Source organism: Bradyrhizobium algeriense, assembly GCF_036924595.1.
GTDB classification, from domain to species: domain Bacteria; phylum Pseudomonadota; class Alphaproteobacteria; order Rhizobiales; family Xanthobacteraceae; genus Bradyrhizobium; species Bradyrhizobium algeriense.
This window is the reverse complement of sequence record NZ_JAZHRV010000001.1, coordinates 1082134-1543506: the sequence shown is the minus strand read 5'-3', so window position 1 is coordinate 1543506 and position 461373 is coordinate 1082134. Positions and strand designations below refer to the sequence as shown.

417 protein-coding genes, 1 tRNA gene, 1 other RNA gene and 40 pseudogenes (2 of these 459 cut by a window edge) are annotated in these 461373 nt (G+C 60.8%); 191 read left to right on the top strand and 268 right to left on the bottom strand.

All coding sequences use genetic code 11. The features are described 5' to 3' along the window. The 4 genes from V1286_RS07460 to V1286_RS07445 all read right to left on the bottom strand — a co-directional run. On the bottom strand, positions 1-813 hold the 5' portion of the coding sequence (locus V1286_RS07460) for a TRAP transporter large permease (protein ID WP_334478601.1). Its footprint begins 594 nt before the window's first position; only the first 813 of its 1407 coding nucleotides appear in the window; it begins with the start codon at positions 811-813; its stop codon lies off the left edge, out of view. Positions 814-817: 4 nt separating this feature from the next. Next, positions 818-1396, bottom strand: coding sequence for a TRAP transporter small permease (locus V1286_RS07455; protein ID WP_334478599.1), 579 nt, complete (start codon positions 1394-1396; stop codon positions 818-820). Positions 1397-1477: 81 nt separating this feature from the next. Further along, positions 1478-2452 (bottom strand): sialic acid TRAP transporter substrate-binding protein SiaP, encoded by a 975-nt coding sequence (locus tag V1286_RS07450; protein WP_334478598.1) that lies wholly within the window; start codon positions 2450-2452, stop codon positions 1478-1480. 92 nt (positions 2453-2544) lie between these two features. Then, positions 2545-3282: a FadR/GntR family transcriptional regulator gene (locus tag V1286_RS07445; RefSeq protein ID WP_334478596.1), complete on the bottom strand. Its 738-nt coding sequence runs from the start codon at positions 3280-3282 to the stop codon at positions 2545-2547. A 121-nt stretch (positions 3283-3403) separates the two neighbouring features. Between V1286_RS07445 and V1286_RS07440 the strand changes: the two genes are divergently transcribed. Further along, the gene (locus tag V1286_RS07440) at positions 3404-4924 is read left to right on the top strand and encodes a mannitol dehydrogenase family protein (protein WP_334478594.1); all 1521 of its coding nucleotides are present in this window, start codon (positions 3404-3406) and stop codon (positions 4922-4924) included. 48 nt (positions 4925-4972) lie between these two features. Here the strand turns inward: V1286_RS07440 and V1286_RS07435 are convergent, their stop codons facing one another. Then, positions 4973-5824 carry an alpha/beta hydrolase gene (locus tag V1286_RS07435; protein ID WP_334478592.1) on the bottom strand — a complete coding sequence of 284 codons (852 nt, stop codon included), beginning with the start codon at positions 5822-5824 and terminating at the stop codon, positions 4973-4975. A gap of 149 nt (positions 5825-5973) precedes the next feature. On the opposite strand from V1286_RS07435, the gene kynU reads away from it, so the two are divergent. From kynU to V1286_RS07420, 3 genes are all read left to right on the top strand, one after another. After that, entirely contained in the window at positions 5974-7167 is a 1194-nt protein-coding gene (kynU, locus tag V1286_RS07430) for a kynureninase (RefSeq protein ID WP_334478590.1), read from the top strand. Then, positions 7164-8003: a tryptophan 2,3-dioxygenase gene (gene kynA / locus V1286_RS07425; protein ID WP_334478588.1), complete on the top strand. Its 840-nt coding sequence runs from the start codon at positions 7164-7166 to the stop codon at positions 8001-8003. Before kynU ends, kynA begins: the two co-directional genes overlap by 4 nt. Positions 8004-8144: 141 nt before the next feature. Next, positions 8145-8582 (top strand): VOC family protein, encoded by a 438-nt coding sequence (locus V1286_RS07420; RefSeq protein WP_334478586.1) that lies wholly within the window; start codon positions 8145-8147, stop codon positions 8580-8582. A 191-nt stretch (positions 8583-8773) separates the two neighbouring features. On the opposite strand, the gene V1286_RS07415 is transcribed toward V1286_RS07420, so the two are convergent. The 4 genes from V1286_RS07415 to V1286_RS07400 all read right to left on the bottom strand — a co-directional run bounded on the left by V1286_RS07415 (position 8774) and on the right by V1286_RS07400 (position 13172). Beyond that, positions 8774-9247 (bottom strand): RidA family protein, encoded by a 474-nt coding sequence (locus V1286_RS07415; protein ID WP_417021114.1) that lies wholly within the window; start codon positions 9245-9247, stop codon positions 8774-8776. Between the two features lie 31 nt (positions 9248-9278). After that, entirely contained in the window at positions 9279-10970 is a 1692-nt protein-coding gene (locus V1286_RS07410; RefSeq protein WP_334478584.1) for a benzoate-CoA ligase family protein, read from the bottom strand. Between the two features lie 177 nt (positions 10971-11147). Further along, the gene (locus tag V1286_RS07405) at positions 11148-12638 is read right to left on the bottom strand and encodes a flavin-containing monooxygenase (protein ID WP_334478582.1); all 1491 of its coding nucleotides are present in this window, start codon (positions 12636-12638) and stop codon (positions 11148-11150) included. 84 nt (positions 12639-12722) lie between these two features. Then, on the bottom strand, positions 12723-13172 hold the full coding sequence (locus V1286_RS07400; protein WP_247517930.1) for a cupin domain-containing protein: 450 nt from the start codon (positions 13170-13172) through the stop codon (positions 12723-12725). Between the two features lie 298 nt (positions 13173-13470). On the opposite strand from V1286_RS07400, the gene V1286_RS07395 reads away from it, so the two are divergent. Next, positions 13471-14490, top strand: a complete 1020-nt coding sequence (locus tag V1286_RS07395) for an AraC family transcriptional regulator (RefSeq protein ID WP_334478577.1) — start codon at positions 13471-13473, stop codon at positions 14488-14490. A gap of 33 nt (positions 14491-14523) precedes the next feature. Here V1286_RS07395 and V1286_RS07390 read toward each other — a convergent pair whose 3' ends face one another. Beyond that, the gene (locus V1286_RS07390; protein ID WP_334478575.1) at positions 14524-15018 is read right to left on the bottom strand and encodes a MarR family winged helix-turn-helix transcriptional regulator; all 495 of its coding nucleotides are present in this window, start codon (positions 15016-15018) and stop codon (positions 14524-14526) included. A gap of 211 nt (positions 15019-15229) precedes the next feature. On the opposite strand from V1286_RS07390, the gene V1286_RS07385 reads away from it, so the two are divergent. Both V1286_RS07385 and V1286_RS07380 read left to right on the top strand, forming a co-directional pair. After that, a complete protein-coding gene (locus V1286_RS07385; protein WP_334478573.1) occupies positions 15230-16402 on the top strand; it encodes an ABC transporter substrate-binding protein in 1173 nt (390 codons plus the stop codon). Between the two features lie 19 nt (positions 16403-16421). Then, positions 16422-16877, top strand: a complete 456-nt coding sequence (locus V1286_RS07380; RefSeq protein ID WP_334478571.1) for a cupin domain-containing protein — start codon at positions 16422-16424, stop codon at positions 16875-16877. 90 nt (positions 16878-16967) lie between these two features. On the opposite strand, the gene V1286_RS07375 is transcribed toward V1286_RS07380, so the two are convergent. The 9 genes from V1286_RS07375 to V1286_RS07335 all read right to left on the bottom strand — a co-directional run bounded on the left by V1286_RS07375 (position 16968) and on the right by V1286_RS07335 (position 29010). Next, entirely contained in the window at positions 16968-18218 is a 1251-nt protein-coding gene (locus V1286_RS07375) for a flavin-dependent oxidoreductase (RefSeq protein WP_108513368.1), read from the bottom strand. Positions 18219-18403: 185 nt separating this feature from the next. Next, the gene (locus tag V1286_RS07370; protein ID WP_334478569.1) at positions 18404-20752 is read right to left on the bottom strand and encodes a bifunctional salicylyl-CoA 5-hydroxylase/oxidoreductase; all 2349 of its coding nucleotides are present in this window, start codon (positions 20750-20752) and stop codon (positions 18404-18406) included. Positions 20753-20932: 180 nt separating this feature from the next. Continuing rightward, the gene (locus V1286_RS07365) at positions 20933-21769 is read right to left on the bottom strand and encodes an enoyl-CoA hydratase family protein (RefSeq protein ID WP_334478568.1); all 837 of its coding nucleotides are present in this window, start codon (positions 21767-21769) and stop codon (positions 20933-20935) included. 41 nt (positions 21770-21810) lie between these two features. Continuing rightward, positions 21811-22572, bottom strand: a complete 762-nt coding sequence (locus V1286_RS07360; RefSeq protein WP_334478567.1) for an SDR family NAD(P)-dependent oxidoreductase — start codon at positions 22570-22572, stop codon at positions 21811-21813. An 893-nt stretch (positions 22573-23465) separates the two neighbouring features. Continuing rightward, positions 23466-24899 carry a 1-acyl-sn-glycerol-3-phosphate acyltransferase gene (locus tag V1286_RS07355; RefSeq protein ID WP_334478566.1) on the bottom strand — a complete coding sequence of 478 codons (1434 nt, stop codon included), beginning with the start codon at positions 24897-24899 and terminating at the stop codon, positions 23466-23468. A 376-nt stretch (positions 24900-25275) separates the two neighbouring features. Further along, on the bottom strand, positions 25276-25461 hold the full coding sequence (locus tag V1286_RS07350; RefSeq protein ID WP_334478564.1) for a hypothetical protein: 186 nt from the start codon (positions 25459-25461) through the stop codon (positions 25276-25278). A 172-nt stretch (positions 25462-25633) separates the two neighbouring features. Next, positions 25634-26521, bottom strand: coding sequence for a universal stress protein (locus tag V1286_RS07345; RefSeq protein WP_334478563.1), 888 nt, complete (start codon positions 26519-26521; stop codon positions 25634-25636). Positions 26522-26809: 288 nt separating this feature from the next. Next, on the bottom strand, positions 26810-27742 hold the full coding sequence (locus V1286_RS07340; protein ID WP_334478561.1) for an alpha/beta hydrolase: 933 nt from the start codon (positions 27740-27742) through the stop codon (positions 26810-26812). Between the two features lie 80 nt (positions 27743-27822). Then, on the bottom strand, positions 27823-29010 hold the full coding sequence (locus V1286_RS07335) for a CaiB/BaiF CoA transferase family protein (protein WP_334478560.1): 1188 nt from the start codon (positions 29008-29010) through the stop codon (positions 27823-27825). Between the two features lie 109 nt (positions 29011-29119). Between V1286_RS07335 and V1286_RS07330 the strand changes: the two genes are divergently transcribed. Together V1286_RS07330 and V1286_RS07325 are read left to right on the top strand one after the other, a co-directional pair. Then, entirely contained in the window at positions 29120-30049 is a 930-nt protein-coding gene (locus V1286_RS07330) for a dihydrodipicolinate synthase family protein (protein ID WP_334478559.1), read from the top strand. Positions 30050-30133: 84 nt separating this feature from the next. Then, positions 30134-30325, top strand: a complete 192-nt coding sequence (locus tag V1286_RS07325) for a hypothetical protein (protein WP_334478558.1) — start codon at positions 30134-30136, stop codon at positions 30323-30325. A 25-nt stretch (positions 30326-30350) separates the two neighbouring features. On the opposite strand, the gene V1286_RS07320 is transcribed toward V1286_RS07325, so the two are convergent. The 10 genes from V1286_RS07320 to V1286_RS07275 all read right to left on the bottom strand — a co-directional run bounded on the left by V1286_RS07320 (position 30351) and on the right by V1286_RS07275 (position 42852). Continuing rightward, positions 30351-31013 (bottom strand): endonuclease/exonuclease/phosphatase family protein, encoded by a 663-nt coding sequence (locus V1286_RS07320; RefSeq protein WP_334478556.1) that lies wholly within the window; start codon positions 31011-31013, stop codon positions 30351-30353. A 17-nt stretch (positions 31014-31030) separates the two neighbouring features. Further along, complete coding sequence (locus tag V1286_RS07315) at positions 31031-33028, bottom strand: VTT domain-containing protein (RefSeq protein ID WP_334478555.1); 1998 nt, start codon at positions 33026-33028, stop codon at positions 31031-31033. A 234-nt stretch (positions 33029-33262) separates the two neighbouring features. Next, complete coding sequence (locus tag V1286_RS07310; protein WP_334478554.1) at positions 33263-33517, bottom strand: hypothetical protein; 255 nt, start codon at positions 33515-33517, stop codon at positions 33263-33265. A 12-nt stretch (positions 33518-33529) separates the two neighbouring features. After that, on the bottom strand, positions 33530-33799 hold the full coding sequence (locus V1286_RS07305) for a hypothetical protein (protein ID WP_334478552.1): 270 nt from the start codon (positions 33797-33799) through the stop codon (positions 33530-33532). 53 nt (positions 33800-33852) lie between these two features. Further along, the gene (locus V1286_RS07300) at positions 33853-35415 is read right to left on the bottom strand and encodes a GNAT family N-acetyltransferase (RefSeq protein WP_334478551.1); all 1563 of its coding nucleotides are present in this window, start codon (positions 35413-35415) and stop codon (positions 33853-33855) included. A gap of 45 nt (positions 35416-35460) precedes the next feature. Beyond that, positions 35461-36825, bottom strand: coding sequence for an HlyD family type I secretion periplasmic adaptor subunit (locus V1286_RS07295; RefSeq protein WP_334478549.1), 1365 nt, complete (start codon positions 36823-36825; stop codon positions 35461-35463). 41 nt (positions 36826-36866) lie between these two features. Beyond that, entirely contained in the window at positions 36867-39035 is a 2169-nt protein-coding gene (locus V1286_RS07290) for a type I secretion system permease/ATPase (protein ID WP_334478548.1), read from the bottom strand. A gap of 48 nt (positions 39036-39083) precedes the next feature. Next, the gene (locus V1286_RS07285) at positions 39084-40862 is read right to left on the bottom strand and encodes a hypothetical protein (RefSeq protein WP_334478547.1); all 1779 of its coding nucleotides are present in this window, start codon (positions 40860-40862) and stop codon (positions 39084-39086) included. Positions 40863-41154: 292 nt separating this feature from the next. Then, a complete protein-coding gene (locus V1286_RS07280) occupies positions 41155-41964 on the bottom strand; it encodes a hypothetical protein (protein ID WP_334478545.1) in 810 nt (269 codons plus the stop codon). Between the two features lie 300 nt (positions 41965-42264). After that, a complete protein-coding gene (locus tag V1286_RS07275) occupies positions 42265-42852 on the bottom strand; it encodes a hypothetical protein (RefSeq protein WP_334478543.1) in 588 nt (195 codons plus the stop codon). Between the two features lie 373 nt (positions 42853-43225). Between V1286_RS07275 and V1286_RS07270 the strand changes: the two genes are divergently transcribed. Next, positions 43226-44104 (top strand): response regulator transcription factor, encoded by an 879-nt coding sequence (locus V1286_RS07270; RefSeq protein WP_334478542.1) that lies wholly within the window; start codon positions 43226-43228, stop codon positions 44102-44104. Between the two features lie 445 nt (positions 44105-44549). Continuing rightward, positions 44550-45746 (top strand): acetyl-CoA C-acyltransferase, encoded by a 1197-nt coding sequence (locus tag V1286_RS07265; protein WP_334478540.1) that lies wholly within the window; start codon positions 44550-44552, stop codon positions 45744-45746. A gap of 27 nt (positions 45747-45773) precedes the next feature. On the opposite strand, the gene V1286_RS07260 is transcribed toward V1286_RS07265, so the two are convergent. Then, positions 45774-48245, bottom strand: a complete 2472-nt coding sequence (locus V1286_RS07260) for an MHYT domain-containing protein (protein ID WP_334478538.1) — start codon at positions 48243-48245, stop codon at positions 45774-45776. A 125-nt stretch (positions 48246-48370) separates the two neighbouring features. Further along, a complete protein-coding gene (locus V1286_RS07255; RefSeq protein WP_108513385.1) occupies positions 48371-49276 on the bottom strand; it encodes an RNA polymerase factor sigma-32 in 906 nt (301 codons plus the stop codon). 431 nt (positions 49277-49707) lie between these two features. Between V1286_RS07255 and V1286_RS07250 the strand changes: the two genes are divergently transcribed. Then, entirely contained in the window at positions 49708-50001 is a 294-nt protein-coding gene (locus V1286_RS07250; RefSeq protein WP_334478536.1) for a hypothetical protein, read from the top strand. Between the two features lie 24 nt (positions 50002-50025). Here the strand turns inward: V1286_RS07250 and V1286_RS07245 are convergent, their stop codons facing one another. Then, entirely contained in the window at positions 50026-51390 is a 1365-nt protein-coding gene (locus tag V1286_RS07245) for a sensor histidine kinase (protein WP_334478534.1), read from the bottom strand. A 90-nt stretch (positions 51391-51480) separates the two neighbouring features. Continuing rightward, positions 51481-52158: a response regulator transcription factor gene (locus V1286_RS07240; protein WP_334478532.1), complete on the bottom strand. Its 678-nt coding sequence runs from the start codon at positions 52156-52158 to the stop codon at positions 51481-51483. A 454-nt stretch (positions 52159-52612) separates the two neighbouring features. On the opposite strand from V1286_RS07240, the gene V1286_RS07235 reads away from it, so the two are divergent. From V1286_RS07235 to V1286_RS07215, 5 genes are all read left to right on the top strand, one after another. Continuing rightward, complete coding sequence (locus V1286_RS07235) at positions 52613-52837, top strand: hypothetical protein (protein ID WP_334478529.1); 225 nt, start codon at positions 52613-52615, stop codon at positions 52835-52837. Between the two features lie 264 nt (positions 52838-53101). Continuing rightward, a complete protein-coding gene (locus tag V1286_RS07230) occupies positions 53102-53464 on the top strand; it encodes a hypothetical protein (protein WP_334478527.1) in 363 nt (120 codons plus the stop codon). 118 nt (positions 53465-53582) lie between these two features. After that, positions 53583-54332: a hypothetical protein gene (locus tag V1286_RS07225; protein ID WP_334478526.1), complete on the top strand. Its 750-nt coding sequence runs from the start codon at positions 53583-53585 to the stop codon at positions 54330-54332. Positions 54333-54359: 27 nt separating this feature from the next. Further along, the gene (locus tag V1286_RS07220; protein WP_334478525.1) at positions 54360-55538 is read left to right on the top strand and encodes an efflux RND transporter periplasmic adaptor subunit; all 1179 of its coding nucleotides are present in this window, start codon (positions 54360-54362) and stop codon (positions 55536-55538) included. Further along, positions 55535-58645, top strand: a complete 3111-nt coding sequence (locus V1286_RS07215; RefSeq protein WP_334478524.1) for an efflux RND transporter permease subunit — start codon at positions 55535-55537, stop codon at positions 58643-58645. The genes V1286_RS07220 and V1286_RS07215 overlap by 4 nt, the downstream gene beginning before the upstream one ends. Positions 58646-58710: 65 nt before the next feature. On the opposite strand, the gene V1286_RS07210 is transcribed toward V1286_RS07215, so the two are convergent. The 8 genes from V1286_RS07210 to urtA form a co-directional block, all read right to left on the bottom strand. Then, the gene (locus tag V1286_RS07210; RefSeq protein WP_334478522.1) at positions 58711-59751 is read right to left on the bottom strand and encodes an aliphatic amidase; all 1041 of its coding nucleotides are present in this window, start codon (positions 59749-59751) and stop codon (positions 58711-58713) included. 42 nt (positions 59752-59793) lie between these two features. Further along, positions 59794-60141: an FmdB family zinc ribbon protein gene (locus tag V1286_RS07205; protein ID WP_334478520.1), complete on the bottom strand. Its 348-nt coding sequence runs from the start codon at positions 60139-60141 to the stop codon at positions 59794-59796. Positions 60142-60234: 93 nt separating this feature from the next. Continuing rightward, positions 60235-61464, bottom strand: a complete 1230-nt coding sequence (gene fmdA, locus V1286_RS07200; RefSeq protein ID WP_334389051.1) for a formamidase — start codon at positions 61462-61464, stop codon at positions 60235-60237. A 36-nt stretch (positions 61465-61500) separates the two neighbouring features. Next, positions 61501-62190, bottom strand: a complete 690-nt coding sequence (gene urtE / locus V1286_RS07195; RefSeq protein WP_334478519.1) for an urea ABC transporter ATP-binding subunit UrtE — start codon at positions 62188-62190, stop codon at positions 61501-61503. A 68-nt stretch (positions 62191-62258) separates the two neighbouring features. Then, entirely contained in the window at positions 62259-63014 is a 756-nt protein-coding gene (gene urtD / locus V1286_RS07190; RefSeq protein WP_334478518.1) for an urea ABC transporter ATP-binding protein UrtD, read from the bottom strand. Positions 63015-63024: 10 nt separating this feature from the next. Then, a complete protein-coding gene (gene urtC, locus V1286_RS07185) occupies positions 63025-64170 on the bottom strand; it encodes an urea ABC transporter permease subunit UrtC (RefSeq protein WP_334478517.1) in 1146 nt (381 codons plus the stop codon). A 16-nt stretch (positions 64171-64186) separates the two neighbouring features. Then, positions 64187-65113, bottom strand: a complete 927-nt coding sequence (gene urtB / locus V1286_RS07180) for an urea ABC transporter permease subunit UrtB (protein ID WP_334478515.1) — start codon at positions 65111-65113, stop codon at positions 64187-64189. Between the two features lie 134 nt (positions 65114-65247). Next, on the bottom strand, positions 65248-66507 hold the full coding sequence (urtA, locus tag V1286_RS07175; protein WP_334478513.1) for an urea ABC transporter substrate-binding protein: 1260 nt from the start codon (positions 66505-66507) through the stop codon (positions 65248-65250). A 174-nt stretch (positions 66508-66681) separates the two neighbouring features. On the opposite strand from urtA, the gene V1286_RS07170 reads away from it, so the two are divergent. From V1286_RS07170 to V1286_RS07150, 5 genes are all read left to right on the top strand, one after another. Beyond that, positions 66682-70053: a hybrid sensor histidine kinase/response regulator gene (locus tag V1286_RS07170; RefSeq protein ID WP_334478511.1), complete on the top strand. Its 3372-nt coding sequence runs from the start codon at positions 66682-66684 to the stop codon at positions 70051-70053. Next, complete coding sequence (locus V1286_RS07165) at positions 70043-70972, top strand: response regulator (RefSeq protein ID WP_334478509.1); 930 nt, start codon at positions 70043-70045, stop codon at positions 70970-70972. Before V1286_RS07170 ends, V1286_RS07165 begins: the two co-directional genes overlap by 11 nt. 167 nt (positions 70973-71139) lie before the next feature. After that, a complete protein-coding gene (locus V1286_RS07160; RefSeq protein WP_334478508.1) occupies positions 71140-72009 on the top strand; it encodes an AAC(3) family N-acetyltransferase in 870 nt (289 codons plus the stop codon). Between the two features lie 196 nt (positions 72010-72205). Continuing rightward, positions 72206-72937, top strand: coding sequence for a GntR family transcriptional regulator (locus V1286_RS07155; RefSeq protein ID WP_334478507.1), 732 nt, complete (start codon positions 72206-72208; stop codon positions 72935-72937). Between the two features lie 190 nt (positions 72938-73127). Then, the gene (locus V1286_RS07150) at positions 73128-73583 is read left to right on the top strand and encodes a hypothetical protein (RefSeq protein WP_108513495.1); all 456 of its coding nucleotides are present in this window, start codon (positions 73128-73130) and stop codon (positions 73581-73583) included. A 61-nt stretch (positions 73584-73644) separates the two neighbouring features. On the opposite strand, the pseudogene V1286_RS07145 reads toward V1286_RS07150, so the two are convergent. Continuing rightward, positions 73645-74082, bottom strand: a pseudogene (locus V1286_RS07145) (hypothetical protein). Between the two features lie 258 nt (positions 74083-74340). On the opposite strand from V1286_RS07145, the gene V1286_RS07140 reads away from it, so the two are divergent. Beyond that, on the top strand, positions 74341-74499 hold the full coding sequence (locus tag V1286_RS07140) for a hypothetical protein (RefSeq protein WP_417021113.1): 159 nt from the start codon (positions 74341-74343) through the stop codon (positions 74497-74499). A 19-nt stretch (positions 74500-74518) separates the two neighbouring features. On the opposite strand, the gene V1286_RS07135 is transcribed toward V1286_RS07140, so the two are convergent. From V1286_RS07135 to V1286_RS07125, 3 genes are all read right to left on the bottom strand, one after another. Beyond that, positions 74519-74893: a response regulator transcription factor gene (locus V1286_RS07135; RefSeq protein WP_334478504.1), complete on the bottom strand. Its 375-nt coding sequence runs from the start codon at positions 74891-74893 to the stop codon at positions 74519-74521. 182 nt (positions 74894-75075) lie between these two features. After that, positions 75076-75714 (bottom strand): response regulator transcription factor, encoded by a 639-nt coding sequence (locus tag V1286_RS07130; RefSeq protein WP_334478502.1) that lies wholly within the window; start codon positions 75712-75714, stop codon positions 75076-75078. Positions 75715-75723: 9 nt separating this feature from the next. Beyond that, positions 75724-77568 (bottom strand): sensor histidine kinase, encoded by a 1845-nt coding sequence (locus V1286_RS07125; protein ID WP_334478500.1) that lies wholly within the window; start codon positions 77566-77568, stop codon positions 75724-75726. A gap of 289 nt (positions 77569-77857) precedes the next feature. Between V1286_RS07125 and V1286_RS07120 the strand changes: the two genes are divergently transcribed. Then, the gene (locus V1286_RS07120) at positions 77858-78529 is read left to right on the top strand and encodes a helix-turn-helix domain-containing protein (RefSeq protein ID WP_334489556.1); all 672 of its coding nucleotides are present in this window, start codon (positions 77858-77860) and stop codon (positions 78527-78529) included. A gap of 7 nt (positions 78530-78536) precedes the next feature. Here V1286_RS07120 and V1286_RS07115 read toward each other — a convergent pair whose 3' ends face one another. Further along, on the bottom strand, positions 78537-79415 hold the full coding sequence (locus V1286_RS07115) for an alpha/beta fold hydrolase (protein ID WP_334478499.1): 879 nt from the start codon (positions 79413-79415) through the stop codon (positions 78537-78539). 371 nt (positions 79416-79786) lie between these two features. Between V1286_RS07115 and V1286_RS07110 the strand changes: the two genes are divergently transcribed. The 5 genes from V1286_RS07110 (at position 79787) to V1286_RS07090 (ending at position 82910) form a co-directional block, all read left to right on the top strand. Further along, positions 79787-80434: a CoA transferase subunit A gene (locus tag V1286_RS07110; RefSeq protein WP_108513497.1), complete on the top strand. Its 648-nt coding sequence runs from the start codon at positions 79787-79789 to the stop codon at positions 80432-80434. 3 nt (positions 80435-80437) lie between these two features. Next, the gene (locus V1286_RS07105; protein WP_334478497.1) at positions 80438-81088 is read left to right on the top strand and encodes a 3-oxoacid CoA-transferase subunit B; all 651 of its coding nucleotides are present in this window, start codon (positions 80438-80440) and stop codon (positions 81086-81088) included. 29 nt (positions 81089-81117) lie between these two features. Next, complete coding sequence (locus V1286_RS07100) at positions 81118-81576, top strand: MaoC family dehydratase (RefSeq protein ID WP_334478496.1); 459 nt, start codon at positions 81118-81120, stop codon at positions 81574-81576. Between the two features lie 48 nt (positions 81577-81624). Then, positions 81625-81915: a hypothetical protein gene (locus V1286_RS07095; protein WP_334478494.1), complete on the top strand. Its 291-nt coding sequence runs from the start codon at positions 81625-81627 to the stop codon at positions 81913-81915. A gap of 233 nt (positions 81916-82148) precedes the next feature. After that, on the top strand, positions 82149-82910 hold the full coding sequence (locus tag V1286_RS07090; protein WP_334478493.1) for an outer membrane protein: 762 nt from the start codon (positions 82149-82151) through the stop codon (positions 82908-82910). Between the two features lie 305 nt (positions 82911-83215). Here V1286_RS07090 and V1286_RS07085 read toward each other — a convergent pair whose 3' ends face one another. The 11 genes and pseudogenes from V1286_RS07085 to V1286_RS07030 all read right to left on the bottom strand — a co-directional run bounded on the left by V1286_RS07085 (position 83216) and on the right by V1286_RS07030 (position 93320). Continuing rightward, positions 83216-83662: a hypothetical protein gene (locus tag V1286_RS07085; RefSeq protein WP_334478492.1), complete on the bottom strand. Its 447-nt coding sequence runs from the start codon at positions 83660-83662 to the stop codon at positions 83216-83218. Between the two features lie 138 nt (positions 83663-83800). Further along, positions 83801-83992: a hypothetical protein gene (locus V1286_RS07080; RefSeq protein ID WP_334490254.1), complete on the bottom strand. Its 192-nt coding sequence runs from the start codon at positions 83990-83992 to the stop codon at positions 83801-83803. A 2-nt stretch (positions 83993-83994) separates the two neighbouring features. Continuing rightward, positions 83995-84144: pseudogene (locus V1286_RS07075) on the bottom strand (two pore domain potassium channel family protein); the annotation flags it as partial. 14 nt (positions 84145-84158) lie between these two features. Beyond that, entirely contained in the window at positions 84159-84950 is a 792-nt protein-coding gene (gene fabI, locus V1286_RS07070; protein WP_334478490.1) for an enoyl-ACP reductase FabI, read from the bottom strand. After that, a complete protein-coding gene (locus V1286_RS07065) occupies positions 84947-86164 on the bottom strand; it encodes an acetate/propionate family kinase (RefSeq protein WP_334478489.1) in 1218 nt (405 codons plus the stop codon). Before V1286_RS07065 ends, fabI begins: the two co-directional genes overlap by 4 nt. Before the next feature lie 5 nt (positions 86165-86169). Beyond that, the gene (locus V1286_RS07060) at positions 86170-87141 is read right to left on the bottom strand and encodes a phosphate acetyltransferase (protein ID WP_334478487.1); all 972 of its coding nucleotides are present in this window, start codon (positions 87139-87141) and stop codon (positions 86170-86172) included. A gap of 306 nt (positions 87142-87447) precedes the next feature. Beyond that, positions 87448-87740, bottom strand: a pseudogene (locus V1286_RS07055) (DUF3141 domain-containing protein); the annotation flags it as partial. Positions 87741-87858: 118 nt separating this feature from the next. Further along, entirely contained in the window at positions 87859-88356 is a 498-nt protein-coding gene (locus V1286_RS38855) for a hypothetical protein (protein WP_417021112.1), read from the bottom strand. Positions 88357-88656: 300 nt separating this feature from the next. Further along, positions 88657-88953, bottom strand: coding sequence for an HU family DNA-binding protein (locus tag V1286_RS07045; RefSeq protein WP_334478485.1), 297 nt, complete (start codon positions 88951-88953; stop codon positions 88657-88659). A 1704-nt stretch (positions 88954-90657) separates the two neighbouring features. Beyond that, the gene (locus tag V1286_RS07035) at positions 90658-92322 is read right to left on the bottom strand and encodes a DHA2 family efflux MFS transporter permease subunit (protein ID WP_334478482.1); all 1665 of its coding nucleotides are present in this window, start codon (positions 92320-92322) and stop codon (positions 90658-90660) included. After that, positions 92319-93320: an HlyD family secretion protein gene (locus V1286_RS07030; protein WP_417021241.1), complete on the bottom strand. Its 1002-nt coding sequence runs from the start codon at positions 93318-93320 to the stop codon at positions 92319-92321. Before V1286_RS07030 ends, V1286_RS07035 begins: the two co-directional genes overlap by 4 nt. Before the next feature lie 494 nt (positions 93321-93814). Between V1286_RS07030 and V1286_RS07025 the strand changes: the two genes are divergently transcribed. After that, on the top strand, positions 93815-94066 hold the full coding sequence (locus tag V1286_RS07025) for a hypothetical protein (protein WP_334478479.1): 252 nt from the start codon (positions 93815-93817) through the stop codon (positions 94064-94066). 223 nt (positions 94067-94289) lie between these two features. On the opposite strand, the gene V1286_RS07020 is transcribed toward V1286_RS07025, so the two are convergent. Continuing rightward, complete coding sequence (locus tag V1286_RS07020; protein WP_108518767.1) at positions 94290-94469, bottom strand: hypothetical protein; 180 nt, start codon at positions 94467-94469, stop codon at positions 94290-94292. A gap of 389 nt (positions 94470-94858) precedes the next feature. Here V1286_RS07020 and V1286_RS07015 point away from each other — a divergent pair, with 389 nt between their 5' ends. Continuing rightward, the gene (locus V1286_RS07015) at positions 94859-95509 is read left to right on the top strand and encodes a phosphoribosyltransferase (RefSeq protein ID WP_334478477.1); all 651 of its coding nucleotides are present in this window, start codon (positions 94859-94861) and stop codon (positions 95507-95509) included. 81 nt (positions 95510-95590) lie between these two features. On the opposite strand, the gene V1286_RS07010 is transcribed toward V1286_RS07015, so the two are convergent. Further along, positions 95591-97072 (bottom strand): trypsin-like peptidase domain-containing protein, encoded by a 1482-nt coding sequence (locus V1286_RS07010; RefSeq protein WP_334478475.1) that lies wholly within the window; start codon positions 97070-97072, stop codon positions 95591-95593. Positions 97073-98346: 1274 nt separating this feature from the next. Here V1286_RS07010 and V1286_RS07000 point away from each other — a divergent pair. From V1286_RS07000 to V1286_RS06990, 3 genes are all read left to right on the top strand, one after another. Beyond that, positions 98347-98535 (top strand): hypothetical protein, encoded by a 189-nt coding sequence (locus tag V1286_RS07000; protein WP_334478473.1) that lies wholly within the window; start codon positions 98347-98349, stop codon positions 98533-98535. Positions 98536-98736: 201 nt separating this feature from the next. After that, a complete protein-coding gene (locus V1286_RS06995) occupies positions 98737-99183 on the top strand; it encodes a hypothetical protein (protein WP_334478471.1) in 447 nt (148 codons plus the stop codon). A 78-nt stretch (positions 99184-99261) separates the two neighbouring features. Next, positions 99262-100185, top strand: coding sequence for a complex I NDUFA9 subunit family protein (locus V1286_RS06990; protein ID WP_334478469.1), 924 nt, complete (start codon positions 99262-99264; stop codon positions 100183-100185). A 30-nt stretch (positions 100186-100215) separates the two neighbouring features. On the opposite strand, the gene V1286_RS06985 is transcribed toward V1286_RS06990, so the two are convergent. Further along, entirely contained in the window at positions 100216-100449 is a 234-nt protein-coding gene (locus tag V1286_RS06985) for a hypothetical protein (protein WP_334478467.1), read from the bottom strand. 19 nt (positions 100450-100468) lie between these two features. Then, a complete protein-coding gene (locus V1286_RS06980; RefSeq protein ID WP_334478466.1) occupies positions 100469-100969 on the bottom strand; it encodes a hypothetical protein in 501 nt (166 codons plus the stop codon). A 393-nt stretch (positions 100970-101362) separates the two neighbouring features. Between V1286_RS06980 and V1286_RS06970 the strand changes: the two are divergent. Both V1286_RS06970 and V1286_RS06965 read left to right on the top strand, forming a co-directional pair. Next, positions 101363-101574 (top strand): annotated as a pseudogene (locus V1286_RS06970) (NADH-quinone oxidoreductase subunit D); the annotation flags it as partial. 140 nt (positions 101575-101714) lie between these two features. Next, the gene (locus V1286_RS06965; protein WP_334478465.1) at positions 101715-102059 is read left to right on the top strand and encodes an antibiotic biosynthesis monooxygenase family protein; all 345 of its coding nucleotides are present in this window, start codon (positions 101715-101717) and stop codon (positions 102057-102059) included. A 987-nt stretch (positions 102060-103046) separates the two neighbouring features. On the opposite strand, the gene V1286_RS06960 is transcribed toward V1286_RS06965, so the two are convergent. The 4 genes from V1286_RS06960 to V1286_RS06945 form a co-directional block, all read right to left on the bottom strand. Then, complete coding sequence (locus tag V1286_RS06960) at positions 103047-103313, bottom strand: hypothetical protein (RefSeq protein ID WP_334478463.1); 267 nt, start codon at positions 103311-103313, stop codon at positions 103047-103049. Continuing rightward, positions 103310-103489 (bottom strand): hypothetical protein, encoded by a 180-nt coding sequence (locus tag V1286_RS06955; protein WP_334478462.1) that lies wholly within the window; start codon positions 103487-103489, stop codon positions 103310-103312. Before V1286_RS06955 ends, V1286_RS06960 begins: the two co-directional genes overlap by 4 nt. Before the next feature lie 10 nt (positions 103490-103499). Further along, a complete protein-coding gene (locus V1286_RS06950; RefSeq protein ID WP_334478461.1) occupies positions 103500-104705 on the bottom strand; it encodes an FAD-dependent monooxygenase in 1206 nt (401 codons plus the stop codon). A 123-nt stretch (positions 104706-104828) separates the two neighbouring features. Continuing rightward, complete coding sequence (locus tag V1286_RS06945; RefSeq protein ID WP_334478459.1) at positions 104829-105821, bottom strand: Bug family tripartite tricarboxylate transporter substrate binding protein; 993 nt, start codon at positions 105819-105821, stop codon at positions 104829-104831. A gap of 75 nt (positions 105822-105896) precedes the next feature. Here V1286_RS06945 and V1286_RS06940 point away from each other — a divergent pair, with 75 nt between their 5' ends. The 6 genes from V1286_RS06940 (at position 105897) to V1286_RS06915 (ending at position 113000) form a co-directional block, all read left to right on the top strand. Beyond that, the gene (locus V1286_RS06940; RefSeq protein WP_334478458.1) at positions 105897-106025 is read left to right on the top strand and encodes a hypothetical protein; all 129 of its coding nucleotides are present in this window, start codon (positions 105897-105899) and stop codon (positions 106023-106025) included. After that, entirely contained in the window at positions 106022-106786 is a 765-nt protein-coding gene (locus tag V1286_RS06935) for an IclR family transcriptional regulator (RefSeq protein WP_334478456.1), read from the top strand. Before V1286_RS06940 ends, V1286_RS06935 begins: the two co-directional genes overlap by 4 nt. Before the next feature lie 115 nt (positions 106787-106901). Further along, a complete protein-coding gene (locus tag V1286_RS06930; protein ID WP_334478454.1) occupies positions 106902-108503 on the top strand; it encodes an FAD-dependent monooxygenase in 1602 nt (533 codons plus the stop codon). A gap of 74 nt (positions 108504-108577) precedes the next feature. Then, complete coding sequence (locus V1286_RS06925) at positions 108578-110311, top strand: thiamine pyrophosphate-requiring protein (RefSeq protein WP_334478453.1); 1734 nt, start codon at positions 108578-108580, stop codon at positions 110309-110311. Positions 110312-110344: 33 nt separating this feature from the next. Then, positions 110345-111316, top strand: a complete 972-nt coding sequence (locus V1286_RS06920) for a Bug family tripartite tricarboxylate transporter substrate binding protein (protein WP_334478452.1) — start codon at positions 110345-110347, stop codon at positions 111314-111316. A 25-nt stretch (positions 111317-111341) separates the two neighbouring features. After that, positions 111342-113000: an FAD-dependent oxidoreductase gene (locus tag V1286_RS06915; RefSeq protein WP_334478451.1), complete on the top strand. Its 1659-nt coding sequence runs from the start codon at positions 111342-111344 to the stop codon at positions 112998-113000. 628 nt (positions 113001-113628) lie between these two features. Here the strand turns inward: V1286_RS06915 and V1286_RS06910 are convergent. After that, complete coding sequence (locus tag V1286_RS06910) at positions 113629-113814, bottom strand: hypothetical protein (RefSeq protein WP_334478450.1); 186 nt, start codon at positions 113812-113814, stop codon at positions 113629-113631. A 157-nt stretch (positions 113815-113971) separates the two neighbouring features. Further along, positions 113972-114199, bottom strand: coding sequence for a hypothetical protein (locus V1286_RS06905; RefSeq protein WP_334478449.1), 228 nt, complete (start codon positions 114197-114199; stop codon positions 113972-113974). A 207-nt stretch (positions 114200-114406) separates the two neighbouring features. Between V1286_RS06905 and V1286_RS06900 the strand changes: the two genes are divergently transcribed. Then, complete coding sequence (locus V1286_RS06900; RefSeq protein WP_417021111.1) at positions 114407-115153, top strand: DNA polymerase IV; 747 nt, start codon at positions 114407-114409, stop codon at positions 115151-115153. Positions 115154-115336: 183 nt separating this feature from the next. Here the strand turns inward: V1286_RS06900 and V1286_RS06895 are convergent, their stop codons facing one another. Next, positions 115337-118441 (bottom strand): DEAD/DEAH box helicase, encoded by a 3105-nt coding sequence (locus tag V1286_RS06895; protein WP_334489554.1) that lies wholly within the window; start codon positions 118439-118441, stop codon positions 115337-115339. 776 nt (positions 118442-119217) lie between these two features. Here V1286_RS06895 and V1286_RS06890 point away from each other — a divergent pair. Next, positions 119218-119871, top strand: a complete 654-nt coding sequence (locus tag V1286_RS06890; RefSeq protein WP_334478448.1) for a glycerophosphodiester phosphodiesterase — start codon at positions 119218-119220, stop codon at positions 119869-119871. Positions 119872-120002: 131 nt separating this feature from the next. Here the strand turns inward: V1286_RS06890 and V1286_RS06885 are convergent, their stop codons facing one another. From V1286_RS06885 to V1286_RS06845, 10 genes and pseudogenes are all read right to left on the bottom strand, one after another. After that, a complete protein-coding gene (locus tag V1286_RS06885) occupies positions 120003-120317 on the bottom strand; it encodes a GYD domain-containing protein (protein WP_334419665.1) in 315 nt (104 codons plus the stop codon). Between the two features lie 35 nt (positions 120318-120352). Then, a complete protein-coding gene (locus V1286_RS06880; RefSeq protein ID WP_334478447.1) occupies positions 120353-121240 on the bottom strand; it encodes a CheR family methyltransferase in 888 nt (295 codons plus the stop codon). A gap of 452 nt (positions 121241-121692) precedes the next feature. Beyond that, positions 121693-122109, bottom strand: coding sequence for a non-homologous end-joining DNA ligase LigD (gene ligD / locus V1286_RS38850; RefSeq protein ID WP_417021110.1), 417 nt, complete (start codon positions 122107-122109; stop codon positions 121693-121695). Then, a pseudogene (gene ligD / locus V1286_RS06875) lies at positions 122039-122541 on the bottom strand (non-homologous end-joining DNA ligase LigD). The gene ligD (V1286_RS38850) and the pseudogene ligD (V1286_RS06875) overlap by 71 nt, the downstream one beginning before the upstream one ends. A gap of 61 nt (positions 122542-122602) precedes the next feature. Continuing rightward, complete coding sequence (locus tag V1286_RS06870) at positions 122603-123019, bottom strand: ATP dependent DNA ligase (RefSeq protein WP_334478445.1); 417 nt, start codon at positions 123017-123019, stop codon at positions 122603-122605. A gap of 6 nt (positions 123020-123025) precedes the next feature. Further along, positions 123026-123109: pseudogene (locus V1286_RS06865) on the bottom strand (hypothetical protein); the annotation flags it as partial. 91 nt (positions 123110-123200) lie between these two features. Further along, positions 123201-123512: pseudogene (locus V1286_RS06860) on the bottom strand (ATP-dependent DNA ligase); the annotation flags it as partial. Between the two features lie 10 nt (positions 123513-123522). After that, a pseudogene (locus V1286_RS06855) lies at positions 123523-123903 on the bottom strand (DNA polymerase ligase N-terminal domain-containing protein); the annotation flags it as partial. A gap of 379 nt (positions 123904-124282) precedes the next feature. Beyond that, positions 124283-125104 (bottom strand): phosphosulfolactate synthase, encoded by an 822-nt coding sequence (locus tag V1286_RS06850; RefSeq protein ID WP_334478443.1) that lies wholly within the window; start codon positions 125102-125104, stop codon positions 124283-124285. A gap of 28 nt (positions 125105-125132) precedes the next feature. Next, positions 125133-126512, bottom strand: a complete 1380-nt coding sequence (locus tag V1286_RS06845; RefSeq protein ID WP_334478441.1) for an MmgE/PrpD family protein — start codon at positions 126510-126512, stop codon at positions 125133-125135. 40 nt (positions 126513-126552) lie between these two features. Between V1286_RS06845 and V1286_RS06840 the strand changes: the two genes are divergently transcribed. The 4 genes from V1286_RS06840 to V1286_RS06825 are packed head-to-tail and all read left to right on the top strand — an operon-like array spanning position 126553 to position 128533. After that, positions 126553-126780 (top strand): hypothetical protein, encoded by a 228-nt coding sequence (locus V1286_RS06840; protein WP_334478440.1) that lies wholly within the window; start codon positions 126553-126555, stop codon positions 126778-126780. Positions 126781-126803: 23 nt separating this feature from the next. Beyond that, a complete protein-coding gene (locus V1286_RS06835) occupies positions 126804-127127 on the top strand; it encodes a rhodanese-like domain-containing protein (protein WP_334478438.1) in 324 nt (107 codons plus the stop codon). Between the two features lie 36 nt (positions 127128-127163). Continuing rightward, on the top strand, positions 127164-127727 hold the full coding sequence (locus V1286_RS06830; RefSeq protein WP_334478436.1) for a uracil-DNA glycosylase: 564 nt from the start codon (positions 127164-127166) through the stop codon (positions 127725-127727). 26 nt (positions 127728-127753) lie between these two features. Continuing rightward, a complete protein-coding gene (locus V1286_RS06825; protein WP_334489553.1) occupies positions 127754-128533 on the top strand; it encodes a succinate dehydrogenase iron-sulfur subunit in 780 nt (259 codons plus the stop codon). 144 nt (positions 128534-128677) lie between these two features. Here the strand turns inward: V1286_RS06825 and V1286_RS06820 are convergent, their stop codons facing one another. Next, positions 128678-129085: a hypothetical protein gene (locus tag V1286_RS06820; protein ID WP_334478435.1), complete on the bottom strand. Its 408-nt coding sequence runs from the start codon at positions 129083-129085 to the stop codon at positions 128678-128680. Positions 129086-129266: 181 nt separating this feature from the next. Here V1286_RS06820 and greA point away from each other — a divergent pair, with 181 nt between their 5' ends. Together greA and V1286_RS06810 are read left to right on the top strand one after the other, a co-directional pair. After that, entirely contained in the window at positions 129267-129767 is a 501-nt protein-coding gene (greA, locus tag V1286_RS06815; RefSeq protein ID WP_334478434.1) for a transcription elongation factor GreA, read from the top strand. 199 nt (positions 129768-129966) lie between these two features. Then, the gene (locus tag V1286_RS06810; protein WP_334478433.1) at positions 129967-131046 is read left to right on the top strand and encodes a branched-chain amino acid ABC transporter substrate-binding protein; all 1080 of its coding nucleotides are present in this window, start codon (positions 129967-129969) and stop codon (positions 131044-131046) included. Positions 131047-131068: 22 nt separating this feature from the next. Here the strand turns inward: V1286_RS06810 and V1286_RS06805 are convergent, their stop codons facing one another. Then, the gene (locus V1286_RS06805; protein ID WP_334478432.1) at positions 131069-131176 is read right to left on the bottom strand and encodes a zinc-binding dehydrogenase; all 108 of its coding nucleotides are present in this window, start codon (positions 131174-131176) and stop codon (positions 131069-131071) included. A 155-nt stretch (positions 131177-131331) separates the two neighbouring features. Here V1286_RS06805 and V1286_RS06800 point away from each other — a divergent pair, with 155 nt between their 5' ends. Both V1286_RS06800 and V1286_RS06795 read left to right on the top strand, forming a co-directional pair. Then, the gene (locus V1286_RS06800) at positions 131332-133710 is read left to right on the top strand and encodes a phosphoketolase family protein (RefSeq protein ID WP_334478430.1); all 2379 of its coding nucleotides are present in this window, start codon (positions 131332-131334) and stop codon (positions 133708-133710) included. Positions 133711-133719: 9 nt separating this feature from the next. Beyond that, positions 133720-134925, top strand: coding sequence for an acetate/propionate family kinase (locus tag V1286_RS06795; protein WP_334478429.1), 1206 nt, complete (start codon positions 133720-133722; stop codon positions 134923-134925). Positions 134926-134957: 32 nt separating this feature from the next. Here the strand turns inward: V1286_RS06795 and V1286_RS06790 are convergent, their stop codons facing one another. The 5 genes and pseudogenes from V1286_RS06790 to V1286_RS06770 all read right to left on the bottom strand — a co-directional run bounded on the left by V1286_RS06790 (position 134958) and on the right by V1286_RS06770 (position 137079). Continuing rightward, positions 134958-135365: a hypothetical protein gene (locus V1286_RS06790; protein WP_334478427.1), complete on the bottom strand. Its 408-nt coding sequence runs from the start codon at positions 135363-135365 to the stop codon at positions 134958-134960. 54 nt (positions 135366-135419) lie between these two features. After that, positions 135420-135719, bottom strand: coding sequence for a hypothetical protein (locus V1286_RS06785; protein ID WP_334478426.1), 300 nt, complete (start codon positions 135717-135719; stop codon positions 135420-135422). 240 nt (positions 135720-135959) lie between these two features. After that, complete coding sequence (locus V1286_RS06780; RefSeq protein WP_334478425.1) at positions 135960-136199, bottom strand: hypothetical protein; 240 nt, start codon at positions 136197-136199, stop codon at positions 135960-135962. Positions 136200-136275: 76 nt separating this feature from the next. After that, positions 136276-136823, bottom strand: a pseudogene (locus tag V1286_RS06775) (NuoB/complex I 20 kDa subunit family protein). 91 nt (positions 136824-136914) lie between these two features. Continuing rightward, a complete protein-coding gene (locus V1286_RS06770) occupies positions 136915-137079 on the bottom strand; it encodes a peptide ABC transporter permease (protein WP_334478424.1) in 165 nt (54 codons plus the stop codon). Positions 137080-137276: 197 nt separating this feature from the next. On the opposite strand from V1286_RS06770, the pseudogene V1286_RS06765 reads away from it, so the two are divergent. Further along, positions 137277-137723: pseudogene (locus V1286_RS06765) on the top strand (NADH-quinone oxidoreductase subunit D); the annotation flags it as partial. Between the two features lie 171 nt (positions 137724-137894). Here the strand turns inward: V1286_RS06765 and V1286_RS06760 are convergent. Both V1286_RS06760 and V1286_RS06755 read right to left on the bottom strand, forming a co-directional pair. Beyond that, positions 137895-138173, bottom strand: a complete 279-nt coding sequence (locus V1286_RS06760) for a hypothetical protein (protein ID WP_334478423.1) — start codon at positions 138171-138173, stop codon at positions 137895-137897. Positions 138174-139152: 979 nt separating this feature from the next. Next, positions 139153-139413, bottom strand: a complete 261-nt coding sequence (locus V1286_RS06755; protein ID WP_334478422.1) for a hypothetical protein — start codon at positions 139411-139413, stop codon at positions 139153-139155. 81 nt (positions 139414-139494) lie between these two features. On the opposite strand from V1286_RS06755, the gene V1286_RS06750 reads away from it, so the two are divergent. Then, complete coding sequence (locus tag V1286_RS06750; protein WP_334478421.1) at positions 139495-141585, top strand: MASE1 domain-containing protein; 2091 nt, start codon at positions 139495-139497, stop codon at positions 141583-141585. Between the two features lie 25 nt (positions 141586-141610). On the opposite strand, the gene V1286_RS06745 is transcribed toward V1286_RS06750, so the two are convergent. From V1286_RS06745 to V1286_RS06695, 11 genes are all read right to left on the bottom strand, one after another. Further along, positions 141611-141991, bottom strand: coding sequence for a response regulator (locus V1286_RS06745; RefSeq protein WP_334478419.1), 381 nt, complete (start codon positions 141989-141991; stop codon positions 141611-141613). Positions 141992-142208: 217 nt separating this feature from the next. Next, positions 142209-142442, bottom strand: coding sequence for a hypothetical protein (locus V1286_RS06740; RefSeq protein WP_334478418.1), 234 nt, complete (start codon positions 142440-142442; stop codon positions 142209-142211). Positions 142443-142692: 250 nt separating this feature from the next. Beyond that, positions 142693-143001 (bottom strand): hypothetical protein, encoded by a 309-nt coding sequence (locus V1286_RS06735; protein WP_334478416.1) that lies wholly within the window; start codon positions 142999-143001, stop codon positions 142693-142695. Between the two features lie 295 nt (positions 143002-143296). Then, positions 143297-145120, bottom strand: a complete 1824-nt coding sequence (locus V1286_RS06730; RefSeq protein WP_334478415.1) for a sensor histidine kinase — start codon at positions 145118-145120, stop codon at positions 143297-143299. Between the two features lie 112 nt (positions 145121-145232). Next, complete coding sequence (locus V1286_RS06725) at positions 145233-145586, bottom strand: response regulator transcription factor (protein ID WP_334478413.1); 354 nt, start codon at positions 145584-145586, stop codon at positions 145233-145235. A gap of 171 nt (positions 145587-145757) precedes the next feature. Continuing rightward, positions 145758-146114 (bottom strand): HdeA/HdeB family chaperone, encoded by a 357-nt coding sequence (locus V1286_RS06720; RefSeq protein ID WP_334489551.1) that lies wholly within the window; start codon positions 146112-146114, stop codon positions 145758-145760. A gap of 318 nt (positions 146115-146432) precedes the next feature. Further along, positions 146433-147938: a DUF1254 domain-containing protein gene (locus V1286_RS06715; protein WP_334489549.1), complete on the bottom strand. Its 1506-nt coding sequence runs from the start codon at positions 147936-147938 to the stop codon at positions 146433-146435. A 141-nt stretch (positions 147939-148079) separates the two neighbouring features. Beyond that, a complete protein-coding gene (locus V1286_RS06710; protein WP_334478411.1) occupies positions 148080-149510 on the bottom strand; it encodes a DUF1254 domain-containing protein in 1431 nt (476 codons plus the stop codon). Positions 149511-149566: 56 nt separating this feature from the next. Further along, positions 149567-151006, bottom strand: coding sequence for a DUF1254 domain-containing protein (locus tag V1286_RS06705; protein ID WP_334478410.1), 1440 nt, complete (start codon positions 151004-151006; stop codon positions 149567-149569). A gap of 152 nt (positions 151007-151158) precedes the next feature. Next, positions 151159-152589: a DUF1254 domain-containing protein gene (locus V1286_RS06700; RefSeq protein WP_334478408.1), complete on the bottom strand. Its 1431-nt coding sequence runs from the start codon at positions 152587-152589 to the stop codon at positions 151159-151161. A 116-nt stretch (positions 152590-152705) separates the two neighbouring features. Then, positions 152706-153386, bottom strand: coding sequence for a hypothetical protein (locus tag V1286_RS06695; RefSeq protein WP_334478406.1), 681 nt, complete (start codon positions 153384-153386; stop codon positions 152706-152708). A 227-nt stretch (positions 153387-153613) separates the two neighbouring features. On the opposite strand from V1286_RS06695, the gene V1286_RS06690 reads away from it, so the two are divergent. The 4 genes from V1286_RS06690 to V1286_RS06675 all read left to right on the top strand — a co-directional run bounded on the left by V1286_RS06690 (position 153614) and on the right by V1286_RS06675 (position 157432). After that, positions 153614-154723, top strand: coding sequence for an HlyD family secretion protein (locus V1286_RS06690; protein ID WP_334478404.1), 1110 nt, complete (start codon positions 153614-153616; stop codon positions 154721-154723). A gap of 228 nt (positions 154724-154951) precedes the next feature. Further along, positions 154952-155599, top strand: coding sequence for a response regulator transcription factor (locus tag V1286_RS06685; RefSeq protein ID WP_334478403.1), 648 nt, complete (start codon positions 154952-154954; stop codon positions 155597-155599). 151 nt (positions 155600-155750) lie between these two features. Beyond that, the gene (locus V1286_RS06680; protein WP_334478401.1) at positions 155751-156242 is read left to right on the top strand and encodes a helix-turn-helix domain-containing protein; all 492 of its coding nucleotides are present in this window, start codon (positions 155751-155753) and stop codon (positions 156240-156242) included. A gap of 209 nt (positions 156243-156451) precedes the next feature. Next, a complete protein-coding gene (locus tag V1286_RS06675) occupies positions 156452-157432 on the top strand; it encodes a SphA family protein (protein ID WP_334489547.1) in 981 nt (326 codons plus the stop codon). A 15-nt stretch (positions 157433-157447) separates the two neighbouring features. Here the strand turns inward: V1286_RS06675 and V1286_RS06670 are convergent, their stop codons facing one another. Together V1286_RS06670 and V1286_RS06665 are read right to left on the bottom strand one after the other, a co-directional pair. Beyond that, on the bottom strand, positions 157448-158776 hold the full coding sequence (locus tag V1286_RS06670; RefSeq protein ID WP_334478400.1) for a TAXI family TRAP transporter solute-binding subunit: 1329 nt from the start codon (positions 158774-158776) through the stop codon (positions 157448-157450). 4 nt (positions 158777-158780) lie between these two features. Beyond that, positions 158781-158909, bottom strand: a complete 129-nt coding sequence (locus V1286_RS06665; RefSeq protein WP_334478399.1) for a hypothetical protein — start codon at positions 158907-158909, stop codon at positions 158781-158783. Between the two features lie 297 nt (positions 158910-159206). Here V1286_RS06665 and V1286_RS06660 point away from each other — a divergent pair, with 297 nt between their 5' ends. Next, complete coding sequence (locus tag V1286_RS06660; RefSeq protein WP_334478397.1) at positions 159207-159641, top strand: DUF2721 domain-containing protein; 435 nt, start codon at positions 159207-159209, stop codon at positions 159639-159641. A gap of 101 nt (positions 159642-159742) precedes the next feature. On the opposite strand, the pseudogene V1286_RS06655 reads toward V1286_RS06660, so the two are convergent. Beyond that, positions 159743-160623 (bottom strand): annotated as a pseudogene (locus tag V1286_RS06655) (ABC transporter substrate-binding protein); the annotation flags it as partial. A 267-nt stretch (positions 160624-160890) separates the two neighbouring features. Further along, positions 160891-162399, bottom strand: coding sequence for an AMP-binding protein (locus V1286_RS06650; RefSeq protein WP_334478396.1), 1509 nt, complete (start codon positions 162397-162399; stop codon positions 160891-160893). Here V1286_RS06650 and V1286_RS06645 point away from each other — a divergent pair. Then, a complete protein-coding gene (locus V1286_RS06645; RefSeq protein WP_334478394.1) occupies positions 162282-162851 on the top strand; it encodes a thioesterase family protein in 570 nt (189 codons plus the stop codon). The two genes, V1286_RS06650 and V1286_RS06645, sit on opposite strands and share 118 nt — an antisense overlap. Positions 162852-164361: 1510 nt before the next feature. Continuing rightward, on the top strand, positions 164362-164862 hold the full coding sequence (locus V1286_RS06640) for an outer membrane protein (RefSeq protein WP_334478393.1): 501 nt from the start codon (positions 164362-164364) through the stop codon (positions 164860-164862). A gap of 504 nt (positions 164863-165366) precedes the next feature. Here the strand turns inward: V1286_RS06640 and V1286_RS06635 are convergent. Next, the gene (locus tag V1286_RS06635; protein ID WP_334478392.1) at positions 165367-166431 is read right to left on the bottom strand and encodes a helix-turn-helix transcriptional regulator; all 1065 of its coding nucleotides are present in this window, start codon (positions 166429-166431) and stop codon (positions 165367-165369) included. 733 nt (positions 166432-167164) lie between these two features. Next, a complete protein-coding gene (locus V1286_RS06630) occupies positions 167165-167656 on the bottom strand; it encodes an SRPBCC family protein (protein WP_334478391.1) in 492 nt (163 codons plus the stop codon). A 250-nt stretch (positions 167657-167906) separates the two neighbouring features. Between V1286_RS06630 and V1286_RS06625 the strand changes: the two genes are divergently transcribed. The 4 genes from V1286_RS06625 to V1286_RS06610 all read left to right on the top strand — a co-directional run bounded on the left by V1286_RS06625 (position 167907) and on the right by V1286_RS06610 (position 170876). After that, a complete protein-coding gene (locus tag V1286_RS06625) occupies positions 167907-168605 on the top strand; it encodes a winged helix-turn-helix transcriptional regulator (RefSeq protein WP_334478390.1) in 699 nt (232 codons plus the stop codon). A gap of 149 nt (positions 168606-168754) precedes the next feature. Further along, positions 168755-169177 (top strand): GFA family protein, encoded by a 423-nt coding sequence (locus V1286_RS06620; RefSeq protein ID WP_334478388.1) that lies wholly within the window; start codon positions 168755-168757, stop codon positions 169175-169177. A 779-nt stretch (positions 169178-169956) separates the two neighbouring features. Further along, on the top strand, positions 169957-170148 hold the full coding sequence (locus V1286_RS06615; RefSeq protein WP_334478387.1) for a hypothetical protein: 192 nt from the start codon (positions 169957-169959) through the stop codon (positions 170146-170148). Between the two features lie 407 nt (positions 170149-170555). Beyond that, a complete protein-coding gene (locus tag V1286_RS06610; RefSeq protein ID WP_334478385.1) occupies positions 170556-170876 on the top strand; it encodes a hypothetical protein in 321 nt (106 codons plus the stop codon). A 123-nt stretch (positions 170877-170999) separates the two neighbouring features. On the opposite strand, the pseudogene V1286_RS38845 reads toward V1286_RS06610, so the two are convergent. From V1286_RS38845 to V1286_RS06585, 7 genes and pseudogenes are all read right to left on the bottom strand, one after another. Then, positions 171000-171103, bottom strand: a pseudogene (locus V1286_RS38845) (helix-turn-helix transcriptional regulator); the annotation flags it as partial. Positions 171104-171359: 256 nt separating this feature from the next. Further along, positions 171360-171878 carry an SRPBCC family protein gene (locus tag V1286_RS06605; protein ID WP_334478384.1) on the bottom strand — a complete coding sequence of 173 codons (519 nt, stop codon included), beginning with the start codon at positions 171876-171878 and terminating at the stop codon, positions 171360-171362. Between the two features lie 452 nt (positions 171879-172330). Continuing rightward, a complete protein-coding gene (locus tag V1286_RS06600; RefSeq protein WP_334478383.1) occupies positions 172331-172843 on the bottom strand; it encodes a DUF3455 domain-containing protein in 513 nt (170 codons plus the stop codon). A gap of 157 nt (positions 172844-173000) precedes the next feature. Then, the gene (locus V1286_RS38840; RefSeq protein ID WP_417021109.1) at positions 173001-173273 is read right to left on the bottom strand and encodes a DUF6894 family protein; all 273 of its coding nucleotides are present in this window, start codon (positions 173271-173273) and stop codon (positions 173001-173003) included. Positions 173274-173698: 425 nt separating this feature from the next. After that, a complete protein-coding gene (locus tag V1286_RS06595; RefSeq protein WP_334478381.1) occupies positions 173699-174592 on the bottom strand; it encodes an outer membrane protein in 894 nt (297 codons plus the stop codon). Between the two features lie 437 nt (positions 174593-175029). Further along, entirely contained in the window at positions 175030-178269 is a 3240-nt protein-coding gene (locus tag V1286_RS06590; RefSeq protein WP_334478380.1) for an autotransporter outer membrane beta-barrel domain-containing protein, read from the bottom strand. 654 nt (positions 178270-178923) lie between these two features. Continuing rightward, the gene (locus V1286_RS06585; protein WP_334478379.1) at positions 178924-179913 is read right to left on the bottom strand and encodes a helix-turn-helix transcriptional regulator; all 990 of its coding nucleotides are present in this window, start codon (positions 179911-179913) and stop codon (positions 178924-178926) included. A 256-nt stretch (positions 179914-180169) separates the two neighbouring features. Between V1286_RS06585 and V1286_RS06580 the strand changes: the two genes are divergently transcribed. Continuing rightward, positions 180170-180562, top strand: coding sequence for a VOC family protein (locus V1286_RS06580; protein ID WP_334478378.1), 393 nt, complete (start codon positions 180170-180172; stop codon positions 180560-180562). Positions 180563-180717: 155 nt separating this feature from the next. Here V1286_RS06580 and paaI read toward each other — a convergent pair whose 3' ends face one another. Together paaI and V1286_RS06570 are read right to left on the bottom strand one after the other, a co-directional pair. After that, a complete protein-coding gene (gene paaI / locus V1286_RS06575; RefSeq protein WP_334478377.1) occupies positions 180718-181170 on the bottom strand; it encodes a hydroxyphenylacetyl-CoA thioesterase PaaI in 453 nt (150 codons plus the stop codon). A 279-nt stretch (positions 181171-181449) separates the two neighbouring features. Beyond that, positions 181450-182325: a hypothetical protein gene (locus V1286_RS06570; protein WP_334478375.1), complete on the bottom strand. Its 876-nt coding sequence runs from the start codon at positions 182323-182325 to the stop codon at positions 181450-181452. A gap of 360 nt (positions 182326-182685) precedes the next feature. Here V1286_RS06570 and V1286_RS06565 point away from each other — a divergent pair, with 360 nt between their 5' ends. From V1286_RS06565 to V1286_RS06555, 3 genes are all read left to right on the top strand, one after another. Beyond that, on the top strand, positions 182686-183012 hold the full coding sequence (locus V1286_RS06565; RefSeq protein ID WP_334478374.1) for a DUF1330 domain-containing protein: 327 nt from the start codon (positions 182686-182688) through the stop codon (positions 183010-183012). A gap of 98 nt (positions 183013-183110) precedes the next feature. Next, positions 183111-183488, top strand: a complete 378-nt coding sequence (locus V1286_RS06560) for a hypothetical protein (protein WP_334478372.1) — start codon at positions 183111-183113, stop codon at positions 183486-183488. A gap of 77 nt (positions 183489-183565) precedes the next feature. Then, entirely contained in the window at positions 183566-184207 is a 642-nt protein-coding gene (locus V1286_RS06555; protein WP_334478371.1) for a hypothetical protein, read from the top strand. A 436-nt stretch (positions 184208-184643) separates the two neighbouring features. On the opposite strand, the pseudogene V1286_RS06550 reads toward V1286_RS06555, so the two are convergent. From V1286_RS06550 to V1286_RS06525, 6 genes and pseudogenes are all read right to left on the bottom strand, one after another. Then, positions 184644-185163, bottom strand: a pseudogene (locus V1286_RS06550) (glycosyl transferase family 2); the annotation flags it as partial. A 42-nt stretch (positions 185164-185205) separates the two neighbouring features. Next, a pseudogene (locus tag V1286_RS06545) lies at positions 185206-185355 on the bottom strand (hypothetical protein); the annotation flags it as partial. After that, complete coding sequence (locus V1286_RS06540; protein WP_334478370.1) at positions 185349-186077, bottom strand: ABC transporter substrate-binding protein; 729 nt, start codon at positions 186075-186077, stop codon at positions 185349-185351. The pseudogene V1286_RS06545 and the gene V1286_RS06540, both read right to left, overlap by 7 nt. A 177-nt stretch (positions 186078-186254) precedes the next feature. Beyond that, positions 186255-187178 (bottom strand): Bug family tripartite tricarboxylate transporter substrate binding protein, encoded by a 924-nt coding sequence (locus tag V1286_RS06535; protein ID WP_334478369.1) that lies wholly within the window; start codon positions 187176-187178, stop codon positions 186255-186257. Between the two features lie 87 nt (positions 187179-187265). Then, on the bottom strand, positions 187266-187583 hold the full coding sequence (locus tag V1286_RS06530; RefSeq protein WP_334478366.1) for an AtuA-related protein: 318 nt from the start codon (positions 187581-187583) through the stop codon (positions 187266-187268). Positions 187584-187586: 3 nt separating this feature from the next. Further along, on the bottom strand, positions 187587-188909 hold the full coding sequence (locus V1286_RS06525) for an acyclic terpene utilization AtuA family protein (protein ID WP_334478365.1): 1323 nt from the start codon (positions 188907-188909) through the stop codon (positions 187587-187589). Positions 188910-189230: 321 nt separating this feature from the next. On the opposite strand from V1286_RS06525, the gene V1286_RS06520 reads away from it, so the two are divergent. Next, on the top strand, positions 189231-190139 hold the full coding sequence (locus V1286_RS06520; RefSeq protein ID WP_334478364.1) for a LysR family transcriptional regulator: 909 nt from the start codon (positions 189231-189233) through the stop codon (positions 190137-190139). Between the two features lie 973 nt (positions 190140-191112). Here the strand turns inward: V1286_RS06520 and V1286_RS06515 are convergent. The 12 genes from V1286_RS06515 to V1286_RS06460 all read right to left on the bottom strand — a co-directional run bounded on the left by V1286_RS06515 (position 191113) and on the right by V1286_RS06460 (position 204402). Further along, positions 191113-192309 carry a CaiB/BaiF CoA transferase family protein gene (locus tag V1286_RS06515; protein ID WP_334478363.1) on the bottom strand — a complete coding sequence of 399 codons (1197 nt, stop codon included), beginning with the start codon at positions 192307-192309 and terminating at the stop codon, positions 191113-191115. Between the two features lie 36 nt (positions 192310-192345). Next, on the bottom strand, positions 192346-193500 hold the full coding sequence (locus V1286_RS06510) for an acyl-CoA dehydrogenase family protein (RefSeq protein ID WP_334478362.1): 1155 nt from the start codon (positions 193498-193500) through the stop codon (positions 192346-192348). 22 nt (positions 193501-193522) lie between these two features. Then, positions 193523-195022, bottom strand: a complete 1500-nt coding sequence (locus V1286_RS06505; RefSeq protein WP_334478360.1) for a tripartite tricarboxylate transporter permease — start codon at positions 195020-195022, stop codon at positions 193523-193525. 12 nt (positions 195023-195034) lie between these two features. Further along, positions 195035-195502, bottom strand: a complete 468-nt coding sequence (locus V1286_RS06500) for a tripartite tricarboxylate transporter TctB family protein (protein WP_334478359.1) — start codon at positions 195500-195502, stop codon at positions 195035-195037. After that, a complete protein-coding gene (locus V1286_RS06495; protein WP_334478358.1) occupies positions 195499-196314 on the bottom strand; it encodes a carboxymuconolactone decarboxylase family protein in 816 nt (271 codons plus the stop codon). The genes V1286_RS06500 and V1286_RS06495 overlap by 4 nt, the downstream gene beginning before the upstream one ends. Positions 196315-196327: 13 nt before the next feature. Beyond that, positions 196328-197101 carry an SDR family NAD(P)-dependent oxidoreductase gene (locus V1286_RS06490; protein ID WP_334478357.1) on the bottom strand — a complete coding sequence of 258 codons (774 nt, stop codon included), beginning with the start codon at positions 197099-197101 and terminating at the stop codon, positions 196328-196330. 12 nt (positions 197102-197113) lie between these two features. Next, on the bottom strand, positions 197114-198145 hold the full coding sequence (locus V1286_RS06485) for an acyl-CoA dehydrogenase family protein (protein WP_334478356.1): 1032 nt from the start codon (positions 198143-198145) through the stop codon (positions 197114-197116). Between the two features lie 22 nt (positions 198146-198167). After that, positions 198168-198947 carry an SDR family NAD(P)-dependent oxidoreductase gene (locus V1286_RS06480; RefSeq protein WP_334478354.1) on the bottom strand — a complete coding sequence of 260 codons (780 nt, stop codon included), beginning with the start codon at positions 198945-198947 and terminating at the stop codon, positions 198168-198170. Next, a complete protein-coding gene (locus V1286_RS06475; protein ID WP_334478353.1) occupies positions 198944-200155 on the bottom strand; it encodes an acyl-CoA dehydrogenase in 1212 nt (403 codons plus the stop codon). Before V1286_RS06475 ends, V1286_RS06480 begins: the two co-directional genes overlap by 4 nt. Before the next feature lie 56 nt (positions 200156-200211). Continuing rightward, on the bottom strand, positions 200212-201429 hold the full coding sequence (locus V1286_RS06470; protein WP_334478351.1) for an ABC transporter substrate-binding protein: 1218 nt from the start codon (positions 201427-201429) through the stop codon (positions 200212-200214). Positions 201430-201497: 68 nt separating this feature from the next. Further along, positions 201498-203630 (bottom strand): acetate--CoA ligase family protein, encoded by a 2133-nt coding sequence (locus V1286_RS06465; RefSeq protein ID WP_334478350.1) that lies wholly within the window; start codon positions 203628-203630, stop codon positions 201498-201500. 1 nt (position 203631) lies between these two features. Beyond that, positions 203632-204402 carry an enoyl-CoA hydratase/isomerase family protein gene (locus V1286_RS06460; protein WP_334478348.1) on the bottom strand — a complete coding sequence of 257 codons (771 nt, stop codon included), beginning with the start codon at positions 204400-204402 and terminating at the stop codon, positions 203632-203634. A 176-nt stretch (positions 204403-204578) separates the two neighbouring features. Between V1286_RS06460 and V1286_RS06455 the strand changes: the two genes are divergently transcribed. Next, positions 204579-205559, top strand: coding sequence for a Bug family tripartite tricarboxylate transporter substrate binding protein (locus tag V1286_RS06455; protein WP_334478346.1), 981 nt, complete (start codon positions 204579-204581; stop codon positions 205557-205559). A 21-nt stretch (positions 205560-205580) separates the two neighbouring features. On the opposite strand, the gene V1286_RS06450 is transcribed toward V1286_RS06455, so the two are convergent. Then, positions 205581-206255 carry a TetR/AcrR family transcriptional regulator gene (locus V1286_RS06450; protein ID WP_334478344.1) on the bottom strand — a complete coding sequence of 225 codons (675 nt, stop codon included), beginning with the start codon at positions 206253-206255 and terminating at the stop codon, positions 205581-205583. A gap of 105 nt (positions 206256-206360) precedes the next feature. On the opposite strand from V1286_RS06450, the gene V1286_RS06445 reads away from it, so the two are divergent. Further along, positions 206361-207245 carry an SMP-30/gluconolactonase/LRE family protein gene (locus V1286_RS06445; protein WP_334478342.1) on the top strand — a complete coding sequence of 295 codons (885 nt, stop codon included), beginning with the start codon at positions 206361-206363 and terminating at the stop codon, positions 207243-207245. A gap of 11 nt (positions 207246-207256) precedes the next feature. Here the strand turns inward: V1286_RS06445 and V1286_RS06440 are convergent, their stop codons facing one another. Continuing rightward, entirely contained in the window at positions 207257-208174 is a 918-nt protein-coding gene (locus V1286_RS06440; protein WP_334478340.1) for a LysR family transcriptional regulator, read from the bottom strand. Between the two features lie 119 nt (positions 208175-208293). On the opposite strand from V1286_RS06440, the gene V1286_RS06435 reads away from it, so the two are divergent. The 3 genes from V1286_RS06435 to V1286_RS06425 all read left to right on the top strand — a co-directional run bounded on the left by V1286_RS06435 (position 208294) and on the right by V1286_RS06425 (position 210297). Beyond that, positions 208294-209385, top strand: a complete 1092-nt coding sequence (locus V1286_RS06435) for an LLM class flavin-dependent oxidoreductase (RefSeq protein ID WP_334478338.1) — start codon at positions 208294-208296, stop codon at positions 209383-209385. A 97-nt stretch (positions 209386-209482) separates the two neighbouring features. After that, positions 209483-209932: a flavin reductase family protein gene (locus tag V1286_RS06430; protein ID WP_334478337.1), complete on the top strand. Its 450-nt coding sequence runs from the start codon at positions 209483-209485 to the stop codon at positions 209930-209932. Positions 209933-209997: 65 nt separating this feature from the next. Then, entirely contained in the window at positions 209998-210297 is a 300-nt protein-coding gene (locus V1286_RS06425) for a hypothetical protein (RefSeq protein ID WP_334478336.1), read from the top strand. A 497-nt stretch (positions 210298-210794) separates the two neighbouring features. Here V1286_RS06425 and V1286_RS06420 read toward each other — a convergent pair whose 3' ends face one another. Continuing rightward, positions 210795-211601 carry an enoyl-CoA hydratase/isomerase family protein gene (locus tag V1286_RS06420; protein ID WP_334478334.1) on the bottom strand — a complete coding sequence of 269 codons (807 nt, stop codon included), beginning with the start codon at positions 211599-211601 and terminating at the stop codon, positions 210795-210797. Between the two features lie 30 nt (positions 211602-211631). Then, a pseudogene (locus V1286_RS06415) lies at positions 211632-212027 on the bottom strand (AMP-binding enzyme); the annotation flags it as partial. Positions 212028-212207: 180 nt separating this feature from the next. On the opposite strand from V1286_RS06415, the gene V1286_RS06410 reads away from it, so the two are divergent. Then, positions 212208-213179 (top strand): Bug family tripartite tricarboxylate transporter substrate binding protein, encoded by a 972-nt coding sequence (locus V1286_RS06410; protein WP_334478332.1) that lies wholly within the window; start codon positions 212208-212210, stop codon positions 213177-213179. 352 nt (positions 213180-213531) lie between these two features. Here V1286_RS06410 and maiA read toward each other — a convergent pair whose 3' ends face one another. The 8 genes from maiA to V1286_RS06370 all read right to left on the bottom strand — a co-directional run bounded on the left by maiA (position 213532) and on the right by V1286_RS06370 (position 222343). Further along, positions 213532-214167 (bottom strand): maleylacetoacetate isomerase, encoded by a 636-nt coding sequence (gene maiA, locus V1286_RS06405; RefSeq protein ID WP_334478330.1) that lies wholly within the window; start codon positions 214165-214167, stop codon positions 213532-213534. Then, complete coding sequence (gene fahA / locus V1286_RS06400) at positions 214164-215474, bottom strand: fumarylacetoacetase (RefSeq protein ID WP_334478328.1); 1311 nt, start codon at positions 215472-215474, stop codon at positions 214164-214166. Before fahA ends, maiA begins: the two co-directional genes overlap by 4 nt. Continuing rightward, positions 215474-216835 carry a homogentisate 1,2-dioxygenase gene (gene hmgA, locus V1286_RS06395; RefSeq protein WP_334478326.1) on the bottom strand — a complete coding sequence of 454 codons (1362 nt, stop codon included), beginning with the start codon at positions 216833-216835 and terminating at the stop codon, positions 215474-215476. The genes fahA and hmgA overlap by 1 nt, the downstream gene beginning before the upstream one ends. 61 nt (positions 216836-216896) lie before the next feature. Then, positions 216897-217067: a hypothetical protein gene (locus V1286_RS06390; RefSeq protein WP_334478324.1), complete on the bottom strand. Its 171-nt coding sequence runs from the start codon at positions 217065-217067 to the stop codon at positions 216897-216899. Between the two features lie 85 nt (positions 217068-217152). Further along, positions 217153-218844 (bottom strand): thiamine pyrophosphate-dependent enzyme, encoded by a 1692-nt coding sequence (locus tag V1286_RS06385; RefSeq protein ID WP_334478323.1) that lies wholly within the window; start codon positions 218842-218844, stop codon positions 217153-217155. 247 nt (positions 218845-219091) lie between these two features. After that, the gene (locus V1286_RS06380; protein ID WP_334478321.1) at positions 219092-220513 is read right to left on the bottom strand and encodes an FAD-binding oxidoreductase; all 1422 of its coding nucleotides are present in this window, start codon (positions 220511-220513) and stop codon (positions 219092-219094) included. A 172-nt stretch (positions 220514-220685) separates the two neighbouring features. Further along, positions 220686-222128: an aldehyde dehydrogenase family protein gene (locus V1286_RS06375; RefSeq protein ID WP_334478320.1), complete on the bottom strand. Its 1443-nt coding sequence runs from the start codon at positions 222126-222128 to the stop codon at positions 220686-220688. Beyond that, a complete protein-coding gene (locus V1286_RS06370; protein WP_334478318.1) occupies positions 222125-222343 on the bottom strand; it encodes a hypothetical protein in 219 nt (72 codons plus the stop codon). Before V1286_RS06370 ends, V1286_RS06375 begins: the two co-directional genes overlap by 4 nt. Positions 222344-222568: 225 nt before the next feature. Between V1286_RS06370 and V1286_RS06365 the strand changes: the two genes are divergently transcribed. Both V1286_RS06365 and V1286_RS06360 read left to right on the top strand, forming a co-directional pair. Then, complete coding sequence (locus V1286_RS06365; RefSeq protein ID WP_334478317.1) at positions 222569-223396, top strand: IclR family transcriptional regulator; 828 nt, start codon at positions 222569-222571, stop codon at positions 223394-223396. A gap of 278 nt (positions 223397-223674) precedes the next feature. Next, positions 223675-224868 (top strand): FAD-dependent monooxygenase, encoded by a 1194-nt coding sequence (locus V1286_RS06360; RefSeq protein ID WP_334478315.1) that lies wholly within the window; start codon positions 223675-223677, stop codon positions 224866-224868. A gap of 25 nt (positions 224869-224893) precedes the next feature. Here V1286_RS06360 and V1286_RS06355 read toward each other — a convergent pair whose 3' ends face one another. Then, entirely contained in the window at positions 224894-225070 is a 177-nt protein-coding gene (locus V1286_RS06355) for a hypothetical protein (RefSeq protein WP_334478313.1), read from the bottom strand. A gap of 22 nt (positions 225071-225092) precedes the next feature. Between V1286_RS06355 and V1286_RS06350 the strand changes: the two genes are divergently transcribed. Beyond that, positions 225093-226196, top strand: coding sequence for a LysR family transcriptional regulator (locus V1286_RS06350; protein ID WP_334478311.1), 1104 nt, complete (start codon positions 225093-225095; stop codon positions 226194-226196). Here V1286_RS06350 and V1286_RS06345 read toward each other — a convergent pair. The 6 genes and pseudogenes from V1286_RS06345 to V1286_RS06320 form a co-directional block, all read right to left on the bottom strand. After that, entirely contained in the window at positions 226169-226411 is a 243-nt protein-coding gene (locus V1286_RS06345) for a DUF2274 domain-containing protein (RefSeq protein WP_334478309.1), read from the bottom strand. The genes V1286_RS06350 and V1286_RS06345 overlap by 28 nt on opposite strands. A 5-nt stretch (positions 226412-226416) precedes the next feature. Next, positions 226417-226896: pseudogene (locus V1286_RS06340) on the bottom strand (TraB/TrbI/VirB10 family type IV secretion system protein); the annotation flags it as partial. Positions 226897-227051: 155 nt separating this feature from the next. Then, positions 227052-231385, bottom strand: a pseudogene (locus V1286_RS06335) (strawberry notch-like NTP hydrolase domain-containing protein). A 184-nt stretch (positions 231386-231569) separates the two neighbouring features. After that, a complete protein-coding gene (locus tag V1286_RS06330) occupies positions 231570-233684 on the bottom strand; it encodes a ParB/RepB/Spo0J family partition protein (protein WP_334478307.1) in 2115 nt (704 codons plus the stop codon). 134 nt (positions 233685-233818) lie between these two features. After that, on the bottom strand, positions 233819-234769 hold the full coding sequence (locus tag V1286_RS06325; RefSeq protein ID WP_334478305.1) for an ArdC family protein: 951 nt from the start codon (positions 234767-234769) through the stop codon (positions 233819-233821). A 1363-nt stretch (positions 234770-236132) separates the two neighbouring features. Further along, entirely contained in the window at positions 236133-237053 is a 921-nt protein-coding gene (locus V1286_RS06320; RefSeq protein ID WP_334478303.1) for a LysR family transcriptional regulator, read from the bottom strand. A gap of 126 nt (positions 237054-237179) precedes the next feature. Here V1286_RS06320 and V1286_RS06315 point away from each other — a divergent pair, with 126 nt between their 5' ends. From V1286_RS06315 to V1286_RS06305, 3 genes and pseudogenes are all read left to right on the top strand, one after another. Further along, entirely contained in the window at positions 237180-238142 is a 963-nt protein-coding gene (locus tag V1286_RS06315; RefSeq protein WP_334478301.1) for a tripartite tricarboxylate transporter substrate-binding protein, read from the top strand. Positions 238143-238180: 38 nt separating this feature from the next. Further along, the gene (locus V1286_RS06310; RefSeq protein ID WP_334478299.1) at positions 238181-239341 is read left to right on the top strand and encodes a mandelate racemase/muconate lactonizing enzyme family protein; all 1161 of its coding nucleotides are present in this window, start codon (positions 238181-238183) and stop codon (positions 239339-239341) included. 225 nt (positions 239342-239566) lie between these two features. Next, positions 239567-239725 (top strand): annotated as a pseudogene (locus V1286_RS06305) (transposase); the annotation flags it as partial. Between the two features lie 62 nt (positions 239726-239787). On the opposite strand, the gene V1286_RS06300 reads toward V1286_RS06305, so the two are convergent. Together V1286_RS06300 and V1286_RS06295 are read right to left on the bottom strand one after the other, a co-directional pair. Further along, entirely contained in the window at positions 239788-240312 is a 525-nt protein-coding gene (locus V1286_RS06300) for a thermonuclease family protein (RefSeq protein WP_334478297.1), read from the bottom strand. Positions 240313-240330: 18 nt separating this feature from the next. Beyond that, positions 240331-240825 carry a hypothetical protein gene (locus tag V1286_RS06295; protein WP_334478295.1) on the bottom strand — a complete coding sequence of 165 codons (495 nt, stop codon included), beginning with the start codon at positions 240823-240825 and terminating at the stop codon, positions 240331-240333. Positions 240826-240938: 113 nt separating this feature from the next. Here V1286_RS06295 and V1286_RS06290 point away from each other — a divergent pair, with 113 nt between their 5' ends. The 5 genes from V1286_RS06290 to V1286_RS06270 all read left to right on the top strand — a co-directional run bounded on the left by V1286_RS06290 (position 240939) and on the right by V1286_RS06270 (position 244786). Then, positions 240939-241145, top strand: a complete 207-nt coding sequence (locus tag V1286_RS06290; RefSeq protein WP_334478293.1) for a hypothetical protein — start codon at positions 240939-240941, stop codon at positions 241143-241145. Positions 241146-241168: 23 nt separating this feature from the next. Continuing rightward, positions 241169-241465, top strand: a complete 297-nt coding sequence (locus V1286_RS06285) for a hypothetical protein (RefSeq protein ID WP_334478291.1) — start codon at positions 241169-241171, stop codon at positions 241463-241465. 87 nt (positions 241466-241552) lie between these two features. Further along, the gene (locus tag V1286_RS06280; protein WP_334478289.1) at positions 241553-242215 is read left to right on the top strand and encodes an SOS response-associated peptidase; all 663 of its coding nucleotides are present in this window, start codon (positions 241553-241555) and stop codon (positions 242213-242215) included. Between the two features lie 130 nt (positions 242216-242345). Further along, positions 242346-244418: an ATP-dependent helicase gene (locus V1286_RS06275; RefSeq protein ID WP_417021108.1), complete on the top strand. Its 2073-nt coding sequence runs from the start codon at positions 242346-242348 to the stop codon at positions 244416-244418. A 101-nt stretch (positions 244419-244519) separates the two neighbouring features. Continuing rightward, complete coding sequence (locus V1286_RS06270; RefSeq protein WP_334478287.1) at positions 244520-244786, top strand: prenyltransferase/squalene oxidase repeat-containing protein; 267 nt, start codon at positions 244520-244522, stop codon at positions 244784-244786. A 33-nt stretch (positions 244787-244819) separates the two neighbouring features. Here V1286_RS06270 and V1286_RS06265 read toward each other — a convergent pair. From V1286_RS06265 to V1286_RS06245, 5 genes and pseudogenes are all read right to left on the bottom strand, one after another. Beyond that, positions 244820-244915 (bottom strand): annotated as a pseudogene (locus V1286_RS06265) (DUF3606 domain-containing protein); the annotation flags it as partial. Further along, a complete protein-coding gene (locus tag V1286_RS06260) occupies positions 244879-245379 on the bottom strand; it encodes an IS5 family transposase (protein ID WP_417021107.1) in 501 nt (166 codons plus the stop codon). The gene V1286_RS06260 and the pseudogene V1286_RS06265, both read right to left, overlap by 37 nt. 76 nt (positions 245380-245455) lie before the next feature. Next, positions 245456-245683: a transposase gene (locus V1286_RS06255; RefSeq protein WP_334478285.1), complete on the bottom strand. Its 228-nt coding sequence runs from the start codon at positions 245681-245683 to the stop codon at positions 245456-245458. A gap of 200 nt (positions 245684-245883) precedes the next feature. Next, positions 245884-246369, bottom strand: a complete 486-nt coding sequence (locus V1286_RS06250) for a DUF417 family protein (protein ID WP_334489543.1) — start codon at positions 246367-246369, stop codon at positions 245884-245886. Positions 246370-246624: 255 nt separating this feature from the next. Next, positions 246625-248610 (bottom strand): BTAD domain-containing putative transcriptional regulator, encoded by a 1986-nt coding sequence (locus tag V1286_RS06245; protein ID WP_334478283.1) that lies wholly within the window; start codon positions 248608-248610, stop codon positions 246625-246627. A 240-nt stretch (positions 248611-248850) separates the two neighbouring features. On the opposite strand from V1286_RS06245, the gene V1286_RS06240 reads away from it, so the two are divergent. From V1286_RS06240 to V1286_RS06210, 7 genes and pseudogenes are all read left to right on the top strand, one after another. Beyond that, positions 248851-249438 (top strand): TMEM175 family protein, encoded by a 588-nt coding sequence (locus V1286_RS06240; RefSeq protein ID WP_334478281.1) that lies wholly within the window; start codon positions 248851-248853, stop codon positions 249436-249438. Beyond that, the gene (locus V1286_RS06235; protein WP_334478279.1) at positions 249404-250297 is read left to right on the top strand and encodes an alpha/beta fold hydrolase; all 894 of its coding nucleotides are present in this window, start codon (positions 249404-249406) and stop codon (positions 250295-250297) included. Before V1286_RS06240 ends, V1286_RS06235 begins: the two co-directional genes overlap by 35 nt. 9 nt (positions 250298-250306) lie before the next feature. Beyond that, positions 250307-251170 carry a DUF427 domain-containing protein gene (locus tag V1286_RS06230; protein WP_334478277.1) on the top strand — a complete coding sequence of 288 codons (864 nt, stop codon included), beginning with the start codon at positions 250307-250309 and terminating at the stop codon, positions 251168-251170. A gap of 40 nt (positions 251171-251210) precedes the next feature. After that, the gene (locus V1286_RS06225; protein ID WP_334478275.1) at positions 251211-252974 is read left to right on the top strand and encodes an MOSC and FAD-binding oxidoreductase domain-containing protein; all 1764 of its coding nucleotides are present in this window, start codon (positions 251211-251213) and stop codon (positions 252972-252974) included. Further along, complete coding sequence (locus V1286_RS06220; protein ID WP_334478273.1) at positions 252955-253449, top strand: VOC family protein; 495 nt, start codon at positions 252955-252957, stop codon at positions 253447-253449. The genes V1286_RS06225 and V1286_RS06220 overlap by 20 nt, the downstream gene beginning before the upstream one ends. Before the next feature lie 399 nt (positions 253450-253848). Continuing rightward, positions 253849-254770: pseudogene (gene ligD, locus V1286_RS06215) on the top strand (non-homologous end-joining DNA ligase). Then, entirely contained in the window at positions 254770-254937 is a 168-nt protein-coding gene (locus V1286_RS06210; protein WP_334380517.1) for a hypothetical protein, read from the top strand. The pseudogene ligD (V1286_RS06215) and the gene V1286_RS06210 overlap by 1 nt, the downstream one beginning before the upstream one ends. 49 nt (positions 254938-254986) lie before the next feature. Here the strand turns inward: V1286_RS06210 and V1286_RS06205 are convergent, their stop codons facing one another. Continuing rightward, the gene (locus V1286_RS06205; protein ID WP_334489542.1) at positions 254987-255601 is read right to left on the bottom strand and encodes a cell envelope biogenesis protein TolA; all 615 of its coding nucleotides are present in this window, start codon (positions 255599-255601) and stop codon (positions 254987-254989) included. A gap of 152 nt (positions 255602-255753) precedes the next feature. Here V1286_RS06205 and ligD (V1286_RS06200) point away from each other — a divergent pair, with 152 nt between their 5' ends. Further along, entirely contained in the window at positions 255754-256701 is a 948-nt protein-coding gene (ligD, locus tag V1286_RS06200; protein WP_334478271.1) for a non-homologous end-joining DNA ligase, read from the top strand. An 84-nt stretch (positions 256702-256785) separates the two neighbouring features. Here the strand turns inward: ligD (V1286_RS06200) and V1286_RS06195 are convergent, their stop codons facing one another. From V1286_RS06195 to ku, 5 genes are all read right to left on the bottom strand, one after another. Then, entirely contained in the window at positions 256786-257250 is a 465-nt protein-coding gene (locus tag V1286_RS06195; protein WP_334478269.1) for a metallophosphoesterase family protein, read from the bottom strand. Beyond that, positions 257247-257750, bottom strand: coding sequence for an NUDIX hydrolase (locus tag V1286_RS06190; protein WP_334478267.1), 504 nt, complete (start codon positions 257748-257750; stop codon positions 257247-257249). The genes V1286_RS06195 and V1286_RS06190 overlap by 4 nt, the downstream gene beginning before the upstream one ends. Positions 257751-257818: 68 nt before the next feature. Beyond that, positions 257819-258496 carry an HAD family hydrolase gene (locus V1286_RS06185; RefSeq protein WP_334478265.1) on the bottom strand — a complete coding sequence of 226 codons (678 nt, stop codon included), beginning with the start codon at positions 258494-258496 and terminating at the stop codon, positions 257819-257821. Next, complete coding sequence (locus tag V1286_RS06180; protein WP_417021106.1) at positions 258483-258806, bottom strand: hypothetical protein; 324 nt, start codon at positions 258804-258806, stop codon at positions 258483-258485. The genes V1286_RS06185 and V1286_RS06180 overlap by 14 nt, the downstream gene beginning before the upstream one ends. An 18-nt stretch (positions 258807-258824) precedes the next feature. Next, a complete protein-coding gene (gene ku / locus V1286_RS06175) occupies positions 258825-259754 on the bottom strand; it encodes a non-homologous end joining protein Ku (RefSeq protein ID WP_334478261.1) in 930 nt (309 codons plus the stop codon). Positions 259755-259890: 136 nt separating this feature from the next. Here ku and V1286_RS06170 point away from each other — a divergent pair. The 3 genes and pseudogenes from V1286_RS06170 (at position 259891) to V1286_RS06160 (ending at position 261078) form a co-directional block, all read left to right on the top strand. Further along, positions 259891-260281 (top strand): annotated as a pseudogene (locus tag V1286_RS06170) (hypothetical protein). A gap of 46 nt (positions 260282-260327) precedes the next feature. Next, a pseudogene (locus V1286_RS06165) lies at positions 260328-260622 on the top strand (hypothetical protein); the annotation flags it as partial. Positions 260623-260721: 99 nt separating this feature from the next. Continuing rightward, positions 260722-261078, top strand: coding sequence for a RidA family protein (locus V1286_RS06160; protein WP_334478259.1), 357 nt, complete (start codon positions 260722-260724; stop codon positions 261076-261078). Here the strand turns inward: V1286_RS06160 and V1286_RS06155 are convergent. Continuing rightward, positions 261012-261167 (bottom strand): annotated as a pseudogene (locus V1286_RS06155) (GMC oxidoreductase); the annotation flags it as partial. The gene V1286_RS06160 and the pseudogene V1286_RS06155 overlap by 67 nt on opposite strands. Positions 261168-261770: 603 nt before the next feature. On the opposite strand from V1286_RS06155, the gene V1286_RS06150 reads away from it, so the two are divergent. From V1286_RS06150 to V1286_RS06130, 4 genes are all read left to right on the top strand, one after another. Further along, entirely contained in the window at positions 261771-262943 is a 1173-nt protein-coding gene (locus V1286_RS06150; protein WP_334478257.1) for an MFS transporter, read from the top strand. A 106-nt stretch (positions 262944-263049) separates the two neighbouring features. Beyond that, positions 263050-263427 carry a hypothetical protein gene (locus tag V1286_RS06145; RefSeq protein ID WP_334490252.1) on the top strand — a complete coding sequence of 126 codons (378 nt, stop codon included), beginning with the start codon at positions 263050-263052 and terminating at the stop codon, positions 263425-263427. After that, complete coding sequence (locus V1286_RS39120; RefSeq protein ID WP_247784711.1) at positions 263366-263509, top strand: DUF305 domain-containing protein; 144 nt, start codon at positions 263366-263368, stop codon at positions 263507-263509. Before V1286_RS06145 ends, V1286_RS39120 begins: the two co-directional genes overlap by 62 nt. Before the next feature lie 1951 nt (positions 263510-265460). Then, positions 265461-266096 carry a c-type cytochrome gene (locus V1286_RS06130; protein WP_334478254.1) on the top strand — a complete coding sequence of 212 codons (636 nt, stop codon included), beginning with the start codon at positions 265461-265463 and terminating at the stop codon, positions 266094-266096. A 231-nt stretch (positions 266097-266327) separates the two neighbouring features. On the opposite strand, the pseudogene V1286_RS06125 reads toward V1286_RS06130, so the two are convergent. Further along, positions 266328-266579: pseudogene (locus V1286_RS06125) on the bottom strand (IS30 family transposase); the annotation flags it as partial. A gap of 95 nt (positions 266580-266674) precedes the next feature. On the opposite strand from V1286_RS06125, the pseudogene V1286_RS06120 reads away from it, so the two are divergent. After that, positions 266675-267067: pseudogene (locus tag V1286_RS06120) on the top strand (IS30 family transposase); the annotation flags it as partial. Positions 267068-267148: 81 nt separating this feature from the next. Here V1286_RS06120 and V1286_RS06115 read toward each other — a convergent pair. Together V1286_RS06115 and V1286_RS06110 are read right to left on the bottom strand one after the other, a co-directional pair. Continuing rightward, positions 267149-268921, bottom strand: coding sequence for an adenylate/guanylate cyclase domain-containing protein (locus tag V1286_RS06115; RefSeq protein ID WP_334478252.1), 1773 nt, complete (start codon positions 268919-268921; stop codon positions 267149-267151). A 720-nt stretch (positions 268922-269641) separates the two neighbouring features. Then, positions 269642-270553, bottom strand: a complete 912-nt coding sequence (locus V1286_RS06110; protein ID WP_334478250.1) for an EamA family transporter — start codon at positions 270551-270553, stop codon at positions 269642-269644. A 118-nt stretch (positions 270554-270671) separates the two neighbouring features. Between V1286_RS06110 and V1286_RS06105 the strand changes: the two genes are divergently transcribed. The 4 genes from V1286_RS06105 to V1286_RS06090 all read left to right on the top strand — a co-directional run bounded on the left by V1286_RS06105 (position 270672) and on the right by V1286_RS06090 (position 274712). Further along, positions 270672-271799, top strand: coding sequence for a class I SAM-dependent methyltransferase (locus tag V1286_RS06105; RefSeq protein ID WP_334478248.1), 1128 nt, complete (start codon positions 270672-270674; stop codon positions 271797-271799). A gap of 26 nt (positions 271800-271825) precedes the next feature. After that, the gene (locus tag V1286_RS06100; RefSeq protein ID WP_334478246.1) at positions 271826-272959 is read left to right on the top strand and encodes a glycosyltransferase family 4 protein; all 1134 of its coding nucleotides are present in this window, start codon (positions 271826-271828) and stop codon (positions 272957-272959) included. Positions 272960-273365: 406 nt separating this feature from the next. Beyond that, positions 273366-273968, top strand: a complete 603-nt coding sequence (locus V1286_RS06095) for a hypothetical protein (RefSeq protein ID WP_334478245.1) — start codon at positions 273366-273368, stop codon at positions 273966-273968. Positions 273969-273989: 21 nt separating this feature from the next. Then, positions 273990-274712, top strand: a complete 723-nt coding sequence (locus tag V1286_RS06090) for a metallophosphoesterase family protein (RefSeq protein ID WP_334478243.1) — start codon at positions 273990-273992, stop codon at positions 274710-274712. A gap of 255 nt (positions 274713-274967) precedes the next feature. Here V1286_RS06090 and V1286_RS06085 read toward each other — a convergent pair whose 3' ends face one another. Beyond that, entirely contained in the window at positions 274968-275126 is a 159-nt protein-coding gene (locus V1286_RS06085) for a hypothetical protein (protein WP_334478241.1), read from the bottom strand. Between the two features lie 178 nt (positions 275127-275304). Between V1286_RS06085 and V1286_RS06080 the strand changes: the two genes are divergently transcribed. Together V1286_RS06080 and V1286_RS06075 are read left to right on the top strand one after the other, a co-directional pair. After that, positions 275305-276183 carry a zinc-dependent alcohol dehydrogenase gene (locus V1286_RS06080; RefSeq protein WP_334478239.1) on the top strand — a complete coding sequence of 293 codons (879 nt, stop codon included), beginning with the start codon at positions 275305-275307 and terminating at the stop codon, positions 276181-276183. A 9-nt stretch (positions 276184-276192) separates the two neighbouring features. After that, positions 276193-276594, top strand: a complete 402-nt coding sequence (locus V1286_RS06075; protein WP_334478237.1) for a 6-pyruvoyl trahydropterin synthase family protein — start codon at positions 276193-276195, stop codon at positions 276592-276594. A 131-nt stretch (positions 276595-276725) separates the two neighbouring features. Here V1286_RS06075 and V1286_RS06070 read toward each other — a convergent pair whose 3' ends face one another. Further along, the gene (locus tag V1286_RS06070) at positions 276726-277697 is read right to left on the bottom strand and encodes a RibD family protein (RefSeq protein ID WP_334478235.1); all 972 of its coding nucleotides are present in this window, start codon (positions 277695-277697) and stop codon (positions 276726-276728) included. On the opposite strand from V1286_RS06070, the gene V1286_RS06065 reads away from it, so the two are divergent. Then, positions 277679-278818, top strand: coding sequence for a GTP cyclohydrolase II (locus V1286_RS06065; RefSeq protein ID WP_334478234.1), 1140 nt, complete (start codon positions 277679-277681; stop codon positions 278816-278818). The two genes, V1286_RS06070 and V1286_RS06065, sit on opposite strands and share 19 nt — an antisense overlap. A 404-nt stretch (positions 278819-279222) precedes the next feature. After that, positions 279223-279384 carry a DUF2934 domain-containing protein gene (locus V1286_RS06060; protein WP_247784699.1) on the top strand — a complete coding sequence of 54 codons (162 nt, stop codon included), beginning with the start codon at positions 279223-279225 and terminating at the stop codon, positions 279382-279384. Positions 279385-279811: 427 nt separating this feature from the next. Here the strand turns inward: V1286_RS06060 and V1286_RS06055 are convergent, their stop codons facing one another. Together V1286_RS06055 and V1286_RS06050 are read right to left on the bottom strand one after the other, a co-directional pair. Beyond that, the gene (locus tag V1286_RS06055) at positions 279812-280888 is read right to left on the bottom strand and encodes an ROK family protein (RefSeq protein ID WP_334478231.1); all 1077 of its coding nucleotides are present in this window, start codon (positions 280886-280888) and stop codon (positions 279812-279814) included. Positions 280889-280953: 65 nt separating this feature from the next. Further along, positions 280954-281145: a hypothetical protein gene (locus V1286_RS06050; protein ID WP_247784697.1), complete on the bottom strand. Its 192-nt coding sequence runs from the start codon at positions 281143-281145 to the stop codon at positions 280954-280956. A 125-nt stretch (positions 281146-281270) separates the two neighbouring features. On the opposite strand from V1286_RS06050, the pseudogene V1286_RS06045 reads away from it, so the two are divergent. Beyond that, positions 281271-281526: pseudogene (locus V1286_RS06045) on the top strand (DUF892 family protein); the annotation flags it as partial. 20 nt (positions 281527-281546) lie between these two features. Here the strand turns inward: V1286_RS06045 and V1286_RS06040 are convergent. From V1286_RS06040 to V1286_RS06005, 8 genes and pseudogenes are all read right to left on the bottom strand, one after another. Continuing rightward, positions 281547-282029 carry a DUF3147 family protein gene (locus tag V1286_RS06040; RefSeq protein WP_334478228.1) on the bottom strand — a complete coding sequence of 161 codons (483 nt, stop codon included), beginning with the start codon at positions 282027-282029 and terminating at the stop codon, positions 281547-281549. Then, positions 282026-282372, bottom strand: a pseudogene (locus tag V1286_RS06035) (DUF3147 family protein). Before V1286_RS06035 ends, V1286_RS06040 begins: the two are co-directional and overlap by 4 nt. Continuing rightward, the gene (locus tag V1286_RS06030; RefSeq protein WP_334478226.1) at positions 282369-282974 is read right to left on the bottom strand and encodes a cupin domain-containing protein; all 606 of its coding nucleotides are present in this window, start codon (positions 282972-282974) and stop codon (positions 282369-282371) included. The pseudogene V1286_RS06035 and the gene V1286_RS06030 overlap by 4 nt, the downstream one beginning before the upstream one ends. Before the next feature lie 12 nt (positions 282975-282986). Further along, positions 282987-283910, bottom strand: a complete 924-nt coding sequence (locus tag V1286_RS06025) for a YihY/virulence factor BrkB family protein (RefSeq protein WP_334478224.1) — start codon at positions 283908-283910, stop codon at positions 282987-282989. A gap of 447 nt (positions 283911-284357) precedes the next feature. After that, positions 284358-285095, bottom strand: coding sequence for a hypothetical protein (locus tag V1286_RS06020; protein ID WP_334478222.1), 738 nt, complete (start codon positions 285093-285095; stop codon positions 284358-284360). After that, positions 285092-285487, bottom strand: coding sequence for a phage holin family protein (locus V1286_RS06015; protein ID WP_334478220.1), 396 nt, complete (start codon positions 285485-285487; stop codon positions 285092-285094). Before V1286_RS06015 ends, V1286_RS06020 begins: the two co-directional genes overlap by 4 nt. Next, positions 285484-286029, bottom strand: a complete 546-nt coding sequence (locus V1286_RS06010) for a hypothetical protein (RefSeq protein ID WP_334478219.1) — start codon at positions 286027-286029, stop codon at positions 285484-285486. The genes V1286_RS06015 and V1286_RS06010 overlap by 4 nt, the downstream gene beginning before the upstream one ends. Further along, positions 286026-287057 carry a DUF3618 domain-containing protein gene (locus V1286_RS06005; protein ID WP_334478218.1) on the bottom strand — a complete coding sequence of 344 codons (1032 nt, stop codon included), beginning with the start codon at positions 287055-287057 and terminating at the stop codon, positions 286026-286028. Before V1286_RS06005 ends, V1286_RS06010 begins: the two co-directional genes overlap by 4 nt. 848 nt (positions 287058-287905) lie before the next feature. Here V1286_RS06005 and V1286_RS06000 point away from each other — a divergent pair. Next, complete coding sequence (locus tag V1286_RS06000; protein WP_334478217.1) at positions 287906-288478, top strand: alpha-ketoglutarate-dependent dioxygenase AlkB; 573 nt, start codon at positions 287906-287908, stop codon at positions 288476-288478. A 57-nt stretch (positions 288479-288535) separates the two neighbouring features. Further along, positions 288536-289787: pseudogene (locus tag V1286_RS05995) on the top strand (DUF763 domain-containing protein). A gap of 892 nt (positions 289788-290679) precedes the next feature. Here the strand turns inward: V1286_RS05995 and V1286_RS05990 are convergent. Both V1286_RS05990 and V1286_RS05985 read right to left on the bottom strand, forming a co-directional pair. Continuing rightward, positions 290680-291717, bottom strand: coding sequence for a glycosyltransferase family 4 protein (locus V1286_RS05990; RefSeq protein WP_334478215.1), 1038 nt, complete (start codon positions 291715-291717; stop codon positions 290680-290682). A gap of 61 nt (positions 291718-291778) precedes the next feature. Then, positions 291779-293020 carry a glycosyltransferase gene (locus tag V1286_RS05985; protein WP_334478213.1) on the bottom strand — a complete coding sequence of 414 codons (1242 nt, stop codon included), beginning with the start codon at positions 293018-293020 and terminating at the stop codon, positions 291779-291781. Positions 293021-293496: 476 nt separating this feature from the next. Between V1286_RS05985 and V1286_RS05980 the strand changes: the two genes are divergently transcribed. Beyond that, positions 293497-293943 (top strand): hypothetical protein, encoded by a 447-nt coding sequence (locus V1286_RS05980; protein ID WP_334478212.1) that lies wholly within the window; start codon positions 293497-293499, stop codon positions 293941-293943. Between the two features lie 57 nt (positions 293944-294000). Here V1286_RS05980 and V1286_RS05975 read toward each other — a convergent pair whose 3' ends face one another. Continuing rightward, a complete protein-coding gene (locus V1286_RS05975) occupies positions 294001-294543 on the bottom strand; it encodes a DUF4142 domain-containing protein (protein WP_334478210.1) in 543 nt (180 codons plus the stop codon). Between the two features lie 166 nt (positions 294544-294709). Here V1286_RS05975 and V1286_RS05970 point away from each other — a divergent pair, with 166 nt between their 5' ends. Continuing rightward, the gene (locus tag V1286_RS05970; protein WP_334478208.1) at positions 294710-295567 is read left to right on the top strand and encodes an SDR family oxidoreductase; all 858 of its coding nucleotides are present in this window, start codon (positions 294710-294712) and stop codon (positions 295565-295567) included. Between the two features lie 71 nt (positions 295568-295638). On the opposite strand, the gene V1286_RS05965 is transcribed toward V1286_RS05970, so the two are convergent. Then, positions 295639-296154 carry a YciE/YciF ferroxidase family protein gene (locus V1286_RS05965; protein WP_247784676.1) on the bottom strand — a complete coding sequence of 172 codons (516 nt, stop codon included), beginning with the start codon at positions 296152-296154 and terminating at the stop codon, positions 295639-295641. Positions 296155-296256: 102 nt separating this feature from the next. Beyond that, positions 296257-296979 (bottom strand): annotated as a pseudogene (locus tag V1286_RS05960) (SDR family NAD(P)-dependent oxidoreductase). 138 nt (positions 296980-297117) lie between these two features. Between V1286_RS05960 and V1286_RS05955 the strand changes: the two are divergent. The 3 genes and pseudogenes from V1286_RS05955 to V1286_RS05945 all read left to right on the top strand — a co-directional run bounded on the left by V1286_RS05955 (position 297118) and on the right by V1286_RS05945 (position 300647). Next, positions 297118-298286 (top strand): annotated as a pseudogene (locus tag V1286_RS05955) (zinc-dependent alcohol dehydrogenase). A gap of 4 nt (positions 298287-298290) precedes the next feature. After that, positions 298291-299037, top strand: a complete 747-nt coding sequence (locus V1286_RS05950) for a DUF72 domain-containing protein (protein ID WP_334478206.1) — start codon at positions 298291-298293, stop codon at positions 299035-299037. A 107-nt stretch (positions 299038-299144) separates the two neighbouring features. After that, complete coding sequence (locus tag V1286_RS05945; RefSeq protein ID WP_334478205.1) at positions 299145-300647, top strand: FAD-dependent oxidoreductase; 1503 nt, start codon at positions 299145-299147, stop codon at positions 300645-300647. A 101-nt stretch (positions 300648-300748) separates the two neighbouring features. On the opposite strand, the gene V1286_RS05940 is transcribed toward V1286_RS05945, so the two are convergent. Then, the gene (locus V1286_RS05940) at positions 300749-301276 is read right to left on the bottom strand and encodes an NUDIX hydrolase (RefSeq protein ID WP_334478203.1); all 528 of its coding nucleotides are present in this window, start codon (positions 301274-301276) and stop codon (positions 300749-300751) included. A 175-nt stretch (positions 301277-301451) separates the two neighbouring features. Between V1286_RS05940 and V1286_RS05935 the strand changes: the two genes are divergently transcribed. Next, on the top strand, positions 301452-301628 hold the full coding sequence (locus V1286_RS05935; protein ID WP_190242114.1) for a DUF3072 domain-containing protein: 177 nt from the start codon (positions 301452-301454) through the stop codon (positions 301626-301628). A 467-nt stretch (positions 301629-302095) separates the two neighbouring features. On the opposite strand, the gene V1286_RS05930 is transcribed toward V1286_RS05935, so the two are convergent. Next, positions 302096-302785 carry an HAD family hydrolase gene (locus V1286_RS05930; protein ID WP_334478201.1) on the bottom strand — a complete coding sequence of 230 codons (690 nt, stop codon included), beginning with the start codon at positions 302783-302785 and terminating at the stop codon, positions 302096-302098. A 764-nt stretch (positions 302786-303549) separates the two neighbouring features. Between V1286_RS05930 and V1286_RS05925 the strand changes: the two genes are divergently transcribed. Genes V1286_RS05925 through V1286_RS05915 form a run of 3 tightly spaced genes read left to right on the top strand, consistent with a single transcriptional unit; the run spans position 303550 to position 305831 of the window. Further along, a complete protein-coding gene (locus tag V1286_RS05925) occupies positions 303550-304074 on the top strand; it encodes a diguanylate cyclase (RefSeq protein ID WP_334478200.1) in 525 nt (174 codons plus the stop codon). A 3-nt stretch (positions 304075-304077) separates the two neighbouring features. Further along, on the top strand, positions 304078-305352 hold the full coding sequence (locus V1286_RS05920) for an SDR family oxidoreductase (RefSeq protein ID WP_334478198.1): 1275 nt from the start codon (positions 304078-304080) through the stop codon (positions 305350-305352). After that, positions 305349-305831, top strand: a complete 483-nt coding sequence (locus tag V1286_RS05915) for a DUF2269 family protein (RefSeq protein WP_334478196.1) — start codon at positions 305349-305351, stop codon at positions 305829-305831. The genes V1286_RS05920 and V1286_RS05915 overlap by 4 nt, the downstream gene beginning before the upstream one ends. On the opposite strand, the gene V1286_RS05910 is transcribed toward V1286_RS05915, so the two are convergent. The 4 genes and pseudogenes from V1286_RS05910 to V1286_RS05895 all read right to left on the bottom strand — a co-directional run bounded on the left by V1286_RS05910 (position 305828) and on the right by V1286_RS05895 (position 309943). Further along, positions 305828-306268: a DUF6766 family protein gene (locus V1286_RS05910; RefSeq protein ID WP_247784659.1), complete on the bottom strand. Its 441-nt coding sequence runs from the start codon at positions 306266-306268 to the stop codon at positions 305828-305830. The genes V1286_RS05915 and V1286_RS05910 overlap by 4 nt on opposite strands. A gap of 1506 nt (positions 306269-307774) precedes the next feature. Continuing rightward, the gene (locus V1286_RS05905) at positions 307775-308005 is read right to left on the bottom strand and encodes a hypothetical protein (RefSeq protein ID WP_334478193.1); all 231 of its coding nucleotides are present in this window, start codon (positions 308003-308005) and stop codon (positions 307775-307777) included. Positions 308006-308076: 71 nt separating this feature from the next. Continuing rightward, a complete protein-coding gene (locus V1286_RS05900; RefSeq protein WP_334478192.1) occupies positions 308077-308691 on the bottom strand; it encodes a hypothetical protein in 615 nt (204 codons plus the stop codon). Positions 308692-309090: 399 nt separating this feature from the next. Then, a pseudogene (locus V1286_RS05895) lies at positions 309091-309943 on the bottom strand (SIR2 family NAD-dependent protein deacylase). Between the two features lie 832 nt (positions 309944-310775). Here V1286_RS05895 and V1286_RS05890 point away from each other — a divergent pair. The 3 genes from V1286_RS05890 to V1286_RS05885 all read left to right on the top strand — a co-directional run bounded on the left by V1286_RS05890 (position 310776) and on the right by V1286_RS05885 (position 313154). After that, positions 310776-310979: a Ku protein gene (locus V1286_RS05890; RefSeq protein ID WP_334478190.1), complete on the top strand. Its 204-nt coding sequence runs from the start codon at positions 310776-310778 to the stop codon at positions 310977-310979. 220 nt (positions 310980-311199) lie between these two features. After that, the gene (locus tag V1286_RS38835) at positions 311200-311457 is read left to right on the top strand and encodes a Ku protein (protein WP_417021105.1); all 258 of its coding nucleotides are present in this window, start codon (positions 311200-311202) and stop codon (positions 311455-311457) included. A 482-nt stretch (positions 311458-311939) separates the two neighbouring features. Beyond that, entirely contained in the window at positions 311940-313154 is a 1215-nt protein-coding gene (locus tag V1286_RS05885) for a DNA topoisomerase IB (RefSeq protein WP_334489540.1), read from the top strand. 545 nt (positions 313155-313699) lie between these two features. On the opposite strand, the gene V1286_RS05880 is transcribed toward V1286_RS05885, so the two are convergent. Further along, a complete protein-coding gene (locus tag V1286_RS05880; RefSeq protein ID WP_334478188.1) occupies positions 313700-314077 on the bottom strand; it encodes a PRC-barrel domain-containing protein in 378 nt (125 codons plus the stop codon). 786 nt (positions 314078-314863) lie between these two features. Between V1286_RS05880 and V1286_RS05875 the strand changes: the two genes are divergently transcribed. Then, positions 314864-315064, top strand: coding sequence for a CsbD family protein (locus V1286_RS05875; RefSeq protein WP_108522348.1), 201 nt, complete (start codon positions 314864-314866; stop codon positions 315062-315064). A gap of 194 nt (positions 315065-315258) precedes the next feature. Here V1286_RS05875 and V1286_RS05870 read toward each other — a convergent pair. Further along, positions 315259-315422: pseudogene (locus V1286_RS05870) on the bottom strand (DUF3309 family protein). A gap of 177 nt (positions 315423-315599) precedes the next feature. On the opposite strand from V1286_RS05870, the gene V1286_RS05865 reads away from it, so the two are divergent. Together V1286_RS05865 and V1286_RS05860 are read left to right on the top strand one after the other, a co-directional pair. Continuing rightward, a complete protein-coding gene (locus tag V1286_RS05865) occupies positions 315600-316385 on the top strand; it encodes a DUF1236 domain-containing protein (protein ID WP_334478186.1) in 786 nt (261 codons plus the stop codon). Between the two features lie 1708 nt (positions 316386-318093). After that, on the top strand, positions 318094-318696 hold the full coding sequence (locus tag V1286_RS05860; RefSeq protein ID WP_417021104.1) for a hypothetical protein: 603 nt from the start codon (positions 318094-318096) through the stop codon (positions 318694-318696). Between the two features lie 35 nt (positions 318697-318731). Here the strand turns inward: V1286_RS05860 and V1286_RS05855 are convergent. Next, positions 318732-319361, bottom strand: a pseudogene (locus V1286_RS05855) (Ku protein); the annotation flags it as partial. A gap of 107 nt (positions 319362-319468) precedes the next feature. On the opposite strand from V1286_RS05855, the gene V1286_RS05850 reads away from it, so the two are divergent. The 5 genes and pseudogenes from V1286_RS05850 (at position 319469) to V1286_RS05835 (ending at position 322442) form a co-directional block, all read left to right on the top strand. Next, positions 319469-319864 carry a hypothetical protein gene (locus tag V1286_RS05850; protein ID WP_334478184.1) on the top strand — a complete coding sequence of 132 codons (396 nt, stop codon included), beginning with the start codon at positions 319469-319471 and terminating at the stop codon, positions 319862-319864. Between the two features lie 26 nt (positions 319865-319890). Further along, positions 319891-320334 (top strand): annotated as a pseudogene (locus V1286_RS05845) (hypothetical protein). A gap of 61 nt (positions 320335-320395) precedes the next feature. Beyond that, a pseudogene (locus V1286_RS05840) lies at positions 320396-321438 on the top strand (ATP-dependent helicase); the annotation flags it as partial. Between the two features lie 54 nt (positions 321439-321492). Beyond that, positions 321493-321732: a hypothetical protein gene (locus tag V1286_RS38830; RefSeq protein WP_417021103.1), complete on the top strand. Its 240-nt coding sequence runs from the start codon at positions 321493-321495 to the stop codon at positions 321730-321732. Between the two features lie 461 nt (positions 321733-322193). Beyond that, entirely contained in the window at positions 322194-322442 is a 249-nt protein-coding gene (locus V1286_RS05835) for a DUF6894 family protein (protein WP_334478182.1), read from the top strand. 179 nt (positions 322443-322621) lie between these two features. Here the strand turns inward: V1286_RS05835 and V1286_RS05830 are convergent, their stop codons facing one another. After that, complete coding sequence (locus V1286_RS05830; protein ID WP_334478180.1) at positions 322622-323020, bottom strand: hypothetical protein; 399 nt, start codon at positions 323018-323020, stop codon at positions 322622-322624. A 1658-nt stretch (positions 323021-324678) separates the two neighbouring features. Here V1286_RS05830 and V1286_RS05825 point away from each other — a divergent pair. Next, positions 324679-326100: an exopolysaccharide biosynthesis polyprenyl glycosylphosphotransferase gene (locus tag V1286_RS05825; protein WP_334478178.1), complete on the top strand. Its 1422-nt coding sequence runs from the start codon at positions 324679-324681 to the stop codon at positions 326098-326100. A gap of 525 nt (positions 326101-326625) precedes the next feature. On the opposite strand, the gene V1286_RS05820 is transcribed toward V1286_RS05825, so the two are convergent. From V1286_RS05820 to V1286_RS05800, 5 genes are all read right to left on the bottom strand, one after another. After that, entirely contained in the window at positions 326626-326850 is a 225-nt protein-coding gene (locus tag V1286_RS05820; protein ID WP_334478176.1) for a hypothetical protein, read from the bottom strand. Between the two features lie 60 nt (positions 326851-326910). Continuing rightward, on the bottom strand, positions 326911-328125 hold the full coding sequence (locus tag V1286_RS05815) for a DegT/DnrJ/EryC1/StrS family aminotransferase (RefSeq protein WP_334478175.1): 1215 nt from the start codon (positions 328123-328125) through the stop codon (positions 326911-326913). A gap of 147 nt (positions 328126-328272) precedes the next feature. Further along, a complete protein-coding gene (locus tag V1286_RS05810) occupies positions 328273-329232 on the bottom strand; it encodes an aldo/keto reductase (RefSeq protein ID WP_334478174.1) in 960 nt (319 codons plus the stop codon). Beyond that, positions 329229-330905, bottom strand: a complete 1677-nt coding sequence (locus V1286_RS05805) for a GMC oxidoreductase (protein ID WP_334478172.1) — start codon at positions 330903-330905, stop codon at positions 329229-329231. The genes V1286_RS05810 and V1286_RS05805 overlap by 4 nt, the downstream gene beginning before the upstream one ends. Next, positions 330905-332272 carry a hypothetical protein gene (locus V1286_RS05800; protein ID WP_334478171.1) on the bottom strand — a complete coding sequence of 456 codons (1368 nt, stop codon included), beginning with the start codon at positions 332270-332272 and terminating at the stop codon, positions 330905-330907. Before V1286_RS05800 ends, V1286_RS05805 begins: the two co-directional genes overlap by 1 nt. Positions 332273-332643: 371 nt before the next feature. Here V1286_RS05800 and V1286_RS05795 point away from each other — a divergent pair, with 371 nt between their 5' ends. From V1286_RS05795 to V1286_RS05785, 3 genes and pseudogenes are all read left to right on the top strand, one after another. After that, positions 332644-333042: a hypothetical protein gene (locus V1286_RS05795; RefSeq protein ID WP_334478170.1), complete on the top strand. Its 399-nt coding sequence runs from the start codon at positions 332644-332646 to the stop codon at positions 333040-333042. Further along, positions 333039-333746 carry an FkbM family methyltransferase gene (locus tag V1286_RS05790; RefSeq protein WP_334478169.1) on the top strand — a complete coding sequence of 236 codons (708 nt, stop codon included), beginning with the start codon at positions 333039-333041 and terminating at the stop codon, positions 333744-333746. The genes V1286_RS05795 and V1286_RS05790 overlap by 4 nt, the downstream gene beginning before the upstream one ends. Before the next feature lie 8 nt (positions 333747-333754). After that, positions 333755-333910 (top strand): annotated as a pseudogene (locus V1286_RS05785) (transposase domain-containing protein); the annotation flags it as partial. Between the two features lie 180 nt (positions 333911-334090). On the opposite strand, the gene V1286_RS05780 reads toward V1286_RS05785, so the two are convergent. Further along, positions 334091-334717 (bottom strand): class I SAM-dependent methyltransferase, encoded by a 627-nt coding sequence (locus V1286_RS05780; RefSeq protein ID WP_334478168.1) that lies wholly within the window; start codon positions 334715-334717, stop codon positions 334091-334093. Between the two features lie 1222 nt (positions 334718-335939). On the opposite strand from V1286_RS05780, the gene V1286_RS05775 reads away from it, so the two are divergent. Continuing rightward, the gene (locus tag V1286_RS05775) at positions 335940-336740 is read left to right on the top strand and encodes a Crp/Fnr family transcriptional regulator (protein WP_334478166.1); all 801 of its coding nucleotides are present in this window, start codon (positions 335940-335942) and stop codon (positions 336738-336740) included. A gap of 363 nt (positions 336741-337103) precedes the next feature. On the opposite strand, the gene V1286_RS05770 is transcribed toward V1286_RS05775, so the two are convergent. The 3 genes from V1286_RS05770 to V1286_RS05760 all read right to left on the bottom strand — a co-directional run bounded on the left by V1286_RS05770 (position 337104) and on the right by V1286_RS05760 (position 340500). Next, positions 337104-337907 (bottom strand): class I SAM-dependent methyltransferase, encoded by an 804-nt coding sequence (locus V1286_RS05770; RefSeq protein ID WP_334478165.1) that lies wholly within the window; start codon positions 337905-337907, stop codon positions 337104-337106. A 36-nt stretch (positions 337908-337943) separates the two neighbouring features. Then, a complete protein-coding gene (locus tag V1286_RS05765; RefSeq protein ID WP_334478164.1) occupies positions 337944-338690 on the bottom strand; it encodes an FkbM family methyltransferase in 747 nt (248 codons plus the stop codon). Positions 338691-339213: 523 nt separating this feature from the next. Then, positions 339214-340500, bottom strand: a complete 1287-nt coding sequence (locus V1286_RS05760) for a hypothetical protein (protein ID WP_334478162.1) — start codon at positions 340498-340500, stop codon at positions 339214-339216. Positions 340501-340867: 367 nt separating this feature from the next. Between V1286_RS05760 and V1286_RS05755 the strand changes: the two genes are divergently transcribed. Beyond that, positions 340868-342541 carry a GMC family oxidoreductase gene (locus V1286_RS05755; protein ID WP_334478160.1) on the top strand — a complete coding sequence of 558 codons (1674 nt, stop codon included), beginning with the start codon at positions 340868-340870 and terminating at the stop codon, positions 342539-342541. Continuing rightward, positions 342534-343481, top strand: a complete 948-nt coding sequence (locus V1286_RS05750) for an aldo/keto reductase (RefSeq protein ID WP_334478159.1) — start codon at positions 342534-342536, stop codon at positions 343479-343481. Before V1286_RS05755 ends, V1286_RS05750 begins: the two co-directional genes overlap by 8 nt. Before the next feature lie 180 nt (positions 343482-343661). On the opposite strand, the gene V1286_RS05745 is transcribed toward V1286_RS05750, so the two are convergent. The 5 genes from V1286_RS05745 to asnB all read right to left on the bottom strand — a co-directional run bounded on the left by V1286_RS05745 (position 343662) and on the right by asnB (position 352274). Further along, a complete protein-coding gene (locus V1286_RS05745) occupies positions 343662-344993 on the bottom strand; it encodes a glycosyltransferase family 4 protein (protein WP_334478158.1) in 1332 nt (443 codons plus the stop codon). An 84-nt stretch (positions 344994-345077) separates the two neighbouring features. Then, positions 345078-346346: a nucleotide sugar dehydrogenase gene (locus tag V1286_RS05740; RefSeq protein ID WP_334478157.1), complete on the bottom strand. Its 1269-nt coding sequence runs from the start codon at positions 346344-346346 to the stop codon at positions 345078-345080. Next, entirely contained in the window at positions 346343-348037 is a 1695-nt protein-coding gene (locus V1286_RS05735) for a heparinase II/III family protein (protein ID WP_334478155.1), read from the bottom strand. The genes V1286_RS05740 and V1286_RS05735 overlap by 4 nt, the downstream gene beginning before the upstream one ends. Positions 348038-348120: 83 nt before the next feature. After that, on the bottom strand, positions 348121-350295 hold the full coding sequence (locus V1286_RS05730) for a Gfo/Idh/MocA family oxidoreductase (protein WP_334478153.1): 2175 nt from the start codon (positions 350293-350295) through the stop codon (positions 348121-348123). A gap of 56 nt (positions 350296-350351) precedes the next feature. Next, positions 350352-352274: an asparagine synthase (glutamine-hydrolyzing) gene (gene asnB / locus V1286_RS05725; RefSeq protein WP_334478151.1), complete on the bottom strand. Its 1923-nt coding sequence runs from the start codon at positions 352272-352274 to the stop codon at positions 350352-350354. Between the two features lie 183 nt (positions 352275-352457). On the opposite strand from asnB, the gene V1286_RS05720 reads away from it, so the two are divergent. From V1286_RS05720 to V1286_RS05710, 3 genes are all read left to right on the top strand, one after another. After that, positions 352458-353447, top strand: a complete 990-nt coding sequence (locus tag V1286_RS05720; protein WP_334478150.1) for a glycosyltransferase family 2 protein — start codon at positions 352458-352460, stop codon at positions 353445-353447. 147 nt (positions 353448-353594) lie between these two features. Then, entirely contained in the window at positions 353595-355142 is a 1548-nt protein-coding gene (locus V1286_RS05715; RefSeq protein WP_334478148.1) for a glycosyl hydrolase family 28-related protein, read from the top strand. A 502-nt stretch (positions 355143-355644) separates the two neighbouring features. Beyond that, positions 355645-357414, top strand: a complete 1770-nt coding sequence (locus tag V1286_RS05710) for a Wzz/FepE/Etk N-terminal domain-containing protein (RefSeq protein ID WP_334478147.1) — start codon at positions 355645-355647, stop codon at positions 357412-357414. Here the strand turns inward: V1286_RS05710 and V1286_RS05705 are convergent. Continuing rightward, positions 357381-358739 carry a polysaccharide biosynthesis/export family protein gene (locus V1286_RS05705; RefSeq protein ID WP_334478146.1) on the bottom strand — a complete coding sequence of 453 codons (1359 nt, stop codon included), beginning with the start codon at positions 358737-358739 and terminating at the stop codon, positions 357381-357383. The genes V1286_RS05710 and V1286_RS05705 overlap by 34 nt on opposite strands. A gap of 268 nt (positions 358740-359007) precedes the next feature. Here V1286_RS05705 and V1286_RS05700 point away from each other — a divergent pair, with 268 nt between their 5' ends. Beyond that, entirely contained in the window at positions 359008-360288 is a 1281-nt protein-coding gene (locus tag V1286_RS05700) for a glycosyltransferase (protein WP_334478144.1), read from the top strand. Positions 360289-360324: 36 nt separating this feature from the next. On the opposite strand, the gene V1286_RS05695 is transcribed toward V1286_RS05700, so the two are convergent. Continuing rightward, positions 360325-360456, bottom strand: a complete 132-nt coding sequence (locus V1286_RS05695) for a hypothetical protein (RefSeq protein WP_334478143.1) — start codon at positions 360454-360456, stop codon at positions 360325-360327. Between the two features lie 325 nt (positions 360457-360781). Here V1286_RS05695 and V1286_RS05690 point away from each other — a divergent pair. The 4 genes and pseudogenes from V1286_RS05690 to V1286_RS05675 all read left to right on the top strand — a co-directional run. Next, positions 360782-360931: pseudogene (locus V1286_RS05690) on the top strand (DNA topoisomerase IB); the annotation flags it as partial. Between the two features lie 9 nt (positions 360932-360940). Next, entirely contained in the window at positions 360941-361534 is a 594-nt protein-coding gene (locus V1286_RS05685) for a DNA topoisomerase IB (RefSeq protein ID WP_334478142.1), read from the top strand. Further along, positions 361531-361824 (top strand): hypothetical protein, encoded by a 294-nt coding sequence (locus tag V1286_RS05680; RefSeq protein WP_334478141.1) that lies wholly within the window; start codon positions 361531-361533, stop codon positions 361822-361824. Before V1286_RS05685 ends, V1286_RS05680 begins: the two co-directional genes overlap by 4 nt. Positions 361825-362382: 558 nt before the next feature. Then, positions 362383-362874 (top strand): annotated as a pseudogene (locus V1286_RS05675) (ATP-dependent DNA ligase); the annotation flags it as partial. A 99-nt stretch (positions 362875-362973) separates the two neighbouring features. Here the strand turns inward: V1286_RS05675 and V1286_RS05670 are convergent. The 3 genes and pseudogenes from V1286_RS05670 to V1286_RS05660 form a co-directional block, all read right to left on the bottom strand. Beyond that, positions 362974-363300 carry a hypothetical protein gene (locus V1286_RS05670; protein ID WP_334478139.1) on the bottom strand — a complete coding sequence of 109 codons (327 nt, stop codon included), beginning with the start codon at positions 363298-363300 and terminating at the stop codon, positions 362974-362976. 444 nt (positions 363301-363744) lie between these two features. Then, a complete protein-coding gene (locus V1286_RS05665) occupies positions 363745-364845 on the bottom strand; it encodes a sensor histidine kinase (RefSeq protein WP_334478137.1) in 1101 nt (366 codons plus the stop codon). Between the two features lie 209 nt (positions 364846-365054). Then, a pseudogene (locus V1286_RS05660) lies at positions 365055-365670 on the bottom strand (transposase); the annotation flags it as partial. Between V1286_RS05660 and V1286_RS05655 the strand changes: the two are divergent. After that, a complete protein-coding gene (locus V1286_RS05655; protein ID WP_334490249.1) occupies positions 365614-366192 on the top strand; it encodes a hypothetical protein in 579 nt (192 codons plus the stop codon). The pseudogene V1286_RS05660 and the gene V1286_RS05655 sit on opposite strands and share 57 nt — an antisense overlap. Before the next feature lie 294 nt (positions 366193-366486). On the opposite strand, the gene V1286_RS05650 is transcribed toward V1286_RS05655, so the two are convergent. Both V1286_RS05650 and V1286_RS05645 read right to left on the bottom strand, forming a co-directional pair. Then, the gene (locus V1286_RS05650; RefSeq protein WP_334478135.1) at positions 366487-366720 is read right to left on the bottom strand and encodes a hypothetical protein; all 234 of its coding nucleotides are present in this window, start codon (positions 366718-366720) and stop codon (positions 366487-366489) included. A 312-nt stretch (positions 366721-367032) separates the two neighbouring features. Further along, positions 367033-367347 (bottom strand): hypothetical protein, encoded by a 315-nt coding sequence (locus V1286_RS05645; protein ID WP_334478134.1) that lies wholly within the window; start codon positions 367345-367347, stop codon positions 367033-367035. A 237-nt stretch (positions 367348-367584) separates the two neighbouring features. Here V1286_RS05645 and V1286_RS39115 point away from each other — a divergent pair, with 237 nt between their 5' ends. The 5 genes from V1286_RS39115 to V1286_RS05630 all read left to right on the top strand — a co-directional run bounded on the left by V1286_RS39115 (position 367585) and on the right by V1286_RS05630 (position 369241). After that, positions 367585-367767, top strand: coding sequence for an ATP-dependent DNA ligase (locus tag V1286_RS39115; protein ID WP_465249078.1), 183 nt, complete (start codon positions 367585-367587; stop codon positions 367765-367767). After that, a complete protein-coding gene (locus V1286_RS39110; protein WP_465249077.1) occupies positions 367768-367911 on the top strand; it encodes a hypothetical protein in 144 nt (47 codons plus the stop codon). Positions 367912-367988: 77 nt separating this feature from the next. Beyond that, a complete protein-coding gene (locus V1286_RS39105; protein ID WP_465249076.1) occupies positions 367989-368414 on the top strand; it encodes an ATP dependent DNA ligase in 426 nt (141 codons plus the stop codon). Beyond that, positions 368414-368605, top strand: coding sequence for a hypothetical protein (locus V1286_RS05635; protein WP_334478133.1), 192 nt, complete (start codon positions 368414-368416; stop codon positions 368603-368605). Before V1286_RS39105 ends, V1286_RS05635 begins: the two co-directional genes overlap by 1 nt. Positions 368606-368863: 258 nt before the next feature. Further along, positions 368864-369241, top strand: coding sequence for a hypothetical protein (locus tag V1286_RS05630; protein ID WP_334478132.1), 378 nt, complete (start codon positions 368864-368866; stop codon positions 369239-369241). A gap of 339 nt (positions 369242-369580) precedes the next feature. Here the strand turns inward: V1286_RS05630 and V1286_RS05625 are convergent, their stop codons facing one another. The 3 genes from V1286_RS05625 to V1286_RS05615 form a co-directional block, all read right to left on the bottom strand. Further along, positions 369581-369730 carry a C40 family peptidase gene (locus V1286_RS05625; RefSeq protein ID WP_334478131.1) on the bottom strand — a complete coding sequence of 50 codons (150 nt, stop codon included), beginning with the start codon at positions 369728-369730 and terminating at the stop codon, positions 369581-369583. A gap of 160 nt (positions 369731-369890) precedes the next feature. Continuing rightward, a complete protein-coding gene (locus V1286_RS05620; protein WP_334478130.1) occupies positions 369891-370280 on the bottom strand; it encodes a YihY/virulence factor BrkB family protein in 390 nt (129 codons plus the stop codon). Then, on the bottom strand, positions 370265-370984 hold the full coding sequence (locus V1286_RS05615; RefSeq protein ID WP_334478129.1) for a YihY/virulence factor BrkB family protein: 720 nt from the start codon (positions 370982-370984) through the stop codon (positions 370265-370267). Before V1286_RS05615 ends, V1286_RS05620 begins: the two co-directional genes overlap by 16 nt. Before the next feature lie 535 nt (positions 370985-371519). Between V1286_RS05615 and V1286_RS05610 the strand changes: the two genes are divergently transcribed. After that, positions 371520-372380: a hypothetical protein gene (locus V1286_RS05610; RefSeq protein ID WP_334478128.1), complete on the top strand. Its 861-nt coding sequence runs from the start codon at positions 371520-371522 to the stop codon at positions 372378-372380. 47 nt (positions 372381-372427) lie between these two features. On the opposite strand, the gene V1286_RS05605 is transcribed toward V1286_RS05610, so the two are convergent. After that, positions 372428-373213: a biosynthetic peptidoglycan transglycosylase gene (locus V1286_RS05605; RefSeq protein WP_334478127.1), complete on the bottom strand. Its 786-nt coding sequence runs from the start codon at positions 373211-373213 to the stop codon at positions 372428-372430. Between the two features lie 472 nt (positions 373214-373685). Between V1286_RS05605 and V1286_RS05600 the strand changes: the two genes are divergently transcribed. Continuing rightward, complete coding sequence (locus V1286_RS05600) at positions 373686-373991, top strand: hypothetical protein (RefSeq protein ID WP_334478126.1); 306 nt, start codon at positions 373686-373688, stop codon at positions 373989-373991. 292 nt (positions 373992-374283) lie between these two features. Beyond that, a complete protein-coding gene (locus V1286_RS05595; RefSeq protein ID WP_334478124.1) occupies positions 374284-374481 on the top strand; it encodes a hypothetical protein in 198 nt (65 codons plus the stop codon). Positions 374482-374864: 383 nt separating this feature from the next. Here V1286_RS05595 and V1286_RS05590 read toward each other — a convergent pair whose 3' ends face one another. After that, positions 374865-375440, bottom strand: coding sequence for a group I truncated hemoglobin (locus V1286_RS05590; RefSeq protein WP_334478123.1), 576 nt, complete (start codon positions 375438-375440; stop codon positions 374865-374867). Positions 375441-375992: 552 nt separating this feature from the next. On the opposite strand from V1286_RS05590, the gene V1286_RS05585 reads away from it, so the two are divergent. The 9 genes from V1286_RS05585 to ligD (V1286_RS05540) all read left to right on the top strand — a co-directional run bounded on the left by V1286_RS05585 (position 375993) and on the right by ligD (V1286_RS05540) (position 384811). Next, on the top strand, positions 375993-376328 hold the full coding sequence (locus tag V1286_RS05585) for a VOC family protein (RefSeq protein ID WP_334478121.1): 336 nt from the start codon (positions 375993-375995) through the stop codon (positions 376326-376328). A gap of 612 nt (positions 376329-376940) precedes the next feature. Further along, entirely contained in the window at positions 376941-378488 is a 1548-nt protein-coding gene (locus V1286_RS05580) for an FAD-dependent oxidoreductase (protein ID WP_334478120.1), read from the top strand. A 284-nt stretch (positions 378489-378772) separates the two neighbouring features. Beyond that, positions 378773-379666 carry a ferritin-like domain-containing protein gene (locus V1286_RS05575; RefSeq protein WP_334478118.1) on the top strand — a complete coding sequence of 298 codons (894 nt, stop codon included), beginning with the start codon at positions 378773-378775 and terminating at the stop codon, positions 379664-379666. 346 nt (positions 379667-380012) lie between these two features. Beyond that, a complete protein-coding gene (locus V1286_RS05570; RefSeq protein ID WP_334478117.1) occupies positions 380013-380210 on the top strand; it encodes a hypothetical protein in 198 nt (65 codons plus the stop codon). A gap of 1 nt (position 380211) precedes the next feature. Next, positions 380212-380589, top strand: a complete 378-nt coding sequence (locus V1286_RS05565) for a hypothetical protein (protein WP_334478116.1) — start codon at positions 380212-380214, stop codon at positions 380587-380589. A gap of 716 nt (positions 380590-381305) precedes the next feature. Continuing rightward, complete coding sequence (locus V1286_RS05555; protein WP_334478114.1) at positions 381306-381569, top strand: hypothetical protein; 264 nt, start codon at positions 381306-381308, stop codon at positions 381567-381569. 223 nt (positions 381570-381792) lie between these two features. Further along, complete coding sequence (locus tag V1286_RS05550; protein WP_334478113.1) at positions 381793-382071, top strand: DNA -binding domain-containing protein; 279 nt, start codon at positions 381793-381795, stop codon at positions 382069-382071. A gap of 1128 nt (positions 382072-383199) precedes the next feature. After that, the gene (locus V1286_RS05545) at positions 383200-383421 is read left to right on the top strand and encodes a hypothetical protein (RefSeq protein ID WP_334478112.1); all 222 of its coding nucleotides are present in this window, start codon (positions 383200-383202) and stop codon (positions 383419-383421) included. Between the two features lie 493 nt (positions 383422-383914). Further along, positions 383915-384811, top strand: coding sequence for a non-homologous end-joining DNA ligase (gene ligD, locus V1286_RS05540; protein WP_334478111.1), 897 nt, complete (start codon positions 383915-383917; stop codon positions 384809-384811). Positions 384812-385553: 742 nt separating this feature from the next. On the opposite strand, the gene V1286_RS05535 is transcribed toward ligD (V1286_RS05540), so the two are convergent. From V1286_RS05535 to V1286_RS05510, 6 genes are all read right to left on the bottom strand, one after another. Next, positions 385554-386054, bottom strand: a complete 501-nt coding sequence (locus V1286_RS05535) for a DUF4760 domain-containing protein (protein WP_334478110.1) — start codon at positions 386052-386054, stop codon at positions 385554-385556. 336 nt (positions 386055-386390) lie between these two features. Further along, positions 386391-386466: transfer RNA gene (locus V1286_RS05530), tRNA-Lys, on the bottom strand. A 181-nt stretch (positions 386467-386647) separates the two neighbouring features. Then, positions 386648-387229: a Spy/CpxP family protein refolding chaperone gene (locus V1286_RS05525; protein WP_334478109.1), complete on the bottom strand. Its 582-nt coding sequence runs from the start codon at positions 387227-387229 to the stop codon at positions 386648-386650. 132 nt (positions 387230-387361) lie between these two features. Beyond that, positions 387362-388687 (bottom strand): TRAP transporter large permease, encoded by a 1326-nt coding sequence (locus tag V1286_RS05520; RefSeq protein ID WP_334478107.1) that lies wholly within the window; start codon positions 388685-388687, stop codon positions 387362-387364. Then, positions 388684-389259, bottom strand: a complete 576-nt coding sequence (locus V1286_RS05515) for a TRAP transporter small permease (protein WP_334478106.1) — start codon at positions 389257-389259, stop codon at positions 388684-388686. The genes V1286_RS05520 and V1286_RS05515 overlap by 4 nt, the downstream gene beginning before the upstream one ends. 149 nt (positions 389260-389408) lie before the next feature. After that, positions 389409-390410 carry a TRAP transporter substrate-binding protein gene (locus V1286_RS05510; RefSeq protein WP_334478105.1) on the bottom strand — a complete coding sequence of 334 codons (1002 nt, stop codon included), beginning with the start codon at positions 390408-390410 and terminating at the stop codon, positions 389409-389411. Between the two features lie 1181 nt (positions 390411-391591). Here V1286_RS05510 and V1286_RS05505 point away from each other — a divergent pair. Further along, positions 391592-391876, top strand: coding sequence for a hypothetical protein (locus V1286_RS05505; protein WP_334478103.1), 285 nt, complete (start codon positions 391592-391594; stop codon positions 391874-391876). Between the two features lie 74 nt (positions 391877-391950). Here the strand turns inward: V1286_RS05505 and V1286_RS05500 are convergent, their stop codons facing one another. Continuing rightward, a complete protein-coding gene (locus V1286_RS05500; RefSeq protein WP_334478102.1) occupies positions 391951-393510 on the bottom strand; it encodes a 2-isopropylmalate synthase in 1560 nt (519 codons plus the stop codon). Positions 393511-393925: 415 nt separating this feature from the next. Between V1286_RS05500 and V1286_RS05495 the strand changes: the two genes are divergently transcribed. After that, a complete protein-coding gene (locus tag V1286_RS05495) occupies positions 393926-395572 on the top strand; it encodes a CYTH and CHAD domain-containing protein (protein WP_334478101.1) in 1647 nt (548 codons plus the stop codon). Between the two features lie 112 nt (positions 395573-395684). Here V1286_RS05495 and V1286_RS05490 read toward each other — a convergent pair whose 3' ends face one another. The 8 genes from V1286_RS05490 to V1286_RS05455 all read right to left on the bottom strand — a co-directional run bounded on the left by V1286_RS05490 (position 395685) and on the right by V1286_RS05455 (position 403168). After that, positions 395685-396605: a polyphosphate kinase 2 family protein gene (locus tag V1286_RS05490; RefSeq protein ID WP_334478100.1), complete on the bottom strand. Its 921-nt coding sequence runs from the start codon at positions 396603-396605 to the stop codon at positions 395685-395687. Then, positions 396602-397582 (bottom strand): branched-chain amino acid ABC transporter permease, encoded by a 981-nt coding sequence (locus V1286_RS05485; protein ID WP_334478099.1) that lies wholly within the window; start codon positions 397580-397582, stop codon positions 396602-396604. The genes V1286_RS05490 and V1286_RS05485 overlap by 4 nt, the downstream gene beginning before the upstream one ends. Beyond that, on the bottom strand, positions 397579-398460 hold the full coding sequence (locus tag V1286_RS05480) for a branched-chain amino acid ABC transporter permease (RefSeq protein ID WP_334478098.1): 882 nt from the start codon (positions 398458-398460) through the stop codon (positions 397579-397581). The genes V1286_RS05485 and V1286_RS05480 overlap by 4 nt, the downstream gene beginning before the upstream one ends. A 2-nt stretch (positions 398461-398462) precedes the next feature. Further along, positions 398463-399167 carry an ABC transporter ATP-binding protein gene (locus V1286_RS05475; RefSeq protein ID WP_334478097.1) on the bottom strand — a complete coding sequence of 235 codons (705 nt, stop codon included), beginning with the start codon at positions 399165-399167 and terminating at the stop codon, positions 398463-398465. A gap of 3 nt (positions 399168-399170) precedes the next feature. Next, positions 399171-399938, bottom strand: coding sequence for an ABC transporter ATP-binding protein (locus V1286_RS05470; RefSeq protein ID WP_334478095.1), 768 nt, complete (start codon positions 399936-399938; stop codon positions 399171-399173). Positions 399939-399969: 31 nt separating this feature from the next. Beyond that, positions 399970-401280, bottom strand: a complete 1311-nt coding sequence (locus V1286_RS05465) for an ABC transporter substrate-binding protein (RefSeq protein ID WP_334478094.1) — start codon at positions 401278-401280, stop codon at positions 399970-399972. A 101-nt stretch (positions 401281-401381) separates the two neighbouring features. Next, complete coding sequence (locus tag V1286_RS05460) at positions 401382-402098, bottom strand: NUDIX hydrolase (protein ID WP_334478093.1); 717 nt, start codon at positions 402096-402098, stop codon at positions 401382-401384. A gap of 41 nt (positions 402099-402139) precedes the next feature. Next, positions 402140-403168: an ABC transporter substrate-binding protein gene (locus tag V1286_RS05455; protein ID WP_334478092.1), complete on the bottom strand. Its 1029-nt coding sequence runs from the start codon at positions 403166-403168 to the stop codon at positions 402140-402142. Between the two features lie 134 nt (positions 403169-403302). Between V1286_RS05455 and V1286_RS05450 the strand changes: the two genes are divergently transcribed. Together V1286_RS05450 and V1286_RS05445 are read left to right on the top strand one after the other, a co-directional pair. Further along, positions 403303-403752: a cupin domain-containing protein gene (locus tag V1286_RS05450; RefSeq protein ID WP_334478090.1), complete on the top strand. Its 450-nt coding sequence runs from the start codon at positions 403303-403305 to the stop codon at positions 403750-403752. 158 nt (positions 403753-403910) lie between these two features. Then, positions 403911-404372 carry an OsmC family protein gene (locus tag V1286_RS05445; protein ID WP_334478088.1) on the top strand — a complete coding sequence of 154 codons (462 nt, stop codon included), beginning with the start codon at positions 403911-403913 and terminating at the stop codon, positions 404370-404372. Between the two features lie 261 nt (positions 404373-404633). Here the strand turns inward: V1286_RS05445 and V1286_RS05440 are convergent, their stop codons facing one another. Beyond that, a complete protein-coding gene (locus V1286_RS05440) occupies positions 404634-405005 on the bottom strand; it encodes a hypothetical protein (RefSeq protein ID WP_334478086.1) in 372 nt (123 codons plus the stop codon). 145 nt (positions 405006-405150) lie between these two features. On the opposite strand from V1286_RS05440, the gene V1286_RS05435 reads away from it, so the two are divergent. Next, on the top strand, positions 405151-405792 hold the full coding sequence (locus tag V1286_RS05435) for a cation diffusion facilitator family transporter (protein WP_334478085.1): 642 nt from the start codon (positions 405151-405153) through the stop codon (positions 405790-405792). 100 nt (positions 405793-405892) lie between these two features. On the opposite strand, the pseudogene V1286_RS05430 reads toward V1286_RS05435, so the two are convergent. The 4 genes and pseudogenes from V1286_RS05430 to V1286_RS05415 all read right to left on the bottom strand — a co-directional run. Continuing rightward, a pseudogene (locus V1286_RS05430) lies at positions 405893-406104 on the bottom strand (GTP-binding protein); the annotation flags it as partial. 46 nt (positions 406105-406150) lie between these two features. Then, positions 406151-406480 carry a hypothetical protein gene (locus tag V1286_RS05425; RefSeq protein WP_334478083.1) on the bottom strand — a complete coding sequence of 110 codons (330 nt, stop codon included), beginning with the start codon at positions 406478-406480 and terminating at the stop codon, positions 406151-406153. 203 nt (positions 406481-406683) lie between these two features. Beyond that, complete coding sequence (locus V1286_RS05420; RefSeq protein ID WP_334478082.1) at positions 406684-407472, bottom strand: ABC transporter permease; 789 nt, start codon at positions 407470-407472, stop codon at positions 406684-406686. Beyond that, positions 407472-408299, bottom strand: coding sequence for an ABC transporter ATP-binding protein (locus tag V1286_RS05415; RefSeq protein WP_334478080.1), 828 nt, complete (start codon positions 408297-408299; stop codon positions 407472-407474). Before V1286_RS05415 ends, V1286_RS05420 begins: the two co-directional genes overlap by 1 nt. Before the next feature lie 251 nt (positions 408300-408550). Here V1286_RS05415 and V1286_RS05410 point away from each other — a divergent pair, with 251 nt between their 5' ends. Both V1286_RS05410 and V1286_RS05405 read left to right on the top strand, forming a co-directional pair. Further along, complete coding sequence (locus V1286_RS05410) at positions 408551-409336, top strand: ATP-binding cassette domain-containing protein (RefSeq protein ID WP_334478078.1); 786 nt, start codon at positions 408551-408553, stop codon at positions 409334-409336. After that, positions 409333-410892, top strand: a complete 1560-nt coding sequence (locus tag V1286_RS05405) for an ABC transporter permease/substrate-binding protein (RefSeq protein WP_334478077.1) — start codon at positions 409333-409335, stop codon at positions 410890-410892. Before V1286_RS05410 ends, V1286_RS05405 begins: the two co-directional genes overlap by 4 nt. An 88-nt stretch (positions 410893-410980) precedes the next feature. Here V1286_RS05405 and V1286_RS05400 read toward each other — a convergent pair whose 3' ends face one another. From V1286_RS05400 to V1286_RS05385, 4 genes are all read right to left on the bottom strand, one after another. Further along, positions 410981-411508: an REP-associated tyrosine transposase gene (locus tag V1286_RS05400; RefSeq protein ID WP_334478075.1), complete on the bottom strand. Its 528-nt coding sequence runs from the start codon at positions 411506-411508 to the stop codon at positions 410981-410983. Positions 411509-411605: 97 nt separating this feature from the next. Further along, positions 411606-413336: a sulfatase-like hydrolase/transferase gene (locus tag V1286_RS05395; protein WP_334478073.1), complete on the bottom strand. Its 1731-nt coding sequence runs from the start codon at positions 413334-413336 to the stop codon at positions 411606-411608. A gap of 33 nt (positions 413337-413369) precedes the next feature. Further along, a complete protein-coding gene (locus V1286_RS05390; protein ID WP_334478071.1) occupies positions 413370-415079 on the bottom strand; it encodes a sulfatase-like hydrolase/transferase in 1710 nt (569 codons plus the stop codon). A 277-nt stretch (positions 415080-415356) separates the two neighbouring features. Beyond that, positions 415357-416046, bottom strand: a complete 690-nt coding sequence (locus V1286_RS05385) for a TetR/AcrR family transcriptional regulator (RefSeq protein WP_334478070.1) — start codon at positions 416044-416046, stop codon at positions 415357-415359. Between the two features lie 199 nt (positions 416047-416245). Here V1286_RS05385 and V1286_RS05380 point away from each other — a divergent pair, with 199 nt between their 5' ends. From V1286_RS05380 to V1286_RS05370, 3 genes are all read left to right on the top strand, one after another. Beyond that, complete coding sequence (locus V1286_RS05380) at positions 416246-416863, top strand: hypothetical protein (RefSeq protein WP_334478066.1); 618 nt, start codon at positions 416246-416248, stop codon at positions 416861-416863. Positions 416864-417027: 164 nt separating this feature from the next. After that, positions 417028-417720: a winged helix-turn-helix transcriptional regulator gene (locus tag V1286_RS05375; RefSeq protein ID WP_334478064.1), complete on the top strand. Its 693-nt coding sequence runs from the start codon at positions 417028-417030 to the stop codon at positions 417718-417720. Positions 417721-417818: 98 nt separating this feature from the next. Then, on the top strand, positions 417819-418259 hold the full coding sequence (locus tag V1286_RS05370) for a YybH family protein (RefSeq protein ID WP_334478063.1): 441 nt from the start codon (positions 417819-417821) through the stop codon (positions 418257-418259). Positions 418260-418426: 167 nt separating this feature from the next. Here the strand turns inward: V1286_RS05370 and V1286_RS05365 are convergent, their stop codons facing one another. Then, positions 418427-418669 carry a hypothetical protein gene (locus tag V1286_RS05365; RefSeq protein WP_334478062.1) on the bottom strand — a complete coding sequence of 81 codons (243 nt, stop codon included), beginning with the start codon at positions 418667-418669 and terminating at the stop codon, positions 418427-418429. A 37-nt stretch (positions 418670-418706) separates the two neighbouring features. Then, positions 418707-419450, bottom strand: a complete 744-nt coding sequence (locus V1286_RS05360) for an SDR family NAD(P)-dependent oxidoreductase (RefSeq protein WP_334478060.1) — start codon at positions 419448-419450, stop codon at positions 418707-418709. A 456-nt stretch (positions 419451-419906) separates the two neighbouring features. On the opposite strand from V1286_RS05360, the gene V1286_RS05355 reads away from it, so the two are divergent. Together V1286_RS05355 and V1286_RS05350 are read left to right on the top strand one after the other, a co-directional pair. Further along, positions 419907-421013 (top strand): DUF2336 domain-containing protein, encoded by a 1107-nt coding sequence (locus V1286_RS05355; protein ID WP_334478058.1) that lies wholly within the window; start codon positions 419907-419909, stop codon positions 421011-421013. Positions 421014-421501: 488 nt separating this feature from the next. After that, positions 421502-421951: a hypothetical protein gene (locus tag V1286_RS05350; protein WP_334478056.1), complete on the top strand. Its 450-nt coding sequence runs from the start codon at positions 421502-421504 to the stop codon at positions 421949-421951. A gap of 637 nt (positions 421952-422588) precedes the next feature. Here the strand turns inward: V1286_RS05350 and ilvC are convergent. From ilvC to miaA, 8 genes are all read right to left on the bottom strand, one after another. Further along, entirely contained in the window at positions 422589-423608 is a 1020-nt protein-coding gene (gene ilvC, locus V1286_RS05345; RefSeq protein ID WP_108515348.1) for a ketol-acid reductoisomerase, read from the bottom strand. Positions 423609-423754: 146 nt separating this feature from the next. Continuing rightward, entirely contained in the window at positions 423755-424360 is a 606-nt protein-coding gene (locus V1286_RS05340; RefSeq protein WP_334478054.1) for a LysE family translocator, read from the bottom strand. A gap of 6 nt (positions 424361-424366) precedes the next feature. Next, positions 424367-425272: an EamA family transporter gene (locus tag V1286_RS05335; protein WP_334478052.1), complete on the bottom strand. Its 906-nt coding sequence runs from the start codon at positions 425270-425272 to the stop codon at positions 424367-424369. Between the two features lie 36 nt (positions 425273-425308). Continuing rightward, positions 425309-426004, bottom strand: a complete 696-nt coding sequence (locus V1286_RS05330) for a class I SAM-dependent methyltransferase (protein ID WP_108515354.1) — start codon at positions 426002-426004, stop codon at positions 425309-425311. A gap of 3 nt (positions 426005-426007) precedes the next feature. Further along, on the bottom strand, positions 426008-426550 hold the full coding sequence (gene ilvN, locus V1286_RS05325; protein WP_108515356.1) for an acetolactate synthase small subunit: 543 nt from the start codon (positions 426548-426550) through the stop codon (positions 426008-426010). A 25-nt stretch (positions 426551-426575) separates the two neighbouring features. Then, positions 426576-427562, bottom strand: coding sequence for a threonine dehydratase (locus V1286_RS05320; RefSeq protein ID WP_334478049.1), 987 nt, complete (start codon positions 427560-427562; stop codon positions 426576-426578). Between the two features lie 14 nt (positions 427563-427576). Then, the gene (locus V1286_RS05315; RefSeq protein ID WP_334478047.1) at positions 427577-429352 is read right to left on the bottom strand and encodes an acetolactate synthase 3 large subunit; all 1776 of its coding nucleotides are present in this window, start codon (positions 429350-429352) and stop codon (positions 427577-427579) included. A gap of 338 nt (positions 429353-429690) precedes the next feature. Continuing rightward, positions 429691-430602, bottom strand: coding sequence for a tRNA (adenosine(37)-N6)-dimethylallyltransferase MiaA (gene miaA / locus V1286_RS05310; RefSeq protein ID WP_334478045.1), 912 nt, complete (start codon positions 430600-430602; stop codon positions 429691-429693). A gap of 16 nt (positions 430603-430618) precedes the next feature. On the opposite strand from miaA, the gene serB reads away from it, so the two are divergent. Together serB and V1286_RS05300 are read left to right on the top strand one after the other, a co-directional pair. Continuing rightward, the gene (gene serB, locus V1286_RS05305; RefSeq protein WP_334478044.1) at positions 430619-431521 is read left to right on the top strand and encodes a phosphoserine phosphatase SerB; all 903 of its coding nucleotides are present in this window, start codon (positions 430619-430621) and stop codon (positions 431519-431521) included. A 98-nt stretch (positions 431522-431619) separates the two neighbouring features. Then, complete coding sequence (locus V1286_RS05300) at positions 431620-432522, top strand: restriction endonuclease (protein ID WP_334478043.1); 903 nt, start codon at positions 431620-431622, stop codon at positions 432520-432522. A gap of 355 nt (positions 432523-432877) precedes the next feature. On the opposite strand, the gene V1286_RS05295 is transcribed toward V1286_RS05300, so the two are convergent. From V1286_RS05295 to V1286_RS05250, 10 genes are all read right to left on the bottom strand, one after another. Beyond that, entirely contained in the window at positions 432878-434347 is a 1470-nt protein-coding gene (locus V1286_RS05295) for a Do family serine endopeptidase (RefSeq protein WP_417021240.1), read from the bottom strand. A 311-nt stretch (positions 434348-434658) separates the two neighbouring features. Continuing rightward, the gene (locus V1286_RS05290) at positions 434659-434859 is read right to left on the bottom strand and encodes a DUF2065 domain-containing protein (protein ID WP_108515372.1); all 201 of its coding nucleotides are present in this window, start codon (positions 434857-434859) and stop codon (positions 434659-434661) included. Between the two features lie 93 nt (positions 434860-434952). Next, positions 434953-435852, bottom strand: a complete 900-nt coding sequence (hflC, locus tag V1286_RS05285; protein ID WP_334478040.1) for a protease modulator HflC — start codon at positions 435850-435852, stop codon at positions 434953-434955. Beyond that, a complete protein-coding gene (hflK, locus tag V1286_RS05280; RefSeq protein ID WP_334478038.1) occupies positions 435849-436994 on the bottom strand; it encodes an FtsH protease activity modulator HflK in 1146 nt (381 codons plus the stop codon). The genes hflC and hflK overlap by 4 nt, the downstream gene beginning before the upstream one ends. Before the next feature lie 184 nt (positions 436995-437178). Further along, positions 437179-437691 carry a dihydrofolate reductase gene (locus tag V1286_RS05275; protein WP_334478036.1) on the bottom strand — a complete coding sequence of 171 codons (513 nt, stop codon included), beginning with the start codon at positions 437689-437691 and terminating at the stop codon, positions 437179-437181. Continuing rightward, positions 437691-438176 (bottom strand): GNAT family N-acetyltransferase, encoded by a 486-nt coding sequence (locus tag V1286_RS05270; RefSeq protein ID WP_334478035.1) that lies wholly within the window; start codon positions 438174-438176, stop codon positions 437691-437693. Before V1286_RS05270 ends, V1286_RS05275 begins: the two co-directional genes overlap by 1 nt. A gap of 22 nt (positions 438177-438198) precedes the next feature. Further along, entirely contained in the window at positions 438199-438993 is a 795-nt protein-coding gene (locus V1286_RS05265; RefSeq protein ID WP_334478034.1) for a thymidylate synthase, read from the bottom strand. A gap of 174 nt (positions 438994-439167) precedes the next feature. Then, a complete protein-coding gene (locus V1286_RS05260; RefSeq protein WP_334478032.1) occupies positions 439168-440151 on the bottom strand; it encodes a tripartite tricarboxylate transporter substrate binding protein BugD in 984 nt (327 codons plus the stop codon). Between the two features lie 114 nt (positions 440152-440265). After that, positions 440266-441831: a tripartite tricarboxylate transporter permease gene (locus V1286_RS05255; RefSeq protein ID WP_334478030.1), complete on the bottom strand. Its 1566-nt coding sequence runs from the start codon at positions 441829-441831 to the stop codon at positions 440266-440268. A 7-nt stretch (positions 441832-441838) separates the two neighbouring features. After that, entirely contained in the window at positions 441839-442339 is a 501-nt protein-coding gene (locus V1286_RS05250; RefSeq protein ID WP_334478028.1) for a tripartite tricarboxylate transporter TctB family protein, read from the bottom strand. Positions 442340-442722: 383 nt separating this feature from the next. Between V1286_RS05250 and ssrA the strand changes: the two genes are divergently transcribed. From ssrA to V1286_RS05225, 5 genes are all read left to right on the top strand, one after another. After that, positions 442723-443089, top strand: a transfer-messenger RNA (tmRNA) gene (ssrA, locus tag V1286_RS05245). Positions 443090-443246: 157 nt separating this feature from the next. Further along, on the top strand, positions 443247-443762 hold the full coding sequence (locus V1286_RS05240; RefSeq protein WP_334478026.1) for an SspB family protein: 516 nt from the start codon (positions 443247-443249) through the stop codon (positions 443760-443762). Positions 443763-443833: 71 nt separating this feature from the next. Next, positions 443834-445249 carry a class II fumarate hydratase gene (gene fumC, locus V1286_RS05235; RefSeq protein WP_334478024.1) on the top strand — a complete coding sequence of 472 codons (1416 nt, stop codon included), beginning with the start codon at positions 443834-443836 and terminating at the stop codon, positions 445247-445249. 282 nt (positions 445250-445531) lie between these two features. Beyond that, positions 445532-445738, top strand: coding sequence for a DUF4169 family protein (locus tag V1286_RS05230; RefSeq protein ID WP_334478022.1), 207 nt, complete (start codon positions 445532-445534; stop codon positions 445736-445738). Beyond that, the gene (locus tag V1286_RS05225; RefSeq protein WP_334478021.1) at positions 445735-445992 is read left to right on the top strand and encodes a ribbon-helix-helix domain-containing protein; all 258 of its coding nucleotides are present in this window, start codon (positions 445735-445737) and stop codon (positions 445990-445992) included. The genes V1286_RS05230 and V1286_RS05225 overlap by 4 nt, the downstream gene beginning before the upstream one ends. A 61-nt stretch (positions 445993-446053) precedes the next feature. Here the strand turns inward: V1286_RS05225 and V1286_RS05220 are convergent, their stop codons facing one another. After that, on the bottom strand, positions 446054-446644 hold the full coding sequence (locus V1286_RS05220) for a tetratricopeptide repeat protein (RefSeq protein WP_334478020.1): 591 nt from the start codon (positions 446642-446644) through the stop codon (positions 446054-446056). 310 nt (positions 446645-446954) lie between these two features. On the opposite strand from V1286_RS05220, the gene V1286_RS05215 reads away from it, so the two are divergent. Beyond that, positions 446955-448544, top strand: coding sequence for an ABC-F family ATP-binding cassette domain-containing protein (locus tag V1286_RS05215; protein ID WP_334478018.1), 1590 nt, complete (start codon positions 446955-446957; stop codon positions 448542-448544). Here V1286_RS05215 and V1286_RS05210 read toward each other — a convergent pair. Then, positions 448541-452194 (bottom strand): AsmA family protein, encoded by a 3654-nt coding sequence (locus tag V1286_RS05210; protein WP_334478016.1) that lies wholly within the window; start codon positions 452192-452194, stop codon positions 448541-448543. The two genes, V1286_RS05215 and V1286_RS05210, sit on opposite strands and share 4 nt — an antisense overlap. A gap of 172 nt (positions 452195-452366) precedes the next feature. Beyond that, on the bottom strand, positions 452367-453599 hold the full coding sequence (locus tag V1286_RS05205) for a cytochrome P450 (protein WP_334478015.1): 1233 nt from the start codon (positions 453597-453599) through the stop codon (positions 452367-452369). A gap of 109 nt (positions 453600-453708) precedes the next feature. Here V1286_RS05205 and V1286_RS05200 point away from each other — a divergent pair, with 109 nt between their 5' ends. After that, positions 453709-454320, top strand: a complete 612-nt coding sequence (locus V1286_RS05200; protein ID WP_334478014.1) for a TetR/AcrR family transcriptional regulator — start codon at positions 453709-453711, stop codon at positions 454318-454320. A 112-nt stretch (positions 454321-454432) separates the two neighbouring features. Here V1286_RS05200 and V1286_RS05195 read toward each other — a convergent pair whose 3' ends face one another. Continuing rightward, positions 454433-455734 (bottom strand): MFS transporter, encoded by a 1302-nt coding sequence (locus V1286_RS05195; protein ID WP_334478013.1) that lies wholly within the window; start codon positions 455732-455734, stop codon positions 454433-454435. A gap of 323 nt (positions 455735-456057) precedes the next feature. On the opposite strand from V1286_RS05195, the gene V1286_RS05190 reads away from it, so the two are divergent. The 3 genes from V1286_RS05190 to V1286_RS05180 all read left to right on the top strand — a co-directional run. Then, complete coding sequence (locus V1286_RS05190) at positions 456058-457983, top strand: adenylate/guanylate cyclase domain-containing protein (protein ID WP_334478011.1); 1926 nt, start codon at positions 456058-456060, stop codon at positions 457981-457983. Between the two features lie 136 nt (positions 457984-458119). Then, positions 458120-459253, top strand: coding sequence for a phosphatase PAP2 family protein (locus tag V1286_RS05185; protein ID WP_334478010.1), 1134 nt, complete (start codon positions 458120-458122; stop codon positions 459251-459253). 124 nt (positions 459254-459377) lie between these two features. After that, positions 459378-461373 carry the 5' portion of a S8/S53 family peptidase gene (locus V1286_RS05180; protein ID WP_334478009.1) on the top strand. Its footprint extends 41 nt past the window's final position, so 1996 of the gene's 2037 nt are visible here — the first part of the coding sequence; its start codon is at positions 459378-459380; its stop codon lies beyond the right edge, outside the window.

The following is a 461373-nucleotide window of genomic DNA, read 5'->3' as shown; positions in this document are numbered from 1 at the left end:
CGTCATGCCGCCGATCAGGATGACGGGGGCCATCAGCGCCATCACGGCGGAGAAATCGAAGTACCAGTCGAGCGCCAGCAGCGCCACGAGGCCGAGCCCGACCGCCATATTCACCGACATCCCGCCGACGACCAAGAGCCAGACCACCAGCGGGAATGCCAGGACGATGAAGATTTCGAGGGCGGCCGAACCGATCTGCGGCCATGAGAACGGGGTATCGCTGCCCCAGCCGTTCTTGTGGGCGAAATAGGCCACCGTCGCCATCATGGCCAACGTCATGACGACGCCGGGAATCACGCCGCCGAGGAACAGCGCGCCGATCGAGACGTTCGCCATCATGCCGTAGATCACGAACGGCAATGACGGCGGGATGATCGGCCCGAGCGTGGCGGACGCCGCGGTGACGCCGACGGCGAACTCGGTCGAGTAGCCGTGGTCCTTCATCGCCTTGATCTCGATGGTGCCGAGGCCAGCGGCATCCGCGATCGCGGTACCGGACATGCCGGAGAAGATCACCGAGCCCACGATATTGACGTGGCCGAGACCGCCGCGCATCCAGCCCACCAGCGCGACCGCGAATTTGTAGATGCGGCCTGTCACGCCCGCGATGTTCATGAGATTGCCGGCCAGAATGAAGAACGGCACGGCCAGCAGCGGAAAGCTTTCGACGCCCGCGATCATGCGCTGCGCCAGCGTCACGTCCGGCGTGATGCCGGTGACGAGAATGTACACCAGCGACGACACCGCCATGGCGAGCGCGACCGGCAGGCCGACCAGCATCAGCAGCAGAAATCCCCCAAGCAGCAGCAGCATCGCCCTAGCCTTCCGTTCCGTCGAAGGCGCCCGGGCGCTCCAGGATCGAGTAGCCGCGCCGCCAGTTTTCGACTGCGATCTGGATCGAGCGCGCAAACATCAGCACGAAGCCGAGCAGCACGGCGTAATACACAAAACCCTTTTGAAACTTGATCGTGGTCATCCGCTCGTCGCCGATGATCTGGATGAACTGCCAGACCAGCTTGATCGCATAGCCGAAGAACGCGATGCGGATCAGGTCGATGACGGTCGATAGCGCGCGCGCCGGAAGATGCGGCAAATAGCGGAACAGCAGATCGACCTGGATGTGCCGCGACAGCCGCACGCACATCGCCGAGCCGATGAACACCACGCCGATCAGGCAGTAGGTCGCGATTTCCTCGGTCCAGGCATAGCTGTCGTTGAGGACATAGCGGGTGAAGAACTGCAGGAAGACCGACAGCGCCATGATCCAGAAGATCACCAGCGCCAGCCAGTCCTCGGGCGCATATCCGCTGAGATCGGCGCCCTTGGGGACCTCGTCCTCAAAGGTGTGGGCGATCTCGTCCGCCGTGATCTGCTTGTGCACTTCAACCGTCGACATGCGCCCTCCCCGAACTGGCGTTTGAAAAGCCACCGCCGTGCCTGCCGTGAGATCGCGGCAGACACGGACGAAGGCCAGCAGTTACTTCACCGCCTGGATGCGCTCCCAGTCCGCCTTGCGGTAGTCGAAGCTCTCGAAGCTGACGGTCTTGAGGACGGTGTCGCGGAACTCAGACTTGTTGACCTCGGTCACCGTCAGGCCCTTCTGCTTGAAGAAATCGACCAGCTTGGCTTCGTTGGTCTTGATCTCGGCGGTCGCCTTCGCGGCCGCTTCCTGCGCGACGTCGGTGAAGATCTTGCGGTCTTCCTCGGACAACTTTTTCCAGAGCGCGCCGGAGACCACGGTGTTGAGATGATCGACGATGTGGCCGGTCAGCACGATATGCTTCTGCACCTCGTAGAACTTCTTCGCTTCGATCGTGGTGAGCGGATTTTCCTGGGCTTCCACGGTGCCGTTCTGCAGGGCGAGATAGACCTCGGCAAACGCGATCGGTGCGGTATTGGCGCCGCAGGCGCGCGGCATCGCGAGATAGGCCGGCACGTCAGGCACGCGAATCTTGAGGCCCTTCATGTCGGCGCAGGTCTTGATCGGCTTGTTCGACGAGGTGTGACGCACACCGTAGTAAGTCACCGCCACGATGCGATGGCCGGTCTTGTCCTCGTAGCCCTTGGTAAGCTCCTTGAAGACGTCGCTCTTGGTATAGGCCAGCAGATGGTCGGCATCGCGGAAGGTGTAGGGATAGTAGGTCACGCCGATCGGCGGAAAGCTCTTGGCCGCAAAGCTCGAGCCGGAAATGATCATGTCGACCGAGCCCAGCGAAAGCCCCTGGTTGATGTCGGTCTCCTTGCCGAGCTGAGAGGCCGGATAGACGTCGATCTGGTAACGCCCGCTGGTGCGCTTGTTGATTTCGCCGGCTGCCCAGACGGAAGCGGTGTGGAACGGCTCGGAAGTCTCGTAAACATGCGCCCATTTGAGTTTGGTCTGCGCCATGCCCGATGTGGTTGCGGCCAACAGCGCAGCGGACGCCGCGAATGCAATCGTCAATTTCTTCAACACGTGAATTCCTCCCTTGCTACAATTTGTTTTTGTTACTCAACCGGTGCGGCATTTCGCCGAACCGTTCGAATTCTTAGTCTTTCCCTGATCGTTCAGCCGCTACTTGCGCGAACGCGGGAGGCGGACGAGGCTTCGGCTCCGAAATTTTGCGCAAAGCGCGCTTGCGAACGCGCCAAGTGCTCGCGCATCGTCACGCGCGCCGCGTCGGCATCATGCGCGGCAATGGCATCGCGGATCGCCCGGTGCTCGGCCAGCGCCGCATTCCAGGATTCCGGATTCTCGAAATAGTGGGCGAGCTTGGCGAAGTAGGGATTGAGCCGCTGGTCGAACAACTCGCCGACGACACGAACCAGCACGGCGTTGTCGAGACATCCGGCTACAGCGACATGAAACGCGCGGTCATGGATCATCGAGGCCTCGCCCGGATGCTGCACCTTGGCCATCGCATCCAGCGAAGCGTCGATGCGCGCGATGTCTTCGGGTGTCGCCACCCGCGCGGCCTGTTCGGCGATGGCGCCTTCAAGGAATTCGCGGGCGCGTAAGAGTTCGAACGGGCCTTCGATCTCGGCCGCCGCCGGCAAGGGCGGCGCGAGCGCCGCCGGTTCACTGACATAAATTCCGGAGCCGACGCGAATTCGGACCCGGCCCTCGACTTCCAGGGCGATCAGGGCTTCGCGCACCGTCGGCCGCGACACTTTCAACTGTTCGGCAAGATCGCGCTCGGTCGGAAGTCGGCTGCCCACGCGGTATTCGCCGCTGTCGATCAAGGCGCGGAGCTGATCGGCAACCTGGCGATAAAGACGTCGCGCTTCCACGGCTTCGAGCGGCACGCTCGGCTCTCCCTGACGATCCCTTAAGTGATCGATTTTTCTTGCTTTGATCGGGCCAAGGCCAATAAATCGGCAATATTGGCCTTACCAATTGACCAAAGATTGATAGATCGTGCCGCCCATGTCAAGCGAAACGCCGAAAGATCACGTTTACGGCCCGAAAGTCGGCGATTTGCGCCTGTCCAACGCCAGCCTCGACACACTTCCCGGCCATATCGGGCGACCGGCCTATGACCGCTCGCGCGTCACGCCGGGCATCGTCCATCTCGGAATCGGCGCGTTCCACCGGGCACACCAGGCGGTGGTGATCGACGAACTCCTTGCAGGTGGCGCGACGGACTGGGGAATCGTCGGGGCCAGCTTGCGCAGTCCGGAAACGCGCGATGCCCTCGCCCCGCAGGATTGCCTCTACACCCTCGCCGTTCGCTCCGGCGCGGGCACCGATCACCGGATCATCGGCTCGGTCCTCGCATGCGAAGTCGCCAAGGAGAGACCCACCCCTCTGATCGCGCGCCTCGCTCACCCGGCCACGCGCATCGTCTCGCTGACGGTCACCGAGAAGGGCTACTGCCACACGCCGCAAACCGGCGACCTCGACGAAAATCATCCCGACATCGTTCATGACCTGCAAAATCCGGGCACGCCGCGCTCGGCCATCGGATTCCTGGTGGCCGCGCTGGCGCGCCGGCGGATTGCGGGTGCCGCCCCCTTCACCGTTCTATCGTGCGACAATCTCTCCGCCAACGGCCATACGGTGGGGCGGATCGTGACGCAGTTCGCCGCCTTGCGGTCGCGCAACCTCGCCAGATGGATTGAGACCGAGGTTGCCTTCCCGTCGACAATGGTGGACCGGATCGTGCCGGAGACCACCGACCTCGACCGATCAGAGGTTTCCTCGGCGCTCGGCATGACCGACGCGTGGCCGGTGGTAACGGAGCCGTTCACGCAATGGATCGTTGAAGATCGCTTTCCAGCCGGACGGCCGGATTTCGCGGCCGCAGGCGTGCAAATGGTCTCGGATGTGACGCCGTTCGAGCACATGAAACTGCGGCTGCTAAATGCCAGTCACTCGGCGCTGGCCTATCTCGGCTATCTCGCCGGCCATGAGACCATCGCCGCGGCCATGACCGACCATCGCTTCGCGGCCTTTGCCCAGCGGGTAATGCAGGATGCGGCGCCAACGCTGACGATGCCCGAAGGTACCGACCTTACCGCCTACAGCGCGTCACTGCTGCACCGCTTCTCCAATGCCGCCCTGCATCACCGTACCTGGCAGATCGCGATGGACGGCTCGCAGAAACTGCCGCAGCGGCTGCTCGCCACCATGCAGGACCGGTTGCGGCTGGGCCTTTCGATCGACACGCATGCGCTCGCGGTAGCGGGCTGGATGCGCTACGTCACAGCAAAGGACGAACAGGGACGCGCCATCGACGTGCGCGATCCGCTTGCCAGGGAGCTGGCCGATATCGCCGAGCGCGCCGGCCCGTTCGCGGAGCGCCTCGCTCCCGCGCTGCTGGAGGTGAACTCCATTTTCGGCAACCTCGGCAGCGATCCTCGCGTGCGCAACGCCGTCACCGAGGCGCTCTCAAAACTCTATGCCCTGGGTGCACGACAGACGGTGCAGACGTTTCAGCCAACATGACTGGTAGGTCAGAACCACCTGGTGGCAAGGCCACCTCGCGACCGCCGTTCATTTCGGAAATTCAGCAGGCCACGGAGACAACAACGTCCTGGTGAGTTGGTGATCGGGATCGGCGAGCCCGTCGATGACATCGAAATGATGCCGGCCGGGTTCTTCGATCATGCAGGTTCTCGCGCCGAGCCCGGTCCAGATGTTGGCGAGGAGCGCGTTCTGGCGGACGAATTCCGGGCGCTCGGCGCTGCCCACCCAGCACGTCACGCGTGCATTCTGCATCGGCTCCAGCAATGCGGGGCTTTCCACCAGCGCCTCGGCCTCGTCGATCCGGAGGTCCGTATTCATGGCGGCCTTCATCAGCGGACGAAGGTCATGAACGCCGGAAATGGAAACCGTGTGGCTGATGCGCGCCCGGACATCGTCCGGGAGCGGCGACGTCGCCGAAATCATGCGTGTCACCAGATGCCCGCCGGCGGAATGCCCGGTCAGAAAAAGCGGGCCCTCGACCATCGCGGCGGCGCGCTCGACGGCCGCGGCAATTTCGCGCGTGATTTCGGAGATGCGCACAGTCGGGCACAGCGTGTAGGAAGGCATCGCCACCGCATAGCCGCTTTCAACCGATCCGCGCGCGAGATGCGACCAAAAGCTCTTGTCGAGCGCCTTCCAGAATCCGCCATGGACGAAGACGACCAGGCCGTTTGGCCGGCCTTCCGGTCCAAAGAGATCGAAGCGGTTTCGTTCGCGCTCGCCATAGCTGATATCGAGCGTCGCGCGGCCGCTGCCCTGGAGTGCATCGCGATAGGCCTGCGCGGGCTGCACCCACGCGGCCGGCCAGCGTTCGCCGCCCGGAATGTTCGGAGCATTCGCATAGGCGTCGTTCCAGTCGGAAATCTGATGAAAAATCACGCGGTTCGGTTTCCATTCGATCTTGTGGGCCGGCGGATGTCCATCCGCCAGTCTATACCGGGACGCACGCTTCTCGCCCATAAATTTTAAGCTTGAAATAATCGATGTCCGCGCGAATAATTCCACCGGGGCGCGGACCTGGGAAAGACATGACCGATTTCACGCGAACAAAATCCCTGTTCGCCATCCCGGATGGCATGATCTATCTGGACGGCAATTCGCTCGGCCCCCTGCCCGTTGCAGCCGCCGATCGCGTCGGCCGCATGATATCCGAGGAATGGGGCAAGCACCTCATCAAGGGCTGGAACGTCGCCGGGTGGATGACGCAGCCGCGGCGTGTCGGCGACCGAATCGGCCGGTTGATCGGCGCTGTCGACGGGACGGTGGTAGTGGGCGATACGCTGTCCATCAAGGTCTACCAGGCGCTGGCCTCCGCGCTCGAGCTCAATCCGTCGCGGCGCGTGATCTTGTCGGATACCGGCAACTTTCCTTCCGACCTTTACATCGCCAGCGGTCTGCTTGAATCGCTCGACCGTGGCTACGAGTTGAAGGTCGTGGCCCCCGAAGACGTCGAAGCCGCCATCGACGAGACGATTGCGGTGCTGATGCTGACCGAGGTCGACTATCGCACCGGCCGGTTGCACGACATGCGCGCACTGACGCGCAGGGCGCATGCCGCCGGCGCGTTGACGGTCTGGGATCTGGCGCATTCCGCGGGCGCGATTCCGGTCGACCTGTCAGGCACCGAAGCCGATTTCGCAGTCGGCTGCACCTACAAATATCTCAATGCCGGCCCGGGCGCGCCGGCCTTCATCTATGTGGCGCCGAAGCACGCGGATACGGCGCGGCCGGCGCTTTCCGGTTGGATGGGTCATCACGCGCCCTTTGCCTTTGACCTCGGCTATCGCGCCGGACCGGGCATTGAGCGAATGCGGGTCGGTACGCCCCCGATCATTGCGATGGCCGCGCTCGACGCCGCCCTCGACGTCTGGGATGGTGTCAGCATGACCGACGTGCGCCATGCATCGATCGCGCTGGCCGACCTGTTCGTCCGCGAAGTCGAAGAGCGTTGTCCCGAGCTGACACTGGCTTCGCCGCGGGACGGAAAGCAGCGCGGCAGCCAGGTTTCGTTTCGTCACCCGGAGGGTTACGCGATCATGCAGGCGCTGATCGCGCGCGACGTGATCGGCGACTTCCGCGCGCCGGACATGATGCGCTTCGGCTTTACACCGCTCTACATCGGAGAAGCCGAGGTTCGCGCGGCAGTCGAAATCATCGCCGACGTCTTGACCAATCGCCGCTGGGATACCGCGGATTACCGCAAGAAGGCGCTCGTAACATGACTGGCAAGCCCGACGAACCCTCGCGTGAGGGAGCCCAGATATCGTTCGAAGGGCGCATGTCCTACAGCGATTATCTGCACCTGGAACGCGTTCTGGGCGCACAAGAGCCGCTCTCGGACGCCCATGACGAACTGCTGTTCATCATCCAGCACCAGACCTCCGAACTCTGGATGAAGCTCGCCATCCATGAAATCCGTTCCGCCATCAAGGCGATACGCCAAGACCAGTTGCAGCCCGCCTTCAAGATGCTGTCGCGCGTCGCCCGGATCTTCGAGCAGCTCAATACCGCCTGGGACGTGTTGCGGACGATGACACCCAGCGAATACACCGAGTTTCGCGATCAGCTCGGGCAGTCCTCGGGTTTCCAGTCGTACCAGTACCGCGCGATCGAGTTCCTCGCCGGCAATCGCAATTTGGCGCTGCTTGGCCCGCACGCCCACCGCGCCGACATCATGGCAAAGCTCGAGGAAATTCTCGCTGAGCCGGGCCTCTATGACGAGGCGCTGCTGCTGCTGGCGCGCAATGGTTTTGACATCGGCGAAGACGCGCGCCGAACCGACTGGCGCGTCAAGCGCACGCCAAACGACGAGGTTTTGGAGGCCTGGAAGACCGTCTATGCGTCGCCGGCGAAACACTGGATGCTCTACGAGCTCGCGGAAAAGCTGGTCGATTTCGAGGACTATTTCCGCCGCTGGCGCTTCAACCACGTCACCACGGTCGAGCGCATCATCGGCCTGAAGCGCGGAACCGGCGGCACGTCGGGCGTCTCCTACTTGCGCAAGATGCTCGAGGTCGAACTTTTTCCGGAACTCTGGAAGCTGCGAACAGAGCTCTAAGAGACCGTTTGAAACGGGGTGGCGGTCCATGATTCAAGCTTCTGATGTGGACAGCAGCGAATCGGGCCCGTATGGCCTCCGGTGTCGGGGGCACCTCAAGCGTCCGTAGTTAGACCAGGCGACACCTTGGAGATTGGAAACATGGCGCTCAAGCGGATGGACAACGTAGGAATCGTCGTCGAAGACCTCGGAGGGACGATTGATTTCTTTCGCGAACTCGGCCTCGAGCTCGAAGGGCGGACCACGATCGAAGGAGAATGGGCCGGACGTGTCACTGGACTGGGCGATCAGCGTGTCGAGATTGCCATGATGCGCACACCGGACGGCCACAGCCGGCTCGAGCTCTCTCGCTTCCTCACGCCGCCTGTCGTCGCAGATCACCGGAACGCCCCGGTCAACGCTCTAGGCTACCTCCGCGTCATGTTCGCCGTGGACGACATCGACGAGACGCTTGAAAGGCTCCGCCCGCGCGGTGCGCAGCTCGTAGGCGAAGTAGTCCAGTATAAAGACGCGTATCGGCTCTGCTACATCCGTGGGCCTGAGGGGCTTCTCATCGGACTCGCCCAAGAACTCAGCTGAGCGCAATACGAAGACAAAGGGCGAAGAGTGGCCAATGTCAGCGAGCGCGTCCGAGGCCGACTCGCCTGTTCGAGGTCCATCCCTCCACGGTTGGCCGCGTTCTCGCCAAGCACGATTAGGTCGTCAACCCGGGCCGGGTCGCCCGCGAAAGCCGCCGTCAGCAGCCTAAGACGACACCCGATAAGCGGGTTTCAGCGCGGCACCACTGCGGTAGCTTCGATCTCGACGCGGGCGGCTTTCTCGACCAGACGCACTACCTGCACCAGCGCCATCGCCGGATAATGCGCGCCAAAAATCTCGCGATAGGCGCGGCCAAGTTCTTTCAGGCTGGCGAGATATTCCTCGATGTCAACTACATACCAGGTCAAACGCACCAGATGTTCGGGCCTAGCGCCGCCCTCGGCAAGAATTTCGGAAATATTGGAGAGCGTCTGACGCACCTGCGCGACGAAGTCCGGCGCCAGATGTCCTTGCGTATCCCAACCGATCACGCCGCCGGTCACCACGAGACGGCCATCGGCGGCCATGCCGTTGGCATACCCCTTTGGCATCGGCCAGCCGCTCGGCTGCAGCACTTGCGGGCCGGACGACGGGGTGTCGGTCTCCACGTCAGGAGTTTTGGGGTGAGGCACCACCGTCAAGGTGGGGCCTTTAGGCGCGGTCACCGGCTGTTCTCCTTCATGCAATTCAAAGTGTTCACTCCGCGGCGACATCAGGCGATGACGCAGCTCCGGCCGCAGCCATCTGCCTCAGCGCAAAGCGCCTCAGCTTGCCGGTCTCGGTCTTCGGCAGTTGCGCGACATATTCGATCGCACGCGGATATTTGTACGGCGCAATGGTCTGCTTGACATGATCCTGCAACGCCTGCGTCAGCGCGGCGTCGCCCATGGCGCCACCCGCCAGAACCACGTAGGCCTTGACGATCATGCCGCGAGCCTCGTCGGGCGCGCCGACCACGCCGCATTCGGCGACAGCAGGATGCGACAACAGCGCCGCTTCGACCTCGGGACCGGCGATGTTGTAGCCGGAGGAGACGATCATGTCGTCCGAACGGGCCACAAAGGACAGCCGGCCAGTCGCGTCGCGAACAAACGAATCGCCTGTCAGATTCCAGCCGTCGCGCACGTAGTTGGATTGCCTCTTATCGGCGAGATAGCGGCATCCGGTCGGGCCGCGCACCGCAAGCTTGCCGATGGTATCAGGTGGCAATTCATTCATGTCGTCGTCGACGATTTTTGCCTCATAGCCCGCGACCGGATGTCCCGTCGTTCCCGCGACCGCGTCGCCGACGCGGTTGGTGATGAAGATGTGCAGCAGTTCCGTCGAGCCGATGCCGTCGAGAATGGTCTTGCCGGTCTTGCGGGTCCAGTTTTCGAATACCGGCGCCGGCAACGTCTCGCCGGCCGAAACGGCGATCCGCAGCGACGACAGATCAGCGCCGTTGTCCATCGCGGCCATCATCGCGCGATACGCCGTCGGCGAGGTGAAGCAGATCGTGGCCTTGTAGGTCTCGATGATCTTGACCATCTCGGGCGGCGCCGCGTTTTCCAACAGCGTTGCGGTCGCGCCGAACCGCAATGGGAAGATTGCGAGCCCGCCGAGCCCGAACGTAAAGGCCAGTGGCGGCGAGCCGACGAAAACATCATCTTCGGTCACGTCAAGGACTTCCCTGGCATAGCCGTCCGCCACGATCATCAGGTCGCGATGGAAATGCATCGTCGCTTTGGGTTCGCCCGTGGTGCCCGACGTAAATCCAAGCAGGGCTACATCGTCGCGTCCCGTTCTCACGGCTTCGAACTTTACCGGCTTGTTCAGCGCTATCCGGTCGAGCTCGGCATCATGGTTGGACGTGCCGTCGAAATTCACCACCTGCTTGAGAAAGCGGCTGGTCTTCGCGCACGCAACCAGTTCATCGGCAATGCGGCTGTCGGTCAGCGCCAGCGCAATCTCGGCCTTGTCGACGATCTTGCTCAGCTCGCCGGCGCGCAGCATCGGCATGGTGTTGACGACGACCGCGCCGGCCTTGGTGGCCGCAAGCCAGGCCGCGACCAGCGCGGGATTGTTGCCGGAACGGATCAGGACGCGGTTGCCGGGCTTGACGCCGTAGTTCTCCACCAGCGCATGCGCGAGGCGGTTGGACCAATCGGCCAGTTCCTTGTAAGTGCGCTGGCGGCCGTTGCCGATCAGCGCGATCCGATCGCCCCAGCCTTTCTCGACAATGCGGTCAGTCAGTTCGACCGCGGCATTGAGATATTCCGGATACTGAAACTCGGGCCGGTCGAGCAGCAGGTCCGGCCATTGGTCGGACGGCGGCAGATTTCGCCGCGCAAAGTCATCGATATGGCCCGATGGGCCAAGAGGCTGACCAAGGGTCCGGCTGGGTGACATTTTCATCTCCCCTCGCTTCCATCAATGAAAGGCTCGAGATCAATATCGAGGACGTCCGGCAAGCCGTCTCGCAAATCATTTTAGGCTTAAAACAATTTTTCGCAAGTGTGGAATCGCCCCTGCCCACCGCCGATACTGGCCTGCGGCAGCGGCAGCGCCATGGGAACCCCTCCTCCGTCAGGACGCGCGGTAGGCCGGCGCCGCGGCCAGGAAGCGGCCATAGGCCGCGGCGTCGGGCGGGGTAAATTTCTCCACCAGCGGATTGGCCCGGCGTCCGGACACCCCGATATCCGCCAGCAATTCGTCAAAATGCTTGAAGTGATAGGGCGCCACGCACAGGCCGCCATAGATGCCGGCCGCCGGCCGTTCGACGCGCTTGAAATGCAACATCATCTCGATGTTGTCCCGCATCTCCTTCGGCGTCGGCTGACGGGCGAGCTGGCCATCGGCGTAGCGCACCAGCCAGTTCGCCGCGAGATCAGCGCACAGCACCGTGCAGAAGCTGGAATTGAAACCGACGAATCCCATCTCGGGCAGGTCCGGATTGGCGATCAGCCGATAGAGCCGGTATTGCCCGTCGGGATCGACCAGCTTCTCGCGGTACGCCTGCGGCAGGAACGGCACGCCCAGTTTGTAGCCGATCGCGAGCACGGCGACATCGGCCTGGACGCGCTGCCCGCCGGTCGTCACGATCGAATTGCCGTCGTAGCGCGCAAAGCTGCCTCTGATGGCCTTGATGCGGCCGTCGGCGACCATCGGAAAGAATCCTGGCGTGGCGATCGGCACCGCGCAATTGACACCATCCTCGATCCGCTCTTTCGGCACCATGTCGCATTTGCCGAGCTTGAGCTGAACTTTCAGCAGGCTCTCCAGTCCACGCCAGTTTGCCCAGACGAGCGGCTTTGCGACCGCATGCGCGAACTGCGACATCACGCCGATGCCCCAGCTCCTGAACATCTCCTCCTGCGCGCGGATGTAGAGAATGCGTTTGAAATTGACCAGGCCGCCGATGAAATAGGGAATCCGCCACACCGGCTCGCGGTACACCAGCGTCACTTCGGCAGCGCCCGAATTGACGGCGTTGACCGCAATATCCGTCGCCGACTTCGAACCGCCGAGCACGACGATCCTCCGGCCCTTGGCGATCATCGGATCGTTGTACTGCGAGGAGTGCAGGATGCGCCCGCCCTGCGCCGTGAAAGTGTCTTCACCGGGCAGGCTGAGTGTCTGGGGCTCGTTGAACTGCCCGGTACAAACTGCGACAAAATCGAAATCCTCGTAACGGACACCGCCGTCCGGCCCCCGCAGCTCGATCCGCCAGCCGGGCGCCGAATCGGGCCGGCGATCCATCTGCACCACGGCCGTGTTGAAGCTGATGGCACCGAGGAGATCGTTGTCCTTGGCGTATTCAGTCAGATAGGCGTGGACCTGCGGGCCCTTCGGCCATTCCGGATAGGAATCCGGCATCGCCTTGTCGGTGTAACGATAGAGATCCTTCGGGCTTTGCGTTTGCACCTCGGGATAGGACCGCGCCGGCTCCCAGACGCCACCGAGATCGCCGCTGCGCTCGACGATCGTGATTTGATGTCCGCGCGCGGCGAAGGCTTTTGCAGCGGCCAGACCGGATACGCCGGCGCCGATGATACAAACCTGTTTTTGCCTGACCATGACAATTCTCCAGCAGGCATCAGCCCCAGAACTGAGGGCTCAACGCGTTGCGATTTCCGGTGCAGTTGCCCGGCGATTGCTGAGCTATTCGTTGGCTTCGGGCGGCAGGAAGTTCACTTCATGCTGCGCTGATATCCGGACCACCTCTTCGGGATCCGTCAGATTGTGGAGCTGGTTGAACAGCGCTTCGAGCTTCTGCATCGGTGACACCCAGAACAGCGCGCGTGCCGGTTTATCGGACTTGTTGAAATAGCCATGCGGAATGCCACGCGGCATCCGAACGAGGTCGCCGGCCTTGGCCTGCACCCAGACGCCGTCGAGCTTGAGGTCGAGGGTGCCCTCCTGCACCAGGATGAATTCATCCTGCGTCGGGTGGACGTGCACCGGCACGAACTGGCCGGGTTCGCTGTTGGTCTCGAAGGCAAAGGTTGAATCGGTCACAGCTTTGGGGAAGTAGACCTGACCCAGGATATTCCAGGTCTTGCCGCCGTAGCCCGTGCCATTGGCGGTGATGCCTTTTTCGAGTGCTGCCATATCGCCATCTCCTGTGTCGCGGTTGGTGTGGTTGCGAGGGTCAGAATGGTTCGCGCAGGCTCTGCCGCGGCGGGTCGGCCGTCTAGCCGGAAAACGAATCCCGCCGGCGCGACATGAGAATTTTCGGATTGCTGCGACGCGAAATGGCCGCCCCCGTCATTCCGGGGCGATGCGAAGCATCGAGCCTGGAATGACGGAGAGGCTGCCTTTCGATCGGGCACCACCGTCCATCAAATCGCCTTTCCAACCATTGCGTCCGCAGATATTATAGGCTTCAAATAATGCGAAGGGCCGGGCCGTGGCGAGAGCTACCAGCATTCCCCAGCATGACCCCACCGTCCGGCTGGCGGCGTTCAACCGTGTTTCGACCGATAGCGTCGACGCTGCCGCCGACGCGGTCGGGCGGATATTCTGCCCGCACGAACTGAAGCCCACCGCGCGATCATCACCCGACTTTTTTGCGCTGCATAACAGCGCGGTCTTTGGCGGATTTTCCGTCAACTACGTTGCCTATGGCGGGTCGGTGTCGATCGATCCGGGCTGTCTCGAGCGCTTCTTCCTGCTGCAAATTCCCGTGCACGGTTCGGCGCGGATCCAAACAGCGGCGCGCGACATCGCAGCCGCTCCCGGCGCCAGCGCGTCGCTATTATCGCCGACGATTCCCACCCGAATGACCTGGCAGAACAATTGCGCCCAGATCATTCTGCTGGTCGAGCGCCGCCTGTTGGAGCAACGGGCTGCGGCGCTGTCGGGCCAGCCAGCGGGCGCGGTCGAGTTCGAGCCCGCGGTCGATCTCTCCTCGAGAGACGGCCGGGCGCTTCAGTCGCAAATTATGGAGCTCATCGATCTCGCCGAACGGCTCGGACCGCAACGGCCGCTTTCGCCGATGGCGGCGGCCAATCTGCGCGAGACACTGTTGGGTACCTTGCTTCACGGCCAGCGCCACAGCGCCAGCGACGCGATCGAGCGATTTGGCGGCCGGGCCGAAGCGCTGCCGCAGCCGCTACGGCGGGCACGCGAATTCCTGTATGCGCACGCGGAAGAGCCGCTCGACCTCACGCAGCTTGCCGAAGCCGCAGGCACGGGTATCCGTGCGCTGCAGCTCGGCTTTCAGCGGCATTTCGAAACGTCGATCTCTGAGATGCTGCGCGATATCAGGCTCGCGCATCTCAATGTCAGGTTGGCCGCCGCCTCCCCTGACGAAAGCATCACCGATATCGCATTCGAGCTTGGATTTACCCATCTCAGCCGGATGGCAAGCGCCTACCGCGCCAAGTTCGGCGAAACGCCCTCGGCGACCCTGCGCGGGATGAACTAGCGTTCGGCCAGTTGCTTCAGCCGCAGCGTCGCCTCAGCCCGCTCGCGTCTTCGCGGACTTCTGCGCCGACGCCTTGGTCTTGGCCAGCAGGCGCATCAGTTCGCGGACGTCCTTTGGCGTCAGGTCCCCGAAGACATCGGCAATCCACAATTCATGCTCCGCCGCCATCTTGCGGAATTCGGCCCGCCCCGCCTTGGTCAGGCGGATTACCTGCACGCGGCGGTCGGCGTCCGACGTGCGGCGGTCGAGATGTCCGGATTCGACGAGGCGCTCGACCAGCCCGGTGACGTTGCCGTTCGAGACCATCATCCGCTTGGAGACGTCGGACAGTGTCATGCCCTCCGGCACCTTGTCGAGCTGGGCCATCAGATCGAACCGCGGCAGCGTGACGTCGAAGCGTTCGCGCAGGCGGCTGCGCACTTCGCCCTCGATCAGGGTCGTGCAGGTCAGGAGGCGAAGCCATAGCCTGAGTTCGTCGCCATGATGTTCCGGGAGTTCGACGGCCTTGGTCTCTGAATCAAGGATCATGATGCAAATCTTGTCCGGCTTGGGCGTTCGGCGATCCGAACCGCGCGCAGCTTTCGATCATTGCCCAGATTTCTTTAAGTTTCAAGCAATTGGCGTATGGCTTGCATGGATGCGTTCTGCTTGCAGGTGCAGTCACCGTCAGAATAAGCTGCATCCCGAGCATTTGGTGCGACGTGGGTTTCGGCTGCAGAGGCCGAACGGAGGAATAATCATGAAGCAGTCGTTGAAGCTGACCGGACTTGCCGTTTTGCTGGGGGTTGCCGCGGAGCCAGTCGCAGCGCAGGAGAAAATCAAGATCGGCGTGATCACGACCTTGTCCGGGCCGGCCGCCGTCCTCGGCCAGCAATCGCGCGACGGCCTGCAACTCGGAATCAAGGACCTCGGCGGCAAGATGGCGGGCAAGGATGTTGAGGTCGTCGTCGTCGACGACGAACTCAAGCCCGACGGCGCCGTGACCAAGGCCAAGGGCCTGCTCGAACGCGAGAAGGTCGACTTTGTTGTCGGGCCGATTTTCTCCAACATCCTGCAAGCCATTCACCGGCCGGTGACCGAGAACAAGACGTTCCTGATCAGTCCGAACGCGGGGCCGTCGAGCTATGCTGGCAAGGAGTGCAGCCCGTTCTTCTACGTCACTTCCTATCAGAACGACCAGGTGCACGAGATCCTCGGCAAGGTCGCCCAGGATCGCGGCTACAAGCGCATGTACGTGCTGGTGCCGAACTATCAGGCCGGCAAGGATTCGGCGGCCGGATTCAAGCTCGACTACAAGGGCGAGATTGCGGAAGAAAGCTACACGCCGCTCGGTACGCTGGATTTCCAGGTCGAGCTGACCAAGATTTCTTCTTCCAAGGTCGATGCGCTGTTCACCTTCATGCCGGGCGGCATGGGCGTCGGCCTCGTCAAGCAGTACCGGCAGGCCGGTCTTGCCGACAAGATCCCGGTGCTGTCGGCCTTCACCGTCGATGAATCCACCCTGCCCGCGCAGCAGGACGCCGCCGTCGGCATGTTCGGCGGCGCCAACTGGGCGCCCGACATGGACAATCCCCAGAGCAAGAAGTTTGTCGCCGCTTATGAAGCCGCCTACAACAGCGTGCCCGGCACCTACGCCATGCAGGGCTATGATACGGCCTTGCTGATCGACAGCGCGGTGAAGGCGGTGAAGGGCGACCTCAAGAACAAGGAGGCCGTGTCGGCCGCGCTTCGGAAGGCCGAGTTCACTTCGCTGCGCGGCGATTTCAAGTTCAACGTCAACGGCTATCCGATCCAGAATTTTTATCTGACCAAGGTCGCCAAGCGTCCGGACGGAAAATTCCAGACCGAGATCGTCGAGAAGGTATTTTCCAACTATGGCGACCGTTACGCCAAGGATTGCACCGCGAAATAATTTTGGAAGGGAACAGCCAATGAAGACCGAAATCGCCGGCATCACGCGCGCCAATGAAGGCATCCAGGGAATCTCCTGGAGCATCCTCGGCCAGACCTATGTGCCGAAAAACGTCACCGAGCATTCCTTCTCATGGCATGCGACGTTCCCGCCCGAAACTTTCGTGCCGCCGCATATTCATCCCGACCAGGATGAATATCTCTACATCCTCGAGGGCCAGCTCGACTTCTTCCTCGACGGTGCCGAGACGCAGGCTACGCCCGGCGATCTGGTGCGGCTGCCGATGGGCAAGCCGCACGGCATCTTCAACAAGTCCGGCCGCACCGCGAAGACGCTGTTCTGGGTGTCGCCGACGCGGCGGCTCTACGATCTGTTCTGGGCGATCCACAACATGAGGGAGCAGACGCCGGACGCGGTGGTAGCGCTGGCCGCCGAGCACAACATCCACTTCCTGCCGCCGCCTCCGGGGGCGTGAGATTATCTTCGTAGATCCTCCGGGTGGTTGGGTGCTCGCAAACTCAGCTTACCCCTGACCACCTGCCACCCCATAGGATCTACGGGACCTTTACCGCACCGCCGCCAATCCCAGCGGTGGCGGCGCAAAGCCGGCCTTGGACGCATAGCCGCGCACGATCGCCTCGCGCTGGGCGTGGCTCAGCACCTTCTCGATATCGGTAAAGCCATCGGGCGCCAGTTGCTCGACCGCGTCGATCACGCCCTCGGGGCCGCCGCGGCGGTTGGCGCGCACGATCTCCGCCGTCATCGGCAGCCGCTTCTTCTCATAGGCCACCAGCGCCTGGCGCGGATGCTCGGCTCGCGCCAGTTCGTCGGCCAGCGCGCGGGCATCGAGGATCGCCTGCGAGGCGCCGTTGGAACCGACCGGATACATCGGGTGCGCGGCGTCGCCGAGCAGCGTCACCCGGCCCCAGGTCCAGTACGGCAGCGGATCGCGGTCGCAGCAGGGGTACTCGTAGAATTCCGACGTCGCCGAGATCAGGCTGCGCACATCGACATACGGCACCTTGAAGCGCTCGACATGCGGCATCAGTTCCTCGCGCTTGCCCGGCCGCGACCAGTCCTCGCGGCGGGGCGGCGGCACATTGCCGTCGCCGATCTTCACCATCACCGCCCAGTTGGTCAGCCGGCTCGACGGGCTCGATCCTTCCGCGATCGGATAGATCACGACCTTGGCGTTCAGCCCGCCGGCAACGATCATCGAGCGGCCGGTCAGGAACGCCGGCCAGTCGCGCGCGCCACGCCATAGCATCAACCCGTTCCAGCACGGCGGCCCCTCGTCCGGAAACAGCATCTCGCGCACGCGCGAGTGAATACCGTCGGCGCCGATCAGGATATCGCCGCGCGCGGTTTTGACATGGGCGCCGGTGCGGTCGAAAAAATGCGCAACCACGCCGCCCTCGTGCTGCGCGAACGCGCCGAGACGGCAGCCGGTGTGGATGGCCTCAGGGCCGAGCCGTTCCTCGACGGCGCGATGGATCACGCTCTGCAGGCGGCCGCGATGAACCGAGAATTGCGGCACGTCGTGGCCGGCGTCGAGCCCGCGCGGCTCGCGCCAGACTTCCTGGCCGTGGCGGCTGAGATAATACAATTGGTCGGTGCGTACAGCGGCGGCATCCAGCCGGTCCAGCAGCCCGAGGCCGGTCAATTCTCTGATCGCATGCGGCAGTGTGTTGATGCCGACGCCAAGCTCGCGGATGCTTTCGGACTGTTCGAACAACTCGCAGTCGATGCCGCGCGCCCGCAACATGAGCGCAGTGGTGAGGCCGCCGATGCCGCCCCCGACGATGATCGCTTTCATGCGCGTTACTCCACTTTCTTCAACCTCGCCCCGCTTGCGGGGAGAGGTCGGATCGCATCGATAGATGCGATCCGGGTGAGGGGGTACCGCACTCTCCGCACACCCAGTTCGCGGAGAGAGCCCCTCACCCCAACCCTCTCCCCGCGAAGAGCGGGGCGAGGGATCGAGGGAGCCTGCCATCCGGCCTATTCGGCTGCAAGCGGCTTTGTCGCCTCGGCTTTCAGCTCGGCGCGGGTTTTCGGCTTACCCTTAATTTTGAGGTCTTCGAAATCCTGCCGGTCGCGGACGCTGTTGCGGAAGATTTGTTCCTTGCCCGGCAGATATTGTGGCGGACATGCTATATCGGCGCCGTACCAGGCCGCTGCCCGCATCGTGAACGACGGATCGACCAGATGCGGCCGGGCCAGCGCCACCAGGTCGGCACGGCCAGCGGCCAAAATCGTGTTTACTTGGTCCGCCGTCGTGATGTTCCCGACGCACATGGTCGCGACCCGGGCTTCATTCCGGACCTGATCGGAGAACGGCGTCTGGAACATGCGGCCGTAGATCGGCTGCGCGTCGCGCACGGTCTGGCCGGTGGAGACATCGACCAGGTCGACGCCGGCCTCGGCGAACGCGCGCGCGACCGCGACCGCGTCGTCGCCGGTGATGCCGCCCGCGGCCCAGTCGGTGGCGGAGATGCGAACCGACATCGGCTTGTGCGCCGGCCATGCCGCGCGCATCGCCTCGAACACTTCCAGCGGATAGCGCAGCCGGTTGGCGAGCGAGCCGCCATATTCGTCGGCGCGCTGGTTGGTCAGCGGCGAAATGAAACTCGCCAGCAGATAGCCGTGGGCGCAGTGCAGCTCCAGCATATCGAAACCGCAGGCCTCGCCGCGCAAGGAAGCGGCGACGAACTCCTGCTTGACGCGGTCCATCGCGGCGCGATCCATCTCGCGCGGCACCTGGCTGTCGGGGAAGTAAGGTAGTGGCGACGCCGAGATCGTGTCCCAGCCGCCCTGCTCGAGCGGCCGGTCCATCCCCTCCCACATCAATTTGGTCGCGCCCTTGCGGCCGGCATGTCCAAGCTGCAGGCAGATTTTGGCGGCGGAATTGGCGTGGACGAAATCGACGATGCGCGTCCACGCGGCCTGCTGCTCGTCGTTCCACAAGCCAGTGCAGCCCGGCGTGATGCGGGCGTCGCGGCCGACGCAGGTCATCTCGGTGAAGATCAGCCCGGCGCCGCCGATGGCGCGCGAGCCATAATGCACCAGATGGAAATCGCCGGGCACACCCTCCTTCGCCGAGTACATGCACATCGGCGACACCACCGCGCGATTCGCAACTTCCATCTCGCGCAACTTGAGCGGCTGGAACATCGGCGCCACGGGCTTGTCGATGTCGACATCGAAGCCCTTGGCGCGCACCTGTTTTGCAAACGCCTTGTCGACCTCGCGGACGAATTCCGGCGCGCGCAGCGTGAGGTTATCGTAAGTGATCGCCTTGGCGCGGGTCATGACGCCGAAGGCGAACTGCACGGGATCGAAATCCCAGAAGCGGTCGACATGTTCGAACCAGACCAACGACACGTCGGCGGCGTGCTGGGTCTTTTCGACCTCCTCGCGCCGGCCATGCTCGTAGGTTTGCAATGCGCCCTCGACCGTCGGCGCCTGCGCCATCGCATCGGCCAGCGCGATCGCGTCTTCCATCGCGAGCTTGGTACCGGAGCCGATCGAGAAATGCGCCGTGGCCTTGGCGTCGCCAAGCAGCACCATGTTGTCCTTGACCCAGCGCTGGCTGCGGATCATCGGGAAATTGCGCCACATCGAGCGGTTGATCAGCAGCGGATGACCGTCGAGGAACCAGCCGAAAATCTCGGCCATGCGGTCGGCGGATTGCTGCTCGCTCAGGCCTTCGAGCCCGGCGCGCTGGAAGGTTTCGGCGTCGGTTTCGAATATCCAGGTCGAGCGTCCCACCTCATACTGATAGGCGTGCGCGATGAACGGCCCCCACTCGGTCTCCTGGAAGATGAAGGTGAAGGCATCGAGCGGTTTGGTCGATCCCATCCAGGCGAACTTGTTGGAACGCAGGTCGATCTGGGGCTGGAAGTGTTCAATGTATTTGTCGCGGAAGCGGCTGTTGATGCCGTCGGCCAGCACGATCAGGTCGGCATCGGCAAATCGCGCTTCGTCGTCGATATCGGTTTCGAACAGCAGCGTCACGCCGAGTTCGCGCGCGCGCTCCTGCAGGATCAGCAGCAGCGTCCGCCGCGAGCAGCCGCAAAAACCGTTGCCGCCGACGCGGTGGACGGTGCCGCGGAAATGCACGGCGATATCGTCCCAATAGGCGAATTCCTGGGTGATGCGGCGATAGCTCGGCGGATCGTATTTCTCGAAATTGTCCAGCGTCGCGTCCGAGAATACCACCCCGAAGCCGAACGTGTCGTCGGTGCGGTTGCGCTCATAGACCGTGATCTCGGCCTGGGGCCGCTGTTTCTTCAAGAGGATCGCGGCGTAGAGACCGGCCGGTCCGCCACCGATAATCGCGATCTTCATCTATCGCCTCCGAAACAGGCTGTCGGGCTAGTTCGGAATTACTTTAAGCCTAAAATAATTTTGGGGCAAGGGGGCTGGCGGCTCGTTCGTAGACCGGATGGAGCGTAGCGCAATCCGGGATTCCCGCGCCATCGGACGGAATCCCGTGTTTCGCGGCGCTTCACCCGGGCTACGGTCCCGTCAATTCCCCTGGAACACCGGGGTCCGCTTGTTCGAGAACGCCTCGAAGGCGCGGGCGAAATCTTCCGTGGTCATGCAGAGCGCTTGCGCAACCGCTTCGGCCTCGATCGCCTCCTCCACCGACATCGCCCATTCCATCGCCAGCATGCGCTTGGTCATGGTGTTGGCAAAAGTCGGCCCTTCGGAAATCTGCTTGGCCAGAAGCTGCGCCTGCGGCAGCACTGCGTCCGGCGTGACGATGCGGCTGAAGAAGCCCCAGCGTTCGCCCTCCTCCGCGGTCATGAAGCGGCCGGTGTAGAGCAGTTCGGAGGCCCGCGACTGCCCGATGATGCGCGGCAGGATTGCGCAGGCGCCCATGTCGCAGCCGGCGAGCCCGACCTTGTTGAACAGGAATGCGACCTTGGCGCCGGTGGCGGCCAGGCGCAGATCCGAGGCCATCGCGACGATCGCGCCCGCGCCGGCGCAGATGCCCTCGACGGCAGCCACGATCGGCTGCGGGCACGCACGCATCGCCTTGACGAGATCGCCGGTCATGCGGGTAAAGGCGGTCAGCCCCTTGGTATCCATCTGAATCAAGGGACCGATGATCTCGAACACGTCGCCACCCGACGAGAAGTTGCCGCCCGCGCCTGACACGACGATGGTCTTGACCTCGTCATCCATCGCGCAGGCGCGGAAGAAATCAGTGAGTTCGCGATAGCTCTCGAAGGTCAGCGGATTCTTTCGCTCGGGACGGTTGAGCGTCACGGTGGCGACGCGATCGACCACGGCCAGCAGGAAATGCTTCGGCGAATAATCGCCCAGCGGCAGCGTGACGGGGTTGGCGGGCTTGCTCATGATCTCTCCCTGACTTTAATCGTTATCGATGTGGCGGCCGATCAGACTTCGCCGCCCGCCACCGCAATGGCCTGTCCCGTGATGGCGCCGGCGCCCTCGCCGCAGAGCCACAGCACGGCGTCGGCTACCTCCGATGGCGCAACAAGGCGCCCTTGCGGATTATGTTTCGACAGTTCCGCGATGGCTTGCTCGCGGCTGCGGCCAGTCTTCTTGATAATGTTGTCGATCGAGCCTTCCAGCAGATCGGTTTCGGTGAAGCCGGGGCAGACGGCGTTGACGGTGATGCCGCTCTTCGCCGTCTCCAGCGCCAGCGAACGGACGAGGCCGATCACCGCGTGCTTGGCCGCGCTGTAGGCCGAGACATAGGCGTAACCCTTGAGGCCGGCGGTGGATGCGACGGCAACGATCCGCCCGTGGCGACGCTCCGTCATTCCAGGCAATACCGCCTGCGTGGCGTGGACCACACCCATGAAATTGACGTCCATCATCCGCTGGAACAATGACGCATCGGAGCGGCCGAACGGCGAAGAATCCGCCGCGCCCGCATTGGCAACGAGGATGTCGATCGGTTGCCGCGCGGCGGCCTCCGCTATGGCCGATTTGACCGACGCCTGATCGGCGACGTCGGCCACGGCTGCGAACTGCGCCGCGCCGGATGCCACGGCTTCGTCCAGCGTCGCGCGGTTGCGGCCGAGCACCGTTACCGTCGCGCCCGCTTTCGACAGCGCCGCCGATATCGCCAGCCCAATGCCGCGCCCGCCGCCGGTGACGAGCGCATGGGAGGAACGCGACAATGGGGACATCGGTCAAGCCTCCTGGATGAGGGTTCAGCATATATTTTAAACTTCAAGCTTTTGCAAGGAAAGCGGGCGAGCATTGGTTGCGGCGGTCCGGTAGCTCGGATTGGGCACCGTTCCCCTCCCCGTCATTGCGAGCCACCCGGTCGGCGCGAAGCGCCGCCGGATGACAGGCTCCGCGAAGCAATCCATAGCGCGGCAAGCGGAGAGATGGATTGCTTCGCTGCGCTCGCAATGACGTGGATATAGTTTCGCGATCTCGCGACGCATTGCGCCCGAGGTTTGCTGGAGAACTCCTGCCCTCTCCAATCAGAGGGCGCAGGGAAGACCGGGTGCTTGCTGCACCCGCGGTCTCGCGTGCGATTTGCGCAAACAAAATTGCACACGAGCATACAGGGCAGCGGGAACACTCCGGCCTTCCCTGCGCAATGGCTTTACGGCTTACTTCGTGCTCTTCCCGGAGAACGGCTCTTTTGCCTCCGTCGCCTGCGCTTCTTATCGCACGCTTAACGCCAGCACCGCGGCGCCCGAACCACACGACTTCGCCGTACGCTCGAGCTGCACACGTCAGTCGCAGCTCTCGCGTCCATCGCATCTCACCGCACGTTCGTGACGATCGCGAGCGCCCCTCAATTGGGTGAGACGGGCGGAGTTATGCAGCTGATTTGGGCGAGAACGAAAGCGGAATATTTTTGATTACCGGGGTTGACACAATTTCGGAAAATCAGAAGTGATTTGCCCGACAAGTGGCTTTTGTCGCACCCATTGCCTCCACATCGTCATCGCGAGCGAAACGAAGCAATCCATAGCGCGGCTTGCAGAGACGTGGATTGCTTCGCTTCGCTCGCAATGACGCGGATATGATTTCGCGATGCTGCGATGGGATTTCACCGGGCAGCTCACCCCGTCCGCGGGTCCCTGTCCTTGAACAGATGGACGATCGCGTTCGCGTAGTACTGCAGCAGCACGAGCTCTTTCGGGTTGGCGCGGTAGGTGTCGTCGGTCTCGATCACCAGATGGCGCAGCGTCAGCATCCGCCGGCCGACGGAGATGGCGTAGTCGCGATCGGCGCGCGGGATGTGAACATAGCTCCCTGCTCGTTCGAGCTCGCCGATCAGGAAGGAAACGCGGCCCTTGATTTCGAACAACGTCAACGGCTGGTCACCTGCCTCCAGCATGGCGGTCGAGACCAGCGAGACCGGCAGCGCCGGCACCGCGCGGCCAACGGCCTCCATCAATTCGGTGCCGAGCCTTTCAACCTCGATGCGGCGCGGCTCCGGCGCGAGAACGCGGAAATCGATCTTCCTTGCCTCGACATAATTTCGCAGCGACACCGGCACGCCAAAACTCACGCAGGTATATCCGAAGCGATGCCACTCGCCGCGCATTGCCAGCCAGAGATGGCGGAAAAAATGCCGCGCAAAGGTTGCCGCGTTGAAGCCGAACACCGGCTTCTTCCCCGACTCGGCATTGGCCACCGAGGTCAGCATGCGGTCTTCCAGCACGCGGTCGTAGTTGACGGCGACCGGGATGAACACCACGTCGCGCGGACCGAGCGGATCGAAGCCCGCCACCATGTAACTCAACAGCCCGAATTTCGGCGGACGCAGCTTGCCGTCGCGGCTGAGCCCGCCCTCCGGGAAAATCGCCTGCGTGACACCCGCTGCGGTAGCCATGTGAACATAGCGCGAAAGCACCTTGCGATAGAGCCCTTCGCCGGAATCGCGCGCGATGAAATAGGCCCCCATCGAGCGGATCAAATTGCTGAGGCCCCAGACCTTGGCCCATTCGCCAACGGCGTAGCTCAGCGCCGACGAGGTGGCGGCGACATAGGTCACCAGCACGTAATCCATGTTCGAGCGATGATTGATGACGAAAATCACCGACGCGGCAGGATCGACGGCGGCCAGCGCCTCGTCGTTGCGGACGCCGATCCGCACCCGGTACAGCATATGGGAAACGGCGCGCGCGATCCGCGTCCCGACGTGAAAATACGCATAGGCGCTGAACGCCGGAACGATCTCGCGGGCGTAGCGCCGCACCTTTTCCATCGCGACTTCGTTCGGCACGCCGGTCTCGGTCGAATATTCTTCCGCCGCCCGCAGCACTTCCGGGTCGAACACCAGACGATCAGTCAGCACCTGACGCTTGGTCAGCTTGAAGGGCTGAATGCGAAGCTTGAGTTTGGTGTTGAGCTCCTCGATGGCGCGATTGGCGCGGCGACGCAGCGCCCAGCGCACGCTGGGAATCAGGATGCGATCCAGCGCCGCCAGGATCGCGAGGATCGCCATCAGGACGACGACCCAGAGCGGCAAGCTTACCTGCGACCCCATGAAACCCCGATCCCGCCACACCCGCGACGCCGCGCGTCGCCGCTCCGCTGCGTCACGATACGGTCTGGAACTCCATTGTGACAAGCGCTCCGCGCCTGACCGGCCGATTTCGGGCGATCGGCCGGCATGTTCGCAACCGCGATATCGACGACGTTCGTTCGAACCAGGGTGCGTACTCATAAATCGAGCTTGATCGGCGCTGCTTGATCGATGTCCGCTATGCCCTGGATAGCGACCAAATTCCGCATCGCAACCAAGTAACGCGATGTGCCGACAGGTGACATCAACTGTCGCGACTGCGACGTCCGTTCACTCGCCGAACCTGAACCCACTCGACGGGTTTTCGTCCTATGCCCAATCCCAAAAGCATCATGGTCTAGTCTTCGTCCGGCTCGCGCACGACCGGCGGCTCGTCGCCGCGGTCGTCTTCGTCCTCTTCCTCTTCGTCCTCGTCCTCTTCGTCTTCATTAGGATCTCGGGGCGGCATCGTGTTGCCCATGATCACGAAGGGACTCCTGTCAATCAACCTGGTGAAAAATTCCTCGGGGATGTGTGGGGCCATGTTGTTACTCCTCAGGTGTGGGGGAACTTGGCTTCAGTCCGCCCGACGCTCCCAGGGAAGGAGGGTCGGTGCGTCAATCGCACGGCCCCCCACCCGCCTTCGGCGAGGGAGCAAGCCCGCCATAGCGTTGGCGTCGGCGGCAACCTGCGCTGGGGTTGCGCTCTGACGAGGGCTAATGCGCCAAGAGAACGGGGCGTGCCGAAGCGTTCTTAAGAATGTGGCGCGTAGCCCCGCCCAGAAGCATCTCGCGCAGGCGGCTATGGGAATAGGCGCCCATGATCAGCAGGCCGGCTTCATGCTCTGCCCCCGCCGCAAGCAGCGTATCGCCCACCGAGCGCAATTCCGGTGCAACCACTTGCGCGGTCGCACCGATGCCATGACAGCGCAAATAGGCAAGCACCTCCGCCTGCGAGGCTTGGCGATTGCTGGCGTCCCGATCAACGCTTATGACCCGCACTGATTTGGCGAGTTGCATGAACGGTATGGCAGCCGAGACCGCGTGCCAGCATTCCGGGCTCTCGTCCCAGGCGATCATCACGCTGTCGGTCAGATCACTCTGCAGGCGAGCCGGTGCCAACAGCACCGGGCGACGGGTCTGCAGCAGCGATTGCTCGGTAATGGCCATGAATGATTCCATCACGGTGGCGCTTGCGGCGACCATTAGGTCGAAGGCAGCGGCCCGTTGCGCCGCGATTTCCACATACGATCCCTCGGCTTCGCGCCAAGATGCCGCGAGCGGGCTGCCGGGCTCGTCGTTCGCCGATAGCATAGGGATGCCGACTACCGCGCAGGCCCGCGCGAAAACCTCACGCGCTTCCCGCGTAGTTCGCTCCCGTTCCTCGGCGTACCAATTTACCGATGCGGCGGTCACCGCTTGTCCCATTTCAGTGACAGTTAGGCCGCCGCGCGCGACACCGCTACGTGTGACCGGCGGCGGCTGGCTGATGAACAGTGCCTGGACGTGAGCCCCCAATGCCTTCGCGGCAGACAGGGCCGTCTCTATTTGGCCGGTGTGACTGGCTGAGCCGGGAAGTGGAACCAGGATTCGCTTGATACTCATGAGAGCCTCCTGCGATGCCGCCGTTTGCGACCGGCAGACGGCATATGTGTGTTGAGCCGAAAGCGAAATCGCGCAATAGCGCCTGATTCATAACGCCCGGAATCACCCCAAAGTTCCGGAGACCCGCAGGTGTGTCGGTTGCCGACATTGGTCGTCGATGCCCGCTTTGGGTCATTCGCGATCGGGTCGGGCCAGCAGCAAGTCCGGCCATGTCCGGAAAAGCGGAAGTAAATTCATCGCGCTTCAATCGGAATTTGGCTGCGTGCTAATGAGTCCACACCCTACTGGCTAGCCCGGCATGAAGACATCGAATGCGGCCCAGAGCTGCTCGCGATGGCGGTCGTCTTCCTGCAGGATTTCGTGCTTCGCACCCGCAATCACGCGATGCGATCCCGCCGGCAGATGCCGGGCAAACGCTGCAATGGCCGAGGTCGATACGATGGTGTCGTCGCCTGCCGCTAGCATCAGGACCGGCTGGTGAACCCGGCCGGCAAACTCGCGCGAACGAAACTCGGCCATCGCGGCAAAGGCCGCGTCGAGCCACGCCACGGTCGGCGACGCGATCCCGAGCGTCGGATCGGCCTCCAGGATAGAAGCGTTGCGGGCGTAGCGGCGCGGGTCCGAGGTCAGGGGATTGCCGGGAAAGGCCGTTGACTTGATCAGGTCGATGCTGCCGCCTGGAATAAACCGCTCGCCCATTCCACCCGCGCGCAGCATGCGCATCAGGCCGCGCATCGGCAGCGAAGTGCGCAGACGCGGCAGGTCGATCATCGGCGCGCAGAGCACGAGGCGTTCGAACATTTCAATGCCGGCATGCGCGACGCGCAGCATGACCGCGCCGCCCATCGAATGGGCCAGCGCAAAATAGGGCGGCGGACAATCCGGCAGTACGACCTGCTTGACGAAGGCCGCCACGTCGATCTCGTAATCCGAAAAATTCCGGACATGGCCCTTGAGCGGATTGCGCAGCCGGCGCGAGGAATGCCCCTGTCCCCGCCAGTCGATGACAGCCACGGCATAACCGCGTTTGCGCAGATCCCGTACCGTCTCGAAATATTTCTCGATGTACTCGCCGCGCCCGGTGAAGACGCAGACGGTCCCCCTGCCGCTGGCCAGCGCCGCCCAGCGCGCAAAGCGCAACATGGCGCCATCCGGCGTCTCAATCGTTCCGGCAAACGCACCCTTCGGAACAGGATTGGCCGGTATCGACAGCAGCGTCATGGCGCTGATGTCCAGGCTGCGGTTTGGCGAAAGACCACCTGACGGCAACGAACAAGACGCCAGGTCGTCGGCCGCGGCATCTAGATGATCCCGTTGTTGCGAAGCGCGGCGATCGCATCCGCGTCGTAGCCGATATCGGCCAGCACGCGATCGGTGTGCTCGCCAAGCGTCGGCGGGCGCGTCGTGATCTCGCCCGGCGTCTCCGACAATCGCACGGCGGCGCGTACCGTCGGCGCGGGCTTCGGCAGGCCCGGATAATCGACATCGTGCATGAAGCCGGTGGCGCGGATGTGCGGGTGCTCGAGCGCCTGTTGCGGGCTCAGCACCGGTCCGGCCGGAATCATCGCTTTGCCCAGCGTATCGACCGCTTCCTGCGTGGTGCGCTCGGCGCACCAGCGCGCCATCCGCTCGCTGATGACAGGACCGTTGTCGCCGCGCTTGAGGTCGTCGGCGAAGCGCGGGTCGTTCAGCCAGTGATCCTCCTCGCCCATCAATCTGGCCCAGCGGATGAACAGCGGATGGCCGGTGACCTGGCACAGCACCCAGCCGTCTTTGGTGCGGTAGATGTCAGCGGGCGCCGCGGTCTGGCCGAGATTGCCGGTCGGCACACGATTGGCTGATATCACTGCCTGCTCGATCAGCGTGGCGTTGGTGAAGGAGAGCGCGGTCGCCAGCAATGCGCCCTCGACGATCTGCCCGCGCCCGGATTTGCCGCGCTCGATCAGGGCGGCCAGCGTGCCGAACGCGCAATGCAGCGCGGTGCCGAAATCGACCCAGTTCACCGCGGCGCGGTACGGCGGATCGCCCTTGCCCGTCATGTACACTGCGCCCGACATCACCTGCCCGACGCCGTCAAACCCGACGCGGTCGGACCACGGCCCGGGCCCGCCGAATGCGGTTGCCGTGGTCAAGATGATGTCCGGCTTGATCGCCTTCAGCGATTCATAATCGAGTTTCATCGCGCGCAGCGTCTGCGGCGGCAAATTGGCAACGACGACGTCAGCGGTGGCCACCAGCCGGCGCATCACCTCCTGTCCCTCCGGTTTCATCGGATCGAGCGTGATGCATTTCTTGTTGCGATTGACCTGCAGGAACAGCGCGCCCTCGCCGCCTTCGCCCACGGGCGCCACGAAACGATCCTCGCTGCCGTCGCGTTTCTCCACGCGAATGACTTCCGCACCGAATTCGGCCAGCAAGGTCGCGCAATACGGCCCCGCGATATAACGCCCGAAATCGAGGACGCGAACGCCCTCCAGAACTCCCCCCATCAATCTTTCCCTTGTTCTTGCTGCGCGATTGCGCCGAGCCTTCTATCATGTTGATGAATGCATCGGACAACCATACAATCACTGATCCTGTTCGAATGGAACATCCAGAATGACCCTGACTGCACAACGGCCCTATCGCGGTGTTTTCCCCGTTGCTCCGACCATCTTCGACGACCGTGGGGAGCTCGATCTCGCGGGGCAACGCCGCTGTATCGATTTCATGATCGACGCCGGCTCCAATGGCCTGTGCATTCTGGCCAACTTCTCCGAGCAGTTCGTCCTGACCGATGCCGAGCGCGAACAGGTGATGCACGCGGTGCTCGAGCATGTCGCCGGCCGCGTTCCCGTGATCGTGACGACGACGCATTTCGGCTCGCGCATCTGCGCCGAGCGCAGCCGCCAAGCCCAGGACGCGGGCGCGGCGATGGTGATGATCATGCCGCCCTATCACGGCGCTACTTTCCGCGTGCCGGAAAAGGGAATTTTCGACTTCTATCGCACCGTGTCTGACGCCATCGACATCCCCATCATGATCCAGGATGCGCCCGTCGCCGGGACGCCGCTTTCGGTCGACCTGCTGGCCCGCATGGCGCGGGAAATTCCGAACATCCGCTATTTCAAGATCGAGGTGCCGATGGCGGCGGCGAAGCTTCGCGATCTCATCGCGGCCGGCGGCGACAGCATCGAAGGGCCCTGGGACGGCGAGGAAGCCATCACGCTGATGGCCGATCTCGATGCCGGCGCGACCGGCGCCATGACGGGTGGCGGATACCCTGACGGCATCAGGCAAATCGTCGATCCGTATCTTGCGGGGCGCCGGGAAGAAGCGATGGCGGCCTATGGGCGATGGCTGCCGCTGATCAATTACGAAAACCGCCAATGCGGCTTGCAGGCCGCCAAGATCCTGATGCAGGAAGGCGGCGTGATCGGCTCGGACGCGGTTCGTCATCCCCTGCAACGGGTTCATCCGGCGGCGCGCGCGGGTCTCATTGAAATCGCCCGCCAGCTCGATCCCGTCGTGTTGCGCTGGGGACAGTGATATCGCCTTCATGACGGCCAACGCAAAAGCTCGCGGGAACGGAACCTTCACTTCGATCAAACGTAAAAATCGGGGAGGAGCGACATGACCGAACAACAAATTTTTGCCTTGCTGCTGGGCGAGGCGGCGATGACGGTCTGGGGCGATATGCCGCGCGACATTCAGGAAGCGTTGTTCGAGACCGCGATGCGCGAGCGGGAGGACCTGCGCCATGGCCTCGCCTGTCTGCTGCATGAGCGCCACCCCAGAACGCAGCATCCGGCCAAGCCCGCGTGACCGAGCCTACCTGACGCAAGCCCCTCTACTGCGGAAATGCAACGTCCGCGATCACGGGAAGATGGTCCGAATAGGCGCGGGCCTTGCGATCGGTCCAGGCCGAGCGGATCGCCAGATCGCGCGAGGCATAGATCCGGTCCAGCCGCATCATCGGCAACCGGGAGGGAAACGTCCGCAAGCGCGTTCGCACCGGGCAAATCCGCGCCAGCACGCCCCTCACCGACTTCACCCAGAACCAGTCATTGAAATCGCCGAGCACGAGCGTCCGCGTCGGCTGCACCAGGTCCGCCAGGGCATGGGCCTGGGCGTGCCTTTCATGGATGCTCAGGCCGAGATGCGTGGCAATGACCGTTACCTCGCCATGATCAGACAGGATGCGTGCGGCAATGGCCCTGCGGGGCTCCCGTTCCAGATACGAGACGTCGGAAATTTTCGGCGGCTCGGCGAAGGGCCAGCGGCTCAACAGCACCTGTCCGTAGTCGCCGTCCTCGGTGACGATCGATCGCGCATCGACGCTGTGGTCGCCGACGGCCTTGGCCAGCAGGGCAAAGGGGTCATCGGTTCGTCCGCGCGAATCGACCTCCTGCAGCGCCACGACATCAGGCGACCAGTGACGGATGATGGAGCACACGCCGTCCAGATCGAAACCCGGATTGAGGTGGAAGATGCCGTGAACATTCCACGTCATGATGCGTATCGTAGCCGTCACGTTCGTCGTCCCGCCATCCACGTCACCAAAAACTGCACGCCAAGGCACAGCGCGATCCAGGCGAGGATCGCCAGCGCCAGCAGCACCGCGTTCGTCCACGAGGCGTTCCTGGCCAGATCCGCGATCTGCGCGCCGAGCGCGGCCATGACCGCGATCCCCGGCGCCATGCCGAGCACGGTGCCGAGCAGAAAATCGCGCAGGCTGAGCTTGCTGGCGCCCGCCACCAGGTTCACGATCGAGAACGGGGCGATCGGCACCATCCGGATCATCGCGACCGCGACGACCCCCTTGCCGATAATGCGGCTCTGAACCCGGGCCGCCCGGCGCCCGAGCAGGCGCTGCAGCCGCGCCTGGCCCAGCACGCGGCCGATCGAAAACAGCGTGAGTGCGCTGAGCAGCACGCCGGCGCCGGCGCTGAAGAAACCCATCCACGGCCCCAGCGCCGCCGACGTCGCCGCGATCAACACCAGCACCGGAAACACCACCAGCCCGCCGACGACGAAAGCGGCAATCGCCAACAGCGGCGCGAATTGCGTCCGCGCGGATTGCGAAATGACCGAGGAGACGAAGCCGACGTCAGCGAAATCGCGTAACGACGTGTACTGCCAGGCTAGCGCCAGGCCGGCGAGCGCCGCGGCCAACCCCGACACGGCCAAAATGGTTCTTGCTGTCCACATGCGATTGGCGGCGCGATCGAGGTGAAGCGGTTCTCGGGGATCGGCGACGGGCTGCACCATAGTTGCCATGCTGCCGGCCGTCGCGGCCGGGTCGATCGGCTGCAACGATTTTGTGCCGCCGCGCTCCGCCAGGCGGTCGAGGAATCCAAACAGATCGGCTTCGTTGCTTTCGATCTCCCGTTCTTCGACGCCGCAGAAATGCCCGATCAGGCTGCGGCGAAGCCGGGCGATATACTCCCGATGCGCACCGCACGTCGCCTCGAAGGCGAGATCGCACTCAGTGTCAGCGCCCATCGAGCGATTGTTGAGGTTGGCCGAACCCACGCGCAGGATGCGGTCGTCGACGATCATCACCTTGCTGTGCACCATGACGACGGCAGCCTGGTCCGCATCCCTTGTCGATGGATAGAGAAAGCGAATCCGGTCCATGACGCCTGCTGCTACGAACTGGGCGATGAATCCGCCGCGGCCGCTCTGCATGGCCTGCGATTCGAACCAGGACGAATGCATCTTCGGCGTGACGATCAGAACGCGAAGCTGTGGCACATCCAGCATCCGCTGCGTCAAGAGGCGCGCGATGTCGGTGGCGCTGGTGAACTGGTTCTCGATATAGATGAAGCGATCGGCCGCATTGATGGACGCCTTGAACAGAAGCGCGACCTCGTTCACGCCGGCTTCACTCGCGGTGGCGATCTCGGTCCGCGCGATGCCCACCGTCATTCCCCGGCATTGCACCGGCACCGAGGCCGGCCAGCGCTCGCCCTTGACGGATACGGTTGTTTCGACCGTGCAGCCGGCGGCGCGCCACCTGTTCTCCGCCAACTCCGTCAGGCTGACCGCGGCTTTCCCATCCACCATGCATTGCACGTCGTGAAACGGCGGATAGGGCTTGCCGTCGGGATCGGTGCGGAGCGGATGATGGGCTTCGTGCGCGCTCGTGTCCCAGCGCCTTATCGTGAGGTCGAGACCGCCGACGAACGCAAGCGCGCCGTCAATGACGACGATCTTCTGGTGCTGCGACGACCCCAGAGGAAGGCTGGAGTCGAAGCAGAAACAAAGCCGGTCCGCTGTTTCCGAGGTGAATTTGGCGGCTGAATTCCACTCCCGCTCCGCCGCGTAGAGGGCCGGGAAATTCCAGCTCAGGATGTTGATCCGCAGCTCGGGCTTCGCCTTCAGGAGCGCTTTCAGAAACGCGCCGAGCTCTTCCGGATAACCATCATCGGCCTGCCCGGAAGGCCCGACGAACCGGGTCAGGCTGTGGATGTCCCAGCCGATGATGTAGACTTGGCTCGTCGCGAGCAGCAGCGCTTCCCGCAAAGCGGCGAAATATGCGGCTGCGTCATTGAGGATTGCCAGCCGCCCTGCCTTGCACCTTCTCCAGACGGTGTCGCCCGGGATGAGGATGGATGAGCTTTGCAGCAGGCGGCACCTCGGCAAAACAATGGGCGCGGGACCACGCGCGCAGGCCCGCTGTGAGCAAACGTTTGGCAGGCAAGACCGTTCCTGCACCCGGAACGGTTTTGCGCTCCGCAATTGCTCGGGAAATCCAGTCTAGCGGCGATCCTGGCCGGACGGGCCGTCTTCCCCGGCCACCGGCTCGATGTAGGTGCTGTGCAACGAGGTTGCCGACCTGAAGCCGTCGAACATCACGCGGACCGTGCTGCGATAGCGGCCCATGCCGATGACGACCCCTTCCCTGCCGGCGAGATTTGGGCATCGCGCCGCGCCGAGTGCGGTCATCCTGATGCGGGTCCGTGGAGACAGCCCGGGCGGTTCTGCAGGCGATCGCGACGAACCGAGAGCCATTGCGGGACTCATCTATTCACCCGGCGATGAAAAGCGTTCTGCGTCGAAGGCCTGGCGGGAAATCCACCGACGCACCATGCGATTGACCAACGCCGGCGGGTCGGAGGCAATCACAGCTGCCGCCCACGCGGGCAGCACAGGCATCCGGCCATCGAACCCCGGCTGCGAGCCGTCACAAGCCACCGCATGAGGCAGTCCGCCAGGGATTTCGGGCGCAATGGTGTCCTTGCCGGGCGCACCTCCAGAACACCAATGCCTGTCGTTTCCGTTCATCGTGACCATCGTGCCCGCTCCTTCCCCGCCATGGCCAGCAGGGCCGTGCCGGCAAACCCGCGTCACGCCGAGACCGAGTGTTCGCTGGCGGTCTGCCGGTCCGGCGTGGGCCGCCAATCGCGCCACTTCCGGACCGACGGGGCGCTCGCCGGTTCGATCGCGGCCAGCACCGCGGCGTTGATCTCCGCCATCCGCCCGAGCTTGGCCATGCACCTGGCAACCGCGACGAAACCATCCGGCTGATCCGGTTGCAGCCGCATGAATTCGAGGTGCTGGCGCAATGCTTCCTCGTGTTGACCGAGGCTTTCGCAAACCTGGCCCAGACATTGCCACGCCTTGGCGGCGTCGGGCCGAACCGTCGTGAGAATCCGGAACTGCCGTTTGGCCGCGGCAAAGTCACCCTTCGCCGCCAGCAATTGGCCGAGCCGGTGCAACGCATCGGCGTGCTTCGGCTGAACCTCCAGGATCCGCCGGTAGCCGATTTCCGCGTCAGTCGACTTTCCCTTCCGGTGCAGTTCGGTCGCCAGTTGCAGGACCTCGGGAATGCTGCGGGTGTCGATCCCGCCGCCTAGATTCCTGCCGTTCCTGGTCTCCAGAACGGTGCAGCGGATCTTGCGCTCCGCGCAGCCGAACGAATATTTGTACGGCTCGTTTCCGCGCAGGAAGTCGTATTCGGAAAAGCCGTTCGCGATCGCGTGGCGAATGCTGAAGGCGTGCAGGATCACTCCTGACGGCGGCCCGTCGAACGTCTCGTCACGTCCGGTCATGTAGAACAAAAACGCCCGCTTGCGCGGATCCACCAGCGTGGCCAGCGCCGCGACGGGCCGGTCGCGATGCCAGAAAGTCGGCAGGTACAGCATGCCGGATTGAAAGCTGCGCGTCAGCATGGCGCCGTTCGAGGCGACCAGGCTTTCGATCCTGTCACCCTTGCGAGGACGCCATTTCGTCTCCCAGAAGCCCAGCAAGGTCTTGAGGTCCTGCGCGAACGTCTCGGGCGTCGAAACGGTTATTCGATATTCGCCGGGCATATCGACCTGCTTGAGGAGGCGCCGGATTTTCTGCCTGGTATTGGCGCTCAGCGATTCCAGATAGCTATTCCAGTCCTTGGGTAGCGTGAGATACGGGCAGAGACTGTTATCGATACCGTCGACCTTGTTGACCCTGCCGACCTCCGTATAGTTGAAATTGGCTTTCGGAAAGCAGGCCAGAAGCAACCGCGAGCGCCGCTCCGACATCCGCACATTTTCAAGATTGAGCCGCGCCCAATTCATCTGCCTGATGCAGCGGGCAAAGGCTGGAATGACCTTGTTCTCCGCCTCGGGCCTGCAAATGATGCCAGAGTAGTCGGCTGCGAAATTGCCGGCCATCCTCAGGTCGCTGACGACGTCTGATTTCTCGATCCTGTTCTGCAGCCGCAAGGGAAGGAACGCAACATAAGGCAGATCGGCGGACTCGCCGGCTTTTGCCGCCAGGATGAACCACGGCCGCTGGAGGTGGGACAGCCAGCCGTTGAGCCATTGCCACGACAGGAATATCTGCGCTTCGTCGTCCGCGTCGTAGACGCCGTTCCAGTTGTCCTCGAGCTTGGCCAGGGACGGCAGGGTTTCGATGATGTCGATATGCACGGCGGACACCTTTCCAAAGCTGCGTGTTAACTGCTCATTGATCGTCTAGCGCTCTCGGAATGCGCGCATCATGCTGTCGTGGATCGGCCTGACGATGTACTGGAAGAACGTCCGCTCCGACGTTTTGATGTAGACCTCGGCCGGCATGCCGGGCGTCGGGCTGAAGTTCGGCACATTCCTGCTCTCCTCGCTGTTGAGCTTGACGCGCACGATATAGATGTCGGTCGGTCCCACCTGCTGGGACTTCTTTTCGTCCGCCAGCGTATCGGCCGAGAGATAGATGACGTCGCCGGAAACCATCGGCGTAATGCGCTGATTCAGCGCCGTCAGCCGCACCATCGCTATCTGTCCGTGCTTCACGCTGTCGATGTCCTGCGGCCGCAACCGCGCCTCGATGATCAGCTCGTCCTTCAGCGGCAGCAACTCCATGATGTTCTTGCCGGCCTCGACCACCCCGCCCCGCGTATGATAGCGCAGCTTCACCACCACGCCGCTCACTGGCGCCGTGACGCGGACCCGATCGAGGATGCCCTTGGCGCTCAGCATCCGCTCGCGGACGTCGGCCAGTTCGCCGCGGATCTCGTGCATCTGTTCGACCGCGGTCTTGATCGCGGTCTTGCGCACGCCATTGATCTGCTCGACCGCGCGGGCGATGCGTTCCTTGGCATCGCCGATGTCGCCCATGATGCGGCCGACCTCGCCTTCCAGATTGGCCTTCTGCCGCTGCAGCACCATCAGTTCCGGTTTGCGCACCAGCCCGGCCTGCACCAGCTTGTCCTTGGTCACGATTTCCTCATCGAGCAGAACGATCTGCCGATGGGCGGCGTCGAGCTGCACCCGGGATCCCCGGATTCGCTCCTCCAGCGCGTTGATGCTCTCCTGGATGCTCTTGACGTCGCTGTTGAGGTTGTTGCGGCGCGCCGTGAATGTCATTTGCTGGCTGTCGACGATTTCCCTCGCCTCGGGCGAGCTGGGCAGCCATTGGACGATCTCGGGCGGCAAGGTGATTTCTTTTTCCTCCTTCATCTCGGCCTGCAGCCTCGCATCGATGGCCGTCAGGCGGATGCGCCGCAGGAACAGCCGCTGCAGCTCCGCGCGCGCCGCGGTGTCGTCGAGCTCGAGCAGCATTTGTCCGGCTTCCACCGTGTCGCCTTCGCGAACGTAGATTTCGCGGATCATTCCGCCCTCGAGATGCTGGACGATCTTGTTCTGTCCGGTAACGACGAACACGCCCGAGGCGACCACGGCGCCGGCGATCGGCGCCATGTTGCCCCAGACGCCAAAGCCCATCAGCACCACCGCCATGATCAGCGCACCGGCAACGGTTGGCAGCCTGGTCGATCGCGGCAGCGAATCGTACCAGGTGCCTTCCGATTCCGCGGCGCGGACCGCAATTTTCCTGTTGGCCATCGCGTAACCTCGTTGCTGTCAAACCCGGCCGGCGCCTTCGATCAATTCAACGAAGGCGGATCACCCGGCCCTGTCGGGATATTGTTCGGCTTGCGTCCGGTGATCATCGGAATGATCTCGTCGCGGCCGCCGAAAGCCTGCACCGCGCCCTGATGCAGGATCATGATCTTGTCGACGCTCATCAGCAGCGCCGCGCGCTGGGTGATCGTCACCACCGTGATCTGTTTTTCCTTGGCGCGCACCAGCGCCTTGGCCAGTGCCCGCTCGCCGTTGGCGTCCAGATTCGAATTCGGCTCATCGAGCACGATCAGGCGCGGGTTGCCGTAGAACGCGCGCGCCAGCCCGATCCGCTGCCGCTGGCCGCCCGACAGCGGGCTGCCGTCCATGCCGACGATGGTCTCGTAGCCCTGGGCAAAACTCGAAATCATCTCATGCACGTCGGCGGTCTCGGCGGCGTCGAACACGTCCTCGTCACGTGCGTCGTCGCGCATGCGGCCGATGTTGGCCTTGATGGATGCCGGGAACAGTTGCACGTCCTGCGGCAGGTAGCCGACGCTCTCGCCGAACTGGCGCGGATCCCAGTTGCGCAGGTCCATCATGTCGAGCCTGACGCTGCCGGCGGTCGGGATGATGGATCCGACCAGCATGCGGGCCAGCATGGTTTTCCCGGTGCCGGAATCTCCCACAATGGCCAGCGATTCCCCGGGCTTCAATTGAAAGCTGATTCCGTTCAGGATCACCTTCTTGTTCGGCGGCGGCACGTAGAGAATGCGCTCGACATTGAGATAGCCGGCCGGACGCGGCAGGCGGAGCCGCTCCAGGTTGAGCGGCGAGTTCAGCAACAGCGACTTGATGCGGGCATAGGCCGAACGCGCCTGCACGAAGCTGCGCCAGCCTTCGATGGTGCCCTCCAGCGGCGCCAGCGCGCGGCTCGCCACGATCGAGGCGGCGATGACCATGCCGCTGGTGATCTGAGCGTCCAGCGCCAGCCAAGCGCCCCAACCCAGGATGGCGATCTGGGTGCACAGCCGCAGGAACTTCGATATCCCCGTCATCAGGATGTTGAGATCCTGTCCGATCACTTGCGCCTTCAAGGACTCCACGGTTTCGCGGCCCCATACCTGAACGCCTTCCGGAATCATGCCCATCGCATTGATGACCTGGGCATTGCGGGCCATCGATTCCGCCTGCAGGTTTGCCCGGGCGCCGTAATTGTTCGCCTGGTTGAACGGGATCGCGGTGACGCGCTGGTTCAGCAGCGCAACCGCGACCAGCGCGACGCCCGAGCCCAGCACGATGAATCCGAGATGGGGATGGATCAGGAAAACGACCGCGAAATAGACCGGCGCGACCGGCGTATCGAACATCGTCAGCAATACCGGACCGGTAATGAAGGCTCGGAGGTGCTGCAGGTCGGCAAGCGTCTGGAATTCGCGGCTGGATCCACTCTGCGCGGATTTGGCGGCGGCACTGAGCACCGGTCCGCCCAGTTTGGCTTCGGTCTCGACCGCAACCCGCATCAGGATGATGCGGCGCATCATGTCCATCAGCACGTGCGCCCCGATCGCGATGACCACGATAATGGTCAGCATCACCAGCGTGTCCGTGCTGCGGCTGGTCAGCACGCGATCGGACATGTTGAACAGGTAGATCGGTATAGCCAGTACCAGCAAATTGACCACAACCGAGAAGATCCCGACGGTCACCATGTTGCGGCGGGCGTTCGCCAGACCGCTGCCGAGCACGTCCCTGAATTCATTGTCGCTGGAACGCTTGTGCAGCGGCGGGGAGTTACCGCCGCCGCCGCCTCCACCACCGTTGCCGCCTGAAGAGCCGCCACCGTCCTTGTCGCCTCCGGTGCGCAGCGGCGGGGCTGGAACCGCTTGCTCGATCACGACGGTGGATCCCGGCGGCGGGCTCTTGGCTTCCGTCTTGGCTTCAGTTTTAGCTTCCGTCTTCGCTTCGGTCCTGGCTCCTTCCCGCGGAGATGGCTTGAGCGACGGCAACTCGACGATCTTGGCTTCGACCGGGGCATTGTTCTCGTCGGCAAATTTGACGGGCGGATCTTCGGCCGGATCTGCGACGCGCGAAGGCGATGAATCAAACCACGGACGAAGCGGAATTATCTTCGCCGTGTTCGACGTTGCTTCGTCATGCTGAATTAGGCGTCCGCTCGCGGCGCTGCCTGGACGATTATCCCAGCCCCACATTTGAAAACTCTCCTGCAATTGCAATAAACAAAACAACTGCTCTTGCCGCTAATGCAGCACGCTTGCCATCGGGTCTGACTGCACCGAATTGGCAATCGCTGCCGGCGGCGGGCTCGCCGTGTCCTGAGGGTGGTCATCGACGAAAGCAATGAGTTCGGTCACCAGCGCGTGGGTATCGCCGTTGACGGCGCTGTCCGAAGCTGTCGGCACCAGATCGGCCTGCACCAAAATGGAATCGGTGTAGATGTGGCCCCCGACGTAAGTTGCATCAGGATTGACGTCCACGATCGCAGCGTCGTTGACCAGTTCGTTGCCGCCTGTGGTGACCGACTGCGTCACGGCTCCGTCCGGATCAAGCGCCAGCAGATCGGCCACGGGCTGGTTCTGGAGCTGATACATCACGTCGACGTCGGAGGTGATGTTGGTCTGCCAAGCCGCGTTGATGTCGTAATAGTCTCCAGTGATGTACAGCACTTTCAGCGGGCCGCCATGACCGATGAGGGCACCGGCCAATTCGGGATCGAGCGATGTCATGCCGGCGTCCAGCAGCCTTTGGATCAGCTCGAGGTTTCCGGGCAGCTCGTCGAAAGTATCGCCGCCATAGTTCGCAATCGTGGCGTCGTTCAACAGGTTGTTGTTGTCTGAACTCGCTGATTGAGATGGATCGGCGCCGTCGGCCGCCATCTTGATCTTGTCATTGTCCAACAGGATGTTGTTTTGAAAGATCACGTTCAGGCCGTGATAGCTGCCCTTGATGATGATCAGGTCGTATTCAACGCTGCCGTCGATGATCTGGGCCAGATTACCCTGGGTATTATAACCGCTGACGAGGTTATAATGGCTGCTGCTGCTGACCTGTGTTGCCACATCGTTGTCGGAGAGAAGGTTGACCTGCGCGACTGCATGAACGCTGTAGAAGTCGCCGTCGACCACGTCGACGATCCAGTTCGGGCCGGCAAATTGGGCCGAGAAGCCAGTGTAGATGCTGGGGTTCTGGACAAAATCGGCGATATTGGTCGCGACGTCCTGATCGCTGGTGGATGATGGCTCGCGGTCCCCGCCCGATATGCGGACCCGATCATCGTCCATAATGGTGTTGGTCTGGAAGATGGCATCGGTCTTGAAGTAATCTCCCATCACCACCATGGTGCGGGCGGACTCGCCGATATCGACGATCAGCGCCGCGTTGATGCTGAAGTTATTGCCCAACGAAGCCCACTGGCCGATACCGTGCCCGGTGTCGGGCAGTTCTGGCGCCTCGGCCGGCGGCGTCTCTTCCGACGGCCGCTCCTGCAGCTCGCCGTTGACATAGTAGCCAGGGGTCACCGAGTGTGCATCCGGCTCGCCGCCGCCAGCGGCCCGGGCCGCGTCGTGAGCCCTCAGGAAATCCGTAGCGCCGCCATCGGTCTGCGGCATCTGCCAGTCGACGGGAATCGCTGCGTTCGCATCGGCCGCCAATTCCTCGATAATGGTCATCGCATCGCTGTTGAGGCGTTCGATCAGAGGCGCAACCACGGCCAGGGCATCCGTCGGCAGATTGACGTCGTCATCATGCATGAAGTTGTATTGATGAGCCGTCAGTTGGGTCTCCGGGCCACCATCCTGGTATTTTACTGTGACGTGATGTTCAACGTTGCCTCCTCCGCCACCGCCGCCGCCCGGCGGTTTCGGCAGCGGCACGTTCGGCGACGAACGCGGAGAGAAATCTGAATCGTCGTCCTCGGGATTCCGAAGCAGCTTGAGCGGGCGGCCTCGGACGAAATGGATCGGATCGTCCGGCATCAGCTCCGGCACCGGGCCGGCTGCGGTCTCCATGTCTTCAGGCACGACGCGGTAATCGTAATTCGGCCGCAGCGTGGTGTAATCGCCGGGGGGATGGGGCGCGAGACTCTCGTCATACTCGGCGCGGTCGCGGGCGATGTCGTGGAAGATCTGCAGATAACCTGCGAAATGGGAAATTATTTCAACGAAGCTCGCTGACGCCATGGGAACCTCCCCGTTACCGTAGACTGTTGAAGCCGCGATACGGCCCTCAGTCCCTATCGGCAACGCAGCGACTGAAATGAAATGACTGGCAAAAAAGACCCGCGCGGCTGGTGCCGCGCGGATCGAGTGAAAACTAGCCTATATCGTTATCAGTCAGAGCGTCACCCGCAGCCTGAATGGTGATGCTGTTGAACTGGATGTTCGCACCCTGCGTGATGTTCTGATCGAAGGCAGACTGGTTGAGAACTGCATCGGCACTGGACGAAACGTTTGCACGATCGCCAATAGCGTCGGCGTCGATCCTGGAGTCGCCACCCTCGATCTTGGCGTCCATGCTGAAGCTGGCACCCGGCTCACACCACGATCCACCGTTGCCGCCATAGTAAGTGGCCTGCGAGCTGTTGCTGTCTTGATCGACCAGGTTGTTGACCTGATCAATATTGAACTGGTTGCCGTCGTTCATCGTCTGGGTCACGACGTCAGGCATGACGACAGAACCGTGCGTGTCGAAGTCGTAGAGAGCGATGACCGGGGTGCTCAGGCCGCTTGTGTCCACATCGACATCCACATCGACATCAACGTCTACCTTGCTCTCGACGGTGTTTTCGATCTTGTTTTCGATGTTGTTGTCGATCTTGTTGTCGACCGTGTTGTCGACGTCGTTGTCGAGATCGTTATCTACCTTGTTGTCGAGCTTGTTGTCGACGGTATTCTCGTTCTTGTTCTCATTCTTGTTGTCGTTCTCGTTGTCGTTCTCGTTCTCGCTCTTGGAATCCAGCGACTGAACGGCGAACTGCAACTGGCCCTGACCTTGGCCTTGGCCTTGGCCTTGACCTTGCAACTGAGCCTGGAGATTGGCCTGCGCCTGCAACTGGTCTTGCTTCTGGTCCTGGTCCTGTTCCTGATCGTTGGGATCCCAATACTTCTTGGCCTGCTTAGCCATAACGCGCTCCTGAGGTTGGAGCATCGCGGGCGGAACGAGATCGCTGATCTTCTAAGTCTGCGGTCTTCGAAGCGCGGCGGTGCTCTTTGCGTCGGTCCTTCCGACTGCCGGCACCTCGCCTTATTGCGGGTGTCAGCAATGTCAGTTTGCCGACACATCTTCGCAAACAACATGCACGCATTAGATGCAGCGCTGTATCTTGCGATATCAACGATCGACGCCGTTGTGGCTTCGACAGAGTCAGTTTTTGAATGAACAGAAGCGGGACGAGGCAGGATTGCTCGTCATGCGCGGCCTGTTTCAAGCCGCATCAACGGACGCGCTTTGCGGCTGTGCGCCGCAGACATGCGCTTCAAGGCGCGGCAGCAGATCCCAGATCTCGCGGTTGATTTTCGTCATCTCGTGGGTCGTCCGCAGCATCTCCTGCAGACGGCCTTCGTCCAGCGCCTTTATCTCTCCGAACCTCAGGCTCGACCTTGTTTCCATCAATCGCATCGACTGCGTGTGGGTGATGGCGCCCGAGGAATCGAAGATGAACATGCAGTGATTCAATTCATTGCGGACCTTGGTGGACTCCGAGAACCGTTCGATGAGCGCCGTCAGATTTTTCGACAGAACCTTGTCGCTGACCCTGATCTTGGCCAGTCGCTGGATCAGATCGAGTCTCGCGCGGGTCGTGTTCAGTGTCGCGAACACCACCGCGGCGGAAGCCTCGTCGGTGCGCAGCAGAATCATCAGCACGTAGATGAAAAGGCTTTCGTTGTTCGACCAGCTGCAGATCAGGTTTCCGATCAGGGCGAGAACGAATGTACGGCGGTCTGCCGAGGCCGGCGCTGCCGCGGCGAGCATGTCGAAGTCCGGTTTTGGAGGCAGCTTGCTGACAAACATGGCAATGTGTCCGCAGATACAGGCCGACAATATTCACTCATTCGATGGTACCGACTTCGTCGCCAAGGCAGTACGTATCGAAAGATATATTCGCAGAGGTTGGGTCTAGACTCCCATACAACCGTTGTATTCAAAAAATGCCGCCTTCTTGCTACGATCTTGCTGGAGTTCCCTTTTTTTCGACGACTTCTCGTCACACTCATTGTCACACTCACGCTTCTTGGCATTCCGTCATAATAAGAGTAAACTTTTATGCACAATTAAGATGCTAAGTGATCTGTTTCACAGCGGCCCAGAAGGGCTGCAAGCAATCTATCGATAGTCATAGAATGTAATCACCGATAGTCATTGGACGTAATGTAGGGGGCGCGTTATGTCGGTCCCATTTAGGAAGACAGTTTTCCTTGTCGACGCGATGGCCTTCAGACGAGCTCGCGCAGAGAGCTTCCTAAACCCGTGGGCACGGAACGAAAGCGTCGAACTGATTTCGCTCGATCCCGACGAAGCCCACACAAGACTTGTCGAGCGCGCCGTGTGCGACATGCTGATTTACAGCGTCGGTGCGCCATCTCCCCACGAGGTCTTCACCGAGATACAGGTATTACACACCCTTCGCCGTGACGCGGCGCTCGCCATCGTCTCCGACGATGAAAATCCCTCCACCGTTCTCGCCGCAATCCGTTGCGGGGCCCAGGGTTACTTCAGCAATTCCATGCCACCCGAGCTTGCGTTGCAGGCCCTTTCGTTCGTCCTGCACGGCGGTACTTATTTTCCGCCGACTGCCATCATGGCCAGCCAGACCTTCAGCGCGCCGGCGCCCATCGAATATAGACTGCCCGACCTTTCCCCGGAGCAACCGCTTCCGGGACCTGAACTACAGACGCAGGCACCACCTCTCGGGCCGGACGACGGCCTTTACGAGCAGCAAGTCTCCCTTTTCGACGACAAGGCGGCTACTAGCGTACCGCGCGACTATGGCTTCAACGGCATACGGCCCGCGCCCGAGTTTACCGAGCGGCAGTACGCCGTTCTGGTTTGCCTCTGCCAGGGCGACCCCAACAAGGTCATCGGTCGCAAGCTCGGCATGACCGAAACAACCGTGAAAGTCCATGTCCGCGAAATCATGCGCAAGCTGGGCGTAAGCAACCGGACCCAGGTCGCGATCGCCGCGGCGCATGTCTGCTCGAACAACGCAGTCGAACTGGTTTCCGCGGATTTATCCATGGCGGTCAAGCCGTCGATCTCTCACTAGCGATGAATTTTCGGCACCGCGTCCCAAGTGCCATTGCGCCATCCTTGCGGAAATGAATCAGTACCCCATCGGTTCCACAATGCGCGCGTTGGAGAAGACACAGGGTTCATTGGTACTAATCCTTCCGACATAGCGATTCACGAAAGAACGAGTACCGAGGAGGCTTTCGCACCCCCCTCGTTCCCCGGTCCTCCGCTCCAGCCGGGATTCGCGGCAGGGAACACGCTTCTGAAGGAAAAGCCGGCGCCCGGGCGGCCCTTTCCCGCGGCCGATGGCGTGCTCGATCGGCTCCGCGAGGATGCGCCGCCGGGTGGGCTTAGATTTCCTCCATCTCCCCGGCGGTCTTTCCGGCAGCGCCTCGTTGCGGAAAGCCGGCAGCACCCCATTGCAATCCCGGTATATATTATTATCGTCATATAACAGTGACCGAGCAGGAGAACCCGTGATGTCCGCAAGCCCCGATCCCGTCGTCATCCTTTCCGCCGCCCGCACGCCGCTTGGCCGGTTTATGGGCGAATTGTCCCCCCTCAGCGCGCACAAGCTCGGCGGGCATGTGATTGGCGCCGCGCTGGAGCGGGCGAAACTTGCGCCGGAGCGCATTGACGAGGTGTTCATGGGCAACGTGCTGCCGGCCGGACAGGGCCAGGCCCCGGCGCGACAGGCTGCGCGCGGCGCCGGACTGCCAGATGCCACCGGCGCCACCACCGTCAACAAGGTCTGCGGTTCCGGCATGAAAGCGACCATGCTGGCGCATGACATCATCCATGCGGGCTCAGCCGCAATCGTGCTGTCCGGCGGCATGGAGAGCATGAGCAATGCGCCCTATTTGCTGGCAAAGGCGCGCGGCGGCTATCGCGCCGGCCATGACCGGATCATCGATCACATGATGATGGACGGGCTGGAAGACGCCTACGAGAGCGGCCGCTCGATGGGCGATTTCGGCGAGGCCACCGCGGAGGCCTATCAGTTCACCCGCAAGGACCAGGATACCTATGCGATGGAGACGCTGACCCTCGCCCGCAAGGCGGTCGAGGGTGGCGCGTTCAGGGCCGAGATCGCGCCAGTCACGCTCACCGAAAAGGCCGGCCCGCGCGTCGTCGCCAATGACGAACATCCGCTCAAGGTGGACCCTGGCAAGATTCCCGGGTTGAAGCCCGCGTTCCGCGCCAACGGCACCATCACGCCGGCCGCCTCCTCCGCCAATGCCGATGGCGCCGCGGCGCTCATTCTGGCCAGGCGTTCGCTCGCCGATCGTGACGGCCTGCCGGTGCTCGCCGAGATCAAGGGCCACGCCACGCACAGCCAGGAGCCGCAGTGGTTCACCACCGCGCCGATACCGGCCATCCGCAAGCTGCTCGACAAGGTCGGCTGGAGTGTCTCCGACGTCGACCTGTTCGAGATCAACGAAGCCTTCGCAGTGGTGGCGATGGCGGCGCAGAAGGATCTCGGCATCGCCAGAGAAAAACTCAACGTCAATGGCGGCGCCTGCGCACTCGGCCATCCGATCGGCGCCACCGGCGCGCGATTGATCGTGACGCTGCTGCATGCACTGGAAGCGCGGAACCTGAGGCGCGGCGTCGCCGCCTTGTGCATCGGCGGCGGCGAAGCTACCGCCATCGCGGTCGAGCGCGCCGTTCGCTGATCATCGCTCGCTGGGGGCCTCGCCGTGCTAGGCTCTCTTCGGGTGTAAGGTCAAAACCGAGCGCATATCGGCCTGTACGCGCATTGCCTCCTCGATGGCGGCCACCAGCGCCGTCTGGTCGAACGGTTTGGAAATGCGAGGCAGATGAGGCTGCGTGGAGCTTGGAAGCTCGGCATATCCCGTGCAGAGCACGACGGGCGTGCCGGGACGCTCGGCGGCCACAACCTCGGCCAGCTGAAGCCCGTTCATTCCCGGCATGGCGTAATCGGTCACCACGATGTCGATCTTCGGCATTCGGGGCAGCAGCCGGACTGCCTCCTCGCCAGAGCGCGCTTCGATCACGGCGTGGCCGAGATCATCGAGCATCGCAGCGATGCTGTCGAGAACAAGAAGGTCATCATCGACGACCAACACGGAGATGGGTCGACTGCCGCGGGATGCGGAGCGCGACGGCTCAGCCGCATGGGGCACCGGCACCTTTTCGTCCTGACAGGCGGGCAGCCAGATCTCGGCCGTGGTCCCTTCGCCGATGTGGCTCTTCAGCAGCAGCACGCCTCCGGACTGTTCGGCTAACCCTTTTACCATCGAGAGGCCGAGACCGGTTCCCTTGCCAATACCCTTGGTCGTAAAGAACGGCTCCTGCGCATGCTTCAGCGTCTTCTCGTCCATGCCGCATCCGGTGTCGCTCACCGCGAGCGCGACGTATCGTCCCTCCGCAAGGCCGTCGATGGCATGCTCTTCGCGTGCGGAGATGCTGATCACCCCGCCGCCCGCCCTTATCGAATCCCGCGCATTGACGGCGAGGTTGAGGATCGCGAGCTCCAGCTGGTTGGCATCGACCTTCACATTTGCGAGTTCGATCGGAAAGCGGGTCTCGACCCGGATGCCCGGATCAAACTTCAAGAGAGCTGCCATTCCGCGCACCAGTTCCGGGACGTCCACGACGACGGGCTTGAGGTCCTGCTTGCGCGCGAATGCAAGCATGCGCTGGGTCAGCGAGGCACCCCGGAGGGCCCCCTGGATCGCGTTGTCGAGGAGCCGGTGAATCCTGGGATCTTCGGGCTGGAGGCGCTTCTTCGCGAGTTCGAGGCTGCCCAGGATCACGGCGAGTAGGTTGTTGAAGTCGTGGGCCACGCCGCCGGTAAGCTGTCCGACAGTCTCCATCTTCTGCGATATCACGAGCGCGTCGCGCGTGCGCTCCAGCGCTTCCTGGGCTCGGCGGCGTTCCGTCACGTCCCGAACGATCTTGGCGAAGCCTATGGGCTCGCCCTGCTCGTTTCGCACCACGCGTATAGTCGTCTCGGCCCAGAAGCGGCTGCCGTCCTTGCGAACGCGCCAGCCTTCGCCTGTCGACTTGCCTTCCCGCCTTGCGTTCAGAAGCACGGCATCAGGAATTCCGGAGGCGCGCTCCTCGTCCGTGTGAAGGACGGCGTAGTGCGTCCCGACGATCTCGTCGCCGTAGCCGATCAGCCGGTGCGCGCCGAGATTCCAGTTCGCGATCCGCCCTTCGGAATCGAGCATGAAGATGGCATGATCGGCCACACCCTCCACCAGCAGGCGGAATTTCTCCTCGCTTCGCCTGAGTGCCTCGGCTTCGCGATCGGCACGTTCTGCCGAGGCGCGGTCGTACACGGCCGCGGCGAGCCCGATGATGAGGACGACGATCGTGGTGCCGGCGACCAGGAACGCGAGCGGCGCCTGCCCAACCGCTCCGTGGGCTGCGCGGCCAAGAATGGCATCCGTGGGAATGAAGGAGGAGCCCTGCATGGCGGCGTAGTGCATCCCGGAGATCGCCAGGCCCATGACGGCGCCGGCCGATATGCGCTCGAGCACGTTCGTCGTGCGAAAGGCGAGCCACAGCGCGATGATGGACGCGCCAATCGCGATCGCGATGGAAAGCACGACCCAGACGGGATCATAGTGGATCGAAGCCGCCATCCGCATCGCGCTCATGCCGGTGTAGTGCATGCCGGAGATCGCGAGCCCCATTGCAATGCCGGAAACGATGAGCGCGTTCGCCCGCTGACTTACGACGACGAACGCGGCTGCAGCGACCAAAATGGGAAGGGCAAGCGAGAGCAGCGTGAGGAGCGGATCGTAGGAAATATCCACGCCGGGCAGGCTAAAGGCCAGCATGGCCACGAAATGCATGGACCAGATGCCGCCGCCCATCGCGACTGCCGCAGCCCCGAGCCAGCCCAGGCTGGCGGAACCTGAAGCGGCCCGCATGCGAGTCGCGAGATCCAGTGCCGTATAGGAAGAAAGCGCGGCGATCAGGACCGAAAGCGCGACGAGAACGGGGTCATGGGAGCCTGGATGGTGATGCATTCCGTTCGACGACGCGTTGAAAACATCTGAATAGCACCGTTTTTCCAACAGCGCATTGTTCCGGTGCCGAATAGTTGAAGGCCAAGTTCGACGAAAAGCCTGGCCGGGCCGGGAGGGATCGAACCTCCGAATGGCGAAATCAAAATCCGCTAGGTTATTCAACGGCTTCAATGGGCATTAAGAAAGATGCCCAAAATGCCCCTTAGCGAGCGCGCGGCTCGCTGATAGGGCGATTGGAGGGAATGCGGCCGGCGCGAACGGTAGCGCTTGCCGCTCCCTTGTCGGCCGGCCGCCTCTCACGCCGGGAGGAGAGCAGGTCTCAAATTCCTGGTGGCAGCACGCCTGACCTTTTCGAAGGCCAGCGTTTCAATTTGCCGCACGCGCTCGCCGGAAATGGACAGCTCGCGTCCGAGATCCTCCAGGCTCGGCGGATCCTCGCTAAGCCGCCGCGCCTCGAACACACGCCGCTCCCGCGCGGTCAGCACGTCAAGGGCCGAACGCAGCGCTTTCGCCTTTTGCGCGCTTTCGTCCTGCTCGGCAACGATCGCCTCGGCGTTCGGCGAATGATCGACCAGCATCGCCTCCCATTCGGTCGGTCCGTCATCGCTGACCGGCGCATTCAGGGAGACGTCCCCCGTCAGACGGCTGCTCATCTCGATCACTTCGCGAAGCGGGACCACGAGCTCACGCGCGACGGCCTCGGCCACCTCCTGCGTCAGCCCTGCCCTGTCGCCGCCGAACTTGTTCATGGCGCGCCTGAAGCCGAAGAACAGCTTCCGCTGCGCCGCCGTCGTCCCGATCTTGACCAGCGACCGCGACCGCAGGATGTAATCGTGAATCGCGGCCTTGATCCACCACAGCGCATAGGTGGAAAACCGGGCGCCGCGGCCGGGCTCAAAGTGCGAAGCCGCGATCACGAGGCCGAGATTTGCTTCGCCGATCAGATCGGCAAGCGGAAGGTCGTATCGCTGGTAGCGGCGCGCGACCTTTGCCGCCAACCGGAGATGGCTGGTGACGAGCGCATCGGTCGCGCTGCGGTCGCGATGCTCCTGCCAGCGCCGTGCGAGCTGCTGCTCGCGCGTCGGTTCAAGCAGAACGTATCGCTTGATGAGGGAGGCGTACTCATCGACGAGCGCACGTGATCTGCCTTCGGTCAATATCTCGCGTCTGTCCGACATTAGCGTTGTGCAGTGAGCGTTCATGGGTGGCTCCAATCCATAGGGTCCGGCAGGCAGACCCTAGGAGAAGGCACCACGATACAGCCATTAAATTGGAATTGAGGAACGTAAATTCGCTGTTAGGATTTTGCGCAACTATCGTCTTGATTTAAAAATCGCACGATTTCGTTCCGAACAAATTTGTGAAAGATCGAACGGTGAGCCGCCGCGCACGCGCGTATGATCTCGCTTCCCACACAAACGCTTCTCAAGACGGCTCAAGATTAGTTGAGCTTCGTGAAAGGCAATTTAGTGGGGCGACGGCGCCCCCGCCCCACATCTCCATCATGCATCCGCTGTCCCGGATGCAGCTTCAAGCGAGCAGTTCGCATTCGGAAGTACACAGGCCCGTTACGGTGCCGTGATCGCGCTTCCACGTCCGGCGAACTCCCGCATCGACGATATGGAGAAAGACAATGAAATCGATCAAGACAATCGCTGTCGCAGGATTGCTGTCGCTGATGGCAGCGGCGCCTGCCTTCGCTCAGGAAGCCATTCAGGAGCCGGGCGCCTTTGCATTCTATTATCCGAATCTGGACGTCCTGAACGGCGGCGCCCCGACGCCGGCCTACAGGATGGAAGGGATGCCGCCTTCGGTGATGCAATCCTATAACGAAAGGGAAAGCGGCATGGCCGGCCCCACCGTCTGGCATCATGGTAGAGTCCATCGCGCCTCTCACGCCAAGCATGACGGCCACCGGCATGGATGACGTCGCCTTCGCAGCTCACCGATTCTATGCCCGGCCGACGGGCTCATCGGGGCAAATGATCTCCACCCGGCCTCCCGGGCCGGAGTGGATGATCAGGCGAAATCCGTGCAGTTTTACGATGGCCGAAACCAGGTTGAGTCCGAGGCCTATGCCCGGCGTGCTGCGGATCTTGTCCGAGCGATAGAACCGGCGCAGCACGGCCTCATGTTCCTTATCGCTGATCCCCGGACCCGTATCCGTCACACGCAGGATGGTTTCTCCCTCGCCGCGCAGCAGCTCCAGCTTGACGCTGCCGCTCCGGGGCGTGAACTTGATGGCATTGTCGACGAGGTTGGCGACCGCCTCCAGCAGCAGGTCTCGATCGCCGCGCACGCGAAGCGTGCCTGACGTACTCGCGCTCAGCGCGATCTGCTTGTCTTCGGCGATCGGCTCATACATGTCGCAGACCTCGCGCAGCATTTCGCCGAGAGCAACGTCGCCGAATGCGGCTGACCGGCGGCTGTTCTCGATTTCGGCCAGGCGCAGCAGCGCCGTGACGATCGACAGCGACTGGTCGATGCCGCCGATGGCCTTGTCGGCGGCCTGCTGGAGCTGCTCCAGACTGGTGGCGTTGGTGCGGCCCCGCTCGAGCGTCAGGCGCGCGCGCGTCAGCGGCGTTCGCAGATCGTGGGCGATGTCGTTGCCGACACCGGCCAGCGCGTTGATGGTGGTCTCCAGTTCATCGAGCATACCGTTGACGATGGCGGCGAGCCGCGAGAACGGTTCATCGATATTCCGGTGCGGCAGCCGCTCGCGCAGATCTCCGGCGATGATGCGCCGAACCCGCATGTTGACCTCCTCGACGCGCTTTTGCGCGCGAACGCTCAGCCACGCGCCCGCCAGCAGCCAGAAGCAGAACGCGGGCAACAGGCCAAGCGCGAGCGCTGCTCCGACAACCCTGGAGATTTCCCGGGTCTCGTCGACGTTGCGTCCAATCACCAGGACATTGCCATCATCAAGGCTCCGCGCGACGGCCCTGACCAATGGAGCGTCGGCCTCCTTGTCATCGGCCCGCGCCATCCGCACACTCTTCACCGGCGCGCCGGGCCCGAGATCGTCCGGCAGGCGTACGACATTGCCGGCAAGGCGATTTCCCTTTGCATCGAAGATGCCGGCGAACTGGACGCCGCGGGAATCCTGATCGAGATGATCGTCGAGCGCGCTGATCAGGCGACCGGGCGGCAGCGCGGCAAAGAAATTGAGCTGCGTCGTGATCATGCGATCGGAACGCGCGATCAGGTAACCATCGATCTTGAAGTAGATGAAGCCGAACAGGATCGTGACAAAAGCCGCGAACAAGGCTGCCAGTGCGGCGGCCCAGTGAAACGTGTTCGAGCGTATGAACTGCATCTGATGCTCGAATCCTGCCGCCCGATTACCTCGCCGGCTCCGACGACGCGGGCGCGCGGCACGATCGTTAAAAACAACCCGGGAATTAACCTAGGACACCGCGCGCAGAATGAACCCCGCGCCGCGGACATTGTGAATCATCGGGGTGTCGCCCGGACCGTCGACCTTGTGCCGCACGCGGCCCATATGCACGTCGACCAGGTTGGTTGCCGGGACAAACTTGTAGTTCCAGACTTCCTCGAGCAGCATGGCCCGCGTGAGCAGCTGGTCGCTCCGCCGCATCATGTATTCGAGCAGGCGAAACTCGCGCGGCAAGAGATCGATCTCGCGTTCGCCGCGTTTCGCCGTGCGCTCGATCAGGTCGAGCTCGAGCTGTCCCACCCGCAGGGTGGTTTCCCGCGTTTCCGGCGGGCGGCGCAGCAGCGCTTCTATTCGCGCGACGAGTTCGACGACCGCGAACGGCTTGGTGAGGTAGTCGTCGCCACCCATCCGCAATCCGCGCACGCGGTCATCGACCGCCCCAAGCGCGCTCAACACCAGGACCGGCGTGCGCACCTGATCCTTCCGCAGGGACTCGATGACAGTAAGGCCGTCCATTCCCGGCAGCAGGCGGTCGACGATCATAGCATCCGGCCGCAAGTCGCGCGCCTTGGCGAGACCATCCAGTCCGTCGGACGACCATTCCACATCGAAGCCGCGATCGGCCAGCTCGGCGGTGATTTCTCCAGCCGTCTCGTCGTCATCTTCTATGAGCAGAACTTTCGTCATGAGATCATTCCGACTGCCATCAAGATCCCCTCCCGCCGCACGGCACGGCTCGGTCGCAATGATACGCCGGCCGGCCGATAAAGCCATGGTGACGACGCAAGTCTCACGGGTTCAGGAGAGCCGGACAGCGTCGCCATCCCTTTGGGATCCGGCGTGCGCCATCCGCCCGGCGGCCATTTCCGCTGCCTCGGTACGAGCACAGCGAGCCCGCTCGAAACAGGTAACGCGTGTCGGCGCGCGGTGCCAATAAATAGCGATTTAATGAATCGACAGGCCGGCATCGTCAGGTCCCCGCGGGCGATTTCGGGCCGGGCCAGGCAACAGATCGGGCCCCGCATCATTCTCACGCCGAGTTGAAAGCACGTGAAGCGATGTGCCCTTTGGACGATGGTGGGCCGGCCGCACGTCACAGGGAGAAGCCAGCCTGGCTTCCCCTCACCTATGGAGAACACCAATGCACAAAGTGAAACTTCTGTCGGCTGCGTTACTGACCGCAGCCACCTTCGCCACGCCGGTGCTGGCTGCCACCTCGCGGCATGTCGTCACCGATAGCGACGGCCGCGTGATGTCGACGATGCATCGCGACCAAGGCGATAGCTGCATCCGCGCTCCGCGCGTCGGCGCCTACGCCTCCGAACCGTGGACCGTGCCGCCTTGCGAGCCCAACACGGGTTACTGATCCACTCGCACTGCGACGGAGCGACGAAACAAGACGGGCTGGCGGGATATCCGCCAGCCCGTCTTCTTTTGGCGTGCGCCCGGGCAGTTCGCCTTTTTGACGCACGTCTGCTGCTGCTCTGGTTCGTGAACGCGACTAACGGCGAATTTAATGGAGGCTTTGTGCATCGCACCTACCTGTCAGTCATCCGACGTTTCGTTCGCGTGGCTCGTTGAGGTTCGCGCGTCACGGCGCCGAGCAATCTGACTGAAAAGGAGTGTCATGATGAAACGGATGATCACGATATTGGCAACGGCGCTTCTCGCTTCGAGCCTGATGTCGGGCGCGGCCGATGCCCGCGGTGGTGGCGGCGGTGGCGGTCACGGCGGCGGCTTCGGTGGCGGCGGCCATATGGGCGGCGGTTTTGGCGGTGGAGGCCACTTCGGCGGCATGGGCGGCGGCGAACACATGGGGGGCGTTGGTGTCGGCGGTGGAGGCCACTTCGGCGCGCATGGTTTCGGACTGCACCAGCACGCCCTGCATCGCTTCGGCGGATACGGACCGGGATACGGCTACTACGGTTATCCCGATTGCTACGACTGGTACGAGCTGCATCCCGACCAGCCCTTGCCGCTGAGCTGCAGCTGAGATCCTCGCGCAAATCCTGCCTCGCAGGCTGTCGGACCGGATGGCACTTTCTCGATGCCCAGACCGATCGCCTCCCTGCTTATTCGTTCGCACTGCCCGACCGGCACCGGAGAGCACCATGAAACGCTTCCTGATGATCACGACAGCCTTGGCCCTGCTGTGCGGCCAGGCCTTTGCGCAGCAGGCCGCGGTAATGCCGACGCCTTCGCTTTCGACCACGTCGCCGCTCGGCATGGTGCCAAGCGCGCCAGTCGGCGGCACCGGCATCCCGTTTGGCGCAACGGAAATCGCCTCCCCCGGCGTAAGTCCGGCGCCGATCTCGTCGACCATTGGCAGCACCGTGTGCTCGACCATCGGTACGGCACCGTCAACGATGTTCGGATCGGCGACCACCTTTGACGGCGGCGGCGTGGACGTCGGGACCGTCACACCGCAGAGCACGATGTCCACGATGCCGGGAATGTCGACATCAGCAATGTCGTCATCGGGTATTTCGCCGACATCGGCCCTGATCGATACTTCGGGTACCCAAAGCATGTGCGGCGCCGGCTCGAACAATCTCGCTGCGTCATCGACGCCGACGTCTCCCACGACGCCGGGCGGCGTGCCGCGCACCGGCATTCCGATGGGGTCGACCGAGATCGGCAATCTCGGAGTCAGCTCCGCCGCGATGGTGCCCACCATCACCGTCGGACCTACCATCAGCACCATCGCGCCAACGATCCCGACAGTGCCCGCCGTCACGCTGGCGGCCGCGAACACGACAGCCGTCGCTGCGCCGACCGATCCCATCACGGGGATACCGAACATCACAGGGGCGCCGAACACGATACCGGGCCTGTCAGCCGCCGCCACGATGTTGCGTTGAGCGAAAACCCACGTGCGAGAAGCAGCCATGAAAATGAAAGTCGCAATACCTGCCGTCGTGTTCGGCGTCGCCGCCGCGGGCGGCCTCCTCTTCCTGACGCACGCCCATTTATTCAAGGCCGCTGTCGCAGCCGCGCCGCCGGCTCCGGTTCCGGTCGTGGCCGGCGTGGTCAGCCAGCATGACGTGCCGATCTACCAGAACGGCGTCGGCACCGTGATTGCCTACAACACCGACGTCGTGCGGGCCCAGATCCAGGGCCAGCTCATCAGCATCAACTTCACCGAAGGACAGACCGTCCATGCCGGCGACCTGCTCGCGCAAATCGATCCGCGCCCCTACCAGGCCCAGATCGACCAGTTCGAGGGAAATCTGGAGCGCGACCAGGCCCAACTCACCAATGCCCGTGCCAATCTCACGCGTTACACCCAGCTCGGCGACAAGGGTTGGGCCACGCCGCAGTTGATCGAGACCCAGAACGCGCAGGTCGGCCAGCTCGAGGCCGCGATCAAGACCGACCAGGCGCTGATCGAGGCGGCCAAGGTGCAGCTCAGCTACACCCGGCTGACCTCGCCGATCGACGGCGTGGTCGGGATTCGCCAGATCGACGTCGGCAACATCATCAGCCCGACGACGCCCAACGGCCTCGTCGTCGTGACGCAGCTCGATCCCATCTCGCTGATCTTCACCCTGCCGGAAGGGGTGCTGCCGCAGATCCTCAGGCAGGAGCAGGCGACCAAAACGCCGCTTCCGGTCCTCGCCTATGACCAGGACGATACGCTCGAGCTGGGTAAGGGCCAACTCGCGCTGGTCAACAACGAGATCCTGCAGACCACCGGCTCGATCCAGCTCAAGGCAACCTTTCCCAACAAGTCGCGCGAGCTGTGGCCGGGTGAACTGGTCAATGCGCGGCTGCTCGTTACGACCCGGCACAACGGCCTGACCGTCCCTGCCTCCGTCGTGCAGCAAGGTCCGAACGGCGCCTATGCCTATGTCGTCAAACCCGACAGCACGGTCGCAATCCGTCCGCTCAAGGTCGCTCAAATCGCCGACGGCGAAGCGCTGATCGATTCCGGGCTGAAGGCCGGCGAGCAGGTCGTGATTGACGGACAGTACCGGCTGCTGCCGGGCACCCATGTCACGATTCTGCACGGCGAAGCGGCCGAGGAAGCAGCGGCACAGCAAGCACAACAGGCGATCATCCCATGAACATATCCGCACCCTTCATCCAGCGGCCGATCGCGACCGCGCTCCTGATGGTCGGCCTTCTGGTCGGCGGCCTGGTCGCCTATCCGCTGCTGCCGATCGCAGCGCTGCCGAACGTCAACTATCCGACGCTTCAGGTCACGGCGCAGTTGCCGGGCGCCGATCCTCAGACCATGGCGGCGTCGGTCGCGACGCCGCTCGAACTCCAGTTCGGCCAGATTCCGGGTCTCACCCAGATGACGTCGGCGAGCGCACTCGGCTACACCCAGATCACGCTGCAGTTCGATCTGAACCGCCAGATCGACGGAACGGTCAGCGATACGCTGTCGGCAATCAACGCCGCCAGTCCGTTTCTGCCGTCCGGCATTCCCTACCCGCCGACGATCCGCAAGGTCAATCCGGCCGATACGCCGATCCTCGTGCTCGGCCTGACCTCGGACAGCCTGCCGCTGACCACGGTGGACGCCTATGCGGAAAACATCCTGCTGCAGAAGATTTCGCAGATACCGGGCGTCGGCCTCGTCGGCCTCGGCGGCCAGCAAAAGCCCGCCGTGCGGGTGCAGCTCGATCCGCAGGCGCTTGCCGCGCGCGGCATCAATCTGGAGGACGTCCGCACGGCGCTCGGCCAGGCCAATGTCGACCTGCCGAAAGGCACGCTCAACAGCCCGCGCCAGACCTATACGCTGAACACCAACGATCAGCTGCTGAATGCGGACGATTACGCCAACCTGGTGATCGCCTACCGAAACGGCTCGCCGGTCCGCATCCGTGACGTCGGCCGCGCCGTCAGCGCGCCGGAAAACGACCTGATCGCCGGCTGGTACAACAACCAGCGCGCGGTCATCATGGCGATCCAGCGCCAGCCCGGCGCCAACGTCATCGACACTGTCGAGCGGATCAAGGCGATGATGCCGGTGCTGCAGGCATCGATCCCACCCGCCGTCAAGGTCAACGTCATCTCCGACCGCACCGATACGGTCCGCGCATCCATCCACGACGTTCAATTCACGCTGATACTGACGGTTGCGCTTGTCGTGATGGTGATATTCGTCTTTCTAAGAAATTTCTGGGCGACGGTTATCCCGGCGGTCACCGTTCCGCTGTCGCTGATCGGCACCTTCGCGGTCCTCTACGAACTCGGCTACAGCCTCGACAATTTATCGCTGATGGCACTGTCGATCGCCGTGGGCTTCGTGGTCGATGACGCCGTCGTCGTGATCGAGAACATCGTGCGGCACATGGAGGGAGGCGCCACACCCTACGAAGCGGCGCTGAAGGGCGCCGGCGAAATCGGCTTCACCATCATGTCGATCACGCTGTCGCTGATCGCGGTGTTCATTCCACTGTTCCTGATGGGCGGATATGTCGGACTGCTGTTCCGCGAATTTGCCGTCACCGTCAGCGTGGCGCTGCTGCTGTCGCTGGTGATCTCGCTGACCTTGACGCCCATGATGTGCGCGCGGCTGCTCAAGCCGGAAAGCAGGACGCATGGGCGGCTGTTCCGCCTCTCTGAAGGCGGCTTCAATGCCTTGCTCGGCGCCTACGAGGCGGGGCTCAGGATCGTGCTGCGTCACCGCTTCATCACGCTACTCACGATGTTTGCGACCATCGCACTGACCGGCTATCTCTACGTGGTCATTCCCAAAGGCTTCTTTCCACAGCAGGACACCGGGCTGATCATCGGCCTGTCCGAAGCCGCACAGGATATCTCCTATCAGGCGATGACCGAGCGCCAGCAGGCCTTGCTCAATGCCATCATGAGGGATCCGGCCGTCGCATCCATCGGCTCGGCGATCGGCGCCGGCGGCGGCAACACCACGGTCAACAACGGCCGCATCTACATTGCGCTCAAGCCTTACAAGCAACGCGACAGCATGGAAACGGTGCTCGCGCGTTTGCGGACCAATCTGGCCAAGATCCAGGGCATCACGCTCTATATGCAGGCCGCGCAGGATATCACCATCGGCGGCCGGGTCTCGAAAACCCAGTATCAGTACACGCTGGGCGACGCCGATCCCGGCGAGCTGAACCACTGGGCGGCACTGTTCCTCGACAGGATCAAGAAGGTCCCCGGCATCACCGACGTCGCGACCGACCAGCTCAATTCCGGTCCCCTGCTCGACATCGCCATCAAGCGTGAAGTGGCGTCGAGCTACGGCATCCTGCCCTTCACCATCGACAACACGCTCGATGACGCCTTTGGCCAGCGCATCGTCTCGACCATGTACACGGCCCTGAACCAGTACCACGTCGTCATGGAGGTCAACCCGAAGTTCCAGTACTCGCCGGAGGCATTGACCGGCATCTATGTCAAATCGTCAGCCGGCCAGGAAGTGCCGCTATCGACGCTGGTCGACAGCGTGGTCAAGGTCGCCCCGCTCGTGGTCAACCATCAGGGCCAGTTCCCGTCGGTGACGATCTCCTTCAACCTGCTGCCGGGCACGGCGATCGGCGAAGCGACAACGGCCATCCAGCATATCGAACAGCAACTCGGCAAGCCGCTGTCGCTGCAGACGAGCTTCCAGGGCAACGCGCAGGCCTTCGGGGATTCGCTGTCGACCACGCCGATCCTGATCGCCGCCGCGCTGTTCGTGATCTACCTCATCCTCGGCATCTTGTATGAGAGCCTGATCCATCCCATCACCATCATCTCGACGCTGCCGTCGGCGGGGCTGGGAGCATTGTTGCTGCTGATGGCGGCTCACCTCGATCTCAGCGTGATCGCGATCGTCGGCATCATCCTCCTGATCGGCATCGTCAAGAAGAACGGCATCATGCTGGTCGATTTCGCCCTGCATGTCGGCAAACAGGAGGGATTGACGGCGGAGCAAGCAATCTACCGCGCCTGCATCATGCGTTTCCGGCCCATCCTCATGACCACGATGGCGGCCATGCTTGCCGGCGTTCCGATGATGCTCGGCACCGGTGCAGGCTCCGAGATACGCCAGCCGCTCGGCTACGCCATCGTCGGAGGTCTCGCCGTCTCGCAGCTCCTCACGCTGTATACGACACCGGTGGTCTACATCTACCTCGACAGGCTGCAGACCTGGCTGTTCGGCAAGCCGAAGCCGGCGATCGGCGGCGCTGCCGACCTGACGCCGGCCGAATGACGGCAATCCCGGGCGGCTCAATGCAGCCGGTCGCCGGGAGGCACGCGCTGGCTCAGCTCAGCGCTCTAGTAATTGCTCCCCGTCATCTCGTTCGGGATGCCCTCGATCGGGCATTCGTCGGTGCCAACCGTAGGCCGCGTCATTGCCTCGACCATTTCGCGCGTGCCTTCGGGATCGTCGATCCACTTCTTGTAGAATTCATAGGGGCAGGACGCGACGCCTTGAGCGCCTTCGCCGGAATTGATCATGCCGGTATAGCCGCGATGCAGCAGCTTGAAGAGATGGTTCTGCGACTGGCCATGGCGGCGAGCATCGCGGATCAGGCTCTTCGACAATCCTGCGTACTGGATGCCGTATTCTTCCTCGCCGGTCTCGCCCAGCGTGCGGCCGTCGAAGCCGATGATCGCGGAGTGACCGAAGTAGGAATAGACGCCGTCGAAGCCGGCGGCGTTGGCGACCGCGACATAAACATTGTTGGCCCAGGCCATCGCCTTGGAAATCAGGATCTGCTGTTCCTTGGCCGGATACATGTAGCCCTGGCAGCGCACGATCAGCTCGGCGCCCTTCATCGCGCAGTCGCGCCAGATCTCCGGAAAGTTGCCGTCGTCGCAGATGATCAGGCTGACCTTCAGACCCTTCGGGCCTTCGGACACATAGGTGCAATTGCCGGGATACCAGCCTTCGATCGGCACCCACGGCATGATCTTGCGGTATTTCTGGACGATTTCGCCCTTGTCGTTCATCAGGATCAGGGTGTTGTACGGCGCCTTGTGCGGGTGCTCCTCGTGGCGCTCGCCGGTGAGCGAGAATACGCCCCAGACTTTTGCCTTGCGGCAGGCTTCGGCAAAGATTTCCGTCTCGGCGCCGGGGATCTGCGAAGCGGTCTCGTACATCTCCTTGGAGTCGTACATGATGCCGTGGGTGGAATATTCCGGGAAGATCACGAGATCCATGCCCGGCAGGCCGAGCTTCATGCCGACGATCATGTCGGCGATCTTGCGAGCGTTGTCGAGCACCTCGGCCTTGGTGTGCAGGCGCGGCATTTTGTAATTGACGACGGCGACGCCGACCGTGTCTTTGCTGGAGGAAATGTCACCGTGGAGCATTGGATCGCCTCTTGTTCTGGTTTGGGTTTGACGGATCGCGCTTCAGTGGCTGATCATCCATGGGCGTGCGGTCGGAAAACCCTTGGCGCCGCTGCGCGTCTTGGTCATCAGCCGGGCCGGTTTCTTCTTTCCGGTTGAACAGCAGCCGCAGCCGGGGCCGTGCGCGGCCTTGTATTCGGCTGATGTCTTCGGCGCGTGAGCGCTGCGCTCATTGGTGGCCATCGCTTTCCGCTTGTCCGACGGCATGCAGAAGAACGCCGGCGCAGTCAGGATCACGCGCGGCGATTCATTGTCGCAGCGCGGGCAATCCTGCGGATCGTCGCATTCGGCCATCGGCCGCATGTCCGTGAACGGGCCGCAATCGTTGCAGAGATATTCGTAGACGGGCATTTCGTTTCCTCGCGCTATGATTCGGAAGATCACAACAGCGGATGCGGGGCGGCCGGCACGCCTGAGCCGTCCCGCATCCTTCTCGCGCAGGGATCACTTGTCCGGCGAGATCGGCATCTGGATGTCGCCCGTGATGTGTTTGATCGGTCCCACTGAGGACGGCATGATGTCGAAGTCGAAAATCTCCGTCGGCAGCCACAGTGTCGCGCAGGCGTTCGGCACGTCGACCACGCCGGAGATATGGCCCTGGCACGGCGCGGTGCCGAGGATCGAATAGGCCTGTGCGCCCGAGTAGCCGAACTTCTTCAGATATTCGATCGCGTTCAAACACGCCTGGCGGTAGGCGATGTGGACGTCGAGGTAATGCTGCTTGCCGGCCTCATCGACCGAGATGCCCTCGAAGATCAGATAGTCCTTGTAGTTCGGCGTGATCGGCGACGGCTTGAACACGGGGTTCTTGATGCCGTACTTCGCCACCCCGTCCTTGATGATATCGACCTTGAGATGCAGCCAGCCGGCCATTTCGATGGCGCCGCAGAAGGTGATTTCGCCGTCGCCCTGGCTGAAATGCAGATCGCCCATCGAGAGGCCGCCGCCGGGCACATAGACCGGGAAGAAGATCTTTGAGCCGCGCGACAGATCCTTGATGTCGCAATTGCCGCCATGTTCGCGCGGCGGCACGGTGCGCGCGCCCTCGGCGCCGACCTTGGCCTTGGCGTCACCCTTGGCCCGGCCGGCGTGCGCGGTCGCCGCGAACGGCGGATTGGCGAGGCCGGGCACGCGGGTCGGGTTGGTCGCGATCAGCGCCGTCTCACGTTCGTTCCAGGTCGCCAGCAACTTTGGATCGGGCAGACAACCGATCAGGCCGGGGTGGATCAGGCCGGCAAAGTTCACGCCGGGCACGTGGCGCGACGAGGTGTAGAGGCCCTTGATGTCCCAGATCGACTTCTGCGCCAGCGGAAAATGATCGGTCAGGAAGCCGCCGCCATTCTGCTTGGAGAAGAAGCCGTTAAAACCCCAGAGGCTTTCCTTCAGCGGACCGACGTCGAGCAGGTCGACCACCAGCAGATCGCCGGGCTCGGCGCCCTTGACGCCGATCGGGCCGGACAGGAAATGCACGATCGATAGGTCGATGTCGCGCACGTCGTCGGCGGAATCGTTGTTCTTGATGAAACCGCCGGTCCAGTCATAGGTCTCGATGATGAAATCGTCGCCCGGGTTGACCCACGAAACCATCGGGATGTCGGGATGCCACCGGTTGTGGATCATGTCGTTGTCGTAGGCCGACTTCGAAAGATCGACCTTGATCAGTGTCTCTGGCATCGATAGCTCCCCTTTTAGACAGCACAGGTTGGGTTTTCAGACGGACAGGAATTTCGAGACTTGCGCGGCATCGACGCTGTCGCGGGGGTCGTCGCGAACGATCTCGCCGTTCTCGATCACAAGCACGCGATCGGCAATATCGAGCGCGAAGCTCAGCACCTGTTCGGAAACGACGATCGACAGGCCGCGCTCGTCGCGAATCCGTTTCAAAGTGCGCGCCATGTCCTTGATGATCGAGGGCTGGATACCTTCGGTCGGCTCATCCAGCAGCAGCACCTTCGGCTTGGTCGCGAGCGCACGCGCGATCGCCAATTGCTGCTGCTGCCCGCCGGAAAGATTGCCGCCACGGCGGTCCTTCATCTCCAGCAGCACCGGAAACAGCTCGTAGATGTCATCAGGCACTTCCGAGCCGCCCGACACCACGAGGCCAGTCTCGATGTTTTCCTTCACCGTCATGGTCGAGAAGATCATGCGGCCCTGCGGCACGTAGGCGAGGCCCTTGGCGACGCGATCGTAGCTCGGCAGCGCACTGAGTTCGGTGCCTTCCATGCTCACCGAGCCGCTCCTGGTGGGCACGATCCCCATCAGCGACTTCATCAGCGTCGTCTTGCCCATGCCGTTGCGGCCCATGATCGCGACGATCTCGTTGGGCGCCACCGACACATTGAGGCCGTGCAGCACCTCGCTCTGGCCGTAAGCGACGTGAAGATCCGAAATAGCCAGCATCGACATGCTCCTTATTCCTTGCGCAAGATCTTGTCCGGAAACCGGACGCCACTTTCCGGGATCATGCGCTAATGTCCGAGATAGACTTCAATGACCTTCGGATCGTTCTTCACCTTCTCCATTGTGCCCTCCGACAGGATCTGGCCCTGGTGCAGAACCGTCACCTTGTGGGCGATGTCCTCGACGAATTTCATGTCGTGCTCGATGACCAGTACGGAGCGGTCCTTGATGATGCGGTTAAGCAGTTCGGCAGTCTTGGCGCGTTCGCTGACGCTCATGCCGGCGACCGGTTCGTCGAGCATCAGCAAGTCCGGGTCCTGGATCAGCAGCATGCCGATCTCCAGCCACTGCTTCTGGCCGTGGCTGAGCAGCGCCGCGCTCATGTCGAGACGGTCCTTGAGGAAGATCATTTCCGCGACTTGATGGACGCGGTCGCGCACGGTGGCGTCGCGCGTGAACGTCAGCGCGCCGAACACGGTGCGTCCGCGCGGAAACGAAATCTCTAGATTCTCGAACACGGTAAGATCGTCGTAGATCGACGGGGTCTGGAATTTGCGCCCCACCCCGGCCTTCACGATCTGGTTCTCCTTCAGCTTCGTCAGCTCCTTGCCGCGAAACGCGATCGAACCTGAGGTCGCCTTGGTCTTTCCGCAGATCAGGTCGAGCACCGTGGTCTTGCCGGCGCCGTTGGGGCCGATGATGACGCGGATCTCGTTTTCCTCGACATAGAAGGAAAGATCGTTGACCGCCTTGAACCCGTCAAAGGACACCGTGAGGCCTTCGACCGCGAGCAGGAAAGGTTTGGGTTGATGACCAATCAGCATGATGTCCCCCTCACTCTGCCGGCGCGCCGTCGGCGACGGAGTTGTCGGTCCAGCCGGCCTCGGACTTCGGCTTGCGCGAGGCGATCAGCCGGTCGATCCGCGGCTGCACATAATCTCCCCAGATGCCGGCAAGGCCGTTGGGGAAAGCGAGGACCACGGCGATGAACAGTCCGCCGAGACCGAACAGCCAGAGTTCGGGAAAGGATTCCGAAAGACTGGTCTTCGCGAAGTTGACGAGCATGGTTCCGTAGACGGCGCCGAGGATCGAGAGCCGGCCGCCGACCGCGGTATAGATCACCATCTCGATCGACGGCACGATGCCGACAAAGGATGGCGACATGAATCCAACCTGCAGCGCGAACATGGCGCCGCCGATGGCGGCGAAAATGGCGCCGACGCAGAAGGCGAAGATCTTGAAGTTGGCCACGCTGTAGCCGGAGAAGCGGACCCGGTCCTCCTGATCGCGCATCGCGACCAGGATGCGGCCGAGCTTCGAGTGCCTGATGAACTGGGCGATGAAGATGCAGACGAACAGCAGGCCTACCTCGAAGAAGTAGAGAATGACCTTGGCGTGGTCGGGACGGATGTCCCATCCCTTGAGCGTGCGCAGGTCAGTCATGCCGTTGATGCCGCCGGTGTAGCCCTGCTGGCCCACGATCAGGATGGTCAGGATCGCGGCGACCGCCTGCGTGATGATGGCGAAATAGGTGCCGCCGACGCGGCGCTTGAACATCGCCGCACCGATGACCAGGGCAAAGATGCCCGGCACCAGAATCACCGCGGCGATGGTGAAGATGAGGCTGTGGAACGGCTGCCAGAACAACGGCAGCGCGGTGATCTGATTCCAGTCCATGAAGTCGGGAATGCCGGGGGTCGACTGGATCTTGGTGTTCGCAACGCTCGATGCCTCGAGCTTGAGAAACATCGCCATGCAGTAGCCGCCGAGGCCGAAGAACACGCCCTGCCCCAGGCTCAGGATGCCGCCATAGCCCCAGCAGATCACCAGCCCCAGCGCCACGAAGGCATAGGTGAGGTATTTCGCGACGAGGTTGAGCCTGAAGACATCGAGACAGAGCGGCAGGACCACCACCAGGAACACAGCGAGCACCAGGATCCCGATCAGCTCCGATCGATTGGTAAAGCGATTGTCGGTCATGCCTTCAGCCCTCTTGTTATTTGCGGACCTTGAGGGCGAACAGCCCCTGCGGCCGCAGCATCAGAATTCCGACAACCGCGAGCAGCGTCAGCACCTTCGCCATCGATCCCGACATGAAGAATTCGAGCGTCGACTGCGTCTGCGAGATCGAGAAGGCCGATGCGATGGTTCCGAGCAAGCTCGCCGCGCCGCCGAACACGACCACCAGGAAGGTGTCGACGATGTAGAGCTGGCCTGAAGTGGGCCCGGTCGAGCCGATCATGGTGAAGGCGCTGCCGGCGACGCCGGCGATGCCGCAGCCGAGCGCAAAGGTGTAACGATCGACTTTCGCGGTGTTGATGCCGACGGCGCCGGCCATGATGCGGTTTTGCACGACGGCGCGGACCTGGCGGCCCCAGCGCGACTTGTACATGACATAGGCGACCACGACGGTGATCAGCACGGTGAGGCCCATCACGAAGATGCCGTTGATCGGCACCTCGATGGAATCCGTGACCTTGAGCGAGCCCAGCATCCACTGCGGCAGTTCGACACCGACCTCGCGCGCGCCGAAGATCGAGCGATAGGCCTGCTGCAGCATCAGGCTGAGGCCCCAGGTGGCGAGCAGCGTGTCGAGCGGCCGCTTGTAGAGGTGACGTATCAGCACCCACTCCACCAGCATCCCGAGCGCGCCGGAGGCGAGGAAGGCCAGTATCATCGCGAGGAAGAAATAGCCGCTGAACAGGCCCGGGAGAAAGGTTTGGAAGAAATTCGACGTCATCCAGGTGACGTAGGCCCCCAGGATCATGAACTCGCCATGCGCCATGTTGATGACGCCCATCTGGCCGAAGATGATCGCAAGACCGAGCGCCATCAGCACGTAGACGGAAAACAGGATCAGGCCCGCAAAGCCCTGCATGACGAAGATGGAGCCCAGATCGCCAATCGAATATTCGCCGAACATCGATGTTTCTCCGTCGAGGGGACAAGGTCCCGCGCCGCGAACAGATTCGCGACGCGGGGTCGTCAAGCGCGGATTGACGGTCCACGCCAGGGAGCTGGTTGCTCGGGAGAAGCTTGCGGAGAGTTCCGCTGCGCTTACTGGTAGCCCTTCGGGAACGGATCGGGTTCGACCAGGTCGGCGGTCTCGAAGATCAGTTCGAACTGGCCATCGAGCTTGGCCTTGCCGACGCGGGTCTTCGACCAGAGGTGATGGTTTTCATGGATGCGCACGTAACCTTCGGGCGCCTCCTTGAATTCGATGCCTGGCGAGGCGGCGGCGATCTTGTCGACGTCGAAGCTGCCGGCCTTCTCGCAGGTCAGCTTCCACAGCCACGGGCCGAGATATCCGGCCTGCGTCACGTCGCCGATCACCGTCTTCTCGCCCCACAGCTTCTTGAAGGCGGGAACGAACGCCTTGTTGTTGGCATTGTCGAGCGACTGGAAGTACTTCATGCAGGCATAGGCGCCTGCGATGTTTTCGCCGCCGATGCCGTCGATTTCGTCTTCGGTCACCGAGATCGTCAGCAGCGCCTGCTTCGAAAGGTCGACGCCGGCCGCCTTGAGCTGCTTGTAGAAGGCGACGTTCGAACCGCCGACCACGTCGGTGAAGATGACGTCGGGCTTGGTCAGCTTGATCTTGTTGATCACCGAATTGAACTGGGTGCTGCCGAGCGCGTAATATTCCTCGCCGACGACCTTGCCCTTCAGCACGTTCTCGACGTGCTTGCGCGCGATCTTGTTCGAGGTGCGCGGCCAGATGTAATCCGAGCCGATGAAGAAGAACGATTTGGCGCCCTTCTCCTTGGCGATCCAGTTCAGGCCTGCGAGAATCTGCTGGGTGGCTTCCTGGCCGGTGTAGATGACGTTCTTGGACTGCTCGAGGCCTTCATAGAAGGTCGGGTAATAGAGCATGCCGTTGTACTGCTCGACGACCGGCAGCACCGCCTTGCGCGATGCCGAGGTCCAGCAGCCCATGATCGCCGCGACCTTGTCGTTGACGAGAAGCTTCTTGGCCTTTTCCGCAAATGTCGGCCAGTCGCTGGCACCGTCTTCCTGGATGAACTTGATCTTGCGTCCGAGCACGCCGCCGGCGGCGTTGATCTGCTCGATCGCGAGCTTTTCGGCCTGGATCGAACCGGTTTCCGAAATCGCCATCGTTCCGGTGGCGGAGTGCAGGATGCCGACGGTGACTTCCGTATCGGTGACCGCGAGGCCCGTTGTGTTGACCACGGAGGTTGCGGGGCCGGCCCCGAATGACGGCCGGGGAAGCATCGAAATGAACGGCAATGCCGCCGCGCCCATCAGCAGTTTGCGGCGAAGCGGCGACTGCAGGCCCTTGTTTGGTTCGTCTGACATGAGCACCCCATTTTTTGTTCGAGAACGCTGATTGGTCAGGTGAGGATGGCTCGGATTTGTGCACCGCACAGATACGTGGGATTGCGTATATTGCACCGCAAAATAGCGACGTAGATTTTGGTACGGAGTTTGCTGGCTACGCAGGGGTCGGTTGAACTGGGCAGGAGCATCACAGTGGCAGGGCGGCAGCGGATCGACCGCGTCAGACGCCAATATAATCAGTGGGTTGCTAACCAGACCCTGGAAGACTATGCGCTGCGCTTCACCGCCAAGAGCGCCCGGCGATGGTCGGCCGCCCGCGTCGCCAATACCGCGCTTGGCGCGATTTCTTTTCTGGCGCTGGAAGCGATCGGCGGCACGATTACGCTGAATTACGGCGCAGCCAACGCCACCGCCGCCATCCTGGTCGTCAGTGTCATCATCTTCTTTTGCGGCCTGCCGATTGCCTACCATGCCGCAAAATGCGGCATCGATATCGACCTGCTGACCCGCGGCGCCGGCTTCGGCTATATCGGCTCGACCATCACGTCGCTGATCTACGCCTCCTTCACCTTCATCTTCTTCGCGCTCGAAGCGGTCATCATGGCCGCCGCGCTGGAGATGTGCTTCGGCATCCCGCGCCCGATCGGCTATCTCATCAGCGCCGTCGTCATCATTCCGCTGGTGACCTACGGCATCACCCTGATCAGCCGCTTTCAACTGTGGACACAGCCGCTCTGGATCGTCCTGCACATCCTCCCCTTCGTGGCGATCGCCTGGGCCAACCCGCACTCGTTTACGGAGTGGCGGAAATTCGCCGGCGAGCATGGCGACGCCAGCGGCCATCTCGATCTGCTGCTGTTCGGCACCGCCGCGTCGGTGGTGTTTTCGCTGGTGGCGCAGATCGGCGAGCAGGTCGACTTCCTGCGGTTTTTGCCGCGCGACCGAAAGACCTCTCGCACCTCATGGTGGATCGCACTGCTCAGCGCCGGCCCCGGCTGGATCATCTTCGGCGCGCTCAAGCTGTTGCTGGGTTCGTTCCTCGCCTACTTCGCGCTCAGCCACGGCGTCTCCAGCGAGCACGCCGCCGAGCCCGCGCATATGTATCTCGAAGCGTTTCGTTACGTGCTGTCGCAGCCCGATCTGGTGCTGGCGCTGACCGGCACCTTCGTCATTCTCTCGCAGATCAAGATCAACGTCACCAACGCCTATGCCGGCTCGATCGCGTGGTCGAACTTCTTCTCGCGCCTGACCCACAGCCATCCCGGCCGCGTGGTCTGGCTGGTGTTCAACGTCATGGTGGCGCTGCTCTTGATGGAAATCGGCGTCTACAAGGCGCTGGAGCAGACGCTGGCGCTCTACTCCAACGTTGCGATTGCCTGGGTCGGCGCGCTGGTCGCCGATCTCGTCATCAACAAGCCGCTGGGCTTGCGCCCGCAGCACATCGAATTCAAGCGCGCCCATCTCTACGACATCAATCCGGTCGGCGTCGGCGCGATGACGATCGCGACCATCGTCTCGATCAGCGCGTTCTACGGCCTGTTCGGGCCGACGGCCAAGGCGCTGTCCGCCTTCGTGGCGCTCGCCGTCGCCTTCGTCACCGCGCCGCTGATCGCGTGGGCCACCGACGGCAAATACTACATCGCGCGCAAGCCGAAGCGTAGCTGGCAGAACCTCGAGGCGATCCAGTGCTGTATCTGCGAGCATTCGTTCGAGCCGGAGGACATGGCCTCTTGCCCCGCCTATGCCGGCCCGATCTGTTCGCTGTGCTGTTCGCTCGACGCGCGCTGTCACGATCTCTGCAAGCCGCATGCGCGGATCGGCGCGCAGGTGTCGGAGACGATGGGCAAGATGCTGCCGGAGCCGATCTACGCCCGGATCAATTCCCAGTTCGGGCATTATCTCGGCGTGTTCGCGATATCCGCCGGCCTCGTCGGGCTGACGCTCGGGCTGATCTACCTGCAGACGTCGGCGACGGTTGCGGTGGACAATCTCCTTCTGTCCGACGTGCTGTGGAAGGTGTTCTTCGCGCTCACCATCATCATCGGCGTGGTGGCGTGGCTGTTCGTGCTGGCGCAACAAAGTCGCCGCGCGGCGGAAGCTGAAACGCGGCGGCAGACCGCGCTCCTGATCCAGGAAATCGACGCGCACAAGCGCACCGATGCCGAGCTGCAGCGCGCGAAGGAAGTGGCGGAATCGGCAAACCTCGCCAAGAGCCGCTATGTGGTGGGGCTCAGCCATGAACTACGCTCGCCGCTGAACGCCATCAGTGGTTATGCCCAGTTGCTGGAGCAGGATTCCGGCCTTGCCACCAAGCCGCGCGACCAGGTGCGCGTGGTCCGCCGCAGCGCCGATCATCTGTCGGGGCTGATCGACGGCATTTTGGACATTTCCAAGATCGAGGCCGGCCGGCTCTATCTGTCGCGCGACGAGGTGCGGTTCAGCGAATTCCTCGACCAGCTCGTCGGGATGTTTCGCGTTCAGGCCGCCGCCAAGGGCATCGATTTCGTTTTCAGGCGGCCTTCGGTGCTGCCCCTCGTCGTCTATGCCGACGAAAAACGCCTGCGCCAGGTTCTGATCAACCTGCTGTCGAATGCGCTGAAATTCACGCAGACCGGCAGCGTGCAATTCGTCGTGCATTACCGCAGCCCGGTCGCGGAGTTCGAGGTGATCGATACCGGCCCCGGAATCCAGGCAAGCGATCTCGAACGCATCTTCGCACCGTTCGAGCGCGGTGCGCTCGGCGTATCGCAGCCGCAGACCGGCACCGGACTCGGGCTGACCATCAGCCGGCTGCTCGCCGGCGTGATGGGCGGCGATATCAGGGTGACGAGCGAGGTCGGCACCGGCAGCATTTTCCGCGTCAAGATCCTGCTGTCGGAAGTCACCAATCCGACGCGGATTGCGCCGATCGAGGCGCCGATCTTCGGCTATCACGGCCCGCGCAAGACGATCCTCATTACCGACGACGATCCGACCCACCGCGACCTCCTGCGCGAGGTGCTGGCGCCGCTGGGCTTCATTCTCTTGAGCGCGCCCGATGGACCCGGCTGCCTCGCGCTGGCGCAGCACTGCCGGCCTGATTTGTTTTTGCTTGATATCTCGATGGCGGGCATGGACGGCTGGACGGTGGCGGAAACGTTGCGCGCCAGCGGCCATCACCAGGCCCGCATCCTGATGGTGTCGGCGAGCGCGCTTGAAGCGCACGGCGCGCCGCTGGCGCAGCCGTTTCACGACGGCTATCTGATGAAGCCGATCGACATCCCCAAGCTGGTGGAGACGATCCGGCAGTTGCTCAAGATCGAATGGCAGTACGAGGCCGAGCAGATAGCCCAGCCGCGCTGGAAACCGGAGACGGGATCGCGGCCGCCGGTGAAATATGTCGAGGAACTGATCGGTCTCGGGCAACTCGGCTACATCCGCGCGATCCAGGTCAAGCTGGACGAGATCGGCCACGACTATCCTGAGCATGCCGATTTCGTTTTGCAAATGCGCACGCTGGTCGACCGCTTCGATCTCGATCAGTACATGGCGGCCCTGAAAACACTGCACAGCTATGATCACTGAATCAAAAAAGCGCGACGTCGCCCTCATCGTCGATGATTCGCCGGAGACGCTGCGGCTGCTCACCGACGCGCTCGACGGCGCCGGCATGACGGTCATGGTCGCGCTCGACGGCGCGGCGGCGATGCGGATCGTCGACCAGATCACGCCCGACATCGTGCTGCTCGACGCGGTCATGCCCGGGTTGGACGGTTTTGAAACCTGCAGGCGGCTGAAGCGCGACGCCGGCCTCGACCATGTGCCTATCATCTTCATGACGGGGCTGGCCGAAACCGAACACATCGTTCGCGGGCTGGAAGCCGGCGGCGTCGACTATGTGACAAAACCGATTGCGGTCGAGGAGATGCTGGCGCGCATCCGCGTCCACCTCGCCAATGCGCGGCTGACCCAGAGCGCGCGTGCCGCCCTCGACGTCTCCGGCCGCTATCTGCTCGCCGTCAACGGCGTCGGCAAGATCATGTGGGCGACGCCACAGGCGCAGAAACTGCTGTCGGATGCGCTTAGCCCTGACAGCGACGACGATGTCGTGCTGCCCGACCCGATCCCGCAATGGCTGGACCAGGCCCGCAAGGGCAAGGCCGGGTCGAAAGCTGCGATCATGACCGCGCTTCCCGGCAACGAACAGCTCCGGCTGCAATACATGGGCAGACTGGGCACCAACGAATTCCTGCTGCGGCTTGCAAAAGATTCCGGCGCCGACGCACCGGCGGAATTCTCCAGCGAGCTTGGCCTGACGACGCGCGAGGGCGAAGTGCTGTCGTGGCTGTCGAAGGGCAAGACCAACCGCGACATCGCGCAAATTCTGGGCTTGAGCCCGCGCACCGTCGACAAGCACCTCGAGCAGATCTACTCGAAACTCGGCGTCGAGAACCGCACCGCGGCGGCTGCGATCGCGGTGAACGCGAAACATCGAAAATCCTGACGCAAGGTCAGCTTGGCCCTGCCGATCCAGCACGCTGTCCGCCGAAACTCCCTGACGGGCACAATTGAAGCCTGGCTCAGACAAAATCATGGGACAGGCCATTTACCGGCACAAATGGCACTGCTAATTGAAAAGGCCTGCTGGGTTTGATGCGCGCAGGCGGTTCAATGGCCGCGGTGGATTTCGAATGCCGAGACGCACGATGGATTTGCATGGGCGCTGATTCAAATGCGCGAACCCGCGAGGCGCCGCACACCAAGGCCGGAATTGCCTCGGACCTTCGGCGGCTGGGAGTGAGTACCGGGCAGGTACTCATGGTGCATTCGTCTCTCAGCGCTATCGGCCATGTGCTGGGCGGTGCGCCGACGGTGGTTCGCGCGTTGATGGACGTCCTGGGACCGCAGGGCACATTGGTGATGCCGGCGTTCAGCCCCGAGGTGTCAGATCCGGTAACCTGGAAAGATCATCACTTTGGGGATGACGTTATCGAATTCGTGCGACGGCACGTGCCTGCCTTTGATCCTGCGATCACGCCGACAAGCATGGGCGCCATCGCGGAGACGTTTCGAACCTGGCCCGATGTCATGCGAAGCGAGCATCCGCAAGTCTCGGTCACCGCGCGCGGGCCGCTGGCCAGGTTCATTGTGAGCCCGCATGAACTGTCATGGGGGCAAGGTGCGGGGTCGCCGTTCGCGCGTCTGTATGAACTCGATGCCAAATTGCTGCTGCTCGGAGTGGGCTTCAATCGGGCCACACTGCTTCACTTTGCCGAATCCCGCCTACCGCACGGGCGGAGGAAGATGCGGAAGATTCCGGTGGATGCCGGCAGCGAGCGAGCATGGATCTCCGCACCGGATGTGGGCGATGATTTGAATAGATATTTTCCGCTCATCGGCGAGCAGTTCATGCAACTCGGGCAGGCTCAGGTGGGTCCTGTCGGGCGAGCGCGCTGCACGCTCACCTCGGCGCAGCCAATCGTCGACTTCGCAAGCGACTTTCTTTCCAAAGCGCTCGACCCGGACGCCACATCCCATTGACCTCCCGGTCAGGCAGTCCGAGAAATTGCCGGTTTCGGAGCCGAGGCCGCCGGCATGGCTCCGGATTCCTTGGGCTCCCTCACCCGGCCTGATCGACCTCCAATCATCGGACGTTGTTTGATTTTTTCGAAAATCGGCCCTAGTGTGCGGACTGCAACCCATGACGTGTTGCGGACAGCTACCCAGGACGACGCGGATGCGCGACAGGCTCAAGCCAGCAGGAGAAACGCGCGCGGCGGACGTGCTGCACCGGATGCGCACTGACATCATCAGCTGCACGCTGAAGCCCGGCGCCAAGCTTCGGTTCGAAGCGCTGCGCGAGATGTACGCCGTCAGCTTCTCTACGCTGCGGGAGGCACTCTCGCGTCTCGTGGCCGAAGGCCTCGTGGTCGCTGAGGACCAGCGCGGCTTTGTGGTCGCGCCGGTCTCGATTGACGACCTGAATGACCTCACCTTCGTCCGCGTGCTCGTCGAGCGTGAATGCATCGGGCTTGCCATCAAGCATGGTAACGACGATTGGGAAGCCGATATCATCGGCGCTTTCCACCGGATGGACCGCCTCCAGAACCGCCTCGGCCCCAACTACTATCTTTCCGGCGAGTGGGACAAACTGCACGGCGACTTTCATTTTTCGCTCGTCGCCGCCTGCGGCTCCCCCAACCTGCTGGAGATCCGCCAGAAGCTGTTCGAACGCGCGCACCGCTACCGACGCATGTCGTCGCAGTTCCGGCCAAAGTGGCGCGCCAAGGATGTCGAACACAAGATGATCATGGATTCGGCGATCGCGCGGAATACGGCAAAGGCTCAGGAACTCATCGAGCGCCACATCCGCGAGACGACCAAAAACGTCATCAAGCACGCCGGTCATCTCTTCGTTGCACACGATGAGGACCGTCGCAGCCGGGCTGATCACGTCGCCGCGGAATGATCCGACCGTCGGCACAAAATCAAACTTGCCGGTGAAGTAACCGCTTCATGCCATCTCCTCGCTCGGCCGGGCGCTGCCGAAAATTGAAGTCGCGCGGCGTCGCAAATGCTTGATTTGGATCAAAGGAGCGGTCTCGGCGCTGACGCTAGCTACCGGTTCAGGCGCGACGGTCATTGAGGAAGGATCAGCCATGCCCGAGAAAATCGACGAACTGCTGCCCACGGCAAGGGAAATCCAGAAGCAAGCCGCCCTCCAGGAGGCTGAAAGGGCCGAACAATATGCCCGCCGAACTGCCGCAGCCGAATCTGAAAAGCACAAGCTGATCGAAAAACTGAGCAAGCCGTCGGGCCTGACCGAAGACGAAAAGGTCAAGCTTGCCTCGACCGTCATCCAGCGCGCGGTACGAAATGGGCTGAGCGAGGTTCAGGTCTATCGGTTCCCCCACACGCTGTGCACCGACAACGGCCGCGCCATCAATCAACAGGAGCCGGGCTGGGAAAAGACGCTAACGGGAATAGCGCAGGAAATCTTTCAGCTCTGGTCCGACTATCTGAAGCCGCGCGGCTACCGCATCCGCTATCAGATCGTCGATTTTCCCGGAGGTGTGCCGGGCGACATCAGCATTACGATCGCTTGGGGCGAGTAATCGCGATCCGGCGAGCCGAGGCGCCCGACAGGCGCCTCGACGCAAACTCGTTTCCGCAAACTCATCGCATGGCGATCGTCACCCCGCCCATGGCGGCCGACAGTTCCACGCCAACCTTTGGACCGCTGAGCTGCAGGATGACGCCGTTGGCATTCCGCAACTGCACGCCGCCGGCTCAGGCCGCAAGCGCTCCACCGGCGCCGACCACGGCGTATGACCCGGCAATGTCACCGGGACCCCTCAGGTTCAATGCCCTGCCGACCAGCCTGGTGGTCGATGCGCTAACGGTGAAGCCGACGCTGGCACCCGAAACCGTAGATGGATAGTTTTTGCCGCGGAATGTCAGCACACCGTCGCCACCGCCGACGCCAACGATAAACTCACCTTTGGTGAAGACCACCCTCACCGTTCCGATTTCCGCCGATGCCGGCGTCGCAGCGACCGCCGAAGTCAGCAATCCTAACAGCGCTACCACTACCGATCGCCTGTGATGCAACATCATCATTATTCACTCTTGGAGGGATTTCAGTCCGGGCCGTTGTGACCCGGACCCGACATTGGCGACTTGGCTAGTGCTCCTGACGGCCCTCAGGCTCCGTCATCGTGAGACGCGCCCATACCAGTTGAGGCCGTGACCCGCGGGCTCGATTGATCCGGATCAACGGCACGGGGTCCCGTCAGGAAAGGCTTTCGCTATCCGACGGTCACTGCCAGCGTCGGCAAAGCAAGGGATGCACGGCATGCCCGGCGGGGCTACATGGTCGTTGCGCCCTCCGGCACCGGATACGGCGCGGCCGCACTCGATGATCCGGAACGCGGCTTGTACTCGCTGTTCTTTTCAAAGGTCGGCAGTTGCGACAATCCGAACTTCCGCGACGTCGGTCCTGATGCTGCCGGATCTCGGCATGAAGCGTAGTGTTCGCGACGGCGACAATCTACGCTGCCCTGGCCGCTAATTTTTCGATCGGCTCGATCAGCGACTTCGCCCGGAATGGCTTTGTAAGATAGGCAATGCAGCCGGAGTCGATTGCGGCCATGCGGACCGTGGGGCTGTCGTTGGCGGTAATGTAAATAACCGGCAGTGAAATCCCCGCCGCTCTGAGACGGTGCCTCAGTTCAATTCCAGATTCGTTGTTCAGATCGATGTCGAGAACCACGCAACACGCCGACTCGAAATCGTCGTGATTCTGGAACTCCTCGGCGGACGAAAACACAACGCTGTCGTAACCGTGTTCGCGTAGCAGCCGCTTTAGCCCTTTGAGCATTCCAGGGTCATCATCGACGACAAAGACGACATTCCTATTTCCCAAGATCGCAATCCCTGATCGCGCCTTGAACGTCTTTCCAGGAGACGATCTGAAACCTGTCAGCGTCCGCCGAAGCCGATCAGGTCGTGGTTCCCCGACTCACCACACTATTTTGGTAAGCCCTGAGTCCCGCATTTACTATTGTCCCATGGGACAATGCGAACTCAAATCCTGTTGACGACTTCTCAATTCGTCTGTCTGGTACTCGACGGATCTCTCAAAACTCCGGCCCGCTCGGCAAGGGAGACCAATTCGGCAAGAGACTGCACTTGCAGCTTCTCCATCACCCTGTGGCGATGCGCCTTGATCGTGCGTTCGGTCGCGCCCAATACGTTGGCGACCTGCTTGTTGGTCTTGCCGCGAATGACGAGTTCGAAGACTTCGCGTTCGCGCGGCGTCAACTTCGCAATATGAGCGCGCACGACGTCGAGCTGGGTTCTCTGGCCGCGCATTACCTCGTGGTGAGCCAGGGCCCGCTCAACTGCGGCAAGCAGCTCCTCCGACGATACCGGCTTGGTGAGAACATCTTCTGCGCCCGCCTTGATGGCCCGCACCGTGGTCTGGACATCCGCATAGCCCGTGAGAAAAACGATCGGCAAGATCGAGCCGATTTCGCTCAAACGCCCCTGCAGCTCCGGACCGCTCAATCCCGGTATTCGCACGTCGAGCAAAATGCAGCCCAATTCATTTTCGCTCGGCAGACTGTCGAGCAAATGCTGGGCCGACGGATAAGTCGCGACTTCGTAACCGGCCTTCTTCAAACGACGTTCGATAGCCGTCCGAAACGAGGCGTCGTCGTCAACAATATGCACATACCCCGGCAATGGACCCCCCTACGATAAGGATAGCGGCAGAGACAAACGAAACACCGCGCCACCACCTTCCTTCTGATTTTCCGCCCAGATGCGCCCGTTATGCGCCTGAACGATGGTGCGCGAGATCGACAGGCCAATTCCCATTCCTTGCTGCTTGGTGGTGAAGAATGGATCAAAGACCTCGTTCAACTTCTCGGTCGGAATCCCGGGACCGGAATCCGAAATCGAAACAACTGCGGACGACCCACCATTCATCTCGGTCCGCCCAATCACGGTCCGCCCATTTGGTATCGCAGCCATCGCATCCATGCTGTTCACAACCAGGTTCATGATGACCTGCTGAAGCTGAACCTGATCGCCCTTCACCTGAAGCGGCTCTCCCGAGGGCTCGAAATACAGCGCAACTTTTCGCACCGATGCCTGAACCGACAGGAAATCGAATACCTTGCGCACGGTATCGTTGAGGTCGACAGCCTTGTCCTCGAACGGCGTCCTTCTCAAGAAGCTGCGCATGCGATGAATGACCTCGCTGGCGCGAATATCATCCCGCCTGATGTCGGCAAGGATTTCCTTGACCTCGCTTAAGTTCGGCGCCGGAGAACTCAATATCAGTTCTGCCGTCTCAGCATTGGTCAGAATTGTACCGAGGGGCTGATTCAGCTCGTGCGCGATCGTGGAAGTCAGCTCCCCGGCTGTCGCCTGACGATTCGCGTGGGCCAGCTCGGTCAGGCGATTCCGGGATTCGCGTTCAGCAATGGCTCGCCCATGCCGCTCGTGCAGCAAAATCGAAATCAGCCCGGCCTGTATCAACAACGCGGCCGCAACAGAAAGGGACTGCCAACGATACTTCTCCCACACATTTGGCTCGCGAAAACGAATTTCGCTTCCGGGAGGCAAATCAGACCCGCGGACCCCCCATCGCTGCATCTGCAGCCAATTGAAGATCGGCTTCACCGCTTGCGACATCGTTACGGGAATACTCGACGCCGGTTCTCCGTGTAAAATCCGCGACGCCAGCTTTGCGGCGTCAGCGCCAACCAGACCGGGAACGATGACAGAGCCCCCGATGCTGCCCAGCTCAACAAGCGGTTCCGCCGCAACGATAATTGGCCGATTCGCCTTCTCCGCAACCAGCTCAAACGCTTTGGCAGGCGAATAGTAGGTACCCTCACCATCGGAATACATTGCGGAATAGATGATGGCGCTGCGCGCGGGGAGCGCTTCGACCCTCTTGCGCACTTCCGCCATCGTCGCGCCCACGAGATCAATGACATTCAATCCCGCGGTGGCCTTGGGTATCTCAAGGCCCCAGCTCCCGAATATGTTCTGGCGGTCCCAATGATCGCCAACGAAGACGACGGTTTCGAGATCAGGCACCACCGCTCGCGCGACCCCGATTGAATCGGCGAGTCGCGTCTTGAGAGTGCTGCCCGTTATATCGTTCGGCAATTTCAGCCGGGCGTAGTCGATCTCATCGACCATCCCGAACACGACAGGAATTCCCGGCCATAATTCATCCCTCCAGCGCTGCACAAGCTCCAGGGCGCCGGCGCCCATCGTGACGATAACGCCGATATCCTTGTCTCGATATTTCTCGCTGAAGTGACGGCGCAGACTTTCGTCATAGGCATCGCCATCAAAACGGCTGAGATCGAGACTTTCGGAGAAAAGCGTGGTGTGAGCGCTGGCACCGCCGTCGATCCCGGCGCGGAGCCCAGCGAACACCTGAAGGAAAAACGGCCCCGTAGATTGGGATTGGTCCAGAACAAGTATCGATCGCGAACGCAACTCCTGCGCCGTCACCGGGAGAGGGGTGAGGACGACAGCTACACTCATCAACAACGCACTGATCCAGTCGCCCATGGCATCAGAACCGAGGTTAGGCGATGAAGAATTGTCCCCACCATCGCCAATGAAACAAAAAATTAGACGTCGGCCGGGACAGCGGGCACGTCCTATAAAAATTTCTTACTGTTCTACTGTAATATTGGCCTTCCGGTCATTGTCCCAGAGGCCAATGACCCTCGATACAATAGCCTTCCCTGCACGCTCTGGTTTAACACAATTCCGGGAGCGGCCAGCCACGCATAGACACATGGCAACGAAGGCCCCTCCGGGATGCGAACAAATTGTCTCAAACAGGGAGAGATCCATGTTTGTCAACGTCAATGCTCATCCCGGAAGCAGGCCGAGGACTCTGGGGCAACTCGGCGAGCTTTCACGGGCAAGGGTAATCCTCAGCGAATTCAAGTACAACAAGGGCACAGAAATCTTTGGAGAGGCGGAACCTGCCGACTATATCTACCAGGTCGGAGACGGCGCGGTTCGCACCCACAAGCTTCTTTCCGACGGCCGCCGCCAGATCGGCGCGTTCCACCTCGCCGGCGACATTTTTGGACTGGAGAACGGTTTAACCCATCGATTTACCGCGGAAGCGATCGTCGATACGACAGTACGGCTGATGAAACGATGCAGCCTGGAGCACGTTGCGGAAACAGACGCGATGGTGGCGCTCGATCTCCTGAATATGACAACGAGCAACCTCCGGCATGCCGAGGACCACATGCTGCTCTTGGGGCGCAAGACGTCGCTGGAACGCGTCGCCGCATTCCTGCGCGAGATGGACCTCCGCTTGACGGCCGCCGGCGTGATGGCCCTTCCGATGTCGCGTCGCGATATCGCCGACTATCTCGGCCTGACGCTCGAAACGGTGTCCCGGGCGCTGTCACATCTTCACGGCATGGGCATTCTCGGCTTTCTCGGCCAGACCCAGCGGCAAATCGTACTGCTGGACCGGGGACGGCTGGCGGAGCTGGACCTTTAGCGCGGAGCTAGATCGCGACTTCGCTTCCGGGAAGCCCGCCGAACCATGCGCCAAAGTATCCGGCGTAGAGAGCGGGCGATTCGAGATTCATTGAATGTCCAATGCCCGGCACCGTGATTAGCCGGCAATCCGGCATGGCTGCTGCCATGGTCTTGAGATCGACAGGAGCTATCCAGCCATCCTTCTCGCCCCACAGCACCAGGTGCGGGTGCCAGATCTCCGCCATGCGCCGTTCCAGGTCACCGCTCTCCCGCTCCAGATTGAGGTTGAACGGCGTCCCGAGCCAGACGCCCTCGGATACACCGAATGTCTGCTCCAGGATGCGTTCGTAGAACGCCTGGATCTCAGCGAGGCCCTCGCGAAAGCGCGGCACGGTATTTGGCGCAAGGCTCTCGGGGACGAACAGCGAGGCCGCGGCGGTGGCCATGACCGCGCGCGTCAGCTCCCGGCTCCTCATCATCTTGCGAAACAGATCGGTCTGCTCGGCATTGAAGGCCATGCCCAGCGGCGTAACCGGATCCAGCGCGAACACCCTGCCAAAGCGTTCGGGCTGCTTGAGCAGCATGCGCGCGGCAATGATGCCGCCGGTGGAGTGGGTGGCGAGGTGGCAGAAGGGAATCTGCAACTCATCGAGTGCGGCCAGCATGTCGAGCGCATGCTGGCGCATGGAATAGTTGGAGAAATCGGCCGCCGGCGGCGGCCGGTCACTTTCGCCGCAGCCGCGCCAGTCAATGCCGATCACACGAACGCCGCTGGGGAACAGCGGCGCGGCGAGTTCGATCCAGTCCTTGCTGGCGAGATTGCCGTGGATGAAGACAACGGTGACATCGCCCTCGCCCCACTGTCGCCAGCCGAGTTGGACCTCACCCGCTCGCACCCGTGCCACCATCAGGTTCCTACTTGTTCAGGCCGGCGTTCGGCGCTGCGCTGGTCGACGTTGGCGCAACACCGACAGTGGTCTCGCTTGAAGGGCCATTGACCAGACGGTCGATGGCAACAGGCGAATTGACTCAGACCTGCTGCCGCTTCGCAACGAAGTGGACACGGCCATCGAGAGCCGCCACGAGCAGGTACGCAAGCTATGGGACGATATGCTGTCCTCGATTGGCATAGAACGCCGCAAGCACCGATAGACGGCGATCCCGGCAATGGCATCGATACCAGAAGCGGAAGCCTTGATACAGATCAAAGCTTCATGCCGGCTTCGCTCCACCTTCGGGCAAGCGCCTGCAAGCGCAAGCGATTTCGGAGTCTCCGATGAAAGCCGTCTCCGTGGAAGAAGCGGTTGCCAGGATCCCCAACGGCTCAACCGTGATGGTCGGTGGGTTCATGGGGGTCGGAACGCCGGAGCGTCTGCTGGACGAACTGGTCAGGCAAAGGAAGTCCGAACTCTCCATCATCAGCAATGACGCCGCGTTCCCCGGCAAGGGCGTCGGGAAACTGTTCGATGCGGCGCTGGTCTCGACGCTGACCACAAGCCACATTGGGCTCAATCCGAACGTACAAAAGCAGATGATGGCCAACCAGGTCGCCGTCAACCTGGTGCCTCAGGGCACCTTCGTCGAGCGCATTCGGGCCGGCGGCTGCGGCCTGGGAGGCGTACTGACGCCGACGGGCGTCGGCACCATGGTCGAGGAAGGCAAACGAAGGATCGAGGTCGACGGCAAGAGCTTCCTGCTCGAGACGGCGCTTCGCTCGGACTTTGCGCTGATCCATGCGTTTCTAGCCGACTATCTCGGCAACCTCGCCTACGCGTTGACCGCACGCAACTTCAATCCCGTCATGGCAATGGCGGCCGATACCGTCATCGTCACCGCGGAGAACATCGTTCCCGTCGGCGTCATCGCGCCCGACCATGTCGTAACGCCCGCGCCGCTCGTCGATTACCTCATCGCCAACGGGTGACCCGTGGATGCTCAATCGATCATCGCGCGACGGGTGGCACGCGAACTCCGCGCAGGTAACCTCGTCAATCTCGGCATCGGAATTCCGACACTGGTCGCAAACTTTGTTCCGTCCGATCTCAAGGTATTTTTTCAGTCGGAAAACGGATTGATCGGCACGGGACCCATACCGGAGCAAGGCATGGCTCACCCCCACCTTACCGATGCCGGCGGACGGCCGATCAGCGCCCTGCCCGGCGCCTGCGTCTTCGACAGCGCGATGTCGTTCGGATTGATCCGTGGTGGTCACGTGGATATAACGGTCCTCGGCGGCCTGCAGGTCGACGCCGAAGGACACCTCGCCAACTGGATGATCCCCGGCAAGATGGTGCCGGGGATGGGCGGCGCGATGGACCTGGTGACCGGGGCAAAGCGCGTCATCGTCGCCATGCAGCACGCCGCCAAGGGAAAATCGAAGATCGTGCAGAAATGCGCACTGCCGCTGACTTCTTCCCGGCCGGTCGACCTGGTCGTCACCGATATGGCGGTGATCGGCTTCACCGCTGGACGGATAACGCTTCAGGAGACCGCGCCGGGCGTCACCATCGCCGAGGTCATGGCGGTAACGGAAGCGGACTTGTTCATCCCAGCCAACGTTCCCCAAATGAAAATCTGATCCGACAAGCTTAGGCACGAGGACCAGCAATGCGCATCTTCAGCGACTTCAGCGAGTTCAAGGCAGCGGTCGGCACCGAAGTCGGAGCCAGCGAATGGATTGACGTAACCCAGGAACGCATCAACCTCTTTGCGCAGGCGACCTGCGACGATCAATGGATCCATGTCGACCAGGAGCGGGCAAGGAAGGAGCTTCCGGGCGGCGTCACCATCGCCCACGGCCTGCTGTCGCTCAGCCTTGCCCCGATGTTCATTCGTTCCGTGATGGGGCTCAAAGGACTGCGCAACACGTTGAACTATGGCGCAGACCGGATCCGCTATCTCTCTCCCGTCCCGGCCGGCTCACGGATCAGAGGCCGCACCAGCATCGCCGAAGTGGAAGACGTCCCGCCCGATGGCTTGAGGGTCAACTACCACATGGTGATCGAAATCGAAGGCGGCCAGCGTCCTGCGTGCGTCGCCGAGCTGATCGCGCTCCACCGTCGCTGAACGCGATGCCGGAGACGCTCCGGCTGGCAGATCCATCGGAATCATCGGATGAAGAAGCACACTTGGTATGTGACCTTCGAACTCCCATGGCGAGGCACAGCGGTCCGCAGCCGGCGCTCCCGATCGACCCAAACGTTTGAAACCGAAATGGAAGCCAGGAATTTTGCACGTGCGAAATTCGACGAGGGATTGGTCGTGACCGCCGGAACAATCATTCCTCATTTGCCGAGACGCGCGATCCCATCGGGAAACATTCCGTCATGGCTTGACGAAGGACAGCAACAAGACAGCGGCAACGCGGCGGAAAGCACTGACCCGCACTCTGGGAAGATCGAATAAACCGCACCTTCAAAGGGCGCGCGGAACTCTCGCGGCGCACAGCCGTGCCCGCCATATGCACGATAATCAACAAAGCAATATGAGCGCTCACCAATTGCTCTTGAGTGTTGCCATTTTGGCACGAGCATTTTGCCTAAAGTACGTAGGTTTCAGTTGCAAGTTGGAATCAATGCAACGCCTGCAACACCCGTTGGTGGGGACAATTTAAAGCCAACGGAAATGGAGAGGAAAAAATGAAAAGTTTTCTGCTGGCTACCGTTGGTCTTGTAGCATTGGTCGGCATCGCCGCCCCCACATCCGCTGCGGATATGGCAGTCAAGGCACGGCCACCCGCGCCGGTCGTGGCTCCGATCTACGACTGGACTGGCTTCTACATCGGCGCCAACGGCGGCTGGGGTACGAGCCGCAAGTGCTGGGATTTCGTCGACGTGACCGGCGCGTTCATCGGGGCCGAGGGTTGCCATGACGCAGACGGCGGCACCGTCGGCGGTCAGATCGGTTATCGCTGGCAGGCCGGCACCTGGGTGTTCGGTGTTGAAGGCCAGGGCAACTGGGCCGACTTCCAGGGCAGCAATGTGAGCCTGCTTTTCCCCGCCGCCCGTAACGAGTCGCGCATCGATGCGTTCGGCCTGATCACGGGCCAGATCGGTTACGCCGCCAACAACGTGCTGTTCTACGTCAAGGGCGGTGCGGCCGTTACGGCGGATCGTTTCCGCGTCTTTGATGTTCCCACGGGCGTCTTGGCTGCCACCACCGGCGACGATACCCGTTGGGGTGCCGTGGTCGGCGCGGGCATCGAATTCGGCTTCGCCCCGAACTGGTCGGTCGGCGTCGAGTACAATCACCTGTTCATGCAGGACCGCACCCACACCTTTGTCGACGCGACCGGCGCCTTCCTCGGCAACGACCGCATCACTCAGGACGTCGATATCGTCACCGCTCGCATCAACTACCGCTTCGGCGGTTTCGGGGCGCCTGTCGCGGCTCGCTACTGATCAAGGGTTTGTCTCCAGCAAGTCGAGCCTTGGCCCCGGCACAGTGCCGGGGCTTTTTTGTATGTGCCGAGTATGAACGACAGCTTGGAGGTGGAAGTCCTCTATCCAGCCTGATGACGGCGAAGGGTTAGCGAAGCGCAAGGGCGTCATCGCGAGGTGGGGTCTGAAGACGGCGCGGAGCAAAACCGCGGTCCGATGGACAAGGCCCGCAGCTCTGACGAGACGCTTAGGCCGCTCTGCATCCCGAAGTGAAAAAAGGGTGGTTGCCGTTCTACAATCGGTTGGCGACAGGATTGCGGATGCCATCACCAGATGGTGTTGCCAAACCAGCCGAACCGCGGCTGCCGCGCGACCAAGACCGGATGTGGCGTCACGTGCCGCTTCACGATTTTGCGTGGCCGTTGCGGCTTCAGTTCTCGCCGTCGCGGGTTGGATGGCTCCAGCCGCTTCGCGTCGGATGGTTGCATCAACGCAAATGCTTCGCGTTCCCTCTCCTTTATAGAGACGCCGGAGGCCGTCGCTGGACTGGCCACGCGGCCCTCCACGATCGCGGTCGGCGCGGGAACGATCGTCGGAAGGGTGGTATCGAAAACGATGCGCTCCGGCCATTTCCGATCGGAGTGAATGCGGATGACGGACGAATTGGCGTGCGATCTCTCAATGACCGGCAGTCCGGTCAGGCATGCGTCCAGAACGAACACCAGAGTGAGCAGTATTCCGCCGACATAAAGGAAATATCGCGCCAAGGGCATACGCTACTCCGTCGCGACGCCGCACCCGCTTCGAGGTCGAACCCGGGTACGGTCGTGTCTTGGCAAGAGCCGCCTTCCACCTCGACGTCGAGCAATCCGAGACATCAACGAGGTGCTATGGCGGCAAGAAAGGTCCGGTCAGCGCCGACCGACGCGATCCACCGGGCCACCGCGGTTCGTGGGCGTGCCGACACGGCCGACGCCGGGCGTCGCCACCGCACGCGCGACCGGCCGCGGGCGCAGCACGACGCCTGCCCTAAGGCTGACCACGGCCCCCTCTGCCGGCTTGATACAGATCAAGGGCACGTGCGTAGAGGCTACTTGGGCCATCCTCATTTCGCTTGAGCTCCCTCCTCGCCGCGCGCCAGCAGCGTCGTGCGCAACACCTCAAAGATCACCGCCGTCGACCAGCCGAACAACAGAACCCCGTTCATCGCGGTCATCGGTCCAAGCAGAGACCAACGTTTGACCGGCGCCACGTCGACCGCCGTGCGTCTCAATCGATGATGTGATATCCACCGTCGATATACATGACGCCGCCCGTGATCAGCTTCGCGGCGTCGAGCGCCAGGAATGCCGTCGCCGCACCGACGTCGTCGATGCTCACGAGACTCCGTGCAGGCGCGGTGGTTTGCGCCTTGTCCATCAGCTCGTCGAATTCGGGAATTCCTGAAGCAGCGCGCGTCGCCAATGGCCCCGGCGAGATCGCGTGCACCCGGATCCCCTTGGGGCCAAGTTCGGCTGCGATGTAGCGGACGGCGGCCTCGAGGCCCGCCTTCGCAACGCCCATGACGTTATAGTTTTTGACGACCATCTGGCTGCCGTAATAGGTCATGGTGAAAAGCGTGCCGCCATTCTTCATCAGCGGCTCCGCCAGATGCGCCATCCGCATGAACGACCAGCAGGAAACGTCCATCGTCTTGAGGAAGCCGTCGCGCTCGACATCGACGACGCGCCCATGCAGCGCTTCCTTGGGAGAAAAGGCGATCGAGTGCAGCAGGAAATCGAGCTGCCCCCACTCCTTCCCGATTCGCTCGAACACCTGTTCGGTCTGTCCTTCGGCATTCACATCGAGCGGCATGAAGATCGAAGCCTCGAGATCCTTTGCCAGTGGCTCGACGTGCTTCCTGGCCCGCTCGTTCAGGTAGGTGACCGCGAGATCCGCGCCAAGGGCCCAAAACGCCTTGGCGCATCCCCATGCGATCGACTGATCGTTGGCGATACCAACGATCAGTCCCTTCCGTCCCTTCAGCGCAATCTTGGTTTCTGGAAATACCGGAATGGTCATGACGTTCTCTCGCGTTTCAGACTGGACGATGAGTGTCGATTCCACAGCAGCGACAATGTGTGCTGTGCAATCATGAGTTCTTCGTTGGTCGGCACGATGTAGACCGGAATTTTGCTGTCCCCGCGCGATATCCGAGAGCTGTGGCGAGCGTTCTCGACCGGGTCGAGAGACACCCCGAGCCATTCGAGCCGCTCCGCAATCCGTGCCCGAATGCCGACGGAATTTTCACCGATCCCTGCGGTGAAGACGAAACCATCGAGACCTTGCAGGGCCGCAGCCAGCATTCCGGCCTGCAGCGCAACCCTGTGGACGAAATAGTCGACGGCAAACACCGCATGGGGATCGCAGCTGTTCTGAAGCTCCCGCATGTCGTTGCTGACGCCGGAAAGTCCCTTCAGCCCGCAATCGCGGTAGATAAAATCCTGCACCTCGGCTGCTGACATGCCCTTTGCCGTCATCAGGTACAGAATGACTCCGGGATCGATCTGGCCGGTGCGCGTTCCCATCGGGAGCCCATCGAGCGCGGTGAATCCCATCGTGCTCTCCACGCTCCGTCCGCCGTGTATGGCGCACATGGAGGCGCCGCTTCCGAGATGCGCCACGATCACCCGGGCCCTGGCGATTTCGGGTGCGACATCCGGCAGCGTCTGTGCGATGTACTCATAGGAAAGACCATGAAATCCGTAACGGCGGACTCCCTCCTCGTGCAGCCTAAAGGGTATGGCGTAGTGGTCGGCGACCTCGTCGTGGTCGCGGTGAAAAGCCGTGTCGAAGCAGGCGACCTGGGGCAGCGCAGGAAATTTGGCAAGCAGGATTCGGATCGGCGCCAGGTTGTGGGGCTGATGCAACGGCGCAAGTGCCGTCAACCGCTCAAGACGCGCGACCACGCCATGATCGATCAATACGGGGCGATCGTAGTCGGGACCGCCATGGACGACGCGATGGCCGACGGCGAGCGGCCTCAATTGATGTTCGTCCCGTAGCCAGGTGCTGGCGAGCATCAAGGCGGTCGGGACATCAGGTACGTTCTCGATCGGATAGACTCGATCCGCCAACGCCTCTCCTGCCGCGCCGGTAGCACGCAACCGGGGACGGCTGCCGATCCCGTCCATCTGCCCCTTGATCCGCCGACGCAGCCCACCGTTGCCATCCACGGCAAACACCTGGAATTTGACGCTTGAAGAGCCGCCATTGATGACGAGGATGGTGTCCATGGCCGTCACGCTGCGGCTGTCTGCGCGCGGCGACGCCGTCCGTCGGCATAGAGCGTCGCAACGGCGCAGGATGCCATTCGGGACCTCGGGGAATCCGCCCGCGACGTCAACACAACAGCAACACGGGCGCCGAGCACGATGCCGGCGCTGTCCGCCCTGGCGAAGTACGCCAGGTTCTTGGCCAGCATGTTGCCGGACTCGAGATCCGGCACCACGAGAATCTGGGCCCGCCCCGCGACCTCCGACTTGATGCCCTTGATTCGTGCCGCTTCCCGGTCGATCGCATTGTCGAAGGCAAGTGGCCCATCGAGCAGCCCGCCCGTGATCTGCCCGCGGTCCGCCATCTTGCATAGCGCAGCAGCCTCGACGGTGGACGGAATCTTGGATGTGACAGTCTCGACCGCCGAGAGGATGGCGACCCGGGGAGATGTGCCAAGTCCCATCTGCGTATAGAGATCGATCGCATTCTGCGCGATATCGCGCTTGCCATCGAGGTCCGGGAAGATGCTGATCGCGGCGTCCGTGACGAAGATAGTTTCGCTGTAAGCCGGAACATCCATCACGAAGACGTGGCTGATCCGCCGTTCCGTACGCAGTCCGCCTGCCTTTGCGGTAACGCTTCGCATCAGTTCGTCGGTATGCAGGCTGCCTTTCATCAGCATCTCGCCCTTGGCCGCGTGAATCAGCTCGACTGCCTTTGCGGCGGCAGCCTCGCTGTGAGGGGCGTCGACCAGCTCGAAAGCGCTGATGTCGATACCGTGCTTGAACGCGACCGCCCTGATTTTCGCTGATGGTCCGACAAGTACGGGCTTTATGATGCCTGCCTCGGCAGCATCGGCCGCGCCGCGCAGCGAACCTTCATCGCATGGATGCACGACGATGGTTGTCGCCGGCGGGATCGCTTTAGCCGCTGCAATGAGGCGATCGTATCTCACGCCGGCTCTCGCTTCACCCGCTTCTATGGATGCAATGCCCATTTCCAACTCTCCGATCAACCGGCCAAAGCCTAAGAGGCCTTCGCCTGCGGTGTTCCTGCGAGACCGAACAATTCAGTCACGCGATCGAGCCGCTTGGCTGCTTCGCCGGATATTTCCGCGCTCGCGGACAGCACGCCCCGAATTGCCTCCAGGCCGGCACGCCGCTCGTCTTCGTCGGGCGGAAGCAATTTGGGGATGGCGGCGAGGCTCGCCGCCGGCTCGAGCACCGGAGACGAAGATGCCGAGATGCCCGACCGTCTCGTGAACGGTACAGACGATGGTCTGCCCATACGCCCGGATCTCGTCGCCGATTCTCGGCCCGTGACCCGCACGAGGATCAACCACCACGAACGGGCGGCGCTTGTTATCAATCGCCACGCCGCTTGGCGAAGGGTTCTGCCGTCGACGATCAACTCAACTTCGTAGTTGAGGACATGAGGCGCGGTTTCAGCGATGTGTTCGCGGTATTGCAGTCCGCGCTGGCGCATGACATCGAGGAACAGAACACTGCGCTGCCCCGTATCGACCAGATATTCGAGGCCGGATGCAAAGAGCCCCCGAAGCGCTTCGCCCGAGAAGGCCGGCTTGTTGGTAGACATGCTCGCTTCTCTCACTGCTTGCAGCCCTGCATGAGGATTGCGCCCGGGCGGCAGGGACCATTGATATAGGTCAAGGGAACAACGCCCGTTCGGCGCGTGCAGCCACTTCAAGATGCGCCTAAACGCTAGGCATTGCGGCGACTTTTTCGGTGCTCTGTTCGACACCAGTAGCGGCGGCATCGGCCCGCTCTTCGCGGATCCAGGCCATCACAGATTCCGTGGCGTGACTTAGCAGGCCGGCGAGCGGAACGATTGCCAGGACTGACAGCACGAAGAGCAGCGTGTGCGCGTTCGGCTTGACGTTTTGCGCGACGAACAGCACCGGCACGAACGCCAGCAGCCATAGCAGGGGATTGTGCCGGATTTCCTTGAGCAATGGATTCATGGACGCCTCATCGCCTTCGGACACAGTCAATGGCGCTGGCCTGGAGTGCTTGCGGTCACGTGGGCTTGTATCGGCCCGCGCCGGCGCCGCGCGCCGCGCTTTCGAAAGCGAAAAACTGTGCCTGTCGCGATTGATCGTTTGATCCAGGTCAAGGATGATTGCGCCTGCAGGGTCGCGCCGGCACGAATCGGGCAGAGCATTCCGGTTGAGCTCTTGCTCGAACGCGCGCATGGCCCGCCAACTTGGCGTCAATCGCCAACATCGGCTTGCTGACCGAAACAAAGGTCTGAGCGTCCGCATCTGTTCACGGAGAACGAACAGAGTCCGTATTTTTGCGGTCAGACAATAGTAAATAAACAAAAAAAGGGCCACGCGGGCATTACACCGCATGGCCTTTGCGAGACTGTTCCCTAGGCCCCCAAGAGATTACGTCTCGGGGCGAAGAGCGCGCGGGTGGGGGCGTCTGTCCAGGTGGTGACGGAATTACCCACAGGCTAGACGAACGAACACACCTCAACCAACTCGCCCGCTTCAAACAGCGTCTTTAGCAACCTTCAGAGGTGACGCCTTGACCGACTTGCTGGCTGGCTTGGCCGCGAACTCCATAGGCTCTTTCGTGAAAGGATTTACACCGCTACGGGCTTCAGTAGCAGGCTTGTTCACGACTGACATTTTGACGAAGCCGGGAATGACGAACTCGCCGGATTCATTCAGCTCCTTATAGCCCACAATCGCCATATGCTCGATGACGGCCTTTACGTCTCCCTTGGAAACCTGCGTTCCTTCTGCAATTGCATCAATCAACTGATTCTTGGTCATCTTGGCCATGATGGATTCCTTTGTGGAGGCTCAGAACAATTCAATGCGCATGAGCTACGCGGAGTGCGTCACACTGTTTAAAGCGCAGCAAAGCCACGCAGCTCGCTTCTCGTTCATGCCTATGGTCATGAAGTCACCGGGCTTAAAACCTATCGAGACCCAAAACGCAAGGAGCAGCTCGGCGTATGTTCCATGCCTGGCTTCTACTCACCTGCGCTTTCCTTTGATTGAACCATCGCCCAAATCTCCGCTTCGGACCTAATCGCCCACAGCCATGACAATGCAAATTATTGCAGATGCCATTGCGCATGCCGGACGTGCCAGGTCTCGGTCCCCAACCGAACCTGCGATGTCTCAACCCGTCTTTCGCATGAGGTAGCTTATGAGAGATTGGAGATCCACTCCTCCCATCGATGCACCGATGACTGCGTCACCGGCAACAAACAGGTGGCGAGCGAAATGGCGACATCTCTCTACAACGGGCAGCGGAATCGCGCCATTCAAAATGAAGCCGCCAAAAATGGCGAATAGACGAGCAATATCAATTGGTTGGGTGGGGGGGGTACGCAACCGGAATGGAGCAGCGTTGCATGGCTGATCGCGGCCATGCTTGAGTGCTGAGAATATTTGTTTTTCCCGCTCGATCGGCCCAATCCGTCATGAGGAAGCTTGAGCTACCAACGGCGCGAGCGCGACGGCCCGATCGAGTCCCGCCCCGCGCGTTCGATCGCCAGCTAACTCCTCGAACTCTATTTCGGCATTGCTGATGAACGCCTGCGCCGAAAATTGATGGAAGTCGCGCAACTTCTGAAGACAACAGACGCGGAATAACGGTCAGCGAGGGCCGCCTCTCCCTTCGGGCCGCAATAGGCCAATTTTTTGACATCTCGGCACGGCTCCGGAACGATTGCGCCGGTTGGGCTTTGATTCACGGAGATGTCTCATGGTGAGAGAAGGTCCGGCCCAACCCGCGCCACCGCCGAAGGAGCCGTATCCTGCGGAAAAGGCCCGAGGCGGTGAAATCATTCTCAACACGCCCGGCCGTCGCGCCATTTTCATCGCCGGTCTTTTGGGTGCCGTTGTCCTGGCGATAGTCCTCGGGAAGCTAATCCCTTCGGCACCAAGAGGCGACGTCGATGAATCGAAGATCGAGCGCCGGCCCAGGTTTTTCCAGTAAGGGATCGAGCAGATGGCAACAGAACGGAAAACCAGCCGGCAAATCTACGACGAAAGCGTCAGGATTCGCCGGCAAGTTGACGACGGACGGCCAAGGCAGTCCGAAGATGACATCCAGCGAGAGCAACTCGGACCAAGGGGAGTACCGGGAAAGCCGGATCCCGCAAAAATGGTCCCCCAGCGCAAGAAAAAAACGCCTTCAGAATTCGACCCCGGCCATACCGCCTGAGTTTTGGAACACGATCCACGCACATCGCCGTGAGCTGCGGCATGCACGCAAGGACGTTCCTCGGGACCATTCTTAGTGTGCCGCGTTTCGAGCCAAACGCGCCGCGCCTCTGACCGCTCTGGCGCGGCCCGGAAGGCCGCAAAGACAAAAGGCTCGGCCATCCGCTCCGCCGCGGCCAAGGAAGATCCCCGGACACGAGGACATCGTGCGCTTTTCTCACCACCAACTTAAATGAGGAAAAAGGCTGCGAATATCAAGCGCAATGCCGTTGCGTTGCGCAAGGGCGTTAATAAGGCAACGTTGATATTCTAGCCTCTTTTCGCTCGAAGCGTCGGTAGAGGAGCGATTTGAAGCCTCACCTCTAATGCCCTTTCGCTGGCGCTCAAGTCGATCGGCTTGAGGATGAGTGCAAGTGGAATCATCAAACCGCCGATGATTGCCAGTGTCCAGAACACATCGATATAAGCGAGGAAGTCGACCTGCGGCTGCAAGGTTTGGCCCACCCACGCGACCGCCTGTGACGTTGCCTCGGTGGCGTTCGAGCCTTGCGACTGGAAATAGCGCGTCACGGCATCGACGGTCTGCTGATAACCGATATCGGACGGCCCCGCATGTTCGATCAGACGGCTCTGATGGAACTGCTGACGCTGCGCCAGGACACTCTGCGCCAACGCAACTCCCATCGATCCCCCGATGTTGCGGGCAACGTTGATCAGAGCTGACGCCTGATTGGTTTTGTCCGGCGGCAAGCCGTCGTAGGACGCGGTCGTGACCGGCAGGAACAGGAACGGTAACCCCAGCGCGAGGAAGATGCGCGACCACGCAGCGTAGGAATAGGTGATATCGCTGTTCAAGCCGGTGAGGTGCCACATCGCAAGTGCGACAATACACGCGCCTATCATGATCAGGTATTTCGGCTGCACGACGCCGACCAGTTTTCCGACGATCGGCATCATCATCAGCGTGAATATCCCACCGGGCGAAAGGGCCAATCCGGCCAGCATCGCGGTGTACCCGAGTTCGGTCTGCAGCAGTTGCGGCAATAGCTGCGTCGTCGAGATCAGCACGGCTCCGGTGCCGAGCATAACGAGGAAGCAGGCGCCGAAGTGGCGGCGTCCCAACAGCCGGATGTCGACGATTGGATCCTTTCGGGTCAATTCCCACGGTATGAGCGCCAGCAAGCAGAACGCCGAGACAAGCGCGAATCCGAGGATCATATTGGATCCGAACCAGTCCTTGCGCTGTCCCTGGTCAAGGACGAATTCGAGCGAACCAAGCCCGATCGCGACCAGCACGAAGCCGATATAATCGACACGCAGACCGTTTTTCAGGAGCTCGTGCCGCTCTTCTTCGGCGCCCGAAGGCTCTCTAACCAGCGTCCCGACAAGGAACAGCGACAACATTCCCATCGGAACGTTGATCAGGAAAACCCAATGCCAGGAATAGGTGTCGGTGATCCATCCGCCCAGCGTCGGACCTATGACAGGGGCGACCACGACCGCTACGCCGTAGATGGCGAAGGCCTGGCCGCGCTTGGCGGGTGGGAATGAATCGGCAAGAATCGCCTGCTCACTAGTCGCCATCCCTCCCCCGCCAAGTCCCTGCAGGATGCGGAATAGAACCAGAGATTCGAGGCTCCGGGCAAATCCGCACAACAACGACGCAAAGGCGAACGTTGCCACGCAAATCATGTAAAATCGCTTGCGGCCGATAACCGTAGACAGCCAGCCCGAAATCGACAGCACGATCGCGTTGGCAACGAGATAACTCGTGATGACGTAAGTGCTCTCGTCGATGCCAACGGCCAACCCGCCGGCGATATGACGCAACGCGACATTGGCAATTGTGGTGTCCAAAACCTCCATGAAGGTTGCGATCGAGACCACGAAGGCGATGAGATAGGGATTATGTCCGCCAGCCGCGGAACGCTCTGGCGACCAGGAGGAGTTCGTTCCGTCCGAGACGTCTGTCATCGCACCCTGGTCCAGGGCACGACCGACATGCCCGGGCCGACCGGAATATCGGGCGGCCAGTCGTCAACCACGATCTTGACCGGAACACGCTGCACGACCTTCACAAAATTGCCGGTGGCATTTTCCGCAGGCAACAGGCTGAAGGCGGTGCCCGAACCTGGCTGCACCGAATCGACGTGCCCCTTGAGCTTGCGACCCGGATAGGCGTCGATCCTGATCTCGACCGGCTGACCGGGCCGCATGTCGGCAAGCTGTGTCTCCTTGTAATTGGCCGTGATCCAGACTTCATCCGGCACGAACATCATCAAGCTTTGCCCCGCGGTAGCGAAAGCGCCCTTCGCTCCGCTCAGCTTGACGACACGGCCGGATTGAGCCGCCTGGACATTGGTGTATTGCAAATTGAGCCTGGCCTGATCGAGCTGGGCGCCCGCTTGTTGTTTTGACGCCTCGGCACTCTTGTGCTGGGTTTGCAGCACTTTCAATCCCAGCTCTGCTCCAATCTCGGCTGCCTTGGCGCGGCTGGTGTTAGCCTGCTGGGCTTCAAGATCGGACTTTGTCTGTTGGGCGCGCTGAACCGTGCCGGCGCCCTTCTGGACGAGATCCCCGGCGCGATCGGCCTCCTCTCTTGAAAATTGAAGCTGCGCCTCGGCCTGTTTGAGCTGCGCCTTGGCCTGATCGATCTGTGCCTGTTGGCTGTCGATCTGCGCGTCGATATTGGCGACGTTGGCTTGCGCGACCGCGACCTGCGCTTGCGCCTGATCGACGGCAATTCGGTAGTCGCGATCGTCAATGCGAGCCAACAGATCGCCTGCATTGACATGCTGGTTATCGGTGACCGGCACCGCGACAACATAGCCGCCCACTTTCGGCGCGACCGAAAAGCTGCGCGCAGCCACGAACGCATCGTCGGTCGATTCAAAATGGCGGACCTGCAACCAGTACGCAACTCCGCCAATCAGCGCGATCAACAGCACGCATGCCGTCAAGCTTGCCAGGATCCAATGCTCGTGCAGCCGTTCTCGCCACGACTGCTTGCCGGGAGATGGCTCCGCTTGCTCGGCTTCAGCGCCGCGCGCGGGTTCAGACGTCTGTTGCGGGTGGCGATCAGGCTGTCGCGTCGTGTCCGCGGACGGCCCACGCTCCTGAGTTTGTGCATGCAACGCAGCACCTCAAGCGATTTGGCATGCAGTCCAGTCAGGCCTAACCGCGCGGGCCGGGAACTGGTTCCCCGGAACGAAGCCCCGATATGGCACCGCGCGCGGTCGCAAAAAAAGGCCCCGCCCAGTTAACTGAGTAACTGACGGGGCGCTTAGAGCATTCGCTTCTTCGGGGGATTTCTCCTTTCCAAAGCTACTGGCTCCGTCGAAATAACGAGCTGCCGTCCATGTCGTTCCTAAACTCCGTCCCGGCGTGCAAATCTTTTCCGTGACAGCGATATTTAGGAACCAAGCCTGGTCCGGCTAGTTCCTCGATCAACGGTCGAGGAAAGACGATGTCGACATGGTTCAAGGACGATGCCAATCCGCAGCTACTTACGGAAGCGAAGCAGATCGCCTGGGAGTTTCTCGAACGCAGCGGCGAGATCGATGATCCCGGGGAGGTCAATCAGTTCCTGATAGGCAAGATTGAACAAATGATCGAACAAGGTCAGCGAAACAGGCTGGCGCTTTCGAACCGTGCAATAGCCGCCTTTCAGGAATATCGACGGGCGCGAACCATAGAACTCGCGCTGGTTTCGCGCTGAGGTACGCCACTGAGAGATGATCACGCGCGCCGCACCCCGCGTCCTTTAGAGAGCTCGCGAACAGCAGCACATCACAGAGCTTGTCATGCACGTTGTGCAATGGCCTATCATATAACGATTGGACGTCTGCCAGCGGCCGCAGCTTGCGTTCGCCCTCATAGAAGCGCAGCAGCCGGCGATGCCTTCTCCTTCTTCGGCACGGCTGGCCTCGAGGGTGAATGCATCAGAGCCCCGCAGCGATGCGAATGCCCAGGGCCAGAAGAACGCAACCCACAAGGCCGGCTATGAAAACCACACGCATCCATGGCTTGCGCAGGATGATCTCGCCCTGCCGTGCCTTCTCGCCGGGATAGGTTCGGGAACCATCCGAATGTTGAGGTCCCGGATTCTGCGTTTCAGACATCTGCACACCGCCTTGCCAAGGTACTCAACGGATGCTCCGCGGACGAGCTCCTGATGGAACACCGCCGGGCGTCATTGCGTTGCTGATAAGGCCAAGGAATAACTATCGATGTCACGATATGATCCCTGATGAGGCAGACTGCCGTGGCCAGCGCGAAGATCAGCGCAAATGCGCCTGTCGGGGCAATTTGGCGCCAGCACAGGTGCCGGCGCCACCTCATCGTGACAGCGGAGTCGCCGTGGCGATCGGCTGCCGCGCGCTTGAACTAGTGCCTGCTGAAAAGCAGCTCAGCATTGTGCCGGGCCGACTCACCTTTTAGGAGCCGGGCGCGCTGAAGCAGGTCTGGCGAGCCGCTGGCTCGAAACTCATTTGAGAGTAACGCGGCCATCATGAATCACCATCTGTTCCGCGACCGTAGCGATGCTGGCCGGCAACTGGCGCAAAAACTTGGATATCTGGAGCACGCCCAACCGCTGGTCCTCGCGCTGCCGCGTGGCGGCGTCCCCGTCGGCATCGAGGTCGCACACGCGCTGCATGCGCCACTTGATCTGTTGCTGGTGCGCAAGATCGGCGTGCCGTGGCATCCCGAACTTGCGGCCGGGGCAGTGATCGACGGCGCGCGGCCCCGCACAGTCATCAACGAGGACGTCGTGCGTACGGCTGGTGTATCCAAGTCCGAGCTCGCGAGGATCGTCGAAGCCGAACTCGCGAAGATCGAACGCCGCAGGCGCCTCTGGTTGAGCGACCGGCCGCACGTTTCCGTCGCCGGACACAGTGCCATCGTCGTTGATGACGGCATTGCCACGGGCGCGAGCGCAAGGGTCGCACTTCAGGCCGTTCGCGCCGAGGGCGCCGCGCGCGTCGTCCTCGCGACGCCGGTGGCGCCCGCGGAAACGGTCGAGATGCTTCGTGCCGAATGCGATGACATGGTGTGCCTGGCAACGCCCGAGGATTTCACGGCGGTGGGCATCTACTATGAAGATTTTCACCAAGTGGACGACAAGGAAGTACAGGAACTCCTGCAACGCGCGCCAATCTGAGCGTCCGTAAATTAGGCCTCCGGGATCCTCGGCGGCCGGCCCTCGACTCTCAGTCATGTGCCCGCCGCGACGTTCAATCCGTCAATTGACGGGAATAGCGACAAACCGCGTTGCCTGGCTTGACTTTACCCGCGCCAATGCGATGCGCTTACCCTTGCTTTGAACCTCAGTCAGCGCCTTGTAGAAGTCGACAGGAGCCTTCACGGCGTTGCCGCCTACGTCGAGAATAACATCCCCGGTCGAAAGTCCGCTCTCAGCCGCAACACCTCCGGGATCAAGATCGGCGACGATGACACCTCGGACACCAGGGCCAAAGTTTTCCGCAGGCATCAGGGTCAATCCGACGTTTGGCTTATCGCCATCTGCCGTCGGTGATTTCGATTTTTCAGCAATCGAGCGGCTCTCATTGCGAGGAACAGGGAGTTCGCCCAGCGTTACGTTGACATTTTTTTGCTCGTTTTGACGGATCAGGCCGACCTCGATTGATTTTCCGGGGGGCATATCGCTGACTCTCCTTATCAAGTCGCGATCATTGCTGGCTAGCTGGCCCGCAACAGAAGTGATGACGTCGCCCGGCGCGATGCCGGCTTTCGCAGCCGGGCTGTCCGGCTGGATTTCGGCGACCAAGACGCCGTAGACCGGTTTGTTGAGACCGAGACCGTCCACGATGTCGGGACTCACCGACTGAACCTCGACGCCGATCCAGCCACGGGAGACGATACCCTTCTGTTTGAGTCGGTCCGCAATCGTCTTGACCGTTTCCGCTGGAATGGCAAAGCCGACACCGACCGAGCCGCCCGTCGGCGAAAATATTGCACTGTTGATGCCAATCACTTTGCCGCTGACATCGAAGGTCGGTCCACCGGAATTGCCCTGATTGACCGGCGCATCGATTTGGATGAAGTCGTTGTAGGGACCAAGGATGTCGCGCGCACGGGCCGAGACAATTCCAGCCGTCACCGTTCCGCCGAGTCCAAACGGGTTGCCGACGGCAAGAACCCGCGCGCCGATCCGAGGCGCCTTGTCGGCGATCTGGGCAACGGGGAATTCCTTTTCGCCCTCTATCTTGAGCAGCGCGAGATCCGTTTTCGGGTCGGCGCCAACCAGCTTGGCAGGGTAACTCCTGCCGTCGTCGGTGATGACCTCAATTTTTTCGCCGCCCCTGACCAGATGGCTGGTCGTCATGGCGTATCCATCCGATGATATGAAGAAGCCTGACCCGAGAGTGGTGGCGGTACGGGGCTGTCGGCCGCCCATCGGCACATCGGAACGCTTCGAGGGCGCGTCGCGACCGGAAGGCCGCTCCTCGTCCTCGGCATCTTGCTCTACCTTCGCGCGCACCCCCACGACCGTCGGCTTGATGCGGTCCACGAGATCTTCAAAGCCCACTGGCAGGGCGGCGGATTGAAAGCCAACCGCGGGATTGTACCAGGAGTGCAGTTCTCTCCAGGCACTCGATCCGCCCAGCCAGGCAGCCGTTCCTGCTCCGAGAATTCCGATCGAAAGAATAGAGGCAGCAAGAATGGCGCGGCGCATCTTACCGGCGGTACGTTTTTCGGCCATGAGCTTTCTCCAAACACCAAATCCAGACCTGACCGGAGGCCTCCAGCACCCGATGGCATCAAGTGGTCAACTCTCTCATCTCAGCCGAGGCGCACGGAATCAGTTTCCGTACTTTCGGCTTCCGGATTCCATGTGCTTTTGGCAGCCGAACCCTTGCAGGATGCAGCGGCGCAATCCCTCTCTTACGCGGACGAGACGTGAGAACCGCGCGGGCTCGACTACGCCGCACATAGCGGCGCCTGTTGCCGCTGGGTCGTATTTCATCGCGGCATCAGCCAGCGACATGATACCTACGAGGCGCTTGTTTCGACTGACGACTGGCAACCGCCTGACTTGTATATCGCTCATCACTGGGCGAACTGGCGCCTGCCGAAGTGGTTCCAAAGCAAATAGTGGCGATTGCGCGTAAGCAGGCTGAATTGCGCACCCCACCCCTCAGCCTTTCGCCAATGCATGGCTGCTGCTGATGGAGCGCAATGCTTCCAAATGATCGGGCATCGCGCCCGGCAGGAAACATTAAACATTACGGTCTGGAAACATTACGGTCTGGCGACATTTTTGATTTGGGCCGCTTGCTGGAACGCCGTCCCTGGTTGAGGCGTTTCCATTTTCGGGTTTCCACCCAGAGGAGATGGACATGAGAAAACTGACACTGACATTGCTCGCCGGCGCCGGTGCCCTCATAGCCTCGAATGCATATGCGGCCGACGAGATTCAAACCGGAGGCGGTTCTCCCCTCCTTCATCAAGCACGGCTAATCTGTGACGACACCGGCCGATGTTGGAATACCCGGAGTGATCGTCGGGTGATCAGAGATGGTTACTATGCAACTCCGCGGTACTATGACGACTACGATCGCGGCTATTATCGCAGGCCGGGCATAGGCGTTTATGGGCCGGGGTTCAGCTTCGGCATCGGCCCAGACTGGTAAAGCCCGTTTAGCGGCGCTTTGGAGGCGCGCCAGCGTTGGAGGCGCGCCTCGGAGGTACGACGGCCATTCGGCGGACAATTTGCAAACACTACCGAGCGATTCCATTTCGCTCGCGAGGTGCGCTGCGGGCCGCAGTTTGATTTACGAGCCGTGATGCACCGGTTCTTCGTGGTGCACCCGTCCTTTGGGCCATGAACGTGGAGCAACTCGGCTTGCCAGCTGTTATGGCAGTCATGACTTACGGATTTATGCTGTTCTGGGCGGTGCTCGCCGTCACGATCGCAGCTTTAAGCCTTGGACCATCCTCTGCTGATGTGCTCGAATCTATTCCGCGTCTGAAGCAATGGTCGCCTGGTTTGTGATCGTCAAACCGGCCAATGATGTTATGGCGACCTGGACGCCGGGGCCAATTCCACGGGATTTTGAAACGATCCGGGTACATTGGGAAAACGGCCACATGATCATCGCCGGCATCAAACTCGCCGGATTCGTTTCACTCACACTTGCGCTGTTGTCCATCAAACGTGCCTGAACTCGACCGAACGATCATTCCTTGCGTTTGTGCATTTTGGCGAGCTTCCCGCACCATCTTCCAAGTCAGGATCGGCGAACGGAGTGGTGAAGATACTGGCCGGGATTGGCTTGACGGAGGCTCACTCCGGTTGGCCGATCTGATTGCACGGGAAACCATTTTTCGCAGGCGACGTTTATCCGTCTCCAGGGAGAATGCTCGATGTGTGATTATAGTCTTCACGCTGTCGGATCGCGGGCCGCCAAGGTGGGCGACCGGCTAATTTCAACCCGATTTCCCGGGACCGAAACGCGGGGCTTCGCGGCGGTGGGCGAACCGGGGGTGGCAGTCTGCATTCTCCCAGGTACCGAACTCTCCTTTGAACGCGAAATCGAGACCGTCCATGCCTTCGCTCCTCTCTTCCCGAGTTTCGGATTTGGCATGCAAGGCGAACAGCTTGCCCGGTTTCGACGAGTCGCCTCCCGCCAACCGCACGTGCATCATGACGCACTCGAGCTTGCCAACGGCAGGATCGTCCTCGTGACGAGGCTCAGAGAGGATCAGCGCGCGAGCGTCCTGCAGCTACCGGCGAACTCGCGGTTCGGCAAGGTGGACGAGGGTCACCATCAGCTGATAGCTGAAACCTCATCTCTAGAGATTGCTATGTGACAGATGATCGCCAATAAGCGCATGGCGTACGCGATATCGGGGCGCCGTAGCTAACAACCGTCGTGGTCGGTGGAGAATGTGAACGGTCGCAGCCAGACAGGTAAAATTGTCGTCGTGTTTGGCGGGACCGGCTTTCTTGGCCGCCGAGCAGTCCGGCATCTACGCAGGCACGAGTTTCCCGTTCGCGTGGCGTCGAGACATCCCGATCGAGGCCGGGAGCTGTTTGGGTCCGACGATTCCCAGATCGAATCGATCGAAGTGAACATCCATAGCGAGCCATCGATCGCCAGAGCTGTTGCCGGCGCTTATGGCGTGGTGAATGCAGTTAGTCTTTATGTCGAGCGTGGACGGGCGACGTTTCATTCCGTACATGTCGAAGCTGCCCACCGCATAGCGGCGCAGGCGCAACAAGCCGAAGTCAAACGGCTCGTACACATTTCTGGAATCGGCTCCGATGCGACCTCGTCATCGCTCTACATCCGCAAACGCGGCGAGGGCGAGTCGGCAGTCCGGGCAGCGTTTGCCGGAGCGACCGTCGTTCGCCCGGCTGTAATGTTCGGCCCAGATGACACGTTCATTACCGCTATAATCACGCTCCTCCGGCGCTTCCCCGTTTATCCAATGTTCGGACAAGGACTGACGAGATTACAGCCGGCCTACGTGGAAGACGTGGGAGAAGCGATTGCGCAGGTATTGCAAGGGTCCGCAACGGGTGCCACGTTCGAGTGCGGCGGCCCGCGCGTCTACTCTTATAAGGAGCTCGTCAGAGCCCTCGCGCGCGCAGCCGGAGTTAAACCTATTCTTCTCCCCGTTCCCTTCGCCGCGTGGCACGCATTGTCGCGGATCTTGGCAATATTGCCGAGCCCGCCAATTACTCGTCATCAAGTAGCGCTCATGCAAGTCGACAATATGCAATCACCGGAAATGCCGGGATTTGAACGGCTGGGAATTTCACCGCATGCGGTCGAGGAAATTGTCCAGACCATGCTGAGAGGCCACTAACCGGGCCCGACCCCACACAGATCGCCCGGGCTAGATCCGATCGCGCAGACCTTTAACGCCTTCGCCTTCGGCACAATGCTCGCAACAAAAAAATGTGCCGGCCTTCTCGAGGCCATGCCCGACGATGCGGATTCCGCAATGATTGCAGGTTGGTGCGAGCGCATGAATGGCGCATTCGAAGCTATCAAAGGTATGTGCCTTGCCGTTCATCGTGACCTGAAAGGCTTTGTCGTAGTCGTTGCCGCAGGTTTCACATGTCGCCATGATGTCCACCTTTCGCTGATCAGCGTGTCAAATGATGATGTCTTAGGCCGCGTTTCCATTCCTGAGATCCATTTAGTCGATATGAATCAATCGCCGGAAAACCGGTCAGATCGCGAGAAACTTGTGAGGATGGCTGACATAGCAATAAGCCAGCACCGGCCGCCGTGATGGAAGCCAGGAATTGAATATCCGGCCGTTGTGCGGGATTGCGCGCAATCGCTGCTGCTTCATATTGAAGTCTCGCATTGCAGGCGCAGCTCGGGAGGGCATTGAAACGCCCGCAGGCGTCGTGACGCATACAGGCAGCATCCACAGCATCAACAGGCCGAGTTCCTGGTCGGCTACCCGGACCACAGTAATTGCCATGAAATAGCAGCCCGCCGTAGTCGATGTGACGGCCGTCGCCAGCAATCGATTGCTTGCCGTGAAATTCCCCAGATCGCGCTTCCGCCATTGCGGTCAGGACAACACAGGCGCAAAGGACGACAACCACGCACGAACGCTCCAGCCGGAGATACATGGCATTAGGCCTCGTCATGCTTGAGTGGCCGAAAGCATAATGCTCAGGGCGTGCCCGAGTTCCAGATGGAGTAGCGTTAGAGCGGTCGCTACGCGGGTTCCTGGCTCGCCGGCGAGCGGCACGGCCGCCGTATAGTCTTTCCGCTGGTCAATCGCTGACCGTAAAAGGCCGGCGCCATTTTGGCGTACGATATCCCGCGACAGTCATCACGCAGACTGGCCGGTGACGCACGCAGTGCAAAGCCGAAACGCTCAGCGTTGTTGCGCGGCATCGGCGTCATTTCGATCGCGCAATAGACAAGACCACACTTCATACGTTCCGCCGGTCGGCGCGTTTGCGGAACAGATGAAGGTACCCGGGCGTTTCAGTTCCAGCGAAGCGAAGGAAATCCGCATGGCCGAGGCTGCGCTCCGCAATTTCACGATCAATTTCGGACCGCAACACCCGGCGGCACACGGGTGTTGCGCCTGGTTCTGGAGCTTGACGGCGAGGTGGTCCAGCGCGTCTATCCCCACATCGGCCTGCTCCGTCGCGGCACTGAAAAACTTATCGAGCACAAAACCTATCTGCAGGCGCTGCCGTATTTCGACCGGCTCGGCCACATGCTGGCCGACGTTTCCGCCATCATCGGATCGCTCGATATCGTGTCCGGAGAGATTGATCGATGAGTTCAGGATCCGAGACTACCGAAATGCCAGATCACTGCGATGCGCGGCGGAAAATCGCCCGAGAAAGGAGAGACATCATGCCCAATATTCAGATCAACACTCAGACGATCACGCAGATCACGGTGGTTGATGCCGAGCCGGAAAAGCAGGCTGAGGTTCTGTCAATGATGGCAGAGCGAGCGCGTTTCATGGCGCGCCAGCCGGGCTTTGTCTCAATCAGCCTGCATCGCAGTCTCGATGGACGACGCATTGTCAACTACGTCCAATGGCAAAACCGTCAACTCCTGCAGCAGGCTCACCAATCGCCGGATTTTCGCAAGGTCTGGGGGAAGCTTGACGATTTGACCGACCAAATTGACCCACACCTTTACGAAGTTGCCGAGGTCCTGGAAGTTGCCGAGGTCTTGGACGGTGCTCGCTGAGCATCTCGTGATGGGTTGACTCGAAGGCGAGAAATAGTTGCGCGCAAGGTCGCGCCGCCGACTCTGCCCGGATCGGCCAGAGTTGCTCGATGTTGTTCCGATAAGCACGTGCGCGGCATGTTAGGCAATGGCGCGGCTGCGGCGTTCACACCCCGCGCAGCGTTCAGGGACCTTTTGCGAGGTACGGCGTTACGCTTGAGGGCACTATGGAGGAATAGTCATGCCAGAGCGACGAACCGTGGAGAAGGCCCGGAAGGACAAGCGCGCGGGCAAATCAACCACCACTCAGGCGGGCGAATTTGTGCATGAGGAGATCCGCAAGGTTCGCCGCGGCGAACATGGGGCGAGATCGCCGCAGCAGGCCATTGCCATTGGCCTATCCAAAGCGAGGCGCGCAGGCGTTGCTCTTCGCCCGCCACGGAAAGGCAAGGCCAAGGCGAGCACCCGCAAAAGCGCCGAGTACGCGTATGAGGCAGGCCAGGGCAAGCGAAAGCCCCGACGCCGACCGCGCGTCTCGCGTGCCGTGTCACGGGTCCTTAAGCGCGAACCGCGCAGCACGGCGTCGCGCACCGCGCTCTCGAAGCAAACGCGTCGTGCCGCCTCGCGCCGCACCGCCTCAGCTCGTTCTGCCGCAGCCAGGAAAGCCGTAAAGACAAAAGGCGCCGCTGGCCGCTCTGCCGCCGCCAAGAAAGCGGCGCGAACCAGAGGGCGTCGCCGACGATAGCGCGAGTTGGTCGATAGTTACTCCGGACCTAATTCCTGTCCGAACACCTCGTCCGGACGACCTCGTCGTGAAGGGAGATGGCTGGGTGAAGGGAGATGGCGGGGTGAAGGGAGATGGCGGGAAAACGATTGACGCTACCCGTGCCTCCGGATGCAACGGAACGTTGCGCTGGGACTGGACCTTCTTGATCCGCCTGCGTTCAATTTTGGCAATGTGGAGATACGGAACGTCTCCGTTATACGGAACGTCTCCGTTATCGAAGATCACATCATCGACCATCGCTCCAAGCCGCCATCCTCGACGCGCTGGCCGCCATAACGACGGTCGATCTCGGCCAGCGCAAGTTTCATTCCGTCGAAGTAGGTCCCTTGGGCCACACTCATATTCATGGCGGTCGGCGGGGCCTCCACGCCGTCGATCATTTGCCGGAGGATATGATGCTTCGCCGGCACAAGGGCGTTCTTCTGAAGCATGGCCAAATGACGCTGCACGGCCTCGATGTCGGCCTCCGAAAGTCCATCGGAGGTCATGCGGATACGATCCACCGCGCGGACGATGGCGGTGGGGCGCCCTGGGCATCGAGCAAGGCGTAGGTCCACAATGCCCGCTTGTCGTCCGACCGCGCCTGGTCGACGTCGAAACCGGGCGCGCTCTTTGCAGCGAGTGCGACCTTCTCCAGGTGCCGCTCCACGACAGCGCGAAGCATTGCACCGATTTCACACGGGGACGGCGGTAGCATCGTATCTGTACATCCAGTCGTAACGCTCCCGCAGGCGGTCTTCCGCCCACTCGCGCTCCACATAGGCCTGCGCCGTCGCCGGATCTCCCAGCAATGGATTGTGAAAGCGTTTCGTGTTGTCGGCCGATCCGTTGACGACGCGGGATGTGCGTTCGTACCTCGCCGATTCATAGGCGCGGAATGCCGCGGCAACGTCCATGCCGTGCGCCTCGAGCGCTCGAGACAGGATGTAGCCGTCCTCGATCGCCATGACGGCGCCTTGTGCGAGGAACGGCAGTGTCGGATGGCAAGCGTCGCCGAGCAGCGTGACGCGACCCACCGACCACGACGGAAGAGGACGGCGCAGTTTCAATGCCCAGAGATAAGGCTGGGGAATGGCTGCGATGAGCGTCTGTACGTCTTCATGCCATCCAGCGAAGTCGGCGAGCATGTCCGCATGCGAACCCGGCGTCGTCCAGGACTCTTCGTGCCAGTCCTCGCGTTCGACGACGCCTACGAAGTTCATCAGCGTTCCGCGCCGCAAGGGATACTGCACGACGTGTCGGCCGGGCCCGACCCAGTTCGACGAGACTGAACGTGCTAGGCGGGGCGGCAGGTCCGCCATCGGGATGACGCCGCGCCATGCAACGAGACCCGTGAATTCAGCGTTGTCCGAGCCATGCAGTCCTGCACGGATCACGGAGTGGATTCCGTCGGCGCCAATCAGCGCGTCGCCTTCGGCGGTGCTGCCGTCGTCGAACCGCAGGATTACGCGCGCTCCTACGGTCTCGCATCCGACAGTCCTATGTCCCAGACGAAGTGCGCCGGGGACAGCCGTCGTCACCGCATCCGACAGGATACCCAGCAGGTCCGGCCGGAACATCGTGACGTAGGGGTGACCATAGGTCTGCACCGACACGGCGCCGAGATCGAAAGCGGTCCATGCTTGGCCGGTATTCCACATCCGAATTTCACGCCGCTCCGGATGCGCGGCCTCTTCCATGACGCGAGTAGCGAGGCCGAGTTCGTGAAGGACAAGCATGCCGTTGGCGCTGATCTGCACACCGGCCCCGATCTCCTGAAGGATCTGCGCCTGCTCGTAAATCTCGACCTCGAAGCCACGCTTGATGAGGGAAAGCGCCGCCGTCAGCCCGCCTATGCCGCCGCCGGCTACGATGATTTTGGGTTTTCCGGCATTTTTCACAGCTTGCTACTCTTTCTTATGGATGCCAGCAGGACCGTCGCCAAAAACAGCCGTTCCTCCTAAGCCAGCTTTTGACTCAAGGTCGACATGGGCAAGAAAAAGCCCCGGAGAGTCTCGTTCAAGCTATTCTGAAGTGATCTGGGCATCCTTGACGACTTTGGCCCAGCGCATGCGGTCCCTGGCGATCAGTTCTGCCAGGCGCTCAGGCGAGCCGCCTTGAGCGATCAAGCCTTGCTTGTCGAGTACGGCCCGAACGCCAGGCTGCGCCAGTATCTCGTTGAAAACCGCATTGTAGCGGTCAACGATCGCTTTCGGTGTATCGACCGGAACAAGAACGCCATACCACAAATCGACATCGAAATCGGTCACGCCAAGTTCCGCCAACGTCGGCACATGCATCGCCTGCGGCGCCCGAGCTTGGCTGCCGACGGCTAGGATACGGATTTGCCCCGCTTCCGCGAGAGGAAGCGCGGTATGGATCGGCAAGAACATGGCTGAGACATGTCCGCCCGCGAGATCTTTCACGGCGCCCGCAGAACCCGGATAAGGAATGTGTGTCAGGTTGATTTTCGCCGTCAGCTTCAGGAGCTCCATGGCGAGATGCTGCGGTGTTCCCCGACCCGGGGAAGCATAGTTGATCTCGCCCGGCTTGCTGCGAGCAACTGCGATCAGTTCAGGGAAGTTGTTGACGTTGATCGAAGGATGCACAACGAGCGCAAGAACGCCGGTCGCGATCTCCACGATCGGCGCGAAGCTCCTCTCTGGATCGTACGGGATCGAGCGATAAAGGCTCGCATTCATCACAAAAGTATTGACGGTCACTAGAAGCGTGTTGCCATCCGGAGCAGCGCGCGCCGCTGCATCCGTGCCAATGTTGCCGCTCGCACCAGCCTTGTTCTCCACGATGACAGGTTGGTTCCAGCGCTGCCGCAATTCCTCACTGAGGATACGCGCGAGTAGATCGGGCCCTGTGCCTGGCGAGAACGGAACGTTGAGCCGGATTGTTTGCTGCGACTGCCCCTGGGCCAGGCTTGGCGTTATTGCGGCAAAGGCCGCGGCCAAGATTCCCAGCACCGTGCGGCGCGAATGCGTGCAACTTGCGGAATCGGTCGCCACGATATCCCCCGTTCATGCCAGCGGGTGGTCCGCCCGCGGTTACATCCTAACAAAATCTCTCAATATGAGATTTTGATGTATTATGCGCTGATCGCGCGCCAGTTCAAGATTGATTCTGTCAGACCGGAAAAGTATCGCCGTAAGCAGGTGCGAGGCCGCGAGCCGAAAGTGGAGCGATGTCAGACCATGCGGCCTGAGGCATGAAGCCGACGAACAGCCTGGAACGGGTGCTGGCGGTTCTCGAGGTGTTTTCCGAGGAGCGCCTGGAATGGACGCCCGAGGATTTGATGCGCGAGCTCGGCTATAGCCGGCCGACGCTCTACCGCTATCTGAAGATCCTGAAAGATGCCGGCTTCCTGATGTCGACCCGCAATTCCGGCGTCACGCTGGGGCCCAAGGTCGTCGAGATGGATTATCTGACGCGGCGCTCCGATCCGCTGGTGCTGCACGGTGTACCCTATCTGAAAGAGCTGACGGCGGCCCATTCCTGCACCGCCATGGTTTTGCGCTGGTACGGCAACAAGATCCTCTGTGTCGCCTCTGAATCCTCCACCAAAAACCCGATCAGTTCCTATCCGCGCGGACGGCCGATGCCGCTGGGGCGCGGCGCGATCGCGCGCTCGATCATGGCGCTGCTGCCGCGGCCGCGGCTGGTGCCGCTGGTCGAGCGCAACCTCGCCGACCTGCGCTCGGTCGGCCTCGGCAACACTGCCGCCGACGTCCTGAAAAGCCTGAAGAAGGTTCGCAAGGCCGGATTTGCCGTCGCCTATGGCGAGGTCACGCCGGGTGCGGTCGGCATCGCTGCGCCGATCTTCGACGACCGGCACTACCCGATCGCCAGTGTCTGCGTCACCATTGCCGGCAACCTCGTGACCGGCGCCCAGATCGATCAGATCGGCGCCGAGGTCCGGCGCGTGGCGCTGCAGATCTCGGCGGATCAGGCCTCGGTGAGGCCGAAAATATGAAGTATAATCTTACATTATGAGATTATCCTTGACTTGGCGACGGTCCTGATTTCATTTCGCCGTGCCCGCGGCCCATCGCCGGGCGGACGACTCACGCCAATCGCAAGAAGCCAAGATGAGCACGCCCACCGAATCCCCAGCGCAAGTCGTCATCGTCGGAGGCGGGCCGGTCGGTCTTGGTCTTGCGATCGATCTCGGCCAGCGTGGTGTCAGGTGCGTTCTGGTCGAGCGCTACAATAGTCCGCAACCGATCCCGAAGGGTCAGAACCTGACCCAGCGTACCCTTGAGCACTTTTACTTCTGGGGCGCGGAGGCGGAGCTTCGCGCGGCGCGGACCATCCCGCGCGACTACGGCATCGGCGGCATGACGTCGTACGGCACGCTGCTAAGCGGCTACAGATATGACTGGCTGCAGCGCGAGCTGGTGCGGCCCTACTACTTCACCGACAACGAACGGCTGCCGCAATATGCCACCGAAGCGGTGCTGCGGCAGCGCCTGAGCCAGTTGCAAGGTGTCGAGACTATATACGGCTGGAGCGCTTCCGGCATCGAGCAGGACACGGATGGCGTGCAGGTGACAGTGGCCGAGCGCAACAGCGACCGTCGTCGCACATTGCGGGCGGATTATGTGGTCGGCTGTGACGGCAGTCGCTCTTTGGTGCGCGAGGCCACTGGCATCACACAGACCCTGACCGACCACGACCGGCTGATGGTGCTGCTGGTGTTCCGCTCGACCGGTCTGCACAAGTTGCTCGAGCGCTTTCCCAACAAGTCATTCTACAATGTGCTGCATCCGGAGCTAGAGGGCTACTGGAAGTTCTTCGGCCGCGTCGATCTCGGCAGCACCTGGTTCTTCCACGCGCCGGTGCCGCTCGGCACCACCAAAGACAATTTCGATTTTCCCCGCTATCTGTATTCGGCGGTCGGCGAGGAGTTTGACGTCGAATTCGAGCACATCGGCTTCTGGGATCTGCGCGTCGCGATATCAGATCAATATAGCATCGGGCGCGTCCTCATCGCCGGCGACGCTGCGCATAGCCATCCGCCCTATGGCGGCTACGGCATCAACACCGGCCTCGAAGACGCCGCCAATCTCGGCTGGAAGCTTGCCGCGGCGCTGCAAGGCTGGGCCGGAGCACATCTCCTGGATTCCTACGGCGAGGAACGGCGGCCGGTGTTCGCCTCGACCGCGCGGGACTTTATCGAGAAGGCGATCCAGAGCGACAGGGAGTTTTTGGCCAAATTCGATCCCGCGATCGACAAGGCTGCATTTGAAGCCGAATGGCTGGCGCGCTCGTCCGGTGCGCGTTCCGAGGTCAATTCGTTCGAGCCGAATTACGAGGGCTCCTCCATCGTCGCGGGTCAGCCAGATGCCACCTGCAGCGCGATCGGGTCGCATGAATTCGCAGCCCGGGCCGGACATCACCTGGCGCCGCGCCAGCTCGCATCTAGCCGCAATGTCTTCGAGGAACTGGGCGCCGGTTTTACGCTGCTCGATCTCGGCGCGCCGGACGCTGCCGTCACTGAAATCAGGTCCGCGGCCGAAGCGAGCGGAGTGCCGCTCACGCTGATCAGGGACGACAGCGCGGAAGTGCGAAAATTCTACCAGGCGACGCTGATTCTGGTCCGGCCCGATCAGTTTGTCGCCTGGGTGTCGGACGGCGATGTGACAGATGCCGCAGCTATCATCCGTCGCGTGGTCGGCGGCCACCCCTGACGGTATACGCGCCAACTCCGTCGAATAAGAAAACAAGCCGAAAGCTGGCAAAGGAAACACAGGGAATCAAGGGTATGAGCCGTCATAGCGCCGCGCATTATTTTCTCGAGGGTCTGGTCGATCTCGGCGTTGAATATATCTTCGCCAATCTCGGCACCGACCACGTCTCGCTGATCGAGGAGATCGCCCGCTGGGACCGCGAAGGCCGCAAGCATCCGGAAGTTATCCTCTGCCCGCATGAGATCGTCGCCGTGCACATGGCCGGCGGCTATGCGCTGGCGACCGGCAGGGGACAGGCGGTGTTCGTGCATGTCGATGCTGGGACCGCCAATGCCTGCATGGCGATCCAGAACCTGTTTCGTTACCGGCTGCCGGTGATGCTGTTCGCCGGACGCGCGCCTTACACGCTGCATGGCGAATTGACCGGATCGCGCGACACCTATGTGCACTTCGTGCAGGATCCCTTCGACATCGCCAGCATCGTGCGGCCCTATGTCAAATGGGAATACTCGCTGCCCTCGGGCATCGTCGTGAAGGAGGCGCTTGCCCGCGCGAGCGCCTTCATGCACAGCGATCCACCGGGGCCAGTCTACATGATGCTGCCGCGCGAGACGCTGGCCGAACAATGGGACGAGGCGCAGATGCCGGCCTATAACCCCGCGCGCTTTGGCAGCGTCGCGGTCGGCGGTATCGATCAGGACCGCGTCGAAACCATCGCCAGCCGATTGATGGCTTCGGAAAATCCGATCGCGCTGACGGCCTATCTCGGTCGCAATGCGGACGCTGTCGCGGCGCTGGAGCGCCTCGCGCTGGCCTGCGGCATCCGGATCGCGGAATTCAACTCGATCGATCTCAACGTCTCGCAGGATTCGCCGTGCTTCGCCGGTTTCGATCCGCTGCCTCTGCTGGAACAGGCCGATGTCGGGCTGCTGCTCGATACCGACGTGCCTTTTGTGCCGCAATACGCTAGGCGCGTCGAAGCCATCGACTGGATCCAGATCGACATCGATCCGTTGAAGTCGGATTTCCCGATGTGGGGATTCCCGACCGACATCAGGGTCCAGGCCGATTGCGCGACTGTTCTGCGACAGGTGCTCGAGGTGGTCGAGGCGCGCGCGGATGATCTTTATCGCAAGCGCGTCACTGAGCGCACCGCCGGCTGGAGCGGTGCGCGCGATGCAGCGGCCAGGCGCCGCGCCGCTGCTGCCGAGAACAAGGGTACGTCAGGCGCGCTCAGCGCGGCCTTTCTGTTCGCAACCCTGAACCGTGCGTTGTCGCAAGACGATATCGTCGTCAACGAAGCGATCCGCAATGGGCCGCTGCTGCAGGAGCAGATCCGTCGCACGCAGCCGCACAGCTACGTCGGCCTCGCCGGCGGCGGGCTCGGCTTCAGCGGCGGCATGGCGCTGGGCTTGAAGTTGGCGCAGCCGGAGCGGCGCATCGTGCAGATCATCGGCGACGGCGCCTATCATTTTTCTTCGCCGGACTCCGTATTCGCCGTCGCCCAGCAATATCAAATTCCGATTCTGACAGTCGTGCTCGACAATGGCGGCTGGCAGGCGGTCAAGTCGTCGGTACAGAGGGTCTATCCGAAGGGCGTCGCCGCCGAGACCGATTCCTTTCAATCGCAACTGCGCTCGGGCCGGCAGGGCGAAAAACGAGGCTTCTCCGATATCGGCCGCGCCTTCGGCGCGCATGGTGAATTCGTCAGCGAGCCGGATGAACTCGCCGCTGCGGTCGAGCGCTGCCTCGCCGCTGTCGACGGCGGGATCGCTGCCGTCCTGCATGTCCAGATCACGCCGCTCTAGCGCGCCAATCCAGCCCGGGGAGGGATCGCAATCATGAAAACCTTTAGCCGCGTGGCGCTGGCCGCCATCTGTTTGAGTTCTTTCGGCCTCGCGCCTGCTGCCGCTGAGGTCAAATATCCGGGCCGGGCGATTCACATCATCGTCGGCTTCACGCCGGGTGGTGGCAACGACGTCATCGCCCGCATCTTCGGGCAGAAATTATCGGAAAGTCTCGGCCAGCCGGTCATCATTGAAAACAAGCCCGGCGCGGGGGCGATCCTTGCCACCGAATACGTCGCGCGGTCTGCACCTGATGGCTACACGCTGCTGGTCGGTGCCAGCGGCGCGATGGTGATCAATCCGGCAGTCTATGAGAAGCTGAGCTACGACACGATGCGGGATTTCAAGCCGGTGTCCGAGCTTGGATCGTTTCCACTGATCCTGATCGTCAACGCGGCGTCGCCGTTCAAATCGTTGGCCGATCTCGTCGCCTACGCAAAAAGCAATCCAGACAAGACGAACTATTCCAGTTCCTCCGCCGCCTTCCAGCTCGCGACCGAGCTGTTCAAGCAGAAGACCGGCGTTCCGATGCAGATGATCCCCTACAAGGGAGCCAACGATTCCGTCACCGCGGTGATCTCGGGCGAGGTGACCGCGACCATCGCCGACGCCGGACCGGTGACCAGCCAGGTCAACGGCGGTCAGGCGCGCGCGTTGGCAGTTGCTGCTCCGAAGCGGATGGACAGTTTGCCCGATGTGCCAACCATGAAGGAGGCGGGCGCTGACGTCGAAGCGGTGTTGTGGAGCGGCATATTCGTGCCCGCGGCGACGCCGCCCGAAATTGTCAGGAAGCTCGAGGCTGAATTCGTCCGTATCGCGCGGTTGCCGGACGTGATCTCCCGCCTAAAATTGCTCAACATCGAGTCCGTCGGCAATTCGTCGGAGGAGTTTTCGCGCATCATCGCGGCGGATCTTGAACGCTGGAGAGCGGTGGCCCGCGCCGGCAATATCAAGATAGCCCAGTAGAACAGTCGTGCGCGGAGACGGGGAAATGGCCGAGCAGCTGCAGGCTGACGTCGTGGTGGTTGGCGCAGGCCCGGTCGGGCTGACTTTGGCAATGGATCTGGCCTGGCGCGGCGTCGACGTCATCCTGCTGGAATCCCGCGCGCGGGGCGAGCCGCCCAGCGTCAAGTCGAACCACGTCTCGGCGCGCTCGATGGAAATCTTCCGCCGGCTCGGCGTCGCGCAAAAGGTGCGCGACGCCGGATTGCCGGCGGATTATCCCAACGACGTGGTCTTTCGAACTGCGTTTCTCGGCCACGAAATCACGCGGATCAAAATTCCGTGCCGTTCCGAGCGCTATACGGCCAAGGATGGCCCAGATACCTGGTGGCCGACGCCGGAGCCGCCGCACCGGATCAATCAGATCTATCTCGAGCCGGTGTTGTTCGCTCATCTGTCGGCGATGCCGAGCGCGCGCATTTTCAACGGCACGACACTGGTCGATTTTGCGCAAGGCGCCGAACGAGTTACGGCCTTCGCCACCGCGAACGGCAAGGAGATCGATATTTCCTGTAAATTTTTGATCGGCTGCGATGGCGGCCGCTCGCTGGTGCGCAAGAAAATCGGCGCGACACTGAGCGGCGACGTCGCCTTGCAGTATGTGCAGTCGAGTTACATTCGCGCGCCGAAGTTGCTCGGATTGCTGCTGGAACAAGGTGGCACTCCGGCATGGGCATCTTTCGCACTGAATGCGCGGCAATCCGGCAACGTCTACGCGATCGACGGCAAGCAGAACTGGCTGGTTCATGTTTATCTCAAGCCGGGAGTAACGGACTTTGAAGCCGTCGACCGCGACGCCGCGATCCGCACCGTGCTCGGCGTCGACCAGGATTTCGAATACGAACTGATCAGCAAGGAAGACTGGGTCGGGCGCCGCCTGATCGCCGACAAGGTGCGCGACGACAAGGTCTTCATCTGCGGCGATGCCTGTCATCTCTGGGTGCCCTATGCCGGCTACGGTATGAATGCCGGCATTGCCGATGCCGCCGATCTGGCGTGGCTATTGGCGGCGCGGCTCGAAGGCTGGGGCGCGGAGGGAATATTGGCAGCCTATGCAGCCGAGCGGCTGCCGATCACCGATCAGGTTTCGCATTTCGCGATGGACCATGCGCACGCGATGACCAAGGCGCGAAAATCCGTCAGCGACGAAATAGAGGCCGACGGACCGGAGGCCGACGCCTATCGCGCCGCGGTCGGCAAGACGACGTATGACCTCAATGTGCAGCAGTATTGCTGCGCGGGATTGAACTTCGGCTATTTCTATCAGGGATCGCCTATCATCGTGTATGATGGCGAAGCTGCGCCGCCGTATACGATGGGAGAGTTCACGCCATCGACAGTTCCGGGCGCCCGCCTGCCCCACATCTGGCTCGCAGATCGACGTTCGCTTTATGACGCGATGGGACCGTACTACACGCTGCTGCGACTGAACCCGGACATAGACGTATCCAGCCTGACAAATGCCGCAGCGGCTGCCTGCGTCCCGTTGACGGTACTTGATGTATCCAGCCCTGAAGCGGCGGAGTTGTTTCCGTACGACCTTATATTGGTCCGACCAGACCAGCATGTCGCTTGGCGGGGAAATGGCACCTCAGCCGATCCCGGTCGACTCGTGGATATCGTCCGTGGCGCGGGATCCGCAAAGTAGATTGGCTAACCCGCATTGCTGGAGTCATAAGGCGACCTTATCAATTCATGAGTATTTTGTGGCTAACCCGAAGCGTCAGGACTCTGCAAGATGATCTGAGGCGTGTGTATCAACCCACAGCGGAACGCGAACGATCATGAGAAAATTGCTGTTGGCGCTCGTTCTATTGACGATCCTGCCAGCTCACCTTCCTCGTGACCAAGGCGACCAGGGTTGGAGCATCAAGCATTTCCACTCGTCCTGGCTGCCGGCACAATGACGATCGGCAATTACCGGCCGGCATCCCTAGAAATCCAAATCTGTTGGCTGGCGCGAGCCTCACAAGAAACACCAGGAGGGATCATGAGAAGCGCTTCGAGAGCCGTGATAGCAATCGTGCTCGCATGCCAGTGGACAGCGGTTGGGAGTGGTACGGCTGCGGGTGCCTACCCCGAACGTGCGATCCGCCTCGTCGTTGGGTTTCCCGCCGGCGGCAGTTCCGATGCAATCGCACGCATCGTACGGCCGACCGCCGAAAAGCAATTGGGGCAGACGTTGGTCATTGAAAATCGCCCGGATCGACCGCAGTGTGACGGCGGATACACACAGGGAAACCAGGCCCGCAGGATGGCCGACAACTGAGGCGGCCCTACTCCAACGAATCCAGCACTCGCCGATGCAGCTCGACCGGATCACGTTCGCCATCCTTGGCGAACTCATGATCCATTGGGCAACGAGGATGGTAAGTGGGTCGGTGCGCACCGTAAGCTTGATTTCCGTCAGGAATGACTTCAAAGGACTTGCCAAGCATTTCCACGCCTTTGGGAAGACGCATCGAACATCCGGTAAATAGTATCGTGCACCTCCGCGCGGGTCGGGCGGGAACACAACACTCTCTCACCGATAGAAGCCAAGGGCGGGGCGGCGATGGCTTCAGTAGATTCCCGTAATGTTCGAGAGTAGAGGAAAATCGAATCGGACTCCTCCGCCGACTACTTTAAGTTAGCCAGCTTCTCTCTGTTCTCAATCGCCCGTTCGACGCTCGCGAACATTCCCAATACACATCTTCGGGCGGCCTCGTGGTACTCGCCCTCGCTGCGGACTACGCTCTTGGCGATCTCAATCCTAGTTTCTTTAGTTTTGAAAATCTTTGGCAGCCGAGCGAAAACTGTATCAACTGCAGCCTGCATTTCGTTCGCTTTCTTACTATCGAGCAACATGCGCCATCTCCTTGCCTGCATTGCCTGCTTACAAACGAAGAGGGGGTTTGAGATCTTTACCCACTGCCAATATATCGGTGCCCCTGAACCCTCGATGAACGCCCTCGAATTCGAAACCACAAAAAGCTGATCGTTCTGTCGGGTCCACGACAGAGGGAGAGCCCGCGAGCATCTCGCCGAACGTTAATTTTTGAGGGGAGGTCCATCATGCCCGTCAAGCAGAACCCATCGACCAGCATGGCGGCTGATTCGGGACGGTCTCGCTCAGATCGCGATCCGAAGCGTGACGAGCCGCCGGCCGCCGGGCACAGGGATGGCCTCCCAATGCGCAGGGACCAAGACACGACGCAACTCCGCAACCAACATAGCCGCTATCCTCGACGAGGCTTACCTCGATGCCACCGAGAACATCCAGGGTATCTCGATCGCAACGGAAATCGCGACTTGATCAGAGTGAAAATCCTGAGCGAGACCGGCCTGACCACCTACGCCGGCATCTCCTACAACAAATTTCTGGCAAAGCTCGCCTCGGACTACCGAAAGCCAAATGGGCAGTTACGTTATCACGCGAAAGATGCGTCCAGCATTCGTTCAATCCCCCTCGGGAAATTCCATGGGTTCGGCCCGGCGGCAAGCGTGAAGATGAACGGTCTCAGCATCTTCACGGGCATGGATATGTGCAACCAGACGCTCGGGTTCCTGAACGCACGCTTCGGCAAGGCCGGTAGCTACTATTACTGGATCTCGCGCGCCATCTGCGAACGCCCAATTAGAGCTAACCGGATTCGGAAGTTCGTCGGCGCCGAAAACCCGTTCTCGCAGGGTTTAGCGGACTACGACGCGCTAGCGGCGGAGCTGCAGCCGCTGGTCGACAAGGTTTGGGGCCATTGTGAAGCTACCGGCGCGCGGGGCCGGACGGCAACCCCCAAGGTAAAGTTTCCGATTTCGAATTGATCACCCGCAGCAGGTCAGTCCCGTCATCGACGCTGAGCTTGGCCCTCGACCTGCTGAGGCATCTGATGCCCCCAAAGAAGACAATATGAACGCTCGGAACCTCCGTTTCCGGATTCAACGGGCCCGAACCTGAAGACGAGGATCAGTTGCCTCTCCACGTTAGATGAATAGCAGTCGCCGCGATTACTCGTCCAGAAGGTCGAGGAACTCTTCGACCTTCCTAAGCGGTCCCTCGCGTCCGTTGCTGATGTACACAACCCGATCGCCATCGCGTTGCAGTGATCGCGCCCTGGATTTCCGAAGTCGTCCCGGCAGGAATGTCGCGGCTACGGCATCCGGGCCGACATCAAGTCTTATGATTCCTCTTCGCCTGCAGTCGATCCTGAGCCTTGCTGCGGTAAAGAAATCGCGGGCCGCCGGAGGCAATCTGCCGAAGCGACGGGAAGTCTCCTCCTCGAGATCGTCCAACTCATCTTCGCTTCGGCATCTGGCGACGCGGCCGTAGATTTCCAGCCGAACCGCCTCCGATTGCACGTAGCCTGCGGGCAACATGTCTCCTACGGGCAGATTCAGGTCAGGCACCCACAGGTCGGCTGTTCTGTCGTCGGCTTTCTCCGAGGCCAATTTCAGAAGGTGGCTGTAGAGCACGGGTCCGAACACCTGCACGTGGCCCGACTGTCGCTCTGAAAGCACGTCCCCCGCTCCCCTGAGGTCCAGATCCCGCGCACTGATCGCGAAACCCGCGCCCGGTCTGCTGAACTCCTCCAGAACGGCCAACCGCTTCTCAGATCGCTCCGAGCCCGAATCGGTCAGCAAATGCGCAAACGCCCGTATCCCGCTGCGGCCCACCCTTCCTCTGAGCTGATGAAGTTGCGCGAGACCGAACTTTTCGGGCCAACAGACCACGATCGTGTTTGCACGTGGGATATCGAGACCGCTCTCTACGATGTTGGTCGCCAGCAGCACGTCCGCCGCGCCTTCGACGAAGCTCATCATTCGGTCATCTATGTCGTCGGCGGGCAACTTGCCATGCAGACAGACGATGCGGAGATCCGGGGCCACCGATTGAACGCGCGCCAGCATCGGATCGAGATCCTGAATTCGCGGACAGATCAAGAAGCTTTGCCCGTGCCGCCTTTGCTCGCGCAGCAATGCGGAGGCAATAGCAGCATCCGAAAGAGGAGCAACCTTTGTGACGACCGGGAGTCGATGAATGGGCGGAGAGGCGATGACGCCAAGATCCCTGAAGCCAGCAAGACCGCCCGCGAGAGTCCGCGGAATCGGCGTGGCGCTCATCCAAAGGGCATGAATACTCCTGGCCAGCCCGGAAAGTCTCGCCTTCTCCGCCGCCCCAAAATGCTGTTCCTCATCGATGACGACAAGGCCGAGGCCGGCGAACTTCACGTCCTTCGAGGTGAGGGCCTGCGTTCCGACTACGACCTTCAATTTGCCACTCTTCAGCCCCTCCTTCACCTCTCTTGTAGCTGCGCCCGAACCGGTTCGCGACAAACTCCCCACTTCGATGCCAAACGGAGCGAAGCGTTTGCGGAAAGTCGCGACATGCTGTCTTGCCAGGACCGTCGTCGGCACCGCTATCGCCACCTGCTTCCCTGACAATACGACGGCAGCCGTGGCTCGCAACGCCACCTCGGTTTTGCCGAATCCGACGTCGCCGCAAATGATCCTGTCCATGGGGTGGCCCGACGCAAGATCATTCAAGACGTCCCGAATGGCTTTCGCTTGGTCGACTGTCGTGAAATACGGAAAGCGCGCGACGAACCTTTCATAGACGGGACCTGGAGGTACAAGTTTCGGCGCCCGCCGGCGGCGTCGCTGGCTGATGTGTTTCGCGAGTTGCTTGCCGGCGACTTGGATTTCGCGCTCCGCCTCGGTACGCCGGCTCCACCATGTACTTCCATCCGCTTTGTCGAGGGTCAGCTCGCCGCGCTCCGACGCGTATGGCCAGATCAAGGCGAGGTCGGCGGGCGGAACGAGAACGGCATCGTCTCCCGCAAATACCAGCCGGATCATTTCGCGCGACGACCCGCCCCCCGTTGCCACGGTCTGCAAGCCGTCGAGCAAGGCCAGTCCCCGCTGCAGATGAACGACCGCGGCGCCCTGCTCCGGTACATCTGCGTGGTCGAAAGCCGCATTCCAGCTTCTAGCCAGGGGCTGCGGATGATGGGCCCTGCTGCCGAGCACATCGGAAGCCGTTACGACGACAAGAGGTTTCCGGCCAGGTACGACAAACCCTCTATCAAAATCGGCCAGCAGCGCCGCCTCACGGTGGCGTCCGGCCGTCGCCTCGTTCCAATCCGCAAAGTGCTCTGCCTTGACTCCGCTCATCCGTTCCAGCACGCGCAGGTCGTCCTCATGCGCTGCGACGAAAACCAGGCGCGAACCGGCGCGCCGCGTATCGTCGACGAACGCACGAAGCGCCTTCCTGGGCGATGCAACCTGCGAAAAGTCCGGTGCGGGAGCGAAACGTGCCTTTTGCGACAGCACGTTCATACGCCTGGTCGCCTGCTTCCATTCGCGCCTCCCGAGGTATTCTCGGTCTCTGTCCGTGCGACCCGCCGCCTCCTCGATCGTGCTAAGCCAGCTATCAGCGTGCGCTGAAACGCCGGCATCCGCGACCCACTTGGCTCGACCACAATAGTCGAATAGGGTCGAGCGCTTTCCGCGCATGTTCCCGAAGGCCAGCCGCTCCGACATCGGGTCGATGAGAAGCTCTTTCGTCTCAAAAACGATGTCATGTTCTATCGGATCGAACGCCACGATCCGACGTATCAGCCCGCCGGAATGCTCTACTCTGAACGGACCGAGCGCGCCGGCGGGAAAAATCTCGAATGTCTTCCCGTGAAACAGCGCGCCGCCGGGATAGTCCGCCTCTTCGTCAAGGTCGTATCCGAGGGTCTCAAGCCGCGGCCGGAGATCTTGTTCAGAAAACGCGGCGCCGACTTTCAACCGAAGGATTACGCGAGACCAACTCGCCACAGTGGGAAGGCGCTCCATCACGGCCTCTGCCGTGGACACGAGCAGAACCGGCTTCTCAGGCTTGGCAAGGCGCCGCAAGACCGAACTTCGTCTGCCCGCGATTTCGTGCGACGGCTCCAGCTGATCGAACGGCAGCGTATTGAGTCTTGGAAAAACAAGCACATCGCACGAAGCATCGATGGCATGAATGATGGCACCCAGCCGCTCGGCTTTATTCTCGTGTTCAGCAAGAAAGACGACGCCATTGCGGCCAGACTTCCTCCACTGTACGAGCAGATGGAGGGCCATCATGCCTAGGGGCGATGAAGAAGAGATTGCAGCCCGCGATGAAGAATTCTTTCGCTTCGTTGCCCTGCTGGCAACGTGCGCTTTTTTAGAACGGCCCACGTTGATCCCGTCGTTGATCGCGACCATCTCACGCTGATGGCGAGTGTTGCTTCGAAGAGGCCCGCTCTGATGTGCGAGCTACGCCTAGGATTGCATACATATGCGAGTTTGATCGCGGACGCACGCTTCCAGTCCAATCATCCCGTGAAACATCGCTTGGGAGCGGAGGCGTCTCGATCGTCCCCCCTTCTCCGCTCGACAGATCACGGTTCTCAGCATTAGTGCGTTTCGGTTCGCCTTTCCGATCCTGATGCTCCGTTGCAGATCGAAATGAGATTCGGCAAGGACGCGCGCGGAAATTGACCGCCTGCTCTTCGCCGTTGTTGGCTATGGGCGTTTCCCGGTCAAATTTCGCGCACCAGGCAAGTCCACCACGAGGGTATCAAATTCATTTTGCAAGGGAGCGCTGATTATTGGCTGATCTGGCAACTTCTTCGCTGGCTCGTACCACGGTCGACCTACGACCGGCACTCAGAGCAATTTGACAGGTATGAGGCTATTCTCGACTACGGCTGCGCGGCGCTAGTGGCGAGATTCCTTGGAACCTAAAATCGTTTGAAATCAATGGGCAGGTCCAAGTTAGCCAAGAGATTTCGATTTGAAATTGCGCCTCAAGCTGCACATTTCTCTCTACGGGGAGATTGCATGGCGCGCGCAGCTTGGCTTTTACGGACCTCGTCATGAAGCTTATTGCGCATCGTGGATGGTCCGCGGGTCGGGGTGAAAACTCGCTCGCCGCGTTCGCACGTGCCGCCCGTGACGGCAGAATATCTGGTGTCGAATTCGACGTCTGCCTTGCAGCGGATTCCGACACATTGGTGGTGTCACACGACCCGCCGCGTCATGTCGAGAATGCGCTGACCCTCGATGCGGCACTGTCGCTTCTTTCGCCGACTGACCTTGAACTGTTTGTGGAGGTGAAGGAGACGGGACTTGTCTCAAGAGTCATCGAGAGGCTGGTTGCCAGCAACGTGGCCCGTCGCTCGGTCGTATTTGCCTTTGCTGCCGTCGCAAGATCCTTTCCGTGGGAGGGTACGCGACCGGTGCGCCTGGGCATCATCGTCATGTACCCGTGGAACCTGAATCGTGCGGTGCGCAGGTATGCGCCGGATGTCCTCCTGCTCGGCTGGGACGCGCGCGCTTGGACGCGAGTCGCTTTTCGCGCCTGGTGGACCGTTTTCTCGCTTGAGCACCTTGCGCGACGCTACCACGTGCCGGTTGTGGTAGGAATCGTGCAACGCATGGACGACCTTCATTGGCTCTCGCGGCAGCGCCTCTACGGGGTGGTTGCCGACGTCGACCGCACTATCGGCCGCAGCGCCAGACCTGATTAGGCCGGCGCAAACCCGTTCGTCGCCCGTGAAGTATTCCAAAGCAGCTAACAGATCGGCCTGATCTGGCGTGGGGAAGTATTCGATTTTGCAGGAAAGCCGGGTGCGGAGCCCGGTTCTCCGGCAGGCATGAATCATGCGCGGGCCGCGCCCGGAAGCGTCCGGACGATTTCCTTGAATCGGTCCCATTCAGTCGCCGACCAGATTTCGGTCTGGGCATGGCCAAAAGTACGGATGAGCGTTGAAACCTTGGCTGCAGTTTCGATATCCCTTGCGACGAAGATATCGAGGTAATCGTACGGGCCGAGCACAGCATAGCTGCTGAGCCATTCAACCTCCGGGCATTGCTCGCGGACGCGTTTCATGGCGTCGCGTTCGAGGGCTTCCAGTCCTTTCGGCGAACGAACGGCATCCGGATTTAGGCGGGTGAGCATGATGAATGTCGGCATGGCACCATCTCCTTGGCAAGGACGGGACCGCCAGCTCAATCAATCCGCCGGTGCGCGCCTAGTTGCGGCAATCGATCGTAGGATTGGTACGAAACTGAACGCTCGGCGACCTCAGTCCGTTCGAAAATCTGCGGCGCGCCACACAGGGGTCTCAACATCTGCTTGACGCTCGGCAGCCGCTCATGCGTTCCAATGACGAGATAGCCGTGCGGCGCAAGGCGATCCATGATGCGCCTCAGCACATGGCGTTGCAACGGTTCCGCGAAGTAGGTGAACGCGATGTTGCGGCAAAGAACGAGATCAAACATCCATGCTGGTCCCCGTCTCCGCAAGTCCTGAGGCAGGAATTCAATCCCTTCCCGATGTTTCGGCTTGATGCAGTAGAGGAGCCCGACCCGGTCGAATGCCTGCTCAATCAACCGCGGCGGGAATTCGCCGAGGCTGGTTGGCTCAAAGCACCCTCGCCGCGCCCTTGCGAGAACGGTTTCATCGATATCGGTCGCCACGATTGACACCGACGCATCGGGAAACTCACACGCTACATCGTAGCCCCAAATGACTTTCAACGTGTATGGCTCTTCGCCAGACGCGCAGCCGGCAGACCAGATGCGGACCATCCTTCCTTCGCGAACGGCGCGTGCCGCGATCTCAGGAAGCACGCGTTCGCGCAAGGTCTCGTACACGCTCCTGTCGCGATAGAAACGGGAAATGGTCACGACGCAGCAATTATCAAAGGCCATCCACTCGGCAGGATCGGCCTCGAGGCGGCGGCGGTAGGCCGCAAAATCGGCAAGTCCGAGTTCGCGGATTCGCCGGTTCAGGCGCTTGCAGACTTGGCGGCGCACCTTACGAAAACCGGGCCAGCGGAAATCGCGCTGCGCGAGCGCCCACTGAAGAAAACCGGTGCAATCTCGATCGTCCATGGAACTGCCGATCAAGCGTGGTCAAACTGCTTGGCGGACCGCTCGCCGGCGGCGAATACCCGTTGTTCCACTGGCAGCGGAGACATATCAAAAGTACCAGCAATAGCCGCGCCGGCAAACGCGATGATGCGGGTCCCGGAACGCCCAACAATGGCAGTATCAGTGATAGCCAGGCTCGTTAAGTCGAGCATCCAGACTAGGCGCTACTAGGCAAGGACGTCGTCGGCCCCGACTCGTTCCTGGATGCCAATTCAGCCTAAGGACGCATGCGAATCCCTGCTGGGAGATCGCGGGTGTCTCTAATTGGCAAAGCAACGTTTCACCGTCGTGGTCGCCTCTCCCAACTCTGACAGCGGCGATACCGGCGAGCAGCTCTTTGTCAGCGAGCCCTTGAGCGGCCTCCTGGCGGCAATCTGGTGGGGCGCGCCCGGGCAAGATCACTTTGGCCTGGCTTATGATCGCGAGGTGCGAGCGCGCGCCTTCGAGTCCCTCTCAAGGCTGCGGACGATGCGATGCAGGTCGGTTCGTTGTTTAAGGATTGGCTTCAGCAGGTCGCCTCTGGTTTTCAGTCGTCTGAAGATGGTCTTGATGGTAAATCGCCGCGGATTCAGCCCCTTTCTTACTTCGCGCCAATCCAGGGGAGTTGAAACCGTCGCACCCGGCCAGGGTCGCAGCGAATATGGCGCCGCCGCAGTCTGGCCGATCGCATTCCGCATATAATCGAGGTAGACCTTTCCGCGCCGTTTTCCGATTCGATGTTGCGTCGTGGCCAGAGCGGGTATTTCGGCTTCGATTCGTTCAGCCAACAGCTTCGCGAAGTGACGGACTTGCGCAAAGGTATATTTCCCCGCCGAATGGGACCAATACATGGATCCCCTTCTTCCCGGAGGTCTTGCAGTAGCTTTTCACGCGCAACCCCTCCAGGACCTGGCGCGCCGTTTGTGCAACGGCGATAACGTCGTCGAAAACGTCACCTTTACTCGGATCGAGGTCGAGGATCATGAAATCCGGCTTGTCGGGACGCGCGATGCGCGAAGACCATGGATTGATTTCGATGCAGCCGAGGTTGGCGAGATAGAGAAGAGTGTCCTTGTTGTTGCAGACCACGTAGTCCACAGTCTTTCCAGCGCTTTTGGCGCGCAGCGAAACGCTCTTGACGAATCGAGGAAGTCGCTTGGGATCGACGTCTTTCTGAAAAAATGGTTGCCTTTGATGCCGTCAGGAAACCGATTGAGGGCTTCGGCCTGGTCTTTGACATAAGGCAGCAGGTAAGGCGCAATCTTCTCGCAATAAGCTATCACGTCGCCCTTGGAATACCGCTCCTTCGGCCAGAACACTTGTCTAGATTGGTGAAATTTACGGTCATGCTCGCTCTCGCCTGACTTGCCGCGCGGGCTTGTCGGTGCGCAGGCCGAGGAACACGGGATGACGCATCTCGCCCTTGCGAGTCCATTCGGTGAACTTCACTTGGCACACGAGCCGCGGTTTGATCCACGTCGTCTGGTCTTCGTGCGGAACGTCTGTGAACGGCTGCTTGCCGGTCTTCAGCTTCACCATGCGGGCGTGCAGCGTCGCGAGCATTTCGGTCGAAAAGCCCCCGCCGCTGTGACCGGCATAAACCAGTTTGCCCTCCTCATAGAGGCCTAGCACCAGTGAGCCGAAATGCTTCCGGCTGCCGCGCGGTGCGGTAAAGCCGACGATGATGGCTTCCTGCTCGTGGCCGGTCTTTATCTTTAGCCATTCTCTCGTGCGCTTGCCGGAATAATACCGACCGGACACACGCTTGGCGATGACACCTTCCTCGCCCGCGCGTTTTGCCTTGTTGAATGCTGCTTGGCCGTGTTTCTTTCGATGGACGCTGAAACGGATCGACGCTGAAACGGATCAATGGATGGCGGCCCAGAATAGCGTGCAGGCGCTGCTTGCGCTCGACCAGTGGTGCGCCGCGCAAATCATTGTCGTCGAGGAAGAGAAGATCGAAGACGTAATATCGGAGGCGCGCTTTGCCCTTCAGGGCGTTCTGCAACAGTTGAAACCGGGATCGGCCGTGCGCGTCGAGGGCCACCAGTTCGCCATCGATCACGGCGTTGCGCTTGATAATGTGGAGCGCTTCGGCGATCGCGGCGTACCGTCTGGTCACGTCATTGCCATTGCGCGAATACAGGGAAGCGTCTCCGCCTCCGGTTTTTGCAACCAATCGGAAGCCATCCCATTTCGTCTCGAAAACCCACTCCTTATCGTCGAACGGCGCGTCGATCAGGGTTGCAAGCATTGGCTTCAGGTCACTCTTTCGCATGCTTCTTGATCAGCAGCCATTGCTTCGGGCTTTTCAAGCGCACGAGCGAATACGTTCCCCTGAGCTTGCTCCCATTGAGAACGAAGCTCACGCGCCCTCGCCGCAACCCTGACCGCATGGATCGCTCGCTCTCCGCAAGATTGTGAGCGCCTTCAGCCGCGTAGGTTCCTGCGTCCCATTTTGCCGCGGTCCCGGCACCGTACTCGCCCTCGGGTATCGCTCCCTCGAAATCCTTGTACGCGTAGGGATGATCCTCAACCTGCACGGCGAGGCGCTTGTTCGCAGACCTTCTGGGCGGGCCTTTGGGGACGGCCCAGCTCTTGAGCACGCGGTCCAGTTCCAACCGAAAATCATGATGCACGTGCGAGGCGCGATGCTTTGGACGACAAAAATCAGCCCCCTCGCTCTGCGATGCGCATTCGCACGCGGCTCTGGCGTCTTCCGAAAATTACGCTTCCTGCGATAGGCGGTCAGCGCCATCATGATTCGCGGCTTTCGTTCCGGGAAAACGCCGCTTGGCGACCACTGGTTCCGAAAAATGGGCAGTAATGCTGCCAGTCCTCCTGCGCTACGCTCGGCCAAGCTGCTACGCGTAGGTCAACAACCCGAGCACAAGTGTGCAAGTGCAACACGCGCAGGTCAATTCGGGGACGGGCCCTGCATGCCACCCATTTCTGCGATTCACATGAATAGGGCCCGGGATCTCCCCACGGCCGGCTGTGGAACGGCAAAATATCGTGCACGACTCATGGAGCAAGGTTTTGAATGCGGCCCCAAGTGCTTTTGGTGCCCCAAATGCCGGACCGCAGCGCCTCGAGCTGTATGATCTGGCTGTGATCGACGAATAGATTGACCTCGTTGCCATAGTTCTTGATGTACCACTCGAATACTGCGGGATCGGCACCTTCGAACATGACCTTTTCGAGCCCAAGCTGATTGATGATACGGGCAACCACATCAGTGCGCCATTTGCTCACATTTTCGGTGATACCTTCGCTTTCGATCATGATGATGTCGGCGCCGGCATCGAGCGCGCGCTCGGCCTGTGCGATCAGCCAGCCGACATCCTTGGTGCCCTCGGCCGCGAGTTCCTCGGCCGCGGTGCTGCCCCCAGCGCCGAACTGAATGCCGAGTTCGGGCTTGGCTTTCAGCCCGGCGATTTTCACCTTCTCGATCAGGCGTAGGAGGCTATCCGTCGGCAAGCTGATGAAGCCGGTCGAGATTTCAATGACATCGAAGCCGAGGGCCTTGGCTTCCTCAATGTAGCGATCAACCGCTTCCGGCCCAAAACGCAGCACATTTTCGATCCAGCCGCCGGTCGACACGTAAACATCATGATCGTGTGCCAGCCTGTTGATGCTCTTCACCGCGTCCGCGGGCATCAGCGCGAACGACCCGCCCGCATACTTGATCCCATCGACCCAGGCGCCGACCGTCTCCAAGACATCGGCGAGATGACGCGGACCATAAGCGCTGTAATAGGGTCCTCGAACTTCGGTAAGTCCGGTCTTGCGCGGCTTTGCCGAACGCGCCGCCCGGGGGATGAAAGAAAATGTGGTCTCGGTCATCGGTCTCGTCCTTCTACGCGCACGGATATCATGTGGCAGCGGCATGCGAGCGAATAGCGCCGAGCAACTCCGTCAGGTCAGCGATCGGGCGTTCGTCAAGCGTGGCGATCACGTCGGCTATCGCCGCCCGCTCCGCCGCGGTGGTGAAGGTGCGGCTCACGCGATCGAACTTGGCTCGCGCGGCCGTCCAATCAAAGGGACTGGTGTGAAAACCGTGATAGTCTTCCCGCTGCACGGAAAAGACGGTGCCATCCTCCAGCTCCACTTCGAGCTCGGCTGGCAAGCGCTGCGGGAATAGTGCCGATAGCCGTGCTTCCGGCATAATGGTTACCTTGCGCAGCATCTGCTGGACATCGGTGGCGGCTATGCGATCGGGCGCGTACTGCTCGGGCTGCACCTGGCCGTCAATAAGGGCAACCGCCAGCATATAAGGAAGGCTGTGATCAGCCTCCTCCTTTGTTCGCACAATTCGTTTGTTGCCCTCCTCTCCGCCACCGATGATCCGATGGGCCACCGCAAAGGTCTTGAGCCGCAGGGCCCGCACCGCGATGGCTGCAAAGTGGGGATTCGCGCGAATATCCAGGGCCGCATCGATAGCCGACTGCGCATGGATTTCGGCATTGTGCTTTTTCAATATGGTAAGGCGCACACGCTCCAGATCTTCCTTCGACCAGTCGATCTCGAATGGCCCAGCGATCGTGTCCATGAACCCCTTATTGCCCTCGAAAACCGCCTCCGGCCCGGTAATGCCGCGTGCCGCAAGCAACGCAGCATATGTCGCCGCCATGGCTGTATTCGGATAGGCTAGGCCCTTCCAGTGCGACAGTGCGCCGGTGCGGGTCACGCGCAGCGCGTTGTTCGCAGTGCCGCTGATGGCGATTGAGTTGGCAATCTGATCGCACGGGAGAGCGAGCGCCTTGGCAGCTCCGGCCGCTGCGGCGTAGGCGCCTTGGGTTGTATGATCGAACCCCTTGTCTCGCACCGGAGCAACATCGCTCAAACGGGTATGGATCTGATATGCGACTGCGAGCGCGGTCAAAAACTCAGCTCCGGTTGCCTGCCGCATCTCGGCTGCCGCCAGAACCGCGCCGAGATTGTCGGACGGATGACAGGTCTCGCCTTTGGCGAGATAGCTGTCCATGAAATCGAGATATCGGCTGAGCGCGCCATTGAAGAAGGCCGCCCGGTCAGGCGCGGTCTTGCCGCCGCCAATGAGCGTAGAGAGAGGCCGGCCACCGAGCTCGGCTACCAGCTTGCGAATGGCGCCGATGGGCCCAGCGTCAAGTGCGCCAAGCGCGACGCCAATGGTGTCCAGCACGCGGATTTTCAGCTGCTCCACAGCCGCAATACTGAGGTCGGCAAAACGCGCCCGCTCAACAAAGCCGGCCAGTATCTGCACCTGGGTCATAGCCGGGCTCCTTGATTTAGATGTGGTATGGAAGGATGGAATGATCAAACGACACTTGCTCGACAAGGGCCTCATCGCGCTAAGCCCGGAAGGCCTCTCGGTCGGGTTCCATCGCAGCATTGATCGCGGCCGCCAGGGCGATGGCCACGGCTGGCCGATATTGCGCTGCGCTGCTTCCTCATCCTCCTCGCAGTCCCGCAACCGCTATGTTGAAGGCGAAGTTCCAAACGACGACGGAACCGTTCTTTTGGCGACGAGTTGCCCGTAAAAGAGCGTGCCAGGAGAGCAACGATGCAGGAAATTTCTCGTGAGCAGGTACGGTCGCTGATGCGGCGACATGCCAGCATCGTCGAAGTGCTTCCGGAGCCGAATTTTCGAAAAGGGCATCTGCCCGGAGCAATCAACGTTCCCTTCGATGAAGCATTCGACGAGCACGTCCAGAATGCAATTCCCGACAAGAATGTCCCGGTGGTTGTCTATTGCGCTGATGGCGAGTGTCAGCTGTCGCCTCAGGCTGCTGAACATTTGGATCGGCTGGGTTACACCAAAGTATTCGACTACAAGGCCGGCAAAGCCGACTGGCAGAAAGCGAGCCTGCGAACCGAAGCCGGCTGAGCAAGGTACCTTTTGGCTTGGCGAGTGCCGGAACCGATGGCCGAGACAAGTGCCGCAAACAAACTTCTCGATCACCGTCGTGTCGCGCCTGAAGGTCTTTTCCGGCGACCGCGGCTATACTTGGTTGGTGAAGCGCCAGGCGGCGAGGAAGCCGCGCAGGGCAAGCCTTTCGTCGGGCCGGCCGGCAACGCATTGCGCAAGATGCTGGAGGAGAGTGGGATCGACCCTGGCCAGCTCCGTTTGGCAAATGTCATTCCATTTCGGCCCATCGAACATTCCAAAGACCGCAAGCCACGCAATCGCAGCCCAACGACTGAGGAAATCCAGTGCTATGGTGCAGCGGTGCTAACTGACATCCGACGTTCCAAGCCGAGCGTGATCGTTGCCCTTGGCAGCACGGCGGCCCGCCTATTCGGCGAGTCGCAGTCGATTCAAACGGCCCGCAAGGCAAAGCGCCAATTTGAAGGCCATCCGCTGCAGATCACTTTCCACCCGGCCTACGTCCGCCGCTTCGGCGGGAGAAGCGGCGACGCTTGGCGTCAGACGGTCGCCGACTTACGGCGAGCCTGGAAAGAATCGGGGTTGTCTGGATTCAAGTAGCGCTTGAAGCTCTCGACGAGGCGCTGATGGTCCAATTCACACTTCCCAATAACTCGAAGATCGGCGCAGGTAAGACGTGGGCTCGGCCGGCGGGCGCACGGGATCCACGCGAGTACCGCGTCTATCGTTGGAATCCCGACGATGGGAGGAACCCACGCATGGACACCTACTTCGTCGATCTCGACGATTGCGGGCCGATGGTGCTCGACGCGCTGATCTGGATCAAGAACGTCATCGATCCGACCCTCACCTTCCGCCGTTCCTGCGGCGAGGGAATCTGCGGCTCGTGCTCGATGAACATCGACGGCACCAACACGCTCGCCTGCACCATGGCGACGGATGCAATCAAGGGCGTGGTCCGGGTCTATCCGCTGCCGCATCTTCCGGTAATCAAGGATCTCGTTCCCGATCTTGGCAATTTCTACGCCCAGTACGCTTCGATTGAGCCGTGGCTCAAGACAGTCACACCGATGCCTGAAAAAGAATGGAAACAATCGCCCAGCGACCGCGCCAAGCTCGACGGCCTCTACGAATGCATTCTTTGCGCTTGCTGCAGTACCGGGTGTCCCAGCTATTGGTGGACCAGCGAGCGCTTCCTCGGGCCAGCAGCCCTGCTGCAAGCGCACCGCTGGATCATGGACAGCCGCGACGAGGGAAGCGGCGAGCGGCTCGATAATCTTGAGGACCCGTTCCGCCTCTACCGCTGCCACACCATCATGAATTGCGCCAAGGTCTGCCCGAAAGATCTCAACCCCGCCAAGGCCATCGCGGAGATCAAAAAGATGCTCGTCGAGCGACAAGTGTGACCGCATTGCATGTCCGTTTCCGCAGATTGCGAAACTATTTTTCGCCGCAGACGTTTATTCGCCTCTAGGGGAGAATGCCCGATGTGCGATTATAGCCTTCACGCTGTCAGGTCGCGGGCGGCCAAGGCAGGCGACCGATTAATTTCAACCAGTTTCCCCGGAACCGAAACGCGCGGCTTCACGGCGGCGGGCGAGCCGGGAGTGGCAGTCTGCCTTCTCCCAGGCACCGAACTCGTTTTCGAGCGCGAAATCGAGACCGCCCACGCCTTCGCTCGCCTCCTGCCGAGCTTCCGGTTTGGCATGCAAGGCGAACGACTTGCCCGGTTTCGACGAATCGATGTCTGCCAACCGCGCATGCATCATGACGCGCTGGAGCTTGCCAACGGCAGGATAGTTCTCGTGACAAAGCTCAGCGAGGGTCAGCGCGCGACCGTCCTGCAACTGCCGGCGAACTCGAAGTTCGGCAAAACGGACGAAAGCAGGAGTTCGCCCGAAGCCACTGAGGCGCTGGCGGGGCCATGACCGTCGAGCCGGCGGCAGCGGCGTCAACAATACTGGTTCCGACCTAAGATAGCCCTGCAAAAGCGGAACATTGTATTCCTGCGACAGTTGGGGGAGGCAAGCGCTGATCCGCTGCTGTTCCCCTGCTCGGTAGCGCCAAGGGGATCCATCCGAAGGGCGTGGCGGGGAACGTGCGCATGCACGTCCCACCTCGGACCTAGGCACAGGCCCAATGAATGACGATATCGAAACACCGATTCAGAAGCTGCCCACGACAGCCGAGGGTTACGCCGGTCTGCAAGACGAACTGAGGCGCCGCGTCCAGGTCGATCGCCCGCGCATCAACGAACGCATCAAGGATGCACTCGCGGATGATCCCAACCTGCCCGAGAATGCGGAGTACCAAGCCGCCAAATTCGAGCAGGAAGGCAACGAGGCACGCATCGCAGAACTTCAGGACAAGCTTGCCCGCGCCGAAGTAATCGACATATCGAAGCTCTCCGGCGACACCGTCAAATTCGGCGCCACAGTGACCGTCATCGACGAGGATACCGACGAGAAGCGGGTTTGGCAGATCGTTGGTGAGCCCGAGGCGGACGCAAAGAAGCGCAAGATTTCGATTTTTTCGCCGCTTGCCCGCGCATTAATCGGAAAGACCAAAGGCATGAGCATTGAGGTCCTGACGCCTGGAGGCGCCAGAGCCTTTAAGATCCGCAAAGTGGAATGGCGTTGAGGCCCAGCCATTGGACCGGGTGCGGCCCAGCATCAAACTGATCGGTTCAGTTCCCGCTCGCGACCTCGACACGGATGTTCATTGCGGCTCATCGACGTAAACCCGCGCCTGTCCTGCGCTAGTCCTTACCGTCGCCTCGTGTTTTGAAGCTTTTCGCCAAGCTCGATGTCTGCTTGTTCCCTTGATTAGAGGATCGGCAATGCAAACGTCCCGACTGTGCAAGATTGGCATCGGTGCGCCTCTTTCGGGACGAGGAGCCCCACTTGGTCGCGAGATGATGCAGGCGGCCGGAATCGCTGTTGTTGAGGCGAACGAGACTAGCAACGCCGCTGGAATCCGCCTCGAGGCATGGGTGCTGGATGATGCCGTTGATCCAGAGGAAGGCCGAACGATCGCCCACCGCTTTGCGGATGATGATGCCGTTCTCGCGATCATAGGGCATTATAACAGCAACGTGACGCTGGCGACCGCGCCTATTTATCTGGAACGTAGCCTGCCACTCGTTGCGCCGATCGTTTCAAACCCAAAACTGACCGAATCAGGATGGACCAACGTCTTCCGCTTCACTAACCGGGACGACGTCACAGCAGCGGCGATCACCCGGTACCTGCGCGACGAACGGCAAAAAGCGAGCGCGATCGTCGTCGAGACGCAAACGGTTTACGGCTCCAGCATGAGCGCGCAATTCGTTACTGCGTGGAAAGCGGTGGGCGGAACCGTTATCAACCATCATCAAGTTAGCGAGGGCTGTGAAGACTTTGTCGCATTAGTGAACGGATTTTCCGGAGATGCCGACCTTGTATTCTATGGCGGCACATTTGAGGGAGCGCCTCTGCTCAAGGAAATGCGGACCCAGCGCTACATGCAGCTGTTTGCGGCCGGCGACGGATGCTGGGATGTCGGAAATTTCCTTGTGCCGGCCGGCCGTTCGGCGACGGAAGGCGAAGGCGTGATTGTGCTGTCGGCTTGTCCGGAGATCGGCAAGGTGGCCGGCTCAAGCGACTTCGCCATGCGATACGAACGTCAATTCGGTCCGATCACGAACTATGCGGTCAATTCCTTCGATGCCACGATGACGGTCGTTGAAGCTATCTGCGCGGCTGCGAGGCGCGGCGCGTTGGTTCGAGCCGGCGTGTTGGAGTGCCTGAGAGGTATCAATCGAACCGGGATCGCCTACCCCACGCCGGTACGGTGGGACTCAAGGGGCGACAATATGGCGGCCGTGACTGCACTGCACATCGTGAGGGGTGGACACTTCCATCAAGTTGCATCGATCTGAAGCTGGTGCACCGGGCGCCCGGTCATCCGACCGTCAGCACGACCTTGCCGACCAAATGCCCCCCTTCGGCCGAGGCGAGCGCCTCGGCAGCGGCATCCAGCGAGAAGGTCTTCTGACGGTGCGGCTTCACCTCGCTATTCTTTCGGGGAACTCGCTCATCGGATCAAGTCATCCTGAGCCGCAGACGGACCTCGCTACACTTCCTTATGAGCGGAACCTACGGCCTCACATTCGATTGAAGCAACGTGATCTTCAGGTTTGTAGTAGCACCTAAGGGATTGGACGGTGCATCAACCCGCGAATACAACCAGCGAACTCGGGCAACTTGATCGCTACTGGCGCGCGGCGAACTATCTGTCCGTCGGGCAGATCTATCTGCTCGACAATCCTCTACTTCGCGAGCGTCTGCAACCTACGCATATCAAACCCCGTTTGCTCGGGCACTGGGGCACGACACCGGGGCTGAACTTCATCTATGCCCATTTGAATCGCGTCATACGCGCCCGCAATCTCGACATGATCTATATATGCGGTCCCGGGCACGGCGGACCGGGCATGGTTGCCAACACCTATCTCGAAGGCACCTACAGCGAAATCTACCCCGACATTACGCAAGATACCGACGGCCTGCGAAAGCTCTTCCGGCAGTTTTCCTTTCCCGGTGGAATTCCAAGCCATGCCGCACCGGAGACCCCCGGTTCTATTCATGAAGGAGGTGAGTTGGGCTACGCGCTCGTACACGCTTACGGCGCCGCCTTCGACAATCCGGATCTCGTGGTCGCCTGTGTGATCGGGGACGGCGAAGCCGAAACCGGTCCGCTCGCCGCATCATGGCACTCCAACAAGTTTCTCAATCCCGCTCGAGACGGGGCTGTCCTGCCGATCCTGCATCTCAACGGCTACAAAATCGCCAACCCGACGATCCTCGCACGCCTGCCAACCGACGAACTGGATCAGCTGTTGAGCGGATACGGTCATGATCCGCTGTTCGTGGAGGGAAGCGAACCGAGCGAAATGCACCAGAAGATGGCACAAACGCTTGATGAGGCGTTTGATCGGATCCGGGAAATTCAAATCAGTGCAAGGAATGGGGGCAGACGGCAGCGCCCGCGCTGGCCAATGATCGTGTTGCGTAGTCCTAAGGGGTGGACCGGCCCGAAAGACGTCGATGGCAAGAAGGTTGAGGGTTTTTGGCGCGCCCACCAGGTGCCGGTCGACGGCGTACGAACCAATCCGACGCATCTAGACATTCTGGAGAATTGGATGCGGAGCTATCAGCCGGATACCCTGTTCGATGAGAGCGGACGGCTCGTTGGCGAGTTGCAGGCTTTGGCTCCGACCGGCAGCCATCGCATGAGCGCAAATCCGCACGCTAATGGCGGGACATTAAAACGAAAGCTCGAATTACCGGATTATCGTCAACACGCCATCGAGGTACCCTCCCCGGGCGCCGGGCCCGAAGAGGCCACGCGCGTCATGGGCAATTATCTCCGCGACGTGATCGAGCTCAACGCCGAAGCCAGAACATTCCGGCTTATGGGACCCGACGAGACCTCGTCAAACCGGCTCGATGCGGTATTCGAGGCGACCGAGCGGGTGTGGATGGAAGATATCGAACCCTACGATGTCCATCTCGGCCGGGATGGCCGGGTCATGGAGGTGCTGAGCGAGCACCTTTGTCAGGGATGGCTCGAAGGTTACCTCCTCACTGGTCGACATGGGTTATTCAATTGCTACGAAGCGTTCGTTCACATTGTCGATTCCATGTTCAATCAACATGCGAAATGGCTCGAAGTGTCGCGCACGTTGCCATGGCGGCAGCCGATCGCTTCCTTGAATTATTTGCTCAGTTCACATGTATGGCGGCAAGATCACAATGGCTTCAGTCATCAGGACCCTGGTTTCGTCGACCTAGTGGCTAACAAGGATGCGGATATCGTTCGCATCTATCTTCCGCCCGATGCTAACTCCCTTCTATGTGTGACCGACCACTGCCTGCGGACCTATGACCGCATCAACGTCATCGTGGCTGGAAAGCAACCGGCGCCGCAATGGCTGTCGATGGCGGAAGCCGAAGCGCACTGTGCTGCCGGCATCGGCATTTGGAGCTGGGCGGGGACAGAAGAAACAGACGAACCCGACGTGGTAATGGCATGCGCCGGCGATATCCCGACGTTGGAAACGCTGGCCGCCGTCTCACTGCTGCGCGATGCATTTCCAGACATGAAAGTCCGCGTCGTCAACGTGGTCGATCTGATGGCGCTGCAACCACGTGAGCAGCATCCTCATGGCCTTTCCGATAAAGAATTCGATAGACTCTTCACCCGCAACAGGCCGGTGATCTTCGCCTACCACGGCTATCCCTACATGATCCATCGTCTCACCTACAACCGCGCCAACCATGACAATATCCATGTTCGCGGCTTCCGCGAGAAGGGCACGACGACGACCCCGTTCGACATGGTGGTTCTCAACGAGCTTGATCGATTCCACCTGGCGATCGAAGCGATCGATCGCGTCCCCGGCCTTGTCTCAAAAGGCGCGTCGGCCAAGCAGGCGTTCCACTCGAGGCTCACCGAGCATCACCGATATGTCCGCGAACACGGTGAGGACATGGCCGAAATTCAAGGCTGGCACTGGCGGAGCAAAGAAACGATCGACTAGGATTACTCGATGCCGCAAGCGATACTGGCGCTCAATGCCGGTTCATCCAGCATTAAATTTGCTGCTTACAGAGTTGGTACCGGCTCCGAACTGACCCTCGCGTGCAAGGGCAGCCTGGATCGGCACGCCAGGGAAGCCAAATTGATCGTCAAGGATGCTGCCAGCACAGTTCTGCAAGAGCACACGTCCGAATCCGTCGATTCGAGTTCGGCCTTGACAACATTGTTACTTGGACGCATCGAACCACTGCTCGGCGACGCTGAATTGGCAGCAGTCGGTCACCGAGTCGTTCACGGCGGGCCGACCTTCTCTGCTCCTGTGTTGGTTGATTCCGCGGTCTTGCAGGCGCTCGACGCGCTCACGCCATTAGCCCCGCTTCATCAGCCCGGATGTCTTGATCCCATTCGCAGCCTGATCTCCGTCCGACCAAGGCTGTTGCAGGTTGCCTGCTTTGACACGGCATTCCACCACGATCTTCCGCCGACTTACCGCCGATTTCCGTTGCCTGCCGAATTTGAAGCGGACGGCATTCGCCGCTACGGATTCCACGGTCTTTCGTTCGAATATATCGCGCGGAGCCTCGATTCGGTTGAGGCGCGCGTCGTCGTCGCGCATTTAGGCAGCGGCTCCAGCCTCTGTGCTATCCGCAACGGAAAGAGCGTCAATACCACGATGAGCCTGACGCCCCTCGACGGGTTGATGATGGCCACCCGCAGCGGCGCCATCGATCCGGGACTTGTCCTTTACCTTCAACAAACGAAAAACATGTCAGCGTCAGAAATCGAAGAACTCCTTTACCACAGGTCGGGCTTGATCGGGCTCTCTGGAATATCGTCCGACATGAGGATCCTGCTCGCGAGCGACGATCTGAAAGCAAAGGAAGCTATCGATCAGTTCTGCGCCTGTGTGGCCGAACAAATCGCGGCTATGGCAACATGCATGAGCGGAGTTGATCTGCTGGTGTTTACAGGCGGAATCGGAGAAAACAGCCCGGAGATCCGGAAGCAAATCTGCGCGCGGCTGAATTGGCTGGGCCTCAGAATCGACGATGAGGCGAACATGCGCGGGCACAATTCTATCTCCACACGGGAAAGCCGCTTCGCGGTCCGCGTGATACCGACCGATGAAGAGTCCGTGATCGCTATGCAAACCCGAGACATAATCGATCGCGCAAATTTAGAGGATCCCAACCGGATTGCGAAAAACCCGGCCTAATGGCTGACGCGACATATGGTACGGGTGCCCGCTCATTGCCATCGGCCTTCGAACAGTGGCTTCACGGGATGGCGTGACGTCGCCATACGCAATTCGCCGACGATATCTGCATGGGCATAATCTTCCTCCTCCTTCGGCAGTTGCAGGTGATAAGCGCGCTCGGGATCCACTCGCGCACCAAGGATGAATTCCGCGCCTGGATAATCGAGCATCCTCAGATCTTCAAGCTCGAACCGGCGGTCGCGAAATTCCTCCTGCAGCTTCTCAGGATACTCGGGCTTCTCCTCTTCACTCAGGCCTGCGCCTGGCGGCGCACCGGCCTCAGGATTCTTGATCGACAATGCGAAGCCCGCTTCCGGCGCGATATTGAAAGCGCGTTGCACCTCGGATGGGTGCTTCGGCAGTTCCAGCGCGTAAGCGACGTGCAGTTGACCGTTCAATAGCGTAATCGCATAGACGCCTTCGCCGGCTGGGCGGACCGCGGGCGCGTGGCGTCATCCCCTCGTTTGTGTCTGGTATTCGCTTTCCCGCAAGCGGCGCTCCAGCGCGTCGGCCGAATCGGTCACATGGTCGACGAAACCCCAGAACCGCTCATGCTCGGCTGCCTTGGGCAAGCGCTTGCGGCCGACGATAAGCAGGCGAAAGCGAGTTTCTCCCTGTGGCTTGAGCACAATGAAGAACCGCTGCATGTCGACCAGGCTTGTCGGATTCTCCTCTCCGACCGCAGGTCGGTAGAGGAAGAAGATGTCCCCACGTTCCAAAGTTTCGTGTCGAGGCGCGCGCGAAGTTGCCATGGCTCCGCTCCATCTCTTGGAAAGCCGCAATGGCCGAACCGGTTCCGGTCACACGCAATCCATTCCGTGTCGTCACTTGCGGTGGTATTTCACGGAACTCCCAAACCCGCGCACGGTTGCAGCAACAGGCGCCGTAATGTGGAACTGGAGATGCAGGGTGGCCGCCTCGCGCCGCGCGGCGTGCGGTCGAGGGAATAATTCGGATCATGCCGAGAATCTAGGCCGCATCAATTGCCGGGGCTAGATTCGATCACGTAGACCTTTAGCGCCTTCGCCTTGGGCGCAATGCTCGCAACAGAAAAAAGTCCCTGCCTTCTCCAAGCCGTGCCCGACGATGCGGATTCCGCAATGATCGCAGGTCGGTGTGAGCGCATGAATGGCGTATTCGAAGCTATCAAAGGTATGCGCCTCGCCGTTCATCGTGACCTGAAAGACCTTGTAGCCATGATGTCCGCCTTCGCAGATATCTCGCAGATGCATACGGAAGTCTGCAAATGGTTCAGTTCCACCAGCGGATACTGCTAAGATCGATCATCCTAGAACCTGGACAGCCTTCTCACCGCTCGATCGTGCCCGTCCGCCGAATCTTCTTTTGCAGGAGCATAATGCCGTACAACAGCGCCTCGGCCGTGGGTGGACAGCCCGGTACATAGATGTCGACTGGGACGATCCGATCGCAACCGCGCACCACCGAATACGAGTAGTGATAGTAGCCGCCGCCATTGGCGCAGGATCCCATCGAGATCACATAGCGCGGCTCCGGCATCTGATCATACACCTTGCGTAATGCTGGCGCCATTTTGTTGCACAATGTGCCGGCAACAATCATCACGTCGGACTGGCGCGGCGAGGCACGCGGGCAAAGCCGAAGCGTTCGGCGTCGTAGCGCGGCATCGCCATCTGCATCATTTCAATCGCGCAGCAGGCGAGACCGAAAGTCATCCACATCAGCGAGCCGCTGCGCGCCCAGGTGACCAAGTTGTCTGCGGATGTGACCAGAAAACCCCGGTCCGACAGCTCGTGGTTCACCTCGCGAAAGAAATGATCGTCCGCGCCAATTTGCGGGTCGGCATAGGGATGGATGGTCCCGACTGGCGCAGTCATCGTCATGGCTGGATGTCCGCCTTGCACTGTGAGTTGACTATTGCCCATGCAGATCTCCTGCTGGCCCGGCACTGCCGATGCGATGCACGGTTCAATGAGCAAATCGGGCAAAGGCGAGAAGCAGCGCCAACACCACGGCTCCCGCCAACCCTGCGATGAAGATCGCGCGGCGCAGGGGAGTGCGGAGAATGATCTCGCCTCCTCTGGCCTTCTCGGCCGGATAAGGCGCTGTCGGGCGTTCGTTCCTTTCGGTCATTGCTGGATCGACTCGGTTTCCATGCATCTGATTGTTTCTCGAAAATGCACGCCGCTCTCGCCTCTTGGGGGCCAAACCAAAGCCAGACGAAAGGTTCCTGGCCGGCTGGCTCAAATCTCGCCGGCCGGCACACCTGTAGAACCGGTGATGGTACCGGACGTTTCACCAGCGGCTCCAGCAAACGAAACGAGGCCCGCATGGCCGACGCTGCGCCCCGCAATTTCACGATCAATTTTGGACCGCAACACCCGGCAGCGCACGGGGTGTTGCGCCTTGTGCTGGAACTTGACGGTGAGGTGGTCGAGCGTGTCGACCCCCATATCGGCCTACTCCATCGCGGCACCGAAAAGTTGATCGAGCACAAGACCTACCTGCAGGCGTTGCCCTACTTCGACCGGCTCGACTATGTCGCACCGATGAACCAGGAGCATGCGTTCTGCCTCGCGGCGGAAAAGCTGCTTGGGATCACGGTCCCCCGGCGCGGCCAGCACATCCGGGTGCTCTATTGCGAGATCGGGCGCCTGCTGTCGCATCTGCTCAACATTACCACCCAGGCGATGGACGTTGGTGCCCTGACGCCGCCGCTATGGGGCTTTGAAGAGCGGGAAAAGCTGATGGTGTTCTATGAGCGGGCCTCCGGCGCTGCTTTTTGAGCGAGCTTTGTCTTGCGGCTTCCGTCTCAGCCTGAGAAGAAGCAGGCCGCGCCGCTCGCGCAGGCTTCGATCTCTTCGACGGCGCCTGTCCCATAGGTGCTGGCGTATTTCGCCACTCCGTGGGTTGGGTCTTCACCGTCATCGAGGTGCGCTTCTTGGATATTAGCCTCTGCCGGTCCGGCGTTGACCGCGCTTTGTCTTTCCGATTGCGACTTGGACGCTTCGGGGCCAACTTTGCCCCACTGGCCGGACGCGCACACGGCCGTTATCACCCTCGCTGATCAAGGCTTGAAGGCTGATGTCATCGTCAATGCGCACAAGTTTGACATCGGTCTCAGGCTTCCAGTGTAGGGTGACGTCGAGATCACCGGGGAAGATTTGCCATTTCGTGCCGTCATCCAACTCGACAATATGGCTCTCGGAATGCGCTGTGATCTTCATAGGCTCTCCTGCTTGGATCGCTCATTCCAAACAAGGCGTTAGAACCGGGTTCGGTTCCGCCCGGTGCGACCAGTTGCCTCTGCAAAGTTCAGCGCTACCGTTCCTCGAACAAGAACGTGACTGACGAACTTCAACGTACGTTGAGCGCGCCGTGTTCTGCTTCGAATAGCTCGCCGAGAATCCTAATCCCAAAAGGGATGGATTCTGTTCCGACTGCCAGGGATCTGGAACCCTCTCCGGGTCCCGCCGGTCCTTGTTTGTAACGTTGCCTTGTTTGTAACGCAGCCCTTCTTGAACCGAAACTGGGCGATTAATACATTGTCATCGCATTGTCCCAATGGCCGCTATCGGTGATGAGAACGCCGGGTCGCGCTCCCGCCAATCCTCGAATGGATGGAGCAGCGCATGCGAAAGCGTCGCCGTTTCAGACAATCTTGTTAGGACCAAGGTCTCATCGAGCTCTCGTGGAGCGATTTTGACGATCTGTGCACGTCGGGCCATCACCTTCGAGTTCTCAGACCAACCACGATGGCTAAGACCGATAGTGGAAGCCCTACAAAACAATCTCGTTCCGGAAAATTATCCGTCGAACTTGTGCTCGCCTCAAGAGACGCCGCCCTTACCTCAGCTGTGGTTCAAGCAATTCCACGACCCGTTGCACTACATACCGGACCTGACGATCACTGATTCCCACGAACTCGCCTGCCCTTTCAGGATCGATCGTATTGCCTCGGACTGCCCCAGCATCATCCATGATTCGGCGAATCCTTCGGTGCACCGCCGGCCCCAAACGCGCCTCGCGAGCCAACGCTATCAGAGCTACGGCATCCAACTTCGCAAAGCGGTGAAGGCCCGTTCGAACCCGAAACAGGAAGATGTCTCGACCAGGCAACTCCCGAAGCGCCGATTCCAGCTTTGGCTGAAGTTCTTTGAGATAGAAAAATGGGGGGACCGCAGGGTTGCAGCGCCCCATTCAGTTTCAGCGCCTCCCGACGCGATTAACCGGACCCCCGCGATTCATCGGTGTCCGAGGCCGTACTCCAACTCCGGCAGCACCGACGCCGGGAGTGACCACGGCTCGCGCGACCGGCCGCGGCCGCAGCACCACGCCGGGCCTTGCGACGCATCCCACCGGATAGGCAACATATTGGCAATACACTACCGCCCCGGCCGGTTCAGTGCTTGCCGTGATGAACCCAGCCATCAGCAACGCAGATAGCGCGATCGAAAGCTTCTTCATCGTTACCTCCGCCCTTCTGACTAAACGGTTTCATTGAACAATCTGCGCTGACATACGCCGCGTGACATCGCAGGCGATAAGGTGAACCTTCTTCATACCGGTGACTATGCAAAATCGGACAGTTTCTGGGGCGGCCTGAGCGGTTCAGCTTTCGGCATTACCGACTTCGGTTGCGCGCTGGCAATAGGGCTTAATATCGCTCGCGTCGCACGTTTTGTGCTACATGCGGGGTTCGAGAGAGGCTGCCGCGTGCTTCAGGATCTACGAAATCAGGTCCAGCGCCGAGTGCTCCCTGTCGCTGATCCGACGCGGCGATGGGTCAGCGCGATCGGGCTCGCTGTGGCGGTCGGCATCGCCTATTTCCTGGCGGCGCGACTGAGTCTTTCTCTACTGACAAAACCTGACGGCGTAGCCGTGTTCTGGCCGGCCTCCGGTGTTGCCGCCGGCGTCCTGATAGCGGTGGGCCGGAGTGCGCGATGGCCGGTGGCAATCGGTACGATGGCGGCAACGATCGTAGCCAATCTGTTGGGAGACCGAACCTTCGCCGGCGCTATCACCTTCGCCTTATGCAATGCTGGAGAAGCGATCCTCACGGCTCTCCTTGTCGAGCGCCAATTTGGTTCGGATTTCAGCCCCGACCGGCTGCGCCACGTCCTGGGATTACTGGCGGCAGCGGTCTTCGCGGCGGCCGTCTCCGGAATCGGTGGGGCTCTGGGGTTCAAACTGTTCCACGGCTCGACGGCACCGATCCTGACCATTTGGCAGCATTGGTTTGCGGCCGACGCCCTCGGCATCGTCACGGTTGCACCGGTGTTGATCGGAGTTGCCGCGGCCGTGCGCAACCCGCCACCGCAGAGCGAGGCCATCGAAGGTGCCATGGCGCTCGTGGCGATAACCGCGACAAGCGCGATTAATATCTTTCTACCCCGCGAATCATGGGCGACTTTGGTGCCGCTCGCCTTGCTGTTCCCACTGTTGCTGTGGCTTGCCGCCCGCTGCCGGCCGGCGTTCGCCGCGGCGGCCGCGTTCATCGTTGCACTGACAATCGTATGGACGACTACCTTCGGCATCGGGTATTTCGGCGACCCCGATCTCCCGATCGCCGACCGCATCCTGGGTGCCCAAGCCGGCATCCTGACGACGTCGCTCTGCACGTTCGTTCTTGCCGCGCTGTTCGCAGAGCGGCGTCTGCACGAGGCAGCGCTCAGTGAGGGCGCGGCGCGGCTGCAGGAGGCGTTGACGGCCGGGGCGGTGACGGCTTTCGAATGGGATGTCCGCACCGGTTCGTCGCACCGCAGCGATAACGCGGCAAAGATTCTGGGATACGACCCGCAAGCGCCCTTTACCGGGACTGATTTTCTTGCGTCGATTCATCCGGCGGACCGCGCGCACTTCAAAGCGCACGTGAGGAACGTCCGCCCCGACAGCCCTTCGTATGCGGTCACCTTCCGTGTGATGCGTCCTGACGGTCATGAAATGTGGCTGGAGGAAACAGCGACGGCCGAGTTCGACGCATCCGGGCACTGTGTACGCATCAAAGGCCTGACCCTCGACATCACCGAGCGCAAGCGGGCTGACGAGCACCAACGCTTGCTGATCGCGGAGCTTGACCACCGCGTCAAGAACGTGCTCACGCGCGTTGCCGTGGTCGCCATGTATACGCGCCAGGGCAGCAGCACGATGGACGAGTTTATCCAGGCACTCGATCGCCGCATCCAAAGCATGGCAGTCGCTCATGAGCTATTGAGCCAAGGTCACTGGCAGGGCGTTCGCCTCGCGGATATTGTCCGCCGCCAGCTAGCTCCCTACGCGACGGACGCAAATACGACGACTAACGGCCCCGACATCACACTCACCGCCGCGGCATCCGAGGCGCTGGGGATGGTGCTGCATGAGCTTGTGACCAACGCCTCCAAATACGGCGCGCTGTCGATTCCGGATGGTCGGGTGTCGGTAAGCTGGGAGTGCGGCAACAGCGACGATACGGCGACAAGTGTGATGACCGTATGGCGTGAGACGGGCGGCCCACCGGTATCGGCTCCGACTCAATACGGATACGGGACCAGCCTTATTTGCGATCTCATCCCTCACGAACTCGGTGGTAAGGTCGACCTCGCTTTTTCGTCCGAGGGCGTGTGCTGCACAATCGAGATGCCCCTCAAGCGCAGATAAGCGACCATCGCACGGGAGAACCCCTTCATCGATCCACCTTCCTGGCAATGATCGGGAGCAAGATCGCAAGAAGCTGTTCCTTGCTGACGGGCTTCTGCAGAATGGCCTCGGCCTTTCCTGGGGCTAGAGAAACAACCGCGTAGCCAGTGAGCACGATAACTGGAATGCCTTGTTCATGCAGCCGATCGATCAAGCCGTCGGCCCGCTCGCCTTCTCGGAGATTAATGTCGACGATGGCTACATCCGGGGTGCACTCGGCAACCAGGCGCTCGGCGTCCGCCGTGGTCGCGGCTGGTCCGGCCACGTCCGCTCCCAAGACATGAAGCAAGGTCTTCAAGGCTTTGCCGACGTGCCAGGAATCCTCGACCAAGAGGATACCCACGCCCTGCAGTTCCAAATTTTCCATCCCGTCTTCCGTCAAAAGCAGCCCCATAATCGGAATTTTACCAATCAAAGCACACCCGGCCGCTGGCGGGCTAGAGAGCATGATGGGTCGGAGTTGAATCGACTAGCTGTAAGCGCGACGCACAGCCGGTCCCTCTCGCTGCGATGATCCGGGATTCCGTGAAAGTAATAACGTCAAGCTGGATCCGACGTTGTCAGATACGCCCTCCGTCAGTCAGCTATCGCATGTCATTTCGCAGGCGGCGGCGCCTGCGTTTCTTCTCGGTGCGCTGGCCGCCTTCATTGCCGTCCTGATTTCCCGCCCGAACCGAATCGTCGACCGAACGGTAATCCTGAATGGGATTGCTGATTGACGATACCGTCCGGTGCCGGCTCAAGGCCGATCTTCCACGCCTGATGCGACGCGCGGCGATGATGAACCGGGCCATCTTCTGGGCGGTGGTCGCCAGCATTGCTGGTCATCGTCGCTTTTGTAACGGCGTTCTTGCAACTCCAGCATAAGCGGGGTCGCTGTCTTCTTCATGATATCGCTCGCCGCGTTCACCATCTCGCTGGTCGATTTGCCCGGGAGGTGCGAATTGCACTGAGTGAGCACGACCATTACAGCTGATTTGGAAAACCCTGCGGCTGAATGTACTTGCGTTCGCCGTCCCCCGGCATCGTCGGCTTGCGATCCAAAGTACGAAAGACCAGACTGAGCAGTCATCGGGCCCATTGGTCCAGTTGAAGGCAAGTCAACAGGCTGACGTAGCTCGGCGTGCCGCCAACGCTTTCGTTCGCGGTACAGTTTGCTCTGTTGGCCGCGGGAAGCTTCGACCACCGGCTGGCCAGCTGCCGGCGGGCTTGATGTTCATCCCTTATGCAGCTTTTTAACGATTGATCGACGGAGAGCCCGGCGGTAGCGGCAACATCGAGCTTGCAATTTCGGGCAATATCGAACTTTGGCACATTGTCAGCCACTGCAACAACCAACTGAGAACTCACGACAATCATCGAGATCGAGAAAGGCATTGTGACCTCCAGCTCGCAGTGGCTTCACGGCATTCTAAGAAAGGTGCCCTCAGTCAGTTCTTCGTTCGATTTCTATGCAAGTCGGGCGCGCGTCGTCTATGCGAAAACGGACAGGCATCCTTAGAAGTTGGTGTCTGATTTTGCATAGCCGGATGCGCCCGTTTCGATAATCTTTGACTTCATCAGCGGTGAGGCGGTTCTAATACGTAACGCATCGCCCGCGTGCCATCGATGGACAGATGAAATCATCACGGTAGGTCATTGTGGGCGCAACGAATGTGACCGCTCATTTTGCCTAAGCGCTGGCCACCGGAAGCCTAAAGGAGAACACCGCGCCCCCGGTGCGGCTCTCGGCCCACAGCTCGCCGCCGTAGCTCTCGAGTATCGTTCGTGCGATTGGAAGTCCCAGCCCCGTCCCTTGCGGCTTCGTTGTGACAAACGGATTGAAAATGCTGGCCAGCTTATCGTTGGGGATACCCGGGCCGGAGTCGGATATTCGGACCTCGACCCCGTCGGTATCAGTCAGGTTTGTTCGGATCGTCAGATTATGCGGTTTGGCCACCTCTTCCATCGCGTCCAGGCCATTCATCACGAGGTTGATGATGACTTGCTGCAGATGAATCGGATCGCAGCGCACCCGTAGTGGCTCCGGCGCAAGAATGGTACGTAAAATCACTCCCCGCCTCGTCACTTCAGGAGACACAATCTTGACGACGTCGCGCACGGTGTCGTTCAAATCGAGCGTCTGCAGATCGGCTTCCGTCCTGTTGTTGAGCAAATTCCGCAGGCCGCTGATGATCTCGCTCGCACGTTGCTCATCCCGGACGATATCGGAAAGGATTTCGCCGAGCTGAGCCATGTCGAGTGGATGAGCCTTGAGCAACATCTGCGCGGCCTCGGTATTGCTCAAGATGGCTCCGAGCGGCTGATTGAGTTCATGAGCGATCGAGGACGACAGAACGCTTGCGGTCGTGACGCGATTCAGACGGACGACCTCCTGACGGCGACTGATCGCCTCCGCTTCGGCGACAAGACGTCGCCGCCGCTCGACGAGCAGCAATGCAATGATGCCCGCCTGCAGCAGGATGGCCGCCATAACAGCCGTCAGTTGCGGGCGATACTGCTCCCAGAGGCTGGGCACGCGAAAAACAGCTTCGCTGCCCGGCGGCAATTGGCTTTCACTGATGTTCCAGCGCTTCAGCTCCCTCCAGTCGTATCTGGGCGATGCCGCTGGAATCGGAGGCGTCTTGATGCTGCCCGGCGACTCTCCGCCGAGAATGCGCACGGCAACTGCGGCGGTCTGGCGACTGACGTCGGATATGTTTGTCATCCGGCCGCCGACGATCCCTCGGCCGAAGAACGTGTCCTGTTCTGAAAAGATTGGCGCATTGGCGACCGCGTGAATCCGGTCTATGGCTCGACCGCCTTCGTGCACGACGCCGGCGGCGTCCACCAACATCTGGGCGTAGACGATGATGGTCCGGGGTGGCAGGACAGCCACCTGCTTGAGGATCTCTTCCAGCGACAGTTCATTGGAATAAGTGATCTCGACCCGGCTTGTCAGCGGTTGGAGCAGCTTGCGCATCTCCTCCAGCCATCGCTTCTCGATCGGAGAACTCCCGTGCACGATGAAGACCTTGGTCGTCTCCGGAACTAACTTCAGTATCTGTTCGACAGTGCCCAATACGTCGATAGATACGGAGACCATCGCATCGGTCGCCGGTGCGTTCGGAGAAATCCGCTGCTCGAGGGCCGCGTACAAGGTTGGGATCGAAGGAAAAATCCGCGGACGGTTTTGCTGAAAGAATCGTGCCGCGGGGCCGCCGATCGTCATGATCAGGTCGAGTTTGCGCTCGGAGAACACCGCATTCAAATAGCTGACAAAGGCGTCTTCATTCCCGTCGGGGAAGCGAGCCGTCGACAGGGAGGCCTCGAAGATATCGATGGGATCTTTCGACTGAAGCCTCAACTCCTCGCGGATCTTTCTTGCGTAGTCATCCCACGGCGAGAAATCGCGGCCGACGGAATGGACAATCAGCACCCGCTTTGGCTGGGAAAAAGCCGCACCGGTCATCGCCAGGAGCAGAACGATCGAACTGAGAAATATTCGAATTATCATGCGATAAGGCGGTCCGTTTACGCGGGATGTCACGATATGACCCGGAACCCAATCCTACTCGACTTGCCCAGTACCTATTCCCTGCAATCGTTAAAGAATTGGGCTCCATTCCTCAGGGAATCCTGCCGACGGCATCGATCAGCAGCTTTGACAGAAACGGTTTCTTCAAATACGCAATGCAGCCCGCGTCGAATGCCTCCTGCCGGGTAACCTCATTATCGATGGCCGTCATCATAATGACCGGTAATTCTCTACCTGACGCGATCAACTGCCGTTGCAGGTCGATGCCTGAGATTCCGCCAAGGTGAATATCCAGCAGCAAACAATCCGCTTCGCACTCGGCATAGGCCTCCAAAAACGACTCTGCCGATGCAAACGTCCGGACACGGTAGCCATGGGCCGACAAAAGGCGGTTTAGACCTTGCAGCATGCTGGGATTGTCATCGACGACAGCTATGGTGCGCATGACGAAACGATCATTGGCTGTTTGCAGTTATCCCTTCGGCAAGAAAAGCAATTCCCAGTTACGGATCGCGATCAGGACTGGCGCTTGCGAACAGCAATCTGCATCGGCCCTCCCTGGGACGCTATGCACAATCCGCCCTTGCGCAGGGTCGCCGAGATCGCGGTGAATCCGCTAGGGCTTCATTTCAATCCCCAGCTTCGCCCGCATGTCCTTGAACACGACGGCGACCGCCTCGATGATCAATTGACCGGGGTTCGCCTTGCAATAGACAATGATTTCGTGCTCGGCCTCTTTTGATTTGACGATATCCATATAATGCTTGCGAGCAAGTCCGTTGTACCAGCCGCTGTACCAGGCTGTCAGGCGGTCGGCATCGCCTTGCCAGGTCCCGGCCAGCTGAGCGCATGTCAACTTCTGGACATTGAGGAAGCCGTTGGCGTCGGCATAGGTGCTGAGATCGACCTGGGCGCGGGCAACCGGAATCGCCGTCGCAGACAGTATCGTTGCGAAAATCAGGGCCCTGTACATCTTGCGCTCCATTCCATTCTCCTGCTGAGCTCGTCACCTGGTCGCTGAATTGAAGCGGGAGAAGTCCTGCATCTCCCCCGCTTCCTCTCTTCTCAATAGAACGCGGATAGTGGTAGTAGCGCACACAGGCCGCGCGTACGGTCTCAACGGCCTAGGCCTTCAAGGCCTGGTACGACGGTGCGATGAAGAGCTTCATCCGCACGGCGAACGAGGCCGCTCCACTGGCCGCGAAAGAAGAGAAGAAATAGCCCGCAAGAGACGACATCCTCCGCACCGGTGCGGAGCGGCAAGCGCCTAGCCTGCCGCTCCGTTACCGCATCACTGCACCAGTTCGATCTCGCCCGGCTTCCATGTCTTGTCGAACCAAGGCTCCAGCGGACCGTAGAGCCGAAGGATCATGAACCAGCCCTTGCCCGGAATCGTCTGCACCCAATTGTTCTCCATTCCTGCAGGAGCGTTCGGTCCGAAGTAGACATCCACCGATCCGTCCGTATTGACCTTGACTCCCTTGCTCTGGCTACTGACGCTCGGGGCTTGCTGGTCGGTTTGCACCATCGAGCGGGTCTGGTTGTCGTAGACGATGACCGACCAGAAATCCTTGACCGGGATATTTGGCGGCAGGCGCAGCATGTAAGTGTTGCCGCCATCAAAGGGATTGCCCTTCGCATCCTGCACCGACCAGGGATATTGCGAGCCCCGGCCCACCATCTTCTCTTCCATCGCTGGCGTGACGCCGATGGCGAAGTAATAGTAGAAGACAGCACCGTCCAAGTTGCTGACACCGGGTGCTGTCTCGAACTTGTAGCCGCCGAAAAACGGCAAGCGCCACGTACTGTCCGGATAGAAATACGCATCCTTCGCGCGAACCTTGAAGGCGATCGTCCGCGCCGTCACGGCGCCGATGTTGGCGGCGTCGGTCAGGATCCTCTTCATCCGCTCATCGGGATTGAAGGGCTGGCCCTTGACGATGCCGATCGAGGCGAACAGGCCCAAGGTGGTGGGATCGGAACCGTCCGCCGGCTCTTCCTGGATGACCTGGTTCAACAGGCTCCAGAACGAGTAGTCACCCGGCGAGACAAAGTTCGAGGGAATACCGGAAGCATTGACGAACTTCATCGGCGGTGGGTTGGCGGTCTCGGCCAGGCGATAGATCCGCAGGTTCTTCTTGACCGAGTCAACCCCGGGTCGGGTCGAACCGTCCACAACGAAGGCACGAAAGACGAGGTAGCTGCCGAAAGTGCTCGGCCGCACGACGTGATACCCCGGTGGTATCTCGCCCTTGAATCCAGGCGGCAACAGGAGGTATTTGCCGCCCTCGCCCTTGTCGGCCCCGGTGATGCCGATGTCCGCCACCCACTTGTACCAGAAGTCGTCGATCATCCCGAGCACCTTGGGCGGAATCTCGGCCACCACCGGTCCCTTGCTCGTGTCGACCCACATGAAGTTGTAGATCGTGTTGTCGTTGGCCGTCAGCGCGACGGTCTTCGGATCGACCAGATTTTCCCAGATCACGTCTGTCTGGTTATCAGGTCCGAACTTGCGCAGCGAGTCGCGCATGCCGGCCTGATTCACGATCGGAATCGCCAGCAGATAAGCCTGTAGCGCGCGCGAACGATCCAGGTTGTCGTAGATTTTTTCAACGGTATCGACCGACGGGTAGCCGTAATCGAGATTCAGCGTCCCGATCGAGGATTCGATCTTGTCCGGTACGGCGACGCCCGATGAGAAAGGCGTCGTCATCTTGTAGGTCTGTGCGGAAGCGGCGCCCAAGCCCATCAGTACCACTGCAACGGTGGCGCAAAGCAGTCTCGTCGCGCGCATCACGGCTCTCTCCTCGTCGACAGCCACTGCAAGAGTAGCGCCGGCCAATCTCAGGTAGCGTTTCATGAGCTTTTGTTCCTTGTTGCAATCCGGGCTGCGCGGCGCCTCACGTGGCACCGCGCATCAGCAGGTCGGGGATAATCATTACGCAGCATTGATACCGGGCGGCTGCCACGTCCCATTGCCGACCGGCAGAATTGAAGGCGCTTCTGTTTTCGGCCAGTAGAGCCGCATGACCGTATAAATCGGGCCGTTCGGCGCCGGTAGCCAGTTCGATTCCTTATCCGCACCCGGCGACTTGTGCTGGATGTACAGCGTCAGCGACCCGTCGGCGTTCTTCTTCATGGTCGGCAGCATCGGCGAATTGATCAGATAGCGGTTGATCGGATTCTCGATCAGAAGCTGCGTCTTGCCATCGTACATCGTCACCGACCAGAAGGCGTTGACCGGCGGCAATTTACCGGCCGGGAAGGTCAGCGTGTAGTTGTGCTTGCTGCCGTCGAGCGGCTTGCCGTCATCGTCGACGCGCGTGAGCGGATAGACCGCCTCGACCGCATCGTTGCCGTAGATGCCCGCCTTGGCGCCCGCGGCGCGTTTCAGCCAGTCGCCATTGTAGAACTCGGCATTGCCAAAGAAGGAGTTGACCTGCCATCCGTTGAGCGATACGCCGCCCTTTGCGACGGCCTCGTCGACTTTTCGTTCGCCTTGCCTCATTCCGATGAGAATCTCCGCCTTGTGCTCAAGCGGGAGATCCCTGAAGCTGAAGGTCTTTCCCGGCCCGACGCCGATGCGCGCAAGCTTCGCGCGGATATCCTTCTCGCTCTCGAGCGCCGGCGCGAACTGCAGGCAGAAATCGAGATACTCGAAGAAGTTCGTCTTCACGAGTTCCTTGTCGATCTTCGGAAAATTCACAGCCGGCGAAGCGGGCGGCGCCGGCTGCTTCAGAAAGGCGGAAAGCGGCTGCGCCTTATAGCCGGCCTGCACCTTGATCACGTTGCCGATGTCGCCCGGATCAAAAAGCTGGGTGCGAAAGAGAACGAACGAAAACTGCGTGGTCGACTGGAACACCTTCTTGACTCCGGCGGGAGTTGCTCCCTTCCACTCCGGTCCGACGACCATGTAGTCGCCAGCCTCGCTTCCAGTGGCGCGGCTGCCGATATAGCCGTAGTTGAATGTGTTGCCGTCGATAAGCTGGACAGCGTAGTAGCGCTTCGGGTCCACCGCCGGGACCGAAACCACCATCGGCTCCGCCCTCAGGTCTACCCACAAAATCGAATAGGGCGTGTCGCTGTTCGGCGTAATGACGGCGGTGTCTTTATAGGTAGCGACGTGGGATAAGTTCTTGATCTGATTGAACGGCGCCTTGAACTGCCCCGAATTCTGGTCAACGGCAAATTCGTACATGGTGCCGTAGTTCATCACGATCGGCAGGCCGTAGATGAATCCGGTTTCGGCGATGCCCTTGGCCTCGATGATGCCGGGATAGCTCTGCGCCATCAGCAGGCTTGGCCTGGCAATCGCGGCGCCGGCGGCGATCGCCACGGTGGAGCGAAGTAAATCTCGCTTCGTCAACATTTGCACTACTCCTTAACTCGATTGAATTGTCGAATCGATCTGCATTCGGACGTCTGTCAAACCCGCTTGATGCCGGGCGGCCGCCAGGTGCCTTCGCCGGCCGGCAGGATGGACGGCGCTTCCGTCTTCGGCCAGTACAGGCGCATCACGAGATAGATCGTGTCATTGGGCGCAGGCAGCCAATTTGCTTCCTTGTCCGCGCCGGGGCTGTCCTTCTGGATGTAGAGGGTGAGCGAGCCATCCTCATTCTTCTTCATGCCGGGTAACATCGGCGAGTTGATGAGGTAGCGGTTGATCGGGTTCTTGATCAGGAGTTGGCTCTTGCCGTCATACATCGTCACCGACCAGAAGGAGTTCACCGGTGGCAGTTGTCCCGCCGGGAAGGTCAGTGTGTAATTGTGCTTGCTGCCGTCGAGCGTCTGGCCGTCGCTGTCAACGCGCGTGAACGGATAGGTCGCTTCCGCCGGGTCATTGCCATAAATGCCGGCCTGAGCGGCGACGGCACGCTTCAACCAGTCGCCATTGTAGTGGGCGCTATCGCCTGGAAGACCGCTAACCCGCCAGCCATTAATCGCCTTGCCGGCATTTGCGACGGCCTCGTCGACCTTCCGCTGGCCCTCCTTCATGCCGAGGCCAAGCTCCAGCTTATGCTCCAGTGGCAAGTCCTTGAAGTTGAGGGCCTTGCCCGGCCCGACGCCGATGCGTGCCAGCTTGGCGCGTATCTCCTTCTCATTACCCTGTTCCGGCCCGAATTGCAGCGCGAAGTCGAGATAATCGAAGAAGTTGGTCTTCACGAGTTCCTTGTCGATCTTGGGGAAGTCGATGGTTGGCGCGGCCGACGGCGGCGTCTGCTTCAGATAGGCCGAGAGCATCTGCACCTTGTAGCCAGCTTGCACCTTCTTGACGTTGTCGAGATCATCCGGGCCGAAAAGCTGGGTGCGATAGCCCGCGAGGGAAAACTGTGTGCTCGAACGAAACACCTGTTTGATGCCCGCCGGGGTGTCGCCCTTCCAGTCGGGCCCGACCACCATGTAGTCGCTGGCCTCGCTCCCTGTGGCTCGGGTGCCGATATAGCCGTAATTGTAGGTATTGCCGTCGCAGAGCATGACCGAGTAGTAGCGCTTCGGGTCGATCGCCGGCACCGAGAGCACCACCGGTTCCGCCCGCAAATCCAGCCACACGAAGGAATAGGGCGTGTCGCTGTTCGGCGTGACGATTGCCGTATCCTTGTAGGTGTAGACGTTGGGCTCGTTCTTGATTTGGTTGAACGGCGCCTTGAACTGCCCCGAATTGCGATCGACCGCGTACTCGTACATGATTGCATAGTTCATCACGATTGGCAGGCCGTAGATGAACCCTGCCTCGGCGATGTCCTTGGCCTCTAACAGCCTGGGCCAATCGGCTTTGTTCTGCGCAATTGCCGGGGTGGACTTCGCCGTTGTGACGGCGAGCGCAGTCATCGCAGCGGAGCGAAGCAGATCGCGTTTCGTCAACATGGGATGCTCTCCTTTATCATCGTCGTTGTTTCGTGCGGTCGGATGCCAGCGCCAAAGCGCCGGCGTTCAATAGCAGGGCGGATAAGGGTAATAGCCGCAGGCCGGACGAGCGTAGGGATATGAGAGTTTGTGTTTGCAGGACGACTTCAGGCTCACGTGACCTGCTTGACCGGCGGAATCTTCCACGATCCATCGATGATCGAGGGGTTCTTCTCGTTCGGCCAATACAGCCGCATCATCAGGACAAAATCGCCTGACGGTGCGGGAAGCCAGTTGGATTCCTTGTCCTTCCCCGGCGAGTCCTTCTGGATGTAGAGATCGGTGGAGCCGTCCGGATTCGATTTCAGCTCCTCGCGCGCGCTGATCGAGTAGCGGTTGAGCGGATTTTTGACGAAGAAATAGCCGGAGTCATACATCGTGAGCGACCAAAATCCCTCCGCCGGAGGCAGCTGGCCCTTGGCGAAACGCATCACGTACTTGTTGGCGCCGTTGTACTTGCGGCCCTCCGCATCCTTCTGTGAAGTCGGATAGACCGCGTCCTGCGGCCGGTTGGCCCCAAGCCCGATCGCGGTGACGAGCGCGCGCATCAGGTAGTCAGTCCCGTAGATGCCGGTCTTGGTCGTGAAGGCCCAGCCGTTCTCGTCGGTAATGTTCTTGTTGACCTTGAACTGCAACATGATCCGGTCGACGGCGACCTCTGGCACTCGCTTGACGAAATCCGCCTTGAGCTTGCTTGCGTCGAAGTCCTGACCCGGCACGATGCCGAGCTTGGCGAATTTGGCCAACTGCGGTGCATCGGCCGCCGCCGGAGGATTATCCTTCATCAGCTTGCACAGCAGCGTGAAGTACGCCACCGTATCCATCCGGTTGACCTGCTCGCGCACGGCCGTCTTCATGTCGATTGTGGGATCGACGGTCCCCGGAGGCGGCGTGTAGGGTTTTCCGTATGAGCTCAACGGCACCAGCTTGAATTCATCCTGCAGCTTGTGCACCTCGGCGTAATCCTCCGGCGTGCCGGTGCAGTAGATGCGCCCGAGCAGCCATACGATGGCGGTGGGCGACTTGTATTCCTTGACCCCTGGGGGCAGCGTGCCCTTCCAGCCCGGACCGGTGATGGCGTAGGTCTGCGCACCGGTGCCGGTGGTGCGTTTGCCCGGCACCTCGAACACGGTGGTCCAGCCGTCGAGCATCGGCAACAACGCGTAGCGGCCTTTCATGTCGGGGATGCTGAGCACCCACGGCTCCTTGCCGACATCGAAGAAGGAGGTCGTGTAGAGCGTATCAGCATTCGGCGCGGTGACGTCCCGGAACGATGCATCGGGATAATGCCGCAGCTTGATGATCTGGCCCATCGGTCCGCGCGTCCCGGCGGGAGCCGCGACGTTGGTGATGACGCGCCGCGTCATCTCCATCGTCACCAGCGGATATCCGAAGATGTAGGCGTCGGTGGCGAGCAGGAAGTCCTCGACGCCCTCCCCGATTCCGAGGAATGAACCGAGTTCGGCACGGCTGATGGTGCTTGCGGAAGCTCCCGCCAACAGGCTGACGCCACCCAGGGTGAGATTGCGTCGAGTGATGTCCATTGAAAATCTCCGTTCAATCGGATTTCGTTTGGTTCAGATCAAAAGGCGCTGGCGATTCCCTGATCGAGACGCCGTGCAAACGGGGGAAACGGCGCCTCCCCCGTTTTTCGCGAGTCTCAGTAGCAGGGCGGATACGGGTAATAGCCGCAAGCCGCACGGGGGTACGCGTATGCGTATGGGTGGTAGTACGCAGCCGCGCCATACGCTGCCGCCCCGACGGCGCCGGCATACATCGCGCCCCTGAACGCCGTGCGGCGGGCAACGCCGGCAAACGACAGCGGCGTGAACGGCCGGCCAATGATATCGATGAAGAGCGCGGCCGCGCCGTCGGCGCCGGCCAGATCACCTTCAAGGACCTGGACGTTGAAGGTGAGCTTGTCGCCCTCGAGCTTCGGGTTCTTCAGCACCACAACGGCGTCCTTTACCGAGCCGTCCTTGCCGAGTACCGACACGGTCGCGTTCGGCGGGTTCTTGGCAAAGCTGTCGTCGCCGGATCCCCATTCCGCGATCACGTCGGCGGTTGGCTGGTGACCCGCGGCGCGCACCGGACGGTCCGCGAAGATGATCGAGCTCGGTGTCACGCCGGTCAGGGTCAGCGTGTCGCCCTGCAGGGCGGCGCCGCGCGAATTAAGCACGAACAGCGACGGCACGAGCTCGGACTTGGCGTGCCCTGAAGCTGCACCGATTGTTTTCATGTTGTGGGGCACCGGTGCCGTCTGTCCGAAGGACGCCCTCGGGCCAATCAACGCCGAAACCACGAGCAGTCCCGCAATCTGTGCCAGCCTTGCGCGCTTCATGTCTGCCTCTCCTGTTGTGAATGGGATGACCACGTCTCGGACGGTCACGCTCGTCCACGACTATGAGAAGGCTTCGCGCGATCGGCTATGCAAAAACCAGCAACGCAAAGAATTTGCTGAGATGATCTGAAAATATAGAGTTCTCGCTGCGGCCGATTTTGCATAGCGCGTCCCGGTGCACATCCGGCAAATGAGCAGTTGGCGCCACGAAACGAGAGAGGCCGCCCGTGGTTATTATCCTGTGCCTCTATGTGCTCGCGATGTGGGCGATATTTTCCAAGCTCAAGCTGGTCCGCTGGGGCTGGCTGTCGGGAACGATTTCGATACTGATCGGCGGGTTCATTCTCGCGACCTTTATGGCGCTGTTCAATTACCTCACGCCATCCGGCACAGTCACCGTCACAGGCAGAGTTGTCGAGGTAACTCCGAATGTATCCGGCGAGGTCGTGGCTATTCCGGTCAAGCCCAACGTGCCCGTGAAGACGGGCGACGTATTGTTTCAGATCGATCCAGCGCCGTTCCAGTACAAGGTCTCACAGTTGCGGGCATCATTGGCCGCGGCGCGACAGCAGGCAAAGGTTCTCAAGTCCAATTACGAGCAGGCCACCGCGAACGTCGCCGGTCTCGACGCGCAGCAGAAATATAATGCGAAGCGGCTCGACAACATCCAGAGGCTATATGCAAGCGGAGCCAACACCGAGTTCAAGGAACAGGACACCCAGGTTCAATACGAAACCGTGACAGCTCAACTCAATGCGGCCAAAGCTACCCAGCAGAGCGCCAAACTGGCGCTGGACTCGGAGATCGGCGGCGTCAATACATCGGTTGCCCAGATCCAGGCACAGCTCGATCACGCCGCCTGGGAGCTATCGCAAACCAACGTTCGAGCGCCAGCCGACGGGTACGTCACCGTCGTCGCGCTGTCGGCTGGCGATCGTGCGACACAGGCCCGTTCGACGATGTCGTTCATCGTCGAGAAGGAGATTACAATTGTCGGGTTGTTCTCGCAGAATGGTTTCCAGACCATTAAGGTCGCAGCGCCCGTCGATATCGTATTCGACAATGCGCCTGGCCGGGTCTATCACGCAAAAATCATCGCGATTCCAAAGGGAATCGGCCAGGGCCAGATCGCCGTCTCCGGGACGCTCGCGCGCACCACGGCGCTAGGTGGCGCGACGACCTTCCCTGCGGAAATTTCCGTGCCTGATGAAATGAGCCGAGACTCGCTGCGGTTGGGAATGTCGGGAAGCGCCACCGCATTTGCCGCAAATGCAGGCGTTATCGGCCTGTTGGCGTCAATACTGGTGTGGGTCAGCTCCTATACGGCGTACCTGTAGCCAGCCGATTGGCACAACTGCATATTCCCGTAGTCAGGCCCAGACTTGCATATTGCATACATACACGCTCCGCGTTGACCGCCGGGGGGCTACACGTTATTCTCGCATTTCCGATTTTTCCTTGCTCAACGGCGTGCTTAGCCTTGGCTTGGCGCGCTCGCAGCGGATCGCTTCCGGAGTATGTTCGGGACTCGGCCGGCGGGCCACGACAAGTGCGAGAGATTGGGAATGACGGGCGCGCCCGTAGTTTATATCGTGGACGACGACGCGTCGTTTCGCGGCGCGATTTCCCGGGTATTGAAAGCTTCGGGTTATGCCGTGGTCGACTTCGACTCGGCGGCCGACTTTTTGCAGAACATCCCCGACGCCAAACCCGGCTGTCTTCTGCTCGACGTGCAGATGCCCGCATTCGGCGGTCTGGAGCTTCAGCAGGAGCTGGCGAAGCTGTCGCATCATTGGCCGATCATCTTCATGACCGGTCACGGCGATATTCCAACGACCGTTCGCGCCATCAAGGCTGGCGCCGAAGACTTTCTCTCCAAGCCGATCCCGAGGCAGACGCTGCTGGAAGCGATCGATCGCGCGCTGTCACGCTTTGCGGCGATCCAGCAGAGTCAGGGCCGGCTCGATGCGCTAAACGCTCTGATTGCGAAACTAACTTCCCGCGAGAGCGAGGTTTTCGCGTTGATGGTCCGCGGCAAAATGAACAAGCAGATTGCGCATTTGCTGGGTACTTCCGAGCGAACCATCAAGTATCATAGACAGATGATCATGCAGAAGCTTCAGGTCGGATCGTTTGCCGAGGCAGTCTCGGTGGCGGAGCGAACCGGAATCCTGACGCCCCAGCCCCCGCCCGACATCAAGAGCGCTTCATAGCCGTCGCCGCGCGAGCGCCCCGGCCGCGCCCCGCTGACGGCCGTTCAACTACCGGTTTTGCCCTCAGGTACAGTAGCGCGCTGTCGCGCATGATGCTGAGTTGCCCCAAGTCCAGCGCTTTCACCGCGATCGCAGAATCGGGGGGCATTAGATGACTATCAGTTATTTGTCAGACGTTTCTCGCCAATCGACGATCAGAACCTGGCGCGATCTCGTGGTCCAAGCCGAGGCGATCGCTCTGGCAGAACTCGATTCACCGCTGCACATTTCGGCTCTCTGCAACGCCCTTGCCGTCAGCGAGCGCACGCTGCGCAAGGCATTTCACAATGTCCACGGCGTCCCCCCTTGTCGCCATCTTCGCATGCAGCGGTTGTTACAGGCGAGGCGCGCGCTGCTGTCTTCCGACAGCAGCCTCACGACCGTTACAGAGGTTGCGACCTGCTACGGTTTTGTGGAATTGGGGCGCTTCTCGGTCGAATACCGCAGCGTATTTGGTGAAAGCCCTTCGGAGACCTTGCAGCGGACGTCGCAAGCCGACGCCGGCGAGTCGTCTGAACCGCACGAAAACGCAACGCCGCAACGAGACCACAGGCCCTCAATTGCACGCCGGCCAGCGTTGCCTACCGCTGCAGCTCAGGCGTGACTTTGCGGCAACAACCAGGACGGAAAATCAAAACCGGATCGAATCTGCATAGCGACCGCACCTGGCGTGAAATTTCCTCGCTATGCGGATCCAAAGAGATTTCGAGGGGCAAACAGATGACGCGCGAACGATCTCAGCAAACCACCAGCTTGCGTCCGAGGCATACCAGCGCAGCCGTAGCGATCGCGCTGCTGGCTTGCCTTCCGAGCATGTCCCGCGCCGACGAGGGTGGCGTTTCCTACTGGCTGCCTGGCCGTTTTGGCAGCCTCGCAGCCGTCCCCGCCGTGCCGGGCTGGTCGATGGCTGCGGTCTACTATCATACCACCGTGGAAGCATCCGGCGCGGTGGCCGCAGCCAGGCAGATTCAGATCGGCAGGATCCCCGCCAACGTCGCCGTCAGCCTGGGCGCCAGTCTGAGCGCACAGGGCGATCTCGTATTTCTGAATCCTACCTATACGTTCGCAACGCCGGTGCTTGGCGGACAACTGGCGATCGGCGTTATCGGCCTGTTCGGTCGTTCGAGTGCCAGTGTCGACGGCACGCTGACGGCAGCCCTCGGTCCGCTGGCGGTGACCCGGACCGGCTTCATCCAGGACTCAATCACATCGGTGGGTGACCTGTATCCGCAGGCAACGCTGAAGTGGAATGCCGGCGTGCACAATTTCATGACCTATCTGACCGGCGACGTCCCCGTCGGTGCCTATAGCTCAACCCGCCTTGCCAATCTCGGCATCGGCCATGCCGCCATCGATGGCGGCGGTGGCTATACCTATTTCAACCCGGCGGCGGGCCAAGAGTTTTCGGCCGTTGCGGGATTTACCTACAACTTCAAGAATCACGACACCAACTACCAGAACGGAATCGACTTTCATGTCGACTGGGGAATGTCGCAATTCCTTTCCAAGCAGTTTTTCGTCGGTTTTGTCGGATATGGCTACCAGCAGATCACCGACGATTTCGGCCAGCACCCGATCCTGGGAGCTTTTCGATCGCGCGTGCTCGGCATCGGCCCCCAGGCCGGCTTCCTGTTTCCCGTCGGCGACATGCAGGGATACCTCAACCTGAAAGCCTATGGTGAGTTCGCGGCAGAGAATCGGCCATCGGGATGGAATGCTTGGCTGACGTTCTCGATCTCGCCGATGGCGCCGGCTAGCACGTTGACGCCGACGAAGCATCGGATTGTGAAATAACGCAATAGACTGATGCTACTGTCGGGAGGCCACCGTCGAACGAACCAGCATCCGGCGGTGGCTCATCAGATACTGTAGCCTGTGGGCCGCGAGACCCAGCGCGGCCATCTCGGCGCTGTCGGCGTTCTCGCCCGCGTTCCTCGCAAGCTCGTTCTTCAGGATATCGTCAATCCGCTTTTCGATATCCTCGAGTTCGGCTTCGCTTTTCGCATTCCTGATTTCGTTGCCGAGCTCGTAGAGCGGCTCCAGCATGCTCTCGGGCCCGGTGCCGGATCGGGCGAAACGCCAGGCAGCCACGAGGATGGAGATCAGCGAGCCCAGCAGCAACGAGCCGTAGTAGAGCTTGTCATCATACCTATCGAGAAAACTCTGCTGGTTGCCATTGTAATAGGTCGCGGCCCCCGGATGGATCGGGATCAGCGCGTCCGCGTCCGTGCTCGGTGCTGCGGCCTGGCCCAGTATCGGAAACTGCGACAGCAGGTCCCGTTTCGCATCGACCAGCGACTGCGTCAGGTCGGTAATGGCATCGGCGCTTACGGTCTTGTTGGCGACGAGAAAGTACGAAACGCGCAGCGACGTGAGATCATCGGAAGGGACCGGCGGTGCGCCCCGCAAGGTGCCCTTCGGGATGTCATAGCTCTCGTAGTACTGCGCAACATTGGCGACCGCGCCGGCCGATTCGATCTCGATCAGCTTTGGCGCCGATCCCTTGGCGCGTTCCTGTTGAAAGAATTGCCTGACCTTGGCGAGATACTTTTCCGTCAGCGGAACAACAGCCAGCAAAGCGTGAACTTTTCCCGATGCGAGCGCTGCTGAGGCGTCGTTGATGGCAACATCCTGAAAACTGACCCTGGCGCGGTCGAATTGATACACCTGCTTCAGCGCCTCGACTGCCGGCTGGTTGATCGCTCCGCCGATGATACCGACCGTCGTATTGCGGAGATCGCCCAGACTATCGGCGCTCGCAACCGATGGGGTCATAATCAAGACCACGCCGTGGGTCAGGAGCAACACGCTCCTGGCATCCGCCAGACCGCCTGTATCGCCGCGAACAACGGCGAGGTCCACCCTGTGCGCGGCCAACAATTCGGCCGCCTGTGCCGATGTACCGGCGTCGCTGACTTTCAACCGGACATGCGAGTTGGACGCTGTCAGGCGCGCTGATATCGCCGAGATAAGCGCCAGCGCCTCGCCATCGGTCGACCCGGCAGCCACAGTAAGAACAACTGGCTTTGCGAAGTAGCGATACGCGAACCATCCGCCGCCGATCGTCGCAGCCGTCGCTGCCCCGACAATCGATATCCTGAGCCATCGCGGCCACAGATTGATCGCGAGGCCCGCCATCGCGTTACATCACGAGCGCCAGCTTGCCGACCTGCACACCCGGCGGCGGCTGCGAAAACGCCGTCGTTGAACCCATCAGCGCGGCCAACGATAAACCTGCCAATATTCCAGGACTTTTCATGGACATGTTCAATCACTTTTCTGCTGGTTCGCCCCGCCTGCCTATCGAGATGGGTCTGTTCGTCGCTGGCAGGATATCCTTAAGGGCTGGGCCACCCGCCTGACTATGCAAATTCGGGCGTTTGAAATGATTGCGCCGTGATCCATGACATCTTAATCTTTGATCATCGATGCTTCGCTGCCGAACTTGCATAGCCGCTCAGGCCGACCACAGCGTATTTGCGAGATCGGTTTCGCAAGCAGGCGCGTTCTAGATAAAAACTTTGGCAGCGGACCAAATCATGTGCTCGTCCCTCCGGACTGGAATACAATGATCCCCGACACACCATCCATCAATCAGCTCGCACATGTCATCTCGCAGGCGGCGGCGCCCGCCTTCCTTCTTGGCGCGCTGGCAGCATTCATCGCTCTGCTCATCAATCGCCTAAACAGGATCGTAGACCGGACGGTGGTTTTGAACGGAATCCCGGATCACGATTCGGCGCGGGTGCGGCTCAAGGCCGACCTGCCACGCCTGATGCAGCGCGCTGCCATGATGAACCGGGCCGTCTTCTGGGCCGTGGTAGCGAGTATTGCGGTGACGCTGCTCATCATCGTGGCTTTTGTAACCGCGTTCTTTCAGCTTCGGCATGAATACGGCGTTGCGATCTTCTTCCTGATCTCGCTTAGCGCGTTTACCGCCTCGCTAATCGATTTTGCCCGCGAGGTCCGGATCGCACTGAGCGAATACGACCACCATGCGTGACGCCTCGCTGCGCCCAATAGCTACAGATCACGGGCGCCACCCGCCCATGTCCGCTATGGGGCTCTGAAAACGGACATCGCAGACCGGCAGATAGAACTTGCATCGTCCTTCCACTGCGGGTCCATTGCATCCTTGTAGAAGGTAGCGGAAATTAGGCCTTGCGAGCTATCCAGCCCTGCAGCCGCAATGACTGCCCCGACCGACGAGGACACGCTCGTGACGATATAGAGCGGCCGCCAACCGAGTTCGCTAACTTTTTTATTGCCTGCGCTGCGAACTTCGGGCTCGAGAAATTTACGAGCACGTCCGCGTCTGAGTGTTTGAGCTTAACGACCTGCGAATCGATCGTTGGCTCTGACACTTCGTAAGATTCTCGCGCGACGATCATCGACTGTTTACTGCCCAAAGCGTCTATGAATCCGCGCATCAGGTCTTTGCCAAAATCGTCATTTTGAAACAGAATGGCGATCTTGGCGTCCGGCTTCTGTTCGAGAATGGATTTTGCAAAGATTGTGCCTTCCGTCTGATAGTTGACGGCCAGGCCCATCGTCCACGGAAAATTCTTCGGGTCGGCCCACTTAGTGGCGGCGGATGCGACGAACAGCTGCGGTACCTTGCGGCCGTCTATATACTTGTGGATGGCGGAGTTCGATGGCGTCCCCATAGAGCTGAAGATCAGGAGCACCTCGTCGCTCTCGACGAGCTTGCGGGCCTGTTCGACGGCTTTGGGCGGACTATATGCGTCGTCGTAACTGATGAAATTAATCTTGCGTCCGTTGATACCCCCGCGATCGTTGAGTCTCTTAAAATATGCAGCCTCCGCCTTTCCGATCAATCCGTATGCGGATGCTGGCCCGCTATAGGGCATGATGTTGCCTATCTTGATTTCTGTGTCCGTAACGCCTGCATCATATTTTTTCTGCACCTGCGCAGAGGCTGAATGGATCACACCAAGCATGAAAAGCGCGGCGATCACTGACATTTCGGCTCTAACCATCGTTTTTCCGTTCCTTCGTGAGTTCCCGACATCGGGCGTTTCAGCTGGCTCTGGCGCTACCGCAGATTGACTCCACTGATTGAAAGCTTCCGTCCCTGAAAGGCTGAGCCGACCATTGACGACAATCTGCGCGCCAGGGAAAAACGACGCCAACTCGAGAGCGAGGCTGCGCGCAAGAGTCGTTCAGCACTCGACGGCAATCGTAGTAAGCATTTTGGTTGCTTCGCAGCTCCATCGTACGAAAGAGCAGCGCTATGTCTTGGTGCAATAGCGCGCGCGCAAAGCTTGTTTGTCGACCTTGCCTAGCGGCGTCATCGGCAGGTCGTCGACAAAATAGATTGACTTCGGAGCTTGAACGGCTCCCTTCTTGTCTTTGACGTGCAGAACGAGCTCCTGCTCGGAGGCGCCGTGCGGTGAGCGCAAGACAACAATCGCGGTGACCGCTTCGCCCCACTTTTCGTCAGGCACGCCGATGACCGCAGCATTGGCGACGGCTGGATGAGACGTCAGTGAATCCTCGACTTCGCGCGGAAATACGTTGAATCCGCCGGTGATGACCATCTCTTTCTTGCGATCGACAATGTAGAGGAATCCTTCATCATCCCTTCGTCCGATATCGCCCGTATGCAGCCACCCGTGCTTCAACGTTTCGTGCGTGAGATCCGAAAGCTTCCAGTATTCTTCCATCACATAGGGGCTGCGAATGCAGATTTCGCCGGCGTCGCCCAGCGGTACTTCACTCCCCTCATCATCGATCAGCCGCACGTCGGCTGCCGTGACGGGAAGTCCGCACGATGTGAAAAGATGCTTGCGCGAAAGATCATGGTCCGACCTTCGCAATACTGTTGCCGGGTAGCATTCGGTCTGACCATAGAGCTGCGAGAACACTGGTCCGATGCGCTTCAGCCCGTCCTCCAACCGGCTCGGCGACATCGCTGCCGCGCCGTAGAGCAGCAGTTCGAGACTTGAAAGGTCGGCCTTTGCGAACTCGGGATGATCCAGCAGAGCATAGATCATCGTCGGGACCATCAGCGAGAAATTGATTTTGTGCTCGCTGATCGTCCTCAAGACACGCGAGGGATCGAAGCCGGTCAGCAGATGAACCGTTCCCCCCAGAATCAGGGTCGGGAGCACCTTTACGCCAGCGACATGGCTGATCGGTGCCACCGTGAGATACCGGGGAGAAACAGGAAGTTCAAAGTTAGCAAGGATCGCCGTCACGTATGACGTTACCGCACCATGCCGCCGCATTGCGCCCTTCGGGCGTCCGGTTGTTCCGCCGGTGTAGTTGAGAAGCGCGATATCGGTGGTCTTCGCCAGATCGCGCGGCGTGAACGATCCCGCTGCTTCTGCGCCTGAGAGAAGGTCAGCGCCGAAACTGGCGTGCCCAATTCGAAATAGTTTCATGTCGCGCGGAATTCGCGCTGCGAGCTGATCACCTCGCGTCGCGAAATGCTCCGCATCGACGACTAGCGCATCAATTTCGGCGTCTTCGATTTGATAGATTTGATCGTCCAGCGACCCCGCCGGGTGCAGCCATGTGATGCTGAACCCGCTCAGGTGGGCGGCCACCGAGGCGCACCAGCAATACCCGCAATTGCCGGCCAGGAAGGCAATACGGCGGGGCCGGACGAGACCCGCCTTTGCATAAATCGATTGAATGCGTCCAATCAGATCAGCCGCGCCTCGATACGCTGTGGCCTGACGGCGAAGAGGATCCTTGCGCCACCGTGCGGGTAACGCTGTCGCGCGAACGCGCAATCGAGGTGCCGGGATTTGTGGACGGAGGGGGTGACAGCTTCGACCCAACTCGGTTCCCGGCGCGTCACGTGCAGGCTGCCCGCGGCCGGCCATGGTTCATGGACGCCATGGAGGCGCGCGCAGGCGATGGCATCGCTTGGTTTCGGCTCAAACACCAGATCATCGATGGCGCCGGCCCACTGTCGTCCGTGCTCGGACCTGCGGACTGGACCCATGGCATCGCGCGGCCGTTCCAGAATGTCGTCGCGGATCCCAATCCAAACCTGACGGTCCAGCTCCTCAGGCGGCCGGCAGGCGAGTGGGTGGGGATCCGCGCACAGAGCCGCTGGCAACCCGCCAGCGGGCTCGGAATCGGAAGCGGTACATTGCTGGATTTGCACGGAGAAATTGGCCATGTCTCTATGTCGGTAGTGCTGGTGCCATTTCCGAAGTCGGCGTCGGTCGCAAACTAGCCGCTCTCCCGGCTGCCCGCCGGCATCAGTGAGGCGCGCTTTGGCCGATCGTTAGTTCCGGTTGTTCCCTAGACGCGGCTGCACCGCGTTTTGTCCGGTCTTGTCCCTTCGCGAGCAAAATCGAACACCTCAAAGTTCGAGATCTCTGACGATTCGAACGCGCATGTGGCCGGTCAGATCGAACCAGGGCTCGTCAACGCGTGTGGGAGCTTGCCTGAGGCAATTTTTAAACTCGCAAAAAAAGTTGGCGTAGTGGTTGGTCAGCGACCTCGTGCTCGCAACCATCTCGGCATTAGCCCCGCGGCGGTGAGCCGGAAAAACTCAATCCGCTGCCGAAGTGCAGATCGATTGCCATGAACACTCCAGCAACGAGGAGAGTTATCGTACAACATAAAACTAACGCCATTTCAGGATGCTTCTCGATCGCAAAGTTTATTTTAGATAGCAGGTCCATAAATGTCCTCGTTTCTAAAGTGAAGCTACGCGACGAGGATTCGTCGCTGAGGTTTCAACTCAACTCAAAACCGCTCCCAATACCGAGGCTAGATTCCCAAGCACAAGTGGCGGTCACCCATGAAGCTCACGCGGAACAGAAAAGCATGACATCTTGATGCCCGGCTGCGAGGAGCAATTTTCCCTTGAGCTTCCAGAGTACGGCCTTCCAAAGAACGAGAGTCATGGTGTCGAATAAGATTGGGGATCGTAGCCTTGCATTTGCGGCCTCGCGTCCCTCGATCAGAGGATGCGGCGGCCCCAAGTAGCGCCGCGCCATGCGATAGTGGGTTGGCCCTGCTGCTTACTTACTACACTGCGCTTGCCGTGGATTAGCAGCGCCTCATCCTCCGATCGAATGACGCGGCAGGCATATGTTTGTCGCCATGATCTGGCTCAGCTCTGGCCTCGCTGTCGCTAGAACCAGATGAGGGGACAAAGCAGGAAAAACTGATGAGGACCACATGAAACCAATTTCGATCGTGACGACGCTCGTGGCAGGGTTCGCGTTCGTGGCGGCTATGGACGGAGCATTCGCCCGAGCTAGCACCGGTACACGCCCCATCAGCACTGCCGCGGGAAAGCCCTTCAACATTAATGGTGGTACGGGCAAAGGCGTCGGCGGTGAGGCCAATGCCGGATTTGGCGGCTCCGCCGGTGGCACTACCCGACCCCCGTCGCTCCCCCGCTCATCGGCCATGGGAACCAAGATCATATTAGTCATCGCAGAAGACGCAGGCACTCAGATCTCGTTCGTGTGTCTTTGTTGCTGCGAGAGATCGCTGCACCTAGAGAGGTTAGGATTTCAATGAAGCAAATCTGGAACGGATTGGTCTTGGCGGCGGTTCTTTCGGCGCCTGCAATGGCGACGGATATGATCCATCCGGTCCACAGTAAAGCACCGGCCATCGACCACTTATACAATTGGTCAGGTGTGTATGCTGGCGCCCATGTTGGTTATAACTGAGGACGCGCCCGCGTCGCCGACAATGGCGTCGTCACCGAAAATGCGGTGCGGATGGATGGAGCCGTCGGGGGGCTGCTTGCCGGTGTAAGCTGGCAGGCCGGTGCGTTCGTCTATGGTCTGGAAGGTGATTTCGGGGTGAGCAATTTGCGGGGTACTGGCACCGTCACCCCGCCCTCGCCCCCACCAACTACAATCCCACCCGCGCCGATCGTTCAGCTACCCAATCACTACAAGGTTGACTGGACCGGGTCCGTTCGCGCACGGGTGGGTTACGCCATCCTCCCAAAAACGCTGGTGTACGTCGCGGGTGGCCTTGCACTGGCAAACTTTGAGTTCCGTGACGGTGACGCGGTGTACGCCATCTCCCGCCTCCTCAATGGAGGGGTTATCGGCGGCGGTGTCGACCATGCATTCACGTCGAATCTGATCGGTCGTCTCGAATATCTCTATGCGGACTATGGAAGCCGGGATTTCGCGGTTGTTCCTGGCGACACCTGCAATGTTGGCTTCAAGACCCAAACATTTCGCGGCGCGATGATCTGGAAATTCTGACCATATGGAATAATCCGGATTCACGGCGCGGGGGATAATCCTCGAGCAAGACGACATGATCCCCGATCGCCGGACGCGCACCCATTCTGCCGATGCTAGTCGAACGGTTGGGGGAACAAAACCATCATACGGAAAGCATCTGGACTATGATCAAGATCCCAAACGTTCTAATTGCGTGCATGATCGCCATAGGCGGAGCAGCAGCGGCTGCCAGCGTCAATCCGGCGCTTGCGATGACAGCCGCGCCGAGCGGCCCATCAGCATCGACGGCCGCCATCGTACTGACCTCGACCGTCGTTCGGCATCCAGGCGGCAATATTGTGCGGCCCGTTATCCGCGATAGCGCCGGCCAGACCGTTAATCGCCTGCCTGGTCGGTCCATAGGGCTAGGCAAACCGCGCAGGATGCAGTGCCTCAACTACGGCGGCAGGAACAGGTGCAGGCCTTACTGACGCAGCAAGTATCTCTGAAGGGCACGCCGACAAATACTTGGCGTGCCCTTTTTCAATCTGCCAACGGCGTGGAAAAACCGGCGACCAGCTTGACCAGATCGGCCTGACGGCTGGTTCCGGTCTTTTCAAACAAACGGCTGACATGCGTCTTGATCGTAGTTTGCGCGACGCCGAGCGCCGCGGCGACTTCCGGAACACCGCCAACTTCAACGACGGCAAGCAATACGCGCAACTCCGTTGGCGTCAACTTATAGGTAAGCCCTATGACTTCCGGAGCCGATCGCGTTTCCAGGATGGCCTTGCGGACGAACAGTGCAGCGACCGCCGTATGGGCGACGCCGGCACGCAGACGAGCCTCTGAGGCCAGCGGCAACACGTGAACGACATAACGTTCTCCATCAGGCGCGCGCAATGGCAACGCGAGCCCCTTGGTACCGAGCGCGGCGTCGCCTTGATCGACCATTGCGAACTTATCGCGCAACGTTTTGTTGATCTGTGCCTCACCTGCGACGATTTGCCCATTCATTGAACGCAGCACGCTGCCTTCGCTAAGAATCGCGCTCCCTGCGGAGTTGGCGTGGATGATCTGTCCTCTTCCATCGACAAGAAACATACCGGCGCCGAGTCCATCGAACGTATCTGCAAACGTCTGCGCTTCTTCGCGCTTGAGGCCGATCACCTTTCCAATCAGCGCCGCACGGCGGACGTGGGGAATGACAAGTGCCATACGCCGGCGCATTTCATCATCGACCATGCCGTCCGCAATGCCCCGGAAAACACTGAGAAAAACATAGCTAGTCGCTGATTTGTCCAGCACGGCACTCGCAACGTCGATCCAACCTTGGGGGACTGCCCATTCCTGGTAGAAGCGCCCTTTGCAGTATTCCTCAAAGCATACGAGATCCGGAAGACTCACGATTTGTCCGCCGCCAACAAACGCCAGTGCCGCAAAGGGGTCAAACTTCGAATATGTCTCCGAATAGAGCCGCACGCGATTCGGATCGATACCGAACTGATAGCGAGCTTCCACGAATGCACTGCCGCTATCCTTGAAGACAAGCGCAGCTGCCCGGCCGCCGACAAATTCCGATATCTCTTCAAGAACGACAGTCCACATCGCAGGGTCAAGGGAGGCATCGTAGATATGCCCAATAAGACGGGATGCTCTTTGATATAGGGGTGGGCGCTCGCTCCCTGCGTCTGGTCGACCTGCCCCGCAGGGCGGTGGATATTTTGCGATCTGTTGAACGGCACGACTCAAACTATCTCTCCTCTCAACATGGAGCCGCTATTCCGCAGCTGCAACCTTGGCAGCGATGGAGTTAGGGCAGCTAATTGCCGCGGACAAAGGTTTCTGGGCACGATGCTGCCTTGGAAGGCATCAGGACCACGGACATCGAGACCTCGGCGGATCTCGCCGCACCGATCGAGCAGCGCGCCGCTCTCCAAGCGCCTACTCCGACTTCGGAATGCCAGCGAGTTTGCGGCGAACGACCCGGCGGCCAGTGCCGACGGCTTCCAGCAATTGCCCGCGCCGAGTGGTGGTTCGAAGGTCGCCAAGCGAGTTTCCGAAGGTGAGAAATATTGCGCGTCGGATCTGAACGAAGGCTGAGCATCTAACAAAAGGGATTTTGTCACTTCAGATGATATTCACCCATCTCTCCAAAGGCAGGTGGAGACTTTGCGATTTGTTGAACGGCACGAGCCAATATTTCTCTCCTCTCAAACCGGCCGAAAGACGTTAGGCAAACGGAAGAAGCCGAAGCATCTCGCCGGTCAGCGTCGAACTTGGAGTCCGAGCCGCACCGGCAGAGACGCACCGATAGAATGACGGAAGAAGGGCTGGCTGCTTATTTGACCAATCTAGCTTTGATCTCGGCCAGACCAGCTTCGTAGACGCCGTTCAACGCCTCGCTAGCAGCCTTTTCCTTGCCCTGATCCGGGGTATAGGAGCCGGTCCAAGTAACGGTGGAGAAGCCGTCACCCTTGGCCGTAACCTTGATCGTCGACTTGTAGTTCGTGACCGGCAATGGACTCGATATGAATGCGTAGGAATAGCTGTACTCTGCATCATCCCGTGCGATTTGCGTTTCCACGAACGCCGCCTTGCCATCCTTGGTCACGAGGGTTCGGGTCGGCGGCGTCTTGCCGTCCTCAATGCAGGCTCCCACGGGCGGCAACCAGTCCTTGATCGCGCAGAATGGACCGATCATGGACCACACAGCCGATGGCGACGCTTTCACGTCGATGGTGCGCATCAACGTGGCCGCGGAAGCGGGGAAAACACCGATAGCTACAAGCGCTACTGCGTAAAGCGCCGCGGAACGCATCATTGTTTGCATGGTCGGTCTAATCGTATGCTTTCTCATAGGAAATCCTCATGGTTGGAAGGTGGAGCTGCGGCTCGACGGCAAACGACGACGAGCTGAGTGCAGCTCTTGGGCGAGCCCAAGCTCGCGCCCCGGCCAACTACCAATCCGCGTTGCGCGCGACCAGTTCAGGAAGTGAATCGAGTCCGGTACAGAAACTGAACTGGCAACGCTTGCGTTTAAGCCGTAGGCTCCCCTGGTCGTTTTTTGGCGGAGGAAAGCAATGTCAATAGGCAGCTATAAGCAATTCTGCCCGGTCGCGATGGCCGCGGAGATACTATGCACGCGCTGGACTGTGGTTTTGCTCCGCGAGCTCGTGGCCGGTTCAACGCGCTTTAACGAATTGCGCCGCGGCGTGCCGCGGATGTCGCCGGCCCTGCTCTCGCAACGCCTCAAAGATCTTGAAATCGCCGGTATTGTCGCCCGCACGGCCTCGACGTCCGAGGCCGGCATTTTCGAATATCATCTGACATTGTCCGGACGCGAGCTCGGTCCGATCGTCGAGGCATTCGGCGTCTGGGGTCAGCGCCGGATCGAAGCGGATTTGTCGCTCCAGCATCTGGACGTCCAACTTCTGATGTGGGACATGCGGCGAAATCTGAATACGACCCCTATGCCGCGAACTCGCAGCGTGATTCAGTTCGTCTATCCCGAGCTTTCGGCTGCGCAGCGTTCCTGGTGGCTGCTCGTCGATCCCCAGGACGGTGTCGATCTCTGTTCGATCGATCCCGGCTTCGACGTCGACCTCTATGTGTCCGTCGATCTGCGCACCATGACGGCCATCTGGATGGGACTTGATACCGTGCGCGCTGCTGTTGGCAGCGAGCGCATGCTGCTGACCGGAAACCAGAAACTTGCTTCGGCCATGCAGACCTGGCTCGGTCTCAGTCCTTTTGCGAAAGAACAAAAGCTCGCAAGCTGAATGTAACCAGCCCGCATGAAGCTGACCTCGGTTGCAACCGCATCGCCTCTGCGGTCTGCGATGACGCGCAAGTACAGTTCGTGAACTGGAATGTTATCAAATCTCCTTGATAATTGGCGTGACTTGATCAACTTCGAAAGGGAAGAAACATGAGTCACGTCGGAGGCTGCTTCTGCGGCGCGGTTAAACTTGAGGTCACCGGATCGCCGGAAGGCATGGGCTATTGTCATTGCAATTCTTGTCGGTCGTGGTCGGGCGGGCCCGTCAATGCCTTCACGCTGTGGAAGCCGGAAGCGGTGCAGGTCAAGTCAGGAGCCGAGCACGTTGCGACGTTCCAGAAGACGCCACTCAGCGAGCGTCAGTACTGCAAGAAGTGCGGCGGGCACCTGCTGACCAAACATCCGACCCTAGGACTGGTTGACGTGTTCGCCGCCACGATCCCGACGCTTGCCTTCACTCCCGGCGTTCACGTCAATTACGCCGAAACGGTGCTGCGCATGCGGGACGGACTCCCCAAGCTCAAGGACTTTCCGGCCGAGCTGGGCGGCTCCGGCGAAGTCGTCACGGAATAAGGGCCAGCTCTCGAACGGCGACCGACTGAAAAGTCGCGCATTTCCGGTCTCGTCGAAGCCGAGCTCAAGCTCGCGCTTCGGCGATGAATCTATAGCGATCACAAGCGATAGAAGTTGCGCTGAGATGCACACAGGTCCGACTTCCAAAACATCACACCACTGATCCTCCGATCGAATGACGAAACGTGATCCGCGTTCTGTCATCTATCCCGGTTGGCAAAGGCTTGCAGGTGTTAAAGCATTCAGCCGCGATTCATTTGAGTGAGTGCAGACAATTTTTCGCTGGCAAAAAGTTAGCAAGCAAACGTCAGGCCTGGATCATGCTTCCAGGCCTGACGTTTTTGGCCGCGAACGCGGAGCTTCTTTGAACCATTCCTTGAGCAGGTCCGAAAAGCGAAGCCCGAGCTTAAGCTCGGGTTTCGACGATGAGTCTATGGTCGCGAAGGACGATGCCCAAGCGCTCATTCGCAGAACCCGACGTAAGCCGGTTCACGAGCTTCTATCGCACCGGCACAACGATGATTGGCACCGTGACGACCCGCCGATGGTGATCGTGATGGCGATGAGACCTGTGCCAGCCACCGCGATCGAACCTGTGCTGGTGTCGGGCAGTAATTGGCGGGAGAGGCTTCCTTATCGGCTCCGAGCCGACATGCGGCGTCGCGGTTGGCCTCGCTATCCCGCATATTGTTCGCCATCATTCGCGATTGCCTTGGGCCTTCGCTTCCAAATAACGGCATGTTGCCGCAGCTCTTCCGCTCCGCTGGATGAGGCACGTTTTGTCGGCGAACGATCTGCTTCAGGTGGCTTTCGGCGCAACCGGCAACAAATTCCGTGTCCACCTTGATTTTGGCGATGGGAAAGTTGGGCAGTTCCACCAAGAGTCAGCGGTCACCAAGATCATCGACTGCGAGAGCGACACTGTCGGACTTTCCTGGCGACGTCCATCGCAAGATCAAGGTTCTGAATGATCTCGGGTGCTCTTGATGGCTATGACCATGCCTCTGAAGGGCGGCGCGACATTAGTTAGTCGCCGCGTCGAGAGCTTCGCGTCTTTCGATCGGCGGATGCTGGCGGCGAAACGAACACGAAGCATCAACTCGCCGGGATCCGCGAACTTAGCGCACCCGGCACGGAATCGCGGGCGACGATCCCGTGCTCGAAGGATTCTAGATTATCGGGCGATCGGAATGGGAACAGGCTTGGTCGTCCCGCCGCCAGCCCCGGGCCGCGGCCCGACTACGCCGCGTTTGAACAGCTCCCCCGGATCCTTTCCGATAATGGGAGGGCTTTCATAGCGGCTGTGCTTGTGCCTGTGTTTGTGCCAGCGACTATAATAGCGATGCCTTCCGCTATGCCTGTGATCGGACCTGCCGTCATGGCCGACACGACCGTCGCCTTTTCCGGGGTCAATGGGAATGGGAGGAAGAGGCTTGCCGATCGGACCGCCAGGAGCGGGTTTTGCGACGATGCCGGCGGTGCCGCCGGCAGCCGGTGGGGACGTGGTTTCGGTGTTGCCGATGCCCGTGCCAGGCCGACGACCACTTTCGGCAAACGCCTCATCCGTCACTACAGCCAGGGTGATAGCAGCCACGAGCATCGGAAGAATCCAGATCGTTATTGCGAAGCATTCAGGTATCTTCATCAACTGGTCCTCTCGCTCGTTCACTGCACGATGCCGCCTGCCCAAGATTCCTGACCTCGCTTGGAACGAGATTCGACGGACCGTAGTGCGATGCTGAAAGGCGCGCGTCCTGCGATCGGAGGACGCGAGCCGCAGGATGAAGGTCTGATTAGCTGAGGCCGGCGCGCGATTTTCGCATCAGACTGCGAGCGGCGTCGAAAATCCAGTAACCAGTTTGACCAGATCGGCCTGGCGGCTGACACCTGTTTTTCAAACATTCGACTGACATGCGTCTGGATTGTTCCGAGAACGAACGACCTGTCGCCGACTTCTCGAGCGCGGCACTTGCAACGTCAATCCACCCCCGGGACCGCGCCCATTACCGATAGAGGCGCCGCTGGGGCAAAAAGCCCGCGCGTGGGACGAAGTTTTTGGCTTTCTTCGTTGGAGGTCGGATCGGTATCTCGCCGGCCAACGTGCCGGAGGCTTGGCTCACGTCCAGCCGCTAACGCGCAAGCGATTTGTCAGGAAAGCGGGCCTGCCGGCGAGGTCACCGGCCTACTTCGCGAGCCTGGCCTTGATGGAGGTCAGACCCGCTTCGTAAATCGCGAGCAAACCATCGCTCGCGTCCTTTTCTTTCCCCGGCTCTGGGGTGTATGTGCTGCTCCAGATCACGGTGGATGTGTCCTTACCGTTCGCCACCACTTTGATCGTTGACACGTATTGCCTGACCGGCAACGGCGTCGCCCGGAAGTTGTAGGAATAACTATACTTTGCGTCGTCGCGAGCGGTCTGGGTCTCCACGAACGCCGCCTTGCCGTCCTCGGTCACAACTGTGCGGGTCGGAGGAGACTTGCCGTCCTCGATGCAGGCGCCAACTTGCGGCAGCCAGTCCTTGATCGCGCAAAACGGACCGATCGCAGCCCATACCGCCGACGGCGTGCCATCGACATCAGCCCTGTACGACAGCGTGGCAGCGAAAGCCGATGACGTACCCACGGTCAGGAAAGCAAGCGCACCAAGTGCCGCAGAGCTGGTCAATGCCGTGACGTTCCGTTCAGTCGTATGTTTTTTCATAAGTCCTCACCGTTTGGAGGCTGCGAAATGCAGATCAGCGCCCATCGGCGATAAGCGCTGATAAGGCAGTGAATGATTCCAGGCGGGCCCATGCTCGTGAAATGCGGACTATCAGCCTTCGCCACGCCCCACTAGTTCAGGAACTGAACCTGGGCAGCGCGCCACACGTGGAAGCCTCGTGTAGAGGCTGGATTATCGGAAATTGATCGAAGGGCGGCGCTCATTTCCGGGCGCGGATCAGGCATACCGACTGACAGGCGGTGTCCCCGATCAACCATGCACCGCTGGCACCTTCCACAGTCGAGAGCAGGTCCTCGATCCGACCTCTCCGGCCAGGCAGCTGCGGTCGGATTTTCCAGATCGAAGCACGCGCAATCTCGCCAAATTGCCGCAGGGAAGAGCACGACCCCTGCAGGACTGGGGAACATGTGTGAACCAGCGCGTCAGAGCTTTCAGCTTCTCTTGCGCAAGAACACATAGTCCGCGGAATAGGCAACGCTGCGGTAGCTGCCCGCCTTCTCGCATGGTCCCTGCGCCATTCCGCCCTGCGTGTTGAGACGCTGGACGGTTGTCACGGTAGCGAAGGTGCCCTCGCCGTGATGTTCCGTCACGTCAAGCTTGAGCCAGGCGATGTCGTTCGACGTCGCGCCCGGCGCGGTGGCAGCAGCCTTTCCCCGTATTGCGCTTCCATCCATATGCTCCCAATTCGGTCCCGCGTAGTGGCGTCCGACGGTTTTTCCGTCCTGTACCAGCGCGGCGATAGGCTCGCGAAACTGCCAGACCGGCTTGCCATCGGCACCAGGTTTGCAATCGTAGATCTGGGCGCCTTCGGCGTGCAGCGTCGCGACTACAATGGCGTCCGGGACGGCAAGCCCTGCCGGCACCTGGGCCGAGGCCTGCGTTGCGGACAGCGCGGCGATAGCAAGCGAGATGGCGATAAGCGGCATTTTCAAACGGCTATTCATAGGCCCTCTTTTCGAAGATTCGTCTTTGCCAGGTTCACCCACGACCATAGCGCCATATGGATCGCGCCGCGTCGTACGGTCGGAGGATGCGCGCGTCTAAGTCCGCATGCCTCGCGTCCACGGCTGTCGCGCACCGATTTTCTAATCCGATTGGAATTCACGTTCTGGTATTCGCCCGTTTGGCTGGTGCATATGACGTGCTGTCTTCGGCTGCGTCAGGATTGACCGAGGATCGGCAGACTTCATTTCTGCGCTCATCCCTGACCCGTATCCAGCCGCCGCTGTTCCGCAGTTCGGGCCGCGAAACCACAAGATGCCGCGCCATTTCGTCAGCGGCCGCCGCTGCGCTGGTGGCGTGTTCGAACAACATTCCTCCGGGGTCCAGAACCACATATTGATCGAAGATGAGATCGAAGAAAAAGCGAGGCATTCTCTGGGACACCTAACAGAGCGGCTGACGACTGGATGCCGCATTGGGAACAAATCGGTTGCACCTGCAAGATCACGACTTCTGCCCGATGCTCGCGGCAGCGGACGCAAAGGCGCGAGTGACGCGCAACGGCGGAGGATGGGGCTTCCCTGTAGCCGCTTGTGGCTGGCAAAAACCGGGGTCGATGAAGAGGCGCCCAGCCATACTGGCGCGCTATATGGGACGCGCCCTCCGAACGGAGGAGAACGCGACGGCACGCCTCGGCTGGATCCATGCGTGGTTAATGCGAGGCGGAGCGATGAGACGGTCGGCAGCTTGTGTCGATGAGTGTTGCAACACCGAGAATCATCGAACACAAAAAGCCCGGCGCGAGGCCGGGCTTTGCGTTGAAGCGCTGAACCGGCGCCGGCCGGTCGCCCTTGCGATCAATTGAAGTGATAGTTCACACCGACGCGAACGATGTGGTCGTCGAAGCGCACTTTGGTCGACGTATCGACAGCGCCAATACCGAATCCTGGGAAGGCCGTAGGCCCAAAACTGCTGCTGACAAGGCTTCCGGTCGAATAGGTCGCGGAGCCCAGATCATAGTATAGATACTCGAGCTTGGCGCTCCAGTTGGGAGCGAACATCCACTCGCCACCCGCACCAACGGCATATCCCACGCGCATGCCAGAAAACGCTCCTGATGCCGGAGTGATGGTGAAGGGCGGTTGGTTGGGGTTAGTGGCATTAATCCCGGATTGAGCGATGGCCGTGTCGGATTTTGTTTCCCCGTACGCCAAGCCACCGGTCGCATATAAAAGAATGTTCGGATTCACGGTAACGCCGAGACGAGCCCGAAACGTTCCAAGGTAGGCCGGATCCGACGTATTGGCGATGTTGGTCGCGAAGCCAGTCCCGGGTGGTACGCCGGGACCTCCCGGAAACACAGATGAGGACGAGCTTCGGCGCGATCGGGATATGCCCTGAATGTCCGCCTCGAAACCCGCTACAAACAGCGGCGAGAATTGATAGTTGTACCCAAACTGACCGCCGCCGATGAAGCTGTTTGATCCCCGGGACGAACTTGTTGCACCAGCCGCCATGGCGGCTGCATTGGGCAGGTCAGCCGTATTGGCCGGAGACACCGCTCCGCTGGTGCTGACTTCGTTTGCGCCACCAACCCAGCCTGCATTAACACCGGCATACCAGCCGGACCAGTTGGCGGCGGGAGCCATCATCGCGGGCGCCTTGGCGTAGGTGCGCGCGCCGAGATCGGCGGCGAAGCTTGAACCGGATAGCGCCACCGCCACAACCATTCCGCCCAAAATCCGCTTCATTGAATTCTCCGTTGATTACTCGACCACGCGAGTGGCAGCGCCCGACATGAATCTCACAAGCGAGATTCGATATCCGCTAGTCTTATGCGCGAGGGGGATTTGCGACTTGGACGGAAGCGCAGAGGGCTTGGACCAAAACGAAATGCGGACAATTGGTGTGCCGCTGATGCAAATTTGCGACAGGCCCGGCCATGATCGGCATCGAGCGGTCATGCAAACGTCGCGCGGCCCTATACGCATTCCGTCAGCCTTCGTCATTCCCCGATGCGCAATTGCGCAACGTAGATGGTCCGAAGGACCAGACCTCAGGTGTGCAATTGCACACCGGGGAATCTCGAGATTCTCAGGTGCGCAATTGCGCACCATAGTTCGATGCTTTGCATCGCCCCGGAATGACGGCTTCGGATTGCCCGCCTGACGGCGCGGCGGCGAAACGCTCAGAACGTCACCCGCACGCCGCCCTTGGCGGTGGCGGTGCGGCTCTGGTCGGACATCGCGATGCCTTCGACGGCGCCGAACACCGCGACGTTTTGGCTGGTGCGATAGTCGAAGCCGGCGCCGAACACCGCGCCGACCGTGCTGGCTTTGCCCGGCGTGGCGAAGGCGAGGTTCTGCCCGATCAGCACGGTGCTCACCGTGGTGTCGCCGACCCGCTGCAGCGCGATCACGCCGCCATGGACATTGGTCTTCAAGACGTGGTCGCCGCCGAAGAAGCTCGTCGTCCTGGAGACGTCGAGTTCGGCCCGCTCCTCGATATCCTGCAACGTGCGCCGGCCGACCGAGAGCGTCTGCGCCGAGCCGGATTCGCTATAGCCGTCGAAGAAGCCGGCGACATAGCGCAGCCGCGCCGTCGGCGTCAGCAAATAGCCGTTGCCGACGTCGAGGCGATAGCCATAGGCCACTTCCGGGCTGACGAACCAGCCGTTGTAGCTGGCGCTCGCGGTATCAATGCCTCCGGCAATGTTGTTCTGCACCAGCCGGCTCGACTTGTTGCGGGCATTGCCGCCCTGCAGCGTCAAATCGAGGAACTGGTTCGCCCATTCGAACCGGCTGTAGCCGCCGCCGAACACGTACTCGGTGTCGACCTTCTGCGAGCTCAGATCGATTGAGAGCCGTCCGGCGCCGCCGCCAATGAACGCCCCGAGCAGCCAGTCCGGCCGGACCTTGCGGTCGATGCCGATCGCGCCGCCAAACGCGGTCGCGGTCGAACGCAGCGTCGCATCGGTCTCGTTCTGGGTGCGTTGTCCGCCGAAGGCGCTGCTCCAGACCGTCACCGGCGCCGCGCCCCAGCTCGCCGCCGGAGCCTTGTTGAAGATCTGCGCATTGGCCTTCGCCGCCGGCACAGAGTCCTCCATGGCGTAGCTCATCATCGTCAGGTTCGAGCCGCCGGTCGGCGACACGCCGTTGAGCCGGCCCTGCACCATCGACGACACGCCGCCGGTGAACTCCATCAGCGTTCGATCGGCTTGCGCCAATGCGGTGGGATCGAGCGAGGCGGTGACGTCGCCGACCGTCACGCTGGGCTGGCCGCCCGCTCCGAGCGAGACCAGCACCGTGTTGATGACGCCTTCGAAATTGACGAGCCGCGCCTTCAGCGCCTCGACCACACCCGCCGCGCTGCGCGTCAAGGTCGACAAGCCGCGCCCCGGAGAGCCGGTGGTGGCCTCGACATTGATGACGTCGGCGGTGTTGAGACCCATGTCGACCTTGCCGACGACCTGCGAGCCGAGCTTCAGGGTCAGCGTGTCGGCGGCGCTGGTCAGCTTGATCGCGGTACCCGCCGCGCCGGCAGTACTGGCGATGGTACCGGCGTTGGTGATGGTGGCGGCACCGCTGGCTTGAATGCCGATTGTGCCCTTGATTGTGCCGCCGTCGTTGTTCACGGTCGCGGTGCCGTTGGCGAGGATGCCGAACGCCCCGCCTGAGATCGTGCCGCCGCTGTTGTTGGTGACGTTGGCGATGCCGGCACTGATGCCGGTCGCCGCGCCCTCGATGGTGCCGGTGTTGGCGCGGAGGGTGACAAAATTGGTCCCACGGACGGCAAGGGCCCCGGAGATCAGGCCGGCGTTAGTGACGGTGACGCCGTCGCCGAAGAGGCCCTCCCCGCCTCCCGAGATGGTGCCGGTGCTGGCGTTGGTGACATTGAGGGTCCCGCCGATGATGGCGGCGCTGGTTGCGCCCCCCAGGATGTGACCGGCATTGGCCACGATGGCGGTGGTCGCATTGATACCCTGTTTCCCCGAGATGATGCCGGCAACGCCGTTGGTCACGGTGGCGGTGCCGGTTGCATTGATGCCATCGAAGCCGCCGGAGATGGTGCCGGCGTTGGCGGTGACGTTGACATTATTGCCCTGAATGCCGACGCCGGTTATCGCGTCGGTACCCGAGATGGTGCCGGTGCCGTTGCTGACAGTTATACTGTGGTCGGCTTGGATGCCGAACGCCGTGCCCGAGATGTTGCCGATGTTACCGGACGCATTGATGGTCGCGTTGCTCCCGGTCGCAGCAATCCCGGTAGTTCCCGAGATAATGTTGGCATTGTTGATGATGTTGGTGCCGCTACCGCTGATCTCGATGCCAATCCCTAAGCCGGTAATGGTGCCTGTATTCGCGGTCACATTGACGGTGGATCCACCGATGCCGACCAGTCCACCCGAGATGGCGCCGGCGTTGGCGACCGCGGCAGTGGTCGTGGCCGCGATGCCGAACGCCCCGCCCGAAATGGTGCCGGCGTTGGCGGTGACGTTGACGGCGCTGCCGAAAATGCCCTTGCCGTCTAGGTCGGTACCCGAGATCGTGCCGGTGCCGTTGCTGACGGTTATAGCGTTGTTGGCTTGGATGCCGAACGCCCCGCCCGAGATGCCGCCGGTGTTGCCGGACGCATCGATGGTGACGTTGGTCCCCGTCGCAAAAATGCCGGAGCCGTCAGGGCTTCCCGAGATGGTGCTGGCATTGTTGATGATGTTGGTGCCGCTACCTGTGATCTGGATGCCAGTTAAGCCATCGATGGTGCCTGTATTCGCGGTCACACTGACGGTGGATCCAACGATGCCGACCTGTCCCGAGATGGCGCCGGCATTGTCGAGGGTGACGGTGCCGTTTGTGCTCCTGATACCAAATAATACGCCAGAGATGGTGCCGGTGCTCGCATTCGTCACATTCGCGGCGCCGGCGCTGATGGCGCCGCCGTTCGCACCCGGTCCCAATACCTGACCGGCGTTGTTGAGATTAAGAGCGCCAAGGGTGATGCCGTTGTTGCCCGTGATGATGCCGCTGATTGTGTTGGTAATAGTGGCATCAGTCCCAGTGATGCCCGCGGCACCCGCGCCCGTGATGGTGCCGGAACTATTAAACGTCGCCCCCGTACCGATGACCACCCCGAAACTATCTCCCGTCACCGACGCGCCCGACTGGATATTGTAGGTGTTATTATTGTCGTTCACGGAGCCGTAGCCGGCAATGCCGCCCGGCCCGCTATTGGTGGTCGCGCCGGAGCAATCGACGACCGAATCGCTGGCTGACGCGCTCGGCGATCCACCTACGGTGCAGGCCTCGGCCTGCCCGATCGCAGCGAACGGCGCGCTCAACAGCGCCAGCGCCAGCGCGGTCGCCGGCAGGCCGGCTGGCTGGCTCGATCGCGCCTGAGATGCGGCATCGTTTGGGGTAGCTCGGGTCATCTGCATTCCATTCGCTTCAAATTCGAAAACCGATTCGCTGCCGGACGCGACGGCGCACGCCTGCGAGAGTCGGCATCCGCAAACCCTAAACATCGCCGCGAATGAAACTTGGACAGAAACGAAAACGGATTGGGCCAGAACGAAGTACGGACAATTTCTCCGCCGCTGATGCAAATCGGCGACAGGCCCAGGCAATGATCGGCATCGAACCGGGCATGCACAACGTCTCGCGGCCTTCCGCGGCCATATCGGCGGCGGAGAAGCACGATCTCCGCAGCAGCAGAAGGCTGGCTCAGCGAAAGCGTGATGAGTTGAGGTTGAAGCGGCGGGACTACTTCTCCCTCGCCCCGCTTGCGGAGTCGAGACGAGCGAAGCTCGCTCTTAGAGGGTCGGGGCGAGGAGGACTCTCCACAGATTCATGCTCGCGGATGGTCCCCCTCACCCGGATTGCCGGACGATGCGGAGCCTGTCATCAGGCGCGCATTCGCGCGACCCGTTGGCATCGCCTAGGCAATCCGACCTCTCCCCGCAACCGGCCGCAAGCGGGGCGAGGTGAGCCAAACGTCGAGGCCCCTTCAACCTAAACTTATCACGCTTTAGATGGCGCCTTCACACACCAGCGACGAGAGGGACCAAGCCGATGCGAGGAATCTTTCAGGGATTATCCGGCTCATTGGCGGCAGCTTCCCTGACGTCTCGTGGCGTGAGGCCGTAAAAAGTTCGGAAGCTGCGGTTGAAGTACGACAGATCGCCAAACCCGACGTCGTAGGCAATGGTGCTCACCGGGCGTCGGCGGGATCGCGGTGCGCAGAGCATCCGATGAGCGTGCACGAGCCGCCGATTGAGCAGGAATGCGGAAAACGTCGTGCCATCGACCTCGAAAAGCATTTGCAGGTAGCGCGCGGACACGCCGAGTTCCGCGGCAACAGCTCCAACCGAAAGGTCTCGACGGCCGCTTTGCTGCATGATGTAGGTCTTGGCAGCAATTAGCCGGGCGGCACGCACTCCGCGATCCTGCGCCGCGCCGGCGTGGTCACGTGTTGCTCCAAGCGCAAGTGCAACAAGGTCGTGGATATGACTGACTGCAAGATGCAGAAGCGCGGTCGCCGCCACCGCGTTGTCGTCGAGCAGCGTAGCCGCGTAGCCTGTCAAGAGCTTAAGGGCGTCGGTCTTTCGGGTTATATGACGCATCGAAACCTCGTCAATATCGCTGACAAGCTGCGAGAGGATCGAGCGCGGAACCCGGAGCAAGGAAGATCGGCCGGAAACAAACCGGTCGAATGTGATCACTTGGTCGCTTCTGATCAGCACGGCATCACGCTCGCGAAGCACCACCTCGCGTTCGCCGGCCGCGATGGCAGCCGCTCCCGTGCAGTTCACAAGGAGCGCGACGTCGTCGTTGCCATCCGCGACAAATTTGCGGGTCCGCTTGACGCGGGCGGCCGACATTTTTCCCGACACCAGATTCAATCCGGGCAAATGACGCGAAACAATGGAGGACTGGAATAGCGCGTCTTCGGCCGGTTCGATTTCGACACCGAGCACGGTACATCCATAGTGCTCGCGCCACATCGGAACGCGATCTTCCTCAGGCAGATCGTCGGTCGAGAACCGGATTGTTGCGAAGTCAGTCGCTTCGGTCATGCAGGTTTTTCCGTTCGGGACGGCGACGCTTCTGGTCGGCATGGTTCCCTATGGATAGATCGCGACGACCCAGGCCGCATCCTGCGATCGGTGGACGCGGACGCGATGCGCTTGTGTTATGGGGCGGTGGCTTTGGGTACCCGACCGTCATCTCGACGTCGCGGTAACCGAACCCCTGTTTCGCCGAAAGACGCGGCGCGAGTCCGCATCGAATCATCTCACGTCAGAAAAGCTGGGCAAACCGAGGAGTATCGCATTGAGCCTGGGTGAAATCCGTAACCTCGACCATACTATCCTCTTGTGCAACAAGATGGATGAAACGCGCGCGTTTTACCGCGACATCATGAAGTTTCCAATTGAGACTGACCGTGGGAATTGGGTCAGTTTTCGCGTGGGTGCCGCGCTACTGACGCTGCGGCCCCGCTTATCGTGGGTCGTCTGCGACGTTGGGAAGTCAATGCCTGAATCAGCGGCGACCCAGCTTGCCTTTCGCGTGCCGCCCCCGGCGATGGAAACCTGCCATGCGGAATTGGTCGCCAAGGGTGTGCCAATTCTATGGGGGCCAACCGATCTGCCTGACTGGCGCCACCGCACGATGTTCTTTCGCGACCCCGAGGACAACATCATCGAAATCTACGCTGAATACTGACCTTCGATGCGCGGGTCTGGATGACATAAGTTTTTCGGCTTTGAGCCACTCGGCCACAAAAAAGCTCTGCGCGAGGCCGGGCCTCACGTGGTGTTTCACAAAGGCGGCGTTACCGCCGACGCCAGCGCGGGAGGTTAGACTGAAGGGCCGGTATTCTACCGCCCTGTAGTGACGGGCAGAAGGACCCCACCTATCGCCCGCGAATGAGCGCGGAACTCCGCTATGATGGCATGTTCCAAAGTAACTCTGACACCGTAGAGTCCGGATCGTCCGGAACGTACGATTTCGGTCGCCGTCGCCACCAAACGGTCGCCGAGCCTGGTCGGTCGCAAAAACGAAATGCGGCAGTGTGCGGAGACGGTCCGTTCGTTGTAGGTATTCGAGGCAAGCGAAAATGTCACATCGGCCAACGTGAAAATAGCGCCTCCATGGGTGATCCCGAGGCCGTTGACCATCGCAGGCAGCACAGTCATCGCGACGGTGGCTTGCCCCGCCTCGATCGATAGCCGCTCCAGGCCAAGGCTTCGGAGCGTGGCGTCCTGTCTCCACAAGAAGTCCGCGCATGCCCGCGCCAGCTCGGATGGCGAAATGCCCGCTGCATCGTTCACTGAAATCTCCTCTTCTAATATTCCCGAATGCAATGGCAGCGCTCAGGAACCGGCGCGTGATGTCTGACAATCCGGCGCGACGGGTCATCAGAATCAACTGGCCATCCCAAACCGCAACGTACTCTTCCCGCGTCAACAGGCTGCAGCGCTGCGGTGGCTCCAAGCTGAGGCTGACGAAGAGGCTGCTGTCCACTATGCGCGCCACACGGCAGCCTCGCTCGAATGCACGAGACGCAAAAATTCGCGCTGCGATCCTGTTTCAGCTCACACTGTTTCGATTTATTGCTGCTTGCGGTCGGTGCTGCCGTTCCTGGACGACCCTGCACCCGACCCGCCCGCCGCTTTTTGTGTCTGGGTCACGGTCACGCCTCCGCCGCTGCCAGACGCCTTTCGATGATCCCGGACGGCCGGCTGTGTCCCATTGCTGGGTGGAGGGGTCGTGCTGACCGTTCCACTGGGCGCAGCGGGCGGCGGACTGCCGGGCGCAGGGGCAGCAGCCTTGCCTTGGCGATGATCGTTGACGACCGGCGCGGCGTTGCCCAATGCGTCGCGGTTGCGAGTGCCGGTCGGTTGCGGGGCTGACTGGCCCGCTGCGATCGCTCTGTCGCGGACGACCTTGTCGCGCGCCAGGGCGTACTCGTTTTTCGCGGCTGCGGGATTGGCGTATGCGGCATTGACGCCTGCGGCCTTCAGTTGCTTGGCCAATTCAGGATCCCAGACGTGATAGCTGGCCCCGTTCGGCGCCAAGATCATCTGTCCATTTTCGATCGGAACGCCTTGCTTGACCGTGTAGGTATGGGTGCCCGCCCCATCTGTAACGACGACCTTGGTGTACTGGCCGTTCCAGCCCATGTTCGGGTCGTCCGCGACAACGCCGCCCTTGCTCTTGTCTCCAGTCTTGGTACCGCGACCTGGCTTGAACGGACTATCATCACGTCCATATTTATTCCGATTCTTGAGGTTGTCTGAATATGCTTTGTCTACGCACGCCTTGAAAGTGGCCTCACATTTTGCTTCGCATATGCCGCCTTTGCATTTTGAAGAACATCGGCTAGCATCACCGGAACAGCTCTTTGTTTCAGCGAGGGCTGACGGCACATGGGTGAAGGCCCCAAGGCTCGTAAGGCCAAGGGCAATGATGAGAAACTTACGCATTCCGGTCTCCGGGTTGGTTCACAGGGTCCGCTGCCTGTGGAATGGCTGAATCGCTCATCCCCGTAAGCTGCCCGCAATCATGGTCGCCTACCGATCGCACCGCGTCGTACGATCGGAGGATAAAAGTCGTGTTTTTCAACATAGCGAGTGGCGGCGCCATAGGAAGCGGCCATGTTCGCCACAACCGTCGGCGCCGGACTCGTGATTGATGCAGTGCCTGCTCCAGTCCCGACCATCAATACAGATTCTGTATTGGCCTGATTCAGTTCCTGAACTGGTAATCGCTGCGTTCGTCAGGCAAGTCGAGGCCAGACCTTCGCGCATCCGCGGCGGCTAACATACAAACAGGATAGACATCTCATGAAGGCATTTCTGATAGCAGATATCAAAGTGACGGACGATAAATGGGTGCCGGAATACGCGACTTCAGTACACGACCTCGTGCATAAACACGGCGGCAAGTATCTGTCGCGCAGCGGCAATGTGAAGACACTTGAGGGTACGCCTCTGGAAACTTCCCTTATCGCAATTATGGCGTTTCCATCGGCAAAGCACGCGGAGGCCTTCGTTGCTGACCCCGCGTACGCCCCTTACGTCGCGGCTCGCCGAGCCGGTAGCGAAAGCCGCTTCCAACTAATCGACGATACCGATTTGGCCGGCACAATATCGTATCTGAATAAGGGCTAAATAACAGGTCTCCCGCGCTTGCTTCACGGAATCCCGCTCTCCTCTCCCCTGCGGGCACCGTGGCGCTTTTCTGAGACCGAGAAACCGCAGGAGCGGCCTTGTTGCGGACATACCAACCGGACGCCCTGCTGTTTTGCCTGAGAATTATTTCGCAAGCTGGTCTGTGCTTTTTCCAGGCCCGATTCTCCAACGGCACCCGCTTGCCACGATCTGCGAAGACGCCCAATGGCCAGCGTTGCGGACACCAAAGCTACGCGACGCCATCAAATACCAGACAATCCGACGACATCTCGAAAGGCCTTCTCGATGAAATTAAGCAAGACGACCAAGGCATCACATTGCCCAACGAGTATCGACTGCTTGACGCCTCATTTCTTGTAGGCATTTCAGGTCCTTCCTCAACGAACACCTCGAAGAGCAACACCGCGCCCTCCGATGCCATCCTCATCGAATCCATCAAACCTGGATCCCAGTGATCCTTCGGTGGGGGTGGGCCTCCGGCTTGTCCACGGCCCGGCTTGGTTGGCGCACCACAGGCTCGAGACTTGCGCATATGCAGACGGCATCGAGGCGAGCAAGACTTGACCGTGAAGGACGCGCTTTTTTCCCACCAAACGCAGCCGAGCTGGACCAGGCGCGCCGGATCTTGGCATCGCCTCTATGCTGGATAGTCGCCGAAGAAGTGGCCGAACATCGGGAGCGGTGGATCCGGCTGCTCCTAGCTATCCAGACCATCGTTCCTCGGTACATAATTGCCGTCGAACTCAACGATAGCGACTCTGCCGAAGAAGGATTGCGGAATTGGTCAGAGGAATTGCAGCAGACGCTCGAACCTAATGACTTATCGGCCGACTTCCGGAGCACACTGGAGCTGATCCGAAAGCACCCCCGGCACGGTGGCATGACCGAACTGGAGGAGGCAGAGCTGACCGACGGACAGGGCCGTGCGCTGTCGGCGCACCGGACGCGGCAGAGCTACATCGGCTACGCGAAGCGCACTGAGAAGCGCGTCCTGGCAGCAACCCGCAAGAGGCACGCGCACAGGCTGGCGAACGAAATGGCGACAGACGTTCAGAATGAGCAGCAGCCAGCCGTTCAGAATGAACCCCCAGAACAAAGTGCGATTGCTGAGCAATATCAACTGGCTGGGGCGGGAGGGATCGAACCTCCGAATGGCGGAATCAAAATCCGCTGAATTCACGAGTAAAATCAATGAGCCTTCTGAATTTTCGCCCTACGTTCACCCATTGAAGGCATTGATGAATTTCCCGCGTTCAGAATACCGCAATCCGTTACCGGATACGTGATGTGACGCGCGCTGCGTGAGCAGGCCGGGTCGCCTGCGCGAATCTGGGTCATTGCGGAGGCTCGCGATACCGATGCTTGCGAATGATTGAACGGGAAATTCCCAAGCCTGTAGCTGAACCGATTCCGATAGAGCCGCTGATTAAAAGTCACGTGCCTACCGCCTGAGCTACGCGCTCACTCGACGCGCTGTGTAGGGGCCGACCCCGGCGGGTCAATAGCGCCGTTGCGGGAAAATCACGGGATGTGCGACCAAAATTCCTGAGGTTTGGCTTGCGGTTAGTCCGGCTTCTTCAAGCGGATGGCGGTGATCGATCCGCGATCCGTCAATTGGCTTCGCGGCGGATCTCGGATGCAACCGGCTGGGAGGGGTTGCCGACGGCAGGCTGACCGGGCGCAGGCCGATCAGTTCCGCGGTCCGCACCGCGCTGTTGCGCCAGAAGGCGAACGAATTGGTGCGGGAATTTTCCAATAGGGCGATCGCGACCGCCGCGAGGAACGGCAGGCTTTGCAGCACCAGCACCCCGGCGAAGATGTAGATCTCACGCACCTGCTTGTAGCCGTTCATGACCACGAGCACGGTGGCGCCGATCAGCAGCAGGATGCCGATCACCGCTTCCCAGAACGCCTGGAATTCGATCGACATCCGCGACAGGCCGCCCTTGGAAGTGCGGGCAAAGGCGAGATGCTCGGTGATCAGGCCCTGGGCCACGGCGCGCGACACCGTCCACTGCACGCTCATCGCCGCGATCATGGCGCCCAGCATTTGTCCGGCTTTGATCTTCACCCGCAGCCGATAGGCGCGATGAAGTGCACCAGCGACACCACGAAGGAGGCGATGATCGGGTCCATGTCGAGCGCGCTGTAGATGGCGCGGCGCATGGCGACATTGGCCATCGGTCCCTTTTTGGTGTTGAAGACGATGGTCAGCGCCAGGGAGTCGTCAATCACCACCAGCTGCACCGCCGGGTTGCTCTTCAGATCGGCATAGAAGTCGAACGGCAGCGTGGTGGCGATGTCGGCTGCGCCGGTCAGCACATTGTCACGTCGCACCGACGGCTCCGCTTGGGCAGGAAGATCATGCGGTCCGCCGGCGCTTTCTTGGCGCCGGCGGATCCCGATGTCGATTCGGTGCGGGAGTGATAGCCCGGGAAGCGCACCAGCACCGCCTGCCGGTCGGCCTGGAATTCCGACACCTTGTAAGGGCCGGTGCAATCGAGCGTGTCCACTGCCTGGGTCGCGCTCTTCCCCGCCAGCGACGTCTTCGACGTGATCATTGCGGACGTCAGCGTGAGAAGACCGGGAATGATGCCGGTCGGACTGGTGAGTCTCAGCACCACCGTATCCGGACCGTCCGCGAGGATGTCCGAGGTGAGGCTCTTGAGCACCGCGCCGGTGCCGGCGCTGTCCCGATAGCGCTTCAGCGAGGCGACCACGTCGTCGGACGTCATCGCTCCGCCACAATGAAACGTAATGCCGGATCGCAGCTTGAACGCCAGCGTCAGCGTCTTCTCGTCGTAGTTCCAGCTGTCGGTCAGCATCGGCTGCACCTGCCAGCTGTCGTCGAGCCCGGTTAGTCCCTCGCAGACATTGCTGGCGACGAGCCAGTTCCTGCCGAGCGTGGTGATAGTCGGATCCAGCGCCGACGGCAATTGCGGCACCACGATGCGCAGGTCCACCGCGCCGGCCGAACCGCCATGGAGGGTGATCGCGAGCGCTGAAACCAGCAGGCCGGATGCAAGCCTCGAGATGAAAGTCATAAGCGTATCTCCCAGATCGCTTGCTGGCTTTTGAACGCCGTCATCGACAGTTCGTGCAACAACTTGAACACCGACGCCTCGCTCCTCATGAACAAGGACAACCTGCATCCTCACGATCGGATGCAGAGGATGGCCGAGCTCGGTTAGGCGGAAACCGCCATGGAGCCGGCCACCTCCCTATTGCGGCTCGATCCCGGCGCTCTTCACGATCGCGGCCCATTTGATGATTTCGGCAGCGACCTGGGCGTGAAGCTCTTCAGGGGTCGAGGGGGACGGCTCGATCCCGACCGCGTCGAATTTCTCAATGATGGCCTTGTCACGAACGGCACCGGACAACGCCTTCGCGAGCGCGTTCGCGATCGGAGCGGGCATCTTGGCGGGCGCGAACGCCGCGAAGTATGCGATAATGTTGTAGTCTGGCACCCCGGCTTCGACCATCGTGGGCAAATCCGGCGCGAGCTTGATGCGCGAGGTCCCTGATACTGCCAGACCGCGGACCTTGCCCGCCTCGATCTGCGGGACCGCCCCCAGAGGATCGGAAAAGGTGAAGGCAATCTGCCCACCCATCAAATCCGTCACGGCTTGGGGGATGCTTCGATAGGGCACGTGAGTGGCCTCGAACCCCATCCGCATCTTCAGGAGTTCGCCGCAGATCCGCGAAGAGCTCGAACCGGCGCCGAAGGTCAGCTTGCCCGGATTGGCCTTTCCGTAGGCGACGAGCTCCGCGACGGACTTAACCGGCAGCGACGGATTAACGAGCAAGATGAGCGGACTGATCCCGATCCGCGTCACAGGCGTAAAGTCGTTCAGGGCGTCGTACGGAACCTGCTTCAGCAGACTCTGGTTCGCGCCGTGCGTGGTGTTCGTCGTGATGAGGATGGTGTACCCATCTGGAGCGGATAGGGCGACGTTCTGCGCGGCCAGGATGCCGCTTGCGCCGGCTTTGTTCTCGACAACGACGGCTTGCTTCAGCTTGGACGCCACATAGTCGCCGACCAATCGCGCGACCGCGTCGGTCGCGCTACCGGCGGCGAACGGAACGAGAAACTTGATCGGTCGGCTGGGGAACGTCTCGCCCCAGCTCGCCGCAGGAGCCAACACGCTTGCAGCGACGCCCGCGCCGAAAGTCCGTCGCGTAATCATTCACACCTCCCGTTTTGTTTTTTCACCCGGCCGAGCGTGCGCCGGCTAGTGCTTGGGCTCCTCGACATCCATTTCGAGCAGCACGTATGCAGCGGCCTTCTGCCAATGCATTCCGGCGTGGAGCGATGCGTAAACTCCGCCCGGGAGTGCGTCGTCGATCACGAACTTCAGGGCTAGAAGGTCGGGTAAGGCGTAGCGCCGCACCGTGCCGGGCATCGCCCGTGAAATCTCGGCCTGCGCTCGCTCGACCGTGACCGTGGACTCCAGCAAGCGGTACGAAGCTTCGTCCTGAGCCACCAGCGTCAGATCGAGAGTGCTGGCCTTGTCGCCCGACCGTCCGCAGGCAATGTCACCAACCCGCATAGCTCACCCCCACACCACAGTGGTTTCGACCAACGAGCGATCGATCAGCCCGTCGATGACTGTGACGCGCGGGCGCCGTTCGCTGCGCATGCTGCCGCCACCCGCCGGTCCGCAGATGGAAAGCGTGTACATCTCGTCCTCGATCGACTGAGCCTCCTCCTCGTCCCGGCAGAAGGCCGAAACGTGGATGCGAACTTCGGGCGGAGAGGCATTGCTCGGGAGCGAAGCACCGCTGAGCACGGAGTCGACGCCGACGATGTCGATGCGGATTGCGTCCTCGGCGAAATATTCGAGGCGGATGCGCAGAGCTTCGGCCGCGTGCCGCGCGCGGGTCAGCGCACCGGTTCCGGCATAGGACATCTCGACATCGGCGTGCGTCCCGGGACGCTCGACGAAGCCCGACACCTTAAGCTTCTCGGGGCGCCCGACCTTGCGCGCGCCGGATACGCGCACACGGTTGTTTCCGAGCTCTTCGATCCTGACTTTCGAGAAATCGACGATCGCGTCGGGCGTGATGTAGGCTGAGGGATCGTGAATTTCATAGAGGAGCTGCAAGGTGCAAGTCAGCCGATCCACGCGGCCCGGCGCTCCGTCGAGAATATGGATCACGGCACTGCCATCCCGCTCCACGCGGGCGATGGGATAGCCGAGCCTCGCATAGCTCGCTCCATCGAGAGAGCCGCCGCCGGGCGCCTCGAAGTTTCCGCCTGTGACCTGGCCGGAGCATTCGAGAAGGTGGCCGATCATGACGGCGTTGGCGAAGGCATCGTCAGTGCCGTCCAGGAAGGGCATCAGCTCCGCCGCGAACAACGCCGAGTCGGCGACGCGGCCGGTTACGACGACATCCGCTCCTTCGGAGATGGCCGCAATCAAGCCCTCTGTCCCGAGATATGCGTGAGCGCCGAGAAGCGTCCCCTGAATCGGCTCTTCCCAGGCGATCGCATCCGCGTGTCTAACGACGTCGTCGCCGACCACCCCGGCGACGCGCATGCCGGGAGCTCCGACCTCATCGGCGAGCCGCGCGATCTGGCGGGCCGCCGCGGCGGGATTGGCGGCGCCGAGGTTCGAGATGATCCGGCACCCGGTCTTGTGGGCCGCCGGCAGCAGTGGCAACAGGCGGCGGCGCAATCGCGGATCGGAACCGGCGTCCGGATTTTGGCGCCTGGCGCGAAGCCCCGGAACCAGAGTGCGTTCGGCCAGGCATTCAAGCACCACGGCATCGATTGCGTCCGAACCGGCCAGAGCGACCGCCGGGTCAATCCGATCCCCGGCAAATCCCGCTCCACCGCCTATGCGGCGTACGGATTCCGAACTTGATGTGTCCATGCCGAGAGCTCCATCCCTTCCCGCCGCTGCACATGAGCGCTGCGGGGTCATTTTCGTATCGGTTCAGTCCGGCCCGACGACCGCCTGTCGTCACGCTCAACGCCGGCCCCCTGCCCTTCCGCTTGTAAATCCTTGCTGAAGCTCGCCTTTTCCCAGACAAATCTGCTCAACCAGCCCGTCTGAGATGGCCGGACGCGGTACTTTGCCCGACGCGTTCATTCGAGATATCGAGCATCCCGTCATCGAGCAAATCGAATAAACTGATGCAGGTGATGCCGATTCTGGATCAGGGCGGCATCGCGGTGACTAGGGTGGACAGGCATGACGCGGATAGATCTGAGCCTTCGTCAGCTCGAGGCGTTCACGTCGATCGTGGCGAATGGAGGCTTCCGTGCAGCGGCGGATATGCTGCACGTTTCCCAGCCCGCCCTGAGCCGGACAATCCAACTGGCCGAAGCGACGCTTGGGACTTCCTTGTTTGATCGCGGCAATCAGGGGGTGGAGCTCACCCCGGCCGGAAAGCAGTTGCTCCCGATCGCTCAGCGCATCCTTCGGGAGTTCGATGTATCCCGAGGGGAACTCGCAGAGTTTCTCGCGGGCCGGAGCGGGCGCATCACGCTGGCTGTTCTGCCCTCCCTTGGGATCACCATCATACCCGAGATCATCTCCAGCTTCCTGTCCGATTTTCCTGCCGTTCGCTTCTCGCTCGAAGATTACATCGCGGGGGCACTGGAAGAAGCCGTGATGGAGGGAAAGGCAGATCTCGGAATCTCGGTGCGTCCGGCAGCCGGATCACCATTAAACTTCGAGCCGCTGCTTGCCGATGATTTTGCCTTCGTATGTGCGCATGGAGACCGGATGGGAGAGAAGGAGGAGCTTCCCTGGTCGGTGTTCGTGGAGCGTCCCTTCGTCGCCACCTCTCCGAATAGCAGCATCAGGACGATCACGGATGCCGTGTTCGCGAGGTCGGAACTGGCCGTCGAACCGCTCTATGAGTGCAACCTATCGATCGCGGCGGCCTTGGTGCAGGCAGGACTGGGCGTTTCGGCCTTTCCTCGCCTTGCCATCGGACTGATCGGCCAAGGCGGGTTAGTGGCCCGCAAGCTGATCGACCCCGTGATCTCTCGCCAGCTCGGGATTATCACCCGGCCGAACAGCTCGCTTTCAAGTGCCGCTACCAATCTCAGGCTTCGGCTGATAGAGAAGTGCTGGCAGCAGTCGGCCGAGTAATCCGCCCACCTGCTTCGACGCACGCAGGCAGATCCTACTTGACTGGAACGACACCGCTCGTCCCGTCGCAGACGCCACGCTCTCCGAGCGGCAGGTGGGCAGGAGTCCCGATGCAACCCGGTAGCCGAAGCCAGGCGCAATCAATGCTATCGGCAAGATGGCGGTCGAGGGGATCGGCCGGATCAGCGCGCGCAAAATCGTAGTTTGGCGTAGGAAATCGTGGGCAATAGTAGCGGGGGAGCGCTACCAACCTCTGCAGAAAGCGCTTCCACTCTACCACGTGAGGTTCACTGCAAGCTCAAACCGTAGATACGACAACAACTCTCTGCGACCACCGAACGCCCCTAGAAGCCGAAACTCTGTCCGCTAAGGAGAACGCGTCAGTCGGACGGTACAGCATTTGGCACAGTATCGCGCCGGGCGGCGACGCTTAAGTGGTGATAATGCTTTGCTTTTCGAGATGTCCCGGTCCAATCCATCCTTCGTCGGATGGCGCCGAAAATCACGCTGGCGAGATCGGCACCAAACTTGCCGCCTGATCTTGCCAAGAGCGTTACCAGAAGCCGTCGCGATGATGCGGCGGCTTTTCACGGGAGAGGTCCAAGGTTCGATCCCTTGTGCGTCCACCTAGATCTTTCTTTTCAATCGCTTGCTGGATTAGTTCCCTTACTGTGTGCCCAAAAAAACTTGGGGCACAACAGGGCACTTCAGTTTCGGCGAGGAGCGATCAATAGGCCAGCCAATCGAAGTTTTCGGCCAAAGTCTCTACACCCGTTACTCCGTGGGTTACTGCGGGGCGTGCGATAGCATGATGGCGTCACGTTCGGCCTCTACCGATCCATGTCCTCACGTCAGAAACAAAACATTCGCTCCGTCGATCGAGCACCTTTGCTTCGAGACCATATCCTAGAGGACTCGTGAAGTGAGACGACGTCGCATCTGCTCGGGAGGCCGCGACAGACCCTCGCGGGCGTCAGATGACCTTCAGCTGCGTGAGGCGTTCGATCTCGTGGTCTGAAAGCCCGAGCCAGCGCTGGTAGATCTCGTGATTGTCCTCGCCTACGTCGCCGGCTGATCCGCTCAACTGCGTGCGGTCAACCGAGAAACGAGGCACGATATTAGCCATGGCGACCGAGCCGAAATCCCGATCGGGAACACGGGTAATCATCTCGCGCGCTTTGGCTTGCGGATCGGCGGCGATCTGATCGATCGCGTAGATGGGCGCCAATGTGCCCTCCTCGGCCGTAAAGGCGGCGAGCACTTCGTCGAGCGTATGGCAGGCGCACCATTGCGAGAAGATCGCGTTCAACGCTGCTGAATGGCCGACGCGCCTCGCGTTGTTGGAGAAGCGCGGGTCCTCGACCAGATCCGGCCTGCCGATCGCCCGGCAATTCGCCGCAAACAGTGCGTTGGTCGAGCCCGCCAGGGTGACCCAGCGATCATCCTTGGTTCGATACACGGCCGCCGGTGCGGAATAGGCGTTGCCGTTTCCAATGCGGCCGCGCACGTCCCCCAACTGGTCGAACTCGATGGGCAGGACGTCGAGCAGCCGGAAGACCGCCTCGGTCAGCGCCAGATCGATCTCCTCGCCGGGAGCGTTCGGATCTCTTGCCCGCTTCCACAGCGCCGTGAGCACGCCGACCGCGCCGAACAATCCGCCGATCGCGTCTCCGATCGGATAGCCGGGATGCATGGGCTGACCGTCGGCTTCGCCGGTGATGTAGGTGAGCCCACCCATCGCCTCGAAGATGCGCGCGAAACCCGGCCTGTCGCGATACGGTCCATCCTGGCCGAAGGCGGTCGCGCGTAGGATGACGAGGCGCGGCTGGATCTGCCACAGCACCTCCTTCGAAAGTCCCCAGCGGTCGAGCGTTCCGGGGCGGAAATTCTCGATCAGCACGTCGAAATGCGGCAACATTCGCTTGAACAAGTCGACGCCTTCCGGCTTGCGGAGGTCGAGGGTGGCTAACTTCTTGTTACGGTTCACGCTCTTCCACCACAACGGCTTGCCGTCCTTGAAGGGCGGAAAGGCTCTCACCCCGTCGCCCTGCCCCGGCATCTCGATCTTGAGCACGTCTGCGCCGTAGTCCGCCAGCAGCGTTGCCGCAAAGGGCGCAGCAACGATCGTGGCGATGTCCAGGACCTTCAATCCTTCAAGCGGCCCACTCATTTCATTTCCTCGAGCAGATTGAACTTTGTCGACGGCTCACGCCACGTCTCGCAGCAGCAGACGCGCGATGTTGAGCTGGTGAATCTGGCTGGTGCCCTCATAGAGACGGAAGAGGCGGACGTCCCTGTACCAGCGCTCGATCGACGAGAGGTCGGCGATGTAGCCGGCGCCGCCGAACATCTGAACGCAGCGATCGGCCACGCGACCGCACATCTCCGTCGCGAAATACTTGCACATCGACGCTTCCAGGGCGATGTCTTCGCCGCGGTCGCGCTTGCGCGCGGTCTCAAGGATCATCGATTGCGCCGCAAAGATTTCCGTGCGGCAATCGGCGATCATCGCCTGGACGAGCTGGTAGTTCGCAACCGGCTCACCGAACTGGACGCGGCTGCTGGTGTGACGGATGGCCATGTCGAGCATCCGGATCGCCGGCCCCGTCGACAGGGCGGCCAGATGAATGCGCTGCTTGTTCAGCACCTTCATGATGGTCTTGAAGCCCGCGCCTTCCCGGCCGCCGATCAGATTGGCCGCGGGCACCCGGCACTGGTTGAAGCAGACCGCGCTGACGGGCGAACCTGCCTGCCCCATCTTGCGATACGGCGCGCCGGTCGCAAGGCCGGCGCTGCCGCGCTCGACGATGAAGGCGGAGACGCCCGAAACGCCCTTCGACTGCGGATCGGTGCGCGCCGTGACAGTGAAGACATCAGCCAAGGGCGCATTGGTAATGAAGCACTTCTCGCCGTCGAGAACGTAATGATCGCCGTCGCGAAGCGCGGCAGTCCGCACGTTCGAGGCTTCCGAGCCGGCGTCAGGCTCGGTCACGGCGAGGCAGCCGGTCCATTCGCCGCTGGCAAGGCGCGGCAGGTAGGTCTGCTTCTGCTGCTCGGTGCCGTCGGCGACGATGCCCTCCGAGCCGATGCCGGTATTGGTGCCGACGCGGGCGCGAAAGGCGACCGAACATTGCGACAACTCGAACGCCGCCAGAACCAGTTCCTCCGTGGTCAGCCCGGCCCCGCCATACGCCTCCGGGATACTCCAGCCGAAGAAGCCTTCGGCGCGCATGGCAGCGACGATGTCCGCTGGGACCTCGTCGCAGCTTTCGACGCGCGCCTCGGCGGGAATGGCGACGTCGCGGACAAACCGGCGGACACGGTCGAGCAGCGCTTCGAAGGCGGCAGGTTCACGGATCATGGCAACAGCCTTCCGATGCATCTCATTCCTGGAGCGCCTCCTCGCGCCGCGCACGGATCGTGGGCAGCATGATCAGGAGGACGGCGATGGCGGCTGCGGCGAGCAGGCTCGCCGAGAGCGGCGACGTCAGCAGCGCGGTGACGTCGCCGCGCGACAGCACCATGGCGCGGCGGAAGTTCTCCTCGATCGCAGGGCCCAGAACCAGGCCCAGGAGCAGCGGCGCCGCCGGCAGTTGCAGCTTGATCAGGACGTACCCGAACACGCAGAACACCGCGGCTTCGTAGACTTCGAAGGTTCCGCTGTTGATGGAGTAGACGCCGATCGAGCAGAACACCATGATCGCGGGGAACAGATAACGGTAGGGAATGGTGAGCAGCTTCACCCACAACCCGACCAGCGGAAGATTGAGGACCAGCAGCATCAGATTGCCGATCCACATCGAGGCGATCAGGCCCCAGAACAGGGTCGGGTTCTTGGTCATCACCTCGGGACCGGGATGGATGTTGTGGATGTTCATGGCGCCGACCATCAGGGCCATCACGACGTTGGAGGGAACCCCTAACGTCAGCAACGGAATGAACGAGGTCTGGGCGCCGGCGTTGTTCGCGGACTCCGGACCAGCGACGCCCTCAATCGCGCCCTTGCCGAACTGCTCGGGATGCCGCGACAGCTTCTTTTCGAGCGTATAGGAGGCAAAGGACGACAGCACCGCGCCGCCGCCCGGCAGGACTCCCAGAAGCGTGCCGAGCGTGGTGCCGCGCAACATCGCCGGCACCATCCGGCGGAAATCGTCCCGGGTCGGAAACAGATTGGTGATCTTCTGGGTGACCAGCGACAGCTTGTCGTCCTGCTCGAGATTTTTGACGATCTCAGCAAAGCCGAAGATGCCCATCGCCAGCGGCACGAAATCGAGACCGTCGAACAGCTGGGGAACGCCGAAGGCAAAGCGCTGGCTGCCGCTGTTGAGGTCAGTGCCGACGAGGCTCAGGAGCATGCCGAGCACGACCATGCCGATGCCTTCGATAAACGGACCGCTGGACAGCACCGAGGCCAGGATCAAGCCCAGGATCATCAGCGCGAAGAATTCCTTGGGGCCGAACAGCAGGGCAGTCGCCGTCAGCGGGCCCGCAAGGGCCGCAATGGCAAGCGTCGCCACGCATCCGGCAAAGAACGAGCCGATCGCGGCGGTGGCGAGCGCGACGCCGGCGCGACCCTGCTTGGCCATCTGATAACCGTCGATCGTGGTCACGACCGAGGAGGACTCGCCGGGCAGATTGACGACGATAGCCGTGGTCGAGCCGCCATACTGCGCGCCGTAATAGATTCCGGCGAGCATGATCAGCGCGGCATCCGGCGGCAGCGCGTAGGTGATCGGCAACAGCATCGCGATGGTCGCGAGCGGGCCAAGGCCGGGAAGCACGCCGATGAGCGTGCCCAGCAGACATCCGAAGAAGGCGTAGAGCAGGTTGGCAGGCTGGGCTGCCGTCGCAAAGCCAATAGCCAGATTGTGGAAGAGATCCATCGGTCGGCTCGTTCAGTTGAAGAGAGACGGCCAGACGGGCAGTTGCAGCCCGAGGCCATAGACGAAGACGGCAAGGCACAGCGCGATGAGCACGGCCGCATTCGTCAGTGCTCCGATCCAGGTGAACTCGTGACTGGCCCGGCTCGACACCATGATCAGGACGAACAGTGCGCCGATGAGGCCCAGCGGAAACAGCAGGGCGCCGAACAGGACCACGGATCCGGTCACCCAGGCGAGCCCCTTGAGGTCCCACTTGCGCAGCGCCTGCGGCTCCGCACTGGATTTCATGGCACCGAGGATCACGACGAGACCGATGGCGGCCAGCACAATTGCGAGCAGGCGCGGGAAATAGCCTGGCCCCATTCGCGCGACCGTGCCGGCGGGATACGACAGCGCCGTCACGAAGAAGAAGATTGCAAAGGCAAGAAACAGAGCGCCGCAGGCAAAGGCCCTCTGATTGCGAATGGCCAATCCTTTCATTCCCTTGCTCCTTCCTCGTTCGGTCGTCTCCCGTCCTGGCCTGCACCGCCCTCTGCGGCCCGCTCGTCGAGGACGTCCATCAGAACCGGCACGCCGATGGCACAGGCATGAACGCCGAGATGGGCGGTCATCTGGAGAACCTGAAGGATCTCACGTTGGTCGATGCCGAGCCGCAAGGCCCGCTTGATCTGCACCCGCAGCCCCGGCGGATTGAGCGCCGTGAAACAGGCGTTCAGTGCAATCGAAATCAGGCATTGCGAGCGCTGGTCGAGACCGCCTCCTTCGTGCCGGTCCGCGAGGAGATCCAGCAGGGCGGCGAAATAGCCGGGATCGCGCCGCAGCCATTGCTCGCAGAAGTCGGGCCAATCGCCAAACTGCGCGACATAGGCATCCCGCAGCGCGCGCTGCTCTTTCGTGAGGTCGGGGGGATCGACCGCGAGGCCCGCGTCTGCCAATTCCTCCGCGAGGATGCCGATGCCGATGTGGCAGCCGTCCAGCCCCTGGACCGTCGCGAGACGGAAGACGTCGACGATCTCCTGCGCCGTGGCCCCCTCTTCAAGCGCAAGGCGCAGGTGCAGCGCGAGGCCGGAGCGGAATAGATGCGTCGCGGAGCCATCGAGCGCAACGTAGATCAGCTCCCGCATCTTGGCAGACAGCGGTCCCATCTCCGCGGAATAGCCCGCATATTTGCCATAGGTCTGGAGAAATGTGGGATCGAAGCGCAGCAGGCCTTCCGTCCACGGCCGCCAGTAGCCGCGGGCCTTGATATAGGCGTCCTTCAGTTCCTGCTGTTCCGGCGTCAGTTGGGCCATCGCGCTTCCACCATCAGGCAATGTTCGTCAGGGTGATCCCGCCATCGACGGTGAGCACCTGCGCCGAGATGAACCCGCTCTCGTCGCTGGCCAGGAAACAGATTGCCTTTGCGATGTCGTCGACCGTGCCGAGCCGCCCCAGCGGCGTCCGCGCGATTCGGCGCGCGTCGAGCTCGGCGTTGCGGTTGCGCATCGTGCCTTCGGTCGGAATCGCCGAGGGCGCCACCGCGTTGACGCGGATGTTGCGCGCCCCGAGTTCGGCCGCAGCGGCCCGCGTGATGCCCATGACGCCGGCCTTGATGCCGCTATAGACGATGCTGTTCTTGGCCGAGATCAGGCCGGCCACCGAAGCGACGTTGACGATGGCGCCGCCGCGTTCCGCATCCATGACCTCCGCGGCGGCCTGGATACCCCACATCACCGCCTTGAAGCCGATGTTGAGCATGCGCTCGACAGTTTCCGGAGCGATGTCGGCAACCGACTGATAGCGGACCCAGGCCGCGTTGTTGACGAGGACATCAAAGCGCCCCTGTTGCTCGGCCAATCCAAGCACCGCCTGCCGCATGCCGTCGCGACTGGATACGTCCTGCGTGACGGCAATCGCGTTGCCGCCGGACGCCTTGATCGCGTCCACCGTGCCGCTGACGAATTCCGGCTTCAGATCATTGACGCCGACGATCGCGCCGCGCGCGGCGAGCTTCAGCGCCGTTGCGCGGCCGATGCCGTTGCCAGCGCCGGTGACGAGTGCAACGCGGCCGGCGAGCGTCTGATCCCTGGTCTCGGTCATGGCAAATCTCCTTCAAGCTCCTGCCTCGGCGAATGGAGCAACTTCCGATACGTAACGGCGGCCGAACGCGCTGATCAGCCCGCTGGCATCACCCTGCGCTTGCAGCGTGCGGATACGGCGCAGATGGCGATGCACGGGGACGTCCCATGTGAAACCCATGCCGCCATGGATCTGCAATGCGCCCTCGCTGATCGAGCTGCCATAGGTCGCTGCTGCCAGGAACGCCGCATCGCGCTGCACCGGACCACCATCGCCGGACAGGCTCCGGGTGATCGCATGGCGAATGCTCTCGAGTCCCAGTTTCTGCCGCGCCAATGCATGACGGATGGCCTGGTTGTAGGACAATGCGTGACCGAACTGGCGCCGTGTCGAGGCGTGCTCCTGCGCGAGCGACAGGCACGCTTCGGCAGATCCCAGGATGGCGGCGGCACGGAGCACGTTGGCGTCCGAGCTGAGCATGTCCCATGTGTTCGCCGGCAGTATCGAGCCCACCGGAACTTCGACCTTCTCCAGTCGCATCACATGCTCCGGCACCGTCAGGTCGAGGCCGGCCGCACCCTCCATCATGACACCTTCGGCATCGGTTGGGATTAGTGCCGCTGCGCCCGTCTCCATCCGCACCAGGACGTAGTCGACCTTCGCGGCGCAGGGCGCGCGCGCCACGGTGCTGCTCAGCACCAGGGATCCGCTCGCCTGCTCGGCGAGGGCCTCGCCCTGCCAAGCGATCGTCACCAGTTTCTCGCCGGAAACGATCGCGGCGGCCAGACGGGGCAGCGAAGACTGGAGCAGGCGACCGACGAGAACGGTCTCCAGCAGCGGAAATCCGAGCAATCCCGCATGAGCGGCGGCGATCACCGGCACCGCGAAGCCGAGCGGCAGAGCAAGTCCACCGACCTCCTCATCCGCGACCACGCCGAGCAGACCATCACCGGCGAGGTTTTGCGCCTGTTCGCGCACGTCCAAGCCGGCACATGCCGTCACGGCGCGTGCCGCGGTTGCCGCGAACTCGTCGGGCTGAAGTCCTTCACTGGCAATGGTCATCATTGTCCTCTTCGAAAACTGCTGCTCACTGAGCGAGATATCCGCCGTCGACGGGCAGGATGACGCCGGTGACATAGGACGCCATCGCGGAGGCGAGAAAGATCACCGGCCCTGCGATCTCGTCAGGTTGTCCCACACGCTTCAAAGGCGTGCGCACCATCAGACCGGACAGCCTGGCCGGATTGTCGCGCGTGCTCTCGCTCATCTCGGTCGCGATGATGCCGGGCGCGACGGCATTGACCCTGATACCATCAGGCGCGAGATCGCGGGCAAGCGCCTGCGTGAACAGCCTCACCGCACCCTTGGACGACGAATAGCCAAGCGCACCATTCATGCCGCCAAAGGCCGCAACGGACGCCACGTTGATGATGCAGCCCCGCGACTTGCGTAGCGCGGGAATGAAGGCATGAACCACGTTGAAGGTGCCATTGACGTTGACGTCGAAGACCTGGCGCCAATTCTCGTGGGCCCGCAGGCTGTCGATCGGCTCCCGGATGATGATTCCGGCATTGTTGACGACGACGTCCGTGGAGCCGAACGCCTCGTCCACGCGCTGCGCCACGTTTGCGCACGCCGAGGCATTGGTCACGTCGAGCGAACAGGCGATGGCCTCGCTGCCTCGGTGCCGTATCTCACGCGCAATGGAGTCCGCCCGGTTCTGTCGCAGATCCGTGACGACCACCCTCGCCCCGGCAGCAGCCACGCCCAACGCGATGGCGCGCCCGATTCCTTGGCCCGCTCCCGTCACCACGACGAGGAGATCCTTCAGCAAGCCCGCTTGGCTCTGGCCCTCGGACGCTGTCACTTGCCCCTCGAGAGTTGGAGGATCCGGTCTGCGATAATGCCGAGCTGGATCTCGGTCGTTCCGGCATAGATCGTCTCAGCACGTGCCTGGAGGTAGATGGCTTCGAACCGCCGCCGCGCCACCTTGATCGCCGGGTTATGCGGCAGCGACGCCTGTGAGAGCAGCTCGATCGCGAGCGCCGCAAAGCGCTGATGGGATTCGCTCCAATACAGCTTCGCCAGGCTGCCGCGCGCCCCGATCTTGTCGCCATTAACGAGCGCCTCGACCGCGGTCTCGACATGCGCTTTCAATACCTCGATCTCGACCACGACTTCGCCTAGCCGGCTTGCGTAGTGCCGATCCGCCATCATCGAAGACAGTACCGGGTCGGTCTTGCAGGCCGAAATCAGATGCCGCAGCTCGTTCTCAAAGCGCCAGGCGCGGTACATGCGGTTGGTTGCCCGCTCGATCTCCAGCACGCGGATGGCCGCGGCCCAGCCCTCGTCGGGCGCACCGATGGCATCCAGCTGTGCGACCTCGACTTCGTCGAAGAAGACCTCGCAAAAGCTCTCGCGGCCGTCGATCGACTTGATGGTCCGCACGCGCACGCCCTTCGCATCGAGCGGCACTGCGAACATGGCAAGGCCGCGATGGCGATCCTCCAGCGGCCCGGTGCGTGCGAGCACGAGACAGCGCTGGGCACGGTATGCGCCGCTGGTCCAGATCTTCTGGCCGTTGATCCGCCAATCGTCACCGCTTTGCGTGGCGCGGGTGCGAAGCCCGGCAAGGTCGGAGCCCGCCTCAGGCTCGGAAAATCCCTGGCACCAGACGTTGCGCATATCGAGGATCGCAGGCAGGAAACGCCGCTTCTGCTCCTCGGTGCCGACCGCAAGGATGATGGGGCCGGCGAGCTCCTTGCCGATCGAATTGACGCTTTCCGGCATGGCCAGCGCGCCGATCTCCTGATTGGCGATGAGATGTTCGCGCAAGGAGCGGCCATGCCCACCATAGGCCTGCGGCCAGGTGATCCCCGTCAGGCCGGCGCGATACATCGCCGCCTCCCAGGCGACAGATTGCTGGAGCGTGGGCGGCGCGAATGCGGCGCTGTCGCTGCGGAAGCTGGCAGGCAGGTTGGCATGCAGCCAGCGACGCATCGCATCGCGATAGACTTCACCCGTCAGGCTCTCGCCCGCGACTGCTTGCGTCGATACCGCTTCAAGTACACTCATCGCCCGTTTCCCGCCTTCACCATGCGGGCCGGCATGCCGACCCGACTGCCTGTTCCCTACTGCGACTTGAGAAGATCGCAGGCGCTCTCCGATGCCGGCCGCCACGCGTCCTCGGGCGCGATCGTGCCGATGATCTCGTAATAGTCGTAGGTGTATTTGGACTCGGCCGGAGCCTTGATCCGCGCGACATAGAGCGGACGCATCACCTGGCCGTCAGCCCTGATCGCGACGTTCTTCATCTCGAAATCGTTGACCTGCGTGTTCTTCATCTGCCGCATCACGGCATCGCCATCGTCGGAGCCGGCGGCGGCAACCGCCTTGAGGTAGTGCGTGATGGCGCTGTAGGTGGCCGCCTTGGCCTCGTTGAGAAGCTGACCGTTCGTCGCTTCGGCATAGCGCTTGGCAAAGGCACGGCTGTCCGGCGTCATGTCCCAGTAGAACGGCGTCGTCAGCCGCACGTTCTGCAGATCCTTAAGACCGATGCCATGCGTCTGGCTGATCATGAGGCCGAGCGGAACGAGCAGTTGCTTCCTGGTCAGCCCGAACTCCTGTGCCTGCTTGATCGCATTGGCGAAATCCGCCCCCGAATTGGCGAGCGCAATCGCCTTGGCGCCGCTGGCCTGTGCCGTCAGCAGGAACGAGGAGAGATCCGAGGAGTTGAGCGGATGCAGCACGGAGCCGACCACCTTGCCGCCGCCCGCCTCGATGAACTTCGTCGCATCCGCCTGCCAGGCCTTGCCGAAGGCGTAATCGACCGTCAGGAAAAACCAGCTGTCGATGCCCTGGGCGAGCAGAGCCTTCACCGTGGCCTTCGGCTGAGCATGGGTGTCGACCACCCACTGCGTGGTCATGGGCGAGCATTTGTCGTTGGTGAAGAACGAGCCCGCCGTGCCCGCCAGCATGTACGGCTTCTTGCGGTTCTTCATGATGTCCTGCACGGCCAGCGCGATCGACGAAGCCGAGCAGCCAACGATGGCGTCGACGCCTTCATTGTCGACCCAGCGCAATGCGATGGCGACGCCGATATCGGGCTTGTTCTGATCATCGGCGATCACGAGCTCGATCTTCTTGCCGTTGACCCTTCCGCCGAAATCGCCGACTGCGAGCTTGGCGGCAGCGACCGAGCCGAGGCCGCAATTGTCGGCATAGGGACCGTTCTGGTCGTTCATGATGCCGATCTTGACGACGTCGCCGGAGATACCCTGCGCGGACAGCGGCGCATTCGTGAGCAGCAGGGCAATCATGCCGAGCGCAGTGACCGTCGATCTCTTCACCGTTTCCTCCTGCTTTTGCTTTCCGCGTTTCCTCTGGGCCGGCTTCTGCGGCCTCTTGTGGTTTGAGTTCAGTGATGCCCCTGGACGGGAGTCTTGCCGTGCGGGATCAGCAGCGCGTCGAGCGCCACGGCCCCCTCGCCCTCCCCTCGCAGCAGCATCGGATTGACGTCGATCTCCGCAACCGTATCGGCATGCGCGGCGGCAAAGCGCGACAACGCGGCAACGGCCCGGGCCGCGGCTGCGAGGTCGGCACGCGGCCGGCCGCGCGCACCGTCCAGCACTGCGAACGCCTTGAGCGATCTCAGCATCGCCATGGCCTGCGTCTCGCTGACCGGCGCCATCTGCACGGCGGAGTCGTGGAGGATTTCCGCGAAGATGCCGCCGAGACCGACCATCACCACCGGCCCGAACACTGGATCGATGCGGCTGCCGAGGATCAGTTCGGCGACGCCCTTGGCCATCGGCGCCACGATCACGCCATCGATCGCCGCGTGCGGCGCCTTGGTAGCGACGCGATCGAGCATCTGGCCATAGGCGCGCCGGACGTCAGCTTCCGAACCCACGCCTACGGCCACGCCGCCCACCTCCGTCTTGTGCGGCAGATCCGGCGACGCGATCTTCAACGCCACCGGATATCCGATCTCGGTGGCGGCACGCACCGCAGCGTCCGCGTCCTGCACGAGACGTTCGGCCAGGATCGGAACACCGGCGTCGGCAAGCGCGCGCTTGGCGCCAAGCTCATGGCGGAAGGCGTCGGCGGCAAGCGGTTCTGCCCGCTGGACCGCAGCCGGCATGTCTTGTGGACGTTTTGCCGCGGCCTGCAACCGCACCAGCGCGGCGACGGTTGCGCAACAGCCGTCGAAGTTGGCGATCGTTGGAAAGCCCAGCGCGTGCAGCTCGGTCAGCGCATCCTCCGGGCCGTCGACGCACAGGATGATCGGACGGTGGGGGAATTGCGCGCGGATGTTGCGCAGCGTGTCCATGTAGATGGAGCGCAGGCGCGGCAGATGCAGCGAGAACGGCAGCGGCAGGATCACCGTGTCGGCGCGCTCGTCGGCCACGACGGCGGACATGATCTTCTCCAGGAGATCGGGTCGGCTCGACATCTGCGCGGTGGCATCGACCGGATTGCGGGCCGACGCGAACGGCACAAGCTCCAGAATCTTTCGTTGCGTCTCCTCACCAAGCTCGGGCAGCGACAGTCCGACGGCCTGCGCTGCATCCGCGATCAACACGCCGAAGCCGCCCGACGCCGTGAGGATCGCGATATCAGGGCCTTTCGGCAGCCGGTCCGGCAGCAGGATCGATGCGGCGTGGCCGAGATCGATGAGCTCATCGATGCTGCGAACGCGCACCGCGCCGCACCGGGCAAACAGCGCGTCGAACACCGCGTCCGATCCCGCCATCGCGCCGGTGTGCGAGGCCGCGGCGGCCTGACCTGCCGCCGACGTCCCGATCTTCATCGCGATGACGGGCTTGCCGGCACCGCGCGCCTCCTCAAGCGCCGAGATCAGACGGCCCGCATCGCGGCAGGCTTCGAGGCAGCACAGGATCACCTTGGTGGCGGGATCACGTGCCAGCCAGGCGATGCCATCGGCGATGTCGATGTCGCACTCGTTGCCCGTCGTGATGAAGCGGCTGACGCCGATGCCGCGCTCGCTGGCGAGGCGCATGGTGTAGCTGCCGAGATTGCCGCTCTGCGAGACGATACCGAGCAAGCCCGCGGCGGGCATGCTGTGCTCGAGCACGATCGAGAACGTCGCGATGCTCTTCTCGGCGACGCTAACCGCGCCGAGGCAGTTCGGGCCGAGCACGCGCATGCCGGTCCGGCGCGCGGCCAGCCGCAGCCGCTCCTGCATCGCGCGGCCCTGCTCGCCGAGCTCGGCAAAGCCGGAGGAGAACACGACGACGCTGCGGACGCCGCGAGCGGCGCACTGTTCCACCGCCTCGCTCGCGCGCTCCGCATCGACTGCGACGATCGCGAGATCCGGCGCCTCCGGCAGGTCGGCGACAGAGGCATAGGCCTGCAGTCCCTGCACCGTCGCGGCCTTGGGATTGACCGGATAGATGCGGCCGGCATAGCCGTGGCGGCGCAACAGGTCGACCGGCCGGCCGCCGATCTTGGTCGCCTCCTGCGAGGCGCCGATGATCGCGATCGACCGCGGCGACATCAGCGCGTCGAGACCTTCTCCCGGCCGCATCTCAGCGCCCCTTGAACACCGGCGTGCGCTTCTCGAGGAACGCCATCCGCGCTTCCTTGGCGTCCTCGGTCTTGGACAATGCCATCGTGATGTTCTGCTCGAAACGATAGGCATCGCGCGGCGGCATCAGCTCGACCATGTTCGCCGCGTTCTTGGCGTATTCCACCGCAATCGGGCTCTTTGAGGCGATCTCTCTTGCGATCTTCATCGCTTCGGGAAGCAGGTTCTCCTTGGTCGTGCATGCTTCGATGATGCCGAGGCGATAGAGCTCGGCGGCCGGCACGCGATAGCCGGTGAAGAACATGCGACGCATCAGCGAGCGGCCGAACAACGTGTTCAGCATGGCCGCACCACCGGCGAGCCCGACATTAATCTCGGGCATGCCGAACACGGCCTCCTCGCAGGCGTAGAAGATGTCGCAGGAGGCCATCAGGCCGACGCCTGCGCCGAGCGCAACGCCGTTGATCGCCGCGATCACCGGCTTCGAGCATTCGCGGATGCAGTTGCCGGTCTCGCGCGTGATCCGGTTGTGGCTGTGAAACGCGCCGATCTTTGCCGGGTCCGGACGATCCTTCAGATCCGCACCGCTGCAAAACACCTTTCCGGCACCGGTGAGGATCGCGACCCGGACGTCGGCGCGCTCAGATATCTCGTCGAATACGGCAACGATGCGCTCGCGCATGGCGCGATCGAGCGCGTTCACGGGAGGACGGTTCAGCGTCGCCAGCGCGATGTGATCGGACACTTCGAGGGTGACGATATCTCCTGACATGGCTTCCTCCTTGAGCTTCCATTCGTATTGCCTGCATTCCTGACCGATCGGTCAGCTTTCTGCGCTGATAACATCAACCACGGTGACTTGCAATACGCTGTCGATCTCCTATTGACCGACCGATCGGTCAGCCAGTAGGTTCAAGGCAAGCAAGAATGACCCAGAGGAGGACTTCGATGCCCAGGATCAGCCGCCGCCAAGCGGCAACCTTGATCGCCGGCGCCCTCGCCGCCCCGTTTGGGGCGCCTGCAATCGTCAGGGCGCGCTCGTCGCAAACGGTCTTCATCATCGTGCCCTACGCGCCGGGCGGCTCCATCGACAGCCTGATGCGCTCGATCGCGAAAGCGATGGCGGAAAACCTGGACCAGCCGGTCCTGGTCGACAACAAGCCGGGCGCCAACGGCATCGTCGGATCGCAATATGTAGCGCGCGCGCCGAAGGACGGATCGGTCCTGCTCGCCGGCGGCACCGGCCCGATCTCGCTGAACGTGCTGTTGCGCAAGGCCCTGCCCTACAAGCTCGAGAACTTCGCCTCGGTGGCCATGCTCTGCAACGGGCCGCTGTCGCTGACCGTGAATGCGAAGACACCCGCCACCGACGTGAAGAGCTTCGTCTCCTATGCCAAGGGGCGCGACAAACCGCTGTTCTACGCCACGCTCGGCCCGGGCAGCGTCACGCATCTGTTCGGCATCATGATGGGCAAGTCGATGGGATTTGCCGTCACTGAGGTCGCCTATCGCAACAATCCGGCCTCGATCGTGGAGACGCTGTCGGGAGAATGCGATCTCAACTTTGCGACGCCCGCGGCCGTCATCGAGCACGCGCGCAGCGGCCAGCTTCGCATCCTTGCGGTGTCCTCGGAGAAACGTATGGCAAATCTCCCCGACATCCCGACGCTGTCCGAATCCGGCTATCCGGACCTGACGGCTTCGTTCTGGACCGCGCTGCACGCACCGGCGGGCACGCCGCGTGAAGTCATCGCCCGGTTGAATGCGGCCGCGAACGCCGCGATGCAGAAGCCCGAGATCGCAAAGCAGCTCGAGACCGACGGCCTGATGGTCGATATCGGCGGACCGGAGCGGCTCGACGCCCAATTGACCAAGGACGCCGCGCTCTGGGGACCGGTGATCAAGGCGCAGAACATCGTATTGGAATGAGACGCGGCCGCCGCGCGCCGGTCAGCGCGACTTGCGCCGGCCTGCCTTGGGCGGCTCCTCTCCGGGAAGCTCGACAAGCTTGCCGCTTCGCAGGCCGTTGAAGATCATGTCGAAGAAGATCTCCGCGATCTGCTCCGGCGTTGCGGACTTGTTGGGATTGTACCACCGATGCATCCAGTTGAGCGAAGACAGGATCAGCCGGCCGGTCATGGGAACATCGACCTTGCGGATCTCGCCGGCATCGATGGCTTCCTGGATCAAGCCGCGCAGAAAATTCTCGAAGCGGTCGCGGCGCGTCAGTCGTTCCTTGTGCCGGTGCCGGTCGGGATCGTTCCAGAAGGCGGTTGTGGAGGCAATCCAGGCCCAGCGGTAGCGGCGGAAATATTCCGCTGTCGCGACCATGAAGGCGCGGATCTTCTGCGACGGCGGCCCGTCGGGAATGCGGTCGCGCACGAACAGATAGAGCTCGAGCGTCGAGCCGACCGCAACCCGCGCGTAGATCTCGTCCTTGTTGGAGAAATGATGATAGAGCAGCGACTTGGAGATGCCGCAGGCGAGCGCGATGTCGCGCATCGAGGTTCCCTCGAATCCCTTGCTGGCGAACAGCCGTCCGGCCTCGGCGAGGATCTGAAGCACGCGGTCCGAGGCCTCGGCCTGGTTCGCAACGCCATCCTTCATCGTCGACAGTTCAGTCATGAGGTCCGCAATCCATTCGTCAGTGTGGCAATCGAGAGCCTTTAGAATGAAACTAGTTTTTCACCGACCGATCGGTCAAGCCCGGCGATTCCATTGCGAGCAGCCATGAGCGCGGTCCGGATCACGCGCATCGGCGCGACAAAGGACCAGCTCGGCGAGAGCCCGGTGTGGGACGAACGCCGGCAGCGCCTCTATTGGATCGACGCGCTGGCCGGATTGATCCGCACGCTCGATCCCGTCACCCGCGCGGCCGAGCAGTTCAGCTTGCCCGCGCCGATCGGTTCGATCGCCCTGCGAAGCGACGGCGGCGCGGTCATCGCCCTGCGCAACCGATTTGCGCACTACGATTTCGACAGGCGCGCACTGACCGATGGTCCGTCGATTGGGCTCGACCATCCGAAGGTGCGGCTGAACGACGGCAAGGTCGATCCCTACGGCCGCTTCCTGGCAGGCACGATGCACGGCGACCGCGCTCTGGACGAGATGCCGCTCGGCGGTCTCTATCGCCTGGACGCATCAGGCGGGCTGGATCTGCTCGAGACGGACCTTGCCGTGAGCAACGGACCGTGCTTCAGCCCGGACGGAGAGACGTTCTATCTCGCGGACAGCGCCAGGCGGATCATCTGGGCTTACGACTACAGCCAGGATGGCCCGCTTCTGAACAAGCGCGTCTTCGTCGACACCGAGGCGCAGCAGTCCGGCTGCGACGGGGCAACGATCGATGCGGAGGGATACCTCTGGTCGGTCCTCGTGCGCATCGGCAAGATCGCGCAGTTTGCGTCAGACGGGACCATCGCGCGAACGATCGACATGCCGATCCGTCATCCGACCAGCGTGACTTTCGGCGGGCCCGATCTCGATGTTCTCTACGTGACGTCAATCTCGCGCAGCCACGCCCTCGCCGACGACCACCCCGATGCGGGAGGCTTGTTCGCCGTCGAAGGCCTCGGCGCACGCGGGCTGCCGGCGCACAGGTTTGCATCGGACTAGAGACCCCTCGGCTACTGCGCCGATCTCTTGATCTGCTTCGGCACGTTCTCCGCCATGTAGTCGATGAAGACCCTGATCTTTTCCGGCAGGTAGCTGCTCTGGAGAAACGCCGCATAGATCCCTTCGTCGAAGCTGGAGTTCGTCACCCGGAAATCCGGCAGCAGACGGACCAGACGTCCGCTCGTGAGCTCCTCCGTGACGGTGTAGTCGTCCAGCAGGGCGATGCCGTGCCCGGTGACGGCGAGCTCGCACAGGACCACGCCGTTGTTGCTACTGAGGGACGACGGCACGACGATCTCGCGCAGCCTGTTCCTGCGCATGAACTTCCAGACCACGTCGTCGGGGCCCATCCAATAGGTCAGGCAGTTGTGGCGCGTGATGTCCTCCGGCTCGCTCAATTTCGGCATCCGGCCGACATAGTCCGGCGAGGCCACCAGAATCCGCTCGCTCCGCAGCAGCCTCCGCTGCATCAGACCGGGATCCTTCGGCGCCGCGATCTGGAAATCGACGTCGAACTCGTCCTCGCGAAGCTGGGCGCGCCGTTCGGACAGGCGCAGCTCCACCTTCAGCTCCGGATAGAGCTTCTGAAAGCCCGGGATCAGCGGCGAGAGCACCTTGATGCCGAACAGCGTCCGCGAGTGCACCCGCAGTGTTCCGCGCGGCGCGGTCTGGAGCGAAAGCGCGGCGGCTTTGGCATCCTCGATACCGTGCAGCACCTGCTCGGTCCGCTGGAAGAAGATCTTGCCGGCATCGGTCAATCCGAGATGGCGCGTGCTCCGGTTGAGGAGTTGCACGCCGAGCTGCGTCTCGAGCTCGCCGATATAACGCGACACGGACGCCGGCGAGAGCCCGACGCGGCGCCCGGCCGCCGAGAAGCTGCCCTCGCGGACGGCGCTAACGAACAATTCCATGGCCTGGAGGCGGTTCATGATCTTTTCAGATTCTGCAAAGGACATGCTCAGATTACGTCAATTGTTCGAAAAACCTCAAGCCCCTAACCTGCTGAGAACGCATCGCAAGAGCGACCGAGAGGTGGAGGAAGCAACCGATGGAATTCGGCGTATTCATTCTGGCGCAGCAGCGCGGCTATCATCAGAGCTCGCAGCAGGTCATCAACAATGCCGTCGAGCAGACGGTCGCGGCCGAGCGAGCCGGCTTCGATACGGCGTGGTATGCCGAGCACCATTTCAACAACTACAGCCTCTGCCCCTCGCCGCTGATGATGGTCGCGCATTGCGCCGGCCTGACCAAGCGCATCCGTCTCGGCTCGGCGGTCTGCGTGCTGCCGCTGTACAATCCGGCGCGGCTGCTCGGCGAGATCGGCTTTGTCGACACGGTCTCGAACGGCCGCCTCGATCTCGGCATCGGCTCGGGCTATCAGAAATTCGAGTTCGACCGCTTCGGCGTCGACCTCGACCATTCGCATGCGCTGTTCGCCGAGTTCTACGACGTGCTCCAGGCCGGCATGCGCGAGCGCATCTTCTCCTATTCGGGCGAGCACCTGAAGATGCCGCCGACCGCGATCGCCGTGCGCACGGTGCAGACACCGATGCCGCCGATCTGGGTCACGTCCGGCCATGGCGAAACGCTCGGCCGTGCCATTCGCGACAACCATAATCTGTTCGTCACCGCGCTGCTGAATGGCCTCGATGCCATCAAGGCGCTGCGCGAACGTCTCGAGGGAATCGCAGCCAAGGAAGGCCGGTCCATCGACGACACGCGCTTCGGCTTCCTGCGCTGCGCCTATGCCAGCGACAACGACAGCGAGATCACCTCCTACCTCGACAATGCGCGCTTCCAGCGCCGCCTCTCGGAAAGCCTGAAGTTCCGGCGCGCCCAGAGCGATGACGGCTATCTGATCAAGGAAGAAGCCGGACCGAACGACATGAGCCTGGAGACGATGCGGAGCAACCTGCCCGTCGGCAGTGTCAATCAGGTGATCGACCGCATGCTGGAAGAGATCAGCATTCTCAAGCCGTCGCACATCGCGCTTCAAACCCAGCTCGGCGATTTCGATCAGCGCACGATGCTGCGCCAGATCGAGCTGTGGGGCAGCAAGATCATCCCGGCGATCCGGAAGGAGCTGAGATCCGGCCGCGCCGGACGCGGCAAGACCGCGAGCGAGGTGGTCTCGGCATAGTCCAGCACCAGCGCAAGCCCGGAGGGACGTCATGGGATGTCAGATCGCTCAAATGCGCGATTTCCGCTCTGTCGAAGCTGCCGAATTCCGGCTCGCCATGCGCAATCTGGCGAGCGGCGTGGCGATCGTGGCAACGGGAACAGAAACGACGCGGCGCGGACTGACCGTCAGCTCGGTCACGTCGCTTTGCATGGATCCACCCTGCCTGCTCGTTGGCGTCAATTCGAGCTCGGAAACGCACGCCGCGATTCTCGCCAATGGGCGCTTCGGTGTCAGCCTCCTCGGCCGGGGGCAGGAAGATCTGGCGCTGCGTTTCGCCGGCGGCGCCAAGGGCGTCGAGCGCTTCGCAACGGCGCGGTGGCAGCAAGGCGTTCTCGACGTGCCGCTGCTCGAACCGGCGATCGGCATGCTGGAATGCGTGCTGCACCATCACCAATTGGTCGGCACGCACGGTCTCTTCATCGGCAGGATCGTGGCCACACGCGGCGGCAACGGCGATCCTCTGGTCAATTTTCAGGGTGCGCTGCGAGCCTTGCCCCAAGCGTAGCCTTTGACGGTGTCGAGCCCTGCATTGTCGCCAGACTTGCCGGGAATTCGCGGAGGAGTAGCGTCGTGATCATCGAATGCTTGGACGGCGGCGTTGTCCGGCTGGCTGAACCGCTCGACTTTGGCAGGTTCAAGCTGATGCTGCATGCCGATGCCCGGCCTGAAACGCAGAGCTGGAACGGAATCACACTTCTGAACGATCGCGATGGGCTTGTTTCGATCGGTCTGGTCCCCGCCTTGGCAGGCCGCCCTGATGATGGAGACTGGAAGCAGCGTTACGCAGAGATGGTGGCCAAAGCCCGCGAGCATGGCTGGATCGATGCCGAGCGGCACGCGATCCGGGCTCATATTGAACGAATGCCGTAGGGCCGCCATCCTGAAACCAGCAAGCACCATCCCGGCTTTGCGCCAAGGTCTGCCGCCGCGCTAAGCCGACGAGGTTCAGGGCCAAGTCTTAGGATAGCTGTTCGGAGAGCACGGATTTGTCGTAACAGCCGCTGACTCAGGTTGTCGGAACACGACTCTCGCAACCTTCGACAAGTGCTTGATCTGGCTATGGTGGGTGCACCAGGGCTCGAACCTGGAACCCGAGAGGCGTATGATTTCGCAGGAAATCAAGGGCCATTCCGATAGACGTGTCGTTAGTCCTACCTTGAACCTGCAATTTGATGGAATGCCGCGACAGCGAGTTCGGCGCAGTCCAGACAAGTCGAAGGGATCGGGGGTTCGAGTCGGGGGAGCGCTACCGCCTTCACACCACCAGCCAAACCTGCGATAACTCATCCAATCCCCACAAGTCGGTTCATAAGTCCGACAGCCAATTCTGCTTTTGCGCTCTTACCCGAGCGCTACGTTTCCCGCCATCAGCGCCCGGCGAATTTTGGCGGGCGCTTGGCGTTGAAGGCTTCGACGCCTTCCTTGAAGTCCTCCGACTGCCGTAATCGGCTGTAGCAATGGCCCTCGAGCTCGATGGCGATCGCGAGCGTGGAATCTTCCGTATCGTTCAGGAGCTTCTTCGCCGTGCGCTGCGCCAGCGGCGAGAAGGTGCGGAGCTCGTCAACCAGCTTGTCCGTCGCCTTTTCCAGCTCGCTGTCCGGCACGCACTCGGTCGCAATCCCCCATTCCAGCGCCTGCTTCGCCGAAATGCGCTTTGAGCGCATCACGATGTCCTTGGTGCGGGTGATGCCGACCATCTTCTGCAGGCGAGCCGAGCCGCCAGAACCCGGGATCTGTCCGAGCTTCTGTTCCGGCAAGGCATACTGCGTGGTCTCCGAGGCGATGCGGAAGTCGCAGGCGAGCGACAGCTCGAAGCCGACGCCGAAGCAATAGCCGCGATTGGCCACGATCACCGGCTTGGCGCAACGCGCGGGCGCTGCGATGTTCCAGGCCAGTTTTGACACATGCTCGGGGCTCGCTTCCATGAAGCCGCCAATATTGCCGCCACTGGAGAAATGCTCGCCCTCGGCCCGCAGCACAATGATACGCACACGCTGATCCTCATCGAGGGTCTCGAACGTCAGCCGGAGCTGGTCGCGTTGCGGCATCGCGACGACGTTATAGGGCGGCCGGCCGAGGATAATGTCGGCGCGTTCGCGCGCCTCATCGATCTCGACCTCGAATCCATCGAGCTTGGCCAGACGAGGATCGGCAAAGGTGTAGGGTGACGACATATCTTGCTTCCTTCTGTTTACGTCGTGTGATCAGGCCGCGTCCGACGGCGGCCGGCGTTCGGTTTGGTATTCTCCGGCAACGAGCAGACGCCGCAGCAGCTTGCCGACCGGCGATTTGGGAATGGCGTCTACGAACACGTAGCGGCGCGGGCGCTTGAAGTTGGCAAGGCCGGAGGCGCGGCAGAATTGCTCGAGCTCCGCCTCCGATACCGTCCGGTTGCGCTTGACAAAGGCAGCGACGATCTTGCCCCATTTCTCGTCGGCGAGACCGACCACCGCGACTTCCGAAACCGCGGGATGCAGGGAGAGGCAGCTTTCGATCTCCACCGGCGAGACGTTCTCGCCGCCGGTGACGATCATGTCGTCGACGCGGCCGGTGACGAAGAGATCGCCGTCGGAATCGATGAACCCGGTGTCGCCCGTAAAGTTATCGCGATTAACCGCCTTATTTGGCGGCCCATCAAATGCGCAGTATTTCATCAATGTATAATTCGATTTGACAATATGAACGCTTCAATGTAGTACGACCGAAAAGGCGCTCGGGCGCTGCCGCAAGACGTGCGGCCCGCCCCACCAAAACGCTCGATACGCAGGAGGAACACCACGATGATCGATCGACGTTCACTGTTGCTTGGCGGCGCGATTGCTTCAATTGCGCGTCCGGCGCTCAGCCAGACGAAGTACCCCAACCGCACCGTCACGATGGTGAATCCATTTGCTGCGGGAGGCCAATTGGATCCAATCGGCCGTATCATCAGCAAGCACATGCAGTCGGTGCTCGGACAAGCTTTCGTCATTGAGAATAAGCCCGGCGCGGGCGGGACTATCGGCGCTCAGTATGTGACACGCTCGGCGCCGGACGGGAGCACTCTTTTGCTCGGAACGACAAGTACCTTCGTGATTGCCCCGTACATATTCAAACCACAGCCCTACGATCCCCTCGTCAATCTAGCGCCGATCATCGCCTTAACCGAAAACGCCACCGTCTTGATCGCTAGCGAGAAGAGCGGGTTCAAAAGCCTCAAGGACCTTCTGGAAGCCGCCAAGCAGAAGCCGGCCAACGTGACCGTCGCCTCGGCAGGCAACGGAAGCTTCCCGCACGTGTTTTCCGAACTATTCTGCTCGCTCACCGACGTTAAGCTAACTCATATCCCGTACCGCGGTGGCGCGCCTGCGATGAACGACCTCATCGGTGGACAGGTCGACATCTTCTTTGAAGTCGCGCCGACCGCGATCCCTCAGATCCAGTCGAAAACGGCCTTTCCTCTTCTCGTAAGTGGCAACAAGCGCGTGCCACTTCTACCGGACGTGCCATCCGCTGCCGAGCTGGGCTATCCGGATCTCAATCTCACGTCTTGGGTCGGGCTTGCCGCGCCTGACGGTACCCCCGCGTCGGTTGTAGAAATACTGAACAAAGAATCGAATGCGGCGCTCCGATCCGAAGAGATGACGACCTATCTCGACCGTTTGGGAATTTCAGCCATTGGAGGATCTCCCAGGGAGATGGCCGAGCGCATGGCGCGGGAGTCCGCGATCTACAAGCGACTCGTCGAGAGTAAAGGGATCACGGTCCAGTGAGGACGTCGTGGATTGCGATCCTTGGTCTGAAAAGTAGCTCATTCAACCGAAAACCTCATCGTACAAAATACTGAACGTCCTGGCCCGCCCGCATCTCATTTGGCCAAGCGTTGGGCGGCTCAGATCTGCGTAACCAAACATCAAAAAGCGGCCGCAGGACCGAAGCGCTTCTTCTCGCCGCAAATGAGAGCCTGGACTTCACTTCGTGTTTTCCTGAAGCGGTTCGGTTCATGCGTGATCACGTACTAGTTGCATGGGAAAGCTCAAGCATACGGTTTTTCGAGAAAGCCGGATTTAGTCCACTGCACTAACTTTGACGGCAGTCTCTTTGGATCGCGCTGTAGTCAAAAATTTATTCAGCGTCTGATTGGCGTGATGGGTGTGCCGTTTGGAAGGCCGGATGAGCCGTTGCTAAAGACACGACACGATTGATTCGCGGGAAGTTGGAGAGCGATACGCCGAAGCGCTGGGCAGCGTAGACCTGAGGGATCAAGTAAACATCCGCAAGGCCGGGCGCAGAACCGAAGCAGTAATCCTCGCCGACAATCAGCGCCTCGACTGCAGAGAAGCCTTCGCCGATCCAGCGCGTGATCCAGGTGCCAACCTCCTCCTCCGAGTGGCCAAAGTCCCGACGCAGGTGGTTCAGAGCGCCGATATTGTGCAGCGGATGGATGTCGCAGCCGATGATCGCCGCAACGGCCCTGACTCGGGCCCGTGCGACAGGATCCTGCGGTAACAGCGGCGGATCGGGAAAGACCTCCTCCAGGTATTCAATGATGGCCGGTGACTGGATCAGCACGCGCCCGCCGTCGAGCGCGAGACTTGGTACGCGCTGCTGCGGGTTGACTTGGCGATACGCCTCGGTCCGGTGCTCTCCGCCGTAGCGGACAAGGTGGACTGGCACCTGTTCCGGTGCCAAGCCTTTAAGGGCGAGCCCGATGCGAAGCCGGTAGGATGATGTCGAGCGCCAGTAGCCGTAGAGTTTCATGCGACGGCTTCTCCGATGACCGCTCGGCATTCGCCGAAGCCGATGGTGGCGAAGCCCTCGCGCAGGGCATGTGCTTGCAGGATGATCTCATCCCGATCCTCCAAGAACCGGCGCTCCTCTCCCGAGGCGAGTTGGATCGGCTGTTTGCCCCCAAGGGTGGCCTCGACGAGGCTGCCGCAGGACTGCAGGTCCGGCCCCGATATTGTTCCGGTCCCGAGCAGGTCGCCTGGCTGCAGGTTGCAGCCGCCGCAGGTATGATGGGCTATCATCTGCGCCACGGTCCAATACATGTGACACGAATTCGACGCCGAGACGCGGTGGGGAGCCAGGCCAGCTTCGCGCATCCCTGGAGTCACCAGCAGCACGTCGAGCTGGATGTCGAAGGCACCCTCGCGCTGGTCCGCGTCATCGGTGAGGTAAGCCAGCGGACGCGGATCGCCCTCCGGCCGCGGAGGCAGTGTGGACCGGAATGGGGCGAGCGCTTCGGGCGTGATGATCCAAGGCGAGATCGTCGAAGCGAAATTCTTGGCGAGGAAGGGCCCTAGCGGCTGGTACTCCCAAGCCTGAATGTCCCGGGCCGACCAGTCGTTCAGGAGGCAAAATCCGGCGATGTGCGCAGCGGCCTCCCCGACCGGGATCGGCTCTCCGAGCGCGTTGCCGGGGCCGATCCACACCCCGAGTTCGAGTTCGTAGTCGAGCCGGCGCGAGGGACCGAACACGGGCTCGGCCGTGCCCGGCGCGTTAGATTGCCCGCGCGGGCGGCGCACAGCAGTGCCGGAGGGTCGGATTGATGAAGCGCGGCCATGGTAGCCGATTGGCAGGTGTTTATAGTTCGGCAAGAGTGGGTTATCAGGCCGAAATTGCTTGCCGATGTTTTCCGCATGGTGGATGCCGACATAAAAGTCGGTGTAGTCGCCGATTGCGGCTGGCAGGTGCAGCGTGCAGGCCGATGCTTCGTGCAATAGCGGCGCAATCCTCCCGCGTTCTGGCTGCCCTTCCGCGAGTAGCTCCGAGAGACGGGCCCGCAAGGCTCGGCGCGGCCCAGCCCCGAGGGCGAGGAGGCTGTTGAGCTTCTCGCCCGCCGCAGTTTCAACGGCCGCAGCCGCCTCGCCGGACAGAAGGTTGGCTGATAGGACGGCCGGCAAGTCGAGGATGGCGTCGCCGATCGCGACGCCGGCTCGCAGCGCCTCGCCTCCCGGCGCAAATACGCCGAGCGGCAAGTTCTGGATCGGGAAGTCCAGATGTCCGTTTGCGCTCGGCACCCAGGAGCGCAGGTCCACATCGTGGGTGCGGTCAAGCCCTATCATCAACGCGCCTCCGGCAGCCGCGGATCGAAGTTTTTCCTGAGCTTGCGACCATACGCGCCGTAATCCTTCTGCAAAGCCGGATGCTCGGCCGCAAAGCGGCTCACCTTCTGGGGAAAGCGCGTCTCGAACATGAAGGCGAGCGTGCCCTCCAGCTTGTGTGGTTTGAGCTCGGCATCAGAGGCCTTCTCGAAGGCGTCCACATCTGGCCCGTGTGGCAGCAGAGTGTTATGCAGCGAGGCTCCCCCCGGCTGGAAACCGCCTCCGGTCTTGGCGTCATAGACCCCGCAGACCAGTCCCATGAACTCACTCATCACGTTGAGGTGGTACCAAGGCGGCCGGAAAGTGTTCTCCGCCACGAGCCAGCGGTCCGAGAAGATCACGAAGTCGACGTTGGCGGTGCCGGGCGTTTCGGATGGCGAGGTGAGCACCGTGAAGATCGACGGATCGGCGTGGTCAAACAGGATTGGCCCGACCGGCGAGAACTTGCGCAAGTCGTACTTGTACGGCGCGTAGTTGCCGTGCCAGGCGACCACGTCGAGAGGCGAGTGGTCGATCGCCGTTGCCCAGAAACTTCCGCCCCACTTCACCAGCAGGGTGCCGGCTTCGTCGCGATCCTCGTAGGCAGCGACCGGCGTAAGAAAGTCGCGCTGGTTGGCGAGGCAGTTGGCGCCGATCGGCCCGCGCTCGGGCAGCGTGAATGCTCCGCCGTAATTCTCGCAGATGTAGCCCCGGGCAGGTCCGCCGGGCAGATCGACTGCGAACTTCACCCCGCGCGGAATCACACAGATCTCGCCGGGCTCCACTCCGATGATGCCAAATTCAGTGCGGAAGCGGAGTGGTCCCTCCTGTGGCACGACCAGCATTTCGCCGTCTGCATTGTAGAAGTATTCGTCCTGCATCGAGCGGGTGGCGACGTAGAGGTGTGCGCCCATGCCTGCCTGCGCGCCTGCGTCTCCCGCCGTAGTCATGGTGCGGATACCCTCGACGAATGAGAGCGACATGGATGGGATCGGGACAGGGCCCCAACGCAAAGGGGCGATCGGCATCTCGACCTCTTGGGAGGGCGCCGTCCGCCACAGGTCACTCGCTGCCTTTTTGAACGCGCCCCAGTGCATGACGGTCGGGCGAATTCGGTAGAGCCAGGAGCGCTCGTTGACGGTGCGCGGCGCGGTGAAGGCCGAACCCGAAAGCTGCTCGGCATAGAGTCCGTAGGGACATTTTTGCGGCGAGTTGCGGCCGATCGGAAGCGCTCCTGGGAGCGCTTCTGTCTCGAAACCGTTGCCAAAGCCGGACATGTAGCCGGGCATGATGCCCGTGCCACTCGCGAACTGTCCGTATGCGGATGGCGCCTGTGCGCTCATATTGGTTACCTTTCCTGTTGATATCTGCGAACCGCGGCGTTCGCGAAAGGTGTGACAGCGATCAATAATGCGCCAGGATCAGGAGGACAGCTGCGAACAGATGGCCTGCGGCAAAATTTCCTGTCAGCTCGCGCAAGATTCCGATGACATGTGGGCTGATGATTGATCCCATGATTCCTGCCATTGTGATCAGCGCCGCGGCGCGATCGATTATCTTGGCAATCGGAAACACAACGATCTGCTCGGCCGTACAGCAGGATGACGCAGACCGGGTACCGAGTAACCCGGCGCCGTCGATCGACCTCCCTCAAGAAGTGTCATCGCTCGATAGGAGCTCGATCGGCAGGATCGCCCAGCGGATTCGGCGGTGGCGGTCGGGGCGCCTTGGCGAAAGGTGGCTGCTGGAGACGCATGAGATGCCAGGGGCTCGGCATCTCCCCGACAGGAACCTCGATAACGCTTGGGCCTCCCTCGGCGAAGGCCGACCTTAGGATCGATGTCAGCCGGCCAGGCGAGTCCGCTCGCTCGTAGGGTATCGAAAAAGCGTTGGCCAGAACGGAAAAATCTGGATTGCACAGGTCGGCACCGAACTCGGCGCCGAACAGATCTTTCTGCATCGTCCGAACGTTCCCGAAATGGCCATCGTTAAAGATCACCGCCGCGACGTTTAAGTTATACTTCCGGGCCGTCGCTAGTTCCTGCATGTTCCAGCCGAAGCCGCCATCGCCGTTGAGGCTGATGACAGGTCGGCCCGGATTTCCGACCGCCACGCCAAGCGCCGTGGGGTAGCCGAAACCTAGCGTTCCCTGATAGCCCGGCGTGATGAAAGTGTTGGGTCCGTAGACCGGAAAATGAAAGCGCCCGAGATAGCCAACCTGGGTCAACTCGTTCACAAAGAAACCGTCGTCGGGAAGTGCCTCTCGGAGCGCCTGCAGCCATGAGGCCTGCGGCTGAATGAGGTTTGCTTGTTCATCTGACCAGGCACGGACACGGACGAGGTCAGCCGCGATCACTGAGGGACGCCGCGCGACTGCAGCGGCGAGCGCCTTCAGTCCGAGGGCCGCATCGGCCACAATGGCGACGTCGGCGCGTCGCGGCGGATTCCAGGCAGATCGATCGAGGTTGATGTAGATGTACCGCGCTCGCTCTGACGGCCAGGCGGGCTTTCCAACCTGTGTGTCGACGAAACGGCTTCCGACCACGACGACCACGTCGGCATGCGGAAATACCGCGCGTCCACCAAGTGCGTTCAGCGCAAGCGAATGCCGGTCCGAGACCGCCCCCCTGCCGTTTTCACCCATGACGATCGGCGCATCGAGGCGTTCGGCCAATTCGCCCAGCGGTCCGGAGGCGTTCGTCGCCAGCGCCCCTCCGCCCACGTAGATGACCGGAAAGGACGCATCGTTGAGTAGCTGCGCTGCTTTCTCGACCGCAAGTTTCTCGGGCTCGGGGAAGTTCGATACGAGCGGAGTGTCGACGAGCGGGATGTGATCCTCGACGTTAAGCAGGTCCTGCGCGACCTCGAACGCGACCGGCCGGGGCTGGCCGGACGCCGCTTGCTGCAACGCCTCATGAAGGACCGCTGGGATTTCGGCTATCGCATTCGCGCGACCCTGCCACTTTGTCACCTTCGCTAGGATTTCGGTTTGGCCGTTGATCTCGTGCAGTAAACCGACCCCCTTGCCGCGCCCCCCAGAGTTGATGTCGCCTGCAATGCAGATGACTCGTGAATTGCACGCGTAGCCCGTTGCGAGGCCCGCCATGGCATTGAGGACGCCCGGACCAGGAACCACCATGCACGCACCGATCCGTCCGGTTGACCGGGCATAGCCGTCCGCCATGTAAGACGTCGCCTGTTCGTGCCGTGGGACGATTACCCGAATGTTCTCTCGGCATTGTCTCAGTCCCTCAAAGGCCCAGTCCAACTGGATGCCCGGAATGGCAAACAAGTCCGTGACGCCATCGAGGGCGAGCTGTCTGGCAAGCGCCGTCCCACCGGTTTGTCTCACACTGTTCCTCCCTGTCGGCCCTTGATTCCCGCGGGTCCTCCTTAGCTATCTCGTACTATTTTGTCAAATCAAATTCATTATTATCAAACACACAGAGGTCGACTAGAAGACAGTCAACCGGATCTTCGTTCGGTTCTATTAGAAGCTTCCGGGTGGATTGGCTGAGCAGGGAGCAGGAGGTTAGTCCAGCCAATCAGTTTCTATTAAACAGTGTAAAATGAAGTTCGTTCGTATAAGCCAGTTGCCCTCAGGATTGAGTGGCTTGTTTCGGAAGCGATGACGGCTCAGAACCCATCTTGCCGGGATTCATAATCCCTCTTGGATCAAGAGCGCGCTTGATGAGATGCATCGCTTCCAGTGCCATCTCGCCGTGCTCCTCCAAGAGGTAAGGCAGCTTCGCGATGCCGATCCCCTGCTCCCCGCTCACAGTGCCTCCGTTTGCGATGGCCTGGTGGTTCAGGCGCGCTATCATCGCGCGGACGGCGTCCCTCTGGGACTCCATCTTCGGATCGACGAGGTAGGCAACGTGAAAATTGCCGTCGCCCACATGGCCGAGGATTTTGCCGTCGATCCCCGAACCTTCAATGTCTGCTTGCGCGGCCGCGATGCTGTCAGCCAAGCGCGAAATCGGAACGCAGACATCCGTTCTCCACACCTCTGCCCCCGGCTTCCAAGCGGTCGTCGCGTAAAGCGACTCATGCCGGGCCTGCCAAAGCCTGCTGCGCTCGGCAGGGTCCCGGGACCAAGCGAAATCGAGAGCCCCGTGCATGGCCACGATCTCGCCGAACGCGCGCGCCTGCTGGTCGACATGATCAGGCGCACCGACAAATTCGACGAACAGAGTAGGCGCTACCGGCAACCCAAGGCCCGAGTAGCTGTTCGCCATTCTGATCGACAGCGAATCCATGAATTCAATGCGCGCGACATCGAGCCCCATGTGCATCGCGTCGACCACCGAAGCGATTGCACTCGCGGCCGCGCCGAACGGGCAAGCTCCAACGCAGACCGCTTCCGGGATGGGATGGAGGCGGACGGTCAGTTCCGTGAAGATGCCGAGTGTGCCCTCCGATCCGACGAAGAGCCTGACCAAATCGTAGCCACTCGAGGATTTCCGCGCGCGCGACCCCACCCGCGTTACCCGTCCGCCGGGCAATACAACGCGTGCGGCGGTCACAGTTTCCCGCATCGTCCCATAGCGCACCGCGTTGGTACCGGACGCGCGCGTCGAAGCCATTCCGCCGATGGTAGCGTCTGCACCAGGATCGATAGCGAAAAACAGACCCTTGTCGCGCAGGTGCTGGTTGAGTTGCTTGCGCGTCACGCCGGGCTGCACCACCGCATCAAAGTCGTGTTCATTCACCGCCAAGACCTGGTTCATGCGCGTCAGGTTCAAAGCAATTCCGCCTCGGATAGCTAGGATGTGCCCTTCGAGCGAACTCTGATTGCCGTGCGCTACGATCGGGACGCCGAACTCGTGGCAAGCCTCGAGCACCCGACACACGTCGTCCTCGCTCTCAGCGAACACGACCGCGTCCGGTAAAGCTGGCGGTAGCCGAGACCAATCCTTGCCATGCTGTTCGCGCACCGAGTCGCCGGTGGCTAAGCGCTCCCCGAGAGTTGTCCGCAAGCGATCGAGGCAGGCGGTCAGGTCCGTGTTGCGAATCGTCATGCAGATGCTCCCGAGTTGGAATGGGCCAGTAGTAATCGAATGTGGCTGGGACATCAGGTCCGCCGCGCCTAATCCACGAACCCACGCTGTCTTGCGCCCTCACGGAGAGCGACGTCGAAATTTGCGCGTATTAGGCATCTCCACCACCCGCGCGCGACACGCACCCCGAATCCTAAAGCGGCGAGCCAGGAGGCGTCCCGGCCCCGTGCACCGCCTTGTATTGAAGGAAGCTCTCGATGCCGTAGCGACCATTCTCGCGCCCGAAGCCGGACCAGCCGCAGCCCCCAAAGGGCGTGGCGTAGTTCTGCGGGGCGCCGTTTATCGAAACCTGCCCGGTCCTCAGACGCCTAGCGACGTCGGCACCCCGGACTCTATTCGAGGTCCAAATCCCTCCCGAGAGTCCAAACTTGGTCGCGTTGGCGAGTTCGACTGCCTCGTCGAGATCGCGGTAGTGCAACAGGCTGAGGACAGGTCCGAACACCTCCTCGCGCACAACCTCCATGCCGGTTGTCACATCGGTTAGGACGGTCGGGCGCACGTAGTAGCCGCAATCGATCCCCTGCGGCGCGCCGTGGCCACCGATGATCGCGCGGGCCCCCTGCGCAAGGGATTCTGTAATGATCCGCTCGACGCGACCGCGCCCAGCCTCGCTCGCCAGCGGCCCGACTCGCGTTTCCGGCGCGAGAGGATGCCCAACGACCCAGCCTGCACCTAGGGACCGGCAGAGATCCTCCACCTGCGACCGAGCCTCCACCGGCACGATCAGCCGGGTCTGGGCAACACAGACCTGCCCACCGTTGCTGAAACAGGAGCTTAGCACGCCAGCCATTGCCGCTGGGAGATCGGCGTCATCGAGCAGGATAGCCGCAGACTTGCCGCCGAGTTCGAGCTTGACTTGCTTGATGCCCTCCCCGGCTGCCGCGGCCACTCTGCGTCCGGCAGCGACGGAACCCGTGAAGCTCACTAGATCGACCTCGGAATGTTCAACGAGGGCCCGGCCCGTCTCGCTGTCGCCGAAGACCACGTTCACGACTCCATCCGGCACGCCAGCGTCTTTCAGTACCTCGACGAGCGCGCGCGCCGTCAACGGCGCGAGCTCGCTCGGCTTCACAACTACGGTGCAACCCGCCGCGATCGCCGCACCAACTTTTGCGACAATCTGATGCAGCGGCGCGTTCCAAGGCGTGATGGCGGCCACCACGCCGACTGGTTCGCGCCACACGACTGAGGTCCCCGCGTTCTCTTCGAACGCGATCGCCCGGAGTGCCTCAACCATCGCCGAGAGGTTGCGGATTGGCATCGGTACTTGGAAATCCCTACTGAACCAGAGCGGGCATCCAATCTCACGCGCGAGGGTCTCGGCGAACAGCTCACTTCGAGCGTCAAGCGTCTTGGCGAGCTGAAGCAGCAGTGCCGCCCTAGCCTCGAGACTTGAGGCCCGCCAAGCGCCAAGCGCGCGCCGCGCAGACATGACCGCGGCGTCTACTTCAGATCTCGACGCGCAGCTCACCTCAGTCAGGATCTGCTCTGTGCTGGGATCGATGACGGGGAGCATGCGGCCGGAGGTCCCACGGTGCCAATCCCCATCGATCCAGTGCGCATCGACAGGTCTCACGGACGCACCTCTGCCGGCGCATCGATGTAGGCGAACAGCGCCGGCAATGCGCAGCGCAAGGTCGTTACGAACGTCAACGATTGACGGCGCATCGAGTGCCGCGACCTTTTCGCCCGCGCAAGCAGCACCTCGACCTTGTTCGGCTCGCAGGTGCCCAGCGAGGGGCGATTTAATTTGGGTGCCGCTTTCGGGCCGCGCAAGCCGAGCATGCTCACGCAGTCCCCAATCCCGATCGAGCGGGCGTACCCGTCCGCTGGAACGACCTAGCGACCGCCCGGCCCATCCTACCCTCCTCGCTCATCGAATACGGCACTATCGTTAACTACCGCGATCGACGAGTTTTGTCAAACTGAATTGTACTATAGCAAACTTGCGGTTTGCGGTGCGCTTTAGCCGTGCGAAGTGCTAAGAGTTGTGCGAGAGGCTGGGACAAGGTGAACATGACTGTCGAGAAGGAACAGCGCCATATCCAATCGATCGAGGTCGGCTTTCGTCTGATCGGGGTTCTTGAGGCAGCGCGGGCCAAGCTTCCTCTTAAAACAATTGCCGAGCGCGCCGGCATGCCGGCCAGCAAGGCTCACCTCTACATGGTGAGCTTTCTGCGGCTCGGACTCGTGGCGCAGGATCCTGCCAGCATGCGGTACGGCCTTGGTCCCTATGCCGTTCAGCTCGGCCTAGCGGGGTTGCGGCAACTGGATGTTGTCGATCTCGCCCGGGGGCCAATGGAGGAGTTACAGCAAAGTGTCGGACTATCGGTCCACTTGTCCATCTGGGGAAACATGGGTCCGACCATAGTCGCGAAGTCCGATGGCGAACTCGACGTGCCGATGATTATCAAAGTCGGCCATGTGCTCCCGTTGCTTACATCTGCTACGGGACGGGTCTTCCTGGCGCTGCTGCCCGCAGCCTTATTGGCGCCGATACTTCACCGTGTTCCGACGTCCTCGGCGGCGGCCCGCGCGGTGATCGAAGAGGCAAAGCGAGAGATGGGTCGCAACGGCGTGACCACGTCGGACAGCCGCGTGCACGAGGGGTTTGCCGCCATCTCGGCCCCCATCTTTGATCATTCCGGCGCTCTCGCCGCGAGCATGACGCTCATCGGGCAACGCTCGCACGTGCCGCTGGACGGGCGCGGCTCAGCTGTCGAGAAGCTTAAGGCCGCCTGCGACCTAGTCACGCGCGCGATGGGGCGAGAGGCCGCTGCTTCCGATGCCTCCCTGGAGGACCCAAGCCCCAGGCGCACGCTAGCCCGATCGACGCGCGCCTAACTCTGGCAAATGGGCACCACGCGAGTGCCGCGCTGTCCACCACACCAGTTCGGGGACCGGCACCGCCGGCGCGGTTTTTGATTTAACATTGACTAATTCAATTTGTTAATGTATTTTCGGTCGCTACCCTAAGTGCCGATGATGCTCCGACAAGGAAGCATCAGGCAGGCCGCGCGAAGTTCGCGGGCGCTCGAATCACCGAGCACCCCATCATGTCGTTCGTGAAACTGTACGTCGCGCCGCGTCAATAGTTGGGAATCGGTATGGTGGAGAATGCAATGAAGCAGCAAAAAATTACTGTAATTGGAGCCGGCATCGGTGGGCTGGCCGTCTCATGTGCGCTCTTGCAGAGAGGCTTCGATGTTGAGGTTTACGAGCAGGCAGAGGTTCTTGGTGAAGTCGGTGCAGGGGTGCAGATCTCGGCGAACGGCGCGAAGGCGCTAATAGATCTGGGATTGCGCGACAAAATCAGCGCGGTCGCTTGCGAAGCCGCTTCGAAAGCCGTTCGCATTTGGAGTACCGGAAAAGAATGGAAGTTGTTCGACCTTGGTGTCGACTCGATAGAACGATTTGGCGCTCCCTATTGGAATCTCCACCGCGCAGACCTCCATGCCGTTCTTCTCGAGGCGGTGCGTGCGAGGAAAGCCGATGCCCTTCACACGGGAAAGAAGTGCGTCGAAATCAAAAGCGAACCGGGCGAGGTCCAGGTTCGCTTTGCTGATGGTTCATCCGCAACTTGCGATGCACTGGTCGGCGCCGATGGTGTCCATTCGCAGATTCGGCAATCGCTATTGGGCCCCTCCAAGGCGCAGTTCACTGGACTTATGGCCTGGCGCGGAACCATTCCTATGGAGCGCTTATCAAAAGAACTTCGTAGACCAATTGGCCTTAACTGGATTGGTCCGGGCGCCCATGTCATCACATACCCGATCCGAAGCGGAGAGCTTCTAAACTTTGTTGGCATCGTCGAGCGACCGGAATGGCAGGTTGAATCATGGTCGACGCGCGGCACAAAAGAGGAATGTGCGGCAGATTTCAAAGGTTGGCATCCGCTCGTTTTAGAAACTATCAATCAATTGGACACCGCATACAAATGGGCGCTTTGTGGTCGCGAACCGCTGAAGCACTATGCCTATGGGAAGATTTGCTTGATCGGGGATGCGGCGCATCCGACTCTCCCATTCCTTGCTCAGGGCGCTGTAATGGCCCTTGAAGACGCCATAGTGCTTGGCCGCTGCTTCGTGAAATACCCCTCGCCCGAGCACGCATTTAAGAGATTTGAAGAACTCCGTGTTGAGCGCACATCTTCCATGGTCCGAGGAGCATCGGAAAACGCCTCGCGGTTCCATAGTGCAGAGTTGGCAGATCCGAAAATGGCAGAGAATTACGTAGCAAGGGAGTGGCAGCCGGAGCGCGTTAAGAAGCGTTATGATTGGCTCTTCGAATACGATGTAAACACGGTCGCCGTTTAGTGTGGGCATGAGCCTGCCGACGGCGTCAAAAAACTATCTTTGATGCCGAATGCTTCGAAGCCCTCGCTTCATGTTTGAAGAATACGAATGGCAGGGCCGCACGCAGCCGCGCATCGAGGGCACCGAGAACATAATCTTCTCTCGCCACCACGAGCGGCCAGATTTTCTGATCGAGCGCCAGCCCAGCGGTCGTAAGCTGCAAATCTTCGGTCCTCAGCGTCCTCATGCCGCTCGATGTAGCCCGCATCATCAAGCCGCTGCAGAGGCAAGCTCACCAGCTACCGGTAGCTTATCAGCACCAATCCACAACTAAGAATCGTCTTAATTCTCTGTACAACCTACATCTTTCTCATTTGGATGGTGCGGCAATCATGGAGCGTTCCAGTTTTCCGGGGCTGCTAAGGGGAGGACGGCCTCTTGGCTTAAATTTGGAGCAACTTAAACACGCGATTACAGCGGCAGATTACGGCAGCTTCCGCCAGGCCGCCGAAGTACTTTTAATCAAGCAATCGACCCTTAGTCGCTCAATTCAGCTACTCGAATATAGCTTTGGAGCCAATATATTCGAGCGATCAAGTGGTGGAGTACGTGCGACTCCGACCGGCCGCCACTTCTTGAGGGTAGCGCGCTCGATAGTCGAGCAGCTAGACGCGCTTGCTGCCACTACAAGGGCAAGCGGCCGCGGCGAAGCTGGCCGACTCGCAATTGGCTTCTGTACATCTCTCGCCGCGGGCAATCTGCGAGCATCGCTGCTGGATCTTCTTCAGAAGTTTCCTCAAATCGAACTCGCTACAGTAGAACGGCGGCGCGCACATCTTATGGCGGCACTTCGTAATGGTGTGCTGGACGTACTGATCTTGACGGGAGGATTATCATCTCAGAACGTCAGGAGAAAGTCGCTTTGGAATGAACGGGTGTTGGCCGTCTTGCCTGCGGAACATGCCCTGGCGGAGCGAGAAATCGTTTATTGGACGGACTTGCGAGACCAGACCGTTATCTTGAGCCACTACGACCCCGGCCGCGAAATTGAAGATCTGTTGGTTTCAAAACTTGTTTCGCCCGATGATCGACCGAAGATTGAACGTCACGATATTAGTCGTGGCATTGTAAAGAGCCTGGTCACAATGAAGGTCGGCATCAGCCTTGTTCTGGAATCGGACGCAGGCGCCACTCTTTCTGGCCTCGTATATAGGGAACTGCGGGACGGCAGTGGACCAAGCGTGTTGAGCTATTCAGCGTATTGGCAAAAGGATAACGAAAATCCCGCCCTGGAAACCTTTCTGAAGCTGCTCTCCGAACGCTACCCCTCACCTTGTTTGGGAAGTTGACGCGCACGGCGGACCTTGGCAAACGCTCGATCCGCTGCCATAAATCGCGCAAGCATGGGCGCGATTAGCTTGACCGGGTCACCAATTGATTGTCCGTTCTGTCGCGCGAGAGCTTCGGCATAAGCGACGAGGTCGCGATGAACGCTTGCCGGCAGCTCATGTGTGACCCTGACCGGCTTGTCTTCGGCAATCGCGCCCAGTTTGAGTTTGGCCATGGTTCTCATCCCCTGTAGGGTTCGAGCACCAGGTCACGGTTGACGATCACCCTCAGTGGAAACCCCGGGCGGATCGTCAGGGTCGGCTGGATGTTGAGATTTCGACGGACTACCTGCTGTCCGGTTTGGCTCAAGGAATTGGCGACTCCCTGACGGAGCGCCCGAAGAACGGCGGCGTTGGAGCCAGTATCAGCCCCTGATCCAAGCTCTGAACCCACGCCGAGCAGTGTCGACAACGCCGCCGCCCCCAAGAGCTCTTTCCAGTGGTTGTCGACTTCGTCGGTGAGACCAGAGTAACCAGCGGCATCAGATCCGTGTTGTCTCTCAAGCACGATAGAGCGGCCATTCGGCATGATGAGTCTCGTCCAGACCAGAAGCACGCGAGACTGTCCGAATGCGACTTGGCTGTCATAAATCCCGATCAATCGCGCGCCCTGCGCGGTTGCGGCATCAGTCCATTTGCCTGCGAGTCCCTTTGGCGAGTCCTGGAGCCGCACGAACATGGAGCGGCCCGGCGTATTGTGCACATCGCCAACTAGCCAGTACCGTCCGTGACGCTTGCCATTCGAGAGGTAGTGGCGGCACACCGCCTCGGCCTCGCGCGCGAGGCGGTGTGCCAGTTCAGAGGCGTCGCGGGCCATCACGCGGCCTCGCGTTCGGCGATGCGCTGGATTGCGTATTGATCCAGTAGCTTCGCCAAGACTTCGATACCGCTCGTGTCAGTTGGCACGAACATGCGCAGTTTCCAGGAAATGATCTCCCCGAAAAGGCCGTAAGCGCGCAGCCGGTCGCGTATTGAGTCGTTGAATCCGGAAAGTTCGATGCGGTATGCGCCCATGACTCGGACACGGCGGAGTTGGAGGCCTTCGGCGAGGTCAAGGACAGTCCTGCCCTCCATCAGCGCGGCAAAGGCGGTGTCGATCGCGAGCTTGGGCGCGTCGGCGGCAAGGACATTCGCAACCCAGGCCGCCGAGACCTTCCGGCCAATGACGCGCTCGCCGGCATCGGTTTGCAGCCGATAGACCCGCGTCGACTCGTTCGGCAGCCGCTTCCAGATCGGCAGCAACAAGCCCGCCACGATGTGGATCGTGCTTTCGGCGAACTCGGCGACCTCGGCAAGCTCGGCCAGCCACGCCGCGGTGAAACGATCACGGTCGGCTTCAACCCAATGGCTTTCGGCCATCAGCTTCAAGGGGACGCTATGCTGCTCCATCGGTCGGATCAGGCGGACGCGCCGCTCGATCTCGCCGTCATCCAGCATGAAGCTCGGGGCTGGGGTCTGCAGGGCGGCTCGTCCAGAGCGCTCATTGATCAACAGGACAGCACGACGATCGGAAAGACGACCAAGAGCATCATCCAGGCTCACAGGATGATTGCGCTGGCGCTGGGTAATTGCGAGAAGGCGCGTCTCGGCGCCGGTGCTTGGATGGACATAGATTGTCCGCCGGTCGGTGACGACAAAACTCTCAGCGCGGAGGGTTTCCAGTCCGATATCGTAGGCACCCGATCCGATCGCGCCTTCGATTCGGGCGGTCAGTAGCTGCTCGAAGGCGCTGAACAGAATGTTCTGCAGTTCGATGGTGAGGGCGAGCAGCCTATTCAGGAAGGTCGTGATCGGCGGCAGTTCATCCTTCAGCCCATTGGCGTCCGTGAGCTTCAAACCGGTTGCGTCCTCAAACCTCTCGAGCGAGCAGCCCTCAATCTTGCCACGCGCGAGCAGCATGTAGAGCTGGCGCAACGCATCACGGCCATACTGGCTTTCGAGGTTGTCCTCGGGCCGGAACAGGCCCTGCCCTCCGGTTTGCCGCTGGCCTCGCGTGATGGCGCCCAACGTGTCGAGGCGGCGAGCGATCGTGGAGAGGAAGCGCTTCTCGGCCTTGACGTCTGTTGCGATCGGCCGGAACAGCGGCGGTTGCGCCTGGTTGGTGCGGTTCGTCCGGCCGAGACCCTGAATGGCGGCATCGGCCTTCCAGCCGGGCTCAAGCAGATAATGGACCCGCAAGCGGCGATTCCGCGCCGACAACTCGGCATGGTAGCTCCTGCCGGTGCCGCCCGCGTCGGAGAACACGAGGATACGCTTGACGTCGTCCATGAATGCCGCGGTCTCGGCGAGGTTCGCCGATGCCGCGCGGTTCTCAACGATCAGGCGCTCGCCCTTGCGGATCACGCGGCGCGAGCGGCCGGTTACCTCGGCGACCAAGTCCGTCCCAAATCGCTGCACGATCTGATCGAGGGCGCTGGCACCGGCGACAATGACGCGAGCTTCTCGATGAGACTCTCGCGGCGTGCGACGGCTTCCCTGCTTTCGACCGGCTGGCCGTCGCGATAGACCGGCCGGGAGCAAAGGTTGCCCTCCGAGTCAGTAAAGGGCTCGTAGAGCTGAACCGGGAAGGAATGGGCGAGATAGTCGAGGACATATTCGCGAGGGGTAATGTCTACCTGGACATCACGCCACTCCTCTGTGGGGATCTCGGCGAGCCGGCGTTCCATGAGGGCCTCGCCCGTCGAGACGATCTGGATGACGGCAACGTGGCCACTATCAAGATCACGCTCGATCGAGCGTATCAGCGACGGCGTTTTCATCGACGTCAAGAGATGGCCGAAGAAACGCTGCTTGGCGCTTTCGAAGGCGGATCGGGCCGCGGACTTGGCCTGTCCATTCAGCGTACCGGTCTCGCCGGTGATGTTGGCGGCCCGCATCGCTGCCTCGAGGTTGTTGTGGATGATGCTGAACGCGCCGGCATAGGCGTCATAGATGCGAACCTGCTCGAGCGTGAGCTGGTGCTCGACAAGCTCGTATTCGACGCCCTCGTAGGACAGCGAGCGGGCGGCATAGAGACCGAGCGCCTTGAGGTCGCGCGCCAGCACTTCCATCGCTGCGACACCGCCCTCTTCGATCGCCTCGACGAACTCGGCCCGGGTCGCGAATGCAAAATCATCGCCACCCCATAGTCCCAGCCGCTGGGCATAAGCGAGATTGTGCACGGTGGTGGCGCCGGTCGCAGAGACGTAGACGACGCGCGCATTCGGCAAGGCATGCTGCAGCCTTAAGCCCGCGCGCCCCTGCTGAGAGGCCGCCTGTTCACCGCGCTCGCCCTTGCCGCCAACCGCGTTCTGCATGGCGTGGCTCTCGTCGAAGACGATCACTCCGTCGAAATCGGAGCCCAACCATTCGACCATCTGCCGCACGCGCGAAAGCTTCTCGCCGCGCTCGTCGGTGCGCAGCGTGGCGTAGGTGGTAAATAGGATGCCTTCCGCGAGCCGGATCGGCGTGCCCTGCCGGAAACGCGAAAGTGGGGTGACGAGCAGCCGCTCCAAGCCAAGCGAAGACCAATCGCGCTGTGCATCTTCGATCAGCTTGTCGGACTTGCTGATCCAGACCGCGCGGCGGCGGCCCTTAAGCCAGTTGTCGACCAAGATACCTGCGACTTGCCGTCCCTTTCCTGCGCCGGTGCCGTCGCCCAAAAACCAGCCACGGCGAAAACGGACGGCATTCTCAGCGTCATCGCGTGCCGCCGCCACCACGTCAAACGTCGCGTCGACCGTCCAAGAGCCTGCGAGAAATTCGGAATGCGGCTCGCCGGCGTAGATGATGCTCTCGAGCTGAGCATCCGACAGGATGCCACCCGGTACGACGTTGGCCGGCAGGTGAGGCCGATAGGACGGCTTCGGCGGTGCGACGGAAGCCATCGCGGCGGACTGCACGAGCTTGGTGGGATGCGGTTGCGCACCTGGAATGCGGATCGACTGCAGTGAGTAGGTTTCATAGAGTGCATCGGTGATGTTGCTGCCATCCGTGGGCGTCCAATCCACCGAGCCGTAGGCGACTTCGCTCGCCACGGGATCAATTGCCGGCGCTGCTGCAGCCGCCCGGCGCTGGGCGACGTAGGCGCGGACTGATCGAGGCGTTGCAGGGCTGGCATTTGCCGGCACTACCCCAGCCACGGTGCCAGCAATTGGCCGACGCGGCGGAACGTGTTGTAAAACCCAGGCAAGCAAAGTCGGCAGGTCGGGTGCAATGCCCGGGGATGCGGGGAATGACGAGATGTCGTCAGCCGGGACTCGATCGATAATGGTCAGACGAGTGTCGACGTTGGTGCCGTGCTTGGCATAGACAGCGCCGTCAATGGCCGCCGAGAATACGACACGGCCATGTTTCTGCAGCCGCTTGAAGGAGTCCGTCCGCGCGGGATTGTCGGGCGCAACGTTTGCGCCTGTGATGGTGACCAGCCGTCCGCCTTCAGGAAGTCGAGCCAGGGCGGACTCGATGTGCCGTAGTGCCGCATCTGGCATCTGGCGATCGACATGGACCGCGGCCGAGAACGGCGGGTTCATCAGCACGACGCTCGGCACGATGCTGGCATCGAGGTGGTCATTGATGTGCGCGGCGTCAAACTGCGTCGCGGAGACAGCGGGAAAGAGCTGCGCGAGCATGCCCGCGCGGCTGTCGGCGAACTCGTTGAGGACAAGGGAGGCGCCATCAAGCTCCGCCAGGATGGCAAGAAGGCCGGTGCCAGCCGAAGGCTCCAGAACGACGTCTGCAGGGGTGATCGCGGCCGCCCGGCTGGCGACAAATGCCAGCCCGATCGGTGTCGAGAATTGCTGGAGGGACTCACTCTCGAGGGATCGGCGTGTCTGGGTAGGAAGGAGACTGGCGATCCTCATCAGCATCGGCAGCATGGCGCCCGGCGACGTCGCCTTGGCCCGCATGGCGGCGCCATATCGCCTTAGGAACAGGACGGTCGCCGCCTCGCAGGCGTCGTAGGCCGTCTTCCCGTTCCAGGCACCGGTCGCATCGGAAGCGCCGAAGGCAGCCTCCATGGCGCCGCGCAGGACAGCGGCATCGATCCGGCGGCTGCGCTCGAGATCGGTCAAAAGCTGGCGCGCAGCTCTGACGACACTCGAGGCGACAATTGCAGTGGCACGCATGGAGAGCGGCGCGGCCGCGGCGCCGCCGGCGAGAGATTCGGTCATGTCAGGATTTCTCGGGAGAGCGGGAATGGGCCGAACCGCCCCGGCGCTCTCCTTCAGACCGCGGCGACTCAAACCCTTCCCGGCCCGGCTCTCACTCTTGAGACTTCACCAATAAAAATGGGGACCGGCGCTCTGCACCAGTCCCCAAGACTGCGGGACAGCCGGAGCCATCCGGCCTGTGATGTCATTCAGCCGCGTCGAGCTGTTGCGGATCGTCGTCGCCGGCGTTCCCCCCTTCCTCTTCGTCGGCGAGGAAATCGGGCAGTGGGCCCGCTTCACCCTCCTGTTCCGCTGGCGACGCGGCGGGGTCGACGAGACGTAGCGGCTCCGGCAACCAGCCCGAACCATCGAGAAGGCGCTCGGCCTCCTTGGCCATGTCGGCCTTCCTCAGGTGGTCGATCAGTTGCGCGGAAGACTCGCCTCTTGCCTCCCGAACTGCCTCCAGAATGCGAGGTTTGGTGACCCGGCCGAGATAGTTGTCGACCGCGGGTCTCCAGCCAGCCTGGACCATGTCGAGGCCGACCGCGCGGGCCAGCACTTCGGCCTGGTCGAGCCGCGTGCGGACACCATGAGCAGAGACGCGGCCCTGATTGTAGCGGTTCGCCGGCTCAAAGAGGGCGTTGACCGCAAATGACGCACAGTGCGCGAACAGGGACGCCTGCTCACCGCCATCGAGGGCCGTGAGCGCACGCCACAGATCTTTTTCGCTCTGCGGCAATCGCGCTTTCCAGGATTCATGCCGCGCCTCGACGGCTTTTGCGGACGCGCTTTCCCTCAGCCCAGGGGCTTGCGCGGGAAAGGTCGGCGTGTGAAGTCCGATCTCAAGACAACTGCCTGACGAAGCGAACCGGTAGAACGCCGTCAGCACGAAGTTGTGCAACACTGCCTGGAACGCGATCGCAGGATTTTCGGCCAGCGCGTCCCGCAACGCCAGCGTACGATGCGCCGTCAGCTCTGTGATCAGCCGGTCCGGCAGCGGCTTGGCCGCGTCTCCGTCATCTTCGTCGGCTTCAACAGCGCCGCCTGCGACCGCGATCACCGTACGCTGAACGGAGGCACCAGTCTCCTGCCCTCCGGTCGACGACGGATCGGCGCCCTGCTCGACATCAGGCTCGGTTGCCGGGACCTCGTCCTCTGCCCGGACGTAACCGCGGTCCACGCAAAGGCGTCCCTCGGAGTCGATGCTGATAAAGACACCAGCTCGGGCGATCTCGGCCGGATCGTAAAGCACCGGCCGGTCTTCGAATGCCGTCAGTGCCGACTCGATTTCGGCCAGACGCTGATCGACCTCGTCGGGCAATTCGCCGGCATCCTGGTAATCCGATTCAAGCTTGGCCTGCTCGGCGTTGAGGGCATCGATAGTGGCTTGCTCCTCAGGCGAGAGATCGACTGGTTTGCCCTCGAGTTCTCGCATGCCGCTTGCATGGCCGTAGGGAAAGTCCACGGCGACTGAGATCCATTTCCATCCCTCCTTGGCGATCGTCTCGGCCTCGACTTTGAGCTTTTCCGTGACGAGACGATCAAGCAGCGGCACATCCTGCAACCATCCGCCGTCGTCGTGCGCGAACAGATCCCGCATCACGGCGCCGCCGGCCCGCTCGTAGTCATCCAGTCCGATGAACTGGGCGCGACGGTCGGAAGCGCGCACGGTGTTCTCCGTCAGCATCCTCCGGATCTGATATGCCTCGTCGTTGCCGGATCTGTTGGCGTTATCCCAGACCTGCTCCTGACGCGCCTGGTCGGCCGTGACCGAGAAGGCCATCAACTGTTCGAGTGTCATACCATCGTCGGCATAGACTTCGTGCAACTTCGGCGAGACTGACGCCAGACGAAGGCGCTGCTTGACGATCGCCGGCGAGACGAAGTGCCGCGCGGCGATATCGTCTTCGCTCATGCCGCCGTCATGTAGCAGCTTGAACGCGCGGAACTGATCGAGCGGATGTAGTCCGACCCGCTCGTCATTTTCGGCGAGGGAATCGTCCTCGGCGATGCCGCCATCCCGGATAACGCAGGGGACAGCTTGCGTCTTCGCCATACGCTTCTGCTTGACCAGCAGCTCCAATGCTCGATAGCGCCTGCCACCCGCCGGCACCTCAAACATGCCGGTTTCGTTGCCCTCGGTATCGACGGCTGCCCGGACATTCAGACTCTGTAGGAGCGTACGTTGCGCGATGCTCTCCGCCAGTTGCTCGATCGAGACGCCGGCTTTCACGCGGCGAACGTTCGACTGGCTGAGCACCAGTTTGTTGAAGGGAATGTCGCGGGAGGGACTGAGTTTGATTTTCTGAACGCTTGCCATGTCGGTTTCTCCACGACGGGCGGCCGAAAGACTCTCTCCCGACCTCCTACCCGTCACAGACAAGCCGGCGCGCCTCTCACTCTCTGACGCGCTGCACCAACTGAGGACTGACACGGGCACAGCTTGCGGATCCGTCATGCAGCTTCCTCCCTGCCCCCAACGACCAAATCGATCGCGGGCGGCAGAAAGCCGAGCAGGAAATCGGCGGCCTTCGATGCCGCGCTCGCCGCACGGACGACGGCGCGATTATCCTCGCGCAGCACCTCCAGCCAGGAACCTATGTAGTCAGCGTGGCGCACGGTCGGCACGATACCGAGCGAGGCACAAACGAAGGCACCTGCCATTTCGGCGACCAGCTCTTCGCGCGCGTATGATTTTGAGCCGAACGAACCGGAGTGGTCGCGATTGAGGCGGGATGCCTGGCCGGTCCAATGACCCAGCTCATGGAAAGCCGTTCGGTGCCAGTTGATCGGTTCGAAATAGGCAGCCGGCGGCGGCACCTGTACGAAATCACCCGTCGTGTTGTAGTAGGCGCGCGCACCGCCGATGCGGAAATCCGCGCCGGTCGCCGCGATCAACGCCTCGGCTCGCGGCTCAATCCGGCCTGGTGGTGGCGGGACCACCAAAGCAGCGACATCCCCGGGCAAGCCAACGCATTGATCCGTGTTAAAGACGGTAAAGCGCTTGAGAAACGGGATGGCACCCGGCTCCTCGCCGGCCTCCGCAGCGCGCCGACGTTCGTCGTCTGGGGTGAAGCGATCGGCATAGACGACAGTCGTTCCCCGCTCGCCCTTTCTGACATGGCCGCCGAGCCCGAGTGCCTGGCGGAAAGTAACCCAGCTCTGTCCGGAAAAGCCGTGCTCGATAACGGCACCCCATAGGATCAGAACGTTAATCCCGGAATATCCGCGCTGCGTCGACGCATTGCGCGGCATCGCGAGTGGCGCCTTGATCGCCGCCGTGCCCCAGGGCTGAACCCACGGAATACGGCCAGCCTCCAGCTCTGCTATGATCTTGTCGGTGATTTCAGTGTAAAGGCTCGTTCGGTCGTTGCCGGCACGAACTCGGGCGGTATGTCCAGACATCGCGGTTCTCCGCGACGGGCGCCGGAGGCCTCTCCCCCGATCTTCAACCCGTCGCGGCGAACTCAGCCCGCACTCTCACTCTCAAAGGCGATAACGGGAAAACGGACTGCGCATTGGGACGGCTGTCTTTATCGTCGGTTTGACGTTGTTCTTCCCCGTGGTCGCGAAATCTGTCACGCCTTGCGTTTCGATCTCGCTCGTAGCGATGGCCTGCTCTCTATTTGGAGCCGATGCTCGGCCTTGGGCCGACACTGAGAGATGGAACGGTGGAGCTCAATTTGATCCCATAGCGTGGTGCCAGGGATTGGGTCGCCGAGTAGTCCGGTCCGACGCAAACGACGGAACTCCGCTAACGTTTTGGCACCGACGTAAGCAGCGGCTTCGGCTTCAGTGAGGGCGCCCTCACTCCGGAGAATTTTCTCTCGTATCGCTTTGGGTAAGCGGGACATAGGTGAATGGTCTAGATGCGTTTACTAATACTGCCTTCGATTTACGACGGCTTCAAGGCTCACTGATTGTGCTCTACGTTTGGATACCGACGCGGTCGGACGGTGGTTGCGGCACGAACTCGGGTGGTACCTTTTGACAAGGATGGACGCCCGAATGGAGTGACGCCCCGCGAGGCGGGCTTTGCGCGCAGCGGAAGACCCGTCTCGCGGGGAAGCGCCGGAGCGAAGCGCAGGCAGCAGAAAGAGGCAGCCGACGAAGGGGCAGTGATAGCGACGCGGGCATGAAATGCCCGCGGGCACCGAGGCGACTGCAGTCGCGAGACCGGTTAACAAGGCACCCGCATTCGGGGCAGTGATAGCGGCGCCGGCATGCAATGCCGGCGGCCCCTAACGCGAGTGCCTCCGGCGAGCGACACCGAATCGCGCAAGGGATCGAAGCCGGACGGCCGAGACGCGTCAGCGGCTCGGTTCACGAGAGCCCGGTCCGCGGCTAGCGGATGCGCACAGGCAGAATCTGTAGACTAGGCCGTCTACTCATAAACGACATGGAGCAACTCGCGCTCTGGTCCGCTCCCCCCAACCGCGGCGTGAAAGCAGACATCGCCGGAGGCCGGAGAAGGGCCGATCGTGTCGAAAAACTCGAAAATCGCGGGCCTCCGAAAATCTTGCAAATGTAGCGCATTGGCGATTTCAGCCGCTGCAAGGCTCTGTAGAATCGATACGAGCGCCAGCGATCGTTTTTGCGGTAATTGATGTGGTCCCTCACCTCGCAGCGAGAGAGACGCACCAGCGATCCTGAGAATTTTCCGTCATCAGCGAAAAAGGACCTTTTTCAACACAATCGGCCAGAAGCAGCCGCTGGACCGCTTCTTTACCCGTTGGAATGTGCTCCGAACGGCGTACGCGATACGAAACTATTTAGAGCGACCCGACCGACGCGGTTGAATGCCTTGGGAAGAAGACAGACTCTGAACCAACAATTGCGCCGGTAGGCTCAGGCCTTTCTCACGCATTAAAACGACGAACTGGCGCTTGGCCCATTTATCGCTGAGGGGGATCACCTTGAGCCCTAGCGCCTGCTGGATCGCGCTCGCCTCCTCGGCGGGTACGATCGCCACAGCCAATTGGGCCGCCACGATCCGGCAAGCGGCGTCCACGGTCGAGACCTGGATGCGGTAGCGCATCTGCTTGCCGGCGGCGGCCGCAGCACTGCGCTGGGTCGTCTGCATGATGCTCCGAGCGGCGATGTCGACATGCTCGTAGTCAATCGTGTCGACAAAGGAGACGGAACGTTTTCTCGCCAATGGATGGGCGGGATGGACGACGACCGCAAGATGGTCGCGGTGATATGGCAAGGTCCGCAGGCCGCGCATGTCGACGGCGTCCCAACACACTCCGATATCGGCGCGCCCTTCCTCGACGCCGCGCACCACTTCCCAGATTTCGCGCTCCTCCAGGCTGACGCGTACGTCGAGATAGCGTTGCGCGAACAGGCTGACATCTTCCGGCAGGAATTGCGCCACCGCCGATTTACTGCCGAAGACACGCACGTGACCTTGCACTCCCTCGGCAAACGCTCCCAGTTCTGCCTGCATCCGGTCGAGCAATTGCAGCGATTCCCGCGCATAGCGGCACAGCACCTCCCCCGCCGCCGTCACCGCAACGCCGCGCCTGCCGCGTTCGAGCAAGGCGACGCCTGCGGCTTGCTCCATCTGGCTGATGCGCTTGCTCACCGCGGACGGCACGATCGCCTCGCGCCGGGCGGCTATGGCGATGTTGCGTTCCTCGCAGACCGCGATGAACAGCCGCAACGAAACGGGATCGAAATTTCGCATGATCTGTCCTGCCGTCAGATTTCAGACATCTTATATGGGAACGGCTGAGGTGAAAATATACCAATTCTGAGATGGCTGACATTCATCTACATTGCCTGCAGCAAAAAATGATCCCGGGAGATATTCATGCGTGCGGTTGTGTGTGCCTCGTTGCTGTTCTTGACGGCGTCTGCGGCGATCGCCCAGGATTTCCCCAAACGGCCCATCACCATGATCGTGCCTTTTGCCGCCGGAGGCCCCACCGACACCGTGGCGCGCGTGACGGCCGAGAACATGGGCCGTCTGCTCGGCCAGCAGGTGATTGTCGAGAACGTCGCCGGCGCGGGCGGCACTCTGGGCAGCAATCGGGTGGTCCGTGCCGAGCCTGACGGCTATACGCTTCTGCTGCATCATCTCGGACTGGCCACAGCCGTCACGCTGTATCGGAAGCTTCCGTTCGATCCGACCACCGACCTGAAGCCGGTCGGCGTCGTGTCCGATGCCAACATGGCAATCATTGCGCGCCCGGACTACCCCCCGAATACGCTGGCCGAAGTCATTGCAGACATCAAGGCCCGCGGCGATCACGTCACCTTCGCGCATTCGGGCCTGGGTGCGGCGTCGCAGCTTTGCGGGATGCTGTTCATGGCGGCTGTTCAGAAGCAGATGAACGTCGTTCCATTCCGCGGAGGCGGCCCGGTTCTTCAGGCGCTGATGGGAAAGCAGATAGATCTTGGGTGCGAACAAGCCACGACCGCCGCGCCGCTGGTCCAGGCCAACAGCGTGAAGTCTTATGCCGTCACCAGCGCCAAGCGGCTGCCATCGATGCCCAACGTGCCCACCGCGGCCGAGGCCGGCCTGACCGGCATGGAGATCAGCGTTTGGCACGGTATCTATGTGCCGGCGAAAACGCCCGATCCCATCGTGCAGGTGCTGACCAAAGCCTTGGCCGAGGCGCTTAAAAGTCCGGCGCTGGCCAGCAGGTTCGCGGATATCGCGACCGATCCGACGCCGGACAAGGCAACGCCGCAAATCCTTCGTGAAACGCTGAAGAGCGAGATTGACCGCTGGCGTCCGATGATCACCGCGGTCGGTCAATACGCCGATTAAGCTTCCGCCCTCCATCCTCCGATACGGACATCCTTCTCATGCGCATTGTCGACATCCGGGAGCGTACCGCTCCGATATCTTCTCCCATCGCCAACGCCTTCATCGACTTTTCGAAGATGACGCTCAGTCTGGTTGCCGTGGTCACCGACGTCATCCGCGATGGCCGGCCGGTCATCGGCTACGGTTTCAACTCGAACGGCCGCTACGGGCAGGGGGGATTGATCCGCGAGCGTTTCGCGCCGCGCGTGCTGACGGCCGCGCCGGACAGCCTGCTGGACGAAGCTAGCCTTCTGGATCCCGGCAAAATCTGGGCGGCCATGTTCACCAACGAGAAGCCGGGCGGGCATGGCGAGCGTTCGGTCGCCATCGGCACGATCGATATGGCAGTGTGGGACGCCGTCGCCAAGATTGCGAGCAAGCCCCTGTTTCGACTCTTGGCGGAACGCGCCAAAGTGCAGGCCAACCCGCGTGTCTTCGTCTATGCGGCCGGCGGTTACTACCATCCAGGCAAGGGCCTCGAAGGCCTGGCAGCGGAGATGCAAGGGTATCTCGACCGCGGCTACACGGTCGTGAAGATGAAGATCGGCGGTGCGCCGCTGGCTGACGACTGCAAGCGCATCGAAACCGTTTTGAAAATGTTGCCTGCGGGCTGCAAGCTCGCCGTCGACGCCAACGGCCGCTTCGATCTCGATACTGCGGTGGCTTATGCGAAGGCGCTGCGCCAATACGATCTGTTTTGGTACGAGGAAGCTGGTGATCCGCTGGATTATGAGTTGCAAGCGAAGCTGGCCGAGCACTATCCCGGCCCGATGGCCACCGGCGAAAACTTGTTCTCGATGCAGGATGCCCGCAACCTGATCCGCTACGGCGGCATGCGGCCAGATCGGGACTGGCTGCAGTTCGACTGCGCGCTGAGCTACGGGCTGGTCGAGTATTTGCGCACGCTGGAAATGTTGAAGAGCTATGGCTGGTCGTGGAGCCGCTGTATTCCACACGGCGGACACCAAATGTCGCTCAACATCGCAGCGGGGCTCGGGCTCGGCGGTAATGAATCATATCCCGATCTGTTCCAACCGTATGGGGGATTCCCCGATGGGGTACGGGTGGAAGCCGGACATATAACCATGCCGGAGCTTCCTGGCATCGGCTTCGAAGGCAAGTCGGACCTGATTACCGAAATGCGAAGCCTGGCGTCGTAAGGAGCCCCGCGAACTATGTAGCCCGCCTCCTTGGTCCGCTTTGGGTCACGAACGACAAAACTCAAAGTGAGCATAACGCGTCCGCTTTCGGGCGCATCGCGACCAAAGCGTTCCTTGGCCGGGCATGTTGAGCCCACCTGCCGAGGATGATTCAAGCCCCCTAAATCGAGGAGCCGAATCATACGCTACGAACTCACCGACAATGAGCGGTCTGCTATCAAGCCGATGCTGCCGCATAAGCCGCGCGGCGTGTCACGAGTGAATGACCGTCGCGTCCTCAATGGCATCTGAGTCTTGCGATCTGGCGCGCCATGGCGCGATCTGCCGGACAATTTCGGCCCGTACACGACCTGCTACTACCGCTTCGTTCGCTGGCGACGAGCCACTTGCGCGACTGTGGGGATAGGCCATCGTCGTTGTGGATTGACGCCCCGCATTGGGGTTCATCAAGGATGGGCATTTGCGTCGTCCGAACAGTCGGAGGGCTTTCCGCTTGCGCGGATGCAGGCTCGATAGAGCCACGGCTCGACGTAGCTGCCCTTCCAGATTCCGCGGCCGGCGTGTTCGGCCTCGCGCTGAGCGCCATCATATCGGCCCTTGGAGTATTGGGGCCAATCCAGTGCCAGGCCCTTGCGCACAAGCCATTCGCCGAGATCGGTGCCGCCGGCTAAACAGATCGCAATTGTCCGGCCATATGGATCGAAGCTAACGGGCGAGCAGTTAACCGGACGCCGGGCAATAAATGCGTCGAGATCGTTTGCTGCCTGCGCGCCACAACGATATTGCGAACTGTCCTCACCGCGGCATAACTGGCTGCTCTCCGGCGCGTCAACACCCCACAGCCGGATGCGCCTTCCTTGAATTTCCAGTGTGTCGCCATCATCGACACTGGCTCGACCAACAAGGTCATCAGCTAGCGCCTCGCCTGACAGCAGAAGAAGCATCAATACCAATGTTCGGCGCTTGATCATGATGTTGGGTACCGGTGGTTATCGCAAATCGCGCGGACTGGATTTCGGCCAGTTCTCGAGCGGCTTCAGCGACGGAAGGTTCTCGGGCCGCTCGGGAAAGTGAAACTCCGTGCCGCGCAGCCAGCGCCCCTCGAACCGCTCCCAGAACAGGATTGCATCCATCTGCCAGGTAAACTCGTAGGCTCTCCAAACGCCGTCATTCTCAATCACCTCGCCGGTCGCATTCAACGGCAGGCTGTTCAACCGGCAGAGCGCGTATATTTCATCCCAGTGCTCGCGGATGTAGCGGTCTTCGAGCGCGACGTGATACGGCCGATCGGCGCGCCAGCGCGGTCCGCCACCACGCGGATAGAAGCCTTGACGCGGCATCATGAATTCGGGAATACGCGCGATCGCCTTGCCGATGCGGCGGGCCTCATCGGCGGATAGCTTGCTGACGCCGAAGCTGTAGCGCTGCGCGTCATCACGGCAATAGAGCCATGCCAGGGTCACGCCGTTGGCGTCCTTGACCACGTAGCACTCCGAATTTTCCCGGATCAGCGTCCAGGGCGGCTTGAAACGCCGGCTTGACTCCATGAGAACAAAATAGGAACATACGCCATCGACGGTCAACCTGGAACAGGGCCATGTCCTCGGTCTCTCAGCCGAACGAACAGGACGATGGTCTTGAATCCGCCGTCGACCAGGCGATCGCCGTCTGCGACGGCGATCCGCGTGCGGCTGTTCGCGCGCTAATCATTGCGAACAATCTCCTGGAATCGGAGATAGCGGAGTTGAGGAAGGCCGTATCGCATGCTTACACGCGCGGACGCTTTCGGACCTACACAGGATAGAGTCAGCGTGTGGTGAAATAGCGATGCAACATCAGGACAGGCTTTCCTTCATCACGGATGATCAGGCCGAGCAGATGGGAGCCGACGTGGCGATGCAGTTCATGCTCGCGACGCTATTTCAGCTGCTGTCGGAAATGGCGGATGATCCGCGTGGCTTCCGTACGGACGTACATAGCGAACTTACCGATCTCGTGGCGAGCTATAAGCTGCCACCGATGCCTGAGGACACCGAGCGAAAAGTTCGAGCAGCTGCCGGCAAGATCCTCGACGGCATCATGATGCGATCATTTGAACAAAACGGGGTGAGGAAGTCATCGTGACGGCTGGACATGCAGACCAAGGGATGTTCGGTCACGCGGAGTGCCCCGGCCCGGCGACGTCGTTGCCCGTCGAGAGCGACCGCTAAAATGTGCAATCTGTATTCGATCACCACGAACCAGGCGGCGATTGCCGGCCTATTCCGACGCATGAACCGGTACGTGGGCAACCTGCCGCCGATGCCTGGGGTTTTTCCGGACTATCCGGCACCGGTGATCCGCAGCGCCAGCGATGCTGAAGAAATGGTCCTGATGCGCTGGGGCATGCCGCCGCCACCGAGGACCGGCGGCCCGCCGGTAACCAACATTCGCAACACGTCCTCTCCCCACTGGCGCGGCTGGCTGAAGCCAGAGAACCGCTGCCTTGTGCCGGCGAACAGCTTCGCCGAGTACGCACCCGAGGTGAACCCGGAGACCAAAAAGAAAGATGTGGTCTGGTTTGCGCTCGACGACAGCCGACCGCTGTTCATGTTCGCCGGCATCTGGACCGAGTTCAAGGGCGATCGAGGCACGAAGTCGAAGCCGATCCCCGGCCCTCATCTCGTGTATGGTTTCTTGACAACATCACCGAACCCGATCGTCGCGCCGATCCATCCGAAGGCAATGCCGGTGATCCTGACGACCGAGGAAGAGCGCGACGTCTGGATGCGCGCTCCGTGGGATGAGGCGAAGGCGCTGCAGCGCCCTTTGCCTGACGACGCGCTGAAGATCGTCCTGCGCGGCGAAGACAAGGAAGACAAGGCGGCGGTGTAGGCGGTATGCACGGAGCGCCGGAACGCAGGGAGGGACTGAAGGAAGCTCTCTACTGGGGTCGCACCGTAGCCGATCTCATTGCGATTTGAGCGAGAATCATCGAGCGTGCAGTTCTAACAGGGGGACGATCGTGCTCGCGTCGACGGCCGCATCATATCTTGAGACGCTGAACCCGGAACAGCGTCGAGCCGTCGAGCACGGGGTCGCCGCCGACGGTCATGTCGGAACTCCCCTGCTGGTCATCGCCGGCGCCGGATCCGGCAAGACGAATACCCTTGCCCACCGTGTCGCCCACCTCATCGTCAGCGGCGCCGACCCTCGCCGGATCTTGCTGATGACGTTCTCGCGGCGTGCTGCGTCCGAGATGTCAAGGCGCGTCGAGCGGATCGCTCGCAAGGTGCTTGGTGCTGATGCCGGGATCATGACGGACGCGCTCAGTTGGGCCGGCACGTTCCATGGTATCGGTGCCCGACTGCTTCGCGAATATGCCGACCAGATTGGCCTCAATCCTGCTTTTACCATTCACGATCGCGAGGACTCGGCCGACCTGATGAATTTGGTCAGGCACGAGCGCGGGCTCTCGAAGACCGAGAGCCGATTTCCTGCCAAGGGCACATGCCTTTCGATCTATTCACGCTGCGTCAACGCCGAGGCCGAGCTGGTCCAAGTGCTCGGAGCGTCTTACCCGTGGTGCGCCGGCTGGGCCAATGAACTGAAGGAACTTTTCGCAGCGTACGTCGAGGCCAAGCAGAAGCACAACGTTCTCGATTACGATGATCTTCTTCTGTACTGGGCACAGATGATGTCCGACCCCGGCATCGCCGACGATATCGGCGGCCGCTTCGATCATGTCCTCGTCGACGAATATCAGGACACGAACCGTCTGCAGTCATCGGTCCTGCTCGCCTTGAAGCCGGGAGGCCGTGGCCTCACCGTGGTCGGCGACGACGCGCAATCGATTTATTCCTTTCGGGCCGCCACTGTTCGCAACATTCTCGATTTTCCTGATCAATTCAGTCCGAGGGCGGAGATCGTCACCCTCGACCGCAACTATCGTTCGACGCAGCCAATCCTTTCCGCGGCAAACGGCGTTATCGATCTCGCCAGGGAGCGCTTCACCAAGAACCTATGGACCGAGCGCTCGTCGTCAACAAAACCTCGCTTGGTGGCAGTACGTGACGAGGCAGACCAGGCGCGGTATATCGTCAAACGCATTCTCGAAACCCGCGAGGAAGGCGCCCTCCTCAAGCAGCAGGCGGTGCTGTTCCGCACGTCCTCGCACAGCGGCCCGCTGGAAGTCGAACTCACCCGTCGCAACATCCCGTTCGTGAAGTTCGGCGGCCTGAAATTTCTCGATGCTGCGCACGTCAAGGACATGCTCGCCCTGCTGCGGTTCGCCGAGAATCCACGCGATCGCGTCGCCGGTTTCCGCGTGCTGCACCTGTTGCCGGGTATCGGTCCCGCCTCCGCGCAGCGCATCCTCGATCACATGGCTGAAGCCACTGACCCACTCGGCGCGCTTTGCAGCCTTCCCTGCCTGCCCCGCACCGGCGACGATTGGACCACCTTCGTCGAAACTGTCGGAAACCTCCGCTACACGGAATGGCCATCGGACCTGGAGCGTGCCCGCCTCTGGTATGAACCACATCTCGAGCGCATCCATGAGGACGCTGAGGTCCGGCGCGCCGACCTCGTTCAACTCGAACAGATAGCCGGCGGATACCCTTCGCGCGAACGCTTCCTGACGGAACTTACCCTGGATCCGCCGGACGCAACCAGCGACCAGGCCGGCGTGCCGTTGCTGGACGAGGATTATCTGATCCTGTCGACCATCCACTCGGCCAAGGGCCAGGAATGGAAGTCGGTTTACGTTCTCAACGTGGTCGACGGCTGCATGCCGTCTGACCTGGGAGCAGGCACCTCCGCCGAGCTCGAGGAGGAGCGCCGCCTTCTCTACGTCGCGATGACGCGGGCAAAGGACGATCTCCATCTGGTGGTGCCGCAACGCTTCTTCACGCACGGCCAGCACTCACAGGGTGACCGGCACGCTTATGCATCGCGAACCCGCTTCATCCCCGAGAAGCTGCTCGGCCTGTTCGAGCGCACCAATTGGCCGACGGCGTCTGCAGACGCCGCTGCACGCGGCCCAAGCCAAGGGCCTCGCGTCGACATCGCAGCTCGAATGAGAGGGATGTGGCGCTAGAGCTTCGTGGATAAGCACCACCATTTCGAATCCCTGCTCTGTGACAGGGACAAGGAACGAACCGCCGGCCGTAGGGATTCCTTCCGGCAGGAGAAACTCCAATGCTTATGACGAAAGAGCGCCCATCTGCGATCCGGACGCTGCGTGGCTGGGCCATTTCGGTGCTGCAGGAAGCGGACGCTTTCCGCGAATGCGAGGAGCACGGCTGGATGAAAGATCTCGCCGATCCGCACGCCCGTGAGCGCGCCTTCGACATCGCCCGCCAATATCCGCCGAACGGACTTTCCGGGACGGAGGCGATCGCCGAAATCGAAGACGCATTAGCCTCGATTGGCGACACTTGCCCTGAATGCCCACCGGACTGCTAACGCCGGGAAATCGGTGCCGGCCAAGTCGGCTCGGCGTCCAAGCCGCTTCTCGACCCGCTTTCGGCTGTTGCCGACCTTCTTGACGGCCTTTTTCACAGCGGCGGCCGAGCGCCGGGTCTTTTTCGACTCTTATCCTGGGGCGTGGACTCATTACACGCAGCCAGCCATAGCCGGATGGATGCGAGCTGGACGAAGGTAAGATAGTTGTCGGCAAGTTTATCATAGCGTGTAGCAACACGACGACATTGCTTGATCCGATTGAAGAACCGTTCAACCCTGTTGCGGGCGCGGTAGAGAAAAGGGCTGAAGCAGATTGGATCGTTTCGATTGCTCTTGGATGGGATGTTAGCCCACGCGCCTTTCTTCATGGCGAGCTCCCTGATCCAATCGGCATCGTGGCCACGGTCGGCAAGCAGCATTGACCAGGATTTCAGATGCGACAGCAGTTTTGCAGCAAGTCGATTGTCATAGGCCTCGCCAGGTGTCAGTGCCAGCCGCACATGCAGGCCATTACCGTCGACGAGCGCATGAATCTTGCTGGTCACCCGCCCCGTAACCGTGCCATCGACTGTCTCTGGTTTCTGGTGATGCACGCTCCATGCTGATGCACGCGGATAATGGAAGTGTCGAGCATCTGGACGGGGGCATTATGGGCGCCTGCCACAGCGTTCATAATCTGGGCCCACACGCCCCCTCGTCGCTAGCGAACGAAGCGATTGTAGCAGGTCGTGTACGACCGAAGTTTTCCGGCAGATCGCGCCATGGCGCTCCAGATCGCAACACCCAGAAGACGCCATTGAGGACACGACGATCATTCACCCGCGGCACGCCGCGCGGCTTGTTCGGTAGCAGCGGCCTGATTGCAATCCACTCCTCGTCAGTGAGTTCGTAGCGCATGATTCGCCCCCTCGATCAGGAGCTTGAATCACAGCAAGACGGTCCGGCTCAACGTACCCCGGCAGGGAGGGTCGGCCGCTATGCACCCGAAAGCGGACCTATTATGCTCACCTCGAGTTTTGGCGTTCATGACCCTATAGCAGACGTATCCTCAGAGTAGCAATCCTGCGCGTGCTAGGTCCCCAATGCGGCATAAACCTCTAGGAACGCAGCCGCGTGATGGTCTGAGGCAGTGATGCCAAAAGCAGCACTGCGCAAACGCACAGCAGCACAATGTCCTTGAATAAGAACTCGCCGGCCAAATTCCACGCCATCGGGTCCGTTGAAATGCTCCATTTGACAACTCCGGGAGTCGTGAAGAAGAACGACCAGGTCACCATGAAAGTAACGACCCCCATGAGCGATCCCAATGCCGACAGTATCGGATTGAATGCGCCAGCAGCGAGCAAGATTGCGATGACAAATTCGGTTACGCCAAGGACATAAGCTTCCCCCCTAAAACCGAAGATCGATAGCCAGGACACTAGCGGACTATTACTTATGAACTGCTCGATGCCCTGAGCCGACTGCAGGGTAAACTTCTGCATACCGAAGGATACGAAAATCACGACCATGACCCAGCGCAGGACGGCCAAAAGTCGATAGGACCCCGCTCCAGATTCTGCAATGTTAAAGGTTCTCGTCAGCTCTCGCACCTTGCCGCTCCCTTATTATGGATACTGGCTGTACGCGAGCGTAGGTCCACTCGTTACGGACGCTGCAGGCACTTCAGTTCACAATCCCGTGCATGGTCCTTCAGTTACACGAACATCCGAACTGGCGCGTGCAGCTCGGCAGTCGAAAATGAGGTCATGTGGGGCGCAAATGCGAGTCTAATGCAACAGAGCATCGTGGTAGAGCCGCACATCACCCAGATTCCGTCTCGTCGCAGCCTTTTTCGCCTACTCAGGTATTTCCAGCAACCTCGCGGCCTTTTTGTAAATATCCGTAAGATCGTCGAGCATGTGAAGGACTTCCTTGAATTGCCTGAAATTGTAATCTGGCCGTAGATCGCTGATGCGTCGACGCTCTGCGCGAGCTTCGTCCAGCCGTCCGGCTGCCGCAAGCGTTAGCGCCGACACTGCATGCGCATGAACATGATCGCCGGCATTTAGCCCAACAAGCTTGGCACATTGAGCGGCCTCTTGAATTTTGCCGAGACGAAGCAGCGCGAACGTCCGCACCCTATAGGTTCCAAACATCATCGGATCAAACGGGCTGAGACGAGCCGCGATATCGGCCGCAGCTATCGCGCTCTCGGGAGCGCCCGTCTGGCATTGCACAAATGCAAGAGAATAGTGAGCGAACGCGTAGTTGGGACTTAAATCAATGGATCGATTGAGGCCGTCGACGGCGCCCTCATGGGAATACGCGAGCCATTTTGCCCGACCGACCGCGCAATGTGCCGCCGGGTCGCTGGGATCCGCCAAGAGCGCTTGCTCGGCAGTCTCCAATGCCAAAGCAATCTCGCGATTTGATTCACGTACGTTCAGATGAAAGGCGTTGTGAAAATGCGTGAACGATAATCCCGCATAGCTTCTCGAGAAACTCGGGTCGCGGGCGATCGCCCTGTTGAAGAAGTACTGAGCCTCCCGGTTACCGTCGCTTGTGAAGCGAGACATGCTGGTCAGGCCTCGATGGTAAGCCTGCCATGCATCCAGCGAAGCTGGCGGGATGAGCAGCGCGCGATTTCGTTCGATGACATGAATCTCCGCGTCCAAACCTGTTATGATGCGCGCGGCCAGCAAGGGAGGTACGGCGTAGGAGTCACCGGCATCACATCTGAACTCGTCGACCCAGAAGATGCGATCGCTTTTTGGGTCGATCAGTTCCACTGAAACGACATAACCGTTCCTATCCCGTCGCAAATGGCCGGACGCCACGTATTGCGCACTCACCAGGGCGGCTGCTGTTCCGGGAGGCAAGCTGCGCAGCGAAAAAGCCGTTCCTCGGGCAATAATGCTGAAGCTTCGCAATTTCGCGAAACCAAAGATGATGTCGCTGGTGATGCTGTCAGCATCCGCAACGCTCTCCGGCGCCGCCGTGAAAGGCAGCAAAAGTAGCGTAGGTTTTTGCGTGTCCACCGTTGGTGAGTTCGAAGGAGCGTCGAAACGAGCGATATCGATCAAGCTTACGACGCCAGACTTCGAAGTGAATCGCAGTGCTGCTGCGAAAGCGGCCTGAAGCGGACCCGGATCGATGGCTTCAGCGCGGAAGCGGGCTACGGACACCCCGATATGGCGCTGAGCCTCCGCATAAAGGCCACGGCGGAGCAGCGTGCGAACCAGTTCGAGGTGAATCGCTTCGTCGAACGGCGCCACTTCGATGCATTCTCGCAGGTATTCGATACGATCGTCGCTCTCCGGCGGCAGGACTGAACTGAGCCGTTCGAGAAGCTGTTGTCGCATCTGACTGAAGCGGTGGCGCTGGCCAGCAAGCCAGTTTTCGATCGATGGAGCGCCATCCACCGAAACACCCTCGAGGAAGTCACCCCTGAACAAAGCCAACAGCGACCGAAGCTCGCCGGGTGAACCCTCTGACAACGTCTTCTGCATTCGTAGCGTGACAGACTGGGCATCGACATCAAGCGAACCTGCATTGACCCAAACCTGCTTGCGGTCGGCGACAATCCGCCTCTCTGTCGGCCGGTCCAGGAGGGGCCGTAGCTTGGAAAGGCACCAGCGCAACTCGCTGCGTGGGTCGTCCGCTACGTCCCAAAACAACTCGCACAGCTTTTCGCGGGCGACAGGGCGCGGTGACATCGCGAGATACCCAAGGAGGGCCCGGACCTTACGCGAAGGCGGCTGGTCCAAAGGTATACCATCGTGGATGACCTGAAGCGGTCCCAGCAACAGCACCCGATCCGTCAACTTGCTCGCCATTTCCATGATCACTCCAACGCTCGCTCCAACGCGGGCCGCCTATAGCGGGAGTAGGACATCTTCTGGCTACCGAGCAAATTAACACATTTCAGCCAAGCCAAGAAGAAGAAAGCTCAACGAGATCAGGCGCATGGCTGCAAGAAGGCATTCTCGGCCAGATACTCGGACAGGGCGGCCAACCTGCCGTGATCATAGTGTCCAAGGTGCACCGCGATGGCGAATAGAGAGATAGCCACACCAGACAGAATGAACGCCTTTTCCGATGGTGTATTCGCCGTGATCATCACGATTCTGGTGCTGGAACTACACCCTCCAAGGGAGGCGAGCTTTGAAGCATTGTTGGAATTATGGCCGACCGCAATCAGCTACACGATCAGCTACGCATTCATCGCAATCGTCTGGGTAAATCATCACCACCTTTTGCGGTTTCCCGATGCCGCAACACAGCGTTTGATTTGGGGAAACTTTGCGCATCTGTTCGCCGTCTCATTGATCCCGTTTGCCACCGCATGGATCGCGACCACCCGATTGGGCGCCGCCGCAGTCGCCTTCTATGCGGGCGATTTCTTCCTGGTCAATGTAACTTATCTGCTGCTGTGCCTGGAGGCCGTCGACAAATCCGCGCCTCACAAGGTTGAGCCGAGAGTCCGATCGATGATGCGTATGCGCTCGTTTGCGACGCTGGCAGTGTTCGCCGCCGCGGGAGTCGCAGCGCTCCGCTATCCGATCGCAGGGATGGCGCTGATCTGCCTTTGTCTGTTCGTTTACCTGAGTCCAGCGCGAATAATAGGAGCGTCTGATGAGTCTGGTCAGATACAAAACAGCCGAAGTTAGTGGCGTCAGGATTTTCTATCGCGAAGCGCGGAATGTCGGCGCGCCGAAGCTGCTTCTCTTGCACGGTTTTCCGACCGCAAGCCATATGTTCCGCGGTCTGCTTCCCGTCGCCGCCGAAAAGTTCGACGTGATCGCGCCGGACCTTCCCGGCTTCGGCCAATCTGAGATGCCAGCGAGAGAGAAGTTCCTTTACACGTTCGAGAACATCGCTCGGGTAATCGAGCGCTTTACGGAGATCGTCAATTTCGATCGCTTTGCTCTCTATGTTTTTGATTATGGTGCGCCGACCGGCTTTCGAATGGCCGTCCGTCATCCGGAGCGGATCACAGCGATTATCTCGCAGAATGGTAACGCTTACGAAGAGGGTCTCAGCGATGGGTGGACCCCGATCCGAGCGTACTGGGAAAGCGCGTCCCAAGCGAACCGGCAAGCGCTTCGCACATTTCTCACGCCCGAAACGACAACCTGGCAGTACACGCACGGCGTGCCCGATCCAACGATCGTATCGCCGGACGGTCGGAACCTTGACAACTACTATTTGGCGCGTCCCGGAGCAGATGAAATTCAGCTCGATCTTTTGGGCGACTATAAAAACAATGTCGCGCTGTATCCCTCATTCCAACGATATTTCCGAACCCATAAGCCGCCGTTTTTGGCAGTGTGGGGCAAGAACGATCCGTTCTTCCTCCCATCCGGCGCCGAAGCATTCAAGCGAGATATTCCGGAGGCAAAGGTTCGCTTCTTCGACACCGGCCACTTCGCGCTGGAGACGCACTGCGCTGAAATCGCGAAAGTCATCAGCGGTTTCTTGGGCGATCAGGCGAAGCAACATAAGATGTCTCAGGACCTCGAGCATTAGGAGAAACGCATGGGATTGTCCTGGCAACAAGGTCCGCTCTCGACGGGCGCGGTCGGCAGGTTCCTCGTGCCCGAACCATTGCCCAAGCGATTACTGTATGTGGAGCGGCTGCGGAGGCGGATGCGGGTGCGCTTCGGCGGCACCTGGGTCGCCGACAGCGAAAACGTGCTGCTCCTGTTCGAGCCGGCCCGTTATCCGGTCGCCTACTTCCCTGAGGCCGATATCGCGCCGGGCGTCCTCGAGCGCGCCGAGCAAATCACCCAGCATGCCGATCTCGGGCCCACCTCCTGGTACAGCGTCCGTGCCGGCGCGGAGCACGTCGCGGCCCGCGGCGCCTGGCAGCATACGGATCTGCCGGCGTATGCAATCGACTTGCAGGGACGCATCGCGTTTGCTTGGCGCGCAATGGATGCTTTCTACGAGGAAGACGAGCGGATCGTCGGCCATGCCGCCGACCCCTATCACCGCATCGACATCCGTCAGGCCTCACGCAGCCTCGTGGTCCGCCACGGCGACCGCGTTGTCGCCGACACCAAGCGGCCGCTGGTGCTCTATGAGTCCGGCTTCGCGCCGCGCTGGTACGTTCCGCGCGAGAACATCGACGAAGCGGCGCTCGCGCCGGTGAAGCTGCAGACCTTCTGTCCTTACAAGGGGCTGTGCAGCTACTTCTCGATCGGCGACGCGCGGCAGGCGGCCTGGTCGTATCCCGACCCCTATCTCGAGGTCCGCCGCATCGCCAACCTGGTCTCGTTCGAGCCTGACGTCGTCACCGTCCATCTCGGCGGTGTTCAGCTGCATCTCGAGCCGGGCCAGTCGGTGGTGCCGCACGGCCCCGACCGCAACCTCGATGTCGAAGAGTTCGCCCGCGCGTGAGAGCCCGCGCGCAGTTGACCCATCTGAAGCGGAGCGGGAAATGGCGCGACTGCTGTCGGTGAATGTCGGACTGCCGCGCGACATCGCTTGGAAGAGCCGCACGGTGCATACCGGGATCTGGAAGGAACCGGTGCAGGGCCGCTGCAAGGTCGGCCGGCTCAACCTCGCCGGTGACGGCCAAGGCGACCTTGCCGGTCATGGCGGCGAGATGCGCGCCGTGTTCGTCTACCAGATCGAATCCTATCGCCACTGGCAGGATCAGTTGCAGCGCACGGACTTCGTCCACGGCCAGTTCGGCGAGAACTTCACCATCGAAGGCCTGCCGGACGATGCCGTATGCATCGGCGACCGCTACCGCATCGGCAGCGCGCTGTTCGAGGTCACGCAGCCGCGCGTGACCTGTTATCGCGTGGGCATCCGGGTCGGCGAGCCGCGGATGCCGGCCCTGCTGACCTCGAGCGGCCGGCCGGGCTTCTACTTCCGCGTCCTCGCTGAGGGCGAGGTCGGCGCCGGCGACGCGATCGTCAAGGTTGGCGAGGCGGATGAGCGCATGACCGTCGCCGAGATCAATGCCCTGCTCTATTCATCCGAGCATCCGCGCGAGCGCCTCGAGCGCGCCTTGCGGATCGGAGCGCTTTCACCGGGATGGCGCTGGTCGTTCGAGGCCTTGCTCAAGGGTCAGGCGACCGGCAACGCAAGCGGCAATGCGGGGCTCGCGCCCGCATCGGCCGCGCATCCGGTTGCGCCGGGATTTCGTCCGCTCGCGATCACCGCGATCGAACAGGAATCCGCCGATGTCCTCTCGTTGACGATGCGCGATCCGGACGGCCGGAAACTGCCGCCGGCCTTGCCCGGCCAGTATGTCGTGCTGCGGCTGCGGCCGGCCGGCGATCGTCCGCCGTTGCTGCGCAGCTACTCGCTGTCTGGTCCGCCGTCGACTGAACAACATCGCATCAGCGTCAAGATCGAGCCGGATGGCGCCGCCGGCACCTATCTGCGCGACCATGCCCGAACCGGCGATGTCATCGAGGTCAGCTCGCCGCGCGGAAGCTTCATCCTGCAATCAGGCGAACGGCCCGTGGTGCTGCTCAGCGCGGGGATCGGCGCGACGCCGGTGCTTGCGATGCTGTCGGCGCTCGCGGAAGCGCACTCGGGACGCCAAATTATGTGGCTGCACGCGGCGCGCGATCGGCAGCATCATCCCTTCGCGGCCGAAGTCCGCCGCCTGATGCGCACGCTCCCCCAAGGCCGCATTTTTGTGTGCTACAGCCGTCCCAGCGCTCAAGACAGGCCGGGTGAGGACTTTGACGCCGCCGGTCATCTGTCGCGATCAGTGTTTGAAGCGATCGGCATGCCGCAAGACGCCGACGTCTATCTCTGCGGGCCCAATCGCTTCATGGCGGACATGAAGGCAGCGCTTGTCGCCTATGGCGTTGCGCCGGAGTGGCAGCATATCGAGATCTTCAACGGCGGCGAGCCGCTCAATCCCGGCATCGTCAACGCAACAGCCCGCGCGCCGCATCCGCCGGCGGACGATTCCGGCACCGGCCCACTGGTCTCGTTCGCGCGCAGCGGCATCGCCGCGCGCTGGGACGCTTCGGGCTATCGCAACATTCTGGAGCTGGCCGAGGCCTGCGACGTCCCCGTGCGCTGGTCGTGCCGGACCGGCGTCTGCCACAACTGCGAAAGCGGCCTGATCTCCGGGGCGGTTGCCTATGAACCGCAGCCGCTGGACATGCCGCCGGAAGGCAATTTGCTCATCTGCTGCTCGCAGCCGACGGGCGATGTCGTTATCGATCTTTGAAATTCAAACGGACATAAGCGCAATGAAAGCAACCAGCACAGCAACCAATTTCTCGGTCGAGGTAGTCGTCCTGCCGGTGAGCGATGTCGATCGCGCGCTTCGGTTCTATGTCGACCAAGTCGGCTTCGCCCTCGACATCGACTATGCACCGAACGAGGCGTTTCGCGTGGTGCAGCTCACGCCGCCGGGCTCCGGCTGTTCGATCCAGATCGGCAAGGCAATCACCTCCGCCCCTGCCGGATCCGTGCAAAACATCTATCTCGTCGTGAACGATATCGAGGTCGCACGCAACCGACTGAGCAAACGCGGCGTCGCCGTCGGCGACATCAGACACAAGACTCCAATTGATGCATGGGACGGCAGTTTCTCGCCCGGCCTCGATCCCGTACGTAAGGATTACGCCAGCTTCTGCGAGTTCTCCGACCCGGACGGCAATCGTTGGCTGCTGCAAGAGCGGGGTTATCGCAATTCATAAGGAATCTTCGACTTACAGCCAGCCGCCTGTGGCCCGTCGCTGACGCCGAGATGTCCGGCTGTGGCCCACAAGCGAAATCAGGCTATGTCCGCTCCCCCACCGCTTTCGAAGGCATAGCAGACATCAAGTGGAGCTGATTAATGGGTACACACATCTATCGGGGGACAGGCACCATCATCACCCCTTACTCGGAGCCGGGCACATTACGGCATCTAGCTCATAGTTCTGCCCTCCGGCTACGCGGGGCATGTCCTGTTTGCGCCCGCGGGCCGTCTTCTTCGTCGCCATCGGCTCTCCTCCTTTGTGACGAGATGACTATGCAATGCGGCAAGGGATTCGCCGGTTCCGGAACGATTCGAACTGTGCCACTTTGAATCACCTGTAGCATGGAGTTCGTGAGTGGCGTTTCAGCGTCAAAAACCGGCGGCGATCGGGATCAAGGCACCGCTGCCTGCCTTCATCGAACCGGCCTTGGCCAGCCCGGTCGAGAAGGTGCCGAGCGGCGCCCGCTGGATTCACGAAATCAAGTTCGATGGCTACCGCGTCCAAGTCCATCTGGCAAACGAGGCCGTGAGGGTCTTCACCCGGCGCGGAAAATGACTGGACCAAACGCTTCCGGAAGATCGCCGGTGATGCCTGGCACATCAAGGCGGGCTCGGCGGTCATCGACGGCGAGGTCGTCGTGCCGGCCGCCAACGGCGCGACCGACTTCTCCGTGCTGCAGAACGAGCTCAAGGGCACCTCGATCAAGATCGTACTGATCGCCTTCGACCTGCTCTACCTGAACGGCAGAGACCTCCGAAAGCTGCCGCTCTTCGAGCGCAAGGCCGGACTGAAGAAGATCATCGCCGGGACTGACGTGCAGTTCAGCGAAAGCTTCGAGATCGAGGGGCGCGAGATGTTCGCGCACGCCTGCAAGCTCGGGCTTGAAGGCGTCGTGTCGAAGGTTCGCGACAGCGTGTATGCGAGCGGCCGAGGAATCAGCTGGGTCAAGAAAACCTGCGCGCAACGCGAGACTCTGACAATTGCCGGATATGCTATCGATAAAGGCAAGTGGGATGGCATCTACGTTGGCCGCAGAAAGGGTGCCGATCTGATCTACGCCGGGAAGGTAGACCATAGGTTTGACAAGACGTCAGCCACTGACCTTCAGAAGCGACTGAAGCCGCTGATCCGCAAGACGCAGCCCTATGCAAAGCGGATCGCGCACAAGGGAATCTGGGTCGAGCCAAAGCTGCTGGCCGAGATCGAGTACCGCGCGAAGTCGGCGGAGGGCAAAGTCCGCTATCCCTTCTTCAAGGGACTTCGGGAGAATCTGTGATGGACGCTTTTGACCGCTTCTGGCAGTGGGCCACCAAGCCCTTGGAAAGTCAGCTGACGATTCCGGCCGAGCTGCATCGAGCGGTCATGGAGCTTGCTCCTGAGGCCCGACGAGACCGCGCCGCGGTGAACCAAGCCGCAGCACGCGTGCTGGATCCCGAACGATGAACGCTTGACGGCGACCGCCGGCCTTCACGCGTGGGTGCCGCCACAGATACTAACCCCGCGCGCGCCGCAGCGCGGCTTCCAATCGCTCCTTCTCCTCATCCCAGCGGGCTTCTTCGGTTTGCGATCTCTTCTCAAGAGCCTCGACCTCAGCCTGAATGGCGGCAGCCCGCTTCGCGTGCTCCTGCTCGGCCTTGTCCAACGCAGCCTGCGCCTTGTTGATGGCCTGCTGCCGGCGTTCACGCTCCTTCTGCCTTGCGGCCTCTTCGCTCGCCCGTTCAAGCTCGCGGCTCCTCCGTTCCCGTTCGTAGTCGAAAGCGGCCTTTCGTTCCGCAACCTTATCGACGGGGCGAGAGGAAGGCTTCTTCGCCTTTGGGCCTTTCGACTTGCGGGCGGCTTTCGTTGGTCCACCGCCGCCAAGATGAGTGGGCAGTTCGGCATGCTCGCTGAAAGATCCGTCGGATCCGACCGGGCGCCTGAGAACGACGCCGGGCTTTGCCATGGCCGCGGCGATAACGTCCGGATCGTCGCTTTCCTTCGCCGCGCCCTGGTGGAAGAGATTGCTGTCGGCGCCCCATGCTTCCAGAGCCGCTTTCATGGAGGGAGCGGCGATCGCCAGATCGAAGAAACCCAGCGAAGTCTGGTAAGTCTTGAGTTTTCTGGCCATCGGTCTGATCAGCCCTTCCGTTCGATAGTTAACGTCGCGCACTCTGGGATTTGCCGTGGAGTCTGACGGAACATGCCATGGCCTTGAGCGTTCCTTCATTCTTGAAGGACGTCCATGCATTACGCAACGCGCTCTGAAGAATTGGCCCTTGAATGAGCCGGACGTCGACCCTTCCCAAGCGCCTGCGGCCGATGCTCGCTACGCTCACCGACGCGCCGTTCGACAACCCCGGCTGGGTTTTCGAGGACAAGTACGATGGCTTCCGGATGATCGCGGAAATCCGGCGGGGCAAGGTCGCGCTCTACAGCCGCAACGGCAAGATCATCAGCCGCAGCTATTTCGAGGTCGCCAAAGCGCTGGAGGGCGTGAAGGGCGACGCCGTGATCGATGGCGAGCTCGTCGCGATCGGAAAGGACGGCGTCTCACATTTCCAGCTGCTTCAAAACGCGCTGCGTCATGAAGCGAAGCTCCTGTATTGCGCCTTCGATCTCATGTTCGAGAATGCAGTGGACTTGCGCAAGCAGCCTCTTCTCGAGCGCAAGAAGCGGCTGAAAGGGATCCTGCCGCGCCACCCGCTGATCGCCTTCAGCCGTCACCGCAAAGCGAAAGGCACGAAATTTTTCACCGAGGCCGAGCGGAAGGGTCTGGAAGGCGTCATGGCGAAGCGCGCCGACAGCGCGTATGCGTCCGGAAGCCGGACCCCGGATTGGCTGAAGATCAAGACGGCAAAGCGACAGGAAGTGGTGATCGCCGGCTTCACGGCGCCCAGGCGCACCAGGCCGTTCTTCGGCGCCCTGGTCCTCGCCGTGCGGGAAGACGATACATGGCGTTACATCGGACATGTCGGCACTGGCTTCAGCCACAAGGTCCTGGAAGACCTCCATGCCAAGCTCGTGAAGCTGACAACCCCTAAATCACTCTTCCCTGCCAAAGTGAAGGACGAGGCCGCCACGACCTGGGTCAGGCCGTCGTTGGTGGCCGAGGTGAAATTCGCGGAGTGGACGAGCAAGGGCGAACTGCGCCAGCCCGTGTACCTCGGACTCAGGTCCGATAAGCGGGCGAAGGATGTCGTGCGCGAGCGAGAACGTCCGCGCAAATAGCGCTTCCCTTCGGGCGTAACCGGCAAACGGAACGAATTAACGCATGCGCCTCCTCCGCTGTGAATTCCCTGCGCGGTGGTGCGCTCAGTCGCCTGCAAGGCCGTGGATTTCCGGTCGCATGCCCTCACGCGTGACTTCGAGCATCGCAAGCGTGATCGGCAGCTTGAAGCGCCGCGGTCCGGCGCTGCCGGGATTCAGGTAGAGAACGCCACCGACCGTGTCGATCTTCGGCACGTGGGAATGCCCGGAGACGATGACGTCGATGCCGGCGCCGGGATCGGCCTGCAGCGTCTTAACGTCGTGCAGAACGTAGATCGACTTTCCCGCCAGGCGCACGAGTTTCGTATCGGGGTATTCGCGGGCCCATTCGCCGCTGTCCACGTTTCCACGAATGGCGGTGACAGGCGCGATCCGGCCAAGCGCGTCGACGATCTCAGGGCGCCCGATGTCGCCGGCATGAATGATGTGATCGACGCCCATCAGGCCTCGTTCCGCCTCGGGCCTCAGCAGGCCGTGTGTATCGGAAATAATTCCAATCCTAAACGTCATCTCCCGTCGCTCTCAGCCGCGGTCGCCAAAAGACGATCGAGAAGTTCTACCTGAGCGGACAGCATCTTGGTCCGCGCGAACTCGATATCGAACCATTCCGCGCGGTCGACTTCGGGAAAGCTCTGCCGTCGACCGCTTCGTGGCGGCCATTCGATATCGAAGGTATTGCTGATCAGCGCCGCCGGGTCAAAATGGCCCTCTCCGGCGAATGCGATGACGCGTTTCCCTCCTCGTTGTCGAATCTCCCCCAGCGGCTGGAGTGGACCAATAGAAGCGCTCGGGCCGAGTTCCTCGGCAAACTCGCGCCGCGCGACCTGCTCTGGAGCATCAGCGGCATCGATTTCGCCCTTCGGAATGGACCAAGCGCCACCGTCCTTCTTGCGCCAGAACGGACCGCCGGGGTGGACGAGCAGAACCTCGAGCCCGCGAGCGCCTTTCCGGTAGGCCAGAATGCCCGCGCTCAACGTCGATCTCCTCGAAGTCTTTTTCAACGCAGGCATGTCGCTCCTATTTTGCGGCGCGGATCGAGAGCTGGGCAACGGCGAAGGATCTGAGGCGCTACGACTGGCTACTTGCGCAGCAACGAATGTTCAAAACACGCTAGTAGCGCAGCGGGCCCCGGATACACCTCGGCGCACCCGGCTTTCCTCAATTCGTTCTCCGTGAAGCCTCCACAGAGTACACCGACCGTGCGAACCTCCACCTTAGCGGCCGCTTCCGCATCGTATGGCGTGTCACCGATCGCGACGGCGTCGGCGCCATCGATCTTAAGCTTCTTGAGAACGATCTTGAAGATGTCCGGAGCCGGTTTTGATTCATCTACGTCGTCGGAAGAAGTTGCGAGGTCCACGAGATCGACGATGCGAGCGATGTCGAGGTACTTGTCGACTTCATCCTTCTTGGCCGAGGAGGCAATTGCGATCTGAAGTCCAGCCTCGCGCACGCGTCGCAGCAGGTTCGGGACCGCCGAGAAGGGACGCACAAGCGGCAGATACTCCGTCTTGAAGCGATTTCCGCGCCACTCTTCCAGTTTTTCGCCATGGTCTCGTTGGTCGTCGGCGGACAGGAAGACGGGAATGAGCTTGTCCCCGCCTTTGCCGATCTGGCCTCGAACCTGTTCAAAGCTGACATCGGGGCCAAACTTGAGCAAAGCTTCCTGCCATACCAGCGCGTGGAGATCCACCGAGTCCAGAAGCGTGCCGTCCAGATCGAAGATAGCGGCTTTTGGCAACTCACAGTCCTCCATGGTCGGAGCGAGCCAGTTTCGCATACCAGTCGGCATAAAGCGTGTTCTTCGCCATGTGCCGGTTGAGATCCGGCCAACCGTCGCCCCACCACACCGCACCGCGCTCGCCGAGTGCCTGCTTGAGCTCGTCCACGGTCCTATGCGCCGTTGCTTCCGCCTCCAGATCGGCCGCTTTCTTGGCGTCGCGTACCGCCCGCCGGGCTCCCATCAGCCGCCCGACGAGATCGGCCTCGCTTAACCTCGTCGAGACCGGATTCGCCATCCGCCAAAGCCTGCCGCGGACGACGAAGTAACGGCCGTCTGGCGTCACTGGATGCTTCACGACACGCTAGGCTGACTTCCGCTGCGGTCTGGCCGCCGACTTCTTCGTGGCCTCCTTGGCCGGTTTCTTGCCGGCAATCGGCATCAGCATTTCCTTCTGCCCGGCCGCCGCCTTGCGCGCCTTCCTGGCTGGCTTCTTTGGCGCCTCTGTCGCTGCCGCCGCGCCTCCTCCGATGCTCTTCCGCAGCGCGTCCATCAAGTCGACCACGTTCTCACCCCGCGGACGGGCTTTCGCGGTGATCGGTTTGCCGGCGCGCTTCTGATTGATGAGATCGATAAGGGCGGTTTCGTACTGGTCTTCGAACTTGTCCGGCTCGAAATGTCCCGCCTTTTGGTTGACGATGTGTTTGGCGAGATCGAGCATGTCCTTCGTGACTTTCACATCCTGGATATCGTCGAAATACTCGTCTGCGGAACGGACTTCGTAGGGATAGCGCAGCAGCGTCCCCATCAGCCCCTTGTCGAGCGGCTCGAGTGCGACGATGTGCTCCCGGTTGGTCAGCACGACGCGACCGATTGCGACCTTGTTCATCTCCCGGATGGTTTCGCGAATGACGGCGAAAGCGTCGTGCCCGACCTTGCCGTCGGGGCGCAAATAGTAAGGCCGGATGAGATATCTCGGATCGATCTCGCTGCGGTCGACGAACTCGTCGATCTCGATGGTTCGCGTCGATTCCAGCGCGACGTTCTCGAGCTCCTCCTTCGTCACCTCGATGAAGGTGTCGGTGTCGACCTTGTAGCCCTTGACGATGTCCTCGTTGGCGACCTCCTCGCCGGTGTCAGCATCCACCTTGGCGTATTTGATGCGGTGGCCGGTCTTTCGGTTGAGCTGATTGAACGAGACCTTTTCGGATTCCGACGTAGCCGGATAGAGCGCGACCGGACAGGTGACGAGAGAAAGGCGCAGAAAGCCTTTCCAGTTAGCGCGGGGGGCCATCGCGGGGAACTCCAATACTGATGCCGGATTCAAGACGATCCACCCAGCTTGGTTCCGACATCGCCAAATGGATGAATTTTTCTCAGCGACCACTTGGGCCGACTCGACTTTTGTTCACTTTATGTTCCATCTCGGAATGACCGACCAACCCGCGAGCCGACGCATGCCGACCCCAAAGCAGATGGAAAAACTGGCCGCTGAAGCCGCCCGTCGGCCGGGCCGCTGCGGCTCCGGATGCGCCCCTCCCGGCTGAATACTGGGAATCGGTACTCAAAGACCCTCGCGCCGACGCGACCGGGGCCCAGCTGCAGCAGCGACGTCTTTCGGAGATCCAGCGCCATGTGCTGCGCGTCTCCTGCCGCCGCTGCGAGCGGACCGTGGAAATCCAGACCGCCGACGCAGTCCGATTATATGGTGGCAACGCGGTCTAGAAGGACGTCGCGCAGCGGCTGCTCGACAACACCTGCCAGCAGCGCACCGGCAGGCATGAAGAAGACGGGTGCTGGCCGGCGTTCGAGACGCGGTAGCCCGCTCCGGATCGCCGATCCGATCTCTGTGCGCCTGGATATCCGGATGGCCCCGAAGTATCACCCTACGCCCCTGTCGGGCGGCGACCGCAAGACTCTGGCGAAAGAGCTCGGCAAGGCACGCGCGATGGCCCAACGTCCTGGCCGCCCAATCGGCGGAGATGCGGGCCAAGGGCGAGGCGATCCTCCAGCAAGCCGACCGGCTCCTTTGCGAAAGCTGGAACGAGCGGATGTGGTCAGACGGCGAACCGATCGATCCGTCGCCCACCATCGACCAGGCCGTGAATGGAGGCTACCCCTGGCTTAAGATCAGGTGCGCGCGCTGCAAGACGCCGAGCGACGCGGTGACCGGAACGGCTGGCTTCTTCCGCCCGTCGCGGTGAACAATCTCGCGACGGTTTGGAGATCGATCCCTACCTTGTTTGACGAGGAGCGAAATCATGGCCAAGCGCGATGCGATCTTCCCTACCGGCCGACAGGCGCTCTACGAGCGCAATCGCTATTCAGCGGCGATCCGCTCGGGCGACTTTCTCTTCGTCTCGGGCCAGGTCGGCAGCCGCGAGGACGGATCGCCCGAGCCGGACTTCGAAAAGCAGGTCCAGCTTGCCTTCGACAACCTTGCTGCAGTGCTGAAGGCCGCCGGTTGCATGTTCGATGACGTCGTTGACGTGACGACCTTCCACACCGATCCTTCCACACAATGGAATACGATTGCCACCGTTCGCCTGATGCGCCGGGACAGTTTCACGCCTTCGAGAATGCGGCGGCGATCACTCGGATCGGCCAGCAAGTTATAGTCGATCCGAGGCGCAATACGTGGGTCGCGACTTTTCAGCAGAACGCTGCCCCCCGATCTTGGCCTCGTTACGGCCGTCGCACGTGTCATCATTCGACCCGTCGGAAAGGCTTGCGGATCAAATGAGTGCGACGTCGTCACCCGAAGATCCAATTCCTCCCCGATCGCCTCCGCCGATTTCGTCCAGATGGTCGCGCCTCTCGCAGGATGCATGTCACCAGGGCCGCGGACGCCCTCGCCCGCTTCGTCGGAAATGCCGCGCTGCAAGCGGCCTTCATCGGAAGGGCCGTCCGACCCGCACGGCCTGCCTCAGTTCGCGTCGCTCGCTCGATGTCATATCGAGATCCCGCCGGCCGCATGCGAAGCGTGCAGTCATGATCGATTTTCGCAATCGGGAACCGATGCTGTCGGCAAGCCGTTTAAGCGCTGCAAGCCGCCCGACTAACCCTCACGCCGCGGCGGGCTTTTGCCCCGTCAGGATCCGGGACGGCTCACGGGATTTGGCCGGATGTGACATGTAAGGAGAGGACCCTGAAGATAATCTCTGCCAACAAAGAGCTAGTTCTTCTCGTCAGAGTAATGGGAGTCGGGCTAGTGGCAACAGCTGCTACCGTCATTGTTGCCAATCCGGTTCAGGAACGATGGTCGCCGGACGAGCTCATCCGACGGTGATGTGAAATGGCTCGAGGCTTGTTGTCGATCGGTTCCGCGTCGCCCGCCTTCACCTTCGTACTCATCATGGGCGCCGTTGATTTCTTCGGCGACACGACCTACTCAGGTGGCGCGAGCATGAATGGGCCGTTCCTCGCCTCATTGGGAGCTGGCGCGGCCGTCATCAGCGTTACCGCGGGTCTGAGCGAATTCCTGAACTATCTCACCCGCGGCATTTCCGGCTATCTCGCCGACAAGACGGGAAAGTATTGGCGCATCGCCTTTGTCGGCTATGCACTCAACCTGATTGCCGTCCCAGCGATCGCGCTGGCTGGACATTGGACTCTGGCAGCCGGGCTTGTCCTCCTCCAGGGCATCGGTCGGGGCATGCGCAAGCCGATCGTCGAGGCGATGCTCTCCTACGCCACAAGCCAGCACGGCAGAGGCTGGGTCTATGGCGTCCACAACGCCTTGGACGCCGGTGGCCGGACCGTCGGCCCTCTCTTCATCGCGCTGCTGCTCTTCCTGCACGGCCAGCATCGGACGGGCTATGTCCTGCTCGCTATCCCCTGTCTGCTCGCGCTGGCCTCTCTGACTTTCGCGCGCCACCAGTTCCCGGTCCCCTCGCGGCTTGAGGAACATCGCAGCGCACCAGCGAAAGGATTCACGCCGGCCTATTGGCTCTACATGCTGGCAGGGGCATGCTTCGCGGCCGGACTCATGAGCTTCGAGCTCATTGCCTACCACCTCTCCCGCAGCGGCCTGGCTACTGTTTATTGGGTGCCGCTCTTCCTGGCATTCGGCACCGCTTGTGGCGTGATGGCAAGTCTCGGCCTGGGCAAGCTGTACGACAGGATCGGATTGCCGGTCATCCTCATCGCGGTCGTCCTGACGGCTCTCTTCTCGCCGCTTGTATTCCTCGGCGGCTTCTATCGAGCGCTCTTGGGAATGGCGTTTTGGGGCATCGGCCAGGTCACGCAAGACATGCTGCTGAAAGCCGTTGTCGCCGGCGTCCTACCGGAGAGCCGACGAAATCTCGCCTTCGGACTGTTCTTTGCGGGTTATGGAAGTGGTTGGCTGCTCGGCAGCATCGCGACCGGTCTTCTGTATGAGCAGTCGCGGCTCGCGCTCGTTATATTCGCCGTCGCAGTCCAGTTCGCATCGCTGCCGCTGTTCGTGATCGCGCGGCGGCGGCAGGGAGCGGCGGGATCCTAACGCTCCCTCGTTGGGCTCGCTGCAATTGCGTGTGTTGGCCGCTCGATGACGGATCTAGTCTTTGCGCGTTGCTGGGAAGCGCAGCGAACAAAAAAGAAGCGCCGATATGGATCACATGAAGACGAACAAGGGCGGCTATGCCAGCCTCATTGTTCAGACGATCATCAGCGGCGTCATCACGTATCTCGTGATGTTCGTCATGATCGATGGGCTCGACAGCTTCTCCAACAATCTCAATATGCTCTACATGACGGTGATGATGGTCGCACCGATGGTGGTGCTGATGATCATGGCGATGCGGCACTTGTTCCCGTCGAGGGGCGCAAATACCGCGATCCTCGCGGGCGCAATCATCGTTTCGTCGGCAGCTTGCCCTGATCCGCGGCCAGACGACGATCGGCGATCGCGCATTCCTTCGCTCGATGATTCCGCACCACTCGGGTGCAATCCTGATGTGTCAGCAGGCGAAACTGACCGACCCTGAGATCGTCCGCTTGTGCGGTGAGATCGAACGGTCGCAGCGTCAGGAGATCGATCAGATGAAGGCGATCCTCCGGCGGATATAGGCTGCGGCGCCCTGGCGTCGGCGATTAGTCGTAGTGGAACGTAGAGTACAAGATCCGCGCGTCTTGGACGGTGCTCGCTGAGCATCTCGTGATGGGTGGACTCGAAGGCGAGAAATAGTTGCGCAAGGTCGCGCTGCCGACTCTGCCCGGATCGGCCAGAGTTGCTCGATGTTGTTCCGATAAGCACGTGCGCGACATGTTAGGCCATGGCGTAGCTGCTCACACCCCGCAAGCAGCGTTCAGGGACCTTTTGCGAGGTACGGCGTTACGCTTGAGGGCACTATGGAGGAATAGTCATGCCAGAGCGACGAACCGTGGAGAAGGCCCGGAAGGACAAGCGCGCGGGCAAATCAACCACCACTCAGGCGGGCGAATTTGTGCATGAGGAGATCCGCAAGGTTCGCCGCGGCGAACATGGGGCGAGATCGCCGCAGCAGGCCATTGCCATTGGCCTATCCAAAGCGAGGCGCGCAGGCGTTGCTCTTCGCCCGCCACGGAAAGGCAAGGCCAAGGCGAGCACCCGCAAAAGCGCCGAGTACGCGTATGAGGCAGGCCAGGGCAAGCGAAAGCCCCGACGCCGACCGCGCGTCTCGCGCGCCGTGTCACGGGTCCTTAAGCGCGAACCGCGCAGCACGGCGTCGCGCACCGCGCTCTCGAAGCAAGCGCGTCGTGCCGCCTCGCGCCGCACCGCCTCAGCTCGTTCTGCCGCAGCCAGGAAAGCCGTAAAGACAAAAGGCGCCGCTGGCCGCTCTGCCGCCGCCAAGAAAGCGGCGCGAACCAGAGGGCGTCGCCGACGATAGCGCGAGTTGGTCGATAGTCACTCCGGACCTAATTCCTGTTCGAACACCTCGTCCGGACGACCTTTTCGTGAAGGGAGATGGGCGGGAAAAGGATTGACGCTGCCCGTGCCGTTGATGCTCCGTGACTATACGATGGTCCACTTCCTGGTCCGCTGTGACAATGTCGCCCGTCCAGCGCTGACCGGGCGGGCATTGATGTCGAACGCCGCGGGAGCGTGGGGGAAATGGCGCAAGAGCAAGAAGAGGGTTATCAAAATCAACGACGAGATCAGGTCAGCGGTTGAGCGGCAGGTTACTACATGCGCAGGCTAAGGGATCTGCATAGTAATAGAGGCTACGCAGGGTGATCCGTCGCGGCAGCTTTCGATAGATGTGCAATCTCCACAGCATCACCACCAACCAAGAAGCGATCCGCGCGCTGTTCCGCGTCATCAACCGCTACGTCGGCAACCTGTCGCCAATGCCGGGCGTTTTCCCGAACTACCCGGCCCCTGTCGTGCGCACTCTGGCAGTGAGCGCGAGCCTGCAGCCTCCGCCGTCGCCCCGGGGCCGGTGGATTTTCGGTAACGAACATCCGCAGCACGTTATCACCGCATTGGCGGGCTTGGCTCGGCTCGGAAAACCGCTACTTAGCTCCCGCCCTAGGGTCGGGAACCAGACACAAGGAAGCGCGTTTAGTTTAATTGAGCCGGGCTCAATGGCCCTCCTCACTGTGTGCCGAATGTTATGGTTCGGGCTGGGGAGAACAGACCGCAACCGCGGTCTTCAAGATCAGAAGCTCACAATAACAATCTTGGAGGCCCATCATGGATGGCTCCAGAAGCGAACGCGCGCGTGCGCGCGCATTACACTTGCTGGCTCAAATCGCTCCCTTGCCGGATGATTCCGAGGTCCAGCGCTTGCGCGAATTGTCTTTAGACTACATTCGCGAGGCCGAACGACTCGAACAGGCCCCGGAGCCAGGCGAACAAATCTCCGCGGTCTTAGACACGATAGCTCGCGACTTTTTTGCTCGTGCTCTCCGACATCAGTCGAAAAAGTAGTTCGTGTACGCGGCTACACAGGATTTGTTGCATCACCAGGAACGAAGGCCTGCGCCTGGGCATCGCCCATGCGGGGAGTAACGGACGTATCGAGCCGCGCTCGCGAAGTTGCTTGAAGGATTTGCCATTCCGCCCGATGCCGTGGTGGAAGCGGTAGCGCAAGATGGCTGCGTGACGCAATTCCCTCGCGATCTGATCTACGCTAACGACTGCATCGTCGCGTATATAGCAATCGAAGCCGCCGACAGACCGTGGCCGCCAATTCTAGGTAAGGATAAGAGCGCAGGCGCCTTCTATGTCGTATGGCTCGGCGATCAAGCGTCATCCGTCCCAACCATGATGTGGCCCTACCAAATTATCACTTTGTCGGTGCAAGACGCGCCCGCCAAGCGGTGGCCCTCGCTCGCGGTTGATCCCATGCTCCCTGCCCTCCATCCGGCGCGAGACGGGCAAACCCTCTTCGTGAACAAATGCTTCACATGCCACACGATGAACCAGGCAGGATCGGCGTCGGCTGGCCCCCGATCTGAATTTGCCGATGACCCAACCGAGTACTTCACCGATGCCGGTTTGCGCGCACTGATCCGAGATCCACGCTCGGTCCGGGTTTGGCCCGAGCAACGGATGCCCAGCTTTGCCGAGGAGGACCTGAGCGAAGAGGAACTCGACCTGATCTTGGCGTATTTGAATCACCTGGCGGATAGGAAGAGCCGAGCAACGGAGGGTGGCAGCAGCAAACGCTAAGTAAATCGTAAAGCTCGAGTACGGTTAGCGACAATGATGGCGTAGTCGCCGCCGACATACGTCATCGGCTCTGCAGACCGGCCACGGGGGGGCAGAGACCTGACTGCTTCAGCCGTTTGCTCGGAAGCTATTCAGAAAAAACGAATTCATGGCGACCGGCGGTGCCGCGTTCGATCTTGCCGTTGCATGTTGCTTGTCGAATATCTCGCGCTGGCACGTAACACAGGCGTTAACTCTCTCTGCTGGGGTTTCAGATTGCAAGGTCTCACGTGGTCGTTCGTTGAGCTGACGAGCCACTTTGTTCAGATCGGCTTGCGAGTGCACCGACAAATCGGTGCCCTTTGGAAAGTACTGTCTCAGCAGGCCGTTGGTGTTCTCATTCGAGCGGCGCTGCCACGGGCTTTGCGGATCGCAAAAATAGACGTCGATGTTGGTCGCCAACGTAAAGCGATGATGATCCGTGAGTTCCTTTCCTCGGTCCCAGGGATTTATACAGCTCCGCTGACGAATTGAGACGGTATCTTTGATATGTCCCCGTCGATCGCCATTCGGGTCAACCGGCTTGGAGCAAATCATCGAGCGCCTTGATCGAGCGTCATACGCGTTACGTGATGCTGGTCAAGGTTGCGAACAAGGATACTGAAAGTGTCGTCTCGGCGTTGATCAAACAATCGCAGAGATTGCCCAGTGAACTCTACCGATCGCTGACCTGGGACAGAGGCAAAGACCTCGCCGATCACCAGCGACTGACATTAGCCACCGAGGTCGAGGTCTATTTTTGTGACCCTCGGTCTCCCTGGCAGCGCGGCTCAAACGAAAATACCAACAGATTGCTGCGCCAATATCTTCCGCGTGGCACCGAACTGTCCCTACATAGCCAAGCCAAACTCAGTGCGATAGCAAGGCAGCTCAATGAAAGGCTCCGAACCCCAGCTGAGAAGTTTGCGGAATGTGTTGCAGCGATCAGTTGAACCCTCCGCGCCCATATCGGACATTCGCCCGTAAATCACAGGCCATCCGGGTCGGGTAAGGCGACAGACTTCAATGCGGCCTCAACTATTCCAGCCGGCCTTGCGCAAACCCTCAACGAGATGAGCGTGGTCCTCCGGCCGAAACCACGGAGCTCTCTTGCGGACATACATGTCGAATGCCCCCGGTGCGCGCGAGACGGCCTTCTCCAATGCAACCTTCGCTTCCATTGTGCGCCCAAGTTGGCCCAGCGCCGCCGCGGGCCAGCGGTAGATCATCGGAAAATCGGGAAATGACCGGATCAGGCGTTTCGCGGCTTCGATCGAAGCCTCGTATTTGCCGCAGAAATATAGTCCACACGCAACGTGCAGCAAACGTACGGCCAGATACGGATCGCGGGGGTCGAGCCTGATACATGTTTCGAGAGCCGTGAGCCCTTCCCTTGGCCGTCCCGCGAAGATCAGCGTCGCGCCTCTGTGGCCATGCGCGATGGCCAGATTTGGACTCATTGAGAGAGCTCGCTCGATCTCCGCCAACGCACCGTCGGCGTCGCCGCGCGCTTGCAAGGCCCAGCCGAGGCATGAACGGGATTCTGCATCAGCGCCATCGAGCGCGACCGCCCGACGGGCCAAGGCCTCGGCCGAGCGTTGCGCGCTTGGTAGATCCAGTTTCTGGTAGATCGCGGCCGCTTGCAGCTGATACAAGGCGAGCGCGCTGTAGCCGCCGGCGAAGGTCGGGTCGAGGTCGATTGCCTGCTTAAAGAAACTCTCTGCCGTCGCATCGTCGTCTGGGGTAGCTTTGCTCAGATGCCACAGACCGCGCTGATAGGCCGCCCAGGCATCAAGGCTCTCCGGTGGCTTGCGCATGGCGCGTCGCAGCTCGGCGTCTGCAATGGCGGGGGCCAGGGCGGTCGTCAGCGCTTCGGTGAGTTCGTCCTGCATAGCGAAAATATCGGCGAGATCGCGGTCGTAGCGCTCGGCCCACACATGGTTGCTGGTTCCTGCCTCTATCAATTGCGCAGTGACGCGGATCCGATTGCCGGCCTTGCGCACGCTACCTTCGAGCACATAGCGCACGCCGAGCTCGCGTCCGACCTGTTTCACATTGACCGCTCGACCCTTGTAAGTGAAGGACGAGTTCCGGGCGATGACGAACAGCGAGGGGTAGTGCGATAGTGCCGTAATCACATCCTCGGCGACCCCGTCGGAGACGAACTCTTGCTCGGGGTCGCCGCTCATATTGGTGAATGGCAGCACGGCGACGGACGGCTTGTCGGGCAACGCGAGCGCCGGAGCCTCAGGTTTGGGCGCTGCGGGGCGCCGACTGCGATCGATGATGATACGGTAAACGTGAACAGGCCGGGCGATATTCTTCAGCGCTTGCTCGCCCGCGTCCTCGACGTCGAAAGGAACCTTATCGCGCGCGTGATTGAGGACTGTCTGTGAGATGCATATGCCGCCGGGCTCGGCGAGCGCCTCAAGTCGGGCTGCGATGTTCACGCCATCGCCATAGAGGTCTCGGCCTTCGATCATCACGTCCCCAAGGTTGACCCCGACGCGAAACTCAATTCGTTTCTCCTGCGGCAGGTCGGCATTGCGTTCGACCATACCCTGCTGAATCTCGATCGCGCAGCGCACTGCATCCACCACGCTTGGAAACTCAATTAGAATTCCATCACCGGTCGTTTTCACGATGCGGCCGTGATGTTGCTTGTTCTTCGGATCGATTAGCTCGCGGCGAAGCAGCTTGAGGCGGGAAAGCGTGCCCTCTTCGTCCGCACCCATCAGCCGGCTATAGCCAGCAATATCGGCGGCGAGAATAGCCGCGAGCTTACGTTTGGTCTGATCTAGAGCCATTGGGGGTCTGTTTCCCCAGTTTCCTATCTCCATGCTACCACCAAATGCTTTGGCTTTGGGGTCATTCAGGGGGGATGGCCCGCCATGAGATGGGATATTGTCCGCGCCGCATAGACGAGGTCCCACCCTTCATCGGCTTTGGCGGCGTAACCGAGATGCCCGCAGGCGGACCATCGATGGCATGCCCCACAAACGGTGCGGCGCTACCCCTCATGCGGAAGCCGGTAAAATCCGCTAGGGTCCACACCCGAGGAGCAACAGCACGACCCCGCATATCCCCAAGGAATTTGCCACCAGGTTGATCGACCGGAGTCCCTTCGTGATCATAGGCAAGACGGTGCCGCCCCGAGATCCTGAAGACGAAGAGGATGAGGACGAAGAGGATGAGGACCACGCCGACGAACCGCCGGTCGTGCGCGAGCCGGACGAAGACTAGGGCGTGATGCTGTTAGGATTGGGCATGGGCCGAGTTTCGGAGATGGCGCATTCGGCGGGCATAATTGCTCGGAGGATTTCGCCAATTGTGATGCAGTTGGTTTCGGCCGAGCCTGCGACGGCCTTCGAAGGGCTCGAACGTGGCGAAGACTTGTCGATCGAATTCCGATTCGGCGAGTGAACGGACGTCGCGGTGGCGGCGGTTGATGTCTGGCCAGCCGCTTGGCCAATGTCCGCTTTTGCACGCCAGAAGCAGTCGAGCGGCATCGCTAACTCGGTAAGATGTTATCTGCTGATCAAGTAACCACCGACGAGCATGAGGCAAATTCCCACGCCCTTTTGTAGCATCTTCATACGGCCTATCGATTCCTTGGCCACGCGAGGAAAAGACAGTGTCAACACGATACCGAACGCAAAGACGAAAAGCGGCTGGAACGAATTCGCGAGAAGAACCAATGCGACGGGCGCCAGCAGGGTGGCGTAAAGCGTGACGGCTTCGCTGACGCTGAACAATGTCTTGCTCAACGCGATGAGGCCAACAGCACCGACTTTCGATTGCTTGAAGAGGTCGAGGAAATCTCTGCGGTAACTTGGAACGCAGACCAGGAAAGTCAAACCGGTCATCGTTTGGCCGACGAGTCCCCAAAAAAGCGAAACCCAAAAACCCTTGTCCACGGCGATCAGCTTGAAAATGACGCCATTTACCGCACTCAAGAAGCAAGCCCCCAGCATCAATGCCACAACGTTTCGCTTGAACCGTATTCCCCGCCGACCTAACTCAAACGACAATGCAAGCGCACCAACAATAATAACGAACGAACCCAATCCTTGAGCAAGCGTGATCGTTTCACTCAGAATGAAATAACCGAGGAAGTAAGCAAAAATGGGCACCGTCTGATAAAGCGGTGTGACGAAAGATGCCTCATCGATGTCGAGTGCGTAGAGATAGCAAACAGCGGCGAAGACGCTCGACATCCCGGTCGCGACAAGCGCAGTTCCTTGAACGAAGTTGACGTCGTACACGTCCGGCTGAATGAACAATACGATCGGGATCGCGACGCCGCTGAGCAGGGAAGAGAGTATGACAATGGATCCGATACTTTTCTGCTTGAGGTATCTCGACAGCAAAAACTTGTCGTTGTGATTGGCGCAAGCAAGCAGGAAGGGCGCCCACAGGGCGATAAAAAACCAGCTCATAAATCGATACTCCGCCAGGAGTTGTCTTCAGTTCCGCCGAGGGCGAAGACTGTGGCTGATCCGATTACCGGCCCCCGTCGTGTGTGTTCCACCGCGTCAGAAACGACCTCGAAAAATTATGCGGCGTCCAGATCCTATTCTTTTCCCCAGGCTCAAGCCTAGCACTTGCGGCCCTGCCAGGCGATGTGGCGCGGCATTCAACGTCCTCGAATTAGGACCGGATGGCGGCTTTGCAGACCGATTGCATCGACGCGCTAGGTTCCGCACGAGGGACAACTGCGGCGCGCGCCTACGCTTCGTAGATCGTGCCAGCCGGGAACTTAAGCGGAGCATTTGGAATTATTTGATTGCCGCCAGAGTCGGTTCTCGGCCTGTCATGTTGATGATACAGAAGCGAAATCCGACAACTTCTGCCGATCTCGCAGGCCGCCCGCTGCGGGGGCAGACACTTGGCACCGAACGACGAGCGCCTTGGTCGAGGTTTCGCGGTGTCAGGACCACTCCCTCATGCAACACCACGGACATCAGGTCTTTCTTTGATCGATGTGCGTCAACAGGATCTCCCGAGCAGCACGGTCACCCGCATCGGCTGCTCGAATACCGGCTCGAGCTTGTGCGAAACCTGGCTCGAATCCGACCCTCTGATGTGGTGCTAGACCTTGGTTGCGGCAATGGCCATCACCTCCTCGCTCTTGCACCTGAAGTAGCTCGTGGCATCGGGATTGATGTCTCGCCGGGCATGATCGCATTGGCGCGCGCTCGTCTTCGGAACTCAGCTTGGAAAGCCAATCTTACGTTTGAGGTGGGCAACGCCGAGGAGCTGAACGGAATCGCGGACCAGTCGGTCGATCTGGCGATTTGTATCGGTGCCTTCGAGCATATGCTAGACAAGCGAGCGGCGTTGGCAAGCATCTATAGGGTGCTGAAGATTGGTGGCCGTTTTTTCTGCCTGACACCGGATGCCGATTACGTTTGGTATCGGACGATAGCACCTATGTTGGGGTTTGGCACTAAGCACCTTTCTAGTGACCGAATACTGAATCGCGAAGAATTTTCCGTGCTGCTGGACCAAGCTGGGTTTCGCCGCAGTTGCTCTGCTCCCTGGACGTTCATTCCCAACGGAGACGTGCCTGCCCTCGTTGCGCTACTGCTCACCATGCTTGATGTCATCGGGCGGCACGCTCGATTGGATTCTTTTCGCGGCGGCCTCTCACTATGCGCCTGGAAGGACCTACCTAGCCACTAAAGGAATGGCCATCATGAAGACGGATATTGTTCGGCTTGCGGCTCGCGCAAATCAGTCTGACTTGGCGCAACCATCGCAGGATCCGCACCGTGCGCACGTTTCCATACAATGAACTGCACCTTGTGTTCGCCGTGCCGGGTGATCTCGCCACGCCGACCGGAGGTTATCGCTATGATCGACGCATCATCCAAGAGCTTCGGCGGCTCGGTTGGCACGTCGATGTCGCCAACATAGGCGACAGCTTTCCATTCCCGAGCATCGCGCAGCGCGCGACCGCGCTGGCGATACTGTCCGCGATGCCGGCCGGCTGTCCGATGGTCCTCGATGGGCTTGCATTCGGGGCCTTGCCCGAGGCCGGCGCGCTCCGATCCCGCACACCGCTCATCGCTCTGGTGCATCAACCGCTTGCTCTGCATTCCGGTCTAGACAGAACGCAGGCAGACGTCTTCCGCGAGAGCGAGCGCGCGGCGCTCGCTGCTGCCGCGCACGTCGTGGTCACGAGTGAGGCAACCGCCCGGATTGTGATTGCTGATTACGACGTCCCGGCTCAGCGCGTCAGCGTGGTCCGACCGGGTAATGACCCTGTTCCGTCAGCGCCCGGCAGCAACGATGGCGTCGTTCGGCTTCTCTCGATTGGTTCGGTGGTGCCGGACAAAGGATACGATCTGCTGATTGCTGCTCTAGTCACACTTGCCGACATGCCCTGGCGGCTGACGATCGCGGGTGACCGGACCCGCAACCCGGCCGCCGCCGCGCAGCTTGACGCCGACATCCGGACCTACGGCCTCGGCGACAGGGTCGCGGTGCTCGGTGCCGTGCCAGCTGAGCACATCATTGAACTCTATTTGGCATCCGACATATTTGTTCTCGCGTCGCGTTTCGAAGGGTATGGGATGGCGCTCGCCGACGCGATCGGGCACGGGCTTCCGGTCGTGTCGACCAGGGCGGGCGCGATCCCAGAAACAGTACCGCCGGAGGCCGGTCTGCTGGTGCCTGCGGACGATCCGATCGCATTGTCGCAGGCACTGCGCCGTCTGATCGGCGATCCGCATCAACGGCGGCGGCTTGCCGCGAATGCTCGCGCGGCAGCGGCTCAGCTCCCCACTTGGCAAGGTTCCGCCCGACTGTTTGCCAGGGCAATCGAGACGATCGGTAAATGAGTGGGGCTCGGCATCGTGTCACTAGTTTTGTCGTGTCCCTACTATGTCCGGTAGGCTTAATCTCGGAAATGCCGATTGTTGGTAGCCGCAAGCTGTGACCGCTCACCGGTTCACCGAGGCGGAGGATGTGATCCACCGATGTCTCCGGGATTCGGGCAAACCTACTTCTGGCGTCGTCGTGCGAGGTCCGCGGATGGAACTTCCAGGATGCGCGCCGATTGGTATTGAGGAACAAATGGAGTGATCAGTGCACGCGCGAGATCGCTCAGCGCCGGGTACGGAACGTTCGAGAGATGTCGGTGCGTTCAAGCTCGAGTCTCTTACCCAAACAGAGCAGTTCTATTCAAATGTCCTAAGGGATCTCCTCGAATCGGACCGTCCGTTCATGATCGGAGGCGGGTACGCCGTGAATCTTTATACCCAGGCGCGGTGCCCGACAAAGGACTTAGACATTTTTACGACTGCCGCGGAATTCCCCCGCCTGCTTTCTCACCTACAGCGGAACAATCGGGTATCGGCGGATGAGAGTTGGTTGGGAAAAGTTCACTGCGGTCGCAATTTCGTTGACGTCATCTTTGGTTCCAGCAATGGCGCCGTGCCGGTTCAGGAAGAGTGGTTTCAGTATGCAGCACAGGCTCAAGTGCTCGGGCATTGCGTGCCTGTGATCAACCCCACCGAGCTGATCTGGACCAAGGCGTTCATCCAGAAGCGGAACCGTCATGATGGCGTCGATATCGTCCATCTCATCCTTAAGCAGCGAGAGGCAATCGATTGGCAGCGCCTGATCATGTACATGAACCCACATTGGGAGATACTGCTTTGTCATCTGCTCATGTTTCGTTGGATCTATCCGAGTGAGCGAGATGCCATTCCAGATTGGCTGCTTGACGATCTTCTTGAACGATTGAGTCGGCAGCGGGAAGGTCGCCACCGGCGACGAAACTCTGCCGCGGTCGGTTGCTTTCCAGCTCCGATTATCGAAGTGCGACCGAGAAATGGGGCTTCCTGAACGGCGAAGACGAGTGCAGCAATGAACGATGATGCGAGTTCATTCACATTTGCAAGCATCGGCGATCTTCATGTGAAGGATGGGCAGTCGGGTTCGCTTCGTGAATTGTTTCAAGCAATCTCGAGGAGTGCCGGCGCCCTGGTCCTTTGCGGCGACCTCACTGATACCGGAACTCCGGCACAGGCGGAAATCCTCGCTAAAGAGCTGCGTGTCTGCTCTATCCCAGTAATTGGCGTCCTTGGGAATCACGATTACGAGACGGGACATGCCGACGAAGTGAAACGAATCCTTTGTGACGCGGGCGTACACCTGCTCGATGGCCAGGCAACCGAAGTTGATGGCGTGGCATTTATTGGTGTGAAGGGCTTTGCCGGCGGATTTGGTACACGAATGCTGAGCTCTTTCGGCGAGCCGGCGATCAAGACGTTTGTTGCCGAAGCGATGAATGAAGCGATGCGGCTGGAGAACATCATGCGCACGGTGAACAGCCGGCGCGCCGTCGTGGTCCTTCACTACGCCCCGGTTGTCGACACAGTAGAGGGTGAACCTCTCGAAATTTATCCCTTTCTCGGGTGCTCGCGCCTTGCAGAAACCATTGACCGCTTCAAGGTATGCGCCGTCGTGCATGGTCATGCGCATCGCGGGAAGTATGAGGGCCGCACGCCCGCCGGAGCGCGGGTATACAACGTCGCCATGGGCGTGCAGAAGCCTTCAGGCTTGCCCTATGCGCTCATTTCCGTCTGACGGTGGGAGTTCAGCTGAAAGCCCCTTGCATCGGGCGAGTCGTCTCTGGGCACAGTCACCCAAGTCCACGCGTACTTTGGATTTCTTGCCTTATCGCATTACCATTTCCTTCTGCCCGCTCGCGGCGTTGGGGCGGCCTTGCTTGGCTGTCGAGTATCGGTTCCTAGTTTGGATGATGTTCGTTGCGAACGCACAGGAGAATTGCAGTCGACGCCGTCACGGGTTCGTTGCCCTGGATCAATCCGGCCGCGGGTATCACTGCAGCAACGGCATCGGTGAAAAATGCATGATGACGAAGCCGATCACGGCATACAAAACCCTGCCACCTTTCAGGGCAAGGTGACCGCGAACAAAGAGAAGCGCCGCCAGATCGGGTGTGCCTGTAGCAAAGAGGTTATTCTTTTCATTCGCCAACGGGCGGTGCAGACTACCGCTTATAACACGTCAAGCCGTTGGGAATTCCAGTCCGAGATTTAAGAAAATGGCTGCTAGTGCGAGTACCGATATTGCCTCGGCCCTATGGTATCGCGGACCCGGACAGGTCGAGATTCGGCGGGAAGGGATGGCTCCGCCCCGCGCAGGCGAAGTACGCGTGAAAACCATCTATAGCGCAATCAGTCGGGGCACCGAATCACTGGTGTTTGGTGGGCGCGTACCCGTCAGCGAATTCGAGAGGATGCGCGCGCCATTCATGGCGGGTAGTTTTCCCTTTCCCGTCAAGTACGGCTACGCCGCCGTCGGACGGGTCGAGAGCGGCGGAGGCGCCTTGCAGGGCAAGAACGTCTTCGCGCTCTTCCCGCACCAGACCGCTTTCAACATCCCTGCGAGCGCAGCGGTCGCGCTTCCGGAGGACGTGCCAGCACGACGCGCGGTGCTGGCAGCCAACATGGAAACCGCGCTCAACGGTGTGTGGGATGCTACACCGGCACCAGCCGACCGCATCGCTGTCGTAGGGGCTGGCGTCGTCGGTTCTCTCGTCGCGTATTTGTGCGGGCGAATTCCTGGTACGGATGTCACGCTTGTCGATATCAATCCAGGTCGGGCGAAATTGGCAGAAACACTCGGGGTTAGTTTCGCTGAACCCGGGAAAGGAAGGGGTGACTGCGACCTCATCGTTCACGCCAGCGGTTCGCCCGATGGACTACGAACGGCGCTCGAACTAGGCGGAGACGAGGCTACTGTGCTCGAGATGAGTTGGTATGGTGACGCCGCAGTGACCGCAATCCTTGGCGGCTCCTTCCATAGCCGCCGGCTTCGGCTGATATCAAGCCAGGTCGGGCGCGTTGCCCCATCGCACCGTCCGCGCTGGACGCGCGTCCGCCGTCTCGCGGCCGCCGTCGCACTGCTCAACGATCAACGGCTCGACGCATTGCTGGCACCGGCGATTGCGTTTGGAGATTTGCCGGATCAACTGCCGGGAATTCTCGACGCCAAGACCGGCATACTCTGCCAACCCGTCGTTTACTCGTAAGGAGCTGCCTTGTTCACCGTCGAAGTTCGCGACCACATCATGATCGCTCATTCTTTCCGGGGCGCGGTTTTCGGACCCGCGCAGACGTTGCACGGGGCGACTTTCGTGGTCGATGCGGCCTTCATCGCGGACACCCTCGACATCAATGGAATTGTGATCGATATCGGCCGCGCCCACAATGCGCTTAAGGCGGTGCTGGTGCCACTCAACTACCGCAATCTCGACGACGTGCCCGAGTTCAAGGGCAGCAACACCACTACGGAATTTCTGTCCAAGTATATTTTCGACGGACTGGCGAAGCCGGCCCGAGCTGGCGAACTCGGCCGTCCCGGCCGGGAGCTCAAGGCCCTGCGCATCACGCTTTCAGAGTCACACGTCGCCCGCGCGCAATATGAGGCTCCCTTGTGGTGAACACGTCGTCTTCGCCGTGCGGTGGCAGCCTCCGTCTGTGAAATCGAACCGCTATCCCGGCCCGAAATCGACAACTGGCTGGTCAGACGAAAAGCCGCATTCCGCAAAGGCGTTTCAGCGGTGCGCGCAGGTCAGGTCGACTTCTTTGCCACACCGAGTACCACGCGCTGAGCCGACAGATCGCAATCAAACAGTACGTCATCCTCGATCATGTGCACGCGCACAGGCATACGGTGGGCCTGATCGGCCCGCTCGAGCGGCGGCAACTCGATGCCAGGGCCTCCGGCGCCCAACATGACGGGCGAGACGGTTATATGCAGACGATCGAGACATCGGGCCGCGATAAAGCGCGAAAGGGTGTCAGCGCCGCCCTCGATCAACACGCGGCGCATCCCTCTCCGCGTCAGCGAGGCAACGATGGCGGATGGAGCTATATTTCCATCTTGGGCCGGCAGGGTCACAACTTCAACCCCGGGATGCAGCGTGCAACGTGTGCCCTCTGCGGTGATTAGCAGGCGGCGAACACCATCATCGGCGAACAATCTCGCATTGGCCCCGAGGCGACCTCTTGGATCGATCACGGCACGCGCCGGCTGAGGGCCGGCGACTTGTCTGACCGTCAATTGCGGATCGTCAGCGACGGCAGTCCCAACGCCAATGACGACAATGTCGACGAGCGCACGCAGCCGATGGAGGTGTTCAATGCCAGCCGGGCAATTGATATACTTTGAATGGCCGCTAGCCGTCGCAATGCGTCCATCGAGCGATTGGCCGATCTGCCCCACAATCACGAGATCGTCCACTCCCCCGTTGCGCAACGGGCCAAACAGATCCGCCCAGGCTTGAGGAAGGGGTTGCTTTCCTCGACGAAAACGCTGGACAAAGCTCTCCCATGCATCGGAAGACGCGAATTCACGGGTGCGTAATTTGCCAAGCAACACGGCAGAGATCGAAATCCGGAACCTGTGAACGATCAATGCTACTATTGACCACTCGGCTGCAGAAATCCATCTGATTTCTAGCGGAATGATTCTGAATTCTCGGTGTTCTACGAACGCGCCCGGTAAAGGAAGGTCACCCGCGAATGAGCGCCGCGCATTCATCTGCAAATTCAGCCCTGCTTGGCAACGCGGAATGCATCAGTGTCAGCCGCGCCTTGAGTGAGCTACAGGCGCGAAGACCGATTCGTATTAGCGCATCCGGCGAATCCTTGCTCGCTTTGCCGATCGACGGGTTGGACGAACAACGCCTGGGTGATTTTGCAGACCTGTGCAGTCCGAATGCGCCAAAACTCGTCGTCACGCAACAGCGAGCCCGCTCGATCGGCACCAAGGCATCGACCGCAATGGCGTTATCGCTTTCGCCGGTGGTCGGCGTGAGCACCATCTTCGACCTCGCTGCCAGTGCTGAAAACGAGGGGCACTTTGTAGGAACGGTGGAGGCTGCAAGTCGTGCTGCCACGGCGGCAATCCGGCTCGCCAAGTTGAGCCGCAGCCTGCCGGCGGTGCTCGCAGCGAACGTGATGCCGAACCGCGACGACGACTTGATGGACTTGATCGTTACAGTCGAAGCGGACGCGGTCAATCGGTTTGCCGCGGACGCGACGAATGCATTTGCGCACGTGAGCGAAGCAACGATTCCATTGGCGTCAGGCACAGAGGCGCGCTTTGTCGTGTTTCGGGACCCTCTCGGCGCGGATCAGGTCGCCATCATTGTCGGAAAGCCAGATTTTACTCAACCTGTCCCGGTTCGGCTTCATTCGGCATGCCTGACCGGAGATGTGTTCGGCTCGCAGCGATGCGACTGTGGTGACCAGCTTCGGCTCGCCCTCGCCCGCCTAGAAAGCCTTGGCAGCGGCGTCATTCTATATATGGCGCAGGAAGGTCGTGGTATCGGCCTTGCGAACAAGATGAGAGCCTATCGGCTGCAGGACAGCGGGCTCGATACGCGTGATGCCAACACGACGCTCGGATTCGAAGACGATGAGCGCGACTACGGCGTTGCTGCGCTGATGCTGCGAACCCTGAATTGCACGCGGATCGTCCTGCTCACCAACAATCCAGCCAAGCTCGACGGACTCACAAAAGCCGGAATCGAGATCACTGCCCGCGTCGCGCTTCAAGCGCCGGTCACCCCCCACAACAGGCGGTACTTAACGACGAAGGCGGTACGCTCCGGTCACAAAATCATTAATCTGAAGGCTTCGGTTTGCAAAAAGTTCTAAGCTTGCGATTCTTCTATTCGCTTAAAAGCGATATCCTACCTTACGCGATGACATGCCAGGCCGCGTTTTGCGCCTTAATGATCTCGCATTCCGGTATCTCAATCTCATTTATCGGGGTAGGCCTGACCTGGTCCGCGCGTTTGCCGTGATCGCGCTTTTCTACCAACTCGAGCTGTATGGCGACGGCGCGATGTTTTCCTACGCAGATGCAGTCCGGGATGTTTGGGCGTTCCACTGGCATAACATTTCCAGCCGAACGTCAGTCTTGTTTACCTTGTCGAGGAACTAGCGGCGTCACGCAGCATTGAATCCGAGGGCCAGCTTCACGCAAATACTGGTCTAGCACGGTCTCGCCATTAAGCCCCAACCCCAAAGGTGGGACCGTGCTCCAAGGAGGAACGGTAATGGCTAAGCCGAGCGATAAAGAGATCGCTGCCAGGGCTTACAAGCTATGGGAGCAAAATGGTCGACCCGAGGGGCGAGACGAGGAGTTCTGGCGTCTGGCTGAGCAGGAGCTGCTAAACGAAGATAAATCTTCACCACTACGTACTCCCGACACTTTGTGACAGGGATAGACTCTGCTCGACCTACGTTGACATCGGGCGGGTCTACGAGAACTATACTCACCGCGCTTGGTCCGAATATGGCTGCATGTGTTGGGCCGGCGTGCTGTGCAAATGCAATGACGTTGAGCAGCCAGACACAAGCGAAGTGATCGAAACGGAAGAGAGAGTGCGTCATTGAATGGCACCAGCGAGGTGCGCCACGAGAATACTCGACGTCCAGAGTGCAGCCAACGTTTTCCTGTCTTAGCCGAACGTTGCCGTGAGTGTGATCCCGAACTCCCAGTGATCTACGCCACGGCTTCTCGCCCGTTGCACCTCATCCTGTGCCTGGCAACCTGTCCTTGCATAAACTCTATCACCTGAAAGAGATTGTGCAGGCCGTGAGGCAAGTGAGAGGAGCTCGGCCTGCATCGAATGGAGAGTAAGCTCAGCGCTCGCCCTTGCCGTTGCCATTGCGATTGGTGAAGCGGGCGTTTCCAAGGCCCGTGCCGATCGTAAGCACGCCCCAACGTTTCACGTCCCGCATGAAGGGTACTTCGGATAGCCCCTGCACCACGCCGTCGTTGTGCATGACGATGGCCGTGTCGTGCTCTCCGATCTGCGGGATGGCTTCGACCAGGCTTGCCGGCAGATTGAACTTACTGCTCTCCCAGTTGCCGGGCAGGTTCTGCGCGCCCTTCTCGATCGAGCCGTCGCTCCCGATGACGCCGGGGCAGGCGATGCCGATGAACGGCGCGAGCTTGAATCCATCCTTGTCCGCCTTCGCGACCAGGTCCTCGAGCATCTTGACGAGACGCTTCACCGCATCCTCACGGCTCGGCCCGTCGTCGGCATGGCGCCATTGCTCGGACTTCCACACGCTCGCCTTGGACAGGTCCGGTAACTTCTTGCTACGTGTTTCGATGACGCCGCAGCGGATGTTCGTACCGCCGATGTCGACGGCGAGGATGGAGTCATGCCCCTCGAAGATCCAGGAAGGAGCGAGGTGTAGCGCGCCAATAAGGCCTGCGTCGTCCGGGTGGTGGCGGATCGGCAGCATCTCGATCTTGAAGTCCTCGGCCTTAAGGATGATTTCGGTTCGTGCGATGGCGAGTTCGCCGAGCTGGCTGTCGCGAAAACCTCCACCCACCACGATGCGCTCGGTCTTCTGCCAGGCCTTGGTCTTGAGAAAGCGCCGCGTGACGTGGGCGAGCTCCTGGGCGAAGTCCTCGATGGCGCTGTGCACGACCGCCGAGGCTTCGGCGTCGTCGCCGACCAGAACGGTATCCAGCAACTTCTTGCTGATGTTTTCGGTCGGCTCCTTCCCGAAGGGGTCCTCGCCGGATTTGCGCATCGGTTTCCGCCACTTCTCGAGGATGTCCCGGAAGGCGCCCTTGCTGGCGCGGTCTCCCAAGAATCCTTCGTCGTCCTTCAGTTCGATGTTGAACGTGTCGATCTCCACCGACGCGAGGCGAGAGGCGCCGTGAGCGGCAATGCCGGTCGTCGTGATCTTTTCGTCGGCCATCCTGAACCTTCAAGCCGCGGGACAGCTGGCAGCTTGCATAAACTCGCGTGTCGAAACCCGGTTCCTCAGTCCGGCTTCGCCGGGTGCAGGGTCCGGGGATGACGGTCGTGCAGCAGTCGCGCCAGTTCCTCGCGCTCCGCGTCGTGCCCCTTCATCGCCGTCTCGAACAGCGCTTCCTGGATATCACGCGGCATGTCGCCCCACACGTCCATTGCAGCACGTCCCAGCAGATTGGCGAAGCGTTGTCCATCGGCCATCTCAGTACTCCGGTGCGCTCGTCATGGGACGGTAACCCCCACGGATCAGCGACGTTCCAATGCCATCATCGCGAAAGGAGACGTCGGCAAGCAGCCCGGCGGGACGTAGCGCCATGCCATCGATGGGCATCATCAAAGAGGCCGATGAAATGGCCGGCGAGATCGAAGACAAGGCCGCACTGGACACCGCCATCGTCGCGGACGCGCAGGCCGCCGAGCGCTGCGAAATGTGCCGTTACGGGGCGCGCGCTGAGAACTCGGTCACGACGAGATCGTGCGCTTCCTCCCGACCAACCTGAACAAAGAGAAGGCCGCAAACACCAAGCTCCATACCGTGGGCTGCGTCAGGGCATCAACGCGAAGGCTTCGACCGCGGCTTGATCCAGATCGTTCGATCAGCCCTAGCGGTTTCGTGAAATCGCGGGGCCGCTGGTTTTTCCCGCAGTTCGGCGCCCCCGCGCTGACCGCATCTTGCGACGCACGTACCAAGCCGCCACCGAGACGATCAGCCAGGCAAGCGACGCGCCGACAAAGGCGGCCGGGATGCTGCTTTCCACGATCAGCGAAAAGACAATCGCAAAGGCCAGCAGCCCGATTGCGCCGAGCGCCGCGCCAGCGGCGTCGAGCGCTGCTGCCTCTTTCCCGCGGCGCTCGCCGGCGAGACCCGCTTCCCGCTTGCGGCGGATTTCATGCTTCTCGATGAGCGTCGCGCTGGCGCAGAAGATGGCAGGAAGGGCGAGGAAGAGACCTCCGATGGATGCCCCATAACGGCTGCTGACGAGACCGGTGAAGATCGTCGCGGCGCCGCCGAGCGCGAAGCGCATCAGGTATTCGTACCAGCGGCCTTCCCGCAGCGATGACGGGGAAAAGCGGATCGGCGTCATGTCGGCCCTCCGACGAGGATCAGCAGGCCGACGGCGACGATCATCCAGACGACGAGCGACAGCAGCGTAGCGGGCGCCGCTCGCAAGCGCGCGCGAACGAGAAGATGGCAGACCACCACGCTGTAGACGCAAAGCGCGGTCGCTCCTGCCATCATCGAATGAGTTTGTAACGCTGCATAGCGGCGCCGTGCTGGTACACGGCGATACCCAGGGTGGCGAGCGCGACCGATGGCGCGGCTCCGAAGAGGCCGGCGAAGCTCTTGGGGTGCAGAACGTCACCAAGCATGGCGAAAGCCGATACGACGACGCCCCCGACGATGAAGCGGAGGAGGTACTCCGTCATTTCGCTTTCTTCCAGAGTTTCGACAGCGGCCCGCTGGTCCCGTAGACCGGATCCTTGCGCGGCGGCGGCACCTTCGGAATCGGCATGAGGGCACGCGGGCGGTCTTCGATCGTCGTGCACTCGTCGTACGTACCGGCCGGTGGGTAGGCGCCGACGACGAGGAAGTCGTCGTCAGCCGATAGGCACTGATGACCCGTGCCAGCGGGCAGGACAGCGACATCGCCGGCCTTCAACGTGAAGATTCGACCCTTTTTGCCACCGAAGCGGACGCGCCCCTTGCCGCGCGCGATGCCGAGCACCTCATGGATCCTGGAGTGATAGTGCACGTAGTCGTAAATGCCGTCGCGCCAGGTGTCGCCCCATCCGTTCGCTTCGAACAGGTCCTCGATTACTGCCGCCGGGTCGTGGCGCTCATCGAATTCGAAGGCGCCTCGATAGATGATCAGCGGCCATCGCGGATGATTGGGGACGAGACCATCGTCCTTGAAGCGGACGGCGTGGGGTTTTCTGGCCCGCGCGAGATCTGAAACCTTCCGCTTGCCGGGTCGCCGCAGACCTGTGGCGCGCTCCACGTATTCCTTCAGGTCTTCAAGAATCGGCATGATCGTCCTCCGTTAGCCGGTCCCCGACGGCGACCGTTGCTCGCGGTTCCGCGAAAGTCGGGACTGCGACGGCGGTCGCAGGCTTTCCGGCGCTTCGTCGGGATCGCGCCGCTTCAAAGAGCCGTTGTGCTTTGCGTAACTGTGGGTGACCTCCGCGCCCATCAAGATGATCTGGGACGTGTAGTAGACCCAGATCAGCACGACGACGATCGAGGCCGCGGCTCCGTAGGTCGATTCCAGCCCCTGCTTGCCGATGTAGAAGCCGATGGCCGCCTTCCCAATTTCAAAGAACAGCGCAGTGAGAGACGCGCCCAACCAGACGTCCCGCCAGCCGACGGAGACGTCGGGCAGCCACTTGAACATCATCGCGAAGAGCGCCATCACGACGACAAACGAAGTCAGCATGCTGATGACGTGTAGCGCTCCCTCTGGCAGGTAGGTAGCGGCGTATTTGCCGGCTGCTGCCAGGCCCGCGCTCACCAGTAGCGAGACCAGCAGAAGAAAGCCGAGCGCCAGTACCGCGGCGAACGACAGCACGTAATTACGGGCGAGGTGCCACAGCCCGGACTCCTCGGACTGCTCCACGTCCCAAACGACGTTGAGCGCATCCTTCAGCTGCACCACGACACCGATGGCGGCGAAGAGAAGTGCTCCGATGCCGAGGATGGTGGCAAGAACTCCCGCAGCGGGGCGGCTGGCTCCCGCCAGCATCGCCTCGACGGCCTTGGCTCCGGTGTCTCCGAGCATCTCCCTGATCGATGACATGACTTGAGAAGTGACGGCATCATGGCCGAAGAGCAGGCCGGCTACTGCGACGGCGATTACGATGATAGGGCCAAGCGAGAACACGGAGTAATATGCGAGGGCAGCCCCCTGCCTGGCATCCTTGTGGCTCGACCAGTTGGTCGCAGCCTCTTTCACCACCGCCCACCACATGTCCGATCCAATCGAGGCCGTCTCATTTCAATGAGCTATAAAGGCCGTCCGGATGGAATGTTCCTACGGCTAGGCCGAGCGGAACTAGCAGCTCCGCCGAAACGTTGCACCACATCGTTTTTGATCTCGAACCCGTACACCACGATCCTCGGCCACTGATGCGCCGTCCCGGCTACCATGACGTATGCCGGCAATCGGTAATACACGATGGAGATACCTTCCTGAGCAGCGGTCTGTACAAAAGTCACTTAGGAACTCGAGCTCCCTGACGTGGAAAATACGGATCGAACTGTCAGCCGAGTCAGGTTCAAGGTCCTTGTCAGTTGTCTTGGTCGCGACAGTTTGTGGCCTGACGATGATCACCCGCATCGGAGTCGTGCGGGCATTGAACCGCTGCCTGTATAAAGCGACGCGGGCTGCACGAACTGACAGACTGGCAGATAGCACTCAGCTACGGACCTTTTCTTGAGCTGAATCCATCGCATCCCTGCCTGCCTGCTTAACGCGATCGACAAATTCGGCGCCGGCGTCTCCAAGCTCAGCCTTCATCGTGTCGGAGGCCTCCCCGACGCTTTGCGATACAGCCCCAGCGCGGGCACTCAAATCTGCCTTCAAGCTGTCGCTGGCCTCGCCGATCCACTCGTCCTCAAGGCCGGACTTGGTTAATGCCCCAGCCATCGCGGCACCGATCGCCAAGCCGACCGCGCCAAGGACCAATGGCTGCCTTTCAAAGAGATCGGAAAGCGACGATTGCGCTTGAGCCAAAGTCTCCTTCCTAGGCATGACCTCGCTCAGACGGTCCCACATCTCCCGCGCGCCGCTGGCACCTTCGTCGAATCGATCGCTCAAAGTGTCTGCCGTCCCTGACATGGCGTCGGAGGCAGCACTTCTGGCGTGACGCAGCCCTTCGTGAAAGCCGCGCGACGCCTCGTCCTGCATTCGAGAAGCCCGATCACGGACGGAATCATAACCCTTCTCGAATGTCGAGGCCGCAGCGCGCTGACCGCGCGCGCCCATATCGGCAAGCGGCGCGGTAGCGGCGCTGACCGAACTGGCCGCGCTCTTCAGCTTGTCATTGCCTATCAATAGCCACAGTGCGCCACCTCCGATCAGGGCCGCAGCAAGCGGGTTGTCCCGGGCGGCCGCGGTAAGGACATCCATAAAATTTCCTTGCTTTCCGCTCATCGCACCATTCCCTTGACGGTATCCTTGTCCTTTTCGAGCTGGCGCAGCGTTTCGCGCGGCGCCAGATTTCGTGCGTCAAGCCGATTCATTCCGACCGCAAACAAGATTGCCGCAAGTACCGCGGCGACGATCGCGGAGATCAGATAGGAAACCGGCTGTGACCATCCTGCCGAGATCAAGGCCGCTGAAAGCGCAAGCAGCGCCATGACGATGGCGGGAATGACCAGGATGGCGCCGGCCGCAAACAAGCCGACGGCGCCACCAATTTGCTGAACCTTCTCGCCGAGTTCGGCCTTGGCGAGATCGATCTCGTTCTGAAACAGCTTGGCGAATTGCGAAAGGGCGTCGCCAAGCAGGTGCGAGATCGTGTGGAGATCGGTTTTCGTGCTCATGACGCCTCGCCGCGATGCGATGATGAGGAGGAAGTCTGGTTTCCGGACGCCTTCAGGAAACGGACGGCGGCGAAACCGGCGAGCACGGACAGCCCGAGAAACGCCGCAGGCTGCCGTTTCGCGAAATCCGTCGCGCCGTCGACGAGATCGCGAATGCTGCCGCTGCGGATCTTCTCGGCGGCCTCGTCGACATATTCAGCCGCGGAGTTGATGCTGCGGGCAGCAAATGGTGCGTCATTCTCGAACGCGCGCGCTGCATCCCGGATATTTCCAGCCAGCCGGCCGACGAAATCCGCGCCAGAGCGCTGTTGTTCACGAGCCTGATTCTGGAAATCATCCGCGGCTCCTGCCGCCACGCCCTTGGCGGCGTCGGCCGCCTCCTTGAATTTGTCGCGTGCGACTTCCGTCGAATCTTTTAGCGCGTCGCGGGCGCGTTGTTGCATCTTCGCACCGGCGTCCGCTGCTTGGTCTTTCAGGTTCTGGGACGTATCTGCGGTCTGCGAAGAATTCGTGTTCTGGGTGGAAAGGTCCAAATCGCTCATGGCGGCCTCTTTTCATTGTGCGGGGTACGGGAAGGATCGAACGCCGTCGTGACGACGTCGTCGGCCACTTCTTTGAGCTTGTCGGTCACCCCCTCGGTGATCCGGCTGGCGTGTCCTCCGAGGTCGGCGTCGGCAACGCTTTTTGCCGCGGCGTCGGCTGCCGAGAGCGCGGTGTCCTTGGCTGCCTCAAATCCGGATTGAGTAGCCGTACTGGCGGCGCGCTTCACCCGGTCGCTTGCTTTGCCCATCGTGCCCGCTTCAGCCCTGGTCGTGGGAAGCGAGGCGGCAAGGATCGCGCCGATCGCCACTCCAAGACCGCCAATCAGCGCGGCGTTGTCCCGGATCACCTTGCTTGCCGTTGGCGGAGCAGCGGTCGCTGCGGAGCGAGCCCGCTCTATCGTCTCTTTTGCCTTTTCCGAAGCTGCATCGATGCCAGCGCTGACCTTGCTGGTGACGGCATCGGCGGCCTGCGCTGCGCTTTCCCTCAAGTCACTAGCCATTCCACCGGCTGCATTCGCCGGTCCAGCCGCGGTATCCTGAGCTTCGCTGGCCATACCGGTTGCCTCGCCCTCGGCTTGGGAAATCGCTTTCCGCACGCCATCGCCGAGGGACTGCGCGCGGGCCGCTGTCTCATCCATCACTTCCCTGGCCTTCTCGATTCCAGGCGCGGCCGCTTCCGCGGCGCGGTCGCGAACGGTCTTCGAACCCAGCGCCAGTCCCGCGCCGATCATCAATAGCGGCAGCGGGAACCCGCGTGCCAACCGCAGCACGGGCACGGCAACTGCGGTCCCGGCGGCAATCGCCTGCATAGGATTGTCCATGGCTTGCTGCTTGAGCGCATAAAGCCAGCTATTGGTCTTATGACTGATGAATCCAGACACCTCGGCCTTGATGCCTTCGGGCGAGACCTTGTAACGGATGTCTTCTGCAGTGTCGGTGATCTGTTCCCTCAACCGATCGACGGTCGCCGCGAGTTGCGCGCGGCTTTGCTCGGAGCCCCGTCTTAGCTCCTCAACGGATCGTGTCATGTCGTTGCCACCCTGTGAGTTCGTGTTCGTGTTTCAAACCGAACTCACACGATGTTCAATTGTTCCTAGCGCGTCTGGCGGCCGCCGGGCTGCGCTCGTCATAGATCGCCTTCATCAATTCGGCGCCGAACAGAAAAATCTGCGCGGAGTAATACAGCTAGAACATAAGGACGATCAGCGCGCTCCCCGCGCCGTAGGCCGAACTCCGCGCGGCGCGACCGAGTACTATCCGATCAGCGATTTCCCCGAAGACGAACGGCAGAGCTGTGATAAATGCGCTCAGCGTACGTCGCCAGGGACTCGTCGTATCGAGCAGAACCCATAGACCGCTGTGAACAACAGCGTGAATATGGCGATCACCACCGTGTTAACGGCACTGCACGACCTTGCCTGGAGAAGCTGTTCCAGGTCGGATATTCCCCCGGTGCTGGCGGCCTATGACACGATCAGCATGGAGCCAAGCGCGTCCCCGAGGCCAAGGCTGGCGGCGCGCCTGGTAACGGGGCCTCCCGTCAGGATACCCCTCCCTTCTAACAGCCGTTGAATTCGCGCGCATAGCGATCGCCACGGCGTGGCCGATGCGTCGCCGCGGCTAATCACGGCCTTTCTACCCTTCAACGTGCCCGAGCCCTCGCGCCTCTTTTCGCCGTTATCAGGCCGCGGGTCCATTTTCGTTATTGAGCGGGCATCGGCTATCTTTGGTTCGGATAAGGCTGCTTTGGAGACTCGGGCGTCATGAATGGGTTGGCGAAGCCTCAATCGCCGCGGCGCAGAGCCCTCCCTTCTTTCGAAGTTGCTTCGCCCTATATGAATTCTGCCCTCAACCGCCCAACGAATGGATCACCGGATTGGCCGAGCAGCTTCCACTTTTTTCCGATCAATCGCCCGCTCCCAAGGGTCTGCGCTACGCCGTCGGGTTCGTCTCGCCGGTGATCGAACAGGACTTGATGGCGCGCATCGCGGAGCTTCCGTTGCAGCCGTTCCAGTTTGGCCAATATGAAGGCAAGCGGCGCGTGGCCTCATTCGGCTATCGCTACGATTACACCTTGCGGCGCCTGCAGGACGCCGATCCCATCCCCGAATGGCTGGCGCCGCTGATCGAGCGCGTCGAGGCCTTTGGTGGCGCGGGCACTCGGATAGCGCAAATTCTCTGCACCGAATACGACACGGGCGTCGGCATCGGCTGGCACCGCGACAAGCCGCATTTCGACCAGATTTTCGGATTGTCGCTGGGCTCGGCCTGCAAGTTCCGCTTTCGGCGGCCGGCAGGTGACAGATGGACCCGCTTCACGCTCGATGCAGCGCCGCGATCGATCTATCAGATGACCGGTGCCGCCAGATCGGATTGGGAGCACAGTATCCCTCCGGTGGAGGCGCCTCGCTATTCGATCACTTTCCGGACGATGACCCAGCAATCCTGAGAGCTGGCCGGTCTCCGTTGGTATATACTGGCCGCGCCTCACCCTTCCCGGACCACGATGACACGACGAATCGGCAGCGCCGATCTTCCCCTTCACGGCGGCCGTGTGCCGCCCTGGCTCGCGGAGCGCATGGCTTCGCTGGGCGCGATCATCACGCAAGCCGTGGTTCACCACTACGGCCGCGACGAATTCCTCCAGCGCCTGTCTCATCCGTTCTGGTTTCAATCCTTTGGTGCCGCCATGGGCTGATTGGCACTCGTCAGGCATCACCACGAGCGTGATTGGCGCGTTGAAGCGCGGTCTTGCCCCGTTGCAAGGTGAGCTCGGCATCTCCGTATGCGGCGGCCGAGGGAAGCATTCGCGCCGGACGCCGGAGGAATTGATGGCCCTCGCCGAACGCACGGGCTTCGACGGAACGGCGCTCACGCGTGCCTGTCGGCTGGTGGCCAAGGTCGACAGCGCCGCCGTCCAGGACGGCTTCGAACTTTATCTCCATGGCTTCTTCGTCTCCGATAACGGCAAGTGGACTGTCGTTCAGCAGGGAATGAATGGCGACAAAGGCCAGGCCCGACGCTACCACTGGCACTCCGAAAGCTTGCAAAGCTTCGTCGACGAGCCTCACAGCGCAATCGACGGACCCGGTCAGGGCGAGATCGTCAATCTGACCGATCATCGCGCGGAGAAATCCCGCAATGCACAGGTAAACCTCCTCAGCGCGCTTGGACCGGACGGAATCGCACGCGAATTTGCGGCGCTCTCAAACCAGAGAGCGGCGCAACCAGGATTGCCGCATCTCGTCATGCCCGCGCATCACGATGTCCGCGTCAGCGATGTGTTCACGCGCCGGCTGCATGGAACGCTGGCCGCCGCTGCCGAGCGCGGCCCGCTGGATTTTCCGGAACTGCTGCTGACGCCGGGCGTCGGTGCACGCACGGTGCAATCGCTGGCGATGGTCGCGGAAGTGATACACGGCGTACCGTATCGCTTTCGCGATCCTGCCCGTTTTTCCCTCGCCCATGGCGGCAAGGACCGCCATCCCTATCCCGTTCCGATCAAGGTCTACGATGAGACCATCCGTGTACTGAAGTCCGCGGTGCAGCGGGCAAAACTCGGACGCGATGAGGAAATGCAGGCCCTTAAGCGATTAGACGACCAAGCGCGCCGGTTGGAGCGAACCGCAACAGGGCCATCCTTTGAAGCGTTCGTCGCCAGCGAACGAAGCCGATCCGCCTCGCTTGACGGACGCTCGGTGCTAGGATGGGAAGCGGACCTTACCGGTCCTAAGAAGATCGCTCCAAACAAGTCTTGATAGATCGCGTCACCACGATGACTTCCGCGTGCCGGCTCTGCCATCTTAATGCTGCTGGCCAGCACGGCTGGCGCCGGCCTCGATTACGCGCTGCAGCATAGTCGGCTCGGGCGCCACGAGCCTTTGTGAAGTTCACCCAGGCTGGGACCGATGCGCCCGGCCCCCGCACCGCAGCGCGCTCATTTCGAGCTGCGCTGCATGGCGCGTTCCCCATTAACCGACCTTAGGTCCATGCTAGTTGGCACAAGGGAAATCTGGCATTGTGCATCGCACTTGACCGTGGGTCACGTGTCATGACGAAAAGCACCGCTGGCGACAGCTACAACGTTTTCCTCGTCGAGGACGAAGCGCTAATTCGGATGATTCATCATAATGCTGGAGGCGCTAGGCCATCGCATTTCTCAGCGGGGCCGGCCGGATAGCGCAAGCCATAGCGCTGGCGCGGACCGCTGAATTCGATTTTGCTATCCTCGATTCCGGCTCCCCGACAAGTTCTCATGCCTTCGCGCACGGCAGGTTACGCGTCAGCCCCGGCAGCCGAACCAGTCTCAAGGTCTCGTAGAGGTACTGGTCGGGGAAGCGATTGCCCCCTTGGCCTTGGACCCGATGCTTTCTGCATGTCAATGTTGGCGGTCAGTTGATTACGCCGATTGCCGAAATCGTCGAACTGCGAAAGCGGCCGATTATTTTCGCGACCGGGTATGCACCTGATGTAATTTCCGAGCCGGTCCGCGATCGGCCGGCGCTGCGCAAGCCATTCATGCTCGAAGAAACGCAAAAGGCATCACTCTCGCGATGGCGAGAGACGCCACCGGCTGACGCAGGAAGGCCCAGGCGTCATACGCGCCTAGGGCCGCCTCATTCGTTTGTATCTGCCTCAATCATATACTTCTCAAACAGTACTCTTGCGATAGGAGAGCGTTTCGTAGTGGCGCAAATATTCTTCCGCCATCCGCCTTGCGGTAAACCTTTTTTCGAAATGCGCTCGTACCCGTTGTCGATCGAGTTCACCGAGGCGTGCGATGGCCTGGTTGGCTTCCTCTTCGCTTGACACAACAAACCCCGTTATTCCGTCGTCAACGACTTCCGGTACGGAACCGGTCTTGAACGCAATAACGGGCGTGCCGCAGGCCATGGCCTCGATCATCACGAGGCCAAAAGGCTCAGGCCAATCGATTGGGAAGAGCAGCGCTGCGGCGCCGGCAAGAAACTGACGCTTGGTTTCGTCATTTACCTCGCCGGTAAGCTGGATTTGCTTGCCATCGACCTGCGGCTCAAGTCGTTCCTTGAAGTACCCCCGCTCGCCTCGCGGTACCTTTGCAGCAATATGAAGTGGCATTCCAGCTGCACGTGCAATGCGAATTGCGGCTTCCGGTCCTTTCTCTGCGGTGAGACGGCCGAGAAAAGCGAGGTACAAACCCCGTTCGAATGAAGGTTCGTACAGGTTGACCGGCAGCCCATGGTATACGGTGCCTATCCATTTCGCTTCGCGCAACGGGGCACGCTGGTTGTCCGATATCGACACGAAGGACGCGGCGGGAAATCGGCCGATCACATCGGGGAAACCCGGCAAATCCATTCGTCCGTGACAGGTGGTCAAAAAAGGGGTGCCTAGCCGACTGAGCAACGGAAGGTGCAGCCAATCGATATGCGCGTGGATCACGTCGAAATCAGCCGCTGTTCGTGCCACTTCTTCCAGCAAGGCCGCTTGAATCGCCGTTGGATCCGTGCGTGGCCGGCCAAGGCGAAGAGCGCGAGGCCATACAGCATTGAGCCGAGCCATTGTCACTGAATCCCCACTTGCGAAGAGGGTCACCTCATGGCCCAAGCTGATCAGTTCATCAATCAACCACGCAACGACGCGCTCGGTACCGCCATAAAGTTTTGGAGGTACACTTTCCGCTAACGGTGCTATCTGGCAAATTCGCATCGGCGCTTCACTTTTCAGGATATCCGCGTGTTTCGTTCTTTTTGTTAGCGGCCGCTGACCATCAGATCTTCGGCCGGCCGTATCGGATCAGCAGATCTAGCCACTCCTCGAGCAGCCGGCTCATTAGAAATTTCTCCCGAACGCTCTCCTTCGCTCGGGAGCCGAGTTGCTCTCGAAGCTGAGGGTCCTTCAAGACTTGGACTATTCTTGCAGCGGCCTCATCGGGCGTCTTCACCAGAAACCCGTTCCACCCGTCCTTGATTTGGTGACGAATGCCGCCCACGTTCCCGCCGACGACGGCGGCGCCTTTCCACATCGCCTCGGTGACAGTGAGGCCGAACCCCTCGCGGATTGACTTCTGCAAGACCACGGCTGCCTGGCGCTGCAGTGCGTTCACCAGGATTGGATCATTGACCGCGAGGATGACTATGTCCCCATCTATCGAATCCTCCAGGGACTCCAGAATAACATGACCCTCCGGATCGTCGGATGCGTTATTGCCCACCAAGACGAGCGTACAATCCACCTGTTCTCTCGCCCTGCGGAAAGCATCGATGACACCCAGGGGATCCTTCCACCGATCAAACCTGGAAACCTGCACAACCAACGGTCGATCCGTGGGAATTTTGTAATTGGCCAGGAATTGTCGGATCTCTTTCTCAGACAGTTCTCCGTTTTTGGGTGAAAATGGGTCGATCGCCGGCGGCACGAAATGCTGATCTATGCCGAGATGCTGGGCATATTCGGGAAGAGAGAAAATTGCCGCATTGTATTTTTCGATAAAGCCGCTCAGGTAACTCCACACCGGCGCAAATGGCGAGGAAAGGTCGACGTGGCATTGCCACAGCCAGGGCATCTCCCGATCGGGAAACTGCGAGACAAGTGGCAGCGGCTGAGGATCGTGAACAATGATCGCGTCGCACTCTTCGAGATGAAGTCTCGTTGCATTCTCAAATACGACTTCTTCGTATATGGCTCTTTCAGCTTCAGACAAATCTAAGTTCTCACCTTGCAAGGTGTTGTGCAGTTTCTTTGTGCATCCGAAAAAACCGGGAGTGCCTTGAATCAGGTGCCAGTCGGTCTCGATTCCCATCGCGTTCATCATCAGCGTCAGCGGCGTAAGTAGTTCGGTAACGCCGCCGCCATAGAACGTAGAACTGACGTGGGCGACGCGCATCGCGCGGACGCGATCAGCCTTCATGGCTATCCGTTCCGCTGCAGCAGAGCCGATCAGCGGCTCATACTGTTCGATCGTATGGAGCCCAAGTTTGGATCTCTCAACAGCCGAGTTAAGTAGAGACATTGAGCAGTATCCTTTCACAGAGATGGATTTCCATAACCGATCGCCCGGTCCCAATCCTTAGTCAGCCATTGGCGAGATTGTAACGACACTCGGCTCTCGACCTGGCTTCCCGCCGCTCGGACACGGACGTCCGACGAACCATCACTGAAGCCATTGCTCAGCGACACGCCTTTACCACTTTTTCCCATTCGATAAGCCCAAGCGCCGGTTGAAGTTTCGTAATCAATTGGAAGGGTAATGCCGATGAATGGACGTTCATCATCGGGCGACTCTTCGGCGAGTTCCGCGTTGCTAAGGCGGCCGATGCGTGCCGAGTGCGGTTTCCGAAGGAGATGGGAAGTTGAAGCGAAAAGCGCGTTTTAGGATAGCCGCCTGAACACGGGGGCCTGACTAAAGAGACCATGCCCGCAAAGGCGCTATGGATAGCGAGCCCCAAAAATTCCCTGGCGCACCCGCCAACAATACCGCCGCCAGACATGGCAGCCTCAAACCCGCTGGGCCAAATGAGCTTCCGTAGCGTGCGGCTTTCAACTCCAACCAAGGCACCCTGGTCGACCAGCGGAATGGTTTGCTATGATCTGCCCGAAACCCCCCTCACATTCGGTCAGACAAGACTGGAACTTTGGCTGTTATTCCCGAGTTGCGCCTACGTCGAACGTCAAGGCCCAGTCTCCAACGCCATGGCAAACACGTTAGTCACGCGCAATCAATTCAACATCACGCCGCAAGGCATAGTGCATAAGCCGACCGAGGCCGCCTTCGTCCCGGATCGCGGCGATCCGCGTTCCGGCATTGTCCGCTTGGGTCAGCTTGGCAACCAGCTCCCCAACGGCAATCATTACGAGTCGGAGGACGTTCAGAGGATGATGCGCGACCTGTGGGAAGAGTTCATTGCCGAGAATCCGGAGATGTTCAAGACGTGATCCGTGGAAACTTGTGGCCGCGTTCGGCAGTCCCAAGTCTCCACCGCTAATGAAGCGTTAGTGCTTTCCCACGGTCTTTCCAGCCGCCATCTCCTGGGCCATTTCCAGATGATGCCGCAAGGTCGGCAACATCTTGTCAGCCCATTCCTTCAGTTTCGGATCGTCGCCGCCATTGGCATAGCGTTCAAACAGCGAAACGGCATCCTTGTGGCCGCTGACCTGTTCAAGGTTGTAGCGTGAGCTGAAGTCGGCGCCATTAACAGATTTGAGCTTGTCGAGCTTGGTTTGATGAGTGCTGTCCAACGCGGTCGGTAGCGACGTTTTCCACTCGCCGGCAAGGGCCATCAGATCAGCCGAACTCCCTTGGTGATCCTTGATCATGATCCCGGCAAACGTCTTCTGGTCGGCGTTGCCCCGTTCCTGCGCGATCTTGCTGGACTGAATTTCGAACATGTCACTGATGGCAACTTGCTTCACGAAATCTTCCGTCTTCGGCGCGATGCCGAGGGTGGAGTTAATGCCGGTCTTTTCGCCTACGGATTGCGCCATTGCAGGCGCGCCAAGGAGGATGAGCGCAAGGCATGGGGCTAGATACTTCATTTGTAATCCTTCCTGAAGACGGAACCTCCGGTATCAATCGGCGACGGCCCACTTCGTTCCTCGCATCAAAACCACGCGCCACCTCGCCTGCCCGGCTCAGCGCAGGAACGATCGTGCCAGGCGGATGTTAAGTACAATTGCGATCAATGAGAGCGCAGGCTGAGCCATGCTGGACTACCCCCGCCCTCCGTTTCCGAACCAACGCCAGCCAATGCCCGGCAAGACTGCCGCGATGAATCCGGCGCCTGATCATGGCGAAACGTCCTACAAGGGCAGCGGTCGCCTCAACGGCAAGAAGGCCGTCATCACCGGCGGCGACAGCGGGATCGGCCGCGCGGTTGCCATCGCCTACGCCCGCGAGGGAGCTGACGTCCTGATCTCCTATCTCGATGAGCACGACGACGCCCGGGAGACCGGGCGGCTGGTGACGGAAGCCGGCAGAAAGGTCGTCCTGCTTCCCGGCGACATACAGGATCCCGGTCAATGCCGCGCAGTCATCGCGAAGGCCGTTTCGGATCTCGGCGGAATCGATATCCTCGTCAACAACGCGGCCCATCAGGCCAGTTTCAAATCGATCGACGACATCAGCGACGAGGAATGGGAGCTGACGTTCAAGGTGAACATCCACGCGATGTTCTATCTCACCAAGGCAGCGATAAGGCACATGAAGCCGGGAAGCTGCATCATCAACACGGCGTCGATCAATTCGGATGTACCCAACCCGACACTGTTGGCCTATGCAACGACCAAGGGTGCGATCCACAATTTCACGGCGGGATTGGCGCAGATGCTGGCCGACAAAGGCATTCGCGCCAATGCGGTCGCCCCGGGACCGATCTGGACGCCGCTCATTCCTTCGACCTTGCCCGACGACTCTGTGAAGAATTTCGGCAAACTGGTGCCGATGAAGCGCCCCGGCCAGCCCGTCGAGTTGGCCACGGCCTATGTCATGCTGGCCGATCCGCTTTCGAGCTACGTATCCGGCGCGACGATCGCCGTCACTGGCGGAAAGCCCTTCCTATAGCAGACGTTCCACCGGCCCCTTAGGCATCCAAGGCCCCTTTTCTCGCCGGAGCCTTGGCTGCCAGTGCCGGCTCAGGCGGCGTTCGACGCCTTGGTGTTGACGCCCTTCCGAAGCGCGATGGTATTGAGCTTCGTGTTTGCAGCCTTTTCCTCGTTGAGGTTGGTGGTCAGGAAGCGAACCACTTCGTCATGACCGAGCTTCTCGGCCCAGGCAATCAGCGTACCGTAGCGGCAGATCTCATAGTGTTCGACGGCTTGCGCGCCGGCGACGATCGCCGCATCAAGCACAGCCTCGTCCGCTATCTCGCCGGTCAACTCATCGGCCTCCTTGATCAGACCATCGATGGCCGGGCATTGCGTGCCGCTTGGCTGCTGCTCAAGCTTCAGAAACACCTTGTCCAGCCGCTCGATCTGCTTGTTGGTCTCCTCCAGATGCGCCTTGAGGCCGGCGATAAGATCGCGGTTGGTTGCCTTGTCGATCATCTTCGGCAACGCCTTCGTGATCTGCTGTTCTGCATAATAAATATCCTGCAAGCCGTGCAGGAACAGGTCGTCCATCGTCTTGATGTCTTGCGTGAATAGGCCCATGGGCAATCCTCCTGATTGGATGCTCGCTAAACGTTATTGCCAGGATTATTGTTCCTAACCAGCCCCTCTCGCTCCTCGGACGAGCCTCCTGCGCGAACATGTCTACGGCTTGGCGGATCCGGGCTCGGCCATTTTACGATGCTGACGCGCCAAAATGCCGGCTGGTGTCACATTTCGCTGCGGCTGACTGCATCTTGTTCTTGAGACCGGTCACAACGTCACCGTCGCCCCGCTCATGGCGTCGAAACCGGTCTTGGCGACCATGGCTGCATCATCCTTGTCGGCGGCGCCGACCTTGGTGTCCATCATGTCTGCGCGTCGGAAAACTTCCGTTTCCGTGGCGCCGGGCATCAGGCAAGTCACACTGACTTTCGTGTCGCGCAGCTCCTCCCGAATCGCGAATGCAAACGAGTCGAGAAACGCCTTGGTGCCGTTGTAGACAGCCTGGAAACTGCCGGGAGTGAACCCGGCGATGGAACCGGTGATCAGGATGCGGCCAGCATTGCTGGCGCCGCATTGAAGTCCTGGTCAAGCAAGGCGCGGCCAAGTCCCCGCCCCGCATTCGCGAACAGCGCGTCAACCGGCCGGCCAATCCGTTTCGCTACTTCGTAGAGCCTGTCGACGCCTTCGAAGGTTGACAGGTCCGCTTCCAGCGTTTCAACGGCAGCGCCGAGACCCCGTATGCTGGCCCCCCGCGGCTTCGATCTGAGGTTCGTCCGCTGCGATCAACAGATCGAAATTGTTCTGGGCGCAGCACTTGGCAAGCTCCAACCCGATTCCCGTGGAAGCGCCGGTTACGATGGCAAATTGTCGGCTGGCAGACATAGCTCGATCCGTGACCTGATGAATTGAGCTGACAACGACAGCCTGAACCTGACGTTCCTGGCTCTGTTTGTCGACTGATAGGAACAACTCGTCTTTTCCAATGTTTTTATCAGCGATCAAGGCGGAGGAAGTCGACTGATGAAAGCGCTGGCATGGCACGGCAAGGGGACATTCGCTGCGAAAGCGTGCCCGATCCGAAGATCGAAGATGGCCGTGATGCAATTATCAAAGTCACATCCTGCGCCATCTGCGGTTCAGATCTTCATATATTTGACGGCGTCATACCATCGATGGAAAAGGGTGACGTGCTGGGTCACGAGACCATGGGCGAAGTGGTCGAAGTCGGCTCGGATAACAAGGCGCTGAAGGTGGGCGACCGCGTCGTCATTCCCTTCACCATTTCGTGCGGTGATTGCTTCTTCTGCAAGCGCGGCTTCTTTTCCGGCTGCGAACGCTCCAATCCGAACGCGAAGCAGGCCGAGAAGCTGTGGGGTCATTCCCCTGCCGGGCTGTTCGGTTACTCGCACCTGCTCGGCGGTTTTGCAGGCGGCCAGGCAGAGTACCTGCGCGTACCATTCGCTGACATCGGTCCCACCAAGATCCCGCAGGGATTGAGCGATGATCAGGTCCTTTTCCTATCGGATATATTCCCGACCGGCTACATGGCCGCCGATTTCTGCGACTTGAAAGGCGGCGAGGCGGTCGCGATCTGGGGCTGCGGGCCCGTGGGACAATTCGCCATCAAGAGCTCGTTTCTCCTGGGCGCCGAGCGCGTCATCGCAATCGACACCGTTCCGGAACGGTTGGCACTCGCCGAAGCGTCTGGTGCAGTCACGCTGGATTTCATGAACGAGGATGTCTACGACTGGGTTCAGGAATTGACTTCCGGGCGCGGCGCCGACGCCTGCATCGACGCCGTGGGTACCGAACCCGAAACCAGATCCGGATTCGACGCTGTCATCGACCGGGTGAAGGTGGCAACCTTCATGGGCACCGACAGGCCACATGTGCTCCGGCAGGCGATCCAGTGTTGCCGCAATTTCGGCACGGTGTCGATCGTCGGAGTCTATGGCGGTTTTCTCGACAAGATACCGATGGGTTCGGCCATCAATCGCGGCCTCACCTTCCGCATGGCGCAAACACCGGTGCAGTACTATTTGCCGAAACTGCTAAACCGTGTCGAGATAGGCGAAATCGATCCCTCGTTTGTCATCACCCACCGCGCCTCGCTTGAACAAGGACCCGAACTGTACAAGACCTTCCGCGACAAGAAGGACGGCTGCATCAAGGTCGTCCTGAAGCCGTGACCTCATGGCGCGGGTTCTGATCGGCACATCAGGCTGGCATTACGATTCCTGGCGTGGGCCATTCTTCCCTCAGGGCCTGCCCCTCAATGAGCAATTGCCGTACTACAGTGGCCAGTTTGCGACGACTGAGCTCAACGGCGTGTTCTATAGAACGCCCACTCCGAAAGCCGTGGAGAGCTGGCGGGATCAGACAGGGCGAGATTTCGTCTTTGCCTGGAAGGCATCCAAATTTATCACCCATTGGAAGCGGCTTTCGGACAACTCGGTCAATAGCCTGGAACTGCTGGAGGACCGCTTGTCCCTGCTCGGCAAGAAAGCGGGGCCGATCCTGTTTCAACTACCGCCGAACTTTAGGGTTGATGTCGGCCGGCTCGCCTCGTTCTTCAAGCTGCTGTCGAAGAAACGCCGCTATAGTTTCGAGTTCCGGCATCCAAGCTGGTATGCACCCGAGATACTGCGACTGCTTCGGCAGCAAAACATCGCGCTATGTATATCCGATCATCATGATGCACCGGCTCCTTGGACGCGCACCGCCGACTTCGTCTATGTGCGCGGACACGGCCCCACGGGTCGCTACAAAGGCCACTATAGTCCGCGGACCCTTTCGGAATGGGCTCGCCGCGTCAGGTCCTGGAGGCGGCAAGGCTGCGACGTGTTCGTCTATTTCGACAACGACCAGAAAAGCGCGGCACCGGCCGATGCCAGACGCCTGACTGAGTTGACGGCGCCGGCCCGACGACAGCGGAACTGATAGGAACCACACCCCTGATCGGCCGTTTGTCCTCCAGAAATCATTTGGTCGACTTATTGGGCTTTCGGCTGGATCATTTCGTCGATCGGCGCAGCAAGTCACTTTGGATGGACGTTGCGGTCGCCCCAAACGCGACACCGCTCCAGGGCAGCAAGGAATGCGATGTTGTAATTATTGGCGCGGCTATTGCCGGGATTTCCACGGCCTATGAACTCGCCCTCGGAGGTTCGCGGGTCATCGTGGTTGATCGTGGGAAGATCGCAGGCGGCATAACGGCGCGCACCACCGCGCATCTGGCGCCGCTATGCGATGATCTGACCTCGGCGATGATAAGCTTTCGTGGCGAGGAAATGTCCCGCCTGTTCTACGAGAGTCAGGCGGCAGCGGTAGATCGCATCGAGGAAATCCAGAAGCGGGAATCCATCGACTGCGATTTTCGGCGGCTGGACGGTTATCTGTTTCAGGCGCTCAACACCGACTCCAAGATCATCGAGGATGAACTGGAGGCGGTCCGCAAGATCGGCGCGCCGGTTGATCGGCTGGTCGGCATCCCCCTCGCCCATTGCGGGCAGCAGCACGCGTTGCGCTATACGCGCCAAGGCACGTTCCATCCGCTCAGATATCTCAAGGGTCTTGTCGCGGCTATCGAGGCAAAGAGCGGCAGCTTCCACTCTGACACGGTTGTCGAAGGCTTCGAAGAGCGCGACGACGGCAAGGTGATTATTACGGCTGGCAGCCGGACGATAACGGCCCGGGCTGCGGTCGTGGCGACCAATGCTCCAATCGTCGATCGATTTGCGCTGCATACCAAAATGGCTCCCTATCGCACCTACGCGATGGCCTTTTCGATTCCGAAGGGAGCCATTCTGGATGCCCTATATTGGGACACGCTCGATCCCTATCACTATGTGCGGCTGCAGCCTGGCGATGGTCGAACCGACTTTCTCATCGTCGGCGGCGGCGACCACAAAAGCGGCGAAGCCGATGACGCCGAGGTCCGCTTTCAGGCCCTCGAAGCCTGGACGCGCAATCTCATTCCAGCCGCGCAAAACGTCACCCATCGCTGGTCGGGACAGGTCCTCGATACCATCGACTACGCTGGCTTCATCGGCAGAAATCCGGGAAGCAACAAAATCTACGTACATACCGGCGATTCTGGCCAAGGCATGACGCACGGCGTGGTGGGCGCCATGATCAACTCAGCACTGATCTTGGGGCGGGAAACCAAATGGGCCGACGTGTATGAGCCTTCGCGCAAGACGCCCGCCGCGATCGGCAACTTCCTGAGGGAGAATGTAACCGCCGTGAAGAACTTCGCCGAGTACCTCGCGCCGGGCGAGCTGGCCGATGTCAGCGACCTGAAAGCCGGACACGGCGCCATCATCCGGCAGGGTACAAGCAAGATCGCAGCCTATCGTGACCCTTCCGGCGCGCTGTACGCCCGATCCGCAGCCTGTACGCATGTGGGTTGCCACCTGCACTGGAATTCCTTCGAGACCTGCTGGGATTGTCCCTGTCACGGATCTCATTTTGCAATCGATGGAACACCGCTCAACGCCCCCGCCATCGGCCCGTTGGCTGAGGAGCATCAGGCCGGAACAACGCCGTGACGAAAAGCTGCAGGGCGAACCTGGGAACCTCAATCCGTTCGGTAGTCTCAATCGCCTCACCTAGATCCAAGGGGTAGACAATCCGCCCACCCGACGTTGTGCTATACGCTCCCCGGGGACCGCACGCGGGCGCTGAGATACTGAATGAGCACGACTGTTTTTGCATCGATGATCTGGCTAGTCGCAACCATCTTCGCAGCGTTCTCCAGGGTCGTCTCGACGACCTCTATATCTTCCCCCTCCTCTTTGAGTCCGCCGCCACCGGAAACTCTTTGTGCGGGCGAATAGGAACAAGTGAAGAAGAAAATCTTCTCCATGATCGATGCGGGACTGACGTAGAGTTCGAACAATCGTTCGACCTCGACAATTCTATAACCAAGTTCCTCTTCAATCTCTTTCCGGATTCGCTCTTCAGCCGTTGCACCGTCAAGCTTCCCGGCGCAGGCTTCCAGCACGTTCTCTTCTCCATCTTGAAGGAATATGGGCAGCCTCAACTGCCGGGTTAGCAATACCGTCTTGCGAGCCGGATCATAGGGAAGAATGACAGCAGAATTTCCACTATCGTAAATCTCGCGCTTGCGCTGCTGCTGATCGCTATCGCGCCTGCGCTGGGTATAACTGACACTCATCAGCTTGCCCTTTTTTGCTTTGCACGAGCGCCTCGATGTTTCGGATATGCACTGTTTCGCCGACCGTTCTCATGGCCAATAAACGCCGACGAGCAGGTTTCGATCCAAGCGGTACCCTCTGTCCGGAACGAGCCGACGCTGCTCGCGTTGGCTCGGGAGCGAGGAAACAATCGCCATGGCATTGAATGCCCATATCGATCCAATGACGGAAGCTCAGCGCAAGGAACTCAAGCGCCTCTGCGACGAAGCGGACGTTCCCGATAAGTCCGGCGAGTTACTCACGCGCACGGGCGCGCAACAAATGATCGACGAACTTCGTCACAAGGCTGCCGAGCATCGATCAAAGATCTAAGTCACACCATGCTCGGCTCAGGAACCAAGCCCGGCCCTGCAAGTTCGTGTCGAGTGCCGGCCGCCCCGGCAGAGACCAGGGCGAGATGGTCTCAGTTCGCCCCGCTGAGGCCTCCGGATGGGAAGAAAGAACCCGCGATGAAGTATTTTGCACTCGACTTGATCGTACTGCTAGGCAATCAGTCGGTTGCGCTCGCGCAGAGCGGCGGCCCAAGCGGTCGTGGCTCAGATCCCGCCGGAAGCTCGGAAAACCCAAGGGCAGCCCGATAGCGATATATCGGTTAGGCCCGCGCCCGGTAAACCGGCCATTCCACCGCCACGCCCGCAATAAAAGCGTGGCCGGCGGACCGGGGCCGCCTCTCGCACAGGCGCGCGGCATGGATGCGCCGCCGACCTTACCAACGCGCGCCACACGACGCTGCGAAACAGTAAGTCATCGGATGCATCGGATGCCTGCTCTATGGAAATTCAAGCTGGGCTTCCTGAGCGGTCCAAAGAACCTTCATCGCTCATACTTTCCAGACTCATTAGAAGCTCGGGCAGATCACCTGCAACGATGGAGCATCCAGCCTCCAGCAGAGCTTCCTTGGCGAATCCGCCAGTAAGGAGACCGGCGGCTGCCACACCGGCCGACCTCGCGGCCTCGGCATCATATGGAGTATCGCCAATCATGATAGCCTGCTTGACCGACACACCTAACCTTCGAACCGCCAACCCCACCAGCCGAGGGTCTGGCTTGCCATGCTCGACATCGTCCCCACACGCCACACAGGAGATAAGGTCGTCAACATCCAGAAGCGATCGGTAATGTTTGAGTTCTGGGCCTTTGCAATCCGTAGCCAGCGCAATTCGTCCGCCAGCTTTGGCTATCGCCTCAAGTACATCACGCACGCCCGCGAAGGACTTTGCCATTGCCAGATATTTGCCGTCGTAAACTTTCTCCTTGGCTTCAAGCACCCTTTTGCGCTCTTCAGCGCTCATAGCGGGAGCAATGAGCTGAAGCGTCTGGTCGCCGTCCAATCCGGAATAGAGTTGCAAAATTTCATAGGGTACCGTTGCGCCAAAATTGGCCAATGACTCCTGCAGGCTCAGCAAATTCTGGCGCACACAGTCGACTAGCGTACCTTCCACATCGAATATGTAGCCCGAAAACAGCATACAGCCTCCCACACCTTACACCGCGAGCGGCCTGACGATGATAAAGCTGTGCGGTCGAAACGGTTCCTAGACAAATGGCAAAGCAATCATACTTCGATCTGAAGCGCCCTTTGTCGCGTTAGATATTGGGGTTCGGGCGCCCCCTGCCGCGATATCAAGGCACCCGCGGCGAGGGCCAAGCTCGCAAAACATCGATTGTTCGGTCAAGATCAACTCCCAACCTGGCGTTAGATGCTTTGGAGTTGTTCAGTAATCCACGATCCCTGCAATTGCCGACATCGCAGCGGAGTCGCAATAGTTGATTGATGACCGGAGCGGATGGAACACCAACCATACCTCAAAAGCAGCGCCCAGAACGGGGCTGATGCCGAGACCTGTCCTCGTGCGCAAGGTCGACCCAGCAAAACTGGCTGCACTCTCGGCGTGGGACCAACAGCTGCTCGAACTCGTAGGTTGCATAGCACGTTTTGCTTCCGCTTTCGCCAATGCAGCGAGCGCGGCCGTCGAAACCACCCGGTTACGCTGCCCGTCAAGAGGGCCGAAACCAACGGTTGCAAATTTCAATTCGACCGCGGCGACAACCACTACTCGCGATCTAATGTTGCACGAGCGATCACCTGGTTACGGATTCGAAGCGGTCCGCAGGGCGAAGATTGGAGGTGGCCCTCCAGAGGAACGTTTGTGGCGGCTGCCGATTCATCCGTCCAGACGCGTTGCACAGGAGGTTTGATATGGGGCCTGACGAGGTCCTGCGGGGAACGTTAATGTATTTCGTGCTGCCGCTTTGGCTTGCCGCTGGCTTTGCCGATTATCTCTGTCATCGCGCCGCCCATATCGAAAAGACGAGCGGATGGAGAGAGTCGATCCTGCACCTTCTTCAGTTCGGCGAAATGGCTATTCCGGTGCTTGCTGCGCTTTGCTTTGAAATTACATCGGGCGTTATTCTGATTATGATCGTGTTTCTGATTCTTCATGAAGCGACTGCCATTTGGGATGTCCGCTACGCATCGGCAATGCGCGAGATCCAGCCGGCCGAACAGCACGTCCACAGCGTTCTCGAAATGCTTCCCCTAACGGGCTTGCTGCTGGTGATTGCACTTCACTGGCCAGCCTTCGCAGCATTGTTCGGCATTGGTATGCCGGATTTTTCATTCACGCTGAAGCAGCAACCGCTACCCGTCCCTTACATCTTCACGATGCTGGTCTTGACCGCGCTCCTCGAAGTTTTGCCCTACCTGGAGGAGTTGATCCGTGGTCTGCGTCACCGGAACCAGCCAGCACAGGAATAATCTATGCGCATCCTGATCGTTGGTGGCACGGGTTTCATTGGATCTGCTATTCACGCACGGCTTTCCGTCGAGGGGCACGAGTGCATATCGGTGTCGCGCTCCCCGACGGGGCTGCGCGGGGTGCGTCACGTAGCCGTCGATCTTGCTCAGACGACGGACCCTGCCGACTGGAAACCAATTCTCAAAGGCATCGACGCAGTTATCAATGCAGCGGGAGCGCTGCAAGGGCAGGATATGCATGGCGTTCATATCTCGGGCAGCGGCGCGCTTTACGCCGCTTGCGAATCGGAGGGCATCCGCCGCGTCATCCTTCTTTCCGCCATTGGCGCAAATCGTGATACCCCGAGCGTCTTCTCGCGCACTAAGCGGGAGGGCGAAGCGGCACTGACGTCACGCGACCTCGATCGGGTTGTTCTGCGTCCCTCCGTTGTGATTGGCAGAGGCGCCTACGGGGGCAGCGCTTTGTTGCGTGGCCTTGCGTCGTTGCCGATTTTGCCAGTCATGCCCGACACGGCGCTCATTCAACCAGTGCATCTGGACGATGTTGTCGAGACTATCGCCTTTTTCACGAGACCCAACGCCCCCTCGCGTATCGCGCTGGATTTGCCCGGGCCACTGCAGATGACTTTCAGCGATGCAGTTGCTCTCTTCCGCCGCTGGCTGCGATGGCGACCCGCTCGCCCTTTGAAGCTGCCTTCATGGGCTGCCTCGTCCTTTTATCTAATGGGGAACGTCGCCCAGACATTCGGCTGGCGAACACCCATCAACACGACAGCCCAAGCCGAAATGCGACGCGGTGCCACCGGCGATCCGGAGCCTTGGCGTCGTGAGACAGGAATCGCACCGCGCGATGTTGAAGCCGCGCTCGCAAGCGAACCCGCGTCAGTTCAGGAGCGTTGGTTTGCGCGGCTGTATTCACTGAAGCCACTCATATTCGGCGTCTTCGGCCTGTTCTGGATCGTCACCGGCGTCATTTCGCTCGGTCCGGGCTGGAACCACGGCATGTCCTTGCTCCAGGAAGGCGGGCTGGAAGGAAACTTCGCTGCCCTCACCGTTACCGCAGGAGCCCTCGCCGATATCGTCATTGGCCTGGCCATCCTTTCGCGGCCGTTAAGCCGTTATGGCTTGTGGGCTGCGCTTATCATCTCGTTAGCGTACATCGTGATAGGGACGGCCCTGGTCCCGCGATTGTGGAGCGACCCGCTCGGTCCCATGCTCAAGATCTGGCCGGTGCTGATGCTCAATTTGGTGGCGATGGCGATCCGGGAGGACCGGTGACGTTTTACCTCCTCCTCAAGACGGTACACGTCATCGGCGCTGCCGTCCTCCTCGGCACCGGCGCCGGCATCGCCTTCTTTTTGCTTGTGGCGTATCTGCGCGGCGAACCGCGTGAGGTGGCCGGCGTTGCGCAGACCGTGGTACTGGCGGATTTCCTGTTTACCGCGACCGCCATTGTTCTTCAGCCAATTACGGGGGTCTGGCTCGCCTGGTTGAGCGGCTATTCTCTCGGGGATGGATGGATCGCAGCTTCCATTCTGCTTTATGTTGTGACTGGCGCTTTCTGGTTGCCAGTGGTGTGGATGCAGATGCGCATGCGGGATCTTGCCATCCGCGCCGTCAAGTCAAACTCATCGCTACCCTACGAGTACACGCGTCTTTTCCGTTGGTGGTTCGCCTTCGGTTTTCCCGCGTTCGCCGCCATACTCATCATCTTCTGGCTCATGATCGCCCGTCCTGCCATCCCCTATTGGGACTAATCTCTCCTCCGTTTGGTTCGTCCGTTCTTTTCCAGCGATTCGACGAAGTGCCTATCGGTGTGGCGACCTTCATAGGCGTCATCAATTTCTTTAAGGACCGCCTCTGCTTTCTTGGAATCAACAGCCAGCAGGATCGCATCGATTTTCGCTTCCATGCGATCATCGCCTTCTTTCGACTGCGGTGACCCAACGTGCAACAGTATCGCGAGTCCTGCGACCTGCCAGAGCAACTGCAGAAATTCCGACTGCCAGTTCTCAAGCGTGTCTCTCATCATTTGGATGAAATAGCCGCTGAATTCAATGGTTGCGCTGTGGTCTTGCTGCTCGCGCACAAATGCAACCCATCCAAAGATCCAGTGGCCTGACAAACTGATCAGGAAGAGCGAGAGCGTAACCCAAAGAAAGCCGTAGCGGCTCCAGATCGACTTGCGCGGCATGGCATTCTCCTGCGTTGCCCAACATTCAACGCGACTGCCGCCCCTGCAGTTGCCAACGTGGTTCGCGCCTCCATTGGAACCTAGACGAGAGATGCTAGGTACGCAGGTGAGGGAAATGCGCCCTGTCAAACCAGGGATAATCATCTCCGAATGATCCAGCGCGTGTCTCCAGAGGTATTCCGGCGGCGGCGTCTCGGTGCCACCTGGGACGCGTTGATCCCGCAAGTGGCGATGGCCCGCCATGAAGCCGAACCTCCCTCAGGTGGGCCCCCCGGCCAGTTGGCAAATTCGTTAGGAACGATTTACGTCCGATAGCGTAGGAATCTCGTGGCGTCTGGCGTCGCCTGGACTAACTCCATGAAGAGCTCTAGCTCTTTGCGCCGACGACGCTGGAGGCCACCTCGGGGGTTAAGCAGGCGTCCCTCTGCGCGTCGGTTATGGGCTTTTCGCCGTCGCTGTTGGGCACTTTGCGCTCTCCTATACGGGAGGCCGATCAACGTTCCTGCCCAAGACACGTTCCACGGCTTGCAAAGAGATTGCATGTCCGGCGTTGTGCGAGTGGATGTTCGAATAAGGGTTTGGCAACATGCATATGAAAGTGACGGCAGAGCAATTCGTATTGAATGGAGACAGGCTCACGCATGGCCCGACTGGCGCGACGTTTTGGATGGGAGACAAAGACGTCGTGTGTTGCGAACCGGGCCGTTTAACTCTTGAGACCGGCGATGACTATCAGCTCGACGAACTCAAGGACGAAGCTTGGCGCATTATGGCAGTTGAGCGGAAATCATGCACTTAGGCGCCGGACTGATCTCGTTCGATTAGTTTGACGGCACGGTGGATGGCCAAAATCGTCAAACCCGCGGTTTCGCGAATTCGATTTCTCAGAAATTGGATAACGACCGTCTTGGCGTCGATGATGTCGCCGGCAAACCCTATCGCTGCGGCCTGCTGCAGTAAGTTTCATATCTCCTCCCTCATCAGCCAGGCCGCCGCACTCTGACACCTTGTCCGCCGCTGAGTAGGCGCAGTTGAAGAACGTGATCTTCTCCACCACGGTGGCGGGCTGACGTAGAGTTTCCATCTTAGGTGCTTCGTGATTGGAGCCTCGGCATTCTCACTGTCGAGCTTGCCGGCACATACTTCTATAAAGTGGTCCAGGCCGTCCTGTTCGCGGGTGATTAGAACGGTGTTTCGACTGGCGCAAGACGACGGCCGAATTGCCGTGAGATCTCCCGCTTGCGCTGTTGCCAGCCGCCGCCCCGTCTGCGCTGTTCGAACCTGACACTCGTGGGCTTGCCACTGTTCTTAGCGAGCGTCTGCATATTCCTATGCGCACTGCAAAGCTGTCTTTCTTCATGACAACTCAACGCAGGAGACCCCTTGTGGATCGGCTTCGCGCCCGAGACGCGCTCTCGCAAGGCGGCCGATCAACGTCGAATAGCTGCTGCTGATCGGTCCATGCAAGATGACCGCACGCAATGATCCGACGCATGGCCTCGCCGATTATTCTGCGACGCTTCCCTGGGACGATTGCCGACCAAAATTCCGCTTCAGGAAGGAAAGGCCGCTCACGGTCAAGCGCTCCTCATCGGTTTCGCCTTCGGCAACCAAGCCCTCAAGGTAAGTCTCGGGTTCCGGAAGCCTCCGCTCAAAGTCACCGACGATCCCCATGAGGTCGCAGGTGTCTTTGATGCGCTCGATCGGCTTGTCGAGAACGTTTATTTCCGTGCGCATGTTGGTTCTCTCGCTCCGGCGCGGAAAAATGACCGCGCTCCATCGGTTGGCGAACTGCGACCCGAATCTTCCTACGTAACTGGTCGTGCCCCTTCCTTGACAGCCTGACTTGTGGTGGCCATCCCGGCCGCATAGGCAGCGCCGGCGCCAAGCAGCAGCGCGCAGACGCTTGCAAACATCACATAGGCGAAGTGTTTGCGCGCCTCTTCGATTTGCGCTTGCGTCGGAGACCGGGCAGCCGAGCCGACGGTTTCGCGGTTCGGCACACCCGACAAGGCCGCGACGCGGGCGCTTGCCGCGTATGACGGGCCGACCAGGTTGCTGGCAACGCTGGTGGCGGACGCCGGGATCATTGCCGCTGCCGCTACTACGACCACGGTTGCGACCGACCAGGCGGCCAGGGCATGTCCCACTCGCCCGAGACCCGTCTGATCGGGCGAATTGGCCGCTGCGACCGCGCCGCCCGTAAAGGCGGCGATGATGCCCGATACCGCCCACCATACGAAGGCGGCCCAGCTGGCGCCCGCAGGCGCGGCCTGAGCGGTCGGGACATCAATCGCGAGCAGACCGATGCCGAACCCCAGCATCGTCAACAGGATTTGGACAACCAACGAAGCAAATACTCCCGCCAGTACGGCTGACCAGGTCCAACCGAAAAAGGCATTAGGCACTGTGCGCGAGGCCATGATGAACTCCTCCAGTTCAACAATACTGTGGTGCAAACGCACGGTTCAAACTTCTGTTCCCTTTCGGGAACTGCCGATGCGCTTTTTCGTTTAGAATCCTAGAGAGACCTAAAAGAGGAGTTGACGATGACGTTTGGCAGAGGCGCCCTGCTATGGCTCTTGGGCATTCCTCTTCCCGTCATTCTGCTGCTCGCGTTGTTCTGGCGTTAGCTGCAAACGGCGAGAACTGGTGGCAAGGAATAGATGTCCGATGGCCCCCGCCGGACGAGCCACAATTATGTGGCTGCTCCGCGTTGGCCCGCCTTCCCAAGACTCTCGCAGGCAGCGGGCATGATTTTTCGTGTGGCAGCGGCCACCGGATGGTGGTGAGAGCGCGATAGGAGCCAACAGGCTTCGCGATCATGAAGGGCGGGTTCTTGCTTGGATATCTGCAAGGAAGGCCACCAGCGCATCATCTGCGCACGCTCCGCTTTCGGGCGTCAACAGCGTAATTCCCCAGCGAGCATCGCCTCTTGCACGGGGTTCGATGAGGGCATGAATACAAACGAGCGCGGACGATGATCTCGGTGACCTGATCTTTCCCAAGTCTGCCAAATGCCGTGCAATAACAGGCGGATGTTGGGGTCAGACATGCTATATCCAATGAACAAGATGATACGACCCAAGGCGTCCGCGCGAAACTTGATATCCAGAGGGGAGTCGAAGGATAATCGGTCAAGAAAATCGGTCTCGGTCAGAACCAGCGACGCATCGTCGTCGAAGTCGCCATGATACTTAATGATATGCGTCACGCCATCCGCAGCATCGGCCATCTGCTTCGCATTCGCGATCTTTGCGTAAGGTTTATTGTGGACTTCGAACGCCGTTTCGAGGTTGCGGTCATAGTTAGTGGTGTAAATGGCTGGAAAGTCGAGCTCGACGATGAGTTTATGAAGCTGCGACTCGGCGACCCGATCCGGAGCGACTTTCCAAGTTCGATCCAGCCAACTTCGTAAAGGACCCATTCCACCCTGCTTCAGGCGATAAAATTCGGCCAGCAGTTGATAACCGTCGCTCATTCCATCGATCACGTCGGGACTGAGATCGAGCTCTTTCAGCAGGTGATCGACGAGGCTTTGCCAAGACGGCAACCCACAGCCATCGAGACGCCTGCGCCAACGAATAGAATCGCGTGACGCCGCTTGATTGCATCTGCCAAGACGTCCCTGGAAGATGATTTTCGCTTTTCCACACTTGCTTCTGAAGTTCTCATCCGTTTTCAATAGGTCAGGGCTATGCCGTTCTCTATTCGCATCGAGCTTTTCTGGAATGGGTCCGCTGGAGCGCCTGAGTTAATTGCGGCTTCGCAAGATTGCGGCGCACTTCAGCAGAACGAGCAACGGCAGACTTCTTCATCTGCAGCTCCTTAAGCGGCTTCCTTGGGGAGCTGCTCAGATCGCTATAGGCTCGCTCGATTGCGTCACAGAGAGTCAGCGATGCGCATTGGCGAAGATTTATCCACGTTACACAACTCCTATTGAGCCAAGTTCCACAATTCATCTTCCCCGACCTTCGGGTCGGCCGGGGCTCGTTCCCAAAGTTGATACGCTCGCGCCTCAACCTCCTTCTTTGCTCGGCTCGGCCATACACTGTTTCTCCGACTTGGAGCACGGCCCCACCTTGAGGTGGTCATGGAGCTTTATCGGCGGGACCGTGCATGGCCAGCATTTCTTTGTGACTGGCCTATGGATTTAATTCCATGTGAAGCGGCTAGTTCCTAGCTTGATGTTCCCATTGCTGCGGGACGCCCGCATCCAGTTCGCGGTCCGTAGTTAGCCGGTGTGAGAGGACCTTATTCGATGCCGATCTCCTTGATTGCGAGGGCGGAAATCTGAGCCGGATCTCGGACGTCGGCTTGTGCAATCTCGATGAACTTCCTCGTTATATCAGCGATGGCGCATAGGGCGTCTCCGCAAGGGCCATCGGAACTTTCCTGCCAGAGATGTGGAACACAGGCCGCCCTGAACTCCTGACCCTTCCGTCCGTCGACTCCGCGACCTTGGCCATCGGCTTGGCTTTTGCGCCCTTTGTGCGTTGGAGTTTCCGTGCCAGCGTGCCGACCCTACTGGAAGGGCTATCTGAAGCTCTCCTTCGTCTCGTGTCCTATCGCGCTCTATTCCGCAATCTCGGCGGCCGAGCGGATCTCCTTCCGGCGGGTCAACCGGCGAACAGGCCATCGCCTCAAACAGAAACTCATCGATTCCGTTACTGGCCAAGCCAGACGCAGCCGACAAGGCGCGCGGCTATGAAGTCGGCGACAACGAATTTCTGCTGGTCGAGGACCGAGCCCTTGAGCAGGCGCGACGCGAGCGCCCGGCGCCTGGTGAGGCGGAGCTGGCCGCCCCGCCCCGCCGTGAAAACCCGCCAACCGTTCCCGCCAGCCTTCACAACGAGCCCGGCAAAGAGGGTGCCGCCGATTATGACGGAGGATCAGGAGGAAGCCGTCACTTTCCCGCGGCCGCAGAACACGTGCACAATCCAAATCGAGCATTTCCTTCCCGCCGGCAGATCGACTCGCGATATTTCGAGAAGCCGTACTACATCATGCCGCGCGAGGAGATCAGTCAGGAATCGTTTGCGGTGATCCGAGATGCGATGAGCCAAGAGGGCCGTTGTCGGCTTTGCGCGCGTGGTGCTGTCCTCACGCGAGCGGCCGTTTCTGCTCGAGCCGACGGGCCGCGGTCTTCGCGGCGTAACGCTGCGCTTCGCACACGAGGTCCGAAATGAGTTGGAATATTTCAGCGAGATTTCAGAGATGAAGCTGCCGCCCGAAATGATGAAGCTCGCGCAGCACATCATCCGGACGAAGTCAGCCGATTTCGATTCTGCTATGCTGGAGGATCACTATCGCGGCGCCTCGTGCGCATTCTGCGCGGGAAATAGGCGAAACGTCCCGCGCAGGCCCCGCCGTCACGCCGTCACGCGAGAACGTCGTCAACCTCATGGACATGCTCCGGCGAAGCATCGCCGCCGGGCGCCCGGCAACTCCTACCCGCCGGAGCGGCGCGGCGAAACTGGCCACAGGAAGGCGCGGCGGGCGCCACCGCAGAGCCGGTTGACCCAAGATAGCTTCAGCGGCGCCCGCTCTTTGAGCCCACCGCTAAACAGTGGCGTTGTTGATAGCTTATGCCTTTTCTGCCTCTTCAAAACCTCAAGGAACCTCCCTTGATCAGAAAGGTTCATTTGGAGGCAGGATAGGAGGCGTGTTGCTGGTCGAGCCACCGGATAGCGTGCAGGCGATCGTCGACCCGCGGGATGCCGCCGAATCCGCGGGCCTGAGATATGTTTCCGACGAACGGCCCGGTATTGGGCGCAAGAAGGCGGGGACGGGATTCAGCTACAGACGACCCGACGGCTCGAGGCTCATCGAGCCTGACGCGCTGAAGTGGATAAGAGCACTCGCGATCCCGCCCGCCTGGACTGACGTGTGGATCTGCCCGTTTCCGGATGGCCATATCCAGGCAACCGGCCGTGACGCAAAGGGTCGCAAGCAATATCGTTACCATGCGCGCTTCCGCGAGGTGCGGGAAAGCACGAAGTACGAGCACGTGGTCGCATTTGCAGGCATGCTGCCTTCCATTCGGGAAACAGTACGCGAGCACATGGCATTGCGCGGCCTGCCGCGGGAAAAAGTTCTGGCAACCGTCGTGCATCTCCTGGAGACCACGTTGATACGTGTAGGGAATGACGATTACGCCAGGCAGAACAGCAGCTATGGCCTGACCACGTTGAAGAACCGACACGTGGGCGTCGAGGGAAACGAGGTTCGTTTCCGCTTCACCGGTAAAGGGGGCAAACAATGGTCGCTGCGCGTACGAGACCGGCGCGTCGCAAAGATCATTAGGGCCTGTCATGAGCTCCCCGGGCAGGAGCTACTTCAGTACATCGATGAACCAGGCAATTGCCAGGATGTCACATCGACCGACGTGAATGAGTATCTCAAGGCAATTACCGGCAAAGACATTACGGCAAAGGATTTCCGAACCTGGGCGGGGACGGTGCTGGCGGCCATGGCCTTGAGCGAACTCGAGAGCTTCGACAGCGCGGCTCAGGCGAAGCGCAATCTTCGCGGCGCGATCGAGAAAGTCTCCGCACGGCTCGGCAATACGCCGACGATCTGCAGGAAGTGCTACATCCATCCGGAGGTGCTGAATTCCTACATGGATGGAAACCTGGTCCTTGAGATCAAGTCACAAGCCGAGAGCGAGCTTCGGAACGCTGTCGTAAATCTGAAGCCGGAGGAAGCCGCCGTGCTCGCGTTACTGCGCGGCCGGCTCGCCAAAGAGGCGGAGCAGCCGGCCAGCGCCGATCCCAAATTGTTGTCTGGCAAGCGGAGGCGCCCCACAACAAGGGGCCACGTGCCATGCCGAAGGTCGAGAGCAAGGAATGCCCCTCCGGCTCCTTCACCAAACGGCGATGCATGAAAGCCTTCCGATGAAGAACCAGGCTGTCTTTCCTCCTCAAGCCGCCGATCCAGCAAGCGAAGAAAACGCCGCGCCTGATTGCCGTTGTGTCCAGGGCGGCGGAACATGGGAGGCCGCTGACTTGCTAATTCGGAATCCCTGCCCTGTGTTAGCAGCCCGGAACGGGCGACGGGCCAAAGGATTCGTCCGGCAGGAGTGATCTCGATGCTGATGATGAACGAACGGTTGCCGGCCGTCCCGACGCTACGCGGCTGGGCAATCTCGGGCTCCAGGAGGCGGGCGCCATCCGTGGAGTGCGAGGAGCATGGCTGGATGAAGGACCGCGCAGATCCGCATTCCCGCGAACTGGCGCTAGTCGTCGTGTGCCCAGGATCCGCGGTTTGGCGTTTCACCGGACGAAGCTGTTACCGCGATCAAGGACGTCCTTTGATACCTGCCCGGAGTGCCCACCCGATTGCGGCTAGGCTGCTTCCCGCTTCCCACGGGACTTCCCAGGGCTTCGACCAGCCGCTCACGATTGAAACTTTCGGATACGCTACCTAGCGTTATAAGCCGCCCCGCCCTTCCCAGTACGTAGGCATCCCGTAGTACCGGTGGGTGCGCGTTTCCCAGTCTCTATCCTGCCATGAGTCATCACTGAACTCAGGCGCATCCTTCAGCTGCTGCTCGGTGATACTGGTTCGAAAACCAGCAAGCGAGGTATCGTATGTCAGAGCGGCCCAGGGGATGGGATAATGGCTGTGGCCTAACCCAACAAATCCGCCAAAGCTCATGACGGCATAAGCCACGCGACCTGACACCTTGTCGATAATAAGGTGATCAATCTCACCGATGTTCTTTCCATCTGCTCCATAAACCTCGGTTCCATGAATGTCTTCGCTTGAGATGCATTGATGATCCGGATGGGCTGTAGCGCGGGCCATTGGCTTCCTCCCTCAGTGAGTTCTGTCGACTTAACTCGGCCGCTACGGGGTCGTTCCTGGCGCTCCGGAGGACATTTCACAACGAAAGCACCCGCCGTAGCGCTCATCATCGATCTATCGTCGCCGACACTGGCTCTAACGACCTCCAGTCCGCATGACCTGTTGCTAAGCTCCCTGTTGACGCAGCCCTGATCTCAAAACGTAGTCGAAGAGATGTTGAACGACGCGCCGGCCCCAAAAGCCGGTACCGCCGAGGAAAGTCACTTTTTGGCTGGTCATCCTGGTTCAACCTGACCGTAAACTCGGCTCGACGCCCCCGCACAAGGTTTTCGACCCTTGCTTCTCAAACTTGCTTCTCAAACGATCGCGCAAATTGGTCGCATCTTCTTTTTTGAGCGCAGAGGTCGCAGCAATAATAGGTGCCATCCCTTTTCAAGGCGGTGCCGAACGGACCTGCCGGGGCGGCCTGACGTTCGTGAGAGTATAACGGCACCTGCTGTTCAAGCAGGGAGACTTCCGAATTTGACCGCCTCCCCTTATGAAGGCGTTTTCGCTGACACTCGAAAGCATGATACGAGCAGCCCCGCCACGGCATCGTTCCGCTCGCAGCGCATCGTACACGCGCGTTAGTTCGTAGTCGTGCTGAATTCAGGGGCTTCTTTTCGTCCGCCCTAAACTGTCCTCCTCCGGACGTACCCATTTCCTGCACGCCACCCCGCGGCCGCCGCGGGTCGGAACCAGACGATGGTCTAAGCGTTGCGGTTTCCGAAGCCGGAGGATCATACCATGGACTGGAACCGAATCGAAGGGAATTGGAACGAGGTCAAGGGCAAGGTCAAACAGAACTGGGCCAAACTGACGGACGATGACCTGACCGCCATCAACGGCCGGCGCGATGAGCTCGAAGGTCGGCTACAAAAGCGCTACGGCTACGCCAAGGATCAAGCCCGTAAGGACGTTGATGATTGGTTTTCGACATTGCCCTGAACGCTCACGTTTAGGACAAACGCAAACTCGTTCGGTGTCCTTAAGCCGCCTTGCCACCCTGCAAGGCGGTTTTTGCTGCGACCGGATTTGGCAGGCGGACAAACTATGCTCCAGTAATCCGGACAACCTGTCCGCGAGTAATCCGGACAACCTGTCCGCGCCGGTAAACTGCAAAAGAGCTTGCCCGAAACGATTCAGATTCTGCCCAGCAGAATCAAAATCAGCAGGATAATAATTACAAGGCCAATCCACCGCCGCCGTAGTAGCCGGTCCCATAAAATGGGCCGCCGCCAATGCCGCTAAAGCCACCCAACAACGCAATCACCAAGATAATCAGTATGATCGTACTGATCGACATTGAACTCTCTCCATTCCGCATGGGCGCCAGACTGGAGGGATAAGCCAATGCTGGAACATTTGTTTCAACACGTGAGAGGGCGCTGGGGATTTCGAGCATGGTGAACGCATCCAAGGAACGTCATAATTTCCTTTTCGTTAAATCGCCGAGGGCAGTGCAAACTGTGGAGGAGATTCCATGACTAAACGTTTTTTGATCTCGGTCGCCGCGGCGACTCTGATCGCTGGAGCCGGCTTCGCCAATGCGCAGGGAACCGGGACGGGCCGTGACTCGCCGTCGGGCGGTGCCGCAACCCAGCAGCGTGGCGCGGCAGAAGATAAGTCCGACATGAAGTCCGAGCAGAAGTCGATGGGCGCTGAAAAGAGCCAGCGCACTGAAGACCAGATGAAGGGCGGCAAGGACATGAAGGCGGAAGGCCGCGAAGAAAAGGGCATGAAAGCCGAGGGCAAGGAGGACCGCGGCGGCTTGAAGGCCGAACAAAAGGGTGATCGTGAGCAGACGACCGGCCAAGGCACGACCCCCCAACGTGACCAAGGCCGTGATCAGAGCACGACGCAGCAACGTGATCAGAGCACGACCCAAGGCCGCGAGCAGACTACGCCTCAGAAGGACCAGAAGGCCCAGGGCAAGGAAGACCGTATGCAGACTCAGACGCAGGGCGGAGCCGCGGGCAAAGACACGACCACGACGGGCCAGGCTGGCGCTGCCGGGAAGCTCTCGTCCGAGCAACGCACGCAGATCACCAGCGCGATCAAGGAGACCCGCGTTGAGCCGGTGACGAACGTGAACTTCTCGATTTCGGTCGGCACTAAGGTGCCGCGCGACGTGACCTTCCACACGCTGCCGGAGCGAGTGGTGACGATCTATCCGGAATGGCGGAGGTACAAGTACATCCTCGTCAAGGAGCAGATCGTGATTGTGGATCCGAACACCTACGAGATCGTGGCGGTTCTGGAGGCCTAAATCCGACGGTTGACTGCGAGTTCACGGCGGGCAGAAATGCCCGCCTTTCGCATGGGGCATGCCTGCTCAAAACCGTGGCCGGGGACGCTTAATCTAGCGCAGCGCGGACTCAGGGATGAAAGCGCGGCCTTGATTTTTTCGAACGGGCTAGTCCCGCATTCATCGCATCAATGCTGTATTTGGTCTGAGACCCGCTCATGGGCATTTCGGAACGCTTGGCTATCCAGCGCTTACGCGAATTATCCATGAATTACATTCGCGAGGCCGAAAGACTCGAACGAAAACGTGTCGCCACGCGGGGCCAAGCAAACAACCTCCGCAGCCCCAGATGCGATAGCCCGCGACTTTTTTCCTCGGCTCTGCAAAATATCTCGAAAGAGTAGTCCGTCTACGCGCCGGTAAGCCGTCGTTATCTGACCTTAAGCCGGGAGAGAGACCGAGAGCGATCAGCTCCTAGGCAAATCGGAAACTTCCGAGTGGCACCAAGCGGACCTGCCAAGCGCACTGGTGGATGTCCGCTTTCGAGGTGAATAAAGGACTTTAACTACTTCTTGCGACGCCGCACGGATGCTTCGGCTTCCTGATGGAGTAGGAAGGCCAGTTTCGAATTCGCTGCCATCGTGGACATGCTCGACCTACCCGAGATCGCGTATAGCGATCCACTGCCCAGCTGTTAGATGCCGTCAAGTGTTCGCGCCTAGATATTTTCCGCCTGGAATTTCGGCCATGCAGCGTCCAACACCTCGTATTCGAAGGCGACACTTCGGGATCGTGCTTAACAAGCCATGCGTCGGCAGCGTCGCGGTTCGCAAAGACTTTGAGATGATCACGGTCGCCGACTGTCTTGCTGGTATCGACATAGACCCAGACTGTTGCCATCAGTGTTCCGCACCCAGCGTTGCAGCCTGCGCCGTTTTCATCCGGGCTGGCATCGCCACCGCACGGTATTGGCGGACACGGCCCCGCGCCCTCTCGGGGGCATGGGGTTGAGGCGGGGGCCGCGCCGGGCCACTGATACGCGTACTGAGTGGCCCGCAAACGAAACGGGTTCGCAGACAGAGTTGTTCCTAGCGATCTGACGTTGCCTGCCTGGCGAATAAGGTTGCGGCGGGCAGGTCAGGACGTTGTCAGCCGTCGCCTTTACGTGCAGGTGACATCTCGCCCTCAAGCCAGTCCTGTTCGTCGGCTAATGCTCTCCAAGCTGCTTTCATTCGCATGTACTGTTGGCGGGTTGGCTCGTTGGGAGCACCTTCCGCGAGGTAGGCGCAGTTCTCCGCATTTTGCCGGTATTATTTCAGTTGCTTCATGATTTCCGCGACGCAACCGGCCGAGCTTTCCTTATTGCTGCTCCTTCGGAGTAGTTCCCGTCTCGGGCGACGGCGTCGGCGCTTTATCTTCCGGCGTGGTTGTTCTCAGTTCAGGCGCCGCCGTGCAGTCACCGGCCCAGAGCTTTGTGCCCTTGACCGTTCCGACGAGCTTGCAGCCTATCGGCGCGCTCGGCTTTATTTGCATAAGCGGCTTTCCTCCGACGTTGGCTTCTTCTGGGTGCGGCTTTGCGCGAGCGCGACGTTTGACAATGAGACCAGCACAAGCCCCAATGCGACAGTGGCGCCAATAGCACTATGGATGGTCATCTGTCGTGCCTCTCTCAGAAGCGGTGCCGATCGTGGGCTCGGAGCAAGCTATTGTCTAGCAGCATCACGAAGGCATGATTGTCGCCGTGTCATCTTTCTCGCCAGCCGCCTGCCATGGTCTTTACGAAACCGGTTCGCCCCTTCCCTATTCTCTAGTCCAAGAACGCCTGCTCGAAGGATCGCGGTATAGCTTGGCGTATCCTCAGCGCAGTTCAGTCAAGAGCATCGGCTGCACCATCCGCGATCAGCAGGCGACCAACATGTTGCAATGCAAATGTTCTTCTCTTGAAAGAACACAACTTCGGGCGCGAGCACTCTTCATCAGGCACGGCGCCGAGGGCACGCCGGAGGGCCGGTCGCTGCGGCTATTGCGAAAATGGCTGTCGCCGAGCCAGCTGGAGCAGTTCGGCAGACGGGGCTACTTTGAGGTCGTCGGAAGCGACAGCGGAAAGCGGTACAGGATCCACGCCGGGGCCTCGGTGAACGTGTGCGAGATCGACGAACGAGGTCGCCTGCAGGAGGGGTTGTGTTTCATGCCGATCGGCGCTCTGCCGATCGGAGATGTCATGCTCGCCCAGAAGATCGCGCTGGAGACATGCGAGGACAAGGCGCGCGCCGTGGCCCGCAGGTTCACTCCGAACGGCTTCCATTTCAGACAAACCCGACCTCTCGGCTGACGCCGCGGACCTCATCACGGCTGCAGCGGAGCGTTCTATGCCGACTTCCGCTGCGGCTTCGGCGTCGTCTTCTTTGCGGCGTTCTCCTTCGCCGGCTTCTTACCGGAGATCGCCAGCAGCATCTCCTTCTGTCCGGCGGCTTTCCTCGGCTTCTTCGTGGCCTTCGAGGGCTGCTCCTTGCCGACGCTCCGGCGCAGCGCCTCCATCAGGTCGACGACGTTGCCGGCGGCGGGACGCTCCTTCGGAGTGATTGGCTTGCCGGTGCGCTTCTGGTTGATGAGGTCAATCAAGGCCGTTTCGTACTGGTCCTCGAACTTCTCGGGTTCGAACCGGCCGGCCTTCTGGTTCACGATGTGCTTGGCGAGATCGAGCATGTCCTTGGTAACTTTGACGTCCTGGATTTCCTCGAAATACTCCTGCTCCGAGCGCACTTCGTACGGGTAGCGCAGGAGCGTGCCGATTGGTGAGGACGACACGTCCGATCGCGACCTTATCCATCTCGCGGATGGTCTCGCGGATAATCGCGAACGCGTCATGGCCGACCTTGCCGTCGGGCCGCAGGTAGTAGGGGCGAATCAGATAGCGAGGGTCGATCTCACTGCGGTCGACAAACTCGTCGATCTCGTGCGGGTGGATTCCAGTGCAACGATTTCGAGTTCCTCCTTTGCCGGATTCAAGACGATTGAGGGACCGTAGTTCCGACGGCACCCGCCCGACAAAATCTGCAATGCGGACTCGACTCGCTTGTTCTCTTTATGTTCTAATAAGGCAAATGACCGACCGACCCGCGAGCTGGCGCATGCCAACCCCGAAACAGATGGAAAAACTGGCCGCGGAGGCGGCACGGAAGTTACCGAGCTCCGCTGCGGCTCCGGACGCGGCACTCCCGGCCGAATACTGGGGTTCGGTCCTCAAGGATCCTCACGCTGGCACGAATGGTCTTCAGCTACGGCAACGACATCTGTCGGAGATCCAGCGCCACGTTCTGCGCGTCTCCTGCCGACGTTGCCAGCGTACCGTAGAGATCCAGCCCGCGGATGCGGTCCGCCTGTATGGCCGTAACGCAATCTGGAACGACGTCGCGCAGCGGCTGTTGGACGACACGTGTCGGCAAAGAACAGGTTCCCATGAAGACGATGGCTGTTGGCCGGGATTCGATATGACCTAGCCTACATCTTACCCTTGGATGTCCGGATGGCGCCGAAGCACCACCCCACGCCGCTGTCGGAAGGCTCCGCAAGACGAAGGAGCTTGGCAAGGCGCGCGCGACGACCGGAATTCTGGCTGCGCAGTCAGTGGAGATGCGTGCCAAGGGCGCTGCGCTGATCCAGCAGGCCGATTGATTTACCTGCGAAAGCTGGTACGAGCGGATGTGGAGCGATGGCGAGCGATCGACCCGTCGCCCACAATTGACCAGGCCATCAACGGCGGCTTTCCCTGGCTGGAAATCCAGTGTTTTCACGGTGCAAGACTCCCGAACGATGTCGACTCGCAGCCCTCAAGCACCCGCCGACTACCTTGGTGCACGATCTCGCAAGCCGTCTGCGCTGCCGCAAGTGCGCCAATACAGGACGGCGCCTGTCGGCGACCGTGCTCCAGCTTACCTGGCAGCCGCGCCACCCCCGAGCAGAGGTCTAGGTTGCGATTACAGCAGGAATCATCGACCGTCGTTCATTCCGACAATGAATGGACGCCCCGCGTGCAGACGGCAACCACCTACCTCGAAATCCTCAATCCCGAGCAGCGGCGTGCGGTTGAGCACGGGGCAGCAGGAGGATTGGCGGCGCCACCGCTGCTGGTGATTGCAGGAGCAGGGTCTGGAAAAACCAACACCCTCGCGCATCGGGTCGCCCATCTGATCGTTCAGGGCGCCGACCCGCGCCGGATCCTGTTGATGACGTTTTCGCGGTGGCCGCCTCCGAGATGACCAAGCGGGTCGAACGCATCGCGCGCAAGGTCATGGGCGACACCGCCGGAGTGATGACGGACGCATTGACCTGGGCCGGAACCTAGGATCGGCGCCCGGCTGCTGCGAGAGTATGCCGAACAGATCGGCCTGGACCCCGCCTTTACGATTCACGACCGCGAAGACTCCGCCGACCTCATGAACCTGGTCCGGCATGAGAAAGGTTTCTCCAAGACCGAAAGTCGCTTTCCGACCAAAGGGACGTGTCTCTCGATCTACTCGCGCTGCGTCAACGCCGAGACGCCAATCGAGCAAGTTGTCAGGTCCTCGTATCCCTGGTGTGCTGGGTGGGCGGCGGAGCTCAAGGAAAGTTCGCGGCCTACGTCGAGGCCAAGCAGAAGCAGAACGTGCTCGACTACGACAACCTCCTCCTCTGCTGGGCACAAATGGTCAGCGACGCCGGCCTGGCCGATGACATCGGCGGCCGATTCGAGCACGTCCTTGTTGATGAATATCAGGACACGAACCGCCTGCCGTCCTCGATCGTGCTGGCCCTCAAGCCCGGCGGCCGAGGCCTCACGGTAGTCGGCGATGATGCCCAATCGATCTATTCATTCCGCGCCGCGACCGTGCGCAACATCCTCGACTTTCCCGACCAATTCTCGCCGCCTGCGAGCATCATCACGCTCGACCGCAATTATCGATCGACGCAAACGATACTCGCCGCCGCCAACGGCGTTATCGGTCTCGCCAAGGAGCGTTTCACCAAGAACCTCTGGACCGAGCGCACCTCTGCAGCGAAGCCGCAACTTGTTACCGTCCGCGACGAGGCCGACTAGGCACGTTTTATCGTCGAAATTGAGGAGGAACGCCGACTGCTCTATGTCGCGATGATCCGTGCAAAGGACGACCTCCATCTCGTCGTGCCGCAGCGCTTCTTTGTGCACGGCCAGCACGCGCAGGGCGATCGCAACCTGTATGCCTCGAGGACGCGGTTCATTCCCGAAAAGCTCCTCGGTCTGTTCGAGCGGACTGCCTGGCTGCTTGCGCCGGCCGGTACCGCGGCGCGCACCGCTGGTCAGGGACCAACGCTGGATATTGGCGCCCGCATGCGCGGTATGTGGCGATAGACGAGATACGGGGAAGGCTGTGTGCAATCTCTATTCGATCACCACCACCAGTCTGCCATCATCGCGCTGTTTCGCGTCGTGAACCGATAAGTCAGCACCTTCCCGACTATCCTGCACCGATCGTGCGCAAAGGGCCCGCCATTGGCGCGATGAGGCATGCCCTCCTCCCATCTCGCGGACCGAAGTTGAGACCTGGACGACGGCATCCTCTGACGAGGCTCTTCTGGCTGGAGCCATGTTGTCTTCTGGCTGGAGCCATTGAGCGCCACAAACCGCAAGCTTGAAATCGAATCCCCGAGCGCATCGTCGTTCCTAAAGAAAACGTTTCAGGCCTGTTGGGCTGGCATCGGTCCCCCTCTCCTAGGGTCCCATTCCAAGGCCGCGAAAAATTCGACCTCGTTGGAACGCAAGATCTATTCTCTAGGTTTTAACTCGACAGGTGAGGCGCCCGGGATTGGCCGATGAAGCGCTATTACTTTGACTTACGCGACGGCGACGCCGTTTCCGTGGATGAGGAAGGGCTTGAACTGCCCGATATTGAAGCCGTGCAGGAAGAGGCGGCGCGCTCGTTGGTTGATATGGCAAAGGATGCGGTACGAGGCAGGCGCTTCAACGGCTTCGGCCGTGGTATGGAAGTCGAAGTCCGCGATGAAGATGGTCCTGTACTGCAAGCAAAATTCACGTTCGAGATAGATTGGAAAAAGCAATAAAGCGCTGGCGTAAAGCTGGCGCTGGAGCTCCTCGCCAATTAGCGCGCAATATCGCATGAAGGAATCGCACCATGGCAGGACATCAAGCTCGCGATCGAGAGCGGCTGGCTTGTGATGTACGAATCCGCGAACCTTCGCGTGGATGGCGCCTCCTGGGTCACATTTGGCGCGATTGACGCTTACTTAGGTCCCAGCATGTCTTTGAGTTCCGCTGCCTTCTTCATGCACTCCTGCTCGTCGCCGGCCTCGGACATCTTACGGGCTTCGACGATCATTTGGGCGGCATGATCCCCGCCCTCGACGCTACGTTTGCCGGTGACTTTTTCCTGATGAGGTGAAACAGGCTCCACAGCACGCGCCGTTGTTCCGGTGGTTTCCGGCGCACCGCTCTTTTGCTTTCCCGTTAGAAGCTCCTCTTGGTGCTTGGTCACCGCCATTCCGGTTTCGCTCGTGCTCGCGCCTGTCTCCGCCGAAACGACTTTCTGTTCCAGTATTTTCAGTTCTTGGTTGCAATCAGCAAACGCCGGCGATGCGGGAATAAGGGTGAATGCGACTGCAGTCGCTATGCGAGTGGTCATCTGAACCTCCTACTCAAGGTTCTCCCTGTCACGAAGTGAGGAATGCAAGGGAAACAGCACAGATATGAAGTGGTTCCTTGCTAGAAACAGCGCTCGACCAGCCAGCTTCAGTCTACTACCCAATTCGCCGGTCAATACGGGCGGACATAGATGAACGGCCGCGGAACGCGCTCTACGAGTGCCCAACAACGCCTGCACCTGAAATTCGTCGCAAGTCGTCGCCTCTTCATGATTGTCAATTGGAGGCGGCGGTTCACGACTGCCATGCTGCGACTTGCCACCCTACCACCGATGGCTGTTGTTGCCTGCATATCTGCAGCCCGGTCGCGTTGCCATGCGTCGTGTCGAGCAAAGAGAATCCTCATCTCGCGAATGCCTGGTGCGACGTCTCGTCGGCGTCCTTGCGGCCGACGTCGCTGGTTACAGCAGTTTCGGTTGACCGTTTTTCCAGGGGGAACCGATATAAATCCACGTCAATCGTTTTGAAAATCGTGGGCAGAGGGATCCGACCAACTGCGGGGTTTCTGATAAAAGCCTAAGGCTAGCGATCAACTTAAGTTAAAGTTGAACGGTTGGGAATACCCGGCGCAGATCATGACTGCTCAGGGGAATAGGGGCGCCGCTTAAGTCCGGAGCGGCCCATGTCGATAGTGCACGTAGTTGGACGGTTTGCAGCCTCGGTCGGTGCGTTTGAATACGTCGTTCGAGGGCTTCCCACGCGGCAAATGAAGTCGGATTTTGCAGCACGGGCAGGGATGCCTGACCGCACCTTTTACACCGCCACGACCAGTGCGCGTTTGCGTGCCTATGAGGCCATTCATCAGGTCAAGCTGATAAGGATTCTGTACTGGCAACCACCCCGATATCCTGCCAGTGGCGCTGACATTGTCCACGTCCAAGCAACCGATTTATTCGCCAACTTTCTTGCCGTAACGAAAGCATCTCATCGCCGCAGATCGCTTGTATCGACGCACGGCGGGCTCTTCCATACCTGTTTTGGTTCTTCCTTGAACCTGTTTGGTGAAATTACACCGATGTCGGTGAGAGTTTACGCTTCGATCGCTGTGAGCCACACCGACCACGAGCCCTTCAGCCGTATTCGCCTCAGTGGTTCGTTCTGTATCGAGAACGGGGCGAAGATTCGCAAGCTCGCGAATGTGGCCAATGCGTTCCCCACGAAGGCTATGACTTGCGTCCGACGAGTGGATGGTGGCGTTCGAGCTGGTAGAGCGCCTTTCGCAGCACCAACTCGTGGGCGTTCAACACGGATGCGCCGATCTCAATTCGCCCGCTCCACTCCGACGCATTCGATCCGCAAGGCCGTACCTGCGGCTTGTTGCCTTAGGAGATCCGGCCCAAGAGCTTCGCCTTACGGGAAATATCGATGCGACTGGCTGCACGCTAGGCAACGCTCTCGGAGGATTGCTTGATTGTATGGGCCGGCGAACTTCCGCGCTCCGTTGTGGATTCGCTCGGCTCATTTGGAATGGCTCTACCGGCTCAGGTTGGAGCATCGGCGTTCGGCTTCGTGCTATCAGGTAGGCGACTCTCCGTTTTCTTGGGAGCATTGCGCTGTGGTGGTCCGAAGCAAGGGGCGAGATCCGGTAGAATTGGAACAATAGTGCCAGAACGAACTTGATTTTCGCCGGAGGCCAGCGATGCTACAATCAAATTTTTCTGGACCGGTGGCGAGTTCGAAGGAAATTGCTCAGAGCCACGACGATCGCCTAGTGCTCGCTGCAATGCTGGCCCTAACCGAAATGGCGGCCGTCGCAATATCGACCTACCTAGCTTTTGTTGCATATCATCTAACTGTTTGGGGCAGACTGCCCGGTACGATTTCGTACGGATGGATCTGCACGCAACTGGCGCTGATGTACGGCATAATCTGTCTGGCCGACAGACAATACGATCTTCATGGTGCGGAATGGAATCGGCAAGCGCTTCACCGAGGAGTGCTCGCATTGGCCTTAGCCTTTGTTTTCCTTCTCGCTCTCATGTTCATTAGTGGGACGGTCTTGAGTTACTCTAGGGGAACGTTCCTCGCGCAGTTGGCCATCGCCTTACCAACGCAGATCATGATTCGAGCACTATTATTGCACGCTATCGAAGTCGGCCGAAAAAGCGGCCGTTGGACCTCACCGGGCGTCGTGGTCCTAGTTTTCCCGGACGTCGAGAAACCGACCCTACTCCTCGAGCAATTATCATCCACGCAGGAGGAGATACGTCAAGTTTATCGTCTGGACTCGACCGATATTTGGCTTCAGCTTCAAACGATCCTGCGCGACACTCGGACCCACCAATGTGATGCGGTGTTGCTGCTCTTCCATTCGGACAATATGGAAGCAGTCACTCGTGCAGTGGATATGCTCTCCGAAATGCCGGTTCGGATTCAACTTCTACCTGTTGGCATGCTGAATTTCATGCGCTGTAGCCGAATTGGATGCTTCGGCCATGCCTCCGTGTTCGAGAGCGCGTCCGGACCCGCTTGGGTGATGGATCGCTTCCTCAAGCGGAGTTTTGATCTGTTTGTTGCTGCAGCCGCCGGCCTCTTACTCATGCCGCTGATACTGATGGTGGCCGCGTTGATAAAATTGAGTTCGCGAGGTCCCGTTCTGTTCAAACAAACTCGCCATGGTTATAACAATAAGCCCATAACGGTTCTAAAGTTTCGCACGATGGTAGCGGGCCCAGCGATTGCTCGTCAGGCAACCCGGGATGATCCTAGAGTCACGCGCATAGGACGGATATTGCGACGAACGAATATCGACGAACTCCCTCAGCTCTTCAATGTCATCCGGGGGGACATGTCGATTGTCGGACCACGTCCTCACGCCGTCTGGCACAATCAAATGTTTGAAGGTCAGATCGCCCGCCTATCTCGACGTCATAACGTCAAGCCAGGCATTACGGGCTGGGCTCAGGTAAATGGGCTCCGTGGTGAGACCGACACTTTCGAAAAAATGCGCGCCCGTGTGGAGCACGATCTGTACTACATTGATAACTGGTCTTTTGGCTTCGATCTAAAAATTGTCGTGATGACGATATTTTCAAAGAAAAGTTATGAGAACGCCTACTAGCAACGCCAGGGGCGCTGCGAATGGCGGCAACACTATCTTCTCGGGAGCCGCAGTAGCTGACCAACGAGATAGCCGACCTGCAGCGCACATGCCGTACCGACGCTAGCCAGAAGAGAGTGCATGAGAGTTGACTCGCTACTCAAATCGTAAAGTAACGAAACCGCGGCACAGACTATGCTCGCGACGGTTGCGGCCAAAATATTAAAGCGCGCCACGTACACACCCAAGACGAAGCTGACGATCATTAAGCCGACCACTGAGGGCTCCGGACCTAGGATGATTCGCTATTCGCGATGCACTTTGGATGATAGAAGGTGTGAGCACCACGACAAGCCAAGTTTTTATTAACCAAAACGTGCATTGCAGCGCCGGTCGCCTGCAGGCGCGTGTATCGCTCCAGTAGTCACCTTAAGCAGTGCGCTTCGAAACTGTCTGAAGTGCCGGCTGCACCCTGTTGCTGTCCTCTGCTCCTGGCGAGCTCTAGCAACAAACGTTGTGCGCTTCCGCAATTCGAGCAGTTCTCGATCAAGGTTGCTCGTATCCATCCACCGGATTCGAAGGAGTTGGCGCATTCGCGCGGGTGAAGCGGTCGAGGCAGCGTCCGATGGTCCAGTTGTGATGCAATGCCGCCAGGAAGGTCATGGTGCCAACGACCGTGCGGAACCTTGGCGAAGAACCTGCAGCCGCGTGGCGCGCAGCCTGCAACGGGGCCATGTCGATCCTGTTCCAGATCATGTCGATGAAGACCAAGCGCTCAGGTCCGATGCGACCTTCCTATTGGATCCACGCTAACGATCAAAGGAATCGAACTCAGTAGCTCGGGATCAATGTCAACAGAAACTGGCTCAGTCTTTCAGCATATGCGGGCGTCACACGCGTGTGCGTTGGCAGGGTAACGATCGACCGCACCAACTCAGAAACATTAATGGTACGGCCCGGTATATCGGTGAACTTCTCCATTTCATGGACATTCGGGTAAAGTGACAAAGCTACATCGTAGTTATTGGCTAGCAACGTCCTGTAGATCTCATCTCGCGAATTGCGACCGACGATGATCGGATAATTGACGAAGCCAGCCTCCGCGCGACATTCTTCGGGTGTCTCAGCCGATACACTAATCTGGCGAAAATAACGATCATAGACCGCGGCGATGGAGCGACGGTGGTTGAGTATGTCTGCGATATCGCCAAATTTTCGGCTCCACTCACCTAAGGCAGCGAGGGCCGGCCGGCTAGTAATCGTGTCGTCCAGACTAGCCGTCTCAATGCGTGACAAAGGAAGGACGTCGACAATCTCACCCGACTCAATAATTGAGCGCCGCAGCCTAAAAAACAACGGAAACACCAAGCGACTCGTGACAAAGCGGTACGTTAGAATTTTTCTTGCTTGGAATTGATACTGCCAGAACCTCAGCCGCGGCCAAGTTTCAACTTCAGCTTCGATAGCCGTTGCAATCTCTCCAGGAGCCATGACTATCGCTCCGCCCCAAAAAAAATTTAGTATCTTAAATCCCGAGAAACTGAACACGCTTGCTTCGCTGACAGTACCGATTGGCTTGCCTTCGATACTAGCGCCCAAAGATATGGCGCAGTCATCGAAGAACTTCACGCCTCTGGAGCGACAGAAGTCAGCTATCGCATTCGTTTCCACTTGGGGGACGTGATAGTGAGTGACCAGAACACACGCGGTCCGCTCATCGATGAGCGACCGGAGGTGGCCAAAATCAACGTTGGTCGAATTTGGACGAAAGTCGACGAAAACAGGCTCGCCCCCTCCAAACTTCACCATGTTAACGACGTCGGGTATAGTGTACGGCGACATAATTACGTTGCGCCGCGTTTTTGTAACGACCTGCTTGACCAATAAAAAGATTCCGGAGCGGGCTCGCCCTAACGGTATTGTGGCGCTTGCTCCGCCCAACAGAGAATTCAGTCTAAATCGAAAGACTTGATCGGCCTCTTGGTCGGACTTAAGCCAACAAGAGATATATCGAATTTGATAGATAATTTGATGCGGTATTTGCATCCGTTTTGGCCCTTAAGCGCCGGTAGAAAAGCCATCTATTACAAATACCCCTCGGGCAATGGACGAAATAGAATCGAGAGAGCCTGCAGATGGGGACGGTGCACATTTAGGTCCCTGACCACTGCGAGATCGGCAACGACCGCGCCTCTATCTGCTTTTTAGAAGTGCAGAGATCTTAGCTGCGAGTTCTGGTGTCGGGCTTTTCGCCGCAAGTGAGCAATTGCGTTCGATATGTTGTGCGCTAAACATCGATGTTATTACCACACCATTCGGATTATTAGAGAACGCAAAATGCAACAAAAGATCTCCTACAATCTCCGTTGCATGTGGGTCGTACTCTTGAAGCCAAAACTTGAGAGTTTCTGATGCTCGGGACGACAGCATAGATATTTCGTTCGAGTTCTCTTTCCCGAATACGCCATGCGTGACGAACTGAGGTCGCCTATCGCTTGGCAGCTCAGAACGCAATCTAACGGCGACGCCACTATGCGGTGCATCCTGAAACTGCGCATAGTCGACGCGGAGGCGTCGGGATACTGATGCGATAATGCTGTCGGGCCGCCCGGCAACAGAAATTGCTCGGATAAGTCCGCGGTCTAGTAATCGCTCGAGCACATCAAAAATGCGCTTATCTGCTGCCTCCTCCGGCGTTGGCTCGTGAAGTGCCAAGATATCCACATGATCGGTCCGCAATGATCGTAGGCTCTGCAGAAGGGACGCTTCGATCAGGTCTGGATGAATGGCTGTACGGCGGGGAAACTTATGAGCGTGCCTTACAACCGAACGTGCAGCCGGAATGCCCGACACGACAGTTCGCGCTAAAGGCCGTAAGAGGCGCTGTGACAAAGAAAGGCTAGGACGCGCAATACCAACTTTGGTGCAAATAACAACTCTATCGCGCTGACCTTGCAGGCAACTGCCAAGCAGCTCCTCTGCCTGTCCATCCCCGTATGAAGGGGCAACGTCAAACCACCTCACGCCGTATTCGAGAGCCATTTCTATGGCTCGGCGACCGCCGCTTGGCGAAATCCGAGAGCCAAGGGACGCACACCCGAAGCCAATTGCCGACACGTTGCGCCCCAGCGCTTTTGAATAGACCTGTCTCATGGAGCAGGACGATGTTTGCTGCTGCCGGCAACTCTTTCCCCGGCTATTTGGCTTGCGAGATGAGCCGACAATCTGAAACCTAGAGCCACCATGGGAAACGTTGGATTGGCTTGGCCGGTTGAAGAAAACACTGAACTGGACGCAATGTACAAATTTTCAAGGTCGTGCGTGCGGCAATCAGTGTTCACAACACTTTGCTGAGGATCAAAGCCCATGCGCGTCCCTCCGATTTGATGAAAGCCATCCTTTGCCTGGCGAAGCACATGCTTAATGCGAGAGTCCGCTCCGTGTTCACGGAATTCGAGATAGCCCAATCCTGATTGCCTCAAGGCTGCGTCAAGAATTGAATGAGCTCTGACGACGCTTTGTGCATCCGCTTCGCTAAACCGAAGCCGAACGCGCAAGTATGGCAAGCCAAATGCGTCAAACCTGGAGCTCAACATGACTCGCGAGTTCGGATTTGGCGATTGCTCGGCATGGTAGTGAAGAGAATATCGCCCGCGCTCATTGAACAATAGAAAACCTGGCTTCCTCGGAACGCTAAAGTACCTCTGATTCAGAATGCTTACAATGCTCGTCCACGTTGCTACAGGCTGCAACAACACATTTCTAAGGTGTTGAAACCACCGATAAGGTGCTGGGCCTAGGTGACTGATCCGTACGCCTTCCGATGCAAGTAAGCGTCCTAGGATCGGAGTTGCTAACGCGAGCCACGCAAGTGATAGTACGCCGTCGCGATGGTCGGCAGAATGGAATGGTGGGTTGTCTGCATAAAGCGCGATATTGAGAAGCTCCTCGCTTCGTTGGACCTCCGGAGGAAATGTAAACCGCCTGCGCACGAAGACGCCTGAATCGAGGAAATAGTCGTGGGCGGCAAAATGGGCGGGGTCGCCCAGGACCAAGTTGGCTATCTTGCCGGAAATATGGCCTGAATAATACCGCCCCAACGGGCCGTCGGGTCCTCCAAAGAGCTTCGGGAACTTGCATTGCGTCCACAGCAGAAGACGTGTCGTTTCCAGACCGCCGCAAGCGAGAACGATGTATCTAGGCGAGATGGCGATTGATTTCTCACGACTGCGAACGGTCAAGCGGCTGACGTGTCGAGCATCCTCCGAGACGTGAATTTCGGTTACGGTAGTTTCGGCAACTAATACAATGTCTTTCGAGGTGGAGAGGCGCTCGCGATGGCGCTTGCTGACATCCCTTTCGGGCGTCCATCGCTCCAGATCTTCAAATCGCACGGCTTCCAATCGCCCCCATGGCGGAATCGGCGCAATAAAGTCCGCGGGCGCAACACCAAAGAACTCGGCGGCATTTTCATAGCAGATTGCCAATTCTGCATAAGAAATAGGCCAGCTCGCTTGTACGAAAGCTCGTTTCGCAAAATCAATTTCGTCGAGGGGCGTGCACCTGCCTCCCCACCATTTCGAGGCGCCACCAAGAGCACGACAGATAGCCAGATGCGGGGCCGCATGCGTCTCCAAGTCAATGTCATGTCCGGTGCTGAGGCCAGCAAAAAAGGCGTCGACCTTATCCTTTCCGGATTCCAGAAGGAGAACCGAGAGCCCACGCTCCTCGCAAGCAAGCGCAACCGCGATACCTGCCGGTCCACCGCCCACAACGCAGACGTCGCGGTTTGCAAGTGAAGGAAGCTCGGAGAAATATCCGAACATTAGCTCGCCTTTGTTGCGCGAGAAGCGTGCGCCCAGCCAACCGTAAGGGCGGCGATGACAAACAGGGGCGTCCAAGCCGGAGCAATCACGACGGCTCCCATGGTTTGCCCCATAAGTGTCGCCCCAAGCAGCACAAAGCCAATTTCGCCCACGCCCAATTCCGCCAGCGCAAATGCCATGATGGCGACCACGATCGCGCCGCCGAGAATGCCAAGTGAAATCCAAAACTGCCAAAAAGAGTTTGTGAGTAGATGACTTGCCTTGCCCTCTCTGAAATTGAGGCCCATGCCCCGAACGCTGTCGACGTCCGCTGCGTCGATACCCGCGATCATGTTTTCGATGACGGGCGAGAAAGCGTCGATTGCGTAAGGTGTCATTTCCGCGTCACCTCCCAATCCGAAACCAAAGAAAGGACTGGTGTCGGCCATGCTGGACGCAAGACGGTACGGTCCAATCTGGCGAGAGTAGAAGCTGTCTCCCTTGACTATGTTCTCGATCAATCCTCCGAACTCGTCGGCGGCATGCATGAGCAGCGAGGTCGAGGCGATGACCACGATGAAGCAGGCAAACAGTGATACCGATTTGATCAATCGCACGCCGGGATTAGGGCTTCTTCTCAATCGGTCAACGATCAACCCGATCACGCAGATGGTGACGGCATAGAATATGGTGGGCGAGCGAATTACAAAAACCGCAGATGCGGTCAGCAGTGAAGCGATGACAAGCCGTCTGATCCCAAACCTGTCCACATCGGCGAGAAGCCACCCGCACAGCGAGAGGCCCCAGAAAATGCCTACGAGCGAAGGTTCCGAAGCAAAGACACTTGGTCGCACGGCACCGTAGAGCGCCAAGTCTCGTGTCGTGTCGTCGTAATACTCCCGATGAATGACGGACCGGACTGCGTCGACAAACGGCCTCAGCCCGAAATACACCTCCAATGTCGCGACTATCAGCATGAAGACGGCCACAGACAGGAACAGGCGGGAAATCGTTCGCGAGTGCAACGAAGATAATCCGAGAAAAAGTCCGTAGTTGGTGATGAGGGCCACGTATAGTTGGGCTAGCGAGAGCAGGCGACGTGACGGGTCGACCGCGTACGGGATCGACAAAGCGAAGAACGCCACGGTTGCAGTCAATAGAAGAAAGGCGGCGATGACCAACCCCGTCGAGATTCGCCGCGACTCGAGACAGATCAGAGCGAAAGATGTTGCGAAAGCCGCAACATAGGGGAACACAAGACTTCCTGAGACCGAAAGATGGATAGACAGGAAGAGCGAGAGTAGCGCGGCAACGCATAATACCATGCGAAGATGCGTTCCGCCGAGACGACCGGTGGTTGTCGTGCGTGGTGGCGCTCGAGCGTGCATGTGCCTTTCCGGCATACACTGAGTTGCCCGGATCACGGGGCCGGCCGAACTGGTGCAAGATGGCCACGCGCCGCAAACTGAAAGGATCTCAGCAGCGACCCGCCGCATATAACGGAAGCGGTCGGTATCGGTTCCTTGAGTCCTCAAGAAGCGACTTGCGCGTGAATCCAGGGATCGAAAACAGGCGCCGGCCTTAATGTCGGGTTCCACCAGCGGCCCACCGAGCCGTCGGGGATATTTCCAATAGAACACTGGCGCCGGAACTCTGCGGCGGCGGGCCTCGTTGTAGCAACCAGCATCCCCGGGCCACGGTGGAGGGCAGGATGAACGCAATGAGATTGCGCCTGTTTGGGTCCGCTCGGCGATCCCTAATGATCATCGCGATCCCGTTCGCCCCTGTCGCTGCGTGCGGCGAGAATCTTCTGCCACCCCTCGACGTGCTCGAGACAGTGGGTCTTCGGGATTTTCGGCAGGAGATGATCGATCTGAATGGCCGGGCCTCATTTCCATTGATCGGAGACATCAAGGCGCCGGGCAAGTTGACGGTGTGCCTGGATATACTACGCGACATCGACATTGGATCCGTAGCGAACCACCTCGCATTTGTCTGGTCATCATATGCTTCCACAATGCTCAAGTCTCTTCGGAAGCTGCGGCCCGGGCATTGCGCTTGGATCGACGCCGATGCCCCGCTTGACATCGAGATACTAATCCCCTCCTGCCGCCGCGCTGTGGGCGAGCCGAACCGGGGACTAAGGAGATTGTCGTGAATTACGCAAATCCACTGTTGATCCAAATACGAGCACTCGCGCAGCAACTGCACATTCTTCGTCCAATGCTGAGGATCTACAGAAGGATTTTCAGCGAGGCCTATGAACAAAATTTTCGCGATCTGCTTCTGACCAACATAAGGGAAGGCGATCTTGTCTGGGACGTAGGCGCGAACGTAGGCCTGTACACCAGGCTTTTTGTTGATCGCGTGGGCCGCGATGGTAAGGTCATTGCGTTCGAACCATCGCCTCGAGCCTTTGCGCAATTGCGGTCCTCGTTCGCAACGGAACCGAGTGTGATTTTGCAGGAAGTTGCCTTATCTGATTTCGATGGAGAGGCCGACTTCTTTGTAGCTGAGAGAGGCTCAACCGTCACAGACAGCTTAGTTGTTCATTCCGGGAACAGCGCAACCATTCCAGCCTCGGTAAAACGTGGCGACTCAATGTGTTCCCTCAATGCACCGGCAATTATCAAAATTGATGTCGAAGGAGCTGAACTCGAAGTGCTGAAGGGCATGACGGAAACGCTGCGGAACCCCGAATTACGCGGCGTCTTTGTGGAAGTACATTTTCTCGCTCTTGCGCGGCGCGGAATGCGAACTGCTCCGCTTGAAATTCAGAAGATTTTGGAGCAGGCCGGTTTTGATGTGGTTTGGACCGATGCTTCCCACATTGCGGGTCTAAGAAAATCGACGCTTAAATGATCAGCGCGATCTATAGCCTCATCGCCATCGCCAAGGTCAACGACATCGATCCCCAGGCTTGGCTCGCCGACGTGCTGGCCCGCCTGCCGGCTCATCCGGTCAAGCGCATCTACGAACTCAGCCCCTGGAACTGGCGCCCTCCGAACGTCGCTCACGCAGCTTAAACGCAAACAAGCATTGGCGGCCCAAGGCGACCGAACCAGGGCCGTCGCCGGATGCGTACATATTCGGGTGGGCAATCGCACCAGCGGCAGCCAGCACGTACACCCAAACAACTTAGGATGCTCGCTGTACTGGACGCCCTTAAGGGAAGTGACACTTACCTATGTCGCGCGCGTGTGTCCTCATTTCTTTCTGGCTACCGCAATCATCGATTTCGCGAGTGCAGGAATACGCCCAACCCGAACGAATTCGATTGATCTGAATCCGGTCTCCTCCAGGAGAGTTCTCAGCGTTTGTACCGACCAGAACTTAGCATACCCATAGTCCAATAGAGGGTTGACGTGATTGTCAAAGCCCCCAACAGCGGCGATAGCCAGGTTCTTGAAATAGCCATGATATGGCGTGCTGATCATAGCGTAGCCATCATCTGTAAGAAGCTCGCAAATGGTTCTGGAAAATGGCCTCGGATCATGGACAAGCGGGATGACTTCAAGGCTCATGACGTACGAGAATGTTCCAAACTGTCCCTTGAGGTCATCGTATGAAGACCCGATTCTTAGATTGAGATGGGGATAGTGCCGCTTGGCCATCGCGATGCCTTCGGTTGAAGGATCGACGCCGGCAACTCGGAATCCGAGTTTATGAATTTCGTTAGCCACTGATCCATTACCGCAGCCCAACTCAAACAGCGATTTCTCCAGAACGCTTGAAGATGTGTTGTGCAAGATATTCAGAATGGCGGGCAACAAGTAACGATGGGAAGCGTTCAGGGAGCCGCCGCTATATTTGAACTCTGAAATGCCAACCACTGTACCCCTCCTTCTTGTTGTGTAACTGGGGCTTATTCGACCTACACAAGCGTGCAAGACGGCGCTCTTAGTGCAAAGTTCGCATCATGATTCCGGCGGGAAACGAACTCTTAAAAAACACGCCGATATACTCCAAGCTCTGTCTCGTCAACTTGGATGAAGTCAAAGAGCAGTTTGCGCTCATGGCTGGCAATTAAGAACGGCCTTTCCTTGTCCGTCAACCGCTACGTCGGAAACCCACCGCCTGCGCCTAAGTGTTCCAGGATACCGTGACCCGGTGGTCTGCAATGCCGGCGGCGAGCGCGAGATGATCTTGACGCGCTCGGCATGCCGCCACCGCGTCGCGCCGGCGGCGCGCCCGTGACGAACATTCGCAAGACGGCATAACCACGTCGATCACCCCGGTGATCCGCATCCGAGCCCGGCCGCAAACTCGATCTCGATCGCCCCGCTGCTGGCCTGCCCGACTGGACCGGGCGTCACCCCCGAGTCCGGGGACGTCCTCGCTGGTACGAAGCCCATTTGTTGCCCGGAACATCCTTCGGCTTGGGGTGACCGTCGCCATCGGAACAGTAACGAGTGCGAAAGGCCTACCGCCGCGGCTGCGACGTGGCGCGGCGCCTGAGACGATCCTAAACTTCCCATCCTCGGACGAGCACCGCCGGCCCGTCTTCACAACTTCGAGCCGTCCGATCTGGGAACTGTACTTATCGCCGTCCATAATAGTTCTCAATACCGCGCTTCACTTGGCAAGGCGCCCGCCCCCGCACGGACACTCGGGCGCTCCACAAGACTTCGACGGCGCCCCAGCAACCGTGTGCAGGAGCGCTCTCAGCTTGAGAAGGCGTTCTCGAAAGCGAAAAGCTGTAGCGCGGCGATCCCCCGCGAAAGTTGCTGCGACAGTTGGCCCTGCGACCGCCCAAACACGGGCATCTAATCCATGTACGACAGACTGCCCCCACTTGCATTTAACGGGTTCCCCTGCTGACCGCGTTCGGTGCAAGAGCGGCTGTTACCCTCGAATCGACTGAAAGAGATCAATTCGTATGTATAAAGGAACCTTTTGTTACCCCATGCGTCGAACTGACCATTGATGTACCGTTCACCTCGACGGTCAATCGCGAAATTGGGGGGTGTCACAGGTTGAGGACATAATCCGCTCTGCATCCGTAGAGGCAAGGGCGGCGCTGACGCAATTTGGTAAGCAGTTTGGTAAGAAAGTATGCAAACTGGATTTGCGTTCTCAAGGTTCGCCGATCGCTTGGCAAGCATCGTCGAACTATCGCCCGGTGATCTTGAACTGCTTGCGAATATGCCGAGCAGCATTTGCCACTATGGCTCTTGTCACCATGTCCTTAAGAAGGGCGATCACCCGAACCATTGCTGTTTACTGCTGCAGGGTTATCTTTGCTGGCAGGATGTCGACAACCACCACGGACAGATCACTTCAATTCACGTGCCGGGCGACGTGCCAGACCTCTACACGGTCCACGATCCTCGTATCGACTTCGATCTGGTCACGCTCAGGCCAGCTGTGGTCGCATCCGTGCCGCACAGGTTCTTTCGGGAGATTTCCGCGCTGTCGCCGTCGATGTCGCGAGCGTTATTGTTCTTGCTGCTCACCGACGCCGCCGCCTCGCGCGACTGCATTATCAACCTGGGAAGCCGGGATGCGCTGGCGCGCGTGGCGCACCTGCTATGTGAGGTCACAGCGCGCTTGCGCGCAGTTGGCCTAGCCCGGGATTTTCGGATTCCCTCACCCTTCATGCAATCGGGCCTCGCCGCCGCCTGTGGCATTTCCGCGATTCATGCCAACCGGGTCATCCGGGAGTTGCGCCGCGCCAATATTCTTCAGTGGCAATCAAAGACGATTACGATAACCAACTGGAATGAGCTGGTTCGTCTCGCCGAATTTGCCCCCGACTATCTGCGGTTACGTGGACAGGAATCTATTATCGACCCACTCATCCACGGACACAACGCCACCTTGACGCGCCCGAGTTGGCGGCCGATGATTGTGTGAGCACTTCGGTCATGCTCTCAGCCCTAAGAGCCGATCGCGCGCGTTCTCGATCACGATAACGGTTTGGCTCGAAATCAAGCAGCCCTTAAGATCGACCTACCTCATGCCAGCCTTGCTCTTAACAGGCACTTTCCTTCGGGAACTCTGATCCTGCGGCGTTGATCTCCAAGTCGTCTTTTAAGCCGGAGCCAGGTCATCCTGTTGGTCCTCCCTGCCCTACTTCGCGTTTCACGACATCCCTCGCCGTTAGAAGGATGGTAGCATGCTGCCGACACTCACATTTGTCGCGAACTCGCCAGACCCCGACATTTGCAGTTGAAGAGGCATGACATTGGCGAAGGGAACGAGTAGACGAAGCGCGCTCTATTTTACTGCGGTGATCAACAGGTATAAGCCATGCCGCTTCAACAATCTGCGGATCAGCCAGCGAGGCCATAGCTTCTTTGCGATGGTGAGCAGCGGACCGCGGTGTCGTCGGCCGACCTCACTTTGGAGCAGGTCGCCGTAGTTCACTTGTATGGCGATGCGAACGTCGGAAAATTGCTCAAACAGTTGGCGTGCTTCGTCGACGGTGTAGGCTTTGGTGCCCGGACTTTCCAGAAAATTCGCGTAGATGTACTCGAGTCCCAACCAAGGTCGCCCTCGCATAAGGCCGTAGCGCATCCAGAGCATATAGCCAGTCAGCGACCATTTGTGATAGATCATGATCTTTGCGGTTCCACCAGGCCGTAGCACGCGGTGGGCCTCTTGAACCGCCTGCCGGGTATCTGGGGTGTGATGCATTACCCCCCATGAATAGACAATGTCGACGCAGCCGGAAGATAGCGGCAGACATTCACAATCGGCCAATATTAGATCGGACTTTAAATTGAACAAATCGAACCGCTCGCGCGTGTAGCCAATGGAACGCTGGCTCAGGTCGGTGCCGAGCAGACGTCTCGGGCGCGCTTGTGCCCATTGTTGATGGTCACACCCCATGCCGATGCCGATCTCGAGCACGACCCGATCCGCCGCGGCGGCGAAGTCGGCGAAAACGGGTATGAAAGGTTCAAACTGATAGCGCGACTTTTCCTCAGTAAGGAAGCGCAACTTCGCCTCCGATCCGACAGCCCAGAATTCGCCAGCGGAGCCTTGGTCCCAGAAGCTGCGAACGTCGCTCTTGAGCATTTCGGGTCCGCTCCTGGCGCTCTTGAGGAAGCGTCGTTACTTCAACTGAGCCGCCCGGACCGCGGCCATCGATTTCAACGATTGGAAAAGGAAATCGGCTAACACAGGCCCCTCCTCCGGATCGCAGTATTGGTTGAAGGTGCCCCGGAGAGCGAAGCCAAATTCTCCCAGCCGACGCAGTATTTCGTGAGCGAGCGCCTGACGCGCATACAACTCGACATAGCAGCATTCGACGTACAGATAATCAACGAGGGGCAGTACCTCACGACAGCCATTTATGACCTGCAGCTCATAGCCCTGGACATCAATCTTGAGCAGGCAGGGCGGACGTATGCTATCGAGAGGTAGAAAGTCGTTGAGTCGGCCGACACGAACCGTCTCCTCCCCTGTTTCTCGCGAGCCGAATATCTGTGACTGCTTGTGCGCTTTCAGGATCGACGACGAGGCATGATGATCGTTGGCAACAAACATTTTGGTGTCGCCCAGAGCCTCGTCGATGCCCACCTGGAAAAGATGCACATTAGCGTTATTTGCAAATAGCCCGCGGAACTGTTCAGCAGGGCGCTGAAGCGGCTCGAATGCATAAATGGTCGCCGCGGGGTAGAGACATCGGGCAAGCAGCGAAAATTGGCCTCTGTTGGCACCGATGTCGAGCACCGTCCTTACGTTCAACCGCTGCAGCGCCAACCTGTGCTCGATGGTCGGAGCTATCCCGTGTCGCAGTCCGCTCCAGTAACTCGGGCTTGATAGCGCTTCCAGCAACTTGCCCATCTTCTTTAGCATGACTCCTGCCCCCGCTGTTGCCGTGCGAACAGCGCTCCGATAGGAAGACCGCGGGGCATGCGAGACACTTTCATGCGTGAAACTGACCGACGAATTCGCGCTCGACCGGCTGTCCGGTGGTCACCGTGTTGATCTTCCCCCGCAAATTCGCACCGGGTCATCAGGACCGAAAAAAAAGCCGCAAACTGGTGGCTGTTTCGTCGGAAGAGAGGTCAATGCATGTTCCTCCATGCCAGGAGTGGGAACACGCTGGAAGCCAACGAGTTCCAGGCAGCGCGCACAAAACGCAAGCGCACGAACTTGCTACCGCGCGGTCACTGTACTCGGCCGGCCCCAGACGGTTCAGGCCTGGGCCAAAGCCTGGCGTTGTGCCGTTTACGGCCTCACTATCCAAACCCACCGAATCCCGCAGCGGGGCCTCGAATGCCGCCCGCTCCCGAGACGGCCGCAGACCGATTTTTCGTTCTGATTACGCGTAGCGACCACTACGCTAACTGGAGTAATCTCCGCAGATTTCGGAAGTTCAGTCAGTCTGGCTGACGCGATTTTGCCGACCGAAATAGTGCAAGAAAAGCGGAACGTGCAGTATTGCGCCAACCCCGTAGACCAGAACATACATTCCAAGAAACAACGGGAAAGACAATTCCCATAGGTAACTTACAAGTGCAACCGTGCCCAGTGCGGTCACCACGGTCACGTACAACTTTGCCATCGGTTCGAATAAGCCCGAATTGATGAGTATTATCTCGAGCGTAAGCTGGAAGAGCTCCAGGAGGAGCATTGCCACCATCATCAACACGATCGCCTGGCTGATCTCCACTTTTCCGTTGAGGAGCACTGGAAAGATCCGATCCGACCCGGCTAACAAGCAAATTGCACCAACCAGGAAGATGACGAACTGAAAGGCCAAGACCATCCCAACCGACGACATCAAATCTCGTGTTCTGCCCTCGTGCACTGCCCGTGTCTGCATTGGCAGGAAAGCATCTGCGGCCACTCGGTACGCCGTCGCGCCAAAGCGACCGACCTTGTAAAACGTATCAAATACTACCAGAGCATCCCTGGGAAACGACATGGCGGGAATTATGAAATATGGGAAGACATAGATCGTGAATGCACTCACGTTGAAAGCAGCGGCGGCTTTCATGCTGGCCAGCCGATCACGATATAGACGAACGACGGCCGCGGCGATCGAGCCTTTGCCGGCGCCGAACTTATCAAATAAGCGGCGACCGTAGAATGCCGCGATCATGAAGCAAGCCCCCCAAACAACGTTTACCGCGATCAGATATTCTCTGACCTCAAGTCCCGCCAACAGCGTTATCAAGAATGCGGTCACCAGCAAGTGGCGGGTCAACTCGAGAACCTCAAAAGGGACATAAAGGTCGACGGCATTTGCCGTGGTCCTCACTATGTTCCACGGCAACAGCAGCAGCCAAAACAGCAAGTACAGGATGAGATTCAGCGGTCTACCATGGTTATCAATGACGTTAGCTACAATCAACGCACCGACGACGAAAAGCACGAGAAGAACTACCGCGCCATATGTAAGCAGCGCCGCCAACGCCTCTTCCAACCCTGTCCCCAGATGTTCGCCATCCAAATACGCCTTCCGCATACTAACATAGATAAGATTTGAGCAGCCAAGATCGGCCAAACTCGAATAAGCGCCTATAGCAGAAACCAAAATATATGCGGCAAACACATCGGGTGAGAGGATCCGCAGGAAGACGTACGTAGTGAGAATTCCAAACGCGAGCTGGAGACCGGTATTCCATGCCTTTAATGTCAGATACGTATAAACGTTCATCTTTACATTCCGGCTCGGGTCTGGCGACGATGCGCACAGTCGAAAAATAACCGCAACGTCCGCACATCCGCGGTATGATCCTGCTCGCTGACCGCTAGTCGCGGTGAGCAGATTCCTGTCCGCCGTTGCGACCAGTCATGCCTGAACGGGCGACCGCCCCTTTTGCATGGGTGGAACTATATTGGCGGCTAAAGGTTCATTATAGTCCAAAATGCTCCTGACCATGCAGTGTCGCCTGGAGCGTAGTCGTGTCGATAATCACTTGCATCTACTGCCGTTTAGAATTCACCACCATCGGGCATCCCCCGATCGTCGGTGAGCACCGGCTGCTTCGTTCATACGCTGGCATCATCGGCCTACCCCAAGAATGCTGGTCGACACCTTTGAGCGTCCCCGTCGTTCGCGCCGTTCGAGGGCGCCGCGCCGAGCGCTCACGCTTGCGGAGGTTACCGTTGGCGTGATTTTCGAGCTTGACCAGATATCGGCCATGGAGCTGCCCGCCTGTGACATCGTTGTTGTCGGAGGCGGCCCGATCGGAATTGTTGTAGCCGTTCAGCTTGCGCGATCCGGGCATGAGGTGGTCGTGCTCGAAGCCGGCGGAAGAACGGTCGACCCGGTCGCACAAAAACTGAACGTCGGAATCAATGACGGGCATCCTCACAATGGACTCTCGCATGCCCGCATTCGCGTACTCGGCGGAAACAGTATCGTCTGGGGCGGAACGCTACTGCCTTACACTCCGATCGATTTCGCGCACCGAGAATGGGTCGAGAACAGCGGATGGCCGCTGAAGCTTCAAGACATAGCGCCCTATTATGACCGTGCGGCCGACCTCCTCGGGGTCAAGCCTGGTATCGACTGCGACGGAGATGTTTGGAAACAGGCCCGCGCCGCCGCTCCGGTGTTTGATGACGCGATCGAAGTCGTTCTCACGCGGTCCCTGCGCGAGAGAAATCTGGCGCGACTATTTCGGAACGAGCTGACGAGCCGATCGAATCTGAAGCTGTTGCTTCATGCGATCGTCACCGATCTCGTATTTGACAACGCGACAAATTACGTAAAGACGGTCGTGATCAAATCGATCACTGGGCGGCAAGCTCGAGTGTCGGCCAAGCATTTCGTGATCGCCTGCGGGACTATCGAGGCCACCCGGCTCTTGCTGAGTTCCGCGCAGAATGATCGAGAAGCTCCCTGGGGCCACAACAGGTGGCTCGGATGTTGTTTCCAGGATCATCTGGAAATCAGTGCAGCCCGGCTGGTTCGCAAGAGAACCGAGAGCTTCGACAACCTCTTTGACTCCATCCTGCTTGCCGGCCACAAGTACCAACCCAAATTGCGCTTGGCAGAGCGCGTGCAAACGGCCGAAAAGCTGCTCAACATCAGCGGTGTTTTGCAGTTTGACTCTTCGTTGCAGCACCACATCGATAACGTAAAGCTATTCGTCTCGTCAGTGTTACGCGGAGCCGTCCCGCCAAACCTGAGAGCGATCCCAAGTCATAGCCTGGCATTGGTCAAGATCTGGGGTCCGCTGATCCGCCGCTATTTTCGAGAGCACAGGATTTTCAATCATTCTGATAGGGGCATTCGACTGCTGATAAATTGCGAGCAGGTGCCCCTCCGCGAAAGCGCGATCAGATTGGATAGTGAGCGACGTGATTGCCTGGGGATGCCCGGGGTGCGCCTCGATTGGAGGATTGATGGGCGGGAGATCTATACGATAGCCCGGTTCTGCGAGATTGTTCGGGATGCTTTGACGAGGATGGGGATCGCGGACATGCAGCTTCATCCGAAGATCGTCGCGCGCGACATTTCAATACTGGACGAATGCGTCGATAGTTATCACCAATGCGGGGGGCTGCGGATGGCGCCGACCTTCGATGGCGGGGTCGTAGACCCCGATCTTCGGGTTCACGGTACCGCGAACCTTCATGTCGCGGGCGCGGCCACCTTTCCCACGTCAGGATATGCAAATTGCACGTATACCGCCCTAGCGCTTGCACTTCGCTTGTGTGACCGGCTGACGAGTTACCGAAATGCATAAGGTCAAGATACCCGCTTCGGCTGCTGAAGTTTGCCGGATAGGATTGGGCGGCGGAGGATTGATCGGCGGCGCAAGCCTACGGGAGAGCATCGCCGTGTTCGAAGCAGCTTACGAAGCGGGAATTAGATACGTCGATGTCGCGCCGCTTTACGGGCTCGCCGAAAATGTCGTTGGCGATCTTGTTCACTCGCATCGTGACGACTTCATACTGGCCACGAAGGTCGGAATTGCCCGGCCCAAGCTCCCCGGTCTGTTTTCATTGGTGCGCAAGACCTTGCGCCCCGTCGCGCTGCGGCTCCCGGCGGTCAAGCAGTTCGCCTTGCGCCAGGCACAGGCTCTTGCAACGACCGGGCTGTTCCGTCCCGACCAAGTCCGCTCCTCCCTCGAGGACAGCCTGCGAAGGCTGAAGACCGAATGGGTCGACGTCCTGCTGTTACACGAGCCTACGACCGGCGATATGACGCCTGAACTGCTCGGAGAGTTAGATCGATTTGTATCCTCGGGAATGGTTCGTCTGTTAGGTACCGGGACGCAGGAATCTGCCGAACACTCGATTCGCTACGGGGATGTCTGGCAGCATCGCTACGCGCCAGGTGATGCCCTGCCTGCCAATAACTTGGAATTGCGTGTGGTTCATGGCGTGCTGCGTTATGGTCTCCCGCTGTTGCAAACTGCGATTGCCACCAGGTCCGCAACGGCAAGTGCTCTATCCAGCCGTTATGGATACGACTTCTTTGATTCCGAGGCCCACCCGGCCATCTTGGCAACGCTGGCACTGGCCGCGGATCCGCGTTCGGTACTTCTCGTTTCATCCCGTCACGCGGCGCGGATCGGGCGTTGCGTCGCTCAGATCAATTGGTCGATTGCGTGCGGCGACACTCCAGACTATGTCGACAACGTCGTTGCATTCCTGAGCAGCGAAAGTGCCGCAGGGGCCTAACGCATGCTGAATGCTTGTGTACAGCCGGTTGCTTCGACCGATTGCCGATGAGGGGTTAAGCTGCGGACGCGGTACGTCGCGCGAGGCGACGCGGTCCCGCTTTTGGAAACAACCCCCGGGGCTAATCGCGTTAGGGCGTGGCACCCCGACTGTCGCGCGGAGCCGAAATGCCTTGAAAGATCACGCGGTCGCTGCGAGACCACGGGAAGCCATCGCCAACATCTCAGACTCGAGTTCGGAAAACAGCTTCTCCCATGTCCAATAGCGCTGGATAAACTCGCGTGCGCTCTTTCCTAGAGCTGCCCGCATCTCAGGATTGCGCAGAAGCGCGACGACAGCATCCGCGAATGCCTCGGCACCGGCGGCTTCGAGGAGATGCGTTCCGGAACTCGCATGAATCCCCTCATTGGCCACTGGCGTTGTTACGACCGCCTTGCCGCAGGCCATGTACTCGATCAACTTGTTCTGCATGCCGGCCCCGATCTGCATAGGATTGATGCAGACTGTCGCGCGCGCAATGTATTCTGCAGGATCGGGAACCTCGCCGGTCACCGTAATTGCGCAGTCCGACGCAGCAAGGCGGACGACCTCGCGCGCCGGCCGCCGACCGACAATAAGGAGGTGCGCGCCCGGGATCTCCGCTCTTACGCGCGGCCAGCAGTTTTTGGCAAACCAGGCGATCGCGTGAATATTGGTGTTGGTCCCCATCACGCCGGAGAAGACCAGCGTGGCTGGATCGGGGTCGATGTCTGGACGAGGCCGGAATCGGCTCGTATCAACACCGTGCGGAGAAAGAATGTAATTGCTTATCTCTGGCACCGACCTTTCGCGACAGGCCAAGCAGATTTCTTCCGCGTCTCTCTCGCTAATTAGGACCGTCCTGAAGAAGTCGCGCCATATAATGGCCTCGTAGCGACGTACCAGGCCCTGCTCCACCGCATATATGATCTTGTCTCTCAGCCTGCCGGAGTCTTTCGCAAGCCGCCGCGTATTCAGTGACTGCGACAGCTGCATGCCAAGTATCGTGGGAGGCCGGCCTAGATCGGGTTCCGCCCCAGCGGGGCAGACCGCGCGGAGCGCTTCGGCGCTGCGGATGTAATAGGCGTAGGCGACATCGTATTGCCTGAGGGAGATGGCCTGCTGGACGGCACGGATATGAGCGCGATTGGTAAACCATCCGACCTGCATCGGCTTGCCGACTGCGACAGCCCGGATTAGCCCGAGAATGCTGCGCGCCATGGGTTGTCGGAACACAAGAAGTTGCCGGCAGTTCTGATCCAGCCATGCCCTCTGCTCAGGCGTCGGCTTTTCTCCCGTGTCCAACGTGAATAGGTCTAAGGAGTGACCGCGCGCGGCCAAGTACGAAATCAGGTGTGCGACGGTCAATTGATCCGCACGGGTCATCGGTAACGGCAACCGGCTGCACACAAGAGCAATTCTCAGCCGATGGGCCGCTGGTAGGACATTCATGGATGAGGGCAATGTTGTGTTGGGTGCCATGTTCTCCACCATTTGAACTCCACGGCGGGGGCCATATTGCAGCCGCCGTCCGCAACATTTACAAACCTCGCCAACCCCAGCCGCCCAATGAATTGCCTACAAGCGATAGAGATTAAGAACCTGCTTGCCGGTCGGCAGTTTGATGCCAGGCATCGCCTTTCCGAGTACGATGAGGTCCGCCCTTGCCGCCGCTCGAGCGAAATCGGTGACCAGAAGTCCCGGCAGTCGCGCCAAATTCGCGCGTACAAACGCCAGGTTGGCGCCGATGAGCTGCTCGGGCTTGAGGTCCGGTTCGAACAGAGACAGATCGTATCCTTCCTCGAGCAGAGTCGCGGCCAGTTCAACCAGCGGACTTTCGCGCAGATCGTCCGTATCGGGCTTGAACGTAAGTCCCAACTGCAGGATGCGTGATCCTTTCGGCGCGCGCGCTAGAACCAAGCACGCTACAAATGACTTGTGAGCCGTATTGCTGGCGATCACACTCTGCAGGAGCGGCACGTTCACTCCGTGCTTTCGCCCAAATGCGCCGAGAGCACGAACGTCCTTCGGAAGACAGGATCCGCCGAACGCATTGCCCGGTCGCAGGTAGTAAGAGGAGACGTTGAGTTTGGTGTCCGACAAGAAGATGCGTGTTACGTCTTGCGGGTTAACGGCGGCAGCGAGCGCCAATCTCGCAATTTCATTGGCAAAGGAGACTTTGAGTGCGTGGAAATAGTTGTCCACGTACTTGACCATCTCCGCCACGGCAAACGGCACTTTGAATACGGGCGCATCGATCCCATCGTAGATGCCATACAGCTCCTGTGCTGCGCCAGGAAATCGCTCGCCGACGACAATTTTCGGAGGGTTGAAATAGTCTGCAATAGCGGTCGATTCGCGCATAAACTCCGGATTGTAGACCGGCTCATAACGATGACCGGCTGGCTCTCCTGCCGCTTCGCTCAACTTGGGCACGACCACCGCGTCCATGGTGCCAGGCAGCATTGTTGATCGGAAAAGGCACAGCAGCGGCCGGCATTGGGATGATCGATGCCGGACGGCCATACCAATTTCCTCCGAAACCGAAGAGACGTAAGACAGTTCGAGCGAGCCGTCCTCGCAGCTCGGAGTTCCGACGCACGCGACCACGACGTCCGCGTCCGCGAGCGCACTGCCGAGCGTCGTCGCAGCGGTTAGTCGACTTTCAGCTCTAGCCCTCGCAAAGATTTCGTGTATCCCGGCTTCTTTCACGGGAGAACAACCCGCGTTAGCGATCTCTACTTTTTGGGAGTTTACGTCAACGCCGACCACCGTAGCGCCCTTGCGTAACATGCAGGCTGCAACTGTCACGCCTACGTATCCTAGCCCGCAGACGACGATTTTCATGGCAAATGCCCTCGGCAGTGTGCAAGCAAGGTCCTTGCTATGGCGCAAGCTTCAGCAAGCCTTGCCGGTGCTCGTTCGCCCCAGGTCCACAAAGTCGCCGCGACCGACCCATCGCAGTCCGGTGATGGATGTATGAATACGCTGTGCGCAGATTGCGCCTCACCGAATTTCGGCCACCACTTGGCGCTCTCGATATGTGGTGCTTTTCCTAAGAGGACGCCGAGGCTTACCTGCACTCCGTCAGCTGCAAATGCGCTGGACGGCAACGCTGACCACGTCCCCGGCACCAGGAATCGAACACCTGCACGTGCGCATTCAACACCGCGCCAGACGTCGACGATGAGCAAAGCGCACCCGGGCCACAGTCCAACCCAGCGCGCCACATCAGCCCCTGCCGGACGAAAGCCGTTTTGATATCCGGCCGCCCACAGTGGCGCTATACCCTCGAGCGTCGGATCCTCTAGGGGACGTGCCGACCCTCGGCGTCCGACACGGAATGACCCCCAAAACTCGATCGGCTCAGTGTCGATGACGTGCGGACCGTTATGACGGGAAGAGGATCGGCAATCGTCCCGCGCAGAACCCTGAGAGTATGTTGGCACACCGAGGTCCACAAGGAACCGCTTGCCGGCGACCGAAAGTTCAACACTGAGAAAATCTGCATGAGCGTGCCCCGGATTGGACTCAGGACCACAGGGGCCGCAATCAAAAATGGCGGCGTCGTTCTGACCGGACAGTCGAATGTATCCCGTTTCCGGTAACGCGAGCCGCCCGTCCGCCGGCGGCGGTGCAAGTTCGATCGCCGATGGAGCCTCGCCGATCCATGAATCGTTGAACAGGCCTATATCGCCGTCCGGATGGCACATGACGCCAAGGGCCGACTGCATCGCTGAAATGGCTGCTTCCAGCCAAGGGGCATCAGCCGGCGAGCTGGCCGCCTTCAACGTTCGGAGGTCGACCAGGCACAGTGCGTGATACATCGGCGATCTTTCGGCGTGGCCGCCATCGCTCAGCACGACCTGATCCAGGGTCTGTCGTATCGCGCGGTCCAAGAATTCCAAGCGAGGCGTGTTCTGCGCGAGAGCCGCGCGATACATCGACAGCGCCACGTAGTTCTTCAATAGATGATTGAACTGGAGGTCGCGCTCCAGATTGCACAGGACGAATGCAGCGCATAACTTTGCGTGTTCGAGCAAAGCCTCGAGGTCGTCGGACTGGCGCCCGCCCGCAGCACGCAGGAGTGCGTATCCCGCAAGCAGGTTTATCAGGCGGTGACTTGCAGAATACGGATGCCAAATGTCTCGGAATACACCCGGCACGGCCCACTGGTTCTGCGCCACGAGGCTGTCGATTGTCCGACGTATCATAGCTACGTCGCTCGCAGCGCCTCCGGCGAGGAATGGCACCGTCCAACCCAGATACGACAACGTCATCCGCCAAAGACGATTGTTGCCCTCGCCCATTTCGATGCGCCACGCGATGCGATCGATTCCGCCGAAATCCATCGTCCTGCCGAGAAAGCGGAATCTCCCTTCTGCGATCTCTGCGAGGTGCGCGCCGTAAAGGCAATTCTGCATGTGAAGAACATGCTTTGCCGCGTGAAGCAGCGGATCGCGAAATTCTGGATCAGGAAGCTCTCGGGCTGTCTTATTAACCCATCTATGGAATAGCGTGGGAAACTTCCCGGCCATTGCCCACTGCCCGCGCGACCATACGCGATAATACAATTGCTCTGCACTCAGGTGTCGCCCCGTTCTGATGATGCGACCGGGCTTCATAGGAACACGACCGAGCCGGTTCGAAGCGATTCGACAACAGCAATCGTTGCCAGGCTCGTTTCCACAATCTCTGGTTCCGGAATAGGCGGGCCGGTGTTTTCCACGACCGCCGCGACGAAAGCGTCGAGCTCACCCTGATGACCTTTGTCCTGCTTCAATCTGCTCCACCGGCGTCGGACACTGCCGTTGGCGGCGATCTCTAGCATCCGAAAATTGTCGATGCTGGCCACTGTGCCGCCAGCGTAGCATTCAATTCTTTCCTTGCTGTAGGCTGGATCGCCGAGTGCCGTATAGACAAGGGTACAAAGACTGCCATCGCTGAACCGAATGGCAACGGTGACGTCCTCGCACAGCCCGCGAACAAGGCGCGCCGCATCAGCTCGAACCGCTACAATCGGCGCCCCGATCAGGAAGCGGGCCAAATCGACGAAATGACAGAGCTCACCGAGGATGCGACCGCTTCCCTCGTCAGGTTCTCGCTGCCAGCTGTCAGGTGCGAGTTGCCCCGCATTGATGCGCATGAGAACGTTTTTTGGCCCAGACAACGGCGCCAAGTGGCGATGCAAGGAAGCGATCATCGGCGCAAATCGTCTGTTGAATCCGACTTGAAAAAATGCGGAAGACATATTGCGAGCTTCTATGACTGAATTCATTTCGTCCCGCGTCAGGGCCAACGGCTTTTCGACGAGGACGGCTTTGCCCGCGGACAGCGCACGAGCGGTGAGAGCCGCGTGGGTGCTGTGCGGCGTGGTGATGACAACTGCATTGATCTCGGGATCGTCGAAAACTGCCGATTCGTCTGTCCCACAATGGCAAAAACCAAATTTGCGCTGGGTGTCGTCAGCCGAAACGCCGCGCTGCGTCACGACTGTTTGCAGCACCACCTGCGGGTGGCAGGCCAGTGTGGGCAGCAATTTTGATCGCGCGAAAGACCCCGCGCCGATCACCCCCAAGGAGCACCGGCGGCGGCCCGGATCCGGATTCGGACGAGTCCGCATTTCGATAGTCGAGATCGGCCCGACTCTTGCTTCCTCGTCGGCCGGATATTCTATTACGACCCCCAGATGCGGCTCCGCCCCTTCCGTAACCAGTTCATAGGCTTTTTCCGCATCCTGTATCGAGAACCGATGCGTCGCGAGTGCTGTCGGAGTGAGCCGGAGCGTGCGGCTCGGACTCATCAGACGAACGCACTCAGCCAAATTGTCTGCCTCGGTCCAGCGTATCCAGCCGACAGGGTACTTGACGTTGCGTTTTTCGAAGTCGTTGTCGTATCTTCCGGGCCCATAGGAACGCGAGACGACGACCGAAAGCTCTTTCTTCATAAACTCGCGATACGGAAACGCGGTCCCGGTGATGCCCACCAGACTGATCTTCGCGCGGTCGCGCGCAATGTCCGCCGCCGTGTCAAATGGTTCGCTTGAATTCGTAGCAGCTGCGATCACGACGCCATCGCAACCGACGCCGTTGGTGTGAGATCCGATGAACGCGGAGGGACTACCGTCAGCAAGATTCCAGGTAAATTCGGCACCGATGGACCGGGCCAGAGCAAGCCTTTGGGCGCTGTAATCCAGGCAGATTACGCGGCACCCGTGGATCGCAAGGAGCTGAGTGGCCAATTGGCCGACCAGACCCACACCGATGACCCCAACCACGTCGCCCAGCTTCGGTTCTAACAGGCGGATGCCGTTGAGCGCTATGGATGCGAGGGTACCGAAGCACGCCTCGACGTGGGATACGTCCCCTGGGACAGAGGCTGTCAGGTTGCCTGGAGCAACATTATACTCAGCGTGATTGGCGATTCCCGCTCCCGCAATGGCGACCCGATCGCCAACCTGAAATCTGCCTTCGAGCCCAGGGCCCACTTCCAGAACAACGCCCGAAGCGGAATAACCGAGCGGCAATGGCTGGTCGAGACGCGCTCGCACAGCATCCAGGGTGGCCAAGAGGCCATCGCGATGGATCTTGGCTACTACTTGTTTGACCAGATCAGGCCGACTCTTTGCTTTCCCGATCAGGCTCTTTTTTGCAAATTCGACGACCATTCGCTCTGTGCCAGCGGAAATCAGGCTGGCCGCAGTGCGAACCAGGAGATGCCCTGGTTTGACGCGCGGCACGGGTACGTCCCGAACCGACAGGGCGCCAGTACTTGCACTTTGGACGATCTGTTTCATCCTCGCGCTCTCCAGCAAGGACCGTTACGCCGACGTGCGGGCGCCCAGTCGTACGACTAAGCAGCATTTCTCGCATCTGTGCTCGCGAGCGATGGTTGGCAGCTCAGCTGACGGCACCAAATCTCAATGCACACGAGCGTGAAGAGGATGAACGCCACATCGCTCCGATTCTGGTCGAACGCATTGCGCAACCGAGCGACTGCTGCGGGATCAAAGAGGCCTCGCGCTGTAACGACGCGCGGCGATGTCATTTCCACAATCAGGCCGCGTGCGGGACCGGCCATCCAGGCCCTGAGAGGGACGCCAAAGCCTTGCTTCGCGCGATGCAGAACAGCCCAATTCAAGCGGTCCGCCATGGCCTTCCGCAGAATCCGCTTCGTTTGCCAGAGCGCGATCTTTTGTGAGATCGGAACTTGCATGGCAAACGCCACCAGCCGGAGATCAAGCAGAGGCACGCGGAGTTCGACCCCCTCCTGCATTCCCATCTTGTCCGTGTAATTCAGATTGAGGTCCGGCACGAATCCATGAAGATCCAGTTGCAGCAGTCGTTCCACTGGATGCAATTCGCGCGTGTTGCCCAGCAATCGGCCAAACAGGGCGCTATGACTCTCGAACGATTGGTCTGGGGCCGTCGCAACGAGCGAGATCCGCTCGGCCGCCGGCCAGTTCGAGAAGCTCATGGCTTCCGTCAGCATCTCGTCCTCGCTCAAGGCCAACAGCTGACCAAGGCGGCCGAGCCGACGCCCAAGAACGGAACGGCTAGGGAACCCCCTGATTAGGCGTGAGGCCAATCCACGTGCGTAAGGGATCTGATCGAGCGCCGCCCAAATGAACGCTGCGACGTGCCTACCGTACCCCGTGAACAGATCATCTCCCCCGGTGCCCGTCAGCAAGACCTTGATGCCGTGTCGCTTCGCTTCTGCAGCGATCATCCGGGTCTGCAGGGCGGCAAAATCGCCGGTCGGCTCGTCCAATTCCCAGAGCATTCGGGGAAGCTGATCGATAAGCTTCGCTGTAGTCGGCACTTCGACCAGCGGGACCTCCAGCCTTCTTGCCATCTCGCGTGCATGGACAATATCGTCCCCGAAATTATCGGCGTGAGTACGGTCCTTCGGCACGCTTGCACAGAATGTGACGATCCGAGCGGGATCAGTCGCTCTGCACATCGACGCCACAACGGCGCTGGAATCAACGCCTCCGGATAAGCAAGCGCCGACCGGCACGTCGGCAACCATTTGATCCGCGACAACCCGATCGAACAAACTCAGAAAAGCCGCTGATTCAACTCGCTCGCAGCGGGGGGACGGCTGGGGAATTTCGTAGTATCGCTCGATCCTCAGCCGGGCGTTGGCGTCGATCCAGGCGCAATGTCCGGGCCGTAGCTTCCGAACAGACTTTAGCATGGTGGAAGCAGAGGATGACCAGACGAATGCGAGATGGTTCGCCACGCATCCCACGTCGATGTCGCGGGATACATCGGGGCATACCGTCAATGCCTTGAGTTCTGATGCAAACAGAAACCCGTGAGGTAGCGCGGCGTAGTACAAGGGTTTCACGCCGAGATGATCGCGCGCAACGAAAAGGTGCCGCGACGTACGATCCCAGACCGCAAAAGCGAAGATGCCGCTTAGGCGACTGAGGCAGGCTTGGCCCTCGCATTCAAATAGACGAAGAAGCACCTCCGTATCGCTCTTGGTGCGAAATACGACACCGGCGCTTTCGAGTTCACGGCGCAATTCCTTGAAATTGTAGATCTCACCGTTGAATGAGATGACGTAACGTCCATCAGCTGTATGCATTGGCTGGTTGGCGGAAGCACTCAGATCGATTATCGACAGGCGCGCGTGGCCAACCGCGAAATTCGCTTCCGAATCCCGCCAAAGGGCGCGGCCGTCTGGGCCACGATGACTGAGTCGATCGAGCATCGCATCAAGCAGCCGGTCACTCCAGGGACCGAGGAAGCCTGCAATACCGCACATGTGAGGGGTATCTCCCACCGGGGTGCGGAACGCCCGATCCGCACTTGCGTTCCCGCGTTGGTGGAGCTGCATGGCATCGAATAAACATAGGTTTAAATCAGGTCCGGACAAAATTGGGCCGACTCGTCGGAACCTGCGACTGACAGCAGCGTTTAGCGCCTTGGTCCGAACCAGGAGAAGCACGTGGCCGACACGACCGTTCCTGCTAAAGACGCGAGTTGGTCCTCGGGCCTGTCGCTCACGGCGATCATCCTGACTTACGATGAAGAATTGCACATAGAACGCTGCATTCGCAGTCTCAAACCTGTCGCGTCGCGCATCTATGTCGTGGATTCCTTTTCAACAGATGCGACAGTCGAGATCGCCCGGCGCGAGGGCGCCGAGGTGGTGCAACGAAAATTCAAAAATCAAGCCGATCAATTTCAATGGGCGCTCGACAACCTGCCGACCGATACCGATTGGGTCATGCGTATTGACGCAGATGAGTACATTTCGGCAGAGCTCGCCACATCGATGACGACACGCATTCCGCGCGCACCCGCCTCCGTCTCCGGCTTTTACGTTGACCGCCTTGTCGTATTTCTCGGGCGCCCAATTCGCCACGGGGGCTTCTACCCGATGAGAGTCCTGAAAATCTGGCGGACAGGATTGGGCAGAGTAGAACAGCGTTGGATCGACGAGTACTGCGTCGTCAAGCAGGGACTGGTTGACTACTGCCCAGGCGACTTGATCGACGAGAACTTACGGGACCTCACTTGGTGGACGGACAAACACAACAAGTATTCGAGCCGCAGGGTGATTGACCTACTCGACTATGAATTGCAGCTGGGACTGTCGCAGCATGCATTGAGCGGCAATGTGTCCCGACGACAAGTTGTCTACCACAGGATCAAAGCCAGAATATATCCCGCTCTCCCACCCTACTTTCGAGCTTTGGCGTACTACCTGTATCGGTACGTGTTTCGACTGGGGTTTCTCGACGGGCAGCAGGGTCTCGTTTTCTGCTTCCTGCAGGCTTTGTGGAACCTCTTTCTCGTGGACGCCAAGCTATACGAGGCCCGTCGGATGATCGCAGCGAAGGGACTGGAGTCGTTCATCGAACATTTGCGGGACGCGCAGGGGCTCGACGTCGGCCCTCCTCGTTTGGAAAGCGAACCTCGCCGGAGCGCGTAAAGCGCGTAAGACGTGTTGCGGCCGTCTGTTGCCGTGCCTTTGGGCCATTTGGGAACGGATGGATTCGGATACTCGGAAAAAAGACCTCAATTCAAGGTTCGCGCGCGTGCCGAAGTGCCCAGTGAATGGAACGCGAGGGAGAGAGACATGAACCGCCGTGACTTGCTCTTCCTGGGCGCTGTGGGCGGCTTTTCAGGTTCAGCTCGTGCGCAGTCAAACAAACCTAAAACCATTGAAGCCCGACTAGACGTTCGGAAGTTTGGTGCGGTCGGTGATGGTGTGCACGACGATACAAATGCCTTTCGGCAGGCCATCGATTACGCCTGCAACAACAAAATGCAACTGGTGATCCCCGGTACGCCGCAATCATATTTGATCTCCGACTCTCTACCAATTCCACATGGCAAGCACGGTTGGGCGATCACGGGAGAGGCTGGGCGAGTCACCATCACACAAGCCGCCAACAACAAGCCAATCTTCCTGTTCTCCAGCCACGGTCACGACTATCGAGATACGACCAACCGTGCTTTCAGCCTGAAAAACCTGCGAGCGGCGTGGACGCGCAATCAATCCATCGCGAACAAAGAGTCAAATATGTTCCTGTTCGACGATGGCGGGTACGCGGATTTTCAGATCGACAATTGCGAGAACCACAACGGATGTCGACTTGTTTCAACTCGCGAGGTGCAGGCACCTGGTCGCCCTCTGAACCTGTGGGGATGTATTATGTCGCATCTCTTCAGCGGTTACGTGGCGAGTGGCGCGGCCATTCGCCTGAGGACCAACCCGGTCGAGGGGATGCCGAACATCCTGATTTCGCATGTCTACGCGCTTCGGCAAATGGCGGAAGAGGAACTCATTCATTTGGCGGGTTGCTCAAGCGTCAACATCGACAATGTCGAGATCAATTTCGGCCGCGGATCTCAGCTCGTCTGCTGGGGTGGAACGACCGAGGTCAATGTGCGCGCATGGCGAATGGAGCAATGCACAGTAGCCGACACGCCGCGGAACGTCATTTTTGACCTGAGCGGCAACGGGCCGACTCAACAAGGCACCTACCGCTTCCAAGGCGTCGAGATGCGATTCACGACGATCGACAGCACACGGCCCCACTCCGTGTTTCACGCCAGCGCCGGCGCGCAAGTGACCATTGACGGCTATCAAGAAGTTGCGACCACACGCAAGTCAGGTGAGCTGACGGTGGCCACTACACATGACGCACGGGTCCAGTTCCGCAGTGTTGCCGACATCATTTCCCCCCATGTCTTTCTATTGGACAACCAGCAACTGGCGGACATCACCTTCGCGACTACGGAAGTCCTGCGCTTTTACAAAAACGGCCTGAAGTCGCGCATGGATCGCGTGACGAACGACTCACCTAGCGCGGTCAAGGGCCAACTCGTGGGGGCTGCGGGTTGGATATGGGCGATCGAGGTCAGCTTGGACGCGGACGTAACAGCAGGAAAGATCGAGCTGGTGGTCTTCAAGAACGGACTGCTAATCGATTCCGGAGCGATGAAGCTTGCCATCAAGAACGGTTCTAGGAGCGTAAAGGTTGCAACCGTGATCAAGAACACTAATCATCGGGATTATCATGTAGTCCCTGGGGATCTTGTCCACTTCGAGATCTCGACGGACCAATCGTTTGCTGGCCCGAAGAACGCGCTTTTCAATCTCATGGTTGCGAACATCTAGACAGCGCTCGCGGCCCCGGCAGGCGTGAGGGAGTCGGCTGCCACCCACCACTCACCTGCCTCTATTGCACCGCTTTTCATCTGGTTCCGATGCACAGTACCGACGCAGGGATCGTCTGCCATCCGACTTTGCTGCAGCGAAGGCCCGGTACCCTCCTCTTCCTGCGAAAGGACGCGAATCGCTCGGGCGCTGAATTCTGTGGCGCAACCCGAGAGGCGCGGCTCATTCGTCGTTCAAAATTGGGACCCATTCACGACGGGTGTTCGCGGAGCTTTTCCGCCAGCTCATGCACGAGAAATGCAAAGGAGCTTGCTGTCATACTCATCCGGGGCGCCCCTCCGCGCCACGCGTGGGCCCGCTACACTTAGCACCAGATGCACCCAACGTCTTCGTTCCCGATCGGTAGCGCCCCCGTCATTGGTGACTATGTCACGCGGAACATTGGAACGTGAAGTGCGTTAATGATTAAGCGTAGTTTGTGTCTTTGGCGTTTTGGCCCCAAATGTATCGACCCGACAAGTCGACAGCTCTGCTCGGGGAGGTGGAACAAGCGCCCGCTGTTCCAGCAGAGAGAGTCGCATTCCTCCGCCGCAACCTACGACTGATCCTGACATTTCTTGCCCTGAGCATCGCATCATCCGCAGGCTATCTTCTCTTTGCTGCCCCCCGCTTTACTGCGGAAGCCGTTTTATACATCGAGAAGCCGCAAATCCGCCCTGTTCAACTGGAGTCCGCTAGCAGCGACAATTCTGTCGATTCTAAAACGGTCGACAGCCAAGTCGAGATTCTGAAATCAGATGCAATCGCGATGTCAGTTGTCAAAACGCTTCAACTGGCGGAAAATACGGCTTTCACAGGTACGAGGACCGCAGGTTTGACTGCCGAACAGGACGCGATGCGCATCCTGCGACGAAATCTATCCGTGTCGCGGGTCGGCCTTTCTGCGGTGATCAAGATCAACTTTACCGATACTGATCCTCGGCAAGCCGCCCAAATTGCGAATGCCGTTACTGCCGCGTATATCGAAAATCGGATCAATGCCACAAATCAGGCCGCAGATGCCGCCACCAATTGGCTGGAAGCTCGGCTGCGTGACCTCGAGAAGAAGGCAGCCGATGCAGAGAAGCAAGTCCAAGAATTTCAAGCAAAGAATGAAATCGACGAGCAGGCAAAGCTGAGCGAGCTTCGGGCAAACGCAAGGACGTACCGAAGGCTCCACGACAGCTTTGTCCAGCGCTACGCTGAAGCCGGTCAGCAGAAGTCGTTCCAGTTCGCCGAGGGTCAAGTCGTCAGTCCAGCTTTGCCGCCAGCATTCAAGAGCAAGCCGAATCCTGTTCTCGTGCTGCCGATTGCTGTATTCGGCGGACTTTGCATCGGTCTTGCGGTTGCTGCTTGGGCAGAGCTGTCGGATCGGACGTTCCGGACGCCCGAGCACGTTGCGGAACGCTTGAAGACGAACTGTCTCGGCGCGCTCGAATGGATTCGAAAGCCACACTGGCGACCTCTGGCTTTGCGCGCGCGGTTCCGGAACAAGTTAGCGGATTCCAAACTGATACCTTCGAATGGCCTCTTCTCGTATGTGTTGATAAATCCCACCTCGCATTTCGCCGACACAATCCGCTCGATAAGACCCTTGTGCGATCTTCTTCTGCCAGAACAGCCGTCGAGGATTGTCGGATTTACATCTGCGCTCGACGGGGAAGGCAAGTCGACCGTCGCTGCGAATTTTGCGCAGCTTGTCTCGCGTGGAGGACGCAGAGTCCTGCTCGTTGATGCGGACTTCCGCAAGAGGACGCTGTCGCGTTCCTTGACGCCGCGCGCCTTGAAGGGCTGGTGCGACTTGGCCCTTGCGCGCGCTGCCGCCGAGGAAGTCCTCCGGACCTCTGACGCGAGTAAAATGCATTTCTTGCCTCTCCTGAAAATGCCCGAGCCGTTCGAGCCGACGGAGTTTCTGGCATCGGACAGCGTCCGCACGATGTTTGAAGGACTGCGACGGCAATACGACTATATTGTCGTGGATTTACCGTCCCTTGCGCCACTTATCGCCATCCGGGCTTCAACCGTGACGATCGACGCCTACGTCCTGGTGGTGGAATGGGGCAAGACCTCGAACGAGACGGTGCAATGCGCTTTGGCATCAGCCCAAGGAGTGCATCGCAAACTGCTCGGTGCGATTCTGAACAAGACCGACCTTCGCTCAATGCAGCGCTACACACCCCACCACAACAGCGAGGAGTGCTATTTTCGCGCCCCGACGGCCTCCTCCTTTTGACCTTCGTCGGGCGCCGCGGGCGATCCAGAATCGGTGAATTTCGGGAGGCCCTCCAGTCGCAGCCGCACCTCAACGACGTCGCCGGGCATCAGCCTGGTCTCTTCATTGGCAGTCATATTGCTGGAGGTCTCATTGTCATTTCTGTACACTTTGATATCTGGCTCACCACCGGCTCCGCGGGCGAGTTGAGATCGCACCACGCCCGCGTATAACAATTTGTCGCCGACAGCCTGGAGTCGAGCCCGGATGGTGGCGAGTCGGACGTTGGCGTCCTGCAATTTTGCCAGCAGGTTGTCGCGCCTCTGGTCCTGCACACGCTCCAATCGTCTGGCGAATTCGCTCCGCTCGCGCGCCACCTGAGCTATGAGCGCGGTCGTCTGAAGCACTCGAGTGGCTGAAAACAGCGTCATTCGGCGGGAGTCCGAGAGCCGTGTCATGGGCACCAGCCCCCTGCTAAATCTGGCTTGCACGTCCGCGAAATCGGCAGCATCAGTGTCCGCGTCCTTCTGTTCCGTCTCTCTTTGATGCTGGAGTGTCGCGATACGCCCGTCCTCCTGCTGGACGGCGTTCTCGAGATATTGCTTCTCCTTTTGATGATCGGAATTGTCGACGCTGAGCCGTTGAGCCTCAAGATCCAGTATCTTCGAAGTCACCACCAATGGGAGCGGCAGATCGTCCATGTTCTGTTGCCCGAGTGCGCTCTTACCGTCGAGTTCGGCTTGGAAACGTTCGGCCTGTGCCCGCACCTTGGCAAACTCTGTCCATAGTTCGTAGTAATCACTGCGAAAATCCGATGAGTCCAGAAAAGGATCACGCCCCCTGAACCGCTTTGTGTCATAGCCGCCGGCAAGCGCGATGCCCTGGCGCACGGTCATTCCAGGCCGATACGGCTGAGTCCCAGGATTGGCCACGTCGCCATTGAGATATATCGGCCGATATTCCGCCACGGTCATAGTAACCTCATCGGGAGACACGGTGACCACCTCGTCCCGCGACATCAAGCGCCCCTGCTGATCTGGCACCCGAAGGCGAAATGCCTTGGTTGAAAGTATCAACTTCACTTGTTTCCGCAATTCAGCCACGCTGAGGCCTGCCGCCTTGACATCTCCGATCAATGGAAATGAGGCTTGGCCATTCAGATCGATCATGACCCGATGCCGCAAATCCGGAATTCCGACTGCTTGGATCTCGAGCACATCTCCTGGTGCCAGCAGGTACTCGCCGCGCGCCGCTACCGGGGCGAGCAGGACCGCCATGAGTATCAGGAATCGCTGAGATTGTGCAGCCGACCCAAACAGGAGCTTGAGCAAGCTCATTGCCTTCATCCTGTCCTCCACCGTGGCCCGGGGATGCTGCCCGCTACAACGAGGCCCCCTGTGGGAAGTTCCCTTGCCAGCGCTTTCTTGGAAGCATCCCACGACACCGCCCGGCGACGGAGCCGGTCGAATCCGATGTGAAAAGGTCGCCGGGCGTTCTGTTTTTCCATCCCAGTATTCATGCGCAAGCCGCCGTTGGAGGTTCTCCGTCAGAGGGAACCGATCCCGGTCGCCTCCGTTATAGGCGTGTCCCACTCAGTGTATGTCGGAAGGGCATATGCGCGCTCCAGCGCAATCAAACGCGATGAGCGGCCGTCGTCACGGCAGAACGCCTCTCCGCATCAGAAATGCCGTTGAGGATATTGCCGGACGATTTGCGCATGATGGTTCTTATCGGCCCCTCCGACTCGCATTCCTGTGGGCATACTGGACCGGCTATATCGACTCAACGGTGCAGTACATTCGGTCCGAGCATCACGTGATGGTCTTTCGTGCTCGTCAGCAGGGACACGTCGGGACTCTCAATGGCCAATATAGGTTTTCCGAGGAGAGCTTCGGGCCTGTAGAGGCTGAATTGACCTACGGCGCTGAAATCGACGTCGACGCTCTTGACCATGCCCTGCGTGAGTTTGAGCCGGACGGAATCATCGTTCTGTCGTGGCGCAGGCGCGCGTATCGCCAGTTGATGAAGCGGTGGGCCGGAAGAGCCGTGCGCATCGTGTGTCTCGACAGCCAATGGCGCGGGCATTTGGGAGCTCTGAGGAGCGGGAGCGAGTTTCCGCTTCTCCTTAAACAGTGGGGAGGGCGGGCCCTGCGGCGATACTTCTTCCACACGTTGTTTGACGGCGCCCTCCTCTCCGGCCCCAAGTATCTCGACGGTCACGGATTTCCTCCGGTGCGGCAGTCGAGACAGATGAAGTTCGCGCTTAAAATGGGCTTTCGTCCAGACGACATCTGCGAGGGCTTTGCTGTTTGTGATTGGCACACGCTGGCGCACGGACGGCATCCCGCCAACGCTCGCGAACGCAAGAGATTCCTATTTGTGGGCCGTTATGCGCCTGTGAAGGGCGTTTCGATCTTGGTGGAAGCGTATCGGTTGTACAGCCGCCACAGCTCCGAACCCTGGCCTCTGATTGTTGCCGGTGACGGGCCCCTCAAACATCTTTTTTCCGGAGTGCCTGGAATCCAAGATATCGGATTCGTCCAGACGAAACAGTTGCCCGAGGTACTGGCGGAAGCGGCATGCCTCGTCTTGCCCAGCATTCTGGAACCGTGGGGTGTCGTGATCCAGGAGGCCGTTTCGGCAGGACTCGGAGTAATCTGTACCGATGAATGCGGAGCCGGAGACGTGTTCGTGCAGCAAGACGTCAACGGATTCATCGTGCCGACCGGTAATGTTGATGCGCTGGCAGGTGCCATGAGGACGTTTTCCGAATCCGAGGATTTGCTCGAGCGCGTTCCGAATGCCAGTATCGAGATGTCGAAACGGTTGCTGCCCTCGAGCTTTGCTGAAACCGTCATTCCATTTATTCAAACAAGAAGGCAGTTCGTCTCATGAGATTGTGTGTCACGGGTAGTGCGCCCGTTGCTGCGCTCAACCCGTCGACCATTCAATGGATAGATCGCAGATACGCAGGGTTGCCAGTTCTCTCACAGCATCGAGATAGTCAGCGTCCCACGCAGGCGCCGCCGTCACGCCGTCACGCGAGAACGTCGTCAACCTCATGGGCGCGCTCCGGCGAAGCGTCGCCGCCGGGCGCCCGGCAACTCCTACCCGCCGGAGCGGCGCGGCGAAACCGGCCACGGGAAGGCGCGGCGGGCGCCACCGCAGAGCCGGTTGGCCCAAGATAGCTTCAGCGGCGCCCGCTCTTTGAGCCCACCGCTAAACAGTGGCGTTGTTGATAGCTTATGCCTTTTCTGCCTCTTCAAAACCTCAAGGAACCTCCCTTGATCAGAAAGGTTCATTTGAGGGCAGGATAGGAGGCGGGTGTGTTGCTGGTCGAGCCACCGGATAGCGCGCAGGCGATCGTCGTCGACCCGCGGGATGCCGAATAGCGGGCCTGAGCTATGTTTCCGACGAACGGCCCGGTATTCGGCGCAAGAAGGCGGGGACGGGATTCAGCTACGCACGACCCGACGGCTCGAGGCTCATCGAGCCTGACGCACTGAAGCGGATAAGAGCACTCGCGATCCCGCCCGCCTGGACTGACGTGTGGATCTGCCCGTTTCCGGATGGCCATATCCAGGCAACCGGCCGTGACGCAAAGGGTCGCAAGCAATATCGTTACCATGCGCGCTTCCGCGAGGTGCGGGAAAGCACGAAGTACGAGCACGTGGTCGCATTTGCAGGCATGCTGCCTTCCATTCGGGAAACGGTACGCGAGCACATGGCATTGCGCGGTCTGCCGCGGGAAAAAGTTCTGGCAACCGTCGTGCATCTCCTGGAGACCACGTTGATACGTGTAGGGAATGACGATTACGCCAGGCAGAACAATAGCTATGGCCTGACCACGTTGAAGAACCGGCACGTGGGCGTCGAGGGAAACGAGGTTCGTTTTCGCTTCACCGGTAAAGGGGGCAAACAATGGTCGCTGCGCGTACGCGACCGGCGCCTCGCCAAGATCATTAGGGCCTGTCAGGAGCTCCCCGGGCAGGAGCTCCTTCAGTACATCGATGAACCAGGTAATTGCCAGGATGTCACATCGACCGACGTGAATGAGTATCTCAAGGCAATACCGGTAAAGACATTACGGCAAAGGATTTCCGAACCTTGGCGGGGACGGTGCTGGCGGCCTTGGCCTTGAGCGAACTTGAAAGCTTCGACAACGCCGCTCAGGCCAAGCGCAATCTTCGCGGCGCGATCGAAAAAGTCTCCGCACGGCTCGGCAACACGCCGACGATCTGCAGGAAGTGCTACATCCATCCGGAAGAGCTGAACTCCTACATGGATGGAAACCTGGTCCTCGAGATCAAGTCACAAGCCGAGAACGAGCTTCGGAGCGCTGTCCAAAATCTGAAGCCGGAGGAAGCCGCCGTGTTCGGCGTTACTACGCGGCCGGCTCGCCAAAGAGACGGAGCAGCCGGAAAACGCTGATCTTAAAGAGTCGTCTGGCAAAGCGGCGGACGCATGTTGCTTGACTGTTAGTGCCCGGGCCTGTCAACGGAGCGCGCAATCGCCACTCTGTTGTTCCCGATCACCTTTGCTGACCTTACTACCGTCCGGACCTTGTTTCGGATTTGCCAGCCGATGCGCCAGCTTCTCATCCTCAAGCTGCTGGATGGGCTGTTGGGCTGGCGAGCGTCCGGTTTGCGCCGCCAATAACGCCTGGTTCGATGAAGTTGGATGTGGCCCTTTGGCGACCTCGTCATCAGCTCCAATGTCGGCTTTGCGCGATTAGGGCGGCGCGCGCCCCATCATGCTGGATTTGACCGAGCGCTTGGTGGCGCAGTCGATACATGCGATCAGTAGAAGAGCGTCGACGCCAGCGGACTCGTTCGAGGCTTGGAGCTTCCTCGACGAACCCGCAACCGCCGCCGCTGCATTGCCCCACACACGCGAAGCCTACCCTTCATTCCGGTTGCGTCTGTACGATACTGACCACAAAGGAACGGAATCCGCATCAGCCGGAACGCCGAACGTCTACATTCGTCGGGCGACGACTGGGCCAACCGTTTCAAGAAGATTGCCGCCGACGCCTGGCACATCGACGCGGCTCCGCGATCTCGACGGCGAGATCGTGGTGCACGCAGCCGACGGCACCACCGACTCCTCCGTGCTTCAGAATGAGCTGATGGCACGAACTCGCAAGATCGTGCTGGTAGCCTTCGACCTGCTCTATCTCAACGGTTACGATCTGCGGAAAGTGCCGCTGTTCGAATCAAGGCGCTGCTGAAGAAGATCATCGCCGATGCCGAGGTGCCGTTTTCCGAAAGCTTCGAAGTCGACGGGCCGCATATGTTTCGCGCACGCCTGCAAGGTCGGTCCGGAAGGCGTCGTCTCAAAAGTGCGCGACAGCCGCTACACCTCCGGCCGCATCGCATCAATGACTGAGTGAAGAAAACCTGCGCTCAGCGCAAAACGCTGACCATCGCCGGCTTCGCCCTCGACGGCAACAGATGGGACGGCATCTATGTGGGGCCTCGATAGAACTCCCGCTTATAGCCGCGGGGTAATTATAGCATAGCTAGGAGCCTAGATCTCGATCGGCGTCCTTCGGGCAAATTCGGGGTGACGATCTCAGGCCTACTCCGGGCCGAATGATACGACCATGACACCGTCGATCTTGATCAGGAATGTCATTGTCGGCATGTCAGATGCCGGGGCCTGCCCGACCGCATGCCGGAACGCCGCGATCTCCTCTTGTGCTGCTAGTCGGGGGACCAGCGCTGAATTTGGCGCGCAGATCGGAGCGCCGTTCGATGTGAGCGCAAAAAGATCGGTCCGCAGGTCGGCGTCGCGGCAGATGTCCTGCGCCTCTGCAAGGTCAAGTGCTTCAAAGGCAAGCGTTGGCCTACGATCGACGTCGAGGACGAACACTTGAAGTGAACCGATTTCCTTCGGCCGCTGCAATGGTCCGCGTGCTGACACTGCAAGAGATCCTTATGATCATCTCTTCCTGTGAGCATAGAATAAGGCTGAGAAGGACATGTTCCTAGCGGAACAGACCTCTTCCTAGCGGAACAGACCTCGAACGACCGGCATAACCAGCTCGGGGAATTCCGTATTAGGAAATCTCGTTCTAAAGCCGGCAAGATCGTTGGATTCGGCTTCTCTGAAGCCCGGGTTCGCGTGCCGTTGGATGGGCTCCGTCGGCCAATAACGCTGCATCGTCGGTTCGACGCGTCAGTATACATGGGTTCGGAAGCGCCACAGCGAAAAATCAGAAAAATCATCAAACAATTACAGTGGCTTACGAGACGGCCCGATTTACTCTTGCACAGTTCGCAGGGCGGCCTCGGTTCAGCGACTAACCCGGGTCCGCTCGCCTGCGCTTCGGGACGCCAGCGATCTGCGCTAGTGCCGGACCGGCAATTTGTGGCCAAAGGTTAGCGTCACGCGAACGCCGCGGTCCCGCTCGGTTTCGACGACCAAATCCGTTTTCGTATTCTCGTGCAGCGTCTGCACGATCAGCGATCCTATCTTTCCGGGAACGGGCCATTGGCCTCCTTCCGGCAAGCCAACGCCATCGTCTGCTACCACGACGCGATATCTTTCGGGATCTTGCCGTAGGCAATGCAGCGTAATCGTTCCGCCGGGTCGGCCCGCAAAGGCGTACTTGAATGCATTGGTCACTAGTTCGTTCGCGATCAAACCAACGGGCAACGCAACGTTTATGGAAGTTGGTGTGTGGTCGACCTTGACGTCGAGCCGGATGCCTTCGGCCGCATGCGCATTCATGACAGCTGATGCGATCTGGTTCAGGTAATTGCCCAAGTCGATCTCGCTCTGCTGTCCGTCCGGCGAGAGGGCCTGATATATGATAAACAGGGATTCGATACGACCAGCAAGCGCCGCCAAATTGACCTTCTCGCCCCGTCTGTCGGCTCTCGCTTCAAGTCGGATTAGAGCAACGATGAGCTGCAGGTTGTTTTTGACGCGGTGTTGCAACTCGCGAAGGAGCAGATCCTGCCCCCTCGCCTTGCGCTCGAGCTCCTCGCGCTCGTTAAGCCGGCTTGTGACGTCGATTAGCGCCGCAACGCGGTAGTTCTCTGTCCCGTCTTCCTTCTCGATCACTCCGCAGAACGCTTCGACTACCAATGGTATTGGCTGCATTCGCCTGAATGTGCCCAGAAAGTCGTCACCATTATTCAGCATTGATTTTGCAAGGGTCTTGTTTTGATCCTTCTCGTCTACGAACGAAGCGAGTATCGACCAGGAGCGGCCGGCAAACTCCGGCAATTTCATACCGATCACCCCTTCGAAGGCTTCGTTCGTATAGCAAATGCGGTGATCGCCTCGCACGAATTTGGCGATGATGATCGGGATCGGGATGCGGTCGAGGAGTTGACGGAACTCCTCGCTGTTGATCGCTTTGGCCACATCAACCGCATCAAAGAGATCGTTGATCTGCGCTGCCGCGTCAGAAGCGAGGTCGTGCGGATCTGGCCCTTTCATGGCCTACATCTCCCCCGATGCAGAACCGTGTGCATCGCTTTGCTAAGGCCGACCTCGGGAACCGGCGAAACTGCCGCGGCGACCTAAAGCAATGCTCTACAGTAGCGATGGTTCCTCCCGTCGATTAGCCGGTCTGGGGGACGCTCTCAGAAGACCACGATCTGGTATTTTCGAACTGATCTAAGGCTCGGACTAGTGGCTCTGCACAGTTATGACTCTTTGGAAGTGGCGGGATAGGCGCGGCCCCTTTGGCGCGGGGCGTTGTCTGTTGTGAACATCCATCTGATGCGTGAGCGGGCGGCATTTCGCTTCCGTTCCCAGCGGCGTTTTTCGCGGCGCAGCCGCTTGGGATCGTCGATCCTGCGATCCAGGCACTGGCCCCGCAGGACGCCGATTTCGATTTCAACCATGTTGAGCCAGCTTGCGTGCTTGGGGGTGTAGTGGAACTCGAGCCGCCGCAAGATCCGCCTGGCTTCGGCAGGTGGGAACGCCTGATACAAGGCGCCCGCGGGGTGGGTCGATAAAATTATCCTGGACGACCCGAACGCCCTCCGCATCGGGATAATGGACGTCGACGAGGTCGCGCATGCATTGGGCGTAGTCTCGTGCCGCGTGCCGCGCGCCGTGCGGTGATTTTGACTTTGCGTCAGGGACGATGCACGTCGAGGAGGACGAAGAGATTGACCGTGCCATTGCGACGGTACTCGTAATCGTAACGTTCGAGCCGGCCGGCCTGGCCGGGATGAGCTGACGCGCCTTGCCGATGAGTTGCACCGGGCTTTCGTCGAAGCGCACCACCGGCCTCTTGGGCTTGATCGCTTCCGAGCCAACGCAGCTCGCTACCGTCGGGATCTGCCAGGGCGGCTGCGGCCTCGACTTCAAGAAAAGCGCCAGAAGGCGGAGACAGAATCCAAGACAGCCGCGGGGTTAAAGTATCCTCTCAAGAAAAGGGATGATGCCCCGCAGACATACAAACTGCCTGAGCGCCCGAAGGCCCTCACACCAAAGCCAGCAACAACCCGGACGAAGGCCGAGCAGGAGTTCACCCTAGACGAGGCTGACTACCAAGAAATCCTCCGGATTTGTGAGAGTATGTCGCTGGTCATAGAGCGAAGCCCTACCGTTTTCGAGAAGGCCGAGGAAGAGTATATCCGGGTTCACTACCTAGTTCAGTTGAACGGCCAGTACCAAGGGAAGGCCACGGGCGAGACTTTCAACAACATCGGCAAGACCGACATCCTCATTAGGCAGGAGAACAAGAACGTCTTCGTTGCCGAGTGCAAGTTTTGGGGTGGGTACGAGGTGTTGAAGGACACCACGGACCAACTGCTAGGCTATACGACTTGACGGGATCAAGACCGCTCTCATCATTTTCAGCCGCAACCAAGACTCCACCAACGTCATCAACGAGGCCTAACGGGCCATAAAGGATCACCCGCACTACAAGTCAGGGCCAAAAAAGGAGGGCGAGAGCCGGTTTCGATACGTCTTTATCCATCCCGACGACAAACGGCGGGACATCATCGTGACCCTTATGCTGCGAAGAAGTGAGCAACCGTGGCAAGACGTCCGCCGAAAATCTGAGAGTCGGATGAATTCAACTTTCTAGGTTACAAGGCGAAAGTCGCGGCGTGAGTCGCCTCACTGTGCCATCGCCATCTTGAATTCCGTGATCTTCCGCCCGCCGTCCCATAGCTCTACGTCGTGACCGTCCACGAGCAATTTGGCGCGCTCTTTGGCTGCTTCGTCATCGTCGCATTCAATGTCCACGCGATGGACGATATGGCCGTTCCAGCCGATCAGGTACGCTCGATAGGCGTGCATGGGTGCGCCTTTCATCACCTCGGCGATTGCAGCCCAGGCGACCGCAGCCAATCGTTGATGTGGCTCGCTGTGTCTAATTGCCTGACCTTCGTAGCAAGCGCATCATGCTGAGGCCCTTGCGGGGTGGCGGCTAGCTGCCCTTCGGTTCTGGCTTTTTCGGCTGCGATTCGATCCTCAAAAGAGTAAGCTTTGGAGCGGACGCGGCGCTGCATGACTACCTCTCTCGATTAGGGGTCCTAGACAGTTGTTCAACTGAGAACGCCGTGATTAACGAAACTGATCCAGCGTTCCGTCTGGTACCCGACGCTAAAAGTGAATTTGGAGACGGAACCAGGAGACGGAACGAGCTTAGCCCTTGCGCATTCATTCCCCGTGCCGGTCCGACCCCGGCACATTCCCCGTGACGCGACGGCCTCGGTCACCCCCGCCGAGGCCATTTCGGTTCGGCAGTTCAAGCGCGCGCCTTCTTCTTTTCCCGGCCTTCTTCTCGACCCGTACGCCCTTAAATTTTTTCGCGGACTTTTTCTTCTTCGCCGATTTCTTCAGTGCCGTGAACTCTCCGGACTTCTTGCTCCGCTTGGTCCATGCCGTCGCGCCGCCCAGCCGGGCCTTCACCTGCGATCGCTTCTTAACCGCGCCTTTCCTCGCGTTGTCGCCTACCGGTTTATTGACTGCCACACTCATCCTCCCGTTGCTTTACATCTGGTGACGAAGGGAGAATCTTTGTTGCTTCCGAATGTTCCCGGGCGCCGGAGCAGCACAGCAATTCAGGAACGAATACGGGAGTATTGAAACGATCTAATTTGTTGAGTTGGAGTTTTGGGCGTGGCGTTTCAGCGCAAAAAGCGGCGGTGATCGGCGTGAAGGCGCCCTTCCCCGGTTTCGTCGAGCCCGCGCTGGCGGTCGATCGAGAAGGTGCCGTCCGGCGCCCGCTGGATCCATGAGATCAAGTTCGACGGCTACCGCGTCCAGCTCCATATCCACAATGATGCGATCAAGGTTTTCACCCGGCGCGGCAATGATTGGACCAGACGCTTCAGCAAAGTCGCGGCCGATGCCTATCTGATCAACGCCGGCAGCGCGATCATCGACGGCTAGGTGGTGGCACCGGCCGCCGATGGCACCACGGATTTCTCGCTGCTGCAGAACGAGCTGCGCCGCAAGTCAACACGAATCGTCATGGTTGCTTTCGACCTGATCTATCTCAACGGCCAGGACCTGCGGAAGCTGCCGCTGATCTAGCGCAAGGCGCATCTTAAAAGTTAATCGAGAAGACGGCGATCCAGTTCGGCGAAAGTTTCGAGGTCGACGGCAAAGAGATGTTCGCGCACGCCTGCAAGGTCGGCCTCGAAGGCGTCGTCTCCAAGGTCCGCGATAGCCGCTACCCATCGGGGCCCGGCCGGGACTGGGTCAAGAAAACCTGCACCCAGCGCGAGACGTTGACCATCGCGGGCTTTGCACTGGACGGCAACGATTGGGATGGCATCTATGTCGGCCGCCGTAAGGGCGATGACCTGATCTATGCCGGCAAGGTCGATCACGGCTTCGACAAGCAATCATCCGCTGAGCTGCGCAAGCGCCTGACGCCACTGATCCGAAAAACCCAGCCCTATACCAAGCGGATCGCGCCCGAGGGCATCTGGGTTGAGCCGGAATTGCTCGCCGAAATCGAGTACCGAGCCAAATCGGGTGAGGGCAAGGTGCGCCATCCCTTCTTCTTCAGAAGCCTAAGGGAGGACCTTTGATGGACGATTTCGATCGCTTCTGGGAGTGGGCAAACAAGCCGCTCGACAGTGGGCTGACGATCCCGGCCGACATTCATCACACGGTCACGTCGCTACCGCCGGAAGCGCGGCGCGACCGTGCCAAGGTCAATGAGGCCCTGCGCATGGTACAAGAGACCGCCGTTGGAAATTCCGCGCTACACCGGCCGTAACTCGGACAGACGAGTACGCCTCAGCCCGCCATCGGGCCACTGGGGACGAGTGGTGAAACGATCGCAAAAAATCACGTTCAGCGAAATGCACGAATCAGGTTCGTCGCGTCTTGGTCTACTGTTCCGATTACAAATGCAGCCACTCATAAAGATGAACGCTGATATGTGGCCGGTGGTCGCAACATTGGCGCGGAACATCCGCGAGCACCGGCCATTGTCCTGTTCGCTTAGCTGGGGCGCTACCGGAGGAACGAATTCATGGCATACCATCCGAACGATGCCCATCGTGCGGGCCGGAGTGAAGAGGAAATGCGGCGTCGCGATAACGAGCTGCAAGCCGATCCCCAGCTCGTCGAAGGTCCCGCCAGCGGCATCAAGGTCGCAATGTACGCCATCGCCATCGCAGTTGTGCTGGGTGTCGTGTTCTACGGCCTGAATAACAACAGCGTGGACCAGGCGGGCACCACGCCGCCCAGCGAGACCGCGCAGCAGACCCAGCCGGCCAACCCTGCGGGGCCTTCGGGCAAGACCACCAACACCGAGCCCGACACGACCACGGGCGCGGCGACGACCAACCGTCCGACGCCGCCGTCTCCGAACCCCACAGGTACGGAAGTCGATCGCAGCAAACAGTAAAGGTCAATAAAAATGGCCCCAGCGCGAGGCATGCGCCGAGGCCATCCAAAGTATAACCTTCCTAACAGTACCCCATCCGGCGTTCCGATAGAAGCGGGAAAAGATGGCAGCGTCTGCCCAATAGTGAACAGAACGTGGAAGATCGTTGAGCCCGCAGCCTGCGTCGGGGCCGTTCTAAGGAACCTGCAGCGTTGCTGAGAGTCGAATCCATCGCTCCCGGGGAATCGTGGAGACAAACCGGGAGAAAGTGGCGGCCTCAGCTAACTCCGTGCTGGGGCCGTTTCTCATTCAGAGCGGTCAGATACACTCTACCACAACTTCCAATTAATTTGGTTCAAGTCACGGGCTGACATGTGCAATGATCCGCGAGCGCGGATAAACGCCCTCGCCGACCACCCGGCCGTGGTTCCCTGAAATCACGATCGGGTCGCCGGCAGGCGTGAAGCCTGAGACGAGACCGACGTGACCGCCGCCTCGGCGTCTTGTCACCACCATCGCCCCGACCTCTGGTCGATCTGCGCGACCTCAGCCAAGTGATGGCACATATTGACGATCAGGACATCGGACTATGAGCACTTCACCGGATGCTCGGATGGGAGCGGCGATGTCAAAGCTCAACTGGCTCGCTGCGCCGTGTGTTACTTGCCCGCTAATAATTCTGCGCCGGTCCAACGCTACCGGCCATGCCAGCTCCGCGAGCTCCCAATGGATCAGCCGCTCCTGTCGTCGTGTCGCGTGCGGTCTGGTGCTCCATTTCGGCGTTAAGTTCGGCCCCGATCAGGATCACGATCGCAGACAACCAAATCCAGGTCATGAAGCCGATGACCGCGCCCAAGGACCCGTAGGTCCGATTGAAGCTCCCAAAATTCGCAGCGTACCATGAGAATAGCATGGAGACCGCAATCCAGGCGAAAGCGGCGAGCGCGCTCCCCCACGTGATCCACCGCCATCGCGGCTTCTCGCGCGATGGTCCGTAGCGATAAACAAGAGCAAGTGCCAATGTGAGGACGGCAACAGCGCCGGTCAGCGACCGGCCCACACAAGAAATTCTGCTAATTCCGACAAGCCTAGATATTTGAGTGCGGACGGCAGAACGACCAAAGCGGCGATGGCTACTAGCACGAAGACAATGCCGGCAGCGGTGAACGCAAGCGAGATGGCGTTCAGCTTGATGAGGCTTTGCGCCTCTGTTTCGGCGTACGCGACGTTGAGCGTGTCGAAGACCGACTTCATTGCCGCGTTCGCGCTCCACAAGGATACGGCAAGTCCGACGATGAAGGTCAGCCCGAGCGTGCTGCCACGCTGGGATGCGACCCGGGGTGAGTTCGTCCCGGATGACATCGATCGCGCCTCCTGGCAGCAGGCCCGACAGCTTCTCCAGATGAACGTGAGCGTTGCGGGGTCCGAGAACAGCCCATAGATCGCGACCAGGGCCGCGATGGCAGGAAATATGGCCAGCCGAGTGTAGAACGTCACGCCGGCGGCCAGAGCAATGATCCGGTGTTCGGAGATGTTGTGAAAAACCCGGAGCAGAATGTCCTTCCATCCGCGCGCCGAAATCTCCGAGGGCGCGCTTGCGAGACGGCCGCGTCCTTCATCCGGTGCCCCCATATGATCGACTGGTACCGGCGACAGCCGCCGCGGCCGAAAGCCGGCTACGAACAGGGCTATGGTGGTCACGGTAGCCCAAATCGGCGGGCGGTCGTCTATCCGCGGAAGTTGCCCTCGGTCAGAGAGGCGCATTTTCGGCCTTCCATGGCTGTATCATCAAGTACCCATGGCGATTTCGATGACGATGCATCGCTGGTCCTTACCGAAGCCGATTTTCTGAATCGACTATCCAGGTTGATTACCACCTGCACTGGAACAGTTTTGAGACCTGCTAGGATTGCCCGTGCCACGGGTCGACGTTCGATGTCGGCGGTCAGCCGATCAGTCCTCGGGCCATCGGCCCCTGGCGACGGTTGAGCGCTGACAACTGCTTCTGCGGCGGTTTACGCTAAGCACCTTCCTATTTAGCCAATCGATCCCGTCGGCGGCCGATGGAGGAGCCCCGTCTCCTTACCGGATTGGAACAGGGTTCGCTCTCCCGAATTGTGCTCTTTAGAGGAAGCGTATGGAGACTGCGCTGAAGGCGTGGCCCACGATGTGCCGCGCCTACATTTCCAGCCAATTCAATAACCAGGAGCGGGACATGCACCAGCTAATCTATCTCGTTGGACTGATCGTAGTAATCCTCGCCATCCTTTCCTTCTTCGGGCTTCGTTGAGCAATTGCCATGACCACGATCGAAGAGGAACGGATCTATCCGGGCCATATCGCAGCTCCCAGCTATCTTGGCTGGACGCCTGCCATCGCAGGAGCGTTGATCGCAACGGCGCTTTCCGCCGTTCTGATCGCCTTCGGAACGGCCATCGGATTGGGCGTGGCATCCTCCGCGCCGACCTGGCGCGACGCCTCGGTGGCGCTTTGGCTGCTATCGGGCATCTATCTGATATTAGTATCGCTGGTCAGTTTCGGCCTCGGCGGCTACGTTGCCGGCCGCATCCAAACGACCATGCCTGCCGCTGATGCCGGTGAGGTCGAGTACAGGGACGGCCTCCACGGCCTGGCTGCCTGGGCCATCGCCGTCGTCATGACCGTACTCATCACCGCTCTGCTCGGAAGCGCGACCCTTGCGCGTGCGCCTTCCACCCAAACCGCGCCCGCCGCCAGTGCGGCGGAGCCGATGTTGAGTTACGAACTCGACCGGCTGTTCCGTCCGGCGCGACGAACACCCAATGCCGAGACGGCGACGGAGCGTGCGGAAGCCGGACGTGTTCTGCTCACCTCCTCCAGCCACAGCGGCGTCGCGGCCGAGGACCGCGCCTATCTGGTGCAGTTGGTGAGTGGCGTTACCGCGCTGGCAGGCCCCGACGTCGAACGCCGCGTCGACAACATCATCGCCAGCGCCAAGACCGCGATTGTCCGTTCGCGGCGCAGCGCCATCATCGCGGCATTTTCGGTCGCGACTTCAATATTGCTTGGAGCTGTCGTGGCGTGGTTCGCGGCTTGCGAGGGCGGTCGCCATCGCGATGGCGCGGAGCCGGCCTGGCTGACAAATCGTCCTTTGACAGCAAGAGAACAAGGTATCCCTTGAATGGAGGCTGCCGCCACGCCGTCCACCACGCGGCTGCAAGGCGATGTTCATGAGCCAGAACACGATACGATTCGCAGAGGTGATCGGCTCCGGCGCCCTTCATCTCTGGCCGGACCTGTTGCGCGAAATTCAGGAACGTCTATTCGAGGAAGCCGTTCTGGACGATCAGGCGTTTCGGCACGCATTGGCGCTTTACCTGCACGACCATCATCCTCGCACGGCGCGTCGAGCACGTGCTCGGCCCGCTGACGCGCGGCTTCAGGATTGCGGATTGGATTGTAAGCCGAAGGCGCTTGAATCAGACCGGCGAGCATGGCGGCTTCAGCCAAGGAAAGCGCGGCCAGCCCCTTTCCAAAATACACGCGAGCAGCGGCCAATACTCCGTAGGCTCCGCCGCCAAGATAGACGCGGTTCAGGTATTCGGTGAGGATCGCGTCCTTATCCATGTGAAAGCCGAGCCATAGCGCTGCGAATGCTTCGCGCAGTTTGCGGTTCATCGACTGTTCGCGCCCGACAAGACCGCGCAGCCTCACGAGCTGCTGGGTGATTGTGCTCCCGCCCTGGACAACCCCGCCGGAATCGAGGTTCACCGTCGCTGCGCGCAGCATTGAGACGGGATCGATCCCGACATGCTGGTAGAAGCGGCGATCTTCGATGCTCAGCACCGCCTTGACGAGCAAGTCCGGGAAGGCGTTGCGCGCAGCTGCGTCCGCGAGAGGTCCGGCGCGTCCGAGCGGGCGGCCGTCCGCCGCTTTCATCAGAAGGGAATGCCGGTCGAAGCGCGCCGGCGTGTCAGCGGACGGCGCACCGTACAGCGCCCACAGGGATGCCACCGGTGATCACGGCCCGCTCGCCCTTTGAAGCTGCCTTCGTGGACTGCTTCGTCCTAAGGCGTGATCGCGCGCGTCTCAGTCAGCTTGATAATGCGCACTGGTGGCGCGAAGCGGCCTTGCCGGCATGAACGGCATTTGGGGGCTCAACTGGATCGTGGAATGGCCCTGCACTTCAGCCGCATCGCTCCCGCGACAGAGGAGTTAGAGATATGGAGCGCGACCGAACGCGGCTTCTCATTCGTAATCAGCAACGAAAGCAGCAGCGGTCCCGGCCTCCACGGGCGGCTGGGTGTGCTTTGTAGCTTCCTGGCGCCCCATCAATCTCAACCGGACTGCCATCAGGGTAGGCGGATCACCCTTTAGGACGTTTGCCGAAGCCGAGAAGGCCTGTGAGGCCATGCTGGTGAACCTGACCACGTAGCCCTTGCCCCGACTAGTCGCCTCGGGTTGGATGAGCCCCGGGGCGAGGGAGATGTCGGAACGTTCATCAGAATGGAGCCGCAAGTTTGACGCGCCGATCGCGCTGAGCGACGGGCGCAAGCTTGTCACCCTGCATGACGCCGCTACTTACATAACCGCCTTACCCGACGAAGAACCCTCCGCAGCCGAATGGCAGGCCGCCATCGAGGCGCTGATACTGGTGGTCGAGCTAGGCGGTCCAACCATGTTCGCGCGGATCGGCGTGATGCGAGCGTTGAACCGTAGCTGTGTTCGGAAGTTCAATCCATCCCGCAAGCAACATCATTGGGGCCGACGCAAGCTGAAGAGAGACCAATGAGCATTTTCGTTTACGTCAACACGAGCAGGTAGGTCGGCGACAAAGACCACATCAAGGTATTCGCAAACGTGGATGCCGCGGAAAAGTGGTTCGAGGAGAACGATCCTGAAGGCGTGGCTTTTGAGTATGAGGTGTTGGAGTAAACGGCGGCGCATGATTAATCTGTGCGCCTCTGCCATTCGCACCTGCTGGTGCTCGACGGCGAGCGATTGATAGTAGCTCGGTGTTGCATTTTGGTAACCCATGCTTCTGCTCACAAGCGATAAGCTCTGGCGCTTTGGGAGAGACGCACATGGACGTGTATTTCAACACCAAACGTGATCTGCTCGTTGTGAAGAAGGGATTTCCGATGCCGCCTATTGCGGCGCAGGGAAAATGGCGCAAGAGCAAAAAGAGAGTTGTCAAAGTCAGCGACGAGATCAGATCAGCGCTCCAGCGGCAGGGCTACTACATGCGCAAAGTAAGGGACCTGCATAGTAATAGAGACTAGTGCACCAGATCATCCAGTCGGCCGCTTGCGCAACGTCTGCATGCGCGTCCCAAAGGATGAAGAAGGCATCGCTGCGACCGTTTGCGACGCGGTGCCGACAAGGAAGTTCAGTAGCGCGTAAAAGCAATGCGTTACGCCGTTTCTAGGCGTCTGATCTCCACGCCGCGACATTCACGTACCCTTTCCCGCGGTTTCCTCCATTGGAGGGTTGCGTACGCCGGCCCCGGTGTGCGCCGAGCCACCGTCATGGGGCCGGCATCCGAAAACCTTCAGAGAAACAGACTCGTTGCACCGTAGCTCGTCGGTCATCTCGTCGGGCGCAGCAACACTTCCCGCCCAGCTCTGGCTGGGCGGGACCGTATGGACTGAGCAGTACGGCAGCGTCAGCCGCGCTTAGCGGCCGCGACGTAGCCGGCCGTAACCTCGTCCTTGTGGGCGGCGAAGGCTGCCAGTACTTCAGCCTTCTCGCGTTGGGGGACCTTCGCGAAGTCCAGCGTCCGTCCAAGTTCGGCTGCAACCTCATCGAATTCGGCCGGAGAGATCCTCAGCTTCCGGTGTGCCTCCTCTAGGCCAACAGGCGTCTTGCCGGGCTTGGTAGCGGTGAACTGAAAAGGCCCACCGGAAACGTTGCAGACCCACAGCGTGCGCATGAACTTGAGACCGGGCAACCTTTTTAGGTTCTTGGTGTGCCATTCCCGCAGTTGCGGGTTCTTGGACTTCTGGCCGACGATGGGGTTCTTCACGATAGCGTCGCTGAAGTGATCGATCACCGCCGCGATGGCGAATGCGCCTCCAAGCCGCTCATACAGACTTTTCTCAGACGTGGGTTCCTTCGTGGTTTCCTTTGCTTGCGCGTAGGCGTTATCAGCCCCCGCTAAAGCGACTGGGACGGCGCTCAGCGCCAGACCAGCGACCAAGCAGCTTCGTCTTGTGACGGAATTCGAAAGGTTGCGTGTCATTGGTTGTCCTCCTTGGTTATGTTCGAAGGCATTCCCATCTCGCGCCGCATGCGCGCCGCACGAACTCGGTATTGTCCGGTGCCAACGGGTTCATCCGCAGGTCCTTGAACCTGTCGCTTCGGCGCTTGGTGCCTCGCTGCCCACCTTGGATGGTATTGAAAGGAAAAGGTTCCCGTCAAAAACTGGAGGCGCGTCGCATCCACAAGGACTGCAGGACGCAATGGCGAAACGTTCGAGAACGTCTACGTTGGCTCAGTTTCTGGCCTGGCCGTCGTCCAGACCAATGGCCGCTTTTTCCATCGAGAGCAGACATGAGCGGCAGGCCGATCCAGGTCTGTTTGGATGCCACAAGCTGCTATTCGCCTACCCGCACTCGGCGCCAGCCTCGGCATCCGTCGGGTTGGCCGCGGCTGTTCGGTTCACGAGTCGCAAAGTGCGGTGTCGGATCGAATTATCCGCAACGCTCGGTCCGCCCGAAAACGCCGCGCTCGTTGAAACGCGACGCAGTTCTGTACGTTGACCCATCTGTGCGGTGAAGACGGAGCGCGGACAATGGCATCCATCCGATACGTTGTGACGGACATAGATAGATCGGTCGAATTCTATCGCGATAGACTCGAGTTCTCGGTGGACATGCACAATCCTAGCAAGTTCGCGGCGCTTATTCGTGACGATCTGACGCTCTACTTGAGCGCCCCAGGGGCGGGCAGCGGAGGAACTGCTGGCAGCAATCCGGAGCCTGGTGGATGGAATCGGTTCATGATTATTATGAAAGATATAGATGGTCTCATCGGCCGGTTGAACGCTGGTGGGGCCAAATTTAGAGGAGAAATCAGCGAGGCGGGAGCCGGTCGCGCGAGGCTTCTGGAAGATCCATGGGTAACCTGATTGAACTGTTTGAGTTCAAGGAAAAATAAGTAATGTGACCGCCTGTCTACTAGGAAGCCCGAGGACGACGGCGCGGTTTGGGTATAGGAACTAACGCGGCCAAACGCCAAACGTCGGCTTAGGGTTAAGTCCGGGGCGCGTAACTCGGCAGTTCGCTTTACCCCCGAGAACAGACATGCTCAGCCGGGCCTATTAGGTCCGGAAAGTGCGGACATCGATCTCCTCCAGCCCTTTCTAAACAGATGACTTACTGCAGCCGCGGTCATTGCCGCGCGATTGGCAAGCTTTGGCGAAGTAGAATAATCAGTTCCAATGAGTTTGTTGCTTGCATCCTGAAGTGAACCGGCGGCTCGCGCAGCCGGTCTACCTTCGTGCCTTCAAAGCGCGCCGCCATTGCCTCCGGCTTACGCCGCAAGAGGTTCTGCGTATCGTCTGCTGGCACTTCGGACTCGACCTCGTGACGATCAGGCGCGCCGACCTCCGGCTACTCTCCCCTGCGCTGGATTGTCGATCGCCTGATCTGCGGACGTCCGGGCCCACCCGCTCGCGTATTCTCTACCCCAGGGGAACCCCCGTCCGACAGCATCGTTTTCTCCTTTTGAGGACAGCGCCATGAACGTACAGGACGAGCACACCCGATCGCTCTGGATGGATATCCCGGTCGCCGAAGCCCCAGCGCTGTCGGGTCCGGAACGGGCCGACGTCGTCGTGGTCGGCTCCGGAATTGCCGGGCTATCCGTGGCCTATGAGCTTGCCAACCGCGGGCATTCTGTCGTGGTGCTGGACCGCGGCAAAATCGGCAGTGGCATGACCGCACGCACTACGGCTCATCTCGCTTCGGCGCTCGACGACGACTACAAGGAACTGATTAGCGTGCGCGGGGAGGACTGCTCCCGGCTTTGTTACCAGAGCGTCACAGCCGCGATTGATCGCGCCGAGGCTATTCAGTCCACCGAAAACATCGATTGCGATTTTCGCCGATTGGACGGCTACTGGGTGCTGGCGCCGGACACGCCCGCATCTCACTTGGACGAGGAATTTGATTGCTGCACCAAGCTCGGGATTCCTGTCGAGGACTGCAGGATACCGACGCCCCTCCACGCTGAAGGTGTTGTGCGGTCGTTGCGCTTTCCGCGACAGGCGCGTTTCCATCCCACCAAATATCTCGCCGGACTGGCAAGTGCGCTGCAGCGTCGCGGTGCGAGGCTCTACGCTGACACCTGTGTCGAAAGCATCGAGCAAAAGCAGGGGGACATTGTCGTGAAGACCACGTCCGGGTACGACATCCGCGCGAGCGACGTGGTGGTCGCGACAAATTCGCCAGTTAACGTGCGCGTGGCGATCCATACCAAGCAGGCACCTTACAGAACCTACGCGATTGCGGCGAAGATTCCGGCTGGTACGCTCGCGGATGCGCTCTATTGGGACACGCTCGACCCCTACCACTACGTTCGTCTGCAGCCATTCTCCGACGATGAGGACATCGCGATTATCGGCGGAGAAGACCATAAGTCCGGCGGAGCGGACGATGGCGAGCAGCGCTTTGCCGCTCTTGAGCGCTGGGTGCGCGATCGGCTGCCAAACGTGCGCGAGGTGACCCATCGCTGGTCCGGGCAAGTGCTGGAACCGGTAGATTTTTTGGGTTTCATCGGTCATAGCCCCGATGAGGAACATGTCTTCCTCGTCAGCGGCGATTCCGGACAAGGCATCACGAACGGGCTGGTCGCCGGCATTTTGATTACGGACCTGATCATGACGGGATCGAACCCGTGGGAACAGATATACTCGCCGTCTCGAAAATTCCAAAAGAACATCAGCGAGTTCATCAGCGAGAACATCACTCCCCTGAAGAATTTCGCTGAGTACCTGACAGCCAGCGAAATCGCATCCGTCGAACGGCTTCGGCAGGGAGAAGGACGCCTCGTCCGCAGCGGGTTAAAGAAGATAGCGGCTTGCCGGGACCGCGAGGGCACGTTGCATTTGCATTCCGCAAGTTGCACCCATCTCGGCTGCGTGGTGCACTGGAATTCCCTGGAGCAATGTTGGGACTGCCCCTGCCACGGCTCGCAATTCGCGCCCGATGGGACCGCCCTCAATGGACCAGCCGTTTCGCCCCTTGCCGGCATCCAGAGGCCGGCCAAGCTTGAAGCGGCGGAATAGCGCGGCGGACTCCGAGTCCAGGCGAAGTCACTCTCGCCAGCTCTCGATCCGTGGAGGGCCCATGCGCGCTCCACCGGCCTTGGCTTGCGCAGGCCAAGCATGGCTTCGGCGGCCTCACGAGGTAGTGCTGCTTGGTTTCGGGTCCGCCTGGAACGGTACCCGCGGGCTCACGTTGTAGGCTTCAAGCACCAAGCTGGTGCCGAGGTTGCGCCCATTGAGCGCCCTCAATAGCGCTGAACAGTGAGTGGCGCGACCCCTCAATGCAGAACAGAGGAGGTTACGCCATGGATGCATTGCGCATTTCCCGCCGGCAATCGATCGCCGGCCTATCGGTCGCGGGACTAGCGGGATTGCTCATTCCGCCTGCCCTTGCCCAGCAGAAGCGCGAGACCACCGGCGTCGGGATCGGCAAGAAAGGAGCAGCGATCGACGACGAGGACATTTTCACCTTCGCGCTGAACCTCGAATACATGGAAGCCGAGTTCTATCTGCGCGCAACGACCGGCAAGGGCATCAGCGATACCGATGCCGGTATGGACGCCGGCAGGGTCGTTGGCGGCCATGAGGCCCAATTCAAAGAGAAAGCAATCCGCGAATTCATTGAAGAGACGGCGGAGAACGAACTGGCCCACGTTCGCTTCTATCGCAAGACGCTTGGCCGAAGCTCCATATCGCGACCGGCGATCGACTTCGACGCCGGTTTCAAGGCTGCAGCTCAGGCTGCGGGATTGCCTGCCGATTTCGATCCGTTTGCCGACGACATGTCGGTCCTGCTCGGTGGCATGCTGTTCGAGGACGTCGGCGTGACCGCCTATGCAGGCGCGGCCCCGCTGCTCAAGAAGAAGGAGTTCGTGGAGGCGGCGGCCGGGATCCTTGCTGTGGAGGCCTACCACATGGGAATGGCCCGCTCCCAGCTCTACATGATGGGCGAGAAGGCGTGGGATGCCGCCAACGCAATATCCGATGCGCGGGATAAAATTGACGGAACCCCGGAAAAGGAAGACGAGGGGATCAGGGTGGACGGCAAAGCCAACTTCGTGCCTTCAACGCCCGATGCGATTGCGTTCACGCGTACGCCACAAGAGGTTCTGCGCATCGTCTATTTGACCGAGAAGGCCGGCGTCAGCAAGGGCGGGTTCTACCCGAACGGAATGAACGGAGAACTCAAGACCACCTGACTGCAATACGCCCCCTGTTGCACCTCTTCGGATCGGCCTCGCAGGGAGGCCGATCCGCGCACTGCTGGACTGAAGGCGATATCCGGTTCGGGTCCAAAATCGGAAGTGCCGCGGCCGACACGGCATGTCCGTTCTATCAGACAGCAGACGTCGGTACGCGGACCGCTTAGGTGCCTTTCGTGCCAAGAGGCGCCGCCAAAGACTGTCAAAAAAGGGGATCAGAGCCCGCCGGCGGGCGCGACTGATGACTGCTGAGGCTTGCATGGCCAGCTTCGCTGTTGCTCTGGCGACGTAAACACGGGGCGGAACGACGATCATCGCCAACTCCATGGGAACGGACGAGTTGATGACTGACACCGAAAAACGGATGGCGGACTTCTTCACCTTGGCGGAACGCTACTGCGAGTTGGGTCGCCTGCTGCCGAGTGAGGATGACCTTGCTCTTGATCATGGTGAGGCAGCGATAGCAGAGGCAAAGCTGGTGCTCGACGAGATGGCCAAAACCAAAGCCGAGATGGATGCATTGCTAGAGAGGAAGAATTGACGTGCATAAGAAATTTAAAACCCGCAGCGATGAGAACATTAGCTGGATCGAGTTTCACTGCCGCATCCCATTCGGCCCGGATCGTGGTCGGCGGGTAAGGTTGACTGATGAAGAGAAATTCACGGTTCGCCAGATTTACGATCGTGAAGCGAAAGATCTAAATTTTAGGTCTTCACTGGAGGACGAAAATCTTGCCGCTTACATCATACTGTTGCATCTCTGCGGTCCCATGGCGCTGGGCAATGATCCGCCGATGGTCGAGGCAGACCCGTGGACGGTATGGCATTCCGCAGGGGTTACTCTGCATCAGTTTTTGAAGCGCGAAGGCGGAGTTATTGTTTGTCGTCGTCTGCGCACCCGATATCCTGCGGCGGCGTGACAGTCGCGATGTCGGCTCATTGGGGTAAAGCGGACCTCTTGCTTGGACTTCTGCGGCCTGCTTACTCCGGTCCGCCGCCGGCGTCTTCACCTTCGTCCTATCTTGTATCTCGATCGAGCACCTTGCGCTCCAGCTCTTTAACTGCATGAGAGCGGAACCTACGTGATGCCGACACAGAGTGGGGCTGATCTGTTCACGTGAATTTGCGCGCGCATTTGTCGGCTAGCGGACTGACGCAGTTATCCAATTACGATAGGCCGCCGCACGGGAGGCGCATGTCTTCAATTGGAGTAGCTGTTTGAAAGCTGGGAGTATTGAGTTCGGCGGGCGCGCGGTTGCCTGTCTCATTCGTCACCAGTCCGAGACTGGAGCAGCGCTGGATGTAGTCAGCTCGATCGGCATCCCCGCGCAATTTACACTTTTGGTCGCTGCTGATCGCATCAAAGTCGGATGCATCCTGATATGGCGAATGGAAAAGTTGATCGGCGTCAAACTCCATTTGGAAAAAACGGCCCCTGCGCGGGTTGGCTTGCGCCAGAGCCGTCCCCTTGCGGCGCGCCCATCAGGGCGCCGGGGAAACTGGCATAAACCAGCTGAACTTAAGCGAAAGGCCCAGCGCTAGCGCCGGGTTCAAGGAGCTGCCTTTGCGCGCACATTGGAGTGTTGTCGCGATGCCCCGCTCGCCATCGATCGTGCCGCAAGATGCGGACCATGACATGTACATCATACTGGACGCCTCTGGGGCTTGGGTAGGCCGCGCCTGGGGCGAGACCGAGGATATTTACCGCGAGACGGTAATCCGCGACCTCTTGGACGGCGTGTACAGCTATCCGGTGCGCATCGTTGCGTTCAATACCGCCGAGGGATGGTCGCGAAATATCACCTTCGAGATTGCCGCTGAGCTGAAGCAGCGCTGGGTCGAGGGGAAAGATATCCCCGCATGTGTGCAACATTTGCTAGCATTGAACGGCCGACGCTGAGTGCGGCTCCCCAGCCAGCCGGGTGCCCAAGCCAATACCAATAATCCCAAAATCTCGCTAGACCGCACGTAGTAGTCCCTGTGCGAAACGGTCGGGCTTCGGTCACTCACATTTCGGACCTGACAGGCCCGGTTGACGAAGCGGACTTCGCCGCTATGCGTCATCAATATGCCAAGAGCCCAATGCAGAGTTCTCGATCAGTAACCTAGTGCGAGATGCACATATGCAGAAGCCGCCGCTCGCTCCCGATGTCGCCGACATCGCGCCCTCCGATGCCGTGCTGACCGCTTATGACGAGGAGCACATCATCACCTATCTGCGCCTGCTCGACGCGGATGCGAAAGGAGCTGACTGGCGCGAAGTTGCCCGGATAGTGCTGCGTCTTGATCCGAGAGATGAATCTGATTGCGTTCGAAGGGCGTTCGACAGCCATTTGTCGCGCGCCAAATGGATGACAGAGCATGGTTACCGGCACCTGCTATGTGGTGGTGCGTCCGCTTAGAGCGACCCTGAGCCGTGGCGGCGGCTCCTGGCAAAGCAGGACTGTCGATACGTCAGGAACATCTAGGTTTCCTAACAGGTGGATCATGTTTCCGGGAGAAAGTGGCAACTTTTTCGTTGCGATCGAATTGAAGTAGGAGCGGCATTTTTGGAGTTCAAAAATGGACGAGGAATTTCCGCTGAGGGTCGCTGTTGATCAGGCTTGGACCGTGCACTTAGCCGCGCACAAGGATGTTGACGCGGCCGATCCGCGTCGTTGCTCGCTTGAAAGATACCTACGTGGGAAATGGCAAGCTGGTGAGAGCGATCCAGATGAACTGATATGCTACGGCATTTCTTATCTAGCTCGCCTAGGGTCTGAGAGTTGGTGAGGGCGGGATGACAATCTTTGCAAAGGCTCTGACCGACCTGGCTACTCGCAGTGCTCGACCGGATTGGACATTGGCGGCGATTGCAAGTCTCATTGCAGCTGGTATCGCAGCGTCGGTTCGATATGTGTTTGGATGACAGACGAAAATGACGGACACTACCGGGTTGAAACTCATCGGACTTGCTTTTGCAGTCGTAACCTTTGCCGTCACCGCTACAGCGGGGTGGTAGCGACGACCGTTGATGCTGAGCGGCTCGACGTGCAAACACGAGTTGTGAGGTAAGTTGTGGAATTTCCTGTGCGGCGCTTGAGGAACGGCCATTCTTTATTTGTTGAGAAGAGGAGAAAGCCATGCCGTATTTATTCTTTGGGCTGATCCCAACGGTCCTCGTGATCGGCGGCGTCGCTACTATTTTCTTCGTGTAGTGCACTAGCAGATTGCATTGAGCCATTTCCGGCGATGCTAGTGGTGCTCTATCTGATCGACACTAGCACTGACGGAAGCCCAGCGCTGTGCCATATTGCCCCGCGGCGCTGGGCCTTAGCCGTGGCACTGGCGTGTTCTAACCCTAATGGCCTAAGTTGAATTTCGTGGTGGCCGTTTTGGTCTGGTCTCGATTTGTTTCGATTTGTTCTCAACGTGAGCCGGTGTCCTCCGGGGGCGGCCGCGCGAGCGAGCTACCTCTTATTCCTGCCCCTCCCAAATTCCCCCGTGGTATGATTTTGCTTGCGTAGCCTTGGGGGACCGGGGACCGAGCCATGCCCATTTATTGCTTACTGCAAAACATGCCGATGGGACCTGAGGAAATCAGCCGCCTGACGACGGCCTACGAGCTAGCATTGCGGACTATCGGCCTCGTTGACCGGAACGACCCGATCGCCGAGATGGTCGCCAAGAAGATAATCCAGATCGGGCAAACTGGCGTGCGTGATCCTGCGGATATTTCGGCTCTGGCGATCAAGGAGCTTGGAGTGCAGTAAGGCCGCCTCAGTTGGCGGCCTTTCTGCTAGCGTGCCGTCGGCGGCACAGGGTTCGACACATAAAAGAAAGAACCGCTGGTCATCTCATCCGCTAAACCTAGCCGCCTCTGTAACTCCGTTCAAGTGCCACTTGTTCCCGATTTTATCGGTGGCCTATTTTGCATCTGCGAGGGAAAGTATTAGGAGGCGAAGTTGGTGAAGCACTTCTAAGACGACCCCAATCCGCCTGCGTTTATCAAAGCGCTTGCGGAAGTTCGGCGGTTAGCTCCGCGCGAAGGTTGGTGTTATCAGCACGTCCAAGCGATCACCGTTGCGATTGACCAGTACGCCGAAGCGGCACTGGGTAACCGCGACTACTTTCTAAACAAGCCATACAGCATTGGTGGTGGCAGAAAAGATCACGTCCCCTGATTGGTTCGGGATTCCACTGAAGTAGGCAAGAATGCCCGTCGTTGCCCTCCAAGGTGCGGCGGGCATTTTGTGAGTTGCGTTATTGCCAAAGCGTCTTTCAGCCATGCCGGGGTTCATTAAAGCCCAGCTTGCAACCTTGAAGTCTAAGGCTCCCAAGGGTGACCAGTGGCTTCATGAGATCAAGTTCGACGGCTATCGCATCCAGGTCCATATTGACCGGGGACGGAAGAAAGTCTTCACCCGTAACGGCCTGGACTGGACCAAGCGCTTCTCTGTGATTGCCGGTGCGCTCGATATCCCCGGAGAAGCCATCATCGACGGCGAAGTAGTCGTCACCCATGAAGGTCGCACCAATTTCTCAGAACTACAAGCGGAGCTGGCGGCAGGCAGGCAGGACCGGCTAGTTTACTACGCCTTCGACTTGCTGTGGCGTAACGGGGACCTTCGCAAGCTGCCGCAAATCGAGCGTAAGCAAGCATTGCTAGAACTCCTCGGCGAAAACGACATTCAGTTGCCAATACTCTATTCAAAGCATCTCACCGGAGACGGGCAGAAGATGTTTGAACATGCCGCGAAGCTGAGCTGGGAAGGCATCATCTCCAAGAATGCGACCGCCCCCTACCGCTCCGGTCGCAACGAAGCCTGGCTTAAGGTGAAGTGCGTGCAGAAGGGCAAATTCCCGGTCATTGGTTTTATCAAAGAGCCCAGAGGTGTGGCCGCGCTCTATCTTGGAAAGCAGGAGGGAAAGGACCTTGTCTACATGGGCAAGGTCGGCACCGGATGGTCGCGCACTATCTCCAGCCAAATCAGGAAGCAGCTTGATACGGTCGTTAGCCCCAAGTCCAAGCTTACCAAGCCCGTCAGGAAGCCGAAGGCGACATGGGTAGAGCCAACCTTCGTCGCCGATGTCGAATACCGCGACATCACCTCAGAAGGTCTCTTGAGGGCGAGCTCGTTTAAGGGGTTGTCTCGGAAATAGGAGTGCCTTGGCTGCTCTTATCATGGCAGACCGCCGCGCCGCATTTGCAGCTCTAGCAATGCGAACAAGCCATGATCAAAATCTGCAACCCCGACCGACCCAGGTTGCAGATGAGGGAAAAAGCCGAGGCTTATCAATGGCGATTTTATTAGATGGCGCTCCCTAGGGGAATCGAACCCCTGTTTCAGCCTTGAGAGGGGGCCAAGTCCGATCCGTCTGATACGAGTTCGATGAGAAAAACCTTTGCTGTCGACCTCGAGGCGGTCGAACTCCTAACTCCGAGATCCGCAGTCAGGGTGAGGCAGGAACCAGCGAAGCACCGATCGTAAATCGCCACGGGAGCCGCGATCTGACGTGAGTTGCAGCGCTCGCCCTCGACCTGCGATCACAATTGAGTCATCGCTTCCGTCCTCCCTTGCCGATTTTACGCTGCGACTTTCGTCCTGCCGCTTCCACGGCGCTTCCACGCGCGAAATTTTCAGCCAAATCTTGAGCAGCAAAAAGCCCTCGAAAACATATCGTTCTCAAGGGCTAAGACTTGGTTGCGGGGATAGGATTTGAACCTATGACCTTCAGGTTATGAGCCTGACGCACGAACGTGGATGCCGGCTTCAGCGATCGACACTGATCAGTTTTTGTTAGAAAGCTATCCAGTTGCCGACTGATGACGTTTTGCTCGAAAGCTTTTCAGCCCACTTGCTTGCATACGAGGCCCGAAATTGTCGCCGTTACAAGTTTACGCTTAGCCGGTAGCCTTTGCTTTTCGAGCGACCCACTTCGCATTCAGTTCGTGCAGGTCCGCGTACGTGTACTTGTTCTTCTCCCGCTTCGCGAGAAAATCGAGGACGGGCTTCGCATCGCCGTAGTGGTTCGTGAGCGTGTCGCCCCAATAGAAGTAACATACATCGGCGTCAAGGACCCCTTCTCGGAGGCCGACCGCAATGAGTTCGTGGATATTGAGATATTTGCGGATGCAGAAGTAGTGGTCACGCGTCTCTTTGTCTTCGGAGGTGCAGAATACCTCAACACTTGATGCTTTCCTCATTGCCAGTATGCCGGCGTGAAACTTGTCGAAGGCAGTCAGCATCTTTTCGTCGGTTTCAGTCTTGAGAAACATGTCGAAAGCTGCGCGGCGTCGCGCAATGACCCGCTGCGACTGAAGGGAGGTATACGCCAGCAATCCTGCCGTTGCGGCGATGCCCGCAGTGATCCACTGCGGGACGTTTCCAAAATCGACAGCCATTCTTTCCCCGGCCATTAGAAGCGAGGACCTACCCTAGAATGTGCCCACAGCAGTAATCAACCATTCATGTGGTCCGTGGCGCCCGGGAAGTACGGCGCCCAAATCGGGCTGGCGGAGGGAGAGAGATTCGAACTGACAGTACGCTTGTTGGGCGCGGGCAACTAAGGGGCGATTTCGAATAATCAAGAAGCCGCTGTTCGAGCCCCGTTGTGGCCCAACCCTGTCGATCACATTGTCGCGAATAGATGGCCCGCCGGCTGCCAAAAAACACCGTTTGAAAAACCGTTTTAGTTCGGCCGTCTCAAACGGTTTCTTTCGCTAAGTCCTTGCGAGGCTTGGTGGGCGCACCAGGGCTCGAACCTGGGACCCGCTGATTAAGAGTCAGCTGCTCTACCAACTGAGCTATGCGCCCGGATGCTTAGCTTCCGGAAAGCTCTCGCGAGAGGGCGTCGTTTAGCAAAGCGACCCGGGGATGTCCAGCAAGCCGAAGCGAGTTTTCCCGGGGCTTTGGCTGACCGGCAGAACGGCAAAAAACCGCTGGATTTCAGCGGCTTCCGCCGATGTTTCGATCGGGCCCCGATTGAGGGGGCGCGTCAGAGCCGTTCGGGGCCGCCCCGGGCCGGTCCATCGTCCCGGTCATCGCGATTTCGGCCGTAGCCGCGGTCGCGGTCAAAGTCGCGGTCCCTGCCCATTTCGCGCTCGAACCGGTGATGGCGCCAGCCTTCCCTGCCCCCAAACCGGGTCAGAACGGCGAGCCGGCGCTTCTGGCCGTCATCGAGCGTCTTGTAGAGCGGGTCGGCGGCTTCCGCGATCTTCTTCATGGCCGCCGCGGTAGCTGCCATATTCTCGGCCCGGTCACGCAGCCGCGCCACCGGATCATCCGGCTTCTGCTGGCTGGAATCGTCCTTGGGCGGGTTCATCCGCGCGTTGGCGCGATCGATTCTGAGCTTGGCGAACTCCCTGACCGCGGCCTCGACCGGCGGCCACAGCTTTTCCTGGTCCGCCGTCAGCTTGAGGCCGGCATGAACGGCCGCGATCCGGGCATCCGCATAGGCCGACCGGTCCTCCGGGCTCATCCGCGAATGGCCGTAGCCCCAATGACGATGCTGGGCATAGACGGCGGTCGAGCCGGCAATGGCAAGAACCGCGACCGCTGCGATGGCGAACTTCCTCATGCGAACCTCCTGTGAAAGGTTGCTTGAAGATGGCCTCGCCTCAACCGGCGTTCAACTTAAAGGTTGGCAAGAGAGGCATCCCTTACCAAGATGTAATGTGACGCCGCTTGATCCACCGCAATGCGCGCGAGGCTAGAGCATCCCCAGCGCGCGCGGCAGCCACAGCGAGATTTCCGGCACATAGGTGACGACGCCGAGGAAGATCAGCATAGTCAAAAGCCACGGCCACACCGCGATCGTCAGCTCGGTGATACCCATCTTGGCGATGCCGGAGGCTACATAGAGGTTCAGCCCGACCGGCGGATGGCACATGCCGACTTCCATGTTGACCACCATCAGGATGCCGAGATGCACCGGATGGATGCCGAGCTTGACCGCCACCGGAAACAGGATCGGCGCCATGATCAGGACGATCGAAGACGGCTCCATCACATTGCCTGCGATCAGCAGCAGCAGGTTGACGATCAGGAGGAAGATGATCCAGTCGACGCCGACCGAGGTGATCCACGCCGCGATCTGCTGGGGAATGTTTTCATTCGCCATCAGGAACGAGAACAGCACCGCGTTGGTGATGATGTAGAGGATCATCGCGCTCATATTGGCGGAGCCGAGCAGCACCTTCGGCACATCCCTCAGCGACATGTCGCGATAGACGAATACCGCGATGACGAAGGCGTAAACCGCGCTGATGGCGGCGGCCTCCGTCGGCGTGAACAGACCTGCATAGATGCCGCCGAGCACGATCAGGATCAGCAGCAATCCCCACATGCACTTGCGGAACGCCACGAAACGTTCGGTCCAGCTCGCCTTCGGCAGTCGCGGATAATCATACTTGTACGCCCGATAGAAGGTCGTGACCCCCAGCAGCGTCGCCAGCATCAGGCCCGGGATGACGCCCGCCATGAACATCTGGCCGACGGACGCCGACGAAACACGTTGCCCGGCGGGATCCAGCGCAATGCTGCCGCCGGTCGCCACGCAATAGATCACCATCACGATCGAAGGCGGGATCAGGATGCCGAGCGCGCCAGAGGTGGTGATGACGCCGGCCCCGAAGCGCTTCGGGAATCCTTGGCGTACCATCGCCGGCAACATGATGGCGCCGATCGCGATCACGGTCGCCGGCGACGAACCGGACACCGCGGCAAACAGGGCGCAGGCCATCACGCCGGCAAGCCCGAGGCCGCCGTACCAGTGCCCGACCATGGAGGTCGCGAAATTGATCATGCGGCGCGCGACGCCGCCATGGGTCAGGAAATTTCCGGCGAGAATGAAGAACGGGATCGCCATTATCTCGAAATTGTCGATGCCGGTGAAAAGCTTCAGCGCCACCGACTCGGTCGGCACGTTGGTCATGGTGAAGATGAAGGTCAAAACCGTCATGCCGAGCGCGATCGAGATCGGCATGCCGGTCAGCATCAACGCGACCAGCAGGGAGAAGATGATCAGGGCACTCATCGGGTGACTCCCGCCGCGCCGATGCCGGGCTCTTCGATCTCGACGCCCTCGACATGGGCGTGGTCATGGTGCGGCAGCTCGCCGGTGCGCCAATAGCCGTAGGCGACCTGCAGGAAGCGGAAGCACATCAGGTACGAGCCCAAGGGAATGCAGAGGTAGACGAACCAGCTCGGGATCTCCAGGTCAGGCGAGACCTGGTCGGTGTGCATCAGGCCCCAGACGAATTTTGCGCCCATCGTCCCGATCACGGCGGTGAAGAACGCCCCGCAGAACAGCCCGAACAGCACCACCGCATTGCGCCATGGCGATCTGAGCTGGTTCACGACAACGTCGACGCCGACATGGATGCCGGTGCGCACGCCGTAGGCGGCGCCGAACTTGGCAACCCACACGAACATGTAGATGCAGAGTTCCTGCGCCCAGGACAGGTTGATCGGAAACAGGATGGGATACAGGAATGGAACGCCGACGAGATAACGGTGCATCACCGCGACAAAGATAATCGTCGTCGCCAACGCCATCAGCGTAGCGATCAGTATCTCCTCAAGCCGATCGAGGATCCGAAGCAGCATCAACTTCCCCCTGAAGGATCGGCCTTGCGGCCGGACCCTGCGCTATTCCAGCGGCACCGGTTGCGGCCCGCAGTCCCCACTCGGTCATAGCATATTTCAGACAGTCAAAGGGCTTCCGTGCCGCCGCACGGAAGCCCTGCAACCCCACTTTAGTTCGTCGCGCCCCTCGTCTCCTTGAGGAATTCGTCGATCAGCGGCTGGCCGACGCGGCTGGCGACGTCCTTGTAGACCGGCTCTACCGCCTTGCGCATGGCGGCGTCCTGTTCAGGCGTCAGCTTGAGGATTTCGCTCTTGCCGGTTTTCTTGATTTCGGCGAGCGCGTCGTCGTTTTCCTTCGCCGACTGGCCGTTGCCGTATTCGGTGGCTTCCTTCATCGCCTTCTCGCACTGCGCGCGGACGTCCGCCGGCAGGCCATCCCAGAACTTCTTGTTGGTGACCACGACGTAGCCGATGTAGCCGTGATTGGTTTCGGTGATGTACTTCTGCACTTCATGCATTTTCTGGGTGTAGATGTTCGACCAGGTGTTTTCCTGGCCGTCGACCACGCCGGTCTGCAGCGCCTGATAGACTTCGGAGAACGCCATCACCTGCGGAATCACGCCGAGCGACCGGAACTGGGCTTCCAGCACCTTGGAAGACTGGATGCGGAATTTTAGCCCCTTGTAGTCGGCCGGCGTCACCAGCTTCCTGTTGGCGCTCATCTGCTTGAAGCCGTTATCCCAGTAGGCAAGGCCGGTCATGCCCTTCGAATCCAGGAGCTTCAACAGCCTGGTGCCGAGCGGGCCGTCGGTGACTTTGCGCAACGTCTTCAGGTCGGGAAGGATGTAGGGCAGATCGAACACCTCGAATTCCTTGACCCCGATCGGGCCGAACTTCGAGTTCGAAGGCGCCAGCATCTGCACCGCGCCGAGCTGGAGCGCTTCCAGCTCTTCCTTGTCCTTGTAGAGCTGCGAGTTCGGATAGACTTCGACCTTGACCTTGCCGGCGGTGTATTTCTCGGCCAGTTCCTTGAACTTCTCGGCCGCCAGCCCCTTCGGCGTATTGGTCGCCACCACGTGGCTGAACTTGATCACGATCGGCGATTGCGCCGCGGCGGGGCCGACCAGAGCGAGTGCCGCGATCGATGCCGCGGCCAAAATCAGCTTGCGCATGTATCCTCCCGTTATTTCCCCGGAGCGCGCGAACGCAGGTTCCGAAGCTTGCATGCCAGTTGCACCAATACAGACAAGCCATCCGAATTGCCATTGCCCGTTAGCAGGGTGCCCTCGCGAAAGCTTTGCTGCACCGCAAAAATGCAATATTCCATTCCGTCGGGTGGGCGAGCCGGTACGCTGCGGCCTATCCACGTCATTGCGAGCCATCGGGCGGCGCTTCGCGCCGACCCGTTGGCTCGCAATGACGTGGATATAGTTTCGCCTTCTCGCGGCGCATTGCGTCCGAGGTTTGCATCTTCGTTTGCCCTCCTCGAAAATTAGAGGGCGCAGGGAAGACCGGGTGCTTGCTGCACCCGCGGTCTCGCGTGCGATTTGCGCAAACAAAACTGCACACGAGCATACAGGGCAGCGGGAGCATTCCGGCCTTCCCTGCGCAATGGCTTTACGGCTTACTTCGTGCTCTTCCTGGTGAACGGCTTTCTTGCCACCATCGCCGGCGGGACACCGCGCTCGATCCAATAGGATCGATGCGCAACCGCCAACTTAGCGCCAGCACCGCGGCGTCAGAACCACACGACTTCGCCGTACGCTCAAGCCACACACGTCAGTCGCAGCTCTTGCGTCCATCGCATCTCACCGCACGTTCGTGACGATGGCCAACGCCCCTCAATTGGGTGAGACAAGCGGAGTTATGCGGGTGATTTGGGTGAGAACGAAAGCAGAATATTTTTGATTCCTGGGGTTGACACGATTTCGGAAAATCAGAAGTATTTTGCCGTCGTGCCGGTATGTCGCAGGCGGGCAAAGCGAAGCGTCCGCTTTGGCGGCCCTCGGTTGCGATCAAAGAATGCCTGGAGCATGATCCGGAAAAGTGGGTTTTCCGAAAAGATCATGCGTAAATCAAAGAGATAGAGTGGGATGACGATTCGAAGAAAAGTCATCCCGCTCTAGCGGACAGATTGTTCTGCTACCCGCCAAGCCTCCGATCGCATTGGACGCGCTTTCCCTCGCCGGTCCGGGCTCAGTTCGCGAAAAAATGGAAATAATGTCGGGCAGTGGACAGTCAATTGCGCCACTTGCCCAAATCATAGCACGCGTACTGCCCGGCTATCCTTCCTTCACATGAACGGAACGGTCGGCCGGATCTATTAAGTAAACGGTATTTTGGAGCCATTGCCATGACAAAGCTGGATGAGCGCACCATCGCCAATATGGATGCTGCGCTCGAGAATGTCTGTCGCGGGCTGCCGAACAGCGGAGGCGATCACGCAACGCGGAAATACGTTGCGCAGAAACTGGTTCAAGCCGCGAAGAGAGGCAACACGACGCTCGGCGGCCTGGAGGCCGCTGGCCGTCGCGCATTGCAGGAGATCGCGCAGGGATCGATAACGCCGCACGCGGAGCATCGGCGGGACGCAGCCGGCTCGAACAATCATCGTTCGGGGAACGGCTTACACAGGTAAAAGAAGACGGCCGCCAAAGAAAAACGCGGCGCCAAGGCGCCGCGTTTCACGGGTTGACTTGTCATGCGCCGCGATCAGCTTGCTGCTTGTGCCGGCATGTCGCGCTGGTGCTTCATGACGATCTTGTTCAGCGCACCGAGATAGGCTTTCGCGGACGCCACCAGCGTATCCGGATCGGACCCTTTTGAGGTCATCGAGCGGCCTTCATGGGCGAGCCGCACCGACACTTCGGCTTGCGCGTCGGTGCCTTCGGTGACGGCGTGGACCTGATAGAGCTCCAGCTTGGCCTCGTGCGGCACCAGCGCCTTGATGCAGTTGAAGACCGCATCGACCGGGCCGTTGCCTTCGGCTTCCTCGATTCTGGTCTGGCCTTCTACGTCGAGCTTCATGGTCGCGCGCTGCGGACCATGGGTGCCGGCGATGACCGTCAGCGAGACCAGCTTGATCCGGTCATGCGAGGCCGCGATCTCCTGATCGACCAGCGCCTCGATGTCCTCGTCGTAAATGTCCTTCTTGCGATCGGCCAGCGCCTTCATCCGCACGAAGGCGTCTTCCAGCTGGTTGGCGCCGAGCTTGTAGCCCATCTCCTCCAGCTTGTGCACGAAGGCGTGGCGGCCGGAGTGCTTGCCGAGCACCAGCGACGACTTCTTCAGGCCGATCATTTCGGGCCGCATGATCTCGTAGGTCGATGCGTCCTTCAGCACGCCGTCCTGATGGATGCCGCTTTCATGGGCGAACGCGTTGCGGCCGACGATCGCCTTGTTGTACTGCACCGGGAACGAGGTCGCCGCCGATACCAGCTTCGAGGCCCGGGTCAGCATGGTGGTGTCGATCTTGTTCCACCACGGAAACACGTCGTTGCGGACGTTGATCGCCATCACGACTTCTTCCAGCGCGGCATTGCCCGCCCGCTCGCCGATGCCGTTGACGGTGCATTCGATCTGCCGCGCGCCGCCGGCGATGCCGGCCAGCGAATTCGCCACCGCCATGCCGAGGTCGTTATGGCAGTGCACCGAGAAGATCGCCTTGTCGGAATTCGGCACACGCTCGATCAGTGTACGCATGAAGTTGGTGTATTCCTCCGGCACGGTGTAGCCGACCGTATCGGGGATATTGACCGTGGTGGCCCCGGCCTTGATGACGGCCTCGACGATCCGGCAAAGAAAATCCATCTCGCTGCGGGTGCCGTCTTCGGCCGACCATTCGACGTCGTCGACCTGGTTGCGGGCGCGGGTGACGTTGGCGACCGAGAGCTCCATCACCTGCTCCGGCGTCATGTTCAGTTTGACGCGCATGTGCAGCGGCGAGGTCGCGATCACGGTGTGGACCCGGCCGCGCCTGGCAAATTTCACCGCTTCGGCGCAGCGGTCGATGTCCTTGGGATGCGCGCGCGACAGGCCCGCGATGACCGAATTCTTCGAACGGCGGGCGATCTCGCTGACCGCCTGGAAGTCGCCTTCGGAGGTGATCGGGAAGCCGGCTTCGATGACGTCGACGCCCATGTCGTCGAGCATTTCGGCGATCTCGAGCTTTTCCTCGAACGTCATGGTAGCGCCCGGGCACTGCTCGCCGTCACGCAGGGTGGTGTCGAATACGATTACGCGGTCCTTCTCGGACTTGTTGGCTGACGTCATCTGCAAAGTTCCTTTGGGTGGTAGCGCCGCTTCTCGGGCGCTGAAGGGTCTGGTGATCTCGCGCGAACCCCTGAGTGCCCAGGCGCAAACCGCCCAGACGGCCCTCAGGGGCCGATAAGAAGCAGAAGCCCGCCAAGAAGGAGGGTGGGCGCGGATGCAGCCGGACGCGCGAGGGCAGCCTTGGCCGCTCCACCCCGAACTCCGTACTTTTTGCTGCGAATCAGCATTGCCAGACCCTTTGGACGGCCAAATCCTCAGCCAAAACCATTGACGGTTCGTTGCCGGGAATACGTCCGGAGGTCGTTCTAGACGAGAATTATGGCCGGCCGCAATGCCAAAAGATGGTCAGGACGGGTGACCTTTCGAAGGAGAGTCATTCCGGGATGGTGCGCAGCACCAGACCTCAGATGCGCAATTGCGCATCGGGGAATCTCGAGATTCCGGGTTCGATGCTCCGCATCGCCCCCGGAATGACGGTTCTGTTTGCTGGCCGGCACTTGGAAGCGCCTTCCGGCGTTATCAGCCTAGTCTTTCAGACGAGCATCAGATGGGCGTTGAGACCGAAATCAAGTTCCGCATGCCCAAGCGCAATCTCGGGTCCTCTTACAAGTTGACGGTGCCCGGCTGCAAAATCGGCGAGCGCTCGGAGAGCGATCTGCTGTCGACCTATTTCGACACGCGGAAACACAAGCTGAAGCGGCGCGGACTTCTGCTCCGGGTCAGGCAAACAGACGGCAAGCACGTACAAACGATCAAGAAGACGTCCGGCGCGCAGTTCGGTCGCGGCGAATGGGAAACAGAAATAGGAGGTCGCGCTCCCGATCTCGACCAAGCGAACGGCACGCCGCTTCAGCGGCTGGCCTCGAACAAGCTGCGGCGCAAGTTGAAGCCGATCTTCGAGACCTCGGTGCATCGCATCACCCTGCCGGTCCGCACCAGACGGAGCGAGCTGGAGCTTGCCATTGATCACGGCAAGATCAATGCGGCGGGGCGGACGAGCCGCATCGAGGAGGTTGAACTCGAATTGAAAAAAGGTCCAGCAAGGGATCTGTTTCGCGTCGCGAAGGCGCTGGAGCGAAAGCTCGCGGCCGAGCTTTGTTTGAGAGCGAAGGCAGATGTTGGCTACGATCTCGTCAACGGAAAGCGCGCTCAGGCTGTGTTTGCCGAACCGATCGAACTTAAGAAGCGAATGAGCGCCATTGAGGGTTTCCAGGTGATCGCCCGCTCCGCCCTTCGCCATTTTTCCGGAAACGCCGATGCCGTCCGCAAGCTTGATCCGGAAGGCGTGCATCAGATGCGCGTAGGCTTGCGCCGCTTGCGTGCGGCCATCTCGCTGTTCTCGCAGGCATTGGCGGCTGCGAAAACCGAAGAGATCAAGGCAGAGCTGAGGTGGCTGACAAGCGAGCTTGCCCACGCGCGCGAGCTCCACGTCTTCCTGGAGGAGAAGATTGGCCCTGTCGCTCGCGAAATAACACCGCGGCGGGGCGGCAAAGCCATTGCGAAGCAATTTGCCGATAAACGCGCCGAGGCGCTCGAGCGGGCCAGGAAGGCTGTCGATTCGCCGCGATGCCGCGTGCTGCTCGTCGATGTGCTCGAGTGGATCGAGGCGCAGCCTGGCCGGACGGACACCGCAAATACCGAACTTGGCGAGTTCGCCGGGAAGCTCCTGGATCGGCGCATCAGGAAGGCGCAAAGGGACGCAGGGAAGCTGCAGGAGATGACGGCGCCCGAGCGGCACAAATTCCGGATCAGGATGAAGAAGATCAGGTACGCGGTAGAGTTCTTCGAAAGCCTTTTCCGCGCCAAACGCGATCGAAAGGCGCTCGCGCGTCTATCCAAACATGCGAAGAAGATCCAGGATGCCCTGGGTTCGCTCAACGACTTCATTGCGGACCGAAAGATGGCGGCAGAGGCCGCGCTACAGGCCCCGCCGCAAAACAGACGTGCCCGCGCCTTTGTTTCAGGCATTATCGTTGGCCGCGAGGATGAGCAGGCAAGGCCGCTCATGAAAGCGGCTGCAAGGGAACTGCGTGCGCTTCGCCATCTTTCCGCACGTGGCTGATGCCGTCGTTGCCCGCATTCGCGCCGACGGCCCGTAGGATGGGAGAGCGTAGCGAAACCCATCGCTCTCCGACCGGGAATGGAATGATGGGTTTCGCTTCGCTCTACCCATCCTACTTCTTCGTCCCCTTCCCCTCCGCCAGCAACGCCTCGCGGACCTGCTTGAACTCGCTGCGGTCGGCCTTTTCGACATCGGGGAAATGCAGGTCAAGTCTGTCGAGCGCGCTGACGATGGCCGAGCCGATCACCACGCGGGCGAACCATTTGTGGTCGGCCGGCACGACATACCAAGGCGCCGCCTTCGCCGCAGTGTGATGGATCATGTCCTGATAGGCGGCCTGATACTTTGCCCAGAGCTTGCGCTCGCCGATATCAGCGAGCGAGAACTTCCAGTTCTTGGCCGGCTCCTCCAGCCGCGCCAGGAAGCGCTCGCGTTGCTCTTCCTTCGAAACGTTGAGGAAGAATTTCAGAATGACCGTGCCGTTGCGCGCGAGGTGGCGCTCCATGGCCGTGATGTCCTCGAAGCGCTCCTTCCAGATGTCCTTGGTTACCAGCCGCTCGGGTAACTTCTGCTTGGCGAGAATCTCCGGGTGGACCCGCACCACCAGGCATTCCTCGTAATGCGAGCGGTTAAAGATGCCGATCCGGCCGCGCTCGGGCAGCGCGATCATGCTGCGCCACAGGAAATCGTGGTCGAGCTCCTTCGTCGACGGCTGCTTGAACGCGGTGACTTCGCAGCCCTGCGGGTTGACGCCCTCGAACACGCTCTTGATCGCAGAATCCTTGCCGGCGGCGTCCATGCCCTGGAAGATCAGCAGCATCGACCAGCGGTCCTGCGCGTAGAGTTTTTCCTGAAAATCGGACAAACGCTCGCGATTGGACTCGATGATTTTGGTCGCTTTTTCCTTGTCGAGGCCACCCTTCTCATTGGTCTTGTGCGACTTCAGGTGAAATTCGCCCGAGCCGTCGTAGCGGAACGGGGCGACATAGGGTTTCAGCTCGTTCGCCAGTGGTTGCGAAGGTTTTTTGCTCATTTCGTCCCGGAGGGCTTGGGTCGCGTCTTCAATCTGTCGAGAACGCTACCAAGAATGCCCTTGGGAAGGAATATGATGAAGACGACCAGCAGCACGCCGTAGACGAGGTTGTCCCAGCCAACCGCGCCGGTGCCGAAGCGGATGCGCAAGACTTCCGCCAGCATGATGGTGATGATGGCGCCGACGGTCGGCCCAAGCGAGACGTAGAGGCCGCCGACGATGACGGCAAACACCATCTGCAGCGACACCGCGATGCCGCTGACGGTGTCGGGTGAGATGAACATCTGGTACTGGCAGTAGAGCGCGCCGGCAAGCGCGGTCATCAGCGCCGAGATCAGCGTGATCTTGAGCTTCTCGGCCGTGACGTTGACGCCGGCCGCAGCCGCTGCGTCCTCGTCTTCCGAGATCGCCTCCATGGCGTAGCGGCTCATGCTGCGGTCGACCCAGCGCCAGATCAACAGGCCCACGACCCAGACGAACAGCGCGATCAGGTACCAGGTGATCTTGTCGTCAAACTGCAGCGCCATCCATCCAGAGCCGCTGCGGGCGCGGTTCGGCGTGTAGCCGAGCGAGCCGCCGGTGTAGTCGCGGGTGGCGGTGATGACCTGCAGCACGATGCCTGACAGCGCCAGCGTCACCAGCACGAAATAATGCCCGGTGATGCGGAAGCGGAAACAGGGATAGGCGACGATCAGCGCCAGGATTCCCGCCGCCACCATGCTGATGGGAATGCCGATCCACGGCGAGACGTCGAGATGGTTCCACAACAGCGCGGTGACATAGGCGCCGACGCCCATGAAGCCGCCATGGCCGAGCGATACCAGACCGAAGCGGCCCATGATGGACCACGCGGTATAGGCGAACGACCAGATCAGGATCAGCACCAGAATATGCAGGTGATAGGGCTCGCGATAGACAAAGGGCAGCGCGATCAGTGCGGCGAGGCCAACGCCCCAGGCGGCATGACGGAGATTCACGAGCGCCTCGCAAACAGGCCCGCGGGCCGGATGAACATCATGACGATGAAGAAGGCGAAGGCCAGCACGTAACCCCATTCGAGGTCGGAGAACAGGCCGCCCAGCGAAATGATCTGGGCAAACACGAACGCCGCGATGAAGCCGCCGACGAAATTGCCAAGGCCCCCGAGCACGCAGATCAGGAAGGTGATCGGCCCGAACGACAGCCCGACGAAGGGGTGCACGTCATACTGCAGCACCAGAAGGCAGGCGGCGAGGCCTGCGAGCGCGCCGCCGAGCGCCGAGGTGATGAGATAGATGCGCTTGGTGTCGACCCCCATCAGCGACATGATCTGGCGGTCCTGCGCGACGGCGCGGATCGCAGTTCCCGTATAGGTGCGCTTCATGAAGAAGTAGATCGCCAGCATGCCGAGCAAGGCAGCGAGGAAGGCCAGGAGCCGCGAATAGCTGAAATGCATCTCGCCGATCGCCAGTACCGGCAGGCGGATGCCGAGATTGCGGAAGTCTATGCCGAAGGCGACGGTGGCAAAGCTCTGCAGGATGAACAGCACGCCGCCGGTGGCGAGCAGCTGGTTGATCGGCGGCGCGGTCAAGAGCGGTGCGATCACGATGTAATGCAGCGCAGCCCCAAGGGCTGCGACCAGCAGGATGGCGAACGGCGCGGCAACCCAGTACGGCAGGCCGAACACCTGGACCATGTAGTACATGCCGTACATGCCGATCATGACCAACTCGGCGTAGCAGATCCAGGTGACGTCGATGACGCCGAAGATCAGGTTGAGCCCGAGCGCCAAAAGCGCCAGCACGCCGCCGAGCAGGATGCCGTTGACCACGGCCTCCAGCAGATAGATGTCGAAGATATCGAGGAATGCCTGCATCATTAAACCCCGAGATATGCCTGCTTGATCGTATCAGTCGACAGCATCTCTTCCGACGTGCCGGAGGCGCGGATGGAGCCGGCCTCCAGCAGGTAGGCGCGGTCGACCACCTTCAGCACCTGCTGCACGTTCTGCTCGACGATCAAAACCGTCAGCCCGCTGGCGCGGATGCGTTTGACCAGTTCGAACACCTGCTGCACCACAACCGGCGCCAGTCCCGCGGAAGGTTCGTCGAGCAGCAGGAGTTTCGGGTCCGACATCAGCGCGCGGCCGATCGCGCACATCTGCTGCTCACCGCCGGACATGGTGCCGGCCATCTGGCTGCGCCGCTCCTTCATGCGCGGAAACAGGTCGAACACGAATTCCAGCCGCTCGGAATATTTGGCGCGCGCGCCCGGCATGTAGGCGCCCATCTTCAGGTTGTCGTCGACGGTGAGGCGCGGAAACAGCCGGCGGTTCTCCGGCACATGCGCGATGCCGAGGTCGACGATGCGATGCGCCGGCGTCGCCAGCACGTCGTGGCCTTCCATCGAGATCGCGCCCCTGGTGGGGCGGATCAGGCCCGAGATCACGCGCATCAGCGTGGTCTTGCCGGCGCCGTTGGGGCCGATGACGCCGACCGCCTCGCCCGCCCTGACGTCGAGATTGATGCCGAACAATGCCTGGAAGCTGCCGTAGCCCGCGTCGACCGATTTCAATTCGAGCATGCGTCAGACCTCCGCCTTGCGGCGCGCTTCCGCCGCCGCAGCCTGGCTCGAATCCGCGTCCGTGCCGAGATAGACCTCGATCACCCTGGGATCGCCGGCCACCGCGCTCGGCAGCCCTTCCGAAATCTTCTCGCCGTGATCGAGCACCATCACGCGGTCGACCACACGCATCAGGACGCCCATGATGTGCTCGACCCAGATGATGGTGATGCCGAGTTCGTCGCGGATCTTGCGCAGCATGTCGGCCGCCTGATCCATCTCGTGCTCATCGAGCCCGCCGAGGCTTTCGTCGGCGAGCAGCAGTTTCGGCCCCGTCGCGAGCGCCTTGGCGAGTTCGAGCTTCTTCAATCCGGCGGCGCCGAGTCCATCGACGCTGGCGTGCCGGTCCGTCGGCAGGCCGACCATGCCGAGCGCCCGCTCGGCCGCCTCATCCGCCTTGACGCGGCTGTGGCGGCCCTGGCCGTAATAGCCAGCGAGCGCCACGTTCTCAAAAATGCTGAGCCGATGAAACGGCCGCGGGATCTGGAAGGTGCGGCCGATGCCGCTGTTGATGATACGATGCGGGGCCACGCCCGCGATCTCCGCGCCGTCGAACAGGATCGATCCCGCGGTCGGCACCAGCGTGCCCGACAGCATGTTGAAGATCGTGCTCTTGCCGGAGCCGTTGGGACCGATCAGGCCGAGAATCTCGCCCTGCTCGACCCGAAACGACACGTTGTTGACAGCGGTGAAGCCGCCGAAACGTTTCACCAACCCTTCTACCGTCAGCACGCCAGAACCTCCGCTTACTCGTTTGCTGGCTTTACTGGTTGCTGAACGTGGTTCCCTTCGGCAGCGGCAGCACGGCCTCGCGCTGCGCCTGGCTCTTCGGCCACACCACGTAGGACTTGTCGTCAATGTACTGGATGACCACCGGGAACGAGCGCTCGTTCTGGCCGGCCATCTGGGTACCCTCGCCGTGGAACTTGACGCCGAAGCCGAGCATGGTGCCACCCTCGGGAATGTCGACTTCGAGCGCGGCCTTGCGCAGCGCATCGGGATCGACGCCGCCATATTTCTTGATGGCGCGCGGCAGCACGTCGGTGAGGAAGAGGTAGGTGTTCGACGCCGCCATGCCGACATGGGCGGAACGGATCGCAACGCCCGGCTTCGCCTTGTCGAATTCCTCGCCGACCATCTTGATGACCGGCGGCAGCTTCGGATCCATCGCTTTCTGGTTGGCGAGCCAGATCGAGATCGGATCGGTGTTGAAGACGTAGTTGACGTCAGCGCCCAAGCCTTCCTTCAGCTTCTCGTAGACGCCATAGCCCGCGCCGTGGCCGACCAGCGCTGCGAATTTCAGGCCCTGCTCGCGCGCCTGGCGCCCGAACAAGGTGATGTCGGGGTTATAGCCGGTGTGGAAGATCACGTCAGGCCGCGCGCGCTTCAGCTTGGTGACGAGCGCGGAAAGATCTGGCGCGGTGGCCGAATAACCTTCCTTCATCACGATGTTGAAGCCGGCCTTCCTGGCGCCGGCCTCATTGCCCTTCGACACGTCGACGCCGTAGGCGCCGTCCTCGTGGATGATGGCGACGCGCAGATCCTTCGGCTCCTTGCCGAACTTCTCTTTCGAGTTCTGCGCAATGAAATCCATCGTCATCATGCCGAACTGGTCGCCCGAGGCTTGCGGACGGAACACGTATTTGAAGTTCTTGTCGGCCAGCACCGCCGAAGAAATGCAGGTGGTGATCCACATGAAGTTCTTGAGCTGCTCGACGCGCGCGGCCACCGGCACGCATTGCGCCGACGAGAAGAAGCCGAGCAGCATGTTGACCTTTTCCTGTTCGATCAACCGCACGGCCTCGTTGATCGCAACATCAGGCTTGCTCTGGGCGTCGGCATAAACCGCCTCGACCTTGTAACCCTCGACGCCGGTCTTGGCGTACTGGTCGAGCATGATCTTGGCGCCGATATATTGCAGTTCCGAACCGCCGCCGGCGAGCGGACCGGTCAGGTCGTAGATCACGCCGATCTTGATTTTCTTTTCCTGGGCTTCGGCAGTAAACGCCATGCCCAGCACCGCGATTGCGGCAGACAGCCCAACGAGAAGGCGTGCAGCTTTGCGCCCCGGCATGGAATCCTCCCTGGATTATTTTTTGTGCACTGCGTTTTTCTTGTTCTTGTTGCCGCCTATCACATTGGTAGCGCGACCAGATGTCAAGCGTATTGCTGGCGTCAGGGCTCGGAAGCGAGCTGCGCCTCGATGAACGCCGTGACAAAACGCGGCATTGCGGAGGTGAGATCGTCGGCGCCGCGCACGAGGTGGATGGCGGCTAATTCAGGCTGACGCTGCAAGGCGAGATTGGCCACGATCCGGTCGCGCACGACGTCACCCGACATATCGACCCGCAACATGCGGATCATCGCCAATGCAGGTCCGGTATAGATGCAATGCCAATCCGGCTCGCTCTCGTATTCGCCCGGCGCCAGCCCGGTCTCTTCCTCAAGTTCGCGCACGACACTGCCTGATATGTCGACCGCGCCGTCCCTGATGTCGTCGAGGTCCGGCGTGCCTGACGGAAAATAGATGCGCCCGGCGTTCGACGTGTGCTGCCCCATCTCGCCGAGCACGAAGGCGCCGTCGGCGCAGCAGAGCGCGCCCATGCCGAAGCCGTTGAACACGCTTGGGTCGGGAAAACCCCAGTCGCGCCAGGCCAGAAAACTTGCGAAATCGGTTTCGAAATAGCTGGCGCTGAAGCGGTCGCCGGCAAACACCGGATTGCGCCCGAGCAGGACGCGGCCGTTCCACAGCGCGGGCTTTTCACGCTGCTTGTCGGCGAAATGCGCCGCTATCTCCGCGCGGCGCGTTTCGGCAAACGGCCACGTCCACGCTTCGACAACGAGGTCGAGCGCGCTGACGCGATGAATGACCAAGGGTTTCGTGTCACTCATCGCCTGACTTCGCTTGATTTCACGCCGATCCCGCCCTGCCCTTATTTCGCGCTCGTGCCGGTGGTCTTCTTGACCTGCTCGACATATTTGTTGGTCCAGGTCTTGGTCACGTCGATATTGGCTTTCGCGACCTCGGGCGAACCTTCGCTGAACACGGCGAGCACCGCGTCGGCGCCCTTGGGGTCCATCTTGCCGGTCTCCGAATACATCGGGATCGTGTTCTTCAGCGCGGCGAGATAGAGCTCCTTGTTCTTGCCGACGATTTCATCGGGCATCTTCGCCATGATCTCTTCCGGCGAATGCGAGTGGATCCAGGCCAGCGTGTTGACGATCGCATTGGTCAGCGCCTGCACTTCCTTTTCGTGCGACTTGATCCACGCCGTGGTGGTGTAGAGCGCCCCGCCCGGATACTCGCCGCCGAACAGCGCGAGCGTGTCTTTTTGCGTGCGGGTGTCGGCGAGTATCTTCAAATCGGGATAGCTGCCCTGCAAAACGGTGACGGAGGGATCGAGCATCACCGCTGCGTCGATCTGCCCCTGCTGCATCGCCGCCACGGCGGTCGCGCCGAGGCCGACACCGATCACCGCGGCGCTGGTCGGATCGAGGCCGTTCTTCTTCAACAGATACTTCAGGAAAAAGTCGGTCGAGGAGCCCGGCGCGCTGACGCCGACCTTCTTGCCGGCCAGATCCTTGATCGACTTGATCTCATTGGTATGGGCGGGCGATACGACAAGCACCAGGCCGGGGTAGCGGTCATAGATCACGAAGGACTGCAATTCCTGCTTCTTGGCGGCCAGATTGACGCAGTGGTCGAAATAGCCCGACACCACGTCGGCGCTGCCGCCGAGCACGGCCTTCAGCGCGTCCGAACCGCCCTTGAGGTCGACCAGCTCGACGGCAAGGCCGGCCTTTTCGTATTCGCCGAGCTGCTTGGCCAGCACGGTGGGCAGATAGCACAGGCAGGAGCCGCCGCCGATCGCGACCGTGACCTTGCTTTGCGCTGCGGCAAGACCTGTCGTCAGCACCAGCGCCAGCAGCACCCCGGCCAGCCGGCCGAACAGTTTCTTCATGGGTTCCTCCATTCGTTGGCGGGCAAGATAGAGCAGCGCGTGGACGTTGAGAAGGCGACTTTCCGACCGCTGGCCAAGCGCGGAAGGGCGGCATAGCATCGCCTCTACAATAATCAACACAGGGGGAGACTGCCATGAATCGCCTGGCCATCACGCTATCGCTCGCCGCCGCCTTCGCCGCCGGTTGCAGCGTCACCCATCTGCTACGGCCGGCGATTGCCGCCGAGAATATCACGGCGCAGGTCATCCACACCGGCGAACTCGAAGGCGATGCGCTCGGCATGCCCTCGGGCGCCGGCATGCGCTCCAAACTGTTCGTCGCCGCCGACGGCATGACCATCTCGATCCAGGACGGCAATGTCGGCAAGCACATGCATCCCAACACCAACGAGATCCAGTACATCCTCGACGGCACCGGCACGATCTGGCTGGGCGACAAGGAAGTGCGGGTGAAGCCGGGCGATCTGGTCGTGATCCCCAAGGGCACCGCGCATGGCGGCACCAAGCCGGACGGCCGCACCCTCAAGGCGATCGCGATCAAGACGCCGCCGCAGGCGCCTGACGATACGAAGATGTTGAATTGACGCTGCACGTCGCAGCCTCGTAGGGTGGGCAAAGGCGCTCTTCGCGCCGTGCCCACCATGTTCTTGCTGTGGTCGTGATGGTGGGCACGCTTCCGCCTTCGCTCGTTGAGCTACGGCGGACAGGTCGCTTTGCCCACCTACGATTCCTGGAGGATCACGTGGCAACAGGCAAAACATACAAGTCCTTTCGGTACAGCAACAACCTGGTCTGGGACACCGCTCGCCGCGGCCGAACGTCGGCGCCCGGCAAACCCGACATCGAGATCGGCAGTCCTCCCGAATTCAAGGGAGAGGCGGGCGTCTGGGCTCCCGAAGAAATGCTGGTCGCCGCGCTGAATGCTTGCATGATGCTGACGTTTGTATCGTTCGCGCAAAGCAAGCGGCTCGAGTTTGTCGCCTATGAAAGCGCCGCAGAAGGCGTGCTGGAAAACGTCGACGGCAAATATCGAATTGTTGAAGTCAGCGTTCGGCCAACCCTGGTCCTGAGAAGCGAGGCTGATATCGCCGCCGCCCAAACGATCATGGCTAAGGTTAAGGAAAACTGCTTCATTTCCAACTCGATCACCGCTGACGTGACATTGGATCCGCAATTTCAGCTGGCATCCGATGTCGCCATCTAGGCGCAAACGCCGTGGGGTGGGCAAAGGCGCGCTCTTCGCGCTGTGCCCACCATCCATCCGCATCGCGAGCTTAATGGTGGGCACGCTTCGCTTTGCCCACCCTACGATTCTGAATCCATGTAACAGTCACGGATATCTGAACCCGTAGATTGGTGCTCGGCTCGCAACCTTCGTTCCCACCTGAACGTTAAAACATTGGCTATCGGTAACTAAATCAGGGTGCCGGCACCTCAGGCATCGTTGGCTTCCGCAACTATTCCACTATTGTCTGCGATGATAGGTATCGACGGCAAACAAGCGCAAGGAGCATTGCTGATGACCACATGTACCGAGAAACACCATGCCAACCACACTCACAAGCATGGCCCGGATTGCGGGCACACCGCGGTTCGTCATGACGGTCACGTGGATTATCTTCACGACGGCCATCTTCACCATATGCACGAGGATCACGTGGACGAACATGCCATCACGGTAAATGCCACAAATCCAGTGCAATGCACGCCTCAAGTCCATTGCGAGCACACGCACGGTCCAAACTGCGGACATGAAGCGGTGCCGCATGGTGACCATGTCGACTATCTTGTAGACGGCCGGCTGCACCATCCGCACGGTGATCATTGCGATGATCACGGGCCCGTGCAATTAGCCTGAGAGACGCCGGCCGATGACGCCTGCGACGATATCGCAACCGCGCGAACGAAGTAGGTCGTGTTCAGCACCTCGAAGCGCATTCTAGTGCACATATTTGCCAAGTCGCGGAAATTGGGGATGCAAAGTGGCTCATCATCAAAAAGCCGTCGCCGCTGCAGTGGCGATAAACACTGCAATCTTTCTGGTGGAGGGTATTGCTGGCTATCAGGCATCGAGTCTGAGCCTCCTGATGGACAGCGCGCATAACCTGTCGGACGAGTTGGCTCTGGTCTGCCTGTATGCAGCATTCCTCGTCACCAGAGGTCCTTCGCAGCGGCTGTTGCGAGCCGGAAATCTCTTTAACTCAGTCGGGCTGATTGCGGTCAGCGGGCTGCTTTTGTGGCAGGCCGGCGAGCGTCTGTTCAATCCGGTGCCGGTTCAGGGCGTCGTTCCGATGATCGTCGGCCTGGCTGCCGCTGCCGCCAATTGGAGCGTGGCCCGCTTGCTCCTGGAGCCAAGCCGAAACAACGCTGCAATCCGGCTCGCGTATATCCACAATCTTGGCGACGTATGGGTATCCCTTGCCCCGGTGGCCGCGGGCTTACTGCTTCTAGTGACGGGTTATCCAATCTTCGATCCGATCATCGCAGGAGCCGTTGCATTGTGGATCATTTTCACGACTGGCCGGGAGGTTCTTGAATCGCACGATGAACTGATATGGCCGGAGAAAATCATCTGCTGCCATACCGACCACGATCAACCGGTCGTGACGCCACAATCAAATTGAAACGGTAGCAGATGAATCGTGCCGCTTTCCGCACGAGCGTGAGATGATTGGCGCATGCTCGAAAAATGCCGCGTGCAGTTCGCCAATGCATCGACGATCAAACGCGGCAGGACTCAAATCCGTTGTTCATTTCGAAGTTCTCTTCTTCGGCGTTGACGATGAGGTCATTGTCGATTCCGACCTCGCCGAATTCATTGACGACGATGGCGTAGTGCCTGCCGTGCGTCTCCGTGAGGATACGGTAAGCGGCATGGTCTTTCCGGCCCCGAGATAGCCGGTAATCACCGTGACCGGAGTCCGGTTCAAAGCCATCTGCATGGGATTGTCCTTTGCTGATGCTGCAATTGGTCTGCGCCGGCTAGCGTCGATCCGCGGGTAAGCGATGGTCATTCCGTTTCGATGGAGATTCGGGCAGGCCGGCTGCTGCGGCCAACGGCGCCAGCGCATCCGCAAGGTCTGTCTGCGTGATCTGCTCGAGCGGCTTGTCGATCGTGATGGCCTCGGTTGGCCGTCTTGGGTGCATGATGAGCACGATGGTTCGGGCGCCGCCGCAACCGGGATCACCGCGTTCGCTTACGGTGATTATTGTTTCATCATCGGCGTTGATGGCTGTCCGGGCATGCTCTTTCAATTCGCGCACTACGTTCCATTGGTGGCGCGGCGACCTTGGGAAGAAAACAACAGTCATTGTCGACACAGCCAGAAGGAGCAAAGGTTTGCGTAACGTTATAACATTACACATCTATGTCAAACAGCTTGTAGTGCACTCTGGGCATCGGCTGGTTCCGCAATAAGGAAACGGCGGATCGAACCGCCTGACTTGGTTACCGGGCATCAAATCATGCGTACGAACTCAGCGATTAGGCCTGCGCCTTGCAATGCCGGAGGCGGCTACCCCCTGCCCTCCGCCGCGACCGGCCGCCAGATCAGAAGCCGGCGCTCGACCAGTGTCACGCCCATGTCGATCAGAATGACGAACGCCGACAGCACGAACATGCCGGCGAACACGGCGGCGACGTCGAACACGCCTTCGGCCTGCTGGATCAGGTAGCCGAGACCGGCCGCCGATCCCAGATATTCGCCGACGACAGCACCGACCACGGCAAAGCCGACCGCAGTGTGCAGCGACGAAAACATCCACGACAACGCCGAGGGCCAGTACACATGCCGCGTCAATTGCCGCTCGCTCATGCCGAGCATGCGGCCGTTGTCCAGCACGGTTTGGCTGACCTCCTTGACGCCCTGATAGACGTTGAAGAACACGATGAAGAACACCAGCGTCACGCCGAGCGCGACCTTGGACCAGATGCCCAAGCCGAGCCACAGCGTGAAGATCGGCGCCAGCACCACGCGCGGCAGCGCGTTGACCATCTTGACGTAGGGATCGAACACCGCGGCGACGCGGGGCTGGCGCGCGAACCAGAAGCCGACCAGCACGCCGCCGACCGAGCCGATCACGAAAGCCAGCACCGACTCCCACAGCGTGATCATCAGATGCTTCCAGATCACGCCGGACGTGAACCATTTGACGATCTGGCTGCCGACATCGACCGGGTTGGAGAAGAAGAATGGCGGCAGCAGGATGCGACCGAACACCGGCACGGTGGCGAGGAACTGCCACAGCGAGAGCGCGACCACGGCCACCATCAATTGCCAGAACAGCAGTGTCAGGCGCGACATCAGCCGACCTCCGCACTTAGCGTCGACTGCGCATAACCCTTCATCACTTCGTCCTTCAGCACGCTCCAGATTTCGCGGTGCAGTTCGTGGAATTGCTTTTCCATCCGCACTTCGGAGATGTCGCGCGGGCGCGGCAACGGCACGCGCCAGTCGCCGATGATGCGCGCCGAGGGACCTGCCGACATGATCACGACGCGGTCGGCGAGCGCGATCGCCTCTTCGAGATCGTGGGTGACGAACAGCACGGCCTTGCGGTCGGCGTTCCACAGTTCCAGCAGCAGATTGCCCATGATCTGCCGGGTCTGGGCATCGAGCGGGCCGAACGGCTCGTCCATCAAAAGGATTTTTGGATCGCGGATCAAAACCTGCGCAAGGCCGACACGCTTGCGCTGCCCGCCCGACAGCATGTGCGGATAGCGGTTGGCGAAGGCGCCGAGCCCGACGGAGGTGAGCCAGCCCTGCGCGCGCTGCAGCGCCTGCTCGCGCGGCGCGCCCTTGATGTCGAGGCCAATGGCGACATTGTCGATCGCGGTCTTCCAGGGAAACAGCGCATCGGCCTGGAACAGATAGCCGGCATCGCGGTTCAACCCCGTCAGCGGCTTGCCGAAAATCTTCACCGACCCCGCGGCGGGCTTCAGGAGGCCGGCTGCGACATTGAGCAGCGTCGATTTCCCGCACCCGGTCGGGCCCACGATGGCGACGAACTCGCCATGGGCGACGGACAGGCTGGCCCGCTCCACGGCTGTGTAGACGCGATCCCCGGCAACGCGAAATGCCACGGTCGCATTGTCGAGTGCGACCGCCGTTGGCTGAGCCGAATCCGCCATGTTTCTCCCCAAAGGTTGGAGAGATGCCTTAGCGGTTACCAAGGATAAGTTCAACGCGGCGGCGTGACGTGGTAGTTGATCTCCACCCTCCCCTGGAGGGGGAGGGTCGGCTCGCATCGCAAGATGCGAGACGGGTGGGGTGATCTCTCAACTCGGACACTGTTCGAGGGGAGAGACCGTCACCCCACCCCGCCGCTCCTTTCAGTCGCGTCGAACCTCCCCCTCCAGGGGAGGGTGAGAGTCGAGATCGCATGGCCGCTCCCCTGATCGCCTATACCCAAGTCGGCAAGACCTTTGACGGCGGCCGCGTGGTGGCTGTCGACGACGTCTCGCTCGAGGTCGCCGAGGGTGAATTTTTGGCCATCGTCGGCGGCTCCGGCTCGGGCAAGACCACGCTGTTGCGGCTCGCCAACCGGCTGATCGAGACGGATTCCGGCTCGATCACGGTCGAGGGCGAAGACGTGCGCAGCGTCGATCCGATCCTGCTGCGGCGGCGGATCGGCTATGTCTTTCAAAGCGGCGGACTGTTTCCGCATCTGACCGTCACCGACAATATCGGCATTACGCCGAAGCTGACGGGCACTCCGCCTGCGGAGATTTCCGCGCGGGTGGATGAACTGCTCGACCTTGTCCGGCTCGACCGGGCGGAATACCGCGACCGGCTGCCGCACGAACTCTCCGGCGGCCAGCGCCAGCGCGTCGGCGTGGCGCGCGCGCTTGCCGCAAAGCCGCGCATCGTGCTGATGGACGAGCCGTTCGGCGCGCTCGATCCGCTCACCCGCGATGCGCTCGGCGACGATTTTCGCGAGCTGCATCGCACGCTCGGCCTGACCACGGTCATGATCACCCATGACATGACAGAGGCCATTCTGCTCGCCGACCGGATCGCGGTGATGGGCGGCGGCCGGCTGCTGGCGCAGGGCACGCCGCCAGAGCTTTCCGAAAGTGACGATGCTTATGTCGGCGAACTGCTGCGCACGCCGCGGCGGCAGGCCGAGCGGCTCGGCGCCCTGCTGCCGCGGGACGGTGCGGCATGAGCATCTTCGCCGATCCGCGCTGGAGCGAGGCATTCAGTCGTCTACCCGATTATCTCGGCAGCCATGTCCGCGTCAGCGTCACTGCGCTGGCGCTGGGCCTCCTGGTCAGCCTGCCCCTCGCGATTGCGGTACGCAATCGTCGAGTAGCGCGCGGCGCGCTGCTCGGGCTCGCCAGCATCGTGCAGACGGTGCCGGGACTGGCGCTGCTGGCACTGTTCTATCCGCTGCTGCTGGCGCTCGCGGCACTGTCGCTGTCGTGGTTCGGCATCGGCTTCTCCGCGTTCGGATTTTTGCCCGCGGTGCTGGCGCTGGCGCTCTATTCAATGCTGCCGGTGTTGCGCAACACCATTACGGGCCTGCAGGGCGTGGAGCCTGCGATACTGGAAGCAGCCCAAGGCGTCGGCATGACGCCGCGGCAATCGCTGTTCACCGTGGAATTGCCGCTGGCGCTGCCGGTCATGATGGCGGGCATCCGCACCGCGGCGGTCTGGGTGATCGGCACCGCGACGCTGTCGACGCCGATCGGCCAGACCAGCCTCGGCAATTACATCTTTGCGGGGCTACAGACCCAGAACTGGGTGTTCGTGCTGTTCGGCTGCATTGCCGCCGCGGCGCTGGCGCTGCTGGTCGATCAACTGCTGGCGCTAATCGAAGGTGGCCTGCGCAACCGCAGCCGTTTTCGCGCGGTCCTCGGCGGCGCCGGCATCGCGGCGCTGGTCGCGGCCACGCTGGTGCCGACCATGATGCGGTCGCAGACGAACTACGTCGTCGGCGCAAAAACCTTCACCGAACAATATGTGCTGTCGGCATTGATGGTGCAGCGGCTGAAGGCCGCGGGGCTTCCTGCGACGACGCGCGAGGGCCTCGGCTCCAACGTGATCTTCGAGGCGCTGGCGGCAAACGATATCGACGTCTATGTCGACTATTCCGGCACGCTGTGGGCCAACCAGTTCCAGCGCAACGACATCAGGCCGCGAGAGGTACTGCTGGCCGAACTGAAGACGATGCTGGCGAAGCAGAACATCACGCTGCTCGGCGAACTCGGCTTCGAGAACGCCTATGCGCTGGTGATGCCGCGCAAGCGCGCCGAGCAATTGGGCATCCGCACCATCGCCGACCTCGCCTCGCGCGCGGCCAACATGTCGATCGCCGGCGACTATGAATTCTTCTCGCGCCCCGAATGGACCGCGCTGCGCAAGGCCTACGGCCTGTCGTTCCGCGGCCAGCGGCAGATGCAGCCGGACTTCATGTATGCAGCCGTCGCCTCCGGCGAGGTCGACGTCATCGCCGGCTACACCAGCGACGGGCTGATCGCGAAATATGATCTGGTTGTTCTGGGCGACGTCAAGCGCGCGATCCCGCCCTATGATGCAATGGTGCTGCTGGCGCCGAAGCGCGCCGATGACGAGGCACTGCGCAAGGCGCTGACCCCGCTGCTCGGCAAGATCGACATCGCCACGATGCGCGAGGCCAATCTGCGCGCCGCCGGCAACGATGCCGCGAGTTCGCCGGACGCCGTGGCGCAGTGGCTGTGGGAGAAGGTGGGGAAGAAGTAGGCCATTGTCTGCCATGGCCCATCCCCGTTATTGCCAGGAGCGCAGACTTCGTAGGGTGGGCAAAGGCGCACTTGCGCCGTGCCCACCATCATTCGCCAAACGAACCAGGAATTTCCCGTAAATCTCCTCCCCAATCTGCGGCAAGAAGTCCACGTTCAACGTAGTGGTGGAAACTGCTGTGAGGCCAATCAGCCACACGCGTGACATACCTGTGCTTCACCGGATTGAAGTGAATATAATCGACGTGTCGCTCGAGATCGGCATCGTCTCGAATGGCATGCTCCCAATAACGACGTTGCCAGATGCCTTTTTCCCGCTTGATAACCTTGCTTGCCGATCGCTCTTGCGCGTCGAGGCCGCGCGAAAAGCCGCTCTTGATCAAGCTCCAGCGGGTAGAGAAATCCGCGTCGTCTTCTGGCAATCTCCAGACTGCATGAATGTGATCGGGCAAGATGCAGATGGCTATGGTTTCAAACGGGCGTTCTTGTCGGACGGCTTGATAAATGCGCCGGAGGCGACCGATTTCCTTGAACAACAGCTTACTTGGTCGTTGCGCCAGAACGACCGTAAAAAAGAAAATGCTACCCTTGATGTTTGCCCTGACATAACGTGACATGACGCACTGTAGCGCAGAGCCTTCGACATTTGGAAGACGGTGGGCACGGCGCAAGTGCGCCTTTGCCCACCCTACGAGATCTCGCAATGACGGCGCGTCAAAGCCCCTTGATCATGCCGGCATCAATCAGCAGCCGGTTGAACCTGCGCGCTTCCGCGCCTTTCCTGCAGGCGTAGAACGTGCCCTTGCAGCGGAGCATGATGCGCTTCTGTTCGGTGAACGACGGGTCGAGCGGAATGCCGGCGGCTTCCTGGAGGACGAGTGGAATATATGCCGCATCGAGCGTCTCGAGCGCCGACGACAGGCTGGAGGGTGAGTAGTTGATGCCGTCGATGGCATAGTAGGTGGAAAAGTAGCGTGGATCGGCGACCATCACTCGTTTCGCCAGCGTCGCCTGATCAATCCCCGGCTCCAGCATCTTTTGCGAAATAGCTGGCTGGTGATCGCCGAAACGCAGCACCAGGAACGACTGATCCGGATAGTCGTGCTTCAGCCGCGCGGTGAATTCGCGATAGTCGTTCGCCGTCATGGTCTGGCGGCGAATGTATTCATCGACCTCCGCCGTGTTTCCCGGCGGCGTCCAGCCCGGCGGCGTCAGATCGGGCCGGTAGACGTCGGTCCATGGAAAATGGTTGGCGGTGAGGTAGACGAACATGAAGACCGGCGCTTGCTGGGCCTGCTCGCGCGCAAACACCTTTAGCGCCTGATCGAAATAGAACTTGTCGGGCTGCATGTCCTGGTTCACGCCCATATCCGCCATGTCGACGAAATGGCCGACGCCGGCTCCCTTCTGGAAGGTTCGCGCGCCAAGGAAGTTGCCATAGGTCGGATAGAGCGAGAACGTCTTGTACCCGCAGTTCCGTAGCGCCTGTGGCAGTCCACGCGTCACGCGACCTGCGGTTATCCTCGTCACGTAGAATTTCAGATCGCCGAACGAGCGCGCCGACAGGCCGGTCAGCACGTTGAACTCGGTGTACCAGGTCGGGCCGCCGGTCGACTCCGCGATCATGGTCCGCTGCTTGCCGTCGCTCGACTTGAAATAATCAGTGTAGCCGGCCGGCACCCTGATGCCGGGCGCCGAGGTGACGTCAAAGCTCGACTCATCGAGCAGCATGATGATGTGCGGCCGCTTGGCCGCCGCGTCGCAGGCTTCGCCTGATGGCAGTTCGGGCAGGCCGGCGGCGCGAGCGTCCCGCGCGAGGCTGAGCGGACCGTTCGCCGGCGGATCGGCTTCGATCCATCCGGTCGAAGCCAGCCGCGACACCGCCACCACGCCGGAGCGCGCCAGACTGGAAATATGATTGACGCCCTGGAATGGCTCCCATGCCTGCTCGGGCGAGGCGACCGACATCGCCGCGATCAGCGCAGCGCTCGCCCCCACTCCCGTCAGTGCAAGGCGGCGGCGCACGCGGAACGGATCGAAACGCCAGATCAGCCACAACAGCGGAACCGCAACGAGGCCCGCCGCGATCAACTGCATCTGCAAGCGCGGGAACACCGAGAGCAGAAACGAAAACGTATCGCGGTCGATGATCAGGAAGTCGAGGAACGTCAGCGTTAACTGCAGAATTCCGAACTTGAAGTGCGACAGCGCGATCAGGATCACGATGAAAGCCAGCGCCAGCGCGGCGCAGATTCCGGGCCGCTGCAGCACGACCAGCAGGAAGCAGTTCAGGAACACCCACGCCAGAACGGACAACGTGATCGCAAACGGTCCGTATTCGGTGGAGAGCAGAACCGCGAGCCCCGCGAGATGGACAGCAACGATCAGGCCAGCGAGAGCAAAGAACCTGATACCGCGCGATTCTGCGACGGTGCTTTCGCTCATTCCAGGTTCAGCAATCGCAGACATATCGGCGTCCTAAAGCCCCTTGATGAAACCTGCCTCGATCAATAACCGGTTGAACCTGCGCGCCTCGGCGCCGTCCTTGCAGGCGTAGAATACACCCTTGCAACGGAGCATGATGTTCTTTTGCTCCTCGAAGGACGGGTCGAGCGGAATGCCGGCGGCTTCCTGGATTACCAACGGCAGATAGGGCGCGTCGATCCTGTCCATCACGGCGGAACTCTTCACCGGCTCGAAGTTGATGGCGTCGATCGCGTAATAGGTAGTGAAGTAGCGCGGGTCGTAGGTGTCGAACTTGCGGGCGACCCGGGCTTCGTCCAGGCCGGGATCCAGCAGGTTCGACGAGAACTCCGGCTGATGGTCGCCATAGCGAACGATCAGGAACGGCTGTGCCGGGAATTTCTTCTTCAGGCTGGCGACGAAGCCCGCATAGTCGCCGGCGCTCATGGTCTGGCGGCGCAGATATTCGTCGACCACCGGCGCGTTGCCGGGCTTGCTCCAGGCCGGCAGCAGGTCGGGGCGGAATTTGGTTTCCCAGGGGAAATGATTGGCGGCGAGATAGACGAAGGTGAACAGCGGCGTATTGGCCGGCTGCTCGGCGATCAGCTTCACGGCCTTGTCGTAGAAGAAGCTGTCCGGCTCGATGCCCTTCGCGCCGAGATCGCGCGCGTCGTAGAAGTGCTGGATGCCCGTGGAACTCTGGAAGCCGCGCGCGCCCATGAAGGCGCCGTAGGCCGGATAGAGCGAGAGGGTGTTGTAGCCGCAGCGGCGCAGCGCCAGCGGCAACCCGCGCTCGACCCGCCCCGACGCGATGCGGGTGACGAAATAGGAGAAGCGGCCGAACGAGCGCGACGACAGGCCCGCCAGTACGTTGTACTCGGCCATCCAGCTTGCGCCGCCGCTGCTTTCGGCCATGAACTTGCGCTCGCGGCCGTCAAAGGATTTGAAGTGGCTGCCATAGCCCGGCGGCACCTTGACGCCGTTGGCCTGACGGATGTCGAAGCTCGACTCGTCATGGATCATGATGATGTGCGGGCGGCGGCCGGCGACATGACAGGAATCGACCAGCGGCATCTTCAACCGCTCGGCCGTCACGGCCTCCGATTCCATGAAGCCGTAAGTGGCGAAGTCGGAAACCGCCGTCACGCCCGAGCGGGCGAATTTGGAGAGATAGCCGTCGTCGTAGTAGCCGCGCCAGGCTTCGTCCGGCCAGGTCATGGCCTGCCCGGTCAGCGCGGCAAGACAGGCCAGCAGGCCGGCGGCTGCTGGCAGGCGGCGGATGCGGAACGGATCGAGCCACCACAGCGCGTACATCAGCGGCAGGATGACCAGCGCAGCGCCGACCACGCTCCAGCGCAAGTTCGGAAAGATCGTGAACAGGTAGGCCGCGGTGTCGCGGTCGATCACCATCAGGTCGACGAAATTCGCGGTCATCTGCACGACGTCGTGCTTGAGCCGCGACAGCAGCACCAGCAGCACGACCATCGTCAGCGACAGCGCGCCCGACAGCGCCGGGCGCCGCAGCAGCGCGATAAAGCAGAAGTTCAGGATGCCCCAGGCCAGCGCAAAACCCATGCGGCCGCCGAAATCGGCTTCGGTCTCCAGCATGACCCCCAGCGCGGCCATGTGCGGTGCAGCGACAGCCGAAAGCCGCCAGAACCCGATGGCGGCAAGGCCGGCAACGAGGGTGGTGGCGGAGGGCCCTGGATTTGGCGCGGGCGCCATGGGTGAATACGCAACATGACCCGGCGCAATGCAAAGCCTTGGCTGGTGACGACCAGGAGACGCACGACCCATCCGGAACCTGTGCCGTGTCATAAAAACGTAGTGGTTTCGTCATGAACGCGCAATGAATTTGCCCCGCAGGGTAAATACGGGGGACAGTCATTCCGGGGCGCGAAGTAGCCCGGCTTGGTCACCGTCATTCCGGGGCGCGAAGCGAACCCGGAATCTCGAGATTCCGGGTTCGATGCTTCGCATCGCCCCGGAATGACACCAGTTGTCAGGGTCGCTTGGCAATGCCCTCGATGAACAGATCGAGGATCGCCTCGGCGGTCTGCTCGGCCTCGGGGCCGGCGACGCCCCAGCGCGGGAAATGGCCGTCGATATTCATTCGGGCAAATCCATAGACCAGCGCCCGGCCGGCGATCTGGACCGCCTTGAGGTCACCCGAACGGAGCTGGCCCGCCGCAAAGGCCTCCTCGAGCGTGCGCTCGGTGAGTTCGATCAACTCGGCATTGTTGCGGGAGACGCCAGCCGCCTTGTCGTGATCGAACAGCCGGCGGCTGGAGATGACCTCGAAATGCGTCGGGTTTCGCATCGCCCAGCGCAGATAGGCCAGACCCAGGCAGCGAAACCGCGCCAGGGGATCGCCAGCCGGCGCTTCGGCCAGCGCCGCCTCGATCTCGGCGCGGAACCGCCGCTGCGCCTCCTCCGCCACCGCCTGCATCAGGGCGTCGCGGCTCGAAAAATGCCGAAACGGCGCCCCCGGCGAGACGCCGGCGCGGCGGGCGGCCTCGCGGACGCTGACCGCCTCCGCCCCGCCTTCGCCGACCAATTGCAGCGCGGCGTCGATCAGGACCCGCCGGAGATCGCCATGGTGATACGGCTTTGGCGCGGGCGCTCGCGAAACGCGGCGGCGCGGTTTGGCCGTGGGCGCTTTCGCTGCGGGAGATTTGGCGGCAGGACGCATGCCCTCTCCTACCATCACCGCCTTGTGAATGTAAGCACCGATTACACGGGTTGACCAAACGGGCCATGGACATGTAACTGGTGATTACATCACCATCCGCATCATTGCGAGCGCAGCGAAGCAATCCATCTCGCCACGTCAAGAAAGAATGGATTGCTTCGCTTCGCTCGCAATGACGGCGCAAACAATGGGGCGAAACATGCCGACGCGTCAGAACTGGTTCGATGGCTGGCGGCTGTTCGCCCTGCTGTCGCTGACACTGCTCGCACTTAGCATCTGGATCGCCGGCATGCGGGGTTTTGAGGCCGACGGCGTGCGGATGGTGATCCGCTTCACCGCGCGGACCTCGCTGGTGCTGTTCTGCCTCGCCTTCGCAGGTGCCGCACTGGCCCGGCTGTGGCCCAACGCATGGACGCGATGGCAGCGCCGCAACCGCCGCTATCTCGGCGTCAGCTTTGCGGCCTCGCACGCCATCCACGCGGTCGCCATCTTAGCCTTCGCCATGATGGATCCCATAGGATATGCCGCAGCAACCTCGACCGCGTCCTACATCTTCGGCGGCATCGGCTATGCCTTCATCATCGCGATGACCGCAACCTCGTTCGACCGCACCGCGGCCGCGATCGGCGCGCGCGCCTGGCGCCGGCTGCATCTCGCCGGCGGCTATTACCTGCTGTTCCAGTTCATGGTGTCGTTCGGCAAGCGGATTCCCGACATGCCGCTCTACGCGCTGTTCCTGATTCCGCTGGTTGCCGTGTTCGCGCTACGGATGATCGCGATGGCGCCGCGGGCGCAACGGACCGTGCGGATGGGATGAGCTGGGACGTGGTCTCATTAACGCGCAGCCAGCCATAGCCGGATGGGATGCAAGCTGAACGAAGGCAAGGTAATTGGCGGCAGGAAAGCGTCGATACCGACGCGCGTGCAATTAGTCCACAAACTGGACTACCTTGCAGCCCCTCGTGATGCTAAAATTGTTGCATGAAAGGCTATGGATCATTTTGCCCTGTAGCCAAAGCCGCGGAAATTCTCACGGAGCGGTGGACTCCGCTCGTGCTCCGCGAGCTGTTGCTAGGTTCCCGCCACTTCAACCAGCTTCGCCGCGGCATCCCACAGATGTCGCCGACCCTCCTCTCCAAGCGCCTGCAAACGCTAGAAGAAGCAGGGCTAATCTCACGCCAATCAGGCGATAACGGGCATTGGGAATACCATCCAACCCGGGCGGCCAGGGAAGCCGGGCCAATTATCGATGCAATGGGCTATTGGGGCCACAGATGGGCGCACAGCCAGCTCACACCCAACGAACTCCACGCGGGCCGGCTGATGTGGAACATGCGCCGTTCGTTCTATCTGAAGCATATTCCATGCGACTTTGTGCTGTACATCGAGATTGCGGACACCCGACAGAAGCGCTGGTGGTTTGTTGTGAAGAAGGAGGAAGCCGATCTCTGCTGGAACGATCCCGGCTTCGAGGTCGATATCAGCCTCTATGCGAGCCTGCTGACGCTTGTGCAGATTTTCATGGGCGATCAGCCGCTGCTACTGGCGCGTGAGCTCGGCAAGATCGAGATCGACGGTCCTAACCATCTTGTGAAGAGCATGCCGGCTTGGTTCCCACGCAGCAAATATTCCCATGAGGCGCCTGAGGGCCGCAGATCAGCCTTAGCCAGTTAAGAACACCCTCTTCAGTCCAGTTTTTGGACTAGCGCTTCCCCCAGTAGTAGCTGCGAATGCGCTCACGCGAAAAGCATCTCAGCTAAAAGGAGGCAAAGATGACTCGCATTTCGCTTATTTCATTCGCCCTTCTTCTGATTGTCAGCCACGCCAGTCAAGTATTGGCGGATCCGCTCGCAGATAAGGTGACGTCGATGAACGCCCAATGGGATGCCGCCATTAACAACGCAGACTTCGATGCCCTATTACCATTGTATACCGCGGACGGCAGATTGATGCCGCCTGGCGCGCAGCCCGTCAGCGGTCCTCCGGCAATCCGTGATTTCTTTGCTGGGCGGGGAAGAAGCGTCAGAAATCACAAGGTTGAGCTGGTGGATGTGCTACCGATCGGGAACTACGCCTATACCACGTCCCGTTTCACGGCCACGTTAATGGTGAATGAGAAGGCGGCGCCAATTTCCGGCAGCACTGTGAGACTTCTTGAACGCCAACCCGACGGACAGTGGAAGATAAAGTCTCATATCTTTGTAAAAGAATAAATTCGTGGCTGCCACGACCATCCGCTCAGGCACCCACAAACCTGACACGGGTCGCAGGTGATAGATGGTCACGCGCCCTCGCCCCATAGAGCCATTTCGCTGCCGCGCAGCAACCACGCCCGTTTAGGAGAAAAGCGGACCTGACCGAAAATTTATGAGTACGCGCCCTAGTCATCCCCGAGCAGATGGTATTTCCGTCCAAGCCGGCGATGCACCGTGATGACGGCGCGGTCGACGTCGCTGATCAGGCTGTCGCCAAGGACGACATTGGGGATTTCCCAGTTCCGGCCCTCGCGAATGTTCGGGAGCCCGCGCACCGCGGGCACGGATGCCGTTTCGCATCCCGGCTGGCTGCGCAGCGCCTCGTCGGCGATTTGCGTCAGCTCCGCCCTGCTCTTTCCCGTCGTCACTGGTGACCGAGGCCTTCGGCGCGCGCTTCCATCATGCTTACCCCTGCGGCGTCAGCCCGAGGCGCTTGGCGATGATCCGGTCGAGGGTGCGCTTGGGCAGCACCGCCGCCATGAACTGCTGAATCGGATCCGGCGCGATCATGTAGCGCACCTTGGGGCTCGGCAACGTCAATGCCCCGAACACCTTCTCGGCAATTGTCTCCGCCGGCAATCCGGTGGCACCAAGGCCGAGCATGAAGGCGCGGATTTTCTCCAGCGCCGGAAAATACGGCGAGTTCTTGTAAGGAGAGATATCGACCTCCTCGGCCTTGCTCCAGATCGGCGTCTTCACCGCGCCCGGCGCAATGATGATGACGTCGATCCCGAACAGCATCAGTTCGCGGCGCAGGCTCTCTGACAGCCCCTCGATCGCATGCTTCGAGGCGGCATAGGCTGCCGTCATCGGGCTGCCGCTCTTGCCGGAGACCGAGGAGATCATCACGATCCGTCCCTTCGGTCCCTTCAGGGACGGATCGGAGCCGAGCAGCGGTCCGAAAGCCTGGGTTGCGATGATCGGCCCGATGAAATTGACCTCCATCTGGCGGCGGAATTCGTCGGCGGCGAGTTCGAGCACCGGGCCGGTGACCGCAATGCCGGCATTGTTGACGAGGCCGGCGAGCGTTTCGCCATTGAGGGCGCCACGGACCTCGCGCGCGGACACGCGGAAACCGCGGTCGAGCAACATCTTGGCGCTGGCCCAGCCAATGCCGGTGGACGCCCCGGTGATGACAACAGATCTCATGACCTTAAGCCCTTGTGAGAGGTTTAATGAAGTTCGTCGTGAAGGAATGCTTAAGCACCGGCTTGGTGAGCTTCCTCCGCGGGTGCGGCCAGCCTTGACGGCGTCTTGTTCGGCACGTTGCTATTCGATCTTTCCCGGGAACGGTTTGGAGAGGATAGCAGCCGGACCACGATACCGGAAGCTGCGGCACATGCCAGATCCGGTTCGACATCGGCGATTTATCGCGTGAAATCGCCGCATATGTCCCAATCGCGTTGGTAAAGCAATTCGGAACGCGGTGTTGGCAATGCGCGGCCTGCTTCGACGCCGACGCGCTTGTTACGCCGCCGCCAACCGATTGCCCATCTCAGGCGCAGTCGATCTGTATTTCTACCGGGTCGCGCCTTTAACGCGGGCGTAAGGCTCGGCTTGTCATTGTGCGCGCCAACCCTTCAACAACCAGACAGGCTGCCCACAATGGTGCAACAGCCGGCGCACTCAATCATTGCCGAACTTGAAGATGCCGTCAGAGGCGGCTCGTCTGCCCGACGGGTGGAAACCCTGCGGCAGGTCACCGATCTGTTCCTCAATGACGGGGAACGACTCAGCGACGACCAGGTCAAGGTCTTCGACGACGTGCTCTGCCTGCTGATCGCACGCGTCGAAACGCGGGCGAAGGCCGAACTTTCCAGGCGGCTGGCGCCGCTCGACTATGCGCCGTTCGAGGTGATCCAGCATTTGGCCTGGGACGACGAGATCGAGGTCGCCGGCAATGTGCTTGCCAATTCCAGCCGGCTCGGGACCGAGGTGCTGGTCGAGATCGCCAGCAGCAAGGGGCAGGACCACCTGCTCGCCATTTCCAGCCGTGCCGAACTGCCTGCGGCCGTGACCGACGTCATCGTCGGCCGCGGCGAAGACCAGGTGATCCGAAAACTCGCCAACAACGCCGGCGCCAAGTTCTCCGACCAGGGCTTTTCCACGATCGTCGCCCGCGCCGGCGCGGACGACGAACTGGTGGAAATCCTCGGCCTGCGCGCCGATTTCCCGGCAAAGTTCATTGCTGACCTGTTGCGCCGCGCCAAGGACGCGGTCCGCGCCCGGCTTTTGGCCATCGCGCCGCCCACAGTCCAGGAAGAGATCAAACGGGTCCTGAACGAGATCGCCCGCGAGGCACCGCCTTCGAGCCGCAGCTTCGGCGTTGCCGAGGAATACGTGAAGCTGATGAAGGGACTGAACGAGCTGGACGACGCGGCGGTCTACAAGTTCGCCGAATCGAACAAGTTCGACGAGGTCACCGTGGCGCTTGCCGTCCTCAACGACATGCCGGTCGAAATGACAGCCAGGCTGATGGAAGGCCCCCGCGCCGACCTGATCCTCATCCCCTGCCGCTCGGCACGCCTGAACTGGCCGACGGTCGAGTCGATCCTGCGCAACCGGCCGGTAAAGCCTCCGATCAGCGAACAGACGCTGGAGATCGCGCAACGTGATTTCCGCAAGCTGTCGATGGAGACGGCGCAGCGCACCGTCCGCTTCTGGCAGCTTCACAACAAGATCGAGAAGGAACCGATCATCCGGGCGAGTTGAGCACGCCGCCCCGGGCCCGGCATTTCCGTTCGAATGAGCGCGATGCCGGGAACTGATCATCACTGGCATGGATGCTGCCGGCGGTGACTCCATTGATCGTGATGATTTCGTCTTGGCCGTCCAGCCCGGAATGAACCTGCCGTATCGGCACCCGCACCGCCATCGATAAAAGTCGGCGCCGCCAAGGCCCGCAAGAACGTCACTGCCACCCTGAAATCGTCGCCGGCCGTTTGGATTCGCGGGCTTGGCCTGTAACTTCGACGCGATCGTTGCGGCGTCGCCCGAGCCGGGCTGTGCTCCGGGTGAGGCATCCGAGCAAACTATTTAAGGTTGTTCGCGGCTTGGTTGGAATGCTATGATCCGACTCGTGGTGCAGGGGGCTGCAATAACCGAATGAAACTGGAACTTCTCATTTGCGCGACGGTCACCCCCGTGGTGCTGCTGCTCGCGGCTCGCTTCACCATGCGGTACTTTTTCCCGCCAGACACATGATCGAGCGTCTTCAAACGGCAAAGGTGACTGGCATGGCGTTGGCTGTCTTTGCAGCCTATTTGCCTGTCGCGCTTTGGACGGCCCTCTCCGCTCCGCACCCGCCGAAGCCCGGCGCGCTGCTGGTAAGTGGTGCGACACTTTTCGGCAGCGACAAGACCAAACATATGTTCCTCTACAGGGGGCCGCCGGGCTTGCGGGCGCTGGAAGACAGCGATCCACAAAACCAGAGGTCTCCGGTTATTCTCTACGAGAACGACAAGGCGCTAGGACCGGCCTACAGCGCACACCACACCATCGAGGACATTGGTCTGGGCCGATATGCCCACTGGAAAGATTTCGGCATTATGTTCTCGTCCAGCGACAACACCGATCCCCGATACAACGGCAGAAACTACTGGATTGTGATTCCCGGGGACACGGCCACAGTCGCGAAATCCAAATCCTAGTCCGCGACAGAGGCGACTTCCCGGCTCAATAAATGCCACGCAATGCTGGAGACTGTCGCACGTTCCGACGACGGAACGCGCATCACTCTGCAGAGACTCAAGGTCGAGGCCGGGTTCGCTGCTGATCCAACACGTGAGACGTTCGAAGCGAGGAAACGGATACCGGTCCTGCTGTTCAACGCGCCGCCGATCTCGTTTCACGAATGAGAGCGCAGGTTAAGTAACTGCGCTTTGACTCGGTAAACGCTGGCTTTTCCGTCGCTAATGTATTTGTTGAATTGCTTCGCACCAAGAATGTGCATGAAGCGTCAGCTCTTCGTTTCGGCTCGGGCGGCACACTTGGCGCGAACGCCTTCAAGAATATAGTCGAGCCAACAATTCTTCGAAGAAACGGCGAGACCGCATTCGCGATCTCGCCGGATAATGCCGACCAAGGTTTAAGATTTGGTATGCCGGTAGTGCATCGTCGAACCGGCCACTGGATACTCTCGCGTCCCGGAAGCGGTGCAGCGCGTTAGCGATGCGCCGCAGAGCCGGAACCGCTTCGCGAGATGGACCCCGGACCAGCAGCGCATCACACCGGACGATGCTTCGCATCGCCGGGAGCGTGCTGCGCTGCATCCGGGGAACGACATCATCAGTTCTTCGTCTTGTCGACCAGCGCGCCCTTCTTGATCCACGGCATCATGTCGCGGAGTTTGGCGCCGACTTCCTCGATCGGGTGCTCGGCGAGCTTGGCGCGGGTCGCCTTGAACGAAGTCTGGTTGACCTTGTTTTCCAGCATCCAGTCGCGGGCGAACTTGCCGCCCTGGATGTCGGCGAGGACGCGCTTCATCTCGGCCTTGGTCTCCGCGGTCACGATGCGCGGGCCGGTGACGTATTCGCCGTACTCGGCGGTGTTGGAGATCGAGTAGTTCATGTTGGCGATGCCGCCTTCATAGATCAGGTCGACGATCAGCTTCACCTCGTGCAGGCACTCGAAATAGGCCATCTCGGGCGCGTAGCCGGCTTCGACCAGCGTCTCGTAGCCGCCCTTGATCAGCTCGACCAGGCCGCCGCAGAGCACCACCTGCTCGCCGAACAGGTCGGTCTCGCACTCTTCCTTGAAGGTGGTCTCGATGATGCCGGCGCGGCCACCGCCGATTGCCGAGGCGTAGCTGAGGCCGAGGTCATGGGCGTTGCCCGAGATGTCCTTGGCGATCGCGATCAGGCAGGGCACGCCGCCGCCGCGCTGGTATTCCGAGCGGACGGTGTGGCCGGGGCCCTTCGGCGCGATCATCAGCACGTCGAGGTCGGCGCGCGGATCGAGCAGGTTGAAATGGACGTTGAGGCCGTGGGCGAACACGAGCGCGGCGCCCTTCTTCATGTTGTCGTGCAGGTGCTCGCGGTAGATGTCGCCCTGCAGCTCGTCGGGGGTGAGCATCATGACGAGGTCGGCCCATTTGGCGGCTTCGGCGACTTCCATCACCTTGAAGCCGGCGGCCTCCGCCTTCTTGGCCGAGGCCGAACCCTTGCGGAGCGCAATCGCGACTTCCTTGACGCCGGAATCCTTCAGGTTCAGCGCATGGGCGTGGCCCTGGCTGCCATAGCCGACGATGACGACCTTCTTGCCCTTGATCAGGTTCAGGTCGGCGTCGCGATCGTAATAAACACGCATGGTCGTTTCCTTAATCGATGGCCAAATCGGCCGGTTAATCAGGCATTTGGGTTAAGTGGGACCGCCGGTCGCCCGCGAATTTCCGGCGTTGTCTAGAGCATTTTCCCCCCGAGGGGAAACCCGTTTCTGCATGGCGCGGTGCGGCATCATGCGTCCATGAAGACCGGGTAGAGCGAGGCCAGCAGCAGCACCGCCATGACGATGTTGAAGGCCCGCACCGCCCGCGGGGAGGTCAGGACCGGCCGCAGCGCCGTGCCGAACAGGGCCCAGGTGGTGCAGGACAGGATACCCAGGAGCAGGCTCAGCCCGACCTGGATCACGATGTTCCAGGGGTAAGCGGCGATCGCCGCATAGGCGGTGATGGTGCCGATCACCATGACCCAGCCCTTGGCGTTGACCCACTGGAACATGGCCGCGCCCCAGAATGTCATCGGGCGGCCGCGGGCCTTGTCCTGCTCCGCCGAGGGCGGCTCGGAGATCGCGATCGCCCAGGCCAGGTAGACCAGGTAGGCCACCCCGGCATATTTCAGGATGGTCTGCAAAATCGGATAGGCGATGAAGATGGTCCCGAGCCCGAGGCCAACCGCGCCGACCATGAAGGCAAAGCCGACCGTAATGCCCATGATGTGGGGGATGGTGGGACGGAAGCCGTAGGTCAGCCCCGACGACAGCAGCATGATGTTGTTCGGCCCCGGTGTGAAGAACATCACCGTGGCGAACATGACGAAGGCGATCAGGAGCGAATGCGACATGGGGCCTCACGCGATCTTTGGCAGAACTTGTTTTTCTAAGGCCGAATCTTCTGAAGTCTTGGGACGCTTCGACAGCAGCATGACGGCAATGCCACCCACCACCGTGACCATGCCGGCGAGCCGCAGCGGTCCAAAGGTTTCGCCGAACACCACGCTCGAGGCGGCGGAACCGACGAACGGCACCAGCAGCGCGAACGGCACCACCTGCGCCGCCGGGTAGTCGCGCAGCAGCCTCCCCCACAGCCAGTAGGCGATGCTGGTGGAGACCCCGCCGAGACCGATCATGCACATCAGGCCGGTCAGCGACATATGGGTCAGCGCATGCCAGGTCGGCTGCGGGCCATTGCTGACCAGCGTCAGCGCAAGCAGCGGGACCGCCGCGACCAGACACAGCCACGCGAACAGGTCGAACATCGGCACATCAGGCGCGCGCCGGAGCAACAGATTGCCGGCCGCGAAGCTGAGCGGCGAGATCATCAGAACGGCAAACGCACCGACGCTGAAATCGTAACCGACGGTGCCGCAGATCATCAGCAGGCCAATGGTGGCAACACCGATGCCGACGGTCTGCCATGCGCCCGGCCGCTCGCGGAACAGCAGCGCGGCAAAGCCGATGGTGAACAGCGCCTGGCTCTGCACGATCACGCTGGAAAGACCGACGGGAACGCCATACGCGATGGCAAAGGCTTGCGCCAGAAACTGGCCGAGGAACAAAGTGAAGCTGATCGAGGCCAGCACCGTCCATGAAACCTTCGGCCGCGCCACGAACAGGCAGGGCAAGGCGGCGATGGCGAAGCGCAGAGTCGTCATCAGTTCCGGCGAAAATTCGTTGAGCGCGATCCGGCTCGCGACAAAGGCAAGCCCCCAGATCACCGCCACCAGGACGGCGATGCAGACATCGGCCGGTTTCATTTTTCTTGGCTCTGTTGGTTCTTGGCTCTGTTGGTCTTAGCTCTGTTGGTCCGGCTTCGGTTTGCGCAGGAGATAGGTGCCGTGCAGCGGCGCGTGATAGTCGACGGATTCCAGCGTGAAGCCGACATCGGTCAGCATGCGCTCGATCACCCAGCCGAAGGTCGAGTATTCGTCGCGCATATGGGTGACCACGCCCTCGCGCTGGAAATCGTGGTTCTTGATGGTGAAATCGGCCCACTGCTCGACATCGCGCTCGGTGCCGTCCGGCGTGCTGACGAACACGATGTCGCGCAGGTAGAAATTGGCGCCGGGCTTCAGCGCCGCATAGATTCTTGCCAGCGACACAGCCTTCCAGAAATCCGGCAAATGGTGCAGCGTGAATTCGCTGACGATCAGGTCATAGGAATTCGGCTGGTAGGCGAAGCTCAGCATGCCGGCCGGCTGGGTGCGGATCGCCACCTTGCGGTCGCGGGCCTGGATGTTGGCGAGCGCCAGCATCGCCGGCGAAATGTCGATCGCGTCGACTTCGGCGCCCAGCAGCGCCGCCTCGCAGGCCAGTACGCCGTTGCCGCAGCCGATATCGGCCACCCGCCAGCCCTTCTGCACGCCGAGCATGGTCAGCGCGGCGCGGGCGCGGAGGTCGCTGTCGTCATGCCGGTCGTAGATCGAGGCGACCGCGGAATCGAGCCCGAGTTGCCGCCTTTGATTGTAATACCAGTCCCGCGCCAGCATGTTTCACATCCCCTCAGGCCCGCGCCCGATCGCAGCAACGCCGGTGCGCGACACTTCGACAAGGCCGAGCGGGCGCATCAGGTCGATGAATTGACTGATTTTGGAAGAATTGCCTGTGATCTCGAACACAAAACTCTCGGTGGTGGCGTCGATCACGCGGGCGCGGAACGCATCCGCCAGCCGCAGCGCCTCGACCCGGTGGTCGCCGCCGCCACGCACCTTCACCATCGCGAGCTCCCGTTCGATCGAGCGGCCAGTGATCGTCATGTCGACGACGCGATAGACCGGCACCATGCGGTCGAGCTGGTGCTTGATCTGCTCGATCACCATCGGCGTGCCTGTCGTGACGATGGTGATGCGCGAGAGATGTTTCTGGCTTTCAGTTTCAGAGACCGTGAGGCTCTCGATGTTGTAGCCGCGGCCGGAGAACAGCCCGATCACGCGCGCGAGCACGCCCGGCTCGTTCTGCACCAGGACCGAGAGCGTGTGCGTCTCGTTGGGATCGTGGCGCTCTTCCAGGAAGTAGGCGGATGCGGGCTGGTTCATTATCGTCCCCTCAAATGTCCTCTCGTCACACCATCGCCCGTTGGGCGGTAGCAGTGATGTCTGTCCCGATCCATTTTTGGAACAGATCGAAATCGATATTGCCACCGCTCAGGATCAGGCCGACGCGCTTGCCGGCGAGCTTGGCCTTCTCCTGCAGCGCCGCTGCGAGCGCAGCCGCGCCCGCGCCTTCGGCGAGATTGTGCGTGTCGGTCCAGTAGGCGCGCACCGCCGCGGCGACCTCATCGTCCGTGACCTGCACGATGCGCGAGGCACCCTTGCGGATGACCGCAAGCGCTTCGGCCACGGGAACGCGGGTGGCCATGCCGTCGGCCAGCGTGTTGCTGGACTCAGTCGTCACGACCGTGCCGGCCGCAAACGACAGCGCATAGGATGGCGCTTCGGTCGACTGCACGCCGACGATCTCGGTTTTGCGCCCGAGCAGATCGCGCGCCATGATGCAGCCGCAGATGCCAGAACCCTGCCCGATCGGCACGTAGAGCACGTCTAGGGCGGGCGCCGCGCGCAGCAATTCGAGCGCATAGGTCGCGACGCCGAGCACGAGGTCGGGATGGAATGACGGCACCATGTGAAGGCCGGCGAACTGGGCATGGCGCGCGGCTTCTTCGGCTGCCGCCTGAAAGTCCTCGCCATGTTCGACCAGTTCGGCACCGAACGCGCGCATGGCGCGGTTCTTCTCCACCGAATTGCCGCGCGGCACATAAATCACGGCCGGAACACCGTGGCGGCCGGCCGCGAAGGCGAGGCTCTGCCCGTGATTGCCGCGCGTGGCGGAAATGATCCCGGGCGTATTCGGCCGCTCCCGCTTCAGCCGGTCGAGATAGACCAGCCCGCCGCGCACCTTGAAGGCGCCGATCGGCGTGTGGTTCTCATGCTTGACCACGACATCAGCGCCGAGCCGCTCGCTAAGCAACGGCCACGCATGCGCCGGCGTCGGCGGCACCGCCTGCCCTACGATTTCGTGCGCGCGTTCGAGCTCCTCGAGGTCAAACATTTTGCGGTCTCACCTCACACCAGCGCCTTGCCGCCGGCGAACGCGGCGGCGGTGGCTTCGTCGGTGGCTTCCGCCGGCAGCAGCATTTCGTTATGCGCCTTGCCGGACGGAATCATCGGGAAGCAGTTTTCCAGCGCAGCGACGCGGCAATCGAACAGCACCGGGCGCTTGACCTTGATCATCTCCTTGAGCGCGCCGTCGAGATCGCCGGGCTTGATCGCCTGCAAACCGACGCAGCCGAACGCGTCCGCGAGCTTGACGAAATCCGGCAGCGCCTCGGAGTAAGAATGCGACAGCCGGTTGCCATGCAGGAGCTGCTGCCACTGCCGCACCATGCCCATGTACTGGTTGTTCAGGATGAAGATCTTGATCGGCAATTCAAACTGAACGGCCGTCGACATCTCCTGCATCGTCATCTGCACCGAGGCGTCGCCTGCGATATCAATCACGAGGCTGTCGCGATGCGCGACCTGCACGCCAAGTGCTGCCGGCAGGCCGTAGCCCATGGTGCCCAGGCCACCCGACGTCATCCAGCGGTGCGGCTCCTCGAACCCGAAGAACTGCGCCGCCCACATCTGGTGCTGGCCGACTTCGGTCGTGATGTAGGTGTCATGGCCGCGCGTCGCCTCGAACAGCTTCTGGATGGCATACTGCGGCAGGATGACGTCGTTGCTCTTCTTGTAGGCGAGCGAATTACGCGCGCGCCAGGTGGCAATCTCCTGCCACCAACTCTTGATGTCGGGCTTCTTCGCTTCCGCCTTGAACACCTGCAGCAAATCGCCGAGCACATTGCCGGCGTCGCCGATGATCGGCACGTCGACATGGATGTTCTTGTTGATCGAGGACGGATCGATATCGATGTGGATCTTCTTGGAGCCCGGCGAGAACGCATCGACGCGGCCGGTGATGCGGTCGTCGAAGCGCGCGCCGACGCACAGCATGACGTCGCAACCATGCATCGCCATGTTGGACTCGTAGGTGCCGTGCATGCCGAGCATGCCCAGCCAGTTCTTGCCGGTCGCGGGATAGGCGCCGAGGCCCATCAGGGTCGAAGTGATCGGGAATCCCGTGACCTCGACCAGCTCGCGCAACAGCTTTGACGCCTCAGGCCCGGCATTGATGACGCCGCCGCCGGAGTAGATCACCGGCCGCCTGGCCGAAGCCAGCAGCGCGACGGCTTTGCGAATCTGCGTCGCATCGCCCTTCACGCGCGGCGTGTAGGAAACGTGCACGTCGTCCCTGCGCGGCGGATGATAGGTACCGGTTGCAAACTGCACGTCCTTGGGCACGTCGACCAGCACGGGTCCGGGACGGCCCGTGGTCGCGACGTAGAACGCCTCGTGCAGCACCTTGGCGAGATCGTTGACGTCACGCACCAGCCAGTTGTGCTTGGTGCAGGGACGGGTGATGCCGACGGTGTCGCACTCCTGGAACGCGTCGTTGCCGATCAGATGCGTCGGCACCTGCCCGGTGATGCAGACCAGGGGAATCGAATCCATCAGGGCGTCCGTCAGCGGCGTCACCATGTTGGTGGCGCCGGGGCCCGACGTCACCAACACCACGCCGGGCTTGCCGGTCGAGCGCGCATAGCCCTCGGCCGCATGGCCGGCGCCCTGCTCGTGCCGCACCAGGATGTGCTCGACGTCGCTCTGCTGGAAAATCTCGTCATAGATCGGAAGCACTGCGCCGCCGGGATAGCCGAACAGGTGCTCGACACCATGATCGATGAGCGCGCGCACGATCATCGCAGCGCCGGTCATCTGGTTCGGATCGTGGCTCTTGTCGGTCATGGTCTGCTCCGGTGCACTGCTGCCAGCGGCTTTTTTCGGTTTCGAGTTTCTTTTCGAATTTCTTTCAGGGAATAAAAAAAGGGCCCGAGAGGCCCCATGCACACCGCCTGAATTTGGGATGGCCTCAGCCACCCCCGGCGGTGCGCCTGGGTACGACTACGATAAGGAGTTTGGTAATAATATTGCGCATTCGGCGGCTCGGACTTCCCAAAGGTTGCGCGGTTATACCGCCCAGTCCCCGGAAGTCAAGGGAAGGACCGCCATTTGCGCGATTTAGGCAGTGTAACTGTGTTCCGGCGGTTCGGCGAGTGGGATTTTTATGCGTGCAGCCATGCGGGCTACGGCAGATGGCTTTCCACCCACTCCCTCGCCGTCTCCGGCTTCACCCACTCGAACTCCGGCAGTTGATGCCTGAACCAGGTGAATTGGCGCTTGGCGTAATGGCGGGTGTCGGCGCGGCCGATTTCGGCGGCCTGTTCGCGCGTGATTTCGCCGCGGAGGAAGCGGATCAGCGCGGGCACGCCGTGGGCCTTCATTGCTGGCAGCAGGGGATCGAGCTTTCGCGCGGCAAGCGCCGCGACTTCCTCCAGCGCGCCGGCGTCCAGCATCGTGCCGAACCGCGCATCGATCCGCGCATAAAGCTGGTCCCGTTCGGGCGCGAGGAACAGGGCGGTGAATTCGCTCCGAGGCAGCAGCGGCGGCAGGCTTTCGCGATGCCAGTCCGGCAGCGTACGGCCAGTGGCCTCCACGACCTCCAGCGCGCGCGCAATCCGTGTGCGGTCGCGCGGCTTCAGGCGCTCGGCCGAGACGGAATCGCGCCGCGCCAGGTCTGCATGCAGCGCTTCGACACCGTCACGCTCCAGCCGGGCGCGAACAGCCTCGCGCACCTCGGCCGGGATCGGCGGCACCGCGGAAAGACCGCGCGTCAACGCCTTGAAGTACAGGCCGGAGCCCCCGATGAAGACGGCCAAGCGCTTTTCCGCCCGCGCCTCCGCTAGCACTTTGGCAGCGTCCGCGACCCAGGCGCCGGCCGAGAAATTGACTGACGCGTCGACATGGCCATAGAGCCGGTGCGGCGCGCGGGCCTCCTCCTCCACCGTCGGCCGCGCCGTGATGATGCGGAGATCGCGATAGACCTGCATGGAATCGGTGTTGATGATGATACCGCCGGCCTTTTGCGCCAATTCGAGCGCCAGGGCCGACTTGCCGCTGGCGGTCGGTCCTGCGATAAGCACGGCCTTGCTCAACATTAGCGAATTCGCCTGCATGTCCCTCGTCGCCACCCTTATCTGCAACCCGGCCAATCCCGCGCTCGACACCACCATCGTCGACGGCGCGCTGGCCGTTCTCCCCTCGCCGGGAACGGCGCAATGGCTGTTCGACGAGGTGGCAGTCGACATTCCCTTCGACTATCGGGTCAAGAGCCCTGATGACATCAAGGCGATCGAAGCCCGCCTGCAACAGGCGCGCGGCGACCTGCCGATCGACATTGTCGTGCAGCCTGTAGCTTTCAGGCGCAAGAAGCTTTTTCTGGCCGACATGGATTCCACCATGATCGGCCAGGAATGCATCGACGAGCTGGCCGATTTCGGCGGGCTGAAGGCGCATGTCGCCGGGATCACCGAACGGGCGATGCGCGGCGAAATCGAATTCGAGCCGGCGCTGCGCGAGCGCGTTGCGCTCTTGAAAGATCTGCCTGTCGGCGTGGTCGACGAGGTCTTGGCAAAACGCATCACGCCGACGCCGGGCGGCCGCGAGCTGGTGATGACCATGCGCGCCAGCGGCGCTTACACCTGCCTGATCTCGGGCGGCTTCACGCTGTTCACCCATGCGGTCGCCGCCAAGATCGGCTTCCAAGAGAACCGCGCCAACACGTTGATGGTACGCGACGGCAAGTTCAGCGGCGAAGTCGCAGAGCCGATCCTCGGCCGCGCCGCCAAGCTGGCCACGCTGATCGAGCTTCGCGAGTCCTTCGACCTCGACGAGATCGACACGCTGGTGACCGGCGACGGCGCCAACGATCTCGGCATGATCCAGGCGGCGGGGCTCGGCGTCGCCTATCACGCCAAGCCGGCAGTCGCGGCTGCCGCCGCCGCGCGGATCGACTACGGCGACCTCACCGCGTTGTTGTATGCGCAGGGGTATCGGCGCGAGGAGTTCGCGGACTAATTGAAATCGGTTCGTTGCTCACGCCAGCAACGTGAACCTATTGCGACGATGAGCAACCTTAAGTAGCTTGCTACGAATGAGCATCTTAAGGGGTCGCAATGAGCCAACCTAAGACGGTTGATCGTGGCGTTTCATTCATCAAATTCGTGCTTGGACTTCTAAGGGCTCACCCGGACGGCATGCGCCCACGCGACATCTACGCGGAGATCGAATCAAAGCTGCCTTTGGATGATTTCGACAAGGAGACGATGAAGGGGTCGGGGCTGCCGCGGTGGCGAGCCGCCCTCCATTTCCACTCTGTCGCTGCGACGAAGGCTGTATTGCTCGTCAAGTCGGACGGACGATGGCGGGTGACCGACGAAGGCCAGAAGTTCGTGACGCTGCCGGATTACGAACTCAAGCGGCTGATGCGATCCCGCTACCGCGAATGGCGCTGGAGCCACCCGAAGGGCAAGCCGGAAGCCGGAATTGCAAACGCTGCCGACGAAACGGCGCCACTCGACACTTCGGTTTTGTTCGAAGATGCCAAGGAGAAGGCGCGCGAAGAAATCGACACCTATCTCGACACCCTCTCGGGCTACGAATTTCAGAACCTCGTGGCGGCCTTGCTTGAAGGGATGGGATACGCCACCAGCACCGTCTCAAAACCAGGCTCGGATGGAGGAACGGATATCCTTGCCTATATCGATCCGCTGGGCGCGCAGACGCCGCATATCCGCGTTCAAGTAAAGCATCGAGACCAGACAGCTTCGCGTGAAGATGTCGCGGCACTTCGAGGCATCATTCGGGGCGATCGGGAAATTGGCCTGTTTGTTTCTTCCGGCGGCTTCTCACGGGAGGCGCGTCGCGAAGCAGGCCACGGCGCCGTTCACATCGAACTGGTCGACCTCGACCGCTTTCTTGAACTATGGCTGCAGCACTACAGCAAGATACCTGAAGTCAAGCGATCGAAGCTTCGCCTTGAACCAATCCACTTTCTGGCCGTCGTCTCGCTCACCTGAGGCATTCGCGCATTACTACCGAAGAGTTCGCGGTGACGCTGGCCGCGGGCGCGCGGATCGACGGCGATCTCACCGCGTTGCAAGGTATCGGCGCGAGGAGTTCGCAGGGTGGGAGGTAGTGCCCAACTGTCATCACCCGCGAAGGCGGGTGATCCAGTATTCCAGAGACGTCAGCGATAGAACCGAAGGGCCGCGGCGTATTGGATACTCCGCCTTCGCGGAGTATGACAGCTAGAGCGGGATGACTTTTCTTCGAATCGTCATCCCACTCTATCTCTTTGATTTACGCATGATCTTTTCGGAAAACCGGTACCCACTTTTCCGGATCATGCTCTAGCGCGTGGCGGCGCGCCCCCTACTGCACGCTCAGCGCCACGAACCTCAATTCGCCTTCGCCGTTCGAGACCAGCAGCAGCACCGACTTCTTGCCGTCCTTCTTGAGCTGATCGACGCGCTTCTTGATGTCGGCCGCGTTGCTGACCGCTTCCTGCGCCACCTCGACGATGACGTCGCCGGCGGAGAGCCGCTTTTCGGCGGCATCGGAACCGTTGTCGACGCCGGTGACGATCACGCCCTTCACGCTGTCCTTGATCTTGTACCTGGTGCGCAGGTCCTTGCTCAGCGCGGCGAGATCGAGGCCGAGCGCCTTTTGCGTCACCGGCTTCTCGACGGGGTCTTCCTTGGTCTTGGCGGCGGCCTGCTGCACCTTTTCAGTATCCTCGAGGCGCCCGAGCATGACCTTGCGGCTTTCCTCCTTGCCCTTGCGGATGATCACCACGTCGACTTCCTTGCCGACCGCAGTGTCGGCGACGACGCGCGAGAGATCCTTCGGGTCCTTGACGTCCTTGCCGTCGAACTTGACGACGACGTCGCCGGGCTCGATGCCGGCCGGCTTGGCCGGCCCCTTGTCGTCGACGCCGGCAACCAGCGCGCCGCGCGCAGGCTTGATGTTGAGGCTTTCGGCGATCTCCTCGGTGACCTGCTGGATCCGCACGCCGAGCCAGCCGCGGCGCAGTTCGCCGAACTGCCGGAGCTGATCGACCACGCCTGCCACCGTCTTCGACGGCACCGCGAAGCCGAGGCCGATCGAACCGCCGGTCGGTGAAATGATCAGCGTGTTGACGCCGACCACCTCGCCTTCGAGGTTGAACAGCGGCCCGCCGGAATTGCCGCGATTGATCGATGCATCGGTCTGGATGTAGCTGTCATACGGTCCCTGGCTGATGTCGCGGTTGCGCGCCGACACGATGCCGGCCGTGACCGAGCCGCCGAGGCTGAACGGATTGCCGATCGCGATCACCCACTCGCCGAGCCGCAGCTTGTCGGAATCGCCGAACTTCACCGCGTTCACCGGCTTCACCGGCTTGAACTTCAGCACCGCAATGTCGGTCTTCTTGTCGACGCCGACCAGTTCGGCCTTGATCTTGGTGCCGTCATTCATGATCACGTTGATCTCGTCGGCATCCGCGATGACGTGATTGTTGGTGACGACGACGCCTGCGGCGTCGATGATGAAACCGGAGCCGAGCGAATTGGTCTTGCGGCGCTGCAACTCACCGCTCTTGTCGCCGTCCTTGGGGGCGCCGCCGCGACGGTTCTTGAAGAAATCGTCGAAGAACTCTTCGAACGGCGAGCCCGGCGGCAATTGCGGCATCGCTTCCCTGTTGTTGCCGCCGCCTTTGGCCTCGACGTTCTGCGAGGTCGAGATATTGACGACGGAATCGATCACCTTTTCGGCAATGTCGGCGATGCCGTCCGGCCCGCGCGCGCTAGCCGGCGCCGACGCCAGCAAGCTGGCGGCACTGAGCGAGATCGCAATCCCCATCAGGCACAGGCGGCGGCTCAAGGCGGGTCTGGCACCGGTCATGTCGGCTTGTCTCCAAGGGGGTGAATTCGGGCCTACAGTGCGCCCGAACGGGTCCGAGGCGCAAGCATCTGCGCCTGATATTCCGGCGAAAAACCGGCTCACGATTGCGTTGGCGTCACAGCTAGTTGCGGGCCGTTTATTGCCGTCATTCCGGGGCGCGAAGTCAAACTAAGATGCAATTGCACATCTTAGAACCTTTGGGTTCCCCGGTGTGCACTTGCACAGCTGAGGTCTGGTCCTTCGGACCATCCCGGAATGACGGTGAATATCTACCGCCGCACAAACCAGATCAGCACCAGACCCACGACCGCCGAAACGATGCCGACGATCCGCAGGACATTGTCCGGCGTTGCCAGCGCGCTCTTCATCGCCCGGCGCATCCAGGCCGGACTGGCGGCGAACATCAGGCCTTCGAGCACAAAGAGGATACCCACACCGATGAGGAAGTCGGTGAACGCTATGGACCTCATCGGAAAACAACCCCCCGCTATTCAGCGTCTTTTGCTTTTATGCCGGCGAAGCGGACCCGCTTCGCCGTAACGCGTGTATCCGGCCGGACGTTCTTAAGGCTTCGGTGCCGCAGCCGCCGGCGGATGGCCCGACGGATTGGCGAAGAAGCGGAAGAACTCGGAATCCGGCCGCAGCAGGAAGCGGGTGTCGTTGGAACGGAGCCCGGTCTCGTAGGCCGACATCGAACGGTAGAAGGCGAAGAAATCCGGATCCCTGCCATAGGCCTCGGCGAACAGACGGTTGCGTTCGGCGTCGCCGACACCGCGGGTCTGCTCGGCGGTCGAATTGGCCTCCGCAACGATGACGGTCGCCTCGCGATCGGCCTTGGAGCGGATCTCCTGCGATTTCTGGCCGCCCTGGGCGCGGAATTCCTGGGCCTCGCGCTCACGTTCGGTCTGCATGCGCTTGTAGACCGCCTGGCTGTTCTGTTCCGGCAGATCGGCGCGGCGGATACGCACGTCGACCACCTGGATGCCGTACTGATCGGCCTCCCGGTCGAGCTGCTCGCGGATGCGCGTCATCAGGCCCTCGCGCTCGTCGCGCACCACATTGATGAAGGTGACCTCGCCCAGCACGCGGCGCAGCGCCGCGTTCAAGAGCGTGGTGAGCTGGATGTTGGCGGCCTGGATCGAGCCGATGCTCTGATAGAAGCGCAACGGGTTCTTGATCCGGTAGCGGGCGAAGGCGTCGACGACGAGCCGCTTCTGGTCGGAAGCGATGACTTCCTGCGACGGATTTTCCAGATCGAGGATGCGCTTGTCGATGCTGATGACGGTGTCGATGAACGGCGCCTTGAAGTTAAGGCCCGGCTCCGACACGACGTCGACCGGCCGGCCGAGCCGAACCACGAGCGCCTGTTCGGTCTGCGACACCGTGAAGATCGAGCTGTAGCCCACGATCGCCGCGAGAAACAGCAGGATCAGGGTGACAATACCTGCAACGGGAGACCTCATCGGGTGCCTCCGGTCTGCTGCTGGCCAGCCGTCGGCGCCGGACGGCGCGGCGTCAATTCGCTGAGCGGCAGATACGGCACGAGGCCTTGGCCTTGTCCGGAGTTGCCGCCGTCATAGACCAGCTTCTCGGACCCGCCGAGAATCCGCTCCATCGTCTCCAGGTAAATTCGCTGCCGCGTCACGTCAGGCGCCTTCTTGTATTCGTCGTAGACTTTCGTGAAGCGCGCGCTCTGGCCCTTGGCCTCGGCGACCGCCTGTTCCTTGTAACCTTCGGCGACCTGCAGGATCTGCGCGGCGCGTCCGCGCGCGTCGGGAACGACGCGGTTGGCATAGCTCTGCGCCTCGTTCTGCAGCCGCTCGAAGTCGGCACGCGCGGCCTGCACGTCGCGGAACGCGTCGATGACCTGCGCGGGCGGGTCGACCTTCTGCATCTGCACCTGCGTGATCTGCACGCCGGAGCCGTAGGTATCCAGCGTCTTCTGCATCAGTTCCTGGACCGCCTGCTCGGTCGTATTGCGGGCGCCGGTGAGGATCGGCTGGATCTGCGAACGCCCGATCACCTCGCGCATCGCGCTTTCGGCCACTGCCTTCACGGTGCCTTCGGGGTTTTGGATGTTGAACAGGAAATTGCCGACGCCGTCGGGCTTGATCCGCCACAACACGGTAAAGTCGACGTCGACGATGTTTTCGTCGCCGGTCAGCATAAGGCTTTCTTCCGGCACGTCCCGCATGGTGCGGCCGCGCCGTGCCGGATCGTCGATCAGCGACATGCCGATCGAGAGGGTGGAGACGCGCAACGCCTTCGGAAGCAGCACGGCCTCGATCGGATAGGGCAGATGATAGTTCAGGCCGGGCTGAACGGTGCGCACGTGCTTGCCGAAGCGCAGCACGACGCCGAGCTCTTCCGACTGCACGCGGAAGAATCCGGACAACCCCCAGATCGCCAGCGCGCCAACCAGCACCAGCGCGATGCCCATGCCGCTGAAATGCCCGCCGGGCAGAAGCTGCTGCAGCTTGTCCTGGCCGCGCCGCAGGAGGTCCTCCAGATCGGGGGGCCTTGGCCCGACCGATTGCGGACCGCCGCCCCATGGTCCTTTGGGACCCTGGCCCCAGGGGCCCCCGCCTTGATTCTTCCACGGCATATAAACTCTCCTCTGCGGGTGGCCGGGTCCGCCTGTGGGGCAGGATGCCTTAAAGCCTCGCATATCCGCCCGGCTTTATAGGGGACCGCTAGGTCCCTTACAACGCAAGCTTACTGCTCGAAGCAGCTATGCCTGACGCCATAATTGTCAATGCAAACATTGGTTAGCGAGGTTAACGCGACGATTAGCGCTTCCCGCGCCGGCGAAATGTCACATAGGAGAAATCGGCACTGTCGTGCGGCCCGGCCGGATTCCGCACGCGCGCCACCTCTTCCCATGCGGTTGGATCGACGGGTGGGAAACGCGTGTCGCCATCGGGCCGGGCGTGCACCTCGGTAATCTCGAGGCGATCGGCGTCCTCCATCCACTGGGCATAGATTTCCGCGCCGCCGATCACAGCGATCTCAGTGGCGAAACGTCGCAGCGCATCGCCGGTGGCGATCGCCCTCGCATCCGCGAAGGAGTTGGCGACCACAACGCCGCCGGCGCGAAAGCCCACGTCGCGGGTGACGACGATATTGGTCCGTCCGGGAAGCGGCCGGCCGATCGTGACGAAGGTCTTGCGCCCCATCACCACAGGCCTTCCCGTTGTCAGCGCCTTGAAGCGCGCCATGTCGGACTTCAGCCGCCACGGCATGGCGCCGCTGGCCCCGATCACGCCGTTCTCGGCGACTGCCACGATGAGAACGATTTCCATTACCGCGTCCCTTGCGCCAGCGCCGTCAGATCAGGACCGCCGACCCGGCAAATCGTCCACTCGTCCATCAGTTCGGCGCCGAGCGATTTGTAGAATTCGATCGACGGCGTGTTCCAGTCGAGCACCGACCATTGCAAACGCGACCAGCCGTTTGCCACGCATTCCCTTGCGAGATGCACCAGCAGCGCCTTGCCGATACCCTTGCCGCGCAGTGCGGGGCGAACGAACAGGTCTTCCAGATAGATCCCGGAGCGGCCGCTGAAGGTCGAGAAATTGACGAACCAGACCGCGAAGCCGGCAGGCATCCCGTCCCATTCGGCGATCTCGCAGAACAATCGCGGATTGGCGCCGAACAGCGCCGCATCGATGTCGGCCTCCGTCGCCTCCATTTCGTGAAGCAGCTTTTCGTATTCGGCGAGTTCGCGAACAAAGGACAGGACGAGTCCCGCTTCGCCCGGCCGCGCGCGGCGGATCAGAAGGGACATCAGATGCTCACACCGCTGCTGCTCATACGGCGACTTCGGCCTTGATGTGCGGGTGCGGATCGTAGGCCTCGAGAGCAAAATCCTCGTACCGGAATGCAAAGATATCCTTCACGTCCGGATTGATCTTCATGACCGGCAATTGACGCGTCGGCCGCGTCAGTTGCAGCCGCGCCTGCTCGAGGTGGTTGGAGTAGAGATGCGTATCGCCGAACGAGTGCACGAAATCGCCGGGCTTCAATCCCGTCACCTGCGCGACCATCATGGTCAGCAACGAATAGGACGCGATGTTGAAGGGGACACCGAGGAACACGTCGGCCGAGCGCTGATAGAGCTGGCAGGACAGCTTGCCGTTGGCGACATAGAACTGAAACAGGCAATGACAGGGCGGCAGCGCCATCTTGTCGACGTCGGCCGGATTCCACGCGCTCACGATCAGCCGCCGCGAATCCGGGTTGCGCTTGATCATGTCGATGACGTTGGAAATCTGGTCGATGCTGCGCCCGTCCGGCGCCGGCCAGGAGCGCCACTGCGATCCGTAGACCGGACCCAGATCGCCGTTGGCGTCGGCCCATTCATCCCAGATCGAAACGCCATTGTCCTTGAGATATTTGATGTTGGTGTCGCCGGCGAGGAACCACAGCAATTCGTGCACGATCGCCTTCAGCGGCAACCGCTTGGTGGTCAGCATCGGAAACCCGACCGACAGGTTGAACCGCATCTGGTGACCGAAGATCGACAGCGTGCCGGTGCCGGTGCGGTCGTGCTTCTCCGCGCCGTCTGAGAGAATCCGTTCGAGCAGATCGTGGTACTGGTTCATGGCAGGTGCTTCAGGCCTTTGTCAGAACGGCGAATTTAGCGGTCGGGACATCCGATCGACACGCCGATTCGGCTTCGCACACCGATTATACCCGGAAAAATGATCATCCCGCGCGCAAACGACAAGGGGCGGAACCTGCGTCCCGCCCCTCGCTCATTGTCTTGATTGTATGGGTTAATTCACCGGCTTGAGCACCGGCGTCCACTTCGCGACCTCGTTCTTCACCAGGGTTCCCAACGCAGCCGGGGTGCGATCCGCGGCAGCCGGGATAACGCTGCCGAGATCGAGCAGGCGCTTGCGCACGCCCTCGTCCTCCAGCGCCTTGACGATCGCGGCGTTCAACTTGGCAACGACGTCCGCTGGCGTTCCCTTGGGCGCAAAAATCGCGTTCCACGCCTGAGCCTGGAAGGCCGGCAGACCGGCCTCGGTGGTGGTCGGAACATCAGGCAGGGATGGATTGCGCTCCGCCGTCGCCACGGCATAGGCCTTGATCGTGCCGCCGTTGATCTGCGGCACCGCATTGACGATCTGGTCGCACATGTAATCGACCTGCCCGCCCACCAGCGCGTTCATCGCAGGCCCGGTGCCGTTGAAGGGAACGCCGATCGGCTTGACCCCCAGGATCGAGTTCAACAATTCGCACGATACGTTCGAGACCGAACCGACGCCGGCATGCGCCGCGTTGACCTTGGATTCATTCGCTTTCACATAGGTGATGAATTCCTTGAGGTCCTTCGGCGGGAAATCCTTCCGCGCCAGGATCAGGATCGGCGTGCCGGCGAGCAGGCCGACAGGCTCGAAATCCTTCTCCGGATGATAGGCCAGCTTGGGATAAAGCGGTACGGAGGCCGCATGCGTCCCCATATGCCCGGTGATCAGCGTATAGCCGTCATTGGCTGCCTTCGAGGCGCGTGTGGTGGCGGTGGTGCCGCCGGCGCCGACCACGTTCTCGATGATGATGGTTTGACCGAGCGTCTGCGCCATATGGCCGGTGACGATGCGCGAGATGACATCGGTCGGACCGCCAGCCGCAAACGGCACGATCATGGTGATGCTGCGTGTCGGATAGGCTTGAGCCTGCGCCTGCGCAGTAAACACAGCCAGTCCGGCAAGCGCAGCCAAGCAACCGCTCGCAAGCGAGCGACCATACCAGTTCATTTTGATTTCCTCCCGAGATATTCGTAAATGCTGGCGCTCCCGAGCCGGCATTCGCTTCTCACATCAGTTAGCCCGAAGTCGCCCAGACTTCGAGCTGCGACGCACCGACGCAGGTCAGTTTTCTGACTCCACAAACACCTCATCGCGCTTCTTGCGCAGCGAAGGCAGTACCGCAAGCACCAGCAGGGCAGCGGCAATCGCCATCAGCACCGCCGACAACGGGCGGGTCAGGAACACTGACCAGTCACCGCGCGAGATCAGAAGCGCCCTTCGCAGGTTCTCTTCCATCAACGGCCCGAGCACCATGCCGAGCAGCAACGGCGCCGGCTCGAAATCGTGCTTGATCAGCCAGTAGCCGACCAGCCCGAATGCACCGGCAAGCATGACGTCGACCGGGGCGTTGTTCACCGAGTAGATGCCGATGGAACAGAAGATCACGATGGACGGGAACATCAGGCGATACGGCACCCGCAGCAGCCGCACCCAGATGCCGACCAGCGGCAGGTTGATGATGAGCAGCATCAAATTGCCGACCCACATCGAGGCGATCATGCCCCAGACGAGTTCCGGCTGCTTCTGCATCACCTGAGGACCGGGCACGATGCCGTGAATGGTCATCGCGCCGACCATCAGCGCCATCACCGCGTTCGGCGGAATGCCGAGCGTCAAGAGCGGGATGAACGAGGTCTGGGCGGCGGCATTGTTGGCGCTTTCGGGCGCCGCAACGCCCTGGATCGCGCCGCGGCCGAACTTCTGGGGCGTTTTCGAAATCTTCTTTTCGAGCGTGTAGGCCGCGAACGATGCGATCACGGCGCCGCCGCCCGGCAGAATGCCGAGGATCGATCCAAGCACGGTGCCGCGCCCGATCGCGGGCGCCGCATCCTTGAGATCCTTTGCCGTCGGCATCAGGCCCGAGACCTTTTGCTGAACCAACTGGCGATCGCTTTCACCGCCGGCATCGAGATTGCGGATGATCTCCGCAAAACCGAACAGTCCCATCGCCACCGTGGCGAAGCCGAGACCGTCAGCCAGTTCGGGAATGTTGAAAGCCATGCGCGATGCGCCGGTTTCGATGTCGGATCCCACCATCGACAGCAGCAGTCCGAGCACGATCATCGCGATCGCCTTCAGCACCGAGCCCTTTGCGAGCACGACCGCGAAGATCAGGCCGAGCACCATCAGCGAGAAATATTCGGCAGGCCCGAATGCCAGCGCGAGCTTGGTGAGCGGCGCGCCCAGCACGGCAATCAGAACGGTCGCGACGCAGCCGGCGAAGAACGATCCAATCGCCGCGATCGCCAGTGCCGGACCGGCGCGACCTTGTTTGGCCATCTGGAAGCCATCGAGCGCGGTGACCACCGAGCCGGCCTCACCGGGAATGTTGACCAGGATCGACGTGGTCGAGCCGCCATACTGCGCCCCATAATAGATGCCGGCCAGCATGATCAGCGCGCCGACCGGCGGCAGGCCGAACGTGATCGGAAGCAGCATGGCCACGGTGGCGATGGTGCCGATGCCCGGCAGCACGCCCACCAGCGTGCCGACCAGCGCGCCGATCAGGCACAGCAGAATGTTGACGGGGATCGGAATGGAGGTCCCGCCAAGAAAGGCCGGCGTCCACTGCACGAGGTTGAAAACGACACCGAAGCCGAGTCCAAGGTTTGAGAAAATATCTCCCATCACGCCCTCAACGGATCAAGAAAGTCGGCAGGAGCTGCAAAGGCAGACCGAGCGCGTAAGGAAACAAAAGGCTGCAGAACGCCGTCAGGCAGGCGCCGACGATCAGTGTTTCCACCCACCGTGTCTCCGGTGTTCCGCATGCCGCGATGACGAAGCTTGCCATGGCCGCGAAGATCATTCCCATCGGCCGGATCGTGAAGGCAAACGACAGGATCGCCAGCGACACAAACAGAGGACCCCGCCAGTGGTATTTCGCGAGGTGAGCGCCTTCGGTGAAAACGCCGACGAGGGCGATGGCAGCGCCCAGGCCCAGCAGCAGAAATCCGAACATCCGGGGCGCCGTGCCGGCACCGAACGAAAATCCGCGCATGCCCTGCAGGTCGCTCGACGCCCAAAGGGCGAACAGGGCGATGGCCATCAGCGCAAGGCCGCCGATAAAATCCTGCGGGCCGCGGACCCATTTCGGCAAGATAGATTCAACCGGCGTATGGCCCGGCGTGGCGTTCATGGATACTCCTCCCCAAAGCGGGCTTCGAGCCCGTTGCTTGGATAACCTGGATGCTTGTCCCGGAAACTTGCTAGCGAGTTTCCTCAGACAACGCCAGCAAAACCCAAAACGCTTCCAAGCCGAATGGCAAATGAAATGCAAAGCTGCAATCAGGCCCAGCAACGGGGCCGCAGATCGCAACCTTCGATTGGTGCATCGCAGCCCCCGAACGATTGGCGATCGGCCGCGCGATCCGCACGGCCTGCTGGCGAAAATTCATGCAGCGCCGGGACGCGATCGGCACCCGTCGCACCAGGAACGGTCGAATTCGTGGCGAAACCGCAACTGAGCGACATCAAACCGAAAGTATTACCTCGTGTTCCCCTCTTGTTCAGCGCCTTCGGCCCCTGTTTTTCTCCAAAATTGCGCCCTATATTGGGGGTGCCGGTTCGCCGGCTATGGAAATAAATGACCGTCGCAATAAACCATTCGGACCCGGGGGCAGTACCCGGCGCCTCCACCCAAGCCCACCCTTGCCCACCTTGCAGCATGGGTTTCGGCGGGGGCGAACCAGGATCGACGAGGGCGTAAAGGGCGAGTTTTTTCCCGGTATGGTTCCGCCGTTATCGGGCTATGCAATAGTTGCAAACGACAACTATGCTCCGGTTGCTCAGGCTGCGTAACGCAGTTTGAAAGACCAAGTCTAAAGTCCTAGTGGGTTAAGCTCCGCTAGGCGGGGTTCGGAGGCACCTGGCAACAGAAGCCTCCACTTTATTCTTTTTATTTCCGGCCGACGACGCCGTTCTGCCGCAAATTCGCTCCGTCACGCCTGCTGACCTGCGGCTCCCCCCGGGGTAGCATGGCGCAAAGGGGCGAGTCGGGGGACCGGCGGCCATCCAACGTAACAGGACGACCATACAGGACGACCATGGCGACCGATCACATCCGTTATGACGTGCTGGCGCGCGACGCGCTGCGCGGGGTCCTGCGCCGCGTGCTCACCGACGCCGCCGAACACGGCCTGCCGGGCGAGCACCATTTCTTCATCACCTTCCTTTCCACCGCCGACGGCGTGAAGCTGTCGCCGCGGCTGCTCGCGCAATATCCGGAAGAAATGACGATCATCCTGCAGCATCAGTTCTGGGACCTGGTGGTGACGGAGGATCGTTTCGAGGTCGGCCTGTCATTCGGCGGCATCCCCGAGCGGCTGGTGGTTCCGTTCGCGGCGATCAAGAGCTTCCTCGATCCTTCGGTGCAGTTCGGCCTGCAGTTCGAGCCGTCGGAGACGGCGGCCGAGGCACCGGCGGCGAAGCTGCCGGCTGTCCCCGCTCCGTCCGCCCTGCCCGTCGCCGCGCCGGAGCCCGCCGCGGAAAGCAAGGACGAGCCGGCGAAGACGAGCGAAGGCGCTGAAGTGGTTCGGCTGGATCGTTTCCGCAAGAAATAATCCAAGCGCGAGAAATCGGCTACGCTGTAGTGTAAACGTTCCGCCACTTCACGGCGCAACGGACATGACGCATGGCCCGCACAGAAACATCTGGAAACAAATCCACCCGCAGTGAGACCGACAGCTTCGGTCCGATCGACGTTCCCGCCGATCGCTATTGGGGCGCGCAAACCGAGCGCTCGCGACAGAATTTCAAGATTGGCCAGGACCGCATGCCGATCGCGATCGTCCATGCGCTCGGCATCGTCAAACTCGCCGCCGCCCAAACCAACCGGGAACTCGGATTGCTCGATGCGCGCCGCGCCGGCGCCATCATCCGTGCCGCACGCGAGGTGATCGAAGGCAAGCTTGACGATCACTTTCCTCTGGTCGTCTGGCAGACCGGCTCCGGCACCCAGACCAACATGAACCTGAACGAGGTGATCGCCAACCGCGCCAACCAGATGCTGGGCGGCGAACTCGGCGCCAAGAAACCGGTTCATCCCAACGATCACGTCAATATGAGTCAGTCGTCGAACGATTCATTTCCGACGGCGATGCATATCGCTGCCGCCGGACGCATCATCGCCGACCTGATTCCGGCGCTCGACGAATTGCATCGCGAATTGCGCAAGAAGGAAAAGGCCTTCGCAAAAATCGTCAAGATCGGGCGAACCCACACCCAGGACGCAACGCCATTGACGCTGGGACAGGAATTCTCGGGCTACGCCGCGCAGGTCGAAAGCGGCATGGCGCGGCTGCGCATCGCGGTGAAGGATTTGTTCCCGCTGGCGCAGGGCGGAACGGCTGTCGGCACCGGCCTCAACTCGAAACCGAGATTTGCGAAACTGTTCGCCGGGCACGCCGCGAAAATCACACAACTGCCGTTCACCAGCGCGCCCAACAAGTTCGAGGCACTGGCTTCCAACGACGCTTATGTCTCGGTGCATGGCGCAATCAATTCGGTGGCGACCGGCCTGTTCAAGATCGCCAACGACATTCGCCTGCTGGGCTCGGGCCCGCGTTCCGGTCTCGGCGAATTGATCCTGCCGGAAAACGAACCGGGCTCGTCGATCATGCCCGGCAAGGTCAACCCGACCCAGTGCGAAGCGATGACCATGGTCTGCTGTCAGGTGTTCGGTAACCAGACGACCGTCACCGTTGCCGGGAGCCAGGGGCATTTCGAACTGAATGTTTACAAGCCCGTATTGGCATATAGTATGATGCATTCCATTCAACTGCTGTCGGACGCGACGCGTTCGTTCACCGAACACTGCGTGGTGGGCATACGCGCCGACGAAAAGCGAATTCGCGAATTGATGGAGCGCTCGCTGATGCTGGTCACCGCGCTGGCTCCCAAGATCGGATACGACAACGCGGCGAAGGTCGCCAAATCGGCGCATGCGCGCGGAACAACATTGAAGGAAGAGGCTGTACGCCTCGGCCTTGTCAACGACGCCGAATTCGAACGCCTGGTGCAGCCGGACAAAATGACACACCCGGGCTGATCGCCGCGGCGGCGCTCCCCCCGGGAAACTACGGGGTGAGAGATATAAATATTATGGATCATTGCTGAAGAATGAGGTTGATCATCTATCGCGGTTGCGTCGACGCATGGTAGGAGCAAGCATTGTTCGGTTTTCGCAGAGCGAAATATATTTTTTGGTGCTATCACAGAGTACCATACGGGGATTCTGAATGACGGTCGAGTTTGCTTGCGCGCCGCGCGAAAATATTTGCTTAAGTCATCGATCATCATGCCTTCGAGTCGCCGGATGATGGAAGCGCACATGGCAGACCTGATCAACCTGAAGCGGTTCAAGAAGCGCAGCGAGCGGGAACAATCGGCAAAGCGAGCCGATGCCAACCGCGCACGGTTCGGCCGCACCAAGGCCGAACGCGCTCTCGATGAACGTCGCAAGGATCGCGCCGGCGATCTCTTGGATCAGCACAAGCTCCTGGACCAGCACAAGCTCGATGACGGAGACGCGTCATGAAGTCACCCGTCGTCAAGCGCTCGATCGTGGTCGCCGGCCACAAGACCAGCGTCAGCCTCGAAGAGGCTTTCTGGAACGGCATGAAGGAAATCTCGAGCCTGCGGAACATGACGCTGTCCGAACTGGTCGGCGAGATCGACAGCAATCGCCAACAGGGCAATCTGTCCTCGGCGATCCGTCTCTTCGTGCTCGACTATTTCCGCACCCGCGCCATGCCGGCTGCCGCGCCGGACGCGCCGCGGCCGCAGGCTTAAGGCTTCGATCAGCGCGAGCGCGCCCCCGCCCTGCTCCATAGCGCGTTCAATAGAGCAACGCTCAATAAACGAGTCCGGTGCCGGGCGGCTTTTCGAGCGCCGCAGCCAACGACCGATATTCGTCGCAGCCCGTGCCGCAAATCGCTGCGATCCGGCTCAGATGATACGACGCCTGGTCGCGATTGCCCTGCTCGATCTGCCACAGGCCGTAATACTGCCAGGTCAGCACGTGGTTCGGGTCCGCCTTCAGCGCGCGCTCGTACCAGGTCTGCGACAGCTTGTAGTCGCCGAGCTTGCGATAGGAATAGCCGATCAGGTTGGCGACGCCGGCGTTATCGTCGTGGCCGAGCGCCTTGAGCTGATCGATGGCGGCAGCATAATCGTTGCGCTCGTAGATCGTCGCGTGAGCAGCACGGTATCCCTGTCGGAAGGCGGCATCGTCGGCGTTCGACTGTTTAGTAGGCTTCTTCCTGGATTTGGAGCTCGACCTGGGAGCGGACCTGGTGTCCGGCGGCGGCGGGCTGGCCGAAGGCGGATCACCGCCGCCTCCGCCGCCTCCGCCCCCCGCGGCAAAGGCCGGAACGGATGGCGGCGATGCGATCAGAGCCACCGAAAACAGTGCCAGCGTTGCGAGCTTGATTGCTGATTTCATCCGCGAACCCTCCGGTTTCCTGCGTGAGCGAATCCATGGTCCAGCCGCAGGTACAGACCCCGCCGGGCGGCAAGTATTCCGCCTGCCGCGCAGAGGCGCTGCGCGTTGCGGCAGGCTGGACGAATGACGGCAATGTATCTAATTGATTGGCCGTTGCGGTTCCCTGCCTAACTGGCGGGCGGAACCCGACGACCGACGGAAGACGACGACCGACGGAAGAAGACCCGTCACAGAGAAACCCTGGAGAGAGAAATGGACATCGCAAAGCTGACCGCGCCTCGCGACCTCAGTCCATTTTCGGAAGCTCTCCATGCCTGCCTTTCTCGTTCTGGATTCCATCTCGCTGGCCACGCCTGACGGGCGCCCGCTGTTCGATGGATTGACGCTTGCCATCGGGCGCGAGCGCACCGGCCTTGTCGGCAGCAACGGCTGCGGCAAATCCACATTGCTTCGCCTGATCGCGGGCGAGATCGAACCTGCGGGCGGATCGCTGCAACGCATCGGCTCGATCGGCATGCTCGCGCAGCTGACCGATGAACGGCTGACGGTCGACGAGGCGCTCGGCGTCGCCGGCGATCTTGCCCGCCTGCGCCGGCTCGAACGCGGCGAAGGATCGCTTCAAGAATCGCTTGATGACGCAACCGAAGCGGACTGGACGCTGGAACCGCGGATGCAGGCGGCGCTGACTGATGCCGGACTGCCGTCACTGCCGCTGCATCGCCCGATCGTCTCCTTGAGCGGCGGCGAGCGAACGCGCCTCGCGCTGGCGCGCCTCCTGATCGAGGCGCCGGATCTCTTACTGCTGGACGAGCCCACCAACAATCTCGATACCGACGGCCGGCAGGCCGTGGCGCAGTTGCTCGAACGCTGGCGGGGCGGCGTCCTCGTCGCCAGCCATGACCGCGCGCTGCTGGAACGCGTCGACCGCATCGTCGAACTGACGCCGGTCGGCATCAGCATATTCGGCGGCGCGTGGTCCGCCTTTGCCGAAGCGCGCGAGGCGGCCCGCGCCCGCGCCGCTGATGACCTCGACCGCGCCTCGGATGCCCTGCGCAATACCGAGCGCACGCTGCAGAAGGCGCGGGAAAAGAAGGCGCGCCGCGACAAGGCCGGCCGCGCCTGGCGCGCCAAGGGCATCGAGGACAAGATGTTCATGGACCGCGAGAAGGAGCGCGCCGAGAACAGCGCCGCGCGCGAGAGCCAGCTCGCCGGCCGCCTGCTCGGCGAGCGCGCCGAGGCGCTGGAAAAAGCCAGGGCGCAAGTCGAGATCCTGACGCCGCTATCGATCGATTTGCCGCGCACCGATCTGCCCGGTGGGCGCGAACTCATCGCCTTCAAAGACGTGGTGATGGCCTTCGGCGAGCGCCATCTGTTCGGACCGCTGTCGTTCGATGTGCGCGGACCCGAGCGGATCGCTATCCGCGGCGCCAACGGGAGTGGCAAGACCACCCTGTTCCGCCTGCTCACCGGCGAGCTGAAACCTGCGCGCGGCGACATCGGCCGCCGCACCGACCGCATTGCCGTGCTCGATCAGCATATCGGCCTGCTCGACCCCTGCTTAAGCATTCTCGACAATCTGCGCCACCTGAATCCGGAGCTCTCGGCCAACGAGGCCCACGCCGCGCTGGCGCGGTTTGCGTTCCGCAACCGGGCGGCGCTGCAGACCGCAGCCACGCTCTCAGGCGGCGAGCGGCTGCGCGCGGGCCTCGCCTGCGTATTCGCGCGCCCGCAACCGCCGTTCCTCCTGCTGCTGGACGAGCCGACCAACCATCTCGATCTCGCTTCCATCGAGGAACTGGAAAATGCGCTGCAAGGATTCGATGGCGCGCTGATCGCCGTCAGCCACGACGAGGCATTTCTGCAGGCAATCGGGATTAGCCGCGAGATCGTGCTCGGCTAGTTCGAGCGCGGCGGCGGATTGGCGACCTGCGGCGTCAGCGCAAGCGGCGGACGCGGCGGCCTCGGCTTGGCGGCGCCCGGCGCGGGCCTCACGTCGATCGGCGGCGGCAGCGGCGCAACCTGCGGCTGGCCCGCGACGGGCGCGGGCGGCGCATTGACCACGGGTGGACGCGGCGCCGTCGCCTTCTTCGCCGGAGGCCGCCGTGGGTCGCGACCCTTTGGCGTCACCAGTGCGGGCGGCAGCGTCGCTTCCGGGATCGGCAATTGTCCATCCACGGGCGGCAGCACGATCGGCGCCGGCGCCGGCGGCGGCGGTTCGCCACGTTCGATGGCATCGAGCCTTCGGGTTTCGTGATCGATCGCGCGGACCGCCAGCCATGACGCCAAAGGGGCAACGTCGACACTGCGGCTCAGCGCGTCGGGCGTGCCCACGGCAAGCAGTTGAATCTCCGGACGCCCGGTCGTCATCGTCAGGGAAAGCGCGGCGCGGATATCGGCCTGATCGGCGGCGATATCGTATCCGCCGGAGACGGTGGCCCGCACGCCATTGCCGTCCAGCGTCGTGGCGCCCACGCGAAGCCGGCCGTCCCTGACGGTGAACGGGATCTGCGCGGAAGGAACCGCGAGCGCGCCGGCCGGAAGGGCGGCTTCGACGATCTGCTTCAATCGGACGTCGTCCTTTGCCTGCCCGCTGTCATTGGCGCGGACCGCTACTTCGAAGGCGCGCGGATCGAGGCCTGAGATCCGCGCCGCCTCCAGCGTCAGCGTTCCGCTGCCGGACAGCGCGCCCGCCAGCGCCGAGGCGCTGCGGCCCTGACTCGTCAGCGTCATCTGCATCGACGCGCGGCCGGCAGGCATCGCGAGGTTGCGATAACGCAGCGCCGTGCCGTCGATACCGGAGAACTGGACGCTCGCGTTCAACGCAATGCCGTTCGCGCCCGGCTTCGCATCCACACTGGCGGTGACCTCGCCGCCGCCGATCTTGCCCTTGATGGCATCGAAGGTCAGCGACTGGCCGTCGCTCTTGACCACGCCGCTCACCGGCTGCAATTCGCTTCCGCCCGGCAGCAGGCCGCGCAATGCCTGAAACGCGATCCTGCCGCGCCAGCCCTTCGCGAGCCCGGTGCTGAGCGGCTCGGCGGCATCGTGTCCGGCGGCGCCGAGCGCCAGGGCAAAGGCCGGCGCCAGCGCGAGCTGCTCGGCGCCGATTTCGCCCTCGATCTCCTTCTCCTCGCCGAGCGTCACGGCGAGGCTGCCGCGCAGGCGCGAACCGCCGAGGCTGCTGTCGAGGTCGTCGAAGGTCAACCTGTTTCCGGTGAGCTGCACGCGCGAAGACAGGCCGATGTTCTGCGCCAGCGTATCCGCCGGCTTGAGATCGAGCAGCGGCCCGAAATCGGCGCGGCGAATCTTCAAGGAGAGACTGCCGTTGGCCTCCTGCGCCCATGGTTCGGCGGAGCCTTCCGCTTCGGCTTCAAGTCCCGTTCCCGAGATCTTTGCCTTGAGCCGCAACGGCCCGCCCCACGTGCCTGTCGCACTGCCCTCGAATTGCGCCGGGCCGTCGCCCGCCGCCACCGCGCGATCGAGGCCGAGCAGGACAAGCAGCGCGCGGCCCTGCTCGGACGACAATTTCGATTCGATCCCGACATCACTCTGCCGGAGCGCGGTGAGATCGATGCCCTGGATGGCCGCCACAGTTGGCCTTGCGGTGATCGTGGTGACGCCCTTGAGCAGCGCCGAGTCGAGGTCGGCCGTGGCGCGCGCCTGGACGCGATCGGACTGTCCGGCAATCCTGGTGAGATCGAGCGCCAGTTTCAGGCGCGCCGGGCCCGTGCCGGGCGCCATCGCATTGAGCCGCGCGGCCAGCGCCGGTGAAAAGGGGACGATCAGGCTGGTCAACCGACTGAGCGAGGCGGCGCTCGAATTGAGCGCGAACCATCCCGTCGCGCTGACGCGGTCGAAATTGCCCGCACCGTCCAGCGTCACGCTTTCAAGCTGGCCGATCTTCAACTGCTCGAGCGATATCTTCGCCGGCGAGTAGGCCAGTCTGGCGAGCAGCGGACTAAGCTCCTGGCCGGCGGAGGTGGCGCGGCCGATGTCGAGCGAAAGCTTTCCCTCATCCGGCCACTCGCCTTGCGGACCCGCCAGCGACCGCGCAAAGGCCGTGGCGGCATCGAGATCGAGACGCTCCGCCTTCAGTTCCGCATCGACCCGGGAGCCGTGAATGGCTTGCCGGTGCGACACCACCACCCGCCCCTCCACCGTGCCGCCCTCGATGTCGGCTTTCATGGCGTCGATGGCAAAGCCCTCAGGCGCAACGGTCACATCGCCGCGCAGCCGAAGCGGCTTCTGGCTGCGATAGGCGATCTCGCCGCGGCCCTGCAGCCAGGTCAGCAGCGCCTCGGGATCGGAGGATTCGACGCTGAGCGCGGCCTTGAAGCGGTCCGGCGCAGCGACCGTCGCACTGGCCTCGCTGAGCGAAACCCTGGTGGCGCCGGGCGCGCGGAACTCCAGTCTTCGCAGATGCCAGAATTTGTCGTCACCATGCAGCTCGGCAGCGATGTCCTGCAACGGGCGTCCGCCCAGCATGACCTGCTCGGAAGCGAGTTCGACCTGCGCGGGGATCGGCAGATGCGGAATGACTGATGTGAGCGCCCGCAGCGCCGGTAACGCGCGAACCGGCTCAGTGGCATTATCCTTGACATTGTCCTTGGCGACGAACCTGTCGGCATCGAGCTGACGCGCCGATAGCGCCGCGCGCAACAGCGGCGCCACCCCGAAACGGATGTCGCCATTGCCTGAAAGTTTCAGCGCGCGCTCCTCGGCGCCATAGGTCACCTCGATTTGATCGAGTCGCGCCGCCGAATAATCGGCCTTGACCTTCCCGGCAATGCGCCACGGTGGATCGTTACCCTTGCCTTTCTGGCCGGGAGGAGCGGCCAGCGTGATCGCGCCTTCGAAGCGGGGGCTGCGGGAATCGAAGTTCAGCACGCCGTCGAGATCTGCCAGGAGCAGGCGCTGGCCCGGGTCGATATTGAGATGAATGCGGGTGCCATTGCCGTCAGGGCCCTGCCCCGAGGAGACGCGGAACGGATAGCGCGTGCCCGACAGCATGAAGTTGCCGTCGCCGCGGACCGAGCCGGCCAGCGAGCGCACGTCGCCACTGAAGGCGATATCGTTCAGTTCGAGCGTGCTGCGGCTGGCCGCGTCATGGAGGGCGATGCGCCCGGTGAGATTGAGCCGGTCGATCGCCAGCGAACCCAGATTGACCGTCCCGGTCGTCGCCGGCCAGTCGATCCGCCCCTTCGCGTCGAGCCCGAGATCGACCGACATGCCGTTGATCGTCAGTTCGGTGGCGCGCACCTCGCCGCGCATCAGCGAGCCCAGGCTGAATTCCACGTCGAGCTTGTCGGCGCGAACCTTGCCGAGATCGTTGGCGCCGCCGACCACGACCGAGCGCAGTTGCAGGGACGGCGCCGGCAACAGCCGTGCGTCGAGCTTGCCGCCGACCCGGACCGGCGCGCCAACGATTCGCGTCGCCTCAGCCTCGAATTGCGGCCGGAACTGGTTCCAGTCAATGAAATATGGCCCGACGAGCGCGGCAATCAACGCAATGATGAAGGCGATTGCCAGGCCGAGCAGCGTCGTCTGCACGGTATCTCCCCTTGAACCGCCCCGGCGCGCAGGCCGCGCTACGCCGAACCCGGCCCCGGAGCAGCCCGGAATATAGAGGCAAGTGCGGCGATGTCACAGCGGCATACTGACAGACGCCCCAACCGGCTCCAAGCACCGGAGCCGAGGGTTAAAAACGCCCCGCCGGGGGGCCTTACCAGCTCGCCGGCAGGCGTTTCAGGCCGCGCAGCACGAAGGTCGGCCGCCATTCCGGATTGACGGCGTCATCCAGCCGCAGGTCCGGGATCCGCCGAAGCAGGGTCGAAATCGCGACCTCGGCCTCGATCCGCGCCAACTGGGCGCCGAGGCAGAAATGGATGCCGCCGCCAAAGGACAGCGGCCTTACATTGGGCCGGGCGATATCGAGGCGTTCCGGATGGTCGGGATAGACCGCCGGGTCATGGTTGGCCGAGCCCAGCAGGCACAGCACGCTCTCGCCCTTCGGGATGCGTTTTCCCCCGAGATCGTCGATGTCTTCCAGCGCCACCCGGCCGGTCAGTTGCACCGAGGAATCGTAGCGCAAAAATTCCTCGATGGCGTTGGTGATGAGCTCGGGCCTGGCCTTGAGCAGCGCAAGCTGGTCGGGATTGCGATACAGCGCCAGCAGGCCGTTGCCGATCAGGTTGACCGTGGTCTCGTGGCCCGCGCCGAACAACAGAATGATATTGGCGGTCAGTTCCTCGTTGGAGAGCTTGCTGCCGTCTTCCTCGGCTTGCACCAGCTGCGTGATCAGGTCGTCACCGGGGGTCTTCCGCCGCAGCTCGAACATCTGCTGGAAATACATCGCCGCCATCGCATTGCCGGCGTTGCCCTGCTTGATCTCGTCCGGCGTCAGCGGCACCGGATCGAGCAGGCGTCCGCCATCGCGCGAACCGGTATAAAACACCTCGCGATGCTCTTCGGGGATTCCGAGCATGTCGCAGATGATGGTGACCGGCAGGCGGAACGCGAAATCCTCGATCAGGTCCATCTTGCCCTGCGGGATGATGCGGTCGAGCGTCTCATCGACGATCTGCTGGATGCGCGGCCGCATGTCCTCGACCCGGCGCGCGGTGAAGGCCTTCACCACCAGCCCGCGCAGGCGGGTATGGTCCGGCGGATCCTGCTGCAGCATCCAGTGGCTCATGCTGCGGAACACCGGCTCGTCCATGATCTTGGGACCGTAGCGGCGAATGGTGCGCTCGACATAGTCCTTGCCGAACCGCTTGTCGCGCACCACGAGGCTGGCCTCGGCGTGGCGGCTGCAGACATACACGCCGAGCGGCGTCAGGTGCACCGGATCGGTGGTGCGCATCCGCTCGTAATGCGGATAGGGATCGCGAATGAAATCGGGGGACAGCGGATTGAACAGCGGCGCGCTACTGGCAGTCTGAACGTGCTCGTTCATGGTGACCTCAACTGGTTGCTATGCGCAGTACAGCGCGTTTCCCCCGGGTCGAGCGATCGAAACTCGATACATTGTTGTATTGAGTTGCATTCTCGCCTAAACTGGGCAGATGTCAAGAGTGCGAACGAGACCCACCAGGGACGACACCCGCGAAAAGCTGTTCGAAGCGGCGGCGCGCGTGTTCGAGGAACAGGGAATCGGCGGCGCCAGCATCGAGGCGATCGCGGCGGCGGCCGGCTTCACGCGCGGGGCGTTCTATTCGAACTTCAAGAGCAAGGACGAACTGATCATCGCCATGCTCGAGGATCACGTCGAGCAATCCATCGGGCGCATCCGCGACCTGCTTGAGAGGCACAGGAACCTTGCGGATTTCATCGATGCGCTGAAGACCATGAACCGCAGCCAGCAGGATCCGCTCGGCCGCTCTCCCCTCTTGCACATGGAAATGATCCTGTTCGTGGCGCGCGCCGAAAAGCGCCGGCCTGAACTCGCCAAGCGGCTGCGCGCCCGGCGAAAGCTGGTCACCGACATCATCGAGACCACGGCCAGGAACAGCGGCAGGACGACCATTCTCAACCCGACATGGGCCGGCGCGCTGGTGCTGGCGCTGGAGGACGGCTTCCGCCTGCACCGCCTGATCGACCCCGAGACCACGCCACCCGACAGCTTTTTTCGCGCCATCGGCGACCTGCAGAGGACGATGGGAATTTCATCGACCTGAGACGAAAATATCCGCCTCGTGATCGGAGACGGTGCGGAAGTGCTGCGAAAGACGTTCGACATTGAAGCGCGCGCCCGATGAGCGGCGATCGCGAGCCTTGCAATAACGGCAGCTAACCCGCGTCGCTTCTGATGTGCGCCTTGTGCATTTGTCCCGCGACCGCCCTCACCTTGCCCGGCGACGCCCGCCAGATCGCAACCGCCGACAGGATGCTGACGGCGATGCCGATCGCAAAGGCTGACGTGTAGCTGCCCGAAAGATCGTACAGCACCCCGGTCGCCCACGGGCCCGCGGCGCCGCCGGCCAGCGCCGCCAGCATGATGGTGCCGAAGATGCTGCCATATTGCTTGCCCTGAAAGATTTCCAGCACCACCGCGCCCATGATCGACGTCAGTCCATAACCGAGAGCGCCCTGCGTGAAGATCATGAGATAGACCAGCGGCAACACCGGCGCGAATTTCAAGGCGATCAGCGCGGCGAAACAGATCGCAAAGCCGGCGCAGCTGATAGCCCAGATCCATTCGCGCCCGATCCGGTCGGAAAGATGCCCGAGCCAGATCTGGCCGGGAATGCCGAGCAGGCTGACGACGCCGAGCGCCCACACCGCGACGTTTGCGCTGAAGCCGATGTCGAGCAGAAATTTGGTCTGGTGCACCTGCACCGCGTACCAGATGTACAGGCCACAGAAGTAACCGATCGCAATCCACCAGAACCGCGCGGTGCGCAGCGCGCGGCCAAGCGTCCAGTCAGTGCCGGCCCACACGGGATCGACGACGTTCGAGCGAGGCGCGGCCGATGTCGCCGACGGCGCCGCATCGCCATCCGGCAGCAAGCCGATATCCTCGGGGCGCTTGCGCAGCAAGAAATTGATCGGCGCGAGCACGGCGAGCACCAGGATGCCCATCGCTGTACAGGCGGTGCGCCAGCCGGTCTGCTCGATCAAATGCTGCACCCACGGCAGCAACGTTACCGAGCCGATGCCGACGCCGGCAAAGGCGAGCCCCATGGCGAGCCCGCGGCGGCGAATGAACCAGTTCGGCAGAAACAGCGATTGGCCGGAATAGCCGAGGCAGACGCTACCCGCGCCGACCAGCACGCCAATCGTGAGATAGAGATGCCATGGCTGCGTCGTCAGCGGCGCGAGCAACAACCCGCCGCCCATCAGCGCGACGCCGAGCTCCATCACCGCGCGCGGCCCGAGGCGATCCATCATGCGCCCGATCAGCGGACTGACGGCACCCGACACCACGAAGCCGAAGGAGAAGGCGCCGGCCGTGACGCCGCGCTCCCATCCGAACTCGGAAATGATCGGCGGAAAGAACAGCGAGAACGCCGTCCGCGCATTGACGCCGATCGCCATGGTGACGAACGTCACGACGACAATCAGCCAGCCGTAGAAGAAGGGGAGATGCATGGGGGGATTTTCGTGTGCATTTTCTTCGATGTCTCGGCAATGAGGATGTTCTTGGCAATAGTCTGATCGACCATCACCTTCGCATCCGCGACTCAAGATGACACGAATTTCTCAGGGACCGTACCCGGATGTGGTTTCGATGCACAACCTTATCCGGTGTTTCACCACTTAATCGCTTTAGAATTGTGACGCGCCTCGATCGTTTCGCTTGTCGAGGGGCCTCATGGTTGGCAGCTCTTGATTCGGAGTGCTTTTCGCGCAGCTCTTGCGTGTGGTTCCATACCATCTAAGATGTAGCGCCCGGATCGCGAAATTGGTTCAACATGAACGATGAAGCGGTGGACAAAGGCGAAGAACAAGCCGCCCGGACCGGGCGATTTGCTGTACCGGGTGCAGGCGTTGCACTCGTGCGTCAAGAGACCGTCGTGCTGCTGGTCGATCTCGTGGAATCGGTGCGGCTCATGCGAGAGCACGAAGCTTTCACCGTTCGCCGATGGGCAGACTTTGTCGGCATCGTCACTACTGAGATACTGCCGCGCTATCGCGGCGTCCTGGTGAAGAGTCTCGGTGATGGTCTTCTGGCGCGTTTCGAGACGGTGCCTGACGCCGCTGATGCCGCCGCCGCGATGCATCGGACACTTGCCGCGCAGAACGTCGGCATGCCCGAAGACCAGCATTTCGACCTGCGCGCCGGAATCAACGCCGCGATGGCATGGAGCGACGGGATCGATATCTACGGGACCGGCGTAAACCTGGCGGCGCGGCTGGCAACGCTGGCCGGCCCGGGCGAGACGATTGCCAGCGCCTCAGCGCATGAGCAACTGGCGGCCGCCCTGGCAAGCCTTGCGAACCCCGGCGAGACCATCGGCAGCGCCACAGCACGCGACGAGCTTACGCATGGTGTTGACGCGTCGTGCGAAGACCTTGGAGAATGCATTCTCAAACATTTTGACAAGCCGGTTCGGGCCTATCGCGTTGGCCCGCCTAGTCCGCTTCCAAGCCTTACTCGGCGGCGCGACTATGGAACGGCCATGCAGCCGACCATTGCCGTGATCCCCTTCTCTGCGAGGAGCGACAGCCCAGCGATTTTCGATGTCGGCAACCTGATTGCCGACAGCGTGATCTGGCGACTGTCGAAGGCAGCGGACCTGAAGGTGATTTCACGTCTGTCGACCGCCGTTTTCCGCGGCCGCGCGAGCGATGTCGGAGAGGTGTCGGCACATCTCGGCGCCACCTATGTCCTCAGCGGCGCGTATGTTGCGGATGCCGGCAAGATCATGGTGAGTGCCGAACTCTCCGAAGCGCGCAACAACCAAGTGGTCTGGACCGACCGACTGAACGGCGAAATCGGCGATCTGCTGAGGCCGGAAAGCGAGCTGGCGGATCGCATCGCCCAGGCAGTGCATTTGTCCGTCCTCGACGCTGAGGTCGAGCATATTTTGACCCAGCCGCTGCCGACCCTCGAGAGCTACTCGCTGCTGCTTGGCAGCATCAAGTTGATGCACCGCTCCAGCAAGGAGGAGTTTCTCCAGACGCGGAGAATTCTTGACGAACTGATTAACCGGCATAGCCGGATCGCGGCACCGCGCGCGTGGCTCGGCAACTGGTACATTCTGCAGGTGACACGCGGCTGGTCTGAGGACCGCAAGCGCGAGGCGGTCGAGGCCTTAAGCGCAACCCACGCCGCCCTCGACCGGGATCCGTCGGACGCGCTTGCGCTGGCGACCGAGGGCTTTGTCTACTGTCACTTGTTGAAGGATCTGGAGACCGCTCGCAAGCGCTGCAACGAGGCTGTGAATGCCAACCCCAGCCACGCCCTCGGCTGGCTCTATCTCGGCACCGTTAACGCGTTCATGGGGGAAGGGAAAGCGGCTGTGGACGCGACACGCCGCGCGATAGAGCTCTCTCCGCTCGATCCGCAACGCTACTACTTCGAGTGCCTTGGCGCGGCGGCAGAGCTTTCCGCGCATCAATACGAGAATGCTGAAAGGCTTGCGCGCTCATCGCTTGTGCACCACCGCATGCATTCTTCCACATGGCGGGCCCTGACGATCTCGCTCGTGGCGCAGGATCGAATGGATGAAGCGCGCGAGGCGCTCGCCAGGCTGCGACAGCTCGAGCCGCAATTGACGGTGGAGCGATATCTTGCGCGCATGCCGAATGCGGCGCTCGAAACCGGCCGGCAATGGGCGTGCTGTCTGGCCATGGCGGGGTTGCCATCGGGAAACGGCAACTCGAACCGGCACTGATCCTGGAGAAAAATATCTCGCTCGTGTGAAGCAGTACACATTCGGAACGAGCACAAGCGGACAAGTTTAAATCACGCGCTTACTGGCGGAAAGCCGACTTACTCACAGGGCTGACTTACTCACAGAGGAGGCAGAAATGGCTCAACTGGGCGGAGCGGGAGGTGCAGGCGGAGCTGGTGGCGCGGGCGGCGCAGGGGGTGCAGGCGGAGCCGGCGGCGCTGGTGGGGCCGGCGGCGCTGGTGGGGCCGGTGGATCATTCCTTGGCACGATGGCCGATGCCTATGCCAATTCGATCATGGTGGATGCGCTCATCCGTGGGCGCGAAGGAACGATCGTTATTCCCGAGAATCCGACGTCCCCGTACTTTACGTACTACGGACCGACATTGCCGACGCCCATCGATGGCGAGAGCCAGATGGAACGCTGGGAGCCGTGGGTTCGCGCCTACACGGCGATCGGCGAGATGATGCGGGGGATCGACTTTCAGGCGACCAGCACCGCATTCCGGGTCTTGTCGGGCGCATCCTTGATTGCGGAAATCGGACGTCCGCAAGAACTGACGTTCAGGGCACAAATCCCGATGGTACTTAGCTGGGCCGAACTGCGTAACGAACGTGCGACCGAAATCCTGGCGCAGATCGATCCCACGTACGCTTTCTGGTCGTCGATCATCTACATGCATCCCGACCGGACCAAGCGCACATTCGAACTCATCAACATGGTGTTGCAATTCTGCGTTTACGTGGAGATGCGCTTCAAGCATGCCTTGGCGTGCTGGCGCCCGGTCGAATACAACGCCCAGGTCCAGCCGATGATCACGACCCCGGGGCATGGGGCCTTCCCGAGCGGACACGCAACGCAGGTCCATGCGGTAGTCTACGTGCTGAAAAGGCTGCTAAATCTCGGTACGGGATTCCCAACAGTGACCGCACAGCTCGACCGCCAGGCGGCGCGCATCGCAACCAACCGTGTCGTAGCGGGAGTCCACTTCCCTGTCGACAGCATGGCAGGACGCATGTTGGGCGTGGCGTTAGGCGAGTATTTCGTCGGGCGTTGCACGGGGGTCGAGACATTCATGAGCCGGAGGTTCATCGCCACCGGAATCGACGGCGCTCCCACCACCGACTTCAATCCGTTCGACCCTGCCCAGGCGCTCGGCACCGGGTCATTCTACTCGGCAACCGCGGGAGCGAGCATCGTGAAGTCGGATTTGATGGAGCATGTATGGGACAAGGCGCAGGATGAGTGGGATGGCAAATTTGGGCTCTGATTGATTCAGAACCAAAGTACTAGATTCTTGTTTCGACGCGCTTTCGTCACGCGAACCGGAATCCTCCTCGCTCGAAAACGCTATCGGCCAGGGATCATTTGTAACCCGAAGTGGAGAACGTTCCATGGCCGACAGGGAATTTCCGAACTGCTTTGGCCCGTACCTCCGGTACGCAATCGATTCTGACTTCGCGAACTTCTCGACCGACTTCGAGGATTTCGGGAAGAAGTTTCGGTTTTTCGATGAAGATCGTTTCAGGTTGCTCCTGCTTGTGGAGTTGAAGCAGGTTGAATTCGTGCGCACGTTCGAGAGTGCCATGATTGCGCGCGAAGATTTCGGCGTCGAGTTCGGCCCCGACGTTGGCAATACCCGATATGTCACGATGCGCTGCCGCAAAGCGGCGGTGACCGACGAGCATGGAGCATTCCCGATTTGGAGGGAGTATGTTTCCAGGGTTGAGCTGTCGCTTCCGGTGCGGCCGTCGTCCCCGGAAATACTCAATAGGAAAGCTGTCCTTGCGGATCGCTACGATGAGGGCAAGGATCCGCCCGGAGCACTATTGATCGGCATGCTCGACGATGGCTGCCCGTTCGCCGCGGCACATTTTCTCAAGACGACCGGTGCTGTCAGCACGCGGGTGCGGGCCATCTGGGACCAGAACCAGGACAAGCAGCCGGTCACAATCAACGGACGCGATTTCGGCAAGCGGCTAACGGATTTCGGTTACGGTCTCGAGTACCGGCGCGATTTCGCAACTCTTCTTGCGCCCGGGGAAATCGGTCTTGACGAATGGATAGGATTGCATTCGACGTCACAAAACCGCATTAACGAGGAACACTGTTACGCAGAGGCTGACTTCACCAGTCTCAAGTACCGGGAGGCGCACGGTGCGCATGTGATGGATGTGCTTGCGGGGCGGATTCCGACCTCTTCGCGTATTGGTCCCTCGCCTCCGGGTGACCGGCGCGACCCGCCGAGCTGGAGGCCGGGCACCGACGTTGCCTCGAGCGCCGAGGTGGTGTTTGTGCAATTCTCGGAGGACAACCTCCGTGACGCGACCGGCGTCTGGCTCCCGACCTATGTCGTCCAGGGCATCCAGTATGTGCTGTCGTTTGCCAAGCCAAACGTCACCGAGCGCGTGCTCATCAATCTCAGCTACGGACCGACGACCGGACCGCACGATGGCATGGGGTTGCTGGAGGAGGCATTGAGCGCGCTCGTTGCCGACTACAATGGGAGCGGCGGGAAACCCAACCTCGAGATCTTCCTCGCGGCGGGCAATTCCTACCTTACCGAGGGCCACGTGGTCTTCCACAGGCACCATGACCAGCCTGACCACGTCGAATGGATCTGGCGCCTTCCTCCGGACAATACGGTGCTTTGCTTCTGCGAGGTGTGGATGAAGACAGCCCATGCCAGCGGTGTTACTGTGACCCTGACATCGCCCAGCGGTATTCCTTACACAATGCCAAGCACCGCTACCTCGCTTGCCGGGGTGGACGGGCCGATCACGTGGGACGCCGATGACACGATGTGGCGGCTTGAAGTGAAATCCACCGTCGCTTCAGCCGGACTCGTGGCGGAGCATGGGGACTATAGAATCAGCGTCGCCGGTGTGCCCCACGACCATCACCATTACGCCGATGTCCACGCATACGTCGCACGCAGCGACCCGAACATGGGCGTTCGCACAGGCGCCAAGCTTTCGTATTTTGTCGACCCCGAGTGGGAGCGAACCCGGTCGGCAGCGGCCAGTTGCACCCGCGTCGACGGAGAGTTCGACAAAGCCGGGTCGCTGATCCATCGCCTCGGCACCCTCAACGGGATTGCAACCGCCTACGACGCCGACGTGCACGTCGCCGGTGGTTACGTGATCCTGGATAGGCGGAAGTCGCCTTATTCGTCCGCGGGCCCAGCGCGCCCCTACTCACCACGCGTCGGTCCCGACTATGTGCTGCCCTGCGACGAGTCGTACGCTCTTCAGGGCATACGCGCCGGAGGCACCAGGAGCGGCGCCGTGTTTCGCCTGATAGGCACCAGCACCGCGGCACCGCAACTGGCGCGGCACCTTGCGGATCACCCGACCCTACCAGTGCGCGACGCCCCCAGCACGACAATCG

Bases quoted from the DNA above. Each gene is read 5' to 3' on its own strand.
- V1286_RS05735 (WP_334478155.1), bottom strand. From the start codon at position 348,037: ATGGCCGGGAAGTTTCCCACGCTATTCCATAGATGGGTTAATAAGACA.
- V1286_RS07060 (WP_334478487.1), bottom strand. From the start codon at position 87,141: ATGGGCATTGCATCCATAGAAGCGGGTGAAGCGAGAGCCGGCGTGAGA.
- ilvN (WP_108515356.1), bottom strand. From the start codon at position 426,550: ATGAACCAGCCCGCATCCGCCTACTTCCTGGAAGAGCGCCACGATCCC.
- V1286_RS06315 (WP_334478301.1), top strand. From the start codon at position 237,180: ATGCGTGCGGTTGTGTGTGCCTCGTTGCTGTTCTTGACGGCGTCTGCG.
- V1286_RS05980 (WP_334478212.1), top strand. From the start codon at position 293,497: ATGGCAGCCTCAAACCCGCTGGGCCAAATGAGCTTCCGTAGCGTGCGG.
- V1286_RS06740 (WP_334478418.1), bottom strand. From the start codon at position 142,442: ATGCTGGCGACCACCGCCCAGAAGATGGCCCGGTTCATCATCGCCGCG.
- V1286_RS06635 (WP_334478392.1), bottom strand. From the start codon at position 166,431: ATGTGGACTGTCGTTCTTGAAGAGATATCGGAATTTGTCGGCGGCCGG.
- V1286_RS06530 (WP_334478366.1), bottom strand. From the start codon at position 187,583: ATGCGGGTTGGTGACATTGCCTGCGGACGGTCGGGCGACAAGGCCAGC.
- V1286_RS05700 (WP_334478144.1), top strand. From the start codon at position 359,008: ATGCGCGCTCCAGCGCAATCAAACGCGATGAGCGGCCGTCGTCACGGC.
- V1286_RS06060 (WP_247784699.1), top strand. From the start codon at position 279,223: ATGGCTAAGCCGAGCGATAAAGAGATCGCTGCCAGGGCTTACAAGCTA.
- V1286_RS06485 (WP_334478356.1), bottom strand. From the start codon at position 198,145: ATGATGACCATTGCCAGTGAAGGACTTCAGCCCGACGAGTTCGCGGCA.
- V1286_RS05380 (WP_334478066.1), top strand. From the start codon at position 416,246: ATGCCGACGCGTCAGAACTGGTTCGATGGCTGGCGGCTGTTCGCCCTG.
- V1286_RS07035 (WP_334478482.1), bottom strand. From the start codon at position 92,322: ATGACAGACGTCTCGGACGGAACGAACTCCTCCTGGTCGCCAGAGCGT.
- V1286_RS05705 (WP_334478146.1), bottom strand. From the start codon at position 358,739: ATGAAGGCAATGAGCTTGCTCAAGCTCCTGTTTGGGTCGGCTGCACAA.
- V1286_RS05930 (WP_334478201.1), bottom strand. From the start codon at position 302,785: ATGCTGTTTTCGGGCTACATATTCGATGTGGAAGGTACGCTAGTCGAC.
- V1286_RS06350 (WP_334478311.1), top strand. From the start codon at position 225,093: ATGCCGCTCGATGTAGCCCGCATCATCAAGCCGCTGCAGAGGCAAGCT.
- ligD (WP_417021110.1), bottom strand. From the start codon at position 122,109: ATGTATTGGTCCCATTCGGCGGGGAAATATACCTTTGCGCAAGTCCGT.
- V1286_RS39120 (WP_247784711.1), top strand. From the start codon at position 263,366: ATGATTCCGCACCACTCGGGTGCAATCCTGATGTGTCAGCAGGCGAAA.
- V1286_RS07225 (WP_334478526.1), top strand. From the start codon at position 53,583: ATGAAACGCTTCCTGATGATCACGACAGCCTTGGCCCTGCTGTGCGGC.
- V1286_RS06440 (WP_334478340.1), bottom strand. From the start codon at position 208,174: ATGAACCGCCTCCAGGCCATGGAATTGTTCGTTAGCGCCGTCCGCGAG.
- V1286_RS05850 (WP_334478184.1), top strand. From the start codon at position 319,469: ATGACCGACCGACCCGCGAGCTGGCGCATGCCAACCCCGAAACAGATG.
- V1286_RS06015 (WP_334478220.1), bottom strand. From the start codon at position 285,487: ATGAGCACGAAAACCGATCTCCACACGATCTCGCACCTGCTTGGCGAC.
- V1286_RS05290 (WP_108515372.1), bottom strand. From the start codon at position 434,859: ATGAGGTCCATAGCGTTCACCGACTTCCTCATCGGTGTGGGTATCCTC.
- V1286_RS05525 (WP_334478109.1), bottom strand. From the start codon at position 387,229: ATGAGGAAGTTCGCCATCGCAGCGGTCGCGGTTCTTGCCATTGCCGGC.
- V1286_RS06770 (WP_334478424.1), bottom strand. From the start codon at position 137,079: ATGACCGAAAGGAACGAACGCCCGACAGCGCCTTATCCGGCCGAGAAG.
- V1286_RS06030 (WP_334478226.1), bottom strand. From the start codon at position 282,974: ATGCCGATTCTTGAAGACCTGAAGGAATACGTGGAGCGCGCCACAGGT.
- V1286_RS07410 (WP_334478584.1), bottom strand. From the start codon at position 10,970: ATGTCACCCAGCCGGACCCTTGGTCAGCCTCTTGGCCCATCGGGCCAT.
- V1286_RS06755 (WP_334478422.1), bottom strand. From the start codon at position 139,413: ATGAAGAAGCTTTCGATCGCGCTATCTGCGTTGCTGATGGCTGGGTTC.
- V1286_RS05225 (WP_334478021.1), top strand. From the start codon at position 445,735: ATGAAGTCACCCGTCGTCAAGCGCTCGATCGTGGTCGCCGGCCACAAG.
- V1286_RS05805 (WP_334478172.1), bottom strand. From the start codon at position 330,905: ATGTTCGGATATTTCTCCGAGCTTCCTTCACTTGCAAACCGCGACGTC.
- V1286_RS06585 (WP_334478379.1), bottom strand. From the start codon at position 179,913: ATGACCGAAGCGACTGACTTCGCAACAATCCGGTTCTCGACCGACGAT.
- maiA (WP_334478330.1), bottom strand. From the start codon at position 214,167: ATGAAACTCTACGGCTACTGGCGCTCGACATCATCCTACCGGCTTCGC.
- V1286_RS07340 (WP_334478561.1), bottom strand. From the start codon at position 27,742: ATGACGCTGCTGTCGATACCGGCCAATCCTGTTCCGAAGGGTGCGTTT.
- urtB (WP_334478515.1), bottom strand. From the start codon at position 65,113: ATGTTCGGCGAATATTCGATTGGCGATCTGGGCTCCATCTTCGTCATG.
- V1286_RS05535 (WP_334478110.1), bottom strand. From the start codon at position 386,054: ATGGCTGTCGATTTTGGAAACGTCCCGCAGTGGATCACTGCGGGCATC.
- V1286_RS06050 (WP_247784697.1), bottom strand. From the start codon at position 281,145: ATGGCCGATGGACAACGCTTCGCCAATCTGCTGGGACGTGCTGCAATG.
- V1286_RS05475 (WP_334478097.1), bottom strand. From the start codon at position 399,167: ATGCTCGAATTGAAATCGGTCGACGCGGGCTACGGCAGCTTCCAGGCA.
- V1286_RS05800 (WP_334478171.1), bottom strand. From the start codon at position 332,272: ATGCACGCTCGAGCGCCACCACGCACGACAACCACCGGTCGTCTCGGC.
- V1286_RS06850 (WP_334478443.1), bottom strand. From the start codon at position 125,104: ATGACCGAGACCACATTTTCTTTCATCCCCCGGGCGGCGCGTTCGGCA.
- V1286_RS06600 (WP_334478383.1), bottom strand. From the start codon at position 172,843: ATGAATAGCCGTTTGAAAATGCCGCTTATCGCCATCTCGCTTGCTATC.
- V1286_RS06890 (WP_334478448.1), top strand. From the start codon at position 119,218: ATGAAGCTTATTGCGCATCGTGGATGGTCCGCGGGTCGGGGTGAAAAC.
- V1286_RS05395 (WP_334478073.1), bottom strand. From the start codon at position 413,336: ATGAGCGAAAGCACCGTCGCAGAATCGCGCGGTATCAGGTTCTTTGCT.
- V1286_RS05810 (WP_334478174.1), bottom strand. From the start codon at position 329,232: ATGAGACAGGTCTATTCAAAAGCGCTGGGGCGCAACGTGTCGGCAATT.
- V1286_RS06070 (WP_334478235.1), bottom strand. From the start codon at position 277,697: ATGAATGCGCGGCGCTCATTCGCGGGTGACCTTCCTTTACCGGGCGCG.
- V1286_RS06230 (WP_334478277.1), top strand. From the start codon at position 250,307: ATGGGATTGTCCTGGCAACAAGGTCCGCTCTCGACGGGCGCGGTCGGC.
- V1286_RS05710 (WP_334478147.1), top strand. From the start codon at position 355,645: ATGTATCGACCCGACAAGTCGACAGCTCTGCTCGGGGAGGTGGAACAA.
- V1286_RS06255 (WP_334478285.1), bottom strand. From the start codon at position 245,683: ATGCGCTACGAACTCACTGACGAGGAGTGGATTGCAATCAGGCCGCTG.
- V1286_RS38855 (WP_417021112.1), bottom strand. From the start codon at position 88,356: ATGCGCGCGTTCGAGCAAGAGCTCAACCGGAATGCTCTGCCCGATTCG.
- V1286_RS06905 (WP_334478449.1), bottom strand. From the start codon at position 114,199: ATGTTGCTCGATAGTAAGAAAGCGAACGAAATGCAGGCTGCAGTTGAT.
- V1286_RS06760 (WP_334478423.1), bottom strand. From the start codon at position 138,173: ATGAAGATCACAGCGCATTCCGAGAGCCATATTGTCGAGTTGGATGAC.
- V1286_RS05480 (WP_334478098.1), bottom strand. From the start codon at position 398,460: ATGCAGGCATTCCTCGATATCTTCGACATCTATCTGCTGGAGGCCGTG.
- V1286_RS07305 (WP_334478552.1), bottom strand. From the start codon at position 33,799: ATGGTCACGATGAACGGAAACGACAGGCATTGGTGTTCTGGAGGTGCG.
- V1286_RS05760 (WP_334478162.1), bottom strand. From the start codon at position 340,500: ATGAACGTTTATACGTATCTGACATTAAAGGCATGGAATACCGGTCTC.
- V1286_RS05390 (WP_334478071.1), bottom strand. From the start codon at position 415,079: ATGGCGCCCGCGCCAAATCCAGGGCCCTCCGCCACCACCCTCGTTGCC.
- V1286_RS05865 (WP_334478186.1), top strand. From the start codon at position 315,600: ATGACTAAACGTTTTTTGATCTCGGTCGCCGCGGCGACTCTGATCGCT.
- V1286_RS05965 (WP_247784676.1), bottom strand. From the start codon at position 296,154: ATGGGCCTATTCACGCAAGACATCAAGACGATGGACGACCTGTTCCTG.
- V1286_RS07290 (WP_334478548.1), bottom strand. From the start codon at position 39,035: ATGTGGGGCTGGGATAATCGTCCAGGCAGCGCCGCGAGCGGACGCCTA.
- V1286_RS07025 (WP_334478479.1), top strand. From the start codon at position 93,815: ATGTCGACATGGTTCAAGGACGATGCCAATCCGCAGCTACTTACGGAA.
- V1286_RS06090 (WP_334478243.1), top strand. From the start codon at position 273,990: ATGAACGATGATGCGAGTTCATTCACATTTGCAAGCATCGGCGATCTT.
- V1286_RS05425 (WP_334478083.1), bottom strand. From the start codon at position 406,480: ATGACTGTTGTTTTCTTCCCAAGGTCGCCGCGCCACCAATGGAACGTA.
- V1286_RS06965 (WP_334478465.1), top strand. From the start codon at position 101,715: ATGCCCAATATTCAGATCAACACTCAGACGATCACGCAGATCACGGTG.
- V1286_RS05825 (WP_334478178.1), top strand. From the start codon at position 324,679: ATGCTACAATCAAATTTTTCTGGACCGGTGGCGAGTTCGAAGGAAATT.
- V1286_RS06835 (WP_334478438.1), top strand. From the start codon at position 126,804: ATGCAGGAAATTTCTCGTGAGCAGGTACGGTCGCTGATGCGGCGACAT.
- V1286_RS06685 (WP_334478403.1), top strand. From the start codon at position 154,952: ATGACGGGCGCGCCCGTAGTTTATATCGTGGACGACGACGCGTCGTTT.
- V1286_RS06445 (WP_334478342.1), top strand. From the start codon at position 206,361: ATGAGCGCGGTCCGGATCACGCGCATCGGCGCGACAAAGGACCAGCTC.
- V1286_RS06195 (WP_334478269.1), bottom strand. From the start codon at position 257,250: ATGACGTTTAGGATTGGAATTATTTCCGATACACACGGCCTGCTGAGG.
- greA (WP_334478434.1), top strand. From the start codon at position 129,267: ATGAATGACGATATCGAAACACCGATTCAGAAGCTGCCCACGACAGCC.
- V1286_RS05405 (WP_334478077.1), top strand. From the start codon at position 409,333: ATGAGCATCTTCGCCGATCCGCGCTGGAGCGAGGCATTCAGTCGTCTA.
- kynU (WP_334478590.1), top strand. From the start codon at position 5,974: ATGACCGATTTCACGCGAACAAAATCCCTGTTCGCCATCCCGGATGGC.
- V1286_RS05590 (WP_334478123.1), bottom strand. From the start codon at position 375,440: ATGACACGCAACCTTTCGAATTCCGTCACAAGACGAAGCTGCTTGGTC.
- V1286_RS06490 (WP_334478357.1), bottom strand. From the start codon at position 197,101: ATGACCGAGACCAGGGATCAGACGCTCGCCGGCCGCGTTGCACTCGTC.
- V1286_RS05415 (WP_334478080.1), bottom strand. From the start codon at position 408,299: ATGGCGGATTCGGCTCAGCCAACGGCGGTCGCACTCGACAATGCGACC.
- V1286_RS07385 (WP_334478573.1), top strand. From the start codon at position 15,230: ATGAAGCAGTCGTTGAAGCTGACCGGACTTGCCGTTTTGCTGGGGGTT.
- V1286_RS05215 (WP_334478018.1), top strand. From the start codon at position 446,955: ATGCCTGCCTTTCTCGTTCTGGATTCCATCTCGCTGGCCACGCCTGAC.
- V1286_RS07010 (WP_334478475.1), bottom strand. From the start codon at position 97,072: ATGGCCGAAAAACGTACCGCCGGTAAGATGCGCCGCGCCATTCTTGCT.
- V1286_RS05500 (WP_334478102.1), bottom strand. From the start codon at position 393,510: ATGACGTCAGCCAACAAGTCCGAGAAGGACCGCGTAATCGTATTCGAC.
- V1286_RS06145 (WP_334490252.1), top strand. From the start codon at position 263,050: ATGGATCACATGAAGACGAACAAGGGCGGCTATGCCAGCCTCATTGTT.
- V1286_RS07455 (WP_334478599.1), bottom strand. From the start codon at position 1,396: ATGTCGACGGTTGAAGTGCACAAGCAGATCACGGCGGACGAGATCGCC.
- V1286_RS05600 (WP_334478126.1), top strand. From the start codon at position 373,686: ATGTCGGAACGTTCATCAGAATGGAGCCGCAAGTTTGACGCGCCGATC.
- V1286_RS07310 (WP_334478554.1), bottom strand. From the start codon at position 33,517: ATGGCTCTCGGTTCGTCGCGATCGCCTGCAGAACCGCCCGGGCTGTCT.
- V1286_RS06240 (WP_334478281.1), top strand. From the start codon at position 248,851: ATGAACGCCTTTTCCGATGGTGTATTCGCCGTGATCATCACGATTCTG.
- V1286_RS07160 (WP_334478508.1), top strand. From the start codon at position 71,140: ATGGCCGCGGTGGATTTCGAATGCCGAGACGCACGATGGATTTGCATG.
- V1286_RS06515 (WP_334478363.1), bottom strand. From the start codon at position 192,309: ATGAGTGGGCCGCTTGAAGGATTGAAGGTCCTGGACATCGCCACGATC.
- V1286_RS05510 (WP_334478105.1), bottom strand. From the start codon at position 390,410: ATGCGCAAGCTGATTTTGGCCGCGGCATCGATCGCGGCACTCGCTCTG.
- V1286_RS06720 (WP_334489551.1), bottom strand. From the start codon at position 146,114: ATGTACAGGGCCCTGATTTTCGCAACGATACTGTCTGCGACGGCGATT.
- V1286_RS05465 (WP_334478094.1), bottom strand. From the start codon at position 401,280: ATGCCGGGGCGCAAAGCTGCACGCCTTCTCGTTGGGCTGTCTGCCGCA.
- V1286_RS06510 (WP_334478362.1), bottom strand. From the start codon at position 193,500: ATGATCCGTGAACCTGCCGCCTTCGAAGCGCTGCTCGACCGTGTCCGC.
- V1286_RS07125 (WP_334478500.1), bottom strand. From the start codon at position 77,568: ATGGGCGACTGGATCAGTGCGTTGTTGATGAGTGTAGCTGTCGTCCTC.
- V1286_RS05880 (WP_334478188.1), bottom strand. From the start codon at position 314,077: ATGGCCCGCGCTACAGCCCATCCGGATCATCAATGCATCTCAAGCGAA.
- V1286_RS06925 (WP_334478453.1), top strand. From the start codon at position 108,578: ATGAGCCGTCATAGCGCCGCGCATTATTTTCTCGAGGGTCTGGTCGAT.
- V1286_RS06675 (WP_334489547.1), top strand. From the start codon at position 156,452: ATGTCCCGCGCCGACGAGGGTGGCGTTTCCTACTGGCTGCCTGGCCGT.
- V1286_RS07245 (WP_334478534.1), bottom strand. From the start codon at position 51,390: ATGCAGTTCATACGCTCGAACACGTTTCACTGGGCCGCCGCACTGGCA.
- V1286_RS06695 (WP_334478406.1), bottom strand. From the start codon at position 153,386: ATGAAGCGCGCAAGGCTGGCACAGATTGCGGGACTGCTCGTGGTTTCG.
- V1286_RS05330 (WP_108515354.1), bottom strand. From the start codon at position 426,004: ATGCTGGCGCGGGACTGGTATTACAATCAAAGGCGGCAACTCGGGCTC.
- V1286_RS06245 (WP_334478283.1), bottom strand. From the start codon at position 248,610: ATGGAAATGGCGAGCAAGTTGACGGATCGGGTGCTGTTGCTGGGACCG.
- V1286_RS06590 (WP_334478380.1), bottom strand. From the start codon at position 178,269: ATGACCCGAGCTACCCCAAACGATGCCGCATCTCAGGCGCGATCGAGC.
- V1286_RS05875 (WP_108522348.1), top strand. From the start codon at position 314,864: ATGGACTGGAACCGAATCGAAGGGAATTGGAACGAGGTCAAGGGCAAG.
- V1286_RS06980 (WP_334478466.1), bottom strand. From the start codon at position 100,969: ATGTATCTCCGGCTGGAGCGTTCGTGCGTGGTTGTCGTCCTTTGCGCC.
- V1286_RS06725 (WP_334478413.1), bottom strand. From the start codon at position 145,586: ATGCGCACCATAGCTGTCGTCGATGACAATCCCAGCATGCTGCAAGGT.
- V1286_RS07440 (WP_334478594.1), top strand. From the start codon at position 3,404: ATGTCAAGCGAAACGCCGAAAGATCACGTTTACGGCCCGAAAGTCGGC.
- V1286_RS06710 (WP_334478411.1), bottom strand. From the start codon at position 149,510: ATGTTGACGAAGCGAGATTTACTTCGCTCCACCGTGGCGATCGCCGCC.
- V1286_RS05545 (WP_334478112.1), top strand. From the start codon at position 383,200: ATGCCCATTTATTGCTTACTGCAAAACATGCCGATGGGACCTGAGGAA.
- V1286_RS05420 (WP_334478082.1), bottom strand. From the start codon at position 407,472: ATGTCGCGCCTGACACTGCTGTTCTGGCAATTGATGGTGGCCGTGGTC.
- V1286_RS06540 (WP_334478370.1), bottom strand. From the start codon at position 186,077: ATGACTTTCATCTCGAGGCTTGCATCCGGCCTGCTGGTTTCAGCGCTC.
- fmdA (WP_334389051.1), bottom strand. From the start codon at position 61,464: ATGCCAGAGACACTGATCAAGGTCGATCTTTCGAAGTCGGCCTACGAC.
- V1286_RS05950 (WP_334478206.1), top strand. From the start codon at position 298,291: ATGGCGCGGGTTCTGATCGGCACATCAGGCTGGCATTACGATTCCTGG.
- V1286_RS06025 (WP_334478224.1), bottom strand. From the start codon at position 283,910: ATGTGGTGGGCGGTGGTGAAAGAGGCTGCGACCAACTGGTCGAGCCAC.
- V1286_RS05990 (WP_334478215.1), bottom strand. From the start codon at position 291,717: ATGCGAATTTGCCAGATAGCACCGTTAGCGGAAAGTGTACCTCCAAAA.
- V1286_RS05520 (WP_334478107.1), bottom strand. From the start codon at position 388,687: ATGAGTGCCCTGATCATCTTCTCCCTGCTGGTCGCGTTGATGCTGACC.
- V1286_RS07255 (WP_108513385.1), bottom strand. From the start codon at position 49,276: ATGAACGCTCACTGCACAACGCTAATGTCGGACAGACGCGAGATATTG.
- V1286_RS05195 (WP_334478013.1), bottom strand. From the start codon at position 455,734: ATGCATCTCCCCTTCTTCTACGGCTGGCTGATTGTCGTCGTGACGTTC.
- asnB (WP_334478151.1), bottom strand. From the start codon at position 352,274: ATGTGCGGTATTGCAGGCTTCCTCGGTCCCTGGAGTGACCGGCTGCTT.
- V1286_RS06640 (WP_334478393.1), top strand. From the start codon at position 164,362: ATGGATGGAGCCGTCGGGGGGCTGCTTGCCGGTGTAAGCTGGCAGGCC.
- V1286_RS05970 (WP_334478208.1), top strand. From the start codon at position 294,710: ATGCTGGACTACCCCCGCCCTCCGTTTCCGAACCAACGCCAGCCAATG.
- V1286_RS05745 (WP_334478158.1), bottom strand. From the start codon at position 344,993: ATGGTGGAGAACATGGCACCCAACACAACATTGCCCTCATCCATGAAT.
- V1286_RS07140 (WP_417021113.1), top strand. From the start codon at position 74,341: ATGGTCGTTGCGCCCTCCGGCACCGGATACGGCGCGGCCGCACTCGAT.
- V1286_RS06595 (WP_334478381.1), bottom strand. From the start codon at position 174,592: ATGAAGCGGATTTTGGGCGGAATGGTTGTGGCGGTGGCGCTATCCGGT.
- V1286_RS07330 (WP_334478559.1), top strand. From the start codon at position 29,120: ATGACCCTGACTGCACAACGGCCCTATCGCGGTGTTTTCCCCGTTGCT.
- V1286_RS06795 (WP_334478429.1), top strand. From the start codon at position 133,720: ATGCCGCAAGCGATACTGGCGCTCAATGCCGGTTCATCCAGCATTAAA.
- V1286_RS05320 (WP_334478049.1), bottom strand. From the start codon at position 427,562: ATGTTTGACCTCGAGGAGCTCGAACGCGCGCACGAAATCGTAGGGCAG.
- V1286_RS05595 (WP_334478124.1), top strand. From the start codon at position 374,284: ATGGACGTGTATTTCAACACCAAACGTGATCTGCTCGTTGTGAAGAAG.
- V1286_RS05300 (WP_334478043.1), top strand. From the start codon at position 431,620: ATGAGCCAACCTAAGACGGTTGATCGTGGCGTTTCATTCATCAAATTC.
- V1286_RS06475 (WP_334478353.1), bottom strand. From the start codon at position 200,155: ATGAGTGTACTTGAAGCGGTATCGACGCAAGCAGTCGCGGGCGAGAGC.
- V1286_RS07360 (WP_334478567.1), bottom strand. From the start codon at position 22,572: ATGTCCCCATTGTCGCGTTCCTCCCATGCGCTCGTCACCGGCGGCGGG.
- V1286_RS06105 (WP_334478248.1), top strand. From the start codon at position 270,672: ATGCGGCGTCCAGATCCTATTCTTTTCCCCAGGCTCAAGCCTAGCACT.
- V1286_RS06670 (WP_334478400.1), bottom strand. From the start codon at position 158,776: ATGGCGGGCCTCGCGATCAATCTGTGGCCGCGATGGCTCAGGATATCG.
- V1286_RS06065 (WP_334478234.1), top strand. From the start codon at position 277,679: ATGAGCGCCGCGCATTCATCTGCAAATTCAGCCCTGCTTGGCAACGCG.
- V1286_RS07020 (WP_108518767.1), bottom strand. From the start codon at position 94,469: ATGTCTGAAACGCAGAATCCGGGACCTCAACATTCGGATGGTTCCCGA.
- V1286_RS07220 (WP_334478525.1), top strand. From the start codon at position 54,360: ATGAAAATGAAAGTCGCAATACCTGCCGTCGTGTTCGGCGTCGCCGCC.
- V1286_RS07000 (WP_334478473.1), top strand. From the start codon at position 98,347: ATGGTCGCCTGGTTTGTGATCGTCAAACCGGCCAATGATGTTATGGCG.
- V1286_RS06115 (WP_334478252.1), bottom strand. From the start codon at position 268,921: ATGGCTCTAGATCAGACCAAACGTAAGCTCGCGGCTATTCTCGCCGCC.
- V1286_RS07320 (WP_334478556.1), bottom strand. From the start codon at position 31,013: ATGACGTGGAATGTTCACGGCATCTTCCACCTCAATCCGGGTTTCGAT.
- V1286_RS06745 (WP_334478419.1), bottom strand. From the start codon at position 141,991: ATGGAAAATTTGGAACTGCAGGGCGTGGGTATCCTCTTGGTCGAGGAT.
- V1286_RS05240 (WP_334478026.1), top strand. From the start codon at position 443,247: ATGGCGACCGATCACATCCGTTATGACGTGCTGGCGCGCGACGCGCTG.
- V1286_RS07280 (WP_334478545.1), bottom strand. From the start codon at position 41,964: ATGGCTAAGCAGGCCAAGAAGTATTGGGATCCCAACGATCAGGAACAG.
- V1286_RS05665 (WP_334478137.1), bottom strand. From the start codon at position 364,845: ATGAAAGGGCCAGATCCGCACGACCTCGCTTCTGACGCGGCAGCGCAG.
- V1286_RS05985 (WP_334478213.1), bottom strand. From the start codon at position 293,020: ATGTCTCTACTTAACTCGGCTGTTGAGAGATCCAAACTTGGGCTCCAT.
- V1286_RS05375 (WP_334478064.1), top strand. From the start codon at position 417,028: ATGAAAGGCTATGGATCATTTTGCCCTGTAGCCAAAGCCGCGGAAATT.
- V1286_RS05205 (WP_334478015.1), bottom strand. From the start codon at position 453,599: ATGAACGAGCACGTTCAGACTGCCAGTAGCGCGCCGCTGTTCAATCCG.
- V1286_RS06380 (WP_334478321.1), bottom strand. From the start codon at position 220,513: ATGACGATTCGCAACACGGACCTGACCGCCTGCCTCGATCGCTTGCGG.
- ku (WP_334478261.1), bottom strand. From the start codon at position 259,754: ATGGCCCCCCGCGCTAACTGGAAAGGCTTTCTGCGCCTTTCTCTCGTC.
- V1286_RS06235 (WP_334478279.1), top strand. From the start codon at position 249,404: ATGAGTCTGGTCAGATACAAAACAGCCGAAGTTAGTGGCGTCAGGATT.
- V1286_RS06360 (WP_334478315.1), top strand. From the start codon at position 223,675: ATGAAGCAGCAAAAAATTACTGTAATTGGAGCCGGCATCGGTGGGCTG.
- miaA (WP_334478045.1), bottom strand. From the start codon at position 430,602: ATGTTGAGCAAGGCCGTGCTTATCGCAGGACCGACCGCCAGCGGCAAG.
- fumC (WP_334478024.1), top strand. From the start codon at position 443,834: ATGGCCCGCACAGAAACATCTGGAAACAAATCCACCCGCAGTGAGACC.
- V1286_RS05610 (WP_334478128.1), top strand. From the start codon at position 371,520: ATGACCACGATCGAAGAGGAACGGATCTATCCGGGCCATATCGCAGCT.
- V1286_RS05755 (WP_334478160.1), top strand. From the start codon at position 340,868: ATGCTGGTCGACACCTTTGAGCGTCCCCGTCGTTCGCGCCGTTCGAGG.
- V1286_RS06920 (WP_334478452.1), top strand. From the start codon at position 110,345: ATGAAAACCTTTAGCCGCGTGGCGCTGGCCGCCATCTGTTTGAGTTCT.
- V1286_RS06525 (WP_334478365.1), bottom strand. From the start codon at position 188,909: ATGGACACATCAAGTTCGGAATCCGTACGCCGCATAGGCGGTGGAGCG.
- ilvC (WP_108515348.1), bottom strand. From the start codon at position 423,608: ATGCGTGTTTATTACGATCGCGACGCCGACCTGAACCTGATCAAGGGC.
- V1286_RS06455 (WP_334478346.1), top strand. From the start codon at position 204,579: ATGCCCAGGATCAGCCGCCGCCAAGCGGCAACCTTGATCGCCGGCGCC.
- V1286_RS07205 (WP_334478520.1), bottom strand. From the start codon at position 60,141: ATGCCCGTCTACGAATATCTCTGCAACGATTGCGGCCCGTTCACGGAC.
- V1286_RS06700 (WP_334478408.1), bottom strand. From the start codon at position 152,589: ATGGACATCACTCGACGCAATCTCACCCTGGGTGGCGTCAGCCTGTTG.
- V1286_RS05795 (WP_334478170.1), top strand. From the start codon at position 332,644: ATGATCATCGCGATCCCGTTCGCCCCTGTCGCTGCGTGCGGCGAGAAT.
- V1286_RS07235 (WP_334478529.1), top strand. From the start codon at position 52,613: ATGCACAAAGTGAAACTTCTGTCGGCTGCGTTACTGACCGCAGCCACC.
- V1286_RS07325 (WP_334478558.1), top strand. From the start codon at position 30,134: ATGACCGAACAACAAATTTTTGCCTTGCTGCTGGGCGAGGCGGCGATG.
- V1286_RS05185 (WP_334478010.1), top strand. From the start codon at position 458,120: ATGGCTCAACTGGGCGGAGCGGGAGGTGCAGGCGGAGCTGGTGGCGCG.
- V1286_RS05555 (WP_334478114.1), top strand. From the start codon at position 381,306: ATGTACATCATACTGGACGCCTCTGGGGCTTGGGTAGGCCGCGCCTGG.
- V1286_RS05750 (WP_334478159.1), top strand. From the start codon at position 342,534: ATGCATAAGGTCAAGATACCCGCTTCGGCTGCTGAAGTTTGCCGGATA.
- V1286_RS06570 (WP_334478375.1), bottom strand. From the start codon at position 182,325: ATGCGTAAGTTTCTCATCATTGCCCTTGGCCTTACGAGCCTTGGGGCC.
- V1286_RS05910 (WP_247784659.1), bottom strand. From the start codon at position 306,268: ATGCCGCGCAAGTCGATCTGGAGCCGCTACGGCTTTCTTTGGGTTACG.
- V1286_RS07210 (WP_334478522.1), bottom strand. From the start codon at position 59,751: ATGCTCCACGGTGACATTTCCTCCAGCAAAGACACGGTCGGCGTCGCC.
- V1286_RS07335 (WP_334478560.1), bottom strand. From the start codon at position 29,010: ATGGGGGGAGTTCTGGAGGGCGTTCGCGTCCTCGATTTCGGGCGTTAT.
- V1286_RS05515 (WP_334478106.1), bottom strand. From the start codon at position 389,259: ATGCTGCTTCGGATCCTCGATCGGCTTGAGGAGATACTGATCGCTACG.
- urtC (WP_334478517.1), bottom strand. From the start codon at position 64,170: ATGACCGACAATCGCTTTACCAATCGATCGGAGCTGATCGGGATCCTG.
- V1286_RS05295 (WP_417021240.1), bottom strand. From the start codon at position 434,347: ATGGGGATTGCGATCTCGCTCAGTGCCGCCAGCTTGCTGGCGTCGGCG.
- V1286_RS07380 (WP_334478571.1), top strand. From the start codon at position 16,422: ATGAAGACCGAAATCGCCGGCATCACGCGCGCCAATGAAGGCATCCAG.
- V1286_RS05255 (WP_334478030.1), bottom strand. From the start codon at position 441,831: ATGGGAGATATTTTCTCAAACCTTGGACTCGGCTTCGGTGTCGTTTTC.
- V1286_RS06430 (WP_334478337.1), top strand. From the start codon at position 209,483: ATGCGCAATCTGGCGAGCGGCGTGGCGATCGTGGCAACGGGAACAGAA.
- V1286_RS05270 (WP_334478035.1), bottom strand. From the start codon at position 438,176: ATGTCCCTTCTGATCCGCCGCGCGCGGCCGGGCGAAGCGGGACTCGTC.
- V1286_RS07110 (WP_108513497.1), top strand. From the start codon at position 79,787: ATGAAAGCCGTCTCCGTGGAAGAAGCGGTTGCCAGGATCCCCAACGGC.
- V1286_RS06495 (WP_334478358.1), bottom strand. From the start codon at position 196,314: ATGGCCCAACTGACGCCGGAACAGCAGGAACTGAAGGACGCCTATATC.
- V1286_RS05250 (WP_334478028.1), bottom strand. From the start codon at position 442,339: ATGAACGCCACGCCGGGCCATACGCCGGTTGAATCTATCTTGCCGAAA.
- V1286_RS06210 (WP_334380517.1), top strand. From the start codon at position 254,770: ATGGACGCTTTTGACCGCTTCTGGCAGTGGGCCACCAAGCCCTTGGAA.
- V1286_RS05615 (WP_334478129.1), bottom strand. From the start codon at position 370,984: ATGCGCCTCTCTGACCGAGGGCAACTTCCGCGGATAGACGACCGCCCG.
- V1286_RS05275 (WP_334478036.1), bottom strand. From the start codon at position 437,691: ATGGAAATCGTTCTCATCGTGGCAGTCGCCGAGAACGGCGTGATCGGG.
- V1286_RS06880 (WP_334478447.1), bottom strand. From the start codon at position 121,240: ATGGACGATCGAGATTGCACCGGTTTTCTTCAGTGGGCGCTCGCGCAG.
- hflK (WP_334478038.1), bottom strand. From the start codon at position 436,994: ATGCCGTGGAAGAATCAAGGCGGGGGCCCCTGGGGCCAGGGTCCCAAA.
- V1286_RS06005 (WP_334478218.1), bottom strand. From the start codon at position 287,057: ATGACACGATCCGTTGAGGAGCTAAGACGGGGCTCCGAGCAAAGCCGC.
- V1286_RS05550 (WP_334478113.1), top strand. From the start codon at position 381,793: ATGCAGAAGCCGCCGCTCGCTCCCGATGTCGCCGACATCGCGCCCTCC.
- V1286_RS05920 (WP_334478198.1), top strand. From the start codon at position 304,078: ATGCGCATCCTGATCGTTGGTGGCACGGGTTTCATTGGATCTGCTATT.
- V1286_RS07240 (WP_334478532.1), bottom strand. From the start codon at position 52,158: ATGACGAAAGTTCTGCTCATAGAAGATGACGACGAGACGGCTGGAGAA.
- V1286_RS07400 (WP_247517930.1), bottom strand. From the start codon at position 13,172: ATGGCAGCACTCGAAAAAGGCATCACCGCCAATGGCACGGGCTACGGC.
- V1286_RS05715 (WP_334478148.1), top strand. From the start codon at position 353,595: ATGAACCGCCGTGACTTGCTCTTCCTGGGCGCTGTGGGCGGCTTTTCA.
- V1286_RS05830 (WP_334478180.1), bottom strand. From the start codon at position 323,020: ATGACCACTCGCATAGCGACTGCAGTCGCATTCACCCTTATTCCCGCA.
- V1286_RS07275 (WP_334478543.1), bottom strand. From the start codon at position 42,852: ATGTTTGTCAGCAAGCTGCCTCCAAAACCGGACTTCGACATGCTCGCC.
- V1286_RS06935 (WP_334478456.1), top strand. From the start codon at position 106,022: ATGAAGCCGACGAACAGCCTGGAACGGGTGCTGGCGGTTCTCGAGGTG.
- V1286_RS06900 (WP_417021111.1), top strand. From the start codon at position 114,407: ATGCCCGTCAAGCAGAACCCATCGACCAGCATGGCGGCTGATTCGGGA.
- V1286_RS06955 (WP_334478462.1), bottom strand. From the start codon at position 103,489: ATGCTTCGCGCTGTCGTGGAGCGGCACCTGGAGAAGGTCGCACTCGCT.
- V1286_RS06220 (WP_334478273.1), top strand. From the start codon at position 252,955: ATGTCGTTATCGATCTTTGAAATTCAAACGGACATAAGCGCAATGAAA.
- V1286_RS05635 (WP_334478133.1), top strand. From the start codon at position 368,414: ATGGACGATTTCGATCGCTTCTGGGAGTGGGCAAACAAGCCGCTCGAC.
- V1286_RS05220 (WP_334478020.1), bottom strand. From the start codon at position 446,644: ATGAAATCAGCAATCAAGCTCGCAACGCTGGCACTGTTTTCGGTGGCT.
- V1286_RS05765 (WP_334478164.1), bottom strand. From the start codon at position 338,690: ATGCTAAAGAAGATGGGCAAGTTGCTGGAAGCGCTATCAAGCCCGAGT.
- V1286_RS06915 (WP_334478451.1), top strand. From the start codon at position 111,342: ATGGCCGAGCAGCTGCAGGCTGACGTCGTGGTGGTTGGCGCAGGCCCG.
- V1286_RS06205 (WP_334489542.1), bottom strand. From the start codon at position 255,601: ATGGCCAGAAAACTCAAGACTTACCAGACTTCGCTGGGTTTCTTCGAT.
- V1286_RS07095 (WP_334478494.1), top strand. From the start codon at position 81,625: ATGAAGAAGCACACTTGGTATGTGACCTTCGAACTCCCATGGCGAGGC.
- V1286_RS06825 (WP_334489553.1), top strand. From the start codon at position 127,754: ATGGTCCAATTCACACTTCCCAATAACTCGAAGATCGGCGCAGGTAAG.
- V1286_RS06270 (WP_334478287.1), top strand. From the start codon at position 244,520: ATGCTTATGACGAAAGAGCGCCCATCTGCGATCCGGACGCTGCGTGGC.
- V1286_RS05940 (WP_334478203.1), bottom strand. From the start codon at position 301,276: ATGAGTGTCAGTTATACCCAGCGCAGGCGCGATAGCGATCAGCAGCAG.
- V1286_RS06450 (WP_334478344.1), bottom strand. From the start codon at position 206,255: ATGACTGAACTGTCGACGATGAAGGATGGCGTTGCGAACCAGGCCGAG.
- V1286_RS05190 (WP_334478011.1), top strand. From the start codon at position 456,058: ATGAACGATGAAGCGGTGGACAAAGGCGAAGAACAAGCCGCCCGGACC.
- V1286_RS06705 (WP_334478410.1), bottom strand. From the start codon at position 151,006: ATGTTGACGAAACGCGATCTGCTTCGCTCCGCTGCGATGACTGCGCTC.
- V1286_RS06310 (WP_334478299.1), top strand. From the start codon at position 238,181: ATGCGCATTGTCGACATCCGGGAGCGTACCGCTCCGATATCTTCTCCC.
- V1286_RS05835 (WP_334478182.1), top strand. From the start codon at position 322,194: ATGAAGCGCTATTACTTTGACTTACGCGACGGCGACGCCGTTTCCGTG.
- V1286_RS05490 (WP_334478100.1), bottom strand. From the start codon at position 396,605: ATGAGCAAAAAACCTTCGCAACCACTGGCGAACGAGCTGAAACCCTAT.
- V1286_RS06010 (WP_334478219.1), bottom strand. From the start codon at position 286,029: ATGAGCGATTTGGACCTTTCCACCCAGAACACGAATTCTTCGCAGACC.
- V1286_RS06365 (WP_334478317.1), top strand. From the start codon at position 222,569: ATGACTGTCGAGAAGGAACAGCGCCATATCCAATCGATCGAGGTCGGC.
- V1286_RS07350 (WP_334478564.1), bottom strand. From the start codon at position 25,461: ATGGCCCCACACATCCCCGAGGAATTTTTCACCAGGTTGATTGACAGG.
- V1286_RS05775 (WP_334478166.1), top strand. From the start codon at position 335,940: ATGCAAACTGGATTTGCGTTCTCAAGGTTCGCCGATCGCTTGGCAAGC.
- V1286_RS05580 (WP_334478120.1), top strand. From the start codon at position 376,941: ATGAACGTACAGGACGAGCACACCCGATCGCTCTGGATGGATATCCCG.
- V1286_RS05575 (WP_334478118.1), top strand. From the start codon at position 378,773: ATGGATGCATTGCGCATTTCCCGCCGGCAATCGATCGCCGGCCTATCG.
- V1286_RS07090 (WP_334478493.1), top strand. From the start codon at position 82,149: ATGAAAAGTTTTCTGCTGGCTACCGTTGGTCTTGTAGCATTGGTCGGC.
- V1286_RS06345 (WP_334478309.1), bottom strand. From the start codon at position 226,411: ATGGCCAAACTCAAACTGGGCGCGATTGCCGAAGACAAGCCGGTCAGG.
- V1286_RS38830 (WP_417021103.1), top strand. From the start codon at position 321,493: ATGATCCGTGCAAAGGACGACCTCCATCTCGTCGTGCCGCAGCGCTTC.
- V1286_RS05315 (WP_334478047.1), bottom strand. From the start codon at position 429,352: ATGACCGACAAGAGCCACGATCCGAACCAGATGACCGGCGCTGCGATG.
- V1286_RS06995 (WP_334478471.1), top strand. From the start codon at position 98,737: ATGTGTGATTATAGTCTTCACGCTGTCGGATCGCGGGCCGCCAAGGTG.
- V1286_RS07420 (WP_334478586.1), top strand. From the start codon at position 8,145: ATGGCGCTCAAGCGGATGGACAACGTAGGAATCGTCGTCGAAGACCTC.
- hflC (WP_334478040.1), bottom strand. From the start codon at position 435,852: ATGAGGTCTCCCGTTGCAGGTATTGTCACCCTGATCCTGCTGTTTCTC.
- V1286_RS05770 (WP_334478165.1), bottom strand. From the start codon at position 337,907: ATGCTCAAGAGCGACGTTCGCAGCTTCTGGGACCAAGGCTCCGCTGGC.
- V1286_RS07375 (WP_108513368.1), bottom strand. From the start codon at position 18,218: ATGAAAGCGATCATCGTCGGGGGCGGCATCGGCGGCCTCACCACTGCG.
- V1286_RS06930 (WP_334478454.1), top strand. From the start codon at position 106,902: ATGAGCACGCCCACCGAATCCCCAGCGCAAGTCGTCATCGTCGGAGGC.
- V1286_RS06325 (WP_334478305.1), bottom strand. From the start codon at position 234,769: ATGTCTGGACATACCGCCCGAGTTCGTGCCGGCAACGACCGAACGAGC.
- V1286_RS05860 (WP_417021104.1), top strand. From the start codon at position 318,094: ATGATTGTCGCCGTGTCATCTTTCTCGCCAGCCGCCTGCCATGGTCTT.
- V1286_RS06660 (WP_334478397.1), top strand. From the start codon at position 159,207: ATGATCCCCGACACACCATCCATCAATCAGCTCGCACATGTCATCTCG.
- V1286_RS06565 (WP_334478374.1), top strand. From the start codon at position 182,686: ATGAAGGCATTTCTGATAGCAGATATCAAAGTGACGGACGATAAATGG.
- V1286_RS06110 (WP_334478250.1), bottom strand. From the start codon at position 270,553: ATGAGCTGGTTTTTTATCGCCCTGTGGGCGCCCTTCCTGCTTGCTTGC.
- V1286_RS05815 (WP_334478175.1), bottom strand. From the start codon at position 328,125: ATGCAAATACCGCATCAAATTATCTATCAAATTCGATATATCTCTTGT.
- V1286_RS06320 (WP_334478303.1), bottom strand. From the start codon at position 237,053: ATGCGAAATTTCGATCCCGTTTCGTTGCGGCTGTTCATCGCGGTCTGC.
- V1286_RS07365 (WP_334478568.1), bottom strand. From the start codon at position 21,769: ATGAGCAAGCCCGCCAACCCCGTCACGCTGCCGCTGGGCGATTATTCG.
- V1286_RS07270 (WP_334478542.1), top strand. From the start codon at position 43,226: ATGTCGGTCCCATTTAGGAAGACAGTTTTCCTTGTCGACGCGATGGCC.
- V1286_RS06465 (WP_334478350.1), bottom strand. From the start codon at position 203,630: ATGCGGCCGGGAGAAGGTCTCGACGCGCTGATGTCGCCGCGGTCGATC.
- kynA (WP_334478588.1), top strand. From the start codon at position 7,164: ATGACTGGCAAGCCCGACGAACCCTCGCGTGAGGGAGCCCAGATATCG.
- V1286_RS05945 (WP_334478205.1), top strand. From the start codon at position 299,145: ATGGACGTTGCGGTCGCCCCAAACGCGACACCGCTCCAGGGCAGCAAG.
- V1286_RS05355 (WP_334478058.1), top strand. From the start codon at position 419,907: ATGGTGCAACAGCCGGCGCACTCAATCATTGCCGAACTTGAAGATGCC.
- urtD (WP_334478518.1), bottom strand. From the start codon at position 63,014: ATGCTGATTGGTCATCAACCCAAACCTTTCCTGCTCGCGGTCGAAGGC.
- V1286_RS06780 (WP_334478425.1), bottom strand. From the start codon at position 136,199: ATGCATCTGCGAGATATCTGCGAAGGCGGACATCATGGCTACAAGGTC.
- V1286_RS39105 (WP_465249076.1), top strand. From the start codon at position 367,989: ATGTTCGCGCACGCCTGCAAGGTCGGCCTCGAAGGCGTCGTCTCCAAG.
- V1286_RS06810 (WP_334478433.1), top strand. From the start codon at position 129,967: ATGCAAACGTCCCGACTGTGCAAGATTGGCATCGGTGCGCCTCTTTCG.
- V1286_RS05905 (WP_334478193.1), bottom strand. From the start codon at position 308,005: ATGCGCACGGAAATAAACGTTCTCGACAAGCCGATCGAGCGCATCAAA.
- V1286_RS07265 (WP_334478540.1), top strand. From the start codon at position 44,550: ATGTCCGCAAGCCCCGATCCCGTCGTCATCCTTTCCGCCGCCCGCACG.
- V1286_RS06885 (WP_334419665.1), bottom strand. From the start codon at position 120,317: ATGCCGACATTCATCATGCTCACCCGCCTAAATCCGGATGCCGTTCGT.
- V1286_RS07100 (WP_334478496.1), top strand. From the start codon at position 81,118: ATGCGCATCTTCAGCGACTTCAGCGAGTTCAAGGCAGCGGTCGGCACC.
- V1286_RS06290 (WP_334478293.1), top strand. From the start codon at position 240,939: ATGTCCTCGGTCTCTCAGCCGAACGAACAGGACGATGGTCTTGAATCC.
- V1286_RS06630 (WP_334478391.1), bottom strand. From the start codon at position 167,656: ATGCAAACAATGATGCGTTCCGCGGCGCTTTACGCAGTAGCGCTTGTA.
- V1286_RS07355 (WP_334478566.1), bottom strand. From the start codon at position 24,899: ATGGGGTCGCAGGTAAGCTTGCCGCTCTGGGTCGTCGTCCTGATGGCG.
- V1286_RS05370 (WP_334478063.1), top strand. From the start codon at position 417,819: ATGACTCGCATTTCGCTTATTTCATTCGCCCTTCTTCTGATTGTCAGC.
- V1286_RS05410 (WP_334478078.1), top strand. From the start codon at position 408,551: ATGGCCGCTCCCCTGATCGCCTATACCCAAGTCGGCAAGACCTTTGAC.
- V1286_RS06985 (WP_334478467.1), bottom strand. From the start codon at position 100,449: ATGGCGACATGTGAAACCTGCGGCAACGACTACGACAAAGCCTTTCAG.
- V1286_RS06185 (WP_334478265.1), bottom strand. From the start codon at position 258,496: ATGGAGGACTGTGAGTTGCCAAAAGCCGCTATCTTCGATCTGGACGGC.
- V1286_RS07120 (WP_334489556.1), top strand. From the start codon at position 77,858: ATGTTTGTCAACGTCAATGCTCATCCCGGAAGCAGGCCGAGGACTCTG.
- V1286_RS05400 (WP_334478075.1), bottom strand. From the start codon at position 411,508: ATGTCACGTTATGTCAGGGCAAACATCAAGGGTAGCATTTTCTTTTTT.
- V1286_RS07295 (WP_334478549.1), bottom strand. From the start codon at position 36,825: ATGGCCAACAGGAAAATTGCGGTCCGCGCCGCGGAATCGGAAGGCACC.
- V1286_RS05200 (WP_334478014.1), top strand. From the start codon at position 453,709: ATGTCAAGAGTGCGAACGAGACCCACCAGGGACGACACCCGCGAAAAG.
- V1286_RS05740 (WP_334478157.1), bottom strand. From the start codon at position 346,346: ATGAAAATCGTCGTCTGCGGGCTAGGATACGTAGGCGTGACAGTTGCA.
- V1286_RS06040 (WP_334478228.1), bottom strand. From the start codon at position 282,029: ATGACGCCGATCCGCTTTTCCCCGTCATCGCTGCGGGAAGGCCGCTGG.
- V1286_RS05925 (WP_334478200.1), top strand. From the start codon at position 303,550: ATGTATTTCGTGCTGCCGCTTTGGCTTGCCGCTGGCTTTGCCGATTAT.
- V1286_RS06225 (WP_334478275.1), top strand. From the start codon at position 251,211: ATGGCGCGACTGCTGTCGGTGAATGTCGGACTGCCGCGCGACATCGCT.
- V1286_RS05335 (WP_334478052.1), bottom strand. From the start codon at position 425,272: ATGAAACCGGCCGATGTCTGCATCGCCGTCCTGGTGGCGGTGATCTGG.
- V1286_RS07215 (WP_334478524.1), top strand. From the start codon at position 55,535: ATGAACATATCCGCACCCTTCATCCAGCGGCCGATCGCGACCGCGCTC.
- V1286_RS05935 (WP_190242114.1), top strand. From the start codon at position 301,452: ATGGCATTGAATGCCCATATCGATCCAATGACGGAAGCTCAGCGCAAG.
- V1286_RS38840 (WP_417021109.1), bottom strand. From the start codon at position 173,273: ATGCCTCGCTTTTTCTTCGATCTCATCTTCGATCAATATGTGGTTCTG.
- V1286_RS07065 (WP_334478489.1), bottom strand. From the start codon at position 86,164: ATGGACACCATCCTCGTCATCAATGGCGGCTCTTCAAGCGTCAAATTC.
- V1286_RS06500 (WP_334478359.1), bottom strand. From the start codon at position 195,502: ATGAAAGGATTGGCCATTCGCAATCAGAGGGCCTTTGCCTGCGGCGCT.
- urtE (WP_334478519.1), bottom strand. From the start codon at position 62,190: ATGCTGGCTATTTCGGATCTTCACGTCGCTTACGGCCAGAGCGAGGTG.
- V1286_RS07230 (WP_334478527.1), top strand. From the start codon at position 53,102: ATGAAACGGATGATCACGATATTGGCAACGGCGCTTCTCGCTTCGAGC.
- V1286_RS05730 (WP_334478153.1), bottom strand. From the start codon at position 350,295: ATGAAACAGATCGTCCAAAGTGCAAGTACTGGCGCCCTGTCGGTTCGG.
- fabI (WP_334478490.1), bottom strand. From the start codon at position 84,950: ATGACCATTCCGGTATTTCCAGAAACCAAGATTGCGCTGAAGGGACGG.
- V1286_RS05340 (WP_334478054.1), bottom strand. From the start codon at position 424,360: ATGTCGCATTCGCTCCTGATCGCCTTCGTCATGTTCGCCACGGTGATG.
- urtA (WP_334478513.1), bottom strand. From the start codon at position 66,507: ATGTCAGACGAACCAAACAAGGGCCTGCAGTCGCCGCTTCGCCGCAAA.
- V1286_RS06605 (WP_334478384.1), bottom strand. From the start codon at position 171,878: ATGAAAAAACATACGACTGAACGGAACGTCACGGCATTGACCAGCTCT.
- V1286_RS06910 (WP_334478450.1), bottom strand. From the start codon at position 113,814: ATGCGTCTTCCCAAAGGCGTGGAAATGCTTGGCAAGTCCTTTGAAGTC.
- V1286_RS06845 (WP_334478441.1), bottom strand. From the start codon at position 126,512: ATGACCCAGGTGCAGATACTGGCCGGCTTTGTTGAGCGGGCGCGTTTT.
- V1286_RS07370 (WP_334478569.1), bottom strand. From the start codon at position 20,752: ATGAAGATCGCGATTATCGGTGGCGGACCGGCCGGTCTCTACGCCGCG.
- V1286_RS05900 (WP_334478192.1), bottom strand. From the start codon at position 308,691: ATGGCCTCGCGCACAGTGCCTAATGCCTTTTTCGGTTGGACCTGGTCA.
- V1286_RS06190 (WP_334478267.1), bottom strand. From the start codon at position 257,750: ATGCCTGCGTTGAAAAAGACTTCGAGGAGATCGACGTTGAGCGCGGGC.
- V1286_RS07150 (WP_108513495.1), top strand. From the start codon at position 73,128: ATGCCCGAGAAAATCGACGAACTGCTGCCCACGGCAAGGGAAATCCAG.
- V1286_RS06620 (WP_334478388.1), top strand. From the start codon at position 168,755: ATGAGTCACGTCGGAGGCTGCTTCTGCGGCGCGGTTAAACTTGAGGTC.
- V1286_RS06330 (WP_334478307.1), bottom strand. From the start codon at position 233,684: ATGGCAAGCGTTCAGAAAATCAAACTCAGTCCCTCCCGCGACATTCCC.
- V1286_RS06055 (WP_334478231.1), bottom strand. From the start codon at position 280,888: ATGGCCGACGAAAAGATCACGACGACCGGCATTGCCGCTCACGGCGCC.
- V1286_RS06285 (WP_334478291.1), top strand. From the start codon at position 241,169: ATGCAACATCAGGACAGGCTTTCCTTCATCACGGATGATCAGGCCGAG.
- V1286_RS05385 (WP_334478070.1), bottom strand. From the start codon at position 416,046: ATGCGTCCTGCCGCCAAATCTCCCGCAGCGAAAGCGCCCACGGCCAAA.
- V1286_RS06435 (WP_334478338.1), top strand. From the start codon at position 208,294: ATGGAATTCGGCGTATTCATTCTGGCGCAGCAGCGCGGCTATCATCAG.
- V1286_RS07155 (WP_334478507.1), top strand. From the start codon at position 72,206: ATGCGCGACAGGCTCAAGCCAGCAGGAGAAACGCGCGCGGCGGACGTG.
- V1286_RS06960 (WP_334478463.1), bottom strand. From the start codon at position 103,313: ATGACCTCCGATGGACTTTCGGAGGCCGACATCGAGGCCGTGCAGCGT.
- hmgA (WP_334478326.1), bottom strand. From the start codon at position 216,835: ATGAGCGCACAGGCGCCATCCGCATACGGACAGTTCGCGAGTGGCACG.
- V1286_RS05455 (WP_334478092.1), bottom strand. From the start codon at position 403,168: ATGAAGAAACTGTTCGGCCGGCTGGCCGGGGTGCTGCTGGCGCTGGTG.
- V1286_RS06460 (WP_334478348.1), bottom strand. From the start codon at position 204,402: ATGTCAGGAGATATCGTCACCCTCGAAGTGTCCGATCACATCGCGCTG.
- V1286_RS06280 (WP_334478289.1), top strand. From the start codon at position 241,553: ATGTGCAATCTGTATTCGATCACCACGAACCAGGCGGCGATTGCCGGC.
- V1286_RS05630 (WP_334478132.1), top strand. From the start codon at position 368,864: ATGGCATACCATCCGAACGATGCCCATCGTGCGGGCCGGAGTGAAGAG.
- V1286_RS06680 (WP_334478401.1), top strand. From the start codon at position 155,751: ATGACTATCAGTTATTTGTCAGACGTTTCTCGCCAATCGACGATCAGA.
- V1286_RS06555 (WP_334478371.1), top strand. From the start codon at position 183,566: ATGCAGACGGCATCGAGGCGAGCAAGACTTGACCGTGAAGGACGCGCT.
- V1286_RS07345 (WP_334478563.1), bottom strand. From the start codon at position 26,521: ATGAGTATCAAGCGAATCCTGGTTCCACTTCCCGGCTCAGCCAGTCAC.
- V1286_RS05260 (WP_334478032.1), bottom strand. From the start codon at position 440,151: ATGAACTGGTATGGTCGCTCGCTTGCGAGCGGTTGCTTGGCTGCGCTT.
- V1286_RS06830 (WP_334478436.1), top strand. From the start codon at position 127,164: ATGGCCGAGACAAGTGCCGCAAACAAACTTCTCGATCACCGTCGTGTC.
- V1286_RS06160 (WP_334478259.1), top strand. From the start codon at position 260,722: ATGGCCAAGCGCGATGCGATCTTCCCTACCGGCCGACAGGCGCTCTAC.
- V1286_RS07250 (WP_334478536.1), top strand. From the start codon at position 49,708: ATGAAATCGATCAAGACAATCGCTGTCGCAGGATTGCTGTCGCTGATG.
- V1286_RS06895 (WP_334489554.1), bottom strand. From the start codon at position 118,441: ATGATGGCCCTCCATCTGCTCGTACAGTGGAGGAAGTCTGGCCGCAAT.
- V1286_RS06730 (WP_334478415.1), bottom strand. From the start codon at position 145,120: ATGATAATTCGAATATTTCTCAGTTCGATCGTTCTGCTCCTGGCGATG.
- V1286_RS05570 (WP_334478117.1), top strand. From the start codon at position 380,013: ATGACTGACACCGAAAAACGGATGGCGGACTTCTTCACCTTGGCGGAA.
- V1286_RS05975 (WP_334478210.1), bottom strand. From the start codon at position 294,543: ATGAAGTATCTAGCCCCATGCCTTGCGCTCATCCTCCTTGGCGCGCCT.
- V1286_RS05350 (WP_334478056.1), top strand. From the start codon at position 421,502: ATGATCGAGCGTCTTCAAACGGCAAAGGTGACTGGCATGGCGTTGGCT.
- ligD (WP_334478271.1), top strand. From the start codon at position 255,754: ATGAGCCGGACGTCGACCCTTCCCAAGCGCCTGCGGCCGATGCTCGCT.
- V1286_RS06840 (WP_334478440.1), top strand. From the start codon at position 126,553: ATGATCAAACGACACTTGCTCGACAAGGGCCTCATCGCGCTAAGCCCG.
- V1286_RS07045 (WP_334478485.1), bottom strand. From the start codon at position 88,953: ATGGCCAAGATGACCAAGAATCAGTTGATTGATGCAATTGCAGAAGGA.
- V1286_RS06610 (WP_334478385.1), top strand. From the start codon at position 170,556: ATGGCCGACACGACCGTCGCCTTTTCCGGGGTCAATGGGAATGGGAGG.
- V1286_RS06505 (WP_334478360.1), bottom strand. From the start codon at position 195,022: ATGGATCTCTTCCACAATCTGGCTATTGGCTTTGCGACGGCAGCCCAG.
- serB (WP_334478044.1), top strand. From the start codon at position 430,619: ATGTCCCTCGTCGCCACCCTTATCTGCAACCCGGCCAATCCCGCGCTC.
- V1286_RS07405 (WP_334478582.1), bottom strand. From the start codon at position 12,638: ATGGTCAGGCAAAAACAGGTTTGTATCATCGGCGCCGGCGTATCCGGT.
- V1286_RS06020 (WP_334478222.1), bottom strand. From the start codon at position 285,095: ATGAGCGGAAAGCAAGGAAATTTTATGGATGTCCTTACCGCGGCCGCC.
- V1286_RS05460 (WP_334478093.1), bottom strand. From the start codon at position 402,098: ATGAGTGACACGAAACCCTTGGTCATTCATCGCGTCAGCGCGCTCGAC.
- V1286_RS06410 (WP_334478332.1), top strand. From the start codon at position 212,208: ATGATCGATCGACGTTCACTGTTGCTTGGCGGCGCGATTGCTTCAATT.
- V1286_RS05585 (WP_334478121.1), top strand. From the start codon at position 375,993: ATGGCATCCATCCGATACGTTGTGACGGACATAGATAGATCGGTCGAA.
- V1286_RS05230 (WP_334478022.1), top strand. From the start codon at position 445,532: ATGGCAGACCTGATCAACCTGAAGCGGTTCAAGAAGCGCAGCGAGCGG.
- V1286_RS05450 (WP_334478090.1), top strand. From the start codon at position 403,303: ATGAATCGCCTGGCCATCACGCTATCGCTCGCCGCCGCCTTCGCCGCC.
- V1286_RS05695 (WP_334478143.1), bottom strand. From the start codon at position 360,456: ATGAGGTTGACGACGTTCTCGCGTGACGGCGTGACGGCGGCGCCTGCG.
- V1286_RS06300 (WP_334478297.1), bottom strand. From the start codon at position 240,312: ATGATCAAGCGCCGAACATTGGTATTGATGCTTCTTCTGCTGTCAGGC.
- V1286_RS05505 (WP_334478103.1), top strand. From the start codon at position 391,592: ATGACAAAGCTGGATGAGCGCACCATCGCCAATATGGATGCTGCGCTC.
- V1286_RS07015 (WP_334478477.1), top strand. From the start codon at position 94,859: ATGAATCACCATCTGTTCCGCGACCGTAGCGATGCTGGCCGGCAACTG.
- V1286_RS06420 (WP_334478334.1), bottom strand. From the start codon at position 211,601: ATGTCGTCACCCTACACCTTTGCCGATCCTCGTCTGGCCAAGCTCGAT.
- V1286_RS05360 (WP_334478060.1), bottom strand. From the start codon at position 419,450: ATGAGATCTGTTGTCATCACCGGGGCGTCCACCGGCATTGGCTGGGCC.
- V1286_RS06785 (WP_334478426.1), bottom strand. From the start codon at position 135,719: ATGGCAACTTCGCGCGCGCCTCGACACGAAACTTTGGAACGTGGGGAC.
- V1286_RS07085 (WP_334478492.1), bottom strand. From the start codon at position 83,662: ATGCCCTTGGCGCGATATTTCCTTTATGTCGGCGGAATACTGCTCACT.
- V1286_RS07165 (WP_334478509.1), top strand. From the start codon at position 70,043: ATGATCACTGAATCAAAAAAGCGCGACGTCGCCCTCATCGTCGATGAT.
- V1286_RS06520 (WP_334478364.1), top strand. From the start codon at position 189,231: ATGACGCGGATAGATCTGAGCCTTCGTCAGCTCGAGGCGTTCACGTCG.
- V1286_RS06625 (WP_334478390.1), top strand. From the start codon at position 167,907: ATGTCAATAGGCAGCTATAAGCAATTCTGCCCGGTCGCGATGGCCGCG.
- V1286_RS07080 (WP_334490254.1), bottom strand. From the start codon at position 83,992: ATGGCCCAAGTAGCCTCTACGCACGTGCCCTTGATCTGTATCAAGCCG.
- V1286_RS06940 (WP_334478458.1), top strand. From the start codon at position 105,897: ATGTATTATGCGCTGATCGCGCGCCAGTTCAAGATTGATTCTGTCAGA.
- V1286_RS05265 (WP_334478034.1), bottom strand. From the start codon at position 438,993: ATGAACCAGTACCACGATCTGCTCGAACGGATTCTCTCAGACGGCGCG.
- V1286_RS06735 (WP_334478416.1), bottom strand. From the start codon at position 143,001: ATGCCTTTCTCGATCTCGATGATTGTCGTGAGTTCTCAGTTGGTTGTT.
- V1286_RS07390 (WP_334478575.1), bottom strand. From the start codon at position 15,018: ATGATCCTTGATTCAGAGACCAAGGCCGTCGAACTCCCGGAACATCAT.
- fahA (WP_334478328.1), bottom strand. From the start codon at position 215,474: ATGATAGGGCTTGACCGCACCCACGATGTGGACCTGCGCTCCTGGGTG.